Genomic DNA, 456,559 nt, shown 5'->3' with positions numbered 1-456,559 from the left:
ATGCCGAGCCCCATGGCAAACGCCTCGCGGTCGAAATGCTGCGCTACCTGGCCCTGAAAACGGCCAGGCGCCGCCGTTTCGACCTCATTGGCAATACGCACGATTTCGGCGAAGCGGCGTTCCTGTGCGTCAGCCGAAACGCTGGCAGGCTGGCGCGGCAGGTTCTGCACGAACAGCACGGCGGCCGCCTGCAGCACGCTGGCGCTGGAAAAAAAGTCGGTGGCAGGGGCTGCGCTGGCGAGGCGCTCGGCCTGATCGCTGGGCAAAGGCAGGTAGAACATCGGGACCTCGGGTGAACACTGCCGGGCACGATAGCAACTTTCCCGAAGCAATGCTGGGTTTAACCGCGAACCGGCCGGCCCCGCTTGAGCGTCTCGCTGGGCAGTTCCCGGAACAACTGCCGATAGCTTTCGGAAAAGCGCCCCAAATGCCAGAACGACCAGCGCATGGCCACTTCGGCAACCGTCACCTCGCCACCGCGCAACAGGTCGCGCCGCGCCCCATTGAGCCGGCGAAGCCGCAGCCAATGGGCCGGCGGCATGCCGGTAAACGCCTTGAATGCCTGCTGCAGCTGGCGCAGGGAAACGCCGGCAACGTCTGCCAACTCCAGCAGGTTAAGGGTTTCTTCGGGGCAGTCGGCAGCCCACTCACTGACCCGCTGCATGATCGCCCGCTCCTCTCCCCGCCGCCCCAGCGCTCCGCCCTGCAGCTGCTGGCAGGCGTTATCCAGGATGAACAGGCAGTCTTCCAGCAACTGTTCGGCCAACGCTTGCCCCGCAAGTGGGCAATCGGCTTCCCCCAGTCGCGTCAAGGTAGCGCTGAGCCAGCTGCCGAACAGCGCATTCTGGCCGCTGCCCAGCGGCACCATGAACAAGCCGTCAAGGCGCTGCGGGTCGAGGGCGTGGCTGGCCAGGAAGGCCTGGTCGAACACCACCGCCACCTCCTGGTAGTTCTCCGGTGTGATCCAGATATTGCGGCTCTGTTCGTTGAGCAGGTACAGGCTGTTTTCGCTGCGGTCGAAGCAAAACGCCAACGCGCCGCTGGGGGCACGGAAAAACTGCTCGACCCGCGTGTTGAGGCGCTCTTCGTACACCTGTACGCCATCCAGGCCCAGGCAACGCAGCTGGCCACTGAAGTGGCCGGGCGACATCTGCCGGTACTGCTGCTGCCAACCGGGGGTGGCGCGCACCTGCTCGGTCACATCGCTGGTGTGGAAGGCCTGGACCTGCAAGGCATTGGGCGTTGTCACGCTGCGTCCTAATTGCACTCTTTTGGTGCATTCATTGCCGAAGAAAGTGGATAGATTGCCCCTGGGGGCTGCGACCAAGATAGCCCTCAGCACGGCATGTGGGAAGGCTCCTGCACACCAGTGCCACAAAAACCCAACCAAGAGGTCTGTATGAACGCCCCCTTCGATCAGCTTTCCACCTGGCTGAAAGAACACCGGATCACCGAAGTCGAATGCGTGATCAGCGACCTGACCGGCATCGCCCGCGGCAAAATCGCACCGACCGCCAAGTTCCTCCATGAGCGTGGCATGCGCCTGCCCGAGAGCGTGCTGCTGCAGACCGTCACCGGCGACTACGTCGACGATGACATCTACTACAGCCTGCTCGATGCCGCTGACATCGACATGGTCTGCCGCCCCGACCCGACGGCGGTGTATCAGATTCCCTGGGCCATCGAACCGACCGCCATCGTGATCCACGACACCTTCGACAAACAGGGCAACCCCATCGAACTGTCGCCGCGCAATGTGCTGAAGAAGGTACTCAAGCTCTATGCCGACAAGGGCTGGCGGCCGATCGTCGCTCCGGAGATGGAGTTCTACCTGACCAAGCGCTGTGAAGACCCGGACTTGCCACTACAAGTGCCACTGGGCCGCTCCGGCCGCGCCGAAAGCGGGCGCCAGTCGTTCTCCATCGATGCAGCCAACGAATTCGACCCGTTGTTCGAAGACGTCTATGACTGGTGCGAACTGCAAGGCCTGGACCTCGACACGCTGATCCACGAAGACGGCCCGGCGCAGATGGAGATCAATTTCCGCCATGGCGATGCGCTGGACCTGGCCGACCAGATCACCGTGTTCAAGCGCACGATGCGTGAGGCGGCGCTCAAGCACAACGTTACGGCCACCTTCATGGCCAAGCCGATCACCGATGAACCGGGCAGCGCCATGCACCTGCACCAGAGCGTGGTCGACATCGCCAGCGGCAAGCCGGTGTTCGCCAACGACGATGGCAGCATGAGCGCGCTGTTCCTGCACCACATCGGGGGCCTGCAGAAGTACATCCCCAAGCTGTTGCCGATGTTTGCCCCGAACGTCAACTCCTTCCGCCGCTTCCTGCCGGACACCTCGGCGCCAGTCAACGTCGAATGGGGCGAGGAAAACCGCACCGCCGGCCTGCGCGTGCCGACCTCGAGCCCCGACGCCATGCGCGTGGAAAACCGCCTGCCGGGTGCCGACGCCAACCCCTACCTGGCGATCGCCGCGAGCCTGCTGTGCGGCTACCTGGGCATGGTCGAGAAGGTCGAACCCAGTGCGCCGGTACAAGGCCGCGCCTACGAGCGGCGCAACCTGCGCCTGCCGATCACCATCGAGGACGCGCTGCAGCACATGGAGGACTGCCAGACCGTACAGCGTTACCTGGGCAAGCAGTTCGTCCAGGGCTACGTGGCGGTCAAACGTGCCGAGCATGAAAACTTCAAGCGCGTGATCAGTTCGTGGGAGCGTGAATTCCTGCTGCTCAGCGTCTGATCTGCGGGGCTGCCGTGCAGCCCCTCACACCCAACCCTAAGAACAAGACCAACGAGGTGTCGACATGCGTCATCTGCAAGCCCTGATTCCTGCAGCATTCACCCTGCTGTTCGGTGCAGCCGCCCAGGCTCAGCCCACGGTCAGCGTGTACAACTGGACCGACTACATTGGCGATACCACCCTGGCCGACTTCCAGGCCAGCAGCGGGATCAAGGTGGTCTATGACGTGTTCGATTCCAACGAAACCCTGGAGGGCAAGCTGCTTGCCGGGCGCACCGGCTACGATGTGGTCGTGCCGTCCAACCACTTCCTCGCCCGCCAGGCGCAAGCCGGTGCCTTCCTGCCACTGGACCGCAGCAAGCTGCCAAACTGGAAGCACCTGGACCCGAAACTGCTCAAGCAACTTGAGCAGAACGACCCCGGCAACCAGTACGCGGTGCCCTACCTGTGGGGCACCAACGGCATTGGCTACAACGTCGAGAAGGTCAAAGCTGCACTGGGCATCGAGCGTATCGACTCCTGGGCGGTGCTGTTCGAGCCAGAGAACCTGAAGAAACTCAAGCAGTGCGGGGTGGCCTTCATGGACTCGCCCGACGAATTGTTCCCGGCCATGCTCAATTACCTGGGCATGGACCCGCGCAGCGAAAAGCCGGCTGACTACGCCAAGGCCGAAGCGCACCTGCTTGAACTGCGCCCCTATATCACCTACTTCCACTCGTCCAAATACGTTTCGGACCTGGCCAATGGCGACATCTGTATTGCCTTCGGCTACTCCGGCGATGTGTTCCAGGCCGCCAACCGCGCTGTCGAGGCGAAAAACGGCGTGAAGATCGCCTACAGCATCCCCAAGGAAGGCAGCAACCTGTGGTTCGACCTGCTGGCCATTCCCAAGGACGCCAGCAACCCCGAGCAGGCGCTGGCCTTCATCAACTACCTGCTCGAACCACAGGTGATCGCCAAGGTCAGTGCCACCGTCGGCTATGCCAATGCCAACCCCGACGCCAAGGCCTACATGGATGAGTCGCTGGTCAACAACCCCGAGATCTACCCACCCCAGGAGGTGCTGGACAAGCTGTACATTTCCAGCACGCCGAGCCCGAAGATCATGCGGGTCATGACCCGCTCCTGGAGCAAGATCAAGTCCAACCGCTGAGCCGAGAGCGCGCCATGCCATTCGACACCCAACACACTGCGTCGTACTACGCCGCTACCGCGCGTGATACCGCGCCCTACCCCAGCCTGGACGGCGAACTGACCGCTGATGTGTGCGTGGTCGGCGGTGGCCTGACCGGGGTCAATACGGCGCTGGAACTGGCCGAGCGTGGCCTGTCGGTGATCCTGCTCGAAGGCCGGCGCGTCGGCTGGGGCGCCAGCGGGCGCAACGGAGGCCAGTTGATCCGCGGCATCGGCCATGACGTCAGCGGTTTTGCGCGCTATGTCGGCCAGGACGGCGTGCGCTACCTGAAACAGGCCGGCATCGACTCGGTGGCCCTGGTGGCCAGGCGTATCGAGCAGTACGGCATTGCCTGCGACCTGCGCTGGGGCTTCTGCGAACTGGCCAATACACCTGCCCAGTTCGCGGCGTTCAAGGACGAGCAGCGCGAGCTGGCGGAGCTTGGCTATGGCCATGAAACGCGCCTGGTCGGCCCTGAGCGACTGCATGAGATCGTTGCCAGCGACCAGTACGCCGGCGGGCTGGTGGACATGGGGTCGGGCCATCTGCACCCGCTCGACCTGGTCCAGGGTGAAGCGCGCGCGGCCCATGGCCTGGGGGTACGCATTTTCGAGCAGAGCCCGGTGCTGCGCATCGAGCATGGCACCACGGTCACCCTGCACACCGCTCGGGGCAAGGTCAGGGCACAAAGCCTGGTGCTCGGTTGCAACGCCCACCTGGACGAACTGGAGCCACGCCTGAGCGGTAAAGTGCTGCCTGCCGGCAGCTACGTGGTGGCCACCGAGCCACTGCCCGAGGCTGTGGCCAAGGCGCTTATCCCGCAGAACATGGCGATGTGCGACCAGAAGGTCGGCCTGGATTACTACCGCCTCACCGCAGATCGTCGGCTGTTGTTCGGCGGGGCCTGCCATTATTCAGGGCGCGACCCGAAGGACATCGCCGCCTACATGCGGCCCAAGGTGCTCAAGGTGTTCCCGCAACTGGCCGACGTGCGCATCGATTACCAATGGGGCGGGATGATCGGCATCACCGCCAACCGCTTCCCTCAGGTCGGGCGGCTGAGCCAGTACCCGAATGTCTACTACGCCCAGGGCTACTCTGGGCATGGCCTGAATGTGACGCACTGGACGGCCAGACTGCTGGCTGAAGGGATCGCTGCCGGGCACAGCCAGGGGCTGGATGTCTTCAGCGCCGTACCCCACCTTACCTTCCCGGGCGGCAAGGCGTTGCGCTCGCCGCTGCTGGCGTTGGGGATGCTGTGGTATCGGGTGCGCGAGGTGCTGGGTTGACTCAGCACTCGACGAACGCCACCGCCAAACCACCACGCGAGGTTTCCTTGTAATTGGCATGCATGTCGGCACCGGTATCGCGCATGGTGCGGATTACCCGATCAAGCGAGATGAAGTGCTCGCCATCACCGCGCAGGGCCATCTGCACGGCATTGATCGCCTTGACCGCGGCAATCGCATTGCGCTCGATACACGGCACCTGGACCAGGCCTGCGACCGGGTCACAGGTCAAGCCCAGGTTGTGTTCCAGGGCAATTTCGGCGGCGTTTTCCAACTGCGGCGGTGTAGCGCCGAGCACTTGGGCGAGGCCTGCCGCGGCCATCGAGCACGCCGACCCCACCTCGCCCTGGCAACCCACCTCGGCACCGGAGATCGATGCATTCTTCTTGCACAGGATGCCGACAGCGGCAGCGGCCAGCAGGAACGCCACCACATCGTCGTCACAGGTAGCGGGGTTGAATTTCATGTAGTAGTGCAACACCGCGGGGATGATGCCCGCCGCGCCGTTGGTCGGCGCTGTGACCATGCGCCCGCCAGCGGCGTTCTCTTCATTGACCGCCAGGGCGAACAGGTTCACCCACTCCATGGCACTCAGGGTCGAGCCGATCACATTGGGTTTGCCCAGTTCCTGCAGGCTGCGATGCAGGCGTGCAGCGCGGCGCTTGACGCCAAGCCCGCCAGGCAGGATGCCCTCATTGCGCAGGCCGTTGTCGACGCATTCACACATCGCCGCCCATATCCGCAGCAGCCCTTCGCGCACCTCGGCTTCAGGGCGCCACGCGCATTCATTGGCCAGCATCAGCTGGGCAACGCTCAACTGGTGGGCCTTGCACAGCGCCAGCAACTGGGCGGCACTGGAGAATTCGTAGGGCAGCGGGACTGCAGCCGCCTGGTTCTGGGGCGCGTCGATTTCACCCTGCTCGACAATGAAGCCGCCACCAACGGAGTAGTAGGTCTGGCTGAGCAGGCTGCCCTGCTCGTCCATTGCCTCCAGGGTCATGGCATTGGGGTGGTACGCCAGGTTTTCCTCCAGCAGCAGCATGTCGCGTGCATAGATGAAAGTCAGCGGGTGGCTGGCGTCGAGCATCAGGCATTGCTCCTGCATCACCTGGCCGATGCGTGACTCGATGGTGGCCGGATCGATCCGGTCCGGCCACTGCCCCATCAGGCCGAGCAGGCAGGCGCGGTCAGTGGCATGGCCCACACCCGTGGCGGAAAGCGAACCATAAAGCCGTACTTCGATACGCCTTACCTGGCCCAGCAAGCCCTGGGTGCGCAATGCCTGGGCAAAGGTGGCGGCTGCCCGCATGGGGCCGACGGTGTGGGAACTGGATGGGCCGATGCCGATTTTGAAAAGGTCGAAAACACTGATAGCCATGCTAATGCCTGACCGCGCCGGGCTGTATCACCGTTACGCGGCTGTCTGGATAAATTGAACGCTATTGCGGATTTGCGCGATACTGCCGCGCTCACCTGTTGATGACCAACGAAACTTTCTAAGCAAGGCTTTAGCAGAACTAAACGATGCGACGACAAATGAACGGCCAGATGTTCGTCTGGCTGCATGTTTTTTCCTGTGCGGCACGGCATCTCTCTTTCACCCGCTGCGCCGAGGAACTGCACATCACCCCCGGTGCGGTCAGCCAGCAGATGCGCCAGCTGGAGGAGCGCCTTGGTTACCGCCTGTTCCTGCGCCGGGCGCGGGGGGTAGAGCTGAGCGCCGAGGGGCAGCGCCTGGCGCAGACCGTGGCCGAGGCCTACGGCAGTATCGAAGCCGAATTGCTGCGCCTGGACGCCGGCGAGATCCGCGGCACCTTGCGCGTACGCTCGATTCCCTCGTTCCTGGCCAAGTGGCTGACACCGCGCCTGCCGCGCTTCCAGCAGCGGTATCCGGATATCGAATTGCGCCTGGTGGCCGAAGACAGTGCGCAGGCGTTGAACCCGGGCGACTTCGACCTGGCCATTGACCTGAATGATGGCAGCTACCCGGGCATGCTCTCGACCCCGCTGCTGGACGAACAGATCTTCCCCGTCTGCTCGCCAGCCCTGCTGCGCGGCCGCCCGCCACTGCACGGGCCTGCGGACCTTGCCCACTATCCACTGCTGCACGACATCACTGCCTGGCGCGGCAGTTCGGACTTTGCCGAATGGGAGTTCTACCTGGAGGGCATTGGTGCGCCACGGCTGGATGTGCGCCGGGGGCATACCTTCAACCGCAATCACCTGACGATAGAAGCGGCGATTGCCGGGATCGGCGTGGCCATAGCCCGTCGCACCTTACTCAATGATGAACTGGAACGGGGTGCGCTGATCGTGCCCTTCGGTGTGCCGATCGCCAACCACAAGCGCTATGTAGTGCATTACCCGCCAGGCGGGCTGAACCAGCCGGGCGCTCGTGCGGTACACGACTGGCTGGTGGAAGAGGCCAAAAGCTTCCTCCTGCAGCACCCTGTTCAAGCCCGTACCGCGTCCACCCGCACATCCGCGTAATCATTCGACTGCAACGCGTTTCACATCGAAATCAAACGAGGGAACGTACTCACCGGCCAGCAAATGTGGGCATTTGGACGAGACAAAGTTGTCGCTCAACAGGTCTTGGGCGCTGTCATAACCCGGCATGGAAATGCCTGTGATGTTCAACAACGTATGCGGGAGAGAAGAAATACTGACGGTCTGCCCTTCCCGCTGCTTGAGCTTTTGCAGCGTTTGCGCCTGCCGCTGCAGCAGGCTGCCTGAAGCCCAGAAAAACGCCGCGACCGAAAGGTCATACTCATTGCCCATACCGTGCCCTAGCAGGCCGCGGCTGTCATCCAGCAAATTCTCGCCATGGTCTGACGAATAGACCAACAGCGCCTTGCGCTGGCTGCTTTTGAGTTGATCGATGATCCTTCCCAACAGCCAGTCGGTGTACAAGATGGAGTTATCGTAATCTGCGGTGATCCGGTCCTTCGCGCTGTCGGTCGCAGGCTTGAATGTGCCGAACTCGCGTGGGTAGCGGCGGGCGTAATCGAAATGGCTGCCTTTGATATGAATAAAGATCGCCTGTTTTTGCGTGCCGCCTTGCTCGACGATGTTTTCGTAGGCCGACATCAATGCACCGTCGTAGCTGCGCTCAAAGTACTGCCGGCTCTGGGCCTCGGCAGCAATTTGCGGAATGATCCCGCCAAAACTGTCGACTTCCTGGGAAGACAGCCAGTACGTCTTGTAGCCGGCGGCGCGGTAGATGCCAACCAGCGATTTGGTCGAGGCGATCAGGTCCCAGTGCTCGATCGGCTCCAGGCTGAGCATCGAGGGCACCGCGACCGACGTATGCGGCGCCGTGGTGCACATGTTGTTGAACTTGAACACCCCCGACTCTTTGTCAAGGTTCGGCGTGGTGGAATGGTGGTAACCATACAGCGACCAGTTGTGTGGCCGTGAAGACTCGCCGATGACGAACACGAGGGTCTCCACGTCAGCGGCGTCCGATACTGCTGTTATTTTTACCTCGGACTCCAGGCGCTGTTTGATATAGCGCTTCGACTCGGCATACAACGTTACCGTCAAGCCGATTTGCGACAAATAACCCACAGGGGTACTTTGGTCCTTCGCTGCCAAGTCCAGGACTGCACTCTTACCCAGCGAGTTGAGCTTTACGGTTTTATAAAAATAGGCGCCATACCCCAACACCAAGGCACTTATCGTCAAACCGAAAATCGCCTTGTTCTTGTAAAACGTGCGCCCGTGCAACCCTGCCAGCCCAACGCCGTAGCACAGCACGAATACCAGCAGCACCGCGCTGATCGAATGCCAGTAGGTACTGAGGAAATCAGTAGCCTCTTTGTAATTGGTCAGCCCGATAAAAAGATAGGCCGCCGTCAAGCGTGAACCGAAGTTCAGCACCAGAAACAGGTCCACGCTGGCCGCCAGATAAAATGGCAACAACAGAAGATGAACCTTGAATTGATTGGTTGAAACGAAACGCGTGGCCAGCAGCCATAACATTGAAATGGCAAACGTATAGATAACCAGCAAATCCGTTTTCGAGCAATTGCACTCGGCCAGTAGCCTTACGAACAACGGCGACAGCAGAAACGACCATAACAGCAGAACCGGCCACTCTGCCTTCACTACCCTCGAGGCAACACCGCCCAGCCGAGACATGGTTTTCATTGATCACTGACCCTCTGGATGGCGCTCGGTCGAGTACCGGCCTTCAATAAGCCTGCTTGCCGGTAAAGGCATTGAGCGTTCGTACCAGAATCACGAAGTCGAGCCAGAGCGACCAGTTGTTGATGTACTCGATGTCCGAGTTCACCCGCTGGATCATCTGTTCGATGTCCTTGGTTTCGCCCCGGTAGCCACGTACTTGCGCCAAGCCTGTCATGCCGGGCTTGATGTTGTGGCGGGCGAAATAATCGACGATGTCCTGGGAGTACAGTGTGTCGTGTTGCAACGCATGCGGGCGTGGGCCCACGAGCGACATCTCGCCGGTCAGCACATTGAACAGTTGCGGCAATTCATCCAGGCTGGTGCGTCGGATGAAGGCACCGACCCGGGTCAGCCTGGGGTCATTCTTTTGCGCCTGCTGGACCACGCCACTGTCGGGTTGGTGAACGCGCATGCTGCGAAACTTCCAGATGCGAAAAGACTCCCCCGTCCACCCGGTACGTTCCTGGCGGAAGAACACCGGCCCGGGGCTGTCGAACTTGATGACGGCGGCGACCACCAGCAGTACCGGCGACGCACACAGCAGAATGAACGCGGCCAGCACGCGGTCTTCCAGGTTCTTCAGGAACAGGCTCATGCCCGTGAGCGGGGTTTCAGACAACGTCAGTACCGGGATGCCGGCAATTTCACGGACGCTGTGGTTGATCAGGCGCAGCGAGAAAATGTCGGGCACCCAGTTGACCGCAATGCACTTGTCCAAAAGTTTCAGGTAGACATCGTTGATCAGCTCAGAGCCGCCGAGCGGCGTCACCAGGTACACCGTTCGGATAGCCTGCTTGGCGATGATCTCGTCCAGGTCGGCAATACGGCCCAATACAGGCAAGCGCAATTTTGCATCGGCAGTGCCCTGCCCATCGAGCTGTTCATCGATCAGCACACAACCCACCACCCGCTCTCCAAACCAGGGGTTATTGCTTATTTTCTGGTAGAGGAAGTTGGCCAGGTCGCCCCCACCGATAATCAATGCGTTGTCCTGGCGAGCATGGGCAGTAAAACGCTTTTGCAGTTCGCGCACGACAATATGCAACAGCAACTGCACAGCGTAACCAAATATAAACAACTGCCCCACCAACAGCCGCGAATACGTTTCGCTTTGTTTGGTAAGAAAAGCGATAACCACCAGAAAACAAAACGTCGCAGACCACGCCTTGAACAGCCTGAAAGCTTTGACGGAAAGGCCAACGTTACTTCGATAAATGGCATAGTGGTCATAAATGACGGCCAGCGCACCGATCAGCAACAGCAGCATGATGACGTAGTCTGAAGTAATATAACCGAACTGATCGTAAATCAGATACCACGCGACACTGGTGACCGCTATGCCATCGAGGCCGGCTTGAATGGCGTTACTCACGCTACTTCTTCGCTGGAGCAAGGAACGGCTGCTTCTAGGCTCGAATACCATTATGAGGCCTCTTTTTATGTGCGTGACCCACGCGTCGCCATTACACCCGTGCGATAAAACCAACCTTAGGTTCAATACCAAATCATTAAAAAGCTGCCACGCCACCCCACGCCGCTTGATATCACTGTAGCAGTACCCGGCAGCCCGTGCGGGGCTGAATCCTCCTCGCTCAGGGTTCTGGCAGGGTCGCTTTGCTGCACAGCAGCGCCCGCAGCAGGAACAGTGGGTTGCCGACCACATAGCGCACGAACAGACGCCTGGGTTCCCTGCTCAGCCTGTACACCCATTCGCCGCCCAACCGGCGTAACCAGTCCGGGGCCCGGGTGACCTTGCCGCCCATGAAGTCCAGGATCGCTCCGCCGCAGACGATCAGGCAGGGCCTGCCCAGTTCAGCCAGGCGGGCCGCGACGTTCTCCTGCTTGGGCATGCCCATGCCCAGCACGATCAGCTCCGGCTGCTGCTGGCGCGCCAGATCAATGTAGGTGTCGATACTGGCGAAACCGTCATGCAGCGACACGACATTAACCCCGTAAAGCGCTTCACCCTGTTCGGCTGCCTGGCTCAGATACGGCTCCTGGGTGCCCCAGAACGCTACCCGCCTGCCGTTGTAAGCTGCGAGCAGTTCGGGAATGAAGTCGGTGCCGTTCATGTTCAGCCCGGGCGCCAGCCCCAGGCGCCGATACAGTATCGCGATGCCGGAGCCGTCGCGCAGCAGCACGTCCGCTGCCGCCAGCGCTGTGCAATAGTCGGGGTTGGCAGCCACCAGGTTCATGGCATGGGCATTGACGAAGCCGAGCACCGTTGCCGTTCGCGGAGCGCTCAGTGCCTGCAGCACCTTCTGCTCATCAGCCGCGTCATCGACCACGCGCAGCTTGCCGATGATTGTCTTCCAGCGTTGCAACCAGGGCCATGCGTCCATTCAGTTGTCATCCCGTTTCGAGCGCACCCATTCAACCTGGCGCTTGAGCAGAAAACCGAGGTACAGGGGAATCTTCTTCGCCGCGTAGAACGGGGCATACAGCAATACGGAAAACGGGATCACCTCACGCGAGAAGCGCCACCAGGCCAACAATACAGCGGCCACCAACAGCACCAGGTTGACGGTGGCAAGCACTGCCGGCAGTAAAATGCCGAAGAACAGAAATGCCAGCCATGCCACGCTGAAGACCACCATCATGGCCAATGCCAGCAGCGCCAGCGGCGGTACCAGCAGGTCCACGGCCATGGCCAGCAAAGGCCAGTTACCCTGCGTCAGCGAGCGACGAATCAAACCGGGGCCCTCCGTCAGGAGCAGCCCCAGATGGCCATGTTCCCAGCGGGTGCGTTGGCTGGTGAGACCTTCCTGGCTGGTCGGGAACTGGCTGGTGACCGTAGCAGCCGGGCAGAACAGCGGCGGTTTACCATCGCGGCACAGCTCCAGGCCCAGCTTGATGTCTTCGACCAGATGGCCGGTCGCCAGGTTGGCCGCGGTCACATCCTGCCAGCTGAACGCCATGCCCGCCCCCATCAACTGGCACGGCAAGCCTGCCCGAGCCCATCCACGCGGGCGCACGAGATTCTTCACGCGCCAGGCGAATTCGGCGACCTGCACTTTCAGCCCGGCGCCTGCAGGCGCATGCATCAGGTACAGGGACTGCACAGGCCGGCCGGCCTCGATGCAACAGTGTGCCAAGCGCTCGACGGCACCGGCACTGACCTGGCAATCGGCGTCGATGATCAGCACCACGTGCGGCGGGTTGTGCGCCAGATGCCGTACACCGTAGTCCAGCGCATAGCCCTTGCCCCGCAGGTGCGCGTCCTGGCGCTCGATCACCTGCGCACCGGCAGCACGCGCCAGTGCGGCGGTATCGTCGGTGCAGTTGTCCGCCACCACCAGCAACTGGTCGCCCTCGCGCAATTGCGCGCCGATGGCCGCAAGTGCCGACTCGATGACCAGCGCCTCGTTATGCGCCGGTACCAACACCGCCACCCGTGGGCGTGCGCCCTTGGGCTGTGGCACCGGCCGCGCCGGCAGGCAGGCCAACAGCACCTGGACCAACAGCACCAGTACCGGCAGAAGCACAAGCAGTGCCACGATGCCCAGCAGCCAACTCAATAAAGTAATCATGCAATTGCCTTGAAATAGCGAACCAGCCTGGCCGCTTCGGTATCGATATCGTGGCGCTGGAGCACGCGCTCGTAAGCCGCTTGCCCCATCCGCTGCAGGGCTTCGGCAGGCTGCGCCAGGCAATCGGCCATGGCCGCAGCCAACTCCTGCACTTCGCCTGCCGGGAACAGCCAACCGTTTTCCCCCTGCCGAACCAGCTCGGGTATGCCGGCCACATAGGTAGTCAATACCGGCCGACGCAGGGCCATGGCCTCCATGATGACCACCGGCAACCCTTCGGCGAAACTCGGCAGCACCAGTGCGCGGGCGGCCAGGATTTCTTCACGTACCTGGGCGCTGCTGATCCAGCCAGTGACGCGCACCTGTGCCTGCAAGCCATGGCGGGCGATCAACGCGTCGATCTGCTCACGCATTTCACCGTCGCCGGCCAGCACCAGTTCAAACGCTACGCCCTTGGCCAGCAGGATCCGGGCTGCTTCGAGCAGCAGCAGCTGGCCCTTCTGCTCGCACAGCCGCCCTACGCACACCAGCCGCAGCGTTGCCGGGGGCGCAATGGCCGAACCTTCATGGAAACTGCGCTCCAGGCCGCAATGCACCACCTTCACCTTGACCCAGTGCTCATGTGCCACCCAGCGAAACAACTGGCTGCGCCCGTAGGAGCTCACCGCAGCGACGAATGCTGCGCGGCGGACCTTCTCATCCATGTGCAGGAATTGCGGCTTGTCGAACTCCTCGGGGCCATGCACGGTGAAGCTGTAGCGGGGGCCACCGAGCGCGTTGGCCAGCATGACCACTTCGGTGGAGTTGGTGCCAAAGTGCGCGTGCACGTGCTCAGCAGCAGCGCCTTGCAACCACTGCACGACACGGCAGGCTTCAGCCAGGTAGACCAGGTGATAGGGCCAGGGTCGGTCGGCGCGCACCCCCATGCGCAACGCCAGGCGCAACGCTGACATGAAACGCCGCGGCTCGGCGCGCGCTACCTGCAGCATCGGTTTGAGCAGGCCCTTGACGCCCCCTTGCAGCACGTAGCGGGTCTTGCCCTGCTCGGCGATGTCTTCATCGTCCTGCAACTCGGCGTCCCAGCCACGCAGGGCGATGCGTTGAACCTCCATGCCTTGACGTTCGAGCGCCAGAATTTCGCGACGAATGAAGCTGTGACTGACCTTGGGATACTGATTGATGAAATAAGCAATGCGCATACGCCCCCAAATCGAAATCCGTTTACTGATAGGGTCGGGCCGCTTCTGCGACGCCCTGACCTTTACCTCATGCTGTGGCTCACTGACTACAGGCTAGCTGAGGATGCAACGGCAGCTCTGTTTGCGCGGCGGTGCCGGGCAGTGCTGCTTCTATCTTGGCGAAAACGTCGTCCAGTAGCGCGTTACGCCGTCGGTACATGGCCCGTTTCTTCGGCGCGATGTCCTCCAGGTTACGCCTGGCAGCTGCCAGGGGGACCACAAAGAAGTCCTCACGCTCCGACGTTTCGGCACCGCTCTCCTGCCATATCACATCATAGTTGGCTGCCAGGTCCTGAGCCTTCTCAACCCCGAAATACGGGTGACGGTGGTGCCGGCACTGATCGCCGACAGCATAGATGCGGGCGACCCCGGCCGCTCTGGCCAGGCACTTGAGGGCTTCTAGCAGAAAGCTTCTGGGGCGCAACCCTTCGAAATCCTTGGTCAGGTCGCGGTAGATGTTCAGCGAGGTTTCGCTGTCGATGCCTTTATGGATGCCCTGCACGGCACCAATGAACAGGCACAGCTCGCCCTCTGTGCGGCACAGCGTGAACGCCAGCGACGCCACACGCAGGTCAGCCTGGAACAGGTTGATCACCAACTCCCCTTCCCGCTTGAACCAGATGGGCCGATCCAGCACCAGGGTGCACCCGTTGGAGTAGGCGGACAGGTCGCAGACAACCTGGCGCTCCTCGCGCTCCAACAGCAACAGTGCCGGGCAATGGCTGGCGACCACTTCATAGTGCGATGCCACCACATCGAGCCGTTCACGGGCGTCCCAGCATTTGCTGATGTAGGGCCACTGCACCACCCCGATGCAGTCCACGCCCAGCCTGGCGAAGCGCTCGTTGCCCAGCGCACCTGACATGCGCTGCATGAACGTGCGCAAGTCCGGCCACTGCCTGATCATTGCTGTGGCCAGCTTGTACTTGTTGTTAAACGCCCGCAGCGAATAGCCGGGTTGCAAGGTGAATACGCTTCTGGCTAACGATCCGAGCATATTAGGCATCTCATTTGTACTCGATCAACGCCGGGTTACCGGCCGTGAACCTGTTCAGCACAAACCTCATCTGGCCCAGCATCTCCGGGAATTTGCCCAGCACCAGAAATACCGCCTGTACTGCGTTTTCACGCGCCGACCTACCGCCACGGCGCGCCAGGCGCAGCATCTGCAGCGGGTAGACCAGCAGCAGTACCAGTGCCCACAGGCCCATCCAGATGCTTGCTAACGCGACCAGCAGTGGAATGCCCAAGCCCCAAACCCATGCACGGCGCGACTCGCGCAGCCAATGCCGCTCCGGCGGTGCGCCATGCAGTGAGGCGCCCTCGGCATAGGCATAACCTGCGCGTACGCTGCGCCGCCACCACTGGCCGAAGCGCGTCATGGCGGCATCGTGCAGGGTCATTTCAGCAGCCAGGCGCCAGACCTTCCAGCCGGCCGCCCTCAGCCGCACGCACAGTTCGGGCTCTTCCCCGGCGATCAGTGCAGAGCGATAACCTGCGACGGCCACGAAGGCATCGACACGCATGAGCGCATCACCGCCACAGGCCTTGGTTTCCCCCAGCGGGGTATCCCACTCCAGGTCACACAGCCAGTTGTAGACAGAGTGCTGGGGAAAGCGCTCGCGGCGCCGCCCACACACCACCGCCACCTGCGGGTGGGTGTCGAGAAAGGCTTGCGCCGTGACGAGCCAGCCGGCATGCACTTCGCAATCGCCATCGACGAACTGCACATGGCGTACTGCAGGCAGGGCCTTTTGCAGGCAGGCAAAACCCTCATTGCGTGCACGCGCGGCGGTGAAAGGTATGGTCATGTCCAACGTCAGCACCTCGACGCCCAAGGCCGATGCTCGTTGCACGGAGCCGTCCGTGGAGCCTGAGTCCACGTACACCACCTTGTCCGCACGCCCCGTCAGCGACGCCAGGCAGCGTTCCAGGCGAAGGCCTTCGTTACGGCCGATAACCACCACTCCAATGCCTGTCACCTTGAGCCTCACTCGCAGCGCTTGAGGGAACCACCCCGGGTACGGTCAGCCATTGCCTGGCTCATGTGAACTCCATCGTTTCGCTGGGTTTTCGGGCCTTGATGGTCGCTGGCACGCCCACAGCCAGTGAATTGTCCGGCACATCGATCAACACTACAGCGTTGGAGCCGATCGACACGTTGTTGCCGATGCGAATGTTGCCCAGCACCTTGGCCCCGGCGCCGATATCGACGTTGTTGCCAAAGATGGGCGCAATCGGTTCATTGACATTCTTCAGGCCGACCACCACACCATTGCGAATCCGACAGTCATCACCGAATCGCGCATAGCCGCTGATGACGATGCCGCCGAAATGGTCGATGACGAAGTTGCGACCGATCACCACTTCACACGGTAACTCGACGCCGGTGATGATCTGTACGAACTTGAACAGCACCTTGTAGACGAACGACAGCACTTTACGCAAAGGTGCCGGCCGCACGCCGTAGCGCCAGCGGCCAAAACGATAGACCAGCAGTACCCAGAAGCCCTGGGCACCCCAATCTCCACCGTGTGCACGCAAGTCCGCGCGTATGTTCTGGAACATGGCTTCACCTACCGTGTGGGTTGGCTGGCAAACTGGGTCTTGAGCAACAGTGACCAGGTGGCGCGCGTGTGCAGCCAACAAGCCTTGATCGCGCCCCAGCCTCGCCCCTTGAGCAATGCCTTGAGCGCCAGCACCAGGTCACCCAGGCTCACCAGCAGCATGTGCAGGATCAAGCCCGGCACGCCATGGTGCTTGCGAAAGTACAGCAGCTCGCTCTCGATCTGGTAGCTGGAGATCTGCCGGCTCGCAGCCTCCAGTTCGGCGACCGACTTGGAGCTTTCCCCGCCAATGTGCACCACGGTGGTGTGCGGGTAGAACACCACCTTCCAACCGGCCTCCTTCACTCGCTTGCAATGGTCGACTTCCTCGTAATAAAGAAAGTAGCGCGGATCGAACAGGCCCACCTGATCGAGCACCTCGCGGCGCACCAGGTAAAAGCAGCCCGGCAACCAGTCGCATTCACGCACCGAGGCATGGTCCCAGGCCATCTCGTCGACCATCTTCAGCCCGGGGAAAAAGCGCCCCAGGCCGGTACGCGCGACAAACACATTCAAGGGCGTGGGGAAGTAGCGGCAACTGGGTTGCAGGTCACCGTCGCGCCCCACCAGGCGCACGCCCAGAACGCCACAGTCCGGGTGCGCGTCCATGTAATCGACGGTTTTTTGCAGGCTGTCAGCAGCGACGAAGGCGTCGGTGTTGAGCAGCAGCGCGTACTTGCCCTGCAGGTGCGCCAGCAACTGGTTGTTGGCGCGGCCAAAGCCGACATTATGCGTGTTGCTCAGCAGCACAGCTTCCGGGCAGACCTCGGCCAGGCGCTGCACCGAATCATCGACGGATGCGTTGTCCACTACCAGGTAACTGGCCAGCCGTTCACTCCCGGCTTGGCGCAGCGCATCGAACATCGGCTGCAGCAACGATGCGGTATTGAAATTGACGACCATCACGTCGACGGGTTTGCTATCCATTGCTGCCGTCTCCGAAGAAATACTCGCTGCGTTGGCGTGCCAGCGCAGGTTCCACGGTCGGGTCGTAAGCACCTTTGCGTTGCTTGACCGTCTCGATCCAGGGGTAGGCATTGCAGCGCGCCTCGACCCGGCTGATCAGTTCTTCAGTCGTACAGATGACTTTGGCCGGGTTGCCCCCGACCACCGTGCCGGGTGGAACATCCTTGGTGACGACAGCGCCTGCAGCGACCACAGCGTTCGGCCCTATGGTCACGCGCGGCATGACGATCGCACCATGCCCGACAAAACAGTTGTCCTTGATGTCAATGTAGCCGACCGAATCAAGGTGTTTGCCGTAACAGATCTCGATCAGCGCAACCACACCGTCGTGGCCGATCAAGGTGCAGTCCGACAGGCCCACATTGCTACCGATGCGTACCAGAGTGGGGTCGGTGACATTGCAGCCGCAATTGATATAGACATTGCTGCCCACCGAGTGGAATTTGCCCCACCGTGCCAGGTAGGTACCCCACTCCAAGGGCGTCGGGTTGCAGAATTTCTTGTAAGCCGAGCCTCCCCGTCCTGTTGAGTAGACATACTGCGTCATGGCATTGCGTATCCATCCAATCATTCTGCTACCCTCGCACGTCAAGCGGTCCTGGACTGTCCCTGAGGCGAACCGGTCTCGTTCTTCTTTATGCTGACCGTATCGCGCTCAACCCTTTCCCCACATTGCTCATCCCTTCGAACAACTGCCCCACTGGCCGCCTTCATCTTCGTATCGAGGTGGTCGGCCAATCTGAGTGCGAACTGCAACAGCGGCATCGTCGGGTTCGAGGCGCCACCTGTGGCAAAAATGCTGCTGCCCGCTATATAGAGGTTTTCACTGCCGAACACCTTGCAGTTGGCGTCGACCACGCCGAACTCGGGGGATGCCGCCATGCGTGTGGTGCCCATGTGATGGGCATGGGGCGACAGTTTCAGGGGCAACTCGGTGTCATAGACAAAATCGTTGAGCTTGACGAAGCCGAGCCCCGCCTGGGCGAACTGCTTGGCCAGTTCAGCGCCGATGCACTTGATGGTATGCCTGTCGGTGGCACTGAGTACCCAATTGACATTGACCTTGGCCACGCCCAGCTCATCTGTTTCGTCAAGCAGCGAAATGCGGCTTTGTGCATCCGGGAACTGTTCGATCATCGTGGTCATGACGCCATCGCCGGGGCAACTGAACTTGGCGACGAACTCGATCTTGCTGGCCAGCCCCATCTGACACGCCAGGGTTTCCAGAAAGTATTTGACCTCGGCCGTTCTGCCGTAGGTCTGCACATCGGAGAGCACCGTAGCGGAAACATTGCCCTTGCCGGCATGGTACTCAGCGACGAATGCATCAGTGGTGTAATACTGGCGCGGCTCGGTGCCCAAGCCATCTTTGAGTATGAAGGTACCCAAGTCGATGTTCAGGTGTTCCATCAGGCAACGCCCGGTCAGGCCCTCCTTTTTCACCACGCCAGCACCCACCAGCGAAGCGCTGTTGAGCAATTGCCTGGCATTCTCGATCGCCCCCATCGCCAGGACGAACTGATTGGCCGCGACACGCTCGCGATGCTGGTCGTAATCGGACACCACCGCTGCCTTCAATTGCCCTGAAGCCTGATCGAATTCGAGGTCGACACAGTTGCAGTTGATGAACACCTCCAGCCCGGGCGTCTCGTTGAGCGCCGATGCGTACTTTTGCGCGAACCGTGTTGGCGGGCTCAGCAGAAAACAGTCAGCATCGAATTCGCCACCGTTCAAGCCGGTGTTCACGGTTTTAAAGCCAGCCCCGTGCGGCAGGTCAACGATCGCCATGGCCGCCGGCAGGTAGCGCTCGATCTGCGCATAGTCGATCGGCCAGCCTGGCAGGCCGACAGGCGGCGCTACGGCAAAATCGGACGAAGTGAAGGGGCGGCAACGGCCTGCCCAATGATTGGAGGTGCCGCCCAGGTAACGCAGGCGCGTCTGTTCGGCATACAGCTCAAGGCCGGTCGAGGTGCACGCGTAGAGTTCCTGCGAGCGCGGCTCATACTCACGCCCTCCCCCTCGAGCAGCACCACGCTCCACCCCGCCTGCGCCATCTGCAGGGCCAGGGTGATGCCGGCCGGGCCGGCACCGATGATGCACACGTCGTAGGCTTCGCGCAGGGTTTTCTCAGCCTCGAAGTCCTTGATCATGCTCGACCGTCCTTGAAGTATTCCGAAGGCAAGACCCAGCCGTTAATCACAACGAACCCGCCCTTTTCCGCCGGTTTGCGCCCAGCGCCAGGGACGATACCGAAAACAGCTACGCCGACACCCAGCAACACGCCATTGCGAAGAAAGCCGCGGCGACCCGATTGCCGATCAAGAAACTGTAGCTTCCCCATGATCACAAGACCTATGCCGTTGATTTTATCTAGCCCGGTATCGTTATGTGCAGCCTGCCGGGAAGGCTTCAGAGCCAGTCGAACAAACGCGTGATCAGGAAGCCACACAATGCGCCGACCGCAATCATCGGTAGCACCACAAGTTCACGCTTCATACTCCAGATATTCAGCTTGGAATTGACATAGACGATCAGTGCCAGCGTCGGGAAGGTATGCAGAGCGGCCCCCCATATGGCGTATTTCACTCCGCCAATGGCCAGCAACAACGGTATCAGTGCCCACAAAGAGACGAGCCGGATGATGTTGTCCATCGCCTGGTACTTGGTATGGCCCAAAGCGATCCACAACTGATGTGCCAAGGTATAGCGCAAGGTGAAGAACGACAGCGACAGGATGGCCAGCATCGGGCCTGCGTCGGCATAGCGCTCATCGTACATCCAGCCGATCAGCAGCGGGCTGGCAGTCAGGAAACCGCCACACAGGAACAGCATGACCAGATCGACCAGCAGCCTGAAGTGGAAGTAGAGTTTTTTCAGGCGCGCCTGGTCACCGGCCCTGGCCGCTTCGCTGAAGGCTGGAAGCGCCACTGACCCGACCAGTTTGAGCAAGCCGGTCTGGATCGACCCGAGAATCAGCACGGCAATGGAATACACCCCAAGCTGCGCCACCGTCATCGTGCCGCCGAACCAGATGCGGTCGCCATACATGGCCAATACCCCGACCATCGAAGACAGCAGTATCCAGCGCCCGAACACGATCAGTTCGGTGAGCGCTGCACGGTCCCATTGCAGGCGGTTGTGCGGGCCATGCAAGGCGAAATGGCCCAGTAACGTGCCAACCAGCGCCGAGGCCAGGCCGGCGACCACCAAAGACCAGATGGACCGGGTGAAATAGCCGATCACCAGCATCGTGACCAGCCCGACGACCTGCGATGCGAGCTCTATCAGCACCACGCGCTTTTGCTGGAAGGCGCGTACCGCGACGTCTATCTTGGTGGACTGGAAACCCCAGATGATCGCTGAAATGCCGGTCACCGCCAGCACCAGCGGCAGCTCTGGCGCTGCATAAGTGGAATGCGCCGGCCACAGATCGGCCAGTTGCGCCCACCAGGCGCCGAGGGCCAGCAGCAGCGTCAGCGCGAACAGCACAAAGCCGCGCACGATCTGCACCGTCCAGGCGGTGTTGAGGAACAATGGGTCGTCGCCGCGGTGGCTCTGGATGATGTTCTGCCGCAGGCCGACATCGGACAGCAGGTGCAGCAGCACAGAAACGGTGGTGGCAATGACCATCACCCCAAACATTTCCGGCAGCAGTATCCGCGCCATGATCAGGTTGCCGCCCAAGCGCAGCACCTGCGAGGCCACCAGCGAGACCAGGTTCCATGCGCCTGCGCCCATGGCACGCTTGCGCAGACTGGCAGGTGCTTGCACATCAATCGACGGCATGACTTGAATCTCTGACTGAATGGCTAGAAGTCACTATAGTTTCAATTAGCCATGATGCTAGTGCCCATCCACCCGGGGACAGGTGACCTCTCCCATGCCCGAACATTTACGTGCGCTGATCGTCATTTTGTTCCTGGCTTGCGTGGTGTTCTTTCTCGCACGCAGCCCGGCAAAGGACCTGATTGCCGAGAGCGATTTCAAGCGCCGCCGCAACCTGTGGTTCGCGTTGACACTGGTGGCCTTTTTTGCGCACAGCTACTGGATCTACACCGCCGTTGCCGCCGTCATGCTGCTCACGGCCAGGCGCCGCGAGCGCAACCCCATGGCGCTGTTCTTCCTGTTGCTGTTCGTCATACCGCCCGCGTCGAAAGAGGTGCCCGGCTTTGGCGTGGTCAACTACCTGATCGAGCTGAACCATCAGCGCATCCTGACCCTGTGCGTGCTGCTCCCCGCCGCACTGGTGCTGAGCAAGCAGAGCGATACGCTGCGTTTCGGCCGCCTGTGGGCCGACAAGCTGCTGGCCGCCAGCCTGTTGCTGATGGGGCTGCTGTACCTGCGCGAGACCACGATTACCGATACCCTGCGCCAGGCGGTGTACTTGTATGTCGACGTGTTCTTGCCCTACTACGTCGCCAGCCGCGGGTTGAGGGAGCTGAGCGACTTCAAGGACGCGATGCTGGCCTTCGTCATTGCCGCTTTGGTCTTGTCGCTGCTGGCCGTCGCTGAGTACGCGCGCCACTGGCTGCTGTACAACGCGTTGCTCGACGCCCTGGGTGTGGAGTGGAGCATGAAAGGCTACCTGAGCCGGGGCGGTTCGTTGCGCGCCAGCGTCACCGCCGGCCAGGCCATTGCCCTGGGCTATGTGATCACAGTTGCGATTGGTCTGTTCCTGTTCGTGCAGGGCTTCGTGCGCAGCCAGCTGCAGCGCACCCTTGGGGCCTTGCTGCTGGCCGCCGGCCTGTTTGCGCCACTGTCACGGGGCCCCTGGGTGGGCGCGGTGGTGATGATTGTCGTGTTCATCGCCATGGGCAAGCGTGCAGTCACGCGCCTGTCCCTGCTCGCACTGGCAGGGGTGCTGAGCATTCCGCTGCTGACCATCGTGCCCGGCGGCGAAAAGATCCTCGACCTGCTGCCGTTCATCGGCAGCGTGGACAATGAGAACATAACCTACCGCGAGCGTCTGCTCGACAATTCGTGGATCGTCATTCAGCGCTACCCGTTGTTCGGATCGTTCGATTTCCGCAACACGCCGGAAATGCAATCGATGATCCAGGGCGAGGGCATCATCGACATCGTCAACACCTACATCGGCCTGGCGCTTAGGATCGGCCTGGTAGGGCTGGCGCTGTTCGTGGGGTTCTTCGCCTGCGTTCTGATGGGCATCAACAAGAGCATGCGTACCTTCCCCGACAAGAGTGACCCTTACCGCCAGCTCGGCAGGGTGCTGTTGGCGACCTTGCTGGGCATCCTGGTGACCATTTTCACGGTAAGCAGCATCACGGTAATCCCGGTGGTGTACTGGTCGATTGCCGGGCTCGGCATCGCCTACATCCAGATGGTCCGCAGGCACGCTTTCGCCGATGCCGAACACCCTGCCAACGCCAGCCTGCAACCGAGGTAGTTCAATGACCGACACTTCATTCTGCCCCTTGACCCGGGCAACGGCACTGGTTGGCCTGCTGATGCTGCCGCTGGCCGGCATGGCCTCGGAGTGGGTCGTCAGCGTCGACGAACAGAACGGCCTGCCCAACCTGACGCGCGGAGGCGGCCCTGCCTTTGCCTCAAGCTTCGACTTCTGGGGTGAAGACTGGAGCTGGACGGGCTTCTACCCGACACTCAAGGTTCAGGGGCCTTACCGCTACACCTTGACGGGGCGAAACAAGGACCTTGATTTCGACCTGAAAGCCGATATCCAGAAGGACCAGGGGCAAACCCTGACCTGGCACTTCGACCTGCAGGCACAGAGCAAGCAGGCCGATGTGATGGGCGGCGGCATCGTCTGGCGCTTCGACCCGGCGCTGATCGCCGGGGAAATGGGCGACCCGGTGCTGTTGCCCGGCAACCGCGGCTGGGCCTGGGGCAAGAACAGCGGCGGGCCACGTGTGCAAATGCGCTTCGATCCCCCGTTGGCCAAGGTCTATTTCGAGCGGGGCGATACCAGCCAGGTGCGAACCTTCTTCTACACCGACCCGATTCTGCCTGGCCGCCAACAGATCAAGGCGGTGCTGACCGTTGCCGGGGATATTGCCATAGGGCCCACGCCCAGCGAACGCTTCGGCCTGGCCGACCCCACGCAATGGCCGGATGACCAGTTGGACTGGCGCACGTCACCTGTGGACCTGTCGTTCCTCAACGCGGGGGAAATACCAGCCGGCAAACGTGGTTTCGTCAAAGCATCCGGTGAACAACTGGTGTTTGCCGACAACACCCCGGCGCGCTTCTGGGGCACCAACCTGTCGGCTTATGCGCTGTTCAAAACGCCTGACGAGGAAATCAAGGCGCAGGCCAAGCGTCTATCGGCACTGGGCTTCAACCTGGTAAGGCTGCACCACCACGACTCCCCGTGGGTGAGCCCGAACATCTTCGGCGATCTCACCCAGCTCAAGAACACCGAGCAACTCGACGCCGAAGCGCTAAGGAAGATCGACTGGTGGATCAAATGCCTCAAGGACGAAGGCGTGTATGTCTGGCTCGACATGAACGTGTCACGCATCCTGACCGCCAACGACAACATTTACGCCTTCGATGAACTGCCCAAAGAGCAAGGGGTTGCCGCTGTAAAGGGCTATGCCTACGTCAACGTCACCATTGCCCAGGCCATGAAGCGCTTCGCTGAACGCTACATGACCCACGTCAACCGCTATACAGGGCTTGCCTACAAGGACGACCCGGCAATCGCGGCCATTTTGCTCACCAACGAAAACGACATCACCCAGCACTTTGGCAACGCGCTATTGCCGGACAAGGGTGTGCCCCGCCACAGCCGGCTATACATGGACGAAGCCAAGGCCTTCGCCGCCCGCCAGGACCTGCCGGCGGACAAGACCTGGCGTGCCTGGGAGCACGGCCCCTCCAAGCTGTTCCTCAACGACCTGGAGCACCGCGTTTTCGCTGACATGATCAAGGACCTGCGCAACATCGGGGTCAAGGTACCCATCTCCACCACCAGCACCTGGGGCGGCAACGGCTTGTCCTCGCTACCGTCGCTGACCACGGGTGACGTCATCGATGCCCACAGCTATGGCGGCATCGGGCAGCTGGAGAAGAACCCGTTGACCAGCGACGGCATGATCGACTGGCTCGGCGCCGCTCAAGTGGTGGGGCTGCCGATGACGGTCACCGAGTGGAACGCCGAACCCTTCCCGCTGCCTGACCGCCACTCATTGCCGCTGTACGTGGCAGCGACGGCCAGCCACCAGGGCTGGGACGCAATCATGCAATACGCTTACAGCCAGCAGGGCTTCTTCAGCCAGTGGCGCCGCGCAGACAACTGGAATGCCTACAACGACCCGGCGCTGATGGCCACCCTGCCTGCCGCCGCCCTGCTCTATCGCCGCGAGGACGTGCAGCTGGCAAAAACCCGTTACGTCTTCGCACCCACTCCAGACACCTTGTTCAACAGGCCGATCACACCCAATACCTCGGTGCTGCTGCGCACCGCCATGGAAAAGGGCCAACTGCAGATCGCCATGCCCCAGACAGCGCAATTGCCGTGGCTACAGGCCAGCGCCATCCCGGCCGATGCGCAGGTGCTGCGTGACCCAGACCACTCACTGCTCGATGCCAACGCCAGCGAGTCGGTCACCGATACCGGGCAACTGCGGCGCAACTGGCAACAGGGCGTCTACACCATTGACACGCCCTCGACCCAGGCCGCGACCGGCTGGCTGGGTGGCCAGGCAATGGACCTTGGCGACATCCAGCTGCAGCTGAAAACCGCGTATGCCAGCGTGGTGGTACAAAGCCTGGATACCAAGCCGCTCAACCAATCGCGCAGCCTGCTGATTTCACTGGGTACCCGTGCTGTGCCCCGCCCCGACGACATGACTCCGTTTCACGTCGAGCCGCTCGAAGGCACCCTGAGTGTCAAGGCGCCAGCAGGCTTGAAACTCTACGGCCGCACGGCCGATGGGCAGGAGCAGGTGCTGGCGTCGTCCTACCAAGAGGGGCGCTACATCATCCGTTTCGACGGGCGCAGCATGACCAACTGGCTTTTCTTGAAATAGGGCATATCGCCATCTAGAGTCAATTCAGACCTGTATTCCAGGCATTCGACGCTGCTTCTGTTCCAGGAGGATTGGATGAAGTACTTGGTTGTCGGGGGTTCAGGCTATATCGGCTCACACATGGTCAAGCACCTGTTGGCCGCAGGGCACGAAGTGGTGGTAGCGGATACCGTGGCCACCGGCCCTGATATCGAATGGGTCGAGCTGGATATCGCTGATGCGCTCGCGCTAGATGCGCTGTTCGACGACTGCCACTTCGACGCCGTTTTCCATTTTGCCTCGTTCATCCAGGTGGCAGAATCGGTCACCGACCCGTGCAAGTACTACCAGAACAACGTCGCCGCCACGCTGACCCTGCTCGATGCAATGGTGCGAGCCGGGATCAGGCACTTGGTCTTCTCCTCTACAGCAGCCGTTTACGGCGACCCACAGTACATCCCCATCGATGAGCAGCACCCCAAGGCGCCGATCAATCCCTACGGGCGCAGCAAGTGGATGGTGGAGCAGATCCTCCAGGACTTCGACCGTGCCTACGGATTGCGGTCGGTGTGCCTGCGTTACTTCAATGCCGCGGGCGCCGACCCGGAAGGTTCGCTGGGTGAATGCCACGAACCGGAAACCCACCTGATCCCGTTGATCCTGCAGGCGGCCTCTGGTCGGCGCGAGGCGATCACCGTGTTCGGCCATGATTACGACACACCCGACGGCAGCTGTATCCGTGATTATGTGCATGTGGCCGACCTGGCGTCGGCACACGCGCTGGCGGTGGACTACCTGTTGGCCGGCGGCGCAAGTACGGCGTTCAACCTGGGCAATGGCCTTGGGTTTTCGGTGCAGGAAGTGATTGATACCGCCCGGGTCGTGACCGGGCGGCAGATCAACGTGGTCGAGGCAACGCGCCGCGATGGCGACCCGGCCAGGCTGGTTGCCGATGCTGCCCGGGCCAGGGGGGTGCTGGGATGGCAGCCACGGTTCGATTCACTGGAGCAGATTGTGCGGCACGCCTGGGACTGGGAGCTTCAGTACCCCTGGCAATGACGTGAGCGCAATAGCAAGCAAGGAGCAAGCATGGCTAGCCAGCTCCTTGCATCAGCAATCAAAGGCTCAGTAGTAAGGCCGCGGTTGCTCATCCGCCTTGTTCAATACCGCCCCGATCAAATTCGCCGTCGCCAGATGATGCAGGCAGTCTTCGATATCCTTCTTGCTGTTCACCCCGTTGGCAACTACCAGCAGCACACAGTCGAACTTCGGCAAGACGGTCAATGCATCGTCGGAACTCAACAGCGGTGGCAGATCGAAAATGCAGATACGCGAGTCGTAGCGGTCGCGCAGGTCGCTGATCAGGCTGTTGACCTTGGGCGATGACAACATCTCGGTAGACATCGGTATCGGTTCACGCGTGGGCAGCACCACGAACCGCGGCAAGGTCGGGTTGACCAGTACCTCTTCCAGCCAGGCCTCGCCTTTGAGCAGCTCGTTCAGCGCTTTGTCCATGGGCAGGCCAAGGCTGCTGCCAACCCTTGGACGACGCAGGTCGAAGTCGACCAGCAGCGCGGTCTTGGTGGTGTGGTGGGCGATGCTCATGGCCAGGTTGACCGCCAGCACTGTCTTGCCCGCCTCGGGTGTCGGCGAGGTGATCGCCAAAGTCCGCCAGCCGTTTTCTTCCATGGCCTGCAGCACTTGCGTGCGCAGCAGGTCGATGGCCCCGCTCATGTTCGAGTTCTTGTTGTAGGAGACGATCCGGTTGCGTTCCAAATGCTCCGCACGCAGCGGCACCACCTTGGTCTGCACGTAATCGAATTGCCCCAAGGCTTCGGGCTGCTCCGACACAGGCGCCGCCTTTGGCGTTTCAGCGGGAGTGGGAGAAACCTGATGAATGTTCTTTCCGATAGCCGGCGTAATTCTGTCCATCGCTGCGCTTCCCTATTCAAACCGAGCCATAGCTTTAAACAGCAAGAGGTCCAGTGGCATGTAGAACACATGGACGACCACCATCAGCATAGCAACCAGCAACAACCCGCCGATGACCAGCAGCACCCGCCACTTGCGGCGCCTGGCCACATCGGCCTGCGTGGAAATGTACGGCACGGCCACCAGCACCCGCTTGCCCAGCACGCTTTCCAGCGCACCGACACCCCGTATACGCTGGTTCAGCATTTCCAGCAGCATCACCAGCGCGCCGCCCACTGCCGGCGCCAACACCAGGCCAAGGGCGACAATTTTCTTGCGGTTGGGCTTGACCGGTTTTTCCGGCATCAAGGGTGGCTCCAGCAACACGAAGCGCTCAGCCTTGTTTTCCTGCTCCAGACTTTCGGTGATCTTCGCGCCCATTTCCTTGTCGCGGATTTCTTCATACTTCTTGCGTGCGTTGTCATGGTCACGCATCAGTGTTACCAGGCCGCGCTCCACTTGCGGAGCTTCGAGGATATCGGCCTCATAGCCTTCCATTTTGGCCGTCAGCTGACGTTTCTGTTCAGCAAGCGATGCGATGCGCGACTGCGTAGCCGCCATTTTGGTACGTACCCTGGCCGCATCGAGGTTCATGGCCGCCGCAGCGGCGATGCCCTTCTCGCCCGAGGCCTTGAGCAAGTCGATCTTGCGCTTGACGGCCACCACATCGGGGTGCGCCGGGGTGTATTTGGTCAACAGCCGGGCATACTCGGCCTTGAGGCTGGCCAGGTCCTGTGGTTGGTCCGCCGAGGCAGGCCTGCCGCCAGCCGCCTGCGCGGGCACCCCCGCATTGGCGGCCGCCAGCTCCAGTTCGAGGTAACGCAGCTCTTCCTGGGCGGCCTTGTAGTCGCGATCGACCTCGCGGAACTCCAACTCCGAACGCGACAACATGCTCATGCGCAACTGCTGGTTCTCAGGCAAGGCATTGGCGTGCGCCTGCTTGAAATCCGCCAGCTTGTTCTCGAGCGCAGCCAGCTCGGCGCCCAGCTTGTTCGCCTCCTGGGTAAGGAATTCGGTGGTCTCGGTTGCGCGCTCGGTGCGCTGTTTCATGTTTTCGTTGAGAAACAGCGTCACCAGTTCGTCGGCCACTTCCTTGGCAACTTCAGCGCGCTTGTCCTCATAGGAAACCGTGAACGCGACCGTCGCCTCGCCACGCCCTTTGACGTAGGTACTGAGCGTGGCCACGACGATTGCACTGCGCATCTGCTCGATCTTGTCGGTCTCACTGAACCGCCTGCCCTTGTCGGCGAACAGGTTGTACTTGTCGATGATCTTCAGCAGGTTCTCGCGGGTCATGACGCGCTGACGAATGACCTCGATGCGCTCATCGGCAAAACTGTTGTTGTTGGCCGAGACCAGCTCTGGCGAAATCTGTTGCGACTCCACCAGGATGGTGCCGGTCGACTGATAAAGGGGCGGCACCGAGACGGCGACCCCGACGGTTGCCGCAATCACGACCACGATGCTCACCCCCAGCAACAAGGCGCGGTCCTTGATGATGGCGATGTAATCTTTAAGGGAAAGCTCGTAGTCCGTTTTCATGGTGGCCACCCGTGCGAGAGTCAGATGTCGGGATATCTGTACGTCAGCGTCAATCCGGCAATGGTCGCGTCAGCATCGGGCAAGCCGTCTTGCTGGCGCTGCTTGTACATCAACGAGAAACGCAGGTCCCAGGCCGGTGAAAATGCGCGGCTTGCCCAGATGCCATACGTTTGTAACGTGTTTGGCGAGACCCCTTTGCTGTCCTGCCAGGACGCATCGACGCCCACGCGGTCGACCTCGGTGACCAGGTAGCTCCAACTGCCGCGTACCATGTCGAGTTCGGCAAAGCCGCCCTCGGCGTTGGCAACGGTGCTGCGCTCGGCGCTGAAGGTGGCATCGGCACGATCGCCCCGGTAGAACAGCGACATGCCACCTTCACCGCGGCGCCCGCCGCCAGAACCCGTGGTCTTGTTCACGCCGATATGCATCTCGCCTTCAAACCGTTCGGAAAACCGGTGCCTGACACCGATATTCGGGCTGTAGCTGTTGGAGGACACCGCGGTGGTATCGTCCTGCGGTTCATAACGCCTGGCGTCAAAACCGGTGATGATGTCGGTGCGCTCGCTCCAGGCGTAGGTCCATGTCGATGTGTTGTACAGCTCGTCGTAACCGGTCAACGAACTGATGTCATAACGGGCATGTGAGTAGGTCAGGACGTTGGCCAGCGTGCTGCGCTCGGTCACCGCGCTGCTCCAGTTGGCCTCGAGCGTGGACATCTCCTGCGTGCCGTCGGTGGTGACCACGCCGGTGTCCTGCACAGCACCGGACAGCGTGGAACTCTCCTCGTAGCGCGCCAGCAAGCCAAAGCCACCGGTCTCGGTCTCGCGCTGCCACCCCAGGCTCACCTTGGGGTCTTCTCGGTCATCGACGATCGACCGGTCGGATGAGCGCAGCACGTTGACACCCAGGCCCAGACGCAACTGGTCGCGGTCGAACTGACCGATCAGGCTGTAGTCGGGCGCAATGATGGTACGCGTCACACCTTTCTCCTCGGACGTCAGGAGCAATGGGTTGCTGTCGTACTCGACAGACGTGGGCACCACGACTGAAGACTGCCAAATGGCGGCGTGAACCACCCCAGACAACGGCAACATCATGATTGCCGTCGCAATATTCGTTGGTCGGAAAATAGGCACTAGAGATTCTTATATATTGGTAGGGTCAAGGTACGACCAGCGTATCGCCAGCCTGAAGTTGGAAGTTGGTGGACATGTCGCGCCCGGAAACCAGATCCTTGTAGCGCACCGGCAATACCTTTTGTGAAGGGCCGCTGCCGCGGATGACCTTGATGGCACTTTCGTCGGCGAATTTGTCCATTCCACCCGACATGCTCAGCGCCTGAAGCACCGCCGTAGGGCCTGCCATGGGCACCGGGCCTGGCTTGATGACCTTGCCTTGCACATACACAAGGTTGCCCGCCGTACCCGTGACAACGACGCTTACATTAGGATCTGCCAGGTAGGGTTTGAGGCCGGCAGTGACCTTGTCGGCAACCGCTGTGACGTCCAGCCCGGCCACATCGATTCGACCTGCCAGCGGGAAGGTGATGCTGCCATCGGGTAGTACGACGGTTTCCTGGCGAAGGGTGTCCTCTTGCCAGACCGAAATCAGCACCCTGTCACCGGGGCTGAGCAGGTACGCCGGGTTGCCTTGATCGGCCACGCTGGTGCCGGACCAAGTCACGAATACGCAAAAGATGGAAATCAGCAAACGCGCCATGAGGGATCCCTCCGGCCTTGCGGCCCAGGTTCAAGAGCACTGAATGAGAACGACACTAAACCTCTCGCTCCACTTCGCAGCCGTTACAGCGCTGCGACGGCCTCAAGCATCCAGGAGGCCCTTTACCGCAATGCCGCTTCGCCTGCCACTGCCAATTTGCGTCTGGGGCGTCAGCTACTGGAATATAGCAACAGCTGTAAAATTGACAAGCGGCTAATCCCGTCTTCGACGCAAACATCCATTATTTAGCGTCAATTCACTGGCAGTACGGTTAAGTTGATCGTAATGGTAAAAACAGCGTCCTCAAATTTTCTTTCTGTTGGCAACTGCGACAAAGCCGATCACCGCAAACGCAAACACCCAGCCTGCCGTTGCCAAGGGAACAATATTTGCCTGGCTCATATAAGAATCAGCCGCCCGTGCCGCACCACTCAATAACACCAACAGAAAGATGGATTTGATGAACAGTGTTGAGCGCATGGTCCCCTCCTACGAAGAGGAAAATTTATTATGGGTTTTTGGCGGAGGAATGAATCGCTGTTGATTGGAGCTTATGGGCACGATGCCATTACGTCAACGTTCCGACACCATAATAAATCTCAATCGACTGCCCCTCGACTCGTCAAATTATCGACATGCAGAAGATGCAGGCACTTTTCACCCGCTCGTGCTTCTAGCAACTCATTGATATGCCATAAAAAATAAAATGTCATCAGCGCCCCACCCTGGCCAGCATGCGGGTAGTCGAACCGGGGCACGACTTGAACGATGTGTTTCATAGGCGAGAAACAGTGAGAATCATTGCGCTTAGCGTCACGCTTATGACGGAAAAAGATCGAGGGTACGTTCGACCTCATCAATATCGATCGTGAAGCCATCACCCTGCGGCGTGCCGACGACGAAGCCAAAATGCTGATGGTCACGGTCCGTCAGGTACTTGTAGTAGCTGACGAAGCGGTTAGGCGGCTGCAGCGCCAGCAGCGAGCCGCCTGAACGCAGCACATTGACGCCGTGAACCAGCTGGCTGCCTTCCACGCCAATCACCGTCCTGGCCCCCGCGCATGCCGCGACGATGGTCGGTACATCGCACCTGAGTGGGTCGATCACGCGAAAGCCACGGTACTTGCGCAAGTGTTCGGCGACCTCAAGTTCGTTGCGCATCAAGCGCAATTGGCCTTCACAGCCGCGCAGAATGAACACGCCAGGGTGCGTTACAGGGTCCACATGTGACAGCAACTTGTCGCCCATGGCACGGTAGCGCTGATGCCGGCTGCGGTTGTTGCTCACGTCGTCGAACAGCACCAGCTCCTTGAAAAATGCGCTGCGCAAGCGCAAGGGTTGCATGTCCAGCCACGCCTCATAGCCGGGGGCCTGGGTAAACAATGGAAACCTGGCCGATGGTGCCGTGGTAACAGGGATGCCCTCGTTGCAGGCCAGTGCGTAGGTCGGGCAATCTTCCATCAACCAGGTACCAAACCAAGTGTTGCCGTTTTGCGTGCAATACACAGCACCCCGCTCTATCTCGTAGTCCACCGTTACCCGCGGGAAAGTGCTGGGCTTCAACGACAGCCAATGGCTGGCGTCGTCTTTGTATAACGCCCCGTCAATCAGCCAGACATCCTTTAGCAGGTAGCCGCGCGTCGGGCCTTGCTGCGCACGGATACCGCCTTCCATGGTGAGCGCGGGGTGTACATGGGGAAAAAAACGCTTGGCCTCCCAACCGGTCACGCGTTCCAGCTGGTTGGGCAAGAAATACGCCGGTGGAGAGACGGTGGTTTCGCCGGGCGCGATGTCCCAGGTTTTAACCGCCCGACTTTTTATGTCGATATCGGCTTTACGGGCAAGCCGCTTTCTGGCCATGTGTTTGTAGGCGGCCAGTGTCCAGACAGTTTCGCTGGTAATTAGCGTTGAATTGAACTCAGAAATATTACTACCCATGGCAAGCCCCCTATGATAAGAACGCCAAAAAGCTCGCAAGCGACGTCCTTATCCAGGCCGGCCCTGACGCTAAGTTAGTTGGACAACACCCTTTCCATCGTGGGCGGTGATTTCAAGTTGGCATACCGTTCGCGCAAGTTCTCGAAAAACAACTCACCCGAACTTCTATTGCCATAGAGGTATATCTTGTGCAGGCCGCCAAACACCATTTCGTGGTAGCGGCTTGCAAGCGCTTCATCACTGGACCCTTCCGGTAAACCCAGGTGCAGCGTCAACTTGTTGCCCTCGACCGCAAACAGCGGCGTGTCCCAAAGAAACTGGGCCACTCCCGTCTTGGGTAGACGGATGAACATGTAGGCGTGGTTGCCCAGCGAGTCGATATCACCCCCGCGCCGCCGCTTCCACTTCAGTAACCCGTCATCCGGGCGCGCCAGACAAAGACCGATGTCGTAATAGTCGTAGCCATTGGCCAAGGCCCACTCCAACGCCAGGTAGGTGGTGATGGAGTTGACCTCACGCAGTTTCTTGGCATCGGAAAACACGGCTTCGCAGTAACCGAAACGCAAGGTGCTCCAGTAGCGCTTGCCAGCCCGGGTTATCTCACAACCCAGGTGACAGGCCACCACCTCGCCATCCAAGGTGATCAAGTCCAGGCGGCCTACCCCCTTGGCCAAACGAAACACCTCCTCGGTGGGAAACTGTGCCGCATGAATGCCTTGCCGTGCGCTGGCATAAGGCCGAAGCAGGTCACGGTCGGCCATGGCAATTTCGTCATCCGAGAGCGTTTGCCTCATCTGGTACAGCGGTCGGTTCTTGCGGATACTGCGGCGCAACTCACTGTCATAGCGCGCGGTGATATCGTCCAGCGAGCGCCCAAGCGGTACGACGGCACTCAGGTAGTGCGGTACGGACAGTGCCCCGAGGGTGGGTAACTCACTGACTACTACGCGGCTGGGCACGCTGCCCGCCGGGCCCTCGGGTGCTGGTGCCTGCTGTTGCGCTTTGCCGCCTATCAACAGCTTGGCCATTTCGCGCTGTTGCTTCCTGCCGATGTAGAGAATTTCGTAGAGGCTTTGCTGCTGCAGCCTGAACCGGGCGACCTCCCAATGCCAGAAGCACGCCCGCCCAAGCATGTCGCGTAACACGTTTGATACGGTTCTGATCTCGTAACGCAGCGAAGGTGAGATGAGTTTTCGAGCTATGGCCATCATGTGCGCTTTCATTTCTTCTTCGACGTCCTTTGAATTCAAACGGCCTTATCGGAAGAGAAGCGGGTTATTGCTCGAGACAATGACGTAAGCGACTGATAATCCGACAACATTGCCCCTTGCCGGCCTAACATTCAGTAACAATTTAAGATGCAAGCTCGCGTATTAGCAAGCGGCGTTTTGCAATCGCCTGCCTTCATTTCATGACGTCAATTTTCTTTCCTGTACGCGTTGGGTCATTGATTGTTGCAATGGGTAATTAACTACCTCACCGCTACGATGCAAACGGCGCCTGCTATCGGCTCTTTCTCTCATGCAGGTACCGACGATGACTGATTTCGCCCTTCAAAACCCTCATCAGCAACTGATCCAGGAACAGCTACCGGCCTGGACCAGAACTGTGCAACCTGAGCATTGGCGGCGCTTGCGCGAGAGCGTGCAGCCCGAGCAAGGCCTGGAGGGTCAAGCACCATGGTTCGCCAATGCTGCACCCGATCTGCGCGAAGCAGTGCTTGCCAGCCAGCGCCGCCTGGACGACTCGCAACACCAACTTGCGCGCGCCATGGCGGGGCTGCAGAACATTGCTGAATTCGCCGAAGCCTTGCTCGAGCAACGACTGAATGCCGAGCACCAACTGTCGGTGCCGCTGCGCAGTACCCAGTTCATCCATATTCAACACAGGTTCAGTTTCGGCACCTACGTCACCGGCCACAAAGCGACCAGCCTGCTCGAAGCCGCCCTGCACAACTTCGAAGAGCAGCCCACGTTCAGCCACGACAGCGCCCTGGTACTGGCCGGTGATGCGCAGTTCGAAGCCACCACGGTCGTCGGCCAGACCACGTTGGGCGACAGCGAAACGCTGGTCGATATCGACCTGCTATCCGAGTCATACCGTATCAACCCGCTGCCGCTTGCTCCCAGCGGCTTCGCCCGCAGTTGCCGGGACCTGGACATTGGGCAACGTTATCAGGAACACCTGCAGACGATCTTCGAAACGCCCTCACGCCCGGTACGCGCGGCCTTCATGACGACCCTGCGTGACCGCCTGCGCCTTGCCGCCGACATGGCCTTGCTGCGCCACACCATTACCGGCGCCGGCCGTGATGTCATTGACCAACTGCTGGCACAGGCCCCCGTACGCTGCTGGCAGCCATCGCTGTTCGGCATCGCACTGCACGAAGTGCTGATCATCGACGCCGGCACGGCGGGTTTGTTGATGTACCTGCCCGGTGATGAGCAGCGCCTGCTGCAGTTTCCCGGCCTTGCCGGCGTGCATGCACATCTCGCCACCCACTTGCTGCAAGCGGATTACCGACGGGGTTTCCAGCGATACGTCTCATCGTTGCAGTGCTATCGTTTCCTCGACCTGTTGCACCAGAACCTCGACGCCGCAGGTAACAGCCCCGCAGATCAACGGTGGTCGATGCGCGAGGGCGCCGACCTGCACCTGACCCTTGCCCCCATCGAGGCGCCACTGCTGGCTTTCCTCTATGGCGATCATGTGGCACGCCTGAAGGCCGAGGCCGCAGCCGTGGCAGTGCCTACCGCAGAGGTCGACAGGCAAGCGCACCAACGGCGCATCGCCCAGTGGCAAAGCATGGGGCTGGACGCACTGATGGTTGCAGGTTTCTTCATACCCGGGGTTGGCACCCTGTTGACAGGGGTCATCGCCTGCCAGTTGCTTGGGGAGGTGATCGACGGTTACCAGGCTTGGAGCATTGGCGACCGCCACCTGGCCTTGCAGCACATTGAGGCGGTAGGCCTGAACCTTGCTGCGATCGGCGGTTTGCATGCAGCAGGCAAGGTGCTGCCCAGGCTGTTCAACAGCGCGCTGATGGAGAGCCTTGAACCGGTGAAACTGCGGGACGGCAGCCGACGGCTCTGGCGTGCAGACCTGAAGGGCTATGCGAGCAACGTGCAGTTACCAGCAGAACTTGAAGCCAACCCGCAAGGGTTGCGAACCCACCAGGGCAGACAATTCATCCGCCTGGATGGCCAACACTATGAAATTGCCCTGGACGGCACCGACCAACGCTGGAGGATCGTCCACCCCAGTGACCACGAGGCCTACCGGCCGCTGCTGGAACACAACGGCGAAGGCGCCTGGCGCGCGGAACACGAGGCACCTCAGGACTGGGCCGACAGCCAGTGCGTGCGCCGCCTGGGCTTGCCTGTGGATGCACTGGACGATGCGCAACTGCAACAGGCCATGGTCATCAGTGGTGTGGACCGGGCACGTTTGCAGGCAGTACACCTGGCCGGTGAAGCCACCCCTGCACTGCTTGCCGATACGCTGGAGCGTTTTACGCTGGCGAAGCAAATGCCCGAGCTGGACGGCGCAGCACTGACGCGTATTTACGGCCGTACGACAAGCGCCGCCGAGCAGCGGATGTGCGATACCTACGCGCCATTGACCCCACCGCTTGCCAGGCGTCTGCTGGCTCGGCTCTCACCGGAGGCGTTGGCCAATTGGCAAGCGCAAGGAGCGTTACCGGCCTGGCTGCACCTGGAAGCCGAACAGATCACCCGGGATCTGCCATTGGTCCGTGCCCTGGAAGGCCTGTATCAGCCGCGCCTGGCCAACCGCGACAGCGAACGCTTGCTGCTCGCCTGCATGCAACGGTACTCCGGCTGGCCACAGCACTTGCGCGTTGAGATCCGCGAGGCCACGCCAGAGGGCACCGTGCTGGCGGCCATCGGCGACGAACAGGCCAGCGAGCGTTGCCTGTTGCTCAGGTCGGGTCAAGGCTACGAGGTCTTCAATGGCGAACGCCCGGTTGCCAGGCCAGTGCATGCCGATGCGTACCAGGCGCTGTACGCCGCAGCGCCACCAAACCTCAAGCGCGCGTGGGGCAGTGCTGGCGCGCTGGGCGAGCGCACGCAGCGCCTGGCCGCTGCCGAGCGGCGCAAGTGGCCGATGCGCCTCTGGGGGCCACAGGCCAAGCGCCCTACCCCGCGTCACAGGTTGCGCGGTGGCGCACCTGTCACTCCACTGGCACCCGCCTCGCCGTTCTTCAACCAAAGCGTGCCGGCGCGCTTGCGCAGGCTCTACCCCAGCATCACCCAAGAGCAGGCCGAGCGCTTACAGGTAGACTGGCGTAACACGATGCGCTCTGCAGAGACAGAATTGCGCATTCGTGAAGACACCTTGAGACAGTTGCGCACCGACCTCGATCGATGGGCAACGGCCGTTCCCCGCCGCCAGCCCGCCGTGCGCAGGATTCTCAACGCCTGGCAGCAAAATTCGATACGTGTGCTGTCCACCGGCCAACGCATTCACTCCCTGGACCTGAAAAACTTCGAACTGGAAAACAGCGACTTGGCTACCCTCACGCTGCCAGCAGGTTTTAACCACGTCGCGGACCTTGACCTCAGCGGTAACAGCGCACTGAGCGAGTTGCCCGCACAATGGCTGCAGTGCCTGCCCGAACTGCAGCGCCTGACCTTGAGCCGTTGTCGCTTCGCCGCGGTTCCAGAGGTTCGGGTACCTGGCAACCTGCAATGGCTTGACCTTGAACATAACCGCATAGCTGGGACGCACGCTCACAGGCAGCACTGGAACGACTGGACGGGTTGAGGGTGCTGGATCTCTCCGAGAACCCGTTGCTCCACGCGCCGAACCTGCAGAACCTTCCAGGGCTCGGCTCGGTGTTCATGGTCAACTGCGGCTTGACCGAACTCCCACAAGGCCTTCAACGACTGGAGTCGGTATTGATCATCGACCTGTCCGAGAACCAGTTCCAGCGCCTTCCACAGGGGTTCACCCTGCCCGCGGCCAGCGCCAATGCCTTGGCCCTGGAAAGCCCGGCGCTAGGGCTGCCCATTCGCGAGCAGATTGAGGATTATTTCCAGCTTCATGGAGCTGACCTTCTGGTATCCGATATCGACTACCAGCCGCTGTTGGCCAATGCCAGCGCACAGCGACTGCGCTTGTGGGCGCGCGTGCCGTTGCACTACCGGCGAGAGCTGCGCCAGCTGATCGAGGACATCGCCGATTTCGATGACTTCGATGCAGGCCTGGAGGCACTGTGGCGCTGCCTCGAACGCATGGATGCAGACCCCGCTTTTCGCGATCTGGCGCTAGACTCGCCGGCTACCTTGCTGCTGGATCTCTGAGCCGCTTCAGGCACTGCCCTGGCGGCCCCGCTCGGCACGGGTCGCCAGCCAGCGCGCAAGGTCCGCCGCCGGCATTGGCCGGGCCAGCAGATAGCCCTGCCCCTGGTCGCAACCGGCGTTGCGCAAGAAGTCATACTGTTCCTGGGTTTCAATGCCCTCGGCAGTGATCCGGAAGCCTAACGCATGGCCCAGGTCGATGATGGCCCGGGCCACGGCCACTGCATCGTCATCGTCCGGCAGGTCTTTGATGAACGCACGGTCGATCTTCAGGTGATCGATCGGCAGCGCTCGCAAATAAGCCAGTGACGAATAACCCGTGCCGAAGTCGTCCACCGCCGTGGTCACGCCCATGGCCTGTAATTGGGCCAGTACCTCACAGGCCTGTTGCTGGCTTTCCATCAGCAGACTTTCGGTGATTTCCACTTCCAGCAGGCTCGGCGCCAGGCCATGACACTCCAGCGCCTGGGCCAGGCTGGAGACATAGTCGCTGCGCTCGATCTGCAGCGCCGCCACGTTGATCGCCATTGGCCCGGGTACGCGGTCCTCGTCGCGCCAGGCGGCCATCTGCGCGCAAGCCAGCGCCAACACGCGCTCACCCAGCGGAATGATCAGGCCCGTGCGCTCTGCCAGCGGGATGAACTCGGCCGGTGACACCAGGCCATGAACAGGGTCCCGCCAGCGCAGCAATGCTTCGACACCCTGCAGGCAGCCGCTGAACAGGTCGACCTTGGGTTGATACCACAGCTCGAACTCGTTCGCCTGCAAGGCACGGCGCAGGTTGCGCTCAAGCTCCAGGCGCTGCTGCAGGCGGGCAGTCATGTCGGTGTGGTAGGGGCGCCAGGCGTTGCGCCCGCTTTCCTTGGCTGCATACATCGCCGTATCGGCGTGACGCAGCAGGCTGCCGACATCCTCACCGTGCTGGGGGCACCTGGCCAGGCCGATACTGCCGGTCACCAGTGCGGTACTGCCATTGAGATCGAACGGGCGTTGCAGGCAGCGCAGCAGGTGAGCCACCTGGTGGCTCACCTGGCCCTGGGTGCCGCGCAACATGAAAACGAACTCGTCGCCGCCAAGGCGGCACACCCGGTCAGGCGCGTCCAGCTCCTGCAAAAAACGCGCGGTGGCTTGCTGCAGCAACAGGTCGCCCATGGCATGGCCGAGGCTGTCGTTCACCTGCTTGAAGCCATCGATGTCCAGCATCAACACAGCCAGACCATCGCCCTTGAGAATGGCATCGGCCAGTTGCTGCTGGAACAACACGCGGTTGGGCAAGCCGGTGATGGTGTCGTAGTGGGCCAGCCGCTCAAGTTGCGCCTGGGAGCTGCGCAGTTCTCGATTGCGTTGCTGCAGCTGGCGTTGCTTGCGGTTGATCAGGGCCAGGAACAGGCTGGTCAAGCCCGTACAGGCCAGGGCGAACCAGAGCAGCGGCGAGACCAGAGGGCTGGCCATCAGGCCGTCAGGCTGGCGCTGCACGTCCAGATGGCCCAGCAGCACCGACAGGGCGATCCCGGCCAGGGCGAAGCCCACCGGCATCAGGCTGCCAAGGAAGCGGCGCAGCTGGCCGGTGGGCGGCGGTTCATCAGGTAGTGGGGTATTGGACGGGGTCATAGGCCTTCGTATGCGCTCGATTGCTTATGTATCGGCGCACTGCGGGCAATATTGAGCCAGACTGGTATTTTTCTTTCGCCGGGTGCATCCTCGAAGCTGAAGCGATTCACCTACCCAGACTTGTGAGGTGCAGTACACATGGACCACCTGCTCGATTCGCTGTTCCCTGCTGCCGGGGATGTCCCCACGCCTTGGCAGCTGGGTGAACCCCTGGAGCAACGCGATTACCTCGTCAATGGCGAACTGAGGCGCTGGGACGGCCCGCTGGCCACCGTGCGCAGCCCGGTTTGGCTAAAAGAAGGTGACGGCGAGCGACAGGTCATCCTCGGCAGCGCCCCGCTGCTCGATGCTGATACGGCACTGACGGCACTGGACGCCGCCGTGCAGGCCTATGACAAAGGCCGCGGCGCCTGGCCGAACATGCGTGTCGCCGAACGCATCCAGCATGTCGAAACCTTCCTTGCGCGCATGCGCGAACAGCGCCAGGCCGTGGTAAAGCTGCTGATGTGGGAGATCGGCAAAAACCTCAAGGACTCCGAGAAGGAGTTCGATCGCACCTGCGACTATATCGTCGACACCATCAACGCCCTGAAAGACCTCGACCGCCGTTCCAGCCGCTTCGAACTCGAACAGGGCACCCTCGGCCAGATCCGCCGCGCACCGCTTGGCGTGGCCTTGTGCATGGGGCCTTACAACTACCCGCTCAATGAAACCTTCACCACGTTGATCCCCGCGCTGATCATGGGCAACACCGTGGTGTTCAAACCGGCCAAATTCGGCGTGCTGTTGATTCGCCCGCTGCTCGAAGCGTTCCGTGACAGCTTCCCGCCGGGGGTGATCAACGTCATTTATGGCCGCGGCCGCGAAACGGTCAGTGCCTTGATGGCCAGCGGCAAGGTCGACGTGTTCGCCTTCATTGGCACGCACAAGGCCGCCAGCGACCTGAAAAAGCTCCACCCGCGCCCGCACCGCCTGCGCGCCGCGCTAGGGCTCGATGCCAAAAACCCCGGCATCGTGCTGCCCCAGGTAGACCTGGACAATGCGGTCGAAGAAGCGGTCACCGGCGCGCTGTCGTTCAACGGCCAGCGTTGCACCGCACTGAAAATCCTGTTCGTCCATGAAGACGTGGTCGAACCGTTTCTCGACAAGTTCCAGCGCAAGCTCGCCGCGCTCAAGCCTGGCATGCCCTGGGAGCCGGATGTGGCCCTGACGCCGCTACCGGAGCAGGGCAAGGTCGATTACCTCGACGCCCTGGTGGCCGATGCCACGGCCAAAGGCGCGCGGGTGGTCAACGAGGGTGGCGGGAACAGTCGCGGTTCGTTCTTCTACCCTGCCCTGCTCTACCCGGTAACCGGTGACATGCGGGTGTACCACGAAGAGCAATTCGGCCCCTTGGTACCGGTGGTGCCCTACCGCGACCTGCAGACGGTGATCGACTACGTGCTCGATTCCGACTTCGGCCAGCAGTTGAGCCTGTTCGGCAACGACCCCAAGACCATCGGCAGCCTGGTCGACATCTTTGCCAACCAGGTGGGCCGTATCAACCTCAATGCCCAGTGCCAGCGCGGCCCTGACACCTACCCCTTCAATGGTCGCAAGAACAGCGCCGAGGGTACCTTGTCGGTGCATGACGCCCTGCGTGTGTTCTCGATACGCACCTTGGTCGCGACCCGCTTCCAGGAAGCCAACAAGGAGCTGATCAGCGAGATCATCCGTAATCGGCAGTCGACGTTCCTCACCACCGATTACATCTTCTGAACGGGCCCTGCTTATAGACAAACGATCTACCTGAGCTGTCGATTCTCGAGCTGCCTGACCGACTTTATGCAACAGGGGCGCAACCTGCCCCTTTCGCATTCATTTCAGAGGAGTGTCGAACATGGCAGCCCGCCCCATTCCCGAAGGCCAGCACAGCATTACCCCGTATTTGGGCATCAAGGATGCCGCCAAGGCCATCGACTTCTACAAGCAAGCCTTCGGCGCGGTCGAAATGTTCCGCCTCGAAGGCCCGGACGGCCGCGTAGGGCACGCCGAGCTGAAGATCGGCGATTCGTCGCTGATGCTCGCCGACCCGTGCGACATGGCGGGCGGCCTGACCTCCAGCCAGTCACTCAGCGGTGTCGCCATTGGCCTGCACTTGTACGTGGAGGACTGTGACAAGGTCTACGCCCAGGCCATTGCCGCCGGGGCCACCCCGTTGCATGAGGTAAAGGACCAGTTCTACGGCGACCGCAGCGGCACGTTGAAAGACCCGTTCGGCAACATGTGGTTCGTCTCTACCCACAAAGAAGACCTCAGCCCCGACGAAATCCGCGCCCGCGCCGCCAAACTGTTCGCAGGCAACCAAGCGACTGGTTGAAAGCGGCGCGACTTTGCCTGAAGCTTGTGGCTCGTAGCTTGGAGCTGCTTCATGCGAATCATCGACAAAACCGCCGCGCAGGTACGTAGCCTGACCCCGGCCGAAGAGGAACTGCTGCAGGCATTCGCCACCGGCACCCTCATTGGCCCCGGCCTGTTACAGGCCAACCAGCTACTGATGAAGGTGCGCAGCGCCAACCAGTGGCTGGCCTGCGATTGCCGCAAGGACGCCCTGCCGGTGCTCAATGTCACCCTCAATGGCAGCACCGGCACACTGTTTCTCAAGAACAACCCCGGCACCGCCGAGCATGCGCCCGGCTGCCCGTTCAGCAAAGACGAGCGTGAGGCCGCCGAACGCGAGCAAGACCCCGCCCCGCCCGCCGCCTGGCTGGCCCCTGACACGCCACTGCGCCTGCTCGGTGATTTTCGCAAGGCCAGCGAAAACAGTGGCGCTGCCCAGGATGGCAAGGAAGGCCGAGAGCAGCAGCGCCTGCTCTCGCTGCTGCTGACCTGGATCGAAACCAGCGGCCTGAACCTGTATGCCACGCACTTGAAAAAGGACCTCACCGCGCAGTTTGCCGAGTTGCGCAGTGTCGCCAGCCGTTACCCCCTGCTCGAACGCGTGCCCGCCAGCAACTACCTTGAAACCCGGCTGGACATGAAGCACATGATGATGCTCAAGGCCCGCCTGCGCGAAGCTACCGTATTCGGCAACCATCGCCGCCATGGCCTTTTGCTCGACTGCGTCGAGCAGATCAAGGGGCGCAAGCTGTTCAACAACCGCAGTGAGGATGGCTTCGACTTCCAGGGGCATCACCTGTACTGGGGTGGCAGCCGGGTGTCAGGGCCGCTGCTGGCGCTGATCCTGTACTCGCCCACCAGCGCAGGCAGTCACTTCTACGAGCTGATCCACGTGGCCAGCGTGCCAGTGTTGTCGCGCGCTCACCTGTTCCCGGTTTACCGCGACGAGGAGCGTGAACCGCTCAAGGCCTTGGTGTCGTTGATCGACTGGATGGCCAGCAAGGGGGTCAAGGTGCAGATGCGAAGGCCCGTGATCGGTGGCCAGGTGATGGATGAACTGGTGCTGACCTCCGACCAGGACCGCGTGCTGTCGGTATCGCTGCTGGAGCAGCCGGTCGGGCCGGAACCGGATGCCGAGAATTTCAAGCGGTACGCCGACTTCAAGAGCCTGGAGACATTCCGCAAGTTTGTGGCCGGGTTCTTCATGCGCGAGCGCTGAGCTAGCAGTCGAGGCGGGCCGGCCTATGGCCAGGATGTTGCTGGGCTGTTGCGATCGAGCGCGGCCCGCGCGGCGCTCGATCGCAACAGCGCCCGATCACCCAAGAAACAGCTTGTAAGCAGGATTCTCGGTCTCATCCCAGTACCGATAGCCCATCTCATCCAGCGCCAGCGGCAGCCCTGCCTGCTCATCCTCGGGCACCTCCAGCGCGGCAAACACCCGGGCTTCGGCCGCGCCGTGGTTGCGGTAATGGAACAGGCTGATGTTCCAGCGCTTGCCCAGCCGCTCCAGGAAGCCCAACAACGCTCCCGGACGCTCCGGGAACTCGAAGCGCAGCACCCGCTCATCGGCTCCCGGCGCCGCATGGCCACCCACGGTATGGCGCACATGCAGCTTGGCCAGCTCGTTGTCGGTCAGGTCGAGCACGCTGTAACCCTGCTCGGCGAGGTGTGCCAGCAGTTTCTCCCGGGGGTCGTGCAGCGGGTGCGTTTGCACCCCGACAAACAGGCGCGCTTCCTTGCCGGGGTAGTAGCGATAGTTGAACTCGGTGATCTGGCGCTTGCCCAGCGCCTGGCAGAAGGCCCGGAAACTGCCTGGCTGCTCGGGGATGGTCACGGCAATGATCGCCTCGCGCTGCTCACCCAGCTCGGCACGTTCGGCCACATGGCGCAGGCGGTCGAAGTTGACGTTGGCACCGGAGTCGATCGCTACCAGCGTCTGCCCCCGTGCGCCTTCGCGGGCCACGTACTTCTTGATGCCAGCGACCGCCAGCGCGCCGGACGGCTCGGTGATCGAACGGGTATCGTCATAGATGTCCTTGATTGCCGCACACAGCTCATCGCTGCTGACGGTCACCACCTCATCGACGAAATGCCGGCACAGTTCAAAACAGTGCGCACCGACCTGGGCGACCGCCACGCCATCGGCGAAGGTACCTACCTGCGGCAGGATGACCCGCTCCCCCGCAACCATGGCGGCCTGCAGGCAATTGGAGTCTTCCGGCTCGACACCGATCACCTTGACCTCGGGGCGCAGGTACTTCACGTACGCGGCGATCCCTGCCACCAGGCCACCGCCCCCGACCGGCACGAAGATGGCATCCAGCGCACCCGGCTGTTGGCGGAGGATCTCCATACCGACCGTGCCCTGCCCGGCGATCACGTCAGGGTCATCGTAAGGTGGCACGAAGGTAGCGCCTTCGCTGTCGGCCAGGGTCAGTGCATGGGCCAGGGCGTGGGGGAAGCTTTCACCGTGCAGCACCACATGCCCACCCCGCGAACGTACACCTTCGATTTTCAGCGAAGGCGTGGTGGTCGGCATGACGATGGTCGCCTTGATGCCCAGATGGGAGGCCGCCAGCGCCACACCCTGGGCGTGGTTGCCTGCCGATGCGGTGATCACCCCACGCTCGCGCTGAGCGGGGGTCAGGCGCGCCAGCCGGGTGTAGGCACCGCGGATCTTGAACGAGAACGTGGGCTGCAGGTCTTCGCGCTTGAGCAATACCTGGTTGCCCAGGCTGGCGGACAACGCCGGCGCCGCTTGCAATGGGGTCTCGATGGCCAGGTCGTACACCGGCGCAGACAAGATGCGCCGCACCTGCTCCGACAGCAGCTGCTGAGGGGTAAGCGGGGTACGGGGGCTGACGTTGAGGCTGGTCATCGGGTGCAACTCCTTGGCTGTTTTCACGTTGCCCAGGAGTCGAAGAGTAGAAACCCGCCTCCAGGGCGGGTTCGGTGCACGTACGCGCTAGCCCGCCAAACTGATAATGGCGGTAATAATAATGGCGTTCACATGCGGGAAAGTGTTCATGGGGTGGGAACTTATCCCGCTGTACCTTGGCGTGTCAACACTTGGCTTGCTGTGCCGAGAGCGGCACATCGAACACCTTGTCGAAACCCCACTGGAACACGAAGGCATAGACGAAGAAGAACATGAACAACGCCATGTTGGTGAGCAACGCTGCCCACAGGCTGACATCCAGCCAGTACGCCACCAGCGGCAGCAGGATCACCACCAGCCCGCCTTCGAAGCCCAAGGCATGCAGCAGCCGGCGCATGAAGGTACGTTCACGCTGGTGCTGGCGCGCCTCCCAGCGCTCGAAAGCCCAGTTGAAGCCCATGTTCCAGCTCATCGCAATGCCCGACATCAACACTGACAGCACGGTCGACTGGGCCATGCCGGCACCGAACGCCAGTTCCAGTGCCGGCGCCACACAGGCCACGGCGATGGCTTCGTAGAGGATGGCCTGGACGATCTTGCGTGCCTTGCCTTGCATCTTCAGCTCCCTGTCGAAAAGGCCTACCACGTTACTAGAAGCCGCTGGCAAGCAAAAGCCTGAATACCTGGCCCGGCCACGCACAACCGTGCATTGGACAACCCGGCACCTGACTGCTTGTATCTACCCATTGCAAGTGGCGCGAGGTCGTACACCTTCGTCCAGGGAATCGTACGAGGAACAACACGATGGCCAACACCGTCATGATGGTATTCGGTACCCGCCCAGAAGCGATCAAGATGGCCCCACTGGCCAGGGTCCTGCGTGAGTGGCCCGACATCGACCTGCACATCTGTTCCACCGGCCAGCACCGCGAGATGCTTGAACAAGTGCTGACCGCCTTTGGCCTGAGCGTCGATCAGGACCTCAAGGTAATGACCCAGAATCAGACCCTGAACGGCCTTGCCCGTGACCTGCTGGACTCGATCGACAAGGCCTATGAACGGGTCAGGCCAGAGATCGTGCTGGTCCATGGCGACACCACCACCAGCTTCATCGCCGGCCTTGCCGCCTTCCACCGGCACATCCCCATCGGCCACGTCGAGGCCGGGCTGCGCACCGGCAACCTGCAGCAACCCTGGCCTGAGGAAGCCAACCGGCGCCTGACCGGGGTGATCGCCGACCTGCACTTTGCGCCCACCACCAAGGCCCGCGACAACCTGCTGCGCGAAGGCGTGCCGCTGGAACAGATCGAGGTCACCGGCAACACCGTCATCGACGCCCTGCTGTGGATGCGCGAATACCTGATGGAAACCGCGTGGCAGCCCGCCGCCGACTCACCCCTGCACAAACTGCACGACGATCAGCGCATGGTGCTGATCACCGGCCATCGTCGGGAAAACTTCGGCGCCGGTTTCGAACGTATCTGCCTGGCCCTGGCCGAACTGGCACTGCGCTACCCCGATGTGCAGTTCGTCTACCCCGTTCACCTCAACCCGCAAGTGCAGAAAGCGGTCTACGGCCTGCTCTCGGGGCGTGACAACATCCACCTCGTAGCCCCGCAGGACTATCAGCACTTTGTATGGCTGATGAACCGCGCCCACATCATCCTCACCGACTCCGGTGGCATCCAGGAAGAAGCCCCGGCACTGGGCAAGCCGGTGCTGGTGCTGCGCAAGGTCACCGAACGGCCGTCGGTGCTCGAAGGCGGTACGGTGAAGCTGGTCGGCACGCAGACCGAGCGCATCGTCAAGGAAACCAGCCAATTGCTGGACGATGGCCAGGCCTACGCGCGCATGGCCCGCGTATTCACCCCCTTTGGTGACGGCCACGCCAGCGAAATCATCGCCGAGCGCCTGAGCCGCTGGTTCGAGGAAAGCGTAACCAAACGGGATGACGCATGAGCCTGGCTTTCATCGATTTCGTTACTTACGTACTGTTTGGCCTCAAGATCCTGGCGATCATCCTCGCCGCACTGATGTTCCTGCTCGGCCTGGACGACCTGTTCATCGACCTGTGCTACTGGTGCCGCAAGCTGTTCCGCCATTTGCGTATCTATGACAAGAACGCCAGGGCGGACGAGAAGCGCCTGTTCGAGGTGCCGGAAAAACCCCTGGCGATCATGGTCCCGGCTTGGAACGAAGTGGGCGTGGTGGGTGAAATGGCGCGCCTGGCGGCCTCGACCATCGACTACGAAAACTACCAGATCTTTGTCGGCACCTACCCCAACGACCCGCAAACCCAGGCCGACGTCGATGCCGTGTGCCTGCACTACCCCAACGTGCACAAGGTGGTCTGCGCCCGCCCCGGCCCCACCAGCAAGGCTGACTGCCTGAACAACATCATCGATGCCATCCTGCGCTTCCAGGACGACGCACGTATCGAGTTCGCAGGCTTCATCCTGCATGACGCCGAGGACGTTATCTCGCCCATGGAGCTGAGGCTGTTCAACTACCTGCTGCCCGCCAAGGACATGATCCAGATCCCGGTGTACCCCTATGCGCCGGAGTGGAAAGGCTTCACCGCCGGGCACTACGTGGACGAGTTCGCCGAGAACCACGGCAAGGACGTCATCGTCCGCGAAGCGCTGACCGGCCAGGTGCCCAGTGCCGGTGTCGGCACCTGTTTCAGCCGCCGCGCCATCAGCGCCCTGCTCGAAGACGGTGACGGCATCGCCTTCGACGTGCAGAGCCTGACCGAGGATTACGACATCGGCTTTCGCCTGAAGCAAAAGGGCATGAAGTGCATATTTGCCCGCTACTCGGTTACCGACCCTGCACTGGCCCTCAAGCACGAGTGGTGCCCCGGCATGAGCCGCGAGTTCGCCCAGGTGATCTGCGTGCGCGAGCACTTCCCGCGTGACTGGCAGCATGCCATCCGGCAAAAGTCCCGGTGGATCGTCGGCATCGTGTTCCAGGGCACCAGCAACCTGGGCTGGAGCCGAACAGGTGCGCTCAACTACTTCCTCTGGCGGGACCGCCGGGGCCTGTTCGCCTACCTGCTGGGCTTTTTGGTCAACCTGTTGCTGCTGGTGCTGCTGGCCATGTGGCTGGTTACGGTGATTGCGCCGCAGTCCTGGCGCTTCATGTCGATCCTCAGCGACAGCCAACTGCTGACCACACTGCTCTGGCTCAACGGCCTGATGCTGATCAACCGCCTGTTCCAGCGCGGCTGGTTCGTCACCCGCTATTACGGCATCGGCGAGGGGCTGCTGTCGGCCCCCCGGATGATGTGGAGCAACTTCGTCAACTTCTTTGCCAACCTGCGCGCCCTGCGCCAAGTGATGGAGATGGGCGATTCACGCCGGGTGGCCTGGGACAAGACCACCCACGAGTTCCCCGCCATCGCCTCACCGGCCCGCACTCCGCTGGGCCACCGCCTTGTCGCCAAAGGCTACATCAGCGAAGCGCAGCTCGAACAGGCCATCACCAGCCCGGTGCGGCGGCGCCTGGGCCGCGAGCTGCTGCTGCGTGGCTGGCTGACCAGCGAACAGCTGGTGCAGACCCTGGCCGAGCAACTCGACCTGCCATGGGCACCGCTCAACCCGTTCAAACTCGACCCGCAACTGATCGCCCTGCTGCCGCGCCGGCTGGCTACGCACTACGGCGTGCTGCCGGTGGCCGAAGACGGCAATACGCTGGTGCTGGCCAGCGAGAGCCCGGTCAGCCAGGTCTCGCTGGGGGTGATCAGCCGCCAGCTCAAACGCCCGGTCAGCTGCCGCCTGGCACCCCAAGGCCGGGTGACCCTGGGCCTGCGCTACCACTACCCCAGCCCCTGGCAGACAGACCAGACCCGGCAGATGCTCGAAGTGCTCGAACGGCACCAGGACAACGCCGAACTGATCGAGCAGGTGAGTATCCACCAGGTCATGCTCGGTGCGTTGCTGCAGGTGCGCGGCATGGTCCCGGTGACCCTGTTCAACCAGGCCCTGATCGACTTCGATCCCGAGCAGCAGAGCCTTGGCGAACACCTGATCGCGCGCGGCATCATCACCGAGCTCGTGTTGCAGCAGGCGCTCGAAGAACAGGCCAGCGAACAGCAGGCCGCCTTTGACCTGATCAGGGAGGTGGCATGAAGCCGCGCGTTACCCTCACACTCACCGGCCTGTTGTTGTGCACCACCGCCCTGCCTGCCCTGGCCGCGCCCATGACCGATTTCCAGCGGTTCACCAGCTACCCGTTCATGGAGCGCGGTTACCGCGAAGCAAAAAAGGACAATTGGGCCGAAGTCGAGCGCCTGACCCGCCATGTACTCGGGCGGGTGCCGAACAACGACGAAGCGCGCGCGCTGCTGGTCGAGGCCCTGGCCCACCAGCGCCGCTACAAGGAAGCAGAAGCACTGGCCGAGCAGCTTGGCAGCGGCACGGAGCATGCCGACGCCCTGCTTGAACTGCGCCTGACCTGGATCGAGCAGGACCCACCCGCGGCCAGCCAGGTGGAGGGCTGGTTGGCCACAGCTGACGGCGCACACCGGGTACGCCTGTGGCAGGCCTACAGCCTGAGCCTGGCCAAATTCGGCGGCGCCGGCAGGGCCCTGGACTGGCTGAACCAATTGCCACCACGCGGCGATGGCCAGGTGCTGCGCCTGGCCAGGGCCAATTTCGCCGAACAGCTGCGCAACTGGAACGCCACCATCGATCAGCTGCAGCCTCTGGCCGACAAGGGGCAATTGCCGGTGGATGCCTGGCAGCGCCTGGCCAACGCCTACGTCCAGCAGGTCGATGAAAAAGGCCTGACCCGATTGCTGCAAAGCGCGCCTTCCCCCGAGATGGCCACCCAGACCCGGCTGGCCATGGCCAACCGCGCCATCGCAATGGGCTACAGCAAGCAGGCCCAGCGCTGGCTGCAAATGCTGCCCACCGAGCAGTTGCAACAGCCCGAACAGCGCCAGCAGCTCTGGGAGCTGGCCCGCGAAGGCAACGATGCGCCGCTGCTCAGGCGCCTGAGCAACGAGCTGCAGCGGCCCTGCCTGGAAACGGTCGACTGGCTTTCACGGCACGACCCGAACATTGCCCGAGAACAGTTCAAGGACTGCTCTGCAGGCGCCGAACCACGCGCCTACGCAATACTCAAGCAGCGCCTTTACGGCGACCCGGCAGCGCCGCCACAACCGCGCACCGCCGCCGGGTGGGAGCACCGTTACCGGCGCACGGGCGAGCTGGCCGCACTTGAGCAAGCGACCTTCCTGCTGGTGCGCCAAGGCCACGACGAGCGCGCCCGAACCTTGTTGGAACAGGCCTACGACCGGCGTCAAGGACGGCTGACACCCTCACTGCTGCAGCGCCTGGGCAATCTTTATGCTCGCCAGGACGGCCAGCTGGACAGCCGCAGAATGCTCAGCCTGATCCCCCAGGTGGATGCCAATAGCCGTGCCCAACTGCTCGGCCGCTTGGCCGAGGCCGGGCAATGCGACACCGTGCGCCAGGCCGTGCCGGCAAGCCCCAGCGAAGCCGGGCAATACCGTGCACTGGGGCGCTGCGCCATGCCTGAACAGCCGGGTGAAGCGGTGGTCTATTACCAGGCCGCCGAGCGCCTGGGCGACAGTGGCAACCGCCTGCCACTGGCCTATGCCCTGGAAGCTGCAGGTGACTCTGCCGCAGCCCTGCCCATTTGGCGCAGCCTGCCGGACAGCGCCTGGAACGACAACGCCCGCCTGACCGCCGCCGCCGGCGCGCTGAACGCGGGCGACCCGCAAGCCGCCCGCCGCTACTGGGACGCCGCTGCGCACACCCGCGCTGATGACTGGGCGCTGGGCGCCGCCATCGCCCAGCGCCAGGGTGACCTGCAGGCCGCCCTTGGCTTTCAGCGCCAGGCACTGGCACACAACCCGCGCGCCGTCCACTACTACGCAGCCGCCAACACCGCACAACAGGCCGGCGACAGCGCCCAGAGCACTGCCTGGCTGGCCGAAGCGGTGCGCCTGGCCCCCAACCAGCCACGCTATCGCGCCGACTACGGCATGCGCCTGGCCAGCTCGCCAGACAAGACCGACCGCCGCCAGGCGATCCCGTATCTGCAGCGCGCCACCCGCGATTTCCCCGAGGACTACCGCCTCGGCGAAACCCTGGTCGTGCGCTACGACGAAACCGAAGACAGCGCCTCGGCGCGCCGCGAGCTGCGCCGGGTGATCGATGTGGAGCAGGACCTTGTCGACGGCGATGATGAATACGGCAGCCTCGATGCCCGTAAATACCGCCAGCGGCGCGCCCACGAAACCTTGGCGCGGCGTGACACCGTGACACTGGCCAGCACCTGGTCGCCAGCCGGCATCTCGACCAACGACAGGTTCCTCGACGACGGCGTGCGCAGCGGCAGCTCGCGCCGGGCACAGTCGCAGAACGTGCAACTGGCCATGTGGGACCATGCCTTGGGCGAAGAGCCCAGCCGCAATGGCAGCACGCTGTCGGTGTACGGCCGCGTGCTGTTCGGCGGGCAAAGCCGTAGCGACTACGCGCAAAGCATGGGCACCGGTGTCGGCCTGCGTTACAAACCGATAGGCCAGGCCAACCTCAACCTGTACGCCGAGCTCTACCACCAACGGCAGATCGACACCGAGCACTACAGCGGCCTGAGCCTGGGTGAGCTGCTCAGCCCGGCCAAGGTCGGTGGCAACTGGGGTGACCTGCGCCACAACGCCGAGTCGAGCAACGACCTGCTGCTGCGCGCCACTGCCTCGTTTCTCGACCAAGGCGACTGGCGCAACGACTGGCGGGTAGACGAGGACGACTGGAACGAGCGTTTCCTCTACCTCGACGCTGCCTGGTGGACCCGTGCCGGTGACCATGCCTGGCTGTCCCGTTACCAGCAGGGCCATGCCTGGAAATTGCCCGGCACTTCGCCGCAAACCCTGATGCCCTATGGCTTCCTCGAGTTTTCCAGCCAGGACCCCAGCAACGACTGGCGCCAGGATGCCCGCGCCGGCGTGGGCGTGCGCTGGCAATGGTGGTTCGACGATGACCGCTACAACGCCTACCGCGGCTCGCTGAAAGTACGCGCCGAGTATCAGCAGTCGTTGGGTGGCAACCTTTACCAGCGCGCCAATGGTGTGCTGGTCGGCGCGGAGATGAACTTCTGATGCGTACCTTTCTGGCCATCTGCCTGTTTGCGTTGAGCCTGCCGGCCGTGGCCGACCAGCGCCTGTTCTATCAACCGCTGAACCGCGACGCCAGCGTCAGCCCCGCCCAATGGCAGCAACTGTGGCGTGCCACCGTGGCCCAGGGCGGCAAGACCGTGATCGTGCAGTGGAGCGCCTATGGCGACAGCGATTTCGGTGGTGCCCAAGGCTGGCTGGCCAACAGCTTGCGCGAGGCGCATGCCCAAGGCCTGCAGCTGGTGCTCGGGCTGTACATGGACCCGGCCTATTATCAGCGCATCGAAGCACTCGACGGTGATGGGCTGAGCAGCTACTGGAAAGCCCAGCTGGGCAGGTCCCTGAGCCAGTACCGGCAGGTGCGCCAGCACTGGCAAATAGAGGTGGCTGGCTGGTACCTGCCGATGGAGCTGGACGACCTGCACTTTCGCGACACGGCCCGTCGTCAGGCGCTGTACAGCCAGTTGCAGGCGTTCAGCCGGCAGTTGGACAAACCGCTGCACATCAGTGCCTTCAGTGCCGGCAAGCTGGCGCCGCGGGTCAACGGCGCCTGGCTGGACCAGCTCGCAGGCCTGGGCGTGAGCGTCTGGTGGCAGGACGGCGCTGGCACCGGGCGGCTGCCGGCGCTGGTGCGCCAAAGCTATGAACAGGCCTTGCCTTGCCGCGTGGGCGTGGTGCGTGAAGCATTTCGCCAGGTGAGTGGGCCGGGGCAGGCTTTCAAGGCGCAGGCTGCGCAACCGAAGCTGACCGGCGGATGCCATGCCGAGGCGGTGTTTGCCCTGCGCTACCGGCCCTGGGCGCGGGGTGTTCTGACGCAGAATTGATACTGTCTGCACCGGCCTCATCGCCGGCAAGCCGGCGATCATCGGCGAAGCCGGTGCCATGGACTAACCTGCTGGCAAGCGAATCATGAACAGTGCACCACCCAAGGCCGACTGCGTCACCGTCAGCGAGCCACCCTGCCCCTCGATGGCTCGCCGGCTGATCGCCAACCCCAGGCCGAACCCGCCGGTATTGCGATCACGGCTGCGGTCCAAGCGGTAGAACGGCTGGAAGATGCGCTCACGCTCTTCGACCGGAATGCCGATACCGTCATCCTCTACCGTCAACAGGCAAGCACCGCTCTCTTCCAGACGCAAACGCAGCAGCAGGCTCTGATCGCAATAGCGCATGCCATTGCGCACCAGGTTCTGCACCGCGCGGGCCGTCAGGCGCGGGTCAAGCACGAAGCGCGGCAGAGAACCTTCGGCGCGTACCTCCCACTCAATGCCACGGCTGTCGAGCTCTTCGGCAAAGCCGCCGAGCACACTGTCGACCAGCTCAAGCAACGACACCTCGACCCGCTCACGGGCTTGGTCGGCGTTGTACAGCCGGCTGTAGGACAGCAGTTCGAGCACCAGTTCGTCCAGCTCGCGCACGTGCCCGACCAGCTCCAGCAGGCGCTTGCGGCTGGTGGGCGGCACTTCGTCGAACAACAGCACCAGGCCGAAGTCCAGGCGAGTGAGCGGCGTGCGCAACTCATGGGACACGGCGTTGAGCAGCTCACGCTGCTGATTGACGTGGCGCTCCAGGTCGCCGGCCATGGTGTCGAATACACCGGCCAGTTCACCGATGTTCGAATGCGGAGAAATGTGCGTACGCTCGGCCATCTGCCCCTGGCCCAGACGCCTGGCCGTTTCCTTGAGCCGCTCAAGGTCGCGCCAGTGCGGCCACACCCACAACAGCAGGCAGCCAAGCATGGCGGCGCCGATCAGCACAGTCACGCCCCAAGACAGCACGTTGATGTCCAGCGGGTCCGGTGGCGAGTGCAGGCTCACCAGCCAGCCCTCTTCCAGCGGCGCCAGCACCGTTTCGTAATAGCCCCACTCGCCGATGCGCACTGCGTACAGGCCATGCGCCAGACGCGCCTGCTCCGGCGCGCTCAAGCTGGCCTGATCGGTACGCAACAGGGTCACCTGCAGCGGCGCGAACGCCTCGGCCAGCTCCTGTTCCACCGCAGGCCATTGCTCGCGCGGGGCCTGGCGGAACTGGCGCACGATCAGTGACTGCACGCCTTTGGCCTGGTCCAGGTTGTAGGCCACGAAGCGGTCATGGAACAGGCCGACGATGGCGTCAGGAATCAACAGCAGCGCACCGGCGTAGGCGACGATGATCACCAGGTAAAGGCGCACCAGAATCTTCAGCATGTCGCTTCAGCACTCCCATTCGACGCGGCTGAACAGGTAACCCTTGCCCCACACGGTCTTGATCTTGCGCGCTTCGCCGGCACTGTCATCGAATTTGCGCCGCAGCTTGGAAATGGCCACATCCACCGAGCGGTCGGTGCCGTTGAACTCGATACCGCGCAGTTGCTGAAGGATGCGGTCACGGCTCAGCACTTCCCCGGCGTTGCGCGCCAGCACCACCAGCAGGTTGTATTCACCGCTGGACAGTTCCACCTCTTCGCCGCGCCAACAGACCAGGCGCTCGGCCAGGTCGATGCGCAAGCCACCGATCAGGATCTGCTCACTGTCCAGCCGCGGCTCATGGACGCTGCTGCGGCGCAGCAAGGTTCGCACCCGCGCCAGCAGCACCCGCGGCTCACACGGCTTGGTGACGTAGTCGTCGGCGCCCATCTCCAGTCCCAATACCTGGTCGTGGCTGTCGTCGCGGGCCGTCAGCATCAGGATCGGCAGGCTTTGGGATTCCTGGCGCAGCAGGCGGCACACCTGCAGGCCGTCGATACCCGGTAGCATCAGGTCAAGGATGACCAGGTCGGGTTTGTCTTGCCGGAACGCGTCCAGCACATGGTCGCCCCGGGCGATCACCCGCACATGGAAGTCGTTGCGTTGCAGATAGCTGGCGATCAATTCAGACAGGGCGCTGTCGTCTTCTACCAGAAGAATGTTTGGCATAGGGCTTGGTACGAGCAGAGGGAGGCCAATACAGGCATGTAGCGGCAAGAATATAGAATCCCCACGAGTGCAGGATTTTTCTTCACACTTTTTCACACACGTCCTACAGGTATTAACAGGCACCCGTGCCCTGCCTGCCTTAGCATACGGCCGGTCATCATCGGAAGATCCGTATGCCTATCATCCTTATCCATCGCCTGCGCCCCGTGGCGCTCGTGGCGCTTCTGGCCCTGTCCGTTGCCGGGTGCAACGACACCGAAGAGCAGGACGCCAAGCCCCCCGTACCCCAGGTCCGGGTAGAAACCCTGCAGCTCCAGCCCCTGGCCATCAGCACGGAACTCAGCGGGCGCCTTCTCGCCCCGCGTACCGCAGAGGTGCGCGCGCGGGTGGCGGGCGTGGTGCTCAAGCGGGTCTACCGCGAAGGCAGCGACGTCAAGCAAGGCGACGTGCTGTTCCTGATCGACCCGGCACCGTTCAAGGCCGACCACGATAGCGCCCGCGCCACACTGGCCAAGGCCCAGGCCAACCTGTACCAGGCCCGCTTGCAGGAGCAACGCTACCGCGAACTGGTCGACGACAAGGCCGTCAGCCGCCAGGAGTACGACAATGCCCGCGCGGCGTTCCTTCAGGCCGACGCCGAAGTGGCCGCTGCCAAGGCAGCGCTTGAACGGGCGCGCCTGAACCTGGGCTACGCCACGGTTACCGCACCGATCTCCGGGCGCATCGGTCGCGCCCTGGTCACCGAAGGCGCGCTGGTGGGGCAGAACGAGACCACGCCACTGGCGACCATCCAGCAACTGGACCCGATCCACGCCGACGTCACCCAGTCGACCCGCGAGCTCAACACCCTGCGCCGTGCGCTGCGTGCTGGCGAGTTGCAGCAGGCAGGCAATGGGGAGGCAAGCGCCACGTTGATCCAGGATGACGGCAGTGCCTATCCGTTGCCCGGCAAACTGCTGTTTTCGGACATCAGCGTGGACCCAAGCACCAACCAGATCACCCTGCGCAGCGAGTTCCCCAACCCTGACCTGGACCTGCTGCCCGGCAGCTACGTGCGCGTGCGCCTGGAGCAGGCCGTACAGCCCAAAGGCATCAGCGTACCGCAGCGCGCCATCCTGCGTGATAGCGCCGGGGTGCCGAAGGTGCTGGTGGTCGACGCGCAGGCACGCATCAGCGAGCGCCAGGTGGTACTGGGCAACGCCCAAAGCGACCGCTGGATCGTCAGTGAAGGCCTGGCCGCCGGCGAGCGTGTGGTCATCGAGGGCCTGCAACACGTCAAGGCCGGTGACCAGGTCCAGGTCGACACTGCCCAGGGCAGCCAACCCATCGCCCAGCACAACGGCCAGTGAGGGCCTGACCCATGCCGCAATTCTTCATCGACCGCCCGGTATTCGCCTGGGTGGTCGCACTGTTCATCCTGCTGGCCGGCGCCCTGGCCATCCCGCAACTGCCGGTGGCTCAGTACCCCAACGTAGCCCCGCCGCAGGTGGAAATCTATGCCGTGTACCCGGGGGCGTCCGCAGCCACCATGGACGAGAGCGTGGTCAGCCTGATCGAGCAGGAGCTCAACGGCGCCGACAACCTGCTGTACTTCGAGTCGCAGAGCAGCCTGGGCAGCGCCACCATTACCGCCACCTTCGAGCCGGGGACCCACCCGGACCTGGCCCAGGTCGACGTGCAGAACCGCCTCAAGGTGGTCGAGTCGCGCTTGCCGCGCCCGGTGACCCAGCAGGGCCTGCAAGTGGAAAAAGTGTCCACCGGTTTTCTGCTGCTCGGCACCCTGACCTCTGAAGACGGCAGCCTCGATGAAACCGCCCTGTCGGACATCCTTGCCCGCAGCGTAATGAACGAAATCCGCCGCCTCAAGGGCGTCGGCAAAGCCCAGCTGTACGGTTCCGAGCGTGCCATGCGGATCTGGATCGACCCGGGCAAGCTGATCGGCTTCAGCCTCACGCCCAACGATGTGGCCAACGCCATCGCCGCACAGAACGCCCAGGTGGCGCCCGGCAGCATCGGCGACCTGCCTGCCCGCAGCACCCAGGAAATCACCGCCAATGTGGTGGTCAAGGGCCAGCTGAGCACCCCGGAAGAATTTGCCGCCATTGTGCTGCGGGCCAACCCCGACGGCTCGACGGTGACCATCGGCGATGTGGCGCGGGTCGAGATCGGCGCCCAGGAATACCAGTACGGCACACGCCTGAACGGCAAGCCGGCCAGCGCCTTCAGCGTGCAGCTGGCGCCGGGCGCCAACGCCATGGAAACCGCCACCCTGGTACGGGCGAAGATGCAGGAGCTGTCGGTTTATTTCCCGGAGGGAGTCAAGTACGACATCCCCTATGACACATCACCGTTCGTCAAGGTCTCCATCCAGCAGGTCATCAGTACCCTGTTCGAAGCCATGCTGCTGGTTTTCGCCGTGATGTTCCTGTTCCTGCAGAACCTGCGCTATACGCTGATCCCGACCCTGGTGGTGCCGGTGGCGCTGATGGGTACCTTCGCCGTGATGCTGGCGCTGGGCTTCTCGGTCAACGTGCTGACACTGTTCGGCATGGTCCTGGCCATCGGCATCCTGGTCGACGATGCCATCGTGGTGGTGGAGAACGTCGAGCGGATCATGGCCGAGGAAGGCTTGCCGCCGAAGGAAGCAACGCGCAAGGCGATGGGCCAGATCAGCGGCGCCATCATCGGTATCACCCTGGTGCTGGTGGCGGTGTTCCTGCCCATGGCCTTCATGAAAGGCTCTGTCGGGGTGATCTACCAGCAGTTCTCGCTGTCTATGGCGGTTTCGATCCTGTTCTCAGCGTTTCTGGCCCTGAGCCTGACCCCTGCCCTGTGCGCCACCCTGCTCAAGCCGCTGGCCAAGGGCGAACACCACGAACGCAAGGGTTTCTTCGGCTGGTTCAACCGCAGTTTCGAACGCATGAGCAACGGCTATGAGCGCTGGGTGGTGCAGGCTCTCAAGCGCAGCGGCCGCTACCTGCTGGTGTATGGCGTGCTGCTGGCGGTGCTCGGCTACGGCTTCAGCCAGTTGCCCACGGCGTTCCTGCCCACTGAAGACCAGGGCTACACCATCACCGACATCCAGCTGCCACCAGGTGCCAGCCGCATGCGTACCGAGCAGGTAGCCGCACAGATCGAGGCGCACAATGCCCAGGAGCCCGGGGTGGGCAACACCACGGTGATCCTCGGTTTCAGCTTCTCCGGCAGCGGGCAGAATGCGGCGCTGACCTTCACCACCCTGAAGGACTGGTCCGAGCGTGGCGCCGACGACAGCGCCCAGTCGATTGCCGACCGCGCCAGCGCCGCATTTTCCCGGATCCGCGATGCGGTAGCGTTCTCTGTGCTGCCGCCGCCCATCGACGGGCTGGGGGAGTCCACCGGTTTCGAGTTCCGCCTGCAGGACCGGGGTGGCATGGGCCATGCCGCGCTGATGGCGGCGCGTGACGAACTGCTGGCCGGCGCCGGGAAAAGCAAGGTCTTGGTGAACGTGCGCGAAGCTTCGCTGGCCGAAAGCCCGCAGGTACAGCTGGAAATCGACCGCCGCCAAGCCAATGCATTGGGCATATCGTTCGCCGACATTGGCGCGGTGCTGGACACCGCCGTGGGCTCCAACTACGTCAACGACTTCCCCAACCAGGGCCGCATGCAGCGGGTGGTGGTGCAGGCCGAAGGCGACCAGCGCAGCCAGGTCGAGGACCTGCTGAAGATCCACGTGCGCAACAGCAGCGGCAAGATGGTGCCATTAGGCGCCTTCGTACAGGCCAAATGGGTCAGTGGCCCGGTGCAACTGACCCGCTACAACGGCTACCCGGCCGTGTCGATTTCTGGTGAGCCGGCGGCCGGCTATAGCTCGGGCGAGGCCATGGCCGAAGTCGAGCGTCTGGTCGCGCAATTGCCGGCCGGGGCCGGCCTGGAATGGACCGGCCTGTCGCTGCAGGAGCGCCTGTCCGGCAGCCAGGCACCGCTGTTGATGGCGCTGTCTCTGCTGGTGGTGTTCCTGTGCCTGGCGGCGCTGTACGAAAGCTGGTCGATCCCCACTGCAGTGCTGCTGGTGGTACCGCTCGGCGTGCTTGGCGCAGTGCTGGCGGTGACCCTGCGCGGCATGCCCAACGATGTGTTCTTCAAGGTCGGCCTGATCACCCTGATAGGCTTGTCGGCGAAGAACGCCATCCTCATCATCGAATTCGCCAAAAGCCTGGTGGAGCAGGGCGTGGATGCCGTCGACGCCGCCGTGCAGGCCGCCCGCCTGCGCCTGCGGCCGATCGTGATGACCTCGCTGGCATTCATCCTCGGCGTGGTGCCACTGGCCATCGCCACCGGCGCCAGTTCGGCGAGCCAGCAGGCGATTGGCACCGGGGTGATCGGCGGGATGCTCAGCGCCACATTGGCGGTGGTGTTCGTGCCGGTGTTTTTTGTGGTGGTGATGCGTTTAGGCCGAACTCGCCAAGAACCGGCCGAGGGCAAGTTGACAAACGTCGAGAATCTGTGAGGCCAGTGGGGCTGCATTGCCAGCCCCCTTTGCCCCCCTCCACTGGGCGGTGCAGGCGGCTATTGACTGTCCTGATCCTGTCCCATCACGGCGTCTTTCAACCCTTTACCAGGCTTGAATTTGACAACGGTGGCCTGCTTGATCTGGATCTCTTTACCCGTTCTTGGATCACGCCCCTTGCGCACTTGCCGTACATCGGTTGTGAAAGACCCAAATCCAACCAGCCTGACCTCCCTTTTCTTGACCAATGACTCGGTAATGGCTTCGATCAGCGCTTCGACAACATTGCCAGCCTCGACCTTGGTAAGGTCAGCCTTGAGTGCTACGTCCGCTATCAATTCACTTTTGTTCAAGTCTTTGCTCCTTGGCGTACCTGAATGGGCCTGTGCGTTGCCTGCCACTGATACCATTGAATGAAGATCGACCAATCAGCACAACTGGCAAAAATGCCAGGTCGCCGCTTACCGCCCAGCCTGGACAATTGCACTGCACCGTGGGAGGGTTCGCTGCCCTACGTTCAGGAACCGGCCCAATGACCAAACCCCTACCGCCCTTCACCACGTTGATCCTCGCCGGTGGCCGTGGCCAGCGCATGGGTGGCCGTGACAAGGGGCTGGTTCTCTGGCGCGGCGAGCCGCTGGTGGCGCATGTGCAGCGGGTGGTGCGGCCCCTTTGCGACGATGTGGTGATCTCCTGCAATCGCAACCACAACTTTTATCGTCCGTTCTCCGATCAGCTGGTCTGCGATGCAGAAGCGGACTTCCCAGGCCCGTTGGCTGGGGTGATTGCCGGCCTGACAGCGGCGAGGCATGCGTGGGTGGTGGTGCTGGCATGCGATGCACCGCTGATCGACCCCCACTTGATCGAAGATTTGCTGCAGTTGGCAGTGGCCAATGACAGTGCGGTCATGGCGCGTCAGGGTGGGTATTGGCAGCCGATGTTCAGCGTGCTGCCGCGCAGGCTGCTGCCGTTGCTCAGGCAGGCCTGGGCGGATGGAGAGAGGAGCCTGCAAAAGGCCCTGCTGCACGCGCCGGTCGAGGGGTTGGAATACCCCGTGGGTGACCCACGCTTGAGCAACTTCAATAGCCCAGATCTGCTGCAGGACTAGGCCAGGTCGCTTGAGCCGGCGATGCGCAAGCGACCTGGTTGCTATCTACACTGCGCACACGCCTCATTCACCATTGATCGTGTAAACCAGTTCCTCCTGGGGGGGCTCCAGAGTACGCGTGAACAGCGTTTCACCCCGATACACAAGCTGCACTTTCTCGGGCCGATCAGAAGTATCGAGATTGACATGGAATTTGTTCATCACATTCGCCTGCAGACGGATGCCGGGCAGATTGTAGCGCCGCACCCCAGCTACCGTGACTACCCAAAGCTGCCAGCCAGGGTTTGCGGATGCACCACTGTCATCCTCGTAGACGAAGCCGTAGGCACCATGCAAAGCGGGATAAATATAGTGTGGTAACTCACGCTGCGGGTCGTAGTAACCCACCAGCGTAGTGATGGGTACACCGAACTTTTGCGGCACGCGCTCAACACTCACATCCTCTGCATGGGTGTACTCACGCCAGGTTCCCCCCTCAGACATATACAGTCTCAGGGAGCCTTGGGAGAGCGGCAAAATCAGGCCATTGATATGAAGCTGCGTCTGGTACGCGGCCCCCTGATCAATGCTGATAACCCGGCGCTCGTTCAACTCAGAGGCAGGAGGCACGTGGATGGCAGGCCCCCAGTCCCCGTCGCGCATCACGACATTGAGCACGGCGAAACCGGCCAACAGGCTCTGGAGGTTAGCCTGACTCAAGTCATTGTTTGGCACAGTGATTCGCGCCATGCTCGTGTCTAACAGGATCGTCTCTATCCAGGTTGCCCCGTTCGAGCGATAGCTCTTGAAAAACCCTCGCCCGATGTTCAACGTCTGACCATTGATGGACAGTTGGCTATTGTAACCGGCGTCATGATTGAAGGTGATCACGCAGTTGGCATTGGAGGATGCAGCACGCGGAACTTCAATACGCGGCGCCCAGTTTCCATCCTCCATTTCGACCCTCACCACGGTATTGAGGTCGAACAAGGCCGACAGGGCAGCTTCGCTCAAGTCGTTGTTGGGAGCTGTTAGTTGGGGGCGTAAGTCAACTCTGTGAGCGTAAGGTTCCATGCCTTGAGCAAGGGCACTCCAGCGGCGGAAGCCTGTCGCTGAATCAGACGCAAAAACTGCCTTTCCCTCAAAGAATTCCTGAGTGATTGCCGCGGTATGAGGCGTGTGCAACGTGAAACGGTTCGAATGGGACATCGGTGCGCCGCCCGCCATCGGGTCGAGACCGAAGGCATGGCCATGAAAAGGCGCCTGGCACTGATCCTCGACGCAGGTGGGTTCTTGCGTAATGTTCGCCCGGAAGTTGGGTATGAACTGACCAAGGCGCATGTCCCAGCCCCACGTCGCGTTCAAAGCCTGCGCGGGGCGATGTACGGAGCCGCCGAACCCGCCAGGGTAATGGCCCAGTCCGTAATTATGCCCAACCTCGTGACTGAACTCATTGCCCAGTGAGTCATCCAGCGTGACGATGCCTCCCCCTCCCGACCCGCCGTGCACCTGAATACCATTCACGTATCTCCCTTGGCTATTGTGTGCGGTGAGCTGTGCTGCAACATAGGGGCTCTGCTCGCCCTCCCCGGGCGTACTGTGGAGCCCATAGTTAGCGTTATTGATGCCTAGAGATATCAGCTCCTTACCGATCCTTTGTCGCATTGTGCCGCTATGCCAACCACCCTCGCTTGGGTCAAAGTCAGTCAATAATTGCCCATCTGGCAACATGACTTCCGGCAAGTGCAGAGATTGATAGTTGCTTACGATCATCCGGGCCACGGGAATGGTTTGGAAATATTCAGTGTGGGCATCCGGTTCGTTTGCAAACGCGTACTCGTCACGTGGCGGCGTGAGCATGCCAATATCGATGGTATGAATCAGCAACTCAGTACGCCCGCCCACCGCTACGCTGCCCAGTGTCCCAAGCAGATCTCCAGCGCTGAAACGCATTGATGTACCGGGGTTCAACCATGCGCCTGGAATTTCGATACTCCAGGTATTTTCCGAATAGACCAGCATTCGATTTGCCCATTCGTGATCACTGATCCATTGCCCAGCAGCGAAGATGAATTGGCATTCTTCCCCTTTGGAGACAACGACTGAGCGACCGCTATAGAACACAGTCGAACTGTAGCCAGCCGCTGAGTTGAAGCTCACCCGCTGCCCGCAAACCACTTCTTGTGTGGGTAAATAAATATCACTCACCCAACTCCCATCGCCCGTCTGAATCACCACCCAATCGTGCGACCTCAACGTTGCCTTCAAATAAGTAGCTGCGGGATCATCAAGGCGATCCAACTCGCTGCTGCTATTGATGACATAGGGGTCCTCTGGCGGGAGGGAAAAGTCAAGATCACCCGCATCGCTTGCGACACTGTACACCGTCTCAGGTAAATCATAGGGGCTGTTCATTTGCAGCACCCCTGATAAACGGCCGTCTCTATCGACAACGCTGACCTCAAGGCTTTCAATCCGGTCTTTCAATGCTCCTAACGGTTTTACCAAGAGCAATGCTGTGCGCCCTGCCACCAGATGGGGCTGCTCGTCCCCGACACTGGGCGTCACAGGAACAATCTGACTCTGAGCAAACTTTACATGGGCTGCCAATGAGCCCTGCAAATGATTGGTGTTGCCGCAGGTATCAAAAACCACGCTGGCTTTATAAATCACCACCCCGCCATCAGGCCTGCTCTCCAGATAAAACCTCTGGGCTCTGTCCTTCTGCGCATGGGCTTTGGCTGCTGCCCCTGCATCCGTCATTTCGAGTACGGCGGGATAGTTCATTGAATGCAGCGTGTACGTACCATCGTCGTATGCTTGCAACTCAAAGCTTTGCCATGCATTCCCACCATAGGGCGACACCCAGACGTCGTCCTCCGACATCGTGAGTGCTGCGTCATACCGCAGAGCACGGATACCTATTGATCCATCGTTCTGCGGCACCACCCGGAAATGTTGAGAAATATCTCCTGTGTAAGGTTCTACATAAAGGCAGTCATCCCGCATCGTCAGAGCCAGTACTGTTTCCATGTAACCCCCTTCAGCGTGTCATTTATTCAACTATGGGCGCCCTTTGCTGTTGGCCGATACTGGCAAAATTGCCAGGCTGTGGTGCGCAATACAGGCCCTCTGCGCAGCTGACTTTCGCCCCACACCCTCTAGCCCCACGTCCCCCAACCCTGGGGAACAGCACCCAAACAACACGTTTCAAACAACGACGCGCGAAGTACCGCACCCCTTGCGCTATAAACCCTGCAGCACCATTTCGCGCACTTGGCACGGCTGTTGCCGATGTCCTCCCAGACGCCCCAAGTCCATGGGCCCGTTTGCAGGAGGAATGACTCATGCACCGACCGATACCCACACCGCTGGCCGTGGCGATTTTCGCCAGCATGCTCCAGCTCCCGGCACAGGCAGCGCTGTATGCCGTCGACACCGGTCCCTATAACCCCGCCAATGGCAACTTCGCCGCCTGGTACCAGGACACGCACGGGCGAACCCTTGACCTGTGCCTGACCAAAACCGTCAGCTCACGTGTTGCTGGCGCCCCGGGGGCACCGGCGTACATGTGTACGCTGCTGCCCACGCCTGGCGTATTCGACGACACACAACCCATCGTTTTCCCCAGCAACTTCCCTGACGAAGCCTTCTGGTTCACCGCCGACGCCGCCATCGTCGATGCCGCCCGCGGCATCGACCTGAGTTACGGCACGGCCATCGAAGCGGCGTTCGCCGCTGAGGAACCCGTCGAAGGCGATCAGGTCAGCTTCGCCCGGGTCCGTATCCGCGTCGATGTGCCGACCGCCGGCACCTACATCGTCACGCACCCCTACGGCGTCGACGTGTTCGACGTGCCCGCCGCCGGTGATCGGGCGATCAACATGACCCGCGATATCGGCATCGCCGGCGCCGGTGACTTCAGCGGCGCGCTCAAAGGTGACGTGGGGCCGTTCCTGCGCAGCGTCAACGGCCCCTACACCGAGGGCAGCGAGCGCTTCATCGGCGACCCGAACCTGGAAGAGCCTGTCACCGGCAGCCCGTACAACACCAACTACGTGCGTATCGAGGGCCCCGGTGGCATCGACCTGCGCACCGAGCTGTTCTCGATCTCCGGCAAGCTCTCCGACGTTGCCCGGCCAACCCCGTTGATGCCACTGCGCAGTACCTATTCGCGGCACACCGAGGACGGCGACCTGCGTGCCCAGCAGGACGTCTTCGTGATGGCCCCGCCGCCTCCGGCCACCGTCACCCTGACCAGCCAGACGCCAAACCTGAGCCTGACCGAAGCCAACAGTACCGGCGCCTGGTATGCCCAGTCAGTCCTCAACCCGCTGTTGCCGGCCTCGTTGACATTGACCGCTGACAACAGTGTGGCGATCCCCACCAGCAGCCTGGCCACCGTCAACCTGCCGTTGACCGACCTGGTGACCATCACCCGTGCCGAATTCAGCCTGGCCAGCGGCCAGTTGACCCTGGTGGCAAGCACCAGTGACGAGACCAGCCCACCGGTCCTCACCGCCCACACCGGCAACGGTGCGCTGATCGGCGACCTCGCTGGCAGCGGTGCGGTGAAAACGTTGAGCACCTCCCTGTCGCCCATCCCGCCGGCCAAGGTGCAGGTCACCAGTGCCAATGGCGGTAGCGACAGCGAAGACGTGGTGCTGGTGCCATGAACAGACAAAGGCTCCGCCTTCAAGGAGGCAGCATGAACACTTGGCAACGCCGTGCGCTGTTGGCCGCCGGTTTCTCCCTCACTGTGACCAGCGCGGCCTGGGCCGCACTGTCGGAGGTCGATCCGGGCCCCTACACCTTTGCCACCGGTGGATACCCGATGTGGTACAAGGACACCGACAACCTGTCCCTGGAGCTGTGCCAGTCGCGCGCTACCAGCACCCGGTTCCCTGGTGCGCCGGGCGCACCGGCTTACATGTGCACCCTGCTGCCTGAGCCGGGCGTTTACGACGACGCACTGCCACTGGTATTCCCCGACAACTGGCCCCCAGAGATGTTCTGGTTCCTGGCTGAAACCTCGATCCCGCAGGTGGGCAACAGTGGTTATGAACTGGAAGTCTACGTAGCAGGCATAGAAGCCGCTTTCGCCGCAGAAAACCCGGTAGACGGTGACCAGCAAAGCTTTGCCCGCATCCGTATCCGCGCCTCGGTACCGACGACCGGCACCTATGTCATCACCCACCCTTACGGTGTAGAAACGATCAACGTGACCGCAGCCGGTCGGCGGGCGATCAACGTCACCCGCGACATCGGCATCGGCGCCCCGGGCGACTTCAGCGGAGCGCTCAACGGCAACATCGGGCCGTGGCTGCGCGGGGTCGGTGGCCCCTATACCGAAGTCAACCCGGACACGGGAGCCAGCGAAACCTTCATCGGCGATCCGAACCTCACCGAAGCGGTGACCGGTAGCCCGTTCAATACCAACTTCGTGCGCATCGAAGGGCCAGCCGGGGCCATCCAGACCAATGTGTTCACGGTGTCGGGCAAGGTGCTTGACCAGCGTGCGCAAACGCCGGTAACCCTGGAGCGCGCCACCTACTCGCGCAACGGCGCCGGCACCCGGGTCGAAGTCTTCGCCAAGGCGCCGAACGATGCTGATGTATGCATGCGCAATGGCCTGGCCCTGGTCGGGACTCCACCCTCGCCCTGCCAGTTCAGCCTGCTTGCGGATAACAACGGGCTGTTCTTCACCCAGCAGTTGAGCCAGACCGCGCCGCCGCCGGTAGTGGTGGTCACCGGCAGCACGGCTACCGGCGGCACCCGCCCTACTTCACTGTCGAGCAAGCTGACAGATGTGGTGAAAGTGGACACTGCCCGCTACGACTGGACCAACAAGCGCCTGGTGATCGAAGCACGCTCCAGCGACGAGGTGGTAGTCCCCGACCTGGTTGCCCAAGGCTACGGCCGCCTGTCCAAATCCGGCACCCTGCAGAGCCTGACCGTCAACGACCTCAGCCAGCCGCCAGCCACTGTCACCATCAAGTCCGCCCATGGCGGCAGCGATGAGGAGCCGGTGATCGTGGTCGGCAACGCACCGATCGAAGCCGAAAACCAGGCGCCGCTGGCCCAGGCCGATTCCGGCAGTACCAGCGTCGGTGTACCGCTGACCCTCAACCTGTTGCAGAACGACAGCGATCCGGACGGTGACGTACCGCTGACCATCAGCGACCTGACCCAACCGGGTACCGGCCTTGGCGGTGTTGTGCTAAACGGCACCACGTCGGTCACCTACACCCCGCCAGCCGGCGCCACACAACCCCTGGTCGCCACCTTCAGCTATCAGGCGGTGGACGCCAAGGGCCTGAAGTCCACACCGGCCACCGTGACCGTGAACGTTGCACCGAACCAGCCGCCAACCGTGGCAGCCCAGACCGTCGCGACACTGGGCGTACCCCTGAGCATCAACGTACTGGCAGGCGCCGCCGACCCGGAAGGCAACGCACCACTGGTGGTCGACAACGTCACGCAACCCGCTGCCGGCCGCGGTACGGTCAGCACCGACGGCAGCACGGTGACCTACACGCCACCGGCGACGGTCACCACAGCGTTCACCACCACCTTCACCTTCCAGGTGCGTGACTCGCTCGGTTCGCTTTCCAACCCCGGCACCATCACCGTCAACGTGTCGCCACGCCCGGCCGCAGAAACCTTTGCGGTCACCGCGGCAACGGTCACGGCGCGCTCCAATAACCGTTTCAACTGGGACATCAGCGGCACCTCGTCGGTCACCACCGGCAACACCGTCACCGTGCGCGTGACCACCACCACGGGTGAGCAGACCCTCGGCACCGTCACGGTACCGATAACCGGACGCTGGCGCCTGGCAGTGGGCAACAGCACCACGATGATCCCGACTGCCGCGCCTACGGCAACCGTAACCAGCAGCCAAGGCACCACACGCACCATCAACGTCGTTGTGCGCTAAGGCCAGGAGAACGTCATGAAACGCCTTCACCCACTGCTGCTGAGCCTGGCCCTGGCGGGTCAGGCTCAGGCCGACGACCTGATGGACAACGCCGACCTTGCCGCCGGCAGCGACCTCGGTGACCCGGTGATCATCCGCCTGTTACCGGCAGGTGCCGGCCAGGTGGCGGTGATCGAGCAGCTGGGTTCGGGCAACCGCGCCGCCCTCGACCAGAACGGCCAGGCCCTGCTGGGCCGCATCGTCCAGGCCGGGGGCGCACAGGAAGCGTACATCCTGCAAGAAGGTAGTGACCTGATGGCCAGCATCAGCCAACAGGGAAATGGCAACAGCGCGTCGATCCGCCAGAGCGGCACCAGCAACAACGCCAGCATCGAGCAGATCGGCAACGACAACAGCGCCAGCATTGTGCAAGCCGGCTCGGGCCTGAACAGTTCCGTGACCCAGGCCGGCAATGGCCAGCATGTTCAGATCACTCAATACCGATAGACCTGGAGGCACCACCATGTTCAAGCTCGCTCCCCTAAGTGCCGCTATCCTCCTGGCCGTGGCCGGCCAGGTCATGGCGGACGACAGCACCTCGACCCAGTCGCAGACCGGCAACCAGAACATCGCCGAAGTCAGCCAGACCGTCGCGCCCTTCGCCGCCGCCACCCAGAACCAGACCGGCAAGGGCCACAACCACCTGGCGGTGCAGGACACCAGCACCAGCTACATCGACCAGACCGCCAGTGGCTCGTACAACGCCGGCTACGCCGAGCAGTTGGTCGAAAATGGCAGCCAGATCACCCAGCAAGCCGAGGGCACCTACAACGACGCCTTCGCCAGCCAGTCGTTGGGTGAAAACAACCAGGCGCTGCAGATGCAACAAGGCGCCGAGAACCGCTCGACCGTGTGGCAGGATACCCAGCTGGGCAGCCAGGCCACCACCCAGCAGAGCGGCCAGCGCAACGAAGCCTTCGTCGAACAGCTGTTCGGCGGCAGCAACAACAAGAGCCTGGTGAACCAGGACGGCCAGGACAACTATGCCGCTGCCGAACACCTGACGCACAACGACGGCAATATCGAGATCTACCAGCAAGGCAAGCAGAACTGGGCCTATGGCGACCAGCGCGACGGCACCGGCGGCCTCATAGGCATCGATCAGAACGGCACGGGCAACTCGGTGGAAGTCTGGCAGGACACTCAAGTCGGCAGCCAGGCCACCGTCAACCAGAATGGCCAGCTCAACGAAGGCTACATCGACCAGAGCCTGGGCCAGGACAACACTGCCAGCCTGTATCAACAAGGCAAGTCCAACGCCAGCTGGTCCGATCAGTTCGAGACCACCAACTCGACCACCAGCATCTCCCAGACCGGCACCAGCAACCTGCACTTCACCTACCAGACCGGCGACAACCAGAGCCTGACCGTGACCACTCAAGGTACCGGTAACAAGGTCATGGCCAGCAACTGGAAAGGCGAGAAACTTGGCGGGCAGTTCGGCAGCGACCAGACCGCCGTGATCAACCAGAGAGGCACGGAAAACAGCGTCAACCTGACCCAGAACGGTACCTTGCAACTGGCCACCCTGGGCCAGAAAGGCACCAACAACTCGATGGAAACCAAGCAGGCCGACAGCAACAACGAGCTGTACTTCGAGCAGAACGGCACCGACAACATCCTGATCGCTGACCAGCGCGGCATCGACAACTATGCCACCGGCGACACCACCGGCACCGGCAACACCATCACCCTGGACCAGTCCGGCTACGCCAACCAGAGCTTCACCACCCAGCTGTACGGCAGTGGCAACAGCGCCACCATCAAGCAGGCCGATACCGCCAACGTCGCCTACGTGACCCAGGGCGGCGCCGGCAACATGGCGTTCGTCGACCAGAGCGGGGCCAACCAGGCCGCCACCATCACCCAGATGGGCAACGGCAACACGGCCACCGCCACCCAGCGCTAAGCAGCTCCCCCTTGAACCGCAGCGCTTCTCTCCCTGGCGTTGCGGTTCCTTTTTTTGTGCTCCACACGCTATCGGGGCGCCAGGTTATCGGGACGCGGATGTTTTTGACTGCCGGCTGCAACAACCTTTTATGCACTTTTCGCTGCCTGATCTAGACTTTTCGCGACAACCCCGCAAGTTCAAGCCTGCGACAATCAGACTCAGAACATTATGTACCAACTTGTTAATTAGCTTGCTAAGGGCTTAAACTGCGCACATTCCACCTGCTGAGATCCCTGGCATGAACGAAACACCGCGCGCCTCTGGCGCCACAAACATCATCCTGGTCGGCTTGGGCGTGATCATCGCCCTGCTCGGCCTCCTCCTGGCTGCCGGCGGCGTCAAGCTCGCGGGCCTTGGCGGCTCTTGGTACTTCCTGATCGGCGGCCTGGCCATGGCCATCGCCGGCGTACTCATTGCCCGACGCAAGAAAGCCGGTGCCTGGCTGTACGCTGCATTCCTGATCGGCACCGCACTGTGGGCACTGATCGACGCCGGCCTGGTGTTCTGGCCGCTGTTCTCGCGCCTGTTCATGTTCGGTGCTATCGGCATGGTGGTGGCGCTCGTCTACCCGCAGCTGGTACGTGCCAATGGCGGTAGCACTGGCCGTGGTGCCTACGGCATCGCCGGCGTGCTGGCCGTGGTGCTGGTGATCGCTGCGGGCAACATGTTCGTTGCCCATCCAAGCGTCGCGCCTACCGGCAAAGGCCCGGGCATGACCCCGGTCGAAGCCGGCAAGGAGCAGAAGGACTGGGCCCACTATGGCAATACCGAAGGTGGCAGCCGCTTCGCTGCACTGGACCAGATCAACCGCGACAACGTCGACAAGCTCAAGGTCGCCTGGACCTACCGCACAGGTGACGTCGCCGTCAGCGATGGCAACGGTGCCGAAGACCAGCTGACCCCGTTGCAGGTTGGCAACAAGGTGTTCATCTGCACCCCGCACAACAACCTGATCGCCCTCGATGCCGACACCGGCAAAGAGCTGTGGAAAAACGAGATCAACGCCCAGTCCAAAGTGTGGCAGCGTTGCCGTGGCATGGCCTACTTCGACGCTACCGCGCCAGTGGCCCAGCCAACTCAGCCAAACAGCTCGCCGGTAACCGTCGGTAGCGTACCGGCTGGCGCCAACTGCCAGCGTCGCCTGCTGACCAACACCATCGACGGCCGGCTGATCGCAGTCGACGCCGACACTGGTGAGTTCTGCCAAGGCTTCGGCAACAATGGCCAGGTCAACCTGATGGCCGGCCTGGGTGACGTACCGAACTCCTACTACCAGCTGTCGTCCGCACCGCTGATGGCCGGTACCACCGTGGTGGTAGGCGGCCGTGTCGCCGACAATGTCCAGACCGACATGCCAGGCGGCGTGATCCGTGGCTTCGACGTGTTCACCGGTGCCATGCGCTGGGCGTTCGACCCGGGCAACCCGCAAGACCGCAACGCTCCGGCCGACGGCAGCACCTATGTGCGCAGCACCCCGAACAGCTGGGCGCCGATGTCCTACGACCCGGCGATGAACACCGTGTTCCTGCCGATGGGCTCCTCGTCCACCGACATCTACGGTGTCGAGCGCAGCAAGCTGGACCACACCTACGGCGCTTCGGTGCTGGCCCTGGACGCCACCACCGGCAACGAAAAGTGGGTGTTCCAGACCGTGCACAACGACCTGTGGGACTTCGACCTGCCGATGCAGCCAAGCCTGATCGATTTCACCAAGGACGACGGCAAGTCGGTACCTGCGGTGGTGATCGGCACCAAGGCCGGGCAGATCTACGTGCTCGACCGCGCCACCGGCAAGCCGCTTACCCAGGTTGACGAAGTTCCGGTCAAGCCAAGCAACATCCCGAACGAGCCGTACTCCCCGACCCAGCCTAAATCGGTGGGCATGCCACAGATCGGCGCACAGACCCTGACCGAGTCGGACATGTGGGGCGCCACGCCATATGACCAGCTGCTGTGCCGTATCGACTTCAAGAAGATGCGCTACGACGGCCTGTACACCGCACCGGGCACCGACCTGTCGCTGAGCTTCCCCGGTTCGCTGGGTGGCATGAACTGGGGCAGCATTTCCACCGACCCGGTCCATGGTTTCATCTTCGTCAACGATATGCGCCTGGGCCTGTGGATCCAGATGATCCCGTCGCAGAACAAAGGCCAGGCCGCTGGCGGTGGTGAAGCGCTGAACACCGGCATGGGCGCCGTACCGCTCAAAGGCACCCCTTATGCGGTGAACAAGAACCGCTTCCTGTCGGTCGCCGGCATCCCTTGCCAGGCACCACCGTTCGGCACCCTGACCGCCATCGACATGAAGACCCGCCAGGTGGCTTGGCAGGTACCGGTCGGCACCGTCGAAGATACCGGCCCGCTGGGTATCCGCATGCACCTGCCGATCAAGATCGGCCTGCCAACCCTGGGCGGCACGCTGTCGACCCAAGGCGGCCTGGTGTTCATCGCCGGCACCCAGGACTTCTACCTGCGCGCTTATGACAGCAGCAACGGTAACGAGATCTGGAAAGCCCGCCTGCCAGTCGGCAGCCAGGGTGGCCCGATGACCTATGTCTCGCCCAAGACTGGCAAGCAGTACGTGGTAGTCACTGCCGGCGGCGCCCGCCAGTCGACTGACCGTGGCGACTACGTGATTTCTTACGCACTGCCGTAAACCGCGTCGCTTTCATCGCCGGCAAGCCGGCCCCCACAGGTTCGTTGAAAGACCTTGTGGGGGCCGGCTTGCTGGCGATGAGGCCCTGAAAGATCAATTCGAGACCCCGCAATGCCATCCGCTATTCGCATCACCTCCCCCCTTCTGCTGGCCCTGGCCAGCACCACCGCCCTGGCCGACGGCGACCTCATGACGCGCAGCACCATGACCGGTGACTGGGGCGGCCTGCGCCACCAGCTTGAAGAAGACGGCATCAAGGTCACTGGCGACTACAGCGGCGAGACCGCGTACAACGCCCACGGTGGCCTGCACCGCTCGGCGCGCTATTCGCAGAACCTCAAGTTCGGCGTGCAGTTCGACCTGTCGAAACTGTATGGCCTGGATAACGGCGGCAAGGTCCAACTGACCATAAACGACCGTCGCGGCAACAGCGCCTCGGAAGACCTGGTGGGCAACCGCCTGCCGATCCAGGAAAACTACGGCGGCCTGTACACCCGCCTGACCGAACTGAGCTACGAGCGCACCCTGTTCACCCCGGCACTCAACGTCAAGCTCGGCTACATGGCCATGGGCAACGACCTCGGCGGCCTGGACAGCGGCATCCTGTGCAACTTCATGAACGCCGGCTTCTGCGGTCACCCGCTGAACATGTCGGGTGGCAGCGGTTGGGCCAACTACCCCAACGCCCACCTGGGCGTGCGCGTGAAGTACGACCTGTCGCCATCTTGGCAGTTGCGCGTGGCGGCGTTCAACGTCGACCCCGAAAGCAACGGCAACTCCAGCCGCGCCTGGCACCTGGGGCCCAAGCACACCACAGGCACCGTGGTGCCGGTCGAGCTGATCTACAAGCTGCAGGGTGAATTGCCGGGTGAATACAAGCTGGGCTACTACTACGACAGCTCCGACGTCAAACGCATTGGCAGTGACGACGAAGTGTCCGGCCGTGGCGGCCATTACCTGCTGATCGACCAGGCGGTGTGGAACGATGCCGGTTTGCCGGGCCGCAGCCTGCATGCTTTCGGCCAGTACTCGGCGTCGAGCAAAGCAGCCTCGCCGTTCACCAAGTGGTATGGCGCCGGCGTGGTGCTGTACAAGCCGTTCGAAGGCCGCCCGCGTGACACCGTGGCGCTGGGTTATGGCCGCGCCGTGCCGAACCCGCGCAGCCGTGACGTGCTGGAAGATGCCGCGTTCGATGCCGGGCAGCAGTTCCCGGACATCGACAGCGCCGAGCAATTGATCGAACTGAGCTACGGCTACCAGGCGACGCCGTGGCTGAACCTGCGCCCGGATGTGCAGTACATCATCGAGCCTGGTGCCTTCTCCGGCCAGGACATCGACAATGCGCTGGTGGTGGGGCTACAGGTCAAAGCGACCTTCTGATCCCCCGGGGCCGCTGTGCGGCCCCTTTTCAATCCTGCCTGAGGTAATCCACCAGCCTCGACAGCATCGCATCACACCCCTGCAACTGCTCGACACTGACAAACTCATCCGGCTTGTGCCCCTGCTCCATGCTACCCGGGCCACACACCACGGTGGGGATGCCTGCCTGATCGAACAACCCGCCTTCGGTGCCGAACGCCACCGTACCGAATTCATCCGACCCGCTGAGCAATGCCACCAACCGCGCCGCCTCGCTGTCGGCAGGTGTGGCCAACCCAGGATATGCACTCAAAGGTGCCAGATGAATGGCACTGGCCGCGTTCACGCTGCGCATGCGCGGCAACAATTCGGCCTCGGCATAGGCCTGCAACTGATCGGCCACCGTCTGCGCTTCAAAGCCTGGCAAGGCGCGCACCTCAAAGTCGAATGCACATTCTTCGGGCACGATATTCAGCGCCCTGCCGCCCTTGATGGTGCCTGTCTGCACCGTCGAGAACGGCGGATCAAAGCGCTTGTCGTGCTGTTCGGGCAGCGCCAGCGCGTCACCAATCTCGCCCAGTTTGCCGATCAGCCTGGCGGCATATTCGATGGCATTCACACCATACGGCGCATAGGCCGAATGGCACGCCGCGCCGTGCACCTGGCAACGCATGGCCAGCTTGCCTTTGTGGCCGAGCACCGGTTTTAGCTCGGTAGGCTCGCCAATCAGGCAAAGCCGCGGTTTGTCAGGCCGCTGTTCGAGCGCGGCGAGCATCGAGCGCACACCCAGGCAACCCACTTCCTCGTCATAGGAAAACGCCAAATGCACCGGCATGCGCAGCGGCTGCGCAAGAAATGCGGGTACTGCCGCCAACACCGAGGCAATGAAACCTTTCATGTCCGCCGTACCACGGCCATACAGGCGCCCATCGCGTTCACTCAGGGCAAACGGTTCGACCGTCCAGGCCTGGCCATCCACCGGCACCACATCGGTATGCCCGGACAGCACCACACCGCCAACATCAGCGGGGCCGATGGTAGCGAACAGGTTGGCCTTGGTGCCTTCAGGGTTATGGAACAGTTCGCTGTCCACGCCCTGTCCGGCCAGATAGTCGCGGATGAAGCCGATCAGCTGCAGGTTGGAGTCGCGGCTGACCGTGGCATAGCCGATCAGCCGGGCCAACAGGGCGCGGCTGGTGAACTCACTCATCACCCGGCACCCCATAGCTCGGTGCAGTCGTCGGGTTAAGCGCGCGGGTAACGTAGTCCTGCATCTGCGGGCGGTACGCCTGCCACAGACCATCGAGCACGCCGATCGGGTTTTCATCGGCCCAGTCCACGCGCAGGTCCACCAGCGGCCAGGTCAGCTCGCCCGCGATCTTCAGCGCCGCCGAGTGCACCGGGCCTGCCTCGCCACCTGCAGCCATTGCCGCATGCATGGCCGCCAGCAGGCGATCAGCCAGGTGCCCGCCGGCCTGTTCGAAGGCTTGCACCATGGCTTCGATGACCTGTACCGAAGACAACAGGTTACCGGCCGCCGCGCATTGCTCACCGGCCACGGCGTTGTGCACACCCAACGCCTGCTTGCCGGTGAACAGCGCCACCTGGCCATTACTGTCGATCACCGTGACCTGGCGGTACTCGCTCCAGCCATTGGCGCTGAGCACCCGGTCCAGCGCTGCCGCAGGCGGCAGCTGGCCCTGCTCCAAGGCATCGAGGATCTGTGGGCCAAGCGCCGGCAAGGTGATGTTCTGGGTGGCAACGGCGCCGACGCCTGCACGTACCCAAGGGCAACGCGCCCCTACGGCGATGCTCGACGAACTGATGGCGATACCGACCTGGCCGGTTTCCTGGCAGCGTCCGATGATGGAGAAGGTCATGAAAAGGCTCCTGTTGTTCTGGGCGATTGCAGGCATTCTGGGCAGAACCTTTTAGTGAGCGAAACCACCTTTTTCCTGTGCCTTGAGCAGGAAAAAACTAAGGCCGCGCACAGCCACGCAAAACAGCCCGAAACCCCTGCCACCCTTCCTGTAGCCCTTGTGCAGCAAGGCCTTCGCCGTTTTATCGGCAAGTACTCGTTAAATACTAATTTCGCGATTTTCCGTGCATCCCTAGTCTGGCCCCAGGTAACGGCGGTCCTCCAAACCGACCTGACAAAAACCGCCTGAACAAGGGCTCGGACATGACACTGAACACAATCGAAATCGACACCCTCGTCGTCGGCGCCGGCCAGGCCGGCGTGGCCATGAGCGAACACTTGAGCAAGCTCGGCGTGCCGCACCTGGTGCTGGAGCGCAAGCGTATCGCCGAGGCCTGGCGCACTGGCCGCTGGGATTCGCTGGTCGCCAATGGCCCGGCCTGGCATGACCGCTTCCCCGGCCTTGAATTCAACCTCGACGCCGACGCCTTCGCCGGCAAGGACCAGGTTGCCGACTATTTCGAGCAATACGTACGCAAGTACAACCTGCCGGTGCGCACCGGCATCGAGGTGAAGAAGGTGGTGCGCAATGCCGACCGCCCCGGGTTCACCATCGAAACCAACGAGGGGGTGATCCGCGCCAACCGTGTGGTGGCCGCCACCGGCCCGTTCCAGCGCCCGGTCATCCCGGCCATCGCGCCCAAGGACGAGCACCTGCACCAGATCCACTCCGCCGCCTATTTCAACCCCGGGCAACTGCCTGAGGGCGCAGTGCTGGTGGTAGGTGCCGGCTCCTCCGGCGTGCAGATCGCCGAAGAGCTGATGCGCGCCGGGCGCCAGGTGTACCTGTCGGTCGGCGCCCACGATCGTCCGCCACGGGCTTATCGCAACCGCGACTTCTGCTGGTGGCTGGGCGTGCTGGGCGAATGGGATGCCGAGATCGCCAAGCCAGGCCGCGAGCACGTGACCATTGCCGTCAGCGGTGCCCGTGGCGGCCACACCGTAGACTTCCGCGCCCTCGCCCATCAGGGCATGACCCTGGTCGGCCTGACCCAATCGTTCGACAACGGTGTTGCACGCTTCCAGGACAACCTGGCCGACAACATCCGCCGCGGCGACGAAAACTACCTGGCCTTGCTGGACGCTGCCGATGCCTATGTCGAACGCAACGGCCTGGACCTGCCGCAAGAGCCCGAAGCACGCAAGCGCCTGCCGGACCCGGCTTGCGTCAGCAACCCGCTACTGGAATTGGACCTGACCGAAGCCAATGTCACCAGCATCATCTGGGCCACCGGCTACGGCGTGGACTTCAGTTGGCTGCAGGTCGACACCTTCGATGCCAATGGCAAGCCCCAGCACCAGCGCGGCGTGTCCCGCGAACCGGGTGTGTACTTCCTCGGACTGCCCTGGCTGTCGCGCCGCGGTTCCTCGTTCATCTGGGGCGTTTGGCACGACGCCAAGCACGTCGCCGGCCACATCGCCACCCAGCGCACTTACCTGGCCTACCGCGACCGCGAACAGCGTGAAGCGGATGAGCAGCAAACTACCTCGATCAGCAACGTCAGCACCCTCGGAGCCCACTGATGCCTACCCATACCCGCATCCGCATGTTCAACACCAAGGTCACCTACCCTAACCAGACCCTGGACAACGACTTGTGCCAAGCCGTGCGCGCCGGCAACACCATCTATGTGCGCGGCCAGGTCGGCACCGATTTCGAGGGCCGCCTGGTGGGCCTGGGCGACCCTCGGGCGCAGGCTGAGCAAGCGATGAAGAACGTCAAGCAACTGCTTGAGGAAGCAGGCTCCGACTTGTCGCATATCGTCAAGACCACCACCTACATCACCGACCCTCGCTTCCGTGAGCCGGTGTACAAAGAAGTGGGCAAATGGCTCAAGGGCGTGTTCCCGATTTCCACCGGGCTGGTAGTGGCGGGCCTGGCCCAGCCTGAATGGCTGATGGAAATCGATGTGATTGCGGTGGTGCCGGATCACGCTTGATTGAGTGAGGTGCTGGGGCGCGCTGCGCCCCGGTCATCTACATCCTGCCCAGTTCTTCCCGGCAAAACTCCACGAAAAGCTGCGCCGGCTTGGTCAACTGCACCCGCTTCAAACGCGCCGCAGCCAACCCCGACAACGCCACCGGCTCGGCAATGTCCACCGTCACCAGCTTCTGCCCGTCATACGTGCATTCTGAATGCGGCCGGGTCACCAGCAGTGAAAAGCCGAACCCCTGCCCCACCATCCCGCGCACCATCTCGATCGACGGCGAACTGAAGACAATGTTCGGCGTAAGATCCATCTCGTTGAACAGGCTGACAAAGTAGGTACGGCTCGGCGCCACATCCAGAAGGATCATCGGCTCCGGGCACAAGTCACGCAGTGACACCTGCGACTGGCCGGCAAAGCGGTGCTTTTCAGGAAGCAATACGTAGGGCTTTTGAGGAGGCATCAGCGGCTCAGCCTCGATGGTGCCATCCAGGTCATGATCGTAGAGAAACGCCAGGTCGAACGTACCCGCCGTCAGGCCCTGGATCAGCTCCTGCTGCTCGCCGTCGCGCAAGCGGATGTCTACGCCCGGGTAGCGTTCGCGAAAACCGGCAATCAGGCGTGGCAGGTACAACGGGGCCACGGTTTCGAAGCAGCCAATATCGATCTGGCCGGCCACGGTATCGTTGTCGGCCAGCGCGTTCTGCTCGAACTCGTGGGCCATCTGCAGCAACGATTTGGTCTTGGCGTAGAAGCGTTTGCCGCTGGGGGTGAGCGAAACACCTTGGGCATGGTGGCGGATGAACAACTGCACGCCAAAGCTCTCTTCCAGGCTCTTGATCGCTGTGGAAATGGACGGCTGCGCGATGTACAACTGGCGCGATGCCTCAGCGACGCTGCCGGCCTCGACGGTGGTGACGAAGTATTTGAGTTGTCGCAAGGTATAGGAAGCCACAGGCACCTCTCTGGCGCCGGTTGGGGCGCCCTTTTGAATTATCCTGCCACTTTACCGTGCCGTTGCAGTGGCGGGCGGCGCGGTGATGAAGGATTTGCCTATGGCTTGAACATATTCTTGCTTTGCCACGCCCGGCTGCAAAACGTCTTTACTGGAAGGTAAACAGCCGCAGGAACGGTGTGAGCCTATGAAAATCGTTGTCACCAGCATCCTCGTCGACGACCAGGCCAAGGCCTTGGCTTTCTACCACTACGTACTGGGTTTCGAGCCCAAGGACGACATCCCCATGGGCCAGTACCGCTGGCTGACCCTCACTTCTCCCAACGAGCCCAACGGCGTTCAGCTGGTACTGGAGCCCGATGCCCACCCAGCGGCCAAGACCTACAAGGCAGCGCTTCGCCAGGACGGTATCCCGGCGACGTCGTTCGGCGTGCGCGACATTCAGGCCGAGTACACGCGCTTGTGCAAGGCCGGGGTCAGGTTCACCAAACAACCCACCGACCTGGGCCCGGTCACCGTCGCGGTGTTCGACGATACCTGCGGCAACCTGATCCAGATCGCTCAGAAACATTGACCCTGGCCCATGGCAGGCCAGGCTGCCATTGGCTAAAGTTGCCGCTATTCCCGGTGCGCTAAAACAAGGAAAAACAATGCGCCACGAATTCAGCGAAGTGCTCAACGACCTGATCGATTACTTTCTGGTCGGGGACATTCAGTTGCTCGACCGCTTCAAGCACGACAATGACTTGCCCGATGACCTGGCCAGCGAATTCACCCACACCGACAGCGGCGACAGGGCCGTGCGCGAAGGCATCGTCATACCCTTGGCCGGCATCGACAACCTGCCCTACCACATCATTTTCACCCTCGAAGGTGACACTCCCGCCTTGCTCGAGCCCGGCAGCCGCCTGAAACACCGACGCGACGGTTATGTGCTACGGGTCGAGAACCGTGCGGTGATGGTGTACACCTGGCGCATCCTCCAGCATTTCACCAACAAGACCCTCGGTGACCTGCTCGCCCGCTACCAAGTGCCGGGGCGGCCGATCATCGAGCTGGATAACGGCTGGTATGACGTCGAAGTACTGGGCGGCGCGGTCGTGCGTGAGGGGCTGTACGAGCCAGCGTTCGAATTCGTGTTGACCAAGCGCTCAAGCCGCTGTGAGGCCAAGGACGTGGATATCGGGTATGCCTTTACCCTGCGTGGTTACTTCGACTGATTGCTCTCAAGCTTGCAGCGCAGGTAAGCAGGGCGAAAGTGACAGCAAAATATTCCAGGCAGAATCGGCTGGTACGGGACAGCCAGGTTGTCAGCATCGGCGGATATCATTTCCTCACAGCCCGGTCATGCGCCCTGCTGCATTGGCACTGGCCCTTTGAGCTCGACCTGGTTGCCATCGGGGTCATAGCAGTATAGCGACAGCCCCTCGCCCTCGGCGCCATAGCGCACCTGGGCAGGCTCCACCGCCACGCCGGCCGCTTGCAGGTAGGCGGTCAGCGCTTGTTCATCGAACGGTTCTATACGCAGACAGAAGTGGTGAAGGTTACGCCCTTGAGCCCCGGGTGCAGCACCACCGGGGCGCCCAAGCGGGCCATCGAGGGTAACCAGGTCGATCATGGCCGTACCGGTTGCCAAATGGACCATCCCCAGGTCCTCGCGCTCCCTGCTGACCGTGCAGCCCAGCAGGTCACGGTAGAAGGCCACGCTGCGCTGCAGGTCGCTGACGCGCAGCACCAGGTGGTCGATGTGCTTGATGGCGAAGGGTCTCATGCCGGCGCTCCTTGAGGCGATTGCACAGAGGTCCCGGCCACCATAGCCCAGCAGCGCATCCCCCCGCTACTCGTTCACCAGGCGCTGCAGCAGGCCGGCATCATGGCGGGCCAGGGTGCGCAGTATCTGCTCGACCACTGTTCGGTCCGGCGCTTCCAAGTGGAAGTGATGCCCACCGGGGTGCCATGACACCCTGGCATGGCTGGGCAGTGCAGCCTCGCGCTGCGCGAAGGCACCGCCAACAAACGCCCCCTGCCTGCCCAGCATGAGGTAAAGCGGGCAGCGGATTTCCCGGAGAAGGTCACACGCCTCGCGCTCGGTCAGTGGCATCGGCTCGGGCAACACCAGCCGTGGGTCATGGCGCCAGCAGTAGCCGTGCGCCAACTGCAGCAGGTCACGCATAGCCAGCAACCGTGCGGCGTCGTCGGCAAGTTCGCCGTCGAGACGCTTGCGTCGCTGCTCCAGGGCAGTTTCCAGATCGTCGAAGCGGCTCCCGGCAACGTCGGCAAAGCCGTGCAACTGGCTGCGTTGCACCATACGCTTGAGCCGATAGGCACGGGCCAGGTGCTGCACGCGATCATCCTCGGCAACCGTGAACGGCGCTCCCATGCCGTCGAGGAAGGTCATACTGGCGATGCCGCTGGTCATGGCAGCCAGCAGCGAGGCAATGCCGGTGCCCATGCCATGGGCTAGCACATGAAACCGCACCAGCCCAAGGCTTTCGACCACCGCCAGCATGTCCTCGGCATGCTCCCACAGGTAGTAGCCGCTGTCGTGGCGCCGGTGATCGGAGCGACCGTGACCGACCAGGTCAGGGGCGACCACGAAGCAACCATCGAGCAACGGGCCCAGCCGCTCGAACGAGGCGGCATTGTCCAGCCAGCCGTGCAACGCCAGCACCGGTATACCGTCTTCGGCTCCCCACGTGCGTACCGCTATTTCAATACCGTCGAGGTCAAGCAGATGATCCTTGGGACTGCATAGCGAACGCATCGCACTCTCCTTCGCTGAACACTGGCGCCATGCCTTTACCCCACCATCTCGCAGCGTGGCCTGCCCTGCTGGCCTCTTACCGACCCATGCATGCACGAGACCGACCCTTGCGGGCAACTATCTACCGCACGCCCGCTTCGCCAGCGGTGTCGACTACCGCCTCCACTCATACGAGGCTCATCCCATGCACAATGCGATTGCCCTGCACCAAGACCTGATCACTCAAGCCCTGCCCGAATGGGCCCGCACCCTGCATCCCACGCATGCCAGAGGCATCGTGCAACGCGCACGCGCGCCCTACGTGGATGAAGATGGCGCGCCTTACAGCTGGTATGCGACCGCGCAGCCAGAGCATCGTGAGCAGTTGCGCATGCTCATCGGGCGACGTGACAGCTGCGTTACCCAACTGAGCAACGCACTTGTGGGTTTCAAGGACATCACCACGTTCTGCAGCCCTTTGCTGAGCAGCCGGCTGGGTCTGAAAGTGGCCGTGGACAAGGCCCAGTACAACTTCCAGCCTTTCGAGACGGTCATCAACTACGGGCCGGGCACCGGCAGCCTGGAAGTACCGCTGGGTGCGCACCTGCAGGAAGAGACCTTTGTGACCCGCCCCGTAGGCCCTCGTCAGTCGCGCAGCTTGCTTGAAGCCGCCCTGCACAACTTCGAAGGCATCGAACAAGTCGGGCCTTACAGCGGGCTGACCTGCGCGCCCGGCGACGACACGCCCTTGGCCGGCTTGTCCCTGGCGCAATTCGTGCGGCATTGCCGCACACTGGACCTTGGCCAGCAATATCAGGATCACCTGCAGGCCATCTATGAAGGCCCGCACAAGGCGCAAATCAGTCAGCTGTCGATGCGGGCCAGCCAAGAGGAACTGCGCGTTCAGGCGTACATCGCCTCGCTCAAGGGCCTGCTGAGCGCAAAAGGCCTCGCCGCGATCAACGACCTGTGCAATGACGTACCTCAGCCCGCCTACGACGGCCATCGCCTGCATAGCTGGCGTTTGAGCCTGTTCGACATCCCGTTGCACGAGATGCTGTTCATCGGCGCCGATATACCGGATGCAATCACCCCCTGCATCGTCCACCTCCCGGGCGACGAAGAACACCCTGTGCGCGAATACCCCTCCCGTCTGGCTGCTGCCAAGCATTTCCGACAGCGGCTGCTGCACAGCACGTTCCGCGAAACCGTTATCGGGCTTGCCTATAAACGCGACCAGCCCATGCTGGCGGGCAAGCTACGGGACGCACTGTTCGAGATCGATGAGCAAGGCAGGCAACGGCCATGCAAGTCGCCGAGCTTTCACGTCTTGCCATCGCAAACAAGAACCGAGTTTTGGCCAACCCTTTACCTCGCCCACCTTGCCCGCCTCAAGGCCGACGCCAGGGTCCTGGCTGTCCCCACAGCCGATGTCGACGCCGAGGTTCATCAGAGGCACCTGCGGTACTGGCTAGATATGGGCATGAACGTGCTGAACATCGCCGCCTTCTTCGTGCCCGGCCTGAACGCGGTAATGACCGGCGTTTTCGCTTATCAACTGATGGATTCGGTGTTTACCGGCTTTGAGGCCTGGGAAGAAAGTGACACTGCACAAGCACTGGCCCAGGTTGAATCGTTGGTAATCAATGCTGCCGCGATCGCCGGTTTTGCCGGCGCAGCCAAGGTCATCAAAGCGTCAGGTTTCGTCGATGCCATGCAAGCGGTATGGCATGAAGACCGCCTGCAACTGTGGCATCCGGACATGGGCCCCTATGCCAGTCCGGTCACCCTGCCAACAGAAGGCCAGCCCGATGCACTTGGGCACTACGAGCTCGAGGGCAAACGCTACCTCATGCTGGAAGGCACGCCCTATGAAACGTTCCAGGATCCTGACCAGCAATGGCGCATCCGCCATCCCAGCGCCCCAGCAGCCTACGCGCCCCTGTTACATCATCAGGGTGACGGGCGCTGGCAACTGGCCCATGAGCAGCCTTTGCAATGGGACGATACGCAGTTGCTGCAGCGGCTTGGCCACTCAAGCCTGGGGCTCGACAGCAGCGAGCTGATCACGGCGATGCGCAGTACGGGTACAGACGCCAGTGTGCTGCGCCGCATGCATGCCAAAGGGCTGCGCCCGCCGGCTCTGCTGGAGGACATGCTGCTGCGCATACGCCTGGACAACGAGGTGCAGAACCTGATCCACCGTGTGCGGCACGGCCTCTCAATGGCTGCCTACAAGAACTATGCGCTGCCGGAACTGGTGCGCCTGCCAGGTTGGCCGCAGGATCACGTGCTCAAGGTATTCATCGGCCCCGAACCGTGGGGCGATGCGGTGCGGTATGGGGCGCTCGACACACCAGGCCAGATTGAAATCAGCATGACCCGCTCGGATCTGGAGAATGGTCAACTGGGCCATGCAGTCGTAACGCAGCTGGACGAGCGACACGTGCGAGCCATGCTCGGCGACCTGCCTTCCGACCTGTGGGCATCGGCCCTGAACACCAGGCTGGGTGAACAGCTGCAGAGCCAGCGCGAGGCGATATACCACAGTATGCTGCGCAACCATGCCCAGCCTGCAAGTGACGCGACACAGCCATTGCGCAGGCAGTTCCCCGGTGTACCACCTGGTGCCTTGGAAGAGGTCATCCAGGCGGCCAGCCATACCGAACGCGCACGCCTGGCAACTGGACGTGTGCCGTTACGGATAGCCGAAGAAGCGCGCCAGTTGCAAGCCCGCACACGGCTGGACCGCGCCATCATGGGCCTTTACCGCCCGCATTTGGCCAATAGCGACAGCCAGCAATTGACCGAAGGCCTGCTGGGCCAGCATCCGCAGGCAAGCGCCGCGCAACTGTTTGAGGTTGCGCTCGCCGACCGCGAAAACTGCGCCGCGCTGATTGGCCAGCAGCCCATCAAACCTGGCTACCGTTCACCTTTGCGCCTTGCCGCCGGCCGTATCGGCTACCCGCTCAGTGGCCGCGGTACCGGGCGCGCGACGCAGCGCCTGCGCGCGCTCTACCCAGAGCTCGACCACAGAGAACTCGGCACGTTGCAATCCGAACTGGCACAGGCGGGCAACCTGGGTATTCAGATCAGCCGACTGGAAGCCGAGCAACGCACCTTGCGCCAGGACCTGCACAGGTGGGTTGGCGGCGCGAATGAGCTGGACGAGCGGTTCGATCGCTCACACTTTGCCGAGCGGATGCTGGCCGCCTGGGGCCGCGAAGGTGGCGCTGCCCGCGAGACGCTGACGCTGGACCGCATGCAGTTACGAACGCTGCCAACGCTCACGGCACGCTTGCCACATGTTCGCACCCTTACACTGGAAGGGCTCAGGCTCGAGCGCCTGGAAGGGGATTTTCTGTCATGCTTTCCTGGCCTGCGCACACTCGAGGTGGCCGGCAACCCGGACATGGACGCCGAGGCCTTGTTCCAGGCACTGAAATCGGCACCTGGACTACAAACGCTCAAGCTGAACGGCAATGCTTTGCCGGCCCTCTCGCCCCTGGCTCATGAGGCCCTGGCGGCCATGCCCGGCCTGCGCAACCTCAACCTGCGCAGAAACCGGCTGCAGCTGGACGCTGCCAGCCTCGTCTTGCTGGCTGGCTTACGGCTGGATGTACTGAACCTGGGCAGCAATGCCATTACCCTCGACCAAACCCTGGCCTCGGCCTTCCAGGCCATGATCCATCCCCAGGAACTGCTGCTGGATTTCAACACACTGGGCCATGCTCCCGACGTCAGCTATATGGGCCGCCTGCGCACCCTGAACCTGAACAACTGCGACCTGCGGCAATGGCCAGAGGGGTTGACGCGGCTGATGAGCCAACATCAGTACCAACTGCGTCACCTGGACTTGTCATTCAACCGCATTCGCACCCTGCCCAATCTCGCGGACATCCTGCGCACCCCGTTCGCCCGGGACGTCGCTGCGCGAGCACCCGAGCGGCGCTGGCACCTCAATTACAACACGCTTGAAGCGCAAACCCGTGCGCAACTGCGCGCCAGCGGCGTCCAGGTCTTTGAACACGCACCCGATATGCCTGAATGGCAGACACTGTGGCGCAGTACCGCCTCCACCCACCAGGACCAGCTTTGGACCGATCTGTTCGACCAGGGGGAAAACGGTGAATTGCTGGGGATTCTCGAACGCCTGGTACAGTCAGCCGAGGCGCGGCATGAGCCAGACAGCCTGAGCCGCCGAGTCTGGGCCCTGCTGGAGAAAGCCGGCCGGGACACGGCACTGCGCGAAAGGCTTGCCGACGTGGCGCATGCGTATCCGCCAACCTGCGGTGACGCAGGTGCCGACGCCTTCAGCGCACTGGAGATCGAAGTGCTGGCGCACGAAGCCGCAGGCCATACCGGCGAGCAGGCCAAGACCCTGCTCGCGCTATACCGCAAGCTCTATCGCCGGGACATCGTCAACGAACTGGCCGACCGCATCAGCCTGAGAAGGACATTGCGCAAGCAGGCGCTGCAAGAGGGTATGTTCGATGCGGATCTGCCACAGTACGACTCACTGGATGATCCGGCCGCGTTTCCTGACGTCGAACTGGAAACCGGGCTGGTCGACGATATCGAAGTCCGCCTTGCCTTGCGTCAGTCCCTTGCAACCCGGCTGGACTTCCCTGAACCCAGCCGCGGCATGCTCTACCGGGACACGGCCAGGATCAACAGCACCATCATCGAGAAGGTACACAGCGCAGTGCTTGCCCAGGATGCCAGAACCGATACTCGGCAGGCTTGGATACTTGGGCAGGCCGGCTGGGTGCACTACCTCAAGCGTCACAATGCCGAAGCATTCAGCCTGCTCACCGATTTCTGGCGAGTGGGCCATGACTACCTGTTCCATTGCCTGGACGGCAGCCATGAACCGGTAGCCCGCCTGGACAGCTCGGTACTTGAAGCCCTGTTGCCTGTGCTGCCGCAGAACCCGCTGGACGAAAACGGACTGCTGCGGCGTGTGCCGCTCAATGACGGCCAGTTCGACCACGCCATGCGCGCCTTGAACGAGGAGCAGCAAAAGGTCGAGCACGGCCTGCTGCTCAGCCTCACCCGGCAGGCCGAAACCCTCGCTGGCTAAGCCGCGATCATTGGCCGCGCAAGTCTTCGAAGAAGGCCTGCCGGCCATCCACCTGGCTCGAAGCCCGTGGCGCAGCGGCCGCTTCGCCGCTGGCTGCCTCGACATGCCAATAGCAGTGTCTGGCGGCGCGCGTGACCGCCACGTAGGCCAGGCGCTGTACCTCTTCCTTCTGCGCTGTATCGAACGGCTGGGCATCACCGGCCCGGCCAAGGCCGGCCTGGCGATACACCTGGTTCTTGTACGGCGAGCTGGTCAGGTACTGGCAGTCGCCGAGCATGAACACTGCATCGGCCTGCAGCCCCTTGGCGCTGTGGTACGTCAGCTGACGCAGACGCCTTTGTTCGGGCGGCAATGCCGCTTCGCCTTGCAGTACGCTGGCCAGATGCTCGCTCATCAAGGCTTTATCGGCGCCCTTGCGGTACAGCATCATCACCGATTCGCCACGCTGGTAATGCTCGATCAGCGTCTGGCCAAGCACCGCTTCGTCACGTTCGCACACCTTGACTGCCGACACCGGCAACTCGGCAGCAGGGCCCGCGGCCCGGGCCTTCTTGCCAGTGATCGATGGCGCTCCCTTGACCAGATGCTCGGCAGCATCGATGACCAGTTGCTGACAACGGTAATTGTCGACCAGCATCACCCGGGTATTGGCCGGCGAAGGGAAGGTCTTGGTGAACTCCATGAAGTACTTGGGCGAACTGCCACGCCAGCCATAGATCGACTGCCAATCGTCACCCACACACAGCAGCGAAGAGTACTGGGCGTTACGGCCGGTGTGCATGGCCGCTCCGCGGCGGCGGATCTCCGCGAGGCTGGCGCGTAGCCAGCTGACGATCTGCGGCGATACATCCTGGAATTCGTCGATCATCAGATGCGCCAACGGCCTGAGCATCGGGTCTGGCAGCAATTGCAGGTTCTCCGGGTTGTTCTCACCGAACAGGGCGAACATGCGGTTGTAGCTCATCACCGGCGGCGACTGGTTGAGCAGGTGCGCCTCGAGGGCTTTCCAGTACAGTGCCAGGGCCTCGAAGAACAAGGCATCGCTGTCACCGGACGGGAAACTCATCGCCGCCACGGCGCTGTTGACCTCAAGGCCCAGGTTTTCGATGAAGTTGGCGGCACCGACGAAAGCATCGAGCAACGGTGCCGGGGCCAACTCGCCCTTGACCTTGTATTCGAACCCAGGGCCCGCGACCGCGTCGCCTGCCAGCGAGGCGGCCAGGCGCCGGGCCATGGCATAGTTGTCCAGCCAGATCAGCGGCCTGTCGCAGAACGCCTGCAGCAACGTGCGCTTGACCGCCCACTCGGCGCGCACCGTAAGCTTGGCCCCCGGGCGCTGGTACTGTGCGCTTTCCGACGGGTCGAAACCAAGCACAACCCAGGCATCCAGGCCTTCCAGACGGCCATGCACATGGAAGCGGCTGCCCCGGATGTCGACCGTTTCACGGCACGGCTCAATGCCCTTGATCGGCCAAACGCCCGCCGCGAACCACAGGTCCTCGATCACGTCGCACAGCTCTTCGTCGCGCTGGGCAGCCAGTTGCGTCACCTGCACGCGCTTCTGCACGTCGGGGTGGTCCGGGTCCAGCGGTTTGAGCTGCAGGGCTTCACGGCGCAAGGTCGCGATGATTTCGGCAAAGCGCGGATTTTCGGCGAGCAGGTCGCGATAGCAAAGGTTGAGCTGCTGGCGCTGGGCATCGTTCAGGCGCAGGTCAAACGGGTTGCTCTCGGCGTCCGCCTCACGCCCCTCTGGCATGTCGTTGCCCAGGGTCTCGAATGCTCGCACCTGGCCGAAACCCGGCAGGCTGCGGACCAGCGGCAGAATGCGCGAGTGAAAGGTACGTACCAGCTCGCGCGCACGCGCCGGTGGCAGGTCGAGCTGCCAAAGCGAGAACACTTGCACCAGGCGCTTGATGAAGTCCTTGCGCGATTCACGGGTGAAAGTGACCACCGTCATCGCGTCCAGCTCATAGCCCAGGTAATGGCGTAGCAGCAGGATGCGCAGCACCAGCGAAGTGGACTTACCAGCCCCAGCCCCGGCCACCACGCAAGTGGACGGCGTATCACTGAATATCAGCTTCCACTGGGCGGCACTGGGCTGTGCCTCGGCGGGCAGGCGCTGGGCTACATCGGCCTTGAAGCGCTTCTTGAGCTCAGTGGTCAGTGGTAGGCGCCAGTCGTCGAACAACCGGTCATCCTGACCGGGTACGGCGGCGGCATCAGGGCGTGAATCGCGAATCACCAGTACCTGGCGACCCGCCTCGTAGCCTTCCACCCGTCCACGCTCGAAACCTTCGCGCATGCCATCAGCGTGGCCGCTGCGCTGGCCGGTGGCATGGCCCAGGAACCAGGAGTCGCGGTGTTGCGCCTGCAAGCGGCTCAGCCCACGGCCCAAAAGCCGTGCAGCCAGGCGGCGAAGCCAGGGCAATTGTGCGGGCGGGGTCAGTTCGGCAGGGGCCTGGGGTTGCTCGTGGGCCACGGTCACTCCGTTGAAAATCGAATCAGCGTGCATGTTCGCCGCATCGGCAAAAAATCGCCAGCGAATGCTTGCAGATCAGTGGATTAGGCGATGAATCGCACAATTCACATTGCCCAGAACAATCTAATTAAACGATGATAATTAGCCGATATTTACGCTTATTTTCGATCTTTCTTTGAAGCATCATGAGCCCATTCCACCCATTCAAGGAGCACGATCATGCTGCAACTGCGACCTTTCGAAGGCCTTGGCCACGCCAACCACGGCTGGCTCGATGCCCATCATCATTTCTCGTTTGCCGAATACCATGACCCGGCGCGTATGCACTGGGGCAACCTGCGGGTATGGAACGATGACCTGATCGCCGCCGGCAGCGGGTTCCCACCGCATCCACACCGCGACATGGAAATCATCACCTATGTGCGTGAAGGCGCCATCACTCACCAGGACAGCCTGGGCAACAAAGGCCGCACCGAGGCCGGCGATGTACAGGTCATGAGTGCCGGTACCGGCATCGTGCACAGCGAGTACAACCTGGAAGACGTCGATACCCGTATTTTCCAGATCTGGATCGTGCCGGAACGCGTTGGCGATGCGCCGTCATGGGGGACCAGGCCGTTCCCCAAAGGCGAACGCGGTGAAGGCTTCGTGACCCTGGCCAGCGGCCGGGCGGGCGATGAAGAAAGCTTGCAGATCCGCACCGATGCGCGTCTGGTAGCGGCAACCCTGCGGGCAGGCGAAACGGCCGAGTACCGCTTCGATGCAGGGCGTCGAGGGTATCTGGTGCCGGCCAAGGGCCTGGTCGAGGTCAATGGGCTGCGGGCCAAAGGCCGCGATGGCGTGGCGATCGAGCAGGAAGACGTGCTGCGGGTGACCGCAATCGAGGACAGTGAGATCGTGCTGGTCGATGTGGCTTGAACAAGCAGGGCCGCGCTGCGGCCCTGCTTCACAGGTCAATCAGGCAATCGCGGCATCCACCAGTACCTGCGCCTCTGCCACCAGGCGTTGCAGGTGCGCCTCGTCGATAAAGCTCTCGGCGTAGATCTTGTAGATGTCCTCGGTGCCCGAAGGCCGCGCGGCAAACCAGCCGTTGGCGGTCATCACCTTCAGGCCACCGATGGCTTGGCCATTGCCGGGTGCGTGGCTGAGGATCTGCTCGATGGGCTCTCCAGCCAGCTCGGTCGACTTGACCTGCTCCGGCGCCAACTTGCTCAGCAATGCCTTCTGCCGCGCATCGGCCTTCGCTTCCACACGGGTAGCGAACGGCTTGCCCAGCGCCGCCGTGAGGTCGGCATAGGCCTGGCTTGGATTACGGCCGGTGCGTGCAGTCATCTCGGCGGCCAGCAGCGCCGGAATCAAGCCATCCTTGTCGGTAGCCCAGACCGTACCGTCCTTGCGCAGGAACGAGGCGCCGGCGCTTTCTTCGCCGCCAAAGCCCAACGAGCCGTCGAACAGCCCTTGGGCAAAGTACTTGAAGCCCACCGGCACTTCATACAACTCACGGCCCAGACGCGCGGTAACACGGTCGATCAGGCCGCTGGACACCACCGTCTTGCCCACGGCAGCGTCACTGCGCCACTGCGGACGGTGGCGGTACAGGTAGTCGATGGCCACGGCCAGGTAGTTGTTTGGCTGCAACAGGCCATCGGCGGTGACGATCCCATGGCGGTCGTGGTCCGGGTCGCAGGCAAACGCCACATCGAAGCGCTCGCGCAGGCCGATCAGGCCTTGCATGGCGTATGGCGACGAAGGGTCCATGCGGATCTGGCCGTCCCAGTCGACGGTCATGAAGCGGAAGGTCGGGTCGACCTCGGTGTTGACCACTTCCAGGTTCAGCTTGTAGTGCTCGGCGATCGCCGACCAGTAACGCACCCCTGCCCCACCCAGCGGGTCAACGCCCAGGCGCAGGTTGGCGCTGCGGATGACGTCGAAGTCGATGACGTTTTCCAGGTCGGCAACGTAGTGGCTGACATAGTCGTGGCGCTGGGTGGTCGGGGCCTGGAGGGCCTGCGCATGGTCCATGCGCTTGACGCCGGCAAGGCCTGCGGCCAGCAGTTCGTTGGCCTTGGCCTCGACCCACTTGGTCACATCGCTGTCAGCCGGGCCACCGTTGGGCGGGTTGTATTTGAAGCCACCGCTCTGCGGCGGGTTGTGCGAGGGGGTGATGACGATGCCATCGGCCAGCCCGCCATCGCGGCCACGGTTGTAGCACAGGATGGCGTGGGACACCGCAGGCGTCGGGGTGTATTCATCGTCCTTGGACAGCATTACCTGCACGCCATTGGCGGCCAGCACTTCCAGGGCACTGGCGGCTGCCGGCGCGGACAGCGCGTGGGTATCGGCACCGATGAACAACGGGCCGTCGATGCCCTTTTCCTGGCGGTACAGGCAGATGGCCTGGGTGATCGCCAGCACGTGGTCTTCGTTGAAACTCAGGTCGAACGAACTGCCCCGGTGGCCCGAGGTGCCGAAGGCCACGCGCTGGGCCGCTACGGCAGCGTCGGGGCGGCCGGTGTAGTAAGCGGTGAGCAGGCGGGGGATATCGACCAGCACGCTGGCCGGAGCCGGCTTGCCTGCCAAAGGACTGAGCGTCATGCAGAAACCTCGAGTTCAACGGATGTTGGAGTTGGAACACGCAGTGTACTGGGAGTTGCAACGAGGTGCGAAGGCCTTGCCGAGGATTATTCGCGGGCTATCTGCCACCAGCTGGGGAACATCTGCTGCACATGCGGCTCGGCGAAGCGCTGATCGATCAACACCAGCACGCCGCGGTCCTGATCGCCGCGAATCACCCGGCCTGCAGCCTGGATCACCTTGCGTACGCCGGGGTACAGGTAGACGTAGTCGAAACCAGCGCCGAACTGGCGGCCCAGCCGCTGTTTGAACTGTTCGTTGACCGGGTTGACCTGGGGTAACCCGAGGGTGGCGACGAATGCACCGATCAGCCGGGTACCCGGTAGATCGACGCCTTCGCCAAAAGCCCCGCCCAGCACGGCAAAGCCAACGCCCTGCCCGTCGGCGGCAAAGCGTGCCAGAAAGGCCTGACGCGCGGCTTCGTCCATGCCCGGCGCCTGGGCCCAGGCTGCTATCGCCGGGTGCTGCTCGGTCAGCAGCGCATGCACTTGCTGCAAGTATTCGAAACTGCTGAAGAACGCCAGGTAGTTGCCGGGTTGGCGCTGGTACTGCTCGGCGATCAGCGCAACGATCGGTGCCAGCGAGGCCTGACGTTCGTGATAACGGGTAGAGACCTGGCTGGCGATGCGCACTTCGAGCTGTTCGGCGCGAAACGGCGCCGCCACTTCAAGCCAGGCTGTATCCGGTGGCATGCCGAGCAGGTCGGTGTAGAAATGCCGGGGGCTGAGCGTAGCTGAGAACAACGTCACGCTGCGCGCTGCCTGCATGCGCGGGCCGAGCAGTTTGGCGGGCGTTACGTTACGCAGGCACAAGGTGGCCAGGCGCCGCTGGCGCGGGCCTTCGCGCAGGCTCACATCGAACAGGAAATGCTCATCGAACAGCTCGGCAACCCGGTTGAACTGCAGCGCCTGAAAATAGAACTGCAGGATGTGTGTATCCACTTCGACGGGCGACTCGTTCAAGCGTTCCTGGATCAGCCCGATGCATTGCTGCAGCGCACGTAGAAAGGCGTCCGGCAACTGCTCGGTGGCCAGATAAGGCGCTCGCTGCGCCTTGTACAAGGCATTCCATTGGCGGTTCAGCCGGTCCAGCACGCTGGCCAGCCCTGGCGGTTTGCGCTGGCGCAGCGCCAGCAACTGCCCCTGGTCGAGGCTGGCGCTGTACATGCCGCGGCCACGCTCCACCAGGTTATGAGCCTCGTCGACCAGCACCGCAACGCGCCATTCGTTGGCCTGTGTCAGGCCGAACAGCAGGGCATGAGCGTCAAAGTAATAGTTGTAGTCGGCCACCAGTACATCGACCCAGCGCGCCATTTCCTGCCCCAGGTAGTACGGGCAGACCTGGTGTTGCAGGGCCACCTCGCGCAGGTTCGCGCGGTCCAGCAACGGCAACCGGGCAGCAGCCTCACGCGCCGCCGGCAGGCGGTCGTAGAAGCCATGGGCCAATGGGCAGGCGTCGCCATGGCAGGCTTTGTCGGGGTGCTCGCAGGCCTTGTCGCGGGCAATCAGCTCCAGAGTGCGCAGCGCGGGCTGCGGCGTGGCCCGGGTAATCTGTTGCAGGGCATCCAGCGCCAGTGCTCGGCCTGGGGTCTTGGCGGTCAGGAAAAACACTTTGTCGAGTTGTTGCGGCACCATGGCCTTGAGCAACGGGAACAGCGTGCCGAGGGTCTTGCCGATACCGGTGCTGGCCTGGGCCATCAGGCAGCGCCCGGTGCTGACCGCCTTGTACAGGGTTTCGGCCAGTTGCCGCTGGCCTTGGCGAAACTGCGGGTAAGGAAAGCCCAGGCTCTGCAGCCCGCGGTCACGCTCGGCCAGGCGCTGCGTTTGCCCTTGGGCCCAGGCCAGAAAACACAGGCATTGGGTTTCGAAAAAAGCTTGCAGCTCGACGGCGCTGTAATGCTCGCTGATCAAGGTCTGGCCGTCGTTGTCCACGTTCAGGTAAACCAGCGCCACCTCGATGGCGGGCAACTGCCGCGCCTGGCACAGCAGCCAGGCATAGACCTTGGCCTGCGCCCAGTGCAGTTGGCGATGATTGGCCGGTTGGCGGGCCAGGTCACCACGGTAGGTCTTGATCTCTTCAAGACGGTTTGCGGCGGGGTCATAACCGTCGGCGCGGCCGCGCACCTGCAAGCCCTGATAAGCGCCTTCGAGTGCGACCTCCGCCTCGTACCCGGCGGCCCGCCTGGCCACCACCCGGCGATGGCCCTCGATGCCCTCCTGGGCAGTGGGCGACGGCGTGAAGCGCAGGTCGAGGTCACCGGCCTTGGCAGTGAACTCACACAAAGCGCGCACCGCCACGCGATAGCTCACTCGCCCTCGCTCCAGCGCACATGACAGACAGCCACCGGCAAGCCGTGCTCGGCGCAGAATTCCAGCCACCGCAACTGGTTGTCCTGAAGGCGGTCGCCCGGGCCTTTGACCTCGACCATGCGGTAACGCCCCTGCTCCGGCCAGAACTGAATCAGGTCAGGCATGCCGGTGCGGTTGTTACGTATGTCCTGCAACAGGCGCAGGAAACACTGCTTGAGGTGCGCCGCGGGCAGGCAGGCCAATGCCTGCACGAGCAAGGCATGGTTGAGCATCTGCCAGAACACGAACGGCGATTGCAGCCCTTGCTTGGCGGCATAGCAGTCGAGGATGGCCTGCTGATGCGAGCCGTCGTCGAGCCGGCCCAGACAAGCATCGAACTGTACGGCGCGCCGCTGCTGGAAGTCGCAGTCGTGCAGGTCTTGCGGTGCAGCCTGGAAGGGGTTGAAGAACGCGCCGGGAATCGGGGCGAAGATCGCGTCCCAGCACAACAGCCCGAACAGGCTGGTGAGCAGCGTGTTCTCGACGTAGTGAACCTGCCCGCCTGCTTGCGCCAGGTGCTGCCGAACAGCCTCCTCGACACCCAACGCGGCCTGCTCGCGAGGCAGCTCGAGCTCGATCACCTGCGCGGGTGTGGCACGCCGCCGGCGCTGCGCCGGCCCGCCTAGTTTGCGCACCAGGCGCGGCACCATGCGCTCAAGCGCCTGCACTTCCAGGGCATTGGCAGGCGTTTGGGCCAGGTGCAGGGCCAGGGCATGCGCCTCTTGCCAGCGCTCGCTGCGCTCCAGCACCCGCACCTGGCGGATGCGCGCTTGGGCATGGCTGCTCTGGGCATACACCGTCAATGCCAGGTCCCAGTCGCCAAGGCGCTCGCACTGCTGGCCCAGGGCAAACAGCAAGCGCGCGTGACGGCGGGCCAGCCAGGGGTTGTCGCTGCGCCAGCCCGCCAACGCCTGAAGGATCGACGCAGGTGCCTCAGCCAACTCCAGACGCTCGGCGCACTGGTGCAAAGCCATGGCCAGATCAACGTCGCTGCGCTGCTGCAAGGCACGCGAGGCGGGGCTGAATGGCACTTGCTCGAAACGCAGCACGCCCAGGTCGGCAAGGACAAAATCGGACCAGTCCTGGTACAGGTTGCCAAAGAACAGCAGGCGCATGCGATCGCACAGCGGCTGCAGGCACCACTGCACGATGCCCACCGGGGCACTGACGAACCAATCGGACAGTGACCTGGGCGCCAGCTCCAAGGCTTGAAGTTGCGCGAGCAGATCGCTTTTGGCCGCACGCGGTCGGCTCAGAAGGCCTGCAAAACCGCTGGCCAGTTCCTCCTTGCGCAGCAGGGCGAACAACTGTTCCAGGCTCAACTGCTCGGGTTCACGCACCCAGCCCAACGCCTGCAGTGGCTGCAAGGCCGCATGCGTATCGCCGATCTCGGCATAGTCCAGCCGGTCACTGCGAAACAGCTCGCCCTTGCGCATCACCATGCGCACCAGCAGCGCCTGGGCTGGCTCTTCGATCCTGGCAAATGCATGGATGAAAGCCAGCTCCTGGGTATCGAGCAGGTCGGCATAGCGGTGTTCGACCCACAGCAGCACCTGGCGGAAGTTATGCAGGTAGTAGAGCGGGTCGTCGACGGAATGGGCGATCACAGGGCGGGGTCGGGCAGCAGGAACGGACACTGTTTATACATACAGATAACGCCTGCTGGCAAGCCCCGTGGGTCAGGCTGGCAAACAACCGACCAATGGCGCTTGAGCCACGTCAGAGCGCCATGACCATCTCATGCCAGGCCATGCCGCCGTGGTCCGAAGGCGATGGCTTCACGTACTGGTAGCCCATCTTGCGGTACAACTCGACGTGCTGCTGCTTGCACATCAGGTGGATGGTGCGCTTCTCGAGCGCAGCCATCCGCTGCACGAACGTATTCATCAGCAATTTCGCGTAACCCTTGCCCTGACAAGCCGGGTCCACCACGACGGACATGATCACCACATTCGCGGCCGCCGGGTCATGGCCTACCAGCTCCTTGAAGGCCTCATCGGACATCACCACCTCGTGGGCACAGCCACTGTTGATGAAGCCCACGACCTTGCCGTCGACCTCAAGCAGGAGGAAACCCTCTGGGTACTGCGCGATACGGGTGCGGATCTTTTCAAGGGTCGCGGCTTCATCCCCCTCGTACGCGCCAATTTCAATCTCGTAGCAGCGTTCGGCATCCTGGGGAACAGGTTGGCGAAAATGTGGGGTGCCCATGCAGAGGCTCCTGAATATGAATGAACAGGGCGCCATGATACGTGACACGCCAGGGCTGGCGATCAGCTTTTGCTGCCAGCCTGCCGTCCTCGACGCGGCGCCAGCACCTGTTTCAACCGGTAGAGCGCCTCGCTCAGCGCTTCTGGTCGGTCGCCTGCCCAGGTGAGCGCCAGGTAGTGCTGATAACGCCCCTGCACGCTGAACCGCGCACCTGCCAGTACTTGCAAGGCCGGACCAGACAAAGCTGGCGAAACGCGATCCAAGGCGATTGGCTCAAGCATGCGCACCCACAGGACATACCCCCCGTCAGGCATGTCAAAGGCCAGCTTCCCGCCCAGGCAAACATTGAGTTGATGGCATAAATGGTCCATACGCTTGCGCAGCTCCAGCCGACGTCGGCTCAATTGCCCGTCGACCTCGCCGTTGCTGAGCATCTGCGCCAAGGCCTGCTGACGCACAGGAGGTAGCTGGAAGGCTCGTCGGGAAAACCTTTCGCCAAGGGTGCCATGCAGGCCCAGCACATACGCATAGGGGGCCTCGGCACCGACCAACGCTTGCAGCGACCCCAGCACCAACAGCCACCGCTGGTCGACCCAGTCACGCAAACGTGCCCCCGGAGGGGTGTCGAAACAGTGCTCGCTGTCCAGATCGTTTTCCAGCAGCCAGACAGGATGCGAGGCCAGCAAATGGGCAATCTGCCGCTGGTCCTGTTGCGACATCAACCGCCCCGTAGGCATGCCAAGGCATGACGGCATGACCATCATGCGCACCGACTCACGCCCCAACAAGCGAGCCAGGCTGCCGAGGTCAGGGCTGCCGTGGTTGTCGACGGGCATCTCCAGCACATGCAAGCCAAAGCGCTGCAAAACCCTCAGCAAACGCCAGCAGCACGGCGATGCGACCAGCACCGTGCTGCCATGCAACGCCAATGCTTCGAGCAGCGTTTCCAGCAAAGCCTGCATGTCGGGCCCCAGGTGCACATCTTCAGCACGCCAGGATTGCCGGGACGATCGAGTGTAACGTTCGGCCAATACATGCCGCAGGCGAACTTCTCCCGAGCTCTGGGTACCGGGCAATGAACGTGCACGCTGTCGCGCCAGCCGTCTTTCGTGAGCGAACAACGCACGCTCCATCGCCGGATGCGCCAGCATGGCCTGGTCCGACTCTGCAGTGGCCGTCACGCCGGTGATGGCACCGGCCGGTACAAAGTACCCGGATTTAGGCACCGACAGCACCCGCCCTTCATGTTCCAACAACCCGTAGGCTGTTTGTACAGTGGCCAGTGAAACGCGCAGGTGCCGCGACAGGGCACGCAGTGAGGGCAAACGGCGCTCCCCTCCCCGCGCGGCCTCATCGATAAGCGCTTGCAGATATCGATACACCGACTGGTAAGCGAATTCACGCCCCATCAGGTAAGCCCCCACAGGCAGTCAAACCAGCAGCGGGCCGGCAGGCCAGTAGCGCCAGATGCACATCACGCCGTGCCAGGTTTGCCAGCAAGGGCCAGGCGCTGTGATGCAAACGCCCTTCGTAAATAGCTCGCAATTGAGCAAGGGACAAACCACTGATGTTTACCAACCAATCCTTGACGGGATCGGGACAAGGTTTGCCCTGCATGACGCGATGCAGATAAGGCAGTGCCACCAGCATATCGGCGTGGCAGCATTGCAGAAAGCGCTCCAACCTGCGCCCCTTGTTGGCGAATGGGCTGTGGAACATGCAAACGAGCTGAGTGTGCTCAAGGCCATAGGCCTTGGCAAAACGGCTTTGCTGCGATGCCTGTGCTAGCGCCCTTTCGCAATGCAGACGCGGCGCCGGGCCTGACTCAACAGGAGCATTGCAGCGCGACCGCAGCTCATGCAACTGGGCCAACGCCAGCGGGTCGAGAAAACTGGCCAGTGGCATGGCCTTCTGCACAGGCTCGAAGTGGCACTCCATCATCAAGTCCAGCTCACCTTCACTCAGTAGCTGGGGCAACAGGTCGTCGAGGGTAATCAGCCTGACCGGAAGGTCCGAGTGACGCTCGGTAACCGGTTTTTCCGGCTCGCCAAGCGAAGTGCCGGCAGTGTTGTGCAACTGACTCAACCGCTCGGCAAGCGTCGCCATGCACTGATGCAGGTTCGCCCTCCCTCCGTCACCGGCCTGGCGCAGCCCCCTGCGGGCCCACGCCAGGTAACGCAGGCGCTGTCGCGCAGGCATGGCGGTGACCATTGCATCGACTGCCGGCTGGCCGTCAAGCGCCAGACACAGCGCTGCACCCAGTTCCAGGTGCATGCGACTGCCCAAAAGTGCTTCGGGCCGCGCATCGACAAGATGGCCGAACACAAGCAAGGCGTCGCGCGCCAGCGCCCAGGGTTCGAGCGCCAGATAGGGCCTTCGGCTGAACGAAACCACCTGCCCGGCTTCGAGCATCTGGAGCTGCACCCGTGGATCGTCATGCAGAAACAAGGTACTGAACACACGCTCATGTTGCTCAAGAAGCGCGTTGCTGGCTGCGGGTAAGCACACCGCCACTACCTGCAACTGAAAGGTGACAGGTGCACGCTGGGCAATACTCAACTGGGCCGCACGCAAGACCGCCAGCAGCCGGGCGCTATGGCAGTCTGCGCCTAGCAGCACGAGCAACCTGAACGTACCGATATATTCCGGGCCACCTGCGGCTACCAGCAAACGCTGGACCAACAGCTGCAAAGAGGCGCGCTGGACCTGGGACATATGGCCCAACACGCGATCCAGCACCTGTTGGTAAATATGGTGCATAGCTTGGTCGTGGATATTGCTCACATGTCACCTCACTACTTCATTCTTTCCACCGCCAACAATGCACTTTTTCATGAGTCAATAGGCGGCGAATCAAGCCTGAAGAAATTTCCTACAAAACTTTAAGAGAAATTGAAGTGACGAATTACTGTCGCCATGCCATTGAGAGAAATGAACCCCTGCGTGAGCCCTCCGCCGCGCCAAAACACCAAAAACCAGGGTTGATCTTCTCCATTGCACGCTCCTTGCGTAAAGCATCATTACGCCATTATCAAGCGTTGCTCAACGATTAACAGATACAGACGCCGGTAAAAAAACCATTCAGCCGAATGGCAACTCACTGTGCGCTCGACACGGGGAAGTTTTCAAAGAGAAAGACTTTTCAAGGCATTTGCATGCACGCGAGGTGGCAATATTTTTTTATGTAGGACGGATACTAGTTAATCGTAGGAAAAGTCCTAGCAAGAGACTATTCACGGATTGTCGGGGAGGACCATCAAGCTGTGAACACTCGAAAAAAAACCCGAGCCAAGCCCGGGTTTCCTTTAGATCCAGCGTATATCAGCCCGCCGCCAAGTCCAGCACCACTCTGCCGCCACAAGGACACTCATCCATATACCGGTGCGCTTCAACCACTTGATCAAACGGATACACCTTGATGATCTGCGGTGTCAGCAACTGGTCTGCCGTGAACTGGTTGATATCACGCAGGGCACGCTGCAGCGCAACCTGGTCCTGACTAATGCCCAGTTCCGGCTTGCCGGTGAAGTTACCGATGCAGTGAACGTAGAACTGGATGTTCTTCTGGAACGCCGCACAGGCCGGGAATGGTGTCTGGTTACCACCCTGCAGGCCATAAAGCACCAGGCTGCCGCGTGGCGCGAGTACATCGCCGAGCAGTGACATCTGCGGGCCGCCCATGCCGTCGAGGACCATGTCCACACCGCGCCCGTCGGTGTACTTGCCCACCTGCAGGAGCAAGTCCTGCTCTTCGGTGACGATCACCTTGTCAGCGCCCAGGCCCAGCAGGTATTCGCGCTGCTCCGGCTCCTTGGTGGCAGCGAACACCTTGAGCCCCAAGGCCTTGCCCAGCTGTACGAAGGCGGGCCCTGCGCAATGGCTGGCATCGGTGACCAGTGCAGTCTGCCCGGCCTTGGCCCTGGCCAGGTCGACGTAGGCGAAGTAAGCGATCAACAGCGGCGTGTAATGCACGCTGGCTTCGATCGGGGTGAGGATGTCCGGGTAACGGGTAATCGCCGTACGCGGCAGAACGATCACATCCCCGTACACCGGGTGATCATTGGCGCTGGTCGCCGGGAAGCTGGCCACCCGGTCGCCCACTGCAATGTCATCGACACCTTCACCCACCGCAGTCACCACACCGGCCATCTCGTGGCCGATCCCCGCTGGCAGGCGGGCCTGGGACGGCGCCAGGTTCTGCCGCCAAAGCACGTCGTACCAGCTCACGCCAATGGCCTCGACGCGGATCTGCACCTCGCCGACAGCAGCTGACGGTTCGGCCTGCTCCTCGCAGCGGAGCACTTCGGCAGCGCCGAACTTGTGGAACCGGATCATGCGGGACATCGCATACCTCGCCTTTGTGAATCTCGTATTACCACGGACTTTATCCGGGCTTTTGCCGTTAGACCATCAGTGGCTATTAATAGTCGACATGCCTGTCATCGATTGGGCACCTTACATTTCTGTGCATTGGCCCCACAAATCGGTGCAGGTTAACAGCCTTTGGCCTTAAGATTCACCCCTGCCCCACTTTAGGCGAAGCGCACCGATGAATCGAAACGACCTGCGTCGCGTAGACCTCAACCTGCTGATCGTGTTCGAAACCCTGATGCATGAGCGTAGCGTGACCCGTGCCGCCGAGAAGCTGTTCCTCGGCCAGCCGGCGATCAGCGCGGCGCTGTCGCGCCTGCGCAACCTGTTCGACGACCCGCTGTTCGTGCGCACCGGCCGCAGCATGGAGCCGTCAGCGCGAGCACATGAAATCTTCGCCCTGCTGTCGCCGGCGCTGGATTCCATCTCCACCGCGGTCAGCCGCGCCGCCGAGTTCGACCCGGCCACCAGCAACGCGGTGTTCCGCATCGGCCTGTCGGACGACGCCGAATTCGCCCTGCTGCCGCAGCTGCTCAAGCGCATCCGCGCCGAGGCACCCGGCATCGTGCTGGTAGTGCGCCGGGTCAATTACCTGCTGATGCCTACCCTGCTGGCCTCCGGCGAAATCTCGGTGGGGGTGAGCTACACCAGCGAACTGCCCGCCAACGCCAAGCGCAAGGTGCTGCGCCGCAGCATGCCCAAGCTGCTGCGCGCCGACAGCGTGCCCGGCAGCATCACCCTCGACGACTTCTGCGCACGGCCGCATGCACTGGTGTCGTTCGCAGGTGACTTGTCCGGTTTCATCGACGAAGCACTGGAAGAGATCGGCCGCAAGCGCCATGTGGTCCTGGCCGTGCCGCAATTCAACGGCCTGGGCAGCCTGCTGGCGGGGACCGATATCGTTGCCACGGTGCCCGATTACACCGCTGATGCGCTGACTGCGGCGGGCGGGTTGCGGGCTGAAGACCTGCCGATAGCGGTGCGCAGCTTCGAGTTGCACATGGCCTGGCGAGGGGCGCAGGACAATGACCCGGCGGAGCGCTGGTTAAGGTCGCGGATTCAGATGTTCTTTGGGGATCCGGATAGCCTGTAAAAAATAGCGAGCTCGGTCGGAAAGGCCATTTACAAACTCATTGCCGCCCGTGATGCCAAATCAACATATGGATACTTGGCAGAACCCATGGTGAAGATGATAAACGCCATGAATTTGTCACCATCGATAGCATGCCGGGCAATACATACAACAATTAGACGCCATCTACCCTAATGGCTACTCGGACTAACAACCCTCTACATCTGAAATCATAGGGATATCCAGAATCGCAGCACAACAAACATTGCGTGAATTAATTTTACATATTCCTGCGAATTTTCTGACAGCTAATTCGGCGCCACTATTCAACCCCCACAAACCCTTGAAAGAAACGCTTGACATTAAAGTTAGGCCTTGACCATATTCAACCTCACCAACCAATCACTCACTATCGACACTGACCAGAACTTAAAAGCAGGTCAGGCTCTTCACGCTAACAGGTCGCTGAAGGCCAAATACAAGCCGCCTCGGGCCTTCAGTGTGTGGCCCCGTGGCTGGTTGGCGGGAGGCCGCCCAGAGTCAGAAGACTGTTCAAATCCGATCTCTGTCAGATTGCCCTAATCCCTCGCACCGGCGGCAGATGAAATTCAGTAGGCCGAGTGATATCCAACAAAAACGCATGAGTCGAGCGGTTGATTGCCACTCGGCGCCAGTAACTTCGAGGAGCGTCTATGCGACAGCAGTATGATCCCGCCTGGGTCGAAAGCACGGTTCAGGCCAAATGGCTTCGCGATGAAGTCTTCAAGGCTGTCGAAGACCAAAGCCGGCCAAAATTCTATGCCTGCTCCATGCTGCCATACCCTTCCGGGAAGCTGCACATGGGCCATGTGCGCAATTATACGATCAATGACATGCTGGCCCGCCACTTGCGGATGAAGGGCTACAACGTCCTGATGCCAATGGGGTGGGATGCATTCGGCCTTCCGGCGGAAAACGCCGCCATGCAGTCGGGCGTGCCTCCAGCCGAATGGACTCGAATGAACATCGCCGACATGAAATCCCAGATGCAACCGCTCGGCCTGGCGTTCGACTGGTCGCGGGAAATTGCCACCTGCGATCCGCAATACTACAAGTGGAACCAGTGGTTCTTCCTGAAGCTGCTGGAAAAGGGCGTGGCCTACAAGAAAACCCAGATCGTCAACTGGGACCCCATCGACCAAACCGTGCTGGCCAATGAGCAAGTGGTAGATGGACGGGGCTGGCGATCAGGGGCACTGGTGGAGAAGCGCGAGATTCCCGGCTACTACCTGCGAATCACGCAGTATGGCGAAGAGCTGCTGTCGGCTATCGATACCCTGGAAGGCTGGCCGGACATGGTTCGCAGCATGCAACGCAACTGGATTGGCAAGGCCAGTGGCACGCGCCTGGCCTTCCTACATGCGATCGAAGATGCCAGCGGGCAGTTGATCGACGCGGGCAAGCTGTGGGTATTCACCACGCGCGTCGAAACGCTGATGGGTGTGACTTTCTGCGCTGTTTCCCCTGATCATCCCCTGGCCCAGCGAGCCATCGCGCTCGAGCCTGGGCTCGAACCACAGATGCAGGCGTGTCGGCAGTCGGCACAGGCCAGCCCTGCCGCTGGTGCACAAGCGAAGCTCGGCATCCCGAGCGGCTTGCACGTCGAGCACCCATTGACTGGCGAGCCAGTCGCCATCTGGATCACCAATTATGTGCTCGATGAGTACGGCGAAGGCGCTTTGATGGGAGTGCCGGCCCACGATGAGCGTGATTTCGACTTTGCACGGCAGTACGGCTTGCCCGTGCGCCCCGTCATCACTTTCGAAGGGGCGGCCTATGACCCTGCCGCATGGTCGGATCGCTATGCCAGTCGGGAGGGTCGCCTGATCAATTCAGGCGCCTACGATGGCCTCACTGTAGAGCAGGCGTCCCTGGCGATCTTCGATGCCCTGGCCGAGCGCGGATGCGGGGAGCAAACCACCACCTGGCGTTTGCGTGACTGGGGTATCTCCCGGCAGCGTTACTGGGGAACACCGATTCCAATCATCCATTGCGAATGCTGTGGCGATGTTCCGGTGCCTTACGCAGACCTGCCAGTGGTATTGCCGACTGACTGCATTCCCGACGGCAGTGGCAACCCGCTTCAGCAGCATGATGCGTTCCGCCACGTCGCATGCCCGCGTTGTGCCGCGCCCGCGCTTCGGGAGACGGACACCATGGATACCTTCGTCGACTCCAGTTGGTACTTCATGCGCTACTGCGACCCGGACTGCCATACCGCAATGGTCGGATCTGGCAATCGCTACTGGATGCCCATCGACCAGTACATCGGCGGCATCGAACATGCGGTTCTGCACCTGCTCTACGCCAGGTTCTGGACCAAGGCGATGCGCGACGAGGGATTGGTTGACTTCAGTGAGCCGTTCAAGAACCTGTTCACTCAGGGCATGCTGCTGCGGGAGAGTTACTACCGCAAGGCCGAAGACGGCAGCCGGCGCTGGTTCTACCCGTCCGAGATATCGGTTCACTACGATGAGAAGGGCCGTCCGGTCAACGCCACAGCGATCGAGGATGGCATGCCCGTATGCCTGGGCGGCGTGGAGAAGATGTCCAAATCGAAGAACAACGTGGTCGAGCCCAAGGAGATCATCAACCGATTCGGCGCGGACACCGCCCGCCTGTTCACCATTTTCGCAGGGCCTCCGGACCAGAGCACGATCTGGAGCGACAGCGGTGTCGAAGGGGCTTATCGCTTCCTGCGCCGTCTCTGGAACTTTGCCGTTGACGAGCAAGCTCGCTGGAACGAAGTTGACGACCTGGCGACGGATGCCGCGCAAGCTAGCCGTGTACGTTTCGAGACCCATGGCTTGCTGCAACAGATCAATTACGATTATGAGCGCCTGCAGTACAACACCGTCGTATCGGGCGCGATGAAGATGCTCAAGGTGCTCGAAGGAGCCCGCGGCGCTGGCCGCCAAGTCTGCCGGGAGACCATGTCCATTCTCCTCCAGGTGCTGCATCCGGTGACGCCGCATATTTCCCAAGTACTATGGGAAGAGCTGGCGTTCCCTGGCGCGATCTATGACAGTGCCTGGCCGACCCCAGACAGCGAAGCGCTGAAACGGGATGAAGTGAGGATGATGGTGCAGGTCAATGGCAAGCTGCGTGGGGAAATCCTCGTCCAGGCAGACGCCGACCATGACACGATCCGTCGCCAGGCACTCTGCGATGCGGTGTTGAGCAAATATCTGGAAGGCGCTGAGAGAATGATAGTGGTACCTAACAGATTGGTGAACTTCATCGTCTGACCTTGCTGACTGCCCCTGAAGACGCCAGGTCAGTGCGACTCAAGGTCCAGGACCAAAACGCTTGAAACGGCGGCTGACCCGCGCAGGCAAGCATTTCAGTTGAAACTTTCGTAAACCGCGCCAAGTCCAGACCCCTATCGACCAGCGAACGGGAGAAGGCAATGGCAGGCACGGTAGGCGACTTTCTGGTAGAGCGCTTGTATCAATGGGGGGTGCGGCGCATCTTCGGCTACCCCGGCGACGGTATCAACGGTGTATTCGGCGCGTTGAGCCGGGCCAACGGCAAGATTGAATTCATCCAGGCCCGCCACGAGGAAATGGCAGCATTCATGGCCTGCGCCCATGCCAAGTTCACCGGTGAACTGGGCGTGTGCATTGCCACCTCCGGGCCTGGCGCATCGCACTTGCTCACCGGGCTGTATGACGCCCGGATGGACCACATGCCAGTGCTGGCCATCGTCGGCCAGCAAGCCCGAGCGGCTTTGGGCGGCCACTATCAACAGGAACTGGACTTGCTGTCGATGTTCAAGGATGTGGCCGGTGCATTCGTGCAACAAGCCTCCACACCCTCGCAGGTACGCCATTTACTCGACCGCGCCGTGCGCACTGCCGTCGGCGAACGGCGTGTGACGGCGGTGATCCTGCCCAATGATCTGCAGGACCTGCCCTACCAGGAGCCGGCCCGCGCCCATGGCACCGTGCATTCCGGCGTTGGTTACAGCAAGCCCAAGGTGGTGCCCTACGACAGCGACCTGCAGCGTGCCGCCGAGGTACTCAACGCTGGGCGCAAAGTGGCCATTCTGGTCGGAGCCGGTGCCTTGCAGGCTACCGAAGAGATCATCGAAATCGCCGACACACTCGGCGCAGGTGTGGCAAAGGCGCTACTGGGCAAGGCCGCCTTGCCCGATGACCTGCCGTGGGTGACCGGCGCCATCGGCTTGCTGGGCACCGAACCGAGCTACCAGTTGATGGCCGAATGCGACACCTTGCTGATGATCGGCTCAGGGTTCCCCTATTCCGAGTTCCTGCCCAAGGAGGGCCAGGCCCGTGGGGTGCAGATCGACCTTCAGCCAGACATGCTAAGCCTGCGTTACCCGATGGAGGTCAACCTGGTGGGTGATGCCGGGGAGACCTTGCGCGCATTGCTGCCATTGCTCGAGACAAAATCCGACCGCCGCTGGCGTAAGAAAGTCGAAGGCTGGCGTGCACGTTGGGACAAGACCCTGGCCAAACGCGCAATGGTCAAAGCGGACCCGATAAACCCGCAACGCGTGGTGTACGAGCTGTCCCCTCGCCTGCCCGACAACACCCTGGTGACCAGCGACTCCGGTTCCTGCGCTAACTGGTATGCCCGTGACCTGCAAATTCGCCAAGGCATGCAGTGCTCGCTGTCAGGCGGCCTGGCCTGCGTGGGCGCTGCGGTACCGTACGCCATCGCCGCCAAGTTCGCCCATCCGCAGCGCCCGGTGGTGGCACTGGTCGGCGATGGCGCGATGCAGATGAGCAACCTGGCCGAGCTGATTACCGTAGCCAAGTACTGGCAGCAGTGGGAGAACCCGCAATGGATCTGCGCGGTGTTCAATAACGAGGACCTCAACCAGGTCACCTGGGAGCAACGTGTGATGGAGGGCGACCCCAAGTTCGAGGCGTCCCAGACGATCCCTGACGTGCCTTATCACCTGTTTGCCATCTCCATCGGCCTGGAGGGCATTTTCGTCGACCGTGAAGATGACGTCGCAGCGGCCTGGGAACGCGCGCTAAGCGCCGATCGGCCGGTATTGATCGAGTTCAAGACCGACCCCAACGTGCCGCCCTTGCCGCCTCATATCAAACTCGAACAGGCGAAGAAACTCGCCGGCTCTTTGTTCAAGGGCGACCCGGACCAGGCCAGCGTCATGGTCCAGACAGCCAAGCAGGTACTGAGCTCGGTGCTTCCTGGTAAGAAGTGACGCAATCCTCTGGCCATCAATCAGCCAAGCAGGCGTGAGTGATAGCAACGATGACGCGCCGAGCAAACAGACACGCGCTGCAGGGGCGCAGCGCGCCAGCTTGCCCGGTGTGCATCGATTCAGGCCATTGGCGCCCGTGACATCGCCCCATAGAGCACGGATCTTTGGAAGCGTAGCTAGAACAGAGATATTTATTTTTGAGACAGTACACTAGTGCATTGTTCGGCGAAAAAGTCAGCGCCCTTGACGTTTTATCGTGCGCCTTGAGTTCTGAGCAAAAACCTCGATCTCGATCCGGCTGCCATCCAGTCATAGAGACCGTTTCCACTTACTGCTTCAGGGTTCAGTAGCATCGATGACGACCATCGATGCCTGGCTTTCAATTTCCTGTGGTGCGATCTGCAACGCGGGACGTCCGTAAAACAACAATGCGCTCGTCCAGGCAGTTAGCCAGACGAAAATCCCGGCCCAGAAGGTATGTGACATATAGTGCCAGCCTTGCAATACACGGGTGGTGCCGTACACGAAGCCGAGCGAGAGGATGACTACCAGGAGTTTGCGTGTATGCGGCCATCGGTGTCGGAGGGCCACGAAATAAACGGCCAACAACGTAAAGGCACTGGAGGCATGGCCGCCCGGCCAGCACCGGCCAGCGGGGGCCTTATCCAGCCAATGGAAGTGGGTGAACCACTCCTTATGGGGTGCTGCTCCGCCGTAAAGAGTTGTCTCCACTGGACAGTAGATGCCGGTGTGGCTCTTAAGGTAGTGGATCACTCCAGTGCATGCCGCGAACGTCACCACAACATAGAAAAAGTCTCTGCGATGACGTGTGGTAAATCGCAAAGCAGTCCCGATGCGGGTTGCTTGAAAAAGCCGACTTGAGACCAGGTGAGGAAACTTCGCGGTCAGCGGCCAGACAAAGGAAAGCAGGCTGCCAATAATCGCTAGTTCCCCTGTCCAGTTCGGCAGAACGCGTGGCCACTTGTGGGTTGCTTTTTCGAACCATTGATTGTGCAGCAATAGGAATTGGCCGGTCGCTGGATCGAGCAGCAAATTACTGATCTGTTGGTCCAGGTGAGTTATATCGAATAGCAGGAAGACGATCACGGCCAGCAACAGCGGTATGCCGAGGTTGCTCGCATAGAAGGCAGTACGGCGAGAAAGCTGCATGCTTACAGTCCTGTGCTGGAAACAAGGTGGTTCCAGACACTGGCGTTCATCTGTCCAAGAATGCGTGCTTTGCCCTTATCGGCCACAGAGATAAACAGCGCGCTGGCGTAAGCGCTGGAGCGTTGTCCCCCAGCCACTTTAAAGTGCCGCTCCAGCTGGTCGATGCAACCGCTGTGGGTAATCAATACCAGGTTGCGCCCGCTGTTCTTATGGCTAAGCGCGGCGTCGGCGAAGCCCTTGTTGCATTGGCTCAGCCAGTCTTGTGTGAGAATCGGCCCGCCGAAGATGAAGTAGGCCGTCTGCTGAGTGCGAACTTTCGGGCTGCTCAGGAGTTCGGCATTCTCCAGGCCAAGCCGTGCAAGCCCCTTGCCGACATCGGTGGCCATCTGGCTACCGGCGACAGTAATGCCCGCCGGGTCATCCAGGCAGGCGTTATGCGAGCGGTCACAGCGCTCGGCGTGACGGATCAGCACCATCACCTCGCCCTTGGCCCATTGTGTGTAGATCCCGCTGTCGTGCATCTCCTTCGCACTACTCACATCTAACACCTGCGCATGAGAGGCATACCATGTGGAAACGGCAGCAAGCGCAATAAGAGCGCCTATCGCAGCTTTCTTCAGATTGCTTGCGTGAAATCGGCGTTTTTGTGAACGCTGAGGAACAGCGTGACGCTGCATGATGCCTTGCTGCATGGTGTCGCTCCGACTAGTAGACGAGGCAGGCGGCAACCAGGCGCGTGCCCCTATGAGTCGCGGCACTGTAGGGAGGCATGCATGGCACGACAGTGAAGCCCATGTGAAAAAAACCTGAAAGGAGGGGCGCGGCCGTTCATGGTTTTTTCGACGACTTTCTCAATGTGCTGCCCCATGCTTGGGCCTTTTCATGTCTCCATTCGCGATCCGCCTGGCTATCGAGTTTCAAGTTTCGCTCTATGTCGCTGGCAGCACTGGCCTGGCACTGGCGAAAGCCATCGTCCCAGCCCGTAGCGTATTGCGGGTCTTGGAGGTAGGTGCTGACCTTTTTTCGGAATTCACCCAGTGCTCCGGCCGCTTGTCGACCGCTTGCACACCCATCATCGAAGCCGCTGACAAAGGGCGCGGGATAACCTTCAGCCAGTAGGCGCTGACTGGTGCTCTGACATCCGCTCAGCAACGCAAGCGCGAAACAGACAGCTGCCCCCATACAGGCAGTGTGCTGCCAATACCGCAAAATACTCATCTAATGCCCCTGAATGCCGCGAGATTTCTGATTGGCGTGCCGATTACGCGTTCAAACTGGCACTTCTCGCTTGCTCGAACTGTAAGTGCGGACAGATTGGGGCGCGGTGAAGCGGATGTGAAAAAAGTCTGCGTCGAACCGAGCGGGATCATTCCACACTGCGCACTTCGTCGCCCCCTCGCACTGGTGTTTCTTCGATGCCATCAGCGCTCGGCCGATAGAGCAGCCATCGGTAGCACGACACCGCTATCAGCCAGTCGATCAACAGGGTCCAGACATTGTGAGAAAGAAAGTGCGCGCCTTGCAGCATCCTGCCCACCGATAGCAGCGTCCCAAGTCCCAAGGCCAGGGCAAGAACCACCCGGCCGGCCCGTGGATGGCGGTCGCGCAACGCGAAATACAGGGCCAGGAGGCCAAATCCAGTGGAGGCATGCCCGCCCGGCCAGCATCGGCCCGGCTTGGGCGAGTCCACGCGGTCTCCTAGCAGGGGAACATAAGGTTCGCTGCCACCAAACGCCTGCAAGCTCCACGGGCATTGCACTTCGGTCAGTGCCTTGAGCGGCGTTACGATACTGGTGCACAGCCCGATCGTCAGAACGGCGTAGCCCAACGGTCTTTGCCACCGCCGAAATTTCGGGTTGACCAAGCTGGCCACCAGGCCGGCGATCAATACCAGGGCAAACAGGATGACGACCTGTTTGACACGTTCATGCAGCACGGTTTCCAGCCAGTAACTGTGCCGGCCATAGAACCCGAAGCCGGGAATATAGGACATCCGCGCAAAATAGAAATCGATGGTAGTTACGTTGGAAGCAAGCATCGCCATCATGGCCAAAATCGGCAGTCCGACTGCAAGTCTAAAGTTAAAAGGGCGGGATACAGGCACTGCATGTAATGAGAATCTTTTCATGTAATCAATTCCAGAACCGTGACGCCTTCTCACTAACAAGCCGTGGCTTTTCACGAATACTTAACATTTTGTCGACACACCAGCGACTGCCAGGAACATCAAATGCAAGCCCGTTGTTGGGCCAGCCCACCTGACAATGCTAGCCATGGCCTTTAGGAAAGCGCTCGAATGAAACTGCTGATCGTTGAAGACAATTGTGACATCCATGACAACCTTGTTGATTTTTTCGAACTCAGGGGGCACGCCGTCGAGGGCGCACGTGACGGCCTGACCGGTTTGCACCTGGCCGAGACCGGATGCTTTGACGCGATCATCCTCGATATAATGCTACCTGGCATTGATGGTAACGAGATCTGCCACCTTTTACGCATGCGCTCCAAGTCGCCGGCCGCCATCATCATGCTCACCGCGCGAGATGAGTTGGATGATCGGCTGATGGGTTTCAAAGCAGGGGCCGACGACTACGTGGTGAAGCCTTTCGCCATGGCCGAGATACTTGCCCGGCTCGAAGCCATCCTTTACCGGCGTACCGGACAAAACGGCCGCAAGCTTCACTTGCTTGATCTCGAACTCGATCTGGACACGCTGGAAGTCCATAGAGGGAACACGCTGGTCAATCTCAGTTCCGCCAATCTGAAGATACTCGAACTGCTGATGCGAAGTAGCCCCGCCATCGTCAAGCGTAAGACACTTGAAGAGTTGCTCTGGGGATCGACCTGGCACAATAGGAAAGGCGACAGTATCCGCAACCATATCCATCAAATCAGGCAGGCCGTGGACAAGCCGTTCGCTAAAAAACTGCTGCATACCGTGCGCGGTGATGGCTACAAGATCTGCAGTCCGGACCCTTGAACATTCAGCGAGGTTGCCGCTACGGATCCTAAGTCGCTCAGCGTGGTCTTGAGGTTATCAACTTGTGAAAAAAATGTGATGTCGCCTAAGCATCGACCAAGCACCGTCGACCTTGAGCTTGGCCTGGTACCGTAGCCATTTGAACAGACATCTTTTCACTGACGTTTTCACAAAAACGCCACGGAACATGCCCTAACTTGCGCGCCCATGCCCCCAACGCAAGTCTGCGTTGATGCCCCGGTTTTGATTGCATAGGGTTTTATGTTCAAGATAAAAGCAGTGCGTCCTGCCTTGGTAACAATGCTTGCCAGTGTCTTTCTGTTAATGGGATTCAATGCACCGCTCTGGGTGCATCTGGTTTCCATTACGGAGCCAAATGGATCGGGCATGATGATGCGGTTCGCTTTCGCTCTGTTGATAGCGTGCGCATTCAACCTGCTTATTACACTATTCACGTTCGGTCGCACATTGAAACCGACACTCATGCTGCTCTTCATCATCAGTGCGGGTGCAGCCTACTTCATGAACCAATATGGCGTACTGATCGATGTCGGCATGATCCGCAATGTCGCGCAAACCGATACCAGCGAAGTCCAGGCCCTGCTGTCGACAACCTTGCTGGGCTACCTGCTGGCGCTGGGCGTGCTGCCTGGCTACATCCTTTGGAAAACGCCCATCCATTACCGTCCATGGCCTCAGGAGCTGGTTGGTAAAGGCCTGACAGTGCTGCTCTGCGTATCGCTGATCGGTGGCGTCAGCCTCCTCAACTACAAGGGCTTGTCTTCATTGTTTCGCAACCATCACGAGTTGCGCCTCATGATCGTGCCGAGCAATGTCATCGGTGCTTCGATCAGCTATGCACGCGAAGAACTCAAGACGGCGCAGCAACCCTTCATGCCGATTGCGCAGGACGCACGACTCGATGGCAGTTGGGCGCGCCACTCGCGCAAGTCCCTTACTGTGCTCGTCGTGGGCGAGAGCGCGCGGGCGGCAAACTTCGGCATCCTCGGCTATCCACGGGATACAACTCCCGAGTTGAACAAGGAAGACGGCCTGGTCGCATTCAGCCATGTCACTTCATGTGGCACGGAAACCGCAGTTTCTGTCCCCTGCATGTTTTCCAACATGGGCCGCAAGCACTATGACGTGGCCCGGGCAAAAAACCAGGAGGGTCTGCTCGACGTGCTCAAGCGTGCGGGCCTGGCGGTTATATGGCGCGATAACCAGTCTGGCTGCAAGGGCACCTGCGATCGCGTCATGCGGCAAGACGTCAGCAAGAACAAAGATTCACTGCTGTGCGCCGACCACGAATGCCGGGACGAGATCCTGCTGCAAGGACTGCAGCCACTGATCGATCATCTCGACAAGGACACCGTTCTGGTCCTGCATCAGATGGGCAGCCACGGCCCCGAGTATTTCAAGCGCTATCCTGGCGCGTTCGAACGATTCACGCCGGTATGCCACAGCAATGCGCTTGAAACATGCAGCCGGGAAAGCATTGTCAACGCCTACGACAACACCATCGCCTACACCGATCATGTGCTGGCTACCCTGATCGACGTGCTACGTCGCAACGGGGACAAGGTAGACAGCGCCATGATCTATCTGGCCGACCACGGCGAGTCGCTTGGGGAATACAACATTTATCTTCACGGAACGCCCTATCTGTTTGCACCAGAGGAGCAGAAGCATGTGCCGATGATCACCTGGTTCTCCGAGGGCTATCAACGCGCGTTACAGCTCGACGGCCGCTGCCTGCAGGCCAAGCGCGATGCTGCGCTCAGCCAAGACAACCTGTTCCATTCCGTGCTGGGGCTGCTGAAGGTGAACACGCTGGTCTACGAGTCATCCCTGGATCTTTTCACAAGCTGCCGGACCCCAATGCCAGTGGGCTAAGCAGAAATGAAAGTAGCAGCACAACCTTGCGAGATGTCTACCCTATTCTGCGTAAAGCTTGGGTTGGCGCGAGTCCAAGCCATAGGCTGTGCGCCTTAGTTAGCTGGCGGGCAGACCGGTTTGCTTCGCCATTTCGGTCACGCAGGCTTTCTCCGCCTTGATTCAGCGACGCACAGTGTTCAGAAGAGCATAGTTTTATAGATAACTATTTCACTTCGAACGCGTCGTAGACCACTGCATTGCCCAAGCGCATTGCGCTACCCACGCCGACCGTACGATTGAGCCATGCGTATTGGGGCGCGGATGTCTCGAAACGCAGGGTGATGCGGAACTGGTACAGGCTGGGATCGACGTCTTCGCCCGCGGCCACCCTCTTCATGACCGCATCCGGCCCGTAACGGTAGCCTTCGGTACGCAGGTAGATCAGTGCACCATCGTCGGTCTGCAGCAGGTAGCGGGTGTCGATGATCGCCACACCCTCGGGGCTGACAATCTGCCAGTCCGCGCCGTTATTGAGGATGGTGCCCTTGAGCCTGGCCCCCTCGAAACGGCCGCCTGTGATCGGGATGATACGCCGCTTGCCCTGCGCGCTGGTTTCGCCCAGCTCCCACACCGGCGCGACAAGGTCCACCGTAAAGCGCGCCAGGGGTTCGAGCTTGAGCGGGGGCGGAGCGTAACTGGCAGCCTGGGCAAGGCCCGTGCAAACGCCAAGCAGCAGCCCAAGCAATCCTCTGCGAAGGTTCATCATGCTGCCTCCTGCAGTGACCGGGCATCGGGATTTGTCGGGTGCGGGCCTGGTGATGCGACCCGGTTTGCTGGGGGGCGTGCTACAGGCGCTTTCATGAGTGCAGATATCCTTTGTTATTGTTAATGGATAATATTGTTAATGATTATTTTTGTTAACCAATGATCTGTCAAGGTTCCTCTGGGTGCTTGCCGCAAAATCTTGAGCGCCCTGGGATGAGCGCCGAAGGGCGATCTGGTCACCCGGTGCAGGCTTGGACGCAGCACATGCTACGCTTGAATGAGCTGTGAACAGTGTCTTGGCGCTAGAATCAAGGCCCTGCCCTTCTGCCTTTGATCACCAAAGGTGCTCACATGCCCGAGATCAGGAAACAGGCCAGCTCGCACCTGCAAGCAGATGAGCCCGGCCTTCGGGAACACAAGCGCTTCGCGTCACGAACAGAGCGCCTGGACGCAGGAAAGAAACTGCGCGAAACGGTGCCGCGCTCGTCCCATGCATTCTGGAAACCGGCGCACAAGCATCGCGACCCTGTCGACATTCTCGAACAGTCCAACCGCAGCCGGCATCCGGCCTTGGTGCCCGTGCGCTATGGGCGCATGTTGCGTAGCCCGTTCACGTTCCTCAGGGGCTCTGCAGGCTTGATGGCACGCGACCTCGCGACACTTCCCCACACAGGTATTCGCGTTCAGGCCTGCGGTGATTGCCACCTGCTGAATTTTGGATTGTTCGCCACCCCCGAACGTAACCTGATCTTCGACATCAATGATTTTGACGAAACGTTACCCGCCCCTTGGGAGTGGGATATAAAGCGCCTGGCAACCAGTTTTGCCGTAGCCGCCCGCGATAACCGCCTCATCGATGAAGATGCCAGGCGTCTGGCTATGGAATGCGTTCGCGCCTACCGGGAACGCATGCGCGAATTGACGACGATGAGCCCGCTGCAAATCTGGTACGACCGCCTCGACGCACAAACGCTCATCGATATGGCCCCTAGTCTCAAATACCGTAAAGCACGTGAACAGTTGATGGCCAAAGCCAGGACTCGCATCGGCGACTACCTGTACCCACAAATCAGTGACGAAGTGGGCGGCCGGCGACGCCTGGTCGATCAGCCGCCGATTCTTTTTCATGTCGATGAAGCCGACTTCATCAACCGGGTGCATCTTGCGCTGGAGGATTATCGTACTTCTCTGCTGCCTGAACGCCGGGTCCTGTATGACCGTTATCGCCTGGAAGACTTTGCCATGAAGGCAGTGGGTATCGGCAGCGTCGGCACCTATTGCTTCGTCGGTTTGTTCTTTTCAGCGCAAAACAACCCATTGCTCCTGCAATTCAAGCAGGCTTGTCCTTCTGTGCTTGAACCCTATGCGGGCAAGAGCGAATTTGTAAACCAGGGCCAACGGGTGGTCACGGGCCAACGGCTTATGCAATCTGCCAGTGACATTTTTCTCGGATGGACCGAGAGCACCAAGGGCCGGCAGTTTTTTGTCCGGCAATTGCGCGACATGAAAATGTCACTACCTGTAGAAGGTGCATCGCTCGAACAGATGATGATGTACGCAGAGGTATGCGGCATTACCTTGGCGCGCGCGCATGCAAAATCAGGTGACGCCGCCTTGATCAGTGGCTATCTGGGTAAATCGAACACCTTTGATCAGGCCATAGGCGATTTTTCACTCGCCTACGCCGAGCAGAATGCGAAGGACTACGCGGCACTGATCAGCGCTGAGAAAAAAGGAAGAATCAAGGCACTGCGCGAAGAAGACTAATGTTGCGGCGCCAGCCGTTCACGGTCATCCGGCAACACATAAAGGCTCTGCAACAGTTTGTCCTGCGCTGTTTGTACCCCCAGGTAGCGTAAACAAGGCTTCTCCATCCGGGCCGGACAGCGCCTGGCTAAGCGCGGTATCCACCAACAGGCGAAAACCATCATCGCCACGGGCCATGGGCAGTGCGACACGGCTCGTGACAAACAGGTGATCCGGGATCCATAACCGGTCGCGCTCAGGCTGCTGGCTCTGCAGGGAAAGCAAAATCATCCTCTCGCCAAAAAACGCATCGACCTTGCGCTCGACCACCCGGCGCACACCCTCCTGGTAGCTGGACACCTCTTCAAGCCTGGACTGCAGGCCAAGCTTGCGAATACGCTCCCGCGCCCACTGACTGCTCAGCGTACCGCGCAGCACTGCAAAACTGTGCTTGCTCAACCCCGCATTGAGGGTTGCGCGCCACCGGGGGCCGGTATCGACAGGCTTACCACGCAGTGGCTCCAGAAGGCTGGCCGGTGCATCACGCCGCACCAGTACCGCAAGGCCGGTGGTGAAGACCGGTATGGAAAAATTCAGGGTTTCCCGTCTTGTGATCGTTTCCACCATCGGCGTGCACAGCAGATCAACCGTTCCCTCGCCCAAGGCGCGGACGGCTTGCTCCTGCGGCACCACATGCCAATGCACCTGCAAGTCGGCAAGGCCAGGTGACTGGCGAAGGTGTTGAGCCACTGCCTGGCACAATTCGATGCCATACCCTTGAGGTGACTGGGTACTGCCTGAAGAAAACGGGGCAAGGTCTGCGATGAAACCCAGATTGAGGACCTGACTGTCGCGCAGCCGGCTCAGCTTGTCGGCCACTGCTTCAGCGCTGCACACTGCCGCAAACGGCACCGAAAGGGCCAGGCACAGGGCAACCCATATGGACCTGCGCATCATGGCGCACCTCCAATCAAGTCCAGCACCTTGACGAAACGTTTGGCGATGAAGCCGAACAGCAGGTAACCCAGCGCCATGATCAGCGCAGCGCCAAACACCGCTTCCAGGCCCGAGGCATAGAGCGCATAGAAGCAATAGCACACCGCAACCAGCATGATTGCGCTGTTACGGCGGAAGATCTTTATATCCACCTGGGCCTTGTACATGATCACCAGCAACCCGGTCAGGGAGGTGATGTAGGGAATGATGTTGGTCACTGCCGCCAGGTTGACCAGCTTGCTGAACTGGGCGCTGGCATTGGGCGAAATGGTCGACAACGCAATCAGGCTCTGCAAGACCGCGCAGGTCAGCATGCCCGCCAGTGGCGCGCCCCTGGCAGTAACGCGGGTGAACAACGTGGGAAACAGCCCTTGCTCGGCGGTAACCTTGGCCGTTTCGGCCAGGGTGAACTGCCACCCCAGCAATGAACCGACACAGGCGATGACTGCCAACCCCATGATCACGTTACCGACCGTGTCATTGAACATGCGCGCATAGACCAGTGCAAAGGGTGCGCTGGAATTCGCAAGTTCGGGGTTTGGCACGATCCCCTGGATGACGGTGGTCGACAGGATATAGATCACCGCTGCGCCCAGTGTGCCGAACAGGCATGCAAGCGGCACATTGCGCTTGGGGTTCTCCACCGCATCCGAATTTTGCGCGGCCGACTCCATGCCCAGAAAGGCCCACAGCGTCAGGGGGATACTGCCGGTGATCGCCTGGCTCACCGGTATGCTGTCGGGGTTCCAGGCATCGGTAAACGTCTGCGGGTTGAACCAGTACCACCCCACGAAACTCAGGCCGGCCACAGGAATGATGACGCCCCAGACACTGATCGCGCCTAGCTTGCCGGTTATGTTCGCACCGCCGACATTGGCCAGGGTGCTGAACCAGATCAGCATCACCGTCCCTGCCACCAGCGGGCCTGGCCCTGTACCAAGCCAGGGCAGGAAAGGCGTCAGATAACCCACCGCGGAAATACCAATGGCGACGTTGCCGATCATCAGCGAGAGGAAATACAGGTAGGAGCAGAGGAAGAATGCGGACTTGCCATGGGCCTCTTCGCTGTAGGCCGACATTCCGCCCGAGCGCGTGCAATAGATGCCGCATTGCGCGAAACAGTAGGCGATGGCCATCGAACCCACAGCCGTCACGACCCACGATAGCAGCGACACAGCACCGATCTGCGCCATGCTGGCGGGCAGCATGATGATACCTGAGCCCATCATGTTGACGGTGACCAAAGTGGTCAGCCCGACCAAACCCATTTTCTTTGCTGGATCGCGCACAGGAATGACCTCCGAGAAAACAAGCCGGCTTCGATAGCGTTTCTGACGGTGCGACTGCCCCCCCGGCCCAACCCAGGAGGGGCAGAGCCTGATACAGGGTATTGCCCATCACACAAAGCTTGTGCAACCACACTAGCAATGCGTCGGCTGCAGTGGTTATCAAATGTCAAGAATAGTGCGAAGGAGCGTCGGCGCTGATCTTAGGCAATGGTTATTCACGGATTATTGGAAAGGCTGGTTATCGAGCGGATGCAGGATGACGAGACATGCAGGACGCCGGCCGGCATTACAAGCAGTCACGCCCGACCGCAAAAAGAATCAGATTTATCCCCTTTCTTGTAGTCCATTTCCCAAAGATACTCGCTACGCCTGTTTTTCGTTGCGGTCGTTATTTCTGAGTTTTAGGCTCGGTGGGTCGTTGCACATCAACGACCGGCTTTGACAGGCCGCGACGAGATACTTTGCAGAGCTTTGCCTTTAATGGCGGCTGTGTATGGGGCACGTTCGCGTGCGCCGGTTCTGGTATCCGCCGGTCTGTCAACCTATGCACAGCAGCCACCTAACTATTTGACAGGAGGTAGCAGGCGGCCCTGAAAATGGATACCAAAGCATGTTGAAGATAGTCCCCGATCCCCCGCACACCCTTCACTCCCTCGAAGACACGCTGATGATGGCTACCGACTACGCGCTCTGCGCCGAGGTCGTTGCCCAACAGGCGATGTTGATGCAGCCCAAAGCACCCGTGTCCTTGATGATCATGACCTCGATGCACGAGCTTGATGCCCTGCGCAAATTGCTCGAGTCAGCTCTGGCACAAATACAGAAACCAGCCGACCCGCAGACGCTGCATTAGTCCTCATCATGATCTGCCTGGCCTGGCTCTTTCCCCGGCTAGCTTCCTCGCACAGCACCGCCCCTGAGGTTGTAGACGACCCTTAGGCGCCCGGTGAAACCTGTGGGAGCCGGGCTTGCCGGCGATAGGGCCAGCCCAGGCATCCAGAATTTCGGGGAGTTCAAACAATGATTGCCGTAGTGCGCATGCTGAAAACGTGAAACCAACCACGCCTAAGGGACCAGCACGGTACCTGTGGGCTTGCCCGCGAAGGGCCGCACTGCGCTCCAGCAGTGACGCCCGTGTCGTAGCCGGCCGAACATGGCGACCACGCTGAACACGGCGCCCCAACTTGGCACCTTGGCGCCCCAAAACCACACACGCCGCTGCCGCAACGTTCACCAAGCGTGCCCCGCTCTCGGCCTGCAGCCCCTCTAACACAAGCCCTTGAACAATAATCTGACCAATTGGCCATGTTTTTGCTGTGCAACTGCTCATCACCCTGACCCCGAGCAGTCCCATGTCCAGATCCCCCTCGCAACTGCGCCTTGAGCTGCGTGCCATTACCAAGCGATACCCGGGCACCTTGGCCAACGACCGCATCGACCTGCGCATCGCTGCCGGTGAAATCCACGCCCTGCTCGGCGAGAACGGCGCAGGCAAGAGCACCCTGATGAAGATCATCTACGGCGTTACCGCGCCGGATGCCGGCCAGGTGCTGTGGGAAGGCCAGCCCGTGCACGTGCGCGACCCCGCCCGTGCCCGTGCGCTGGGCATCGGCATGGTGTTCCAGCACTTTTCCCTGTTCGAAACCCTGAGCGTCGCGCAAAACATTGCCCTGGCCCTTGGCCGCGATGCCGGAACGCCGAAGCAGCTGGCGTCGCGTATCCGCGAAGTGTCCCAACGCTACGGCATGGGCCTGGAACCGGAGCGCCTGGTGCACAGCCTGTCGATCGGTGAACGCCAGCGGGTGGAAATCGTGCGCTGCCTGATGCAGCCGATCAAGCTGCTGATCCTCGATGAGCCTACCTCGGTGCTTACCCCGCAAGAGGTCGACGAACTGTTCGTCACCTTGCGCGCACTCGCCGCAGAGGGCTGCAGCATCCTGTTCATCAGCCACAAGCTCAACGAAGTGCGTGCCCTGTGCCACGGTGCCACGGTGTTGCGCGGCGGCCGCGTCTCCGGCGCTTGCAGCCCGGCGCAATGCAGCGACCTGCAGCTGGCGCGGATGATGGTCGGCGATGCCGAAGGGCTGGAGGCAAGTTACCCGAAAAGCGCCGGGGGCTTGCCACGCCTGCGCGTGGACGACCTGTCCTGGCGCAACAAGGACCCGTTCGGCACGTCCTTCGAACACCTGCGCCTGGAAGTGCGCAGCGGCGAGATCGTCGGCATCGCGGGGGTCGCCGGCAATGGCCAGGACGAACTGCTGGCCCTGCTCAGTGGTGAAACACGCCTGCCCGCAGGCGAGCGCGAACGCATCACCCTCGACAACCGGCCGATGGCCCACCTGTACCCCGACGCCCGCCGCGCCCTGGGGGTGGCATTCGTACCGGCCGAGCGCCTTGGGCACGGCGCGGTGCCGGACATGAGCCTGGCCGACAACGCCCTGCTCACCGCTTTCCAGCACGGCCTGGTCAACCGCGGCCTGATCCACTCGGGCAAAGTGCAGGCGCTGGCCGAGCAGATCATCCAGCGCTTCGCGGTCAAGGCCCCGGATGCCCGCGCCACGGCACGCAGCCTGTCCGGAGGCAACCTGCAGAAGTTCATCCTCGGCCGCGAAATCCTCCAGGCCCCCAAGCTGCTGGTCGCTGCCCACCCGACGTGGGGCGTGGATGTCGGCGCCGCCGCGGCGATTCACCGTGCGCTGATTGCCCTGCGCGACGCCGGTGCGGCAATCCTGGTGATCTCCGAAGACCTGGAAGAGCTGTTCCAGATCAGCGACCGCATCGGCGCGCTGTGCAGTGGCCGCCTGTCGCCGCTCAAGGCCACCGCACAGACCCATACCGTGGAGGTCGGCGGCTGGATGGCCGGCCAGTTCGATGCCCCGCAAGACGCCGCCTGACGAGAGCCATTCATGTTGCTATCCCTCGAACCCCGTACCCAGCAGTCCCGTGCCATGCTCGTGCTGTCACCCCTGCTTGCCGCCCTGCTGACCCTGCTCAGCGGGGCGATCCTGTTCAGCGCCCAGGGGCATGCGCCCTTGCAGACGTTTCACACCTTGCTGATCGAACCCATCAGCGACCTCTACGGCCTCTCGGAACTGCTGCTCAAAGCCCTGCCAATCCTGCTCTGCGCCTTCGGCCTGGCGGTGGCCTACCAGGCGCGGATCTGGAATATCGGCGCCGAAGGGCAGTTGCTGATGGGCGCCCTGGCCGGCAGTGCCGTGGCGATCCACCTCATCGATTGGGAAAGCCGCTGGGCACTGCTTTGGGTGTTGCTCGCCGGCACGCTGGCCGGTGCGCTGTGGGGGGCGCTCGCGGCCTGGCTGCGCACGCACTTCAATGCCAACGAAATCCTGACCACCATCATGCTCAATTACATCGCCTTGAACCTGTTGCTGTTCTTCGTCCACGGGCCACTCAAGGACCCCGAAGGGTTCAGCTTCCCGCAGTCGGCGATGTTCGGCGATGCCAGCCGCCTGCCGGCGCTGTTCGAGGATGGCCGACTGCATGTCGGGCTGTACTTCGTGCTGATGGCCCTGGTGGCGGTGTGGGTGCTGCTGCACAAGAGCTTCCTCGGTTTTCAGATCAAAGTGCTTGGCCTGGACCGGCGCGCTGCCGGTTTCGTCGGCTTCCGTGAAAAGCGCCTGGTCTGGCTGGCGCTGCTGATCAGCGGCGGCCTGGCAGGCCTGGCCGGGGTCAGCGAAGTCAGTGGGCCGATCGGCCAATTGGTGCCGCAGGTTTCCCCAGGTTATGGCTATGCGGCGATCACCGTAGCGTTTCTCGGGCGCCTCAACCCGTTTGGCATTCTGGTCGCCGGGTTGTTGATGGCCCTGCTCTACCTCGGCGGCGAGAACGCGCAGATGAGCCTGAACCTGCCGCAATCGCTGACCGGGCTGTTCCAGGGAATGATGCTGTTCTACCTGCTGGCCTGCGACGTGCTGATCCTCTACCGGCTGCGCCTGAAGCTGAAAGGGCACCGCCGAGCGCCGTTGGCAAAAACCGCCAGTGCCTGAATTCCCATGACCCTTTCGTTTACCTGCCGTTCAACGCGTGCAGGCTGAGGCTTCGACTATGGATCTCGATCTGCTTGGCAACATTCTTTACGCCATGGTGCGCTGCGGTACCCCACTGCTACTGGTCGCCCTGGGCGAACTGGTGTGCGAAAAGAGCGGCGTACTCAACCTCGGCCAGGAAGGCATGATGCTTTTCGGTGCGGTGGTAGGGTTCATCGCCGCCTACGCCACCGGCAACCTCTGGCTGGGCGTCCTGATGGCGTGCCTGGCCGGCATGTTGCTGGCTTCACTGTTCGCCCTGGTAGCACTCGGTTGCCAGGCCAACCAGGTGGCGACCGGGCTGGCGCTGACCATCTTCGGTGTAGGCCTGTCTTCTTTCGTCGGCACCGCCTGGGTCGGCAAGCCCTTGAGCGGCTTCGAGCCGGTGGCCATACCACTGCTGGCGGACATTCCGGTCATCGGCCATATGCTGTTCAACCAGGATGTGCTGGTTTACCTGTCTTTCGGCCTGTTCGTGCTGATTGCCTGGACGCTGCTCAAAAGCCGCACCGGCCTGATCCTCCAGGCCGTCGGTGAAAACCCCGACGCCGCCAGCGCCATGGGCCTGCCCGTGCTGCGCGTGCGCACCTTGGCGGTGCTGTTCGGCGGCGCCATGGCCGGGCTGGCCGGGGCTTACCTGTCGCTGGCCTACACACCGATGTGGGCAGAAAACATGACCGCAGGTCGCGGCTGGATCGCCCTGGCGCTGGTGGTGTTCGCCAGCTGGCGAGTACTGCGTGTGCTGCTCGGCGCCTACCTGTTTGGCCTGGCGAGCATCCTGCACCTGGTGGCCCAGGGTATCGGCGTGAGCTTCCCTGCCAACCTGCTGGCCATGCTGCCGTATGTGGCCACGATCCTGGTGCTGGTGGTGCTGTCGCGCGATGCCATCAAAACCCGCCTGTATGCGCCGGTTTCACTGGGTCAGCCGTGGAAGACCGGGCGCTGAGGCCTCACGCCTGGCCCGCACCGTGCACCGCAATTCATGCCCCTCTGTTCTGTTTTCTTGCATTACCAACGCGCCCTACACAGCCAACATGAAGACCTACAGGAGCCACACCTTGAAGCCTCACAATAAAAGCAAATACCTGCTGCGCGCCCTGGCTGCCGCCATTGGCCTGAGCACCGCCCTGTCCGCCGCCGCCGCCGACCCGCTGAAAGTCGGCTTCGTCTATATCGGCCCGATCGGCGACCATGGCTGGACCTATCAGCATGAGCAGGGCCGCCAGGCCCTGATCAAGCAGTTCGGTGACAAGGTCGACAGCAGCTTCGTCGAGAACGTGCCAGAAGGCGCCGATGCCGAGCGGGTCATCCGCAACATGGCCAAGGGCGGCTACGACCTGGTGTTCGCCACCTCATTCGGCTACATGAACCCCACCGCCAAAGTCGCCAAGCAGTTCCCGAAGGTCACCTTCGAACATGCCACCGGCTACAAGCAGGACAAGAACCTTGGTACTTACCTGGCCACATCCTACGAAGGCCGTTACGTTGGCGGCTACCTGGCCGCGAAGATGACCAAGACCAAGAAGATCGGCTATGTCGCCTCCTTCCCGATTCCGGAAGTGCTGCGCGATATCAATGCCATCCAGCTGGCGCTGGACAAATACAACCCCGGCACCGAAATCAAGGTGGTGTGGGTCAACTCCTGGTTCGACCCGGGCAAAGAGGCCGATGCCGCCAACGCCCTGATCGACCAGGGCGTTGACGTGCTGTTCCAGCACACCGACAGCCCTGCACCGATCCAGACCGCCGAACGCCGCGGCATCTACGCCGTCGGCTACGCCTCGGACATGGCCCACTTCGGGCCCAAGGCGGTGCTGACCTCCATCGTCAACAATTGGGGGCCGCACTACATCAAGAGCACTCAGGCGGTCATGGACGGCACCTGGAAACCCCAGGACTACTGGGGCGGGCTTGCCGATGGCACCGTACAACTGCCCATCAGCGACCTGGTGCCGGCCGAGGTCAAAAGCGGCGCCGAACAGATCATCGCCAGTATCAAGGACGGCTCTTTCCACCCCTTCACCGGCCCGATCCTGGACCAGGCTGGCGCAGTCAAGATCCCCGCAGGTGCCGTGGCCAGCAATGCCGAACTGGCAGGCATGAACTACTACGTCAAAGGCATTACGGCGCAACTGCCCAAATAAACGCCGGGTGGGAGCGCCAGCCGCTCCCGCTTGCACCGCCATTTCACGGAGCCATTCATGAACACCCTGCCGATCATCGATATCAGCCCGCTCTACCAGCACGACCCCGCCGCACGCCTGGCTGTAGCCCGGCAGATCGACGCCGCCTGCCGGCAGTGGGGCTTCTACTACATCAAGGGGCACCCCATCCCGGCCACGCGCATTGGCGCACTGAAAGCGGCCGCCGAACAGTTCTTCGCCTGCCCGGCCGAAGAAAAGCTGCGCATCGACATCACCCAGAGCGAGCACCATCGCGGCTACGGCGCCATCGCCACCGAGCAGCTGGACCCGAGCCGGCCAAGCGACCTGAAGGAAACCTTCGACATGGGCTTTCACATGGCCCCGGATCATCCCGACGTGCTCGCGAAAAAGCCACTGCGCGGTCCCAACCGGCACCCCGCGATTGCCGGGTGGGAGGCGCTGCTGCAAACGCATTACCAGGACATGCACGCCTTGTCCCTGACTCTGCTGCGGGCGATGGCGCAGGCCTTGGGTATCGAGCACGACTTCTTCGACCAGCGCTTCGCCAACCCCATCAGCGTGTTTCGCATGATCCACTACCCGCCGCGCCAGGCCGCCAGCAGCACCGACCAGCAAGGCGCCGGCGCGCACACCGACTACGGATGCGTGACCTTGTTGTACCAGGACAGCACCGGCGGCCTGCAAGTGCAGAGCGTGGATGGCCAGTGGATCGATGCGCCACCGATCGAGGGCACCTATGTGGTCAACATCGGCGACATGATGGCGCGGTGGAGCAACGACAGGTACACCTCAACGCCCCACCGGGTGGTCAGCCCGCAGGGCGCGCACCGCTACTCGATGCCGTTCTTTGCCGAACCGCACCCGGACACGATGATCAGTTGCCTGCCCAACTGCTCCAGCCCCGACAACCCGCCCAAATACCCGCCGGTTTCGTGCAGTGCCTACATGCTGTCGCGCTTCGCCGAAACCTATGCCTATCGCCGTGAGCAGGCTACGTAGCCTGCGCCCCGTCAACTCAGATAATCCTCGACCCACTTCACCCAACAATCGGAGCCGATCTTCACCAGTGCATCGTTGAAGTCATAGTGCGGGTTATGTACCGAGCAACCGTGGAACTCACCTGTGCCGTTACCCAACATGAAGTAGCACCCCGGTCGCGCCTGGAGCATGTAGGCGAAGTCTTCAGTGCCCATCACCTTCTTGGGCATCCGCGCCAGCATCTGCCCCTCGGCAAACAAAGGGCGCAGGCTTTCACGCAGCTGTGCGCTTTGCGCATCGCTGTTGCTCAGCGCAGGCGCCAGCTGGGTAAAGTCCAGCGCGATCTCTACCCCAAAGCTCTCGGCATGCCCCTTGACCAGCGCCTCGATACGCTGGTTTATCTTCAACTGGGTTTCGGGCGTATCGGTGCGCACGCTGAGCAACATGCTCGCTTCATCAGGAATGATGTTGTAGACCGTGCCCGCCTGGATCATGCCGATACTGATGACCGCGTACTCTTCAACGCTCAGGTTGCGCGACTTGATGGTCTGGATGGCACTGATCAGGCTATTGAGGGCCGAGATGGGGTCCACCGCAAGCTCCGGCATGGCGCCATGCCCGCCTCTGCCGCAAATGCGAATGCTCACCCGCTGGGAAGACGCCATGGTCGGCCCGCTCTGCACCACGCAAGTGCCCACCGGCATGCCAGGCATGTTGTGCAGCGCGTACACCGAATCACACGGAAAACGCTCGAACAGACCGTCGTCGATCATGGCCTTGGCGCCGGCCAAACCTTCTTCGTCGGGCTGGAAGATCAGGTTCAAGGTACCGTTGAAGTTTCGCGTCGCAGCCAATCGCGAAGCCGCCGCCAGCAGGATCGCGGTATGCCCGTCATGGCCACAGGCATGCATGCGCCCGGGGATCTTGCTGGCGTGCTCGAAGGGGTTCTTCTCGCTCATGGGCAGAGCGTCCATGTCTGCCCGTAGCCCGATGCTGCGGGGGCTGTCGCCCACTTTAAGCACCCCTACCAGGCCGTGCCCGCCCACATTCCGGTGCACCTCGTAGCCCCAGGCCTGCAGCTTTTCAGCCACCAGGGCAGCCGTGTCAGGCGTGTCGCCGCCGAGCTCTGGCGCCGCATGGATCTGGCGGCGGATCCTGATGAACGTGTCCAGCTCTTCAGCCAGCTGCGGGGTTTGATTTCGCTCGAAGGTACCCATGTCACTCGCATCCTTTGTTTTCAGGGAAGTACTTGAGGCAGACCAGGCTTACCGCGCCCCCCACCAACAGGTAGTAGGCCGGTGCCAATGGCGTGCCCATTGCGGCAATCAGCCAGGTAGCGATCAGTGGCGAAAACCCGCCGAAAAGTGTCACCCCCAGGCTGTAGCTGACCGAGGTGCCAAAGGCACGCTGCGCCTTGGGGAAGCCTTCCATGATCAACGCGAAGTACGCTCCGGCGCCTATGCAAGTGGGCAGAATCAACGCCGCGACACACATCATTGCCAGGCCCATGTGCTCGACGTGCCCAAGCACGTAGAACACCGGCAGCGTCAACACCACGGGCGCGAGAATGGTCCAGACCAGCAGGCGTTTCCTGAGCTGGTACTTGTCGGCGAACTTGCCGGCCAGCGGGCATATGATCGCCATGCAGCCGCTGCTGATGCCGGCGATCGCCATGGCACTGCTTTGCGGGTAGTGCATGGCGGTGGTCAGGTAGGTGGGCATGTAGAACACGAACAGGTACATGCCGATGGTGGAACTGGCCATCAGGCCGATGCCCAGGCCGATGCGTCTGAGCAACTCCGGGTCCAGCGGCTGCCTGCCCTCCTGTGCCGCCGCGGCCTCGTGGGTTTCTGGTAGACGGTTGCGGATATACAAGCCTACCGGGCCGATCAACAGGCCGAAAATGAATGGAATGCGCCAGCCCCAGCTTTCGAGGCTGGCCGGGTCCAGCAACTGGCTCAGGCTGAACCCGAACCCCGCCCCGACCAGCGCGGCATAGCCCTGACTGGCAGCCTGCCAGCTCACACTCTGGCATCGCTTGGAGGCAGTACTGGACTCCATCAGATAAACCGATGCGGTACCGACCTCGCCACCTGCCGACACCCCCTGAATCAGCCGACCGGCGACCAGCATGAACGTTGCAAAGATACCGACCTGCGAATACGTAGGCGCGAAGGCGATCAAGGCAGTGCCCAACGTCATCAGGCCGATCGTCAGGCTCAAGGCGGCTTTGCGGCCATGCCTGTCGGCGTAGCGGCCGATGATGATGCCCCCCACTGGCCGCATCAAAAAGCCCACACCAAAGGTTGCCAGCGACATCAGGAGCGATGCCAGTGCCGACTCTGAAGGGAAGAAGTGCCGGCCGATCAGCACGGCGAAGAAGCTGTAGATCGTGAAGTCGTACATCTCCAGCGCGTTGCCCAGTGAGCACGCTATCAGGGTTCTGCGTGAGGACGATGCCTGCGCGTGATGCTTCGAGCCGGCCTCCAGGATCGTAGGTGCAGGTAGCGGTCTGTTCATTGTTATCTCCGATGGCGAATCACGGCATGCAGTGACTATCAGCCAATCGCGCAGCCAACACACTTGCGGTTTTGGCAATGAACTAACCAATGGTTAATTGACCGGGCGCTGGCGTGGCCGCTTTGCCTTGGGATGGCGCACAGATGCCCTGGCATCGTCCTTGTGCCCCGATAGGGGTCATCGAAGTTGGCCACTCAGGGGGATGGAAACAAACATTGGTCACTGCCATGCAGCAGCTTTGCGGGCAACTTTTCCCGGTCCAGCGAGATCCCGCCCACCTAATTAACCAAAAGACATACGTTGGCCAAACAAGCAATCACGCTGCAACCTGCTGTTCATCGAATCTAGCGCGACCGCATCCCGTGCCTGGAGTCGTGAATGAATACTTGCATCACTCGCACTGTGTCGTTGCTGTTGATGAGCCAAGGGCTTTGTCTTGCCATGCAGGCACAGGCCGAGGGTTTCCCTACCCTCAACCGGCTAGCCTCCGGGTTCGGTTACTACGGGGTGGATCAGGGGTTCGATGACAAGCTGAAGATCTACGGTACCGTGGATGCATTCGCCAGCTACCACGACTCTCAGCACCACTCAGGTTTCCAAATGGCGGGCGGCGGCGCCTGGACCAACAAACTCGGGGTGTATGCCCGAAAGGCACTTGACCCCGATACGGTGCTGGAACTGGACGTCGAAGAAGGCTTCAATCTGAACGGCAAGGCCCTGGAAGGGACGTGGGACAACATCGGCACGCTGCGCCTGGCAACGCTCGCCCTGCGCTCGCGGAGCCTGGGCAGGCTTGAGTTCGGCAAAACCTACGGGGTGGGGACCCCGACCTACGCCGACCCGTTTCTGGCGGCATACGGCTCACCGTATACGTTTCTGTCCATACCTGCGGCCGGCAAAGGCGCCTACTATCTCGACCTGCGGCCCAAGCACACCCTGGCCTACACCAGCCCGAGCATGAACGGCTTCAGCCTGGCAACGGCCTTGAGCTTCGGCTTCGATGATGTCGCCAGCCAGGGGCGTACGGTGCGTGGTGGGGGTGCGAAGCTGCAGTACCGAAATAGCCGTGTGATGCTGCTGGGGTCTTACAACCTGTATTACAGCGACCCATGGGACGATGGTGGCAGCTCTCGCCAGACTGCCAACCACTACACAAGCCTGTCGGCGTTCTATGATTTCGGCCCACTGGCCACCAGCCTGACCTGGCAACGCCAGGATGTAGACCAAGCGGGCACACCCACTACCACCGTGTACACCTTCGGCCTGATGGCCCCGGTGGGCAAGCTTGACGTGCTCAGGCTGGCGGTGGTCCAGCGGACCGTATCGGCCCGCGAAAAGGACGCGCTGGGGGTAGTGCTTGGCTACGACCATTTTTTCAACCCGCGCTGGGCCGCCTATGCGCGCCTGGGTGTTATCGCCAACCAAGGCGCGTCATCGGTGACCTACGCAGGCACTCCGGTTGATCAGGTGGGAGATGACCCAAGCAATATTTCACTAGGCATGTACTACCACTTCTGAAACGTCCCGCGGCAGCGTCTTGAGGACTCTTGCGCGCAAGCTGTGGAAGAGTTCCTGAGCGGGGGCCGTGAGGCTATCACGGTCGATGCAGACGAGATTGATTGGATAGTCTGGTACCAACTCCTGCACCGCCACTTGAATGAACTCCGGCCGGGTCGCGAAGGTGAAGGCATCGTTTACGGCCAGTTCACTGATGGTCATCAGCGACTCCGTGTTCTTTAGGAGCTTGAGGGCCATCATTATCGACGTGCACTCCACCGCGCTCTGCGGCACGCGCAGGCCGTTGACCTCGAACAACTGGTGAAACTGCGATGCCTGATCGGTCAGCTCGTCCAGGCTGATCCAGTTGGCGTATTGCAGCGAACGCAGTGACTGGGAAAACTTCTGCTGGTTGGACGCATGGCAGATCACCTTGCCCTTGATGCTGCCCACTGCCTCCCAATCCAGATTGAGACGGCTCAAGGGTTGCTGGGAGGTGATGGCAAAGTCCAGGCTACCGTCGCGCAGGCGTTGCAGGATCTGGCTGGGACGCAGATCGGTGATTGTGATTTTCACCCGCGGGTACTTGCGCCGAAACGCCAGGATGCTTTCATCCACCCCGTCAAGCATCGCCGTCAGCGAGGTGACGCCGATCGACACCGCCCCCAATGCGGCATCCTGAATGCTTGCCGCCTCGATCTGCAAACGGCGGATACTCTCCACCACCAGGTTGGCATGACGGATGATGCGCTTGCCCTCATCGGTCAACGCCATGCCCTTGTACGAACGCTGCAACAGGGTGAACCCCAACTCCCGCTCCAGTTCCTTGATCGAGCGGCTCAGGGCAGGTTGCGTGATGTGCAAGATTTTGGAGGCCTCGAGAATGCTTCCCCCCTGGTGAATGGCAACGAGCGCCTTGAGCTGATGAAGTTTCAAGCGTGAACACCTTATCGAGAGCGGCGGGTTTCAGGTTTGCGCCGAGCGGTTGGCCAAAGAGAATCACAAATGTGCATGATGGCTGCTTGGCGGTATCTGCAGATCAGGGAAAAGTGGTCGCTTATCGAACGGTTATTTCATAGGCTCTGGCCACTGTCGAGGCGGGCCAACAAGGCTTCGCCACGCGCCCAAACGCCCTCGCGCCTGGCAACCGACATGCCGTCAAGGCTGCGATAGACCAATGCCAGGCGGGGGTTGCCAGCCAATAGGTCACGATGGCGGATGATGAAGTGCCAGTACAGCGCGTTGAACGGGCAGGCATCCTCCTCTACCGCATGCTCGACCTTGTAGCTGCAGGCCTTGCAGTGGTCGGACATGCGCTGGATGTAACGGCCACTGGCGCAATACGGTTTGGACCCCAGGTAGCCGCCGTCAGCGTGCATCACCATGCCGAGCGTGTTGGGCAGTTCCACCCAGTCGAAGGCATCCATGTACACGGCCAGGTACCACTCGCATATCGCGCTGGGCTCAATGCCGGCGAGCAGTGCGAAGTTGCCCGTGACCATCAGCCGCTGAATGTGGTGTGCATAGCCCAACTGCAGGGTCTGGCCGATGGCCTGCTCCATGCAGCGCATGCGGGTATGCCCGGTCCAGTAGAATTCCGGCAACGCACGGTCGTTGCCCAGGTAATTGAGCCCGGCATACTCAGGCATGCGTAGCCAATAGATGCCGCGCACATACTCGCGCCAGCCGATCAGCTGGCGGATGAAACCTTCAGCCGCGTTGAGCGGTACCCGCGCCTCACGCCAGGCATTGTCCACGTCTTCGCACAACCGCCGCACATCCAGCAACCCGATGTTCAGGGCCGCACTGATACGCGCATGGAACAGGAACGGCTCGCCCTCGGCCATGGCGTCCTGGTAGTCGCCGAACGCGGCCAGGCCAAACTCGAGAAAATGTTCCCAGAGCTGCTGGGCCTGTTCATGGGTCACGGGATAGTCGAACCCTTCTACCGCCCCGTAATGGTCACTGAAGCATTCGCCGACCAGCGCCACGACCGCCGTGGTGATTTCGTCCTGGGCAAAGCGCGCCGGGAACGGTCCGCGCAGCCCCCGTGGCAAGGGTTTGCGATTGTCACCATCCAGGTTCCAGGTGCCACCCACCGGGCTGCCATCGGGCTCCAGCAGAAGGCCGCAACGCTTGCGCATGCCGCGGTAAAAGTGCTCCATACGCAATTGGCGACGGTCTTTTGCCCAGCGTGCGAAAGCATCACGCGAGCAAAGAAACCGTGTATCGCGATGCCATACCAGTGGTAAGCCGGCGTCATTCAAAGCCTGCTCCAGGCGCCACTCACCACACTCGGTCAGGTGGATGTGCGTCGCACCCAGCGCCTGCTGCCACCGTCGCAGTTCACCAGCAATGCTGCCGCTGTTGCCGGGTGCGTTCAGCTCCACATACTCCACCCGCCAGCCGCGTTCACGCAGCGCCTGGGCAAAATGGCGCATGGCGCTGAAAATGAGCACGATCTTTTGCGGATGATGCGGCACGTAGCGCGCCTCGCCCTGCACTTCCGCCATCAGGATCACGTCGTGTGCAGGGTCCAGCGCGGCGAGGCTTGCCAGGTCGAACGACAGTTGATCCCCCAGCACCAGGCCCAAGCGCAATGCACGGTCTACCACTGGCTGGCCAGCGTCACCGGCACGCGCAGAGGCTCGACAGGGCCGTTGCGCTGCCCGCACATCTCGTCATGCACCACCTGCTGCACCAGCATGCACGGCACAGGCGGCAGATCGGCCAGCAGTTGTCGCAGCTCGGTGGTCGAGCGAAAGCGCACCGCCTGGCCGTTTGCATCGCTGAGCGTGAGCGGCCCGGCGTCAGTCAGCGCCCGCAGGATGTAAAAGCCGCCTTCCAGCGACAGCAGCTCAAGTTCTTTAACGTCACCGGCTGCTGCCAGCTCCGTCAGGTTGTGCAGATTCATGGCGTGTACTCCATAAGGCAGGCATCACCTGCGCGGGGGCATTTGCAAACGTTTAGGCTCGCTAAATCCTATACAAGAATAGCTTCTTGTACAGGTTTTGGGCTTTTATATATTTATCCTCCGTGCGCGAGCCGCGTTCAGCAGATGAAACGATGCAGCGTTCATCCAGTGCCCTTTGTGTGCACACACCTCTTTTCAGATACTGCAGAACCGTTAGAATCGCGTTCTCATCCCCTCACCCGTCCCCGAGCTACCCTTTGAACCTGGCCCGCCCCGAAAAAGCACTGGTTGCCTGGATGCTGTACTTCAGCATCCTGTTCGGCTCGTTGCTCTGCGCAATGGGGCATGGGCAGATGGCCGGGCTGCGCCTCAGCGGCCTGGACGACGCCGCTTGGTGCGCCGCCGACAGCAGCGGTGCATTCAAGGGTGACCAGGACATCACCGACCCGATGCCGCCCACCGGCGCCGACTGTGTGATCACCAGCCTGTTCTGCGCCAGCCTGCTTGCCGCCTTCTTCGGCCTGCTGGCCCTGCTCGCTGGCGAGTCGCGCACACCCTTGCCCAGGCAACCGCCGCCGCGCCTGCCCAAACACCGCTGGCCGTTAGTCAACCCCCGCGCCTCACCCGCCCCCCTTCCCGTGCTCTGACATCGCCACGCCGCGGCATCGCCTGCGGCGGGCGTTAATCTATTTCAGCCAGGAAGCCTTGCATGTTCCGCATGACCACTTTGGCGCTGCTCGTTGGCAGCGCAACCTGCGCGTGGGCGCAGGATCAAACCCTGACACTGCCTGCCAGCAACGTGACGGCCAGCGCCGACCAACCGAAACAGGCCACCGGCCTGAACCTTGATACCCCCATCGAAAGCGGCTCGCGCCTGAACCTCAGCGCCCGTGAAAACCCTGCTTCGGTCAGTGTGGCCGACCGCGAGACGATGGAGCGTATCGGCGCGCGCAACTTCCAGGACGCCGCCAACGCACTGCCAGGGGTGAATGCGTCGGCGCCGCCCGGCTGGGGCGGTTATGTGGCGTACCGGGGCTTCAACGGTGCCCAGGTCAGCCAGCTGTTCAATGGCATCAACCTGCAGTACGGCGCAGCGGCACGCCCGGTCGGCGCCTGGATCTATGACCGCGTTGAACTGCTGGGTGGCCCGTCGTCGTTCCTTAACGGCAGTGGCGCCGTGGGCGGCAGCCTCAACGTGATCACCAAGCTGGCCAGCCGCGATGAGGACACCTTCGAAGGCCGGGTCAGCTATGGCCGCTACGACACCTGGGAAACCGCGGTAGGCTTCAACAAGGCGCTCAACAGTGGCGACGGCCCACGCCACTATGCGCGGCTCGACTACAGCCGCACCCACACCAACGGCTATATCGACCGCCAAGAGAACGGTGCCGGCAACCTGGCCTTCTCGCTGCTCAGTGACATCAACGACCAGTGGTCGCACACCCTGGCACTTGAATACCTGGAAGAGAAAGAAGACAGCCCCTACTGGGGTACGCCGGTGTTGCAACCGCTGACAGGGACCTTGCACATCGACAAAGGCAACCGCTTCAACAACTACAACGTCGAAGACGGCCGCTACGAGCAGCGCACCCGCTGGCTGCGCTCGATCACCGACTACCGTTTCGACGACACCACCCAGTTGCGCAATACGTTCTACCACTACGACGGCCAGCGCGATTACCGCAACCTCGAGGTGTACCGCTACAACGCCGACAACAGCGCCATTGCCCGCTCCGGGGGCTACCGCCAACGTCACGACCAGGAGGTCAATGGCAACCGCCTGGAGCTGACCCACCAAGGCCAACTGTTCGGCCTGGCCAGCGACTGGGCATTTGGCGTTGACTACAACCGCAACCAGCAAACCAACTACCCACTGTCCAAAGGGGCCTTCGACACCGTCAATCCGAACGGTTTCGAACCCGATCACTTCCTCGACATCCCTGGCATGGACGCACCGCGCAGCAAAGGCCGCAGCACGACCACCGGCACCTCCTCGGGTTTCGTCGAGAACCGCACGCGCCTGACCGACCAGTTGTCGCTGATCACCGCCTTGCGCTACGACCACATCGACTTCGACGTTGTCGACCATGTCGCACGCTCGAAACTCGACCGGCGCTGGGACGCGGTCACTGGTCGCCTGGGCCTGGTCTACGACCTGACCCCGCACGTCAGCCTCTATACCCAGTACAGCACCTCGGCCGAACCACCAGGAGGCACGCTGACCAGTGCGTCGATCAGCCAGGTCGGTGACTTCGACCTGAGCACCGGCCGCCAGGTCGAGGTGGGCAGCAAGTTCGACTTCCTCGACGGCCGCGGCTCGGCCACCGCAGCGGCCTATCGCATCGTGCGCAAGAACATCTCGGTGCCCTCTTCGACCGTGCCCAACACCACCGAGCAGGCAGGCCAGCAGACCTCCACCGGTATCGAGCTGGCGGCGTCGTTCAAGGTCACGCCCAAGCTGCTGGCGGCCGGTAACTTCAGTTGGGTGAATGCCGAGTACGACGAGTTCAACGAGACCATTGGCGGTGTGGTGTATTCGCGCAAGGGCAAGAACCCGGTGAACATCCCCGACCGCGTGGCCAACCTCTGGCTGACCTACGACCTGGCGCCGGGCTGGCAAGTGGGTGCCGACGCCCGCTACGTGGCCTCGGTGTACGCCAATACCGCCAACACCGCCTGGGTGCCGTCCTACACCCTATACGGGCTGTCCATGACCCACGACCTGGACAAGCATGTGCAGCTCAGCGCACGGTTGCGCAACCTCACCGACGAGGTTTACGCCCGCTTCATCCACCAGAGCAACACCCAGTACTACCTGGGTGAGCCGCGCAGCCTGGAAGTCGCTGTGCAGTGGCGTTACTGATGGGCCTGGCGTCGCATGCGGCGCCAGAGCCGCCAGGTAAAGGCGCCTAAAGAGACGGTGGTCGACAGACGCCATAACCCGCAGAATACGGCGTCTTGCGCCACCTGAAGGAATTGCTCATGCTGTACGTAGTCATGCTCGGTGGCCGCCACCCACGGGCCAGTATCGAGGTACACGACGTGCTGTTCGCGCAGGCGGACTCACTGCAGCAGGCGTACCCGCAACTGCGCGAGGGCTGGTTCGGCAGCCGTGCCGGCCTGCACATCGACTCGTGGCTGGAGGTCGACGGTATCGATCGCTACCGTGTCGCGTTCAGCCAACTGGCGCCAGGGGCGGATGACCCGCGGCTGTTTTTCATCAACCTGGGCGGCTACGAGCCGCAGGTGTTTGGTGAGGCGCACCGCTACCTGCTGGTAGTGGCCAGGGACAAGGCCCAGGCCAAGCAACTGGGCAAGCAACGCATGCAGGCAGGCTGGCTCAAGCCGCATACCGATGCAGTGCTTGAGGTAGACGATTGCCTGCCAGTCGACCTGGTGGGCGGGCGTTATGTGCACTTGATCGAAGGTGCGCATGGCGGGCTGCGTCAATACAGCGACTATATCCTGCTCTGAGGCGCCGACTGCCTGTCATTGGCCCTGGGGCAACGATCCGGACCCTCAGCGCACCTTCGCATGCCCCGGCGCCGGCATCACCTGCACCTGGCCATGCTCCACCCCACGCTCGACCATCAATTGGCGAGACAACTCGCCAATACGGCCGCTTTCGCCCTGCAGCACCGAGACCTCCAGGCAGTGGCCGGCGTCCAGGTGCACGTGCAGGGTGGACCGGGTCAGATCGTGGTGGGCATGCAGGGTCTGGTTGAGCCGCCTGGGCAGTTCGCGGGTGCTGTGGTCATACAGGTAGCTGACCACGGCCACGCAGGCGGCATCGTCCGGCAATGCTTCAGACTCGCGCATGCCCGCACGCAACAGGTCGCGAATGGCCTCCGAACGGCCCTGGTAGCCTTGGCTCGCCACCCGCCGATCGATGACGTCGAGCAGCTCTTCATCCAGCGTGATGGTGATTCGTTGCATTCTGTAACTTCCGGTAAGATGATTTCACGTAGACATCATACCCACCGCGCTTTAGCCTACGGCCTCCGTGAAAGTGGGGAACGCAGTGTGAAGCAGCAGCCAGCTAAACGAAAGCCCGCCCTCTTGGGCCTCCTTTTTCTTGCTGCGTGCACTGTTGCGCCGGCCAGCAGCGCCGCCGAGCAAGGGCCAAGGCTGGTGTACTCATGGCCTGTGAATGCCGGGCCGCTCGACCCGCGAGGCTACTCCCCGAACCAGATGTACGCCCAGGCCATGGTCTATGAGCCCCTGGTGCGCTATACCGCCGCGGGTACGCTGGAGCCTTGGCTGGCTGAGGCCTGGCAGGTTTCCGATGATGGCAAGACCTACACGTTCACGCTTCGTGACGGTGTGCGCTTCAGTGATGGCACACCGTTCGATGCGCCTGCGGCCAAAGCCAACCTCGACGCAGTGCTGGCCAACACTCAGCGCCACCGCTGGATGGAGCTGGTGACCACCCTGGACCACGTTGAAGCACCTGAACGCCTGACCCTGCGCCTGGTTCTCAAGCACCCCTACTACCCAACGCTGATGGAACTGGCCCAGGTTCGTCCGTTGCGCTTTGCCTCGCCTCAGGCAAAACCCGGCCAACCCGCCGGGACCGGCCCGTGGATGCGCGCCGAATCGCGCCTGGGCGAATACGACCGCTTCGTGCGCAACCCTCATTACTGGGGGCCAAAGCCGGCCTACGCCGAGGTCATGGTCAAAGTCATCCCAGACCCCAACAGCCGCGCGCTGGCCCTGCAGGCCGGCGAAGTCGAGCTGATCCAAGGCGCCGCCGGCGAGATCACTGCCAGCACGTTCGTACGCCTGCGTGACCAGGGCTTTGCCACCGCACTGTCGGCACCGCTGGCCACCCGCACCCTGGCGATGAACACCGGCCGTGGCGCTACCCGTGATCTGGCGGTACGCCAGGCGATCAACGAGGCGGTGGACAAGCAAGCCATCATCGACAAGATCCTCTACGGCCTTGAGCCCCGCGCAGACACCCTGTTCGCCAGCAACATGCCCTACGCCGATATCGGCCTCAAGCCCTACCCGTATGACCCTGCGCTGGCCGCCAGTGCGCTCGACGCTGCCGGGTGGACCTTGGCGCCAGGCGCTTCAGTGCGCAGCAAAGGCGGCCAACCATTGGCCATCGAGCTGGTGTTCCTCGGCACCAGCGCCTTGCAGAAGAGCCTGGCCGAAGTGCTGCAGGGCGAGCTGGCGAAAATCGGCATCCGCATCGACCTGCGTGCGGTTGAGGAAGGGGCGCTGGTGCGGCGCCAGCGCGACGGCGACTTCGGCATGATCTTCGCTGACACCTGGGGTACGCCCTACGACCCGCATTCGTTCGTCAGTTCCATGCGCTACGCCGGCCATGCCGACTACATGGCTCAGCGTGGGTTGGCAATCAAGGACGAACTGGACGAGCGCATAGGCCAGGTGCTGGCCAGCACGGATGAGCAGCAGCGTGCCGAGCAGTACCGCTTCATCCTCACCACCCTGCACGAACAGGCCGTCTACCTGCCCATCTCGCATCTCACGGCCATCAGCGTGCGCCGAGACTCGGTGGCCAAGGTCCAGTTCGGCAGCACGTTGTTCGATGTGCCGTTCGAAACCATGACACCCAAACAGGAAGACTGACATGTTGCGCTACATCCTGTTGCGCCTGGCGCTGCTTGTACCGGTCATGCTTGGCGTTTCGTTGCTGGTGTTCGTGCTGCTGCACCTGGGCAGCACCGACCCGGCGCTGGACTACCTCAGGCTTTCGCACATCCCGCCGACCGGCGCAGCCATCGCCGAGGTGCGCCATACCCTGGGGCTGGATCGCCCGCTGTATGCGCAATACCTGAGCTGGCTGTGGAACGCCGTGCATCTGGACTTCGGCATCTCCTATATCACCGGCCGCCCAGTGCTTGATGACCTGCTCTACTACCTGCCCGCCACCCTGCAACTCGGCGGCCTGGCGTTGGCCTGCACGCTGCTGCTGTCGATCCCCCTGGGGCTGTTGGCGGCCCGCTGGCAAGGGCGCTGGCCCGACCACGCCGTGCGGGCAGTGACGTTCCTGGGGGTGTCCATGCCCAATTTCTGGCTGGCGTTTCTGCTGATCGCGCTGTTTTCCCTGTGGCTGGGCTGGCTGCCGCCGCTGGGGCGTGGGGGGGCTGGGCATTTGGTGATGCCGGTGCTGGCCATCGCCCTGATGTCGATGTCGATCAACGCCCGCCTGCTGCGTGCCAGCCTGCTGGAAGCCGGCGGGCAGCGCCACGTCACCTATGCCCGTGCCCGCGGCCTGCCCGAACGGTACGTCTGGCGCGACCATATCCTGCGCAATGCCTGGTTGCCGCTGGTGACGGCCACCGGCATGCACATCGGCGAACTGATCGGTGGCGCGCTGGTGATCGAGACCATCTTCGCCTGGCCCGGCGTTGGCCGTTTTGCGGTGTCTGCAGTGCTGAACCGCGACTTCCCGGTGATGCAGTGCTTCACCCTGCTACTGACCGGTCTGCTGATGATCTGCAACCTGATCGTCGATGTCTGCTACGCCTGGCTTGATCCTCGCAGCCGGCTGGAAGGGGTGAACGCATGAGTGTGCAGTCTGCCCTGCGCCAGCCACTGCTGCTGCGCCGCCCCAGCCTGATGATCGGCCTGGCCCTGGTCGGGCTGCTCGCATTGCTGGCGCTGTTCGGCCACTGGATCGCCCCGCATGACCCCGACCTGGTCGACCTCGGCCAGCGCCTGCAGGCGCCCGACGCCAGCCACTGGCTGGGCACCGACCACCTCGGGCGCGACCTGCTTTCGCGGCTGATCGTCGGCACGCGCCTGTCCTTGGGCAGCGTGATGCTGACCCTGGCGCTGGTGCTGGCGCTTGGGCTCGCGGTCGGCGGCGTGGCCGGGTTCGTCGGCGGGCGCACCGACCTGTTGCTGATGCGCCTGTGCGACATGTTCATGACCTTCCCCACGCTGGTACTGGCATTCTTCTTCGTCACCTTGCTGGGCACCGGCCTTAGCAACGTGATCATCGCCATCGCCCTGTCCCACTGGGCCTGGTATGCGCGCATGGTGCGCGGCCTGGTGATTGCCCAGCGCGGCCGCGAATACGTGCTGGCTTCACGCCTGGCCGGCGCTTCACGCTGGGCGCGGCTGCGCCAGCATGTGCTGCCCAATATCGCCGGCCCATTGCTGGTGCTGGCGACCATGGACATCGGCCACATGATGCTGCACGTCTCCGGCCTGTCGTTCCTTGGCCTCGGGGTGGCGCCGCCCACCGCCGAATGGGGCGTGATGATCAACGACGCCAAGGAATTCATCTGGACGCACCCGCAACTGCTGCTGTTGCCAGGGCTGATGATCTTCTTCTCGGTGATGGCCTTCAACCTGCTGGGCGATGCGCTGCGCGACCGCCTCGACCCCACACAGGAGCGCCATTGAATGAACCCCTCGGTACTTGAAATCCGCGGCTTGCGCATCGAGGCTCAGGCCGGCGTGCTGGTGCACGGCGTTGACTTGCAACTGCGCCGCGGCGAAGTCTGCACGTTGGTCGGTGCCAGTGGCTCGGGCAAATCCCTCAGTTGCCTGGGTGTGCTCGACCTGCTGCCGCCAGGCCTTAACCGCACCCAGGGGCAGTTGCTGCTCGACGGCCAGCCGCTGGCTACAAGCAGTGTTCGTGGCCGCCTGGCCAGCCTGGTACTGCAAAACCCGCGTAGTGCCTTCAACCCGGTGCGCAACATGGCCAGCCACGGCCTGGAGACGCTCAGGCAGCGCGGCGTTACCGGTGCTGCAGCCCGTGCGCGGATGGCCGACTGCCTGGATGCGGTGGGCCTGGCAGACCGTGAGCGTGTGCTGCAAGCGTTCGCCTTTCAGCTCAGCGGGGGCATGCTGCAACGGATGATGATCGCCCTGGCGCTCATGGCCGAAACCCCGTTCCTCTTGGCTGATGAACCCACAAGTGACCTCGATGCCCTGAGCCAGGCGCGGTTTCTCGACCTGTTGATGGAGTTGGTACAGGTGCATGGGCTTGGGGTATTGCTGGTGACCCACGACATGGGCGTGGTGGCGCGCTGCGCAGACCAGGTCGCGGTGATGGAAGCCGGCCGCATCGTCGAATGCCAGCCGGTCCATGAGCTTTTCCAGAACCCTGCCAGCGCCGCTGCCCGCACCCTCCTCCACGCCCACCAGGTACTTTGCCGGAGCCAACCATGAGCCTGCTGCACGTCCACAACGTTGGCCATCGCTATCGCACCGGGGGGCTGTTGCGCAAACGGGGCTGGCTGCAGGTGCTCGACAGTATCGACCTGCACCTGCACGCAGGTGAGTCCATCGGCCTGCTAGGCAGCAGTGGCAGCGGCAAAAGCACACTGGCGCGGCTGCTGCTCGGGCTGGAAAAACCCACCCAGGGCCAGGTGAGCTTTGCCGGGCAGGATGTCAGCCAGCTAAGAGGTGAACAGGCGCGCGACTTCCAGCGGACCGTGCAACTGGTGTTCCAGGACGCCCCCGGCGCCTTCAACCCCCAGCGCAGCATCGGCTGGAGCATCGCCGAGCCGTTGCGCCACCTCACCGACCTGGATGAAGCCGGCCGACAAGCTCGCACCCTCGAACTGCTGGAGGCAATGGACCTGCGCGCCGAGCATGCCCAGCGCCTGCCGCAGCAGTTGAGTGGCGGCCAGTTGCAGCGTGCCAACATCGCCCGGGCGCTGGCCGTCTCGCCGCAACTGGTGGTGCTCGACGAAGCGTTGTCGAACCTGGATCGGGTATTGCAGTTACAGTTGCTGCAGCAGCTGGAGGCGCTACGCCAGCGCAGCGGCACCGCCTTCGTGCTGATCAGCCATGACCTGAGCCTGGTGCAGTACTTCTGCCAGCGGGTCGTGCTGCTGGACAACGGCTGCGTCGTCGAGGATCGGCCCGTCACGCACTGCACTGGTTTCGAGCATCCAGTGGGAAAGCAGCTACAGTCTGCCATGTTGCCCACGCGCCCCGACAAGAGCCAGGCAAGACAAGCGCTGCCAATGGGTATGCACTGACGCCAACAACAGAGGGCATCCCGCGTGAACGCCAGAACGCTTTTCCAGGGCGCAGGCAAAGTGCCACAATGCGCCACCGATCACGAATTGCGGCGAATGCCATGACAGAGCTCAATCCTGGCGATGAAATAGCGCACTGTGTAAGGACGGACCGCCTGCGCCAGCTGTTCGTCCAGTCGGCGCCCGCTGTGCTCGGCAGCTTCCTGGCTGCCGCAATGCTGTGCTGGTTGGGCTGGGAGCGTTTCGACCAGCAAAAAGTGGCCGCCTGGATGACGGTATTGAGCCTGTCGACGGCCCTGCGCACCGCCATGTTCGTCGCCTATCTGCGGGCACCGGCCAACCAGCGCACGGCCGAACGCTGGGAGTGGCGCTACTGGGCCACACTGGCGCTGTCGGCGGCAGTCTGGGGCTTGGGCGCACTGGCTGTGATGCCTGCCGACGACCTGCTGGGGCAGGCATTGATCATGCTGTTTGCCGTGGGCATGTCTGTCAGCGCAGTCTCGTGTTACTCCTCGTACCGCAACATGACCCTGGTATCGATCGCTTTGGTGCTGCTGCCCAGCACCGGCTGGCTGCTGCTGCAGCCATCCGCGCTGCAGCAGGGCATCGCTCTGGCGGTGCTGGTGTTCGCTTCGTTCGTCGTCAATGCGACGAACAGCCTGTCTTCAGCATTGGTGACCGCCTGGCGCCTGAAGCACGAAATGGAACGCGCACACCGGCTTGCCATCGTGGCCTCGTGCACGGACGAACTGACCGGTCTGAACAATCGCCGTGCCTTTTTTGACTGTGCCTTGGCGCAGCACACCTTGTGCAAGGAGGGGCAGACGTATGTAGCCGTGCTGATGCTGGACGTCGATCATTTCAAACAGATCAACGATACCGCCGGGCATGCGGCGGGCGACCAGGTGCTGCAACGGATCGGTGCAGCCATCAGCGCCAGCCTGCGTGACGACGACATCGCCGGCAGGCTGGGCGGCGAGGAGTTCGCCATCCTGCTGCCCGATACGCCTCTGGTCACTGCCAGCGAGATTGCCGAGCGCCTGCGGGCCCTGATCTCAATGCTGAACGTCGACACGCAATTCGCAGTTACCGCCAGCATAGGCCTGGCCTTCGCCAAAGCACCCGCCAGTGAACTCGATGCGTTGCTCAGCAGCGCCGACAAGGCCATGTACCGTGCCAAGGCATCGGGCCGTAACCGGGTGACGATCGTCGACCATGTGCATGCCGCTGCCTGATGGCACAGCTGGCCAGGGTCCTTACGTACTCATCGCTTGCCCTGATTTGGTTCGACTTTTTCACCAAGCCAAGTCCTGCACCCATTTGATGCAGTGAGCCCCTGCCTTCGCCGCGGCTGATCTACGCAAATCTCCGACAATTCGCCTGATTCCGTCGTTTTATTGATATCAAAAAGCGCTCTCTCGCTGTTTCAGAGCCATTTTTCTTCCTGCCCCTTGCGCCCTGCCCGTTCCGGCATTGTCATTGCAAAGCTCCAGTGGATCGCTTGGCAAGCGAGAAACGAAACTGCCGACGAGTCGTGGCAAGGAGTGGGTATGTCCCGGGCTTTTTTCAACGAAATGTATGAGGCAAACGGAAGTTGCCGCCCGCACTATCAGGAGTTCGCCCGCTGGCTGGCGAACACACCGCTGGAACTGTTGGAACAACGCCGGCACGAAGCCGACCTGCTGTTCCACCGGGCTGGTATCACCTTCACCCTGTACGGTGACCAGCAGGACACCGAGCGGCTGATCCCCTTCGACATCATCCCGCGCAGCATCCGCGCCAGCGAATGGCGCATTGTCGAACGCGGATGTATCCAGCGGGTTCAGGCGCTGAACCTGTTCCTCCAGGACATCTACCACGATCAGCGCATTCTCAAGGCAGGCATCATTCCGCCCGAGCAAGTGCTGGCCAACGAGGGTTACCAGGTCGCCATGCAAGGCCTGAACCTGCACCGGGGGCTGTACGCGCATATCGCCGGTGTCGACCTGGTACGCGACAGTGATGGTACGTATTACGTACTGGAAGACAACCTGCGCACGCCCAGCGGCGTCAGCTATATGCTCGAAGACCGCAAGATGATGATGCGCCTGTTCCCCGAACTGTTCGCCGCCCAGCGCATCGCCCCGATCGACCACTACCCCAACCTGCTGCTCGACACACTCAAGAGTGCCAGCCCGCTGGACAACCCGACCGCCGTGGTGCTTACCCCGGGGCGCTTCAACAGCGCCTACTTCGAGCATGCGTTCCTGGCGCGGGAGATGGGCATCGAGCTGGTCGAAGGCGCCGACCTGTTCGTGCGCAACGACCACCTCTACATGCGCACCACCGCAGGCCCGCAGCAAGTGGACGTGATCTACCGCCGCCTGGACGACGAATACCTCGACCCGCTGTCGTTCAACCCTGATTCGATGCTGGGGGTACCTGGGCTGATCTCGGTGTACCGGGCAGGCAACGTGGTGCTGGCCAACGCGGTGGGCACCGGCGTTGCCGACGACAAGTCGATCTACCCCTACGTTGACGAGATGATCCGCTTTTACCTGAGCGAGGAGCCGATCCTGAAGAACGTGCCCACCTGGCAATGCCGCAAGCCGCAGGACCTGTCCCACGTCCTGGCGCACCTGCCCGAGCTGGTGGTCAAGGAAACCCAAGGTTCCGGCGGCTACGGCATGCTGGTCGGCCCCGCCGCAACCGCTGCGCAGATCGAGGATTTCCGCGCCCGCATCAAGGCGCGCCCGCACGCCTACATCGCCCAGCCCACGCTATGCCTGTCCACCTGCCCGACCTTCGTTGAAAGCGGCATCGCGCCGCGCCACATCGACCTGCGCCCGTTTGTACTGTCAGGCAGCGAAACGCGCCTGGTGCCCGGCGGCCTGACCCGCGTTGCGCTGCAGGAAGGCTCGCTGGTGGTCAACTCGTCGCAGGGCGGCGGCACCAAGGACACCTGGGTGGTGGAGGACTGAGCCATGCTTTCGAGAACCGCTTCCGACCTGTACTGGATGTCCCGCTACCTGGAGCGCGCCGAAAACCTCGCGCGCATGCTCGAGGTCAGCTACTCGCTGTCGCTGATGCCGCAAGCCGGCCGCTCCGATGGCCACGCGGAGCTTGCCATGTCGCTGCTGGCCTCCGGTACGCTGGACGATTACATCCGCAAGCACTGCGAGCTGGACACCGAGCGCATGCTGCACTTCTTTGCGCTGGACGCGAACAACCCCAGCAGCATCTATTGCTGCCTGCAGGCGGCGCGCACCAACGCGCATGCAGTGCGTGGGCGAATAACCGCCGACATGTGGGAAAACATCAACGCCACCTGGATCGAAATGCGCAACATTGCCAGCAATGGCCTTGGGCGCTATGGCATCAGCCAGTTCTGCGACTGGGTCAAAGAACGATCCCACCTGTTCCGCGGCGCGACCTCCGGCACCATCATGCGCAACGATGCCTACAGCTTCATTCGCCTTGGGACCTTCCTGGAGCGGGCGGACAACACCCTGCGCCTGCTCGATGCCCGCTACGAAATGTTCGGGGAAACCTCCGAGGAAGTCAGCGACGACTCTGCAAGGGGTTACTACCAGTGGAGCGCCTTGTTGCGCGCACTGACCTCCTACGAAGCGTTCAACGAAATCTACCGCAATGCACCCAGCGCACGCCCGGTGTCGGAGCTGTTGCTGCTGCGCGTTGACGTGCCGCGTTCGCTGCATGCGTGCATCGAAGAGCTCGACCAGATCCTCGCCGGCCTGCCTGGCACTACCGGCCGCCCTGCACAACGGATGGCTGCCGAACTCAACGCGCGACTGCGCTACACCGCCATCGACGAGATTCTCGAAGCCGGGCTGCACCTGTGGCTGACCGACTTCATCGGCCGCATCCACCAACTGGGCCAGACCGTCCACAATTCCTATCTGGAGGTCGTATGAAACTGTCCATCCGCCACGACACCACCTACAGCTATGCCAGTGACGTGTGCAACAGCATCCAGTTCCTGCGCCTGACACCGCGCAGCAGCGAGCGTCAGCGCATCCTCGAATGGCAACTGGACCTGCCCTGCAAGGTGAACAGCCAGATCGACCCGTATGGCAATATCCTGCACGTACTGACCCTGGAAAAACCCCATGGCCACCTCGCCCTTACCGCCAGTGGCCAGGTAGAAATCGACCCGGATTGCGAACACGAGGCCGGCGGCCAGTCGCCCCTGCCTTTCCTGCGCAGCAGCCACCTCTCCCAGGCCAGTGACGCACTCAAGGCCTTCGCCGCCCAGCAGTGCGGCGAGCGCCGTGACCGGGGCGCGCTGACCGCACTTATGCAAGGCCTGGCCGACCATATGCCCTACAGCCCGGGTGCTACCTCCGTGGGCACCACCGCGAGTGAGTCATTTGCCGGCGGTGCCGGGGTGTGCCAGGACCATACCCACGCGTTCCTGGCCTGCGCCCGCAGCCTCGGCATCCCGGCACGCTACGTGTCGGGCTACCTGTGTACCGAAGACGAAACCCACCTGGCCAGCCACGCCTGGGCCGAAGCCTGGATCGATGAAGCCTGGTACAGCTTCGACGTCACCAACCGCCTCACCCGGCCCGAACGGCATCTGAAGCTGGCGGTAGGCCTGGATTACCTCGACGCCTGCCCGGTCCGGGGCGTGCGCCGCGGTGGCGGCGTCGAATCCATGCAGGCAAGCGTCCACGTACACCGCCAGTAATCACCTGGCGCAACTCAAGCGGGCCCCGTCGTGCCATGCGCGGCGGGGCCGCTCCATTCCAGGAACAAGGTAGACAGCATGACCTACTGCGTCGCTATGCACTTGGCGGACGGGCTGGTATTCATCTGCGACTCACGCACCAATGCCGGTATCGACCAGATATCCACGTTTCGCAAGCTGTTCGTTTTCAGCGTGCCGGGGGACCGGCTGATCGTCCTGCAGACCGCCGGCAACCTAGCCACCTCGCAATCGGTGGTCAACCTGCTTGAACAACGCAGCCGAGGCACCGGCACCCACCTGCTGAACGTCGGCACGCTCTACGATGCAACGGTGCTGGTGGCCGAAACCCTTCGCGAAGTCATTACCCGTGACCGCAGCAAGCTGACGGCCCAGATCGACCTGAGCGCCTCGTTCACGGTGGGCGGCCAGATCGCGGGCAGCGCCATGGGCATCTACAACGTCTACGCCCAAGGCAACTTCTTCCAGGCAACGCCAGACACACCCTTCCTGCAGCTGGGCGAGAGCAAGTACGGCAGGCCGATTCTCGACCGCAACCTCACCTACGACACCCCCTTGGACGAAGCACTGCGCTGCGGTTTGATCTCATTCGACTCCACCATCCGCAGCAACCTGTCGGTCGGGATGCCACTGGACCTGTTGGTGTATGGCAAGGACAGCCTACAGGCCAGAGAGCCGGTGCGCATCCATCAAGACGACCCCTACTACAGCCACATCCGCAAACAATGGAGCGACGGTTTGAAAAGCCTGCTGGGCGAGCTGACGCCGCCACCGCCGGGGTTCATGGCCGAATGAGCCGGGGCCTTCCCTCGGTCACGCCAGTAGCGATATCACCAGGTCCGCAATATTGATAGGCACGAATGCCACGGTCAGCAGGGCATAGGCCTTGCGCGAGCGGGCTGCAAACACACACAGCGGGATCACGATCATGATCACGTCAAAGGCACCCCAAAGCGCCATGGGCGAAACGCCGAACAACAGAACGTTGACGATGAAGCCAAGCAGGTAATAGCCCGACAGAAACAGCAGCGCGTATCGGCCATCCTGCTCAAAATACACGCGAAGCCCTTCGAGCTCGTCCTCGCTCCGGCTGGGCAACATCAGCGCCGAGGAAACGAACAGCGAAAGCGCCAGCAGCACCAGCAGCAAAAATTCCTGGAACGAGAAGGTCGCCCTTATTTGCGGCAGCGTATTGACCGCCCACCAGAAATCCATCTGTGTGGTGAAGAGCATGACCGCCCAGACCAGGGCAACCCAATCGGGGGCAGCGCTGCGGCGAATGCGGAAGACGGTCAGCGCGCCCAGAAGCAGGCGGGTGACGGATAAACCCAATATCATCGATAAGACAGTGGCGACGATTGGGAAATTGCTCATGCTACCTCCTGTAAGCCATTGCTCTGGCAAGCGTAGCCGGGCAGCAGCGATTCTCGAAAAATACCTGCCTGACCGGCTATTCTCTTCTCTGCCCTATCGACCGAGGTCACCGTCATGAAGCGCAACTACCTGGCTGGTGCTGTGCTGTTGTTGTTCGCCACAGCGGCCAGCTCAGCAGATCAGGGTGCCAACGCCGCGGCGGTGCCCGGCACTGCCAAGGCCCGCAATGCCTGCCTGGACGAGGTCGCGAAAATAACCGGCATGGCACGCAACACGCTATCGGTGATCGAAGTGCTGCCCAGCGAAGCGGGCATCGGCGTGAATATCCAGGTACCCGGCGCGCAAGCGCCATGGTCATGCCTGGCCGATGCCAATGGCAAGGTGCAAGGCGCCAGTTACACCGGGTCGGAAGGCAAGCTCTGATCTGCGCAGCCTCTTGCACCTCAGCGGCAATACTTCAAGGAGCCTGCATTGTCAGAACGCAGTAACAGCGCCGTGACCTCTCGCGACTCTGCCTGGTCGGTATTTCTGGTGTTCTTGCGCCTGGGGCTGACCTCTTTCGGTGGCCCTATTGCGCACCTGGGTTACTTTCGCGAAGCGTTGGTAAACCGCCGCCAATGGCTCAGTGAACGCAGTTATGCCGAGCTGGTCGCCCTGTGCCAGCTGCTTCCCGGGCCGGCGAGCAGCCAGGTCGGCATAGGCCTGGGCCTCTCACGCGCTGGTTTCGCGGGCGCTGTGGCCGCGTGGGCAGGTTTCACATTGCCATCGGCCATCATCCTGGTTCTGTTTGCTCAGGGCATCTGGGCATGGGGAGGTGCCGTCCCTGGTGGTTTGCTGCACGGCCTGAAGATCGTCGCGGTCGCTGTTGTCGCGCAGGCAGTGTGGGGCATGGCACGCAGCCTTTGCACCGATGTTCCGCGCGTGACCATCGCCCTGTTCGCCGCCTGCGCTGCGCTTGTGTGGCCCACTGCAATGGGACAGATAGGCGTGATTGTGTGTTCTGCCGTCGCAGGCTTGCTGCTGTTCAAGTCCACCCCGCCTCCAGCAGGGGAGAAACTGCCGTTTTCAGTCAGCCGCAAAACCGGCCTGATCGCGCTGACAGTGTTCTTGGGTCTGTTGCTCGGCCTGCCGCTGATGACCCACTTCTGGCCGTCGCAGGCCATGGCGATGGTGAACGCCTTCTACAGTGCAGGCTCACTGGTCTTCGGGGGCGGGCATGTGGTTCTGCCGCTGCTGCAGTCGGCGACAGTACCCAATGGCTGGGTCGCCAATGACACCTTCCTGGCGGGTTATGGTTTGGCGCAGGCCGTACCCGGCCCCCTCTTCACGTTTGCAGCATTTTTGGGGGCGTCCATGAGCGTGCAGCCATCCGGCTGGGTGGGCGCGACTGTCTGCATTCTCGCCATTTTCACCCCCTCCTTCCTGCTGGTGATCGGCGTATTGCCCTTTTGGCAAAAACTGCGGCACAGCGCTCGTAGCCAGGCCGCGCTGGGTGGTGTAAACGCAGGCGTAGTGGGGCTGCTGTTAGCCGCCTTGTACCACCCGGTCTGGACGAGCGCCATTGCCAAGCCATCGGACTTCGCTTTTGCGCTGACCGCCCTCGTGGCCCTGATGTTCTGGAAGATGCCCCCCTGGCTGGTTGTGCTGGGTTGCGGCCTCTTCGGCTGGCTGCTTACTGCAACGCAAACGTCAGGGTAGCTGCCAGCCCGCCACTGGCCCTGTTTTCAAGGCGTACCTGCCCGCCCATCCGCTCGACGATGGTAGCCACGATCGAGAGGCCAAGCCCTGCTCCATTGGGGCTGTTGCGGCTATAGAAGCGCTCGAACACCCGCCCAAGATTCGCCTCGTCGATACCCGGCCCTTCATCTTCGACAACCAGTTCGAAGCGATTGGCCAGGCGCCTGAGTGATACGGTGATGCGCCCGCCCGGCGGTGAATGCTCCACTGCATTGGAAACCAGGTTCTGCAAGGCGATGCCCAGCGCACCGGCATCGATCATCAGGCCATGGTCACCCTCACTGATATCCAGCGAAGGCTCCAGGCCGCGATCCAGTATCCAGGGCGTGAGATCCGCCAGCACATCGGTGACCACTTCACCCAGGTCGACAAGGGTGGTGGGACGCTGACCGAGGCGCGGCTCGACGCGGGCGAGGGTCAGCAACTGGTTGACCACCCGGGTCAGCCGGTCCACGCCGCCAATCAGAAAGCCCAGAGCTTTCTGGCGCTCGGCATCGGTACTGGCGGCCTGGGCGTTTTGCGCATGCAGGCGCAGGATCGCCAGCGGGGTGCGCATCTCATGGGCGGCGTCGGCAATGAAGCGATGCTCGCGCCGCAGCAGGTCCTCGATCTGCGCCAGCAGGCGGTTGATGGCCGCCTGCATGGGCTCGAGCTCGGTCGGCAACGGCACCAGCTGCAGCGGTTCGAGGGAGTCGGCATGGCGCGCGCGAATCACATCGGCCATGTTCTGCAACGGGCGCAATCCCCAGCCGATAGCTGCCCAGACCAGCAGCGCCAGGCCCAGGCTGCCAAGCAGAAACGGGAACAGGGTATGGCGTACGATGCGGTCGATCAGGTCGTAGCGCACATCGTCGCGCTCACCCACCCAGATCACCCACTGCTTTTCGGGCACCGGTAGAACGAAGCCGCGCCATTGTTCGCCGCCGCTGGCGAAATCATAAAAGCCCGGGGCCGTGGGCGGTGGGTCGAGCGTCGGCGCACTAGGCGTGTGCACCAGCAGCCGTGCTCCATCACCCCATACCTGGAACGCCAGCTTGCTTTCATAGGGGTGGCCCACGCGATGGCGTCCGGCCTTGCCCAGCGCCTCGTTGAACGCCCGATAAAGCTTCTCGCGGTTGCCATCCTGCACCGGCAGGTTCATCACCCCCTGCAACAGCCGGGCATTCTGAGCCATGTGGGCATCGTAGACTTCGTTGATCTCGCGCCGGCTGTCGTGATAGTTGTACAGCGCCAACAAGCCGGTGCCGAGCAGCATCAGCGCCATCACCCGCCACAGCGTACGCTGGCGCAGTGAGCTCATAGCTTGCCCTCGACCAGATAACCGATACCGCGCACCGTGCGGATCAGGCCGTTGAACAGCTTCTTGCGCAGGTGATAGATGTTCACCTCCAGCGTGTTGCTCTCAGGCTCCTCGTCCCAGCCATACAGCAGCTGGGTCAGCCGCTCACGGGTGAACACCTTGCCCGGTTGCGCCAGCAACTCGTGCAGCAGCCGATACTCCTTGGGCGTCAGTACTACAGGCACACCGTTGTAGTGCACCTGCTGAGTGGCGGGGTCCAGGCTTACGCCCGCGTGCTCGATGAGCACCTTGGCCCGCCCGGCACTGCGCCTGAGCAAGGCGCGCAGGCGGGCCTTGAGCTCGTTGAGGTCGAAAGGCTTGACCAGGTAATCGTCGGCGCCGGCATCCAGGCCAGTGATGCGGTCTTCGGTTGCATCGCGCGCGGTAAGGATCAGAACCGGCAGGCTGTCGCCCCCCGCCCTCACCCGGCGCAGCAACTCGATGCCACCCAACCGCGGCAGCCCGAGGTCGAGGATCACCAGGTCGAATGCTTCGTGTTGCAGGGCATGCAGCCCGCTCAGGCCATCGCGCAACCAGTCGAGGGTATAGCCCTCCTGGCGCAACCCGTCGCAGATCCCCTCACCCAGAGCGGTATCATCCTCAACCAGCAGCAGCCGCATGTTCAGTCCTGTTTGGCCTTGATGGCCTTGAGTAAAGCATCGATATCGCCACGCCGGCCCTGGTCGGCCAGCTCGCGCCCCGGCCGTGGCGGCGCCTGCCGGGCTTTCTCCAGCGCTGCAGTGGCCTGCGCGTAGCGTTTTTGGCGGAACAGATGATCGGCCCAGAAGTAATTGCTGTCGATACCATTGGGGTTGATTTGCAGCGCCTTGCGCAACAAGGTGTCGGCCTTTTCGCTGTCACCAAAACCGATAGGCCAGCCAGGCACCTGGTCATACAAGGTACCCAGGCTGGTATACGCCGAGCCCTGCAGGGCACTGGGGTCGAGTTTGATCGCCTCTTCCAGGCTGGCCTTGGCCGACTTGACCTTGCCCAGCGCCCCCAGCCCGCCAGTGGCACCCGCCCAACTGCTGTTGATGATGCCCTCCCAGATCAAAGGTTCGGCCGAGCCCGGGTGCTGATGAACGAGTATGGAGGCGTCGGCTGCCAGTTTCTCGAACGCATCGGCGCGCTTGCCTGCAGGCGTCTGGTACTGAATCTGCGCCCAGCGCTGCTGCAGGTTGGCCAATTGTTGGCTACCCGCCTGGTCCAGCGCCCAGGTGAGCGGTGCGAACGCCAGCAGGCCTGCGATGAACAGACGTTTCATTTGATCGACTCCTTGGAATGGCTCGCGATATAACGATGGATCACCGGTAGTTGCTTGCGCAGCGCACGGTCGACCACGCCGGGCAACATGCCGTTGATGCGCACGAAGAGCTTTTCCGGCCAACCCAGATAAAGCTCGTTGCGCTCTGACTGCACGGCCTTGAGCACGGCGCGGGCCACATCTGCCGGGTCGTCCATGCCGACCTTCAGCGCCTGGTTAAGCGCCGTGGCGGCGGTGCTGTTCATAGCGGTGCGGGTTGCCCGGGGTGCCGCGTACATGACATTCACCGAGGTATCGGCCAGCTCGCGGCGCAACGCCTCAGAAAAACCGCGCAGGGCAAACTTGCTGGCGCAGTAGGTGGCATAACCGGGGTAACCGATCGAGCCGTAGGTGGAGCCGACGTTGACCACCATCGCCCGGGGTTGTGCGCGCAGCAGCGGCAGGCACACACGCGTCAGTTGCACAGCGGCTTTGAGGTTGATGTCCAGCAGTTCGTCCAGCGCGTGCTCATCGATCTGCTCGAGCAGGGCAAAGCGGTTCACGCCCGCAGCATTGATCAAGACGTTGACCCCACCCATCTCCCTGGCACGGACAAGCACCTGCTCACGCCCCTCATGGCTGCGCAGGTCGGCCGACTGCCAAAGCAGCCTGCCCTGGTAACGGTTCATCAGACCGGCGAGTTTGCCCATCTGCCGGCTCACCGCCAGTACCCGAGCACCGGCTGCGCACAACTGCTCGGCCAGTTCCAGGCCGATGCCGCCGCTGGCGCCGGTGAGTATCACCACACACTCAGGCAAGCGCATGACGCACCTCTTGCAGGCCCGCACGCGGCAGCCCCTGGAACATGTCGGTATACAGGCGGTAAACCACTTTGGCCGCATGAATCACAGCCCGCTGGTCATCAGCATCATCAAGGCGGTCCATCAGCCGCTTGTAGGTGACCATGTGGTCCTGGTCCAGCGCGCCATGCGAGCTGAGGTAGCTGAAGGCCCGGTCCGGCAGCGCCAAAGTGCTCTGGATCGTGCCGGCGGCCTGGGTGGCCAGGGCAATGCTGGTGCCTTCGAGCACGTTGACCATACCAAACAGCCCGACCGGGTTGCCCCGGGCGATCACGTCATAAAGGTAGGCGACCATCAGCTCGATCGGCAGTGCCGGCCGACCGTCACGCACCGCTTGCCAGTCGCCACCGCAGGCTTTGATGTCATCGAGGATCCACTGCTCGTGGCCGTACTCCTCCTCGATGTATTCGCACACGGCGCCGCGCAGCCATTCCAGGCGCGAAGGCAGGCGCGCGCCGCACGCCATCATCAGCGGCACGGTATGGCGCACATGGTGGTAGGCCTGGGTCAGGAAGGCCACATAGCTGTCGAGGCTGACATGCCCCGCCAACGCATCGCGTATGACCGGCACGGCGAACAGGGCCTGACGCTCCTGGGTGGTTTGCAGTTGCAGCGTGTCAAAAAAGGACATGGCAGACCTCACAACGGGATATCGGATAACTGGGAGTGGTAACGCCGCAGGATGGCCTCGCGTCGCGGGCGGCCATTGGCGGTCAGTGTGTCGTCGGTACTGGACAGTGGGCACGGCAGGCGACGCCAGGCATGTACCCGGGCGTAGTCCGGCAGCAAGGCATTGCACTGCTGCACGGCCTGGTCGATGAGTGTGTCGGGGGCAGCAGGGTCCAGCGGCCAGAGCAATGCCAGGTTCTTTGGCAGGGCCTCGCCATGCACGAACGCCTGGGCGATCACACCGCTCTGGGTCAGTTCGGCCTCCACCCATTCCGGGTTGACGTTGCGCCCGAAGCTGGTGATGAACTGGTGTTTCTTGCGGCCATCGAGGTACAGGTAGCCCTGCTCGTCGAAATGGCCAAGGTCGCCTGTAGCCCACCAGCCATCGCAGACGGGTGGTTCCTCCAGATAGCCGAGCAACACCGAGCCAGCCACCAGCACCTCCCCGTCTTCGGCGATACGCACCTGCACATGGGGCAGCGGTTTGCCGACACTGCCCCGGCGGGTTGCGCCAGGCCGGTTCAAGGCCACCACCGATGCGCACTCAGACAAGCCATAGCCTTCGAACACCGGCAGGCCGATCGCCTCGGCGCGGGCCAACAGGCTGGGCGCCACCCGGGCACCGCCGACGGCAACGAACCGCAGCGCCCCCACCCGCATCAGCCCGCGCTCGATGGCAGTGATCAGCCCCATCAACAACTGCGGCACCAGAATCAGGCTCTGCGCGCCGCTCAGGGCGATTACCCCCAGCAAGCGCTTGAAATCGACCTGGCTCGCACCGCCCATGCCCAGAAGCGCCTGGGGGTACAGCAGCACACTCGCCCCGGCCATCAAGGCGGCGTAGACACCGAGGTTTTCCAGCAGCACACCAAGCGGCAGCACCGCCAGGTAACGCTGAGGTTCACTGGGCCGGCTGGCCACCTCCAGTTCCCGGGCTACACGCAGCAGGGCTTCGGACGACAGGCACACGCCCTTGGGCTTGCCCGTGCTGCCGGAGGTGTAGGTGATCTTGGCGGTACCGGCAGGCAGCGCCGCAGCGGGTTGTGCCTGGCGAACCCAGAACCCGTCCTGCTGGGCGAACCCCAGCTCGGCGAGCGTACCGCGCCATTGCGGGTCGCACAGCACATGGCTGGCACCGCTCTGCTCGATGCAATGGCTGAATTGAGCGGCACTGAAGAACGAGGGCACGATCACGCAGGGACGCTGGGAAAAAAGCGCCGCCAGATCCCAGAACAGCAACTGCGGGCCATTATCCAGGGCCAGTACCAGCGTGCCTGGCGAGCGGGCATCCAAGTTGTGGGTGCGCAACCCCACTTCTGCCAGTAACTGCCGGAAAGTGAAGCGCTGGGTCTCATCTTGTACGGCGATTGCGTCAGCGTGATCGCTGGCAAGCCTGACCAGCAGCTGATGAAAGCGCTCCCGCTCATGCGGCATGGCCAGTCTCCTCAAAGCCCGTTGGCAACCCCAGGCGCTGGAACACCCCGGCCTTGCTCAAGGCATCGAAGCCATGACCGATATTGCCGGCAAAGACTTGCGGGTGCTGAGCGTAGTAGGTCCCCCATTGGTCCACCTGCCCATTCAGCCGGGCCGGGTCGGCCGACGCCAGCACCGATGGCACCAACCCCAGGCGCTGAAAGCTGTTGATCAATGTCGTCGCGCCAGTGAACGCCACCCACCGCAAGCCGCGCATGGCCAGCAACCAGGTCACCGCTATGATCATGATTCGCGCGCTACCGGCACTGAGCGAAGCCAGGTTGCCGACTTCGACCATGCACGCGCGCTCAAGGGTGCAGCCCGCCACGCGTGAAACTGCAGCTTCCAGCGGCTCGTCCAGATAGTGCTCCAGAAACAGCGGCCCGCTGCTGGCCGGGCGCATGCCTGCGGCAGCAACCAGCCGACCCTGGCTGTCATGCAGTGCCAGCAGTTCTGGCAGGTAATGGTGCACATCAGCGTGGTGCACGCTGGCAAAACACTGATGGATGAAGTGCTCAAGCTCATCGCGCCCTGGGTCCTTGTGCAAATGAAGCGACAAGTGGGCGTGATGGTCGACGTGGCTGCCGATAGGCAATGGGAGCAGGCTGCTCCACTGAGACTGGGTCATGAAACTCCCCCCGTTTGGGCTTGATGGGGTGAGTATCAGTGGTCAATCTGAAGGTAATCTGAAGTGACGGATTCGACCTGCGTTGTTGGGCTGCTACGCAGCCATCGCCGGCAAGCCGGCTCCTACAGGGCCCGCGCAGTGATCTTTATCAATCATCCACTGATGTTCAGGTGTAAAACCGACACGATGGCCATTACCGGCCAAACTTCTGTCAGGGCCACAAGGGAGCCGTCGATGCTTACCGTCACGCTGATCAACGCGCTGGTCGTGGTGCTGGTGGTGGTGATTCATTACGAATGCCTGCTGCGCCTGAACGACTGGCTGCCGCGGCTCAAGCTCTGGAGCCGGTTTCGCATCGTCATCGGTGTGTTCGGCGCATTGGCGGCCCACGCGCTGGAAGTCTGGTGCTTTGCCCTTGTCTATTACCTGATGGCCAGTACCGAAGGCTGGGGCACGCTGAGCGGCAACTTCGACGGCACGTTCATGGACTGCGTGTACTTCTCATTCACTACCTATACCACCATCGGTTTCGGCGATATTTCGCCCAGCGGCGACCTCAAATACCTCACAGGCCTGCAGGCACTCACGGGCCTGGTGATGATCACCTGGACGGCCTCCTTTCTGTTTCTGGAAATGCAGAAGTACTGGAAGGCCAAGTAGCGAGGCGTGGGCCTGAAGGCGCGGCAATTGACAACTATCAAGCGCGCAGAAGGCGAGGCGCTGAAACTGAACCTCCTTTGTACACCCCTGAATGTAAGGAGGCTTGCCATGGCACCCGCCGAAACACCCCGCCCACAAGCAGCACCGGCATTTCCTGCCACGACCGGCGAACACTGGATCGAAGCGCTCGACAATGGCACCCATGTGCTGATCAGGCCCTTGCAGCCCAAGGACCGTCAGCGCGAGAAGAACTTCATCGAACGCCTGTCCCCTCAATCGCGCCACTTCCGTTTTCTGTCCCAGCTCAAGGAGCCTGGCGAAGCCATGCTGGATCAACTGAGGGTGGTTGATCAGGACCAGCACATGGCCTACGTGGCCCTCGCGCATGTCGACGGTGAACTGCAGGAAGTCGGTATCTCCCGCTACGCCACCGGTGCGGACAACCAAGAATGCGAATGCGCCGTCACCGTGCTCGATAGCTGGCAGCGCCACGGTCTGGGCACATTGCTGCTCCGGCACCTGATCGACCACGCACGCGCCAAGGGCCTGCGGCAGATGTATTCCATCGACGCTGCGGCCAATGTGGCGATGCGCGATCTGGCGCAGGCGGCAGGGTTCACCACTGCCAGAGACCCGGATGACCCAAGCCAGCTGATTCACCGGCTTTCGCTGGCCTAAGGCGGTGCCACGGCGGTAGCCTCCGGCAGCAGGTCCAGTTGCTCCAGGCACCGCCGCTCATCGGCCTCGGTCACACCCTTGAAGGCACTGACTTCAAGCAACGGCGTATTGAACAGCGCCAGGCGGATGACGCCATTGCGTTCCAGAAACGTTTGCGCCAGGCACTGGCAGACCGGTTGGGCGACCAACGCGGCGAGCGCCTGGTCCTCTGGCAGATCAACCTGGGCCTGCAGGTTGGTCTCGCATCCGCTGACGATGCCTTGCACAGAGCGGCTGGCGAGTATCAGTGAGCCTAAGCCCAACACTGCCAGCAGTAGCAGCATGCCCAGCAAAATGTTCGACTCTCTGGCTACGTCCCGGACAATGGCGAGCCTCGCCTGCCAACCTCTCCCCTGCCCGGAAAAAATGGTCTTGCCCACCGTACTCTTGAAACTGCGGTGCACGGCCAACCCGACCGCCGCACTGAGCGCCAGCAGCGCCAGCACAATGGCCGGGGCGCGCATGGGCAGTTGCCAGGCCGGGCCCAACACCTGATAGATCGAGGCGGCAACCACCAGTGTGGCGATGGCTGCGATCCATCCAAGGCTGCCCCTGGGTCGTTTTGCCCAGGCGCTGAGCTTTGCCCTTGTTTGCATGTTCATGCAAGCCTCCAGCGCCGTGTCAGCGCACAGGGTCTATGGCAACCGTTTCCAGGTGCTCGGGCACGCACACCTGCCAGCCGAGCTCAAGGCTTATCCGTCGACGCAAGGTGTCCGCAGCATGCGGTTCGCCATGAATGACGTAGGTTTGCCGCGGTGGCCGGGTAAAACCGCGCAACCACTCCATGATTTCGTCCGCATCGGCATGCGCCGACAGGTTGTCCATGGCAAAGACTTGCGCCCGAATCGGCACGTCTTCGCCATGCAGGCGCACGCTGCGCGCCCCGGCAACGATATCGGCGCCCCGGGTACCGCCTGCCTGAAAGCCAGAGAACAGAATGCTGTTGTGCGGATTGGGCGCCAGCGCCTTGAGGTGGTGCAACACCCGCCCTCCCGTGGCCATGCCGCTGGCGGCAATGATCACCGCAGGTTCGCGCAACTGATCCAGGTGCCTGGATTCGTCGACCGTGCGGATGATTTGCGTGCCTTTGCACATCTGGGCACACTCCAGCGCCGTGAGGCGATGCTCGCTTCTGAACTGCTGGTACAGGGTGGTGGCATCGGTTGCCATGGGGCTGTTGAGATACACCGGAATGTCCGGTATCAGCCCGTCGCGTTTGAGCATGTACAGGTAATACATCAGCAATTGCGCTCGGCCAACCGCGAACGACGGCACCAGGGTGATGCCATGGCGCAGCAGGGTCTGGTTGATCACATCGGCCAGGTAACGCTCCGGGGGCTGTGCAGGGTGCAACCGGTCACCATAGGTCGACTCCACCAACAGCACATCGGCTGCACCGATCAGTTCGGGCGCACGCATCACGGGATCGTTGGGCCGGCCCAGGTCGCCTGAGAAAACCACTGTCTGGCCGTCCAACGTCAGTTGCACGGTCGCCGCGCCCAGAATGTGCCCGGCCGTGCGCAGCAACAGTTCGACACCGGGCGCGATCTGGGTGCGATGGTGCAACGCGACGGGCCTGAACAGCTGCAGTGCGCGTTTGGCATCCTGCTCGGTGTACAAGGGACGGGCCGGCGAATGTTTGGAATAGCCATGCCGATTGGCATGTTCGGCCTGCTCTTCCTGCAATCGGGCGCTGTCGAGCAACAGGATTTCAGCCAGGGCACAGGTTGCCGGGGTGGCATACACAGGCCCGCTGAAGCCCTCGCGCACCAACACCGGCAGGTAGCCGCTGTGGTCCAGGTGGGCATGCGTGAGCACTACCGCATCGACCGTACGCAGTGCCGCCGGCAGTGGCTCCCAGTTGCGCAAGCGCAGTTGCTTGTAACCCTGGAAAAGCCCGCAGTCGATCAGCACCCGTGTCGAGTCATGCGTCAGCAAGAACTTGCTGCCCGTCACCGTGCCCGTCCCGCCGAAAAAGGTCAGTTGCATGGCATCGGCTCCCAGGTATCGATCACACAGGGGTGAACGGCCAGCACGCTACACGGTGGATCGCTGACAATACGTTCGGTGGTATCACCCAGCAGCTTGCTCAACCCCCTTGGCTGCGCCACCCCCATGACCACCACGTCGATATCCAGGGCCGCCACCTGGTCCCGAATCACCTGCACTGCCCCGCCTTCCATGAAATGCCGGCAATCGGGGGGCACACCTTCGGCATCGGCCAATGCATCGAAGGGCACCTGCAAGGCATCACGCATCTCCTCGACCCAGGTCTGCGCAACCACCATGTCAGGGGCAAACACACCCACCAGGTCATAGGCCGAGAGCAGGTGCAGCTGCGCATCGCATTGCAGCGCCAGGGCATCGGCTGCGCGGATGAGGGCGCGGTTGAATAGCATCTGGGCATCGGGGTCATCGCGCAGGGCGGTGTCCACGGCTACCAGAATGCGTTTTGGCAAAGACGCGGCTGCCCGGGGCACGAAATGCATCGAGCCTTGGTACGCGCGCATCAGCGCACAGTCCAGCGGCGTGCCGAAAAACCGGGCCAGTGCCGGTGTCGTTTCGGTGTCCTTGATGACCATATCGGGCTTGAGCTCGCGGATGTAATCGGCGGCCTGGTCCCGCAGGTCTTCTGCCTTGACGGTATCGAGCGTCAGACAGGTATTACTCGACCGGTGACGTTCGACCAGTTCCTCAAGCTGCTTGCGATAAAGACCGTATTGGCGCTGCATCTCGGCTTCGTTCAGCCGTTCCTGGCGTAACGAATGCGCCTCGTATGGCTCGAACAGCCCAACGATATGCACCGCTGCGCCACTGACATGCGCCAGGGCAAGCGCCCGGCGCAAAGCCGCCGAGTGCGGGTCGATGTCGGTAAGCAGCACCAGCAGTTGTCGATACTGACCCATGGGAAACCTCCGGCCGCACGCGGCGATGGCAAGTAGCATCGATCTTCGAACCCCCTTCCCTTGCGCGTTTGATGCAGATCAGAAAGTCACCACTGGCGCACCGACTTGATCATTGTCAGAACCAGAACGCCGTCTCACGGTACAACCGGTAAAGCCCACGTTGATCAAGCCCTCTGGAGGCCCTATGAACAAGCAGTTGCTGGAACCCGAAGACACCAGCGAGCACTGGGTAGACACCCTTGCTGACGGCACAGCCGTGCTGATTCGCCCGCTGCGCGATGATGATCACGAACGCGACAGTCGCTTTGTGAGCACGATCAGCCATGAGGCCAGGCGCTTTCGTTTTCTCGCCGGACTCAGCGGTGGCTTGCCCGCCCTGGACGCGCAGTTGATGCCGGTCGACGGTCACCAGCGCATGGCCTACGTCGCGCTGGCCCATGACAATGGCCAGCTGCATCAGCTTGGCGTAAGCCGCTATGCCGCGATCCCGGGTAGCCACAATTGCGAATGTGCCGTTGCTGTCGGCGAGCAATGGCAGCGCAAGGGGCTGGGCAAGCTGTTGCTGCAGCACCTGATCGAAGCGGCACGGCGCAATGGTTACCAGCGCATGGTGTCCAGGGACCTCTCGAACAACTACGCCATGCACCGGCTGACCAAGGCGCTAGGCTTCACCTCGCGCTACCTGGGCGGCGATGTCAGCGAAATCCTCCACGAGCTTGATCTGTGCGCCTGAAACAAGGCCCTTGCGGGCCTTGCACGTCTAACCTTGCGAATGCTCGGGTGATAACACCAGCACACTGGTGCTGAGCCGATGCAGGATCCGCTCGGCCGTACTGCCGATGAACCAGCCGATGCCGTGATGGTGGTAGCTCCCCATCACCAGCACGTCGATGTCGTTGTTGTCCATGAAAAGCGCCAGCACCTTGGTCGGGTCCCCCACCCGCATGTGGCGGTGCTCGAAGGGAATGCCGTTGCGTTCGGCCAGTTCCTGGAAGGCATCGGCCTGAGCCTCATGAAGTGTCCGTGACAGGTTCGAATCGAACAGGAACGAATGTTCCCGGCTACCTTCGGCGTCCAGGTACATCGAGCCCATATCGTAGGCATACAGCAGTTCGATCTGGGCATTGCATTGCAACGCCAGCTTGAGCGCTTCGCTGATGATATGGTCGTTGAAGCCTTCGAACTGGTCCTCCGGGCGCGACAGGTCAACTGCTGCAAGTATCCGGCGCGGCAGGGCATTGCTGGCGTTGTGTACCAGGTGCAGCGGAATTCGGGTGTCACGCAGCAACTGCACGTCGAGCGAGGTGAACATGGCTCGCATCCACCACGGTTCATGCTCGAGCCCCTTGATCAGCATGGCGAACGGCTGCTCACGCAGATGCACCTCAATCTCGTCCAGCGGGTGCTGAACCCACAACACCTCGGTGGTCACCGTCACGCCATTGCGGCGCATCGACAATGCCTGGGTTTCCAGCCATTCACGGTGTTGCTGCACATAGCCCTCGCGCATGACCGCCAAGGCCTGCTCGTTGACCAGGCCGGCGGTGGCCAGGCCCTCAAGGTAGTCAAAGGCGACGATGTGCAGTGGCATGCCCTTGGCTTTGGCCAGCGCCGCTGCACGGTCATAGACCGGTGTGCGGCGCATCAGGGGCGATGCGATGAGAAGAAGTCTTTGCGGGTTGGTCATGGCACACCTCTGCGGGGTCGATGAGTACCTCGATGATTTGCCGCCGGGGGCTGCCCGGTTTGATGTTTGTCAACAGTGCAAGCGAGCCGACCAGCGGCTGTTAGCGCTTACCGGGTAATTGACACGGATCAAGACTTATCGGTTTTTTGGGCGCACGCTGTACCTAGCCTCGCTGCCGACATGGACGCCATTGCACCTCGAATCAATAGCTATTGCTTGCGCATGCAGGCACTGGAGGTTCCGATGAACGTTTACGTCGAGAAAAGCGCGAATGACAGCCGCTGGTGGGTCCACATGGACGAGTGGCGGGTGAGTTTCAAAACACCCAAAGAAGCCGAACAGTTTTTGGGCGTGCTGACTGCCCGCCTCAATGCGCCTCATTCACTGAACAAGATCGCCACCGTCGCTCTCAGACCTGCGAAGGAAGCCTGAAATGTCGGGCCTGATCGACGCTCAGCTGCTCAGCCAGCCTGTGCAGGTGCGCACGCCCCCGCCCATTCATTTGAAACCACTGGCATCGCGCTGCAATGAGTGCAGGGTCAACGGCTTGTGCTTGCCCACGGGTTTGCCGCTACGCGACAACGCTAGCTTGGATACATTGATAGGCCCGCGCATCCGCATCAGGAAGGGTGCTGCGCTGTTCAATGCCAATGTACCCTTGAGTGCCTTGTATGCGGTGCATTCAGGCAGTTTCAAGACCAACCTGAACAATGCCGAAGGCCAGGGTGTGATCATCAACTTCTGGATGCCGGGCGACGTACTGGGGCTCGATGCCATCGCCACCGAGCACCATGTCTGTGATGCCATTGCCCTGGAAGACAGCGAAGTCTGCCCCGTCCCTTACCATCGGCTGCAGGCCCTGGCTCGTGAATTTCCAACGCTGCAGCAGAGCCTGAACCGCCTGATGAGCAGGGAAATCATCCGCGAGCATGAGCGCGTGCTGATGCTGTGCAACCTCTCTGCCGAGCAGCGGCTGGCCAGTTTTCTGCTGAGTTTGTCCCGACGGTTTGTCAGCCGTGGCTATTCCTCCCATGGCTTCATGCTGCGCATGTCGCGCGAGGACATGGCGTCCTACCTGGGGCTGCGCCTGGAAACCATCTGCCGCTCGGTCGCCCACTTGCGCGCCCTGGGTATCGTCAACCTGCATGGCCGGCTGGTGGAGATTCTGGACATGCCTGCGCTGATGGCCCTGGAACTGGGTTACCCGGGCAGCCCTCGCCTCACTGAACTGCCAGTCGCCAGCGTGCCATAAACGCCTGGCTTACCGCGCATCGCCTCGCAACAGCTGAAGGTGTCGGACATGTCGAATTTTCATCTGGCTTACATGCCATTGATCACCTATCCGGACGTGCTCCCCGAGGACGCTGTGGCAGCCGGTGTACAGCTGGCCATCGCGCTGGGGTACGACCTGCATGTCATGACCTTTTCGGTAAGGATCCCCTACCTTTCGCCATCAGTTGGCAGCACACTCCTGAATATCCCCGAGATGATTCGAACAACCGAAAGCAACAGCCGAACCCAGTGCAAAGCGCTGCAGGCCATGGTGAGCGGCCTCGAACACGGCCAGAGCAGTGTGGAATTCTCCACCAGAGAAGTGGTGCCCGGCCTGACGGGTACCGCGGCTGCAGAAGCGTCAAGGTATTTCGACCTGGCCATCCTGCCATGGGCAGTCGACAAGCCAGTCATCCAGGAGCTGGCAGAGTCGGTGATTTTCGGCGCTGGCAGACCATGCGTACTCGTTCCCTCTTTGCCCATCCAGCCTGTCAGGCACATGGCGTTGGCCTGGGACGGCAGCCGCGTCGCGGCGCGAGCGCTGGCTGACGCGTCACACCTGATGAGCTCAGACATGCTGATCACGGTCCTGACCGTGCAGGGGGAAAAGCCACTCGAGCACGGCGCCCTTGCGCAGGACATGGCACACGCCTTACAGCACAGAGGCCTGAACGCTCGGCCGCTGAGCGTGAAGCTGGCCGGGCGCTCGATCGCTGAGTGCCTGCAGCAAGAAGCACTCACCGCCGGCGCCGATCTGTTGGTCATGGGCGGCTTTGGTCATTCGCGCTTGAAAGATTTCATCCTGGGTGGCGCTACCCATGGGGTTCTGCAAGCGCTTCAAATGCCCGTATTGCTGTCACACTGAGCCCCTGCGATCAGCCTCTGCATCACCACATTGCGATACATGCGCAAAATCGTGCATTCGAAAAAGGGTGATGTTTTGCCTTGGCTGGCCCTATCGCCGGCAAGCCGGCGATAGGGCCAGCACACATGCCAGATTACTGCAGCCAGGGCGGCGGCGGTTCTTCGCCCTTGACCGGCCCATGCTCGGCTTCTGTCCGCGCAGCTCGGCGGCGGACATCATCCAGGCGGGCAGCGTCGATTTCGCGCATCACGCCTCCCACATCCGCGACATGCTCATCATCCTCGAATTCGCCTGTCAACGGGCTGTCCGCACGCAGTTCACCTGCCTCGTACAGCGCCCACATTTCCTGGGCGAAGCGTGTGTCCTTCAATTCCGGTGCAAAGCGCCCGAAATAGTGGGCCATGTTCGCCACGTCACGCTGCAGCATGCTGAAGGCATGGTTGTTGCCGGCGGCATCCACCGCCTGCGGCAGGTCGATGATAACCGGGCCATCGGGGCCCAGCAGCACATTGAATTCGGACAGGTCGCCATGCACCAGGCCGGCACACAGCATCAGCACGATCTGGCGAATGACAAAGGCGTGGTACTCACGCGCCTCATCAGCCTCCAGGTGAACGTCGTTAAGGCGCGGGGCCGCATCGCCATCGGCGTCGGTCACCAGCTCCATCAGCAGTACGCCATCCTGGAAATCATAGGGTTTGGGCACCCGCACACCAGCATTGGCCAGGCGGAACAACGCCGCCACTTCAGCGTTCTGCCAGGCGTCCTCGGCTTCCTTGCGGCCGTACTTGCTGCCCTTGGCCATCGCCCGGGCCTGGCGGCTGTTGCGTACCTTGCGGCCTTCCTGGTACTCGGCGGCCTGGCGGAAACTGCGTTTGTTGGCCTCTTTATAGACCTTGGCGCACCGTACCTGGGCGCCGCAACGCACCACGTAGACGGCTGCTTCCTTGCCGCTCATCAAGGGTCGCAGTACTTCGTCGACCAGTCCGTCTTCAATCAGCGGTTCGATTCGTTTTGGCGTCTTCATCAGGCTTGTGTTCGGGGTCCTGTCTGGCCTTATGGCTGGGTTGGCGAACATCCTCTCACAGGCTGATGCGTCTTGCTCGTTTGTCTGCTCAGGCGGCGGTCCAACGCTGCGTTATCCAGTGCCGAACCTGGTCGAATGCCCAGTTGTACAGCACGGTGTAGGGCAAAATGATCACGAAGAAGCCCAGCTCAACCATGAGCGCCTGCCAAAGCGAGATATCCAGCATCCAGGCCGCCACCGGCAGGCACCACACCACCAGCCCCAACTCGAAACCCAGGCCGTGGGCAAAGCGTGCCGCGGCCTTCCAGTGAATGCGTGCGGTACGCACCCAACGGTCGACCAGCGCGTTGTAGAGCATGTTCCACACCATCGCGATCAGCGACAGGGTGACCGCAAGGCCACCGGCCGTTGCCAACGACTTGTCCATCACCCAGGACAAAAGCGGCGCGCACAGCAGCACGGCAAACACTTCATAGCCGATGGCATGGACCAGGCGCTCGGTAAAAGAGACTTTTTTCACGGCATTTTCCATCCAGTAGTGAACTTGTGCTTCACATTTTCTTTGATGGAACTGATACTCGCGACATATCTCCTATCGGTTTTATCAATACCTGTGCGCTACTCACCTGAAGCCCTCGTTGCCTTTGTAGAAGCCGCTGCCCTTGGCTCGTTTTCCGCCGCAGCGCGCAAACTGCGCAAGAGCCAGTCGACCATCAGCATCGCAATCGCCAACTTCGAGGCTGACATAGGTTGCGAACTGTTCGACCGTGCAGGCCGCCACCCCACCCTGAATGAGGCCGGCCGCCAGGTCTTGACCCACGTCGAGGCGATCCTCGATGCCAGCGCCCGGCTCGATGCGCTGGCGGTGAGGCTGGCCGAACAGGTAGAGCCGCTGGTGTCGGTGGTGATGTCCGACAGTTACAGCGTGACCTTTCAAGGCGCGGTGATAGGTGGCTTCGCCGCCAGCTACCCGCACACCGAACTGCGCTGCGGGCCTTCGGAAGACGCCGACGTTATCGACCTGATCCAGCAGGGCATGGCGCAGATCGGAATCCTTGCAGCGCAGCAGCGCTACCCGGCCGACATCGCCGTGGCACGCCTGCCGGAACATGCGCAATTCGCCGTTTACGTCAGCACAGGCCACGCCTTGGCAAAACAGCCTGGCGTGCAGCCACAGCACCTGGAAAACGAGCGTCAGCTATACATCAGGACCTACGCGCCAAGCCTGCACCACGGGCGCGGCCAGGCCTGGTCGGCGCCGGACTACCTGACCCTGCTGGAGTTCGCGGTGCGCGGCTATGGCTGGGCGGAACTGCCCAGGGCGCTGGTGGCGCGCTTCGGCAGTGGCCTGGTGGAATTGCCCGTGGCAGGCTACCCACGCAGAGTCGCGATGGATGTTGCCTGGTCGCGCAGGCGAGCCTTGGGCCCCGCCGGGCAATGGTTGGTGCAGCAATTGCTGGTGGGCGGTTCCACGCCCCAGTGACGGCCAATGCGAGCCCCTTTTGGCAGCCAATGGGCGAGACTGGCAGGCCAACAAAGCGCCGGGGTAGAACGTTTATTGATCGTGGTCCGCTTCGACTACCTGCCAACTGTCATCCGGATCGAAACGTTTCATGCCTTGGGCCAACGCTTCGCCCTGGGGCCCCAGGTCCTTCTCGAACACCTGCCCGTCATGGCTGACCATGAAGCTCATCACCCCGGTGTCGTTGTACCTGGCCGGCCAGGCGACCATGGCGAAGCCACGGCTCATATGCTTGCCGATCAGGTAACTGTACGCACCACCCGGTGCCGAAGGGCCTTGGGCCTCGAGGATGCGGAAGTGGTAGCCGTACCAGTCATCACCGGGTGCATTCTGGCCGAACAGCGGGCCCAGCGGGCTGACCTGCCCGCCCGTTTCGTCCGCCCAGTACAAGCCGTCGCGCTTGCCGGGTGTGCTGAAAACCTGCCGGGCGTACTCCAGTGCGCCATCACCGTTATGGTCCTGCGTGGCGTAGTCCATCTGCGCATCGTGATAGGCAAGCAGCGACTGCACAGCGGCCAACTCGTCGCGGCCAATGCGCCGGGCACGAATCTCGGCACTGCCGGCCTTGAGGTCAAAGCGCCAGCCGCTGGCAGTTCGAGTGAGCGGAATGGGCAAAGTCCACTGCTCGCTGCCCACCGCCAGAATGGCCTGCCGGTCACCGTGCATCTGGATCTGGTGCTGCTGGTGGTACTGCTGCACGAACGCATCCACGTCGCTGCGCTGCACACCTTCGCGGGGGATGTAGGTGCGCCAGTCGTCACCGAGCAATTGCGTCAGGCGCGCCTGGTCTGCCTGCTCCACCCCCAGCGCCTCGACGAAGGCTGCGGCGGCCTTCTCTGGCGTGGGGAATGCCTGCTGCGCAGTGGCCAGGCATGACCAGGCGGCGCCAAGGGCAAACAGCCACAGGCCCAGCGCCGATTTGCTTTGGCTCATGTTCATCGACGCCCCCCTCCACCACGGTGCATGGCCGCACTGGGCCGGGAGATGGTATGGCCCGCCGCACGCGATGCACTCGGCCGCTTGGCGAGCGCCTGGCTGGTGCGGCCACGGTTGGCCTGCGCCGCAGAGCGTGAGGGGGATCGCACGCCGTCGAACGCATTGTTCTTCGCCCTCCCAGCGCTATTGCCCGGTTTGTTGTGCAGCGCCTGGCGTGCCTGGCCGTTTGCCTGCCGGTGCTCCGCAGCACGGGGCCTGCTGGCCTGGGCTTCGCGAGCCCGGTCACGGGCTTCACGATTGCTGGTGGCCGGGCGTTCGATACCCGCCCGGTCCATCGAAGCACGGGCGCGATCGCGTGCCTGTGCACGCTGGGCATCGTCGCCACGGTAAGCTGCACGCTGGCTGGCACCGTCGAGCTGGCGGCCGAATTGCTGGCGGCTGCGGTTGTCACGGTACGGCACCCCATCGCGGTGCACGGCGTTGTGCTGCCAGGTGTTCTGGTTGTTGGCGATGCGGTTGTTGACGTTGATGTTGTTGTAACGATTGACGTCGATATCGATGTCGTTGCGCCCCCAGTCGCAATCGCCCCACAGCGAGTTGACGATCGCAACGCCAGTACCGAACGCCAGCCCGGCCAACAGCGCGCTGCCGGCGTAGTACAGCGGCGATGGCGGGTAATACACCGGCGGTGATGCGGGGTAGGCCCAGGTTCCGTAAGCGGTGGTCGGGTTGTAGGTGGGCACATACACCACCTGCGGGTCGGCCGGCTGGATGATGATGGTGCTGGAGGACGAACTGCTGGCCGGTGCCGCTTGCGAGCTGGGCGCGGCTGCCGGGGCAGCCTGCACCGTGACGTTCTGGTACTGGTTGCTCTGCAGGTTGCCTGCGGCCTTGGCCTGCTGGCGCAGACGCTGCACGGCACCCATCACATCATCAGGCTGGGCCAGAAACGCATCCCCAAGGCGCTGCACCCACACCGGGTCCTGCCCGAGAACCACCAGCACCTGCGGGAACGCCACCAATGCCTGGACACTCGGGTCCCAGGCCTGCGTCGCCACTTGTTTGACAGCCTCATCACCCTGAGCCTTGGGATTGGCCTTGGACCACGTCACTGCTTCGGCCACTTCACCGGGATAGGTGGCGGCCATCAGTACCTGTGCCAGCAGCGCGTCGGGATACAGCGCAATCGGCGCGAGCATCTGGTCCAGTTGCTCGGGGTTGAACACTGCCTGCTTGGCGGGTGCCGCCTCGGCGGCCGGTGCAGGCTCTTGCGCCTGGACCAGGCCTGGTTCACCACCCAGGCAAAGCAGAAGCGCCACGGCACATAACAATGGCATGCGCATCACAGTATCCCTCTGGCCCATACCGCGTGGAACTTAAGGTTAGCAAAGGCTGCCGTTCTCACACGGTGCTATCGATAGTCACTATCGAGAATGGCAATTTCTAATGATCGCGTCGGCTCAATAATCTTGCTCCATCGATTCGTCACACACCCATCTCCCGAATCCTGGAGCTTGCCGATGAACACTACGGCCCGCCTGCTGTTCGCCACCCTGTCAGCCGCTGCAATTGCCGTGCTCAGCGGTTGCGCCACCCACCCCGAACTGCGCCCTTACACCGCAGAAGAAACCCGCCAGCTTCAGCTCGAAGCCATCCAGCGCCAGGCACTCTCCCTGGATGAGTACGAGCTGCGCAAACGCGTGATCCTGCGCGCCGCCAGCGAACAGGTAGTGACCGAGGTGGCCGAGCCGGTCGGGGCGATAAAAGGTTGAATTGAAAGCCAGGCTATACGCTTACGTCCGGCCTCTGATCGACCTCTCCACCCGTTTGAAGCAGCCCACGCTGTTTTCCCCGCCAGCCAACACGGGTATCCTGTGCCGCTCAAGCGCAAGCCTTCCAGGACGGTGACCATGACCAGGCCCCTTCTGTTGCTCAGTGCGGCCCTGCTGTTCAGCCCGGTGCTGCAAGCGCAGCAGATCCAACGCCAACTGGGCGATTTCGACTTCAAACTTGGCACCACGCCTTCACGCAGCATGGCCCAGGGGCTGATCTCGCCCAGCGCCAGCGGCGCCTTTCACGGTGGCCTGGACCTCAGCCACCCAAGCGGTTGGTACGTGGGCCAGTATGCGCCGAGCATGGGCGTGACGCCTGACTCCACACTGCGCCTTGACAGCTACCTGGGCTACAAGCACCACTTCGACAGCACACTGGGTTACGAAGTAGGCCTGATCCACTACAGCCAGCCGAACATCGCAGGGCCGGACAGCTATGCGTTGTATGGCGGCATTTCGGTCATGGGCAGCCGAATCGGCGGGGCCTGGCGTGACAACCCGGACAATCGCACCGGCACCCTGTTCGCCGATTTTGGCCAGCTGCCGCTGTTCGACATCGACCTCACGGTCAAACTCGCCCATCACCGCCTGGGCACGCCCTTCACCATCGGCGACGGCAGCCAGGTGAATGCCTTCTCCGACTGGTCGCTGGAGCTGTCGCGGCCCTGGCTGGGCATCGACCTGAACCTGATCTACAGCAACTCCGACCTCAACGGCGGGGGCTGCGGTGCCTATGCCGGTATCAACACGTATTGCGAGAGCATGCTGACGTTCAAGGCTCAGCGCAGTTTCTTCTAGGGGGGCGGGGGCGGTTGCAGTGCGCTGTCTGCCCCCTCAGGCATCAAGGTGGCGATCAACGCCCTCACCGTCCCTGGCAACGCATCCAGCTCGCGCACCAGAATGCTGCGCTCGCGCACGGCCCACGCTTCATCCAGTTCGATGGTGACCAGGTTCATGGTCTGGCTGTGCCGGACAGCCGCCGACTCGGGGATGATGCCAATCCCCACGCCCGCCTCCACCAGCCGGCATATGGCCTCGAAGCTCGACAACTGGATACGCAGCGACAGATTCAGGCCCATGCGTTCGACATGGTCGCGCAGGAAGCTGAGCAAAGTGCTGCCGTCGTGCAGGCCGATATGCTGGAACGCCAGCGTTTGCTTGAGCGTGACCTGCCTGCTGGCAGCCAGCTCATGCCCTGCCGGCACGATCAGTACCAGCCGGTCGGTACTGAAGTGCAGCACCTGCAAACCGCTGGCTTCCACGGGGCCGGCAATGATGCCCATGTCGCTGCTGCCATCGAGTACACCGCGCACGATATCCCGCGACAGGCGCTCCTGCAGGTCCACGGTCACGCCGGGACGTTTGGCGAGAAAGCCGGCCAGCACTTCGGGCAGGAACTCGGTCACTGCGGTGGTGTTGGCAAAAATGCGGATATGCCCGGCCGAATCGGTGCCGAACTGGGCGAACTCGGCTTTCAGGTAGTCCACCTGGCGCATGATCAACCGCGCGTGCATGAGCAGTTTTTGCCCGGCCGGTGTCAGTTCGACACCCCGGCTGTCGCGGTACAGCAGGCGCGTGTCGAGCTGCGCCTCCAGGGCCTTGACGCGCGCACTTGCAGCTGCCGGTGAGAGGAATGCGCGCCGCGCGCCTTGGGTCAGGCTCGGTGACTCGCCGATATGAATGAACAGCCTCAGGTCTGCCAGATCAAAATGCATGGGTCTATCCGAATGTGGAGCACGCGTTCAGCATACATGAACGCTGCCTTACATAAATGCAAATTCACAGAATGCCAGGTGCCTCGCATGATCGCTGCATAACAACAAATGCAGAGGCCAATGGTTATGACTGCTACGCACCCGCCCACGGATTACAGCGCCTGGATCGGCCGCACGGAAGAGGCCGTCGATGAGCTCAGCCGCAACCTGATCAAACGTATCGCCGCCACCTTCGGCGAAGCCGCCCCCGCCGTGGGGCAGCCCCTGCCGCCGCTATGGATGTGGTGCTTTTTCCAGGAACCGGTGGCCGAAACGCTACTGGGCAGCGATGGTCACCCGGCGCGCGGCGGCTTTCTGCCGCCCGCCGATAACCGCAACCGCATGTGGGCCGGGGGCCGTGTCGAGTTCATTTCCCCGCTCAAGGTCGGCGCCGAGGCCCATCGCCTGTCGACCATCGTGCATATCGAAGAGAAGCACGGCCGCACGGGCGCATTGCTGTTCGTCACGGTGCGCCACGAGTACTCCCAGCAGGGCGAACTGTGCGTACGTGAAGAGCAGGATATCGTCTACCGCGAACCGAACCCGCCCAAATTGAGCAGCGCCGCGCCAACCGCCCCAGGCGACTGGAGCGAGGCCGTCACGCCCTCCCCGACTCTGCTGTTCCGTTACTCCGCCGTCACCTTCAACGGCCACCGCATCCACTATGACCACCCCTATGTCACCGGCACCGAAGGCTACGCCGGCCTGGTCGTGCACGGTCCCTTGATCGCCACCCTCACCCTGCGCGCCTTCCTGCGCGCCAACCCTGGCAAGCGCCTGCGCCAATTCGCCTACCGCGGCGTACGCCCACTGACCGTGCCCACGCCATTCGAAGTGGCCGGGCGCATTGGTGCACCGGGCCAGGCGCAACTGTGGGCCGGTAATGCCGACGGCGTGGCGCAGAGCGCCGACGTGTTTTTCGACTGAGAACTGGACAGGGAACCCCGCATGCATACGTACGACAGTGATGACCTCAATGCCATCCGCGAAGGCGTGCGCGCCTTGTGCGCCGAATTCGACGCCAGCTACTGGCGCAAAATCGATGAAGAAAAAGGCTTCCCTGAAGCCTTTGTAAAAGCCATGACCGATGCCGGGTGGCTGTCGGCGATGATTCCGGAGCAGTACGGCGGATCGGGCCTGGGCCTGGCTGAAGCCTCGGTCATCCTCGAAGAAGTGAATGCCTGCGGTGGCAACTCCGGCACCGTGCATGGGCAGATGTACAACATGTTCACCTTGCTGCGCCATGGCAGCGAGGAACAGAAGCGCCACTACCTGCCCAAGCTGGCCAGTGGCGAGCTGCGCCTGCAGTCGATGGGTGTGACCGAGCCCACCACCGGTACCGACACCACCAAGATCAAGACCACTGCGGTGCGCCAGGGCGACAAGTACGTGATCAACGGGCAAAAAGTGTGGATCTCGCGGGTTCAGCACTCCGACCTGATGATCCTGCTGGCCCGCACCACGCCTTTGCCTGAGGTGAAGAAAAAGTCCGAGGGCATGTCGATCTTCCTGGTCGACCTGCGCGACGCCATTGGCAAGGGCCTGACCGTGCAGCCGATCGCCAACATGGTCAACCACGAGACCAACGAGCTGTTCTTCGACAACCTGGAACTGCCGGCCAGCAGCCTGATCGGCGAAGAAGGCAAAGGCTTCAGGTACATCCTCGACGGCCTCAACGCCGAACGTACCTTGATTGCCGCCGAGTGCATCGGTGACGGCCGCTGGTTCGTCGAAAAAGCCAGCGCCTATGCCCGTGACCGCGTGGTCTTCGGCCGGCCGATCGGGCAGAACCAGGGTGTGCAGTTCCCCATCGCCGAAGCGCACATCGAAATCGAAGCCGCCGACCTGATGCGCTGGCGCGCCTGCGCCGAATACGACAGTGGGCAGAATGCCGGGGCCAGCGCCAACATGGCCAAGTACCTGGCGGCGAAGGCCTCGTGGGAAGCCGCCAATGCGTGCCTGCAAACCCATGGCGGCTTCGGCTTCGCCTGCGAATACGACGTCGAGCGCAAGTTCCGCGAGACCCGCCTGTACCAGGTGGCGCCGATTTCCACCAACCTGATCCTGTCCTACGTGGCCGAGCACCTGCTCGAACTGCCGCGCAGCTTCTGAGGGCCTGAGCATGCAGCATACCCACGCCCTGGCCGGCTTTCTCGCCGACCTGCGCTACACGCACCTGCCCGGCCACGTGCTGGACCGCACCGAAGACCTGTTCCTGGACTGGCTTGGCTCGGCCCTCGCCAGCCAAGGCGCGCACCCGATCCCGCTGTTCGAGCGCTATGCCGAACGCATGGGGCCTGCGCAGGGCAACGCGCGGGTATTGACCAGCGGGCGTACCTCGTCCCCCTACTTTGCCGCCCTGGTCAATGGTGCGGCCTCGCACCTGGTCGAGCAGGACGATCTGCACAACAGCTCGGTGCTGCACCCGGCGACCGTGGTGTTTTCTGCCGTACTGGCGGCGGCGCAAGACCTTGGCAAGTCTGGTCAGGACCTGTTGCTGGCCGCAGTCGCCGGCTATGAAGCCGGCATCCGCATCGGTGAATTCCTCGGTCGCTCGCATTACCGCATCTTCCATACCACCGCCACCGTCGGCACCCTGGCCGCAGCAGTCGGGGTGGGCAAACTGCTGGGCTTCAACCAGGCGCAGTTCATCAGCCTGCTCGGCAGCGCCGGCACCCAGGCCGCCGGGCTCTGGGAGTTCCTGCGCGACGCCGCCGACTCCAAACAGTTACATACCGCCAAGGCCGCCGCCGACGGCTTGCTGGCCGCCTATCTCACCGCCGATGGCCTGAGCGGTGCACGCAATATCCTCGAAGGCGAACAGGGCATGGCCGCCGGCATGTCCAGCGATGCCGACCCGGTGCGCCTGAGCGACCGCCTGGGCACGCGCTGGGCCCTGGTGGAAACCTCGTTCAAGTACCACGCTTCGTGTCGCCATACCCACCCCGCCGCCGATGCCTTGCTGCTGTTGATGCAGCGCGAAGGCCTGGGCCATGAACAGATCGCCAGGGTCGTCACCCGCGTGCATCAGGGCGCGATCGATGTGCTTGGCCGCGTCACCACACCTGCCACCGTGCACCAGGCCAAGTTCTCAATGGGTACCGTACTTGGCCTGATTGCGGTGCATGGCAGCGCGCAACTCATCGACTTCCGTGACCTGGCGCTGACCGACCCACAGGTCGCGCACTTTCGCGAGCACGTCGAGATGCAACTGGACGCCGAAGTGGACGCCGCCTACCCCAAGAGGTGGCTGGGCCGCGTGGACGTTACCTGCACCGATGGCCGCAGCTTCAGCGCCGCCATCGACGAACCTAAAGGCGACCCCGGCAACACCCTGTCGCGCCCGGAGCTTGAGGCCAAGTTTCAGCGCCTGCTGGCGTATTCCGGCGCGCGCAGCCCGGCCCAGGGCCAGGCATTGATCGAGCGCGTCTGGCAACTGCGCGACGCCCGCTCGCTGGCTGATCTGCACTGAACACCAACAGGTGACCCTATGACCCAAACAACGCCCCGCCCGCTGGACGGCATCACCGTGATCAGCCTGGAGCACGCTATCGCGGCCCCCTTCTGCACCCGCCAACTGGCCGACCTCGGCGCCCGCGTGATCAAGGTCGAGCGCCCTGGCAGCGGCGACTTCGCCCGCGGCTACGATCAGCGTGTCGATGGCCTGGCCTCGCACTTCGTATGGACCAACCGCTCCAAGGAAAGCCTCACCCTGGACCTCAAGCAGGACGCCGCCGACGGTATTCTCGAGGCCCTGCTGGCCAAGGCGGATGTGCTGGTGCAAAACCTCGCACCGGGCGCGGCAGCGCGCATGGGCTTGTCGTTCGACGCCCTGCACGCCCGCTTCCCAGGGCTTATCGTGTGCGATATCTCCGGGTATGGCGAAGGCGGCCCTTATGAAAAGAAAAAGGCCTACGACCTGCTGATCCAGAGCGAAGGCGGCTTTCTCTCGGTAACCGGTGGCCCTGGCGAAAACGACATGGCCAAGGCCGGCTGCTCGATCGCCGATATCGCCGCCGGCATGTACGCCTATACCGGCGTGCTCTCGGCGTTGCTGCTGCGTGACAAGACCGGCATCGGCAGCCGCATCGACGTGTCGATGCTCGAAAGCCTGGTGGAGTGGATGGGCTACCCGATGTACTACTCCTACGACGGCGCGCCGCCTCCCCCGCGCGCCGGCGCTTCGCACTCCACCATCTACCCGTATGGGCCGTTCCCAACCGGCGGTGGCGGCACGATCATGCTTGGCCTGCAGAACGAACGGGAATGGGCCTTGTTCTGCGAAAAGGTGCTGCTTGACCCGGCGCTGGCCAGTGATGACCGCTTCAATGCCAACTTCAAGCGCTCAGATAACCGCGAGGTGCTGCGGCAGATCATCATCGAGGGCTTCGCCAGCCTGTCGCTGGACGAGGTAGTGGCACGCCTTGAAGATGCGCAAATCGCCAACGCCCGGGTCAACGACATGCACGGGGTGTGGCAACACCCGCAGTTGCAGGCCCGCGGCTGCTGGCGTGAAGTGGACAGCCCGGCCGGCAAGCTGCCCTCGCTGCTGCCACCAGGGCGCAACGCGGCCTTTGCCCCGCGCATGGACGCCGTGCCGGCGCTGGGGCAACACACCCAGGGCATCCTCGGCGAGCTGGGCTTCAGCCCGGCAGAGCAAGCCAGCCTGGCCGCAGGTGGTGTGGTATGAACAGTGTGCGCTCTGCACTGTTCGTACCCGGCAGCCGGCCTGAGCGTTTCGCCAAGGCGCTGGCGGCAGGGGCCGATGCCGTCATCGTCGATTTCGAGGATGCCGTGGAGGAACCCCTCAAGCGCCAGGCCCGGGACCACCTGGAGGCGTTCCTGCAGGCCACGCCATTGGCGTCGGTGTGGGTCCGGGTGAATGCGCCGCAGCACGCCGAGCATGCGGCAGACCTGGCCTTCTGCGCGCAGCAGCCTGGCATCGCCGGCGTGCTGCTGCCCAAGGTGGAAAACGCCGCACAGGTGGCCGTTGCCCGGCACACCGGCAAACCGGCATGGCCCATTATCGAAAGCGCCAAGGGCCTGCTCGCGCTGGAGCAGATCGCCCATGCCGAGGGGGTCGAGCGGTTGTCGTTCGGCAGCCTCGACTTGGCGCTGGATCTACACTTGAACACCGACAGCGCTGCTGCCAGGCAGTTTCTCGACCAGGCGCGCATGGCCGTGCAGCTACACTCGCGGGGTGCCGACCTGCTGCCGCCGCTCGATGGCGTGTTTCCTGCCATTGGCGACGCCGAAGGGTTGCACCAGGCGATGCGGCATGCCTACGACCTGGGGTATGGCGGGGCGTTGTGCATTCACCCCAGGCAAGTGCCGGTGATTCACGCGGCACTCGCACCCGACGCCCAAGCGCTGGCCTGGGCCCGACGGGTGCTGGCGGCGAGCGCCGCAGCTAACGGGGCCGGTGCGTTTCAGCTGGACGGGCAAATGGTGGATGCGCCGGTGGTGTTGCGGGCGCAACGGTTGTTGGCACAGGCGTCCGGCTGAACTGAGCCGGCGTTCGGCTAAACCGAATGCCGCCTTACACAAATGCTAATTCACCACACGCAAGCCATTGGTCCATCGTTACATCCATCCTCCTACAAAAATAAATCTGAGGTGACATCGATGTTCAAGCTGACCCAGGCGCTGTTCTGCGCCGCCGCAGTGTCCATGGCAGGCCTCGCCCAGGCTGCCGATCCGATCATCATCAAGTTCGCCCACGTCGTGGCCGACAGTACGCCCAAAGGCCAGGGTGCGCTGATGTTCCAGAAGCTGGTGGCGGCGGACCCGCAGCTCAAGGACAAGGTCAAAGTCGAGGTCTACCCCAATTCGTCACTGTTCGGCGACGGCAAGGAGATGGAAGCGTTGCTGCTGGGGGATGTGCAGATGCTGGCGCCTTCGCTGGCCAAGTTCGAGCACTACAACAAGCAGGTGCAAATCTTCGACCTGCCGTTCCTGTTCGACGACCTGGCGGCCGTCGACCGCTTCCAGCAAGGCCCGCAGGGCAAGGCACTGCTGACGTCGATGGACGACAAAGGCATCCACGGCCTGGCCTACTGGCACAACGGCCTCAAGCAGCTGTCGGCCAACAAGAAAGTGATCCTGCCCAAAGATGCCCGCGGCCTGAAATTCCGCGTGCAAGCCTCCAGCGTGCTCGAAGAGCAGTTCAAGGCGATCCGTGCCAACCCGCGCAAGATGAGCTTTGCCGAGGTTTATCAGGGCCTGCAGACCGGCACGGTCAATGGCACCGAAAACACCTGGTCGAACTACGAAAGCCAGAAGGTCAACGAGGTGCAGCCGTTCTTCACCGAGACCAACCACGGCCTGATCGACTACATGGTGATCACCAACGCCAAGTTCTGGAACGGCCTGCCTGAGGACGTGCGTGGCGAGCTGCAAACGCTCATGGACCAGGTCACCGTCGAGGTGAACAAACAGGCCGAAGCCCTCAACCAGACCTCCAGGCAGAAAATCATCGATGCCAAGACCAGCGAGATCGATGCCCTGACTGCCGAGCAGCGCCAGCAATGGCGTGAGGCCATGCGCCCGGTGTGGGACAAGTTCTCCGATCAGATCGGCGCTGACTTGATCAAGGCAGCCGAGGCCGCCAACAAGGCTTCCTGACAGCCGCACGCCCTGCCCCGGCCACCTGCGCACAGGTGGCCAGCCCTCTCTCTGTCTGGAGAATTCCTATGCAATCGCTCAGGCGTGTCTGGGAGCACTTCGAGGAGGGCATGATCGCCTTTCTCCTGGCGGCCATGACCTTGGTGACCTTCGTCTACGTAGCACTGAACAACCTCTACACCGTGTTCTACACGCTCAGTGACCACTGGGCTTTTGCCAGTGACCTGCTGCTGGGCATCGGCGACCACCTGATGGGTTACGCCCAGGAAATGACCTGGAGCATCGCCCTGACCAAGGCGCTGTTCGGCTGGCTGATCTTTTTCGGTATTGCCTATGGCGTGCGCACCGCCGGCCACCTGGGGGTCGACGTACTGGTGCGGCGCACCCGCAAACCAGTGCAACGGGTGCTGGCGATGATCGCCTGTGCCTGTTGCCTGGCGTATGCCGGGCTGTTCCTGGTGGCCAGCATCAAATGGGTAAGCGCAGTGCTGGTGGCCGGCATCGGCGCCGAAGACCTGGACCGCTATGGCATCAAGGTTGGCCATATTGCGCTGATCGTGCCCTTCGGTTTCGCCTTGGTCATTGTCCGCTACCTGGAGATCCTCTATCGCCTGTTCACCCATCGCCAGTATGGCCTGGGCCTGGCCGACGAGGCTGCAGAGGCGAGCAAGCTGGCCAACCCGGGTGAGGAGCATCACTGATGACGGTTATCTGCCTGTTCCTGTTGTTGTTCGTGTTCATGTTCCTGGGGGTGCCGATCGCAATTTCGCTGGGCTTGTCGGGCGCACTTTCAATCCTGATGTTCAGCCAGGACTCGTTGAGCTCGCTGGCGATCAAGCTGTTCGAGACCTCCGACAGCTACACCTTCCTGGCCATCCCGTTCTTCCTGCTGTCGGGCGCGTTCATGACCACCGGTGGCGTGGCCCAGCGGCTGATCGACTTCGCCAACGCCTGTGTGGGGCACATCCGTGGCGGCCTGGCCATTGCCGCGGTGCTGGCATGCATGCTGTTCGCCGCGTTGTCGGGCTCGTCGCCGGCCACGGTCGCGGCGGTGGGTTCGATTGCCGTTGCCGGCATGGTGCGCTCCGGTTACCCCCGCGAGTTCGGGGCCGGGATCATCTGCAACGCCGGCACCCTGGGCATCCTGATTCCGCCATCGATCGTCATGGTGGTGTACTCGGCGGCGACCGAGACCTCGGTAGGCAAGCTGTTCATGGCCGGTGTGGTGCCAGGCATCCTGCTGGGCCTGGCGCTGATGGTGACGATCTACATCGTCGCCCGGATCAAGAAACTGCCCGCACAACCTCGTGCCAGTTTTGCACAATGGTTGAGCACCGCCAGGCGCGCGTTCTGGGGGCTGTTGCTGCTGGTGATCATCCTGGGCGGCATCTACAGCGGCATGTTCACCCCCACCGAGGCGGCCGCCGTGGCAGCGGTGTACTCGGCGTTCATCGCGCTGTTCGTGTACAAGGACATGCGCCTGCGCGACTGCCCGAAGGTGTTGCTGGAGTCGGGCCGGCTGACCATCATGCTGCTGTTCATCATCGCCAACGCCATGTTGTTTGCCCATGTGCTGACCACCGAGCAGATCCCTCAGCAGATCACCCAGTGGGTGATGTCCGAAGGCCTGACGCCGATCGGTTTCCTGATCATGGTCAACGTGGTACTGCTGGTGGCGGGCAGCTTCATGGAGCCGTCGGCGATCATCCTGATCCTGGCGCCGATCTTCTTCCCGATCGCCATGAAGCTTGGGATCGACCCGATTCATCTGGGGATCGTCATGGTGGTGAACATGGAGATCGGCCTGGTGCATCCGCCGGTGGGGCTGAACCTGTTCGTGACTTCAGCGGTGACGGGCCTGACGCTGGGGCAGACGATTCGCGCCGCGCTGCCGTGGCTGTCGATCCTGCTGCTGTTCCTGGTGCTGGTGACTTACGTGCCGTTCATTTCGCTGGCACTGCCGCAGTGGTTGGGCATGCCGTAATGCACTGATCTTCCGGGCCCCATCGCCAGCGATGGGGTCAGTGCAGGCATCAGATCCCTCCACCCTCCAGCACCTGCGACATGACCTTGGCCAATGCCGTGACCATCACATCCGCCGTCGGCCGGTGGACGATGACGATTTCGTAGCTGTCCACCTCAGGCAACCCGTGTTGCCTGCCAAGCACCCGATGCTCAGGGGTCGCCGCCCGTGGTGGCAACAGGCTGATGCCCATGCCGTCGGCCACCGCGGCCTGGATGCCACTGAGGCTGGAGCTGGTGAAACTGATGCGCCAGCGCCGGCCCATGCCTTCGATGGCGGTGATCATGTCATCGCGGTACAAGCCGCGTGGCGGAAAGGTCACCAGCGGGATCGGGTCGAGCTCGAAGGACGGCATGCGTGCGCTGTCGATCCACTGCAGACGCTCGGGCCAGCACGCCACGCCTTCGCGGCTGTTGCGTCGCTGCTTGAGCAACACCAGGTCAAGTTCGCCATTGTCATAGGCCTGGCTGAGGTCGCGGCACAGGCCGCTGGTGACCTCCAGCTTGACCTGCGGGTGCAGCCGGCTGAATGCCGACAGCGCGTTGGTGGTGCGCCCGCCGACGAAATCTTCGGGAACGCCCAAACGTACGGTGACGCCGACCATGGCACCGGCCAAAGCCTCGAGCATCTGGTCGTTCAATGCCAGCATGTGCCGGGCGTAGCCGAGCAAGGTCTGGCCGGCGTCGGTCGGCAACACGTCACGGTTCCCGCGCACCAGCAGGCGGTGGCCGACCATGTCCTCGAGCCGGCGGACTTTCTGGCTGATGGTCGATTGCGTCGAATGCAGGCGTGCGGCAGCGGTGGTGAAGCTGCCGCAATCGGCCACGACGACGATGGCACGCAGCAGGTCGAGGTCGAACAGAGCCCTATTCGATTTAACGCTGATAGACATCCTGGTATTCAACATTTGAATGACAAGGTTGTCTTCTACCATGGCTAATCGCCAAGCGCCACGCCTTCGCGCCGCGGGTCGGCTCCCCCCGCCCAGCCTGCGCCGGTACGCTGGATGATCTGCATGCCGCTGGTCATGGTCATGGGCGTTACCTCATGGCCCCAGGCCGTCAATTGCCGGACCAGCGCCGGGCTGATCAGCCCGGCTTCCACTTCGGTACCGGCGTTGCGGCTGCCGAAGTTGGGCAGGTTGCTAGCCTGTTGCGGGTCGAGCCGCCAGTCCAGCAAACCCACCAGCGCCTTGTTGACGTAGCCGATGATCTGCGAGCCACCGGGTGATCCGAGGCTGGCCACCAGTTCCCCGGACGCCTGCGAAAACACCAGGGTCGGAGCCATCGCCGACAACGGCCGCTTGCCCGGTTCAACCCGGTTGGCAACGAGCTTGCCCTTCTCCTGTGGGATGAAGGAAAAGTCGGTCAACTGATTGTTCAGCAGGAAGCCCTTGACCATCAGATGCGAACCGAATGCCGCCTCTACCGAAGTGGTCATGGCCAGCGCCTGACCGCTGTCATCCACCGCCGAAAGGTGCGAGGTGGAGATGCGCAACGGCGAACGGTCCGGGGCCAAGGCCAGGTCCGCGCCCTGCGGCTTGCCCGGCCGCGCATGTTTCATGCTGAAGTCGCCGATCAACTCGGCCCGCCCGGCCAGGTACCCCGGGGCGGTCAATGCCTTGAGCGGTATCGGCACATAGTCGCTGTCGGCCAGGTACTGGGCACGATCGGCGTAGGCCAGCCGTTCGGCCTCGGCAATCAGGTGAACGGCCAGCGGCGCAGGCTCAAGGCCTGCCGGCGAAGCACTGACGCTGGGCGGCAGCTTCGCAAGGTCGCGTTGTGGCATGGCGTGCTGCAGCGCCTCGAGGATGCCCAAGGTCTGCAGCACGGTCACTGCACCTGAAGATGGCGGCGGCATGCCGCAGATCTGCCAGGCCTTGTAAGGGCCGCATAACGGCGTGCGCTCCTTGGCCTGGTACTGGCGCAAATCCTCCAGTGACAGGAGCCCGGCATTGGCATGCCCCTGTACCTGGGCGACGATCGCTTCGGCAATTTCACCGGTATAGAACGCATCAATGCCCTGTTGCGCGATGCGTTCGAAGGTATGGGCAAGTTCGGGGTTGCGTAGCAGCGCCCCCACCGCCAGCGGCTGGCCGTGCTCATCCAGGAAATAGCGGGCCATGGTGGGTGAACCGGCGATGAAAGGGTCACCCGCCAGCAACGCATGCAGGCGCTCGGACACAGGGAAGCCACTGCGCGCCAAGGCAATGGCCGGCGCGAACAGTTGATGCCACGGTAGCTTGCCATGTTGCTCGTGCGCCATTTTCAAGGCACGCAGCACCCCTGGTACGCCTACCGAGCGCCCGCCGATCTGCGCTGCGCGGAACGGCATCGGGGTGCCGTCCGGTTGCAGGAACAGCGTTGGCGTCACTGCGGCCGGCGCGGTCTCGCGGCCGTCGAATGCCTGTACCCGTTTGCCGTCCCAGTACAGGATGAACGCCCCACCGCCAATGCCGCTCGATTGCGGCTCGACCAAGGTGAGTACCATTTGCATGGCAATTGCCGCATCGATGGCACTGCCACCGGCGCGCAGCATCGCCCGCCCGGCTTCGCTGGCCAGCGGGTTGGCAGCCGCCACCATGTGCCGGGTGGCGTGAACCGGGTGCAGGCCGGAGCGGTAACCTGACCCAAGCTCCGGGGGCGCGGGCAGCGGCTGGTCGGCCCAAGCCCATTGGCTGGCCAGGGCAAGGCACAGGGTGCTGATCAATCGGGTTGACGATGGCATTGGTGGCGTCCTGTCGAAGTGCATGCCTTTGGGCGCCCAACATAAACCAGGCCATGTACTGCGCAAAGCGCCGCGGCACCACCTCGACATTCAATGCAGAATTTTTCGTATACAAAAATGAACATTTCTGGTTACATCAACCCGCGCCTACGACAGTGGTAATCGCCGCTGCGTATTGCGACAGGCTAAAGCCATGCATTACCCCTATCTGCTCAATCCCTTCGAGCGCCCTCTGCGAATCGACGCATTCGCCGTTCACCCGTCGCCCTATGCACCCATCCGCCGTCTCGCGCCTAGTCTTTGTGACTCAGTGGTGTCGGCGCGTGCGCGGCTGCGCTGACTGGCCCTGCTGCCCACGCCGTGTTTTCCACACCGAGCCTGGTTGCCCTCGAGAAAAAACCAGGTGTCCGCACTGACGAATTGCACCCCGCCCTTGGCGGGAAGGAATACCTATGCCCAAGACTTTGCTGATAAAGAACGCCGAACTGCTGGTGACGATGGACGGCGAGCGCCGCGAGATCAGACGCGGCGGCCTGTTCATAGAAGACAACCTGATCAAGCAGGTCGGCCCCAGCGACGAGCTGCCCCAGCACGCCGACGAGATTCTGGACATGACCGGCAAGGTGGTCATCCCGGGGCTGGTCAACACCCACCATCACATGTATCAAAGCCTCACCCGCGTGGTCCCGGCGGCCCAGGACGGTGAACTGTTCAACTGGCTGACCAACCTTTACCCGATCTGGGCACGGTTGACGCCCGAGATGATCGCGGTATCGACCCAGACCGCGATGGCCGAACTGATTCTCTCCGGCTGCACCACCTCCAGCGACCACCTGTACATCTACCCCAATGGCTGCAAGCTCGACGACAGCATCCACGCCGCCGGGGAAATCGGCATGCGTTTCCACGCCGCACGCGGCAGCATGAGCGTGGGCCGCAGCCAAGGCGGGCTGCCGCCGGACTCGGTGGTGGAAAAGGAAAGCGACATCCTCAAGGAGTCGCAGCGCCTGATCGAGGACTACCACGACGCCAGCCATGGCTCGATGCTGCGTGTGGTCGTGGCGCCCTGCTCGCCGTTCTCGGTCAGCCGCGACCTGATGCGTGAAGCGGCGGTGCTGGCACGCAACTACGGGGTTTCGCTGCATACCCATTTGGCTGAAAACGTCAACGATATCGCTTACAGCCGCGAAAAGTTCGGCATGACACCTGCCGAATATGCCGAGGACCTGGGCTGGGTTGGCCACGATGTGTGGCATGCGCACTGCGTGCAACTCGACCAGCACGGCATCGAGCTGTTCGCCCGTACCGGCACCGGTGTGGCCCACTGCCCGTGCTCGAACATGCGCCTGGCCTCGGGTATTGCACCGATCCGCAAGATGCGCGACCACGGGGTGCCCGTAGGCCTGGGCGTCGACGGCTCGGCCTCCAACGATGGCGCCAGCATGATCGGTGAAGTGCGCCAGGCGCTGCTGCTGCAGCGTGTCGGCTTCGGCCCTGATGCGATGACCGCACGCGAAGCGCTGGAAATCGCCACCCTCGGCGGTGCCAAGGTGCTCAACCGTAATGACATCGGCGCCTTGGCGCCGGGCATGGTCGCCGACTTCGTCGCCTTCGACCTCGGCCATGTCGCCTACGCAGGCGCCCACCATGACCCGCTTGCGGCCTTGGTGTTCTGCACCCCGACCCAGGTCGATACCAGCGTGATAAACGGCCGTGTAGTGGTCAAGGACGGCCGCATCACCACCGTCGACCTTCCGCTGGTGCTGGAGCGCCACAACCAGTTGGCCCGTCAGTTGGTTACCGGCGATTGATAGCGGCCTGCAAGCCTGTAGAGCGGCGCGCAGGCGCCGCTTTTACTGCCCCTGTGCAAGGCGCTGTCAAAGCACCTTCACCGCTCGACCGATGAACTGCACAGGCCCGGTTGGGCGTCCGGTCGGCGAGCCGCCCGCTCTTTCCAGGGTCAGTTCGAACAGTTGGTTGGGCTCCAGGGGAGGCAGGTCATGCGCGGGCACGCGATATTGCTCGCCAGGTTTGACCAGGCCCAGCGACAGTGGCGCCTGCCACTGTTCGCCCTTGGTCCAGAACTGCAGCACCTTGTCGCTCGGTACCGCGAACTGCCCCAAGGGAATCAGTTGAATGCTGCGGGCATCGCTTGCCTGTACCACCCACCCCGGGGCACTGTCTGCCGGCGCAACCAGCACCACAAGGTAGGAAGGCTCCGGCGCCTTGGCGGTCAGCAGCGTGAAGGCCAACAGCAGGCTGGCAACCAGGCCTGCACCCGCCAGGCCTTGCCATAGCACCAGGCGATGCCACCAGCGCCTTGGCTGTGCTGACGCCGCCTTGCGCTGTGGCTGTGACTGTGACTGTGCATCGACGCTGCGGCTGATACGCCCCCACAAACGTGGGCTGGGTGGCAAAGGCTCAGCGAGTGCGTTCAACGCCAATAGCCGCTGCTCCCAGGCATCCACGGCACCACGCAACTGCTGATCCCCCGTCAGGCGCTGGCGCACGGCCTCATGTTGTTCGGCCGACAAGGTACCCAACACATACTCCCCGGCCAACTCATCAAGTGCCTCGGCGGTTTCGCCCAGTGGCTTCTTCATCCCATGCACTCCCGCAACGCCTTCAGGCTGCGTTTGATCCAGGCTTTGACGGTACCCAACGGTGTGTTCAGCAACCCGGCGATTTCGGCATGGCTGCAACCGTCGACATACGCGTGCAGGATGCACAGCTTGCGTGAGGGTTCCAGTTGCTCGAGGCAACGGTGAACCTTGGCCGAGTCCGCCATAAGATCGATATCACTCGCGAAGGGCAACGGTACTTGTGCACTGCCAAACGCCCCTTCATCCAGCACGACTTCGCGCCGGGTGTCGCGTATGTAATTGAGCGCAAGGTGCCGGGCCACGCTATAGATCCAGCCCCGCGCAGAGCCGCGCGCAGGGTCGAAGCTGGCAGCCCCGGACCATATCCGAATGAAGGCATCGTGCAGGATGTCTTCTGCTGTAGCGTGGTCGCGGGCGATACGGCGCACCACACCTAGCAGGCGTGCGCCCTCCTCCTCGTAGAGTGCATGCAGCGCTCGGCGGTCTCCCCGTGCGCAGGCTTCAAGGCAACGCTGAAAGTCGAAAGGGGGCAAAGGTGAGTTCACTGCAAGGTCAGCCCTATAGTCCCTGGACGGTTCCCCCAGCCATTGGGCCGGGGGGCTGTCGATCAGCGTAGACGTCAGTGGCTCACCTGCCTATGCGCACTGCCATCATTTTGCCGCCCAGAAGATATAGTCAGCCTGGTAATCAACGATTTTGCGCTCACCTTTGTTTTGCATCGAGCAGGCAGTTGCCGGCGCAACACCGCCGCGGGTGGCCACGCGCTGGATATAGCTCACACCGGTCATGGCCCCTTTACCTTCGGCCGGGCTGGCCTGAACCAGCTGGTAAGGCAGGTCGCCCTTGGCCGCTGGCGCCACGGCCAATTGGGTGCCGGTGACCTTCGAGCCGTCTTTGGCCTGCCAGGTGGCGGGCGGCCCGAAATAGTCGCCCACCGCCTTGCCAGACCTGTCCTTGAGTACCGCTTTGGGGCCGACGAATGTCCACTCGGTCTGGCCGGGGGCATTGGCTTTGTCGCGGCATTCGTAGGTGACCTGGCCCACACCGACGGTTTCCAGCATGACGGCGTGGCCATCCGGAACCTTGACCGCGTCGGGCAAGGCGGATTGAGCGTGAGCGGCTTGGCTGGCCACGATCAGGACAAGACCGCCTGTGAGCATCAGCATGGTAACTGGGCTGTTCATGGTGCAAATCTCCTGGCGAGTAATCGACAGCGCGAAGTCGCGCTACCTGTAATACCCGCCAGGTTGCAGATTGGATGCACCTGTGGAAAAAAATTGTGCATCCACCCGTACGTTGCCCGGCTTGCCTGTCAGCCTACCTGGGCCGGTGCCGTCTTGGCTGCTTTGCGCAGGCTCCACACACCCCATGCCAGGCCGATCACAGCAGCAATGACCGAGCCCGAAAGTACGCCAAGCTTGGCCGCACCCAGAACGCCAGGGTCAGAGAACGCCAGGTTGGCAATGAAGATCGACATGGTAAAGCCGATGCCTGCCAACAGCCCGATCAGCGTGATGCCGTGCCAGGTAACGCCCGCCGGCAACGCGCACCAGCCCAACCGTACCATCAGCCAGCTGATCGTCACGATACCCAACGGCTTGCCCAGGACCAGCGCCACAGCGACGCCTGTCATCACCCAGTGAGGGCCATCGGCAGACAGGTCGACACCAGACAACCCGACACCGGCGTTGGCCAGGGCGAACAGCGGCATGATCGCGAAAGCCACCCAAGGGTGCAGATGGCCTTGCACGCGCAGCACTGGGGCGACCAGCTCGCGCTGCGCCACACGCAGGTTTTTCAGCGGGCTCATGAGTTCGCTGTCATCGATCTGCGGTGCCTTGGCGCGGCCTAGCAGGTCGTCGGTGAAGCGGGTGACGGCCTCCAGTGGGCGCTCGCCCAAAGGCATGGCCCGAACCGGTGTCATCAGGCCAAGCACCACGCCCGCCAAGGTGGGGTGGGCACCGGTCATCAACATGCCCAGCCAGGTGATGAACCCGGGGATGATGTAGGCATAGGCCGAACCGACACCTATCTTCTGCAGGCCGAGCACCAGCAGCAGGCCGATGGCGGCGACGCCGAAACCGCTGTAATCCAGGCCACCGGAGTAGAAGAAGGCAATGATCAGCACCGCGATGATGTCGTCGATGATCGCCAGGGCGAGCAGGAACACCCGCACATTGGAAGGGATCGACTTGCCCAGCAGCGCCAGCACACCCACTGCAAAGGCGATGTCGGTGGCAGTCGGCACTGCCCAACCTTCTTGCGCGGGAGGCGAATGATTGAACGCCAGGTAGATGAGCGCGGGTACCACCACACCGCCGACAGCCGCCGCCATCGGCAGCGTGGCCTGGCGCAGGCTGGACAGCGCGCCTTCATGAATTTCGCGACGGATCTCCATACCGACGACCAGGAAGAAGATGGTCATCAGGCCGTCGTTGATCCAGAAATGCAGTGACTGGGAATAGACCAGCGAGCCGACACCGAAGCTTATCGGCGTGTGCCAGAGGGCGTCATAGCTTTCGGCAGCGGGCGAATTCGCCCAGATCAGTGCTGCAACGGCGGCGATCAACAGTACGACGCCGCTCACGGCCTCGATATGCAGAAAGCGTTCGAAGTTGGCGAATGCGCGTTGGGCAATTTGCTGGGCACGGGGCATTACGTGTTTTTGCATGGGCACAAGAACTCCCGCACGGCGGCCCGACCTGCGTAGTTATTTAACCTGCGTCACTGCGTCATGCAGCTAGCACCCGGCGGGGATTCTAGCGCAAAACCTGGATACTGTGCACGAAAGCGTCTTTCAACGCCTGGTTGCAGCCACCTGAACGCCTGCCCGCGGCACAGCAACTGCGACACATTTGCAACCGGAATATTGGGCAGATTGCGAATTCGTTCCTAGTATGAAGACGTTATAGCGATTGCGTTGCGTGCCTGCTGGATGCCTCTCTACAAGGAGTCGAGAATGCCTTTGCCTGTCGTTGCTCAGCGGTACCTTACCTTGTTACTGGCCTTGGCCAGCGCTGCCGCCCAGGCCGAGCAAGGCGCCCCAACCGAGGACCCGCAACTGATTCGCGTGCTGCTGGCTGCCGAACTGGAAACGACCCTGTCCAGCCAGATGAGTGGCACCTTGGGCGAAATCCAGACGCACTTCGGCGACCAGGTGGCCAAAGGCGTCACATTGGCACGTTTCAACTGTAACGAAGCCCAGGCCCGTAGCAAGGTCGCGGTGGCTGAACTGGCCATGGCCCGGCAGAACCTGCAGGCCAAGCAACAGTTGCGCAAGCTGGACGCAGTGGGCGACATCGAAGTGGCCGCAGCCAAAACCGAAGTGCAGAAGGCCGATGGGGCCCGCGCCATGGGTGAGGCGCAGATGAGCTATTGTCGGGTCCTGGCGCCGTTTTCGGGCCATGTGGCCAAGGTTTACGTCAAGCCCTACCAAACTGTCAGCGCAGGTACACCGCTGTTTGACCTGGTCAGCGATGGTGCATTGAAGGTGCGCCTCAATGTCCCTTCCAGCCAGTTGAAAACGCTCAGCCCCGGCCAGCCGTTGACGGTTAACGTTCACGAAACGGGCAAGACCTACCCGGCCAAGGTCAGCGTGATCAATGCCAGGGTAGATGCGGTGGCACAGACGGTGGAGCTTGAGGCGCGCTTCGATCAACGCTTTCCCGAACTGATGGCCGGCATGAGCGGCACCGCGCGGTTCGACCATGACCGTGAATAGGCCGCTGCCTCACCCACAGCTATTGCTGCAGCTGGACGCCCTGCGCGACAAGGCCATGGCCGCCGAGACGCTGGGCGCACTGGCGTTCAGCATGGCCAACGACCTGTACCCGCTGCTGCCCTTTCACCAGGCGCTGGTGTTCGGCCAAAGCAAGGCCGGCCTTGAACTGCTGTGCGTGTCGGGCCTGGCGCGGCCCAGCGAAGACTCGCCCTACCTGGTCTGGCTCAGGCGCGCCAGCCGTTGGCTGGCCGGGCGTCTGGCCGATGCGCAGCCTACCTGGCTGACCCTGGACAACGCCTCGCCGCCCGAAGACATCGCTCAGGGCTGGACCGAATGGTGGCCTTCGGGGCTGTGGTGTATACCGCTGCACGTCCCTGCCGGCGAGCGCCTGGGCGTGCTTGTACTGCTGCTTGAAGAAGCCCCGCCGCCGGTGGTGCATCAGCAACTCGATGGCCTGATACGCACCTGGGCGTACTGCTGGAACACGCTGACACGGCGCCGCCGGCTCGGTCGATGGCGCCCCAGCCGGCGTCAGGTGCTGGTGACCTTGCTGGTAGCAGCGTCGCTGTTATTGGTGCCAGTGCGTCAGACGGCACTGGCACCGGCACAGATCGTCTCGCGCCAGGCACAGATTGTCAGCTCTCCGATCGACGGCGTGATCGCCCAGGTATCGGTACGACCCAACCAGCCGGTGCAAGCCGGCACGCCGTTGTTCACCCTTGACGAAACCACCTTGCGCAGCCGCGCCGAGGTGCTCGGCAAGGAGGTCGCCGTGGCCGATGCCGAATTGCAGGCTGCCAACCAGCGGGCGTTCGACAACCCGCAAAGCAAAAACGAACTGACCCTGCTGCAAGGCCGCGTCCAGCAGCGACGGGCCGAACTGGCCGCTGTACAAGCGCAACTGCGGCGCACCCAGGTGCTGGCTCCACGCGCCGGGGTGACGGTGTTCAGCGACCCCAACGACTGGCTCGGCAAACCGGTGACAACCGGCGAGCGCATCATGCACGTTGCCGACCCTGCGCAACCGGCCATGCAGATCCAGCTCGCCGTGGCCGATGCCATAGCCCTGGAACCTGGCGCCGAAGTGACCTTGTTCCTCACTGCCTATCCGCTCAGCCCACTCAAGGGCAAGATCCTCGAAACCAGCTATCAGGCCAAACCCAGCGACGATGGCGTGGTCGCCTACCGTCTGCTGGCAAGCATCGACGAGCATTCCGAGCATGCCCGCCTGGGCCTGCATGGCACCGCCAAGCTCTATGGCGACCGCGTCATGCTCGGCTACTACCTGCTGCGTCGCCCGCTGGCCACGTTGCGAGCCTGGAGCGGCTGGTGATGCTGGATCCCAGCGACCTGCCGCTGCCGCCACTGCGCGAGGACCTGCGCCTGTGCGAAGCCGCCGACAGCCGAGAAGGCGAACCGGCGTGGATGATCCACGACACCGTGCTGAACCGCTTCTACCGCATCGGCTGGCTGGAGTTCGAATGCCTGCTGCGCTGGGGCCAGACACCGCGCCAGATCAGCGAGCAGGTGTCGCACGACAGCGCGCTCAAGCCGGATATCGAGCAGGTGCTGGCATTGCGTGCGTTTCTCGAACAACACCACCTGCTGCGCCCAGGCCCCGAGCAACTGGCCAGGCTGCAAACCGCCAACGAGACGCGCACCTGGTCGAGCTGGCGCTGGTGGCTGCACCACTACCTGTTCTTTCGCGTGCCGCTGCTGCGCCCACAAGCGGGCCTGCAGCGCCTGGCCGCTGCCTTGGGCTGGCTGTTCCATCCGCTGACCGGGCTAACGGTGATTGGCTTGACCATCCTGGGCGTGATCCTGGTGATGCAACAATGGGACAGCTTCACTCATGCCGTGGTGGAATCATTCTCCACCGAAGGCCTGTTCAGCTTTGCCCTGGCGCTGGTGGTGGCAAAAACCCTGCACGAGCTCGGCCATGCCCTGGTAGCCACGCGCCTGGGCTTGCGTGTCGGGCACATGGGGGTGGCGTTTCTGGTGTTGTGGCCAATGCTTTACACCGACACCGGCGAAAGCTGGAAGCTCAAGCGTGCCCACCAGCGCCTGGCGATCGCTTCGGCGGGCATCGTCACCGAGCTTTCCCTGGCGGGCTTGGCGACCCTTGGCTGGGCCGTGTGCGACGATGGCGCCCTGCGCAACGCCCTGCTGTACCTGGCGACCACCAGCTGGGTCCTGTCCCTTGCGCTCAATGCCAGCCCTTTCATGCGCTTCGACGGCTATTTCATCCTCAGCGACCTGCTTGACTTCCCCAACCTGCACGAACGCTCTTCTGCGCTGGCTCGTGTAGCCATGCGGCGCACCCTGCTGGGGCTCGACGAAGCCTGGCCGGAGCCTTTTCCCATTGGCCAGCGACGCCTGCTGGTGGCGTTTGCCTTCGCTACCTGGCTATATCGCCTGGTGCTGTTTCTCGGCATCGCCGTGGCGGTCTACCTGTTTTTCTTCAAACTGTTGGGGATCGTGCTGTTCATGGTCGAATTGGCGTGGTTCATCGCGCTGCCGGTGAAACGTGAGCTGAGCCACTGGTGGCAACAGCGGGCACGCATTCCGGGGCAGCGCAAGCGGATATTCTATGTGTGCCTTAGCCTGGCCCTGCTGGCCCTGGCAGTACCTTGGCACAGCCAGGTAAATGCCGTAGGTGTGGCCCGTGCCGAGCACCAGCTGCGCGTCTACACCCCCTACCCTGCACGGCTGAAAAGCCTGCACCAGGCGGGCCCTGTCAAGGCCGGCGACGTACTGGCAGTGCTTGAGGAGCCGGACCTGAACTCACGCATGCGCAGCAGTGAGGCCAGCGCCCGCAGCTATGAGGCACGCTTGTCGGGACTGCTGGCCGACCCTGCGGGGCTGGCCGAGGATGCGGCCACCCAACAGCGCCTGATGGTGCAGAACGAGGAAGCACGCGCCGCGCGCAGCGAGATTGCCCGGCTCAACCTGCAGGCGCCATTCGCCGGTCACTGGCTGGACCTTGAACCCGACTGGCAGCCTGGCCAGTGGTTCAACCGCCAGCAACCGCTGGGCATCTTGATAGATCCCCGTCACTGGCAGATCGATGCCTACGTCGCCCAGGACCAGGTGCACCTCCTTGCCGTGGGCAACCCGGTGAAATTCTATCCCGAAGGCCAGGCCATCGCCCTGCGCGGCAAGGTGCTGGCGATTGGCAGCACACGCGCCGGGCATTTGGCCCACCGCATGCTCTCTTCACACTTTGGCGGCCCGGTGCAAACGAGCGGTGAAGCGCTTGTACCCAACCATGCACTTTTTCAAGTGCTGGTGGCCCTGGATGAACCGCTGGCCAGCGTGCGCGAAACCCGCGGCAAGCTGAAGATCGATGGGGAAAAGCGCAGCGTGCTGGGCGAACTGGGCAAATGGCTGTTGGGCGTTGGCCTGCGTGAGAGCGGTTTCTGAACATTGCCTTCCGGCGCCTGCTCCCCCGCCCTGAGAAAACCCGACTACGATTGCTAAAGCTTCGAATCTGGCGACGAACTTCTGAGCAGGGATGGAAATGGACATCAAGAGCAGAGCCGGCTTTGCCACTGCCTCGCGCCCTCGGTCGCACACCGTTGCCCTTGAGCAACGCATTCTCTTCGATGGCGCTGCAGCCACCGCTGTCGATCAACAGCACCACAGCGATGCCAGTGCTGCCGAGAGCAAGGACACTAGCCACCCTGCGCCTACCGCCAGCGAAGCGCAGACCACAACTGCAGCAACCACGCCACGCAACCTGGTAGTGATCGATGCGCGCGTGGAAAACCGCGACCAATTGGCTGCCAACCTGCCGGCCGGCACCACTGCGCTGGTGGTGGACCCTGGCCAGGATGCCATCGCTGCCATCAGCAATGCCTTGGCGCAACTGGGCAAGGTCGACGCCATTCAGGTGTTCTCCCATGGCGCTTCAGGCCAGTTCACCCTCGGCAACCAGGTGTTCACCAGCCAGACGGTCGAACAGTTGGGTGACCGCCTGAGTGCCTGGAGCAGTGAGTTGAACGCCGGTGCAGATATTCAGCTGTATGGGTGTGATGTGGGTAGCGGCAGCGCTGGCCAGGCTCTGGTCAACGAACTGGCACGCTGGACGGGTGCCGACGTTGGCGCATCGAGCAATGCAACCGGCAATTCGTTGGCCGGCGGCGACTGGCGCCTTGAGGTCAGCAATGGCGATGTCGACAAAGCCATCGCTCTGGCAGCTACCACCCTCGACAGCTTCCAGGGCCTGCTGGCCGATGCCAGCCCTACAGCCAGCCTGAATAGCGGTGGGGCCGAGGTGCAGTTGGGCGAACAATTCACCTTCACCGTAAGCTTCAACAACCCCTCGACCCAGGAAGGCTACGCCCCATTCATCGACGTATTCCTGCCTGCCACCGGCCGCGACGGCGATGATGGTGCCACTTTTGTCTCCGCCACCTACTTGGGCCAGGCGGTGAACAGCTTCGTGATCACTTTCGATGCCAACGGCAATGCCACCCATCCTCTTGCCAAAGATGCCAGCGGCAACGCACTGGTAATCAACGCAGCCAGCGTGGGCATGAAGCCCGGTGACCAGATGGTGGTGCTGCAGTTGCCTTACGCCAGCGTTACCAACGGCCAGCCCAGCATCGACATCCAGATTACCGCGCAACTGAGCAACCTGGCCGACACCAGTTATTCCGACGGCACGCCAAACCTCACCATCAATACCCGTGCGGGCTTCGAATACGGTAACGATTCGCTGAACAACCCTGTGCAAGACCCAAGCCTGGTGGAGAGCGCGCTGCACAGTTTCATCGTCACGCCCACCCTGCTGAAAGTCTCGCAGACGTTGAACATGCCGGAGGGCGAAACGGTCACCGGGCCCAACTTCACCCGTACCCAGACCGTCACCGTCACCCCGGCCCCCGGGCAGACGCTGAGCAATGTCACCATCACCCAGACCGTGCCCGACCAGGTACACGTCAGCGCCATCACGCCAGGGCCGGGCGGCACCCTGACGTCGATCACCTTGCATGACGGTACCGTACTCACCAACCCGGCACTCATCGCTCTGGCACTGGCGAACCCCAATGCTTTCGTGGCCAGCTATGACATCCACTACGACACCCTCAGCGCCGCCAGCACCACGCAAGTCAGTTTCTATGTACCGGAAATCGACGCCAACGGCCGGCCCGTGATCGACCCGGCCACCGGTAACCCGGTAACGATCAACTTCGGCACCGCCAGCGTGACGGGTGACTGGAACCCACTGGACCCGCGCGACCGCCCCACTGACCCGCAAGGCTACCCATTCAACGAAACCGGCAACGGTCAAGGCGCGACGTTCGTCGCCAAGTCGATAACCCTGCTCAAGCAGGTCAACCTGCAGAACGACGTCGGCACCACTGGCCTCACGCCCGGCGATACCTTGCGCTACACCCTGGGCGTGGCGATTTCCGACTTCTTTGCCTTCGGTGAGAACATCCTCGAACAAGGCCAGTTCACCCTGACCGACCTGCTCAGCGATGGCCAGACCTTCGACCCAAGCAACCCTCCGACCCTGGTCATCCAGCAGCATGGCGGCACACAGAGCATTACCCTGATCTACACCCAGACAGTGAATGCCGACGGCAGCACCACGCTGGTCTTCGACATTGCCGAATCCATTCGCCAAGCGGTAGCCGGTCCTGGCGTTGCGGCGCTGTTCGGCGACCTCTACGACGACACTGTGCAGGAGGGCGCCACGCGCCTGAGCATCGTCTACGACGCCCTGATCGACGCCACCTACACCACCGACCACCCGCCCCACGACCAGCTCAACGAAGGCGACAGCGTCGGCAACAACGCCACAGTGGATGCCACCGTGCTGCGTGATGCGGTCAACATCGGGGGCACTCAGACCGACGGTTCCGCCACCACCAGCACCATCCAGTCCTCCACCGTCGATATCGAGCTTACCCAGGTCAACGGCGGCAACCCACCGAGCAACGGCGAACTGCGCCCGGGGGACGTGGTGACCTTCACCATCAACTACGACCTGCTGGTAGCCGACTACGAGAACTTCAAGCTCACGGCCTACCTGCCCTTGCCCCTGCTCAACGCGGCCGGCATCAGCTGGAGCTTTGGCACAGGCGTTGGCCAATGGACGTTCGGCAGCGGCAATACCATTCTCGACGTGCCAGACAGCGTCACCACCGGCCCCGGCAACGCGATCGTCTTCGACTTCGGCAACTACGTGTCCGGGGGGCTAGACGGCGGCACGGTGCAAGTGCGTTTCACCATGGTCGTGGGCGATCAGCCCTATGCCGACCAGCGTGCACTAGACGTGCTGGCGCAATCGAGCCAGACCACCACCGTCGACAAGACCGTGCTCACGTCGTCGGATGTGGCGGTGATCGCGTCGGTCGCCGAACCGGTGCTGGACATCAAGCACGGCGTGGTCGCCAGCAGTAACGGCACAGTCACCGGCACCACCGGCAGCTGGGCGGCCCCCGGTACCAGCGGCGTGCCGTTCAGTGGCAGCGTCACCAGCCTGGCAGCGGTGGACGGCAACGTCAGCGGTATCGATGGCGCTGACACCCTTCGGCTGGCCACTGCCCTGAAAAACAGCGGCGGCGGCGGCGCTTACGACGTCAGCACCAGCATCACACTGCCCGCAGGGCTGTCGTTTGCAGGCGGCAGCCTGGGTGCGGCCAACCTGCAGATCTACCGAGGTGACGGCACCCTGCTGGTACAAGGCACCGACTACAGCGTCAACGGCAACACCATCACGTTCCTCGACGCCAACGGTCAGGCCACCTTGTTGGCCGGCCGCGCCGGCACCGCCGCCGACCTTTCCGGCAGCAACGTAGTGGTCATCACCTATGACGTGACCGTGGCCAATGCCATCCTCGCCTCCAGTACCCTGCAGAGCACTGCGGCACTGACCAACTACGCCAGCGTCGACGGCGGCCAGGACTTCACACCGACCGACCTGGTCGAGCTCGCCAGCCAGCAGGTTGCCGCCCCGGCCATCAGCAAGACCTACAAGGACGGCACCCTCAGCGAAGATGACTCCAGCGCCACGCACACCACGGGCAGCAACCTGGTGATCGGCGAAAGCATCACCTACGACATCGTGGTCACCTTGCCGGAAGGGGCCACGGGCAGCCTGCGCATCAATGACCTGATCCCCCCCGGGCTGCGGCTGGATCCGCGTTTCAATAGCAACCTGGGCTACGAAATAATCACCACCACGGCAGGCAGCGCGGCCTTGACGGCCAACTTCAATGGCGTGCTCAACGTCAACCCGGTGACCCTGGACGGCAGCGACGGCGCCGACCTGCTGCTGGTGTTCGGCAGCGCCGGGAGCACAGCCGACAACATCATTGGCAACAACAGTTTCGTCATCCGCCTGGTGCTGGTGGCCAGCAACGTGGCCGGCAACCAGCAAGGCACCACACTCAACAACGGCGCGCAGCTGGTCTACAGCGACCCAGACGGCGACACGCCCAATGGCGCCACTGCGGTGGACCGCAGCATCAGCAGTGCCCAGCAACCTGGCGCTACCATCGTCGAACCCACTCTGAGCGTCACCCAGCAGGTAACCTCGACCCCGACCTTCGGCGGATTCGACGAAGGCGATACCGTCACCTTCACCATCACCGTGGCCAACAACTCAGGCACTGACGCGTTCGACATCAGCCTGCTGGACGTGCTGCCGACCGAGATCGACAACCTGGTGATCAGCGGCACGATTCAGTACAACGGCGGGGCCAGCAACAACGGCGGCGTCGATTTCGTCATTCTCAACGGCCAACTGGTGACTGCCAATGGTGCCAATATCGACATTGCCAACGGCGGCAGCATCGTCATTACCCTGTCCGGCGTGGTCAACGCCACTGCCGCAGGTGAAGCGGCAATCCCCAACAATGTCGAAGTGCGCTGGAGCAGCCTGGACGGCACCAGTAACACCACCGACACCGTCAATGGCGAACGCAGCGGTGACGACGGCCGGCTCAATTCAGGCGCACTCAACGATTACCGCGTGCTGAGTGCCCTGCTGATCCCGGTCACCAATGGCGTTCAGGTATCTCGCGTAGGCGGTGTGGCCGACACGCCCCCGGCCACCAACAGCGGCGGCGCTACCGACACCAGTGGTTTGCTGGAAACCGTGGTGGTCGGTGAAATCGTCCGTTACCGCGTGGCGGTGCTGGTGCCCACCGGCGACAACCCCGATTACCAGATCCGCATCGAACTGGCCGCGGGCCTGGAGTTCATCCCCGCCGACCTCAACAATATCCTGATTGCCATGGTATCGAGCCAACTGGGCGGCCTTACCACGGACGCGACCGACCTGCTCAGCGGCGGTACGTTGTACATGACCGGCAACCAGGACAGCGATGTGGCTCTGCCGATTCAGGCAGACCTCAGCGGCACGACACCGTCGGGCACCTTCGACGGCAACAATGGGCGGCTGGTGATCACCACCAACGCCGACGGCAGCCAGACCATCACCTTCAACCTCGGCAACCTGACCAATACCGAGGCCAACGACAGCGACATCGAGGGCGTGATCCTCGAGTTCAACGTGCGGGTCAGCAACGTAGCGGGCAACCAGGCCAGCAGCCAGCTGGGCATGACCGTGTTCGAACACGTCGGTGAAAACGGCGGTGTGGACCGTGGCCAGAGCGATACCGTATTCGAGCGCATCGTGGAGCCCAGCTTCAGCAACCTGGACAAATCGGTCATAGACGTGTCCCCAGGCAGCGGCACCACCGATGCCACAGTATCGGTGAGCTTCACCCAGAACGGCGGTGCGCCGGCCTATAACACCCACCTGGCCGACCAGTTCCCCAGTGGCAGCAACTACCAGGTGCAGAGCATCCTCCTCAACGGCGTGGCACTGGACCTTGGCAACCTGCCCAGTGGGGTGACCTTCAGCGATGGCACGGCAATCGCCGTGGACTTCGCCCGGCTCGCGCCCAACGACTCGGTCCAGGTGATCTATACCGTCACCCTGCCCAACGTCACCATCGCCGACAACGCCGCCAGTGCCGCCGTACTGACCTGGACCAGCCTGCCCACCGACTTCGAAACCACCGGCTGGGGTGGCTCGCTCCCAGCAACAGCTGGTGGTGCTACCGGCGAGCGTACCGGGCAAGACGGCGCCACAGGGCTGAATAACTACATACTCAGCGAAGGTGCCGGCATGGGCGTGGTCCAAGGCACACTATGGGACGACACCCGCAGCGCCACGGATAACGTCACCCCTGACGGCCCTGGCCTGGACGGCATCGGCGTCAGCCTGACCTGGGCCGGCGAGGATGGCGTGTTCGGCAGTGCCGATGACCGTACCTTCAACACCGTGACCGCCAGTGGCGGCCTCTATCAGTTTGCGCTGCTGCCTTCGGGCAGCTACCTCATCGCCGTGGCACAGGACCATCAGGCCAGTGCCAACAACAACTTCCATGTGCGCATCGATACCGACAGCGGCGCCGCAGCAGTCGGCCTGGGCAGCGTAGCTCTCACCCTCGCTGAAGGTTCGACAGGCACGGCCGATGCAGGCTATGTGCATGTGAACGAGGCGCCGATCAACACCGTCTCCGATCAGCGCGGCCAGGAAGACACGGTGTTGCATATCGGCGGCCTGGCCACCAGTGACGTGGATGTGAACGCAGGCACTGCCGATGGCGTCATGACCATCACCCTGACGGTAGTGCATGGGGTCATCTGGCAGGCCGCCACCCCGCCTGCGGCCACTGCCACTCCCCCGGCCGGCGCGGGCCGCAGCCTGGTGCTCAGCGGCACTCTGGCCGAACTGAACGTACTGTTGAGCCAGCTCTATTACAAAGGCGACCAGGATTTCAATACCTTCCGCGACCGCGAAACCCTGACCATGGTCACCAATGACCAGGGCAACTTCGGCGATGCACCGCTAAACGGTGATGGCATCCCTGGGCAGAACCCCGCCGATGCGCTGACCGACACGGACGTGATGAATATCGTCATCGACCCGGTCAACGATGCACCGATCGCCAACGCCGACCTGGCCACGGCCGTGGAGGCCGGTGGCCTGAACAATGCCGACCCGGGCGTGAACCCGACCGGCAATGTGCTGAGCAATGATACCGACGTCGATATCCAGACCAACAACGACGTGCTCACCGTAACCCGTATCGCCAGCACCACCACACCCGGTGGCGTGGCAGTAGCGGCCAACGGGGTCACCACCTTGCAGGGGTTGTATGGCACCTTGTCGATTACTGCCGGCGGCGGTTTCCAGTACATCGTCGACAACGACAATCCTGCGGTGCAGGCGCTGCGCACGGCGGGCAACTTCATCAGCGAATCTTTCAATTATGACATCGTCGACAGCGGCGGCCTGACCAGCAGCGCGGTGCTGCAAATCGATATTCATGGCGCCAACGACACTCCCGTGGCACAGGGCGATGCCGCCGCCGCCCTCGAGGCCGGCGGTACCAACAACGGCACGCCCGGGCAAGACGCCACCGGCAATGTGCTGGACAATGACACTGACGTGGATGCCGTGGCGCTGGGCGAGACCAAACAGCTCAGCGCAGTACGCTACGACGGCCCGGGCGGCGGTCGGATCATCCCGGTTGCCAGCGGCCAGTCCACCAGCGTGCCGGCGACCTTCGGCACCTTGACCATCAACGCCGACGGCAGCTATCGGTATGTCATCGACAACGGCAACGCCGCCGTGCAGGCGCTCTCCCCCGGCCAGACACTGGTCGAGCAGTTCACTTACCAGATGGCCGATGCCGGTGGCTTGAGTTCCATAAGCGTGCTGGTGATCACCGTCCAAGGCGCCAACGATGCCCCGGTGGCCGTGGACGATCGGGGCAGTGCCAGTGCAGGGGCCAGCGACAACAGCCCGGCGCCGGTCAATGCCGCGGGCAACGTGATCACCGGCACTGGTGGCGTGGGTGCCGATACCGACGTTGACAATCTGGACCAGCCACCCGCCACCCAACTCAAGGTCGACGGTGTGCGTAGCGGGCTGGAAAGCACAGGAGGCGCGCTCACGCCGGTGGCCAGCGGCGCTCCCGCCGCCATCACCGGCACGGTGGCCCGTTTGGCCGACAACAGCCTGATCAATGGCAACTTCGGCCAGCTCACCCTCAACGATGACGGCACCTACAGCTTCGTGGTCAACAGCGCCGACCCCACCATCCGCGCACTGGCCGCCGGGCAAAGCCTGAATGTGATCTTCACCTATCAGGTCCAGGACAGTGGCGGGCTTACCGACCAGGCGCAGTTGGTGATCACGGTAACCGGGGTCAACGACCCTCCCGTGGTCAGCCCGGTCAGCGTCGATGCGATCGAGGCAGGCGGGCTGAACAATGCAAGTCCCGGCCTGGACCCGAGCGGCAGCATCCGTGCAGCGTACAACGACCCGGACGGCGACGCCCTGACCATCAGCGGCGTAATCAGCCCGAATGGCATCAACGGCGCGCCTGGGCAGGCCCTGGCCGGCAACTATGGCAGCCTGGTGCTCGATGCCCAAGGCAACTACCGCTATGTGGTGGACAACGGCAACAGCGCGGTGCAGGCGCTGCGCAGTGACGCTGACAGGCTGACCGAGGTCTTCCAGTACAGCGTCAGCGATGGCAACGGCAAGGTCGTCACGGCCACCTTCACCGTGGTCATCCATGGCCGCAACGACACCCCGATCGCGGCCAACGACAACGCCATTGCCATCGAAGCCGGTGGTAGCAACAACGCTACACCAGGACAACCAGGCAGCGGCAACGCCCTTGGCAACGACAGCGATGTGGACGCAGGCGACAGCAAGAAGGTCGATGGCATTTACCTGGGCACCCTTGCAGCCGGCGGTACGTTCATCCAGGTCAACGCAGGCACGACCGTGGTGGCCGGCGCCTATGGCACGCTGAGCATCGATGCCAATGGCAACTACATTTACACCGTCAATGACAGCCTGGCTGCCGTGCAAGCACTCAAGGCCGGTGAGCAACTGCGCGAAACCTTCGTTTACCGCATGCTTGACACTGCCGGTGCCAGCGCCCAGGCGCAGATCAACATCACTGTCGAAGGCCGTTACGATACCCCGGTGGCCCGCGACGACCTCGCCTACGCGGTAGCGGTGGACGACGATGGCACGGGTGGGCGCAACCCCACCGGCAATGTGCTGAACAACGACACCGACGTGGATGCCAACGATACCAAGGCGGTCACCGCCGTGGGCGTGGGCGCCGAAAGCAGCAACCCTGGCCTCGACCCACTGGTCGACAGCGCGAACGTCACCACACGCTATGGCACCCTGACCCTCAACGCCGACGGCAGCTACCGCTTCGTGGTCAACTCCAACGATCCCGACATCATTGCCCTCGGCGCGCTGGGCTTTGTCATCCAGCGCTACACCTATCAGGTTACCGACGCTGGGGGGCTGAGCGACACCGCAACGCTGACCATTCTCATCCGCGGCGAGAACCAGCCGCCTGTTGCCGGCCCCGACCAGGGCCAGGCGGTCGAGGCCGGCGGCATGGACAACAACATCCCGGGCAGCGACCCCAGCGGCAACGTGATGGACAACGACAGCGACCCGGACGCCGTCAACATCCTGTTCCCGGAAGTCCTCGAAGTGCTGGCGTTCTGGACTGGTGACGGCCCGCTGCCAGACAACGCCAGCCTGGTCGGGCAAACCCTGCGCGGCCAGTATGGCGACCTTACATTGAATGGTGACGGCAGTTGGAGCTACGTTCTGGACAACAGCCTGCAGGCAGTGCAAGCACTGCGCGTCAGCGGCCAGACCGTGGTGGACAATTTCACCTACTTGCTGGCAGATGTCTGGGGCGGTACCACCAACGGCCTGCTGACCATCACCATCGACGGGCGCAACGACTACCCTGCGGCCAATGATGATACCGCCAACGCGGTGGAAGCTGGCGGCGTGAACAACGGGACGGCGGGCGTCGATCCCAATGGCAATGTGCTGGACAACGATACCGATGTCGACGGCACGCAGTACGGCGAGACGAAGACAGTGGTGCAGTACACCGGCGAAAACGGCAACACCGCAGTCGCCGGCCAGGTGCTGCAGGGCCTGTACGGCACACTCCTGATCAATGCAGACGGCAGCTACCGGTACGTAGTCGACAACAGCAACCCGACCGTGCAGGCCATGCGCAGCGCAGGCCAGTCGCTGCGGGAAGTGTTCACCTACCGCATGCGCGATACCGCCGGTGTGACCTCGGACGCGCGCTTGAGCGTGACTGTGCAGGGCGCCAACGACAACCCGGTGGCCCGCGACGATGCCAATGCGGCCAGCGACCAGGTACCGGCACCGCACACCAGCGGCAACGTGCTGCCCAATGACAGCGATGTGGATGCCGGCGACGGGCTGACCGTGACCGGCATCCGTGCCGGGCAAGAGTCCGGCGCCGGTGCGGCCGGCGTCATCGGCCGCCCCATCGCCGGCCAGTACGGCACCCTGGTGCTCAATGCCGACGGCAGCTACACCTACACCATCGACCTGAGTAATCCCGACGTGCTGGCGGCTGCGGGCCTTGGGCAAGTACTCAAGGACTACTTCACCTACACCCTCAGCGACCTGACGGGCGCCACCGACCAGGCTGAACTGGTCATCACGCTGGATATTGCCAGCCCGTTCATCCCCGCAGGCCCCCATCTGCACCGTGACGGCAGCGACAGCCTGACAGGCCAGCCGCTGCCGGATGTCAACCCGGCGATCTTCGTCGCACCAGTGGTCGAACGGATCGACGAAAGCCTGACCCTGTCCGCCTGGAGCACCGATGGCAGTGATGTGCGCCTGTTCGCCACGCCAGAAATCGAAAGCCAGTCGCTCGGCAGCCAGCTCGGCCAGGTCAACGGGCAATTCGTTGCCAGCGCCGTCTCGCAAAGCCGGCGCGCCAGCGCCGAGGACCAGAACTGGATCGACGGCCGCCACGGCGTCATCAGCCTCACCGCAGACGGCCTTTTGCCCGACCCTTCGGTATGGGCAACGGTGGAAGCCGACATGGTGGCGCAACCGGATAAAAGCTCACAGCCAGCGCAGGGCTTTCGTGCGCAATTGCGAGAAGCCGCGCAGCGTCGCGGCAGCGTTGCCCCCTGACGCCGATACATACACGGATGGACCAAGGACAGCCTATGCCCGTATCGAACTTTAAAGCCCTGAGCACTTTCACTGCATTCAGCGTTCTGCTCAGCGCCTGCTCGGTCTTTGAACCCAAGCCCTACACCGAGGACCAGATGCGCCAGCGGGTGATCGAAGACCAAGCCCGCATGTACAAGGAGCAGGAGCCCGTCAATGGACCAATCACCTTCTACGAGGCCTCGGCGCGCGCCCTCAAGTACAACCTCGACTACCGCCTGAAACTGCTGGAAAGCGCGCTGGCATCGGACCTGCGCGATGTCTCCAGCCACGAGATGCTGCCGCGTCTGGTAGCCTCCGCTGGCTATGCCGGGCGCAACAATGATTCCGGTGGCACATCAATCGGCATCGAGGACCGCCAGGTCAGCTTGCGTCCGTCCACCTCCGAAGAACGTTACCGCACCCTTTACAGCCTTGGGCTGTCGTGGAGCCTGCTGGACTTCGGGGTCGCCTACTTCCGCACGCAGCAGAAGAACGACCAGATGCTGATGGCCGAGGAGCGCCGTGAAAAGGTCGCGCAGAACGTGCTGCAGGATGTGCGCAACGCCTACTGGCGCGCCCTCGGCGCACAGCGTCTGCTGCCCGAGGTGGATGGCCTGCTGATGCGTACTCACCGCGCCCTGACCTCAGCCCGCGAAGCCGAAGGCAAAGGCCTGCTGCCGCGCCAGGACATCCTGGCCTACCAGCGCGCCCTGCTCGATTCGGTGTACATGCTCACCGTGCGCCGCCAGGACCTTGAGTTCGCCCGCGCCGAGCTTGCCGCGCTGATGTCGCTGCCACCCAACACCCGCATGGTGCTGGCCGACGTCACCGAGCAGCCGCTGCCACTGCTGACCAGCAACGTCGAACAGCTGGAGCGTCTGTCCCTGGAGCGCCGCCCGGAAATCATGGAGGAGTGGTATCGCAAACGCGTCAGCATGAACGATCTGAAGATCGCCAAGGCACAGCTGTGGCCAAACGTGAGTTTCAACTACGGCTACGAGTACGACTCCAACAAATACCTGTACAACAGTGACTGGAACCAGACCGGCATCAACGTCTCGATGAACCTGCTGCGCCTGCTGCAGTACCCGGACATCACAGCGGCGGAAAAAAGCCAGGAAAAAACCGATGACATGCGCCGCACAGCGCTGTCCATGGCGATTCTCACCCAGGTCCGCGTCGGCCTGCTGCGCTACCAGCTGGCGCGTCAGGAAGTGGAGTTTGCCGACGAAAGCCTGCGCGTTGACCAGAGCCTGCTCAACTACGCGCAGTCATCGCGCAACGCAGCACTGGGCAGCGAGCTGGAACTGATCCGCGCCGAGGGCCGGCTGCTGCTTTCGCGCTATCAGCGCGAGGCTGCCTACTCCGATGCCCAGGCTGCCTGGGGGCGGCTGTACAACTCGATCGGCTTCCAGGTCATGCCCAAGGAAATCGAGCAACATGACGTGAAGACCCTGGCGCAGGAGATTCAACGAACGGTCGAGCAACAGACGCGGGACAACCTGTTGGCGGCAGGCAAGTAGACGGCACACCGGTACCGCATGAACAAATCTTCATAGTGGCTGTGAGCGCCCGTGTTGCGGGATGAAACGCCGGATGCCCGGCTTCGCGCATCGCGCCTGTCTTGAGGCGCGCCCCCGGCACGCGTAGCATCGCCGCCCCGCATCCTTGTGGGAGCCGGCTTGCCGGCGATTCGAGTGCATGGCACTCGTCTACATCCATGTTGGCTGGCCTGGCGTAGTCGCCGGCAGGCCGGCTCCCACAGGTTTGCGTTCGACCGACACACCACCGCCCATGCCCCAACCGATCCCCCTCAAGGACCACGAAAAGGAAAAGCACCTGGTCAACCGCCGGCTCCTGGCTTGCGCTGCCCTGGTCTTCTGCCTGGTCGCCGTGCTGATCGGCCGTCTCTACGTGCTGCAAGTGCTGCAACACGACCAGCAAAGCGCGGTATCGGAAAACAACCGCGTACACGTACTGCCCATCGCACCCGAGCGCGGGCTGATCTACGACCGCAACGGTGTGGTGCTGGCTGACAACAAGCCCAGTTTCGACCTGACCATGACCCGTGAGCGCGCCGGCGATTCGGCCAAGGTGCTCGACACCCTGACCCAGGTCCTGAGCTTGGGCGAGGATGACCGCAAGCAGTTCGACAAGGACCTGCGCCGTGGACGCAAGCCGTTTGAACCGGTCACCCTGATGGTTGGCCTGACCGAGGAGCAGATCGCCCTGGTAGCGGTCAACCAGTTCCGCCTGCCGGGCCTGGATGTAGAACCGCAGTTCATCCGTGAATACCCGCTGGCCGAGCACTTCGCCCATTCGGTCGGCTATGTCGGGCGCATCAATGAAAGGGAAGCCAAGACCCTCGACAGCACCGAGTATCGCGGCACCCAATCGATCGGCAAGACCGGTATCGAACACTTCTACGAAAGCCAGCTGCACGGCCACGTCGGCTACGAGGAGGTCGAGACCAATGCCCAGGGCCGGGTGATGCGCGTGCTCAAGCACCAGGCCCCTACCCCAGGCGAAGACATTGTGCTGAGCCTTGACGCCCACCTGCAAGTGGCTGCAGAAAAAGCCTTGGGCGACCGCCGTGGGGCGGTGGTGGTGCTCGACCCGGCCAACGGCGACGTGCTGGCAATGGTCAGCAACCCCAGTTTCGATCCCAACCTGTTCGTCAAGGGCATCAGCTTCAAACAGTACGCGGCCCTGCGCGATTCCATCGACCGGCCGCTGTTCAACCGCGTGCTGCGTGGGCTGTATGCACCGGGGTCGACGATCAAGCCGGAAGTGGCCATCGCCGGCCTCGACAGTGGCGTGATCACCCCCGGCAGCCGGGTGTTCGACCCCGGGTACTACGAGCTGCCCAACTACGAACACAAGTACCGTAACTGGAACCGCAGCGGCGATGGCTGGGTAGACATGTACACCGCCATCATGCGCTCCAACGACACCTACTTCTACGACCTGGCGCACAAGCTCGGCATCGACCGCCTGCACGACTACATGGCCGAATTCGGCCTTGGCCATAAGGTCTCGCTGGACATGAACGAAGAGGCTTCGGGTTTGATGCCGTCTGCCCAGTGGAAACGCGCCACCCGCCGCCAGGCCTGGTACCCCGGCGAAACGCTGATCCTGGGCATCGGCCAGGGCTACATGCAGGTCACCCCGCTACAACTGGCCCAGGCCACCAGCCTGCTGGCCAGCAAGGGCGTTTGGCACCGCCCGCACCTGGCCATGACCGTGGGGGGTGAAACCCCGGTGGACCCGAACCCGATGCCCGACATCGTGCTGCACGACCGGCATGCCTGGGACCAGGTCAGCCAGGGCATGCAGATGGTCATGCACGACCCGCGCGGCATTGCCCGCGCCGCCGCCGCCGGCGCCCAATACCGCATCGCCGGCAAGAGCGGCACCGCGCAGGTGGTGGCGATCAAGCAGGGGGAGCGCTACAACCGCAACAAGACCCTGGAGCGCCACCGCGACAACGCCCTGTTCGTCGGCTTTGCACCTGCCGAGCACCCGAGCGTGGTGGTGGCCGTGATGATCGAGAACGGCGAGGCCGGCGGCCGGGTGGCCGGGCCGGTCGTGCGCGAGGTGATGGATGCTTACCTGCTGGATGACCAAGGGCACCTGAAACCGCAGTATGCCGGTGGTGCAGTGCTCAAGCAGGCTCCGCACACCTGAGGCAGCCCGACAGCTTAGCGCTGGCACGCCCATGGTCACATTTCGGTCACGCCACTGTCGTAATCTGCCGGGCAACTCTGTGCCAAAGGTCGCCCGGCATGCTCCGTCTGTTGCTCTTGCTGCTTCCCCTGCTCCCCCTGACGGCCGTGGCCGAGCCTGTGCACCTGCGCGTGCAAGGTTCCAACACCATCGGCGCGGCCCTCTTGCCTGCGCTGGTGCAGGGGCATTTGTGGGCGCAACAGGCAACGGCGATCGAGCAACGGCCAGGCGCTGTGGCCAACGAGACCGTGATAACCGCCGTTGATGCCCAGGGCCAGCCTCTGCGTATCGACATCGCGGCGCACGGCTCGAGCACCGGCTTTATCGCGCTTGGCCGTGGCGAGGCCGACCTGGCCGCAGCGTCTCGCCCCATCAACGATGCCGAGGTGCGCCAGCTCAAGGCGCTGGGTAACTTGCGTGCAGCCGGTGCCGAGCAAGTGATCGGTCTGGATGGTGTTGCAGTGTTCGTCCACCCCGATAATCCCCTGCCACAGCTCACCACCGAACAATTGGCACACATCTTCTCGGGGCGGATCCAGTATTGGGAGCAACTGGGCTTGGCAGGCGGCCCGATACACCTCTATGCACGCGACGACCGCTCCGGTACCTTCGAGACCTTCAAGGCACTGGTGCTGGAACCGCACCAGAGTGAACTGGCCCAGCAGGCGCAGCGTTTCGAATCCAGTGATGAGTTGGCCGATCGGGTACGTACAGATCGCCAGGCCATCGGGTTCAGCAGCCTGGCAGCGGTGCACGGAGCCAAGGTGCTGGCGATCGCCGAAGGCGATGCGCCAGCCATGCTGCCGGACCGCCCGCTGGTGGCGAGCGAGGATTACCCCCTGTCACGCCGGCTGTACTTCTATTTGCCCGCCAACGCCAAACCCCAGGCCAGGGCCTTGGCAGAATTCGCCCAAAGCCCTGCCGGCCAGGCCATCGTCGCCGAGCAAGGGTTCGTCTCACAGCAGGTCAAGTCCCTGGCTGTACCGGCGCAGGTCGACATGCCGCCGCGCTACCGCAACTTGGCGCAGAAGGCCCAGCGCCTGAGCGTCAACTTCCGCTTCCAGGAAGGCAGTGCCAGCCTCGACAACAAAGCGCTGCGCGACATACAGCGCGTCGCCGACTACCTGCGCCAGGCCGGCAAGCTGCACAGCAAGGCGGTGCTGGTCGGCTTTGGCGACACCAAGGCAACACCGGGCCGTGCCGCCCTGCTCTCGCGCCTGCGAGCACAGGCGGTACGCCGTGAGCTGGCGCGCGATGGCGTCGAAGTGCTGGAGGTGACCGGCATGGGCGACGAGTTGCCGGTTGCGGGTAACGAGCTGGAACAGGGACGCTTGCGTAACCGCCGGGTGGAGGTTTGGGTGTACTGAGGCAGGCAGCCGCGCACAGGCTCAGGCAAAAATTTGTAACAGCGCGCCATTCGGCATCACGGGGAAATGGGTCTAGGCTCAAACCCATGTGATACCGGGCCCCTCTGACGGCTACCGCGCCGCCATGTCGGATCACTGTTGCCATGCAACGTCGACAATCAAGGAGGGGCTCATGACAGCTCTACACACATTTCTCACAACACCATTCCTCGGTACCAGCACCTGGTTGTGGCTGGTGTTCATGGCCATCGTCATCGGCCTGCTGGTACTCGACCTGGGCGTGCTGCACCGCAAAGAACGTGAAATCGAAATGCGCGAAAGCCTGCTGCTGTACTCGGGCTATTTCAGCGTGGGCGTGCTGTTCGGCGCGTGGGTCTGGTACCAACTGGGCGCGCAGTCGGCGCTTGAGTTCTACACCGGTTTTTTGGTCGAACAGTCCTTGTCGATGGACAACGTGTTCGTCATGGCGATGATTTTCGGTTTCTTCGCCATCCCCCGTCGTTACCAGCATCGGGTGCTGTTCTGGGGCATCCTGGGGGTGGTGTTCCTGCGTGCGATCATGATCGGCGTGGGCGCAACACTGGTGCAAAACTTTGAATGGGTGCTGTACATCTTCGGGGCATTCCTGCTGTTTACCGGGGTAAAAATGGCGTTTTCGAAAGAAGACAGCCACCCCGACCTGGCCAACAACCCGGTGCTCAAGTTTGTCAGGCGGCACATGCGCGTGACCGACCAGATTCACGGTTCACACTTCTTCGTGCGCCTCACCCCGCCAGGCGAGAGCAAGGCATTGCGCTATGCCACACCGCTGTTCCTGGCGCTGGTGCTGATCGAGCTGGCCGACCTGGTGTTTGCCGTCGACAGCGTGCCTGCAATCTTCGCCATCACGCAGGATCCGTTCATCGTCTACACCTCGAACATCTTTGCCATTCTCGGTTTGCGTTCACTGTACTTTGCCTTGTCGGCATTGATGCACCGCTTCGTTTACCTCAAGTACGCACTGGCGCTGGTGCTGATTTTCATCGGCTGCAAGATCTTCTACCACGGCATGGTGGGCAAGGTGCCAGCACTGCTGTCGCTGGGCGTGACGTTCGGGTTGTTGCTCGGTGGGGTGGTGGTGTCGCTGATCAAGACGCGTGGGGAGAAAGCGGTCATGGGTGAAGCGCAAGGGGAACAGCCCCCATCCGCACAGACCAAGAGCGCCAAAAAGGAAGAAGACCCGCAATTGCGGGTCTGACCTTCCCATTCCCTGAAGTTTTTCGATGAACTCGGGCCCCTGCAAACTGGGGTCCAAGACACCGAATCAATTCCTTTTGGAAACCTCCATGGCTAACGCTATAACTGTCATCCAGCCGAAACCAATGAGGGTCAACCATAAAGATATTGCCAGTCGGCGTTTTAGCCCTGTGGGGAATGCTTTTAGCTCCGCAGCATCCAGCTGCCCTCGACGCAGTGCGGAGCCCGGAAAATTGACAAGCCCACCGATGGCACAAACCAAACAAAACCGCCACTTGAAATGCGATGCACCCCAAGTGACTTTCAAGTTTTCAATGAACGGATTGCTGGTGATTGAGGAGCAAGCAATTTCGTAGTCGCGAGTCAATGTCACATACACATTCATCGCCACGCCTACTAGAGCAATTAGCAGTGGCATTACTGCAAACAGAATTCTTACCACTAAAAGCCAAGCATCCATATCAATCACCGGACACACCATAAATATACTCGCCGGTGCGTTCTCCGAACTTTTCACCGACTTTACTTCCAACCAAGCCGCTTACTCCTACGACTAAAATCCCGCACAATGGAGTCGCTATCCCCCCCGTCGTTGCCACGGTAAACGCACCACATACTGTGCCGACGGCCAACGGCGCCAATGCCGAAGCCGCCATTCCACCCCCTACCCCGCCGCCAAACTTTCCAGACTCTACGAAGCGGGCCTTCCTGCACGCCTCAGTGCTCCCGGCTTGGCAGACCTCCCTCACGTTGAGGTACGACGATGTCGCACCGAGCCCAATGGCTACATTGCCACCTTGCTTGAGATACTTGGATAGCTTCGCCACCTTGTCCAGATGCGTTGCATACCCCGGTATCTGCCCGGCCCCACCCGCCTTCGACCAATGATGAACAAGACTTTTCGTCGAAATATTCAGGCTTTTCTTCAGCCGCTCGTAACTGCCAAGATTCAGCTGTTTATTTAGAAACGCCACCTTCAGTTGATTGTCCAACTGCTGCAACAACTGGCGCCGCGACGCAAAAAACTCTCGACTGTTCAAATGCCCATGTCGCAAAAATTCGCGTTGGTGCAATTGCTCTATCTGGGTCAGAGTATTCCTTACCTGTTTCAATCCCTGGTCCAGCATGTCCTTGCCCACCCCCATCGACTGGCTCGCGCTACTGAGCAACCCGGCAATCTCAGCCTGGTGCTGCACCATGAAATCCGACTCCGCAAAATCAAGTGCCGCTAACGCGTGCCGCACCTGTTGAGCGGCCGCCATCAGTGTGGCTTCCTCGCGGGTACAGGCATCACCATTGTCCGGGTCTGCGATGACGAAGATTTCTCCGGCCTTGAAACCTTGTTCGAACGTGGGGTTCAGCCGCTGCAGACGGGAAATCGGCAACGTAGCGTCATGCTCGAACAGTTTGAGCAACACCTGGGAGAACGACATGCTTCGGGGGACGATAAAGAAACCTGGTTCCAGTGAACCGGGCATTGCAGTTGCAAAACTTTGCGAAAAGCTCTGCGAGTAAGCAGCAGGCGATACTGCGGGGGAAAGCCCGCGATTGGCGGCATATGCCTGCCTGGCTGAGGGTGCCTCGCCCAGCGGTGCAACGACCCGATTGCTACCGGGCGGGCAGCCGCAATTGACCCGTGCGCCATCCATGGCCACGGCACGACCGTCGGAAATGAAATGCCACACACCTTCGGCGACGGTCCCTGCCTCGCCGCAGAGGGGGCAGGGTGTTGTGCTGTCTCCCACCCTGAGGACCATGCGCCCATTAGTCAAAGACCTGGCCCCGGTAGCGATACAAACAGCGCCAGTGGTAGTGGTGTCCCCATCTACCGCCTGGCCTTTCCCATCCAGGTTGAAACGCATTGGCAAGTTCCCTGTGCATTGGTGAGGTTTCGAAACCTAACACCTGCAACAGGGCTTCCAGTGCCTGAAACTGAAAACGAGACGCTTCCTACATCTGCCGCTTACCTTACTTACAAAGACACCCAGAAAAAGTTCGTCGAGCGGGCCCTCACCGCCCGCTACGCAACATATCCACCGGCACATACTTGCCGATCTCATACTTGCCAATCGCCGCCCGGTGCACCTCATCCGGCCCATCAGCCAGGCGCAAGGTACGCTGCATCGCGTACATGTACGCCAGCGGGAAATCCCCACTCACCCCTGCCCCACCATGGAGCTGAATCGCACGGTCGATCACCTTCAATGCGACATTCGGCGCCACCACCTTGATCTGGGCGATCTCACTGCGCGCCACCTTGTTGCCGACCGTGTCCATCATGTACGCCGCCTTGAGGGTCAGCAGCCGCGCCATGTCGATTTCCATGCGTGAGTCAGCGATCTTGTCGACATTGCCGCCCAGCCGTGCCAGCGGCCGGCCGAACGCGGTGCGCTCGACGGAGCGCCTGCACATCAGCTCCAGCGCCCGTTCGGCCATGCCCACCGAACGCATGCAGTGGTGAATACGGCCTGGGCCCAGGCGCCCCTGAGCGATCTCGAAGCCGCGCCCCTCACCAAGGATCACGTTTTCGTAGGGCACACGCACGTTCTCGAACAACACCTCGGCGTGGCCATGGGGTGCGTCGTCGTAGCCGAAGACGGGCAACGGCCGAACGATCTTCACCCCCGCTGCGTCGGTCGGCACCAGCACCATCGAGTGCTGCTGGTGGCGCGGGCCATTAGGATTGGACAGGCCCATGAAGATCATCACCTTGCAGCGCGGGTCGCAGGCCCCGGAGGTCCACCACTTGCGGCCGTTGATCACCCACTCATCACCGTCACGCACGGCAGTGGCGGCCATGTTGGTGGCGTCCGAGGAGGCCACCTCCGGTTCGGTCATGGCAAAAGCCGAGCGAATCTCGCCCCGCAGCAGAGGCTCCAGCCATTGGCGCTTCTGCGCCTCGCTGCCATAGCGCACCAGCACCTCCATGTTGCCGGTGTCCGGCGCCGAGCAGTTGAAGGGCTCCGGCCCCAGCAGCGAGCGGCCCATGATCTCGGCCAGGGGCGCGTATTCCAGGTTGCTCAGGCCGGCACCGTACTGCGACTCGGGCAGGAACAGGTTCCACAGGCCCTCGGCGCGGGCCTTGGCCTTGAGTTCTTCCATGATTGCGGTGGGCTGCCAGCGGTCACCCTCGGCGACCTGGCGCTCGAACACCGGTTCAGCGGGATAGACATGGGCATCCATGAACGCAGTGACGCGCTCGCGCAGAGCCTGGACCTTGGGTGAATAGGCGAAATCCATCGGGGCTACCTTCACGGTTCGAAGTACATGGGCAGAGCCTAGAGCAGCGCAGCTCAATCCACCTAGTCTATTTTCTGCGTGTATAAACATTCATAACCGATATATGATCGGCCGATAATTCCAACAAAGAGCGGCGCCCATGAACCTCAGCAAGGTCGACCTGAACCTGTTCATCGTCTTCGATGCGATCTACACCGAAGCCAACCTGACCCGCGCCGGGCAGATCGTCGGTATTACCCAACCAGCGGTGTCAAACGCTCTCTCGCGCCTGCGCGAAACCTTCAACGACCCTTTGTTCGTGCGCACCGCCCAGGGCATGGTGCCCACCCCCATGGCGCAGAACATCATCGGCCCGGTGCGCAACGCGTTGGCGCTGCTGCGCACCTCGGTGCAGGAAAGCCGCATCTTCAACCCGCAGCAGGCCAACAAGACCTTCCGCATCAGCATGACCGACCTTACCGAAGCGGTGATCCTGCCCCCGCTGTTCCAGCGCCTGCGGCGGCTGGCGCCTGCGGTGTTGATCGAGAGCTTCCTGTGCAAGCGCCGCGAAACTACCAAGGAGCTGGCTGCAGGGCGCCTGGACTTCGCCGTCGACGCACCCTTGAACACAGATCCGCAGGTGCGCCATGTCAAGCTGATGCAGGACCGATACGTCTGCGCCCTGCGCCAGGGCCACCCGCTGGCCGACGCCAAACTCACCGTCGAGAGCTACCTGGGCATGACCCATATCCATATTTCCAGCCGTCGAAACGGCCTGGGTTATGTCGATCTGGCGCTAGGCAAAATGGGCGTGCAACGCAAGGTCGCCCTGCGCTCGCAACATTACCTGATGGCTTCACAGGTGCTGCAACAGACCGACATGGCGATGACCGTGCCAGAACGGTTTGCCCGTCGCCACCAATTGCGCTACCAGCCCTTGCCGGTGGAAGTGCCTGCGCTTGAAACGCACCTGTACTGGCATGAAAGCACCGACCAGGACCCGGCCAACCGCTGGATGCGCGAGCAGATCATCGAGTTGTGCCAACGGGTGGTAGCGGAAGAAGAACGGGCGCCGAAACCCGTGTGACCCCTCCGGCACCCTCTAAATGGCCTACGATCAACCGCCTTTGGAGAATATTTTTCTACAAAACCTGTTAAATCATGAAATCAAGGGCAAAAATTTTCGCAGCGCCGAGGGTACGCTTGCTGTCAGGATCGCCGAACCCGCGGCGACAGCGACGGACCCACCGCCATGCCCAGCTCCCCACTCTATTTCGACTACGCCGCCACCACACCGGTAGACGAGCGCGTCATCGAAACCATGCTCACCTGCCTCGGCCGCCAGGTGAACTTCGGCAACCCCGCCTCCTCCGGTCACGCCTACGGCCAGAGCGCCCGCGATGCCGTCGAGCAAGCTCGCCAGCAAGTGGCCGACTGCGTCGGGGCGAGCGCGCAGGACCTGGTCTGGACATCGGGCGCCACCGAGTCCAACAACCTTGCACTCAAAGGCATCGCCCAGGGCATGGGCCAGCCAGGCCACCTGATTACCAGTCAGCTCGAGCACAAGGCCGTGCTCGATACCGTCAGCGAACTGGAGCGCCAAGGGTGGGCAGTCACCCGCCTGGCACCGGACGCTGCCGGCCTGATTCAACCCTATGACGTACAAGCGGCCCTGCGCGACGATACCCGCCTGGTGTCACTGATGGCGGTCAACAACGAACTGGGCACCGTCACCGATTTCGCTGCCATTGGCGAACGTGTGCGCGCCCATGGCGCCCTGCTGCACGTGGATGCAGCCCAGGCGGTGGGCAAGCTGGCCATCGATTTGCGGGCGATGGCGGTAGACTTGATGTCGTTTTCTGCCCACAAGGTCTATGGGCCAAAAGGCATCGGTGCGCTGTATGTCGGGGCTCGCGCACGTGCCTTGATGCGTGCGCAGATTCACGGTGGTGGCCATGAGCGTGGGCTGCGCTCAGGCACCCTGCCTACCCATCAGATCGTTGGCATGGGCAGCGCCTTCGCCCTGGCCGGCCAGCCTGGCGACAGCGAGCACCAGCGCATCGAGCGGCTTGCCAGGCGGCTGCGCGAGGGGCTGCTGGCAGTGCCAGGGGTCAAGCTTAACGGCTGCGCCGACCAGCGCATTGCGCATACCTTGAACCTGTGTATCGAGGCCCCGGGCTTCAACAGCATGGCGCTGGCCGGTGAGCTGGCGCTGTCGACCACCTCGGCGTGCAATTCGGCGAGCCACGCGCCGTCGCATGTGCTGCTGGCGTTGGGGCTGGATGAGGCGCAGGCGCGCAAAAGCGTGCGCATGAGCATCGGGCGGTTTACCAGCGAAGCCGAGGTGGAAAAGGCGATCGAGGTGTTTGAACGCACAGTTGCGGGCGCTTCACCGGCCTTGTGGTGAACCCGGGCTTTACCGCCTGCTGAACCGGCCTCTTTGCGGGCAGGGCCGCGAAGAGGCCGGTACTGACGACGCTTGCCTTAAAGGAAGGTAAATACCTTCGCAACCGGCAAGCGCGATTTGTTCAGCCCGGCATTGAAGTCCGACTCGCTGCGATAACCCAGGCTCAGCAGCACCACACTGGTGTAACCCTGCTCACGCAGGCCCAGTTCGGCATCCATGATCTTGCTGTCGAAACCTTCGATCGGCGTTGCGTCCAGGCCATGGGCGGCAGCGCCGAGCAACGCAGTACCCAGGGCCAGGTAGGTCTGCTTCTCCATCCAGTGCTGCAGGTCTTTCTGATCGTAGCGGTGCAGGTTCACATAATGGCGACGGCTCTGGTTCTGGCCGGCACGGGCCTGATCATCACGAAAACGTCCGTCAGCCGCTTCCTGGTCGAGCACGGCGTCCAGGTGTGCTTCGGTCATGTCGGTGCGGGTGCAGAACACGATCACATGGGAAGCATCAAGGATCTTCGACGTGTTGTAGGCAAAACCGTCCAGCGTGCTCTTGGCCAGACGTGCCTTGCCCTCGGCGCTGTCGGCCACGATGAAGTGCCATGGCTGCGAATTGACCGAGGATGGGCTGTGGCGCAGCTGCTCGAGCAAGGCGTCGATGGTGGCCTGAGGGATCTTGCGGGCAGCATCGTACGCCTTGGTGGTGTAGCGGCGCTTGGCCAGAGAAACGGTATCCATGTTGCAACTCCTTAAGCGGAACGGGACGTGTGGCGCATATTATCTTTCCTACAAACCAGAAAAAGCGGCAAAATGCAGCAACACTTTCACCCATGGAGTGAAAATGCTCCGCATCGCCGACCTCGAACTGTTCGTGCGCAGCAGCGTACTGGGAAGTTTCACCGCCGCTGCCCACGAGGCAGACCTGCTGCCCGGGCAGGTCGCAGCCGCCATCAAACGCCTGGAGCGCGACCTGGACGTGCGCCTGTTCGCACGTACCACCCGCAGCCTGCGCCTGACAGCCGAGGGTGAGCTGTACCTGCCCACCGCGCTCAGCGTGCTGCAGAGCCTGCGCCAGGGCCGCGATAACCTGCACGGCGCGCACAGCACCCTGCGTGGGGTGCTGCAGGTGTCGGCGCCCTCGGACCTTGGCCGCAACATCCTGCTGCCGTGGTTGAGTGATTTTCGCCGTGAGCATCCTGAGCTGACCCTGCGGCTGCACCTGTCCGACCACGTTGCCGACCTGTTCCGCGACCCGGTGGACGTGGCCATACGTTATGGCCTGAACGAAGAAGCCAACTACATCGCCCTGCCACTGGCACCGTGGAATCGCCGCGTGCTGGTGGCCTCGCCGGCCTACCTGGCGCGTCATGGGCGGCCGCAGATGCTGGATGACTTGCAGCAGCACGCGTGCCTGCTTTACCTGCAACAGGGGCGAACCTACGACAAGTGGCGGCTGGGCAACCGTACCGTGCAGGTGAGCGGCCCGCTGTTCAGCGACGATGCCGATGTGGTGCGGCGCTGGGCCGTGCTCGGCGAGGGCATTGCCTACAAGTCGTGGCTGGATGTCAGCGCCAATGTGGCGACTGGCGAACTGGAAGTGCTGCTGCCGGAGCACCCGGGCGAACTGAGCCCGGTAACCTTGGTGTGCCCACACCGCAAGCAGCTGTCGCCTGCGGTATCGCAGTTGCACCTGTGGCTGCGGGAGCGTTTCGCGGCACAGCAGCCGCACTGAAGCCTGCGGTGCACAATTGTTCTAAACGCAGGTGGGGTTCTGCGTTAAGGTGAACTGCCCTACCCTCTGCAGCCTCGCCGCCATGCCCGACTGGATCGACCTCAAGCAAGACGCCGACACCGGCATCGAGTCGGTGCGTGCGCATTTCGTTGGCCACGCCTACGACCCGCACTGGCATGAGAGCTTTCTGGTAGGGGTCACCGAGCAGGGTGTGCAGCAGTTCCATTGCCGCCGTACACGCCATCACAGCACGCCCGGGCAGGTGTTTCTGCTCGAGCCTGGCGACATTCACGACGGCGATGCGCCAACGGCAGAAGGCTTTACTTATTCGACCCTGTACCTGGAGCCAAAATGGCTTGAGGCCGAGCTACGCGTGCTGTTCGAGCAGGCGCCCAGTGACAGCCTGCCAAGCTTCGCCGATACGCTGTGCGATGATCGCCAGCTTGCCCGCGCAACTACCCTCGCCTTTCAGGCGGTGCATGGTGGCGAAATGCGCATCGTGCGGCAAACTGCCACCGATGACCTGCTCAGTTGCCTCACCGGCCACCTGCACTGGCGCAAGCGCTTGAACCCCGACCCGCGCCTGCCGCTGACGGCACAGCGGGCGCGCGACTACCTGCATGCCCACCTCGACCAAGACATCGGCCTGGACGACCTGGCACTGGCCTGCGGCGTGGACCGCTTCCGCCTGACCCGTGCGTTCAAGGCCGCATTCGGCCTGGCGCCGCACGCCTATCTGATCCAGCTGCGCCTGGCCCGTGCCCGGCGTTTGCTTGCCCAAGGCCAGACACCGACCGAAGTGGCCATGGCGCTCGGCTTTGCTGACCAGAGCCACCTGGGGCGCTGGTTCCGCCGTGCCTACCGGCTCACCCCAGCGGACTACCGGCGCCGCTGCTCAAACCTTCCAGACTGACACGCAGCAATCGCCGAGCATGGTGCCCTGTTCAATAGGAGCCGTTCACCATGTCGCATTCGTTGTTGCCGTTCATGCTCTTCGCCCTGGTCGCCAGTATCAGCCCCGGGCCTACCAACCTGCTGATCCTTGCCCATGGCGCACGGCAGGGCCTGCGCGCAAGCGTGGCGCCGATCCTGGCGGGTTGCGGCGCGGCGGCAGCGGTCGTGTTGCTGGTCGGCCTGGGCCTTGGTGACTTGCTGGTGCGTCACCCGCTGGCCCAGCAGGTGATGAGCTGGACCGGAGTGCTGTGGTTGAGCTGGCTGGCATGGCGCATTTTGCGCAGCGCGGGGCAGCCCCTGGATGTCAGCGCAGCCAAGCCTTTCGACGCCCTCAGCGCAGCGTCGCTGCAAGTGGTGAACCCGAAAGTGTGGATGATGGCTGTGGCGGTGATCGGCGTGTTTGCAGCGCCGTCGCTGCCGGTGTGGCAATTGGCACTGGTGTTTTTATTGATCGCCCTGCCGTGCATGACAACTTGGGCACTGTTGGGGGTAGGCAGTGCGCGCTGGCTGCAGGCGCCGGGGCGGTTGCTATGGTTCAACCGGGGGTTGGCGGGCATGTTGCTGGTGTCGGCCTGGGCTGCACTGCTTGGCTGAGTTGAAGGTGGGCTGTACCGGCCCTGTCGGCAACTGCCGACGATAGGGCCGGTAACGTCAATCAATGACTCAGGGCCTCGCGAAAGCGCCGGGTACTGGCCATTGCCAGCAGCAAGCCGACCACCGCCACACTGCCGCCGGCCCACCCGACAGAGGCCACCCCCATCTGGCTGCTGACGATACTGCCCAGCAACGCCCCACCGCCAATGCCGATGTTATAGATGCCCGAGAACAGCGCCATCGCCACGTCCGTGGCATCGGACGCCAGCTTCAGGGTCTTGGACTGCAGCGACAGGCTGAAGCTCAGGATCGCGACTCCCCAGAACATGCTCAGCCCGGCAAACAGATAGAAGTTGCTCGCCAGCGGCAACAGCAGCAGCAGGCAAGCCGCCAGCAAGCCGATCGAGCCTACCAGCAGGCCATGCGGAAAGTGGTCGCTGTAGCGGCTGAACAGCACCGAGCCAAACACCCCTGCACCGCCGAACAGCAGCAGCAACAACGTGATGCGCTCACCACTGATCTGTGCCACCTGCAGGGCAAACGGCTCAATGTAGCTGTACGCCGTGAATTGCGCAGTGATCACCAGGGTCACCAGCACATACGTGATCACCAGTGCAGGGCGTTTGAACAGGATCGGCAAGCTGCGCAGCGAACCGGAGTTCTGGCTGGGCAGCAGCGGCAGCGATTTCATCAGGCAAAGCATGGTGGCCAGCGCCACTCCGGCAATGCTGAGGAAGGTGACCCGCCAGCCCAGCGCCTCGCCCACCACGCGCCCCAGCGGGATGCCCAGGACCATTGCCAGGGTCGTACCGGTAGCCAGCAAGCCCAACGCCTTGGCCTGCTGGCCTGGCGGCGCCACACGCACCGCAAGCGAGGCGGTGATGGACCAGAACACGGCATGCGCCAGGGCGATGCCGATGCGGCTCAGCAGCAGCATGGCAAAACTTTGCGACAGCCACGACAGCAGGTGGCTGACCACGAACACCAAAAACACGAACAACAGCAGGCGTCGACGCTCGATGTTGCGCGTGAGCAGCATCATCGGCAGCGAGGCCAAGGCCACCACCCAGGCATAGATGGTCAGCATCAGGCCGACCTGAGCGGTGCTCATGTCGAAACTGCGGCCGATGTCGCTGAGCAGCGCCACCGGGACGAACTCAGTGGTGTTGAAGATGAAAGCCGCGAGGGCCAGGGCGATCACACTCAGCCAGCTGCCGCCACCGGTGGTTGGCGCAAGGTTGGTGGGGACAGGTCCGTTCATGGGGCGAATTCTATTCTCCGCAGGCAAGGCGAAAGGACGCGCGTCAGGGGCCAAGTATCGGCCGCGCTGAGGCACGGGTTTGTTATTGGAGGGAATGCCGGCATGGTACGCGTCAACAGCGCGCCTCACAACCAGACGCGCAGACGTGCGCAGGGGAATGGGCGTTGCCCCCAGACCAGATCGCCCATCTGGTCTGGGGGCAACGCCTGGCTGGGATGGGTCAGCCCTGCAGCGTCGCCATGTCGATGACAAAACGGTACTTCACATCACCGGCGATCATGCGCTCGTAAGCCTGGTTGATATTGCGGATATCCAGCATCTCGATATCGCAACGGATATCGTGCTCGGCACAGAAATCCAGCACTTCCTGGGTCTGGGCGATACCACCAATCAGCGAGCCGGCCAGCACTCGGCGCTTCATCACCAGGTTGGCTGCGTGCAGCGCCGGGTCGATCGGCTCGATCAGGCCCACCAGGATATGCACGCCATCGAACTTCAGCGTCTCCAGGTACGGGTTCAGGTCGTGCTGCACCGGAATGGTGTCGAGCAGGAAGTCGAAGCGGCCGGCAGCGGCGCGCATCTGCTCGGCATCGGTGGACACGATCACATGGTCGGCGCCTTGGCGACGGGCTTCCTCGGCCTTGGCCTGCGAGCGGGTGAACAATGTCACTTCAGCGCCCAACGCCTTGGCCAGCTTGATACCCATGTGCCCCAGGCCGCCCATGCCAAGGATGCCGACCTTGTGGCCAGGGCCGACGCCATGGTGCTTGAGCGGCGAGTAGGTGGTGATACCGGCGCAGAGAATCGGCGCCGCGCTGGGCAGGTCCATCCCGGCCGGGATGCGCACCACAAAGTGCTCGCTGACCACGATGCTGCTGGAGTAACCGCCCATGGTATTGCTGCCATCGACCCGGTCCGGGGTGGCGTAGGTCATGGTCGGGCCTTCCAGGCAGTATTGCTCCAGGTCCTTGGCACAGGCCTCGCAGTGGCGGCAGGAATCGACCATGCAGCCAACGCCGACCAGGTCACCGACCTTGTGCGCCGATACCTTCTCGCCCACCGCAGTGACGCGGCCGACGATCTCGTGCCCGGGCATCAGCGGGTACACGGCAATGCCCCACTCATTGCGGGCCTGATGGATGTCGGAGTGGCAAACGCCACAGTAGAGGATCTCGATGGCGACATCGTCCGGGCGCGGGCTGCGACGCTCGAAGGTCATGGGTGCCAAGGGGCTGGTCGGGGTTTGGGCGGCGTAACCGATAGCAGTGTACATACAAGACCTCAGGTGAAAGTGAAACGATTCAGTCGATACATTTTCCGCATCCTCGCCCTCCCCGGCCACAGCAGATCCTCCGAGGTGAATGCCTGATTCTCCGAACCTGGCCAGAGCCACCTGGCGCCAAGCCTCAAATCTGAGATGATGCAAGTGTCTGATTCTCTGCCCATGGTCCATCATGCAACTGACCCGCCACGTCGACGCCAACGCCACGCTGTGCGCCCTGATCCGCAGCCTGGCCACACGCCCGGGCTTCGTGCCCACTCATCTGCCACAGGTCCAGGTTTTGAGCTGGGACCATTACGTGGCCAGCAGCCCGCAGATCTACGAGCCCAGCCTGATGATCCTGGCCCAGGGCAGCAAGCTGGCGCGCCTTGGCCCGCGCACCCTAGAGTACGGCGCCGGGCATTACCTGGTGCAGGCGCTGTCGGTGCCGTTCATGTGCGAAACCTTCGCCACCGCCGAAGCGCCGTTGCTGGGCGTGGCTGTGGACATCGACCGTGGCGTGCTGGGTGAACTGGTACAGAGCATGGCGTTGGCGCCTGACCCCGCAGTGCAGGCGCAGACACCGCAGTCGATGACCTCGGCAGCGCTGGATGTGCCCATGCGCGAATGCGTCGAGCGGCTGTTACGCTGCCTGCAGGACCCGATAGACGCCAAGGTGCTCGGGCCGGCGCGGGTGCGCGAGGTTCTGTACACCGCACTGCGTGGGCCCCAGGCCGGGGTGTTGCGGGCGCTGGTCGAGCAGCAGGGGCACTTCGCGCGCATCGGCGCCGCCCTCGCTCACCTGCGTGAACACTACACCGAGCCGCTGAGCGTCGAGGCATTGGCTGCGCGGGCGAACATGAGCGTGTCGACCTTCCACGAGCACTTCAAGCGCTGCACCGACATGGCGCCGATGCAGTACCTCAAGCGCCTGCGGCTGCTCAAGGCGCAACAGATGCTGATCGGCGAAGGGCTGGGCGTGGCGCAGGCGGCGCACCGGGTGGGCTATCAGAGCACCTCACAGTTCAGCCGCGAGTACAAACGCCAGTTTGCCCGTAGCCCGGGGGATGAGCAGGCCTATCAGAGTTTGCCTGCCTGACTGTACGGGCGACAAGCGGGCCCAGCCAAGGCCGTCGACCAAGACATCGATACGCGCTGAACCCGCTTCACGCTGTCAACGGCCACTGCGCCAGCGGCAGGTACTGGCCTTTGCGCGACTCGTAGAGCGCGAAGTACCGGGCGACGATGAAGAAGTCGGGCGCCACGCTGGCCTCGGGCGCCTGGCCGCGAAAGTCCCGTGACAGGGTCAGGTGTGGCCGGTAATCATGGGCCTGCTCGGCAAAGCCCATGGGCAGCAGTGCCTGCTGCAGCCCATAGGCCAGATGGCGCAGCGCAGCCGGGGCCTGCTGCGGCTCGAGCACCAGCACGTTTGCCCGCGGCCAGACCTTGAGCTGATCGAGCAGCAAGCGCAGGGGGGCATCAGGGCGCGCCAGGTTGTCCACCGCAGCGCAAATCGCCGGTACCTGCGCTGCATCCACATCGCCTAGAAACATCAGGGTCAGGTGGAAGTTCGCACTGGGCACCGGTTTGCCACTACGCAGCTGGAGGCCACGCCGCCACTGGGCTATCGCACGCTGCTGGGCGTCGGTTACCGGCAGGGCAAAAAACAGCCGTTTGAAGGGGGCGCCACTGCGGCGCGGGTCCTGAACCATGCGTGCTCCTTTACCTTAAACGTTTGCGCAAACTACGGCCATTACACCTTGGTCGGCCGCAAATCTCGCCAACCTCGGTACAAACTATCTGTACAAACTCCCCCCATGATTGTTTATGCTGGCGGGCTTATGCCATGGCGCATGGCCATTTTTCGACAAGTAATCGTCCATGAAAATTGCACTCGTACTGATCTTTGCCCTCTCGATCGCCTATGTTCATCTGCGCGGTCGGGTACGCCACAAGCTCACCCGCCAATTGGGTGACCACTCCAGTTTCCTGGCCCCGGTCAACAGCTTCCTTTACCTGTTCTCCAGGCACCCGGCCAAACCCTATCTGCCGGTAGAAGCGTTCCCCGAGCTGCAGCCGCTCAAGGACCACTGGCAGGAAATCCGCCAGGAGGCCCAGCAGTTGCTGCATGTGGGCGAGATCAAGAAGTCCGATAATTACGACGACGTTGGCTTCAACTCCTTCTTCAAGACCGGCTGGAAGCGCTTCTACCTGAAATGGTACGGCGAAAGCCACCCGTCTGCGATGAACCTGTGCCCGCGCACCACCGAGTTGCTGCAGGGCATCGGCACGGTCAAGGCAGCCATGTTCGCGACCCTGCCGCCGGGCGCCAAGCTGGTGCGCCACCGCGACCCTTATGCCGGCTCCTATCGCTACCACCTGGGCCTTGACACACCGAACGACGATGGCTGCTACATCGATGTGGATGGCGAGAAGTATTCCTGGCGTGACGGCGAAGCCGTGGTGTTCGACGAGACCTACATCCACTACGCCGCCAACACCACCGAGCACAACCGGATCATTCTGTTCTGCGACATCGAGCGCCCGCTGAAATACCGCTGGGCGACTGCGTTCAACCGCTGGTTCAGCCGCAATGTGATGGCTGCCGCGGCAGCGCCGAACAATGCCAATGACAAGACTGGCGGCATCAACCGCCTGTTCACCCGGATCTACAAGATTCGTGAACGGGGCAAGGCACTGAAAAAACGCAACCGCATGCGCTACTACCTGGAGAAGTGGCTGGTGGTGGCGGCCTTGGTGCTGGCCTTCATCTATATCTGAGCAGGCCGGGAGCCTTTTGCCGCCATGATCCACATCCGCCCCATGACGCCCGAGGACTTCGAGCGTTTCTGGCCCACCTTCCAGGCCGTTGTCCAGGCCCGCGAAACCTACGCCTACGACCCTGCCCTGAGCTTCGAACAGGCACGCCAGCTATGGCTGGAGCTGCCTTTGCACACGCTGGTGGCCGAGCAGGACGGTGAGTTGCTGGGGGCATACTACCTCAAGGCCAATGCCGCCGGCCCCGGTGCCCATGTTGGCAATTGCGGCTACATGGTCGCCGAAGCCGCCCGTGGTCGCGGCGTGGCCAGGCTGATGTGCGAACACTCACAGAAACTGGCGCGTCAGGAAGGCTTCCTGGCGCTGCAGTTCAACTCGGTGGTGGCCAGCAATGAAGTGGCCGTGGCGCTATGGCACAAACTGGGCTTCGAGACCGTCGGCCGCTTGCCCAAGGCTTACCGCCACGCCCGCCTGGGCCTGGTGGACTGCCTGGTGATGTACAAATGGCTGGCCGACGAGCCGGTAGTGGAAAAACCGCCGCTGCTGATTGGCCGCAAGAACATCGAGGCGCGCGTGTCGCGGCGGCGTGGCCGCTAAACGCGTTGATACCCTGGCCGGCGCCACCGGATTTGCACTTTTCTGCGAACCCGTGGCATAGATGCGGGTCAACGCCTGTATGTGACCGTCTGCGCCACTCAAGGAGCCCCTGCATGAGCAAGTCCCCCTATGTTCCGCCCAAGGTCTGGCGCAATGAGTCAGCCTCTGGCGGCCAGTTCGCCAGTATCAACCGCCCGATCGCCGGCCCTACCCACGACAAGGCGCTGCCTGTTGGCAAGCACCCGTTGCAGCTGTACTCGCTGGCAACCCCCAACGGCGTGAAAGTCACCATCCTTCTTGAAGAACTGCTGGCCCTGGGCCACAGCGGCGCCGAGTACGACGCCTGGTTGATCCGCATCGGCGAAGGCGACCAATTCTCCAGCGGGTTCGTTGAGGTCAACCCCAACTCGAAGATCCCCGCCCTGCTCGATCGCAGCGTCGAGCCACCGGTTCGGGTATTCGAATCGGGTTCGATCCTGCTGTACCTGGCCGAGAAATTCGCAGCCTTCCTGCCCACCGGTGCGGCCGCGCGTACCGAAACCCTGAACTGGCTGTTCTGGCAGATGGGTTCGGCGCCTTATCTGGGTGGGGGCTTTGGCCACTTCTACGTGTATGCCCCGGAAAAGTTCGAATACGCCATCAACCGGTTCACCATGGAAGCCAAGCGCCAGCTGGATGTGCTTGAGCGGCGCCTTGCGCAAAGCCGCTACCTGGGTGGCGATGAGTACAGCATTGCCGATATCGCCGTATGGCCGTGGTATGGCCAACTGGTGCGCGGCAACCTGTATGGCGCAGCAGAGTTCCTTGCCGTGCATGAATACCCGCAGGTGCAGCGCTGGGCCGAAGAAATCGCGCAGCGGCCGGCCGTGCAGCGGGGCACCCGGGTCAACCGCACCTGGGGAGATGAAGCCAGCCAGGTGCCCGAGCGCCATTGGGCGGCAGATCTGGATTAAGCGCGTATGGGCCGCCAAGCGGCCCTTTGCCCAGCAAGCCGGCAGCCGCAGGGCCAGACAATGCCCCGCTGCAAAAAACCATTTGCCCCTGCGCAAACCTGCTTCCGCCCAGCCCTTCTTGTACACTCCTCGCAAAAGCCCCCACCTGCACAAAATTTTGGTGAAAGCATGATCGAGGTAACCGAGGTTTCCATTGCCGAGCTGCGCGACGCGCTCGAAAAGGGCCGCACGACGGCGGTCGAGCTGGTCAAGGCCTACCTGGCGCGCATCGATGCCTACGATGGAGCCGATACCCCCACCGCGCTGAACGCGGTGGTAGTCCGCAATCCAGAGGCGCTCAAGGAGGCCGAGGCTTCCGACGCGCGCCGCGCCCGTGGCGAACTGCTCGGCCCGCTCGATGGCATCCCTTACACCGCCAAGGACAGCTACCTGGTCAAGGGCCTGACCGCTGCATCCGGCAGCCCGGCGTTCAAAGACCTGGTGGCCCAGCGCGACGCGTTCACCGTCGAGCGCCTGCGCGCCGGCGGCGCCATCTGCCTGGGCAAGACCAACATGCCGCCCATGGCCAACGGTGGCATGCAGCGCGGCGTCTACGGCCGTGCCGAAAGCCCGTACAACGCCGACTACCTGACCGCACCGTTCGCCTCCGGCTCATCCAACGGTGCCGGCACCGCCACCGCTGCCAGCTTCAGCGCCTTCGGCCTGGCCGAGGAAACCTGGTCCAGTGGCCGTGGCCCGGCCTCTAACAACGGCCTGTGCGCCTACACCCCATCGCGCGGGGTCATTTCGGTACGCGGCAACTGGCCGCTGACACCGACCATGGACGTGGTAGTGCCCTACGCCCGCACCATGGCCGACCTGCTGGAAGTGCTGGATGTGGTGGTTGCCGACGATGCCGACAAGCGTGGCGACCTCTGGCGCCTGCAACCTTGGGTGCCAATCCCGGCCGCCTCTTCGGTACGCCCGGCGTCCTACCTGGACCTGGCGGTTGACGCCAGCGCGCTCAAGGGCAAGCGTTTCGGCGTACCGCGCATGTACATCAACGCCGACCCCGAGGCCGGTACGTCCGAGAAACCTGGCATCGGTGGCCCGACCGGCCAGCGCATCAACACCCGTGCCACGGTCATCGACCTGTGGCAACAGGCGCGCCAGGCCTTGGAAGCAGCGGGCGCTGAAGTGGTTGAAGTGGACTTCCCACTGGTCTCCAACTGCGAAGGCGATCGGCCCGGCGCACCGACCGTTTACAACCGCGGTATCGTCAGCAAGGCGTTCCTGCATGACGAGCTGTGGGAACTGTCCGGCTGGGGCTTCGACGACTTCCTGCGTGCCAACAACGACCCCAAGCTCAACCGCCTGGCCGATGTCGACGGCCTGCAGATCTTCCCCCACGACCCAGGCACCCTGCCCAACCGTGAGGACGATCTGGCTGCCGGCATGGACGAGTACGTCAACATGGCCAAACGCGGCCTGAAGCGCTGGGACCAGATCGAAACCCTGCCCGACGGCCTGCGCGGGCTGGAAAAGACTCGCAAGCTGGACCTGGAAGACTGGATGGACGCCCAAGGCCTCGATGCGGTGCTGTTCCCGACCGTGGCCGACGTTGGCCCGGCCGATGCCGACGTGAACCCGGCCTCGGCGGACATCGCATGGAGCAACGGCATCTGGGTAGCCAACGGCAACCTCGCCATCCGCCACCTGGGCGTACCGACCGTCACCGTGCCAATGGGCGTGATGGCTGACATCGGCATGCCGGTGGGGCTGACCTTCGCCGGGCGTGCCTACAGCGACAATGCGCTGTTGAGTTTTGCGGCAGCCTTCGAAGCGACCGGCTCACGCCGCATGATCCCGCCACGGACACCGGCGCTGGGGTGATGGTCGCCTGACAGGCCAATTTCTTGCGCACCCTTGAGATCGAGCGCCGCACCGGCGCTCGACTCGCGCAGCACCGCAAACCGCAGGTCAACATCCCAACGACCACACAAGCCTCTGGACTATTTCTCGATACAGAAGCTCGCCACCAATCGACGCAACTCCCCCGAACGCCCATCCAGCTTTTCACACACTCCCAACGTCTGCTCTTGGCCCGCCTGCACATGCTGATTGAGCGTGACGATTTCGCCCACTTCGCGACCGATCGACTCGACCACTGCACGTTGCTGATCCGTGGCGGCAGCGACGGACTGGTTCATGTCAAAACCTGCGCGAGTGGGTGACTCGGCTGTTCGAAGCGGCCGGCAGCGCCAGTTGGGTGGAGCACGAGGGCCTGCTGGATACCGTGACGGCGTTGCCCGGCAGCGGCCCTGCCTACTACCACCTGTTCAGCGAAGCCCTCGCCGCCGCAGGTGTAGCGTTGGGCCTGAGCCCGGAATTGGCAAGGCCCCTGGCAGCGCAGACAGCGCTGGGTGCCGCGACGCTGCAAACCCAGCCAGGCACAGACTTTGTAGAGTTGCGCACCGCAGTCACCTCGCCCAATGGCACCACGGCGGCGGCGATCGCCTCGTTTGAACACAATGACGGCTTGCGTCGGCTGGTCGACGCTGCCATGCAGGCCGCACATTCCCCTTCACAAGCACTCTCACGCGAGTCCTGAAAGCCCTGGGCAGAGCCCGACCGGTCTCAGTCGGTAATCTGCTCTGCTGTGCTATCGGCGGTAGAGGCCGGGGCACTCGCTTCTGACTTCACACGCTTGCGTCGGCCCTGGCTACGTTGGCGCGAAGCTTGTTGCTTGGCATGCAGCGCCTGAGCGGCGGTCACAATGCCAGACGGTTGCCCATTCAAGTCCAGGCGCGGCGCATTCTCCACCATGGCTGCCCAGTATCGAGCTCCCTTGCACCAGGTAGAAATGCCCAGCTTGAGCTGTTCGCGGGTCAAGCCGAGCAGTTCGAGGTGCTGCTCGGCATCCTTGAAAATGCCCTCCTTGAGCGGCACCTTGGGCGCCGGATTGACGGGGAAGGCCAAGGGAAAATGCTTCTGCAAGGGCCAGATCGCTTGCACTGCCGGATCAAGGTCGCGAGGCTTCGCCTGCGGGGAAGGCTTGCGCTTGGGGTGTTTCCCACCCTCAGCCTTTACCTGCTCTTTTTCCGACCGGAGACGGTCACGTAGCTCTGCTAGTTGTTCAAAACCCATCGTTCAATTCACTGCTTCGAAGTTGATTGCGTGGCGTAAGGATATGCCATGCACGCCTTGAAAGCAGCTAGAACAGGATGAGTCGCCGCTGGATCGGTCCCGAGACTATGCATTCAGAGCCCGTTTCAACACTTCGTAGATCTTGCTGTCGCCAGATTGAGCGACGTTGAAACGCAGAAAATCTCCCGCAGTCATGGACTGGCTGAAAGCATTTCCGGGCGCGAGCACCACTGCGTCCTTCAAACAAGCTCTGGCCAGCGTCGCTGCATCCTTACCCTGAGGGAGTTGGCACCACACGTACATGCCTGCCTGGGGAACCATCCAAGGCTTGATACCAATCGCCTGAAGCCTCGCTACTGTTTTGCCCATTTCCTGGGCTAACCTGAAGCGGACACCTTCCATGTGCTTTCGGTACCCGCTATCGGTAATAGCTTGATGAACGATGTCCGCAGCCATGCGCCCACCCCCGAATGTGGTCGCAATCTTGAGGTCGACCAGGCTCTCGATCCACTCCCTGCGCGAAGCGATGTAGCCGCATCTGATTGAAGCGGAAATGGTCTTGGAAAAACTACCGATCTGGATCACACGAGCGAGGCCATCGAAGGCAGACAGTCGTGGCGCGGGGGTATTCTCGAAATCGCCGAAGATGTCGTCCTCGACAATTACCAGGCTGGAGGTGTCGGCCAGCTTTAGCAGCCTGTGTGCTGTGACTGGTGACAAGGTGGCCCCGGTCGGGTTGTGGATGCCGGAGTTCGTTATGTACAACCGCGGCGCGTGCTCGCGCAGGGCAGCGCCGAACGCCTCGATGTCTGGACCCGTTGCGGTGTAGGGGACTCCGACGATGTTCACCCTATGTGCTTTGAGTAATGCGTGAAAATTGAAATAACAGGGATCGTCGACCAGGACAGTGTCACCCGGTTGCAGCAGAAAACGGCAAATCAGGTCGATGGCATGAGTGCCGGACTCAGTGAGCATGATCTGTTCCACAGGGGCTTCGATACCAACGCCTGCCAGTCGTCGCGACAAGAATTGCCTGAGAGGCGGATGCCCAAGCGGTGAAGCGTACTCAGTCAATTTCGACGTGTCAGAACGCGCAACCATTCGAAGAGCTTTACGCAAGCCTGCTTCGTACAGCCAGGATGCGGGCAGCCACCCGCATCCTGGTTTCAACGCATCACTGGAAGTTTCCAGAGACTGGCGCGAGATCCACAGCGGGTCGACATCACGATCAAGTTTGGGGCCGAGCTCGGTCAGGGCCAATGGCGCAACTGGGCCAGCCACGTAAAAACCGGAGCCGGGGCGTGCGCTAAGTACACCTTCTGCGGTTAACCGTTCATAGGCCTCCAGGACGGTAGAAACCGATACTTGCATGCTCTGAGCCATTGCGCGAACTGAAGGAATTCTCGCACCTGGGGTGTAGCTTCGAGAGGCTATCCTGGCCTGGACCTCCCCCATCACAGCTCGGATTCGCGTTCCGTCCCGTTTCATCGCACCCTCAATTGTGCTGGATTCATATGCATAACAGTTCGGTTGAATTGTAGTGGAGTGTACATGGCCTTGGTGAGCCCGTCAGTGATGTACTGAGCCCTGGCTTATCGAGGACGCACCGATGGAAAAAACAACAAGCGGATGGATAAACGGCTTCATAGGCGTCGCCATCTTTGCCGGCTCGTTGCCGGCCACCCGCGTGGCAGTGACGGCCTTCGAGCCTACGTTTCTGACCTGTGCCAGGGCAACCATTGCCGCGCTGTTGGGTGCGCTGTTCTTGATCGTGCTACGCCAGCCGCGACCCAAGCGCGGTGACCTGTCGTCACTGGCTGTAACAGCGCTTGGCGTCGTTATCGGTTTTCCGCTGCTGACGGCACTGGCCCTACAGCACGTCACTTCTGCCCATTCCATCGTTTTTGTCGGGCTGCTGCCATTGTGTACCGCAGGGTTCGCCGTTCTGCGCGGCGGCGAGCGACCTGGGCCACTGTTCTGGTTGTTCTCGTTGTTCGGTGCTGGGCTAGTCGTTGGCTATGCGTTGATGAATGGCGGAGATGCGTCGGCGCTAGGAGACCTGCTGATGATGGCTGCGGTAGTTGTTTGTGGGTTGGGCTATGCGGAAGGGGCGCGTCTGTCACGGACTCTCGGGGGCTGGCAGGTGATCAGTTGGGCATTGCTGGTAGCGTTGCCGTTCATGCTGCTGCTGACTATCGTCAATCTCCCAGCGCCCGATGCCTTCGCCCGAGTTAGCGCCCCTGCGTGGTTCAGCTTCGCCTACGTTTCGCTGTTCAGCATGCTGATCGGGTTTGTGTTCTGGTACAAAGGGCTCGTCCAGGGCGGCATTGCGGCAGTGGGCCAACTGCAACTCTTTCAGCCGTTCATGGGGCTTGGACTGGCCGCGTTGCTTCTGCACGAGCAAGTCAGCTGGGTGATGCTCGTCGTAACGCTGGGTGCTGTCATCTGTGTTGCCGGGGCAAAGAGATACGCCCAGTAGTAGTGTGGGAGCGATCAACCTCTATCGAAACTGCTGTGAAGCGCTGGCGATACGCTGGTACTTACGCAGCTGCCGGTTGACGCTGCGGATATCCAGAAAGAATATCTCTGCGCTGCGCCAGAGCAGCATCCAAGCGGTGACGGTAACGACTCCCACGGGGATGGTGCCTTCGATGCCCAGCGCCGTGCCTGCGAGCACCAAGGCTAGCGCCAAGCCCAAGAGTGTCAGTGCTACCAGCCGCTGCGTGCGAATATCCCCTCTGAGCTGTTCGCTCTTTTGCGCAAAGGTATTTCTGATGGCTTGCTGCAGGCGTTCTCGCTCCTCTTCCGGGCAGCGGATCTGCAGGCTCAGCTCTGGGTGAAACCAGGCACTATCTGACAGGTATTCCACCAGCTCGGGGCTTAGCTTGGGATTGTCCGGCGAGGCAAATGGATTGAGGTAATCCGGGGTGATCGTCAGATCGATGTTTTTAGTCATGACGAACCTCTAGCTGGTTGAGTTGTGTCATCACGCTCTGCGGGGTGGACAGTTGTCAGCTGGCGGCGCATACGCGGATGCCTCTGCGTGCGACCGTAAGTAAGCCAGCGAAATCGCCCCGATTGAATCGATCGACAGGTCGTTAGCCGCTCTCCATCAACCGTAGCACTGGATCGGGAGAGGCCATCCACTACCGGCCGCTTTCGACGCAAAGCAGACAGCGATCCCAAGCTCTGTGGTCAGTTCCGGCCTCATCGCCGGCAAGCCGGCTCCCCCTGGAATATCTCCAGCCTTGAGGCATGCGCTGTACGTGTGGGAGCCGCGCTTGCCGGCGATGGGCCGCGAAGCGGCCCCGGTTACAGATGTCTGCTTCGGGCCCAGGCTGTGTGAAAACCCAAACGGGTCTCTGAAGATCGCGAGCGTGCGTGAAATCTGAAATGGCTTGGTTATTCAGCTAACCCAGATTTCGCGCAGGAGCGCGAAATTCTGGTCATTTTCTAACCAGTCGGATCGCGCCAAGCGTTTTCACACAGCCTGGGCCGAAAGCGGGCGGTCACGACTGGCAGCTGCCCATAGAGGACGCACGTGTGCTGATTGGGCAGCTGGAGGAAAAGCAAAGCAGTGCGTGCTTCAGGATCAGCGCGGGAACAGCAACGTCACAGCAAAGCGAAAGCCCCAACCTTCCGGGCCATTATCCGGTGAATCGAGCCAGTAACGTGGCCCGGCTTGGAGGGTGATGGGGTGGCCACCAACTTTCAGTAACTGGGTTACCGTCAGGTTGACCGGAATGGCCCATTCTTTGGATTGCCAGTCGTAGGTCGATTCACTGTTGATGCCAAATGTGGTCAACGAGCTGTTCGTGTATGAAAGAAACGGCTGCATGAAGGTCTGGTTTACCTTCTCCTTACCATCTGCGGGGCTGCCCTCTAGCCCCCAGATATGGTTAGCCAGTATCCCGTGCGTCCAACCGTTGGCTTGCTTCAAGGCTACCGCAGTTGGTCCGAGCCCCCATTGTTCACTGCTCAGCACGTCGTTGCTGCCCGTTGGTATCAATAGCGCCGGGCCTGCGCCGAGTATCCAGCCACTGGCAGTGGGTTGTTTCGGTGAGAAGAAAAAACTCTGGGTGACATCGCCTACGCCAGAGGTGTCCGCCGCGCCACCCAGGCCGTGCTGGTCGACGACTGGCAGGATAGTCCTGGAGATCAGGTTCCAGTCATCATTCAAGCTGAAAGGCAGAACGGGCTGGATGTTGGTCAGGCTGCGCTTGCCATCGCCGTCGGGGCCCATTTTCTGGTCCCAATTATATTGCACCGGCAAGCTGTACATGGCCGCAACCGGGTTCAGCGCTTTCTTGGCAAGCTCTGCCGAGTCCTCTGCTTGCCCTTGCCCGGTGTGCCCCAGCAACGCAAGTGCGTAAAGCGGGTAGCATTTCCTTTTCAACATTGTATCTCCCGTCAACTGAAAGCCACGTCGTTTTGAGCGGCCCGGGTTTTCGGCGATCAAGCGTGATTCGACATCTCGGTCTGCTTTGGCGGCAGCGGGCCAATGAACATTTGCTTTAAGCGCTTGCGGCCAATGACGCGTGCCAGTTCCGCGATGACGCAATACATGAATATCAATGTGATCAGTAAGATCTGAACTGCCCAGAAACGAGGCCAGTTCATGGAAGACCATAACAGGGCATTCGCATCGAGCAGGCCGGGCGCCTCTTTCCAGTAGTCATACAGACGCTCCAAGTAATGAACGATCAGTGCGACCAGGGCATACATGAGTGTTTTCCAGGCGACGTTCCAGATCAGCGGCTTATCGGGAAACCGGTTGATGAAGGGCAGCATATCGGCAACCAGAACAGACTTGCCCAATATGAGAGCGGCGATCAGAACAGACGCTGAGACAGGCAGCTCTACACCAGACCCCTTGATCATGAGCGCGCGAATCAGCGCAACGATGTGCAGAATCACGAAGAAAAACACGGTGGGAGGAAGCACCTTCAGGAATTCATGTTTGATTTTGAGCATGACCGTATTCATCGGGGCATCCTTAGGCCATCAAATCTCGGCATCAAATTCCGGTTCCCCCTGGCGCACATCCACGGCAGGGGGAACCTGGGGGCTACTTCTTCAGGGCCTGGAATGAACTGACCATGTCCCTGGCCCAGCCATCGAGCACGGCGCGGGCGTCCGAGGCCTGCATGATTTGCGAGGAATTGTCCAGTTCAGCGCCTGCACCTTTGCGCACCACTGCGGCCACCACCTCATTGGTACTCCCGTCAAGGAATGCAGCTTCGGTAGCCACGCTGGTGTCTTGGTCGCGAATACCCGTGGCCGTACTGATGCCGGCTGCCACAAGCGCGATTGGGATCACCTCATACGGGCGCAGCCCCTTGGTTTTGGCACTCACCCCAGTGATCGCCGGGCGCACCACCAGTACACCTGGCCCGGGGCTCGTAGCAAGCGGCAGGACCTTGGAAAACTGGTTTTTCAACGACTGATCGTAATACTGGGTTATGCCTTGCAAGGTTTGCTGCGGAATCTTCGCGGTTGGTTGCGGCTTGGGGTAAAACTGGCTGGGTTCGACATACACGCTGGTAAATTGGTTGGCATCAATGCCAGGCTTGATCCAGCGCGTAACCTTCGCGCCCGAAGGCGATTCATCCTCCTTGAGCTTGCTGTAGTCCTTCAGAAACCCGGAGTATTCGTCGGGCTCAACGTATTTGCTCGCACAACCATGCAGTAAAAGCGATGTGAGACACACCGTTGCAATAAGCGCCTTACTTTTCATGCAACTTCTCCTTCCACGTATAAGCATTGTCCAAGGATCAAAACCTTCAGAATCGCCAAGTCGCACCGCCACCGATGATGTGCAAGGCGGCGTTATCGAAAGTACCTGACAACGTGTCGCCGGAGCGTGCCTTGGTCTGCTCCACGTCCATGTCGCCGAGCCAGACCAATGTGTAAGCCAGATGCAGGTCCAATCCTTCTTCCACCTGATAGTTCACCCCGGTTGCGAAGCGCCACGCCTCCCCCATCGGGTTGTCCACGGTGCGATCCTTGTCATCCACGGCCGAACTGTCATACCCCACCCCAAAACTCCAGCGCAGCTGGCGGGTCGCCTGATACTGGGCACCCACCGAGGCGTGCCAGGTGTCCTTGTACTTGCGATCGACCGTGCGGCTAACCCCGGCGGCATTGGCATCCACCTCTACCCCGATGTCACCGAACTCGCTCCAGTCCTGCCAACCCAGGCTTCCCAGCAATGTCCACTGCTCGTCCAGCTGGTGGGCCACGCTGAATGTCGCGGTCTGCGGCACGTTCATGTCCAGTTCCAGCGTGTCCACCGCCAGGCGGTTGAGTGCGGCATTGATGAGGGGGTTGTTGATATCGCTGACATGTGGACTGTCCTCGAACTCCAGCTTCACCTTGCTGGTGTAGGCCAGGCCAATCCGTGTGCGGGGGGCGAGCTGGTAGAGCAGGCCCAGGTTCACGCCAATGCCGAAGTCAGTGTCCTTGTATTCGAGCTGGCCATCGGGGCGCTCGACCAACCCGAGCAGGCTGTTGTTGATGGCCACCTCGGTGCGGTAATAGCCGAGCATCATGCGTGGGCCGATGCCGACGGTAAGGTCATCGGTGAACTTGTACGCAAAGGTGGGTTGGAACGAGACGCCAATCACCGCCGATTCCTGGGTGAAGTAGCGCCCGGCCCAGTCATCGTCGTAGTCCAGCGCCAAGCCGAAGTTACCGTACATGCCGAACCCGATGGCTGAGCGGTCATCGAGCTGGTGGCTGATGAACAAGCTGGCGCCCGGCAGGTATTGCAGAGCGTTACCGCCCTCGTTGCCATCGAACTGGTTGCTGCTGTCACGTGAATAGCGCAGGTCGCCGAGGATAACCTGGGCATTGGCGCTGATCTGCGTGCCAGGCAGCAGGGCGATGCCTGCGGGGTTGGACATCAACACGCTGGGGTCGGTGGCGAGCGCAGCCGAGCCAGCATTGGCCAGGCCGTTACTTTCCTGGCCGGCTTCATAAATGAAGATGCCTCCGGCAGACACGTTGGTGCTGTGAGCAAACAACAGAATAAGCGTTGCAGGCATCCACCATTTGGTGTGATCCATACGATTCGTCGTGGTCATAGTCCCTGACTCCTCACTTTGAAAAGAGCAGGACACCGATGGCTCGATGTCCTGCTTGACGCAACCTGCGCCAAGGGAGCAATCAAGGTGTAACGATCGGGAACCAGAAGTCGAAGTTGTCCATGTAGCTCATCAGCTCCTCAAGCTTGCCTTCGGCACCCTCGACTTTGACGTCACCTGCGCCCACCGCGTCCTTGAGCGTGGTTTCCTTGAGCATCAGTTTGTTCAAGGTGTCGCGCGTCAGGCTGACCGTGGCGTCGGCGTTCTCGGCTTGCGAGCCTTCGGTGTGGTTGAGCACGCCATTGACCATTTCCACCAGGTATTTCTGCTTAAGGTCGGTGAAGTCGAAGTTAAGGGTAATGTGCTTGTCTTCGACCTCCGGCCCTTTCAGGCGCATGGCCAGGTAGTCGAAGAACAGGTCAAGGTCCATCGCCCGGACCGTATCGGGGCTGGCCGTGTCTGGCGTCGGCAACTGTTTCACGCCATCGCGCAATTCCTTGGCGCCGGTGAGGTAGAAGTTGCGCCATGGTCCACTTTCAGCCTGGTAACCCAACTGCTCGAGTGTGTCGGCTTGCAGGTTTTTCGCTGCCTGGTTGTTGGGGTCGGCGAAGACCACTTTGTTGACCACCTCGGCTACCCAGCGGTAGTCACCCTTGTCGTAGTACTCCTTGGCCTTCTTCAGCACCGCGTCGGCGCCGCCCATCATCTCGACGTAGCGCTTGGACGATTCTTCAGGCGGCAATTCATGCAGCGTCGCCGGGTTGCCGATGAACCAGCCCATGTACAGCACATAGGTGGCCTTGACGTTGTGGTTCAAAGCCCCGTAATACCCACGGTTGGAGAAGCGCGAAGCGATCGATTTCGGCAGCTTCACCTGCTCGGCAATCTCGGTCATGGTCAGGCCCTTGTTGGCCAAGCGCAGCGTTTCATCGTTGATGTAGCGGTACATGTCCCTCTGCGACGACAGTTGCTCCTTGACCTCCTTGTTGCCCCACACCGGCCAATGGTGCATGGCATACATGACCTGGACGTCTTTGCCCCACATCTTCAGCGCTTGGTTGAGGTACTTGGACCACGGCAGCGGCTCGCGAATTTTTGCTCCGCGCAGCGAGTAGGTGTTGTGCATCGTATGGGTGGAGTCTTCGGCCGTGTTGAGGGCTTTTTTCTCGTGGATGTAATAGAGCATCTCGGCTGGCGCCTCGCTGCCCGGCGCGTAGAGAAACTCGTAGGTCAGCCCATCGATCGTGCGCTTCTCGCCGGTTCTCTCGATGATGTCGGTCGGCGGGATCAGGGTGACCGTGCCGGCAGAAGTCGTGGTGCCCAACCCTGCGCCCAGTTGGCCCGTTTCGTTCGGCGGCAGCAGGTTGCCGTACATGTAACTGGCCCGGCGGCTCATGGCGGTGCCGGCCATCACGTTCTCGGCAACGGCGTGCTCCAGGAAGCCTTTGGGGGCATAGACCTTGACCTTGCCTGCCTTGACATCCTTCTCGTCGATCACACCACGAACACCGCCGTAATGGTCGACGTGACTGTGCGTGTAAATCACTGCGACCACGGGTTTCTTCGGCCGATGCTGATAGTAAAGGTCGAGTGCGGCCTTGGCAGTTTCCGCCGAAATCAACGGATCAAAGATGGTGATGCCTTCCTTGCCCTCGACGATGGTCATGTTCGACAAGTCGTAGTTGCGTACCTGATAGATGCCATCGGTGACTTCGAACAGGCCGGAAATATTGATCAGCTGTGACTGCCGCCAGAGGCTGGGGTTGGTGGAAGCGGGTGCGGCCTCGCCTTCCTTGATGAAGTTGTACTTGGCCGGGTCCCAGATCAGGTTGCCCGAGGCGCCCTTGATCGGCTCTTTCGGAAGCGGGGCGATAAACCCTTTATGGGCCAGTTCGAAGGAGGTCTTGTCATTGAACGGCAACTCTTTGAGCAACGCATCGTTGGCTTCTTTGGTTGCTGCTGTTGCGGGTTTCGCTTTCTCTTCGGCCCACGTCTGTGATGCCATCGTGATGGCGGTGGCTAAAAAGAAGGTAGAGCTAAGCTTCCAGATTCTGCCCACCGAGGCAGTGCGGCCTTGGTTTCTGAACGTTTTTACGAACACAGTCATTGCCAGCTCCTTTTGACCAATGCGCTGTACCGATTCGGCAACTACCAGCCAGGATTTCATGTCGCTTAGAGAGAGTAGACGCGGATGAGAAGTTTTCCTCTTGACTCCAGTTAAAATATTGAAATCAACAGCCTGACAAGCCTCGATGGGCTACTTGCACTTGGGCACCTGTTTTCCATGCCCGGCATGTTGCTGGGCGCAGGCATGTCTGCATGGCTATTGGAGTAACGCATGAGCGCGACCTTACCAAGGCTTGTTGCAGGCATTGCATTTCTGGGAGCAGCCCTTGGCTTCATGATCGTCCAGATGTTCATGTGCACTATTGCGGGGCCCTGTCATTTGGCGTGTGGGGATGAGGGAATCTGGCCGTTCTCGCTTCTGCGAACCCACCCTACCCTCACTTTCCAGCTTGGACGCTCAGTTGAACGGGCGTGGTCTCGATTAATCGCTTTGAAAGAATCATCGACTGGGTCGCCGCCGCGTACTTCTGAAAATGCGCTGAGGCAATATGGCTCCGATAGGCTTCATCGCTCGCGTATATCTCGAAGAAGTGCAGCCGGTTCGGCTGGTCTTTCTCCGCCACCGAATAGATGGCCAGCACGCCAGGCTCAAGGCGGATCGACTCGGCCATTTCCTCTTTAACCGCCGCCTCGTATTCCTGCAGTTTGGCTGGGTCTATTTCAAGCTGGGCAATGCGCACTACCGTCTGCATGTCTTCTCCAAGCGCTTGAGCGGCGGTTAAGCAAGCCACTGCGCAGGCCCCTATCAAGGTCGGAATTTTCATCCTGTTTCCTCAGTGGCTGTGGGCAGCGATCTTGGCGGTGGCCAAGCCAATGCCGGACACCGCGCCGGTGACCAGTGCGACTTGGTTGCGAAATTCAAAGCTCATGGATGATCTCCGTTACAAAAATTTAACCAGATGGTTAGCAGCATATTCCGTCAAGGGCGTGCGGACTAGCCGGAGAAGGCAGGATGTTCCGATGAGCCAAGCTCATGAATGAGTGGGCTTATAATCAGACCGTTTCAGCAATTGATGAGCCCTACTCACAACTTCATGCGACCTGAGGCCGGTAGTCACCGCGTTTGCGCTGCACTAACTTGGCCACTGAATCGGCCATCACCTCAGGAGCCTGCTGATGCCAAAAATCGTTGCTGGGTTTGCCCTGGCTACTGTTCTGATCCCGGCGGCAGCCATCGCCTCCGACCCTGCACCCGATCAAACGATGCTGGTTGTAAGGAACGGTGAGCAGCCTTCCATCAACGGGCCGGCCACAAGCTTTGTCGGCAGCGCACGCATAGACCCGCTTTTTCCAGCCCGTGCGCCGTCCAGGGTTTCCGCTGGTTACGTCAATTTCCAACCGGGCGCACGCTCGATGTGGCACACCCACCCGCTGGGGCAAACCCTGGTGGTTACCGCCGGTACCGGCTGGGTGCAGCAAGCGGGCGGTAAAAAACAGCTGATCAAACCGGGGGATGTGATCTGGACGCCCCCAGGCGTCAAGCACTGGCACGGCGCAACGGCTACCACCGGCATGACTCATATGGCCATTCAAGAGTCCCTCGACGGCAAGAACGTCGAATGGCTGGAACCCGTCAGCGAGGCGCAATACGAGGCCGCCGAATGAAACTGCTTAAGACCGCCCTCGCCTCGTTTTCCCTGTTGTTGGCCGCCTGCTCCACCGCCGACAAAACTACACCCACCGGCATTGCGCAAAGCCCCGGCGCACCGAGCCTGGACGACGTTCGCGCAGTCTCGCCCGCCTTGGCGCACAACACCGAGATGTTGCTGCTGGACGAAGTGTGGAAGCGACCAGGCCTTTCACCCCGCGACCGCAGCCTGATCACACTCGCGGTGTTGATCAGCCGTAACCAGACTGTAGAGTTGGCGTATCACTTGAATCTAGCCCTGGATAACGGCGTGAAACCGGCTGAGCTATCCGAACTGATCAACCATCTGGCCTTCTATTCCGGCTGGGCCAATGCCACTGCCAGCGTGGCAGCTGCCAAAGCGGTATTTGCCAGCCGAGGGATCGGGGCTGATCAGTTACCGCCGGTTGCACCTACGCGGCTGCCCATCAACGAAGCCGCCGAGAACGTGCGGGCGCAAGCGGTTGCCAACAATGTCGGCCCCGTCTCACCTGGGCTGGTGCACTACACCGGCGACGCGCTGTTCCACGACCTGTGGCTGCGGCCCGATCTGGCGCCCCGCGACCGCAGCCTGATCACCGTCAGCGCCCTGATTGCCAACGGCCAGGTGGCCCAGGTGACCTACCATCTCAATCGCGCAATGGACAACGGCCTGACCCAGCCAGAGGCCGCTGAAATGCTTACCCAGCTGGCGTTCTATGCAGGCTGGCCAAACGTGTTTTCTGCCGTGCCAGTCGTCAAAGATGTGTTCGCCACCCGTAACAAAGGCTGACCTCAAAAACGCTACCGCTTACTCGCCGGGCGCGCTTGGCAGGGCCTCGTGGTGCCGGGAGTAAGCCGGGCAATGACTCTTTTCATTGATGACAGGCGCGCCCCACCTACTTGCGGTGTTTCAGCAAAACCAAACCGGCCTGATCAGGGGCTGATCGGCCCCAGCGGCTGAACCTCGCGAATCAGGTCAATCAACAGCCGCAAGCCCACCGGCAATTGCCGGTGGCTCGAGTAATACATGTGAAAACCCGGCGCAACGCTGGACCAGTCATCCAGCACCCTTACTAAATCGCCGCTGGCCACCAGCGGCGCAATCACTGGCTCCGGTGCGTACATCAACCCCGCGCCATGACGAATCAATGACACGCCAATGCGCGTCTCATCAATGGTGATCGCACCCGGAACAGCGATGGACAACTGCTCACCATCTTTCTCGAATTCCCAGTCGTACATACGGTCATTGCCCAGGCGAATGCGTAAGCAACGGTGCTTAAGCAAGTCCTGCGGATGTTTCGGCTCGCCAAAGCGCTGAAGGTAGTTGGCAGTGCCCGCCACCACCCAGCGGATGTCCGGTGACAGGCGCTGGGCAATCATATCTTCCGGCACCGTTCCACCGTAACGAATGCCCGCGTCATGCCCACCACCAATCACATCTACCAAACGGTTGGTTACCGTCAGGTCGATTTCGATGTCGGGGTAGCGGTCATTGAAAAGGGGTAATACGGGGCCGAGCAGAAAGTCCGCGCCATCGCTCAAGGTGTTCAAACGAATACGCCCGGTAGGCTCATCGCGGTAGCGATTGAGCACCTCCATCGCCTGGCCGATTTCATCGATAGGCCCACTGATCAGCGTATGCAACTCTTCGCCGGCGGCGGTCAACGTTACGCTGCGGGTGGTTCTGTTTAGCAGGCGAACACCAAGGCGAGTCTCCAGCCCCTTGATCGCATGACTAAGCGCCGATGCGCTGATGCCCACCTCAAGCCCGGCCCGGTTGAAGCTCTGGTGGCGGACGATGGCCAGGAAGTAGACGAAGTCGGCCAGATTGGCACGGCTGAGTTGCATGGGACGGCTCCTGCTGGCAAATACGTTTGCAGCAGTCTCTATACCAGCATTAGCGGCATTCGTTAATTGGAAGCAGATTGAGTGAGAACAATTGAATCGTGGGAACGATTACGGTCCATTCGCCCCTCCCCCCAATGACCGGACGTTTTCAGTGTTTCGCATAAAAACTCCAGTGCCCGCTGGAAGACCGGATGACAGTCGGCATAGGGAAGATTGTGGAGCGACGCCCAGAAAAACTCGAAGAGGTGGCCATGGTCATCCAGCGTCTGATGAACCCAGCACTCAGGCAGCTCCCTCCCAGAGCGACAAAGGTGAAACGACCATACCTGATCTTGGTGGTCAGACTTCCAGCATCCCAGATCAAGCCCGATCACTGCGTCACTGATGCCGGACTCCTCTTCCAGCTCACGCAATGCAGCCGCACCAGGTGTTTCTCCATTCTCGATAGTGCCCTTCACCAGTTGCGTGCCTGCCAAAGGGTGCCTGAATAGGAGAATCTTGATGGGTAGCGAAGTCGAGAGCACTACGGGACAGGCCTTGTTGGGGTACATCGCAATCTCCCTATGCGGCATAAAAGCTTGAGTGTTTGCTTTTGGCCGAGTCTTAGCCTTCGTGACGGGCAGCTTCGGGTCCAGGCTGTGTGAAAACGCAGTAAATACATCGAAAACTCAGAGTCGAGCTGACTGCCTGTGGAATCAGCACGCGAGAGCGCGAATAGCCTCACCCAGCGAAAAAGACGTTTGCAGCGCTATATGGGCCGCGTCAGCGGCCCATATAGCTGTTTGCGGGCCAGCAAACAGCGGGGTTTACGCCCTGATCGCCTCAAGTAACCCTGCGATGCCGAAGATGCTCATCATTCGTTTGAGGTTGTAGGCGAGCACGTGAAGGCTCATTTCGGTGCTTACCCTCGGCAGGGTTTTGGTCAGGAAGTGGGTACTTCCCATCCAGAATTTGAGCGTGCCAAAGGGATGCTCCACCGTCTGCCGGCGAACCTTCATCTTCCCCGGATCATGCTCCAATCGAATCTGCACTCCTTCGACTACGGCTTCATGCTCCCAGCGCTTTAATCGCCGCTCTTTACCGGTCGTACACTGCTTCTGCATCGAGCAGCTCTGGCATCCTGAAAACCAGTAGCAGTGCAGTAGCATGCCGTCTTCCACTGAGGAATGCCGGCGCGTCAGCAACTGACCCGCAGGGCATCGATATTCGTCCGAAGCAGCCATGTAGATGAAGTCCTGCTTGCCGAATCGGCCTTCCGCTTTGCTGCTCGATGTCAGTGGTTTAGGTACAAAGGTGGTGATGCCAGCTTGCTCGCAAGCAAGGATTTCCGGGCCTTTGTAATAGCCTCTATCAGCAACCACCGTCAGCGCCTCAACACCGATTTCTTCCCGTGCCTGGTTAGCCATATTGCTCAGTTGCCCGCGATCATTACCAACGTTGGTCACCTCATGGGCAATGATCAGATGGTGTTTGTCGTCGACTGCTGTTTGTACGTTGTACCCAACTGTGCCGGAGCCTCGGCCGCTTGTGGCCATTGAACGGGCATCTGGATCGGTAAGCGAGATTTGCTGATCGGGACTGGCTTGAAGCTGCGCCTCGATGTCCTTGAGTTTTTGCATCTGCTGTTTCAGTTTTTCGACTTTGTCTTTCAACCGCTCAGTCTTGGCCTCGGCCACTTCCGGCGCTGCCCGATCCGCTGAATCCATTGCCGCTAGATAGCGGTCGATGCTCTGCTCGATCTGCTGCATGCGCGCCTTCACTTTGCCTTGAGTGAAATTGCGGTCGCGGTTATTCACGGCTTTGAATTTGCTGCCGTCGATGGCGATGATCGATTGGGAGAAGAGATTGAGGTTGCGGCAAAGTACAACGAACTGCCGGCAGACACTGCGAATGGCTTTACCATTGTCTCGGCGAAAGTCGGCAATCGTTTTGAAGTCAGGCGCCAATCGGCCTGTCAGCCACATCAGCTCGACATTACGCTCGGCCTCACGCTCAAGCCGGCGGCTGGACTGAATTCGGTTGAGATAGCCGTAGATGTAGATTTTTAGCAGCACTGCTGGATGGTAAGCCGGACGACCCGTTGCCGCAGGATCGACACCCTCGAACCCGAGTGTTCCAAGGTCGAGTTCATCGACAAAAACGTCGACTACCCGAACTGGGTTTTCTTCGGTGATGTAGTCGTCCAGGCACTCCGGCAGCAACGTGACTTGCGTCCGAGACTCACCTTTAATGAATCGCTTCATGATCGTCCCCGCCGCGATCTCGACGATCAGAAGGTTAGACAATCGCAGGCGTTTTCACACAGCCTGGGTCGAATGCGGTCGGTCACTTCTGACCGCTTACCACCCAGGCTGTGTGAAAACCCAAACGGGTCTCTGAAGATCGCGAGCGTGCGTGAAATCTGAAATGGCTTGGTTATTCAGCTAACCCAGATTTCGCGCAGGAGCGCGAAATTCTGGTCATTTTCTAACCAGTCGGATCGCGCCAAGCGTTTTCACACAGCCTGGGTCGACAGCAGCCTGTCGCGATTGACCGCTACCGACCCAGGCTGTGTGAAAACGCCTGCGATTGTCTAACCTTCTGATCGTCGAGATCGCGGCGGGGACGATCATGAAGCGATTCATTAAAGGTGAGTCTCGGACGCAAGTCACGTTGCTGCCGGAGTGCCTGGACGACTACATCACCGAAGAAAACCCAGTTCGGGTAGTCGACGTTTTTGTCGATGAACTCGACCTTGGAACACTCGGGTTCGAGGGTGTCGATCCTGCGGCAACGGGTCGTCCGGCTTACCATCCAGCAGTGCTGCTAAAAATCTACATCTACGGCTATCTCAACCGAATTCAGTCCAGCCGCCGGCTTGAGCGTGAGGCCGAGCGTAATGTCGAGCTGATGTGGCTGACAGGCCGATTGGCGCCTGACTTCAAAACGATTGCCGACTTTCGCCGAGACAATGGTAAAGCCATTCGCAGTGTCTGCCGGCAGTTCGTTGTACTTTGCCGCAACCTCAATCTCTTCTCCCAATCGATCATCGCCATCGACGGCAGCAAATTCAAAGCCGTGAATAACCGCGACCGCAATTTCACTCAAGGCAAAGTGAAGGCGCGCATGCAGCAGATCGAGCAGAGCATCGACCGCTATCTAGCGGCAATGGATTCAGCGGATCGGGCAGCGCCGGAAGTGGCCGAGGCCAAGACTGAGCGGTTGAAAGACAAAGTCGAAAAACTGAAACAGCAGATGCAAAAACTCAAGGACATCGAGGCGCAGCTTCAAGCCAGTCCCGATCAGCAAATCTCGCTTACCGATCCAGATGCCCGTTCAATGGCCACAAGCGGCCGAGGCTCCGGCACAGTTGGGTACAACGTACAAACAGCAGTCGACGACAAACACCATCTGATCATTGCCCATGAGGTGACCAACGTTGGTAATGATCGCGGGCAACTGAGCAATATGGCTAACCAGGCACGGGAAGAAATCGGTGTTGAGGCGCTGACGGTGGTTGCTGATAGAGGCTATTACAAAGGCCCGGAAATCCTTGCTTGCGAGCAAGCTGGCATCACCACCTTTGTACCTAAACCACTGACATCGAGCAGCAAAGCGGAAGGCCGATTCGGCAAGCAGGACTTCATCTACATGGCTGCTTCGGACGAATATCGATGCCCTGCGGGTCAGTTGCTGACGCGCCGGCATTCCTCAGTGGAAGACGGCATGCTACTGCACTGCTACTGGTTTTCAGGATGCCAGAGCTGCTCGATGCAGAAGCAGTGTACGACCGGTAAAGAGCGGCGATTAAAGCGCTGGGAGCATGAAGCCGTAGTCGAAGGAGTGCAGATTCGATTGGAGCATGATCCGGGGAAGATGAAGGTTCGCCGGCAGACGGTGGAGCATCCCTTTGGCACGCTCAAATTCTGGATGGGAAGTACCCACTTCCTGACCAAAACCCTGCCGAGGGTAAGCACCGAAATGAGCCTTCACGTGCTCGCCTACAACCTCAAACGAATGATGAGCATCTTCGGCATCGCAGGGTTACTTGAGGCGATCAGGGCGTAAACCCCGCTGTTTGCTGGCCCGCAAACAGCTATATGGGCCGCTGACGCGGCCCATATAGCGCTGCAAACGTCTTTTTCGCTGGGTGAGGCTATTCGCGCTCTCGCGTGCTGATTCCACAGGCAGTCAGCTCGACTCTGAGTTTTCGATGTATTTACTGCGTTTTCACACAGCCTGGACCCATTGGTGCCCTTCGTGGAGAACAGCTATCGGCCATAAGCTGCCAGTCGAGATCCATGAAACGGGGTAGGCCAGCGAACACTTGGGAACGACGCAAGCTCGCTTTGGCGAGCAGCTGCTAGTCAGCCCCACGCGTTTGTCTAGGCCACGGCCCTTTGTGCAAAAAGCGTATCGACCATAAAGTCGATGAACACGCGAAGCTTCGGAGCAAGCTGCTTGCTCGACGGCCACAGTAGACGGAATGTGCCTTGGTGTTCGACATGCGCGTCCAGCACCGAAACCAGCTCGCCCCGTTCGATGGCCTGTCGCACCATAAAGTCCGGTAGGCACGCGATGCCCAAGCCCGCGATGGCCACGTCCATCAACGCCCCAGTGGTGTTGCACACCATTGAGGCCGGCAGCGTCCATTCCGGCGCGTCTTCGCCGCGCGCCAACGGCCAAGCCTCGAACCTTCCCGTGGAGGGGAACTTATGCTGTAAGCAGACATGGTGCGCCAGGTCAGCGGGAACCTCGGGCGATCCTTGGCTCGCCAGGTAGCTGGGCGAGGCGACTAATTGCAGGCAGTAGCTTCCGAGCGGCCGCGACATTAGGCGCGAATCGGTCGGTTCGCCGGTACGCATCACCACGTCGAAGCCTTCATCAATCACGTCCACCAGCCGATCTGAGAAATCCACGTCCAGCTCAATAGCTGGATAGCGATGCATGAAGGCTGTCAGCGCGGGCATTACCAGCATTCCGACCAAGGGCAGGCTGATGCGCAGCCGACCCTTGGGCGCTTGCTGGATTTGGGACAGCTCAAGCTCGGCCGCCTCGGCTTCACAGAGAATGCGCCGGCAGCGTTCCAAGAACAGGCCACCTTCGGCGGTCAGCGTAATGCTACGCGTACTTCGGTGGAACAGACGCACGCCCAGCCGTTCCTCCAGCCGGGACACGCTTTTTCCCACGGCTGACGATGATATCCCTATGTTGCGCCCAGCCTCCGAGAAACTGCGGGTATCCGCTGCCTGTATGAAAATCGCGATGCCGCTCAGCCACTCCATCGTCGCGCCTATCTAGGAAAATTAGTCCGATATGTTCTGAATATAAGCATTATGGTTTTATAACGGAAATAACAACAAGATGACTGCCCACATTCACTTTGTGCCGGTTCCGTGCCATTGAGTCCGCAATCGACACCCGACAAGGCAGTCCTATGGTACGTTCAACAACAACTCTTGGCTGTGGCGCCCCAAGCGCACACCTTCCCGTTACATCACTGCTGGCCCTAGCGCTGGCCGGCTTCGTCACGATCCTAACGGAAGCCTTGCCGGCGGGCTTATTACCTCAGATCAGCGCCGGCTTGGGAGTCTCCGAAGCACTAGCCGGGCAGCTCGTAACCATCTATGCCGTCGGTTCGCTGTTAGCGGCGATTCCTTTGACCACCGCCACGCAGGGCGTGCGCCGCCGCCCGCTGCTGCTGGCGGCAATCGCGGGCTTCGTGGTCGCTAATACCGTGACCACGTTTTCCGACAGTTATGTGCTGACGATAATTGCACGCTTCCTGGCGGGTGTATCGGCCGGACTGCTTTGGGCGCTGCTGGCCGGCTATGCGGCGCGCATGGTGCCCGAACATCAAAAAGGCAGAGCCATCGCCATTGCGATGGTTGGCACTCCATTGGCACTGTCGCTTGGCGTGCCAGCTGGAACCTTCCTTGGGAAGTTGGTGGGCTGGCGGACTTGCTTTGGCATCATGAGCGGGCTGGCACTGGTGCTCATGGTGTGGGTGCGCGTCAAGGTGCCGGACTTCGCCGGGCAGGCAGTGGGCAAGCGGTTGTCGCTGGGTCATGTGTTTGCTGTGGCTGGTGTGCTTCCGGTGCTTTTCGTGGTGTTGGCCTTTGTGCTGGCGCACAACATCCTCTACACCTACATCGCGCCGTTCCTGACGGCAGCGGGCATGGCCGAACGCACGGACTTGGCGCTGCTGGTGTTCGGCGTCACCTCCCTGCTGGGAATCTGGATCGTCGGCGTGCTGATCGACTGCCATCTGCGTACGTTGACACTCACCAGTACGGCCTTGTTCGGCTTGGCGGCGATGGCACTGGGCGTAGCTGCTGATGCACCGGCAGTGATTTATGTTGCGGTGGCGACCTGGGGCCTGGCCTTTGGCGGCGCGGCAACTCTGTTCCAGACTGCCATTGCTAAGACTGCTGGCGACGCGGCCGACGTTGCGCAGTCAATGCTGGTCACTGCCTGGAACATGGCAATCGCGGGCGGCGGCATAATCGGTGGCGTCCTGCTGGATCGCCTTGGCGTGGCCGCATTCGCGCCTGCGCTGCTGGTGCTGCTGGCGGCAACACTGGTTGTTGTATGGGCAGCAAAAGATCATGGTTTTCCTGCGTCTCCGAGATAAGCTGCGACCTACGATCCAGTAGAAAAGACGGAGCGCTTGTTGGCCTGTTCTACCCGGCATCAGCAGCTCTTGGCCGTTAGTTGCCCTCCGCAAAGGGCAGCTTCACGCCCTGAGGAAGTCAGTCAACTCAAATCGAGGGTCTTGAGAAGCGGTGAGCCGCGCTTCCTCAGCGCATTCAAATAGGTGGTTTCATCGTAAGGCGTCCTGGTTTGCCAGCACCTGTACAAAATCCGAATCCACTTGAACGCAAGTGCGCGTACAGCGGCCTGGTAACTGCTTCCTTTGGCGCGCTGCTGCCGGTAATAGGCTCCAGCCCAGAAGGACTTGTTGATGGTCTGACCTGCCCACTCAACGAAGGTTTGGCGGAGAAACGTTGGACACTGCCATCGCCAGTGCACCCAGCTTTTCTTTCCACTGCGCTCTGTGACCGGGGCTATGCCGGAATACTTTTGTAGCTCGTCTGCGCCATGGAAGCGTTCACGTTGTTCTCCAAAAGCTGCAAGTAGGCGTGGTGCCAGATGCTGGCCTGCGCCTGGCAAGCTATGAAACAACGCGTAGTCAGGTAGCGCAGAAGCTACCCGCTCAATTTCCGTATCGAACCGATCAATCACCATCAGAACGGTACGCAGTTGCTCAACCAGCGCGAGGACATGCAAACGGCATGGCTCGATGATACCGGCATCATCGGTGAGCGCAGAGGCTGCACGGATCGATGCCACGCGCGTCTGGATCAATGCGGCTCAGCGTCCGTTGTGCGAGTAAAAGAACGCCTCAAGCGTGGTTTTACGTGCCCGTTTGGCTGACAGGAGTGTCGGCCAGCGAGCTAGGAAATCGCAGAACAACAGAGTGTCCCGCTGCTCAAACCATTCCAGTGCTTGCGGGTAGTACTGCTTAAGGGTGCTACTCAGTCGGTTGGTGAAGCGCGTTTTGTCGTTGACCAAATCTCGGCGCTGTTCAATCAGGCTCAGTAGCGATCTCATTGCCACGCTCTGTGGCTTGAGTGCGGTGAACTGCTCTGGGTGGCGAAGCAGCATATCGAGTGCCAACTCTGCATCGGAGGGATCGTCCTTGGCACGACTAGGTTTAAATGCCAAACGATACCTGGCAAGCGTCGACGGATTGATGGGGAAAAGCACGAGAAAATCGTACTTCAGCAAGGCTGAGACAATCGGCCCTTTAGCAAGCTCGACAGCCACTGCGATGGGCCCACCCAAGCGCTGATGCAACGCCTTAGCCCACTCATCAATACGGTCAACCTTGTGAGGGATACAGTCGAACTCACGGTGATTTCCATCGCCAGCCTGTACGCAAATATCATGCTTGGTATCCGCCCAGTCGATATCAACGTAGGCGACAAAATGCTGAGTCATGGACGCTGTCATGTGAGCCTCCGCAAGCGATAAAATAGCTGCCAGGGACATGCATGCTTGCGTTCAGCGAAGGCAATATAGTGAGCCGGTGCGACGGCGAACCCTGAGTATTCGTTATCGAGCGCAAGCGCACCTGTAGACTCGAAGCTAAAGCGGCAAACGTCATGCGTTTGGGTCGAAATATTCGTAGTCTACGGGTGCATGTTCCACCCTCGTTGACAGCTACCTGCCAACCGATACCAGTATCGTTGACGGTGGAACGGACTATCTATAATGGGTCGACAGCGGTCAGTCGCGACCGACTGCTGTCGGGCCGTAACAGACATCTGTAACCGGGTAGGCGTACGGCGAACTCCAGTCTCGCCATCAGCCACGGCATCAATGCCAACGTCATCCGTAAATGCCTACCGCTCTACCAAGAGCAGCCGGCGGCAACGCTGCCAGCTTTCATCACGCCAAGAGCGCAAGCGTTGCAGTTGCAGCCCCAGATCGAGGCGATGAGCATAGATAGTCTGGGCTAATCCTTAACGATCACATCAGGCGGGTAGTCCTGTGAATTTGACTCACGCAGGGCGGCTAGAACTACGCGGCTAATCGCTGCTGCATCTCTGCTCGTGGCGGGACGAAGTAACATTCCATGCTGAGACCTCAATCCTGAAGAATTACAGCTTAGCGCATCGCAATGTGCCTTCCCCAAGCTATGGTGGTAACTGCCGTTTAACTGACGCCACATCAGTACCGCCCCGTCCTGTCATCTGCCAAAGCTTGGGGCGGGGTCGATACCACTGACATCCATGCCAAAGGAGTCACCTATGTCAACGCTTTATCCCAGTATTGATCCTGAGGGGCTGGTCGAGTACTCGGTGGTCTACACCGACCGCTCGCTCAATCACATGTCACAGGCATTTCAAGGCGTGATGAAAAACATTTCCAAGACCCTGAAACAGGTCTACAACGCCCAGGCTGTTGCGGTGGTACCAGGGAGCGGCACATTCGGCATGGAAGCGGTGGCACGGCAGTTTGCCACCGGCCAGCAATGCTTGGTGATACGCAACGGCTGGTTCAGCTATCGCTGGAGCCAGATCCTTGAGATGGGCAACATTCCGGCAGCCACAACGGTGCTGAAAGCCCGACCGATAGACACGGGTCGCCAAGCGGCTTACGCCCCACCACCTCTTGACGAAGTCCTGGCAGCCATCAAGGCGCAGAAGCCGCAGATGGTCTTCGCCCCCCACGTTGAAACCTCATCAGGGATTATCCTGCCCGACGAATACGTCCGGGCCGTCGGCGACGCCGTGCATGAAGTGGGTGGCTTGTTCGTGCTGGACTGCATCGCCTCCGGCACGCTTTGGGTTGATATGCAGAAATGTGCAGTGGACTTGCTGATCAGCGCACCGCAGAAAGGCTGGAGCGCCTCCCCTTGCTGTGCCTTGGTGATGTTCAGCGCGTTGGCCCTGGAGCGCGTGGAGCAGACGCGTAGCAGCAGCTTTGCCTGCGACCTGAAAAAGTGGCTTCAGATCATGCAGGCCTACGAACAGGGCGGGCATGCCTACCATGCGACCATGCCTAGCGACTCGCTCGCGCGATTCAACGACGTGATGAACGAGATGCAGGCCTACGGTTTCGATAAGGTCCGCGGCGAACAACAGGCCCTGGGCGATCGGGTGCGCACCATGTTGACCCGTAAAGGCATCAAAAGCGTGGCTGCTGCCGGTTTTCAGGCCCCTGGCGTAGTGGTGAGCTACACCGACGATGCGGGTATCAAGACCGGTAAGAAATTTGCCGATCACGGCCTGCAGATCGCCGCCGGGGTACCGTTGCAATGCGACGAGCCCGCCGATTTCCAGACCTTCCGCATCGGTCTGTTCGGGCTCGAAAAACTGCACAATATCGAGCGCACGGTCAGCACCCTTGAGCAGGCGATCGACGAAGTGATGGCGAGCTAAGCCATCATCCTGGCCCCAGCACCTACCGCAGGTGAATTTGCCCCCAAAGGCGCGCCCACTTTCAAGGTGCGCCGAACAGCATCGTCCAGTACACACCCTCATCGCTACGCGAGTTCGCAGCAAAAGCAGCGCCCACTTGGGTAAACATCGGGTTCATCAGGTTGGCACAATGCCCGGGACTGGCCAGCCAGCCTGCCATCGCCTTGCTTGCAGCCCCCTGCCCGGCAGCAATATTCTCGCCGATCTGGCGTCCACGGTACCCGGCATCGCGCGCCCGGTCTGCCGGTAGATCGCCGTTGGGGTCGCGGTGCGCAAAGAAATTGGCGTTGGCCATCGCCCGACTGTGTCTCTGCGCAGCCGCGCCCAAGGCGGTATTCCAGGCCAACGGACGTGCAGCGGCGAAGCGCTGGCGGCCACACAGACGCGGCTTCGACCGTGCTGCGTTGACCTGTGCCAGCAACGCTTTGCCAACGGATTGACCATTGCCGAGCTGGGCATCGAGCAAGGGGCGCGCCAACACTACCCGCCACACGTTCCGGTCACGACTGATACCAATATCGGCAAATTGGCTATCGAGCAAAGCAGCGCAGTAGTCGCTGCGCAGCATGTCAAAGGCCTCCTCGGCATCCCGGGCGCCGACCAGACGGATGGCCCGCACCCTCACCGCCTGGTAGCCGACAGCCTTCAACCCTTCCCGCAAACCACCGCTATAGCCGGCAGGCAACGCCAGCTTCGACTTTAATGCCAGCGGCGTCGACACCTGAACCAGGCGTCTCTGGCAGCGCTGTGGTTGGGCGCGGTAGTCGTTGATGGCCTCTACCAGTTGCCGCTCCCCGCTGGCATGGGCGGGGCTGACGAACAAGGAGAGCAAGGCAACGAGGCAAAACGAAAAAATGGCGGAGTAGCGGACAGCGTGGCGCATGGGCGAACGGCTCAAGAAGGATGACGGCAGCAAAGCCACTTGAAGGGGCTCGGCTCAGACTGGGCGTCTCAAGTAAGGTTCAAGCGGCAATGATGATTTGTCGGTAGAGCGAAGCGCTGGCTTGGGGCGTGGCCGCCAGATTTCCGCACTTGGCCTGGAAACGGAGCGGTTTGGCTCCTATACCAGAACAGCCGGTTTTGGTAGACAATCGCCAGCCGATCCTGACCTCGCAGAGAGCGCTGCGGCCTTTGACAGGCGCCGCCCGCCCCCAGAAAAAGGAAGTCCCATGCCAGCTTGCCCCCTCCCCACCGACGAAGCAGCTCGCCAGCGCACGCTGGATGAGATGCACCTGCTCGATACGCCGGCCGAGCATTACCTCGACACCCTGGTACGGCTTACCCAGCAACTGGCACAAGTGGACACGGTGCTGATCAGCCTGATCGACCAAGAGCGCCAGTGGTTCAAGGCACGTATCGGGCTGGCGGCCAGCGAGACGCCGCGCAACGTTTCTTTCTGTGGCTACGCCATCCTTGGGGAGGACACATTGTTGGTGCCCGATGCCACGCGTGACCCGCGTTTCGTCGACAACCCGCTGGTACTCAGCGCCCCCTATATCCGCTTTTACGCAGGGCACCCCCTGCGCGCGGGGAATGGCAAGGCCATAGGGACATTGTGCATGCTCGACCCCCGCCCGCGCACGCTGAACGAAACGCAGCAAGCGAACTTCAAGGACCTGGCCACGCTTGCAGAGGGTTATCTGCAGCTGCGTGGCCTGATCCAGAGTAACCGTGACTTGCGCCTGGAAATGGACCGAGAGCAGCGCAAGGCCATGCTTGATCCGTTGACGCAGTTGTGGAACCGCAACGGTCTGACAGCGTTTCAGGACCACGAGCGGCGCCGGGCAGCACAGAGCAGCCTGCGCCTGGGGGCGATCTATGCGGACCTTGACCATTTCAAAAGCATCAACGACAGGTATGGCCATACCAGCGGCGATCAGGTGCTTTGCGAATGCGCCCGCCGCCTGCGCGCAGCCCTGCGCCCGGACGATCTCGTGGTGCGCCAGGGCGGTGAGGAATTCGTCGCTCTGGTCAGGGTCAACGACAGCGAAGAGCTCAAGGGGATTGCCGAGCGGGTTCGGCAGATGATCGGCAGCGAGCCGGTACAACTTTCCACCGGCCCGCTACGGGCCAGCGTGAGCATCGGCTGCACGCTGCTCAACGATGACGAACACCTCGACCAGGCGCTGGAACGCGCCGACACCGGGCTCTACAGCGCCAAGCAGAATGGGCGGGACCGGGTGGTTTACGTGCAATCGGTAGACTGAGCGAAAGCCGCAAGGCACTGGTGCTCCAGCTCGATACCGAAAGCCGCCAGATCCGACTCGACCACGCCCAGGGATACCACCGCACCGCTCGCGTCAGGATGGGGCCCTGGCCGTGCCCTGTATGTCGGCCGTCTGCCTGGAGCCGACCTTATGAAGCCGCTACGCGCTGGAGCTCATTGACCGATACGCCAGTTTGCTCGAGCCAGGCTTTACGTCGGGCAAACAATGCAGGCGCGATGACGTTGACCTCTGTGATCAACACATCCAGCTCGGCATTTTTCAAGTGCCCGTTTTCGACCAGTACCCGCCCGGCCACCATGGTCAGGTCGACATCCCCACCCTGGACCGCATGGACGAGGTTGTGATGAAGATTGGCCAGCGGTCCTTGGGTGATCAACGGTGTCATTCTTGGCGTATCAATGCGCACCGCGATGATGTCCGCTGCCTTGCCTTTTTCCAGGGAGCCGATCTGCTTGTCCATACCCAGCGCGCGGGCGCCGTCAATGGTCGCCATGCGACAAACCGACCATGCGTCGAGGGCAGCAGCATTGAGGCTGACGAACTTGGCCAACAGCGATGACACTTTCATTTCCTCGAACATATCCAGGTTGTTGTTTTCTTTCTCGCCATCGGTCCCCAAACCGACCGCGACGCCGGCCGCCAGCATTTTTTCCACCGGTGCGGCACCCGAGGCCAGTTTCATATTGCTGACCGGGTTGTGCGCCACTCCGACTTTGCGCTCGGCCATCAAAGCAATTTCGGCATCGTCCACCCAGACACAGTGAGCGAGCAACACCTTCCTGGCATTGAGCAGGCCGAACTTTTCCAAAGCCTGGACCGGCCTGATGCCATGGCGGCGAAGGGTTTCTTCAACATCGAAGCGGCTTTCGTTGCTGTGGGTGTGGAATCCGACGTCATTGGCTTTGCAGATATCGGCAATTCGTTGCCAGGCCTTGGGCACTGCATAGAACAGGTGTTCCAGGCCGACCCAGACATTGATGCGGCCATTGGCTGCACCATGCCAGCGCTCGATCAAGGTTTCATTACTGTCCAACGTCTCGAAGTAGTCATGGTCCGGGTGCTCTGCTACATATGGCACGAGCACCGCCCGGATGCCGAGCTCATTGGCCGCTTCGGCGCTACCGTGCATGTACCGCCACATGTCCACAATAGTCGTGGTGCCGGACAACAGCGCTTCGCTATAGCAGAGCATGGAAGCCAGGCGTGCTTCGCTGGGCAGCAGAACGCGGTGCATGGGGTCAATATACTGCTGCAGCCAGTCCCATACCGGCAAACCTTCCGCCGTACCGCGAAGGATGCCGGAATGGCAGTGGGTGTTGACCAGCCCGGGCATCAGCAGCCGATCGGTCAGGCGCCGGACCTTGGCTTCGGGATACCGCGTGAGCAACTCAGTTGCAGGGCCGACGTCGGCAATCACGCCGTCGCAAATCAATACGGCGCCATCCTCAATGACGGTGTTAAAGGCGTCCATGGTAAGCACCACGTCAGCCCTCAGGAGTTCACTGATCATCATGTTCGACCTTTTATGAATGTTTCTGGAGGGCCGGTATTCAGCTTTCGCCAAGTACCGCGTTACGCGCCGCACTGGCCTGCGCTTCATCTGTTTTGGTAGGTCCGTTGAACACCAGGTTGAGGATCAGTGCAGTGAGCACACTGAGGATGATCCCGCTTTCGGTGAACACCCGACTCCATTGGGGAAGGTGGTGGAAATACAGCGGGGAAACCATCGGGATCATGCCAATGCCAACGCTGGTGGCGGCAATCAGCAAGTTGTAGCGCGACTGCTCGAAGTCAACCGTAGACAGGATGCGCACCCCCATGAGCGTAACCATGCCGAACATCACCATGCCTGCGGCGCCGAGCACATATTGCGGTGTCGACGCCACCACATACGCCAGTTTTGGAAAGAGCCCGAGGGCGATGAGGATCAGCGCACCGGCTATGCACACATAGCGACTCTTGACCCCGGTCATGGTGACCAGGCCGATGTTCTGCGAAAACGACGTGTAGGGAAATGCATTGAATACGCCGCCGACAATGGCGCCCATGCCATCGGCACGAAGTCCGCGCACCAGGCGCTGGCGGCTGGTGGGCCGGTCGACCATGCTTCCCAATGCCAGGAACATCCCCGTCGACTCGACCATGGTCACCAACATCACCATGCACATTGAGATCACGGCAACGGCGTCGAACGTCGGCAGGCCAAACGCAAAGGGCGTGATGGTGGAGAACCAAGGCGTTTGAGCGATGCCATCAAGGACGATATCCCCGCGAATGAAGGCAATCACAAAACCGACCAATACACCCAGCAACACTGCAATATTGGCAATAAAGCCTTTAGCGAATCGGTTGAGCCCTAGAATCAACAGTAACTGAGCCAGCGAGATAGCCAGGTAGACCGGGTTGCCGTAATCCGGATTGGGCCCGCCATCAGCCAGCGTTGGTTGTCCGCCGGCTGACCAGTCGATGCCAACGCGCATCAGGCTGATGCCAATCACCAGCAACACAGTCCCCGTCACCACCGGCGGAAAATAGCGCAGCAGCCGCCCCATCACCGGGGCGAACAGAAAACCAAACAGACCCGACGCGATAATCGCACCATACACGCCCGGCAGGCCGAGGCCGGGGGTCACGGCGATGGCAATCATCGGCGTGACCGAAGCGAAGGTCACGCCCATCATGATGGGCAGCTGAATGCCGAAAAAACGGTTGCCCGCGCACTGCAAGAGCGTCGCCAGGCCCGCCGCAAAAAGATCGGCATTTATGATCAGGGTCAACTGGTCCTTGGGAAGTTTCAGTGCAGCGCCGAGGATCAGCGGCACAATAATGCAGGCCGAATACATCACCAGCACATGCTGAAAGCCAAGTACTGCAGTTTGTATCAGCGGTAAGCGCTGATCTACCGGGTGCACGCTAGGGGTCATTTGTCCTCTCCTGAAACGTATTGTCGAGGCAGTGATGAAATAAATAGTTATTGTGGTTATGGGTAGCGCAGCACCACCATGCGCCAGCCCGTACCCGTTGTAAAAATGGGTCCCATTTAATTTTTTTATGGAGCAGCGATGAGGTTGTCTCTTGAACAACTGGCCGCTTTTTCTGCGGTCGTCAGTGAGCGCTCTTTTTCGGCCGCAGCACGCAAATTGGGCAAGTCGCAATCCGCTGTGAGCATTTCCGTTGGCAACCTGGAAATCGATCTGGGAATTACCCTGTTTGATCGCAGTCAGCGCTATCCACAACTCACCAATGAAGGCAGGGCCTTGTTGCGTGACGCCGAGGCGATTCTGGGTCAGTGCTGCAACATGGAAAGTCGTGCGAGCAGCCTGGCGCAGGCGTTGGAGACTGAGCTAGTGATCAGCATCGACGAGGCGATCCCCTATCAGTCCCTTGCACCTGTTCTAGAGGAATTCTCCCGCCGATTCCCCCATGTCGACCTTACTGTGTTGCATCCTTGCGGGCAGGATGTACTGACAATGATCGAAGACAAAAAACTATTGCTTGCCATGATGTGTACCCGCACTCATTACCCGCGAAATCTGCAATTCATACGCCTTGGCAGCATCACGTTCAGCAACGTCGTCGGCCGCCAACACCCTCTGGTCGCAATGCCCACCGTCAGCTTCAATCAATTGAGCAACTACCGACAGTTGATCTACCTCCCCTTCCAGGACCGCTTGCCCACCAGTGAATACCTGAATTCACCCAACCATTGGCGTGTAGAAAGCTATTTGACCTTGATGGACATGCTGCGCGCAGGCATGGGATGGGCCACAGTGCCCAGGCAACTGATACAAGCGTTGGGTCCCAATGGGGAGTTTGTGGAACTGCAGCTGGAAGCTTACCCGTACACCGATTGGACGGTAGGCGTCGACCTTGTCTGGTCGTCAGGCTTGCGTTTGGGCAAAGCGGGTACCTGGCTGCGTGAGGCGCTGGGGCGAACGCCGATAGCGACGTAAAAATTAGAACGCAGACCTCATCAAGATGTACGCCCCTGCAGCACAGTGAACGCATACATCCCCGCCAGCATTGCCACTACGAATACCAGTACCTGCCAGTGCCCGGTAAGCGAGATGGCGACCGCAGGCCCCGGGCAGATGCCGGCAATGCCCCAGCCTACGCCAAACACCAGGCTGCCACCGATCAGGCGGGCGTCCAGCTCCCTTTTCACAGGTATCTGCATGGGGGCGCCAAGCAACGACCGCTTGTGTTTGCGTGCCCAGTTCAGCGGAGCAGCCGCCACCGCGATGGCCCCTGCCATCACCAGTGCGAGTGACGGATCCCAGGCCCCGGCCACATCGAGAAAAGCCAACACCTTGGCGGGGTTCGCCATGCCTGCCAACAACAGGCCAAGACCAAAGATCAAGCCGGCGAAAAAAGCTGTCAACTTGCTCATTCTCAGGCCCCCAGCGCATGGCGGATGACGTACACGGTCGCAAAACCGCTGGCCATGAAGCACACCGTGGCCACGATTGAACGGGGTGACAAGCGCGAGACTCCACACACACCGTGGCCACTGGTACAGCCTGAGCCGTACCGTGTCCCAAGGCCAACCAGCAGCCCGGCAATCACCAACGCCGGCCACGAGGTGTCGATCTCGATTTCCGGCAGCACGGCGAACAGCCCCCACACCAATGGCGCGATCAGCAGGCCGAGAAGAAACAGCGCCTTCTCGCCCCAGCCCTCACTGCCCCATTGCATCACACCTGCAAGCAGGCCGCTGATGCCGGCGATGCGACCATTGGCCAGAATGAACAGGCTGGCGGCCAGCCCGATCAAGGCCCCTCCCCCCAAAGCACTCCAGGGTGTGAAGTTGATCCAATCAATGTTCATGTTGCATCTCCGGCGCAGTGAAGCTGGTAAAGGGCGTTGAACAGCACATCAACATGGCAGGCATGATAACGATTTGCCAGGCGCCCCACACCGCTCAACCCGGCAGCGCCGCCAACACCGCAGTGACCATGCCGTTGAACGTCGCCGGCGAGTCCACCACGCGCGCAGTGACTTTCGCCTCACCGTCGGCACGGGTGGCGCGCCGGGCCTGGTCGGCAGTGGCCGAGAGCTTGACGATCACCACTTCGCGGCGCGGGTTGATATAGATTTTCTGGCCGAAGCGCCCGCTGGCCTCGACTGAGCCGTCGCCATCATTTTTCTGGAACCAGTAGTTGCGATAAGCGTAGCCCGGGCGGCCGGGGGCAAGGTTGCCTTGGGCAAACAACGCCGGGTCGGCGGGCTGGAAAGTGCTGCGCACCGCTTGGTTGAAGCTGTCATCCTTGACGTCACGGGCCAGCTCACGGCGCACCCGTTCGGCGAAGCGCGCGCTGTCGCGCAGGTTGCAGCTGATACCGCCGCTGGCCATCTCGGTACCGAGCGGGTCGACTTGAACATAGGCATCGTCCTGGGCAAAGCGTGACCAGATACGTTGTTCAACCAGTTGGGCCCAGTTCAGCCCGGTGATGCGCCGCAGCGCCCAGGCCAACGCTTCGGGTGAACCGTTCTGGTAGAAGAACAACGGTTTGGCGCCTGAGCCGGACGCCTTTCGTGCGTGCTGGAGGAAACTGTAGATATCCCCCGGCATGCCCTCGGCCCGAGGTATCAACCCGGTAGCGGCAAACAGCCCAAGGTCCGGCGGCACTTGCGGCGGGTACTCCACAGCCACCTGCATGTCGAGGTTGGCTTGCACCGTCGCCTCGCCAAACGGCGTGCCGCTGAGTTCCGGCACGTAATGCGCCAGTGTACGTTGCGGGTCCAGCGTGCCTTCGGCGATCAGTTGGGCGGCGATCAGGCCAGTCACCGACTTGGTCATCGAGGCCCAGATATGCGGCTGGCCGGGTTGGAAGCCCTCCAGATAACGCTCGTACACCACCTGGCCACGGTGCAGCACGATAAGCCCGTCGGTGCTGGTCTGTTGCAGGTAGCTCGCCAACGTCAGGGGCTGCTCGCCGGCATTGAACGCCACCTGGTCCAGTGGCAGCTCGGTACCTGCTGGCAAGGCTAACGGTGTGGAAGCGCGGCCGATGCCCCGGGTCGGCGAAACCTCGCGGGCGTGGCGCATGGACCAGCGCAGGTAAGGTGGCTGGAACGCGTTGGCCTGGTTCACGCGCAACTGCGGTGCGGGTGGAAACCCTTGCATCACGCCCTGCTCTGCCGGTGCGCTGCTGGCCATGCCCGGGGCAAGTGTACTGGCCAGCATCAGAGCGATGGCCGGCAGGTTGGCGGGTGAAGCGTGCATGCTGCGTTTGGACATTGTCTTGCTCCTGGGTTGGTCTAGAAGTTGGCGCCCACGCTGAATGCCACATAGTCGCGGTCGCCGCGGGTGCCGTAATCGCCATCGAGATAATCGGTGTAGGCAAGGCTTGCCCAGTACTTGGTGGCCAGCGCCACGTCGACGCCCAGGCTGATCGAGCGCGAGCCTTCATTGAAGCCCGAGCCGTCGGCAGGCGAATAGCCTTTCACATCGTGGGACCAGGCCAGGTTGGGACGGATGTCCACGCCCGGGACCAGGTTCTGATAGCTCCAGGTCGCGCGCAGGCGGTAGCCCCAGGAAAACGGCGTGACGAACCCTTCGCCGCTGCAGTCGCCAGGGCTTTTCGAAATCGCCTGGCAAAGGCTGTTGTCGGCCAGCTCTCCGTTGCCGTAGGCCCCGGAGCGGCCATAGCGCGGCCCGAAACGCCCCTCGAGCCCACCCACATAGGTTGCGCCCACCTCCCCCATCAACAGCAGCTGGTTGGCCCCCATGACCTGGCTGAACGCTTGCACTGCCGACACTTGGGCCTGGGTCACCTCTTTGCGTCGATAACCGTCGAACAACGTATCGTCGGTCGAAGGGCGCAGGCCTTCGGCGTTGAGCGGGCTGCGGCCCGGGGCGTTGAGCAGCGACTGCAGTACATCGTTGCCGTTGAGCTGCACCGGCTGGTTGGGGCGGTGACTCAACTCCCCCTGCACAGCGGTACCGTTGTGCAGGGTGGTGGCGAAGGTGATGCCGTAGAGCCGGATATCCTCAGGGTACTGCGCCAGGTACTGCGAGGTTCCCATGCGCAGGGCGCCGGCCAAGGTCTGCCCCGCGCTCGAAGCCAGGAAGGCACCGCAGCCGGACAGGGGCACGCCAATGTTGCCGCACAAGTCCCTGGCAAAACCGGTATTGGCGAAGTAGCGGCTGCTGACGGTACCCAGGTAGGGAGAGCGGCTGTGGTAGTTGGCCGCGAACAGGCCAAACTCGGTATCCAGCGACTGGACATACCAGTGCAAGGCAAAACCCCATTGGCCTCCATTGCGCGCATCCTGGTCGGCCCCGCGCGGCACGCGCACGCCCTCATCGGCAAGCGTCACGCCCATGGACGCCAGCGCTTGGGAAACCCCCGGGTTGGTGACCATCTGCCCACCGACATCCAGGCCTTGGCAGCCCTCGGGCATGAAGTCATTGCCGGAGAAGAAGGTCGCACAGTTGTCCAACCGGGTCTGCTCCCAGTCCAGTTGGTAGAAGGCGTCGAATGACAGGGCCTGGTTGAGGTTTTGCGTGACATACAACAGGTTGACCGGCGCCAGCGCGTCTTTGACCTCTGAGCCTGGCCGGCGCAGTGCGGCCTGATTGAACGGGCTGATCACGTTCAGCCCCCCTGAATGAACAGGCTTTCGCCCCAGTTCACCACCTGATTGCCAAGGCGCACTGAGCCGGGCTCACCGTCGATGTCGTAGAGGGCATAGGCAAACGCATCGAGCAGTTCCGCTGCGGCGGTTTTGGCCGATGCCTGGCGGTTGTGGTCGTCGATGTCGACAGCACGCTGGCTGTGGTCGCGTTGCACCGTGTCATACCAGTAGGTGCCGCGCAGAAACACCCCGACGTTGTCCCGCTGCAGTTCCAGGTCATGGGTTGCTTTGAAAATGGCCGAGAACACATCACCCGAGCGGTAGTTCCGCCGGCCGTCATTACTGTTGGCGGCCTGCAACAGCTGCTTGTCGGGGTTGGCTGTACTGACGGCGGTGCCGAAAGAAAGCGCCGTATCGAAGCGGCCTTCGAGCGGGCCGGCCTGGAATTGCAGGGCAGCCGCCGGGGTGGCGAGCAGGCAGCATAGAGCCGCCAGCGGCGCTTGGCGCCGGCAGAAATGGATGTATACGCTCACTCTTAACCTCTTGTTGTTTTATTCGAGAGTGAAAGGTGGGGTACCACAGATGAGGTACCGGCCGCCCAGGCTGGCGGTATCGGTAATGTGGATTATCGGGGCAGTGAAAGCGGGCTCACAAATAGCGTCTTCGGATCAGTGCCATGCCGGATTGTTATGGCCTGGGCGGAGGTTGGGCGAGGCGTTCGGGGGCCTGGCTGGGGTGGGGGGGCGTCAATCGAGCGCCCCCCAGATGACCTCAAACAGCCAACAGTTCCAAGGCCCTGCGCACCTTGCCTGGTATGGCAACCGCGCGCTGCTCACGACGGTCAACGAACACATGGGTAAAGCGACCGGCTGCGCACGCTTCAGGCTCGCCCTCGACGAACACGGCCAGCGCGTAGTGCACCGAGCTGTTACCTGTGCCCGTGACCGCGATACCCACTTCGATGCGTTGCGGAAAGGCGACCGCGGCGAAGTAGTCACAAGCAGACCCGACCACATAGGCCACGACCGGGTCGCGGTGGATATCCAGACCGGCATGCTCGATCAGCCAGGTGTTCACGGCGCTGTCAAAAAACCCGTAGTAGACGACATTGTTCACATGCCCATACAGGTCGTTGTCGTGCCAGCGCGTGGTGATCGGCTGGAAGTGGCGATAGGCGCCGCGTAACGGGCGTTCCCTGGCCATGATCAGAACGCCGCCTGGTAGAGTTCGACAGCATCGGCGAGGGTGACCTTGCGCGGGTTGTTCACCAGCAGGCGCTGCTGCTGCAGGGCCTCTTCGGCAAGCTGTTGCAAGCTGTGCCGGGGCACGCCGACATCACGCAACCGGTTCGGCAAGCCGCAGCGTGGTGCCAATTGCTCCAGCTCGGCAATGAACTGGCTGCACAACTCATGGGGGCCGCCAGGCACCAGCCGCTCGCCCAACAGCGCCGGCGCCAGCGCCGCGTAGTCGGCGAATGCCTCGCTACGGTTGAAGCTCATGACATGCGGCAGCACCAAGGCATTGGCCAGCCCGTGCGGTACGTGAAAACGCGCCCCCAGCGGGTAGGCCAAGGCGTGCACCGCAGCCACCGGTGCGTTGGCGAACGCCTGGCCGGCCAGGCAGGCCCCCAGCAGCATGGCCTGACGGGCATGCAGATTACCGCCGTTGTGCACCGCCTGGTCGAGGTTGCCTGCCAGCAGTGTCAAGGCCTCGCGAGCCAGCAAGCTGGACAGTGGGTTGCGTTTGAACTTGCTGGTGCTGGCTTCGATGGCATGGACCATCGCGTCGATGCCCGTGGCGGCGGTGATCGCCGGTGGCAGGCCCAGGGTGCGCTCGGCATCGAGCAGCGCAAGGTCAGGCAGCAGCAGCGGTGAAATCACCGCCATCTTGGCGCACTCGCCGGTGGTGATCACGGCAATGGGCGTGACCTCCGAGCCGGTGCCGGCGGTGGTAGGGACCTGAATCAGGGGCAGGCGCTGGCCCTTGGCCTGGTCTATGCCATACACCGCCTCCAGGGTCTGGTCGCACCCTGGGTGGGCCAGCAGCGCCACCAGTTTGGCGACATCCATGGAGCTGCCGCCACCGAAACCGACAATCAGCTCGGCACCGATATGCCGGGCCCGGCCGACGGCAGCCAGCACGCAGGCATGGCTGGGGTCGGCGCTGACGTCACTGAAAATCGCCGCGCTCAGGTTCGCCCGGGTGAAGCCAGGCAGTACGTCGTCAAGCATCCCCAGGCTGACGATACCGGGGTCAGTGACGATCATCACACGGCGCACGCCGCGTTGCTGGCACAGCTGGGCCAGGCGGCCAGCGGCGCCCGGTTCACAGAGCAGCTGGGCGGTGGTGGCAAAACTGAATGGCTGCATGTTCATGTTCCTTTTGTTCTTGTGGGTGAACGGCACAGCGATCAGAAGGCGAAGTGCGCTTCATCCAGGCTCATCAGGCACGGGGCGCCGCCACGCAACGCCTCACAGTGGGCACTTGCGCGCGGCAGGATGCGCCGCCAGTAAAAGTCCGCTGCGTGCAACTTGGCCTGGTAGAACGCGCTGTCGCCGCTGCCGACGGCCAGTGCCGCACTGGCCCGCTCGGCCGCCCGCAGCCACAACGCAGCCAGCAGCACATAGCCTGAATAGGCAAGAAAATCGACCGACACCGCTCCAATTTCCTGGGGGTCGCAGCGGCATGCGTCGAGCACCTCGGCGCTCAGGTTGCGCCACTCCTGCAAGCGCAGGGTCACTGCCTCGGCCATCCCCGTCAGGTCATCTGCGCGGCACGCGTGCGCCGCCTCCAGCAGTTCATCGATCAACAGGCGCAGCTGCTCGCCGCCGTCGGCCAGTACCTTGCGGCGCACAAGGTCCAGGGCCTGGATGCCATTGGTACCCTCATACAGCTGGGTGATCCGGCTGTCGCGCATCAACTGCTCCATGCCCCACTCGCGAATGTAGCCATGGCCGCCATACAGCTGCACGCCCAGGCTGGCGACCTCTTGGCCGACATCGGTGAGGAAGGCTTTGACCACCGGAATCAGCAGCGCCGCCCGACGCCCGGCGGCGGCCTGCACTTCAGGCTGCGCCGCACCCTGTTCCAGGTCGAGCGCCTGGGCGGCGTAGGCCGCCAGCATCCGGCAGCCCTCGCTGAGGGTCTTCTGGGTCAGCAGCATGCGCCGCACGTCAGGGTGGCAGATGATCGGGTCGGCGCTGCGCTCGGGCGCCACCGGGCCGGCCAGGCTGCGCGACTGCAAGCGCTCACGGGCATAAGTCAGGCCGCCCTGGAACGCCGCTTCGGCAATGCCCAGCCCCTGCAGCCCCACCTGAAAGCGCGCATCGTTCATCATGGTGAACATGCAGGCCAGGCCCTGGTTGGCCTCACCCACCAGCCAGCCGCGGGCGCCGTCGAAGTTCATCACGCAGGTGGCAGCCCCCTTGATGCCCATCTTGTGCTCGAGGGCACCGCAGCCCAGCGCGTTGGGCACGCCCGGTCCACCGTCAGCCGCGCACTCGAACTTGGGCACCAGGAACAGGCTGATGCCGCGCACTCCGGCCGGCGCATCGGGCAGGCGGGCCAGCACCAGGTGGATGATGTTGTCGGTCAGGTCCTGGTCGCCGCCGCTGATGAAGATCTTGCTGCCACTGATGCGATAGCTGCCATCGCCTTGCGGCTCGGCACGGGTACGCAGCAGCGCCAGGTCGGTGCCAGCCTGCGGCTCGGTCAGGCACATGGTGCCGGCCCACTCGCCGCTGACCAGCTTACCCAGGTAGTCGCGCTTGAGCGCCGGGCTGCCATGCCGGTGCAGGGCCAGCACAGCACCCTCGGTGAGGCCCGAATAGATCCGAAACGCCAGCGAGGCGCTCATCAGCATTTCGTGAAAACAGGCTGCAACCATCTGCGGCAGGCCTTGGCCATCGTGCTCGGCCGGGCCGGTCATGCCGCCCCAGCCCTGCTCGACATACAGCCGGTAGGCCTGGCGGAAGCCTTCGGGGGTCAGCACCTGCCCCTGCTCCAGGCGGCAGCCCTGCTCGTCGCCCTGGCGATTGAGCGGGGCCACCACCTCGCTGGCAAAGCGGGCGCCTTGTTCAAGGATGCCATCGATGGTTTCACGGTCCAGGCCGTTGCCCAGGCGGGCGCAATGTTGCGTCACATCGAAGACTTCATGCAGGACGAACTGCATGTCACGCAGGGGGGCTCGGTAGTTCATGCGCGGCCCTCGCTCACGTCAGCCAGCCGCTTGCCGGCCGCGACCAGGCGCATCAGCAGGCCAGCAGGTCGCCAGTGCTCGCCAAACAGGCCCTGCAGCCGCTCCAGCCTGGCCAGCAGTACCCCTAGCCCTTGTTGATCGGCCCAGCACATCGGCCCGCCGGTCTCTGCCGGGAAGCCATACCCATGCAAGTAGACCCGGTCGATGTCCTGGCTACCACTGGCTATGCCCTGTTCGAGAATTTTCGCCCCTTCATTGACCAGCGCCAGCAGGCAGCGCTCACGGATCTCTTCGTCGTCGATCGCGCGCCGACGCACGCCCAGGTCCTGAGCGACCTTGAGCACCAAGGCATCGACCTCGGGGTCATGCAAGGCTTCGCGGCTGCCGGGTGCGTAACGGTAATAGCCCTGGCCAACCTTCTGCCCGAAACGGCCGAGCGCGCACAAGGCATTGTCGACCTGGACCAACGGGGCATCCATCCCCTCCCCGGCCAGTTGACGTGCGCGCCACTCCAGGTCGATGCCGACCACGTCATACATGCGGAACGGGCCCATGGCAAAGCCGAACCCCTGAAGCGCCTCGTCCACCTGCCGCGGTGTGGCGCCCTCGAGCAGCAACTGCCGGGCCTCGGCGACATAGGTACGCAGCATGCGGTTGCCGATGAAACCGGGGCAGTTGCCTGCCACCACCACCTCCTTGCCCATGCGCTGGCCCAGCGCCACAGCCGCGTCCAGCACTGCGGGCGCGGTAAGCTGCCCGCGCACCACCTCCAGCAGCTTCATCACATGCGCCGGGCTGAAAAAGTGCAGCCCCAACACCTGTTCAGGCCGCCCGGTGACGGCGGCGATGGCATCGATGTCCAGCGCCGAGGTATTGCTGGCCAGGATAGCTTCAGGCTTGAGCGTGCTGTCCAGGGTGCGGAAGATCTCTTGCTTGAGCGCCAGGTTTTCGTACACCGCTTCAATCACCAGGTCGGCCTCGGCCAGCTCGGTGTAGGCCGTTACCTGCCGCACCCGCGCCAGGTAGGCATCGGCCTGGGCCTGGTCGATACGGCCTTTGGCGACCTGCTGGGCCCAAGTCTGCGCGAGCATGGCAAGGCCTGCCTCGGTGGCGCTGGGGTCGTTGTCCAGCCACAGCACAGGCAGCCCGGCACGGGCCAGGCTGATGACGATGCCGCGGCCCATGGTCCCGGCCCCGATCACGGCCGTCTGCTGAACGTTGTAGGAAGTACTCACACGTGACACTCCTGATTCGGTAGGTGAAGGCATTGCCCTCACCCTAGTCAGGCGCCTACTATTTTTGAAATTCTAATTTTCCATCCCATGTATTTTCCACATGAATATATCCAACTTCGATCTCAACTTGCTGCGCGTGCTGGACATGCTGCTGCGTGAACAGAACGTGTCACGCGCTGCCGAGCGTCTGGCGTTGACCCAGCCTACAGTGAGCAACGCCTTGGCGCGCCTACGGGACGTTCTCGGTGACCCGCTGCTGGTGCGGGTCGGCCGACGTATGCGCCCTACCCCACGCGCCCTGGCCCTGGAAGGGCCGATTCGCGCGGCCCTGCAACAGATCGAGCAGACGCTCGGCGCCGGCGACAGCTTCGACCCGGGCCGCAGCCACAGGCAACTGCGCATCGCCCTGACCGACTTCGCCGAACAATTGTGCATGCCCAGGCTGCTGGCCACCTTGCAAACCCAAGCGCCGCATTTGCGTGTGGACGTACTGCATCTGGCGCCCAACCTGCCGGCCGACGCCCTCGACCGTGGCGAACTCGACCTGGTGCTGGGGCGCTTCGACGATGTGCCGGCGCGCTACGAGCGCCGCCACTGGCGCAGCGAAACCCTGCACGTGGCAGTGCGCCAAGGGCATCCAGAGGTCGATGGCGCGCTCGATCTGCAAGCCTTCCTGGGCTTGCGTCACTTGTGGGTGCATGGCGGCCAGACCCGGGGCATGGTCGACCAGTGGCTGGCCGAGCAGGGCCTTGCCCGGCGCATTGCCTACACCACGCCCAATTACCTGCAGGCCGCGCACCTGGCCGCCAGCTCCGACCTGTGCGTGGTCTTGCCCACCGCACTGGCCCGCCATTTCGCCCAGCTACTGCCCTTGCAGGTCTTTGACCTGCCCTTCGCCCTGGAGCCCTTCGAGCTGGAACTGGTGTACCTTGCCCACCGTCAGCACGACCCGGCACTGGCCTGGCTGGTAGCGCGCATCATGGACATACGCGGCGGCTGAGCCATCGCATTCAGGTATGGCCACCCATGCAAGAGTGGTATTGGTTTGCCGGCAACCTCTGTCCTTAGAGTGGTTGCCCCCATAACAACAAGGACCACCCCATGCGCCTACGCTACCTGCCCACCCTGCTGGCCCTCGCCCTGCCCTCTGCGGTGCTTGCCCAGGCACCGGCCAAGGATGCCACCGACCTGACGCGCCAAAGCAACCAGCAATGGCTGCAGCGCCTGCCTTTCGACGACCGGGCTGACTTCGACAACGCCCGCCGCGGCCTGCTGGAAAGCGTCGACCAGGCGGTGCTCAATGCCGATGGCAAAACGGTCTGGGACCTGCAGCGCTACGCCTTCCTCAAGGGCGAGGCACCGGCAACGGTCAACCCCAGCCTGTGGCGCATCGCCCAACTCAATACCATCGCCGGGCTGTTCAAGGTCACCGACCGCATCTACCAGGTACGCGGCCTGGACCTGGCCAACATGACCCTGATCGAAGGCGAGCACGGGCTGATCGTGATGGACCCGCTGCTGTCGGTCGAGACCGCCCGGGCCGGGCTGGCCATGTACTTCAGGCATCGCCCGCAACGCCCGGTGGTGGCGGTGATCTACACCCACCCACACGTCGATCATTTCGGCGGCGTGCGCGGGGTGGTCGACGAGGCCGACGTAAAGGCCGGCAAGGTCCAGGTCATTGCCCCTCAAGGTTTCTTCGAACATGCCATCAGCGAGAACGTACTGGCCGGGCCGGCGATGAAGCGCCGGGCGCAGTACATGTATGGTGCGCCGCTGCCACGCGGGCCACGCGGCCAGGTTGACGCGGGGCTGGGCAAGGGTGTGCCGGCCAATGCCACAGTCAGCCTTATCGCCCCGACTCGGCTGATCGAAAAACCGTTCGAAACCCTGCGTATCGATGGCGTCGATATCGAGTTCCAGCTCACGCCCGGCACTGAAGCACCCGCCGAGATGAACCTGTGGTTCCCTGCGTTCAAAGCCCTGTGCATGGCCGAAAACGCCTCCCATGTGCAGCACAACATACTGACCCTGCGTGGCGCACAGGTGCGCGATGCCAAGGTCTGGGCGCACTACCTGGACCAGTCGCTGCTGCGCTACGGCGATCAGGCCGAGGTGGTGTTCGCCCAGCACCATTGGCCAACCTGGGGCGGCGCGGCGATCCGTGAGTACCTGGCCGATCAGCGTGACATGTACGCCTTCCTCGACAGCCAGACGCTGCGCCTGCTCAACCGCGGCCTGACCCCTACCGAGATCGCGGCCGAACTGACCTCGCTGCCACCCCGGCTGGCCAGCAAATGGTACAGCCGCGACTACTACGGCTCGCTCAGCCACAACGTGCGGGCGGTGTATCAGCGCTACATGGGCTTCTACGACGGCAACCCGGCGACCCTCAACCCCTTGCCGCCAAGCGAGGCAGGCCAGCGCTATGTGGCGGCGCTGGGCGGCAGCGAGCGGGTGCTGACACTGGCGCGCGAGGCGTACGGCAAGGGCGACTACCGCTGGGTGGCGGAGCTCACCCGGCACCTGGTGTTCGCCCAATCCGATAACAGCGCTGCACGTGACCTGCAAGCCGATGCCCTGGAGCAACTGGGCTACCAGAGCGAGAACGCCACCTGGCGCAACGCTTACCTGACCGGTGCGCAGGAACTGCGTAACGGCGTAGCGGCCGGTGCCAGCAAAGGCGGCAGCGCCGACGACCTGGTACGCGCACTGACCCCGACGCTGTTCTTCGACTACCTGGGTGTGCGCGTCGATGCAGCCAAGGCGGCAGAGCAGGACCTGACCATCAACTGGCGCTTCACCGACCTCAACGAAGAGTACGCCCTTACCCTGCGCAACGGCGTGCTCACCCACCGCGATCACGCGCAACACGCCAAAGCGGATGTGCAGATCAACATGAGCAAGGCCACCCTGGACCGCATCGCCCTGAAGCAGACCGGTTTTCTCAAGGAAGCCAAAGCGGGAGGTATCGACATCAGCGGTGAGCGCATGAAGTTCATGCGTTTCATGGCTGGGCTGGATGAGCCTGACGGGCGCTTCAATATCGTCACGCCCTGAGCACCCAATAGCGCCGCGCTAAGCAGTGCGGCGCAACCACACCCCTAGCGCCAACCCGGCCACCAGTAACGCAGTCAGCGGTACGGTGCGCGCAGCTGCCCAGCCGCGCTCGCTGCGCAACATGGCCAGGCCGCGGCGGTAGATGGCGCGTTCGCGTACCCTGCCCAGCAGCGCCAACAACACTGCCGCGCCCGCCACAGCCTCCATGCCGCCGCGCCATGCCAGGCAAGCCAGCACCAGTAAAGACAACTGTGTTCGTCGCCAGGCCAACACCGTACGCTCGGCCTGCAAACCGGTGTCGACAGTGCCGTCAGCCATGCCAACGCCCCCATAACAGCGGCACCAGTGCCGCGCAAGCCAGCGCGCAGGCCACGCTCAGCAGCGGTACCAGCCGTGGCAGCGGCAATGGCGCATCGCGACGCAGTGCGCGTTCCACCACCAGCCAGCGCCACCCAGCCCCCAGGCTTACCAGCAGGCTCGCCAGCAGCAACGCGAACTCCATGGCCAGGCGCCCGGACTGTGGCCAGGCATGCGCGGCAAAGGTTTCAAGGGCAATGGCACCACCCAGCAGTGCCAGGGCGGTGCGTAGCCATGCCAGAAAGGTGCGTTCATTGGCCAGGGTGAAGCGCGGGTCAGGTGGCTTGCCAGGCCCCAGCAACCAGCGCTCCCAGGCGCTGTAATGGTGATCGGAACTCATCGGCTGTCCTGTGTGTGACCCTGGGTGCTCAACGCAGCCCTTGGCTGCGCAGCGCCCCAGGCGAGAAGTACGAAGCGCTGGTGCGCAGATCGAAGGTGAACGGCTTGGGTTGCTCGTTGGTCAGGCCCGACAGTTGATAACGCCCGCTGCGCAGGTCGTAGATCACCTCCATGGCGTTGACCAGTGCCTGCCCGGTGACGTGGTAGTAACTGTGCGCCTGGGCCGTGCGCCACAGCCGCCCTTGGCGGTCGAAGAAGTCTGCTTCGACGATGGCCCAGCTGTCCTCGTCCAGGTAATAGCGGCGGCTGGCATAGATGTGCTCGGCCCCAGGCTTGAGGGTACCGACCAGCTCCCATACCCGGTGCAATTCGTAGCGTGTTGGCTGCGGGTTGACGTGGCCCTGGCCGATCAGCGCGGTGTAGCTGAGCTGTGGTGAAGCCAGGCGATAACTGTTGTAGGGTACGTGCAGGGTTTTCTTGCCGACCAGGGTCCAGTGGTAAAGGTCGGGGGCACCGTTGAACATGTCGCGGCTGTCGGCGGTGCGCAGCCCGGCAGTGCCCGGGCTGATGTTGTCATAGGCCACTGCAGGCGCGCGCCTGACGCGCCGCTGGCTGCTGCTGTACAACCACGACAGGCGCGGCTGGGCAACCTGGTCGAGGGTTTCGTGCAACACCAAGGCATCACCTGCCAGGCGCGATGGCGCGGTCATGCGGTAGCTCAGGTAATACAGTACGTTGCTTGCCTGCCCGCCAGGCAGCACATCGGGCCGGGCGAAGGTTTGCTGCGCGCTGAACATGACGAAGCGACCATCACGACGGGGGGTGATGCTGTCCGACGCCAAGCTGTAACTGCCGTTGCGTGGCCGCGTCAGGTGGTTCCACAGTACCTGCAGGCCATTGCGTGGCAGCGGAAACGCCAGTACCCCGGCAAAACCCTGCACGCCGTTGCCGTCATTGACCAGATGGGCGCTGGCGGCGTTGTGCCGGGCCCACTCGCTCACCCGAGCGGGCACCGCGACACTGCGGTGCGACGGGTAGACCGGCAGGCGAAAAGAGCTGGGGTAACGCTCGAACAGCGCCACCTGGCCTGCCGTGAGCTGCTCGCGATAGTGCGGGTAGTTCTGCGCAGTGATGGTATACAGCGGCTGCTCATCGGCGTAGGGGTCCAGTGGCGTGCCGTTGACCGCCAGCGAGACCTGCCCCGGTTGCAGCCCCCCGCTCCAGGCCGGTATGCGGCCATCACTGCTGGGTGCACGCTCGGCACCCACGGGTGTCAGCTGCGGGGGCAGTGGCGCGAGTGGCGTGGCGCCAAGGTGAAGGGCCAGCAGGCTGGCATTGACGAACAGAATGCTTCGCAGCAGGGCGACAGGTTTCATGGGTTTGGCCTCTTGTTGTTGTTGGCTGACCTGGCCGGGCGGGCTTGCCTTGGCACGCCCTTTCCGGGTGATACTAGGAGCCACGCTTCGAACCCCACAAATAACGTGTTCGGATACGTGCCATATCAGTTCGGCATACCCTTGGAACCGCTGCGATGACCCTCAAACAGCTCCGCTACCTGATCGCAATCGTCGAAGCCGGCAGTTTTTCCTCGGCTGCGCGTCGTGCCTACATCGCCCAGCCGGCGCTGAGCAGGCAGATCGGCCTGCTGGAGAGTGAACTGGAAATGCAGTTGCTCGACCGCCAGCACGACGGCATCGTTCTGACCGACGCCGGGCGGCAGCTTTACGAGGTGGCCCGCCAGGTGGTGCAGAAACTCGATTCGGTGAAGGACGAGCTCAAATCAAGCCGCGGTGACCCCAAGGGGCATGTCGCCATTTCCATTCCGGCCACTGCCGCAGACCTGCTGCTGCCGGAAATCCTCAAGCGTGCCGAACAGCGCTTTCCCGGTGTGACCTTGACCGTGTGGGATGGCCTGAGCCGCAACGGTGGCCAGGCCATCGAACTGGGCAAGGTTGACTTCGGCGTGGTGCCCAACGCCGAGGAGCTTGAACATGTCGAAGCCGAGGCGATCTTTACCGAGGCGCTGTACTGGGTCGGCCCTTCAGCTGCCGGCGCCGCCGACACCATTACCCTGGCCGAAGCCGCCGCCACGCGGCTGGTGCTGCCACCAAAGGCACTGCACCTGCGCCGGCGCATCGAACAGGCGGCCATGGAAGCCGGCGTGCCGTTGGCGGCCGCCTACGAGCAGCAGTCGGCACCCGGCATCGCCAGCCTGGTGCGCGCAGGGCTGGCGGCGACCATCAGCAACTGGCCGCCGCTGTGCGAGCTGCTGGAACCTACGCAGGCACGGCTCATCGTCGAGCCACGCATCAGCCGCACCATTGCCCTGGCGCACTCACGGCACAAGCCCATGTCGTTTGCCGCAGGCTGCTTGCACGACCTGGTGCGCGGGCTGCTGATCGAACTGGTACTCGGCGGCCGTTGGCGTGGTGAGCTGATCGGCGGCGATGACGCGCCGCTCGGGTCGGTGCCCGGGGTTCAGCTGGCTGTCTGAGAGCGCGCCGGCACGCCATGCTCGACCGCAACCGGTTCACCCAGGCGCTTCAGGGTGCGCTGCGGGTTCAAGGTCACCAGGCCCGCCAGCCCGGCCACGACCAGTACGGCGCCACAGACCAGAAAGCCCTGGGCATACCCTGCAGGGTGCTCGGCGCCTGCGCCTTGCACCAGCACCCCGGTTATCACTGGCGCAGCCAGGCCGGCCAGCGAAGCGATACCGTTACCGATCGCAAGCACCCCGCCCCGCTGGGCCGTCGGGGTGAACTCGGCGAGCATGGCCGGCCCCACGGAGTACATGACCAGTGCCAGCCCGCCACTTAAAGTCAGTGCGCCAACCCGCACGGCGGTGCTCAGGCCTGGCAACACCAGCGACGCAGACAGCAGCCCGGCAAGTATCAGGCACAGCGAGACGAATACGCCGCGCGCCACGCGCGACGATACGCCACGGCGCATCAGGCGTTGTGACAACCAGGCCATCAACAGGCTCAACGGCGTGGTCACCACCACGAACATCACAAAGATCCGCCCCGTCTGCAGCGGGTCGATGCCCAGGCCGACCTGCAGATAACTGGGCACCCAGGTAAGCGTCAGGGCCAGCGACCAGTTGGCGGCGAAGTGGCAGAGGTAGTTGCCCATCACGCTGGGGTCACTCAGCAGCTTGCGATACGGTATGGCCGGCTCATCGCTCTTGAGCTGGCTGGCGCGCAGGCGCTCAAGGGTGCCCTCCTGCCCCAGCCGCCACCACAACAGGCACCACACCAGGCCGATCAGCGAAAGGATGATGAAGTTGGTGCGCCAGCCGTAGTGCAGGCTGACCCAGGGGATCATCGCGCCAGCCACCAGCAGCCCCATGGCGCTACCGGCATGCAGCAGCGCCACAGGCAGGTTGCGACGGTCATTGGGGAACCACTTGTACAGCGCATGAGTGGCGACCGGCGATGCCGGCCCCTCACCGATGCCCAGCAGCACGCGGCAGGCAACGATGGCCCACAGTGAAGTGGCGAACAGCATCGGCAACTGGATCACCGCCCAGAACAGGCCCATGCCCAATAGCAGTGTGCGAGTGGGGCGCCGGTTGGCCATGAAGCCTCCGACCACGGCGGACAGGGCGAAAAACCAGTGCAAAGCACCGCCAATGAGCCCGAACTCAGTCGCCGTCAGGCCCAGTTCGGCGCTCATCGGCACCGCGACCAGACCGATCACCACCTTGTCGAGAAAATTGACCAGCATCAGCAGGGCCAGCAGCACGGCCACCATCCAGGCCGTACGGGGGTTGGGCAGGGAAGCATCCACAGTCATGGCGATTACTCTTGTTATTGTTGTGGAATGTAACAAAAGGCCGCCGCAGTGGCGGCCCGAGGGTCACGCGGGCATCAGCACGCCTTTGGCGATGGTGTTGCGCTGGATTTCACTGGTACCGGTCAGGATGCGCATCATTCGGGTGGCACGGAAAATCCATTCCACCGGGTGGCCCTGCATCAACCCGGCACCGCCATGCACCTGCACGGCCTTGTCGGCAATGCGGAATGCGGCCTCGGAGACGAACAGCTTGCACATCGGCGCCTGGGTCCGGATGTCACCGCCGGCATCGTTCACCTGCGCAGTGGCGTAGACCATGCTGCGTGCTGCGTGCAGCTCAGTGGCCATGTCGGCGATCATATGGTTGACCGCCTGGAACATGGCGATCGGCTGGCCGAACTGCTTGCGGCTACGGGCATGCTCGATCGACAGGTTCAGGGCCAGGCCGGCCATGCCCAGCAAGGTCGGGCAATGCAGCAGCCGGTTGAGGGTAATGCGCCCCATGGCCAGCTTGAACCCTTGGCCCTCCTCGCCAATCAGGTTGGCCGCTGGCACGCGCACCTCATCCAGCACGATGTCGCCATGAGCCCCACCACCGGACATCACCGCATAGTCGCTTTCGACACGCACGCCCGGCGCCTTGAGGTCGACGAAAAACGCCGAAATGCCCTGCGCGCCCTGCCCGGGCCCGGTCACGGCCAGCAACACCGCCAGGTCGGCGTAAGTGGCACCAGAGATGTAACGCTTGCTGCCGCTCAGCACGTAGTGATCACCGTCGCGGCGCGCCTGGGTGCGGATGGCAGTGGCGTCCGAACCTGCCTCGGCCTCGGTCAGGGCGAAGCACACGGCTTTCTCGGCGCGGCACACCGGCTGCAGGAAATGCTCCACCTGATAGGGGCTGGCCACTTTGAGCAGGTGGCCCACCCGCGGCGGCCCGGACAGCTCGCCCAGTACATGCGGGGCGAGCATCGAACCGGTCAGCACCGTGGCTTCCTTCACAGCGCACAGGTCAGCCACGCTCAAACCTGCACCCCCCATGGCCTCTGGCAGCATGAGGGTGTAAAGGCCCTGCTCGCTGGAGCGCTTCCATACTTGCCGCAAGACTGCCTGAGGATGCGGGCGCGCCCAGTTCAGCTGCATCTCCTGCTCCAGCGGGCGAACCTGGTCGCGGACGAACCCTTCGATGGCTTCGATGATCTGCGCAGCTTTTGCACTCGGTTGATACATGGTCATGCTCCCTGATCAGATACGACGATCGCTGTGTTGCCAGTAGGCTTCCCGGACCAGGCGGCGCACCACCTTGCCATTGGGGTTTTTCGGCAGTTCGGTGACAAAATCCACGCCTCGCGGCTTCTTGAAACCGGCCAGGGCGCGGCCGCAGCGCTCGATGAGCTCGGCGGCGTCAAGCTGTGCGCCGGGCTTGAGCACCACCACAGCGCGCACCGCTTCACCCCACTGCTCGTCAGGCACGCCGACCACTGCCACCTCGAACACTTCTGGGAAGCCGTAGATCACCTGCTCCACTTCGCTGGGGTACACGTTGAAGCCCCCGGAAATGATCATTTCCTTCTTGCGATCGACGATGAACACGTAACCCTGCGCATCGACCGTGGCCAGGTCGCCGGTCAGGTAGTAGCCGTCGCGCATGACTTCGGCGGTGAGCGCCGGCGCGCGCCAGTAGCCCTGCATGATGTCCGGCCCCTTGACCACGATTTCGCCGATCTCGCCCGGTGCCACATCCTCGAATGCCTCGTTCACCACCCGCAGGTCGGTTTCGAAATAGCAGCGCCCGCAAGAGGCCAGGCGCTGGTAGTTGCCGTCTTCGATCAGGTGGTCCTGCTCGGTCAGTACCGTGACCAGCGAACAGGTTTCGCCGGCACCATAACCTTGCACGAGAATCGGCCCGAACAGTTCGATGGCCTTTTTCACCAGGGCCGGGGCCATGGGCGCGGCGCCATACATGACCAGTTTGAGGCTGGACAGGTCGAAGCGCTCGACGTCGGGATAATTGACCAGCCGGTTGATCATGGCCGGTACCAGGAACAGCCGCGTCACCCGCTCACGTTCGATGGCCTCCAGCAACAGGCGATCGTCGTAGCGGTCGAGCAGCAGGTTGCAGGCGCCCACCGCCAGCAGCGGCATGATCTGCATGCCGCTGGCATGGGTGATCGGCCCCACATGGGCCATCACATCGTCAGGGCCTGAACGCCGCGTGGGGCTGGCGATGCTCTTGCGGACCAGCGCCTTGCGGTTGCCAAACGACAACATGGCCGCCTTGAGTACACCGGAGCTGCCGGAGGTGTAATGCAGCACTGCCAAGGCGTCGTCGGCAGGGTCCAGGCTACACGGTGCCTCGCTGCCGCGCTCAAGCAGCGCGGCATAACCCAGGTCACCGCCCTCGCCCTCCAGCGCGATCACCTGGCGCAACATCGGCAAGGCCTCGCGTCGTTCAGCCAGCGCCTGGGCGAAGGTGGCATCGGTGATCAGCGCAACGCTGCAGGAGTCTTCCAGCACCCGTACCACTTCATCCAGCGACAACCGCGCGTTGATCGGCACCTTGACCATCGCCGCCTTGTACAGCGCCACCTCTGCCTCTACCAGTTCCACGCGGTTGGCAGCCAGGATCGCCACATGTTCACCGCTGGCAACGCCCAGTGCACCCAGCCCCGAGGCAAGGCGGTTGCTGCGCCGTTCCAGCTGGGCATAGGTCAGGCGCGTCTGGCTGTCCGCCACGGCAGTGTGGTCCGGCCAGTAGCGGGCACTGCGGGTAATGATCTTTCCAAGGTTCACGTTGTTGTTCTCGTCGACAGGAAGACATCGACGATGCTAAACAGCCAGGCGCGGGCGGATGTAATACCAGTTTCCGATGCCGGCCATAACGAATTTGGCTGGCATCGGACAAACGCCTGAAACCGTTGGCGCATTGCCCCAGGCACTGGCGTTTACAGGCCAGTTTCACCAGATGGCAATGTCATAGGTCAGGTAGAGGCGATTGCTGTCCCTTCCGCGGGAATAGTCAGACCTGTAGACATAGTTGCGCAGCCGTACCCCCAGCCCTTTGAGTGCCCCGCCCTGCACCACATACGCAAGCTCGGCGTCACGCTCCCATTCACTCAACCCCTGCGCCCCGGAGCGGCCGTTGTCGCCGCTCAGGTAGCGTGTCATGAAGGTCAGCCCAGGCACGCCTGCGGCGGCAAAGTTGTAGGCATAGCTTGCCATCCAGGTCTTTTCTTCTTCCTCGATGAACTTGCCGATGCCAACGTTGCTGAACGAATACACCGTGGCACCACTGATGTACGGCAGGCCGGCTTCACCGTCCAGCACCTGATACCCGGCGCCGAAGGTGTGCCCTGAATGGGCGTAGGACACCTGTGCGCTGAACATGTCGTTGTCGATGCTGCCGCCGTACGCCGCGCCGCTGTCACGGCTGGTGAAATACCGCAGGTCGGTGGTCAGCACCCCGCCGGCCAGCGCAAGGTCATGTACCAGGCCGGCAAAGTCCTGGCGGTAGAAATGCTCGAGCTGACCGTGGAAGTAGCTCAAGCGCAAGTGCTTGCTGAACGCGTAGTCGGCGCCGGCGAAGCTGAAGTCGCCAGACTCGGCGCCGCCATAACCGTCCAGGTACAAGCCGGTACTGTTGGACGAGTCGCGTTGCTTGAACCGGTCCAGATGCCCGGCAGTGAGCGTCAGCCCCTCGATATCGGTACTCGTCAGCTGCGTACCCTGGTAGGTCTGGGGCAGTACTCGGGCATCGTTGTAGACCAGTACGGGGGTCTTGGGCAGCAAGGTACCGTGCTTGACCACCGTACTACCCAGGCGGGCCTTGGCCGTTACCCCGGCACTGGCTAACTCCTGGGCGGCGCGACCGTCGTCATGCACCGGCAACAGGCCCGTACCGCTGCGGCCACGGCCGGAGTCCAGCCTGACCCCCAAGAGCCCCATCGCATCGAGCCCCAGGCCCAGCGTGCCTTGGGTAAAGCCCGACTGATAGTCGAGCAGGAAGCCTTGCGCCCACTCGGTTCGCTCGCTTTTGGCGGTGGCGGCGGCGCGGGCGCTCATACCCTGCTCGTCGCGGAAATTCTCGTTGAAATAAACGTTGCGCAGTTGCAGTTTGAGCTTGCCGTCATCGACAAAACCGGCAGCGCCGGCAACAGGCAGGCAGCCGCAGAGCAGGCCACAGGCGGCCGCCGCACGCAGAGCAGTTGGGGACATGTTCGGTACTCTGTTGTTGTTTTTGAATGAGTAGAAAGCGGGCGCCAGGCGGCGCCCAGGGCCAATCAGACGAAGAAGGACAAGGCACCGGTGGCCAGAGCCAGCGCGGTGATCACCAGCGAGGTGAGCACCGCCCATTTGACGGTGGCCTTCTGAAAGTCGCCGATATCGCGGTCGACCATGCCCACCAGCAACAGGGTCGAGGCCACCAGAGGGCTCATCAGGTGCACCGGCTGGCCGAGCACCGAAGCGCGGGCGATCTCGACCGGGTCGATGCCGTAGGCGGCAGCCGCGTTGGCCAGGATAGGGACTACGCCAAAGTAGTAGGCATCATTGGACAGGACGAACGTCAGCGGCATGCTGGTGATCGCCACCACCAGCGGGAACCAGTGGCCCCAGGACTGCGGAATCCAGTCCACCAGTGTCTGCGCCAGCGCATCGACCATCTTCGTGCCGGAGAAGATGCCGGCGAAAATCCCTGCGGCAAACACCAGCAGCACGACCGTCATGGCGTTGCCGGAGTGGGCCAGGATGCGCTCTTTCTGCACCTCGAGTTGCGGGTAGTTGATCATCAAGGCAGCGACAAAACCGATCATGAACAGGATCGCTGCGTGCATCACGCCCAGGACCAGCGCGATCATCACCGCCACCACCAGCAACAGGTTGACGTAGGCAAGCCGCGGACGCTTGTGCGGCGTGTCCTCGAGAATCGCCTTGATGTAGCAATTGCCGCCACCGGATTCGAGCTTGATGTTGCCGATGCGTTTGCGTTCGGCACGGCCCAGCAGGAACGCGGTGAAGACTACCCAGGCAGCCCCACCGATCATGGTCGGCAACATCGGGATGAAGTACTCGGTCGCATCGAGCCCCAGCGCGGCGATGGCCCGTGTCGCCGGCCCGCCCCATGGGCTCAGGCCACTCATGATGCTCAGCGAAAGCATCGCCACCGTTGCCAGGATCATCGGGTTCATGCCGATGCGCTTGTACAGCGGCAACATGGCCGCACAGGTGATCATGTAGGTGGTAGTGCCATCACCATCGAGCGCCACCAGCAGCGAAAGCAGTGCAGTGCCGATGGCGATCTTGATCGGGTCGCCATTGACGCGTTTGAGAATCTTGCGGATCAGCGGATCGAACAGCCCTGCGTCGATCATCAGGCCAAAGAACAGAATGGCGAACAACAGCAGTGCAGCCGACGGGGCAACCATCTTCAGGCCGTCGAGCATCATCTTGCCGGTTGTCGGCGCAAACCCGCCGATCACGGCGAACACGATGGGGACTACGGTGAGCGCAACGATCGGCGACAGCCGTTTGCTCATGATGAGGTAGGTGAAGGTCACCACCATGATCAGGCCAAGCAATGCGAGCATGATTGGGTTCTCTTGTTTTTATTCTAGGCGTGGCCATCTGGCGCGCAGGCGGCCCCCTGCCCCACTCGGCATCACAGTGATGCTGAGCGGGGTTCAAGTCAACGAAGGGTGTTACGGGTGATGATCAGCCGTGATGACGGGGCTCTGCAGGCCAACTGGGCGCTGTTGGCGCGGCCTGCCCGGCGAGCGGCTCACGCTCTCCGTTCAGGGTGCGCATCAAGGTATCCCGCTCACAGGCATTTTCCGAAAGCGAGACCACCACGGTGGCAACTGCATTGCTGGCCAGGCTGGTCAGGGCGCGCGCCTCGGACATGAAACGATCGACGCCGATCAGCAGCGCCAAGCCTGCCAGCGGGATGTCGTGGATGACGGTCAGGGTCGAGGCCAGGGCTACGAAGCCACTCCCGGTCACACCGGCAGCGCCCTTGGAAGACAACAGCATGATGGCGAGCATGGTGATGGTCTGCCCCAGGGTCAGGTCGATGTTGCACGCCTGGGCGATGAAGATGGCCGCCAGTGACAGGTAGATCGCCGTGCCATCCAGGTTGAAGGAGTAACCGGTGGGCAGCACCAACCCCACCACCCCTTTTTTGCAGCCCAGTTTTTCCAGCTTCTCCAGCATGCGCGGCAACACCGGCTCGGTAGAAGAAGTACCGAGCACCACCAGAAATTCCTCACGGAAATAACGCAGCAGTTTCCACAGGCTGAACCCATGCGCACGGCAGATGCCACCGAGTACGACGATGACGAAGAAGGCGCAGGCGATGTACAAGGTGCCTACCAGCTTCGCCAGGGCGCCAAGCGAGCTGATGCCGTACTGGCCTACGGTAAAGGCCAAGGCACCGAACGCACCGATCGGCGCGAAGCGCATCAGGTAGCCAAAAATGCGAAACACCATGGCCGACGCGGATTCGAGCACATCCAGCACCGGCTTGCCCTTCTCACCCATCGACGACAGGGCAAAACCGCTGAGTACCGCGATGAACAGCACCGGCAGCACTTCGCCTTTGTTGAATGCGCCGATAAAGGTATCGGGAATGATGTGCATGAAAAAGTCGACCACGCTCAGTTTCGCCGCCGACGCCGCATACTGGCTGAGCCCCTCGGTGCTGAGGGTGGCGGGGTCGATGTTCATGCCCTCGCCGGGACGGAAAAGGTAGACCGCCGCAAGGCCGATGATCAGGCTGACAACGGTCAACCCCAGGAACAGGAGCAAGGTCTTGCTCATCAAGCGCCCCAGCGAACGCTTGTCGGTCATGCCGGCAATCCCGGTGACGATGGTGCAGAACACGACAGGCGCGATCATCATCTTGATCAGCTTGATGAAGGCATCGCCCAGCGGTTTGAGCGCAACGGCCTGTTGCGCCCAGAAATGCCCGACCACTACGCCCAGCACGACGGCGCAGAGAATCTGGAAGTACAGTGATTTTGCGATCTTCATGAGGCATCACCCATTGTTGAAATTGTGCGGATGCGCTTTGTTGCCTGGGTTACCACGGTTTGACGCCAGGCCGGGTTTCAACCGGCCATACGCTGAAAACCAGGGGCGTATACAAAACCGGAGAACAGCCTGCGGGCAGTTCGTACCACCGAGGCCTGAATGGTCTGGCCATCAGGGCCACCGCGCGAAAGCGCGACATCGATACCGCCGCTGGGATGTTCCAGGCGTACTTGGGTGAGTGCTTCGGCAGTATCACCGAGCATGTCCATCACTACAGTGCCTGGGCTGACGCAGGCAGTTGCCAGCCCGATGGACCCTGTGATGGCCAGCGCCCGGTGGCAGTTGTGCGGCATGAAATACCGGACCTGCAGCGTACCGTCAAAGCGTGGTGCCGATATCAGCACGGGCTTTGGGATCACCATGCCGCTGACGTCGCCCAGGCCCATGGCCTTGCCCGCTTTCAGGCGCAGGGCTTCCAGGCGCTGCAGCAGGGCCGTGTTCGCATCCAGTTGCGCTGGGGTTTCCGACCCCGTTACGCCCAGTTGCGCGGCATCGACAATCATCATGGGCATGGCCATGTCGATGCAGGTCACGGGAATACCGTCGATCACATCCTTGGCCTGCCCCGTCGGGAACAGCTTGCCGGTCTTGCTACCCACGGCATCGAGGAAGGTCAGGTGAACCGGGGCGGCAGTGCCCGGCACGCCGTCGATCGCCGTACGCCCTTCGTAGCGCACGATGCCGCCGGGTGTCTCCACCAGCGAATTGACGAAAGTGTTGGTGTTGAGGTTGCGGATACGCACCAGGGTCTTGCCGTCATTGCCCTTGACCAGCCCTTGCTCGATGGCGAAAGGGCCCACGGCACACAGCATGTTGCCGCAGTTGGGGGCGGTATCGACGCGGCGCTGGGCAACCATCACTTGCACGAACAGGTAGTCGACATCGGCGTCGGCATGCAGCGAAGGGCTGATGATGGCCACCTTGCTCGTCTGCGGGCTGCCACCGCCGATGCCGTCGATCTCAAGCTCGTGACCGGAGCCCATCAGGTTGATCAGCAGCTCGTCGCGCTCGACCACATTGGCTGGCAGATCCCACGCATGAAAGAACGGGCCTTTGGAGGTACCGCCGCGCATGAGCACACAAGGAATTCGTTGCATGACTACTGACTCTTGTTGATCAATTGGGGAAATTGATGTTCTGGACACAAGAGTGACAAAGATTGATAAATCGATCCAATGCAAATATCGTCGCCATTGTTGCGTTTAACAAAACAATAAAGCGGTGAATTCCCTTAGGAACACATCATGGAATATGAGCTGCAAGACATAAGATCTTTCGTGAAAATCGCCGAACTTGGCAGCTTTCACGAGGCGGCTGAGGTGCTGCACCTCTCGCAACCTGCGTTGAGCCGGCGGATAAAAAAGCTCGAAGAGGGTCTGGGAACACCCCTGCTCGAGCGAACCACCCGTCGCGTGAGCCTGACCACCGTCGGCCGCGATTTTCTGCCCAAGGCCAGGCGCCTGCTGGATGATTTTGAAGATTCGATCCTGAGCATTCGCGAACTTGCAGAGCGCCAGACCGGCCAGGTGACCCTGGCCTGCATCCCCACCGCCGCGTTCTACTTCCTGCCCTCGGTGATTCGTGACTACAACGAGCAGTACCCGAAAATCCGGATTCGGCTGCTGGACCTCAGTGCCAACGAGGGGCTGGAGGCGGTGCTGCGCGGCGAAGCCGATTTCGGCATCAACATGATGAGCGGCCAGCATCCGGATATCGAGTTCGTGTCGCTGGTGCAGGAGCGTTTCGTGCTGGCCTGCCGGCGCGATCACGAGCTGGCCGACCGCGCGTCGGTCACCTGGACAGAGCTTGCCGATTACCGGCTCATCGGCGTCGGCCGCCTCAGTGGCAACCGCATGTTGCTGGACCATGCGCTGTCCGGGCTCAGTTGGCGGCCGAAGTGGTTCTATGAGGTGCAGCACCTTTCCACCTCGCTGGGCATGGTCGAAGCCGGGCTGGGGGTGTCGGCCATGCCAAGCCTGGCCATGCCGGCTGCCGACCATCCAACGCTGGTGAGCATTCCGCTGATGGAGCCCGAGGTGACGCGCACGCTCGGGCTGGTGTATCGACGTGGGGCCTCGCTTTCACCAGCGGCAGAGAAGTTTGTTTCCATTTTGCTGGAGAAGTGGCCGAACCGTTGATCGGTTGGGGTTACTCAAGAGTCAGGTTTTTAACGGATTGTCCGGGGGCGGGATATCGGGAGGTGGACGCCACAGCAATCCCCAAAGGCCAAAAATCAGAACGCCGGCACAACATCGCCGTGGTAGCGATCCAGGATGAACTGCTTCACCTGAGGCGAATTCAACAATGCCCCAAGCTTCTGTACAGCCGGGTCGCTAGCCTTGTCCCTGCGTACATACAGGTAGTTGGCGTACGGCGATTCCGAGCTTTCGATGAACAACGCATCCTTGTGCGGCTCAAGCTTGGCCTCCAGCGCGTAGTTGGCATTGATCAGCGCCAGGTCCACCTGACCAAGGACGCGCGGCAGCATGGCGGCTTCAAGTTCCTTGAACTTCAGATGCTTCGGATTGCTGGTGATGTCAGCGGCGGTCGCCATGATATTGCCAGGGTCCTTGAGCGTGATCAGCCCCTGCTTGGCAATCAGTAGCAGTGCGCGCCCGGAGTTGGTGGGGTCGTTGGGAATTGCAACGATGGCGCCGTCCTGCAACTCGGCCACAGATTTGACCTTGCTTGAGTAGGCCCCGAACGGTTCGATGTGTACAGCAACAACCGGGACCTGGTCGCTATTGGGCCGGTCTTTCTTGTACGCCTCGTAGTAGGGCTTGCTCTGGAAGTAGTTGGCATCCAGCCGGCCCTCGTCTACCTGGCGGTCAGGCTGGATATAGTCGGTGAAGACCTTGATATCCAGCTCGACCCCCTGCTTGGCCAGCTCAGGTTTGAGGAATTCCAGAATCTCGGCGTGAGGCACAGGCACCACAGCGATCTTGAGCGTTTCAGCCTGTGCAGTACCGAGCGTGGCAGCCAGCAGAGCCAGCGAAAGTGCAATGCGCTTCACGAGAGTTTTCCTTGGAATCGTTGGAGGGTGAACGATGAAAGATCGAGGTCGGTCGAGCCCCGGATGCACCACTGGGCGAATGCCTCGCCCAAGGCGGCGGAGTGTTTGAAACCATGGCCAGAGCACGCTGACACCACCAAGGTGTACTTCAGCGCAGGGTGTTCGTCGATAATGAAGTGGCGATCTGCAGTGACGGTGTAGGCACAAACGGCAGACTTGACGACCTTGTCGGTCACCCCGGCGATACGGCCTTGTACTTGCAACTCGTACATCTCGCGCTCTTCTACCGCGCTCACGGTCCGGTCCAGCAGGTCGGGCAGCGATGCCGTGTGGTATTGGGCCGTGGCGATTTTCAGGCTGCCCTCACCCGGCAGCGCAGGGAAACCGTAATTGATTTTGTCGTCCCCGCGCCCATGGGTCAGGATGAACGTTGGCGATGCACCCTCAAGGCCCGCCTGGGCTTCGAGCTCGAACCAGAACAGCTTCTGCCGGTAGACACGCAGCAAACGGTCGAACGGCTCGCCCAACAAACCACCCGCCCAGTTGCCGGCACTGAACACCAGTTTGCGGGCCTTTAACGTACGCAGGTTGGTGCAGACCGTGACGCCGCTTTCATCCGAGCTGATCTGAGTAACCGTTTCACCTGTGTGCAGCGTTGCCCCGTGTTGCACTGCCAGGCGCAACTGCGCGTCGATGCACCGTTCGGGGCGCACGAAGCCGCCACCGGGCTCGAAGTAGCCGATCGCATCGTCGCGCACGTTGGCAAATTGCGGGAAGCGCTGACGGATCTGTGCAGCGCCAAGCACTTCGTGCTCGATTCCGTAGGCTTGGGCCAGGCCTATGGTGCGCAGGGTGAAATCGCTTATATCGTCCGGATCGAAGTCGGGACTGGAGGTCAGTGCCAGCAAACCGGACTGCTCGAACAACGATTCGCCAGACAGCGCCTCAAGTTCACGCCAGATTTGCTGAGCCCTCTTCACGATGGGAACATACTGGGCACCCTCGCCTACGGAAAGCCGGGTAATGCGCGTATCACCGTGGCTCGAGCCAAAGGTATGCGGTGGGTGGTAGCGATCGACCCCCACCACATCCACGCCCGCCTTGGCCAATTGATAAACGGTGGCGGCCCCCATGGCACCAAGCCCGATGACGACTACTTCGCAGTGCTCCACTGAGTATCGCTCGCTCAAAAAGGCGTTAGTTGAAAGCAGGCGGGCTCAGTAAACAAAGAATTAAAGGGTATATCGATATGCCCTTGAGTAGACCGTGTTCAACCTCAGCTTTCTTTCACTGGCGCGGGTGCCGTTGCGCGAGCGCGTTTAGCAGCATTACCGGACCGATCGCTTGCCATCCACAACAGCAGTGACAAGCCCACCGCCAGCACTGCAATCAGCGCACCCACCCAGCCCAGCGCCGCCAGCCCCAACTGCTCAATGGTGACGCCGCCAATCACAGCGCCCAACCCGATGCCCGCGTTCGCCGCAGAGACGTTCAGCGTGCCGGCGAGGGCCTGCGCTTTGGCGCCTGCGATCATCACGCGCACCTGGCAAACAGGGAACAACGCGGTATACGCAATACCCCACGCGGCCAGGGCCACTACCAGCAGCCACAGCGTATCGACCGCGGGCGGTGCACCCGCCATGCCGGCGCCCAGCACCGTCAACAACACGATGGTCGCGCCAAGCGGGCTGCGGTCGACCAGCCGCCCGCCGATGGCGTTGCCAATCATGCCCACCGCACCGAAGCCCATCAGCCACCAGCCGACCTGCGCGCTGGGCACATGGGCAAGGCGCTCGAGCATGTCAGCCAGGTAGGTGTATGCGCTGAACATGGCAGTGAACACCACCACCGAGAGCGCGACGTGGAAGACGAACTTCGGATCCCGCAGGATGACCGTCTGGCGTTCGCCGCCCGCCCTTTTGGGGGCCTCTGGCAACTGTGGCAGGAACACCCACATCAGCAGCGCAATGACCAGGCAAAGGCCCGAGATCAACCAGAAGGTGCCCCGCCAGCCGAGCGCATCGGCTGCCAGTGTGCCCAAGGGAATGCCGAACACGAACGCCGCCGTGATGCCCAGATAGACCCGGGCGACCGCCTTGCCTTCATTGCCTTTACCCGCCAGCTGGGCTGCCGATTCACTGGCGGTGCCCCAGAACACGGGAAGCGTCGCAGCAGCCAGGATGCGCGACAATGCCATGGTCCAGAAGTCAGTAGCGACCGCCGACAGCGCATTGGATGCGGCGAAGATCAGCAGGACCCCGAGAAACACCTTTTTGCGATCCCAGTGGGATATCGCAGCGGTGAGAAACGGCCCGACAAGCATCACGGTAAAGGCGAACACGGTGACCAACTGACCCGCTTTGGGCACAGTAATACCCAGATCCCGGGCGAGCCCGGGCAAGATGCCGAGAATGATGAATTCGGTGGTCAGCACCGCGAACGCCGCCATCGTGAGGATCAGAATGCTGGTGCCTGCACGGGCATCTGCTGCCCCCGACAGGGACGCAGGGTTGGCATGCATGAGCGAATACTCCAGAACAGGAAAATGGAGCAGGAGGTTATACTGGAATAAAATTATCATCTTGGGTATTTAAGCAAGGATACTTAAGAAATTTATTCAACAGTTGGAGGCGCCATTGCTCAGTGAACAACGCTTGAAGGGCATTGCGGTTTTCATTTGCGTGGCAGAGGCCGGAAGCTTCACTGCTGCGGCCGAACGCATGAGCCTGACCACCTCCGCAGTCAGCAAAAGCGTGGCGCGGCTGGAGCAGCGCCTGAACATGAAGCTCTTCGCACGCACCACACGGCGCCTGGCACTGACCGATACGGGGGCCAATTACTACCAGACCTGCAAGCAGATCCTGGCCAGCCTGGAAGAGGCCGAAATGCAAATGCACAGTGCCCAGACCGAGCCCTGCGGCCGGGTGCGCATTGACCTGCCGGCGTCATACGGCAAACTGCGGGTACTACCGCTGCTCATCGAGTTCATTGCCGAGCATGAACTGCTGATGCCACACATCACGCTCACGGACCGCTTCGTCGATCCCATCGAGCATGACATCGACATCCTGGTGCGCATTGGCGGGCCGCAGACCTGGCCCCAGGGTGTAGAACGGCGGCTGATTGGCATCCAGCAGCACATCTTTTGCGCAGCACCGGGTTATCTGCAACGACGGGGAGTGCCTGAAACGGAGCGGGACCTTCATGAGCACGGGTGCGTGCTTTACGGCAGGACCGACGGCGGTGTGTATCCGCTGCACTTCCCGGGCGCTCATGCCAGTGACAGCGAGCAGCGGGTGGTCTCGGGCCGTATTGCAATCGGCAACGCAGAAGGCCAGCTTGCCATGGTGCTGGCCGGGCTGGGGGTGGCCCAATTGCCCTCCTGGCTGGTGCAGGAACATCTTGACGCTGGCACGCTGGTCCAGATCCTGCCTGAGCTGAGCACCATCGGTCTGCCTATCAACGTTGCATGGCTGAAAAGTCGGCAGTCGCTTCCTAAAGTAGCCGCATTGGTCGATGTGATCTGCGCCAGGCTGAGCCAGCAAGCAGCAGCCAAAGCCGGCTAGAGGGGCTGCTCAGCGCTTTGCTCCCCTTCTGCAGGCTGGGTGGTCGAGAGCTCCAGCGCCCCCCTGAGCAAGGCATTGAGCATCGCGCCTGCCTCGCCTCCCCGCCCCTCCAACAGCCTCAGCGGAATTCCCTTCAGTGCAGTGGCCGACTCGGCCAGGCCATCACCCAGCAGCGCCAATGGGCAGGCGATATCCATCTGCAAGGCGCGCAGACGATCTGCCAGGCCACTGCTCACTGGGGGCTGCACCAGAACCACCAGCGCGGCAGGCGCAATGGCTGCACACAGCAGTGGCAACTCCTCAAGTGGTTGTTCGCTGCTCAGCACGTCGATACGCTGCTGCTCACCGCTCAGCAGCAAGCCGTGGCACAGCAGTTCAAGCTCAGCACTGCCCCCGGTACCGGCCAACAGCACGCGCGGGGCGTTGGCCTGGTTCAACTGCAGGCGCAACAGCAACCGGGCGCGCAGAAAGGCATCGAGAAACAGCCACTGGCTACGCTGGCCGTAAGAGCTGCCCGACTGTAATGTGCGCCACACAGGCATCAGTACGTCGAGCAACACCGTGGTTTTGGGGAACAGGGTGAACAGCTGCCCGTGAATACCCTCGAGCGCCTGGCCATCGAATGTCTGGGTTGCACGTAGCACGGCAGCACGCCACGCGGCAAAGCCATCAGCAGCCGGTTCAACCGTTTGCTCGTATGCGTCTCGCCGTCTGGCCAGCATTTCGCTGACTTTGCTGATCGGCAGGCCACTGGCGGTCCAGCGCAGTATGTCGCGGATGTGCTGGACATCCTGTGCGGTGTACAGGCGATGGCCGCCCTCGGTGCGCTGCGGGCGGATCAGGCCATGACGACGCTCCCAGGCACGCAAGGTCACCGGGTTGACCCCGGTCAGGCTGACAACGTCACGCATTGGCAACAGGTCGGTGAAGGTCGCTTCGTTCATTGCGGCGGGTCATCAGGACGGTTACACATACTAAACCTATAGCTGCATGCAGGCTAAGCTGCGCATAAGCATACGCAACCACTTCGAGGAGGCCCCATGATCGACGCAAAACTCCTGCAATTGATGGTCGAGGCGTCCAACGACGGCATCGTCATTGCCGAGCAGGAAGGAAACGACAGCATCCTCATCTACGTCAACCCCGCCTTCGAGCGCCTGACCGGCTACGCGGCCGATGACATCCTCTATCAGGATTGCCGCTTCCTGCAGGGCCAGGACCATGACCAGGAAGCGCTGGATGCCATTCGCCAGGCCATCCTGGACGGGCGCCCGTGCTGCCAGGTGCTGCGCAATTACCGCAAGGACGGCAGCCTGTTCTGGAATGAACTGTCGATTTCGCCGATACGAAACGAGGCCGATCAGTTGACGTATTACATTGGCATACAGCGTGATGTCACGGCCCAGGTGTTCGCCGAGGAGAGAGTACGAGAGCTGGAAGCGGAGGTCGCCCAATTGCGGCGACAACTGGATGACAGGGACAGCTGACACCCCCGCGCAAAACTGTACAAAATTATGACCCTGTATAGATTTATGCAGCGGGATCGACTATACCTGTACAAGAAACCATTTTTGTACAGGGCCGCGCATGTCCAGCTACCTGCAAACCTTCGCCGAACGCTTTGCCAGCCTCGATGCGGACAACCTCGACCGCCTGGGTGACTTGTACAGCGAGGATGTCACCTTCCGCGACCCTCTGCACAAGATCGACGGGCTGAGCGACCTGCGTGCCTACTTCGCTGAGCTCTACGCCAACACCCAGGAGGTGCGTTACACCTTCGAGGGTACCGACGAGGTCCAACCGGGCCACGGTTACATTCGCTGGACCCTGCATTTTCGCCACCCACGCCTGGCCAACGGGCGCCTGATCAGCCTGCAGGGTTGCAGCCACCTTCGCTGGCACGAACGCGTGCACTTTCATCAAGACTACTTCGACGCCGGTGCACTGCTTTACGAGCATGTGCCAGTAGTAGGCAGCGCTGTGCGTTGGCTCAAGGGGCGGCTGGCATGAGCCGCTGCTGGCTGACCGGTGCCAGCAGCGGCATCGGCGCCGCGCTGGCGCAACAGCTGCTGGAACAGGGCCATCAGGTTGCGCTGGGTGGCCGGCAGGCCGAAAACCTGGCGCCGCTGACCGCGCAGTTTCCACAGCAGACGTTGCTGGCCATCGGCGATATCAGTGACCCTCGGCAGGTCGCTGATGTTGCCGCGCACATCGAACGCAGCTGGGGCGCGCTCGACCTGGTGATTCTCAATGCAGGCACCTGTGAATACCTGGAGCCGGGTCATTTCGACCCAGAGCTGGTCGAGCGCGTGGTGCGCACCAACCTGATCGGCGTCAGTCACTGCCTGCACGCTGCCCTGCCCTTGCTGCGCCGTGGCCAACGCCCGCACCTAGTGGTGATCGGCAGCTCGGTGTCCAGGCTGGCGCTGCCCCGTGCCGGGGCCTACGGTGCCTCCAAAGCGGCCGTGCGCTACCTGATCGAGTCGCTGCGCATCGATCTGGTCAACGAGGGCATCGATGTCACGCTAATCAGCCCTGGCTTTGTCGATACGCCATTGACCCGCCGCAATGACTTCCCCATGCCCCAGATCTGGAGTGCAGAACGCGCCGCCAGGCACATTGCCGTGCGTTTGCCCAAGCGCCCGCTAGAAATCAACTTCCCCGGCGTATTCACTCTGGTACTGCGCCTGCTGGGCGCAATGCCGGTGCGCTGGCGACTGAAGCTAGGCCAGCGCCTGGCACGCAAGCAACAGGACTGAAACAGACATGCGCATCGCAATCATCGGCAGCGGTATTGCCGGCCTCACCTGTGCCTATCTGCTCTCTCGGCGGCATGAAGTCACTGTGTTCGAGGCCGCCGACTGGGTCGGTGGCCACACCCATACCGTCGATGTCCAATGGGGTGGCCGGCAGTACGCAGTGGATACCGGTTTTATCGTATTCAACGACTGGACCTACCCGCACTTCATCCGCCTGCTCGACCAGCTCAAGGTTGCCTCCAGGCCCACCGAAATGAGCTTTTCGGTGCATGACCCGCGTAACGGTTTCGAATACAACGGCCATGACCTCAACACGCTGTTCGCCCAGCGTAGCAACCTGTTATCGCCAGGCTTCTGGGGCATGCTGCGCGATATCCTGCGCTTCAACCGCAAGGTCCTTGCCGACCTGGACAGCCAGCGTATCGACGAAGCCACCACCCTGGGTGGCTACCTGCAGACGCAGGGCTATGGCCAGCGCTTCATCGACCACTACATCGTGCCGATGGGCTCGGCTATCTGGTCGATGTCACGCGCCGACATGCTCGGTTTTCCGCTGCAGTTCTTCGTGCGCTTTTGCCGTAACCACGGCCTTCTCTCGGTGAGCAACCGCCCGCAATGGCGGGTGATCGAGGGTGGTTCACGCAGTTACCTGGCGCCGTTGTGCAAGCCATTCGCCGAGCGCATCCGCCTCAACTGCCCGGTTGACCGTGTCAGCCGTGACGAAGGCGGCGTGACCGTGTTCAGCGCGGCCGGCAGCGAGCGCTTCGATAATGTGGTGTTCGCCTGCCACAGCGACCAGGCTTTGGCCTTGCTGGAGGCGCCCAGTGCCGATGAGCGCGCAATACTCGGCGCCATCACCTACGCCAGCAACGACGTGGTGCTGCACACCGACACCCGCCTGCTGCCAACCCGGCGCAAAGCCTGGGCCAGTTGGAACTACCGCCTCGGCGGCCCGCAGCAGGCACCGGCCGCGCTGACCTACGCGATGAACATCCTGCAAGGTATCGAAGCGCCGGTGACCTTCTGCGTGAGCCTGAACCAGACCGCACTGGTGGACCCGACGCAGATCCTCGCCCGCTTCAACTATGCGCACCCGCAGTACAGCCTCGTCGCCCTCGCAGCCCAGGCCAGACAAGCTGAATTGCAGGGCCGACAGCACAGCTACTTCTGCGGCGCCTACTGGGCCAACGGCTTCCACGAGGACGGCGTGGTCAGCGCCTTGAAAGTGGCTGAGTTTTTTGGGGAAGGCTTGTGATCAGCAGCCTGTGCCACGGCTGGGTCAGCCATAGGCGCCTGACACCACGCCAGCATGCCTTCCGCTATCGGATCGGCATGTTCTACCTGGACCTGGACGAGCAACCCCGCCTGCTCAGCCTCAGCCGCTGGCTGGGGCGGTCGCGACTGGCGCCGCTGAGCTGGCGCGAAAGCGATTACCTGCCGGCGCTGACCCGCAATGGCATGCCATTGGCCCAGGCCGCTCGGCAATTGGTCGGCCAGGCCACCGGGCAAACGCCTGAAGGCGCCGTGCACCTGCTAACCCAGCCGCGCTGCTGGGGCCTTTCGTTCAACCCGGTGAGTGTCTACTTCTGCCACGACCCCGCCGGCCAGTTGCAGGCGATCCTGCTGGAGGTGCGCAACACGCCATGGCGCCAGCGCTTTCACTACGTGTTGCCGGTGCAAGACGGCCTGTCTACCGGGTTTTGCGTGGCCAAGGCGTTCCATGTGTCGCCGTTCATGCCCCTGGACATGGAGTACCGCCTGCGTTTTCTGCTCGATGCGCGACGCGTACACGTGCACATGGAGAACTGGCGCGAGGGGCAAAAGGTGTTCGATGCCGACCTCGCGCTGCAACGCGGGCCGCTGGATCGCGCCGCTCTGCACCGCCATATCCTGAGTTTCCCCTGGATGAGCCTGCGCACCGTAGCAGCCATCTACTGGCAGGCCTTGCAGCTGCTGCTCAAGCGCACGCCCATCCACGACCATAGCGCCAGCCTGGGTAACCTGAGCCTGGGCCAAGCCGCCTCCAAGGAGTTAGATGATGACCGAGCCCACCCTGAGCGTTAGCAAGTCCACCGGCCTGACACCACTGCTTGGCAACCTGGCCAGGACGGCCGTGCTGGCCCAGTTGCGCCGCTTGGCCCGCGGCAGTTTGCGGGTGATCTGCAACGATCGTCAGTGGACCTTCGGTGAAGCCGGCAGTGCTCTGCACGCGCAGGTCGAAATCGTTGACGAGGCCGCCTGGAGCCTGGTCGCCAGTAACGGCTCGATCGGCGCCGGGGAAGGCTATATCCATGGCTACTGGCGCACACCCGACCTTGCCGCAGTCACCCGTGTGTTCGTCGCCAACCTTGAGGTGCTCGATGCCATGGAGGGCGGGCTGGCACGCCTGGCACGCCCGGCCCTGCACCTGCTGCACCGGCTCAACCGCAATAGCCGACGCGGTTCACGGCGCAACATCCTGGCCCATTACGACCTGGGCAACGCCTTGTTCGAACGCCTGCTCGACCCAACCATGATGTACTCGGCGGCGCAGTTCGAGAGCGCCGAGCAAACCCTGGAGCAGGCGCAACTGAACAAGCTTGAACGCATCTGCCAGAAGCTCGAGCTCAAACCCCACGAACACCTGCTGGAAATCGGCACCGGCTGGGGCAGCCTGGCCATCCATGCTGCCACCCGGTATGGCTGCCGCGTCACCACCACGACGCTGTCCGAGGCGCAGTACGCCCACACCCTGCAACGGGTGCAAGCGCTGGGCCTTACGCAACGCATCACGGTGCTGCGCGAGGACTACCGCGACCTGAGCGGGCGCTTCGACAAGCTGGTTTCGATCGAGATGATCGAGGCCGTCGGCCACCGTTACCTGCCCACTTACTTCCGCCAGTGTGCCGCACTGCTCAAGGAGGATGGCCTGATGCTGCTGCAGGCCATCACCATTCGCGATCAACGTTACGCCCAGGCGCGGCGCTCGGTGGATTTCATCCAGCGCTACATATTCCCAGGCGGTGCGCTGCCATCACTGAGCGTGCTGCTGGACACCGCCAGCCGCAAGACCGGGTTGAACCTGGTGCATATGGAGGACTTTGGCCAGGACTATGCCCGCACCTTGCGCCATTGGCGCGATAACCTGCGCCAGGCGCGCACGGCACTCAAGGAACTGGGTTACGACGAAACCTTCCAGCGCCTGTGGGAGTTCTACCTGTGTTACTGCCAGGGCGGCTTCGAGGAACGTGCCATTGGCGTGGCGCAACTGCTGTGGGCCGCGCCGCAAGCCCGTCGGGCGCCTTTGCCAGGTGCCTGAACATGTCACGTACCTGGCTTATCGCCAATGCAGTGTGGTTGCAGGCTGGCTGGTGGGTATGTGTACTCGGCGCCCACACGCCCTGGCTGCTTGCCCTGGTGCCGATAGGCTTGGCGCTGCACCTGGGTTATTGCCATGAGCGGCGCGCAGAGCTGCGTGCGCTGCTGGCGATAGGGCTTGCAGGTTGTCTGCTGGACAGCCTGCTGGGGGCACTGGGGGTATTTGCTTTTGCCCAATGGCCGCTGCCCGGCTGGCTGGCCCTGATGTGGCTGGTGCTGGCAAGCGGGTTGCGCCACAGCCTGGCCTGGGCTACCCGCCCGCTGTGGCTAGGAGGGCTGCTTGGACTGTTCGGTGGGCCGTTGGCCTACCTGGCGGGGGCGCGGCTGGCCGGGGTGGAACTACCAATGGGTCCCCTGCCTACCGCCCTGCTGCTGGCACCGATCTGGGCGGTGGCATTTCCGTTGATGCTACGGCTCGCGAGAGCGGCCTGAGTCACGGCGAGGCCTTTGGCAGGCGGCGGAAAAACAGGGTGATCTGCCCGACCTCCACACCCAGTTTGCGCATGCTCGAACGGTTGATCAGGGTGTCCTCATCCATCAGGTACATCCAGTCATCGATGTCCATTTCCCAATGCCGGCCGTCGACCGGCAGGTCCAGGCGGTAGCGCCAGTGCAGGGCGTTGCCCGCCACCTCGCCGCGGGCTTCGCCGATCACATCGCCCGCACGACCACGCCAGCGCCCGGGGCCGTCCGGGGTCAGGGTCCAGATGCGCCGCTGGCGCGTACCGTCGCTGTACACGAAGTGCTCGTCAAGAATCAGCCGGTCACCTTCGCGGCGGCTGTCGATGCGCACATCGAAGCGTTTGACCACTTCCCCCGAGCGATTCTGGAACATGCCCCAGGCCTGCACCGGCACGGAGAAGAACGTGACCAGGTCCAGCGCCGGCTTTTCACCGGCGTAATGGTCGACCTCGACATTGCCGCAACTGCCCAGCAGCAGGCAGCCGACCAATAGCAACACTCTTCGCATGTTCAATCTCCTTGATCATTACCGGCCAGGCCGAGCAGGCGCTGGCGCAATTCGGGGTCCCGGGCCCGCGGGTCCAGCCAGATGGCAAAAAATGCCCTGGCAAATGCCGGGTCGGCAATTTCGCGACGCAGTTGACCATCGACATAGAACCGGGAGCCCTGCCCCGGCAGGTACACCCCGGTGATGCGCATGCCCGGGCGCACATCGACGAACGCCTCGTTCATCGCTTGCTCCCAACGCTCAAGCGTGGCCTCGGGCAAAGGGCGGTCGCTCAGACGACGCATTTCATCCAGACTGGCCTGCACCAGCGCCTCGCGTGACAACCTCCGGTGGTAGAGAAGGTCCAGGGCAAAAGGCTCACTCCAGCCCTGCGGCGAGCCTGCGCTCCACAAACGGGCGGTGTAGACACGCAGGCCAAACCAGGTGAACTCACCGCTGCCGACGCTGCGCGCCTCGGGCACCGCTGGCCGCCAGTCCGCCACGGCGGGTGGCATGACGGCAAGCGCAACGGCAAGCACGAAGAGGTTGAGGGCTGTGACAGTGCTTCGCATGGCCATACTCTGGAGACCGGAATACTCAAATATTGTACAAGTATATTTTCATGTACAACTTTATGTAGAGATATCGAGTCTTTCACGCAAAATAATGACGGACGGCAATCGTTCGGTTATCGAACGGTAGCGCGTTTTCTGGCATTGACGGTCCTTGCTTCACTGCTCACCATGCCACGGCCTTGCGGGTGCTCACTGCCTTGAGCCAAACCCGCGGGCCAGAAGCATCCAGCAGCTCATTACAATTTCAAGAAACAGGTACATCGGCCATGCCTCCTATTCCCCATGCTTCCATGGGCAGCAAGATTCGCGACGCCTTTGCTGTCGGCAAGACGCGCTGGGGCATGCTCGCCCTGGTGTTCTTCGCCACCACACTGAACTACATCGACCGCGCCGCCCTCGGCATCATGCAGCCCATGCTGGCCAAGGACATGAGCTGGACGGCGATGGACTACGCCAACATCAACTTCTGGTTCCAGGTGGGTTACGCCATCGGCTTCCTGTTGCAGGGCCGGTTGATCGACAAAATCGGCGTAAAACGTGCATTTTTCATGGCGGTACTGCTCTGGAGCCTGGCCACCGGAGCCCATGGCCTGGCGACATCGGCCGCAGGCTTCATGGTCTGCCGCTTCATCCTCGGCCTGACCGAAGCCGCCAATTATCCGGCTTGTGTGAAGACCACACGACTGTGGTTCCCCGCGGGTGAAAGGGCCATTGCCACCGGGCTGTTCAACGCCGGCACCAACGTTGGCGCGATGATCACCCCGGCGCTGCTGCCAGTGATCCTGGCGGCCTGGGGCTGGCAGGCCGCCTTTATCGCCATGGGTTGCCTGGGCCTGGTCTGGGTGGTGTTCTGGGGCTTGAAATACTTCAACCCTGAAGAGCACCCGACTGTGCGCCAGAGCGAACTGGAGTACATCCAGCGCGAAGCCGAGCCTGAGGCGGTACGTGTGCCCTTCAGCCGCATCCTGCGCATGCGCGGCACCTGGGCCTTCGCCGTGGCATTCGCGATCACCGCACCGGTGTTCTGGTTCTACCTGTACTGGCTGCCACCTTTTCTCAACCAGCAGTACAACCTGGGCATCAGCGTGACCCAGATGGGCATCCCGCTGATCCTGATCTGGCTCACGGCCGACTTCGGCAGCATTGGCGGCGGCATCCTTTCGTCCTGGCTGATAGGCCGTGGCGTACGCGCCATACGGGCACGCCTGATATCGATGCTGATCTTCGCCTGCACCATGATCAGCGTGACCTTCGCCGCCAACGCCAGTGGCCTGTGGGTAGCGGTGCTTGCCATTGCCGTGGCGGTCGGCGCGCACCAGGCCTGGACGGCGAACATATGGAGCCTGCTGATGGATTACACGCCCAAGCACCTGATAAGCACGGTGTTCGGCTTTGGCAGCATGTGTGCGGCCATTGGCGGCATGTTCATGACGCAGATCGTCGGCACCGTGCTGACGGTTACCAATAACAACTACGCAGTGCTGTTCACCATGATCCCGGCGATGTATTTCATTGCACTGGTGTGGTTGTACTTCATGGCGCCGCGCAAGGTCGAAGCGCAGTAAGCGTCAGTTGCCCCCTTCCTGGAAGGGGGCCCGCCGGCGAATGGGGCGCAAAGCGCCCCCGCCATGAATCAGCCTTCGGTCGCTTCGCGCTTCATCCGTGCCCGGCGGGCCAGGATGTTGAGCACTTCGATCGCCGTAGAGAAGGCCATCGCTGCATACACATAACCTTTTGGCACATGGGCACCGAAACCTTCGGCGATCAGGGTCATGCCGATCATGATCAGGAAGCCCAGGGCCAACATGACCACGGTCGGGTTGTCGTTGATGAAGTTCGCCAACGGGTCAGCGGCCACCATCATGACGATCACGGCAGTGATCACGGCAATGATCATGATCGGCAGGTGCTCGGTCATGCCCACAGCGGTGATGATGCTGTCAACCGAGAACACGATGTCCAGCAGCAGGATCTGGAAGATCGCGGCCGCAAAGCCCAGGGTAACCGTGGAGGACACCTTGGCTTCTTCCTTGGCGCCGTGCGGGTCGACGTTTTCGTGGATTTCCTTGGTCGCTTTCCACAGCAGGAACAGGCCACCGGCAATCAGGATCACGTCCTTCCAGGAGAAGGCATTACCGAACACTTCGAATACCGGGTCGGTCAGCTGAACGATCCACGCCACCGTGCTGAGCAGCGCCAAACGCATGATCAAGGCCATGCTGATACCGATACGGCGTGCCTTGGAACGGTATTCGACCGGTAATTTGTTGGTCAGGATCGAGATGAAGATCAGGTTATCGATGCCCAGTACGACTTCCATGGCCACCAGTGTGGCAAGGGCTACCCAGGCGGTGGGGCTTGCGGCGAGTTCCAGCAAATATTCCATTTTTCAGTCCTGCAACGTTTCTGGGTCAGATGTCCTGGGTTTTGTCTTGCTGGTCGGCGTCCTTGGGCTTCTGCCCTTCGGTGCCGATAGCGTCGCTCAGCGCCTGCTGCGCCGCTTCGTTGGTGTCATCGATGGCCTGCTTGGCCGATTTGGCGGCCTGGTCGAGCATCTGCTGGGCAGATTTCTCGGCCTGGTCGCAGCCTGCCAGGCTCATCAGTGCCAAGGCTAGCACCAAGGGTGTGCCAATGGATTTGAATTGCAGCATGGGGTCCTCGCTTGTCGATATCCCGACGGCGCGCAATGCGCCTGATGGCGTCGAATTCTAAAGATGCCGATACATCAGGAAAATTCGTATTTTCAGCGGTTATACTTCGGTTTTTACGAATCGGGAACGCGGTGATGCTCAACTATCGACAGCTTCACTATTTCTGGGCCGTGGCCAAGACCGGCAGCATCGCCCGCGCCAGTGAGCAACTGAACCTGACCCCGCAGACCATCAGCGGTCAGATCAGCCTGTTCGAGCAGACCTACGGCCTGGAGCTGTTCCAACGGGTCGGGCGGCAGCTGGAGCTGACCGAAACCGGTCGCCAGACCTTGGTCTACGCCGAGCAGATGTTCCAGATCGGCGGTGAACTGGAGGCCATGCTGCGCGCCGGCCCGCAGGAACAGATCCTGTTTCGCGTGGGGGTTGCCGACGTGGTGCCCAAATCGATCGTCTATCGCCTGCTCGCGCCCACCATGGAGCTGGACGATGTGCTGCGCATCAACTGCCGTGAGGACAAACTCGAACGCCTGCTGGCAGACCTGGCGATCCAGCGCCTGGACCTGGTGATATCGGACAGCCCGATGCCCAACCACCTGGATATCAAGGGTTACAGCCAGAAGCTCGGGGAATGCGGCTTGAGCTTCTTTGCTACAAAAGCCTTGGCCGAACGCCACGCTGGCGTCTTTCCTGGCTGCCTGCACGATGCACCATTGCTGATCCCGGGCCAGGAAACGGTAGTGCGCAGCCGGCTGCTGCGCTGGCTTGGCGAGCAGCAGGTGCAACCGCGGATAATCGGCGAATTCGACGACAGCGCCTTGATGCAGGCATTCGGCCAGTCGGGCAGCGGTATCTTCGTGGCTCCCAGTGTGATTGCCGAGGAAGTGTGCCGCCAGTACGGGGTGGAGCTGATCGGGCAGACCGAGGCGGTGCACGAGTCGTTCTATGCTATTTCGGTTGAACGCAAGGTCAAGCACCCCGGGATCGTGGCCATTACCGAGGGGGCGCGTCGGGAGCTGTTCCATTGGTGAGCGTAAACAGGCCGGGACGACCCTACCAAGGTCTATGGTAAAGTCACGCCCTTTCAAGATACCGAGATAGCGCAGCACATGTCCCCCCTCCTTCGCGTCCTCAACCGCACCAGCCTGGTGACCCAGATCGTCATCGGCCTGATCGCCGGTATTGTCCTGGCCTTGCTTGCGCCAGCCATCGCCCTCGACCTGGGCTTTCTCGGCAAGGTGTTCGTCAGCGCCCTGAAAGCAGTCGCGCCGGTGCTGGTGTTCATTCTGGTCATGGCCTCGATCGCCAACCATCGCCATGGCCAGGAAACCCACATCCGCCCGATTCTCTGGCTGTACCTGCTGGGCACCTTCTCGGCTGCGGTGGTGGCCGTTGTCGCCAGCATGCTGTTCCCTTCGCAACTTGCCCTGAGCGCCAGCGATGTGACCCTGAGCGCGCCTGGCGGCATTGGTGAAGTGCTGCAAAACCTGGTGCTGAGCGCCGTCGACAACCCGATCAACGCCCTGCTCAACGCCAATTTCATTGGTGTGCTGACCTGGGCCATTGGTTTGGGCGTGGCGCTGCGCCATGCCGGCGAAACCACCCGAACCGTGGTCGAGGACCTGTCCAATGGCGTAACCCTGATCGTGCGGGTAGTCATCCGCTTCGCCCCGCTGGGCATTTTCGGCCTGGTCAGTTCGACACTCGCCCAGTCTGGCCTCGATGCCCTGCTTGGCTACCTGCACCTGCTGGGGGTGCTGATCGGCTGCATGCTGTTCGTGGCGCTGGTGATGAACCCGCTGATCGTGTTCTGCAAGATCCGCCGCAACCCTTACCCATTGACGCTGCTGTGCCTGCGCGAAAGTGGTATCACGGCCTTCTTCACCCGCAGCTCGGCGGCCAACATTCCGGTCAACCTGGCACTGTCCGAGCGCCTGGGCCTGCATGAGGACACCTACTCGGTGTCGATCCCGCTGGGAGCGACCATAAATATGGCGGGCGCGGCCATCACAATCACCGTGCTGACCCTGGCAGCCGTGCACACGCTGGGCATCCCGGTAGACCTGCCTACCGCGGTGCTGCTGAGCATGGTGGCGGCGGTCTGCGCCTGTGGTGCGTCGGGCGTGGCTGGCGGTTCGTTGCTGCTGATCCCGCTGGCGTGCAGCCTGTTCGGCATTCCCAGCGAGATTGCCATGCAGGTGGTTGCTGTTGGCTTCATCATTGGCGTGCTGCAGGATTCGGCAGAGACTGCGCTGAATTCTTCGACCGATGTGCTGTTCACGGCAGCGGCCTGCCAAGCGCAAGAGCGCCGTAGCGCTTGAGATAGCCAGGGCCGCGTAGCGGCCCATTCGCCGGCAAGCCGGCTCCCACAATAGGGATGGCGTCAAGGTTTGAAATCAAGCAACACTGCAGCCCCACAGGCTCTGCACATGCCTTGAGTTCAGGGCCAGTCTGTGGGGGCCGGCTTGCCGGCGATGGGGCAGTGATTGCTTAACCCAGGCGCTTTACCTACGCTAGTGGCCTTTTCCTCGCAATGAGACTTGGCCATGTCAGAAAATCAAACCGCAGACGAAGGCCGCTTCAGCAGTACCGAGATCCGCATTCTCGGCGCGCTGATCGAAAAACAGGCCACCAGCCCTGAAAGTTACCCACTGACCCTCAATGCCCTGGTGCTGGCCTGCAACCAGAAGACCAGCCGTGAGCCGGTGATGAACCTGTCCCAGGGCCAGGTCGGCCAGGCGCTGCGTGCCCTGGAAAGCCAGGGCATGACCCGGCTGCAGATGGGCAGCCGCGCAGACCGTTGGGAACAGCGGGTGGACAAGGCACTGGAGCTGGTACCGGCCCAGCTGATACTGATGGGCCTGATGTTCCTGCGTGGGCCGCAAACCCTCAACGAGCTGTTGACCCGCAGCAACCGCTTGCACGACTTCGATGACACCGAACAGATCCAGCACCAGCTGGAGCGCCTGATCTCGCGTGGTTTGGCACTGCATCTGCCACGCCAGGCCGGGCAGCGCGAAGACCGCTACACCCATGCACTGGGGGATCCGGCAGAAATCGAGGCGATTCTTGCCGCTCGCCAGCAGGAAGGTGGGGCGCGCAACAGTGGCGGCAATGTGTCGGAAGAAAGGATCGAAGCCCTGGAGGCCCGGATTGCCGCGCTGGAGGCGCGCCTGGCCGAGCTTGAAGGCTAAGCCACTCAGTGTTCCGGTTCAGGGAAGTTGCGGCAGCTTTTGCGCTCGGCCATTTCCCGCTCACTGGGGCGCTGGTCGACGAACACGGTACGGCCGTCTGCGTAGATTTCCAGGTAACCCCAGTGCAGGTCCTGCTCCTGCTGCCCGGGCTGGGGTGGCACTAGCCACCAGGGTTCGCGGCTGATCAGGGTCATGGCTTGAATTCCCGAGGGTGTCGGCAGTAAGCATAGACACCCCCGGGTTTCAGGTTTACGCCGGCGCCGAGGTGCGGATCAGGTGATCGAAGGCCGCCAGCGATGCCTTGGCACCCTCGCCCACCGCAATGACGATCTGCTTGTACGGCACGGTGGTCACATCACCGGCTGCGAACACGCCCGGGATGCTGGTCGCACCTTTGGCATCGACGATGATCTCGCCACGCGGCGACAGCTCGATCGTCCCCTTGAGCCAGTCGGTGTTGGGCAACAGGCCGATCTGCACGAAGATACCTTCCAGCGCCAGCTCATGCTGCTCGTCGGTGGTGCGGTCCTTGTAGCGCAAGCCGGTCACCTTCTCACCATTGCCCACCACCTCGGTGGTCAGCGCGCTGGTGATCACCTTGACGTTCGGCAGGCTGTGCAGCTTGCGCTGCAGCACGGCATCGGCACGCAGCTGGCTGTCGAACTCGATCAACGTCACCTGCGCGACGATGCCGGCCAGGTCAATGGCTGCTTCCACGCCGGAGTTGCCGCCACCGATCACCGCCACACGCTTGCCCTTGAACAGCGGGCCATCGCAGTGCGGGCAGTAAGCCACGCCACGGGCACGGTACTCCTGCTCACCCGGCACGTTCATTTCGCGCCAGCGGGCGCCGGTGGCGAGGATCACGGTCTTGGCTTTGAGCGAGGCGCCGCCGGCCAGGCGTACTTCGTGCAGGCCGCCGTCGGTGGCCGGAATAAGTGCTTCGCCGCGCTGCAGGTTCATGATGTCGACGTCGTACTGCTTGACGTGCTCTTCCAGTGCAGTAGCCAGTTTCGGCCCTTCGGTTTCCTGCACCGAGATGAAGTTCTCGATGGCCATGGTATCGAGCACCTGGCCGCCGAAACGCTCGGCAGCGACACCGGTACGGATGCCTTTGCGTGCTGCGTAGATGGCAGCCGCGGCACCGGCGGGGCCGCCGCCGACCACCAGCACGTCAAAGGCGTCCTTGGCATTGATCTTCTCGGCCTGGCGGGCGCCGGCGTTGGTGTCGATCTTGCCGAGGATTTCCTCAAGGCCCATGCGCCCCTGGCCGAACACTTCGCCGTTCAGGTAGATGCTGGGCACGGCCATGATCTTGCGCGACTCGACTTCGTCCTGGAACAGCGCACCGTCGATGGCCACGTGGCGTACGTTAGGGTTGAGCACCGCCATCAGGTTCAGCGCCTGGACCACGTCCGGGCAGTTCTGGCACGACAGCGAGAAGTAGGTCTCGAAGGTGAACTCGCCTTCCAAGGCCTGGATCTGCTCGATCACTTCGGCACTGGCCTTGGAGGGGTGGCCGCCGACTTGCAGCAGCGCCAGCACCAGGGAGGTGAATTCGTGGCCCATGGGGATGCCGGCAAAACGCAGGCTGATGTCAGCGCCCGGGCGGTTGAGCGAGAACGACGGGCGACGGGCGTCGGTACCGTCCGCGCTCAAGGTAATGAGGTTCGACAGGCTGGCAATTTCTACCAGCAGGTCGTGCAATTCGCGGGACTTCGCGCCGTCGTCGAGGGAAGCAACGATCTCGATCGGCTGGGTGACCCGCTCCAGGTAGGTTTTCAGTTGCGATTTAAGCGTGGCGTCCAACATACGGGCGATTCCTTTTTCAATCTTCGGATACAAAAACGCCCAGGCAATAGCGCCCGGGCGTTTGGCGGGGCAGTGAGTACTTCAGCTTTGGCGGCTGCTCACCGCCCACGACTGGCGCACGGTCTTAGATTTTGCCGACCAGGTCCAGGGATGGCGCGAGGGTAGCTTCGCCTTCTTTCCACTTGGCCGGGCAGACTTCACCTGGGTGAGCGGCGATGTACTGGGCAGCCTTGACCTTGCGCAGCAGCTCGCTGGCGTCGCGGCCTACACCACCGTCGTTGATTTCGACGATCTTGATCTGGCCTTCCGGGTTGATCACGAAAGTACCGCGGTCGGCCATACCGGCTTCTTCGATCAGCACGTCGAAGTTGCGCGAGATGACGTGGGTCGGGTCACCGATCAGCGGGTACTTGATCTTGCTGATGGTGTCGGAAGTGTCGTGCCAGGCTTTGTGGGTGAAGTGGGTGTCGGTGGACACACCGTAGATTTCCACGCCCAGCTTCTGGAACTCGGCGTAGTTGTCAGCAAGGTCACCCAGCTCGGTCGGGCAGACGAAAGTGAAGTCGGCCGGGTAGAAGAACACGACAGACCACTTGCCCTTCAGGTCGGCTTCGCTTACCTGAACGAATTCGCCGTTGTGGAAGGCGGTGGCGTTGAACGGTTTGACCTGGCTGTTGATGATAGGCATGAGAGACGCTCCTTCATGGGGTTGAAATCAGTTGACGGAGAGAATCCTAACCGCTGGTCGCCACGAAGGCTCATTGGCAAACCTCATGCTTGCGATTGGTTTTGGCTATAAGCGAGGTTTATTAATAGAAGGGATTGGGCTGAGCAAAGGATTGCGCAAGCATTTGAGGGGCCTATCACTGGCACGCCAGGACACACAGGTACGGCGCCGAGCTTGAGAGCTGGGCCGTACCTGTGAGAGCCGGCTTGCCGGCGATAGGGTCCGTGAGGTTTAGCGCGTAACGGTCCGCATGGTGACGAACTCTTCCGCCGCCGTCGGGTGCACGCCAATGGTCTCGTCGAACTGCTGCTTGGTAGCGCCAGCCTTCAGGGCAACACCCAACCCCTGAATGATCTCGCCGGCATCAGGGCCGACCATGTGGCAGCCCAGCACCTTGTCGGTCTCGGCGTCCACCACCAGCTTCATCAGGGTCTTTTCCTGGATGTCGGTGAGGGTCAGTTTCATGGCGCGGAAGCGGCTCTCGAAGACCTGCACCTTGTGCCCAGCTTCCAGCGCCTGCTCTTCAGTCAGGCCTACGGTACCGATCGGCGGCTGGCTGAACACCGCGGTGGGGATGTTCTGGTAATCCACCGGGCGGTACTGCTCGGGTTTGAACAGGCGCCGCGCCACGGCCATGCCTTCGGCCAGGGCGACCGGGGTGAGCTGCACGCGGCCAATCACATCGCCAATGGCCAGGATCGACGGGGCGGTGGTCTGGTACTGCTCGTCGACGCGAATATAACCGCGGGCATCCAGCTCCACACCGGTGTTTTCCAGGCCCAGGCTGTCGAGCATCGGGCGTCGGCCGGTGGCGTAGAACACACAATCGGTGAGCAGCTCGCGGCCATCCTTGAGCGTGGCCTTCAGGCTGCCGTCCTCAAGCTGCTCGATGCGCTGGATATCGGCATTGAACTGCAAGTCCATGCCGCGTTTTTCCAGTTCTTCCTTCAGGTGGGTACGCACCGAGCCGTCGAAGCCGCGCAGGAACATCTCGCCGCGGTACAGTAACGTGGTGGCGGCGCCCAGGCCCTGGAAAATGCCGGCGAACTCGACCGCGATGTAGCCGCCCCCCACCACCAGCACCCGGCGTGGCAGTTCTTTGAGGTAGAACGCCTCGTTGGAGGTGATGGCCAGTTCCTTGCCCGGGATGTCCGGCACCTGAGGCCAGCCACCGGTGGCGATGAGGATGTGCCCGGCGCTGTAGCGCTGGCCTTGCACTTCCACTTCGTTGGCGCCGGTGATGCGCGCATGGCCTTCCAGCAAGGTCACGCCGCTGTTGACCAGCAGGTTGCGATAGATGCCGTTGAGGCGCTCGATTTCGCGGTTCTTGTTGGCGATCAGGGTACCCCAGTCGAAGTGGCCCTCTTCCAGGGACCAGCCGTAGCCGGCAGCCTGCTCCAGCTCATCGGCGACGTGGGCGCCATACACCAGCAACTTCTTGGGCACGCAACCGACGTTGACGCAGGTACCACCCAGGTAGCGGCTCTCGGCCACCGCCACTTTTGCACCAAAGCCCGCTGCGAAGCGTGCCGCTCGCACACCACCGGACCCGGCACCAATCACGAACAGATCAAAATCGTAGGCCATGTATTCAGTCTCCTTGGCTGGCGCTCAGCATACCGCCGTTGGCCGCCACAAACAAAAAAGCCACCCCGAAGGGTGGCTCGTCGACCTGCAGGGGCTTATCAGTAAGCCTTGCCGGTCTTGTAGTAGTTCTCGAAGCAGAAGTTGGTCGCGTCGATATAGCCTTCGGCGCCACCGCAGTCGAAACGCTGGCCCTTGAACTTGTAGGCAATCACGCAGCCGTTCTGTGCCTGCTGCATCAGTGCGTCGGTGATCTGGATCTCGCCGCCTTTGCCCGGTGGGGTGTTGCGGATGATATCGAAGATATCCGGGGTCAGGATGTAGCGGCCGATGATCGCCAGGTTCGATGGCGCGTCTTCCGGCGCAGGCTTTTCGACCATGTTGGTCACACGGAAGATGTCGTCGCGGATCATGTCGCCGGCAATCACGCCGTACTTGTTGGTTTCCTGCGGGTCGACTTCCTGGATGGCGATGATCGAGCAGCGGAACTGGTTGTACAGCTTGACCATCTGGGTCAGTACGCCGTCACCTTCCGGGTTCACGCACAGATCGTCCGCCAGCACCACGGCAAAGGGTTCGTCACCGATCAGCGGCTGGCCGGTCAGGATGGCGTGGCCCAGGCCTTTCATTTCGGTCTGGCGGGTGTAGGAGAACGAGCACTCGTTGAGCAGGCGGCGGATGCCGACCAGGTATTTTTCCTTGTCGGTGCCCTTGATCTGGTTTTCCAGCTCGTAGCTGATGTCGAAGTGGTCTTCCAGGGCGCGCTTGCCGCGGCCGGTGACGATGGAAATCTCGTTCAGGCCAGCGTCCAGGGCCTCTTCAACGCCATACTGGATCAGTGGCTTGTTGACCACTGGCAGCATTTCCTTGGGCATGGCTTTGGTAGCAGGCAGGAAGCGAGTGCCGTAACCGGCTGCCGGGAACAAGCATTTCTTGATCATAAACGTCCTTAAACAAAGGCAGAGCCTGTGGAATTCGGCGCAGTCTAATCAGGCGGCTGTCACCTTACAATGCCCCGCCTGCGGCCGACCGATGCCATGATAGAGATAACCCAGTGTAGATAGTTCCAAGGGATCGTAAATATTACGGCCATCAAATATCACCGGCATGCGCATCAACCCGCGCACACGGCTGAAATCCGGCTGGCGGAACTGCTTCCATTCAGTCACCAGGGCCAGTGCATCGGCACCCTCCACGCAGGCGTAGGGGTCATCGGTCAGTTTCAGTTGGCCACTGGCCAGCGCCTGCGCATAGCGCTCGGCAACCCCGGCCAGCGCCACCGGATCGCAGGCCTGCACGCGCGTCCCTGCGGCCAGCAAGGCATCGAGCAGCACCAGGCTGGGGGCCTCGCGCAGGTCATCGGTGCCCGGTTTGAAAGCCAGCCCCCATACCGCCACGGTACGCCCGCGCATGAACCCACCGAAATGCTGCTGCAACGCAGTGAACAACAGGGTCTTCTGCTGATCGTTGCGGGCTTGTACTGCCCGCAGGATGGCAGGCTGATAACCTTGCTGCTCGGCGGTGCGGACCAACGCGCGGATATCCTTCGGGAAGCATGACCCCCCATAACCACAGCCGGCATAGATGAAATGGCTGCCGATGCGCCGGTCGCTACCGATGCCGTGGCGCACCTGTTCGATGTCCACCCCCAAGTGTGCGCACAGCCCGGCCAATTCATTGATGAACGATATCTTGGTCGCCAGGAAGGCATTGGCTGCGTACTTGCTGAATTCGGCCGCACGCGGGGACATCACCAGGATACGTTCGCGATTGCGCACAAAAGGCGCGTAGAGGCGTTGCAAGGACTGCTGTGCTGCCTCGTTGTCCGTGCCGATGATGATGCGGTCCGGGCGCATGAAATCGTCGATGGCGCTGCCTTCCTTGAGAAACTCCGGGTTGCTCGCCACCTCGACGGTAAAACCGGCGCTGCGGTCGCGCAGGCCCTGCATCACGTGCCGGGCCACGCGCTCTGCGGTGCCCACCGGCACGGTCGACTTGTTGACCACCAGGCAACTGCGCGGCAAATGGCGGCCAAGGCTGTCGGCCACGGCCAGCACGTGCTGCAGGTCGGCCGAGCCATCTTCCTGGCTGGGCGTGCCGACAGCGATGAACACCACCTGCGCCTTGGCCAGCGACGGCTGCCACTGGTCGCTGAAGCTCAGCAGCCCTTGGCCGATCCCAGATTGCAACAGTGCCTGCAGCCCCGGTTCATGGATCGGACACTGGCCCTGACGCAGTTGTGCCAGGCGCTGCGGGTCGCGTTCCAGGCACACCACCCGGTTGCCCATCCCGGCGAAACAGGCTGCCGTCACCAACCCTACATACCCTGCCCCGATCACACAGAGGTCCATGGCCGCGCTCCTTGAGTGAGATAGCGGACATTGCTACCCCGCAGGGGTTGCAAAGCGGTGACGGCCGGATGACAGAACCGTGAGGCCAACGGTGAGCGCGTCAGCTACCTGTTCCCTGCCCGATCAGCACCCCCTCGACCTTCTGCCCATACAGGTTGACCCCGTCGTTGGCATGGAACTTGAGCCGGGTCTTCTCGACAGAGCCCTCCACCAGCCGAGGGTCCTGCGGCCGTTCGTGGCGATTGACCCAGGCTGCCACATCCCACGCCTGCTGATCACTCAGGCTGCCTGGCCGGCCCAGCGGCATGTTGTGCTTGATGAAGGAGGCCGCGGTGTTGATCCGGTGCATGCCGGCACCCCAGTTGTAGGAATCCTTGCCCCACAAGGGCGGCATCACGTATTCGCCGGCCACTTTCTGCCCTTCACCATTGTCCCCGTGACAGATGGCGCACTGCTCGCGGTAGACCTGCTGGCCGCGCTTGAAGTCGTAGCCACCCTGGGGTTGTGGTACCTCAGGGTAGCCACGCCCGGCGATCTCCACACCGGTAGGCGCTTTGGTGGACAGCCAGTAGGCATAGGCCGACAGCGCAGTCATCTGCGGGCTGTCGGCGGCCGGGGGCTTGCCGTTCATGCTGAACTGGAAGCAGCCTTGGATACGTTCGGCGTAGGTGTTGACCTTGTCGTTCTTCTTGCGATAGGCCGGGTACATAGGGTACGCACCCCACATCGGCGCGGAGTTTGCCAGGCGGCCCTGGTCGAGGTGGCAGTTACTGCAGTTCATGCCATTACCCACCGCCTCGGGCATCAGTCGGCGGGTGTCGACGAACAGCGCATGGCCCTCGCGTACCATTTTGCCGAAGGCGTTGTCCGGCAGCTCACTCTCAGCGGGAGGCGCGAACTGCGCTGAGGCCTGGGCAGCAGGAACGTTCAACTGCGACTGGTCTTCCATGGCGATGGGCGCCGCAACGGCGTGCCCCATGGCCGACAGCAGCAACGCTGGCATCAATGCTTTCATGGCTTTCATGGCTTTCATGGCTTTCATGGCTTGACCTCCTGGCTGGCAGGGTTGGCAAAGAATTCTGCGATTGCCTGGACCTCTTGGTCGGTCATGGCCTTGGCCACACCGACCATCAGCTGATTGGGGTCGTTGCTGCGGCTGCCGTCGCGCCAGCCGTTGAGTTGCGCCACCAGGTAGCTGGCAGGCTGCCCTGCCAGGGGCGGAAAGTGCTCGCCGACACCACTGCCACCGGGGCCATGGCATTGCACACAACCGGGGATGTTGCGGCTCCAGTCGCCGTAAAGGGCCAGCCGGGTGGTGGGGTCGTCTGCGATTTGCTGGCGGCGCAAGCCGGGGGCCGGCTCGCCAGGCAGGCTGGCCAGGTAGTCGCTGACGGCCGTGATCTCATCCTCGGTCAAGGCTTTGGCCAGCGGCTCCATCACCGCCTGTTTGCGGCTGCCGGCACGCCAGTCATGCAACTGCTTGCTCAGGTAGCCGGCCGGCAGGCCGGCCAGGCGGGGGAACCCAGCGGCGGCTATACCCTTGCCGTCCGGGCCATGGCAGCCGAGGCATGCCATGGCGGCAGGGTTGGCGCCACCCTGGGTGAAGATTTTCTGGCCATCGGCGGCGTGCGCCATGGGCCAGGCCAGGATCAGCAGGCTGCCGACCAGGACTCGACTCAACGGGGTCATCACGAATCTCCATTTCTTTTGTTATAAGCTTAGGCTTAAAACACATAAGCAAATGGATACTAGCCCCGCCAGAGAGTTGCCAACAACGCCAACCCGACCAACAGATGGCAATTGGCCTGTTAAGCGCGTTTTACTTGAGCCAGATCAACCGCCAGAGATGCACTTGGTCGCCGCCGTACGCACATCACCCAGGCGCAGCGGGAAGTTGTTCAAGCGTTCATGCAGCTTGATGCTGCTGCCGCTGCCACGTTCCTCGATGTCCACCAGTGCCGCTGGCCCGGCGCCGGCAGTCAACTTTTGCGGCACGATCAACCGCAGGCCATCGTCGCGCTGCTCTTCGACCAAGGGATCACGGGTGTTCGCCAGCTCTGCCTTGACACAGTCGGCATACTCGCGGGGCGTCTTGCCAGAGATCACATCCATCGTTTCGTGCGACTGCTCCAGCTCGGAAACGCTGACACAACCACCCAGCGTCAGGGACAACGCCGCCACCATCCACTTCATTTGGCACACCTCACCTATCAGGAATGCATCAGACCACGGCCAGGCACTTTTGCTCCGTGCTTTGGCAGATTTATCTAGCCCCATGCCATCAGGCGCGCCAGCCAATCCCGACATCGTGGTATCGTTCGCGTTTGCAGAACCCGACTTTGCGGAGCACCCCATGAAATTCGTACACCAGCGCGAGCATCTCAACGAGGACGACATCGTTGTCGTCGAGTGCTCTCAACGCTGCAACATCCGCCTGATGAACGACGCCAACTTCCGCAGCTTCAAAAATGGCGGCCGACACACTTACCACGGCGGCCACTTCGAGCGGTTCCCGGCCAAGATCACGGTACCCAGCACCGGTTTCTGGAACATCACCATCGACACCGTGACCACCCGTCCCATCTCGGTAACGCGCAAGCCGACCTTGACCCACAAGATCAAGATCATCCGTCGTTCGTCGTCCAAACTCAGATAAGACCGCCATGACCCAGAACATCAAGTACGTCATCAAATACAAGCTCGACGGCGAACGCCGCTGGGATTTCGCCGTCATGCCCGATGCCTCGCACGAGCAGGCACTCGATGCCCTGCGCAAGATCCACGGCGACGACGCCGACAAGATCAGCGACATCCAGGTCAGCAAGGCACTGTAAAACCGCAGGGAGGACTGCATGAGCAACTGGCCCGACCATCGTATTCTCGATCTGCTGGGCATCGAGTTGCCCATCCTCCAGGCGCCCATGGCCGGCGCCAGCGGCTCGCCCCTGGCAATCGCCGTGGCCAAAGCCGGTGGCCTGGGCGCCCTGCCCTGCGCCATGCTCACGGGCGAGCAGGTGCGCGGCGAGATTGCAGCCTTTCGCAGCGCTTGCCCGGGCGCCCCGCTTAACCTGAATTTTTTCTGCCACCAGCCGCCCACCCCAGACATCGACCGCGAAACGCGCTGGAAGCTGGCACTCAAACCGTATTACACAGAAGTTGGCGCCGACTTCGAGGCTCCCACTCCGGTTTCCAACCGTGCACCGTTCGACGAGCACAGCTGCCGGCTGGTCGAACAATTGCGCCCTGAGGTGGTGAGTTTCCACTTCGGCCTGCCTGAGGCTGCATTGCTGCAGCGGGTAAAAGCAGCCGGGGCCAAGGTGCTGTCCAGTGCCACCACGGTGGAAGAAGCGCTGTGGCTGGAGGCCAAGGGTTGCGACGCGATCATTGCCATGGGCAGTGAAGCCGGTGGCCATCGCGGCATGTTCCTCAGCGAAGACATCAACAGCCAGATCGGCACCTTCGCCCTGGTGCCGCAGGTTGCCGATGCAGTGGGCGTGCCGGTGATCGCCGCTGGCGGCATCGCTGACCACCGTGGCCTGGTTGCAGCACTGGCCCTGGGCGCCAGCGCCGTGCAAATCGGCACGGCCTACCTGTTCTGCCCCCAAGCCAAGGTGGCTGCGGCCCATCGACGCGCGCTGGACAGTGCACCGGCAAGCGACACGGCCCTGACCAACCTGTTCACCGGGCGCCCGGCGCGCGGCATCAACAACCGCGTCATGCGCGAGCTGGGGCCGATGAGTGAACTGGCGCCACGCTTCCCCCTGGCAGGCGGCGCGCTGATGCCGTTGCGGGCAATCACCGACCCGCAAGGCAACAGCGACTTCAGCAACTTGTGGGCGGGGCAAGCGTTGCGGCTGGGCAAGGCAATGCCGGCTGAACAGTTGACCCGGGAGATTGCAGAGAGGGCGTTGGCGCTGGTTGGGCGTTAGGAATTTATCTAGGGCACCGGCTGTGCCGGTGATTACCGGCAAGCCGGCTCCTGCAAGGATTGCAAGCCAGACAGCACCTTCCGGCTTGGGGCCTATCGCTATATAGTTACCGCTATAACGATAACCTGCACTCCTAGGGAGCTGTTTTCATGCGTATCCGCCTGCCCCACCTCACCGCCACTGCCCTCGCCTGCCTGCTATCACTCAACAGCGCCTGGGCCGACGAGGTGCAGGTTGCGGTCGCGGCAAACTTCACCGCGCCGATCCAGGCCATCGCCAAGGACTTCGAGAAAGACACCGGCCACAAGCTGATCGCCGCCTATGGCGCCACGGGGCAGTTCTACGCACAGATCAAGAACGGCGCACCGTTCGAGGTGTTCCTCGCCGCCGATGACAGCACCCCGGCCAAGCTGGAGCAGGAAAAGGACATCGTCCCCGGCTCGCGCTTCACCTACGCCATCGGCACCCTTGCGCTGTGGTCGGCCAAGGAAGGCTATGTTGACGCCCATGGTGAGGTACTGAAGAAAAACCAGTACAAGCACCTGTCCATCGCCAACCCGAAGACGGCACCCTACGGCCTGGCCGCCACTCAGGTGCTGGCCAAGCTTGGCCTGGCCGAAGCCACCCAGGGCAAGATCGTCGAAGGCCAGAACATCACCCAGGCCTTCCAGTTCGTCTCCACCGGCAATGCCGAGCTGGGCTTCGTCGCCCTTTCGCAGATCTACAAAGACGGCAAAGTCACCAGTGGTTCGGCCTGGGTCGTACCGCCCGAACTGCACGACCCTATCCGCCAGGACGCCGTCATTCTCAACAAGGGCAAAGACAACCCGGCGGCCAAGGCACTGGTTGAATACCTCAAAGGCCCAAAAGCTGCTGCGCTGATCAAATCCTATGGTTATGAACGCTGATGCCGCTGGACGCCAGTGACCTGGGTGCCATCTGGCTGACGGTGAAACTGGCCAGCCTGACCACCCTGATCTTGCTGCTCATCGGCACGCCCATAGCCTGGTGGCTGGCGCGCACGCGCTCTTGGCTGCGCGGGCCGGTGGGTGCGGTGGTGGCGCTACCACTGGTGCTGCCGCCGACGGTGATCGGTTTTTACCTGCTGATCGCCCTCGGCCCGCAGGGTTGGATAGGCCAGGCCACCGAGGCGCTGGGCCTGGGAAGCGTGGTGTTCAGTTTCACTGGCCTGGTGATCGGCTCGACGGTGTACTCCCTGCCGTTCGTGGTGCAACCGCTGCAGAACGCCTTCGCAGCAATCGGCCAGCGCCCGCTGGAAGTTGCCGCCACCTTGCGCGCCAGCCCGTGGGACACCTTCGTGCATGTGGTACTGCCACTGGCGCGGCCTGGCTTCATCACCGCCAGCATCCTTGGCTTTGCCCACACCGTAGGCGAGTTTGGCGTGGTGCTGATGATTGGCGGCAACATCCCCGACAAGACCCGCGTGGTCTCGGTGCAGATCTTCGATCACGTCGAAGCCATGGAGTATACGCAAGCCCACTGGCTGGCAGGTGCCATGCTGGTGTTCTCGTTCCTGGTGCTGCTCCTGCTGTACGCGGGGCGCCGTGGCAAGCCTGGCTGGAGCTGAAATGACCGGATCGATTGTGGCGCGCCTCAAGCTTGCGCGTGACGACTTCACCCTGGATGTCGACCTGCAACTGCCAGGGCGCGGCATCAGCGCGCTGTTCGGCCATTCCGGCTCGGGCAAAACCTCGTGCCTGCGCTGCCTGGCCGGGCTGGAACGGGCTGCGAGCGCGTACATCGAGGTCAACGGTGAAGTCTGGGAAGACAGCACACGTGGCCACTTCCTGGCGCCGCACCTGCGCCCGGTCGGCTACGTATTCCAGGAGGCCAGCCTGTTCCCGCACTTGTCGGTGCGCGGCAACCTGGAATTCGGCTGGCGGCGAATTGCACCAGGCCAGCGCAAGGTCAGGCTCGACCAGGCCTGCCAGCTGCTGGGCATCGGCCACCTGCTCGAGCGCAGGCCCGCGACCCTGTCCGGCGGCGAGGCCCAGCGTGTGGGTATCGCCCGGGCGCTGCTCAGCAGCCCGCGACTGTTATTGATGGATGAGCCCCTGGCCGCACTGGACGGGCCGCGCAAGCGCGAGATCCTGCCCTACCTGGAGCGCCTGCACGAGGAACTGGACATCCCGCTGGTGTACGTCAGCCATGCCCAGGATGAAGTGGCGCGGTTGGCCGATCACCTGGTGCTGCTGGAGCAAGGCAAGGCCACGGCCAGTGGCCCGATTGGCCAGACGCTCGCGCGCCTGGACCTGTCGCTGGCCCAGGGCGACGATGCCGGCGTGGTGTTCGAGGGCCTTGTGGTTGGCCACGACCCGCAGTACGGCCTGCTGGACCTGCGCCTGGCTGGCCACGAAGCGCCTTTACTACGCATTGCCCACCCGGCACACAGCATGGGCAGCGCCTTGCGCGTGAAGGTTCAGGCCCGCGACGTCAGCCTCACGCTAACGGCAGATGGTACCTCCAGCATCCTCAACCGGCTGGCGGTGCGCGTACGCGAAGTGCACCCGGCGGATAACCCGGCGCATGTGCTGGTAAGCCTGGATGCCGGCGGCAATGCCCTGCTGGCGCGCATCACCCGCTTCTCGGCGGACCAGCTCGGCCTGCACCCGGGGCAGGCTTTGTTTGCGCAAATAAAGTCGGTAGCGCTATTGGGCTGAGCATCGCTCGCACGGCCGCTGTCCATTGATCAGTGACCTGAACGAGGCCTGCCGCCCATGCCTGACTGCAACTTGCCCGCCAGCCTGCATTACGTTGACGATAGCCAGCCCGGCCTGAGCCGGCGCCGCTGGCGTGACCGTTTCATCTATTTGGATGCCCAAGGCCAACGTGTGCGCGACAGTGAAACGCTGGCGCGCATCGCCGCCCTGGTGATCCCGCCGGCCTACACCGACGTGTGGATCTGCGCCGACCCGCAAGGCCACCTGCAAGCCACAGGGCGCGATGCGCGTGGCCGCAAGCAGTACCGCTACCACGCCCAGTGGCGCGAGCTGCGCGATCAACACAAATATGGGCGCATGCTGGCCTTTGCCCAGGCATTGCCCAAGCTTCGCGCACAGCTGGAGACACACCTGGCGCGCCCGGGGCTGGACCGGGAAAAGGTAATGGCACTGGTGGTCAGCCTGCTGGACCACACACTGATCCGCATCGGCAACGAGCGCTACCTGCGCGACAACAAATCCTACGGCCTGACCACGCTGCGCAACCGCCACGTCAAGGTCGAGGGCAGCACCATCCGCTTCCAGTTCCGCGGCAAGCGCGGCGTGGAACACAATGTCACCCTGCGCGACCGACGCCTGGCCAACCTGCTCAAACGCTGCATGGAGCTGCCGGGGCAGGCGCTGTTCCAGTATCTGGACGAAGAAGGCCAGCGGCACAGCATTGGGTCCAGTGAGATCAACCAGTTCCTGCAACAACTGACCGGGGCCGATTTCACTGCCAAGGATTACCGCACCTGGGCAGGTAGCAGCCTGGCGCTGAGCCTGCTCAGGCCGCTGGCCTGGGAGCCCGAGAGCGAGGCAAAGCGCCAGGTTGCGAGTATCGTCAAGCAGGTGGCCGCGCGCCTGGGCAATACCCCTGCCGTGTGCAGGCGCTGCTACATCCACCCTGCAGTGCTGGAGCATTACGCCTTGGGGCGCCTGGCAGAGCTGCCAGGCAGCCGTGTGCGCAAAGGCCTTGATCCCGAAGAGGTAGCGTTGCTGTTGTTTCTGCAGGCACTGGAGCAAGCGCAAGCCAATTGAGCGAACCTATGCCTGCAATCATGCAGAGAAATTTCCCATTAAGGCCGAAGCCCCCTATCCTTGCCACCGAGCACCTTCGCCGGGACGCTTACCGCGTTTTACAACGGCACCTGCAACTAAAGACACACAACAGAATTTGTCTGACGGGGAATTAATATCCGCCGAAAGCGTCTTTAATGAGAAGGAAGAGGGACAGGCTCCCACCACTGCGGCACTTGCCGGGTGGATTTTGATATCACCAAGGAGAACTACATGCTGATACTCACCCGTAAGGTTGGCGAAAGCATCGTCATCAACGATGACATCAAAGTCACCATTCTGGGCGTGAAGGGGATGCAGGTGAGGATTGGCATCGATGCACCAAAGGATGTCCAGGTGCACCGGGAAGAAATCTTCAAGCGTATCCAGGCCGGCAGCCCGGCCCCGGAAAAGCACGACGACCAACACTGATTGCGACACTTCAAGCCGCACGGACGCGCTTGATCGATTGGGTACACACACCGCAGCCCGAGCCTCAGGCGCCAAGCAGCTCGCGCACTTTGGCGATCAACTTGTCCACGTCGAACGGTTTGTCGAACGCCGCAGCGAACAGCTCCGGGCGTCCCTGGCTGGCCTGCGCGCCGCTCATGAGGATCACGGGCAGGTCGGGCAACTGCAACTCTTTGCGGATCGCCAGCACCAGCTCTTCGCCGTTGAGCACCGGCATCATGTAATCGGTGATCACCAGATCCACGCGTTTTTCCTGTAACGCTTCCAGGGCCTTGCGCCCATTGCTCGCCTTTTCCACCAAAAAGCCTTCGTCCTCCAGGGCAAAGCCCAGGATATCGGCGATCAGATATTCGTCATCGACGATCAGGATAGTGTTCATCAGCAGGCCCTTCACCCGCTGCCTTGGGGCACCGGAGTACCCGAGAGCACACCGGATGCGCCCTCGAAAGTCTTGTCCAGGTGGATGCCCTGCGGCCCGATACGCAACTCATGCAGCGCGGGGTCGTGATGGCTGTCACGCACCTTGAGCACAGACAACATGCGCCGCAGTTGCGAATCCAGTTCGACAAAACGCATCAGCAAGAGGTTATCGACGATGCTCGACAGGTCGGGGGCCGGGGCGGTGATTTCCGAGCCGAAGAGGTCGCGCATCTCCCAGGTGAGCATGACGCTGATATCGCGTGCGCGCAGCTCGCCAGTCAAGGCGCGGAAGAACGCGTTGAGCCGTGCCGGATCAGTTGCCAGGCGGCTGAATGCGCCCAGGCTGTCTATCAGGACACGCTTGCTGCCCTGCTGCTGAACTTGTTCCAGCAGGCGCGCACCAACCTGGTCGAGCAAACCCTCGGTAGTCGGCTGCCAGCTCAATTGCAAAGCACCTTGCCGTTCCAGCGCGGCGAAATCGTAACCCAAGGAGGTGGCCTTCAGGCGTAACCTTGCAGGTGTTTCATAGAAGCCAAAATGCAGCGCGGGGCCTTGGGCAGTTGCTGCGCCAAGAAAGGCCAGGCCCAGTGACGTCTTGCCAACGCCCGAGGGGCCCATCAACAAACTGACCGAGCCACTGGCCAGCCCGCCCCCCAGCATTTCATCCAGCGTGGATACGCCCGTGGTCACCTGGCTCAGCGTGGCCGAGCCCAGCTGGCTGGGGTGGCTGTACAGCGCCTCCAGGCGCGGATACACATGGATCCCGGCCTCGTCGATCAGGCATTCATGGCGCCCGGACAGCGCCCCACTACCCCGCGTTTTGCGCAGTTGCACATGGCGCACGGCGCGGCTGCCCAGCAGTTGTTCGCCCAGTTCGATCACGCCATCGACCATGGTGTGCTCGGGGCTGCCTTCATCGAGCCGGGCACTGGTCAGCAGCAGCACGGTACAGCCGGCAAAAGCGGCATGCCCCTGCAATTCGGAAACGAACTTCTTGGTGTCCAGTGCCGTTTCCGCGCGGACCCGGGCGTTGAGCACGCCGTCAACGATCAGCAGGCTGGCTTGCTGCCGGCCGATTTCCTGGCGGAGCAATTTGACCACCGCATCGAGCCCCTCTTGTTCAAGGGTATCGAAGGCGCTGACGAATTGGACCTGGTCACCGATCAGCGTCGAGTCGAAGAACCTCAAGGTCGCCAGGTACTGAAAAAGCCGTTCATGGGACTCGCTGAGCAAGGTGGCAACCAATACTCGGCCGCCGTTGCGCACATGACCACAGGCCAATTGGTTGGCGAGAATGGTCTTGCCGGCGCCAGGCGGCCCCTGAACGATGTATGAGCCACCTGCGACCAGGCCGCCCTTGAGTAGGGCATCGAGCCCTTCGATCCCCGTCAACAGCCGCTTGAGTGCCTGAACCATGAGGATTACCTGTGGAGTTGAGGGGCCGCAGCGCGCTCCGACGTTGGCAGGTAAAGGCGTATGCAGGTGCCCTTGCCGACCGTGCTCTGCACAGTGATTGCGCCGTTGCTTTGCTTGGCAAAGCCGTAGGCCTGACTGAGCCCAAGGCCTGTACCCTTGCCAAAAGGCTTGGTGGTGAAAAATGGCTCGAAGATGCGTGGCAGCACTTGGGGGTCGATGCCAGCACCGGTGTCGCGCACTTCAAAGCACACGAACGGGCCGTGCAGCCCGTCCACTTCGCCCGTCAGCACCACAGCATCAAGCGCAATGCAGATCGCACCCCGCTCGCCAATTGCATCGCGGGCATTGAACAGCAAATTGAGCAATACCATCTGTAACTGCCCGGCATCCACTTCGATCACGGGCAAGTCAGGTTGCAGGTGCTCCTGCAACTCGACATCGCTCGGCAAGGCGTGCTCCAGCAAACTGCGCGTCGAAGCCAGCACAGTGGCGGGTGCGACCATCGTGACATCCATCTGCCGATGCCGAGCGAACGTCAGCAGTTGCTGAGTCAGCTGGGTACCACGCCGGCCCGCATCCACGATGTGCTCCAGCATACGCTGCACACGCGCCGGGTCCTGGCTATTGAGTGCCAACTTGGCCGAACTCATGATGATAGTGAGCAGGTTGTTGAAATCATGCGCCAACCCACCGGTCAACTGGCCCAGCGCCTCGAGCTTTTGCGCCTGGAACAGTTGGGCGCGGATGGCGTCCAGTTGCAGTGCCGATTCGCGCCGGTCTGTAATATCGCGCGTGACCTTGGCCAGGCCAATGATGTGCCCCAGATCATCGCGGATCACATCGAGGGCGGCCAACGCCCAGAATTGCGTACCGTCCTTGCGTACCCGCCAGCCCTCATCCTGCGCCACGCCCAGTTCAAGGGCTTGCTTGAGCAAATAGTCAGGACGCCCTTCGGCGCAGTCCTGGGGGGTGAAGAACAGCGAGAAATGCCGGCCTATAACTTCGTCAGCACGGTAACCCTTGATCCGCTCGGCGCCTGCATTCCACGACACCACATGGCCAGAGGGGTCGAGCATGTAGATGGCATAGTCCACCACAGCCTGCACCAACTGCTCGTAGCGGTTGGCGGTCATTACAGGCGAGGCGATGCAGTCGGCTGAAACCATGCAAACTCCACAGGCACAGCGGTTGGGCGGCAATGAGTTCGGCCAGAGTAGCCCCCAAGCATGGGCGGACGATGAACCCGTCAGCACGGTGAGGACAGGCTTGGGACATGGATGCAGCACTCATTGGATCCAGTCAGGAACGGCACAGTGGCCTAATGACAGTAAGGTGTCAATCGCCTGTGCCAAAGCCACCCCACTTCTTAGATCATAGGCGCTATAGTTGACTCAACTATAACAATGGGTTATAAAGCGCGCTTGATTGCCAGGGCCTTCTGCTTAGAAGCGTGCCGGCATCAAGCGTGCGAGTGTGGTGGAATTGGTATACACAGCAGACTTAAAATCTGTCGGCGTGAGCCTTGCGGGTTCGAGTCCCGCCACTCGCACCATACTTCCAGGAAAGGCGCCCTTGCGGCGCCTTTTTGCTGCCCGGCGGAAATTCGCCATGCAGCTGCTAAAGTGGAGCTTGTCTGCATCCACTGGAATGACACCATGCGCTACTCCCTGTTCGCTGGCCAACGCGACGTGATCATCCTGACCGCCCGTGTGCTATTGATGATCCTCTTCGTCATTTCCGGCTGGGCGAAGCTGACCGGCTTCGATGGCACGGTCGGCTACATGACCTCGCTGGGCGCCCCCGCGCCCATGGTTGCCGCAGCGATCGCCGTGATAATGGAGTTCTTCGTCGCCATCATCCTGATCCTCGGCTTCTACACCCGCCCGCTGGCCTTCCTGTTCGCCCTGTTCGTGCTGGGCACCGCGCTGATCGGACATCCATTCTGGAACATGGTCGACCCTGAACGGGCCGCCAACATGACCCAGTTCCTAAAAAACCTGAGCATTGTTGGCGGCTTGCTGCTCCTGGCGGTGAGCGGCCCGGGGCGCTTCTCGCTGGACGGGCGCTGAGTCAGTCGTCCAGGTCGTCGTGCCAGGCTGGGTGGTCGCACTCGTCGTCATCGAGGTCATCCAGTAACGCATCGTCCTGCTCGACTTCATCCTCGGCACCCTGAGCGTCCGCTTCGGGTTCGAAGCCGTCGTAGAGGAATTCGTGGTCGAGCAGGTGATCGTGTTCGGGCTCGTGCAGGTCGTCTTCGTCGCGCATGATCGCTCCTGGGAAAGTGGCACGCCTGTATAAGCGCATCGGGTGGCATGGTCAATGGATGGGGGGTTAATGCTGACTTAACCGGTAGCCTTCATCCTGCAAGCTCTCCCTTCAAACGTGACTTGCCCGCCTTAATGGCGGGCTTTTTTTGCACTGCCCTTCATCAGTGACAGACTTCTTCGATGGAACTTCTCCCCCACCTGCCACGCTCGCAAACCTTGCAGGACCCGGAATTTTCAAGGAGAAATCTCATGGCAGTAAACATCGACAGTCTCATCATTACCACTCCGGTGCCGAAATCCGCCTCCAACCCGGTTGCCTTGGAAGTCACTGGCGCACAGGCATTGGCTAGCCTGACCCACGTTGTTGCACGCCAGAGTGACGGCTCGATACGCATGACCGCGCCGACCAAGGGTGCTTCCAGCAAAAGTACTCACCGAACACGCTGCGAATGGAAAGAAGCCGTGTATTGGTCACTGGGCAGCGCAGGGCGCCACCGCAATCACCAGACAATGACCCTGGAGAAGGTAAATCTGGCGCGAAAGGTGGTAATTGCCCAGTTGCATGTGAAAGACAATAACAGCCCGCCAATCAAGGTGTTCTGGAACAAAGGCAAAATCACTGTCGGCTTTCGTTCAGATTTTAACCAGGCCACGCCAGTCAACAGCACCGTGCTGGCCGAGGTGCTGCTGGGTACGCGTTTCGATGTGAGCATCGAGGTGAGCGAAAGTGGCGCTTGCATGGTCAGTGCAAGCAGCAATGGCCGCAGCGGCACCACGACCGCACTGCAACTGGCGCCATCCTGGGCGACGCAGACGCTGAATTTTCACGGCGGCGTCTACAACCAGGTGGACTACAGCGATGACACGCCGGCAGAGGATGCCTCGGTGTGCGTGATCAGCGCACTTGAACTGAGCCATGAGTGAGCCAGCCATGACAGGCTGCGAACAAGCTCTTCACAAATTTATGACAAGTGCATAGGCACACTGACATTGCTTCGTACGTTCTTTAGGCCCGCCACTTGTTGGCGGGTTTTCTTTTTCTGGTGCCTTGGGGGTCGCACGACTGGCCGGGCTCGCGCGCCAAAAACTACTGACGGGCGCTCAGACCGGAGCGTCAAGAACGGTCACCCTCACACCCGTAGCCAAAACCTCGTACTCTGTTTCAGAAATCTTTTTCACATCCCCCCCAGCCTGCATTTCGAAATGCTTCAAGCCCTCATGCCGAACCATGCCGTGCGGCGAGCGCTCAACGGTTTCATCTTGATAAATGTTGATCACGTACCGCACGTTGTCCGTGCCGACACCGATGATTTTTCCGACATATTTATCTGCCATGTCCGCATCTCCTTCATTACCTCACCGTAGCGGGTGCTTGTTGATCAAGCCACCCTGCTGAGGGATGCAGCCGACTTTCAGACAATCGGATGCCGCGGCGCCCAACAAGCTCACGCACGACCCTTGGTCAACTTTTTGTACTAATCAGTACATTCCATGGGTAAAATCCACTCCGACTGGCAATTGCCCTACAAACCTACGATCTGGTCATGGAGTGTATTGAGACGATGCAAACGGATTCAAATCGCCTGATGACCGCTCTGGAGCACAAGATGCTGCTTGAGAATTTCAGCATCAGCGCTACCCGGATTGAGGAGCAACTGAAATACATCGTTTGCGGGCAATCCACATCAGGCGAACTAGAGGTGCTGCTTGGCCCATATGAGAATTGCGAGAGCCTGGGTGACCTGAGATTGCTCAGGTGGGTGTTTGTCTACACTGAGGGGGCCCTGGGCCTGAGCGACCCTCAGGTACTTACGGTGGCAATCGACGCAAAGGGCTGCGTAACTGATTTTGCCCTCGTCTAGCGTGCTGACCTGATCGGAGAATCCCTTTCCTCTTGGAATAACGCACTTACCCACTCGACAAATACGCGCACATTGGGGGACAGGCGCCGGCGATCCGGAAACAGCACGGAAACGGTCTTCGGCTCGACTGGAACATCCGGCAGAACCTCCACCAGGCGCCCGCTATCGATGTATCGCTGCAACGCCGGGCGCAACCCCTGCACCATCCCGATCCCCGCCAGCGCGCAGCAGAGTAACGCCCCGGCATTGTCGACGACGATGGCGCTGCGCATCTTTACACTGATCATTTTACCGTTGCCCCTGAATCGCCAAGGCATGATCTGGCGGCGCTGCTCAACCATGAAGTTGACTGCCAGGTGCGCCTGTAAATCATCCAGCGTGCCGGGTAAACCATGTTTCTTTACGTAGGCGGGAGCCGCGCAGGTCACCAAAGCAACCTCGCCGATACGTTTGGCAACCAGGCTCGAATCATCCAGATCACCGAGCCGCACGGAACAATCGATGCCTTGCGCGATAAGGTCGTTCAGATTGTCAGAGGTTGCCAGAGATATTTCCAGGCCAGGGTAGCGATCCATGAACTCGGGCAATCGCGGGATTATCACCGCCTGGCCGAGTACGGTCTGCATGTCGATCCTGAGCTTGCCTCGCGGCGGGCGGGTCGGCGAAAACCAGTCCAGCGTGTCCGCTAGCTCAGCGAGTAATTTCAGGCTTCGTTCATAGAACTCATCGCCAGCGGGCGTGATGTTCACCCTGCGCGTGGTGCGGTGTAACAGCTGAACGCCCAATTCGTGCTCAAGATTCTGGATGAGCTTGGAGAGTGCCGGGCGATGCACATTGAGCGCCTCGGCCGCTTTGGTATAGCTGCCATGCTCAACAACTGCCACGAACATTTGCATGGCTTCGATCAGGTTCATCGCGATCTTCCAGTTACCTGTGCATTGGGCCAGACGTACTCTGCACTAAGGACGATAGCGAAGCCAGGCGCCTCTCTCATACACCAAAACAAAATTTGCCATCACTGCTTGGTAGCAAGCAGCGATGGCATACTGCAGCCTGGCTGACAGCCGCAGGATGCTATTCAGTCAACCACGACGATGATCTTGCCGATCTGCGCATTCGACTCCATTCGGCGGTGTGCAGCCGCAATATCATTGAGCGGGAAGACCTGGTCGATGACGGGCTTGAGCTGACCACCTGCCAAGCCTTTGCCAACGAATGCCTTGGCATTGGCCAGCTTTTGAATATCTGTGGTGATTTCGAACAGCTCGTAGCCGCGCACGGTCAGGTGTTTGCCAAGAATGTCGAAGACCGGAACCGGGATATCGCGATGATCGAGAGCGCCGTACTGGAAGAAGATCCCGGTATTGGCCATGGATTTGATCAACTTGGTTGCCTCGGGGCCACCAACGGGGTCGAAAACAATACGCGCGCCTTCGCCCTCGGTGATCGCGGCCACCTCGGCAATCAGATCCTCTTCCTGGGTGGCGATTACATATTTTGCACCAACATCCAGCAACGCCTGGCGCTTGGCACTTGTGCGAGTAAGGGCCACCGGGATGGCGCCTAGCATGTTGGCGATCTGGATCGCTGCCAGGCCGACACTGCTCGACGCAGCCGGGATGAGCACGGTTTCGCCAGCCTTTAGATTGCCGTACTCAACCAGGGCGCCGTATGCAGTGACAAACATCATCCAGCTGGCCGCTGCCTCCACGAAGCTGAGGTTGGACGGATGCTTGACGACAGCATGCGCGGGCGCATTGACCACCTCGGCATACATGCCGTAATCAGCGAATGAAAACGACGGCACGACGCTAACTACGTCACCGGGAACAACATCGCTGACGTCACTACCAACCGCGCGGACAATCCCGGCCGCTTCATAGCCGAGCTTCGCCGGGAACTGCGGATCAATCACGTACTGCCCAGTGCGGTACATGATTTCCGCACGGTTCAAGCCGATAGCTTTTACTTCGATCTGCACCTCGCCGCTTTTCGGCGCGGGTACAGCGACTTCATCGAGAATCAGAACATCAGCGTCACCGGTACGGTGAAAGTGAACGACCTTGGGCATGGCACACCTCATTAACGGCTAGGGATAACGGTTCCTTCTGGAAGTCGCGCCCATGCTACCCACCCGTTTGCCTGGGATAGAGAGCTGTTCGGCTCATAAATTGGTACTCAACAAGAACCAATCCCTGGCCGGTCGGCACATAGAAAGGGCACGCAGGGCGCCTTCGGCTGGTTCAGTTACACCACTTCCCGGGACACGATCCCGGCGAACTCTATCTTCAGCCACCCAGCAGGTGTTTGAGCCACGAGTTGTCGTACACTACTCAAACCCTTGGGCTACCTGTACATAAGGAAAAGAGAATTTCGTGACAACACTTCTTGAATGCTCAAATGAGGTTTTCAGTCGCGGAACCGTATTCAGAGCCAAGGGTTCATACCCCTATGAAGAGGTTGTGGATTTCATGGTTTTCGAAACACTGGACGAGGATCGTCGCTTTGGGCTGATGGTTACCACTGGCTATAAAGCCGGTCTGCCGCTGGTTTGGCTACCTAGGGAGAGCAATGCAGAAAGCCTCGGCCTCAGTAAGGATTGGGTTTTGGCCAACTGGGGCAAGTGGATCTATCCGGACTGTGAAGTCTCGCAAGTCCTTGTGATTGAAGGCTATAAACCTGGTTCGCACGTGGGAAAGTTTGACTAACCCTCCAGTTGCTGAACGGTTGGTGTCGCACTGAATCGACCTTGGATTTGCAGACACCTCCAACAGCTGCTCTGGGTCGAAAGTAGCCGGTCGCGACTGACCGCAATCGACCCAGGCTGTGTGAAAACGCCTGCGATTGTCTAACCTTCTGATCGTCGAGATCGCGGCGGGGACGATCATGAAGCGATTCATTAAAGGTGAGTCTCGGACGCAAGTCACGTTGCTGCCGGAGTGCCTGGACGACTACATCACCGAAGAAAACCCAGTTCGGGTAGTCGACGTTTTTGTCGATGAACTCGACCTTGGAACACTCGGGTTCGAGGGTGTCGATCCTGCGGCAACGGGTCGTCCGGCTTACCATCCAGCAGTGCTGCTAAAAATCTACATCTACGGCTATCTCAACCGAATTCAGTCCAGCCGCCGGCTTGAGCGTGAGGCCGAGCGTAATGTCGAGCTGATGTGGCTGACAGGCCGATTGGCGCCTGACTTCAAAACGATTGCCGACTTTCGCCGAGACAATGGTAAAGCCATTCGCAGTGTCTGCCGGCAGTTCGTTGTACTTTGCCGCAACCTCAATCTCTTCTCCCAATCGATCATCGCCATCGACGGCAGCAAATTCAAAGCCGTGAATAACCGCGACCGCAATTTCACTCAAGGCAAAGTGAAGGCGCGCATGCAGCAGATCGAGCAGAGCATCGACCGCTATCTAGCGGCAATGGATTCAGCGGATCGGGCAGCGCCGGAAGTGGCCGAGGCCAAGACTGAGCGGTTGAAAGACAAAGTCGAAAAACTGAAACAGCAGATGCAAAAACTCAAGGACATCGAGGCGCAGCTTCAAGCCAGTCCCGATCAGCAAATCTCGCTTACCGATCCAGATGCCCGTTCAATGGCCACAAGCGGCCGAGGCTCCGGCACAGTTGGGTACAACGTACAAACAGCAGTCGACGACAAACACCATCTGATCATTGCCCATGAGGTGACCAACGTTGGTAATGATCGCGGGCAACTGAGCAATATGGCTAACCAGGCACGGGAAGAAATCGGTGTTGAGGCGCTGACGGTGGTTGCTGATAGAGGCTATTACAAAGGCCCGGAAATCCTTGCTTGCGAGCAAGCTGGCATCACCACCTTTGTACCTAAACCACTGACATCGAGCAGCAAAGCGGAAGGCCGATTCGGCAAGCAGGACTTCATCTACATGGCTGCTTCGGACGAATATCGATGCCCTGCGGGTCAGTTGCTGACGCGCCGGCATTCCTCAGTGGAAGACGGCATGCTACTGCACTGCTACTGGTTTTCAGGATGCCAGAGCTGCTCGATGCAGAAGCAGTGTACGACCGGTAAAGAGCGGCGATTAAAGCGCTGGGAGCATGAAGCCGTAGTCGAAGGAGTGCAGATTCGATTGGAGCATGATCCGGGGAAGATGAAGGTTCGCCGGCAGACGGTGGAGCATCCCTTTGGCACGCTCAAATTCTGGATGGGAAGTACCCACTTCCTGACCAAAACCCTGCCGAGGGTAAGCACCGAAATGAGCCTTCACGTGCTCGCCTACAACCTCAAACGAATGATGAGCATCTTCGGCATCGCAGGGTTACTTGAGGCGATCAGGGCGTAAACCCCGCTGTTTGCTGGCCCGCAAACAGCTATATGGGCCGCTGACGCGGCCCATATAGCGCTGCAAACGTCTTTTTCGCTGGGTGAGGCTATTCGCGCTCTCGCGTGCTGATTCCACAGGCAGTCAGCTCGACTCTGAGTTTTCGATGTATTTACTGCGTTTTCACACAGCCTGGACCCATAGCAGACCCCCAAGGTAACGGACAGACGCCTTTGTGAACCGAAGGAGTTTTGCTATAACAGCCGACCATCTCAAAGGAATGAACCTATGACAATCAAATCTGTAATTTTTCTCACCGCTGCGCTTGCTTCAGGTTTCGCCATGGCGGTCGGCGAGGCTGATTATTCAGTGTCAGAAGAGCATTGCACTCCTGAGTACTGGGAGAAGCTACCAGATGGCAAAAAGACGGAACATCTAATCGAGAAGTGCGATGATCTGGAGCCATCCGAGAACGGCGGTTCTGGGCAAAGGGTCCGCTGAGCGCGATCCGAAGGATAAGGAGCCCGTAGGCTCCTTATTGGACGAAGTGGCTTGTCAGGCTGGAGTCTCAGAAATTGTCTTCTGGGCTTTTCTTGAATTCCCATTTGGTCATCTTCTTCGCAGCGACGAAACTCTTGCAGTTTGCGATGAACTCGTTACGGTTAGACTCTTTCGATAAGCTCGCCAGATTCTTTTCGTACATCTCCGGAGCACAGTTGTCTGCTGTCGGCTCGGGCACTTTTTCCTCCGAGCAAGCTGCCAAAATCATGGCCAACCCCATGACTGCACCCAGCCGAGCCAATTTGATATCCATATTCTGATCCTTCGGTCATTGCGTTTAGCGTGGTAATGGGCTCCCTCGAGCCCGGCGGTAGCCTAAAGCGTGGGGGCGCGAAACGCCAGCTTTGACCATCTCCCTCGCCATACACCAACGGCCGTCGACTCCGCTGCGCCCTGATACATACCGTCCAGCTTTCACAATAAGATTGGCTGACCGCTAGCCTCAACAGCCTTCGCTTTGGTTCTACGCTTTTTCGGCTCAGGGTTAACACGAGCTCGATCCTGAGCTCGGCTCGGCGAGCCAAAATTGCGGATGCGATCTTCGGATCATTGGCCCAGCGTGAACCGGCTGCAGCAGCAGTCGAAGGCTTGCTGCCTGCGGCTTCCGCCGATTCTTTGTTGGGCGCACCACGGGCCTTAGCGTCAACAAACTGTCGCTGTTTGTCTATTAACACCATTAACAAAAACCTTCAGGGGGGAGAAAAATGTATACGTGGGGTCGGATGCGGTCTAGCTAGATGAGAATCCCTAGCTTTTTACCCCCCTACCTGTTTCGCGGCACGTCACTGGCGTGCTTTTTTATCGCTCCACCGGGTTTCGACGATCCGCTGACGCCTCAGCCACCCAGCCCCGCTGCCTCCTCGGCCTGCTTGACGGAGTCGTGGCAAGGCTTGCAGAGGCTCTGCCAGTTGGTCTGATCCCAGAAGAGAAGCAGGTCTCCACGGTGAGCAACGATGTGGTCGACAACCCTGGCGGCAGTTATGCGGCCGTTCCGCTCGCAGTAGATGCGCAGCGGGTTGTCACGCAGGTACTGCTCCCGTGCCTTCTGCCATCGGTAGTCGTAGCCACGTTGAGAGCTGCTCATTCCGCTTCGCCAACTGCCTGGCGTGACCACCTTGACCCGCGAGCCTGCGCTTTCCTTGATGCGCGGTGCCCAGCGTCTTGAACCTGGCCATCAGCGCACCTCGACCCTTTATGCCGCGCTCTATCCACCGGAATACACGGCCAAGGTCCGGCTCGCGTCCTGTGATGTGGGGCATAGCAAGGACGCCGGCCAGGTAGTACTTAAGCCACCAGCTCTGCCGGCAGACGATCGTCGCGGTCATGCGGGCCATGGCTCACGCTCCCTATCTCTTGTACCAGGTCAGTTGGAAACACCGGGCATCCAACGGCACCTCGGCAATCGGCCAGCGCAGGCAGTGCATGTGCTTGCGCTCAGGCCTGGTGCGGCTTAATCGAAGCGCCTGTACCAGGTATGCAGATCCGGCTGCGGTGGTGATGAAGTCGCCGCCCGCGATGCCATCGGCACCGTCCACGTACAGGTTACAAGTCGTGTAAGGCGCCTTGGCCATCAGCTGGAAGGATCAGCGGGCTTGGCGATCAAGCGCACAAACCACATGAAGCCCTGCTGCAGGTTGGTCTTGGCCAAGGCCAACGTGCGCTGGTCTACCCCTTCGATCTGACCGATCTGCTTGAACAGCTCACGGGTATCTGCCTCCAGGGCTTTGATCGAGTTCATGCCATCGATCTCAGTCTGGGTGAGGTCACGGTAGCCGGTGATTCTCTTATGCTGGCTGTCCAAGATATTGCTCCTAGTTCCTAGAAGTGCCGGAAGTGGCACTTTCACTCGCTCAACATGAGGTATGATGCCGCCCCCGCCGCGCTCACTCAGGCATGGCGGTTCGGCTGCCCTATGCAGCCGCTGTAGATTCGCCCGGCCACCGGATCAGCATGGCGCTATCTGGCGGGGGTGCAGCTTGATATGAGACATCCCTCAGGCCGAGGTGTTGACTGTCGAGTGCACAACAAGTGCTCTGCAGCCAAAGTTCAACTCTTCAAGGATGGGTTTCATGTTCAAAAAACTGATCTGTGCCACTGCTATCGCTGCTGCGATGAGCTTCCTTTCCGCGTGCGCCGAGGATGTCAAAGAGCCCAAGTGCTCCGACTTGAAGCGTAATGATCAGGAAATGCTGAAGAAGCAGGAAGCTAAGTACCCAGAGCTAATGCGCAAGTTGCGAGAAAAATGCCCCAACCAAGGCACCGGAGGCTTTGTGCCTAGCACTGCTACGAAAGGCATCATCAGGTAACTGCTAGCTCTTGCTGCGATTACGGCGACACCCGGGTTAGGGCCTCATCAGCCTTGCCCAGTCATGAGCCGCGGGGTAAACAAGGTCATCCTGGTTGGCACTTGCGGCCAGGACCAAGAGGTACGCTACCTGCCCAACGGCAACGCTGTGACCAACCTCAGCCTGGCCACCAGCGAGCAATGGACAGACAAGCGCTCAGGCGAGAAGGTCGAACCCACCGAGTGGCACCGCGTGTCGCTGTGCGGGAAGTTCGCCGAAATCGCCGACGAGTAACTGCGCAAGGGCTCCCAATGCTACATCGAGGGCAAGCTACAGACCCGCGAGTGGGAGAAAGACGACATCAAGCGCTACACCACGGAGATCGTCGTCGACATCAACGGCACAATGCAGTTGCTCGGTAGCCGGCCACAGGGCTAGCAGCCAGGGCAAATGCCAGATCGGCAGCCACGGCAACAGCGGCCTGCTCGCCCGCAACAGAACCCGCAGGCAGCTCCACCTGATCACGACAGCTTCGATGACGACATACCATTCGCCCCGCTCCACTATTTGGCCGGTGCGTAGCCATGAAGCGCCGGCAGCAGGTTCACCCCACCGCCTACTACCTCGGGCGCGCCTGCCGCGACAACAGCCAGTCCCGCGATGCCCAGCCCTATGGCTGGCTGACGGTGAACTGCGGCTGGTGGCTTGCCGGCTGGCATGACAGAGACATGGAGCTTTCCGCTTGATACGCATCACCGCCCGCGTCCGGCACTGCCGGCGCCAACAGCACATCAACTTGCCGCCCAGCGGCTTGGGAGGTATCAGCGATGGACGAGGAAAAGACCGGTGTCGCGAAGCACTCAGCGGATTACCGAACCCGGCAGACGGCCCAGGCGAAGAAGCTGGGCATCGAGAAGGTGTTCTTCCACATGCCGGAAGGAATCAAGGCTGCTATGGCTGCCGAGATCGAGCGTCACGGCTACAACCAGGTACAGGAACTCTGGCAGGACCTGGCCTTGTCGTGGATTGCGCAGGAGCCTGAAGAGCGGGCGCGTCGACTTGAACGACCTGACGCGCCAGCTTTTTACATCTCGCCAAAACTAGCGCGTCAGCTCAATGAAGCAAGCATGGCCGAGATAAAGCGCGAACCTAGTGAGCAGATCCTGCTTTCTGATTAGCGCGAGATAGTCGCCCCTCAGTAAATATCAATGTAAGTGAAGGTGGGGTCAGGCCAGTTTTTAGTTACAACCTCGTAAATACGCTTAACCCAATCCTCATCTTCGGATGCGGCAGCCCCTACATATCCATTGCCACAGCACCAGGTCTCAAGGCGGAAGCTCAAATTGTCCGTATCCTGATTCCCAACGATGCCGTGGGAGATGTAAGCGATACCGTCCTTGGTAACGCGCAGCTGGACATGATCGTCTTCATCCGATGCAGAACGGATAAGTGCTGCTGTCGATTGAAGCGTCCAAGCACCAGGCTCATTCAAATCAATTTGCATTAAAAACTCCTCAGTCCGTCCCAAATGCCGGGAATCCCGTAATACCCCATCAAGCATCAAATTGCCATCAGCCCCATCCGGCCACATAGGGGGGCGCATGCAGGGAGAAAGCCATGAGCAACTACAACTGCGACTACGTTCGCTGCCATTACGACGTGCCGGCCGAGGTCGGTCGCCGGGTTATCGGCAACGGCGAACCCGGCATCATCATGGCTGACTGTGGCCACTACATCGGCGTCATCCTCGACAGCGACCCGAAGCAGCGCATTCGCCCGCAAACGAAAACGCCACCTGATGAGGCGGCGCTGGATGACGAAGAACCGACGTTACCAGGTCTTCGGCTCTGACTTCTTGTACGAACCACCGGTCATGCACTTCTCGACCAGGTCTTCGCGGGCCTTGTTGTCCGGAAGAGTTTTCAGGTAGTCGGGCTGGCAGTGTTCTGCAGTGGGCTCGTAGGCGGCAGTGTCGACGGCGTCTTCTTTACAGCCGACCAAGCCAATGGCGAGCGCGGCAGCGAACATTGGGGCAAAGTAGTGCTTCATGGCTTGAAACCTTTGTCCTGGCTTTCATCAGGCGGAGTGATGTTCCAGAAGTTCTCGCTCGCTTCCTGTTGTTCCTTGGCCTTCTTGTCTGCCTCGGACTCCCAGCAGCCGCTGAGGGACATAACAGCAATGGCGATGATGGATGCGCCAATGATTGTGCGTTTCATGAGGTTCCTTCCTGTGAAATGGCCGGGCGTTATACCAAAAATCGATTCCGTCCGCAAAACCTGACACCACCCGCTGCCCGCCAGCGCCTTCCCCTCCCCCGGGATTAACCTGTATCAAACCTCATTCCTGCTTAGCTTTTTGCATATCTTCCGGGGGACTGTACGCCAAACGATTCTCGCTTAATCGGTGAAAAGGCGACCGCTTCATCCAAGGGAGCGCGCCATAGAAAGCAACCAGCAGTAAAGCCCAGCAGACAAGGCAAAAGATCGATCCTTCGCTCTTGCTCAAAGGAAGTTCAAAAGCCATTGCCACCACCGCGAACATCATGCTGGCAAAAAATAAGCAGGTGGTCATGGCATTGACGAAGAAATTTAGCCTGTACCAATGACCTGGAATTAGTTCTAGTGGTCCCATGGCAAATAGTGCAATTCCGAGCGGCATGGAAAGCGTGACCAATGACGTAGATGGCTCTCCGTACCGCAGGAAAACTATCCAAATCGCGAGCCCTGCGAATGATGCAGTTCGTGTTTTCGTCGCCGCTAATCGTGAGCCAAACGCTCTGACTGGTTCCCACAGCCCCATCACAGCTCTCCCTGCCTAGTAAGCGTCAAAGCATAACACTCCTATTCAACGAATCACGCCACCCCGGCGAGGACCGCCCATGTCTTCATTCCAGAAAAAGAACCATCTCGACTTCAAAACCCAGTACGGCCTTGGCTTCGATCCGCAAGACGACGAGATCGTGGTGGACTTCGTCTGCGGTGGCGGCGGTGCCGGTACCGGGTTGGAAATGGGCCTGGGCCGCCCGGTGACGGTTGCCAAGAACCACAGCTCTGCGGCCATCAGCATGCACACCGCCAACCACCCGGCTGCGCGCCACTTCCCCACCGACGTCTTCGACGGCGACCCGGATGAGGAATGCCAGGGCCGCCCGGTTGGCTGGTTCCACATAAGTCCGGACTGCACGCACTACAACCAGGCTGCCGGCGGGCAGCCGCGCAAGCGTGAGATCCGCAACCTGTCGTGGATCGGCCTGAAGTGGGCAGGCAAGAAGAAGCCCCGGGTCATCAGCCTCGAGAATGTGAAGCAGATTTTGCAGTGGGGCCCGCTGATGGCGAAGCGCGACAAGGCCACTGGCCGGGTGATGAAGCTGGACGGCACCGTGGCTGCCGTTGGCGAGCGTGTACCGGTGCAGCAGCAGTTCCTGGTGCCAGACCCGAAACGCTGCGGCATCACCTGGCGCCGTTTCGTGCATCTGCTCGAAGGCATGGGCTACCAGGTGGAGTGGCGCATCATCAAGGCCTGCGACTTCGGCGCGCCGACCAGCCGCGAGCGCCTCTTCATGATCGCCCGCTGCGATGGCCAGCCTATCGTGTGGCCAGAGCCGACCCACGCCAAGAACCCCGCCAAGGGTCAGCAGAAGTGGCGCACCGCCGCCGACTGCATTGACTGGAACGTACCGAGCAAGAGCATCTTCGGCCGCAAGAAGGAATTGGCTGCAGCAACTCTGCGTCGGGTGGCCAAGAGCATGAAGAAGTTCGTGTTGGACAACCCGCAGCCCTTCATCGTCCCGATCTCGAACTGGTCGGGCGAGCTGGCCCAGTCGGCGCACGAGCCACTTCGCACGATGACCTCCTGGCCGCGCGGCGGATCCTTCGCCATGGCGAGCCCGGTGATTCTTCCAGCAACACATCAGGGCACAGACCGAGTGAATAACCCGGGCGATCCCCTGCCAACAGTAACTGCTGCCAACCGTGGCGAGCTGATGATAGCCAGCCCTGTGATGGTCGGGGCCGGCGGCCCGATGTATGCCGGTAAGCCAGTAGCAGCTGACCAGCTAATGGGTACCCTGATGACCCAGAGCCACCGTGCGCTGGCATCGGGGCATCTGGTCAAGTTCAGGTTCAATAGCGAGGGAGCAGCTATCACCGGTCCGGTACCGACCATCACGAGCGGCGGCAACTACAAGAGGCCTGCGGGTGCAGCCCATGCCATTGGCGTGCGCACAGCCTTCATTGAACAAGCCACGGCGGATTCAACACCACACCAGCCAAGGGCGCAGACGAGCCGTCTGACCACGGTCACCAACACAGGCAGCCAGCAGCGACTGGTAACTGCCAGCCTCGCCACACTGCGTCGAAATTGCGTGGGCAGGGCCGTGGATGAACCAGTACCGATGATGACCGCCGCCACGCCCTACTCGAGTACAAGCTATCGCCGGAGCACGAGGAAGGCGCCCTGCGCGTCGCCGCGTTCCTGATCAGCTACTACGGCACGGAGAACATCAGCGCCTGCGACTCACCAGCGCCGACAGTCACCACCAAGGATCGCCTGGGCCTGGTCACCGTGTTCGTGAAGGGCACCCCCTATGTGATCGTCGACATCTGCCTGCGCATGCTGCAGCCGCACGAGCTCTATCGCGCGCAGGGCTTCCCGTCCAGCTACATCATCGACAAGGGCGCCGACGGCAAGTCGTTCACCAAGACCGAGCAGGTGCACATGTGCGGCAACAGCGTCAGCCCGCCGCCGATGGCCGCCCTGGCCCGCGCGAATGACCTCTGGCGTGCCACTGAGCGACGAGCGGTAGCAGCCTAATCTTCGATCAGCCGGAACTGCATTTCCACTGGGCCGCCGGGTGCACGGGCCTCATTCACCGAAACATGCTTAGCCCCACAGTGCTGGCAGTAGAAAGCCTGACTGTCTAACTCTCCATCGTAATCCAGCTCGGCGTCCGTTTCTTTCTCACATTTCTGGCAGATGAAATTTGTAGTCATCTCCAACCCTCCTCAACCCGCGACAATTTTAGCGTAGCCCGGCTTTGCCAGGCTCCGAGGTATCCCCATGCCCGCAGAAAACCGATCCAGCAACACAGAGATGGTCAGCGTGCCGCGTAGCCTTATCCAGTCAGCATCCCGCGAGCCGAGCGGTGAAGTCATTAACGTATCCCGCCGTCACGCGCTCGAAACGCTGCGCGAACTTCTGTCCAAGCCAGCCCCGCAGCCCCCCGAGCCAATAGCCTGGATGGTTGGTACTGCCATCTGGTGGACCAAAGAAGAGGCAGAGAGGGATCCGGCGGCGACCGGGTTGCCAATGATTCCGTTCGGACCACTCACGGGCGCAGTCGAACAGTACCCGGGCGAGCCCGTGGTGCTGCCGGCCTGCAAGGCCAAGCTGAGCATGGGCCATGACTGGGATCAGGGCTACGCAGATGGATGGCGCGCAGGCCTCGACGAAATCGCCAAGCTCGGTCCGCTCTACACTCACGCCGCTCTTGGCTAGGTTGAGCGGCTGCGGAAAGAGGTTAAGCGACTGCGAGCTGAGCTGATCGGTCGTAATGCTCAGCGGCCGTCGGATGTGCTGTCCATGCGGAAGGACGATATGGAAGGAATCTACCTACTGGTCAGCCAAGACAAGACTGGCAAGCGACTGAGGATCGTCCTGGAAGCGAATGGCGTGAGGAACAGCCTGGGCCTGCTGCTGGACCGAATAATCCGATACACGAGCCAGCGCCTCTCACCGTTCTTCATCGTCAACGAGCACGGCAAGCGCATGAGCTGGCCCATGCTGCGCAACCGGTGGGCGGAAGCTCGCGAGGCTGCCAGGGTGAAAGCTGAAATGGAAAAGAAGCCGGACTTGGCTAATCGAATTTCCCAGTTCCAGTTCCGCGATATCCGACCGAAAGCGGCATCGGAAATCAACGATCTGAGCGATGCAAGCGTGCTGCTGGGCCACTCGAAAGAAGGGATCACCGAGCGCGTTTACCGCCGCGTCGGCGCCATTGCCAAGCCCTCGAAAGGCTGAAGTTTCGGAACTCCATGCCTTTTGTTTCGGAACTCTTGGCTTTTTTGACCCATAAAGAAAAACCCCGCAGACGTTAATCTGCGGGGCTTTCGAATGTGGAGGCCGAGGTCGGAATCGAACCGGCGTAGACGGATTTGCAATCCGCGATGCATTTCCTTGTAATTCAATAGCTTACGCTGGATTCGATTCCGCATTGAAGTTTTTTTAGCCGCGCTGAAAGCCAGTAAAATCAAGGGGCCGCTAGTCAGTTGCGGAACTGATTTTCGACCTTCGTCGATCGACACTATGAATGGAATAGAGCGCCCTGTAGCGCTACCTGTCGTTACCGAAAACTTGCCTACTTAAAGCTCTACCCTATGATGAGGTGGTTTCTGAATGCCACCGAATCGGACGGATCCACTGATGCCCAAAGCATGCCCCTTCTGCTGCAGATCATCACCTGACATCAAGTTCAGCAATGAACATATCCTACGCAACAAGCTGAATGACACCTTTCCACCTATTGAGAGAAGCGTGGAATGGGCAAACAGAGTCTCCACCATTGACGGATCGTCATCGCTTTCCAGGCGACAGATTCCACAAGGGCCATTTGATAGAACCGTTAACTCCGTTTGCGAGCAATGCAATGGGGACTGGATGAACGCGCTCGAGGAAGAGGTTGAGGGCAGCCTATTAGATCTATTCTACGGAAGGACGGTTAGTCCGCCTGAGAATCGGCGCCTGGCCTTAGCCCGCTGGGCCGTGAAGACAGCGGGCGTCTACTCTCTCCTGCATAGAGATGGCGTTCCTGGCTTTCCGGATGAGCATTTCCCTCACCTACGAGACAGCGACGAACCACCTCCATGTACTTATGTGTGGCTTTGCGAAAGTGGGTTCGACCACAACAGCTTTATGAGGTATCGGAGGGGCCATGTCGCATCAGCGCCGGGGATGTCCTTTTATCTCTATACATTGAGCGTAGGCCGAGCAGTCTTCTTCGTGCTGGGAGCCAAATCACAAGCCACGGTCTCGAAGATTCTTGTTGAGGTCGGGTTACGAGATACACTGGCCGAAAGGCTGTGGCCACCAACTGAGAATAAGCCAATCGAACGGCTCGTTGTGCGAGACAGAGATGACATGCTGATGTTTTCAGACCTGGTCTTTCCATCCTTCCAGCACCGTTTGTAATCACGCAACTCACTTGCTTCCGGTAATGCAGCAGTAGTGTGAGGAACGCACCTCAGGCCGCGCAGTTCGCGGCCTATGCATCGGGTGTGTCTAATATGCATTGGCGATTTTGGTCGACTTTGGCCCAGTAAAACCACGTAGCTTTACCGCAGTTTTAGACATCCGAAGCACCCTTCCCTGGCGTTCTGCCAACTACGATCCGTCCTGGCTCGTGCTCAACCCACCCCTCATATCCAAAAAGGCCAATGTGCCAAGCCTCCTCGTGCTCCAGCAGCGCCCACACCCTTGCCGCTTCAGCGAGTTCCAGCATGTCGCACAGGCATTCATCATCAACTTCCCGGCGCCGGCGCGCGGCGAATGCCATCTCGCTGAGCACAGCCGCGCGCCCGTCGGGGTCCGTAACGAGAGCAAACCGGTCATCAAGCTCAGCCAGCCAAGCCCGTGGTATTCCGCTCATCATTCAGTCCTGCACCACCACGACTGCGCATAGATCACGCCGTCGATCTCCTCCACCCCATTGATGTTCATGCCGAGCTGGGCCATGCCGTTGACCTTGGCGTCGAGCAAGCGCGGGATGATGTCCGGACCTGGTGTCGGATTGAACACCCACGCCTGGGTCGCGACTCGGCCTAGCACTTCGCTGTGATGGTCACCAATATGGACGTCGGCCCGCAGGGGCTTGATCTTCCTGAGGCGATCAGAGGGGATGGCCACGCCATTCTCGCGGCGTCGAACGAGGAGGAAGTACATGGGGCACCAATACTGTATAAAAACACAGTATCGTATAGAGCAGGCGCCTTGCGGGCAATTGCCGATCAGCGGACCTAATGAACGGGCGGCAGCTCTTCACCGCGAGCTGCGGCCATAGCACGAAGTTGGTAGTCGGTGACCGCCTGGTACTGCGCCTCGGCGATTACGCGCAGGCGCTCCAGCTCTTCCGCTGGCTCACCCGAAGCCTGCGCCTCATGGTAACGCTTCCATGCCTGTACGGCGTTGGTGTACATGGGATGATCAGGGTAGAGGATCGGCGGCTTACACTTCATCGGAGCTCCATTCTGAGGCGGCCATCACTGAATGGTAGACGGTGCCCGTCCTGCTTGGATTAACTGGTAATCGATAACCGCTTGGTACAGCGAATCCGCCAGTAGGCGCAACCGCTGAACCTCATTCGAAGGCAAGGCGGCGTCCTCCGCTTCGTGATACTCCCGCATAGCATCGATAGCCTGTTTGATCAGCGGCTCACCCGCTTCCACCAGCCCAATAAAAGTGCGCTTCCCCACCACCCTGCTCCGATCAGTTGATCAGCGCATTATAGGATGCTTCGCAGGCCAGGCCGGCTATTCGGGCACGGTCATAAGCTTTCGCCAGCTCTCCCGCTCGAGCATCAGCCCGGTCGCGCAGTTCGGAGAGCACCATTGCGGCGCGGGTGGCTGCTTGGCCTCGGACGACAGCGGCGGTATCCGTGCCGGTGCAACTGACGGTGGCGGCGAGCTTGGCGCCTTCGTGCTGCAGCCGCTGGCCAGCAGCATCGGCGCCAGCAGCGCCAGCATCAGCAATCGTTCGTTCTTCCTGAGCATGCGCTCTCACCTCCTCCTGCGCCGTGGCGCGCCGTTGTTCTTCCTGCCGGGCACCGCGCTCGCCGAGCACCTCGGCCAGGCGGTCGCCGCTGTCACGTTCAGCTGAAGCCTGAGCGGCCTCGGCTCGCTCCACCGATCTGCCATGCTGGTAGACGCCCCAATAGGATGCCAACAACAGCAACAGGACAATGCAGCGCAGGGGCGCGCTGTATCTGGCTACCAGTTGTTCCATGCTGCCTCCCAGTCGGGAAGGTCGACCGTCTGGCCGGCCAGTTGATGGGTACTGTCCGCCAGGTACTGGATGCGCCCTTCGGTCACGAAGGAGTGGCAGATAGTCTCCTTGCTGCCCATCCGATACCGAGACAGAACTGACGGTGTAAAGGTCGGGGCCTCGGCGTTGCCGTTATAGCCCCAGCGCGGCCCATTGCCTGCACCCACGTTCAGGCTATGGGGGAGATTGCAGCCATTGCAGAAAAACCAGAGCGAGCCATCGTCGGCCTGACCCAGGCACCGGCCAATCGTCTTGATCGTCATGCCAGCGCCCTCCGTACCCCTTCGTCAATGATCGCCGGCGGATATGGGTTGCAGCCGTTCTCGTGGATGATGATGCTGACAACCATCCCGCGCAGCGTGGTCGGGTCTTTGATGTTGATCGGGTCGGTGGGGCGAACGCCCAGGCGCTTGGCCACGGCGTCGGCGTAGGCCTGGGTGTCGTTCTCGTTGCTCGGCGCCCAGCGGTTGATGGTCTCAAGAACGGTATCGATGCCCTTCCCACCCACGCCTGGCATACCGTCTTTCCCCCGGTAGTTGATCAGCAGCTTGCCCAGGGCGCGGATGCCGTTCTCGGGTGTATCGAAGATAGCGAAGCGGCCACCCGGCTCCTTGCCGATCTGGCCCTGCCAGTCGTTGCGTGGGTTGAAGTCGATATTGCCGGGGTTGCGATTGCGCACGCCCCTGGGCTGGGCTTGGGTCATGGGTATTCTCCAGGCAAAAAAATACCGCCAGGCGGCGGTCGGTGAATTCAGTACGGGTCAAGCCGGCGGCGCGGGCCAGCTGATTTCGTTGGGGTAGCCTTCCTGTTCAGGGAGACGATTAAGGGCTACGCGGTATTTCTTCCACAGCGTGAGAGCGGCCACCTCTTCAGTGGTCGCGTCCTCGATGTCGACGGCATCCTGCAGCGGAGCAATGGCGTCGTCTGCGACTTTGCGCAGCCCGGCAATCTCTGCCTGGACCTGCTCCAACAAAGCAGCAGCGGCTGCGGTTGCTTTCATTTCAGCCGTGATCATCATGGACCACTCAATGTTACTCATCTGACGAATCCTCTACGGGCTGGGCGTTGTAGGGTGGCAGCGGTACCGCGCCATCGAAGTCCATGATGATGGGCTGAGGGAATCGGGTTTCTTCTGGGGCGTCGGCACCGTGAGGGAGGGCCAGGGTGATGTGGAGTTCTCCACCAATCCTATCCACAGAACCGGCGAACCACTCCGAAGCAATAGCATCGACCGGCAAGGTGGCCCCTTCCAACAGAGGCCCGAAGTCGAAAACCTCACCATTGATCCTTAATACATCGCCTTCGCGATCAACCATTACCTGTTCGCTCATACGGACCGGCGAGAAATTGATGACCATCAGAACCACCTTCCTATTGCTGTATATTCAACGCAAACATAAGTAGCGGCCCGCGAAACTTGTGTGAACACATAGCCAGCGGGCCAACTTGTTGCCGAAAGCAGCAAGCCGTTAGGCGTAGTGCCTGCCGCTGTAGCGAACCAAGCCTCGCCAACTTCCAAGCCCGCTGTGATTTGGATCGTCGGTGCAGACGAGAACGCTATAGGGAATTGCCTCAGGGGCTCGCTACCGCCATGGAAAACAGACCCAGATGGGGAATTTAGTGTTCTGATGGTGCGTACTTTTGTGGTGCAGATCTGAGTACCATCAGCAAAGCGGGTGTACTCGCCATTTGCATTGCTGCCGCGCTCAATGATTGAGCCAGTTGGAGTGCCCCCAGACTGGCCGACCGTGCCGACAATGTTTTCCGTTGTGAATATTTCAGCCCAAGTGCCCCATGCAGTTCCTCCCACGTTGCTAATTCGTATCCATTCGCGTGCCTTCAGCGCTGCTCCTGACGTTCCGCTTGAGCCGTAGCTGACAGCGGTTTGAACACGAGAGCTTCCAGTGTACGTTTGCTGGGTTTCAATCCACCAAAAGGTTCCCGCTGGAGGTTTTGCTCCTAACGTAGCGGCGCTGTAAAGGCCAGCTGAACCACCAGGCAAGTTGTCGATGTTCACTGAAGAATCGTTCACATAATGCCCATGCAGGGCGCGCGCAGCGAATACAGCTTCTTGAACTCGGACTACCGAACTAGCGGGCAAGCTGATCGATCCAGCAGCTTGTGCAATGGTTGCCGGCAAAGTAGCGGAGGTACCCAGGCCAAGCCCTGCTCTCGCATCAGTCTGGTTTGCGCCGCCAGTGCCGCCCTTTGCCACCGGCAAAATATCGTAATTTCCCGTTGTACCCAGAGCTGCCAGCTTATTACCGTACTGATTCACTAGGGCGCGCAAAGCATCGGCAGAGTCTTTGACGTACCCCTGCATTGGGGCAAGGCCATAAGTACCTGTCGAAACCGTCGCGCCTTGATAGGCTGGCAGGATGCTCAGCACCGTAGCGCTGGCAATGTTAGTCACCTCGTACCAGCGGCCATCCGGCCCTTGAAACGCATCGCCCACCCGGGCGTTGAGCGCAAAGGCGGTGCCAGTACCGGTCACCGTCGTTTGGCCAGCCGTGATCGCGACCGTACCTGTCCTGTACCAAGGCATGAATATTTCCTTCAAAGTGGTTTCATTGGTCGAGACGCAAATAGCGTGCGACCATTTGCACCAACGGGATTGACTCCGTCGACGTTCTCGCAAAACATCTGAAGCACGTTTCTATTTCCAGGTAAGAAACCACCGTAGTTCGTACGGTACGGCTGGGTCGTCTGGATGATGTTGGTCATCGAAAATAGAGAATTCGCCAGAACGTAATCGTCGTAGCTGCCGGTCCAAGCCATTTGATAGCTTGCGTCGTAATAGTTGCTGCCAGTGATAGGAGTTCCCGCGACTACAAAAGAGTTGTTTGCGGGCTGACTATTCAGAAGTGAAAGGTTCGCGGTAGTGATAAATAGCAAGTTTCCGGCTGCATCTTTGACAGAGGCCCCATACTTTCCAGGGCTGCTGGTAAATGAACGATATGACGCACAGAACCACTTGATCGTCTGCGGGCTCTTGGCGATATCTCCATGACCGGCGTAGCTGTAAGACCTGACTGTAAATCCGGTCCAGTTACCCGGAGCTCCAGTTATCCTGAACTTACCAACCATCATGTAATTGGCCGCATTGAAAAACACCAAGGGCCGCTCATAGGTGGTTATTGCGGACGGGAATGAAACTGTCATTGACTGGATCAGGCCTGCTTGTGTGCCGCCGAAAGAAAAGCTTCCGCTTGATGTAACGGAAAGCACCTTGTTGACGGCATCAATCTGGGTGGAATTGCTACCATTTCTAGCACGAATCCCATAGCTTCCGGACGCCTCGAACGGTTCGCCGCCCTTGGAGAGGACCATTACTTGCCACGTCTTGGTCTGAGGCTGCCGAAGTGTAAGAGAGCCAGTTCCCCAGAATGCCGGAGGCGACCAAGTTAGCTCGCCGGCATTCTCCAGCGTGTCGACCACAACAAACGACTCAGCCTTGATTTCAGGAATGGCGACTGTCTGCTCAAATGCATTATTCCCAGTGACCTGCATCATCTTGATCGAGCGAATGGGTGTGATGGTTGTATCGAGGGTAATGGACCCGGCTGCATCTTTAGTCCTTAGCCCGTAGACGTCAGCCATCAGGTCATCCTCCCCAGAGCGGCACGTTCGATGCTGTTGGCGTCGTAGGCGTAGACCCCGCCGTTGTTGATCAACAGACTTCCACTGGAATCCTGGCCGCGTAGGGTGAAGGTGCCATTGACCATGTCCAGCTCGATCAATGGACGCCCCTGTGAATCTACGGCCTGCGAGCGCAGAGTCATCCCGAGGATGATCTGCTGAATGAATGCCTGATTGATAAAGGCTTGGTTGATGAAGACTTGGCCGCTCTGCACCACAAATGGCGACGAGAGAGTTCCGTTCACCCCGTTGACCACAGCGAACCTGTCAGCGCTTACCAGGAACTGACTCTGCAGCCCAGCCGGACCGTTCTCGATGCCCAGGCCAATGCCAGCCGCCACGTACTGCCCCTGGGCGTTGACCTGCATCTTGACCGACCACATTGTGCTGGCCTTCCCGTCCAGCGCCGATACGGCCTGGCTGGTGGTCTGCACTGCAGCATTCGTCTGCCCAAGCGAGGTGTTCAGCTGGTCGATCTTGGTTGCCGTGGCCGTTTCGTTCGTGGCCACTACCCTCTGCAGCTCAGTGATGTTCGCCTCGCTATCGCTCACTTTGGCGTCGAGCGTGGTGACACGCTCGGCCATGGCCAGATTTTCGCTGGCCCGCACACGCTCTTCGGTTGCGATCGCCGCTGTGCTGTCCCACCCCTTCAATGCATCGGCCAGCTCACCCTCGCCATCATCGTCGCGGTAAGCCGCGCGCAGCGCCTCGAAGGCTGTGGCCTGGGCAGTCACCTTGCCATCGATGGTGCTGATGTTCGTAGTGTTGGCGGCCACCTGCTGGGCCATCCCGTTAGCCGTGACAAGCGACTGCCCCACATCGATCCAATAGGTGGTGTTCGGCGGAGTGTTCGCGCCAGACGAGTTCGCCGGCACGGCTTGCTTGGCCTGGTAGATCTTTCCGTCCACGACGACCATCTGGTCCTTGGCATAGGCCGTGTCCTTGTCATAAGCCGCCAGCGCGCCCAAGGCGTCGATCTTGTCCTCGAGTCCTGGAATCTTCTCTAGATCCGACAAGATGTCCTGCCCCAGCTCGGTCTTTCCAATCTGGCCGGCTAAGGCCGCGAGCATGGCTGTAACGTCGCTCGACGTGGACGCCGCGATCTTCAGGAAGCCGCTGACACCGTATGCGTTACGCGAACGGATGAAGTAGTAGTAGTTGGTAAAGAAGGCCAGTCCCGTGTGCGTCAGGCTTAACCCCTGCCCCAAGTACAGCGCTTGCCCGGCCGGCGTCTGCGGGTCTTCACTGAAGAAGTACTCGTAGGTGCCGCCATTCAGGCTGTGCAACGGGTTGCTCGGGAAAAGCGTGATGGTGTCGATGGTGGACTGTACCGTGCACGCCTCGGGTATGGGCGGCCCATCAATATTGACCGTGATACTCGCCTCGCCGGAGCGCGCCAGCGGGCCCAGGGCGGCCACACTCATCGTGTAGTTGCCAGACGGAAGGCCCGAGAGTGGCAGCTGCAGCGTCGTTGCCGGCACTTGCTGGGCCTGCACGGCTGTGTTGCCCTGGCGAACGGTGACCGCGTAGCCGGTGACAACGCCCAATGGTGCTGCCCACGACAGGATGCCCTGCACGACCTCGGCGCTGCCATCAGCGATCCAAACCAGATTGCTCGGGCTGCCCAAGCCGCCGGCGGGAAGGCTGATGAACCCGATTGGGTTGTATGGCTGGCCCACGGCATCATCGAAGATCGCCGGCTCATACTGGGAAACGGTCACGGTGCAGCCGTCATCGGCCGCCATGTTCCAATCGGTGACGATGAATTCCCCGATGATGTTCAGGGATGGCAGATTGACCCGCACGACCCGACCAGGCCGGCAGTTGTAGCCGGCAAAGTTCATCGGCAGCTGCAGGGATCCGCCAGCACGAGCGCGGCGCAACTTGATGTTGGCTAGGCGCTGGGCCTGGTAGGCATCGGTCACGTAGCCTAACGACATGGATTCAGCGGCCTCGCCACCATCCTCGTCGATCCACTGCTGAATGCGGACCTCTGGGAAGTCAGTCTCGGCCCATGTCTGGGATGGGTCAATGAACGTGCCGGTAACGATGTTGATCGCCGTGTCGTTGTTGACTTCAGTGGTCCCCGACACGGTACCGACGATCATGTCCTCGGTGATCTCGAAATCGTAGGGACCGTAATACGCCCCGGCCTGCATCATCCACTTGCCGCCCACTCGAATCAGCTGGCCCGCGCAGGACTCTTCAAGCTTCTGGATTACCTGGGTGCGCTGCTCATCGGCGCCGATAACGCAGCCAGTGCGGTACCGAATACCGGCGGTGTCATCAGCATTGGTGACGGCCTCATCGCACACGTTCGCCGCACTGGCGAAGCTCTCGAAGACGATTTCCTCGTCAGGCACTTTGCAGCGAGCGCGCAGGAACCAGAGCATGTGCAGTGCAGTATTCTGGCTATACCCAGTCATCCCGGTGCGAGGGTCATAAAGATCCGTCCGCCCGCGCACGATGAACCGCACGTCAGGAATGCCGGACGGGAATTTCTCGGCGTTGTGCTTGAGGGACAGCCGGACGAAGGACAGCCCGCGACCAATCTGCGTGTCGCGCCAGTCCCGGCAGTTTGCATTGAGGAAGGCATTCACCTGGGTGGGGTCGGTCACCAGTTCATAGGACGCATACTCGCCAAAGGTGGCGATCTCCTCCTCGCCCAGGTAAATGGCGTCCAAGCCGGCAATGGCCCCTTCGCTGAGCACATACACCAGGTGCACCCATTCACCATTGCTCTGGGTGCCGGTCTGCTCCTGGGCCCAAACTAGAACGCCGCCCGTACTGACCTGGCCAAGGATGAAGCGGGCAGGCGCCTTGGATGATCGAACGGTTTGCGCCGATGGCTCGCTGCTGGTGCTGCCGGTCTTCAGGGCGGCATCCTGCTGCGACCCGACGAACAGGCCTACGGCGCCGCCGATGAGGGCGAAGCCGATGCCCCCAGTAACGAAGCCCAGGGCTGCGCCGGCGGCGACCAGTGCGACTTTCCTGACTGCCTTGCTCATTCAACCCTCCACACCACAAGAGGCTCGCAGGCGATACGCCCTACCCCGTCCTCCGTCACCGACCAAAACTCGCCGGCCCAGAACACCGCTACACCGCGCCCATTTGCACCGTCGTACAGCGCCACATCGCCGCGCTGGATGAACGCCGGGTTGATGCGCTGAAAACAGGCATCCCAGGCGCCTTCAAGCGAGCCATGATTCTTCTTGAGCAAGCGCTTCGCGCCGGTTTCGGTCGTGTACCGCCCCCGGTACTGCTCAGCAGGGTCAATCCCGCAAACAGCCGACGCGCAGTCAGCCGCGAACAGGCAGCAGTCAAATTCGCCCCATGAAAAAGGCCGCTCGGTGGCGGCCTTGATTGTGCTGGCGAGTTGCGTGGTCCAGTCTCGATTGCGCATGGTCTACTCGTAGCTGAAGGAAGGTGCGTCTTTGCTGGCCCCCCAGTAGATGGGCCAGTCGGCCATCTGGGCGACTGCGAAGAAGAAGCGGTCGTCCTGATACCGGGCTCGATGGTTCTCGTCCGTCCAGCGCTCGGTGGCGATCCTGCTCCATTCGGCCATGCGGTCGATGATCGGGACGCGTATGGCGTTTCCGTCGCTGCCGTTGCCGCTGTAGGCGAACTGGGCGGCGTCCATGCGACCGCTGAAGAGGATGTCTGCCGCGTACTCGCCCGCCTGGTTGATCACCACGAACAGCAGCTTGGCGTTGCGCCCGCGGCATCCCTTCAGGCTGGTCTCGCTGATGATCGTGGCGTCGAGGCCGTTGAGCGTCAGTTCAACGCTCATGGGGGAGCCCGAACTACTGCTCTCCTGTGCCTGGCCGACTTCGCCGAACGTTCCGACGCCCTGATAGGTGATGCCGTCCAGCACAAGGTCGCCGGTACCGGTATGGGCAAAGACCATTCCATCGGGGAAATCCAGCTGGCAGGCATAAACCGCCATGAAGCGGCCCTGCGCGATGATGTCGACAACGCTTTGGCTGAAAGGGAATGCACCGGCCATCAGAAAGCCTCCCTGAACTCGAGCGCACCGTTGGCCACCAGGGGCCGCACGGTCAGCGCGTGGGTGTCGCTGGTCCTGCGCATCTCTGCATACGGCGCCTTGTACTCAACCACGGCGCCGGCGGCGATATTGTTGCGGATCGGCTTGTTCACATTAACCACCACCTCGCCGGCGGCATTCGAAGTGGCGTTGTCGACGACCTCGAACATGACGCCGCCGATGGTGATGTAGTCGCCCATCGAGAACACCTTCTTGCTCGGCGTGACGCCGCCAAGGCGCATCGATGAGGCCTGGGCCACCGCAGTGACCACCACAGGCGCACCAATCGAATCGGTACGCTTGCGCGTGAACGCCGGCAGGTTGAACGTGTTGAACATACCCTGCAGGCGTCCAATGAACGCCGTCAGGATCCGCTCCTCCTCTCGCGACAAAGCGGAGAAAGTCAGCTGGCACTGCCAGTAAGCCCCTGGATAACCCACGATCTGCTGGGCATTCGACAAGGTCGAAGTGAACGCCCGGTTGTTGTAGACGACGCCCCAGGTCATTTCACTCGGGCACAGGCCTTCCGGCCATGCGATTGCCATGTAGGTTCTCCTAGTGGTCGATCCGTGCTGCGCTTCTGCTACCGCGATGGCCCACGGTTACGGGAGTCTTTCAGCACCATCTGATAGCCCAGCATCGCTCCCTTCTTCGCGGCCTCTTGAATGCGCGCCAGCATGTCCTTGTCGATACATGCCTTCGAGTTTTCTTCCCGTTTGGCCATTTGCGTGTCTCCTCTATTGGGTGGTCAGCCCTTCCGCAATTGCTGCCGTGCCGGGCCGTTACTGCGGAAGTCCTTCAGCACCATCTGATAGCCGAGCTGGGCGCCTTGCTTCGCGGCCTCTTGAATCCGCGCCAGAGTGGCATCGTCGGCAGAACCCTGGACGATGATTTGCTGCTGAATGGGAGGCAGAGAGCCGATACCGCCCTGGCCACTGCCGTTTGCCTGGATATCACTCAAGGTGCGGTCCAGCTTCGCGCTCGTCCCGGCCGTAGTTACCCGTTCGCCCTTCTGCAGCAGCCAGGTGCCCTCGCGGGGAACGCTGTCGATGCCGTCGTGCGCCATACCGACCAATGCCAAGCTGCTGGCAAGGCCGGTGGTGCTGGTAATGGCTGCGGAAGCAGGGGCGGCGTTGGCACCGAAGGACGCCAGGGAGGCCATTGCCGCAGCGGGAGCGTAAGCCGCAGCCATCGCGGTACCCGTTGCAGCCGCCAGCGCGGCAGAGGCTGCAGCGGAAGAGTTGCCAATCGCTGCGTTCACTGCCATCTGCAGCCCCACCTTCACCAGCATGTGCAGCAGATCATCGGCAATGCCTTCTGCGAAATCGCTGAAGTTGAACTCGCCCGTCTTGACGAACCCAACCAGTTCATCCTCCAGGCTGCCCAGGGCATTGCTGGTCACGTCGTACATCTGCGACGACAGGTCCCGAGCATGGTCCGCGTAGTCCTGCCAAGCGTCCTTGGCACCGTCCAGCCAGTTGGTTTGCAGCTCATCCTGCCGGTTGTAATAGTCGACCTGCATCGACAGCCGCTCTTCCAGTGAGGACTGGAGCAGCTCTGCCTCTCGTTTGAACAGGCTGTCGCTGATGTCGCCAGCATTTCGTTGAGCCTGGAGGTCGGCAAACTTCTGGTCGAACTCCTGGCGAATTTCCAGGATGCCTTGCAGGCGCTCACGGGTTTGGCTGCCCATGCCCGCGCCGACGAACTCCATGTTCAGGCCGGACTGAGCGGTAGCGTTTGCCGCAGACAGAGTCGCAGCATAGGAGGCAGCCTTGGCATTGTCCTCGTTGGCGAGTTTCAACTGCTTGAGCTTGTCCAGTTCTTCGGCCAAGCCTTTCAGTTTCGCCTGCTGCAGGGAGGTGATGCCCTTCAGCTTGCCTTCCTCAACCTCAAACTGGAGCTTGGCCACTTCAGTGGCGCTTTTGCGCTTGTCCACCTCGGTATTGATGAGGGCGATCTGGCGACGGTAACCCTCCTCGCTGGTATCAAACTGGGATTGGAGTTTCTTGACGGCGTTCTCAGCAGCCTTTGCTGCCGCCTGGGCGTCCGGGGATGGCGCTGTGAACGTCCCTTTTGCGCCGGCCTCATTGACCTTACTCAGTGCATCGGCAATTTCCCGGATCTTTCCACTGGCCTGACCAGAAGAGCCAGCCTCGTCGATTCTCTGCCACAGCCTGTTGTAACGCTTATCAAGCTCATCAAGCTCGTTGCCGACTTCATTTGTTAGAGTCGCCGAGTTCTCGCGGATTTTGTTGAAAGCGTCTATAGGTCTTGCAAAATCAACCCCGTCTAGTGCGCCTCCAGCTATGTCAACCAGACCAGAAAGAGAACGAGCTGTCAGCTCGAAAACATAGGCGACTATGAGGCCGGCCTTAGCAGTGACATCCAATACAGCTTTCAGGCCCGCTGAAAGAGACGACACTGCGTCGGTGTCTTGGCTTAGATCAAACAGCACCTGTGAGTAGTCGCTCAGGGTTGGCATGAGAGAAGCAGCCAACTGGTTTTTGATGCCGTCCATTGACTGCTGCGCTAACCATCCAGCCGCAGCGAGCTCTTGCGTAGCGCGGATGGTGCTCTCATCCATAATGGCGCCAGCCTTTTCGGCCGCTTCGCCCAGCACGGTGAAACCCGCACCATTATCTCGCAGGAGTGGCAGCAGCAGGGTCGCGTCATTGGCGAGCGACTCCATCTGCTGGGTCATTTCTGCCTGACTGAGCCCAGCTTTTTGCAGGCTGCTTGCGAATAGCTGCAATGCCTGTGGGCCAGATAAGTTCCGAAACTGCTCAGCAGTGATGCCGACCTTCGGCGCAATGGTTTTGAAGAAGTCTTGCAGCTCGCCGCCTCCATTGAGGAGGAAGTCGCCTACTTTGTCATTGACGTCTTTGAAGATGTCCGCAAGTTTGTCGTTCTCAACGCCAAGCGTTTGAGCGCCAGCGGCATAGCGCTGAAACTCTGTAGTGCTCGCTCCCGCTACAGAAGAGAGACGACTTATCTCGGTAGCCGTCCGTACTGTCGACACGGTGAATGCCGCGAGTGCAGTCACCCCCGTCGCTACCGCTGCACCGATCGCAACCCCCGCAGCCTTGGCGCCCTTCTCCACCTCTTTGCGCCATTTCTGCGAGCTTCGCTCGGCCTTTTCCATGCCGGCAACAAAGCCTCCGACCTGTGCGATGACATCCAGGGTCAGTGTTCCAAGCGACCTAGAAGCCATAGGTATCTCCATAAAAAAACCCGCCGAAGCGGGTTTCATTCAATTTGGGTACTGGGCCCTCAACTTCGCCAATCTGGCCTCATCGCGCTCAGTGAATTTGCTGCCGCCAAAGAGCGGCTTGCCGTCAGCACCGTCAAGCTGTTCAACCTCAACAGTAAAGATGGCGTCTTTAGGAGGCTCGACATTACCCCACTCGCTGAACTCATTGGGAGCCAAAGACCAATTTTGGACCTCTCCAGGCTCAAGCCCACCGGATATCTCGTAGTTGAATTCTTTGACCAGCCAAGGAACCGATCGGCCAGGCGTCGCAATCGTGCCCTTGAAGTAAGCCCTTGCCACCGCTTTGTCAGTGCCATTCGATACCGTCATCTCGATGATGGGCTTTGCGCGGAAGCTGTACTTTTGACTCTCTTTGTAAAAGCGCGACTTCTGCACATCAAATTTCTTGAGGCTGGCCTTCGCCGCTTCAGCTTGAGTTTGCCTAGAAGCTAGCTCATCGATCTCCGCCAATGCCTGCTTACGCTCGCGCTCGGCCCGCTCCGCTCGAAGAATATCGGCTTTGGCTGATACTTCCTTCGCAGTCATTCCGTTCAAAGCGGCCTGCATATCTCCAGCGAGATCGTCGGCGCTTTTCTTCCCTTGGAGCACCTTGCCAAAGTCCATGTTCTGAAGCGCTAAGAACATCACATCGGATTTAAACTTCTCACGCTGATCGCTAGGAAGGCTTTCGGCAACCTTAGAAACTGAGGCCTTGAAAGCCTCTTCCGACGTTCCGTCAACCTTCGGTTCTCCGCATCCAGCTAGGAGGCCTGCCACTAGAGCCAGGGCTATGAACCTACGCATTTCACTTCTCCATGAGTAAAACCGCGCAGCATAGCAAAATGCCTCTGATTCACGACCAACTCGACATGGCAAGCTCCAAACTGGCCACCACCTGGTCACCATGCTGCATGAAGCCCTCAGGGGTGTACGGCTCTGGCCGACGCCTGGGGTCGCGCGCCTGGTTGGCCAGAATGGAAGCCACCAGCGCAGCGCTTCGCTCTATGCGCATCCCCACATGGAGCGAGCCGCGACGCCTCTGGTACTTCACCCAGGAATGGAACTCGCGCAAGCTCAGGTTTTCTTGCGCTTCCGCGATGGTGCGGCCGCCGACTCCGGCGAGGACGAGTTCATGCCAGAGCTCGTCGAGGTCGGTGAGCTCGTCGTCTTTCCCAGGTTGTTCACCTCATGGATCGCGGTGAGCAGCGCCACGGTGAGATTGCCGTCCAGCGCGCCGAGGCGCTTGGTGCTTTTCGGGTCCTTCGCCTGCTCTGCCTTATCCAGCGGGCCGTGGGTGATGTCCATTGCCGTGAAGACGGGCTGCCCTTCCTCGTTGCAGATCGCCGCGGCGATGCGGCCAGCGATACTGTCCTGGTGGCCGGCGGCTGCCAAAACATCGCTGACTGCCGTCTGGTAGCCCAGCGGACGTACAAACACGGTGGCTGTCAGCTGCTCCGCACCTTGGCGCCAGGAGATTTCTTTCTCGACAGGGCGGCCCGTGAAAGAGCCGACTTGCTGAAGCGTGTCGATGGTGAGCTTCATGAGGGCCTCAGGCTACCTTCTTGATCCAGGCGGAGCCGCCCGAACGCTGGATGGAAACCGCAGTGCTGACCACGGCGTTGGCGGCGAAGTCGAACGGGAAGTCTGCAACGTAGCCCTCGTAGACGAACCAAGTGCGGCTTTCGGGCAGCTCGAAGTCATCCCCTTCGGTGTTGAGGGTCGGCGCCGCGGTGCCATCCGACCAACCCACTGCCCATTTGACCGTGGTGTCACCATCGGCCTCGGACATCTGATGCAGGCGAATGTGGCTGGCGTTGTTGGGATCGGCGTTGATGGTCAGAGACGCTTGGCCAGGGGTTCGCAATCCAGGCTTGTAGGTGCGCTCCTTCGAGCTGAGGCACGTGTCCTCGATCTGCTCCTTTGGAGAACCGCCAGGGTTGAAGGCGGTGGCGCATTCCACCTCCATCACGCTAAGCGGGCCTGTGCCAGTGGCAGGTGGCACCAGGGCGTAGACCTGGGTGCCTTGGGTCAAAATCGACATGGTGGTCTCCTGTCGGGCAATAAAAAACCCGCACAAGGCGGGCCGTAGGGCATGGATTGAGCTATCGCTGGACTATCCAGTCCACGTCGAAGCTGATGTGGTAATTCTTTGTGGTCGGGTCACGGCCCTCGCCGCCCCACCGCGTGATATAAGCCTGCAACTCGATGGCGTCACGCATGGCATCGCGGACCTGGCGCACAGAGGTGCCAGTGGTTCCGTAAACGTCGATCTGCAGCGTCACACCGTCAGCATCTGGCCGGCCGGTCAGGTAGTTCTCTGGCTCGCCATTGACCAATTGCCACACCGCGTATGGCTTGGTTACGCCCTCGGGCGCCTCGCCAAACGAGTAGAGCCGAAGATCTGCGCCGGTGCCGAGCAGCGCCGTAACGGCCGCCGCCTGGGAGCACAGCTGATAAATTGGTGGTGTCATGAGGACGCAGCCTTCTTCGCAGCGCGCCGGATGGCGCGGTCTATCGACTTCTCGTATTCGGTGACAAAGGTATTGGTCACCACACTGATACTGTTGGCCAAGGCCGGGCGCATGAACGGCACGGCGGCCATGTTCTCGGTACCGAACTCGATCAGGCGCCAGTGCGGCGTGGGAGAGTTCGGGCTGAGGTCTCCGCCATCCTTGAGCACGGCGCCATGCAGCACACCGATCCGGAACCCCAGATTGCCGGTCTGCTTGAACAGCCTACCGTTCCAGCGCAGGGCTATGTTCTCAGCGATGGAGCGCCCTGTTTCCTTGTCGTCGATCCGCTCTGCGCCCTCCTTGGCCTTCTGCACCACAACCTGAGCGGCCTTGCGCAGCGCTGCCCGGCCACCCTTGCGCCGAACGTCATAGCTGACCGACTCCAGCTTCCCCAGCAGGGTATCCAAGCCGGTGATGCTGAACTCGACGCCGTCAGCCATCCTTCACCCCCTTCGAGACCAGGATGGTCAGGTAGTCCAGGCCGGAGTCGGCATCGGGCAGCGGCGGGCCCTCGATGCTATAGATCTCGCCGCGGTGGACGATGCGCATCGTGGGCAGCACGCCTGGCCGGTACCGGATAACGATCCGGGCTGAGGCTTCGGACTGTGCGGCCTGGGCCGCGATCAGGTCATTGGCGGATAGCGGCTCAACCGAAGCCCACGTATTGGCGAACGGCTGCCATGCCTGTTCACCGAATTCGCCTGTTACCGGATCGCGAACTGCAACCTCATGCTCGATGACGATTGGGTGCCGAAGATCGCCTGCCTTCATGGGACTACCTCATCTGGCGGGCCATGCCAGTTGCGTGACGACCACAGTAGCGACTCAACGGCCAAGGGCAGCTCAGTCGCAATGGTCCCCGTCACGATCGCCTCGCGGTTTGCGTAGGAATGACCAATGAGCAACAGCAGTGCAGCTTTGAAGCTGGCCGGAAAGTCAGCGACCTCAACCAGCTTCGGGTTGTCGCAGAACCACAGCGCCCAGGCCAAGGCCGACTCCGCGTACAGCTCAATCAGCGGATCTTCAGCAGCATGATCGACACGGAGATGCATCTTGATCGTGTCGATCGGCAGCAGCTCCAGTGCCGTCACGGTCATTTTTTCTTGCTCGACTTCAGTTCAGGGATAGGCTCTGGCTCGGGAAGATGCTCGGAATCGATCACCTCCTCAGCAAGGCCCAGACCGACCAACGCCTCGGCATATTCATCCAGCACGGATCGCGTCTCATGCTGATCGAAGTTGCCGGCGTGGTAGTGGGAGAACTGACGCAGGGCACGGATCTTCTTCATGGTGCACACGGGGCAGTTGCCTGCCCCGGCCTCGGACTCAGTTATGCGGCAGGTGCAAAGGCACCCTTGATGATCGCAGTCGGGCGGTAGTGCGCCAGCGCCAGGCGCTCTTCACAGAGGATGGTCAGCATGTTCTTCACGAAGTTGTCGCGGTCTTCGCGGCTGATCTCCACGGTCGCATCCATGCGGTCCCAGACTTGGGACGCCAGGTCGAAGCCGCCAACGGTGAAGGTGCCCAAGGCCTGCGCTTTGGTGGCTACGACCGGAAGGCCCCACATCACTTTCGCCGCAAACGCTGCGGGCCCGCCGAAGATGTAGCGGCCATCCGCATCCTTCAGCAGAGCGATGGCGTGCCAGTCGCGCGGGTTCAGGATGATGCCCGACGCCTCGAACTCCGACTCGCTCGTCTGGAAAATGGCATGCGCGATCAGGTCTGCACGGGTGTCGCCAGCCACGCTCAGGCTCGCGTCATACGCGGTGGCCACCTGGTTCAGTCCGATGAGGTTGTCGCCGGTGCCGTCGCCGTTGAGCAACTGGCCTTCTTCGACCAGTGCCAAGCCAAACAGCAGGCGGTTGTTCACGTACGACTCGAGCATCGGCGCATCATCCATCACCTGCCGCGACGCCTGGATCCAGTGAGCGATGGTTTTGACGGTCGCCGTTTCCTTGGTGAAGGTCAGGTTCGACTCGGGCTTGAGATTGCCCTCGGCGACCGGCGCGGCGCTGTTGGTGAAGATATTCTCGCGGACGTATTCCAGCGAGTTGGAGCTGATGCGACCCTGCGCCAGCAGGTCGCGGATAGTCAGGCGGCGCAGGCCTGGCATCAGGATCCCCGGGTTCGCCTGTGGCTGGATCAGCGCGCCAGCCGAAGCGGCGCCGCTGCCGAGCTGCTTGTCGAAGCTCTTCACGTCAACCTTGCCCGAGGATTTGCCATCCCAGGACTTCTTCAGGTCTTCAGCGGTTTGCGCGGCGAAGCTCTTCGTCTTGGTCGGATCGTCCGGGTTAGCGCCAGCCAGCTTCTGCTCCAGGTCGAACAGTCGGGTGCCAGCGGTTTTCAGTTCGTCCTGAACGGTGGTCAGCTCGCTCTGCAGTTTCTTGCTGATTTCACCGGTATCGGTGATTTCCTTTTTCTGCGCGTCGAACAGCTCGGTCATGCGATTCTGAGCGGTCTCGATCGCTTTTTGAATTTGGGCCAAGTCCATTATTTCGTCTCCAACGAGGGGAAAGTTTTCAGGCGCTCCAGGAGCGCGGCGATTTCAGTGGGGTCGCCGCTTTCGGACTCGCTCCGAACTGCGGACTTGATGCGGGCGATCAACGCCTGCGCTTCGGACTTGGAGAGGCCGGCGGATTCCCTCAGCCAGCTCTCCGCGTCGCGGATGCTTTCGATGGTCTCCATGCTCTTGAGCGTGGAGACGGTGGCCGCTTCGTTGGCCGGGAAGGTGCACACGCTGATTTCGCTCAGGCGCGTCACGTTGCGGAACGAGTAACCGGTGGCGATCGACGTGATGTCGCTCTTCGCCGCACTGAAGCCGACGGACATTCCGCCGACCGTGCCGTGAATCATCGCGGCCTTGAGCGCTTCGGACTGCGGGTTGCCCGGAGTGAGCTCGCCGCGCACATGCAGGCCGGTGCTGTCCTCGGCCAGGTCCAGCCATTTACCCACCGGAATCTCGTTTCGCCGGTGGTTGAAGAACATGGCCACGGCGCGGCTCTGGGTCTTCAGCGCCTGGGCAAAGGCACCTGGCTCGATGATGTCGCCATCGCTGTCGACCACGCCGAACACACTGGCATAGCCTTCGAACACGCCCTGGGCGCCACCGCTTGCGAACTTGATCGCGGCCTGGTCGAAAGCCAGGGTTTTACAAATGCTGGGCATCTACAGCCTCCAGAAAAACTAAACCCCGCTGGATGCGGGGTTCGTTTGGCCAAGTTGAGTGAGCGGCACGTTCTGCGACTGCCGAGTTGCGACATCACCGCCGGGGAGTGGCGGCCTATTGTCGAGGCGCCGGCCTTCGTTGACGGTCAAGAGGCCGGCGTCTACGTTTGTTTTCAGGTAGTTGGCCCGGGCGGTGGAATCGCCGCGCAATAGGCCTTCCAGGTTGTGCTCCGCATGGAGTCGACCGACTTCGCCTGGCTTCAGTAGCCAGCGCTCGATAGCGTATTCCCAGCGGTTGAGGTATGGCGACAGTGTGTACTGCAAGAAACCGAGGTTTTGTTGCTCGATGCCTGTTCCCCAGCTGGTGGACTTCTCCACGTCGCCAACCAAGTGCGGCGGTACCCCGAAGAATCGCGCCAGCTCGCTAACCTGAAACTTGCGGGCCGCCATGGTTTCCGCGTCTTGGGGGCTAACGCCGATGGCCTGGGTGGTGAATCCACCCTCCAGGATCCACAGTCGCTTCTTGACGGGTCCGCCGGAGATCTCCTTGAAGTTCTCCTCGACCTGGTTCCGCTGGTCCTTATTGAGCACCTTTCCTTCGCCGGTCATCAGCAACTGAGGCGACTTGGCGCCGTTGGCATAGAAGTCACGCTGCTGGTCTTCCATTGCCACTGCGACCCCGGCCGTCTTCGCCGCGAACGCGATTGGCGACAGGCCGACCAGGCCGTTGAAGCCGAAGCCTTTGAGATGGAAGATTTCTGCCGGCTTGAAGTCTGCGTATTCGCTGTCTCGCCGATATCGGTACACCACGCGCTTGCCTTCAAGCCGCACATCCATGTTCACGGACATCAGCGGCATCATGCTGATGACGTCACCAGCGCTGTTGCGCTCGATCAGGGCATAGGCATTGCCGTAATAGCAGAGCTGCATGGTCATCGCTTCGCGGAACTCGACGGCCGTCATGTACTGATTCGGGCTATAGCGCAGCAGGCGGGCCAGCGGATTGGTGATGCCGACCTTCATCCGGTCGTCACCCTTGGTCTCGAAGACATCCAGCGGCAAGCCGGCGGTGACGGTGGAGATCAGGCGAACGCAGGCGAACACTGTAGAGATTTGCAGCGATCGCTCGTCGCTCACGACCGAGTCACCCACCACTCCAGAGGCGGACACCGGGCCGTTCTGCGAACCCTTCTCAGGCGTTACCAGGCGGCCGCCGACAAAGAAGCTGGCCATACGTGCCCAGAAGGGACTGCGCGTGCGCAGGTCAATGCTGTAGTCGGTGTCTGCCATTACATGCTCATCGGTCTAGAGAGGAAGTCATCGACAGAGCCCTGTACATCCGCGTTAGCTAGGATCCGGCCTATCGTCATGATCAGCGCCACGGCGCCGTCGATCTTGTTGTCGTCGCCCTGCTTGATCGGACGAACAACGTCATCGTTGCCTGGCAGGCACTTGCCAATGACGTTGCCGATACACCAGGTCATGATCGGGTTACCGTCGTGATGGAACCGTCCGGCCGTGATGGCCGCTTCCAGCTCCTTCATGGCGTCCGACATGTTGGTGTAGTTCTGCGTGATGGTGATCGGGTTGAAGCCCTCGTCGTCGAGGTCATGGCTCAGGCCTGTCGCACCATGAGGATCAATCGGCGACTCGCGCAGCGGCGCTTGGTGATTGGCCTCCTTGGTGTCCTCGAGGATCTCGCGGTAATCGATCTCGGCGCCATCGGTGACCTCCAAGTGCTTGGAGTTGACCCAGGCCTGAAACCGCTCCGACATGCGCTTGTTGTCACTGTTGAATGCCGTGTCGTAGGGCACCCAGAATTTCGGGGCGACGCTGTAGTAGTGCGTCTTGCCGTCGATGACCCGCCAGAACAGCCGGGCCCGCGAGTTCATGTCCAGCTTGCGGGCCAGGTCGAAACCAGCGATCCACTCCTGCCCTTCGAATTGCTCCAGGGTCAGGGTCGTGTCTTCGCACGCCTTCCAGTCTTCCATGTTGAAGAAGCCGGACTTGGCGCTCACCCATAGGTTCAGGTGCTTGGTCTTGAATGTGTTGGTGAAGCGAGCGGAGCGGATCGCCCTCGCCTGCTGGCTTTCCAGGTATTCCTGGAACACCGACACCCCGTGGTTGGGGTTGGCCTTGGCCAGCATCTTCGGGTCAGTCCAGTCGTCACCCTCATCGAGTGTCCAGATGTAGCCGAATAACTCGTCGTCAGGGACCGTGCCCTCGAGCATCTCGATCACCTGGCGGCGCTTGTCGTAGCAGGGGCCCTCGATATCGGCGCCGGCGGTGGTGATGATGAACATCAACGGCTGCCGACGAGCGCCCATGCCGGTGAGCATGGTGTCGTACTGCGCCGAGGTACGGTGCTCATGGTATTCGTCGACGATGGCACAGCTGGGCGAGGCGCCGTCGCCGGGGTCTCCGATCAGCGGCTCGAAGCGGCTGAAGTCGGACGGGATGTTCATGTTCGAGGCGTTGACCTCGATGCCCGCTGCCTGGATCAGCATGGGCGACTTGCTCACCATGAGCTTGGCCGGCCGGAATACCTCCCACGCCTGCTTCTCGGTCGTTGCGCCAGAATAGACCTCGGCGCCGAATTCGCCGTCGGCAACAAACATGCTGATGCCCACACCGGCCGCGATCACGGACTTCCCGTTCTTGCGCGGGACCTCCCAGTAGCTTTCGCGGAACCGGCGGTGCCCGCCCTTCTTCCTGAGCCAGCCGAAGGTGACCGCCATACCGAACAGCTGCCACGGCTCCAGGCTGATGAGCTGACGCTTGAAAGCCCACTCGCCCTTTGTGTGCGGCAGCAGCTGGATCAGCTTCAGCTTCTTCTCGGCCTTGGCCGGATCGAACTTGAAACGGAAGCCTCGCTTGCGGCTCGCAGCCAGGTCATCGAAGTGCCGCTGGATCGCCTGGTGGATGTACCGACAGGCCGGTACCTTCCCGCGCAGCACGGACCGCCCCCACGCCATCGCCTTGTCGACGTTGGGGTGCAGGGCCTTGGTCATCTATGAGCTCAGTAAGTTGGCGAATTCGTTGGTGACTTTGTCCTTGTTTCCGCCGATCAGCCGGGTCCGGCTGGATGGGTCAAGGCCCAGTAACGATCCGAAGGTAACCATCTGCCGCATCGTCTCGTTGGCTGCGGTCAGTGCGGGGTTCTTCACTGGCCCTCCGGTTGCGCCGGCAACAACAATGCCGTGTTCCCTGATCGACTCTTGAGCCATCCGCCAGTTGTCATAGGCGGTACAGAAGGCCTCGACGTTGTGCAGGTCCGTGAGGGCCACGACGTTCTCGCGCAGCAGCTCGGGAAGAATCATTTTCCACATGACGGCAGCGCGCTCGCTCAACCATTCGGGCGGTTCAACGTCGGTGATCTTGGAGAACTCAGGCTCAGCAGTATTGAGCGCTCGCTTGCCTGGGTTGCCGGCGAGCTGTTTCTTGGCCGTCGGCTTGGGTTTGCGACCACGGCCGGCGACCGTGGCGGTGCCTCCCATCGCGCAACTCCTGAATTTTTAATTTCGCGGGTGTAAAAAAACGACTGAGGGCGCGGTGTCCGAGCTAAAGGCCCTGAACTTTTGACCCTCCCCCTCCCCTGAAACGATATTTCGTCTCATTTGTGCCGTTTTCGATCATTTTTTGATCGTTTTCGACTCCCGCTGCGTCTTCGCCTTGTGGCAGTCGCGGTTGATCGCCCGAAGGTTGTAGTCATCGTCGGTCCCGCCGTGGGCAAGGGCGACAATGTGGTCAACCTCGTGTGCTTCTCTGATGCGGCCAAGCTGGGCGCAGTCGTCACACCGGCACAGGTACTGATCTCGCTTCAGGATTCGCTCACGCTTGCGCCGCCAAGGACGACCACCACGGCCTGACCCCTTACGTGTAGCCCAAGCCTTGGCCTGCTCGGCAGCCAGGTCAGCATGGCCATCGCAGTAGCCATTGGCATTGCGGTGCAAAGCACGACAGCCCTGGGCGCGACATGGCCGCTGAGGTCTCAACGGCATGGCGCGCCACTCAGGTAGGTCTGCGATGGCGCATCAGGATCGACACCGCTTTCATCCGCCAGGGCTTCGATCAGTGCCAAGTTCTGGGTTGCGATCTGCTCGAGCAGGCTTGTCTGCTTCTTTTGCTCTTCCAGCATCTGTTCCAGTAACGAGATCACGGGCTCGCTCATACGCCACCTTTGTCCACTTATTGATCCATTCGCGCCGGGCGACGCATCCACTGCAGGCCATCAGTCCACCCGCAGGATCTTGGCCACGTTGCCCTTGGCCCTGCAGACCAGAACGGCGGCCAGTAGATAGAACGCGGTGTTGAACCAGGAGGCATCGGCGAAGTCGTCATGCATCACCATCCGCCCGACAAGGCTGATGAACTGCATGCCGGTAACAGCACATGCAGCCCAGGCCATCAGGGATACACCCAGCTTGTAGCGGGCGTCCGGGTAAGGCCGGTAGCGCAGGCCGATCATCACGAAGATGACCGCACACAACGCGGCCTGTATAACGGCAACCATTCAACCCTCCTTCCTGGCTCGCAGGCGGAAGACCCACTGCAGCCAGGTCGGCATGCGGCCGGTCTGCATCCACTCCAGTAACCCGGAGAACGTGACCACGCAGAGAACACCGCAGACAAAGGCGCTGAAACCGGCGGTCTGGGTCCAGGCCCGTCCCATCAGTTCAGCCGCACCGAAGTAGCCGCCGATCCAACCGGCCAGAAGGTAGCCTATGCGACGCCAGGTGCTGATGTCCTTGGCGAACACCACATAGAAGAAAGCTCCACCGAATGCGCCGACTAGTGCAGCGAGATCCAGCTGGGGAAATGCAGCACCTAGTCCGACGCTGGCAAGTACGCCGGTCACTGCGAGGGCGCCGGTACTTGGCTCGGCCATAAGCACTGCTCCATAAATGAAAAAGCCCCGCACAATGGCGGGGCTCAGGGTGTCAGCGATCAGACTGACTCTTTAGGCTCGTTTTTCACAGCCTGGGCGGGAGGTGTCGATAATCAAATCACCCTCCACTCGATATCCGATGGAGCCCACGAGGAAGGCGTGGTTGAGCTGGCTCATCACAACATCCGAGAGACCAACTGCACACCCATCCTTTTGAATGGCGTTATCCATAGCAGTCTTCATGTTGGGAATGCCGAACGGAAAGAGGATAACGGGGTAGGTGTCTTCGCCAGTGACTCGGGAACCCTTCACGAATTTCGAAGAATTGATGTTGTAGTTCTTGGTGCTCGCGACAGTCATGTCGGCTACTCGAACAGTGCAGCCCGAAGCGACAGCGGCGGCGACAATAACAGTGAAGATGGCTTTTTTCATGGGTTCCCTCCAGGTGAGGGCGCGGAATATATCAAAAAGCCACTACAACAAAAAGCCCGACGCTAGGCCGGGCTTTTAGTGCTCACTCCTCAACACGCGCAGGAATGACAGGATGGAAGTAATTTCGCTCAGTCGCTCACTGATGTCAACAGGCAATCATGCAACCTCTTTCATCAAGAGCCCCTCGGCCTCCAGAATCACCCGAACCTCTGCCAACGCGTCGTCAATCATGCCGTCGAGCTTTTCGTTGATCTCCAGCCTCCAACGCCGGCGGGTGGACTCCGGCGTGGCGTCGAGATCCCAAGTGTTCATGTCGTAGAAGCTGTCAGGCAGTATGATCACATCCTCTTCGAGTGCCTCGATGCGCTTCTTCGCTGCTTGGCCAGCGGCAACTGCAGCACTCACAGTGGCCTCGCGACGCCATGACGACGCATCCAACGGGATATCCACCGAAACAGATTGCGGAGCCTTGCGGCGTGCCCCCTTAAGCTTTGGAATCGCCCAGGAAGTCACTGCCTTGTAGATGAACAATGCCGGTGCTGGGCTAGCGATTAACGGACGGACCAGCGTGATCGCCTGAACCTTCTTCACCTTGTTGGTGCTGTATTTGGCGACCAAAGCATCCCAGTGCCTGCCCCTAAGCATGTGGTGCAGGCGCGCCGACAGCCAGTAATCGACCTGGGTGCGATCGATGCCGTCTGATCGTCCACCCAGCGAGGCCAAGCATCCGCCCTCCTCCTCCGCCGATTTGTACAGCTTCTGCCACGCCTGGGCCTTTGCCGATCCCTTCTCGCCCGCCGCCAGAGCGGCAACTACTGCACCCGAAACGCTGCTGTAAACCATGGTCCTTCCCCCTCAATCCCCGGTGTAGTTGGTGCCGCCGGCACCGCGCCGGTTGCTTCCCTGATATGTCGCCCCAGGCCCGGATGCCTGAGGGTTCTTCAACTGCTCGATCTGCCGGTTCGCGGCCTGCAGGGCCAGGCTGAGCTGGGTCACCAGTTCAGCCAGGGCCAGGGCCTCGCCAGTTGCAGCCGCTACCCAGCCCGAGGCGTTGCAGTGGTCGCATGGCAGTTCGTGAAACAAACCCTTGGTGACCGCTCTCCCACGGCACGAAGCGCACTCTTCCAACTCGATCACGGCCTTCTTGAAGGCTGGGCCGTGGCTTTTCCTCATGCAGGCACCTTGAACAAGTGACAAATCTCCTCAGCGTCAAGCTTCGGCACCTCGTCGCCGCGCAGTGGGCGCAGGTGCTGCGGATCACAGCCGGCCAAGTTGCTGATCACCTTGCCGCCCTCGGCGTTACGCACCAGGTCTTCGCCGGTGACGATCCAAAGGCCAGGGGCATCCGCGTCGAAGTAACCGTCCTGGCGGAACACGGAGCCGAACGGCGGAACGAACTCCACCAACTCCACCGAACGACCGATGTTCTCGGTGACGCTGAAGGCTCCGGTGATCAGAGCGAGGTCGCCCGGCTTAAGCTTCTGAGTCATTTCGAATCCTCGCTTATGGTGGATACCGGAAGTCCGTCGAACCCCGCGCGCTCTGCGGCCTTGGAGAGAGTCCATGAATCCGTTGATCTATCACCGGTCAAGCCGTGAACCGACTCGAAACCCTTCTGGTCAAGATGCGCATGCCACTTCTCCAGCGCCTCACGCTTGCGGGCCATGACGTCGGACTGGATGTACACCTTCACGTTGTGGCCCATGGTGTGATTGATCAGCAGCTCGCCCACCAGGTGGTCAACACCCAGGTCAGCCCAACCGGTGCGGGCCAGCTTGCGCAGGTCGTGACTGGTCCATTCGCCCTGCCCCATGGTCGCGAACACCGCAGAGGCCTTCGACTCACTCATGGGCTTGCCCTGCCGCCCCGGGAACAAGAACTCACCCTCGTAACTTTGGTTGAGCTGGATCTCGCGGCAGGCCATCAGCAGGAAGCGCACCTGGTCGGTCAGGGGCAGGCGGTGCTGCACGCCGGTCTTGGTGTGTTCGGCGGGGATGAACCACTCCCGTTCGGCCAGGCTGATATGGCTCCAGCGGGCCATGCGGGTCTCGCCCAGGCGGGTGCCGTGGCAGAGCATCATCAGGGCCAGCAGCCCATGCTGCGGGTTGTTGGCCAGCGTGCTCTTCATGCGGGCCATCAGCTCTTCAAGGTGCACACCCCGCAGCCGCGATGGCTTGACCGTGACCTTGGCCTTGGAGAAGTCACGAAAGCGGATGCCGGCCATGGGGTTGGTGCTGATCAGCCCGAGCTTGGCGGCCTGCCGGAAGGCCAGGGCCAGCAGCTGGAACACCAGGCGCACGTAGTCGATCGACAACGATTCTTGCAGCGGCCACATCAGCTCGCGGTCGAGCAGCGCCTTGTCGATCTGGGCCAGCGGGATCTGGCTGAGGCGCGGCACCAGATGCTGCTTAATCGCCGACGCCGCCGTGCTCTTGCGCTTGGTCGACAGGTTGCGGTCGCGGGACATGCGCTCAGCGAACCAGGCCAGCAGCTCACCGGTGAGCACCCAGCTCGACAGGCTCGATCCTTCGCCGGCTTCCAGGCGCAGGCGGATGTCGGGCAGCGCAGCGGCCACCTTGGCAGCGCTCAGCTCAGGGTACGAGCCGATCAGGTTCCACTTGCCCTTGTGGATCAGGTACCACGACCCGCGCTCGCGGGAGCGGTGAAAGCGGAAATACAGGCCGTGGTTGCCCAGGGCGCGCAGGTCGCGCACCTGGCCGGCGGCCTGCCGGCGAATCTCTGCATCGCTGATTTTCACAGCGGCGGTATTGGTCATGCTGCAACCTCCGTTTTCGGCAGCAACAGGTAAGCCCGCAGCTGCTCCATAGCGTCGAAGTGCCCTCGGCACACGATGGCGAGATAGCCCTGATCATTCAGGCGCCTGATGCACGCCTGTTGACTGGGAGAGACGGGCGCCGGGTCAACCGTCGCCTTGAATTCGATGTACATGCCGAAGTAGCCGCCCCGAGCCATCGGCAGGACCAGATCAGGGATGCCGGCCTTCACGCCCTGGTGCTTCAGCTTTTCAGCAACCTTCTTGTGCCTGTGACCACCGTTCGGTACGTGGTAGATCATCTCGAAGACGTCCGGGTAGCGAAGCGCGATTTCTTCCATCAACGCGGCCTGCTCTCTGCCTTCTCGGTCTACGGGCTTCGTCCGAGGCTTCTTGGCCCGTACAGGCTTCATGATCGCCGGCTTCACTGTTCCGCCCTCCCCAGCTGGGCTTGGATCTTCGCCAGGGCTTCAGGGGAGACGAACGCCCGGCCGCCCAGCATGATCATCGTGTCGCAGGGGACTTCCTTCGTGCGCTGCCGAAAACGAAGGGCCGGAGCGTTCTTCCAGTGGCACCACTTCCGCTCTGTCTGCCAGCGAACGGTCTTCGTCTTGGGCAGGTACTCGCTGACATAGATCGGAATGCCGCTGAACATCATGGCTGGGCTGATCATGCGGCCACCCTCCCTTCGCTCACGAGGATGTTGAGCGTTCGCACCACGCCTTCCAGGTGCATTAACCGCAGCTCTTCGAGGCTGAACGTGGTCTTGCTGCGCGAATCGACAGCGTCATGGCAAGCGCTGCAAGACCACGCGCCCTGCAGGTCGTTCGGCTTGATACCCACGCCGCAGGTGCCGGCCAGGCGGTAGTGCGCCAGAACGGTGGTTTCCGGGTTGCCGTTACAGACACCCGGTATGCGCACCTGGCACTCACGCCCGCGCGCGGCCTTGGTCAGCTTGGACTGGCGCATCAGATCGCCTCCCGGCCGCGGTGGGACGCCCAGTCGAACGGCAGGACGATGCCGCCGCCTTCCCGCAGCCGGTCGGCTGATCGCTCGCCCATAGCCGCTGGCAACTCCTTCGCGCCAAGGTTGGAAATCACGATGGTCGGCAGCATCCGCTCGTAGCGACCGTTGATGATCGAGAAAAGCCGGCTCAGCTCGAAATCGCTCGGGGCCTCCTTGCTCGCTCCGACTTCATCGAGAACCAGCAGTGACGGGCGAATCAATGCGTCAAGGATGCTCCCCTCGGTCTGGCCGGAACCACCATCGAACGTGGCGCGGATGGCCTGCAGGATACCGCCGAGGGTTCGATAGGCAGCCGTATGCGTGGAATTGGCCATGACAGCCTGGGCGATCGAAACCCCCAGATGCGTTTTGCCGGTTCCGGGGTTGCCCACCAGGATCAAACAACGGCCGGCGGCCAGGTTGGCATCAAACTCGGCGGCGTAACGCTCACAGCGCGCCTTAGCCTTTTGCTGGCCGTCGCAGCTCACTGCGTAGGTGTCGAACGTCTTGTCCTTGAAACGCTTTGGAATCAGCGAGTCTCCGAGCTTGTAGGCCAGATCCACGCGCTGACGCTTGATGTCTTCGGCCTGGGTTTTGGCGACCTGCGCCGCCTTGCAGCCCGGGCACGGCGAGCGGAACGTGTGGTTGAGCACCTGGTGTGTGGTTGCTTCATACGGGCCATGCTCTTCGCACATGGCCATACAGGTGACCTGCGGGCCGGCAATGCTGGACAGGTGAACCACTTTTTCAGAACGCATAGGAGCCATCCCCCCGTGGAATAAGGCCATCGTGATAGTCGCGGTCGTTGAAGCCGTGGTCACGGCTGTTGGGCTTGCCCTGGGCGGGCGATTGGGATGCAAAACGTTTGGTGACCCACTCCACTTCGAAACCCTGCCATCCGCTCTCGATGGCGATCTCCATCGCTTTGCTAGGCTGAACACCGAAGGCCTTGCACTGCTCGAGCTTGGAATTCAGCGCCGACCAAATGCGTGCAGTCAGCGGCGCACGCTTGGCCTTGCGGATAGCTAGGTAATCAGCGATCAGCGCCTCGCTCAGGTCGTGCGGGTTGTTGGCCAGCAGATCGCGAAGGCCGAAAGGCTTCTTGCGGTCAGGCTTGCCATCCGGGACCGGATCAAGCTCAGCCTTGGGGGGGCATGTAATCTCTTCCGTAGGAAGAGTTACATAGGGGGTTTCTTTCTTAGAATAAAGAAGGGACTCGGCGGTTTTGGTCTGTTTCGACTCTTCGCCGATTCGGACCACTTGAGCCGATTCGGCTGTTTTGGTCTGTTTCGGCTCAATGACGTAGACCCAGTCTTTCGGGTCATTCACGCCGATGTCACCACGGGCACCGCCATCACGGAACAGAACACGACGACGCAGCAGGCTGGAAATCGCCTTGGATACGGTGTCGGGGTGGGCGTGTATGGCTTTGGCGATATCGGTCGCAGGGATGCGTTGAGCGCCCGCGCCGAAGTTGATGGTGGCCTTCGCCACGTACAGCACAATCTTCATCTCCCGAGCTGGGAGATCGATAGCCAGCAGGCCATCCATGAGCTGGTTGTCCATCCGGGTGAACCCCCTGGACTTGTCAAGTGGGACGATGTTTGTCATGCTCTGGTCTCGTTTGAAGCTGTAGAGAAAGCCGCCCTGCCAGGCGGTTTTTTTTCGTCTGCGATTCCGCTACTGGATGGATTCGCAGGTGTTTCGGCCATCTACTGGCGAAACGCCACAAGACGGATAATGCTCATCACGAAGCGGCCTTATCCTCAGATGGATACAGGTCTGGTCTCAGCTGATGGCGTGTTACTTGCCCCCCAACAGCCTTCTCGAAGGGAATGACCAGATCGGCTGGCACCTTCTGGTTGCGGTGAACGCATTGCCAGATGCGCGGCTGGCTCGTATTGCATCGCCTGGCTAGCTCTGCCTGGCCCCCGGCCAAGCGCACCACCTCGTCAATTGGTCTTTCTGTGTTCGGCATGTCTGAGTGCCTCAATGGATCGTGCACCCGATGATAACTCAAGTTATAGATAAGGCAAACACATGTTATTTGATGGCTAATAACGTGTGTTTTACCCTTGCAGGCATGAACAAACCTTCCGAAATGCTCAAAGACCGCATCCTCGAGCGCCGCACGGCGCTAGGGCTAAGCCAGGCTCAGTTGGCCGAGAAATCTGGGGTAAGCCAGGTCACCATTCAGCACCTCGAGAGTGGTCGGAATTCGACTTCCAAGAAGCTGCTCGACATTGCGCGGGCGCTTGGGGTTACAGCTGAATGGCTGGCGTCCGGGGAAGGACCTCGCCGCGAGCCCAGCAATGTTCAACCTGTGAGCCAACAGCCCGAGTCGTTCCGCTATCCGGTGATCAGCTGGGTGGCTGCAGGGGCATGGGCCGAGGCAGTAGAGCCATTCCCGCCTGGATACTCCGATCGATATGAGATGTCAGATTACGACTCCAAGGGGGTCGCATTCTGGCTGGAGGTGAAGGGTGACTCGATGACCTCTCCGGTTGGTACGAGCATTCCCGAGGGAATGCTGATCCTTGTTGATACAGAAGCCGAAGCGATACCCGGCAAGCTGGTAGTGGCCAAGCTAGCCGACAGCAATGAGGCGACTTTCAAGAAGCTGGTTGAGGATGGAGGCCGACGCTTCCTCAAGCCACTCAACCCAGCCTACCCCACGGAGATGTGCCTAGAAGGCTGCCGAATTGTGGGCGTAGTGGTGAGAGCGACGATCAAGCTCTAACACCACCGCCCACCAACGCCCGGTACATGCCGGGCTTTTTTTCGCCTACTGAAAAGAGCCGGCGGTAAAGAATCTTCCCCGGGGTATTGAAAAATCCTACCGCACACGATAACTGTATGCATATACAGTACAAGGAGTTTCATACCATGTTTCAGCTAGCCTTCTCGCACTCCCCTTCCCTGTCCTATGAGCGGCTTGGCTACCGCATCCAACAAGCGATCTCATCTCCACACGTTCAGAAAAGGCAGTGCGTCGAGCTTCGACCAAACCATGACGAATCCCCTGCCGACTGGCGCCGGCTGATCTCCGACCTGGAGGAGACCTCAGGCATCAAAGTAGAGGCCCTGGAATCAGGTCTGATCAGGATCGGATGGCGAGAATTCACCGAATCATGAACACCTGCCCGCTGATCGCGGGCTTTTTTTTGGTCGGATTTATAACTTGAGTTATTGACACAGCAAAAACCTGAGTTATTATTCGATTCATAACACAGGTTATAGGCAGCTACGGCAGCCACCGCTCTTTACACAACTCGACGCAACACACCATCAGGTGGGAAAGGTAGCTAGCACGCTCATAGGCAGGAGCCTCCCTGAGCGATGCCGTATCGACCTCGGATCCTGGTGGCAAACCATCGACCAATTACAGAGGAGCACCTTAGCCATGAAGTAGTTACCGCTTCACCAGCGAGGTGCAGCAAGCCTGAAGGCTCCGCCCATATCTCAGACAGGCAGCGGCAAGTTGTGGCGTCGATGTCACCGCGCATTGGCCGGATATCCGGTAGCCCACCCGAAACGACGAATCACTGCTGAAGCAGCATCCCCGGCCTGTCGCCAGTAGCGAGGCCGGGGCGGTTTCACCGATTGGCCTTGGTAACAGGGCCAGACGGGAAATCAACCGCCCTGGAGGGCAAGACAATGAGCAGGCCACATTACTTGTTCGAATTGGATGATCCGGCGGCAACCGATGCTGATTACGAGGACGGGACAGGCCATGGAAAGTACAAGGTTTACGGATGGCGCGGCGAGGTCATCGACGTAGTTGAAACCCTGGAGGAAGCAGAAACTCTCGTTGCCGCCAACTCCTGAACAACCAGCGGCACGTCAGCCTGACGTTAACTGCCCGATCCACCTGGTTCCCCATCACCAGGCTGCATCGGTCGTGACGTTCGCCCTCCCCCTGGTCCGGGATGTACACGGCAGCGAGCTTCACGACCAATGCAGCCCACCGAGGACAACTCATGGAAACGATCACTTGCGGCTCATGGATTGGCCAGCTCGGCAAGGCGCTGGCTCCCCGCGAGCTTGAAGCATTGCTGTGGGTGGCCCAAGGCCTCACCACAAAAGAAATCGCCCGCGAAATGGCCGTCAGCCCCGGCACCGTGGCCAACCGCATCGAGAACGCGCTTTTCAAGCTGGAAGCCGGCCGCCGCATCGAGGCGGTCACCAAGGCTATGCGCCAACAGATCATCAGCCCGCTCTGCATCGCCCTCGCCTGCCTCATCTCCATGCATGCGGTGATCAACGACAGCGACCCGATGCGCCGCGACCGACGTGTGCCCGAGCGGCGTACCGCCCAAGTTCGAATCGTTCGCAAGGCCGAGGCCTTCGAGCTCCACGCCTGACCCACTGAGGACCAACCCATGCAAGCAGCCATCCAAGAAAGCCAGGGCAAACTCGACGTTCTGCGCCAGGAAGTGATCACCGCTACCGAGGCCTTCCGCAGCAAGTCACGTTTCTTTGTCACGCAGAGCGGTAACGGCTGGGCCGTTGTCTCTGCCAGCAACAATCGCGTATACGGCCGCAACGTCAGCTATCCCCAAGCCGTTCGCTATGCGGAGAGCCTGGAGCGCGCCATCGACGCCAAGACTCTGCCCGTGGTTGCGGTCGTGAAAGCTCGCCAGATCGGAGAAAGCGCGACGCGCTGGTGCTCGTTGATGGCTCTACTGTTCATCGTTGCTGCAGCGGTTTCCCAGTCATGAGCCGCGGGGTAAACAAGGTCATCCTGGTTGGCACTTGCGGCCAGGACCCGGAGGTGCGCTACCTGCCCAATGGCAACGCTGTGACCAACCTCAGCCTGGCCACCAGCGAGCAATGGACAGACAAGCGCTCAGGCGAGAAGGTCGACCGTACGGAGTGGCACCGGGTTTCGCTGTTCGGGAAGGTCGCGGAGATCGCCGGCGAGTACCTGCGCAAGGGCTCCCAGTGCTACATTGAGGGCAAGCTACAGACCCGCGAGTGGGAGAAGGACGGCATCAAGCGCTACACCACGGAAATCGTAGTCGACATCAACGGCACGATGCAGCTGCTCGGTAGCCGGCCACAGGGCCAGCAGCCAGGACAGATGCCAGATAGGCAGCCACGGCAACAGAGGCCTGCAAACCCGCAACAGAACCAGCAGGCAGCGCCACCTGATCACGACAGCTTCGATGACGACATACCATTCGCCCCGCTCCACTATCTGGCCGGTGCGTAGCCATGAAGCGCCGGCAGCAGGTTCACCCCACCGCCTACTACCTCGGGCGCGCCTGCCGCGACAACAGCCAGTCACGCGACGCCCAGCCATACGTTGGCTGACGTAAATTGCGCCTGGCGGCTCGCTGTTCATTATGAATGATACATGGTGCTCACTGAATAAAACGAATTAATGCTGCGTAGTCGCCGCAGTCCCGCAGCAGTATTTCTACGACTTCTTAACCACGCTACCAAAATACCTGCCAATAGCTGAACAGGCAAAAAACTGAAATTTTACAAATTTACCCGGCTTATATTGACGAAATTTCTTTCTCCTCTTTTTCAACATAAATGCCCTGGTTATTAAGAGGGCCATCTCGGAGGGCTCCATGGCATCATTAAAAACCGAAAAGTAATATTTCCTCCTATCTTCAGAAAGTCCCGACCCATCAATAAAATCAAAAACCTTCCAAGCTCGCGCATAAGTTTTTGACACCTTGTCTAGTTGAAACTCGGATTTGACATATGGCTTAAGCAGAGGCAAAGCCTTTTTTAATTCCATCCTATCAAACTCTGCCCGGCGCTTTCTGAGCCTCTGAAGCATTCGCTGAGCGTGAGTAAGATTATCATTGGGCAATTTCAATCTCAAATACGACTCTGCAGCCACTTCATATCTTTCTAGCAGCTTATAAAACGTAGACTCAAAGCGCTCCTCCTTCATGAGTTGTTGTTGTTCCAGCATAATGGAAGAAGTTTTACGAGCCTCCTCAGTCTGGATAAGTGTAGTGCGAAGCAATACTATGAGCGCAATAAAGCTAAGAACCGGATTAGTCAGCCCGCCCACGAAGTCTCCGACTTGCCCTAGATTTTCGCTAACGTCAAACTCCGGACTTACAAACACATGAAACAAAAAAAGCATTAACAGACCAAATGCGCAAGCGACAAGACCAACGTAAAACTGGTCATACGGCCTTATCTCACTGTTCTGTTCCCTCCGTGACATTTTGAACAAGTAAAGTGCCACACCCGAAGTCAATAATTGAAGCACAACCAACCCAGTCACTACTAAGCTCATCCGCATGCCCCTCCTATGGCGCGATGATCATAATTTTTTTTCATTTTTTTTCAATCAAATTGCCACTATGCCGCATCCGGCCACGGAGGGCGGCGCATGCATGGAGAAAGCCATGATCGAAGCCACCGAGAAGCAGCTCGGCCTGCTCTGGCACACCTTGGGCCTGAACCCAGGTTGCCGTACCGGCAACAGAAACCACTTCCTCACCAGCCCAGGCTATGACGACGCCAACAACCTGGATGTGCTGGTAGAGGCAGGCCTGATGACGCGCGGCAAGGCGCCGGCCTTCTGTGATGCTAATGACGTGGTGTACCGGGCAACGCCTGAAGGTAAGCAGTTTGCGCTTTCCAAGCTGCCACCACCGCCGCCTCCACGAAAGTACACCAAGTTCGATGCCTACCTCGATGAGTGCGAATGCTATGACGGCTTCGCGCACTTCCTCGGGATCAACCAACCGCAGATCCAGCAGCGCGGCGACTGGGGCAACTACGAATACCGTATGGTCCGCTACCCACGCGGTAGCGCCTACTGCGAACACCGCCGCCCCACCAGATTCGCGTACTGGTCGCCCTATCAAGAGCTTGAGGTTGCTGGTGAGTGGGCCACGACCATGAAGGAAGCCAAGGCGAGCTACAAGGAAACGCTCAAGGAATTCCGCGCCAACCCAAGCTTCAGGCGAGCGACTTCGGGCGCCTCTGCTCCGCCTGCCCCCGCCCTCTCAAACGATGAACACCTCAAGTCTGAGAGTTCATGAAATCTCGCTTGACGGCAAGCGCGACCTTGTACCTTTCAAGAGCATCTTGAACAACTTCATTATCTCCCGTAATTTCGGAATACTGATATTTCACCCAGCGCTCTTGAACTTGCTTGTGATGCTCATCTGCTTCGCGCAAACCACGAACAACACCCTGAATCCGGATCATCTTCGCCATTACAACTGAATGGGATACTACAAGCTCGTAACTTCCCAGCTCATGAGCCGGAATTCCTTTCAGTATTTCCATGTTGCTTTCAAAAAGCCCGCCAACGTGATAATCCCACATCAGTAAGAAACCATTCAACGTCGGCCCACTATCAACAAACTCAGACAATTTCCTGACATTTTTACAAGCGCTTTCCATCACCGCCAAATAGGCACCATCACGAAGCTCTTCCCTCTTCGCATCCGCGCTTGCTTGCATATTAATTTGTTTTCGACTTACTGCTAAAGCACCCCAAATGGCACCGATAGAGCCAAAGGCCTGGACCCAACTAGCAAGCTCACCCTTATTAAGATCATACGCCTTGATCAAAAGAACAGATACAAAGCAAATAGCAAGAGCCAAACAGATATTTTGAACTGACAACCACGGTTTCAACAGACTCTTGCCGTACTCGTTAAGCATTTTCACAACCCATCCTTGTTTTTTGAAATCATACGCGCGAGATATCCTCATGCCCACAGCAATCGATCTGTTCGCCGGCCTCGGCGGATGGAGCACCGGCGCGCGCGCCGCAGGCGTCCAGGTTCTCTGGGCCGCAAACCACTGGCCGGTGGCCGTTGAATGGCACAGCGCCAACCACCCCGATACGCAGCACGTTTGCCAGGACTTGCACCAGGCACGTTGGGAGCACGTGCCGGCACACGATATCCTGCTCGCCTCGCCCTGCTGCCAGGGCCACGCCAAGGCCCGCGGCAAGAAGTCGGGTAATCCTGAGCACGACGCATCGCGCTCGACGGCCTGGGCCCCGGTATCGGCTTTGGAGTTCCACCGGCCTCAGGCGGCGGTAATCGAGAACGTGCCGGAGTTCACCGACTGGGTGCTCTACCCGGCCTGGCTGCAAGCGATCCAAGCGCTGGGGTATCAGGCCGCTCCGCACATCGTGGACTGCGCCGACCTTGGCGTGCCCCAGCACCGGGTGCGCCTGTTCATGGTGCTGACGCGCAGCAAGGCACCGCTGATGCTTCAACTACCGCAGGAGCCACACGTACCGGCCACCAGCTTCCTCGACTTCGACGCCGGGCGCTGGTCTGAGATCGAGAAGCCAGGCCGGGCCCAGGCCACGCTCGACCGGGTCCGCAATGGCCGCCAACGCTTCGGCGACCGCTTCATCATGCCCTACTACGGCAAGGGCTCCGGCACTACCGGGCGGGACATCAACCGGCCGATAGGCACTATCACCACCCTGGACCGCTGGGCGCTGGTCGACGGCGACCGCATGCGGATGCTCAGCGCCAGCGAGGCCTTGGCCGCTATGTCGTTCCCAGCTGACACCCTTCGGCCAGACAACCACCGGCTTACAATGCACATGGCAGGCAACGCGGTACCGCCGCTGGCCGGACAGCGCGTAGTCGAAGCCCTCATCAAGGCAGCTTAGGGCGCTTCCAGTTCAACACCTACGAACTAAGACTTCATTCGAGCGACTTTTTTTAGTTTGACGAAACCAGAATTTTGGGTGAGGCGCCCCATCACTTGAATACTTCTCACTATTCGGTCCTTTGGCTCTTGCGGATCAAATACATAAAGCTCATTACCCGAAGTATTTATTATTTCTACACGCTTCTTCTGGTAGTCGGGACTAGTGGAGTCAAGATCACACAGTAGAGCTTGAATGGCAGCGCCTTTAGCCTCGAGTCCCGACATGAAGATCCTGCGCATGTCATCTCTTGCACCTGCTATCTCTCCACAGGCGAAGAAAAACCGATTGAACGCGGAAAACTCGTCCGAGCTTAAGTCCTTGGCAAAATAATGTTTATATTTTTCCCAGTTATTGAAACCTACTGGCCGTCCCATAGCGTTGTCAAAAGCATTCCTTTCAAGCACCGCAGATATGACCTGCTCCGTATGTCGGATGTCCATTACCAATATAGTTGCTGCCGCTTCCTTTTCGGAGCGCTTTTGCATCCAATAAACTATAAGGGCAACCATACCTACAACAAAGGTGACTATCCCCGTAATTATGTCTGAATACTCCATTGTTCCTCCCAGTGTCGCTCGCACATAACCCTAAGGGAATGTTACACCGTAGACGACGCAGTAACCACTAGGTCAGAACTTAGCTATAGGACAGCCAAAATGTCCTTATCGATTAAACGCGAACCAGTCTAGAGCACATTTGTACTCCACCTACCTGTAACCCCTCTCCCCTCTATTCACTGCCGCGATATGGCGGCCAAGGACGAAGTCATGCCTGAAGAAAGCCAACTGCACCCAGATGTGGCGCGCATCTACGACATTTTCGGCCTGCATCACTCGCATCCGATCAGCGTTCTTGAGGTGAACGTCAGGAACACAAAGCGCTTCTCCGACCGTCTTCAGGCAGTGGAAAGCGAGTTCCTGATGGTGCCTGGCACGCCTTCGGACGAGCCCGAGGATGAAGGTTTCCCTGTTGATGATGAGTGCCTGGTTAACCGGTGGGGATCAACCCAAGAAGAGTACATCGAGCAGTTCCGAGCAGCGCTCGAGCACCTGAACGGGAAGAGCCGCACCATCACCCTCTCCGGCTGCGAGTTCACCGAGGACGACCTGCTCCGAACAGCGGTGCGCATGGTGCGGGGCACCACCAGAATGAAGCAGCCACGCTGGGTGCTGATGAAGGACGCCTTCTGCTGTGGATCTGGCGTTGCGCACGCGCTGTGCCGCCGTTTCGGCTTTGATCCGGACGAGGACCTGCGCAAATGACCCGCCTCGCCCTCTGCCTCCTGCTGCTGGCCACCGGCGCCAGCGCAACCGAACTGCCGTCAGGCGTCTGGACTTTCGAAGACAAGCCGCGGGGCGTCGTCTGCTACGTGATGGGGTCGCTTGGCAATGACTCGATCAGCTGCGTGAAGGTATGGCTCCCGCAAGTAGCGGAAAGCCAGCACCAGCTCTCCCCGCACGAAACCCAACCCGAACCTACACCCGCTCTGGCGCCTGGGCGCTGGATTGATGAGAGGTATCAGCTGTGAGCAAAGCTGCCCGGAAAGATGTGCTCGACGAGATGACCAAGGAAGACCTGGTGGAGTGGATCAGGTCTCAGCACTTTTTCATGAAGCCCAAGAAGAGCGATGTGCTGTATCTGCGCTGGAAGCGGCAATCGGCAGACGTTCTGGACGAAATGGAGAAGGAGAACCGCGCGCTTGACCATCTGGACTTCAGCGAGCGGGATCGACTGGCTCGGCAGTTCAACGCATCAAAAGATCCAAGTGAGCGGCTTCGACTGGTCGAGAAGATCGAGCCTTATGACAAGGCCCTGAGAGACCATCTGAGCCGCTCCGAGGCAATCAACCGCAAGCAAAAGCGAGTGGATGCACTCTACGACCAGATCGAGGTCGAGCGGAAAAAGGAGTGCCGATGATGACCGACCTGATCGAAGTGAGGGCAGCCAACCTGATCGGCGCGCCGCTGGACTGGGCGGTTGCAAAGGCAACCGACGCTTCAGAACTAAGCATCGGGGAGCAAGGTATCGTTTGCATCTACGACACCCCAGAAGGCGGCTGCTGGACGAACCTCTATCAACCGTCCACGGACTGGAGCCAAGGCGGCCTGCTGATCGACGAGCACCAAGGCGGATTGAGCCATGATCGGCATTTGTCAGGCTCGCCATGCGGCTGCAGCGCCGGACCAATCAACTCGACTTGGCTTTCTGGCCCCACTGCACTTGTCGCCTTCTGCCGCTCCCTCGTCCACGCCAAACTCGGACCGATCGTTAAGGTGCCGAAGGAGCTGCTGTCATGCCCAAACTGATCAAAGTGCACACCTGCGACCTGGCTGGCAAGGCGTTGCTCTGGGCTGTCGAGATGGTCGACGGACCGATCCCGCCGCCGGCCGGCCAACTGCAACTGCCACTCAGCGGCCAAGCCATCGACGACGCGACCGGCGAGTACCTCATCGAAAAGCACAGCATCTGGGTTGACCGCGGCTACAGCTGGCCCTGGCTGGCCTGCGTGTCAGGTCACCCGCTGGACCGCCAGCCCGGTGATACGCGGGCCGAAGCTGCAGCCCGGGCGATCGTGCACCACGCCCGCGGCGAAACCATCAAAGTACCGAGGGAGCTATGCCAATGATCCTTCCCCTGATGTACATGGCCTACCTGGTATGGAAGGCACCGCGATGAGCAAGCCGCATGCACGAACCAGAACCGGAGCGAAGGTCACTCTGACCGTGGAACTAACGAACCTTGGCTCTTGGGGGCAGGACTGCACTCTGGACCAGGTCTACCGGCAGGCCCGAGAGGCGGCGGTCGGTCGCCTGAACAAGGTATTCAAGGACCACCTTGATACCACCCGTATTCTCGGCCCGATCGTCGTCGAAGCTGTAACCACCGACCTCGAAAAGCGTTAACCCCTCCACCTACTACTCAAGCCCGCCGACAGGCGCGGGCGAGGATGACCCGTGTCCGATATCACAGTGAAGTGCTCCCGGTGCCGAAACCAGCACAAGGAGAGTGAGCGCGTGCTTGCGCCCTGCAAGTGGCTCAAAGGCGCCAGCACCATGGTGTGCCCGCGTTGCAAGTGCACCAGCTACTACATCGTCAGCCCTGCGCCAGCAGCCTGACCACCAACCTGCCGCCACCGGCGGCGTGGAGCCCATCCCATGGAACATGCAAGCGAGTTTCTCGATGAGGAAGAGGTGGTGCGGGTGACCGGCTACCAGCTCCCGAGCAAACAGATCGCGTGGCTGGCCAACAATGGCTGGCATTACACGCTCACCCGGGCCAGGCGGCCCATTGTCGGCCGGGTATACGCCCGGCTCAAGATGGCAGGCGTCAAGCCGACGGCAACGAATGCCACGGCTGAAACATGGACATTGGACTTATCGCGCGTGGGGTAGAAAGTGCGCCATAGAAAAAAGGAAAACCGTGACCTGCCGGAGCGCATGCTTCGGCGGGCGCGGAAAAGGAAAGGCGGGAAAATTTGGGTTGCGTACTACTACTGCGGTAGAGACGCGGACGGAAAGAGGATCGAAATCCCTTTGGGGCAGGACTTGGCGGAGGCCAAGCTGGAGTGGGCGCGCCTGGAGCAGAAGGCAAGGCCGAAGGTTATGGCAACGATGGGTGAGCTGTTCGAACGGTATGAGCGGGACATTATCCCGACCAAAGCGCCGCGCACTCAGAAAGACAACAAGTACGAACTGGAGCGCCTGCGCAAGGCGTTCGGTGACGCGCCGATCGAGGCCATCAGCCCGCCGGTCGTTGCCCAGTACCGGGACGCCCGCACCGCGAAGACTCGGGCAAACAGGGAGATCGCCCTGCTGTCGCACGTTTTCACCATGGCCATGGAGTGGGGCTTTGTGGAGCGCAACCCCTGCCTGGCGGTTCGCCGCAACAAAGAGAAGGTCCGCGACTTCTACGCGGCCGACGAGATCTGGGATGCGGTGTATGCCGAAGGCGACCAGGGTCTTAAGGACGCCATGGACCTGGCCTACCTGGCCGGCCAGCGACCAGCCGACACGCTGAAGTTCAGCACGGTCGACCTCGACGAGGACTACTTGTGGGTCGACCAGAACAAGACCGATAAGAAGTTGCGAATCCGACGGCACGTAAATGGCGTGCTGACCGGCCTAGGCCTGTTCATCGAGGCGCTGCTTGAACGGCGCAAGCTGCAGGGCGTGCGCAATTCACGCCTGATTACCAACGACGCCGGCCTACGGATGAGCTGGGAGATGCTGAGGAATCGCTTCAGTGAGGCGCGGGACAAGGCTGCTCGCAAGCTGATCGGCGACGGCAACACTGACCTGGCCGCCAAAGTTCGGCAGTTCCAGTTCCGCGATATCCGCCCGAAGGCTGCGTCGGAGATCGAGGATATCAGCCACGCCAGCCGGCTGCTGGGGCACTCGAAAGAGGAGATCACCAAGCGGGTCTATCGCCGCGTAGGCGAGGTTGTGAGCCCAACGAAATAGGCAGGGTTGCGGAACACATGCCAAAAGTTGCGGAACACTTTGCCTTTTTGACGCGCAAAGAAAAACCCCGCAGACGTTAATCTGCGGGGCTTTCGAATGTGGAGGCCGAGGTCGGAATCGAACCGGCGTAGACGGATTTGCAATCCGGAGCATAACCACTTTGCTACTCGGCCTCAAAGTTCGGATCTAGTTGCTTGCGCTTCTATCTCCTTGAAACGTAGAACCTTTTTCAAAGTTTGCTGCGTTTCGATGGGCGCCATTATGTCTGCATTCCGCCAACCTTGCAACCCCCTGAACAGAAAAAATATTCAAGGGGTTCAAGGTGTTAGCGCAAGCGGCCAAGTTTGCTCCACAACCCCACCACGGCGTTCTCCACCGCACCGCTCGCCGCCATGCCGATTCGCTCCTGCAAGCTTTTGCGTTCGGCATAGTGCACATGGAACAGGTTAGCGTTGCGAGCACGCTCGCTGAGGTACTCGTCGCTGGTCTGCAACTGGTCCACCAGCTTGCGGTTTAGCGCAGCAACACCCAGCCAGACTTCGCCGGTGGCCACTTCGTCGATGTGCAACTGCGGGCGGTAGCGGGCGACGAAGTCCTTGAACAGCTGGTGGGTGATGTCCAGGTCTTCCTGGAACTTCTCGCGGCCCTTCTCGGTGTTCTCGCCGAACACGGTCAGGGTGCGCTTGTACTCGCCGGCAGTCAGCACTTCGAAATCGATATTGTGCTTTTTCAGCAGACGGTTGACGTTCGGCAACTGCGCGACCACGCCGATCGAACCGAGCACGGCAAACGGCGCACTGACGATTTTCTCGCCGATACAGGCCATCATGTAACCACCGCTGGCGGCCACCTTGTCGATGCACACGGTCAGCGGGATGCCGGCCTGGCGGATACGCGCCAGTTGCGAGGCCGCAAGGCCGTAGCTGTGTACCAGGCCGCCACCGCTTTCCAGGCGCAGCACCACTTCGTCACGTGGCGTGGCGAGGGTCAGCAGTGCCGTGATTTCGTTGCGCAGGCTTTCGGTGGCGGACGCCTTGATGTCGCCATCGAAGTCGAGCACGAACACCCGGCCTTTCTCTTCGGCCTTGCCTTTTTTCTGCTGTTTTTCCGCTTTGGCCTGCTGCTTGCGCAGGGCTTTGAGCTGGGCCTTGTCGAGCAAGCCGGATTCCAGCCGCTCGCGCAGCTCTTTATAGAACTCGTTGAGACGGGTGACCTGCAACTGCCCGCCAGCCTTGCGCCGCCCCTTGCCGCGCAAGCCGGCGATGGCAGACAGCACCACCAGGATGGCAATCACCAGGGTGGCGGTTTTAGCGAGAAAGCTTGCGTATTCGGCAAGAAACTCCACGTTGACTCCTTATGAACCTGCGCCTGTACGGCGCGAAACTGTAGCAAGCATACCGGTGCGCCCGTGGCGCTGCCAGCTGCGGTAAACGCTGGCAACACAGTTCAAACGACCTTTTCAAACGCTTGTATGTTTTTCGTTGACAGCCCGTGTGGCGCATCCTAACCTCGCAGCAACCTTCAAGCGGCCGGATACCTTCGTGGGCAACCTCTACCTCATCCGACATGGCCAAGCCTCATTCGGTGCCGACGACTATGACGTCCTGTCGCCGGTGGGTGTGCGGCAAAGCCAGGCACTGGGTGAACACCTCGCCCGGCTGGACCTGCGCCTGGACCGATGCGTGGCGGGTGACCTGCGCCGCCAGCAAGACACTGCGCGGCTGGCACTGAAGGCACTGCAGGGTAATGGCTGCGCAGTGCCCGCCATTGAGACCGACCCTGCGTTCAATGAGTTCGATGCCGACGGTGTTATCCGTGCCCTGCTGCCCGGCCTGCTGACCGAAGAGCCGCAGGCCCTGCACATCCTGCGCAATGGCGCGCAGAACCGCAGCGAATTCCAGCGTCTGTTCGCCCTGATGGTGCAGCGCTGGCACGCCGGCGAACATGCCGACGACGGCCTGGAAACCTGGCAGGCGTTCACCGCACGAGTCCAGGGTGGCTTGCAACGTGTGCTGGACAGCGCCGGCAGTGGCGACAATATCGCGGTGTTCACCTCGGGCGGCACCATTGCCGCCCTGCTTCACCTGACTACCGGAATTACCCCCAGCCAGGCCTTCGCGCTGAACTGGCAGATCATCAACACGTCGCTCAGCCAGCTGAAGTTCCGCGGCCGTGACGTGGCACTGGCTTCCTTCAACAACCAGGCCCATGTGCAGCTGTTGAAGGTGCCGGAGCTCATTACCTATAGATGAGCCCGGCCTGTTGTGTCCCTGTTAGGGACGTGAAATCACTCAATAAGGAATGCGCCATGACCTCCGTAGCTGATGCCGTGAAAAAGATGCAAGAGAAGTTCAATCCGTCTGCAGCCGAAGGCCTTGACCTGGTGTTCGGCTTCGACATCACCGACGAAGGCAAGAAATACGCCCTGATCGTCAAGGACGGCACCTGCGACCTGCAGGAAGGCGAGAACCCGGACGCCAACTGCACCCTGGTCATGGACAGCGAAACCCTCAAAGGCATCGTCAGTGGCGAGACCGACGGCATGCAGGCGTTCATGGGCGGCAAGCTGCGCGTTGAAGGCGACATGATGCTGTCGATGAAGCTCAGCGAGCTGTTCCCTTCCTGAGTGATGGGCGCACCGCGCGAGACGAAAACCGAAGCCTGACCGGCTTCGGTTTTTTTTGCCCGCCAGTGTGCATTCGGTGCAGTGATCGGCCGGCAACACCCAAACCTATATGGCATCTGGCACGCTTGTACCAGCGCATCGAGGCCATTAGATTAGCCAATAATCCTTGCGATCGATAATAAGGTAAACGCATGACGCTCACCGACCAGTCCACCCAGGTACGCCCCGGCGAAGAACTCGACGCGGCCGTCATCGACCCTTACCTCAAGGCCAATATCGCGGGCCTTGAAGGCGCACCGCGCATCAGCCAGTTCCCCGGGGGGGCTTCCAACCTGACCTACCTGGTCGCTTACCCAGGCCGTGAGTTCGTGCTGCGGCGCCCGCCTTTTGGCCAGAAAGCCAAGTCGGCCCACGACATGGGCCGTGAGTTCCGCATCCTCAACCAGCTCAACAGCGGCTTCCCTTACTGCCCCAAGGCCTACACCCACTGCACCGATGAAACCCTGATCGGCGGCGAGTTCTATGTAATGGAGCGGGTAAACGGCATCATCCTGCGTTCGGACATTCCCGCCGAACTGAACCTGGATGCCACCCGTACCGAGGCCCTGTGCAAAAGCTTCATCGACCGCCTGGTAGAGCTGCACCAGGTCGACTACCAAAGCTGCGGCCTCGCCGACCTGGGCAAGCCTGAAGGCTACGTGCAGCGCCAGATCGAAGGCTGGACCGGCCGCTACGAAAAGGCCCTGACACCCGATGCGCCGCGCTGGGAGCAGGTCATTGCCTGGCTGCGTGAAAAGATGCCGGCCGACCACCCTCGCCCAGGCATCGTGCACAACGACTACCGCTTCGATAACGTGATCCTCGATGCTGAAAACCCCATGCGCATCATTGGCGTGCTGGACTGGGAGATGGCCACGATCGGCGACCCACTGATGGACCTGGGCAACAGCCTGGCCTACTGGATCGAGGCAGGCGACCCGGCGCCGGTGCAATTGATGCGACGCCAGCCGAGCAATGCCCCCGGCATGCTGACCCGCCGCCAGTTCGTCGATTACTACGCCGAGCGTGCGGGCATACGCCTGGACAACTTCGATTACTACTATTGCTATGGGCTGTTCCGCCTGGCGGGCATCGTGCAGCAGATCTACTACCGCTTCTACCACGGCCAGACCCAGGACAAGCGCTTCGCCCAGTTCATCCACATGAACCGGCTGCTGGAGCAGATGAGCTTGCAGGTAATGGCCAAGTCCACGCTCTGACGACAGACAACAAGGAAAACAGCATGTCCAAGACCCACCTGTTCGACCTCGATGGCAAGATCGCTTTCGTCTCCGGCGCCAGCCGTGGCATTGGCGAAGCCATCGCGCACCTGCTGGCCCAGCAAGGCGCCCATGTGATCGTCTCCAGCCGCAAGCTGGAGGGCTGCCAGCAGGTGGCCGATGCGATCATCGCCGCAGGCGGCAAGGCCACTGCAGTGGCCTGCCACATCGGTGAACTGGAACAGATCCAGCAGGTGTTCGCCAGTATCCGCGAACAGTTCGGGCGCCTGGACGTGCTGGTCAACAACGCTGCCACCAACCCGCAGTTCTGCAATGTGCTGGACACCGACGCAGGTGCGTTCCAGAAGACCGTCGACGTCAATATCCGCGGCTATTTCTTCATGTCGGTCGAAGCCGGCAAGCTGATGCGTGAAAACGGCGCTGGCAGCATCATCAACGTGGCGTCGATCAATGGGGTTTCACCGGGCCACTTCCAAGGTATCTACTCGGTGACCAAGGCAGCGGTGATCAACATGACCAAGGTCTTCGCCAAGGAATGCGCGCAATTCGGCATCCGCTGCAATGCCTTGCTGCCGGGCCTGACCGACACCAAATTCGCGTCGGCGCTGGTGAAAAACGATGCAATCCTCAACGCCGCACTGCAGCAGATCCCGCTCAAACGCGTGGCCGACCCCAAGGAAATGGCCGGCGCCGTGCTGTACCTGGCCAGCGATGCCTCCAGCTACACCACCGGCACCGCACTCAATGTCGACGGTGGTTACCTGTCCTGATCAGGCCTTGATCGCCTGCAGGGTGTAACTCAGCGGCAAGCGCTCGGGCTGCAGGTGCAGGCGCCATTCGCCGTCGGCGCCTTTGTCCATCTGCCCGGGTAACGCCTCCCAGGGGATGCTCTGGTGCTCGACCAAGGCCGTCAGTTGCAGCCCTTGCGCCAGCAAGGCACTGATGACTTCACCCAGGCCATGGTTCCACTCATGGGTTTCGGTCTGGGTGAGGCGTTGATCGCTGTCGACGTAGGTCTGGTCGCTGTGCCAAACCGTCGGTGCTTCTTGTTCGAAGTAGGGATACTCCAGTTGCAGCCGGTCCTGGTGGTCTTCATTGACGGCCATCAGCATCGGGTGCCCATCGCGCAGAAACAGCCGTCCGCCAGGTTTGAGCAAGGCCGCCACTGCACGGGCCCAAGGCTCGATGCGCGGTAGCCAGCACAATGCACCGATACCGGTGTAGACTAGGTCGAAGGTGCCTGCCTGCAGTGCCTGATCGGCCTGATAGACATCGGCTTCTACGTAGTCGATGGCCGTATTGCAACGCCCGGCAAGGCGCCGCGCCTGCATCAGCGAAGCTGCCGAATAGTCCAGGCCGCAGACCAGCGCGCCCAACCGCGCCAGCGACAAGGTGTCGGTGCCGATATGGCATTGCAGATGAGCTGTGCGCAGGCCTCGAATATCGCCAAGGCGTGGCAAGTCGAAGCGTACGGTCTCGGAAAGGTGCGCGGGCTGCTGGACCAGCAGCTCGACCTCGTAGTCCTTCGAGGCGGTATGCAGCGGCGCGCGCTCATCCCAGCTGGCGCGGTTGAGTTGATGCGATCGGTCCATGATTGTACGTCCTTGTTGTTTAGGTTGCGGTCCCCGGCCCCTTGGCGGGCTTGCCAGCGAGGCGCCGGCAAAGCCCCCAATAGCTCCAAGCGTTACAGGCAGGTGGCCGCCGCCGCCCGCCGCTGCAAGGCCACGCCGTCGTTCTTCTGCGCGTAGTAATCCACCCGCGTGCCACCTGCCTGCGGGTAGACATCCACGAACGACTCCGCTTCGCGGGTATACACCGTCAGCCCACCTTGCTTGCGCGGCTCCAGGTAGCCACTGGCGTCGTCCCCGAACACATCCTCCTTCTGCCAACTGAACTGGATGCATTGGGCCACCCGCTCCGGCGCCTTGTGCGAATCGAGCTGTGCAGTCGGCTTGCCGCCACGGGCCGTATCCATGGCTGCAGAAGCGCAACCGACCAATACCAGCGCCGCAGCCATCGGCAGAATTGCTCGCATGTTCCATCCTCGGGGCAAAAAAGAAAGCGACTCTAGCACTGCGCAGCATTGCGAGTGAATTGTCACACGGGGGCTGTTGTCGCAGATAAGGCATGCCGCCAACAGGAGATTGTCATGAAATTACCTCGTCTTTTGCCTTCACTGCTACTCGCCGCCCTGCCCTGCCTGCCAATGATGGCGTCAGCCGCACCCTCGGCTGAAGAGAGCGTTACCGCACCAGAAACTCACAACCGCGAACTCAAAGTGGGCGACAAGGCCCCCGACCAGTACAAACGCGACGAAGAAGCCTTGACCGACTGGAAAGCCAAGGGCCTGCCAGCACCGGAGAAAGAAAGCCACTGGGTACGCATGGGCGACCACTATGTGCTGGTGCAGATCACCAATGGCGTTGTGCTGGCCATACACCCGGCGTCCTGACTCAACCGGCAGCGGTCAACGCCGCCATGTGCACCGTGTTGCGCCCGGCTGCCTTGGCCTGATACAGCGCCGCGTCAGCCTGGGCGAGCAGGCTCGCGGTAGTGTCGTGCGGGCCAGGCACGCCGCACCACAGCCCCACGCTGAAGCGCAGCGTGATCTGGCCACCGGCAAAGTGCGCCGGGCTGAGGGCAATGGCCTCCCTCAGGCCCTGCAAGGCTGCCATCGCGCCGTCACGATCGGTGCGTGGCAACAGCAGCAGAAACTCCTCCCCCCATAGCGGCCAAGACTGTCGCCGTTGCGCAGGCGCTGCTCCAACTGACGCACGCAATGGCACAACACCTCGTCACCGGCCAAGTGCCCATACAGGTCATTGATACGCTTGAAATGGTCGAGGTCGATCATCGCCACGGCCAAGCTGCTGCGTTCGCCACGGGCGCGGTCCAGCTCGCAGGCAAAGCGCTCCAGAATCGCCCGCCGGTTGTAGGTACCCGTCAGCACATCGCGCAAGGCCAGGTGCTGCAGGCGTGATTCGCTGCGCTCCTTGGCCATCAGCACCAGGCCGATGGAGTACATCATCACCGTTACCGTACCGATGGCGACGGAAATGCTCTGCTTGAGGTTGCTGGTGTCGTAGCGCATTTCCACGGCCGTGCCATTGACCACTGCAAGCGCACGCATGCCCAGCCCGACCAGGCTGACAAGGGCGCCAATCTGCAGCAACAGGTGCGCCCTGCCCGGCCGTTCGACGTGGCGCCGCACCCAGTACAGGATCAACGTGCACTGCAGCATCAGCACCAGCGTCGCCAGCAGCATGCGCGGCTCCACGGTGTCGAGCAGCAGCATCAGGCCCACCAGCATGCAGGCGGGAATGATGAAGACCTGCCGCCACGGCACAGCCTGCTCGCGCACGCGAAACAGGCTGGCCGAATAGAAGGCCAGGGCCAGTGAAAGCAGGCTGTTGCCCACCCCGTAGCTGAACCACAGCGGGGCGTGCCCATAAACGGTGTAGCAAACGTAGGCCAACGCGTGGGCGAGCAAACCGCAAGCGGTAAGCCAGAGGTTGTCTTGGCGATTGGACTGGCCGACCAGCAACAGGCAGAACGCCAGGATGGTCGCGACCAGTGCAACGGCGGCGAACAGCGTGGGTGTATGGGCGATCATCATGATTCACCGTGTGGCAGATGGCCGTCTTCGTTGCGGCCTGTGCCAAGTCTAAGCGCCCAGCCGCAGTCGAGCCATGACCGAGCGGGACAGAACAGCAGCCGGCAGGCACGCCACTCGTCGTCACCGCGGCAAAAAATTGCCCGCCCAGGAAACCAAACGGATCGATCACAGTCTCAGCAAGTGTCCCGTAAACCTATGCGTATCAAGGACCTATATCGTGATGACCCGCCTTGCAAGCCTTTCTCTGATCGCCGCTTTTCTGTTGGTTGCCGGCTGCCACCATCATCGCTACCACGATGACGATGGCGGATGGCGCGATGGCGACCGTGATCACCGCCACCATCACCGGCATGACCGCGACGATGACGATCGCCGCTACCGTGACCGCGGCTACCGCTGACACGTCTTTGCAATCCACTCTTAACCTGATGATTCTTCGAGGCTCCCTATCATGCGTCTGACTTTGCCTTCCCTTGCCCTTGGCCTGCTGCTGTGCCAAGGCGCTTTCGCCGGTGACGGTACCGCCGCCATCGGCGGTGGCCTGGGTGGCGTCCTGGGTAACGTTGTCGGCCAACAGCTCGGCGGCAGCACTGGCGCAGCCGTCGGCGCAGGCCTTGGCGGCGCCGCAGGCAGCGCGGTGGCTGCGCGCAAGGGCAACCGCACCGAAGCCGCCATCGGCGGTGGCCTGGGCTCGGCAGGCGGTTCGCTGTTGGGCGGCAAGGTCGGCGGCTCGACCGGCTCGACCATCGGCGCCGGCCTGGGCGGCGCGGCAGGTGGTGCGATTGGCAACCACCTGGGTGACAACAACGGCAAGAAGCACCGCCGCCACCGTCACTGATTCAGCGCAGCCTCTGCAGGGGCCGGCTTGCCGGCTCCTGCATCGATCACCCAGTCTCCCGCCGCCTTAACAAGGCAAACCCTCTCCCCGCTGACCCTCATCAACACCCTCTTCACCACAAGCTGCCACACTGACTGCTACTGTCTTTCGTGCCCCCTTGAGTGAAGGAACACCCCCGCCCCATGAACCAGGAACTGCTCTGGGTCCTCGGCCTGCTGGCTGTCGTCATCATGCTCTTTGTCATCAACCGACCACGCATGGACGTCGTCGCGCTGCTGGTGATTCTCGCCCTGCCACTGTCGGGCATCCTCACCGTGGAGCAGGCCCTGGCCGGCTTCAGCGACCCCAACGTGGTATTGATTGCTGCCTTGTTCGTGATCGGCGAAGGGCTGGTGCGTACCGGCATCGCTTATCGCATCGGCGAATGGATGAGCGACCGGGCAGGCAACAGCGAGGCGCGCCTGCTGGTGTTGCTGATGGTGTCAGTGGCCGGGCTGGGCTCGGTGATGAGTTCGACGGGCGTGGTCGCGATCTTCATCCCGGTGGTGCTGAGCATCGCTGCACGCCTGCAGATTTCGCCAAGCCGCCTGATGATGCCGCTGAGCTTCGCCGGCCTGATCAGTGGCATGCTCAGCCTGGTGGCCACACCACCCAACGTGGTGGTGCACAGCGAACTGGTACGCCAAGGCGAGCAAGGTTTCAGCTTCTTCAGTTTCACGCCGTTCGGCCTGGTGGTGCTGGTGCTGGGGATTGGCTACATGCTGCTGACACGCCACTGGCTCAACGGCGAAGTACGCAAGGACGGCCGGGTGGAGAGCCGCCGCACCCTGCTCGACCTGGTACTGGACTACAAGCTCAACGGCCGGGAGCGGCGGCTACGTATTCGGGCGCAATCGCCGTTGATCGGCCATACCCTCGGGGAGCTTGAGCTGCGCACCCGGCATGGCGCCAACGTGATCGGTATCGAGCGCCAGCACAAGTTCACCACGCGGGTGATCGCCGCCGATTCGAGCACCGTCCTGCAGCAGGGTGACGTGCTGCTGCTCGACCTGTTCGCCAATCGCGATGACCTGCGCAGCCTGTGTCAAACCATGCAACTGGAACCTCTTCATTTCAAGGCCGCTTATTTCATCGACCAGTCCCAGGAGTTGGGCATGGCCGAAGTGTCCCTGCCCCACGGCTCGCAACTGATCGGCAAAAGCATCCTGGACCTTGCCTTTCGTACCCGCTACGGCCTCAACGTGGTTGGCTTGCGCCGTGAGCAGGCGGCGATCGACGAGCGACTGGTGGAAGAACCGCTGCGCCTTGGCGACACGCTGCTGGTCGTCGGCCCCTGGAAGGCGGTACGCCAGCTGCAAAGCCAGCCAAAGGACTTCCTGGTACTGAGCTTGCCTGCCGAGATCGACCAAGTGGCCCCGGCCCGTACCCGGGCACCCTATGCCCTGATCAGCCTGGCGGTGATGGTCGGGCTGATGGTCAGCGGCGTGGTACCCAATGTGATCGCCGCGTTGATCGGCTGCCTGCTGATGGGGGCCGGGCGCTGCATCGACATGAACAGCGCCTACCGCGCCGTTCACTGGCCAAGCCTGATATTGATCGTCGGCATGCTGCCCTTCGCCCAGGCGCTGCAGCAGACCGGGGGTATCGACCTAGCAGTGGGCGGGCTGGTCAGCCTGCTGGGCGCCGCCGGGCCGATCGCCATGCTCGCCTGCCTGTTCATGGTCACAGCGGTGATCGGCCTGTTCATCTCCAACACCGCCACCGCCGTACTGATGGCGCCCGTTGCCATCAGCACGGCAACACAGCTGGGCCTCTCGCCCTATCCGTTCGCCATGACTGTGGCCTTGGCGGCATCCGCGGCGTTCATGACCCCGGTTTCCTCACCGGTGAATACCTTGGTGCTCGGCCCGGGCCAGTACCGCTTTGCCGACTTCGTCAAGGTGGGCGTGCCCTTCACAGTGCTGGTGATGCTGGTGACGGTACTGATGGTGCCATGGTTCCACGGTTTATGACGCCAGAGGATATTGGCCATTATCCTGCGCGATCTCGGCAGATTGACATTGAGTGGCCTGCGCAAACAAACTGGGGTGTTATTGCCCCAGGTGCCCACAGCCGTTGTCCTGGATTTCGTCTCCGCTTGTCGGTCGAGCCTATGGTTTTTCCAGCCCAGTCGCGCTTGTTGCCCTATTTCGCCGTGTTCGGCCTGACCTTCGCCCTGACCCTGGGCGGCATCCTGGCACGGCCAATCGAATCCTTGTCCCTGTTCTGGCCCGTCAATGCAGTGCTGGCCGGTGTGCTGTTGCGCTACCCGCGCCACGCCACCCCGGTGAGTTTCACCCTGGCCTGGCTGGCCATGATCGCCGCCGACCTGGCTTGCGGCAGCGCCTGGCTCTCGGCGCTGTGGCTCAACCTGTGCAACCTGAGCGTAGTGGTGACGGTGTGGCTCTTGCTGTCACGCTTACCGCGCCTGCACCGGCGCATGCGCAGCCCGCAGGGAGTGCTCAGCGTATTCGGTGCCTGCGCGGCCGGTGCCATGGTGGCGGCTTGCATGGCCTGCGTGGTGGCTGCCCCGTGGTTCGAGCAATCGCTGCGCACCACCTGGCTGGCGTGGTTCAGCGAGCAGTTCTCGACCGCAGTGCTGGTGCTGCCGGTGCTGCTGACGGCGCCATCGGCGCGCGCGCTGGTCCGCAGTGGAGCCCAGGCCGTAAGCCTGCCCCCCTTGCTGGTGCTGCTGGCCTCGCTGGTCTTCAGTATCGCCTTCGGCGGACCGGGGGCCATTGCCTTCCCGATCGCAGCACTGCTGTGGTGCGCATGGACCTACTCACCGTTTCTGGTTTCATTGCTGACACTGACTACCGGCAGTACGCTGATCGTTGCGGTGGCGCAGAACCTGATGCATTTCAGCGCGCCGCAAAGCGAGCTTGGGGTCACCACATTGATGTCGGCCCGTCTGGGCATCGCCATGCTGGTGCTCGGGCCGCTGGTGGTTTCTTGCGTCAGCCAGGCCAACCGTAGCCTGCTGGCGCGCCTGGCGCATCAGGCCACCATCGATCACCTGACCGGAGCACTGACCCGCAGCGCCTTCACCCGCCGCGCCAATGCCCTGCTCGACAGCCGCCAGCAACATGCCCAGGCATTGCCGCTGACCTTGATGATGCTCGACATCGACCATTTCAAGTCGATCAACGATCGCCATGGCCACGCCGTAGGCGACCAGGTGCTGCGCCAGTTCGCCCACACCCTGCAAGACCAGTTGCATGAAGGCGAGCTGCTGGCGCGCATGGGCGGTGAAGAGTTTGTAATCCTGCTGCCGGGCCTCGCGCCAGACCGGGCCAACTTCACCGCTGAGCGCTTGCGCAGAGCGGTCCAGGACCTACACCTGGCGCAGGGCGACGAGCGCCTGCAGATCACCGTCAGCATCGGCCTGGACGGCTGCGCCGGGCACGAGCCGGCGCCGGGTCTGGACGAGCTGTTGGCCCGTGCGGACCAGGCGCTGTACCGCGCCAAGGCCCACGGCCGCAACCGTGTCGAACTGGCAGAGGCACAGGGCGCCGGGTAATTTGACTCACCCCATCAGCAAATCCCAGGACAACTTGGCGATCAGCACGCACAGCAAGACCAGGAACAGCCCGCGCACAAAGGCTGCGCCCTTGCGCACAGCCAGCCAGGTCCCGGTCAGCGCCCCAAGCACGTTGCATGCGGCCATGGGCAAGGCAATGGCATAAAGCACATTGCCCGATGGCACGAAGAACACCAGCGCCGCGAGGTTGGTGGCGATGTTGACCACCTTGGCAGAGGCCGAGGCGTGCAGGAAGTCCAACGCGAAAAAGCGAATGAACAGGAAGATCAGGAAGCTGCCGGTTCCTGGCCCGAACAGGCCGTCGTAGAAGCCAATGGCGCCACCGATCAGTACCGCCAGGCATTGCTCCTTGCGGCCGATCTTCGCCGGCGCGTGCAAGGTGCCGAAATCCTTCTTGCAAAAGGTGTAGATCGCCATCAGCACGATCAGCACCAGCACTGCCGGGCGCATCACGCTGGGCGGCACCAGCGACACCGTGGCCGCCCCTGCAAACGACATGATGAACGCACTGAGCGCCGCCGGCACGATCAACCCCCAGTCCAGGGTGACCTTGCGAATGAACGAGCGCGCCGCGAAAGCCGTGCCGCACACCGATGCCAGTTTGTTGCTGCCAAGCAAGGCCGCAGGTTGCGCCGTGGGCAATACGTTGAACAGCGCCGGGATCTGAATGAGCCCACCACCTCCTACCGCAGCATCGATCAGGCCGGCGGCAAAAGCGAACAGGGAAAGTACGGCGATATCCATCATGGCGCGGTTCCAGGCAGTGAAAGCAGACCGCAAGGCTAATCAAATCGGCGCGCCTGTGTTGAAATGCCATATTGCAAAAACTGCAACCAGGAGACCTTCATGGCATTGGACATGCTGCGCGAAATCCAAGCCTTCGTCAGCGTCGCGCACAAACGCAGCTTCGTCGCCGCCGCCCGCGCCCTGGGCCGCTCGCCCAGCGCCGTGACGCGGGCAGTACAGGCTTTGGAAGACAACAGCGGGTGCAAGCTGCTCAACCGCAATGCCAATGCGGTGACCCTCACCGAAGCTGGCGAGCGGTTATTGCCCCACGCCGAACGCTTGCTCGATGTGCAACGTGATGCCGCCGATGAATTGGCCGCACTCAGTGGCAGCGCACAGGGCTGGATCCGCTTCGGCGTGCCGCAATTGCTTGGCGAACATGTGCTGCCCGGTGTGCTGGCGGCATTTTCCCGCCGCCACCCCCAGGTAACGCTGGACGTCCACTACCGTGACGAGGCGCTTGACCCTTTGCTGGGCAAGCTCGATTTCGTGGTCCGCGGTGCGTTTCCACAATCAAGCGAGCTGATCGGTTACCCACTGTGGCGCTACCAGCGCCATCTGTACGCCAGCCCGGACTACCTGGCGCGCCATGGCATACCCAAGCGGCCAGAGGACCTGGCTGACCATTCGCTGATCCTGCATACCGCCCCGCGCATTCTCAAGGCCTGGCACTTTTGCCAAGGTGGCCGAATCACCAGCCTGCGCCCCCATCCAAGGCTGCGACTGAGCTCAGGCGATGCGGTCTACCACAGTACACTGGCCGGTGCCGGCATTGCCCGTCTGGCCGACTGGGTGGGCGAGGCACAAGTCGGTGCCGGCCGGCTGGTGCGTGTTTGCGCAGATTACCGGCTGACATCCAGTACCGGCCAAGACCCGCAAATGCACGCTGTGTATCCTGCCGGCGAGTTGCCAGCGCGGGTCCGTGAGCTGCTGCTGGCCCTGCGCCAGGCGGGCAATGGGGGCAACCGGCAGGCTCGCTGACATCTGTTCAAAATCTGCTCAATTCAACAGAAGCCGCAAACGGCTTGGCTTACAGCATTTTATCCACAGACCTACCCACGTTTTTTGTGGACAGATTTCCCCGCGTAAAGAAGGACTTATCGCACGCGCAGTAGCGCTGCATTCGCCGCCTTGACCAGCTCGATCCACTCAACCGCACTGATCACGCCTGATTGCTCAAGCGCATCGGCACTGCGCAACGCCTGGTCGTATTCATTTTCTTCGAGAATGCCTGCGGTCAGGAAGCGGCTACGCCACTCCAGCAGCGCTGAAGGGTCCTTCTTGCATTCCATCTATATATCGACTCCAAGGTAAAAGGCCGGCCCACTGCCGCGACTCATTATGACGCGAGCGGGAGAGTACACGAGGCCTTTTCACTTGAGAACGACTTGCAGCTACCGCCAGTCTAACGGTATACCAAGGACCACTGCCGCAACGGCACGACGCTGGCCCCCTGGCAAAAGAGGCGGGCCGGAGGGGGGAGTTTTGTCAGCCTGGAGGGATGGTGCCCAGTAGGCCTACCAAAAGGGTGAGCAGAAGAAAACCACCCAGAAATAGCGCGAGCTTGCCCATCAGAACCTCTTCAATGTGATAGCAGGGATGAAAAGCATTATCGGCGCAGCGCTGATACGGATACAGATTCAGGTTTGATGAAAAAAGGCGTATCAGATGCGATCGGCCACGCATCCAGCCAAGCGTGCTCACCATGTGGCAGTGGTCGTGGGAGGTCACAAGAGCGCGTTTGACTTGTCGACACCGGCATACAATTGCAACTTTAAGTTTCAGTGCATAGCTGGCCAGCCTGCCAGCAGCATGATGCCTCTTTCAACGGTCAGGTCATCACAGGCTCAGCAATTACGGGCATCAGACGCAAGCCTGATCTACACGAATAGAAACAGCCTCTAAATTAATTTGTAGGAAGTTTTCCCCCTTACTGTAGGCCGCATCTTGGTGCCGAGTACCTGCTGTATGAAACCTCAGTTTCCGCAGCAATATCGAACTGCTAGGGTCCATTTTTCCTACAACGGCACGGAAGCCTTCAGCATGAGGGAAACATGGACCAGTTCAATACTTCTGGCCTGGGTCTGCAAAAATGCCTGCTCGCATTACGCAAAGAGCGGGATCTTCTGAAAGCACAGGGCAAAGATGAGGAGGCGCAACGGCTTACGCGAAAAATTGCGGGGATGGAGGCTACGCTGGCAGGGATGCCCCTGGAGATGAAGCCGCCGACGCTGCAGTAGCACTGCCCTTCCCTGTGCCGATGTTCGCTCGTCAACCACTGCGGGCTGAATATCGATTTGGGGCCGCTTTGCGGCCCATCGCCGGCAAGCCAGCTCCCACAGGCACAGTGCAGACCTCAAGAACTGCATGGTATCTGTGTGGCCGGCTTGCCGGCGATTGGCTGCGTAGCAGCCCTGATAACGCTAACTGACAGGCATTACCCCTAGCGCTGCCTGCATCCAGAAATGCACTGCAATCGATCCTGATAATTAATTTGTGGCGTGTGCGGATCCTGCCTACCGTGTGTCATCACTCAAGCCTGGGAAAAAGGCCCGACCATGAATGACCGCGAGTTCATCAATGCCATCGACGCCGATGGCCTGCCCCTGCACATTGCCGTAAAGAACGGGCGCATCACCCATATCGGCCCGCAGCGCGCCAGTGAGCCGGCCCGCGAAACCATCGACCTTGAAGGGCTGCTGGCGTTGCCTGGGTTCGTCGATGGCCACATTCACCTGGACAAGAGTTTCGTCGGCGACCGTTGGCGCCCGCACCAGAGCGTGGCCTCCCTGCGTGAACGGCTGGCGGTGGAAAAGCGCGAGCTCGCCAGCGCCCCGCCTATTGTCGAACGCGCCGATGCCCTGATTCGTCAGGCCGCCGCCTTCGGCACCCTGGCCATGCGCTGCCATGTGGATGTGGACGCCACCACCGGCCTTGCCAATCTGCGCGCCATCCTCGAAGCCCGCGAGAAGTGGAAAGACCTGATCGACATCGAGCTGGTGGCTTTCCCCCAGGCCGGCGTGGTGACCTGCCCCGGCACTGCCGAAGTAATGGAGGCTGCCGTACGCGAAGGTGTGCAGGTGGTGGGCGGTATCGACCCGACCACCCTGGACGGTGACGCCGAAGCGCAGCTGGACATTGTTTTCGGCATCGCCGACCGGCACGGGGTGAAGGTAGATATCCACCTGCACGAGCCAGGTGACATCTGCATAGCCCAGCTCGAACGCATCGCCGCGCGTACCCAGGCACTGGGCATGCAAGGTTTGGTGGTGGTGAGCCATGCCTATGGCCTGGGTGATGTTGTCGACAGCGTGGTGGACCGCACCGCCGAAGTGCTGGCCGGTGCAGGCGTGTCGATCATGACCAACGCCCCGGGCGAGCACGCTTTCCCGCCCGTGCTGCGCCTGCGCGCAGGCGGTGTGCGAGTGTTCACCGGCAACGACAACATCCAGGACGCCTGGTGGCCCTACGGCAATGGCGACATGCTGCAACGGGCCATGTTGGTCAGCTATCGCTCGGGCTTCAACACTGACGAGGAACTGCGGGTAGCGCTGCACATGGCGACCGAAGCCAGTGCCGGGGTGATGGGTAAAAAGGGCTATGGGCTGAAGGTAGGCAACGAAGCGAGTTTTGTGCTGTTCAAAGCCCCGAATGCTGCCGCTGCGGTGGCGGCAGCGCTGCATGAACGGGTGATCGTGCGCCACGGCGCGTTCTGGGGCGGGCCTGCGCAGTTGCAACTCAAGGCGTCGCAGTTTGCTGCAGAACTTCGCCGCAGGTGATGTAGGTAATCCCAGGACTAGAACTCCACCTTGCCCCGACCCGCCTTGACATTGCTCCGCCTGGCTTTGCCTTCCAGACGGCGGGTCTTCGAACCGAGGGTCGGCTTGGTGGGACGGCGTTTCTTCTCGGTCTTGCCGGCAGCGATGATCAACTCGGCAAGACGCGCCAGTGCGTCAGCACGGTTCTGCTCCTGGGTGCGGTACTGCTGGCCCTTGATGATCAAAACACCCTCGCCGGTGATGCGACTGTCGCGCAACGCCAGCAGCCGCTCTTTGTAGAACTCGGGCAACGATGAGGCCGGGATGTCGAAGCGCAGGTGCACGGCGCTGGACACCTTGTTGACGTTCTGCCCACCCGCGCCCTGCGCGCGGATGTAAGTCAGTTCGATTTCGGCATCCGGTAGATGCACGTTATTGGAGATGGTCAGCATGACATGGCCCTTGTAATTGCGCCCATTATCACAGGGTTCTCCGTTCTCCCATAGAAAACCCCGGTTTCTGGATAGGTGTCGGCCGTGCCGGCTTTCCGGCGATGTGGCCCATACTGATTACAGAGCATTGGATTGCTGCCCGCCATAGGCTGACATAGACCGATCAAAACACCCACATCTTGAGCGCTGGAAACACCAGGAAATCAGATTTTCCCTCGTCCTTGTAGCCCATTTCCCAAACATACTCGCACTGCGCTTTTTTCCGTCGCGTCCACTGTAGCTGCGCTCCAGTCTCGGCATGTCGTTGCTCATCAACGATACAGCTTTGACAGGCTGGGACGGTAAATCCCACAGACAGTCTCAGTTTTATGGTGGCTGTGCGTGTGGGCACGCTTGCGTGCGCCGGAGTTTTTCGTGATTTTACCGCCGGTCTGTCAACCCACGTACAGCTGCCCCCCCCCCGCGACGCAGATGCCCTCAGGAGAAGCGTGAAGATCTCCCGCAGCGTGCGAACCGCTTCGAGGCGCCTCAACCTAAGTAAGTGGTTGTTGAAGAACAGCGGCTTGCCCTTAGCCTTACGCTTCTTGTTCAGCAGACTCGGGGCAGCGATGTCAGCAATGCGCACATTGGCGCAGTTCAGCATTACATCGCCTTGCAGGTACGCCATCACGCAGCCTCTCTTCCCCGAAACGAACGCCCTACGGCCTCCAGCTCGCCACATGCATCTCCCTGAGGTACCAATCGAATGTCCACCCGACGATTTTCTGCGCGACCATTCACGGTGTCGTTGCTGCTGACCGGTTGACTGGCCGCGACACCTTGGACAGCAAAGCAACTGTCCGGGATATCGCCCATACGCTGCATCCAGTCGCGAACAGCGGAGGCGCGGGCACGAGAAAGATCGAGATTCTTGGCTGCATCGCCTCGCGCATCCGCATGCCCGGAGATAACGATCAACCAGCCAGGCTGGGCCTTGATTCCAACCAGTGCATTGACCAGCAGCTTGGTTGAACCCGGCTTGAGTTCGGCACTGCCAGGATCGAACAGGTTCAAGCTGTCGAGTTGGATTGGATCGGACGTAGGGGGTTCTTTGGCTTGCCTGGATGACCACTCTTGCCAACCTAACCACCCCAAGCATGCAATAGTGACCATCAGCAGCAGCAACCACGGCAACACGACACGCTTCTGCGCCGGAGGCTCGACTACAAATGTGTAGGTCGAAGGGGCAGAAACGGCAGCAGCCATTTGAGGCGTGATGGATGGCTCAGCAATCGTCGCCCAGGATTGCAGAGGAAGCGGCATCGCCGCCACCCGGCCTCCTGGCATACGCTGCAGGAGGCTGGCCAGTTGGTTTCGGAAGACCTGCAGCGCAACCAAAGGTGCATGGCCAAGGCGTTCCAAGCGGTGCTCCAGGCGGTTCAACTCGACAATCAGTTCGCTCAACCCCGCCGAACTCGACCTGCCCCACGCCACCATGCGAACCAAGGGATGCAACTGAGTAAACAGCCATGCAATGAGATCGATGCGAGCTGACGCCTGCACTGGCCATACGCGCGGCCACTCATCGCTCAGTGTAGCGAGCAGCGCCACACCCTCGGTCAAGCCCGTCACACCCGTGCGGTAGCTACGCGCCAGTACGAACGCCACCGCCGTCTGCAGCTCAATCCCGTTCAGCTCGAAGAGTCGCAAAGACAACCCCTCAACTTTTGCCCAGTCCACATCGGGACAGGCGGGGTGCGTGAGCTTGGCCAGCTCACCGTGCAACACCTTGAACTCATCGAAGTTGCCTGGATCCCCACCCAAGCGAACACGCATCCCAAAAAGTGCCGTCATCTGGCCCCCTGTCAGTTCCATTGCACGGGAAGGTAGCCTTCCTGCTTGAGGTGACGCACCACAACCCTGCCTTCGGCGCCGAGTGTGGTCCCAAAGGACGCCCTGCCGCCGCCCTTGATGACCACGTCAAGGGCATAGTCAAGATGGCCAGGGCGAGACTGAGGTATCAGCTGAACGCTCACCTGCGCCAGCCGGGGCTCGTAGCGGCGCAACGTGCGGGCGATGTCGTTCATCAAGCCATGTGCTGAAGCCGGTAGCCCTTGCAGCACTGTGCCCATGTCCGGCAAGCCATAGTCGGGCAGATGCGAGAGTGAACCTGCACGGCTGTTGAGAATGCGCTGAATGTTGTCCAGCACCGAGAGGGTCAGCTGGTCATCTTCATTCACCTGGTCCAGCGCTAGCTCACCGCAAAAGTTCCGCAACAGGATTTCGTAAAGAGAAGGACTGGTTTCAGGCATGCAGTCAGCCCTCCACGCGCTGTCGGAGCGTCAATCGGTTATCACCCAGTTCGAGTACTCTGGCCTGATCCGGTTCGAGCTCGTCCCGCTGCAAGACAACGCGCCACGTATTTTCGATAACGTCTGGACTTCGGAACAGCGCAACCACAGCAACATACCGAGCGTCGCCTTGTAGAGGTGTACTCAGCTGCGCCGCCTCGCCGGGCTTTATCACCACCACGCGCTCATCGAGCAGATCATCGCGAAGCACTCGCTCACCTTGACTTACCAGTTCGTCATAGGTGGCGTTCTCCAACGCCTTGCTGTCCTTCAACTGGTAGACCCGCACCAGCACCGGCACCGACAATCCGCTCATCTCTTCGACATCGGTATTTATCGCTGACCGGCCGTTGAGATCCAGATGCAGCGTCTTTACTTGCTTGTAGAAGATCGCTTGGGCAGTAGACGCCGTACCGTCTGCAACCTTTTGTGCAAGGCCACACCCACTCAGTACTGCAACAAGTGTCGATGCCGTGAAGCATTTAAAAACGGTACGCCACATGCTGTACCTCCTTCCTGCAAGGGTTCGGCTGCAGACCTTGATATCGGCCCAGGTTAATCGTGATCGTGTCGTCTTGAGCCAATGCGAGTACGCCCTCTGCCCGCGTCAACACAGCGGTCATGCCAAGCATCGACCGAGTGCGTCCTAGTACAGGAGCCGGCACCATCTCACGTGGAATTGAGAGCTGCAGCAGCGCTGTACAACGCCACCCCAGATACACTTCAAGCAACACGCGCAGATCGGCAATCAGCCGGCCACCAGGAAGCCACTCACGCGCTTCATCCTGGTCCTCGGTATACAGCCGCAGGCGCAGCTGGCTGTTCGCGTCGTGCCCGACAGCGCCCAACGGCATGCCCTGGCCCAAAGTCACCGGACGCTCTGGTGCAAGGCTGGCGGGCTGCTCAAGCACAACACTCTGCGGCCAATGCCCGGTCACGTGCGTATCCGTGTGTGGCGCCAGCAACTTCACCAACGCACCAATCCCCTCCACGTTGCGCGTGGGAAGACGCATGACGCTAAGCAGGGCCAGAAAACGTGACATCGGTGTGGCGATACGCTCTGCCGTACCGGGAATGCCCAACCCGATCAAGCCCAATAAACACTGTGAAGTGGCATCGCGCCCACCCGGTTCGAACGTTGCCGGGTAGGAGTACTTGCGCCAGATCCGATAGAACTGGGTGAATATTCGATGGTTGAAGATATCGAGGAAGTGCTCCACCGCCTCATGGCCTTCGCGTCGCAGGGCGATATCGTCCAGATAGGCCGTGGGCAAAGGAGAGTCGACGCCATACAAACCCAGCAGCCGGGTTCGCACGGTCAGCGGTCGGTGTGGAGCAGACTCGTCGATTTCAATGGCCTTCAACTCGCCTGCTGGAAATCCCATTCCAGGATCTGGCCGGAACCTGATTAGGTCATCGCCGGGATGTGCAGTGCTGCCCAACGGTGGTTGTTCAGCCAACACCTGCTCCAGCACCTGGCAGAAGCGGTAGACGTTAGCCGTCGACACCTGTTCAGCCAACACATGCACAATGCCCTCGGCCTTCAACCGGGAATACGCTGACTGTGATGTTCGCTCCATCGCAGGCACCTCCCCGTCGGCTGCAAAATCATCGTCAGTTGAGTGCACAAATGAATGTCCGCATACAGAGCGAAGAACCGGCTGAGCATTTCACCAAACAGGCAGATATCCCCCTCGCCTGAAAAGCCATTGCTATCGACCGTCACTTCGATATCCACACCTCGCAGCAAGAAGCCTTTCTCGAAGCGCTGGATCAGGTGATGCTTGACGTCGACAATGGCCTCCAGACGGCGGCGGTTGGTTTCGCTACCCGTCCACTCATACAAGGCCAACGTGCCACGCAGTACTTCTGCACTGTTGAGCATCGGTAGAAAATTCGACCCCAGGTGACTGAGTACCCGCCAGTGAAAACGGTCGCGATTCGGCGGGTAGTACGGTAGGGTCGGCGCGGTCAGGTTGCGCACTCGCAAGCCTGCCTGTGTGGACTGCGCCGCAGCGTCGAGCAACGTACTGCGCAATGCTTTTCGCGGCAGCTGGCCATTGGTACCGGTCAGGCGCAACGACAGGCTTTTGCGATTGAGCAATACATCTTTGTCAAAGCCCTCCCCGCCAAGAATCAGCCAAGTGTCATGAAGACCATTGGCGCCGCGTCTCAGGCGGGTATGAAAATAGCGCTCGGGGGCCTCATCGCGAAGCATCCCCCCTTTGTGACGAAAGCTGCTGAACGGCACGTAATCCTGACGAACGCTGTCTTTCGCTCCAGAAACCTTGTCTACCGAGTAGATCTCTGTATGACCGTCCTGCAAGCGCATTGGGCGAAGCAAGTATTCATTCTGCAACGGGTCCAAGATGAGTGGATCAGCCTCTAGTGCAAATAAGTTGATCACGGGGACCGCGTGCAAACGAATGTGCTCTTGCGTCGGCGTAAACGTATGCGACCAGTTCTCACTGAGTACTACTTCAAGTTCGAACCACGGCGCGTGCGCAGGCAGCACGAGCGATTCCAGGCCGCAGAGCGTCACGAACATGAACTTCTCGCGGAACGTAAAGTACTCCAGCAACAACTGATAACCGCTGAATGCGCTATCGCCTTTAGGCCAAAGGCGATCATCGTCCGCAAACCCCTTTGGCTTGAATTGCCCCGCAAATGCCTTGCGCTGCGCCTCGCCTGGCAAGCGCACATGCAGCGCCTGCACGTTCAATGTCAGCGCCTGGTGCAGTACACTGGCAAGCGCCGCGTCGCCATTCAGATACAAGGGAATGTACGCAAGATCGAGTTGATCCCAGTCGGCCAGTGCTCCACGCGCGAAGCGTAGGCGTAGAACTGCACGTCCATCGGGCTCATGGTCAAGTCGCACGGTTTCCAGATTGAGCGGCCGTAGCGTCAAATCCTGCGTGGTGGAGTAGCGGCAGCGGGTACGGTGCTGCCCCACCGGCAGTGACAGCACCTGAAAGCCTCTTGCGACCGCCTCGCTGCCCTTCATCTGATTGACATCTGGCATAAGCTCGACGATGGCCAGCGATGGGATGGTACGCAGGTAATGCGGCCACAGCAGGCTGACCAGCCCCTCCGTCAGCTCAGGCAGGTCATCGTCCAATTTCTCACGCAGACGCCCCATCAAGAACGCAAAGCCTTCGAACAAGCGCTCCACATAGGGATCTTCAGCGCCGGGTTTATCCAGGTTGAGCTGCGCCGCCCGATCCGGGAAAGCTTGGGCAAACTCCTTACCTGCTTCCCGCAAGTAGCGCATTTCAGCGTCGAAGTAACGCAGGGTTAGGTTGTCCGTAGTCAAAACAGATTCCTGATCAAAGTGAATTAACTGCACAGGATTGCAGCGCGTACCGGGTCAATGGATACGAGTGCTGCCAACTGGTGTTCCATTTGCCGCGCCAACGCAGGCCGGTCAGCATCGTTGCGCTGGTTTTTCAAACGCAGCAGCTTGAGTAAACGCGCCTTGACCTCGAAGAGCAGGTCGGGCTCCCAGTCGGCAAATGTGTGGCGTTGCGCGGCAGCGTCCAGCTCAGTGAACAAATGAATGGCCAGCTCGGCCTTGCCGCACTGTTCGGCCACTCGCGCCATCAGCAAACGCAGTAACCAACGTTGCCGCCCGGTCTGCACGTCTGGACGGCTCGCCAGCCACGCCAGCGCGTGCTCCACGCCATCAGCATCCGCTTGCGCCAGTGCCTCGGGCTCCAAGGCGAATATTTCGCATGCAGCCGCCGACGATGCGGGGGCCGCTGTGGGCAGCCATTGTTCTGGGCGATTACCGCTGACCTGCTGGTTGATCCACTCACGCGTGGCTTCATCGGCGAATGGCGAGCCATCGCTCCAACACAGTAACTCCACGCCCGGCAGGCGTTGCAGCAGCATGCCCAGATCGTGTTTGACCACATCCGCCCAGCTCTTGGAGGGTTCAGCTGATTTGCTCAGGGCCTGATGGAGATACCATTGCAAATCCAACCAGAAGTGGTTGACGCCTTCGGCATACATTTGCTCGACCTGATCAATCAGCTCGTTCCAGCTTTGCTGCAAGTGCAAGCGCTTGAGCTGAGCGCGATACTCGCCGCGAGGCGGTGCCAGACGGGTAACCCCCTGCGCAGTTTGCGGCGGCAGTTGATGCACGGTGTCCCAACGCAAACTCTTCATCAGCCGATGCGCCGCCAACCACCCTTCTGGTTGATCACGTAGATAGCTGGCTAGCCCTCTACCACTGTCCAGCAGATCTCGGCCCGACTTTATGGGTGTTGGGCTCGGGCCTGCCGCCCTACTGTCTACGGGTGAATCACTGCCAGTCTGAGGGACGATTGCATCAACACCTCCCGACACAGCGAGTCGGGCAGTGAGGGCACCGTACAACGCGTCCAGTCCTGGCAGTTGGTCTTCAGGCCAATGGCTGAAGCAGTGCTCCAACCATACCAAAGCAGCCACCGTTCGCTCGGTTTCAGCCTTGACCACCTGTGGGTACAGCGACAAGCTTGCCAGGACCCTGCTGCCGGCAAGCCACTCCAAGGCCATCTTGCGGCTGTTGCCACGCACAGGCAGGATGCCGTCGGCATAACGTTCCATTAACGCTGCCAACAAGTTCAAGCCATCCGCCAAGCCTGCCTCTCCGTCCCGGTGCAAGCGTGCCCAGAGGTAGTAAGTGGCAACGCGAAGGTCTTTACACGAGTGCTGGAGCAGCTTCTGCCCCAGCTGCGCCACCAGCTCCACATCCGCCCCGGAAAGCTTGTTGACCTCCTCGCGCATATGCTGGAAGTCGTCGTCATAAACCGGATCCTCGCCTACGGGCGCGTCATCACGGATGGGGGTCAACCAGGTTTTCCAGCACTCGCTGTGCTCGCGCGCCACGGCCAGTGGCTCGCAACCGGGTAAACAGCTTTCGATCAGGCTTTTCAGACTCATTCGATGCCCCCATTCTGCGCGTACTGCGGTGTGTCACGGCCATCGACCAGAAAGATCTCTCGCGGCAAGCTGAACCCTCGCAATTTGAGCAGCGCAAGCGGGCCTTCCCGCAACTCGGTGCGCAAGTGCCAAGTGAGGCGCAAACCATCTGGCGCATCCAACACGACCCGGAAGCGGCTATCGCCGTCGTCCAACGCCGTGACATTGGCCTGCTCCAGCAGACGAATCAGTCCCCAGGTGCCCTGGTAGTCCGCAAAGAGACGTTCGCCGGTGTAGACACTGCTCCACGTCAGGCTGATGCCGGGATGGTCACCCTGCCCGGGCCAGCGAAAGCGTTGCCAGCTTTCTCGCTGGTTGAAGTAATGGTGCTTTTCACCATTGAGCACGAACGTGGTCTGCACCACATCACGCACAGGTTTGCCTTGCAGCTCGAAGCTCAAGCCCATACCGCCATCGGTGTACAGCACATCGGCCAGACGACTGAGCTGATTGATCGCTGTCAGAAAGTCCGGGTTGAAACGCAGCCCCTGGCTTTGCCGCGGGTCTGCCACCCAGCGGCTACCTTCTTTTCGTAGAAGCCCCGTGAGCTGCTGGGCCAGAAACTGTTCGATCCGCCCGGAGTCGGCGCGGATCATCTGCCCCAGCATGGGCAACGAGGCGCCACTGCTGGTGGCCGCGAAGGGATACCGGCCGCTGAAAGCACCCTGCCACTCGTCGACGATCGAGCGCTGCCACGCCCTGTTGAGGCCTGCCGACGACGGCTGCAGAATCTGTTGCCAGGCCTGATCCAGCGGCTGCACGAAGAGCGTATTGGCAGCCGCGCCCCAGTCGGCGCCCAGGCTGGCGGCGATCAGGTTGCCATAGGCCTGGGTATCGGTCAGGTCCACGCTTTTACCTTGGAATACCGTCTGCGCCAAGGCCTGGATCATTGCTTCAGGATCGGGCGCATTGACCACCTGCTGCAGCTTCAAGCGCACGCCGGTGACCCGCGTGAGGAAGGTTTGCAGGCTCAAACGGTCATCGCCCGATCGCCCTTCCGCCTCCTTTCCCAGCAACGCCATCAAGGGGCCAAAGGTGCTGTCGAGCGGGCCGTTTGGTGTTTGGGGAAGTTGATCGACTATCGGCGCTGCTTTTTGCCCCACCAACTTCTGTGCGGATTCAATCAGGGAATCGGCCAAGGCCTGGCCACGAACGCCTGCCTGGCCCTGGTAACTCAACGTGTTCATCAGGGCGATAAATGGCGACTGACGCACATCGCTCATCAGCGTCAACTGTGCAATCACATCGCTCAGGCCATGGCTCTGCTGCCAGCGCAGGCTGTTGAGGAAGCCCAGCCAGGCACTGCTGTAATCCTGGAAGTAGCGCGTGGTCAACCGCTCGCTGAGTTCGTCGGGGCTCAGCTCCTTGGCAATGTCGTTGGGGTTGTCGCTGAGCACCCAGTCGATCTCTTCGCGGCGCGCCTGCGCCGCCTCTTCAATGGCTGCACGTACCCGCCCTTCCCACGCTTGGCGGGTGAACACACCGGGGACCTGTTCAGCACTGGCGAACAAGGCGGTTGCATCGGTGTCGCCGACCATCTGCTGCAAGCCCAACGCCGGGTAGTGGTTCGCCGCGGTGTCGAGGACCTGCTGATACAGGCTGCTTTCGGCGTTTCGCTGGCCCAGTTCGCGCAGCAGCACGTGACGCGTTTGGGCGATCAACCTGGGGTCGGCCTTGATCGCCCAATCCGGGTGATCGGGCAGATGCTGGCCGTAGAACCTCCACAGTGCCGGTTCGGCAGCGCCCAAGGTCTCGGCCAAGAAAGCCGCATCGGCTTTTTCCGGGCGCGCCAGCATCAGATAGGCTTTGAGGTAGTTGTACGTCAGCTGGGCCCGCTTGGCGCGCTGGGGACTCGCCGGAGGTAAGTTGACCAACGCCTTGAGCCGTTTTTCCAGTTCAGAGACGGCGGGGTCACGGAGCAGTTGGTTATTGGCTTGCGTATAGAGCGGCCACACCGCTTCGCGCAGGTCGTGGGACCGGTTCAGGCCAAAACGCTGGTACCACGGTGCGCCGTGTTCTGATCGATAGTCCAGGCGGGAGAGTTCGCGTACAAGCTCGCCCAGTGCCTGTTGAGTGTCGGTGCCTGTTACAGGTTGCTGAAGCGCCCTGTACGCCACCGCTATCTGACCGACCTCGGCACGGTTGCTGGCAAACGACAACAGCAAGCCGATGCCCCAGATGGAAGCTAGGCCCAGCGCAGAAACGTAGGCGACTCTGCCTGGGTGCCAACCCAGTCGTCGGGCTCGGGCAGAGCGATCGCTGAGGATCCCTGACCATGCAGGGTCTTCTGGCCAGTGATGTTCAATTGCCGACTCCGGTTCTGGTCTCTGAACTGGCAAACTGAACCACACGCCACGGATCTGGATGCCACGTGTGCCCCTTCCTGAGAGGGACTCAATCAGGCGATACCATTGTGCAGCACCGTCAATTTGCAAGTCGCGAGCAAGCCGAAGTAAGAAATCGTGGGCCATGTGGTTCTGCATCTGCGCCAAACCTTGTTCGCGTAGCGAGTGCTGCAGGGCGCCCAAATGCTCTTCCCAATGAACTGCGGCCCGCCGAGTGGGAAGCAAACAGCCAACCGCCTCGATGTCGCGCCCCGACTGGTCCCATTGGCTTTCACAGATTTGCCACACATGCACAGGCAATTGCCTGCCTAGATGACAGCTCATATCCTGCAGATGATGAATGCTCGCACTCATGTAGGCAGCGTCGTCGACCATGCGGTCGCTCAGCGCCCAAACGACACCATCAATACCGCGCCAGCGAAACTGCCGTTGCCATTCGTCGAGCAGGACGGTGTTCAGACTGGAAATAAGACTGCCACCGTACAGAAGTATAACTGCCCGCCCTTCCAACCAATGCTCATCGATCAACCTTGGCGCAACAGAACTGACGGGAGGAGTTTCGCCAACCACCAAGAACAGACGCACCTTGAAACACCATGACCAACCATATTTATGACGGAGGCACTCTCGTATTAGGCTGATATTGTCTATCGACATGCCATGCGACGTACGCTTCACTTCTGACCTACTGTCTGCCTGGGGTTGATCTACAGAAGAGTGACGGCGATAAGTTGACCCACCAACGCGACGCCCTAATACCAGGAGAACTCCTCCAGACAATACCACCACAGCAGCAGTCAAAAAGAACAACCACGTCAACTCAACCACTCTATCAGATAACAAGTCTACCCCTCCAAGACAACCTCAGAACACCACCAACGCAAAGATCGTAACGACAGCAATGAAAGGAATTACCCCAAGCACCCACATTGCTATTGCGAGCATCTAAAGACTTAGACCGAATTTGGCGAAGCTGGTGTCACTGCGCAGTGGCAAAAGAGCGAATCATCAGAGCCACCAGTAATAACAAATTGCGCTCCCGCACTCAATTTAATACTCTCCGATGCGAGCGAAATCGCCAACCAAGGGGCTGCTTTACCTGCTGACCCAAGCAATGAATCTAAATCGTGAAATTTCTTTTTTTCGGCTCCAGCCCCGCTCAAGCTTGTTAACGCCATTGTCACCAGGCTATCGTGATATCGGTCAACTCCCGATCGCCAAACATGCTCAATCGAGCACGCATTTATAGGCACCCACTCCAGCGCCTGCTGCACAGATAAATCGACATCCGAATCAGGGGCACGCAAAAATTCCGGTCGATGCAGACAAGCTATTGGATGTAATGACGGTACCGGACTGCAGCCACCTAATAGCAGGCCCACCACTACTTCAGCTGTATCTCTCGGTTGTTCCGGAGCAAATTGAAATGCAACAATCAAGAGCAGCGAGTTATCCTCGACCCCTCGATCAAGCCATTGATTCACGGCCACTAATCCGGCATCGCTGATAATTTCCGTAGACTGACGAACCCCTGACTTGCACCATACGCTCCGCCATATACGGTGTAAAGTTGCCTCTGTTATTTGACTGTCACCCTCTACGAGCACCTTCAGAGGGATGTCATCAGCCAACCCCTCTAAGACCTGTGCAAGATCAGTCAACACTTGCTCGAACGCCTGCAGCAATATTTGCTCTGGATCGGCATTACCATCCCCGTCTATGCAGCTATGGCGTATTACATTCCCTCCAATCCTAAATGGCTGGCTTTTAATAGCTCTAACGCCCGCCAGAAGTTTACTGACTTGGCCTTCCGCACTTACACCTTGACGTCTTAAAGCCGTATAGGCGCTTGTGCCCCACACCTGTAATGAACGCCGACCAACTTTATATTTTTGTTCCAAGTCCTTCGTCCTAGCCTCATCCCACCCATCAGCAACCCGAACGTAACTCGCATAAATAATCACCCTAGTGGAAATTGCCATCACCCAAACCAGAACAGGGGTACCTAGGGCTACCTGCCAAATCCCTCCTGCATCTACAGGTGGCGCTTGACCGACAAACAATATTCCACCCATCAACCCCAAGAGCATAAACAGCAGCAACATTCCAAGCCAAATCGACCATCTTGGGGGGCTCGGCCGTCGCGCCTCTTCATAAACTTTCTGATTTTTAACTGCCATATTCGGCCTTCGATGGGCACCGCTGTGGAGGCGATTGTGCGTAGGTCTCATCCCTGCGTTGTTCAGGTGTCACGCCACCCGCCGTATTTTTGTCTCCAACCCTGACAATCCCAATCACGAAATATTCCCCATACAGCGTACTTGAGCTCATCAATTTCCAGGCTCACCCTGTAAAAAGTCCGAGGCGCAGAAGGAGTCGCTGCACAATCTATAACGAGTAAGCGAAATGACTCGACCGAAGCTGTCGACCCGGCCGAACCACTCAATTGAAAAACCATACTCATCCCATTTCACTGATGAATAATCATTATCCTGCCGTTCCTGACCTGAGTTTTGGCTCGCTAGCGAGACCGAGTGCAGGCAGCTGCTTACTAATATACGACTACTCACCTTAGACGAAGATTCATATAACTGAAGCCAGACCTCATCTCCAGAACCACAGAACCCATCGGGCCGTACTGGGTTCGAGGCACTCACTTGGAATATAGACAGGTACTCTTTGTCACTTACACGATGCAGATTCCCATCAAAATAGACCCCTTTTACTCCTATGGGAACGCTTAGGACATATTCGCTTCCATTTTTGGCTCTCACCATCACCTGCCCATCCTTGGCATCAATCCAACGGACCTCGCTGGCGTACACTCCGGCAACCCAAAAGGTATTGAGAAAAAAACCAATCAAACTTAGCCATCGCTTATTTATCAAGAACGTGATCCGCATAACACACCCCACTGTACTGCCAGGGATGATCCTTGGTTTGGCCTTTCCCACCGTCCCGGTACTTATCTTTATCCCTTTCCCGAAGCTCACTCTCAGTTTTTCCCTTATTCTTTTCTTTATCCATAGACCAACCAATATTTCCCGCATTTGAATCACAGAGAATACTTTTCTTTCTGACCCAGACCTCTGCAACACTATCCCACTGATGATAGGACCCACCATTCCAACGACTAAACACCTCATGCTGCAACTGATCATCCGTGTAAGCCCGCCCCTGCTGACCTAGATATTTTTTTGCCGCAAAGACCTTATCTTTGTATATGCCCGACCCGCCTAAAATGTTTTCCTTCCAACTCCAAGCCTGCTCATAAGTAGGCGCTGGATTCGTCATCTGTGTAATACCATAACCTTTATCAAAGGCGACAATTGGCTCCCCATCAAGATTAATGAAGTGCTTACTTCCCGTTTCCTGTTCCAACAGCTTCTCAAACCCATCCATGTCATCGAAATCGCCCACGTACGCAGCAACTGCTTCCTTGGACGGGTTCTTCCCCTTGATTATCACAGATCGTTTAATACTGTTCCCACCAGAGACCACCGTAACCGTCAACCTCCCTCCTAAAACCTCTCCATCCAACTCTGCAATCCAAATTTGACTATTGCTAGTGAACGATCCTGACTTCTTAAATTCCTGCAAGGAACTGGCTTTCCTTGCCCGTTCTTTTAGCCCACTAACTTTTGCATCCCATTCCACTTCCCACGACCAGCTCAAAGGCAAGGCACCTTGCACTCTCACCTCAAATGTAATCTCTGGAAACTCTGCTTGGTCTGAAATATAAAAACCGTCATTCTCACCTGGACTAACCCATGAGAGCCCATTCGCCGTCGAGATAACTTTCACAAGGCTTTCCGCACCTGAATTGCTGCTCACCGCCCCCTTGATTTCTTGCATACCACCACCCTAGATAATGCTGCCAGACTCAATTAAAAACCAACTCAACCCATACCCGACACTTCACTAAAAAACCATTTATCCAGACTCGCACCCATCGCTCAGCAGAGGCCTTATTCATTCATCCAATAACACTACTCGCCAGCTTCCGACCGCTGTTCGAGCTCACGACCAAAAACCAACGACAACTTTTCTGCCTTGAGAGTTTTTACACGCTCGGTACGGCCCTGGCTGTCAGTTCTTCCCAGCCAAACCTTTCCAGATTCACTGGTGACCTTATACGGAACACCAATCATTGCGGACTGGCCATCCTCTTCAAAAATCTGGAACTGCTCGTCAAACTCTTGTAGAGCCCCTACTGACGCAGGTAACCTTAAGGAATCTACACCTTTAGAAATTGCATCCATATGCTCAAAACAGGCGGACTTAATGATATAGTCCCCCTCAGTGCCGGATTCAATACTGCACGCCTCTATCGCTATGTAACTCCCACCGGCATTGAGCGTAATCTTCTTTTTCGCAGTGATCCGGACTTCATCTTCAGTACTAGAAATGTCCAGACCATGCCGTGCAATTAGCGACAAGGTATCGTTCTGCGCCTGGATACTGACTGGCCCTTGGTTGGCAATGAGCTTGATGCCCAATTTGCGCACGAACAGACTGAGTCCCTGTCCTATTCCAACAAACAAGCGTTTGACCACGCTCATATCGGCCTCGCCGCCGGCGTTGAGCATCAGGTTCTTTTGCGCCGCCAGCTGAAGATGACCACCACTGGTAATCGAGATCCCTTGAGGCGCACTGAGCAACAGCACCGAGGATTTCAGCTTTTCCAGATCTTGCTTAAGCAGGTCCAACTGGGCTTGGACATCCGCAGGCTCCGCCTTACACGCCTGCGCATCTACCGACAGCCCTTCCAACTGCTCTTTGGCCTGGTCCAGTCGCTCTAGGGCCGCGGCCATTTCGAGCATGTTTCCCTTGGCCCCAGGCTGTGCATCGGCGCTGATGAAAATGCCGCTTCCACCGCGCATGGCGACATGCCCATCGGTGCGCAGCTCTGCCCCCCCACCTCGTGGGTTACGCTCAGCGTCGACCACGTGCCCCAGATTGAGCTGGCTCTTGCCACTATGCTCGGTACTGAGCTTGATGTGCTCTTGGCCGCGCGTATCGTCCATGCGCAACTTGTTGTTGGCCGGGGTCCGCAGCACATTGCGTTTGTAGTTGCGCAGCGTCACGTGGTCAGGATGTTCACTGTCGTGCAAGGCATAAGCGATGTAGGGGCGGTCCGGATCGCCTTGCTCAAACGCCACCGCCACTTCGGTACCGCAGATCAACGGCAAGTGCAGGCCATGGGTGTCACCCGCGTAAGGCCGTGCCAGTCGTAGCCAGACACTCTCCTCGCCTGCACGCCAGGTGTCCCGGTCAAACAGGAAATTGACCCGGTAACGTCCCTCCATATCGATATGGCCGTAGGAATCGTTCTTTTGAGTACTGGTAACTCGCGCCGGCACCGTACCGGCGATCTGTGGCTTGCCCAGCAATTTAGGCCGAAAGCCTATCGACTCCGAATAGGGAATCGCGTCGAACCTGGCCTCCAAGCTCCGGTCGCGTGCTGCCTCGACGGTCAAATGTGTAATGACCACCCCAGGCTCGAACACCTGTGGTGCCCCGTCAGAGACCGTCAGCACTTGCCCTGGGGCAAGCGTTACGCTGCTGCTGACGCCATTGCAACGCGTCTGGTCGTTGAGAAAGCGTTCATGATTCAGGCGCGCATAGAAGTAGCCACTTTCGCTGAGCAGGTCCTCATCTTGGTCAATGGCGTCACCCAGCGCGGCATAGGGTTCACCGTAGTGATAGCCTTCGCCGTAAGTAGTGGTGGCCCCCCGGCTGTGATCAACCTCACCATCCAGGAAAGCGGCCGCGTCCCGGTGGTGATAAGCCCGCACATTGATGTGCTGCTCCACCACCTGATGCTCAACTTGGAGCGCCCATACGCCCTCCTGCCCATTGCTGGTCAAACCCGACAGCGGGCGATGTGGTAGCGTGAGTCCAAACTGGAAATGGCGTTGATGGTCGTGAAACTCGACCACATCGATGGAAAGGCGATCATCGTGGGTAAAGCGATACCAGATGCCGACTTCCGCCAGCAGACGGCTGATGAAGGCCAGATCGCTCTCACCGTACTGCATGACCTGTTCACGCTTGGGATACTCGCGCGCCAGGTCAAACAAGAAGTGCTGCCCTTCGAACTGGTGGCGACTACGGAGGACACTTTCAACGATTTCCGGCACCGACTGATGCTGGTAGATCCGGTACTGCTTGCCACGCCCGAGCAATGCCAGGTGCGCTTCGAGTGTGACTTGGTAGCGGGCTTCATCCCGGGAACCGGAGACACGCTTGAAACCGGTGATCACGCCATGCAGCGTACGTGAAGCAGCGTTGATCATTGAGAGCTGGACGGTGGGTTGAGACTTGCCCAGATAAAAGCTGGCATCCTTCCCGAGGATCTGCGCAGCCTCGATATCCTGCTCCGGGGAAGTGAATGCCACGGTGTACTTGAACGGTTTGCTCAGCCACTCTTCACCTTTGAACGACAGTACATCAAGCTCAACAGCAAGCTGGTCGACTTCAAGCTGGTAGTGGTTATGGGTGAAACCCATTATTGGCTTCGACATCATCAAACCCCCTCGGCAGCCGCTACGGCTGCGTGGTGTTCATCTGCAAAGCTCAAGCTGATGCCGGCGTCTTCGCAGTATCCAAGCGTCACGGCTTGGGTGGGCTGTCCGAGCGCTTGGCGCTGGAGTAACTGCTGACTGAGCACCGGCAGGATCTGTTGATTGAGCAAGCTATCGATATTGCGAGCGCCGGTATCGGGCAAAAGGCAGGCGGCGACCAGCGCTTCGTAGAGCGAGTCATCAACCTCACATTGCAGGCCGTAATGACGCAGCAAGCGCTTGGCCACTTGATCGAGTTTGATGGCGACAATGCGCTTGAGTGTATCGGCCCCCAATGGGCGGAAGATCAATGTCTGGAAGCGAGCCAACAGTGCAGCATGGAAGTGCTCGCGTAACACGGGACGCAATAGTTCATGCAGTGCCGCTTCCTCAATGCCTGGCTGCCGCTCGATACTACCTTGCAGCAGGTCGCTTCCCAGGTTCGAAGTCATGAGGATGACCGTGTTGCGAAAATCGATCTCCCTTCCTTCTCCATCACGCATGAAGCCGCGGTCGAACACCTGATAGAACAGGTTGAGTACATCACGGTGGGCCTTTTCGACTTCGTCCAGCAACACCACGCTATAGGGACGCTGGCGGACGGCTTCGGTGAGTACGCCGCCCTGGCCGTAACCCACATAACCCGGCGGCGAACCCTTGAGTTGGCTGACGGTGTGCGCCTCTTGATACTCCGACATGTTGAGGGTGATCAAGGACTTCTCGCCACCGAACAGACTGTGGGCCAGTGCATGCGCCGTCTGCGTCTTGCCGATGCCACTGGTACCGACCAGCAGGAAGACAACCATCGGTGCCTTGTCGTCAGTGAGGCCCGTTCGGGCGGCGCGCAACCGTTGGGCAAGTGCAACCAGCGCCGGGTCTTGACCAACAACACGCTCGGCCAACTGATCTTCCAGGTTCAACAAGCTGGCGTGTTCGTCTTTCAGCAGACTACCGAGAGGCACGCCCGTCCAGTCTGCGATCACCTCAGCCACACTGCGTGCGCACACATCGAGGGACAGCAGTGGCCGACTCCCCTGCACGTAGCTGAGGTGTTCTTGCAGTTGAGCGCAGACAGTTGTATCAACCTGCTCGCCCTGGCGAGCATTGAGCAGCTGGTGGGTGAGGTCGAGTTCTTGTTGGTACTGCAGCTCCAACGCGGCTTGCTGACTCTCCAGCTGCACCAGCTGGGTAGTGATCTTCGCCAAGCGAGATTCATCCGTAATACCGGTAAGCTGCGCGTCCTCTTCCAGCGCCACCCTCTCTGCCGTGAAGGCCATTTTCTGCGACTTCAGCTGGACCAAGGCCTGAGGTTCGCAGTCCAAGCTCATGCGAACACGCGCGCAGGCGGTATCAATCAGATCCACAGCTTTGTCCGGTAAACGGCGCCCGGTCAAAAAACGGCGAGACAAGCTGACCGCCGCCTGCACCGCAGCATCTTGAACATGCACACCGTGGTAGCTGGCATAACGCGCTTTGAGCCCTCGCAGCATCACACAAGCATTGGCATCATCCGGCTCATCGACCTTGATCATCTGGAAGCGACGCTCTAACGCCGCATCGCGCTCGAAGTACTGCTTGTATTCACTCCAAGTGGTGGCAGCGATGGTGCGCAGCTCGCCACGCGCCAGAGCCGGTTTCAGCAGATTCGCCGCATCTGCGCCCCCTGCCTGATTGCCAGCACCGATCAAGGTGTGCGCTTCATCGATGAACAGCAGCACCGGCGTCTCTGACCGCTGGACGGCATCAATTACGTTCTTCAGCCGTTGCTCGAACTCGCCTTTGACCCCTGCGCCCGCCTGGAGCAACCCTAGGTCCAGAGTACGGATACACACCGGTTTCAAGCTATCGGGGACATCCCCGCTGGCGATGCGTAAAGCAAGCCCCTCGACCAGAGCGGTTTTTCCAACACCTGGATCGCCAACAAGGATAGGGTTGTTCTTGCGCCGACGGCTCAGCACATCGATCATTTGACGGATCTCATCGTCGCGGCCGAACACCGGGTCGATTTGCCCCGCTGCTGCCTGGGTAGTTACGTCATGGCTAAACTGATCGAGGACAGCGACTGATGCTTCGTCCCCCTTCAAGACGACTGCCGCCTTAGCCTCTCCTGACACTTCTGGCTTGAACAGTGATGTCTGCCCCGGTTGACGCTCTTGCGAGTCAAACTCAAGCAGCGTTTCCATTTGCTTGAACTGCGTCGGACCGACGCTCAATAGAGACCAGGCGGCGGAACATTTGAGCAAGTTAGGCGTTTCAAATAACGCCCCCAGCAAGTGAACGGATCGCAATTGCTCACAGTCACGATCCAGCGATGCCAACAACCAGGCATTGGTGATCAGCTGCTGCACCTCACCGCTCAACTGAGGTTTACTGAGAACGCTGCGCGGCAATGTATGGAAGTGGTCAAGCAGCCCTTGCCAGATGGCATCCATATCCCACTCGTATCGGCGGGCGAGGACCACGAGATCGCCCTCGCCCTGCTCAAACAACTTCAACAGCCAATGTTCAACAGTGATATGACTGTGCCCGCGCGCCTGACAAAGTGAAGCCGCTGCCGTGAGTGCCTGGGTACAGTAAGCGTTTAGCCGGCGAAGCAGGCGGGTAGGATCGTGTGCCATACAGGGCATCCTTGTCGTCAATAATCAACATGCCGCCACAAGTGCGAGCGCATCTGAATAGCTGAGGTGTATTTGGCTGAACGCCCGCGCACGGACGCTCAACCCAAGACACTGGAGGCTGTCAACCAACCTCGGTTGACAGTCCGGTTTCATCCAGCGGCAGCGGCGCTAGGGCGCTCATTCCAGGAATCCGAATGGATGATGTTGCCATCCTTGAATGCCCAAGTAATTTTTTCGTAGCGCAGCTCGACTAGTTCCAAGTGATTGTGTTTTTCTTTCGCCGGATCTTTGACATCGTGCATCTTTGGCGCAACTTTCACGACCTTGACGTTTTCCAGTTTGGTGTTGAAATACTCCACCTCCTGCCCGGCATCATTAATCTTGTACCATTTAAACTCCGCCTCTTTAAGCGTCTGCCCAGTCGTCACGGCCTTGTAGAGATAAGGAGAGGAGGCGTCTATCTCCTTGGTAAAAACAAAAGGCGTATGGATACGCGTACCCGTTAATTTGCCGGTATTGTTATCGGTAGGGATATACAAATCATGATCTTGACCGACCACTTCAACACTACCCTCACGACCCTTTACATCCACCGAGCCTTTGATATCGGCTCCACCATCGTCTTTCAGCCACAGATAAACAGGAATAGCCATTTAGAAGCTCCTCATTTCAAGCTTTGGGAGTCGCAGAGTGCGACTTAGGTTGCAGTCCTGAGGCCGTAGCCGAGGGCTGACAAGCCCCCGCCTCCGGCACCAGGCGAATTTCAACTCGGCGATTAGCCGCCCGTCCTTGTTCCGTGTCATTACTTGCAACGGGCTCGCTTGCACCCAAGCCTTGAACTGCGAAGCAGTTGCTGGGTATGTCACCCATGTGTTGTATCCAGTCATGAACCGCCGCCGCGCGTGTTCGCGACAAACGCAAATTCTGTTCGTCATTACCCGTCGCGTCCGTATGGCCCGTGATCACGATCAACCAGCCTGGCTGGGCCTTGATGTCTGCAAGTGCATTCACCAAAAACTTGGTCGATCCTGGCTTCAACTGCGCGCTACCACTGTTGAAGAGCGACAGGCTGTCCAGGCGAACCGTGCGTGGCTTGTCAGCCACTCCCTGAGGCATCGTCGGGATGTGATGGCCGTTGATTGCGGCCAACAACGAAGGACGCAGCCTTTCGCCCTGATAGAGCCCGATCCCCAAGGACCACGGTTCCCCTTGGCGATAGTAGCGGTCCAGTCGCTGCGCCTCCTGGCGAAGCACCATCAGTGCCTCCTGGCGTTGCGATACTTTGTCCGAATCGGGGCTCAGCGAAGCCGTGCTGTAGCGTCGCAAATCATCGGTGACCTGACGGATCAAGAGCGTGTTCTGCCTCGCCGAACTAATCAGCGCAACGCAAGCCGTCAGTACGAACAACCAGACTCCAATCACCACAGCCCTGCTTCGCCGACTGTGTGGAGTACTGCCAGGCAACACATGGAGCAGTGCATCAGGAAAGGGTAAAGACGCGTTTGTATGTTTAGGCCCACTACCTGCGAAGGAAAGGCCAGTCCGCTCCTGTAGCCAACGGAGCCAGAGGTTGCCATCACGCGCGCCCTCAGACTTGGGACAAAATGCAACCGCAACGGCGACCGCTGTTACGATCCCCTCGCGGGAATTACGTTTGCCAATTTCCGGCAAGCACGCTTGATTCAACCAGCCCACGGCAGCGCTCAACTGCACCGTGATTCGTAATCGATCAGCCTGGTTCTCAGGTTCTGTGCCCCTGCGCTCCCATTCGGCCAGCGTCAGGCACTCACCCCCCTCACGCGCTCGCACACTTGATGCTTCAGTTTCCCAGCTGAACCAGGGCGACACCCCAACTGCGCTCGGGAAGTAGCCCACAATCAGCAGCGGCAGCGGTCTACCTCGCTTGCGCAATATCGCAACCTGGTGGCACAAGCTTTGTATCTGGTTCGCAAGCACTGCGCCGTCAGTATGGGCACTGGGATTGACGAGCCACATGACACTGAGCTGCCCGTCCCACTCTGGCCGCTCCAGCAGCAGATCGGCCACGGCTGCGGACAACTTCAAGAGATCGGGCACTGGCACATAACACCCCTCCACTGTTACCCGTGGCGCCAACTGCTCAGCAGACGAGGCCCCAAACAGCTCAGCCAAGCAATCGCCGACCGCTAGAACGACAGGATGACGATACGAGCCAGCAGGCAGGCGGACACCGCCGCCCCACTGCAACGGTGTACGTTTCTTGGCAGCACGCTGAGTCCGGCGCCAGCCCAACACCAGCAAGGCAGGGACTACCAGAGTAGCGATGGCTTGAACCTCTACAGCCAGCGGCAACGTGGCAATCAACAACCAGGACAGCGCACCGGCCCATAGCCAAAGCCCCTGTTTGTGTACCTGCGCCATTGCGCTCATCTCTGCACCGGCAAGAGCGAGGCCACTGCCTCACCTAACGCGTGATCAAGCGCCCACCAAGCACCTACCAACAGAGCAGCTGCCATCACGATGTGAAGCAGAGGAGATCGCAACCAACCCCACATCGGCATCCGTGGGCCACTGCCTAACTGAACGACCAGCGACTGACTTGTATCCAGAGGCGGCACTTGCGCGGAGATGGCAGTCAACAACTGCTGCCGCTCCGGGTGGTTTGCCTCTCGGTAGCGCCCCAGGAATCCAAGCATCAGGACTCGATGAAATACTGTGAGTACGCAAGGGGACACAGAGGCTTCCTGCAGCGCAGAGCGCATATCTTCGTAGAGCGACTCCCCCGCCTGATGGCTGCTGAAAAACCTTGCCTGTAAGGTCTCCATCGCCCAATCCTCATGGGCACTGCCTTCGGCGCGGGCAAGTACTGTTTCGTCCAGAAGCGCACACTGCGCATGACTGATCAGATCGACGCTGCGGCGGTCCAGACCCTCCTGCTGAAGCATGGCTCGTACATGCTCGACATCAGCCACGCACCTTGACCACAGCTGCGGACTACTGTGCGCATCGGTACCGTGTCGCAACTCGACAACCAACAGATAGGTGTCCTGCAGCAACGCGTCGATGTCCACCTTGGCTGCGGTGTGCTTCTGCACTGTGCGACTCATGAGCGAAGCACCGCGAACAATTCGAGCTGGACACCCTGAAACACACTCGGGACATAGAGGGCACAGACCCCATCAGCCAGCATGGCGCGGCCCTTTGCATGGCTGAGATCGAGCGCGAAGTACTGATTCTCTAGCCGCAGCGGTATCGCGGCGGGCACATGGCTCAAAGGTTTCAGTGGAACGCCATCGAGTGCCGCATTGACGAGATGGTCCACATCATCGGGGGAACCGATCTTGCACAGCCGTGGGAATTGGCTTTGAACTTGTACGGCTGGCAGCCGGCAACGGACCGATAAATAGAAGTCAGCTCCTTCAGGCTCAAGCAGACGTGGATCGCTCAGAGAAACCTGCCAGCGGTTTGCGCTACGCGCCTCCAGGATCAGCGCCAGCACGCGGGACGGCAGGCTCGCCTCCAGCAATGTGGATAGGGTACGCATCAAGGGCGGGAAAACCGCCTCAAGGTCCGCGTGCTGGTAGGCGGGTATGTCCTCTATGTGCTGGTCTAACGAGAAGGTCAGCAGGCCACCTGCAAACTTCACCAACTGTTGATATACCTGCTCCGGATGGCGAGCAGGCTGCGCTTTTATGTCTGCCAACACCGGCTGATAAGTGTTCAGTGCGTTGAGCAACCAGAACAACGTGACATCTGCAACAGCGAAATCCGCCATTCGCTGGTTGCTCTCCCGGCGCATTCCCATCAAACGCTCACGCTTGGCGGACAGCTGGGTGAGCAGGTTGTCGAGTTGAAGCAACAACCCAGCATGAGCATCAAACTTCAGCAACGGCGGGATGTAGGTATCATCAATGGCCCACCCATCCTTGCCATCACGCAGCAAACGCCCCACCGGGCAGGTCAGATAATCCGCATTATCGTCATCAGCCAGACGCAAGCTCAGCGCATGTTCGAGCACGCTGATTGACTGTATTTCACTGGTGTAGAGATCCTTGGTATCACGCCATACCTGGTGATATCTGACGGGCCGCTCAGCGCTGCCACCCTCAAACAGGCAGTTGTTACCATTGGCCAGTTCCAGTGGCAAAGCGATCACAACCGTTGCCGTCTGGATATCTCCGGGCACTACCCGAGAGAGTTCCAGGGCGCTGGGTAGTCGATCCAGCCGATCGGTGTCGATCAAAGTACCGTCTGGTAGGCACAACTGAAGCCGAGTGGCCTTCAGCTTACCCAACCTCAGCGCATCTGCATCAAACGCCACATTTTGGATGCCCCAAGGGTGGACCAAGCCCAGTGAGGCAATACTCTGGTTGGTCCACGATTCAAAGCGGGCCTGCTGTTGAAACTGCTGCGCAGACAACACCACTCCGGACGCCCATAAAGGCCGGTCGATTTTCACGACATACACTCCTGCAACCGCAATCAAGATTTTGCTTTGGGCATCTGCGAAACCAATGAGAGGTTGATGTCCATACCTTCAACCTGGAAATGCGGCACAGCGAACAACTTGACCCTGAAGAAGCCCGGGTTGTCATCAATGTCCTCGACAACCACTTTTGCCTCTCTCAGCGGGTGGGAAGCTTGCAAGTCATCTCCCGGATCGGTCATCTCGGTGACCAGGCCACTGACCCACCTATTGAGCTCCAACTCCAACAGGCGACGGTCTTTAGTTGTACCAATATTCTCCCGCTGGATAACTTTCAAATAATGTGCAATGCGAGAAAGCAGGAACACATAGGGCAACCTCGAATTGATACGACTATTTGCCGTGGCCTCCGCCGTGTCATAGATTGCCGGCTTGTGCGCTGAGTTGGCCGAGAAGAAACATGCGTAGTCACGATTCTTGTAATACGAGAGCGGAATCAAGCCCAAATTGGCAAACTCAAACTCTCGGGTCTCCGGAATCATAACTTCCGAGGGGATCTTGACTTGACTACCCGTCCCCATGTCGTACAAATGAATCGGCAGGTCGGTAACCGCGCCACCCGACTGTGGCCCTCGAATCTGCACGCACCAGCCATTGGCAATAAAGCTCTTGACCATGTTCGCCGCGAACGCGAATGTCGAGCTTACCCACAAATACTTGCTGTGATCCGGCCCCTTGACTCGCTCCACATAGTTGAAAGATCGCACAGGGTTCGTATCAGGCCCATAAGGCAAGCGCCCTAATGTGCGGGGTGTTATCCCGCCCGCATAACGAGCATCGTCAGTTTGCCTGAAGCCGTGCCACTTAATATACTCCGCACGATCCATGTAGTTACCGATATCCTTGATCGCGGACACTTCCTCCATGGTGTTTTTTCCGAAGAAGGCCGGACCAACCGAGTACAAAAACGGCATATGGGATGCAGCCGCCACTTTCGAAACATTGCGCAACAATGCAATATCTTGCGCCCCTCGCCCAAACTCATAATTCGAAACTGCCGCCGCGATAGGCTCACCACCAGGCGTATCGTATTCCTGGGTATAGGTATGCAGATACAAACCGCTTTGCGCGATCTCCGGCGCGTCTTCAAAGTCCTGCGCCAGATGCTCCTTACTGATATCGAGCAGCTCAATTCGGACGTTTTGACGGAAATCCGTTTGGTCAATCAACGACTTCGCGCCGCGCCAGATTGATTCGACCCGTTGAAAATCCGGGTGATGCATGACCGCGTCCAGCTGGCTGCTGATCTGAGCGTCAATCGAGGCGATGTGCTCATCCAGCAGAGCCCTGTCCAGCTTCTCCACCTTCGGAGAGACTTGTTTGAGACGGTCCAGAAAAACGCTCACCGAAGCAGTAACGCGCTCATTAGCTGTCGCTTCTGACAACGCATCGATACTTTGGAACACCTCAATGCCACCCATCTGATCAAGCGGTTCAAGGTTTATTCTTTCAAACAGCGCGTGATAGACGCTCTGGTTTTCTTCCACCTGCACGGTGGCGCCACGCGATTGCGCAGAAGATTGTTCTTCGGACATTTATTAGCTTCCAGTCTGTCGAGATGATGGTTTTCTAGCGCTCGCTTGGCGGTGCAAGGGCAGCAAGTTCCTTACGCAACTCGTCACTCAGTGCTTCATCTTTAAGTATCCGCTCCAATTCAGCACGAAACGTTGCGTTATCCAGAAGATTGGCCTTCAATTCGCGCAGCAAATTTCGCATCGCCAACAGTGCACGCAACTGAGGAATCTGCAGAGCAACCTGTTCTGGCTCGAAGTCCTTCATGCGCTGAAAGCTCAGTTCGACCGGTGTTTCCCCACCCTCGCCCGACAGCGTATCGTCAACAATAACCTTGAGACTCGGAGAGAGATCGGACAGCACGCTGTCAAAATTATTCTTGTTGATATTTACCTTCGGCCGCTCTGATAGCTGGCGCTTTTCCTTCCCGTTGCTGTAGTCTCCCATCAGAATGAGTTTAAGGGGAAGTTCCACCTTGCGCTGGGCGCCACCTGTATGCAGATCAAGCTTGATATTGACACGTGCCTTCGGCACTTCATTCTGAAAGCTATTTGAAGCCATACCACCTCCTGCGAACCGGGATTTCTAGCGGGAGCCAACGCCCAAATGAGCGCCACCGAACCCCAACAAAATTAATCAAGGCCAGTCGAACCACTGCGTACGACTACTTGGGCGGAAGCGCTACCCGGAAGTGCCTCCCCGATAACCATGGCGCATCTTTTGGCGCCGCGCCACCCCCTTTCTAAAATAAGGAAGCGTCCTACAAGGCATACCTAAGATGACAACAAATGTTCGAAGCCGCACACTAGAGCGCCAACATTGATGCATTTAATAAGAGCAACCCGACCGCCATCGACGCATTGACCCAAATCAACAAAAACAACCTCAGACGAAATAATGATCAACATGCATAAAATGCAAGTTATTTCCACCAAGCCGCACCAGAACAGAAAATTCCTACAAGTTCAAAAGCGCCACCCCAAACCAAAGCCGCAAATAGCAAACATGTACTAGCGCCGTGAGCGGTTAGTTAATTTTCTAACGAATATTGATATACTGTCTGCCTTCATACCTCGCCTGGTTTCTCGGATGCCCCGACCCATCGCTTCCTTTTCACTGCAACCTGCTGACGCCATTACGCTTCAACATTGGTTACGCAGGAGGACGCTGGAGCGAAGCCTCGGGCAACGGGCGCGGATACTTCTTTTACTCGCTGAAGGGGTGACCCCAAGGCCATCTGTGAGCAGTTAGAGATCACTTCAACCACAGTGTTCAAGTGGCGAAAACGCTACCTTTGAATCGACGGCTGTTTCCACCGGCAGCGCCAGTGCCGACCGATCAGCGACCGATGCCTGAATGAGCATGGGTACACACCGGATTGCGTCGCCCTGGGGCCAGGGCCTTGCCCGCAGCGACGGTCGCTTCGCCAAATTGATGGCCGGATACGCCAAGACTGACCTGCTGATCCTGGACGACCGGGGCTTGGCACCGTTTACCGCAGCGCAACGTCGCGACATGCTCGAACTGCTGGACGACCGCTACGGCAACAGCTCGACGCTGGTCACCAGCCAGATGCCGGTGGACAAATGGCATGCGTTGATCGGCTATCCGACCTTGGGCGATGCGATCCTCGACCGGCTGGTGCAAAACGCTTATCGGATCGAACTGAAGGGCGAATCGATGCGCAGGCGCGCAACAAAATTGACGGCGGCAGCGGCTTCAGACTAACAATTCAAACCTGCGTCGCTGCGCTCCGACTGCCTGTCCAAGCGAGCGTGGAATGAGCGTCCAAATGATCGTGGGCTGGGTGTCCAAGAGTCGTGGAATCCGCATGCAGCTGCCGACCGAGCCGCGTACCGTGCGCTAGGCCGTTAAGCCTGTTTCACCTGGGCGGGCGCTGTCGCCGGCACGCAGGCAAGCTGCCAAATCGCAGGCACAAAAAAAAGAGGCCCTTAGGCCTCTTTTTTGTGATCTCAGCGACGCACTGAGGATCGAATTTGGAGCGGGAAACGAGACTCGAACTCGCGACCCCGACCTTGGCAAGGTCGTGCTCTACCAACTGAGCTATTCCCGCGTCGTGATGGGTGCCATTCTAGCGATATCTAAAACGGCGTCAACCCCTTGATTCAAAAAAGTTTTATTTTTGTTCCGAACCTTCACGCAGGTGCGGCCAGGCGGCCAGCAGGTAATGGGCCATGGACCACAGCGTCAGCGCAGCGGCAACCAGCAGCAACCCGTAGCCCAGAATCACCCAGAAGGTCACCAGCGGCGGGTTGGCCAGCAAGATGATCAGCGCCAGCATTTGCGCTGCGGTTTTCCACTTGCCGAGGTTGGACACCGCCACATGCGCCCGCGCCCCCAGTTCAGCCATCCACTCGCGCAGGGCCGAAACGACGATTTCGCGGCCGATGATCACGGCGGCCGGCAGGGTCAGCCAGAAGTTGGCGTGCACCTGCACCAGCAGCACCAGGGCTACGGCGACCATCAGCTTGTCGGCCACAGGGTCGAGGAACGCGCCGAACGGCGTGCTCTGCTGCAGGCGACGGGCCAGGTAGCCGTCCAGCCAGTCGGTGGCGGCGGCGATGGCGAACACCGTGCTGGCGGCCATATAGCTCCAGTGATAGGGCATATAGAACAGCAAGATGAAGATCGGAATGAGCAGGACGCGTAGAACGGTGAGCAGGTTTGGAATATTCATCGGTACGACTGGCTGCGGGTTGAGCCCGCATTCTACTCGCTATGCAGGCTGGCATAAATCGACTCGGCAAGCTTTTTACTGATGCCGGGGGCTTTGGCGATTTCATCGATACTGGCGCGGTTGAGCTCCTGCAGGCCGCCGAAATGTTTCAGCAGGTCGCGGCGGCGCTTGGGCCCTACCCCGGCAACGTCTTCCAGGCTGGACACACGGCGGGCCTTGCCGCGGCGGGCGCGGTGGCCAGTGATGGCAAAACGGTGAGCTTCGTCGCGGATCTGCTGGATCAGGTGCAGCGCCGGGTTGTCGCCCTTGAGGGTGAACTCGTGCGCCACGTCATTGAGGTAAAGGGTCTCGAAACCGGCCTTGCGGGTCACGCCCTTGGCCACACCGAGCAGGGTCAGGTCGGTGAAGGCCAGCTCCTGCATCACTTCGCGAGCCATATTCAGCTGGCCCTTGCCGCCGTCCACCAGCAGCACGTCAGGCAATTTGCCCTCGCCGTCCTTGATACGCCCGTAGCGGCGCGTCAGGGCCTGGTGCATAGCGGCGTAGTCGTCGCCAGCGGTCACGCCTTCGATGTTGAAGCGACGGTAATCGGACTTGAGCGGGCCTTCGGGGCCGAATACCACGCAACTGGCTACCGTGGCCTCGCCGCTGGAGTGGCTGATGTCGTAGCACTCCAGGCGCTGGGGCACTTCGTCCAGGCCCAGCACCTCGGCCAGGGCCTCGAACCGCGAAGCCATGTGCTGGCGGTTGGCCAGACGGGCATTGAGCGCCTGTTCGGCGTTAGTCACCGCCAGTTGCTGCCAACGGGCACGGGTGCCACGCACGCGGTGGCTGATGGTCAGCTCGCGGCCGCGCAGGGTTTGCAGTGCCTCGCTGATGGCAGCGAAGTCCTCGTGCACCACGTTGACGATCAACTCACCCGGCAATTCGCGCTCGGCATTGCCCAGGTAGTACTGGGACAGGAAAGCGGCCATCACTTCGGCCACCTCTTCTTCAATGCCGACCTGCGGGAAGAAGTTCTTGCTGCCCAGCACCCGCCCACCGCGCACGCTGATCAGGTGCACGCAGGCGCCACCGGGGTTGACGAAGGCGGCGACCACATCCACATCACCAGACCCGCCTTCCATGTATTGCTGGTCCTGGACCCGGCGCAGCAAGGCGATCTGGTCGCGCAGCTCGGCTGCCTTCTCGAAGTTCAGGGCCATCGCGGCCTTTTCCATCTCGGCATTGAGCTCATTGCCCAACTGCTGGCTGCGGCCCTCGAGGAACATCACCGAATGGCGCACATCCTCGGCATATTCCTCTGCGTCGACCAGCCCCACACACGGCCCCTTGCAGCGTTTGATCTGGTACTGCAGGCATGGGCGGGTACGGTTGGCGTAGTAGCTGTCCTCGCATTGGCGTACCGAGAAGGCTTTTTGCAGCAGGCTGAGGCTTTCGCGGATGGCCCCAGCGCTGGGGTATGGACCAAAGTAGCGCCCCTTGGCTTTTTTCGCGCCACGGTGAATGCCCAGCCGTGGGAATTGGCCGTCGGACAGAAACACATACGGGTAGGATTTATCGTCGCGCAGCAGAATGTTGTACGGCGGCCGCCACTGCTTGATGAGGTTCTGCTCGAGCAGCAGCGCCTCGGTCTCATTGGCGGTGATGGTGGTTTCGACCTGGGCGATGCGCCCTACCAGCGCAGCGGTCTTGGGCGCCAGGCCGGTCTTGCGGAAATAGCTGGCCAAACGCTTCTTGAGGTTCTTGGCCTTGCCCACATAGAGCAACCGAGTCTCGCTATCGAACATCCGGTAGACGCCCGGGCGAGCGCTACAGGTCGCCAGGAACGCGCTGGCATCAAAGACTTGGGACATGAGGTTCAGAGGCTTGCGTCGACCATACCGTGGCGAACGGCCAGCAAGGTCAGTTCGACGTCGCTGGTGACCGAGAGTTTTTCAAAGATCCGATACCGGTAAGTATTGACGGTCTTGGGCGACAGGCACAACTTGTCCGAGATGAGCTGAACCTTCTGGCAACCGACGATCATCAGGGCGATCTGGATTTCCCGCTCCGACAGGGCGTCGAACGGCGACCCTTGCGGTTGGAACGACTTGAGCGCCAGTTGCTGGGCAATCTGCGGGCTGATGTAACGCTGCCCGGCAAACGCCAGACGGATGGCCTGGACCATCTCGTCCAGCCCCGCGCCCTTGGTCAGGTAGCCGGCCGCCCCGGCCTGCATCAGGCGCGTGGGGAACGGGTCTTCTTCACACACGGTCACGGCCACCACCTTGGTGTCAGGGTGGCTGCGCAACAATTTGCGGGTAGCCTCAAGGCCACCAATACCAGGCATCTTGACGTCCATCAGCACGACATCCGGCTTGAGCTCCCGGACCAGCTTGAGCGCCGACTCGCCCGAATCCGCCTCCCCCACTACCTGCAAGCCGTCGATATCGGCCAGCATGCGTGTAATACCGGTTCGCACCAGATCGTGGTCGTCGACCACTAGGACCCTAATCAAGCAGACACCTCGTCAACAGGGCGATTGGATCCCGCCACCTTAACAAAATTTTTCAAGACGGGCCTAGCGTAAAACTTCCTTAGGAAATGTCCTACGTTCACGCCACTGTGGCCGCATCGCATCACTGCGGCCTGCATCGCCCATCAGGCGCTCAAGCAAATGCGCAAACGCCGCTTTGTCGTCGGCCGCCAGGCGCCTGAACGCGGCCACTAAACCGGTTTCATCCGCCGTCAGGCTTTCCAGCGGCGCCGGGGTGCGCACACCGCTGAGCACATAGAGCGCGTCGACTCCTCTGGCCGTCAGGGCAGCCAGGTAGTCGACCCTCGGTGTGCGCTCGCCACTTTCATATTTGCCCTGGGCATTGGGCTCGACGCCGCCGATATCACCAAACACCCGCTGGGTCATCCCCAGCCGTTCACGCTCTTCCCTAAGACGCGTACCGAGCCCATTCATACTGATGCTTCTCCTGCTTCCCTAGCCATCGTCGGATACTGCTCACAACCCTGTGGGCTCTTGCAGACTGCTCGGTCACTATGCCCATCGCACGCCGGGGTCGCAAGCCAGTATTGAGCCAGCACCTAGGGCCGCAAGCTCGATCAGCAAAGATCAGGCGACCACCTTCTGCATACGCACAAAACACTCATCCTCGCCCATTTCGACAAACCCCTGGCGCCGGTACAGCCGCCGCGCCGGGTTGCTCTTGAACACCATCAAGCGCAGCAGCGGCAGCCTCTGCTGCGCCGCCTTGGCAGCCAGCGCTTGCAGCACCCAACTGCCAACCCCTTGCCCGCGATGCTCAGGCAGCAGGTGCAGCTCGCGAATGAACAATGCCTGACGGTCCTTGCTGAGGCTGCAGAAGCCCAGCACGCGGTCCCCGTCTACGACCAGCCACTGCTCGCGCCAATCCCAGGCCTGATCGAACGCTTCTTCGATCCACAACAGATCGAACTCCCGGTAGTACGCCAGCATGGCCCGACGCGTGAGGTCACGGGCGAAGGTGCGGTGGGCATCGGTGGCAGGTATCAGCTCAATGGGCATCACACACCGTCCAGGGTGCACAACCAACGGTGGCCGGGCAGCTCGCGCTTACAGCGGGTCATGGGGCTCTCCTGCCGTTGTCAGCTCACCTGGCCATGGGCCTTGAACTTGAGCTTTTGGGTATCCACACGGACGAACACCGAATCGGCGCAGACGGTCAGCACATCCCCCGCCCAGACCTCGCAGACTACCCGTGTCTTGCGTCCGACTTCGCCTTCCACACGCGCCTTGAGCAGCAGCTCGACCCCCATGGGTGTGGGCTTGAGGTAGTTCAGGCCCAGGCTGCCGGTGACACAGTCGATACGCGGCAGGCTGCCGGGGGTACGCCCTTCGGCCCGGTAGTGGTAAGCCATGGCAGCCCAGTTGGAGTGGCAATCGACCAGCATCGCCAGCAGGCCGCCGTAGACGAGCCCCGGCCAGCCGGTGAAGGTGGTGTCGGGCGTGTGACGGCACAGCAGATGGATACCGTCGGCGTCCCAATGGCTCTGCACATGCAGGCCGCTGGGGTGGGCAACGCCGCAGCCGTAGCAAATGCCGTCGGGTGCGGCCAGTGCCTGCAGGGAGAGAGCTTGTTCGTTCATACGCTTCCTGTGCTTGTTGGAATGGGAAGGGATGCAAGCTGCGATGTTAGCGCCGCGTTTGGCAGGGGCCAATGAAAATGCAGGGGCGCAAAGCGCCCCGCAAGGATCAGGCAGGTTGCGCCACCGCCCTGGCACGCCGCTGGGTCAGCGAAACCAGCAGGATGAACAAGGTCACCCCGGCCGTCATCAGCGTCTCGTAACGGTAGGCATCACTGAACAGCATGTAGCCCAGCACCATCACGATGGTGCCGATCACCAGCCAGGTCAGCCAGGGGAACAGCCACATCTTCAGCTCCAGCGGCCGCCCCTCTCGATCAGCGCGGGCCCGCATGCGCAACTGCGAGACGGCAATCACCAGGTACACCAGCAAGGCAATCGCGCCAGTGGTCGACAACAGGAAGCCGAACACCTTGCCGGGGAACACGTAGTTGACGAAGCAGCCGGCAAAGCCTGCCAGGGTCGAGAGGATAACCGCCACCGTCGGCACGCCGGCACCGGAGATACGCTTGGTCATGCTCAGTGCCTGGCCGCGGGCACCCAGGGAATACAGCATCCGCGAAGCAGTGTAGAGGCCGGAGTTCATGCAACTGGTGACCGCCACCAGCACCACCAGGTCGACCAGCAGTTTCGCCCCGGGCACATTCAGCACCTCAAGTACCCGCTGGAACGAGCCCACGGCCTTGAGTTGCGGATCGTTCCAGGCCACCAGCGACACCACCAGGAAGATCGAGGCCAGGTAGAAGATCGCGATGCGGTACACCACCAGGTTGGTGGCGCGGCGAATCTTGTCTTTCGGGTTGGCGGTCTCGTCAGCGGCAATGGTGACGATCTCGGCGCCAAAGAACGAGAAGATGGTGATCAGCACGCCACCGAGCACCGTACCGAAGCCATTGGGCATGAACCCGCCGCTGTCCCAAAGCCGGCTCACCCCTGAGACTTCGGCCAGCGGCCAGAAGCCGAACACAGCCAGGCTGCAGACCACGATGAAGGCAATGATCGCGATTACCTTGACCAGGGCAAACCAGTACTCGAACGCACCGAAGTTCTTCACGCTGACCAGGTTGGTGCCCGACAGCACAAACATGATCAGGAAGGCGAACAGCCAGGACGGTACCGCCGGGAAGTAGGCATGCAGGATGTCAGCCCCGGCGATGGCTTCGACCGGGATGATCAGCACCCAGAACCACCAGTACAGCCAGCCGATGGTGAACCCTGCCCAGGGGCCGATGGCCTCGGAGGCGTACGTGGAGAAGGAGCCGCTGTTGGGGTTGGCGATGGCCATTTCGCCAAGCATGCGCATCACCAGCAACACCAGCAGGCCAGTCATGGCGTAGGAGATGAGAATGGCCGGGCCAGCGGTGGCAATGGCGTTGGAGGAACCGATGAACAGGCCGGCGCCAATGATGCCGGCAATGGAAATCATCGACACCTGACGGGAGGTCAGGCCGTGCTGCAGGGAACGCTGTTTCTTGTTTTCTAGCGAAGCCATGGAGAACCCTCGAATGGGTCGGCCGCCGCAGGGACGGCTGAAAAAGTTGGAGCAGAATTCTTGTAAGTGGTGATGTTCTTTTTTCTTGTTTTGAAGTCGCCGGCGGTGCACTTGCCTCCTCTTCGCAGTACCGGTTGTAATCGTTGATCCAGGTCAGTATTAATCTATAGGGCGAGGTCAACAAACGACCTTTTCGAAGCACATGATTCCAATATGGAATGAACTCCTTCCTTTTTTGCTCGGTACGCGCCTGCCATGTCCAAACGCCTGATGCCCTCGACTACCGCCCTGCAGTGCTTCGAAGCGGCCGCCCGCCACCTGAGCTTCACCCGGGCGGCACAGGAACTTCACCTGACCCAGAGCGCCGTCAGCAAGCAGGTCGCGCAACTTGAAGAAATGCTGGCGCACTCGCTGTTCCAGCGCATTCGCCGGCGCCTGCACCTGACGCCGGCGGGCGCCCTGTACCTGACCGAAGTGAACAAGATCCTTAACCAGATCGACATTTCCAGCCGCTACATCCTCAGCTATGGCGACGAAACCGAAGTGCTGCGCATCGCCACCCAGCCCACCTTCGGTGCGCGCTGGCTGGTGCCCAGGCTCAAAGGCTTCGGTGACCGCTACCCGCGCATCCACCTGGACATCCGCAACGAACTGGAGCCGTTCGACCTGGTGCAGGCCAAGGCCGACATCGCCTTCTTTTTCGGCCAGGGCACCTGGCCAGGGGCAACCTGCATCGAACTGTTCAGCGAAGAGGTGGTGCCGGTGTGCGCCCCGCAGCTACAGGCCAGGCACCGTTTCGACAGCGCCCAAGCCCTCACCGAGCACCGCTTGCTGCAATGCGCATCTCGCCCGGAGGCCTGGCACGAATGGTTTCTGGGGCTGGGCCTGCACAGCCAGAACAGCTACCACGGGCCGCGCTTCGACACGTTCTACCTGTGCATACGTGCGGCCATCGCCGGTTGCGGCATCGCCCTGATCCCGCGCTATCTGGTGGCCGAGGAGTTGAGCGAAGGCAAGTTGGTAGTGGCCTGGGACCACCCGGTGGCGAGCAATGGGCGGCACTTCATCGCCCATGCCGAGCATGCGGCAGAGGTGCCGAAGATAAGGGCCTTCGTGCAGTGGATTGGTGAACGCGTGGCAGAGGGAGATTGACCAAGTTCGCGAATCCAGGGAATGAACGCAATCGAATAATTCGTTTGCGGAACGACACTTCGGCGCGCTTCGATATTAAGAAACTCGAACAAGGTCCGCGTGCCCATGAATCTGGAAAGTATCAGCCAATCCATTGCCATCGTTCATCCGATTACACTTTCCCATGGCCGTAATGCCGAAGTCTGGGATACCGACGGCAAACGTTACATCGACTTCGTCGGCGGCATCGGCGTGCTCAACCTGGGCCACTGCAACCCGGCCGTGGTCGCGGCCATCCAGGCCCAGGCCACGCGCCTGACCCACTATGCTTTCAACGCGGCGCCTCACGGCCCTTACCTGGAGCTCATGGAGCGCCTGCGCGCGTTCGTGCCGGTCAGCTACCCGCTGGCCGGCATGCTTACCAACAGCGGCGCAGAAGCGGCGGAAAACGCCCTCAAAGTCGCCCGCGGTGCCACCGGCAAGCGCGCCATCATCGCTTTCGATGGCGGCTTTCATGGCCGCACCCTGGCAACCCTGAACCTCAACGGCAAGGTCGCCCCCTACAAACAACGCGTAGGTGAACTGCCGGGGCCGGTGTACCACCTGCCCTACCCCAGCGCCGATACCGGCGTCACTTGCGAGCAGGCGCTCAAGGCCATGGACCGCCTGTTCAGCGTCGAGCTGGCAGTAGAGGACGTGGCGGCGTTCATCCTGGAGCCCGTGCAAGGTGAAGGTGGCTTCCTCGCCCTGGACCCGGCCTTTGCTCAGGCGCTGCGCCGTTTCTGCGACGAGCGCGGGATCCTGATCATCATCGACGAGATCCAGTCAGGTTTCGGCCGCACCGGCCAGCGCTTCGCCTTCCCGCGGCTTGGCATCGAGCCAGACCTGCTGCTGTTGGCCAAAAGTATCGCCGGCGGCATGCCGCTGGGGGCGGTGGTCGGGCGCCAGGGGTTGATGGCGGCGCTGCCCAAGGGCGGCCTCGGCGGGACCTATTCGGGCAATCCGATTGCCTGTGCAGCGGCGCTGGCGAGCCTGGTGCAGATGACCGATGAGAACGTCGCCACATGGGGCGAGCGCCAGGAGCAGGCCATCGTCAGCCGGGTTGGACGCTGGCAGCAACGCTTCCCGTTCATCGGACGCCTGACAGGCGTCGGCGCGATGCGCGGGATCGAATTCGTCAATGGCGACGGCAGCCCTGCCCCCGCTCAGCTGGCCAAGGTCATGGATGCAGCAAGGGCAAAAGGCCTGTTGCTGATGCCCAGCGGCAAGGCGCGACACATCATTCGCCTGCTGGCGCCACTGACCATCGAAGCCGAGGTGCTCGAAGAAGGGTTGAACATCTTCGAGCAGTGCCTGGTCGAGTTGAACTGAGGCTTACAGGCCCAGCTCTTCCGGGGTGAGCATGTCGGATTCGAAAGCGATCCAGCCGCCTTCGAGTTCGGCGTGGCCGTTGACGATCGGGCCGTAGTAGGTCAGGCCGTTCTCCAGCGTCACGCAGATATGCGTGGCCGGCTTTTCCGGGGCCGCGAGCGTACCGACGAAATGCACCTTCTTCAGGGTTTCGGTCACGGCTTCCAGGCCAACACGCATGCTGGGGTTTTCCGAGGCCTCGATATCGCCCCCACGGTCTTCGGCGCTGATGGTGACGGTGGCGGTGTACGGGAACTGGGTGCTCAAGCGGGGTTACCTCGGTGTTGGATGCAGGCTTGCGGGCGCGTAGAGTACGGCAGCTGTGCGCAGTTGTCTCTAATGGCCTCCCCCGCCCTGATCTGTTAGGGTGCCCGCCGATGCACGCCACACCACACGAGGACACCGAGTGAGCGCCGAAGAACCCCTGATCGCCGACCTGTTCGAGGTCGACAAACGCCTGACCCTCAAGCCCGTCGTGGATTTCAACGCTTACCTGCGCAACGCCTTCGGCGAAGGCCCGTGCCGCTGCCACCGCTGCACCGAAGGTGGCGACGAAAGCACCTATACCCACGCCCACAGCTTCACCCTCGATGGTCGCCAATGGCACCGCCGTTTCGCCACCACAGCCGGCAGCGACGTGGCGCAGGTACTGAAAAAAGCCTGGCTGTCGTACACCAAGGCAGACCTGAACCCGGTCGGTGCCCTGGACCTGACCACCCTCAAGACCTTCACCGAAGCGGCTCTGCACGAGCGCCTGCTGGCCCTGCTGCCCGCCAGCGGCGTTGCCCGCGAAGTGGACGGCCAGTGGCTGCTGCAAGCCCAGGCCGACTGACGGCCCGGCGGTAAAGCAGGATTCTCCCGCTCTGCTACCTTGGGAGAATCCGCTCATCCGCAGGTAGTCCGTCATGGCCCGCACAACGCCCATCGAGCTGTACCGCAACATTGGTATCGTCGCCCACGTGGATGCCGGCAAGACCACGACCACCGAGCGCATCCTGTTCTACACCGGGGTCAACCACAAGATGGGCGAGGTGCACGATGGCGCCGCGACCATGGACTGGATGGCCCAGGAACAGGAACGCGGCATCACCATCACCTCGGCGGCGACCACGGCCTTCTGGCAGGGCTCGACCAAGCAGTTCGCCGACAAGTACCGTTTCAACATCATCGATACCCCCGGCCACGTCGACTTCACCATCGAGGTGGAACGTTCGCTGCGCGTGCTCGATGGCGCCGTGGTGGTGTTCAGCGGTGCCGACGGGGTAGAGCCGCAGTCCGAGACGGTGTGGCGCCAGGCCAACAAGTATCACGTCCCGCGCCTGGCCTATATCAACAAGATGGACCGCCAAGGCGCAGACTTCCTGCGCGTGGTCAAACAGATCGACAAGCGCCTGGGGCATCACCCGGTACCCATCCAGCTGGCCATCGGCAGCGAAGAGAACTTCATCGGCCAGATCGACCTGGTGAAGATGAAGGCGATCTACTGGAACGACGCCGACCATGGCACCACCTACCGCGAAGAAGAAATCCCGGACGAACTCAAGGCACTGGCCGACGAATGGCGTGCGCACATGGTCGAAGCGGCGGCCGAGGCCAATGATGAGTTGACCACCAAGTTTCTCGATGGCGAGGAGCTGAGCATCGACGAGATCAAGGCCGCCCTGCGCCAGCGCACCATTGCCAACGAAATCGTGCCGACCATCCTTGGCTCCTCGTTCAAGAACAAAGGTGTGCCGCTGATGCTCGATGCGGTGATCGACTACCTGCCCGCGCCCTCCGAGATCCCGGCAATCAAGGGCACCGACCCGGACGACGAAGAGAAACACCTGGAGCGCCACGCCGACGACAACGAACCGTTTTCGGCCCTGGCGTTCAAGATCGCGACCGACCCGTTCGTCGGCACGCTCACGTTTGCCCGGGTGTACTCCGGGGTGCTCAGTTCCGGCAACGCAGTGCTCAACTCGGTCAAAGGCAAGAAGGAGCGCATAGGCCGAATGGTGCAGATGCACGCCAACCAACGTGCAGAAATCAAGGATGTATGCGCCGGCGACATCGCCGCCCTGATCGGCATGAAGGACGTGACGACCGGCGACACGCTGTGCGACATGGACAAACCGATCATCCTCGAGCGCATGGACTTCCCGGACCCGGTGATCTCCGTGGCCGTAGAACCCAAAACCAAAGCCGACCAGGAGAAAATGGGCATCGCCCTGGGCAAGCTGGCCCAGGAAGACCCCTCGTTCCGCGTGCGCACTGATGAGGAGACCGGCCAGACCATCATTTCAGGCATGGGCGAACTGCACCTGGACATCATCGTCGACCGCATGCGGCGTGAGTTCAACGTCGAGGCCAATATCGGCAAGCCCCAGGTGGCCTACCGCGAAAAGATCCGCAACACCTGCGAGATCGAGGGCCGCTTCGTTCGCCAGTCCGGCGGGCGCGGCCAGTATGGGCACTGCTGGATCCGCTTTGCACCGGGCGATGAAGGCAAGGAAGGCCTGGAGTTCATCAACGAGATCGTTGGCGGCGTGGTACCCCGCGAGTACATCCCGGCGATCCAGAAAGGCATCGAGGAGCAGATGAAGAACGGCGTGCTTGCCGGCTACCCACTGATCAGCCTCAAGGCTGCGGTGTTCGACGGCTCCTATCACGACGTCGACTCCAACGAGATGGCCTACAAGATCGCTGCCTCCATGGCCACCAAGCAGCTGTCGCAAAAAGGCGGAGCGGTGTTGCTGGAGCCGGTGATGAAGGTCGAAGTGGTCACGCCCGAGGAATACCAAGGCGACATCATGGGCGACCTGAGCCGGCGCCGCGGCATGATCCAGGATGGCGACGAGACCCCCGCCGGCAAGGTGATCCGTGCCGAGGTGCCGCTGGGAGAAATGTTCGGCTACGCCACCTCGATGCGCTCGATGACCCAAGGGCGGGCCAGCTACACGATGGAGTTCACCCGTTATGCCGAGGCGCCGGCGAGCATTGCTGACGGCATTGTGAAGAAGAATCGCGGGGAGTGAAGCCGCGAGGGCTATGCCGGCGATAGGGCCAGCACAGCCCCCGCAAGAACTCAGTGCTGCTCGCCTGCCCGCTTCAACAGTTTCTTGCAGCGCTCGGACAGATGCACCACCCGCAGCTGCTTGCCCGCCTTGGCATACCGCTCGCGCAAGGTCTTCAATGCAGCAATTGCCGAATAATCGACGAAGCTCACATGTTGGCAGTCCAAGGTAACCTTGGCCGGGTCACCCGCTGGGTCGAACTGGTTTAGAAACGGCGTGACCGAGGCGAAGAACAGCGTGCCATGCACCTGGTAATGCTTGACCCCCTCGGCGTCTTCATGGCTGTCGGCATACAGCTCCCGCGCATGCTGCCAGGCAAAATTCACCGCCGCGATGACAATGCCGAACAGTACGGCCGTGGCCAGGTCGGTGAACACGGTGACCACCGTCACGGCAATGATCGCCAGCACATCGCTCACCGGCACTTTGTGCAGCACGCGCAAGGACGCCCACGCGAATGTCTGCTGGGCGACCACGAACATTACCCCGACCAGCGCCGCCAACGGGATACGCTCGATCAGCGGCGACAGGAACAGCACGAACAGCAGGATCATCACCCCCGCCACCACGCCGGACAGCCGGCCGCGGCCATTGGAGCTGAGGTTGATCACCGTCTGGCCGATCATCGCGCAGCCGCCCATGCCACCGCACAAGCCGGAAACCATGTTGGCCGCACCCAAGGCCACGCACTCGCGGTCCGGGTAGCCGCGGCTCTCGGTGATCTCGTCGGTGAGGTTCAGGGTCAGCAGGGTCTCCAGCAAGCCGACCATGGCCATCAGCACCGCGTAAGGGGCGATGATCTTCAGCGTTTCAAGGTTCCAGGGTACGTCCGGCAGGGCCAGCGTCGGCAACCCACCAGCAATGTGCGCCATGTCGCCGAGGGTGCGGGTTGGCAGGTCGAGCAGGTACACCAAAAGGCCAACGCCGAGGATCGCCACCAGCGCTGGAGGCACGGCGCGGGTCAGCTTCGGCAGCACATACACCACCAGCATGGTCAGTGCCACCAGGCCGATCATCAGCCACAGCGGCGTACCGCTGAGCCACTGCTCACCCGTCTTGAAGTGCTCCAGCTGGGCCATGGCGATGACGATCGCCAGGCCGTTGACGAAGCCAAGCATCACCGGGTAAGGCACCAGGCGCACCAGCTTGCCCAGGCGCAACAGGCCGAACAAGATCATCACCACACCGCCCAACAGCACGGTGGCCAGCAGATACTGCGCACCGTGTTGCACCACCAGGGCGACGATCACCACCGCCATCGAGCCGGCAGCACCGGAGATCATGCCCGGGCGACCACCGAACAGCGCGGTGAGGGTACAGATGATGAAGGCGCCGTACAGGCCCATCAGCGGGTTGAGGTGCGCCACCAGGGCGAAAGCGATGCACTCGGGCACCAGAGCGAATGAAGTGGTCAGGCCGGCGAGCAGGTCGGCGCGAAGTCGGGCGGGTTTCATGGGTGTCCTGTGGTGCAGGGCCAGGCGGCCGGTACTGAAAACAATCGAAGGGCGGGATGTTACGGAATTTGTCTGGCAGTGGCCACCGCGAGCAGCCCAGCCCTAGCCGCGCGCCAGCCACTCGGCCATTGCCACATCCTCCAGCGCGTACTCGCCGCGATTGGCCTTCCACACCAGCTCCTTTTCCCGCAAGGCATCCAGGGCTTTTTGCACATTGGGTGTCGTGGCGTTGGCTTCGGCAGCAGCCTGTTCCAGCTTGCGATTGACGTCGATGAAGGTCTGTTCGGTGAAGGGCGAGAACGGCTGCCGGGCCCGCGTGCGCTCGGCCATCACTGCCAGCACCGCCTGTTGCAAGGCAGACAGCTCGTTCCAGGCACTTTCGTAGTCGCTCCACACCCCGGCCTGATGGTTCAGCGCACCGGTGCGCAGCAGCTCGCCAAGGTTGCCTGCCTCGCCCAGCCCGATACTCACCTCGGTGAGCAACTTGCCGAGCATCTCCGGGCGCCGGCCAACACGCTCAAAGGCATACTCCAGGTCCTCGGCCTTGAACTGGTTGCTGGCCGCCAGACGGCCATTCCAGACACCGGTCACGAAGTCGACGAAGTCCCGCCCCAACAGCGGAAACGCAGTGATGCTGGCGCCATAGAATGGCTGCTTGCTCTTGAGCACCAGATTGGCCAGCTTGTCCCGGCTGGACCCGGTAAACACCAGGCGCAGGCCATCGGGGCGGTCACCCCGGTTGAGGTGATCGCGCGCCGCCTTGAGCGCGAACATGGCGTTCAGCCCACCCTCGCTGTTGAGGGCATGCTGCGCCTCATCCACCACCAGCACCACCATTTGCCCGCACACCTGATGCAGCACCGCAAGTGCCTGGGCCAGCGTGGTACCGGCGGGCAGTTGCGGGCGGGTGAAATCCCAGCTGAGCGTACGCAGCAGGTTGATCTTGTCGATACCCGCCTTCTTCGCGGTTTTGGCCAAGGTACTTTCAAAACGCGCCAGAGCGCTGCCGATGGCACCGCTGATCAACTCGGCAGGGTCGGCATCACGATCAGACCACAGGTCGACATACACCGGCAGCCAGCCGCGCTCCAGGCAGGCTGGAATGAAGTCGTTATTCAGGAAGGTGCTCTTGCCCGTGCGCCTTGGTGCAGCGAGGAACATACCCGAGCTGTAGTCGACGAACGATTCGCCGGCCAGGTCCCGTACCAGGGCTTGAGCCAACTGTTCGCGGCGGAAGATCGGGCGGGCAAGGCTCATGTCAATATCCTTAATTATCCAGATGACTATAATTTATATCTTATAGAATAAAAGCAGGATAAAAGACACCTTGTGATGGACAACCGGCACGAGTCGCACAATTTTGCCATCATGTTGATTCCACCTGCGGAGATCATGGACATGGCGCTACGCCCCTTTCTAACTTCCCTGCTGCTGGCCGCCAGCCTGGCCGCCCAAGCCGCCACCGAAGTGCTGCCGCTGCAGCACCGCAGCAGCGCCGAACTGCTGCCCGCCGCCCAGTCGTTCATTGGCAAGGACGGTAGCGTCAGCGCCTTCGAGAACAAGTTGATCGTCACTGCCAGCCCCGAACGCGTAGACGACCTGCGCGCCCTGCTGCAACAGCTGGACACCGCGCCCAAGCGCCTGATGATCAGCGTCGACAACAACGACAGCAACTATCAGGACAACCGTGGCAATGCGCGCATCATCCATTACGGCACCAGCAACCGGGATGGTGGCCTGCAACAGGTCCAGGCCAGCGAAGGCCAACCGGCGCTGATCCAGGTCGGCCAGAGCATCCCGGTCACCAGTACCAGCACCGACGGCTATGGGCGCATCCAGAGCAACACCGAATACCGTAATGTGACCCAGGGTTTCTACGTGACCCCAAGCCTGATCGGCGAAACCGTTCGCCTGCAAATAAGCACCAATAATGACCGAATGAGCCATGAACGTGCTGATGTAGTGAAAGTACAAAGTACCGACACGACGGTCACCGGCAAGCTCGGTGAGTGGATTACCCTGGCTGGGTTCAACCAGCAGAGCCAGGCCGATCTCAGCGCGTCAAGCCGCACTTACAGCACCCAACGGGGTGAAAACATGACTTTACGTGTCAAAGTCGACCTTCTCGACTGATCCCAGGCAAATCAAGGCCTCGACCAAAGGCCTTGAAACTGACCAGCAAGTCGCATTAGACCAAAGATGTAGTAAGCCTAAAAAAGCACTACAAAACATTTGACAGGCTCTTTTTCCCAAGGGCATGATGGCCTCGCTCCCGCTAATCAGGGGCCCTGGCAAGGGCCTTCGAGGCGCCCTCCTCCCACCCTTGGAGGCACCTCGTGTCTATACGGCCCACAAGGCGGTTCGACGGGATTGCGACTGCAACGAAGAAGTTGTCCCGAGGGACGGAAGCGCATCACCGCAGTTCTGGCAATCGCGTAGCACCGCAGCAAGGCATCCACGAGCCGACCTGCCGGCGCATGCCCTCGCCCAGGCTGCAACTCCTTCCCCCTTCGAGCCTTCGCGTTCGCCGCCGCACTCCCCCGAACAGGACAGCCGCCACACCCCTGATTCGCTTCGTGAGCATCAGCACAATTACCCCAAGATCGATGCGACGAGGTTTATTTCCATGGCACTGACACGCGAACAGCAAATTGCAGCCCTCGAGAAAGACTGGGCCGAAAACCCGCGCTGGAAAGGCGTGACCCGTACCTACACCGCCGCCGATGTCGTTCGCCTGCGTGGCTCCCTGCAGCCGGAGCACACCCTGGCCCGCCTGGGTGCAGAAAAACTGTGGAAGCTGGTCACCGAGGGTGCCCACCCGTCCTTCCGCCCAGAAAAAGATTTCGTCAACTGCATGGGCGCCCTGACCGGCGGCCAGGCAGTGCAGCAGGTCAAGGCCGGCATCCAGGCCATCTACCTGTCTGGCTGGCAGGTGGCCGCCGACAACAACTCGGCCGAGTCCATGTACCCTGACCAGTCGCTGTACCCGGTCGACTCAGTACCGACTGTGGTCAAGCGCATCAACAACTCGTTCCGCCGCGCCGACCAGATCCAGTGGAAAGCCGGCAAGAACCCGGGCGACGAAGGCTATATCGACTACTTCGCGCCAATCGTGGCAGACGCTGAGGCCGGTTTCGGCGGCGTGTTGAACGCCTACGAACTGATGAAGAACATGATCGAAGCGGGCGCCGCCGGCGTGCACTTCGAAGACCAGCTGGCCTCGGTGAAAAAGTGTGGCCACATGGGCGGCAAGGTCCTGGTACCTACCCAGGAAGCCGTGCAGAAGCTGGTTGCAGCGCGCCTGGCCGCTGACGTATCGGGCGTACCGACCATCATCCTGGCCCGTACCGACGCCAACGCCGCCGACCTGCTGACCAGCGATTGCGACCCGTACGACCAGCCGTTCGTGATCGGTGAGCGTACCCGTGAAGGCTTCTACAAGGTCCGCGCCGGCCTCGACCAGGCCATTGCCCGCGGCCTTGCCTACGCGCCGTACGCCGACCTGATCTGGTGCGAAACCGCCAAGCCAGACCTGGACGAAGCCCGCCGCTTCGCCGAAGCGATCAAGAAGGAATACCCGGACCAACTGCTGTCGTACAACTGCTCGCCTTCCTTCAACTGGAAGAAGAACCTGGACGACGCCACCATCGCCAAATTCCAGCGCGAGCTGTCGGCCATGGGCTACAAACACCAGTTCATCACCCTGGCTGGTATCCACAACATGTGGCACGGCATGTTCAACCTGGCGCACGACTACGCCCGCAACGACATGACCGCCTACGTGAAGCTGCAGGAGCAGGAATTCGCCGACGCCAGCAAAGGCTACACCTTCGTGGCGCACCAGCAGGAAGTGGGCACCGGCTACTTCGACGACATGACCACCGTGATTCAGGGTGGCGCATCGTCGGTGACGGCACTGACCGGTTCGACCGAAGAAGAGCAGTTCCACTGATAGTGATTTGCTGCTGAAGAAAGGGCCCGGGGCTTGTGAAAGCCCCGGGCTTTTTAGTTCAGCCTGGTTGTTTTCAGAAAATCGGTTTTCCCCGGCTCGAATGAGCCCACACAGGCCTTTCATGCCAGAGAGGTTTTGGCACTGCGCTGCAGCAGCGCCAAGAGCGATGACAGGTGCAGCAGGCGTTATGGGAGTGACGCCCGTCACATCGCACTGACTTTTCTTTCACTCAATTTTCACGGCGCCAAGCAGAGACTAAAGCCATCCCTACGTGATAGACGCTCCTTTGCCCGCCCCTCCCGGCGGGCTTTCTTTTGCTCACGGTTTGCAGTGGCTTGTCTCATCGCCCATTGCACCGTCCATTTCAAAAGCGCTACCCATCGGCGCACCGCAATAACTGACAGATAGCCAAACCGGGCCAAAAATTTTTCAAATCTCTTTGCCAGCCGGGTCACACTGGCTGCCACTGAACCTTCGTGGCTTTCCGGGCTCAGTTGTGCAGACAACGCTTGCGCCATCTAGAAAGGGATTTGTAATGGGACATGCTCCAGCCGCCGCCCTCCCAAGGGTTCGCATCGAACGTGAGCTGAGCCTGCGGGCTGTGCTCACCGGCGCGATGCTGGGCGTTGTGCTCACGCCTTCGAATGTCTATGCCGGGCTCAAGATCGGCTGGTCATTCAACATGTCGATCATCGCTTTGCTGGTCGGCTTCGCCCTGTGGCAGGGTATCGCGGGCCGCAAGAAGGAGCGGCCCGTTTGGACGCTGCACGAAAGCAACATCAACCAGACCGTGGCTTCGGCCGCCGCTTCCATCATTTCCGGCGGGCTGGTGGCACCGATCCCGGCCTATACGCTGCTCACCGGCCACCAACTGGACCCGGTGCCGATGATGGCCTGGGTTTTCTCCGTAAGCTTCCTGGGCATCTGGATCGCCTGGTATCTGCGCCCCGCCTTGCTCAACGACCATGACCTGAAGTTCCCCGAAGGCATGGCGACCCTGGAAACGCTGCAGCAGATCTACCATCATGGGCGCGAAGCCATGTCTCGCATCAAGGTTCTGTGCAGTGCCGCGCTGCTGTCAGGGCTGGTGAAGTGGATTGACGGCTTCGTCTGGGCGATACCACGCTGGGCACCCACGCCTGCGCTCGAGCGCCTGACCTTTACTGTCGATCCTTCGCTGTTGCTCATCGGCTTTGGCGGCATCATCGGAATTCGAGTTGGCCTGACGTTGCTGTTCGGCGCCGCGCTGGCCTGGGGCGGGCTAGCGCCGTGGCTGATCGACCACGCATTGGTAGTGATCGCCCCGAACGCCAGCGGCCCCCAGTTCGCCGCGCTGGTGGAGTGGCTGTTGTGGCCGGGCGTAAGCCTGATGGTCTGTGCGACCTTGACTTCAATGGCAGTTCGTCTGTTCCGAGTGTCACGGCGATTGCCTGCAAATGCGCTTGCACACCGGGCGCCGCGCGCCAGGATACGGTTTTCGCCAGGGCCTGCATCCGGCCTGCTGCTATCCGTCGCTCTGGTCGTCGCCCTGCAGGCGCTGCTGTTCGGGATCGACTGGTGGATGGCGTTGTTGAGCATTCCTTTGGCGATTTGCCTTGCCGTCGTCGCCGCGCGCGTCGTGGGGGCCACCGGCATCGCACCGATTGGCGCCATTGGCAAACTGTCGCAGCTCGGCTTCGGCTTGATCGCCCCCGGCCAGGTGGCCATCAACCTGATGAGCGCCAACACGGCGGGTGGCGCGGCCGGGCAATCCACAGACCTGATGAACGATTTCAAGGTTGGCCTGGCGATCGGCGCGACCCCGCACAAGCAACTCGTTGCCCAATGCATCGGTATTTTCATCGGCAGCGTGGTCGGCGTGCTGGTTTACCTGATGCTGATCCCGGATCCGCAGGCCATGCTGCTTACCGAGGAGTGGCCTGCGCCGGCTGTCGCGACCTGGAAAGCGGTGGCCCAGACGCTGACAGTTGGGCTGGGAGCGCTGTCGTCGGAGATTCGCTGGGCGATTTTGGCTGGCAGCGCTGTAGGCGTGCTGTTGGGCACGCTGGACAGCCTGCTACCGCAACGGGTGGCCCGCTGGCTGCCGAGTACCGCCGCACTGGGGCTGGCATTCATATTGCCGGCGTCGATCGCGATGATGATGGGTTTTGGCGCAGTACTTACCTGGCTGGTCAACTGCCGATGGCCGAGCGTCACGGAGCGCTTTGCGATCACAGCGGCAGCTGGGTTGATTGCAGGTGAAAGTATCACGGGCGTAGGGGCATCGTTCTGGGAGATGCTACGGACGCTGTAGCTGTACGAAACAGCGTCGCGAACACGGCATGAGGCAGCGCTTGTACCTTTGGCTGCCCTGAGTAAAGGTCAGTTCTGGGTCCGGCTGGTTTCTGTTTGTGTTCGGAAATCAGATTTTTTCCCTTTCTTGTAGTCCATTTCCCAAACATACTTCAGCCGCCTGTTTTCCGTTGCGGTCGCCCTGCTGGCGCTCTAGTCTCGGCCTGTTGCTGCACATCAGCGACATGGCTTTGACAGGCCGCGACGGTATTTGGCATACAGCTATCTTTATGGCGGCTGTACGTGTGGGCACGCTTGCGTGCGCCGGAACTTGCCAATTCCACCGGTCTGTCAACCCACGTACCGCTGCCACCCTTCTGTTTGACAGCAGAGAGGTCGCCGCACTTACAAGGAATTGGATAATGTTAAAGATAGTCCCCGATCCACCCCATGCCCTCCACGCTCTCGAAGACACTCTGATTCAGGCCGCAGACTTCGCTAACTGCGCGCTAGCCGTTACGCATCAGGCGATACTGGTTCAGCCGCGGTCGCCTGCGTCGGCCCTGATGATGGCGTCAACACATGAACTCGAGTCGCTGCGTGTGCTGCTCGAGGCGGCATTGATTCAGGTCCAGATGCCGACTGAGCCGCGAACGCTGCACTAAATCGACAAACCTGTGTTGCCTGGGCTGGCTCTATCGCCGGTACGCCGGCTGCCACAGGTGCGCGGCATTGAGTGAGGCCGGTGTCGCGACAAAGGGCGCAGCTTACCCGCGAAGGTGCCCGCCCAGGCCCTGGATGCTTGGGAGAGATCAATGACTAGCGATGAGCCGAACGTAAAAACCACTGTGGGCAAGACCACGTTCTTTCAAGGTGAGAACCAGACCCATCCACTGTTTCGCATCGAAGCCGGCATTCCCTGCCAGGATGCCCGGGAGCAAGCTTCGGAACTGATGGGTTATGTGCGGGAATTGACGGTCATCGGTGTGATGGATGAGAAACCGATGATGGTCTGGGCAGCGCATTACCTGAGTGCGTTGGCCAAGGCGCTGATGGATGATGCCGAGTTGGGGATGATGCGCTGATATCCTGATGTGCCAGGCGGTACGCCAAATGCGTCCGCCTCCGCAATGAAATGGCTGTATTGGCAGCCTCAAGCTCTGTAAATGAGCGTAACTGTAGATGCCAATGGATACCAGGCGCGATACCGGTTTGTCTTTGTGTCAGAAAATCAGATTTTTTCCCTTTCTTGTAGTCCATTTCCCAAACATACTTCAGGCGCCTATTTTCCGTTGCGGTCGCCCTGCTGGCGCTCTAGTCTCGGCCTGTTGCTGCACATCAGCGACACGGCTTTGACAGGCCGTAACGGTTTAAGCACATGGCTTTCCTTCTATGGTGGCTGTGCGTGGGGCACGCTTGCGTGCGCCGGAACTTTGCTTATTCCGCCGGTCTGTCAACCCACGTACAGCTGCCACCCTTCTGTTTGACAGCGGCGAGGTGACGGCATCCATAGAGGTAATAAGCGATGTTGAAGATGGTTCCCGATCCACCCCACGCCCTTCACTCTCTAGAAGATACGCTCATCCAGGCCGCAGACTTCGCTAACTGCGCGCTAGCTGTTACGCATCAGGCGATACTGGTTCAGCCGCGGTCGCCTGCGTCGGCCCTGATGATGGCGTCGACCCATGAACTCGAGTCGCTGCGTGTGCTGCTCGAGGCGGCATTGATTCAGGTCCAGATGCCGGCTGAGCCGCGAACGCTGCACTAAATCGACAACCCTGTGTTGCCTGGGCTGGCTCTATCGCTGGCAAGCCGGCTGCCACAGGTGCGCGGCATTGAGTGAGGCCGGTGTCGCGACAAAGGGCGCAGCTTACCCGCGAAGGTGCCCGCCCAGGCCCTGGACGCTTGGGAGAGATCAATGACCAGCGATGAGCCGAACGTAAAAACCACTGTAGGCAAAACCACGTTCTTTCAAGGTGAAAACCAGACCCATCCACTGTTTCGCATCGAAGCCGGCATTCCCTGCCAGGATGCGCGTGAGCAAGCTTCGGAACTGATGGGCTATGTGCGGGAATTGACGGTCATCGGTGTGATGGATGAAAAACCGATGATGGTCTGGGCAGCGCATTACCTGAGTGCGTTGGCCAAGGCGCTGATGGATGATGCCGAGTTGGGCATGATGCGCTGAGAAAGAGGCACGACACGAGATGTGTAGACAAAGCATTTCCCGCCTTTAACTTAAAGGCCCACGCCTATCGGCATCCCCAACCCCAGAAACGCAAAAGCCCCGAATAATCGGGGCTTTTGCTGAGAATATGGCGGAAGCGTAGAGATTCGAACTCTAGGATAGTTGCCCATCGACGGTTTTCAAGACCGTTGCCTTAAACCACTCGGCCACGCTTCCAGCTCGTTTTGCGGCCGCCATAATACCGTAATGAAACACGCTGTCAAACTCTCTATGTCGCCGGTTGCAGGAGCTCTGATAGACTCCTAGCATCTGAACGTTCCAAAACCACAGGTTTACCAAGGAGTGTCGCCATGCGCGAACAGGATTATGCCGTACACAGCGGCCAACAGGTCGAGCAGCGCGAGGTCAGCAAGGTCCTGCGCAACACCTACAGCCTGCTGGCACTCACCCTCGCCTTCAGCGGTGTCATGGCTTTCGTTGCCCAGCAGATGCGTGTCGGCTACCCGAACATCTTCGTCGTGCTGATCGGCTTCTACGGCCTGTTCTTCCTCACCAACAAACTGCGTGATTCGGTCTGGGGCCTGGTTTCCACCTTCGCTCTCACCGGCTTCATGGGCTTCATCCTCGGCCCAATCCTCAACCGTTACCTGGGCATGGCCGGTGGCGCTGAGGTGGTCAGCTCGGCCTTCGCCATGACGGCCCTGGTGTTCGGTGGCCTGTCGGCTTATGTGCTGATCTCGCGCAAGGACATGAGCTTCCTCAGCGGTTTCATCACCGCCGGCTTCTTCGTCCTGCTGGGCGCCGTAGTAGCAAGCTTCTTCTTCCAGATCAGCGGCCTGCAACTGGCGATCAGCGCTGGCTTCGTGCTGTTCTCGTCGGTCTGCATCCTGTTCCAGACCAGCGCGATCATCCACGGCGGTGAGCGTAACTACATCATGGCGACCATCAGCCTGTATGTCTCGATCTACAACCTGTTTGTCAGCTTGCTGCAACTGTTCGGCATCATGGGTCGCGACGACTGATACCGGTTGCTTGAGCCCGTTGAAAAAGCCCGCTTCGGCGGGCTTTTTTGTGGGTATGTGCAGGCCTGTATGCTGTAGCCCGCCCTTTCTGTGCCGGCTGACCTAAAAGTCAGGTTATTACCCGAATGCTCGCCGATCTTGCTGCCATCGTGCGCGCCACTACCGCAATCCCCCTTCACCCCGTAGAATGCGCTCCTTTTTTCTTCCGGGGCAGCTTCACCGATGAGCTCACACGAACACAGCCCGGGCGCGGATGCGCCTGCCAACGAACTGGTGCTTGGCCTCGAGGACAAGCCACGGCTGCTTATCGGCCTGCTGGCGGCGCTGCAGCACCTGCTGGCGATCATCGTGCCGATCGTGACCCCAGGCCTGCTGATCTGCCAGGCGTTGGGTGTTTCGGCGCGTGATACCAACCTGATCGTGTCGATGTCGCTGGTCATCTCGGGTATCGCCACCTTCGTGCAGTGCAAGCGGTTTGGGCCGTTTGGCGCGGGCTTGCTGATCGTGCAGGGCACCAGCTTCAACTTTGTCGGCCCACTGATTGCCGGCGGTGCGCTGATGGTCAAGCAGGGCACGCCTGTGGAAAGCGTGATGGCAGCGATTTTCGGCGTGGTGATCGCCGGCTCGTTCGTCGAGATGGGCGTGTCGCGCATCCTGCCCTTCGTCAAGCGTCTGATCACGCCGTTGGTGACGGGCATTGTGGTGCTGATGATCGGCCTGACCCTGATCAAGGTCGGTTTGATCAGCATGGGCGGCGGCTTTGGCGCCATGGCCAATGGCACCTTCGCCAATGGTGAGAACCTGCTGCTGTCGGGCGTGGTGCTGGCAATCATCGTCATCCTGAACCGCATCCCGGTGGTGTGGATGCGCAGCTGCGCCATCGTCATCGCCCTGGCGGTGGGTTACGCCCTGGCGGGTTACCTCGGCCGGCTGGACTTCACCGGCATGCATGAAGCTGCACTGTTCCAGGTACCGACGCCGCTGCACTTTGGCCTCGGTTTCTCGTGGGCGCTGTTCATCCCGATGCTGGTGATCTACCTGGTGACCTCGCTCGAAGCCATCGGCGACGTTACAGCCACCAGCAAGGTCTCGCGCCAACCGGTCGAAGGCCCGGTGTGGATGCAGCGCATCAAGGGCGGCGTGCTGGTCAACGGTGCCAACTCGCTGCTGGCGGGCCTGTTCAACACCTTCCCCAGCTCGATCTTCGCGCAGAACAACGGCGTGATTCAGCTGACCGGCATCGCCAGCCGTCACATCGGTATCTGGATTGCCGTGATGCTAGTGGTACTGGGCTTGTTCCCGAGTGTTGCCGGCGTGATTCAGGCTGTGCCTGAGCCTGTGCTGGGCGGCGCGGCCATGGTCATGTTCGGTGCCGTGGCCGCTTCGGGCATCAACATTCTGGCCAGCACGCGCCTGGACCGCCGTGCACTGCTGATCATCGCCGTGTCGTTGGCGTTGGGCTTGGGCGTGGCCCAGGTTCCGGAGTTCCTGGCGCACATGCCGGCGGCCATTCGCAACGTACTGGAGTCGGGCGTTGCCACCGGTGGCATCTGCGCCCTGGTGCTGAACTGGTTCCTGCCAGAGAGCAAGGAACACGCCTGATAGCCCCTCCCCGGCCAACCAGCCCGCGCCCACCCGCGCGGGCTTTTTGCTTTATCATGGCCGCATTCCTTTACACGAGTTGCCCATGAAATTCGCTATCGCGGTTTTTTCCCCGGCCCATGCGCCCTCCTCGCGGCGCGCCTTGCGCTACGCCGAGGCGGTGCTGGCCGGCGGGCATGAGATTGCCCGGTTGTTCTTCTATCAGGACGGTGTTCACAGCGCCTCGGCCAACGTGGTCGCGCCCCAGGACGAACAGGACATCGCCGCCCAGTGGCGCGCTTTTGTCGAGCAGCACCAGCTGGACGCCGTGGTGTGCATCGCCGCTGCCTTACGCCGCGGCGTGCTCGACGAAGCCGAAGCCGGCCGCTACCAGCGCCCGGCGGTGAACCTGCCCAAACCGTGGGAGCTGTCCGGCCTGGGCCAATTGCATGAAGCGGCACAGCTGGCCGACCGCCTGGTCTGCTTTGGAGGCGATTGAAATGGCCAAATCCCTGTTGATCATCAGCCGCCAGGCGCCCTGGACCGGCCCGTCTGCCCGCGAAGCGCTGGACATCGCATTGGCCGGCGGCGCTTTCGATCTGCCACTGGGCATGCTGTTCCTCGATGACGGCGTGTTCCAGCTTGCCCCTGATCAGCAACCGGTTGCCGTGCAACAAAAGAATCTGGCCGCCAACCTGCAGGCACTGCCGATGTTCGGTGTGGAGGAGCTGTTCGCTTGCCAGCACAGCCTGGCCCTTCGCGGGCTTGCTGCCGACACCCTGGCCCTGCCCGTTGAGGTGCTGGACGACGCGGCCCTGAAGGCACTGATTGCCCGTTTCGACCAAGTGGTGACGCTCTGATGCCGACCTTGCATGTGATATCCCACTCGCCCTTCGGCGATGATCGCCTGGGCAGCTGCCTGCGCCTGCTCGGCGACGAAGATGCCTTGCTGCTGTGCGGCGATGCGGTTTATGCCCTGCGTGACGGCAGCGAACCACAGCGCCTGCTGCAGGCGGCAGCGCTGGAACAACGCCTGTTCGCCCTCGACGAAGACCTGCAGGCGCGCAGCGTCAGCAGCGGGCTGGCAAAGGCCGTGGACTACCCAGCGTTCGTCGCGTTGTCGTTGCACTATGACAAGGTCAACAGCTGGCTATGAACACCCTGACCGTAGACAACCAGGCAATCGCCCTGGACAAGGACGGCTTTCTGGTCGACCTGCAAGACTGGTCCCACGCCGTCGCCGAGGCACTGGCCGCGCGCGAAGGCATTGCCCTGACCGCCGAACACTGGGAAGTGCTGGAACTGCTACGCCAGTTCTATGAGGAATTCCAGCTGTCTCCGGCCACCCGCCCGCTGATCAAGTACACCGCGCTAAAGCTGGGCCCTGAAAAGGGTAACAGCCCGCACCTCAACCGCCTGTTCAACGGCACCCCCGCCAAACTCGCCGCCAAGCTGGCGGGCCTGCCCAAGCCGACCAATTGCATATGACAGACGCTCGCCCGCTCACCCTTCAAACCCCGGCCGAACACCCGTTCGCCGAATTCGTGCGCATCCTTGGCAAAGGCAAACGCGGTGCCCGCAGCCTCACCCGTGAGGAAGCCCGAGCCGCCATGGCCCTGCTGCTTGAAGGCAAGGTTGAAGACACTCAGCTCGGTGCCTTCCTCATGTTGCTGCGGCACAAGGAAGAGAGCGCCGAGGAGCTGGCCGGCTTTACCGAGGCCCTGCGCGCCCAACTGCATGCACCACGCATCGCTGTCGACCTGGACTGGCCCAGCTATGCCGGCAAGAAGCGCCACCTGCCCTGGTTCCTGCTGGCCGCCAAATGCCTGGCCGCCAACGGCGTGCGCATCCTGATGCACGGTGGTGGCGCCCACACCGCCGGGCGCATGTACACCGAGCAATTGTTGGCCCTGCTGGACATTGCGCTGTGCCGCGATTGGTCTGCTGTCGAGCAAGCACTGGACCAGCAACGCCTGGCGTTTTTCCCGCTGCACGATTGGGCCCCGCAACTGCAGCGCATGATTGACCTGCGCAACATACTTGGCCTGCGCTCCCCCATCCATTCGCTGGCCCGCGTGCTCAACCCGCTGAGCGCCCGCTGCGGCCTGCAGAGCATCTTCCACCCCGGCTACCAGGCCGTACACCGCGAGGCCAGCCGGCTGCTGGGTGACCATGCGGTGGTCATCAAGGGCGATGGCGGCGAAATCGAAGTCAACCCGGATGTCATCAGCCACCTGTACGGCACCAGCGCAGGTGAAAACTGGGACGAAGAGTGGCCGGCGCTGAGTGAGCGGCGCCATGTAAAACCTGCAAGCCTGCAGCCAGAACAACTGCTGGCGGTTTGGCGTGGCGAGGCTCAGGACAGCTATGGGGAAATGGCCGTGGTGGCGACCATGGCCCTGGCGTTGCGCGGCTTGGGGCAGGAGCGGGAGCAGGCGTTCGCGACCGCACGCGGCTATTGGGGCGCTCGAAACCAATCGAATAACTAGATCATTTTTGCGCAGTCTTTGCGCTATTTATTCGAACGCTTTGCCCTAGACTGGGTTCCAACGACAAACAACTTTGTTCCGAGGAGCTCACCATGGGCCTTTTGATCGACGGTCGCTGGCACGACCAGTGGTACGAAAACGGCAAGGATGGCGCCTTCAAGCGCGAGAACGCCCAGCGCCGCAATCAGTTGCCCGCCCCCGAAGCCGGTCGCTACCACCTGTATGTGTCGCTGGCCTGTCCATGGGCTCACCGCACCCTGATCGTGCGTGCGCTCAAAGGCCTGGAGCCGCTGATCGATGTGTCGGTGGTCAGCTGGCTGATGCAGGAAAACGGCTGGACCTTCGACCAGCAACAGGGCTCCACGGGCGATCACCTCGACGCCCTAGAATTCATGCACCAGCGCTATACCCAAGATGACCCGCACTACACAGGCCGCGTGACCGTGCCCGTATTGTGGGACAAAAAGGAAAAGCGCATCGTCAACAACGAGTCGGCGGAGATCATCCGTATCTTCAACAGCGCCTTCAACGAACTGACAGGCAATACCCTCGACCTGTATCCGCAGCCGCTGCGCCCGACCATCGAAGCGCTCAATGCACGCATTTACCCAGCGGTGAACAATGGTGTTTACCGTGCAGGCTTCGCCACTACGCAAGAAGCCTACGAGGCTGCGTTCGACGAAGTGTTCAACGAGCTGGACTACCTGGAAGCGCTGCTGGACCGCCAACGTTACCTGGCAGGCGAGCACCTGACCGAGGCCGATGTGCGCCTGTTTACCACGCTGGTGCGCTTCGATGCGGTGTATCACGGCCACTTCAAGTGCAACCTGCGCCGGTTGAGCGACTACCCGAACCTGTCAAACTGGCTGCGTGAGCTGTACCAGTGGCCGGGTGTGGCGCCGACGGTGAACATGGAGCACATCCAGAAGCACTATTACATGAGCCACAAGACCATCAACCCGAACGGAATCGTGCCCAAGGGGCCGCTGCAGGACTTCAACCTGCCGCATGATCGGGAGCGGTTGCCAGGCAAAGGGATCTGGGGCTGAGAAAGTTGGGGCTGCGTTGCAGCCCCCGCTATTACTGGTCTTGCTGCGAACCTTCGAACCAGGCCAGCTTTTCGCGCAACTGCACCACTTCCCCGACAATCACCAGGGTCGGCGCATGCACTTCATGCTCGGCCACCAGTGCTGGCAGGTCGGCCAAGGTGCCAGTGAACACCCGCTGATTGCGCGTAGTCCCCTGCTGCACCAACGCCGCCGGCGTGCTCGATGCACGCCCATGGCGAATCAGCTCGGCGCAAATGGTCGGCAACCCTACCAGGCCCATGTAGAACACCAAGGTCTGGTTCGGCGCCACCAGGTCATTCCAAGGCAGGTTGCTGGTACCGTCCTTGAGGTGGCCGGTCACGAAACGCACCGACTGGGCATAATCGCGGTGGGTCAGCGGAATGCCGCCGTAGGCAGAGCAACCACTGGCTGCGGTAATACCGGGCACCACCTGGAACGGGATGCCATGCTCGGCGAGTTCTTCGATCTCTTCGCCACCACGGCCGAAAATGAACGGGTCGCCTCCCTTCAGGCGCAACACGCGCTTACCCTCGCGGGCCAGGTCGACCAGCAGCCGGTTGATCTGGTCCTGCGGCACGGCATGCTCGGCGCGGCGTTTGCCGACGTAGATGCGTTCGGCATCGCGGCGGCACATTTCAATGATTGCCGGCGCCACCAGGCGGTCATACAACACCACATCGGCCTGCTGCATCAGGCGCAAGGCACGGAAGGTGAGCAAGTCCGGATCACCCGGCCCCGCCCCCACCAGATACACCTCACCACCCTGCTGCACCGGCGCACCGTCGACCATGGCCTGCAACAGCCGCTCGGCCTCGGCACCCTGCCCGGCCAGCTGACGCTCGGCGATCGGGCCCTGGAACACGGTCTCCCAGAAGCCGCGCCGCTGATTGACATCCGGGTACAGCGCCTTGACCTTGTGCCGGAAGCGCGCCGCCAAGGCGGCCAGTTCGCCATAAGTGGACGGGATCCAGGTTTCCAGCTTGGCGCGAATCAGGCGCGCCAGCACCGGGGCGTCACCGCCGCTGGATACCGCAACCACCAGGGGCGAGCGGTCGACAATGGCCGGGAAGATCACCGTGCACAGGGCCGGTGCATCCACCACGTTGACCGGCACGCAAAGCGCCTGCGCATCCGCCGACACCTGGGCATTGAGCCCGGGGTCGTCGGTGGCTGCGATCACCAGGCGGCAGCCGACCAGGTCGGCCGCCTGATAACCACGCACCAGGACCTCACCGCCACCTTCACGGGCCAGCGCAGCCAGTTGGCCGTCGACCTCGGGCGCCACCACCCGCAGCGCGGCGCCAGCATCGGCTAGCAGGCGCGCCTTGCGCAAGGCGATCTCGCCGCCGCCGACGACCAGCACGCGGCCGCCCTGCAGCTTGTGGAACAGCGGCAGGTAATCCATTTAGCGGATGACCTCGACACCGCCCATGTAGGGCTTGAGCACTTCCGGCACACGGATGGAGCCATCGGCCTGCTGGTAGTTTTCCAGCACAGCGACCAGGGTACGGCCTACGGCCAGGCCCGAGCCATTGAGGGTGTGCACCAGCTCCGGCTTGCCGGTTTCCGGGTTGCGCCAGCGGGCCTGCATGCGGCGCGCCTGGAAGTCACCACAGTTGGAGCAGGAGCTGATCTCGCGGTACTTGTCCTGGCTTGGCACCCACACTTCCAGGTCGTAGGTCTTCACGGCGCCGAAGCCCATGTCACCGGTGCATAGGGCCAGTACGCGGTAGGGCAGCTCCAGCAGCTGCAACACGCGCTCGGCGTTGGCGGTGAGGCCTTCCAGGGCTTCCATGGACTTGGACGGCTCGACCACCTGGACCATCTCGACCTTGTCGAACTGGTGCTGGCGGATCATGCCGCGCGTGTCACGGCCCGAAGCGCCAGCCTCACTGCGGAAGCACGGGGTGTGGGCGACCAGCTTGAGCGGCAGCTGCTTGGCGTCGATGATCTCGCCGGCCACCAGGTTGGTCAGCGACACTTCAGCGGTCGGGATCAGGTAGAAGTCGGCTTCGCCTTCGCGGGTGATCTTGAACAGGTCCTCCTCGAATTTCGGCAGCTGGCCGGTGCCCTGCAAGGCCGGAGCCTGGACCAGGTAGGGGGTGTAGTGTTCTTCGTAGCCATGCTCACCGGTGTGCAGGTTGATCATGAACTGCGCCAAGGCACGGTGCAGGCGGGCAATCGGGCCGCGCAGCACGGCAAAGCGGGCGCCCGACAGCTTGGCAGCTGCTTCGAAGTCCAGGCCACCGCTGATCTCGCCCAAGGCGACGTGGTCCTTGATTTCAAAATCGAATGCCCTCGGCGTGCCCCAACGGCGCACTTCGACGTTGTCGTCCTCACTGGCACCGACCGGCACGCTAGCGTCCGGCAGGTTGGGGATGGTCAGGACAATGCCATCCAGTTCGGCCTGGATGCCGTCCAGCTCGACCTTGCCAGCGGCCAGCTCATTGGCCATGCGTTCGACGTCAGCCATCAGCGGCGCGATGTCCTCGCCCTTGGCCTTGGCCTGGCCGATCGATTTGGAGCGGGCGTTACGCTCGGCCTGCAGCTGCTCGGTGCGGGTCTGCACCGCCTTGCGGCGCTCTTCCAGCGATTCGATGCGCGCGACATCCAGGCTGAAGCCACGGGAGGCGAGGCGGTCCGCCACTTCCTGAAGTTGGCCGCGTAACAGTTTGGAATCGAGCATGTCGTTCTCTCGTTATGTGTGTAGGTTGGTTCAGAGTCGGGTCAGGGACAGGCCGGCCCAGGTGGCCAGTAGCCCGCCCATCACGCTAATACCGGTATAGCCCACGGCCAGGGGCGCTTGCCCACTTTCCATCAGGCGCACGGTATCGAGCGAAAAAGAGGAAAACGTCGTCAGCCCACCGATGAAGCCGACGATAAGGCCAAAGCGCAGGAACAGCCCATGGAACAGAGCGCTCACGGCTTTCTCCGTTGACGCGGGCTGCTGCGATCAAGGTCGGCCAAGTGACGCAGTTTCTCGCCGATCTTCAGCTCGAGCCCTCGGGGCACGGGCTGATAATACTGGCGTGGCTCGAGCTGATCGGGGAAGTAATCTTCACCCGCAGCATAGGCATCGGGCTCGTCGTGGGCATAGCGGTACTCCTCGCCGTAGCCGAGCTGCTTCATCAGCTTGGTCGGGGCGTTGCGCAGGTGCAGGGGCACCTCCAGCGAGCCGTGCTCGGCGGCTTCGCGCAGGGCAGTCTTGAAGCCCATGTACACGGCGTTGCTCTTTGGCGCGCAGGCAATATAGGTAATGGCCTGAGCCACCGCCAGCTCGCCCTCAGGGCTGCCCAGACGCTCCTGCACGTCCCAGGCCGCCAGGCACAGGCTCAGGGCCCGCGGGTCGGCGTTGCCGATGTCCTCGCTGGCCATGCGCACCACGCGGCGGGCAATGTACAGCGGGTCGCAGCCGCCATCGAGCATGCGCGCGAACCAGTACAGCGCGGCGTCCGGGTTGGAGCCGCGCACTGACTTGTGCAGGGCGGAAATCTGGTCGTAGAAGGCCTCGCCGCCTTTGTCAAAGCGCCGGCGGCTGTCACCGAGCAAGCTCTGCAGCAGGTCTACGCCAATCTCGCCGCCATCTTCGGCCAGGTCCGAGGCGTTTTCGAGGAAGTTGAGCATGCGCCGGCCATCGCCATCGGCGGCGGCCATGAGCATCTTGAAGGCGTCGTCGCCCACGCTCAGGTTGCGCTTGCCCAGGCCGCGTTCTTCGTTGAGTGCGCGGTCGACCAGCTTGCGCAAGGCAGGCTCGTCCAGGCTCTTGAGCACATACACCCGCGCCCGCGAGAGCAAGGCATTGTTCAGTTCGAAGGACGGGTTCTCGGTGGTGGCGCCGATGAAGATCAGCGTGCCGTCTTCGACAAAGGGCAGGAAGGCATCCTGCTGGGACTTGTTGAAGCGGTGCACCTCATCGACGAACAGGATGGTCCGGCGGCCATACTGGCCGGCCTGCTGCTTGGCCACCTCGACGGCCTGGCGGATTTCCTTGACCCCCGCCAGTACCGCAGAAACCGTCTCGAAGTGCGCATCGCAAAACTGTGCCAGAAGCCGTGCGAGCGTGGTCTTGCCCACGCCCGGCGGCCCCCAGAAGATCATCGAGTGCAGCGCACCCTGCTCCAGCGCCTCACGCAGCGGTTTGCCACGCGCCAGCAGGTGCTCCTGGCCGACATACTCGTCCAGGTTGGACGGGCGTAGCCTGGCAGCCAGGGGCTGGGCAACGGGTTCGCTTCGAAACAGGTCCATGGTGCGCTCTGCTTACTCCTTGATGACGTCCGCGCCTTTCGGGATGTCGAACTTGAAGGTGCTGTCCGGCACCGCCTGGTTGGCCTTGACGCCATTGAACAGGATGTTGGTGCGCTGGCCGACGCTGTCGATCAGCTGCATGTCGTTGATCAGGCCACGGCGGAACGACACGCGCAGCGAATCGAACAGGGTGTCCTTGGTCGTTGGCTTGAGGGTGAAGTCCATCACTTCGCCCTGCTCCTTGGAGGTGATGTCAAAGCTCTGACTGATCTTCGACACGTCACCGGACAGCAGCAGCGCCGGGGTCTGGTTCAGGCGCACATCGAGCTTCTTGATGGTGGCCTGCTCCAGGTCAGGGTCCCACAGGGTGACGTTCTTGCCGTCGGACACCACCACCTGCTCCTGGGGAGCATCGGTGTGCCAGTAGAACAGGCCCGGGCGCTTGACCGTCATCTTGCCGGTTGTCTCCTGCAGGCTGGTGCCGCCGGCATCCAGGGTCAGTTGGGAGAAATTGGCCTCGATGGTCTGCGACTTTTCCAGCAACTGGGTCAGGCGCTGCACGTCCTGCTCACCAGCGTGAGCCGACAGTGTGGCCGATAGCGAACCCAGGGTCAGGGCAGAAACCAACAGCATGCGAATCGCGCGCATGTTAATCCTCATTGAGCATTTAAGAAGCCGGGCGCCACCGTCGGCGCCCGGCAAGGTGTTCATCAGTCGCGCGGGCCGCCCGGGGCAATCACTTCCCGCGAGCCGTTGCTGTTCATGGGGGTGACCACGCCGGCCATTTCCATCGCCTCGATCATGCGCGCAGCGCGGTTGTAGCCGATCTTGAGCTTGCGCTGCACGGCCGAAATCGACGCCCGACGGCTTTCGAGGACGAATTGCACCGCCTCATCATACAGCGCGTCGCTTTCCGAATCCTCGTCGCCGCCACCGCCACCACCGCCTTCGAAGCCGCTGCCGGCCTCCTCGACGCCGTTGAGGATGTCGTCGTTGTAGTCCGGGGCGCCACGCAGCTTCCAGGCTTCCACCACGCGGTGCACTTCATCGTCGGAGACGAATGCGCCGTGTACCCGGATCGGCAGGCTGGTACCTGGCGGCATGTAGAGCATGTCACCGTGGCCTAGCAGTTGCTCGGCGCCACCTTGGTCGATGATGGTGCGCGAATCGATCTTGCTCGACACCTGGAACGCCATGCGGGTGGGGATGTTGGCCTTGATCAGGCCAGTGATCACGTCCACCGATGGGCGCTGGGTGGCGAGGATGAGGTGAATACCGGCGGCCCGCGCCTTCTGGGCGATACGGGCGATCAGCTCTTCGACCTTCTTGCCGACGATCATCATCATGTCGGCGAATTCGTCGACCACCACCACAATGGTCGGCAGGGTCTTCAGGGCCGGCGGCTCGTCTTCCATGCTCTCGCGGCGGAACAGCGGATCGTGGATGATCTCGCCAGCCTCCTGGGCATCCTTGATCTTGCGGTTGAAGCCGGCCAGGTTACGCACGCCCATGGCCGCCATCAGTTTGTAACGCCGCTCCATCTCGGCCACGCTCCAGCGCAGCGCGTTGGCGGCGTCCTTCATGTCGGTGACCACCGGGCACAGCAGGTGCGGGATGCCTTCGTAGATCGACAGCTCGAGCATCTTTGGGTCGATCATGATCAGGCGCGCGTCTTCAGGGCCGGACTTGAACAGGATCGACAGGATCATCGCGTTCACACCCACCGACTTACCGGAGCCGGTGGTACCGGCCACCAGCAGGTGTGGCATCTTGGCCAGGTCGGTGATCACCGGCTTGCCGCCGATGTCATGGCCCAGAGCCAGGGTGACGGGCGACTTCTGCTCGTCGTACTGCGGCGTCGACAGCACCTCGGAGAAGCGCACCATCTGCCGGTTTTCGTTGGGGATCTCGATACCCACGGTGGTCTTGCCGGGTATGACCTCGACCACCCGCACACTGGTCACGGCCAGCGACCGCGCAAGGTCCTTGGCCAGGTTGGCGATGCGGCTGACCTTGACCCCGGCCGCAGGCTGGATTTCGTAGCGGGTAATGACCGGGCCCGGGTGGATGGAGTCCACCGAGACTTCGACGCCGAATTCCTTGAGTTTGATTTCCAGCAACTGACCGACGCCGGCCAGGGATTCTGGCGAATACTCGATCTTCTTCTGCTCGGCCGGGTCGAGGATGGAGATGGACGGCAAGGTACCTTCCACGGCGCTGTCGACGAACAGCGGCGCCTGCTTTTCCTTCATCACCCGCTTGCTCGGCTCCACTGCCTTGGCCGGCGCTGCCGGCGGCATGATCACAGGGGCAATCGAGGGTTCACGTGGGACAACAGTCTCGCGCGGGGCAATGGGTTCGCGATGGGCTACGACAGGGCGCGCGGGCGGCTCATCGCGCTCACCGATGCGCTCGCGCAGTTGCGCCTTGGCCGGTTCGCGTTTATCGGCAGCCGCCGGCGCCGCGTCGAACCTTGGTTCGTCCACCTCGCGCAGCTGCGCCTCCAGGCGTTTGCGCTCGTTGCGCGCCTCCCACCAGCGATTGGCCGCGCCTTGCACGAGCTCGAACAGGTCGAGGGTGATCTTGCCGGTCATGTCCATCACCTTGAACCACGAGAGGTCGGTGAACACGGTCAGGCCGAACAGGAACAGGGCGATGAACATCAGCGTGCTGCCCTGCACGTTGAGCAGGTTGCGCGCCAGGTCGCCGAGGCTTTCGCCCAAGGCACCACCGGCGGAGAACGGCAGGCTCGCCGGGGGGTGGAAATGGATATGCGCCAGAGCGGCACCCGACAGCACCAGGAACACCAGGCCGATGAGGCGCCAGGAGAACAACCAGCCGCTCCACTGCCAGGGTTGATGGCGCTCGCGGAAGATCTGCCAGGTTTTGATGGCCAGCAGTAAAGGGAAGATGTAGGCGAAGTAGCCCAGCACCATGAACATGATGTCGGCGAAGTACGCACCGGCACGCCCGGCAGCGTTCTGCACCTGGTCGACGTTGCTGGTGTGGCTGAAGCCTGGGTCGGAGGTATCGTAGGTCAGCAGCGCCATCCACAAGTACAGGCACAGGGCGCCGACAGCGATCAACGCACCTTCCTTGAGGCGGTAATGCAGCTGCTGCCGCCACAGGGGCACAGGCAGAGGAGCTGGAGTTGCGGTGGATTTCTTCAAAACGCGTCTATTCCTGCGCGTGCTGCGCGTCCAGTAGTGATTGGCCGATAACGGGCCAATGAACCACTACTTTTAACATTACTGCCCGCCGGCCGCCATGGCGGCACGCCCTATGGCGTTTGGGTGGGGGCGACTTTCGTATAGGTGCAATTTGAGCATGCATTTTCTTTTGTGACAAAGGCTTATGCTGTGTTTTTGCACAGGTGTGACAGCAAATGTGCCAGATGGTGCCTGCAGCCTAACGAATGTGTAGGAAATTGCCGACCATATCGCCTGACTGAACGCACACGCAGGCAGGCCTGGCCCCACATGGGCCAGCATTGACCCAAAGCGCCCTCCTTGCCATGCTGCCCCTCCCCTCCCCCACCGCACGATAGACCATGCTCACCTGGCTGACTCGCGACTCGCTGACCTTCCCACCCCTGGAAAAGGCCCTGCAGGATCCTAACGGCCTGCTCGCCGCTGGTGGCGACCTGAGCCCCGAGCGCCTGGTGCAGGCCTATCGCCATGGCTGCTTCCCGTGGTACCAGGACGGCCAACCCATCCTCTGGTGGTCGCCCAACCCTCGCACCGTTCTGTTCCCGGACGAGCTGCATGTCTCGCGCTCGCTGGCCAAGCTGTTGCGCCAGGGGCGCTATCAGGTCAGCTTCGACAGCGACTTCCCCGCCGTGATCGACGCCTGCGCGGCACCGCGTGACTACGCGGACGGCACCTGGATTACCGACACCATGCGCAACGCCTACTGCGAGCTGCACCGGCGCGGTATCGCCCATTCGGTGGAGGTGCGCCACAACGGCGAACTGGTGGGCGGCCTGTACGGCCTGGCCATGGGGCGGTTGTTTTTCGGCGAGTCGATGTTCAGCCGCGCCGACAATGCTTCCAAGGTCGGCTTCGTGACCCTGGTCAAGCACCTGCAAGAGGCGGGCTTTGTGCTGATCGACTGCCAGATGCCGACCGAACACCTGCATAGCCTGGGCGCCCGCGCCATCAGCCGCGCCAGCTTCGCCGATTACCTAGCCCACCACCTCGACCAGCCCAACAGTGCCAGCTGGCGCAGCTAGGCGAGTTCCGAGAGCTGGCTTACACTTAAAGCAAAGTCTCACCGAAGGGGTCGACCATGACAGAGTTGGCGCGGTTGAAGTTCTATGCCACTCAGCCCCACTCCTGCAGCTATCTGCCGAACGAGCAGGCGACCACCCTGTTCCTCGACCCCAGCCAGCCGATGGACGTGCATGTGTATGCCGACCTTTCGGAGATGGGCTTTCGGCGCAGTGGCGACCACCTGTACCGCCCACATTGCCAGAACTGCAATGCCTGCGTTCCAGCCCGGATTCCGGCCGCACGCTTCATCCCCAACCGCCAGCAGCGGCGCATCCTCAAGCGCAATGCCGACCTCACCGTGACGGCTGCCCGGCCGGCGTTCAAGGAAGAATATTTCGACCTGTACCGGCGCTACATCGAAACCCGCCATGCCGATGGCGACATGTACCCGCCAAGCCGCGATCAGTTTTCCACCTTTCTGGTGCGCGACTTGCCGTTCTGCTGGTTCTACGAATTCCGCCTGGCAGGCCGCCTGCTGGCGGTGGCGGTGTGCGACCTGCTGCCCAACGGGCTGTCAGCGGTGTACACGTTCTACGAGCCCGACGAAGAACGGCGCAGCCTGGGGCGCTTTGCCATCCTTTGGCAAATCACCGAAGCCCTGCGCCAGGACCTCGAAGCGGTATACCTCGGCTACTGGATCAAGAACTGCAAGAAGATGAACTACAAGACCCAGTATCGCCCGATCGAACTGCTGATCAACCAGCGTTGGGTCACCCTCAACTGAAAGCATTGGCTTGACACACTATTTTCCGGCATAATCCACGCCACTTTTTTGCCCGGTGCGGTTATGCGTCGGGCCAACACTGGACACCGAGGGCTCAACTGCATGTCGAAAGAAGACAGCTTCGAAATGGAAGGTACTGTCGTCGACACCCTGCCCAACACCATGTTCCGCGTGGAGTTGGAAAACGGGCACGTCGTAACCGCGCACATCTCCGGAAAGATGCGCAAGAACTACATCCGTATTCTCACTGGCGACAAGGTCCGCGTCGAGCTGACGCCTTATGACCTGAGCAAGGGCCGCATCACCTACCGTGCGCGCTAAGCTCCAGCCATGAAAAAGCCCGGCCATGTGCCGGGCTTTTTTGTACCCTAAAATTGCTTGGGGCCGCAAAGCGGCCCCTTGCGTCACGCTACTTCTGCCGTAGTCTCGAAGTCGAACACCAACTCGCCATCGCGCAGGTCGATGTGCACCACACCGCCATGCTCGGCCAGCTCGCCAAACAGGATCTCCTCGGCCAGCGGCCGCTTGATCTTGTCCTGGATAAGCCGCGCCATCGGCCGCGCACCCATCTGCACGTCGTAGCCAGAAGCCGCCAGCCAGCCGCGGGCGGCATCGCTGACTTCAAGCAGCACACGCTTG

Annotated in this window: 431 protein-coding genes, 4 tRNA genes and 11 pseudogenes (2 of these 446 only partly in view); 196 read left to right on the top strand and 250 right to left on the bottom strand. The window is 61.4% G+C overall.

Annotated elements, in window-relative coordinates:
* Positions 1-281, bottom strand: the start of a protein-coding gene (locus tag ACMGGN_RS07925) for a hypothetical protein (RefSeq protein WP_414156647.1). 1,633 nt of this gene lie to the left of the window's left edge; the window shows 281 of its 1,914 coding nt (coding positions 1-281); it begins with the start codon at positions 279-281; its stop codon lies off the left edge, out of view.
* A gap of 59 nt (positions 282-340) precedes the next feature.
* Complete coding sequence (locus tag ACMGGN_RS07920) at positions 341-1,249, bottom strand: helix-turn-helix domain-containing protein (RefSeq protein ID WP_414156646.1); 909 nt, start codon at positions 1,247-1,249, stop codon at positions 341-343.
* Between the two features lie 150 nt (positions 1,250-1,399).
* Here ACMGGN_RS07920 and ACMGGN_RS07915 point away from each other — a divergent pair, with 150 nt between their 5' ends.
* The 3 genes from ACMGGN_RS07915 (at position 1,400) to ACMGGN_RS07905 (ending at position 5,221) form a co-directional block, all read left to right on the top strand.
* Positions 1,400-2,758, top strand: a complete 1,359-nt coding sequence (locus ACMGGN_RS07915) for a glutamine synthetase family protein (protein WP_046786007.1) — start codon at positions 1,400-1,402, stop codon at positions 2,756-2,758.
* A gap of 64 nt (positions 2,759-2,822) precedes the next feature.
* Entirely contained in the window at positions 2,823-3,911 is a 1,089-nt protein-coding gene (locus ACMGGN_RS07910; RefSeq protein ID WP_046786006.1) for a polyamine ABC transporter substrate-binding protein, read from the top strand.
* 14 nt (positions 3,912-3,925) lie between these two features.
* Positions 3,926-5,221, top strand: coding sequence for an NAD(P)/FAD-dependent oxidoreductase (locus tag ACMGGN_RS07905; protein ID WP_119687148.1), 1,296 nt, complete (start codon positions 3,926-3,928; stop codon positions 5,219-5,221).
* Position 5,222: 1 nt separating this feature from the next.
* On the opposite strand, the gene ACMGGN_RS07900 is transcribed toward ACMGGN_RS07905, so the two are convergent.
* Positions 5,223-6,599: an L-serine ammonia-lyase gene (locus tag ACMGGN_RS07900; RefSeq protein WP_404602440.1), complete on the bottom strand. Its 1,377-nt coding sequence runs from the start codon at positions 6,597-6,599 to the stop codon at positions 5,223-5,225.
* Positions 6,600-6,745: 146 nt separating this feature from the next.
* Here ACMGGN_RS07900 and ACMGGN_RS07895 point away from each other — a divergent pair, with 146 nt between their 5' ends.
* The gene (locus ACMGGN_RS07895; RefSeq protein ID WP_414156645.1) at positions 6,746-7,711 is read left to right on the top strand and encodes a LysR substrate-binding domain-containing protein; all 966 of its coding nucleotides are present in this window, start codon (positions 6,746-6,748) and stop codon (positions 7,709-7,711) included.
* On the opposite strand, the gene ACMGGN_RS07890 is transcribed toward ACMGGN_RS07895, so the two are convergent.
* The 12 genes and pseudogenes from ACMGGN_RS07890 to ACMGGN_RS07835 form a co-directional block, all read right to left on the bottom strand.
* On the bottom strand, positions 7,712-9,373 hold the full coding sequence (locus tag ACMGGN_RS07890) for a phosphoethanolamine transferase (RefSeq protein ID WP_414156644.1): 1,662 nt from the start codon (positions 9,371-9,373) through the stop codon (positions 7,712-7,714). It lies immediately after the preceding gene.
* A 43-nt stretch (positions 9,374-9,416) separates the two neighbouring features.
* A complete protein-coding gene (locus ACMGGN_RS07885; RefSeq protein ID WP_046786001.1) occupies positions 9,417-10,835 on the bottom strand; it encodes an undecaprenyl-phosphate glucose phosphotransferase in 1,419 nt (472 codons plus the stop codon).
* Positions 10,836-11,004: 169 nt separating this feature from the next.
* Entirely contained in the window at positions 11,005-11,754 is a 750-nt protein-coding gene (locus ACMGGN_RS07880; protein ID WP_046786000.1) for a WecB/TagA/CpsF family glycosyltransferase, read from the bottom strand.
* Complete coding sequence (locus ACMGGN_RS07875; protein ID WP_251962569.1) at positions 11,755-12,942, bottom strand: glycosyltransferase family 2 protein; 1,188 nt, start codon at positions 12,940-12,942, stop codon at positions 11,755-11,757.
* Positions 12,939-14,141, bottom strand: coding sequence for a glycosyltransferase (locus tag ACMGGN_RS07870; protein WP_346640537.1), 1,203 nt, complete (start codon positions 14,139-14,141; stop codon positions 12,939-12,941). Before ACMGGN_RS07870 ends, ACMGGN_RS07875 begins: the two co-directional genes overlap by 4 nt.
* A 79-nt stretch (positions 14,142-14,220) precedes the next feature.
* The gene (locus ACMGGN_RS07865) at positions 14,221-15,177 is read right to left on the bottom strand and encodes a VirK/YbjX family protein (RefSeq protein ID WP_125923704.1); all 957 of its coding nucleotides are present in this window, start codon (positions 15,175-15,177) and stop codon (positions 14,221-14,223) included.
* A gap of 10 nt (positions 15,178-15,187) precedes the next feature.
* A complete protein-coding gene (locus tag ACMGGN_RS07860) occupies positions 15,188-16,162 on the bottom strand; it encodes a glycosyltransferase (protein ID WP_237858596.1) in 975 nt (324 codons plus the stop codon).
* Between the two features lie 61 nt (positions 16,163-16,223).
* Positions 16,224-16,748, bottom strand: a complete 525-nt coding sequence (locus tag ACMGGN_RS07855) for a serine O-acetyltransferase (RefSeq protein ID WP_414156643.1) — start codon at positions 16,746-16,748, stop codon at positions 16,224-16,226.
* 8 nt (positions 16,749-16,756) lie between these two features.
* Entirely contained in the window at positions 16,757-17,713 is a 957-nt protein-coding gene (locus ACMGGN_RS07850) for a glycosyltransferase family 2 protein (RefSeq protein ID WP_046785995.1), read from the bottom strand.
* Positions 17,706-18,323: an acyltransferase gene (locus ACMGGN_RS07845; RefSeq protein ID WP_046785994.1), complete on the bottom strand. Its 618-nt coding sequence runs from the start codon at positions 18,321-18,323 to the stop codon at positions 17,706-17,708. Before ACMGGN_RS07845 ends, ACMGGN_RS07850 begins: the two co-directional genes overlap by 8 nt.
* 122 nt (positions 18,324-18,445) lie before the next feature.
* Positions 18,446-19,902: pseudogene (locus ACMGGN_RS07840) on the bottom strand (GMC oxidoreductase); the annotation flags it as partial.
* A 259-nt stretch (positions 19,903-20,161) separates the two neighbouring features.
* Positions 20,162-21,538 (bottom strand): oligosaccharide flippase family protein, encoded by a 1,377-nt coding sequence (locus ACMGGN_RS07835; RefSeq protein WP_115274618.1) that lies wholly within the window; start codon positions 21,536-21,538, stop codon positions 20,162-20,164.
* Positions 21,539-21,632: 94 nt separating this feature from the next.
* Here ACMGGN_RS07835 and ACMGGN_RS07830 point away from each other — a divergent pair, with 94 nt between their 5' ends.
* The 3 genes from ACMGGN_RS07830 to galE all read left to right on the top strand — a co-directional run bounded on the left by ACMGGN_RS07830 (position 21,633) and on the right by galE (position 26,802).
* Positions 21,633-23,159 (top strand): O-antigen ligase family protein, encoded by a 1,527-nt coding sequence (locus ACMGGN_RS07830; protein ID WP_115274617.1) that lies wholly within the window; start codon positions 21,633-21,635, stop codon positions 23,157-23,159.
* Positions 23,160-23,163: 4 nt separating this feature from the next.
* Positions 23,164-25,764: a glycosyl hydrolase family 5 gene (locus ACMGGN_RS07825; RefSeq protein WP_119687155.1), complete on the top strand. Its 2,601-nt coding sequence runs from the start codon at positions 23,164-23,166 to the stop codon at positions 25,762-25,764.
* Positions 25,765-25,839: 75 nt separating this feature from the next.
* On the top strand, positions 25,840-26,802 hold the full coding sequence (gene galE, locus ACMGGN_RS07820; RefSeq protein ID WP_119687156.1) for a UDP-glucose 4-epimerase GalE: 963 nt from the start codon (positions 25,840-25,842) through the stop codon (positions 26,800-26,802).
* A 66-nt stretch (positions 26,803-26,868) separates the two neighbouring features.
* Here the strand turns inward: galE and ACMGGN_RS07815 are convergent, their stop codons facing one another.
* The 7 genes from ACMGGN_RS07815 to ACMGGN_RS07785 form a co-directional block, all read right to left on the bottom strand.
* On the bottom strand, positions 26,869-27,675 hold the full coding sequence (locus ACMGGN_RS07815) for a CpsD/CapB family tyrosine-protein kinase (protein WP_046785988.1): 807 nt from the start codon (positions 27,673-27,675) through the stop codon (positions 26,869-26,871).
* Positions 27,676-27,687: 12 nt separating this feature from the next.
* Positions 27,688-29,256 carry a GumC family protein gene (locus tag ACMGGN_RS07810; RefSeq protein WP_115274614.1) on the bottom strand — a complete coding sequence of 523 codons (1,569 nt, stop codon included), beginning with the start codon at positions 29,254-29,256 and terminating at the stop codon, positions 27,688-27,690.
* A gap of 20 nt (positions 29,257-29,276) precedes the next feature.
* Entirely contained in the window at positions 29,277-30,392 is a 1,116-nt protein-coding gene (locus tag ACMGGN_RS07805; protein ID WP_115274613.1) for a hypothetical protein, read from the bottom strand.
* 25 nt (positions 30,393-30,417) lie between these two features.
* On the bottom strand, positions 30,418-30,975 hold the full coding sequence (locus ACMGGN_RS07800) for a polysaccharide biosynthesis/export family protein (protein ID WP_119687157.1): 558 nt from the start codon (positions 30,973-30,975) through the stop codon (positions 30,418-30,420).
* A gap of 303 nt (positions 30,976-31,278) precedes the next feature.
* Complete coding sequence (gene eppA / locus ACMGGN_RS07795) at positions 31,279-31,455, bottom strand: EPS-associated small membrane protein EppA (protein ID WP_168216558.1); 177 nt, start codon at positions 31,453-31,455, stop codon at positions 31,279-31,281.
* Between the two features lie 339 nt (positions 31,456-31,794).
* Complete coding sequence (locus ACMGGN_RS07790) at positions 31,795-32,913, bottom strand: glycosyltransferase family 61 protein (RefSeq protein ID WP_115274612.1); 1,119 nt, start codon at positions 32,911-32,913, stop codon at positions 31,795-31,797.
* Between the two features lie 74 nt (positions 32,914-32,987).
* On the bottom strand, positions 32,988-34,136 hold the full coding sequence (locus ACMGGN_RS07785) for a GNAT family N-acetyltransferase (protein WP_237858602.1): 1,149 nt from the start codon (positions 34,134-34,136) through the stop codon (positions 32,988-32,990).
* Positions 34,137-34,449: 313 nt separating this feature from the next.
* Between ACMGGN_RS07785 and ACMGGN_RS07780 the strand changes: the two genes are divergently transcribed.
* Positions 34,450-37,698 (top strand): dermonecrotic toxin domain-containing protein, encoded by a 3,249-nt coding sequence (locus ACMGGN_RS07780; RefSeq protein WP_414156642.1) that lies wholly within the window; start codon positions 34,450-34,452, stop codon positions 37,696-37,698.
* A gap of 2 nt (positions 37,699-37,700) precedes the next feature.
* On the top strand, positions 37,701-38,237 hold the full coding sequence (locus ACMGGN_RS07775) for a hypothetical protein (protein ID WP_414156641.1): 537 nt from the start codon (positions 37,701-37,703) through the stop codon (positions 38,235-38,237).
* 6 nt (positions 38,238-38,243) lie between these two features.
* Here ACMGGN_RS07775 and ACMGGN_RS07770 read toward each other — a convergent pair whose 3' ends face one another.
* Positions 38,244-39,845: a putative bifunctional diguanylate cyclase/phosphodiesterase gene (locus tag ACMGGN_RS07770; protein ID WP_115274609.1), complete on the bottom strand. Its 1,602-nt coding sequence runs from the start codon at positions 39,843-39,845 to the stop codon at positions 38,244-38,246.
* A 138-nt stretch (positions 39,846-39,983) separates the two neighbouring features.
* Between ACMGGN_RS07770 and ACMGGN_RS07765 the strand changes: the two genes are divergently transcribed.
* The 3 genes from ACMGGN_RS07765 to ACMGGN_RS07755 all read left to right on the top strand — a co-directional run bounded on the left by ACMGGN_RS07765 (position 39,984) and on the right by ACMGGN_RS07755 (position 43,443).
* Complete coding sequence (locus ACMGGN_RS07765; RefSeq protein WP_204918139.1) at positions 39,984-41,603, top strand: NADP-dependent glyceraldehyde-3-phosphate dehydrogenase; 1,620 nt, start codon at positions 39,984-39,986, stop codon at positions 41,601-41,603.
* A gap of 121 nt (positions 41,604-41,724) precedes the next feature.
* Positions 41,725-42,204, top strand: coding sequence for a VOC family protein (locus ACMGGN_RS07760; RefSeq protein WP_046785979.1), 480 nt, complete (start codon positions 41,725-41,727; stop codon positions 42,202-42,204).
* A 51-nt stretch (positions 42,205-42,255) separates the two neighbouring features.
* On the top strand, positions 42,256-43,443 hold the full coding sequence (locus ACMGGN_RS07755; RefSeq protein WP_404602429.1) for a hypothetical protein: 1,188 nt from the start codon (positions 42,256-42,258) through the stop codon (positions 43,441-43,443).
* Positions 43,444-43,539: 96 nt separating this feature from the next.
* Here the strand turns inward: ACMGGN_RS07755 and ilvA are convergent, their stop codons facing one another.
* Positions 43,540-45,102, bottom strand: coding sequence for a threonine ammonia-lyase, biosynthetic (ilvA, locus tag ACMGGN_RS07750; RefSeq protein ID WP_080952106.1), 1,563 nt, complete (start codon positions 45,100-45,102; stop codon positions 43,540-43,542).
* 184 nt (positions 45,103-45,286) lie between these two features.
* Positions 45,287-45,718 carry a PACE efflux transporter gene (locus ACMGGN_RS07745; RefSeq protein ID WP_414156640.1) on the bottom strand — a complete coding sequence of 144 codons (432 nt, stop codon included), beginning with the start codon at positions 45,716-45,718 and terminating at the stop codon, positions 45,287-45,289.
* Between the two features lie 188 nt (positions 45,719-45,906).
* On the opposite strand from ACMGGN_RS07745, the gene wecB reads away from it, so the two are divergent.
* Genes wecB through ACMGGN_RS07725 form a run of 4 tightly spaced genes read left to right on the top strand, consistent with a single transcriptional unit; the run spans position 45,907 to position 53,070 of the window.
* On the top strand, positions 45,907-47,061 hold the full coding sequence (wecB, locus tag ACMGGN_RS07740; RefSeq protein WP_115274603.1) for a non-hydrolyzing UDP-N-acetylglucosamine 2-epimerase: 1,155 nt from the start codon (positions 45,907-45,909) through the stop codon (positions 47,059-47,061).
* Positions 47,058-49,232, top strand: a complete 2,175-nt coding sequence (gene nrfB / locus ACMGGN_RS07735) for a cyclic di-3',5'-guanylate-activated glycosyltransferase NrfB (protein WP_414156639.1) — start codon at positions 47,058-47,060, stop codon at positions 49,230-49,232. The genes wecB and nrfB overlap by 4 nt, the downstream gene beginning before the upstream one ends.
* Positions 49,229-52,231, top strand: a complete 3,003-nt coding sequence (locus tag ACMGGN_RS07730; protein WP_414156638.1) for a phage receptor — start codon at positions 49,229-49,231, stop codon at positions 52,229-52,231. The genes nrfB and ACMGGN_RS07730 overlap by 4 nt, the downstream gene beginning before the upstream one ends.
* Positions 52,231-53,070: a DUF4434 family protein gene (locus tag ACMGGN_RS07725; RefSeq protein WP_414156637.1), complete on the top strand. Its 840-nt coding sequence runs from the start codon at positions 52,231-52,233 to the stop codon at positions 53,068-53,070. Before ACMGGN_RS07730 ends, ACMGGN_RS07725 begins: the two co-directional genes overlap by 1 nt.
* A gap of 63 nt (positions 53,071-53,133) precedes the next feature.
* Here ACMGGN_RS07725 and ACMGGN_RS07720 read toward each other — a convergent pair whose 3' ends face one another.
* Both ACMGGN_RS07720 and ACMGGN_RS07715 read right to left on the bottom strand, forming a co-directional pair.
* Entirely contained in the window at positions 53,134-54,432 is a 1,299-nt protein-coding gene (locus ACMGGN_RS07720) for an ATP-binding protein (protein WP_115274599.1), read from the bottom strand.
* A 6-nt stretch (positions 54,433-54,438) separates the two neighbouring features.
* A complete protein-coding gene (locus tag ACMGGN_RS07715; RefSeq protein WP_039601547.1) occupies positions 54,439-55,140 on the bottom strand; it encodes a response regulator transcription factor in 702 nt (233 codons plus the stop codon).
* Between the two features lie 173 nt (positions 55,141-55,313).
* Between ACMGGN_RS07715 and ACMGGN_RS07710 the strand changes: the two genes are divergently transcribed.
* Both ACMGGN_RS07710 and ACMGGN_RS07705 read left to right on the top strand, forming a co-directional pair.
* Entirely contained in the window at positions 55,314-56,489 is a 1,176-nt protein-coding gene (locus tag ACMGGN_RS07710) for an efflux RND transporter periplasmic adaptor subunit (protein WP_046785972.1), read from the top strand.
* An 11-nt stretch (positions 56,490-56,500) separates the two neighbouring features.
* Positions 56,501-59,629 (top strand): multidrug efflux RND transporter permease subunit, encoded by a 3,129-nt coding sequence (locus ACMGGN_RS07705; RefSeq protein ID WP_414156636.1) that lies wholly within the window; start codon positions 56,501-56,503, stop codon positions 59,627-59,629.
* A 59-nt stretch (positions 59,630-59,688) separates the two neighbouring features.
* Here the strand turns inward: ACMGGN_RS07705 and ACMGGN_RS07700 are convergent, their stop codons facing one another.
* Positions 59,689-60,039, bottom strand: a complete 351-nt coding sequence (locus tag ACMGGN_RS07700) for an HU family DNA-binding protein (RefSeq protein WP_115274596.1) — start codon at positions 60,037-60,039, stop codon at positions 59,689-59,691.
* A 122-nt stretch (positions 60,040-60,161) separates the two neighbouring features.
* On the opposite strand from ACMGGN_RS07700, the gene mobA reads away from it, so the two are divergent.
* On the top strand, positions 60,162-60,737 hold the full coding sequence (mobA, locus tag ACMGGN_RS07695) for a molybdenum cofactor guanylyltransferase MobA (protein ID WP_119687164.1): 576 nt from the start codon (positions 60,162-60,164) through the stop codon (positions 60,735-60,737).
* A gap of 63 nt (positions 60,738-60,800) precedes the next feature.
* Here mobA and ACMGGN_RS07690 read toward each other — a convergent pair whose 3' ends face one another.
* Positions 60,801-63,749 carry a M66 family metalloprotease gene (locus tag ACMGGN_RS07690; protein WP_414156635.1) on the bottom strand — a complete coding sequence of 983 codons (2,949 nt, stop codon included), beginning with the start codon at positions 63,747-63,749 and terminating at the stop codon, positions 60,801-60,803.
* A 314-nt stretch (positions 63,750-64,063) separates the two neighbouring features.
* On the opposite strand from ACMGGN_RS07690, the gene ACMGGN_RS07685 reads away from it, so the two are divergent.
* From ACMGGN_RS07685 to ACMGGN_RS07660, 6 genes are all read left to right on the top strand, one after another.
* Positions 64,064-65,392 (top strand): hypothetical protein, encoded by a 1,329-nt coding sequence (locus ACMGGN_RS07685; RefSeq protein WP_115274593.1) that lies wholly within the window; start codon positions 64,064-64,066, stop codon positions 65,390-65,392.
* 32 nt (positions 65,393-65,424) lie between these two features.
* Entirely contained in the window at positions 65,425-67,656 is a 2,232-nt protein-coding gene (locus ACMGGN_RS07680; protein ID WP_174141905.1) for an Ig-like domain-containing protein, read from the top strand.
* A gap of 15 nt (positions 67,657-67,671) precedes the next feature.
* Entirely contained in the window at positions 67,672-68,142 is a 471-nt protein-coding gene (locus ACMGGN_RS07675; RefSeq protein ID WP_046785966.1) for a curlin, read from the top strand.
* Positions 68,143-68,158: 16 nt separating this feature from the next.
* Positions 68,159-69,604, top strand: coding sequence for a curlin (locus tag ACMGGN_RS07670; protein ID WP_046785965.1), 1,446 nt, complete (start codon positions 68,159-68,161; stop codon positions 69,602-69,604).
* Positions 69,605-69,884: 280 nt separating this feature from the next.
* On the top strand, positions 69,885-72,302 hold the full coding sequence (locus ACMGGN_RS07665; protein ID WP_046785964.1) for a glucose/quinate/shikimate family membrane-bound PQQ-dependent dehydrogenase: 2,418 nt from the start codon (positions 69,885-69,887) through the stop codon (positions 72,300-72,302).
* Between the two features lie 111 nt (positions 72,303-72,413).
* Positions 72,414-73,682, top strand: coding sequence for a carbohydrate porin (locus ACMGGN_RS07660; protein WP_046785963.1), 1,269 nt, complete (start codon positions 72,414-72,416; stop codon positions 73,680-73,682).
* Positions 73,683-73,710: 28 nt separating this feature from the next.
* Here ACMGGN_RS07660 and argE read toward each other — a convergent pair whose 3' ends face one another.
* On the bottom strand, positions 73,711-74,871 hold the full coding sequence (gene argE, locus ACMGGN_RS07655) for an acetylornithine deacetylase (RefSeq protein ID WP_281869427.1): 1,161 nt from the start codon (positions 74,869-74,871) through the stop codon (positions 73,711-73,713).
* Positions 74,864-75,541, bottom strand: coding sequence for a DUF1028 domain-containing protein (locus ACMGGN_RS07650; protein WP_012314808.1), 678 nt, complete (start codon positions 75,539-75,541; stop codon positions 74,864-74,866). Before ACMGGN_RS07650 ends, argE begins: the two co-directional genes overlap by 8 nt.
* A gap of 54 nt (positions 75,542-75,595) precedes the next feature.
* Between ACMGGN_RS07650 and ACMGGN_RS07645 the strand changes: the two genes are divergently transcribed.
* Genes ACMGGN_RS07645 through ACMGGN_RS07635 form a run of 3 tightly spaced genes read left to right on the top strand, consistent with a single transcriptional unit; the run spans position 75,596 to position 77,579 of the window.
* On the top strand, positions 75,596-75,829 hold the full coding sequence (locus ACMGGN_RS07645) for a hypothetical protein (RefSeq protein WP_144415454.1): 234 nt from the start codon (positions 75,596-75,598) through the stop codon (positions 75,827-75,829).
* Positions 75,830-75,843: 14 nt separating this feature from the next.
* Positions 75,844-77,163 (top strand): flavin-containing monooxygenase, encoded by a 1,320-nt coding sequence (locus ACMGGN_RS07640; protein ID WP_115274588.1) that lies wholly within the window; start codon positions 75,844-75,846, stop codon positions 77,161-77,163.
* Positions 77,163-77,579 carry a RidA family protein gene (locus ACMGGN_RS07635; RefSeq protein ID WP_012314810.1) on the top strand — a complete coding sequence of 139 codons (417 nt, stop codon included), beginning with the start codon at positions 77,163-77,165 and terminating at the stop codon, positions 77,577-77,579. The genes ACMGGN_RS07640 and ACMGGN_RS07635 overlap by 1 nt, the downstream gene beginning before the upstream one ends.
* Positions 77,580-77,616: 37 nt before the next feature.
* On the opposite strand, the gene ACMGGN_RS07630 is transcribed toward ACMGGN_RS07635, so the two are convergent.
* On the bottom strand, positions 77,617-78,522 hold the full coding sequence (locus ACMGGN_RS07630; protein WP_115275528.1) for a LysR family transcriptional regulator: 906 nt from the start codon (positions 78,520-78,522) through the stop codon (positions 77,617-77,619).
* 187 nt (positions 78,523-78,709) lie between these two features.
* On the opposite strand from ACMGGN_RS07630, the gene ACMGGN_RS07625 reads away from it, so the two are divergent.
* Together ACMGGN_RS07625 and ACMGGN_RS07620 are read left to right on the top strand one after the other, a co-directional pair.
* Entirely contained in the window at positions 78,710-79,096 is a 387-nt protein-coding gene (locus ACMGGN_RS07625; RefSeq protein WP_046785960.1) for a VOC family protein, read from the top strand.
* Positions 79,097-79,172: 76 nt separating this feature from the next.
* Positions 79,173-79,742: a hypothetical protein gene (locus ACMGGN_RS07620; RefSeq protein ID WP_115274587.1), complete on the top strand. Its 570-nt coding sequence runs from the start codon at positions 79,173-79,175 to the stop codon at positions 79,740-79,742.
* A gap of 125 nt (positions 79,743-79,867) precedes the next feature.
* Here the strand turns inward: ACMGGN_RS07620 and ACMGGN_RS07615 are convergent, their stop codons facing one another.
* Both ACMGGN_RS07615 and ACMGGN_RS07610 read right to left on the bottom strand, forming a co-directional pair.
* Positions 79,868-80,293, bottom strand: a complete 426-nt coding sequence (locus tag ACMGGN_RS07615; RefSeq protein ID WP_046785958.1) for a VOC family protein — start codon at positions 80,291-80,293, stop codon at positions 79,868-79,870.
* 66 nt (positions 80,294-80,359) lie between these two features.
* Entirely contained in the window at positions 80,360-81,286 is a 927-nt protein-coding gene (locus ACMGGN_RS07610; protein ID WP_115274586.1) for an alpha/beta fold hydrolase, read from the bottom strand.
* A 184-nt stretch (positions 81,287-81,470) separates the two neighbouring features.
* Between ACMGGN_RS07610 and ACMGGN_RS07605 the strand changes: the two genes are divergently transcribed.
* Positions 81,471-86,348: an NEL-type E3 ubiquitin ligase domain-containing protein gene (locus ACMGGN_RS07605; RefSeq protein WP_414156634.1), complete on the top strand. Its 4,878-nt coding sequence runs from the start codon at positions 81,471-81,473 to the stop codon at positions 86,346-86,348.
* 7 nt (positions 86,349-86,355) lie between these two features.
* Here the strand turns inward: ACMGGN_RS07605 and ACMGGN_RS07600 are convergent, their stop codons facing one another.
* Positions 86,356-88,860 (bottom strand): UvrD-helicase domain-containing protein, encoded by a 2,505-nt coding sequence (locus tag ACMGGN_RS07600; protein WP_414156633.1) that lies wholly within the window; start codon positions 88,858-88,860, stop codon positions 86,356-86,358.
* A gap of 186 nt (positions 88,861-89,046) precedes the next feature.
* Between ACMGGN_RS07600 and ACMGGN_RS07595 the strand changes: the two genes are divergently transcribed.
* A complete protein-coding gene (locus tag ACMGGN_RS07595) occupies positions 89,047-89,745 on the top strand; it encodes a pirin family protein (RefSeq protein WP_115274583.1) in 699 nt (232 codons plus the stop codon).
* A 39-nt stretch (positions 89,746-89,784) separates the two neighbouring features.
* Here the strand turns inward: ACMGGN_RS07595 and pgm are convergent, their stop codons facing one another.
* From pgm to ACMGGN_RS07560, 7 genes are all read right to left on the bottom strand, one after another.
* Positions 89,785-91,422: a phosphoglucomutase (alpha-D-glucose-1,6-bisphosphate-dependent) gene (gene pgm / locus ACMGGN_RS07590; RefSeq protein WP_125923730.1), complete on the bottom strand. Its 1,638-nt coding sequence runs from the start codon at positions 91,420-91,422 to the stop codon at positions 89,785-89,787.
* Between the two features lie 86 nt (positions 91,423-91,508).
* Positions 91,509-93,770: an ATP-dependent DNA helicase gene (locus ACMGGN_RS07585; protein ID WP_414156632.1), complete on the bottom strand. Its 2,262-nt coding sequence runs from the start codon at positions 93,768-93,770 to the stop codon at positions 91,509-91,511.
* On the bottom strand, positions 93,767-95,416 hold the full coding sequence (locus tag ACMGGN_RS07580) for a VRR-NUC domain-containing protein (protein ID WP_414156631.1): 1,650 nt from the start codon (positions 95,414-95,416) through the stop codon (positions 93,767-93,769). Before ACMGGN_RS07580 ends, ACMGGN_RS07585 begins: the two co-directional genes overlap by 4 nt.
* 112 nt (positions 95,417-95,528) lie before the next feature.
* Complete coding sequence (locus ACMGGN_RS07575; RefSeq protein ID WP_115274579.1) at positions 95,529-96,020, bottom strand: GNAT family N-acetyltransferase; 492 nt, start codon at positions 96,018-96,020, stop codon at positions 95,529-95,531.
* A 62-nt stretch (positions 96,021-96,082) separates the two neighbouring features.
* Positions 96,083-97,429 (bottom strand): aminotransferase class I/II-fold pyridoxal phosphate-dependent enzyme, encoded by a 1,347-nt coding sequence (locus tag ACMGGN_RS07570; RefSeq protein ID WP_414156630.1) that lies wholly within the window; start codon positions 97,427-97,429, stop codon positions 96,083-96,085.
* A complete protein-coding gene (locus ACMGGN_RS07565) occupies positions 97,419-98,804 on the bottom strand; it encodes a hypothetical protein (protein WP_119687176.1) in 1,386 nt (461 codons plus the stop codon). Before ACMGGN_RS07565 ends, ACMGGN_RS07570 begins: the two co-directional genes overlap by 11 nt.
* Positions 98,805-99,341: 537 nt before the next feature.
* Positions 99,342-100,364 carry a zinc-dependent alcohol dehydrogenase family protein gene (locus tag ACMGGN_RS07560; RefSeq protein ID WP_119687177.1) on the bottom strand — a complete coding sequence of 341 codons (1,023 nt, stop codon included), beginning with the start codon at positions 100,362-100,364 and terminating at the stop codon, positions 99,342-99,344.
* 205 nt (positions 100,365-100,569) lie between these two features.
* Between ACMGGN_RS07560 and ACMGGN_RS07555 the strand changes: the two genes are divergently transcribed.
* The 3 genes from ACMGGN_RS07555 (at position 100,570) to ACMGGN_RS07545 (ending at position 106,699) form a co-directional block, all read left to right on the top strand.
* Positions 100,570-101,484, top strand: coding sequence for a LysR family transcriptional regulator (locus tag ACMGGN_RS07555; protein ID WP_012314827.1), 915 nt, complete (start codon positions 100,570-100,572; stop codon positions 101,482-101,484).
* Positions 101,485-102,155: 671 nt separating this feature from the next.
* On the top strand, positions 102,156-104,750 hold the full coding sequence (leuS, locus tag ACMGGN_RS07550) for a leucine--tRNA ligase (protein WP_414156629.1): 2,595 nt from the start codon (positions 102,156-102,158) through the stop codon (positions 104,748-104,750).
* Positions 104,751-104,911: 161 nt separating this feature from the next.
* Positions 104,912-106,699: a thiamine pyrophosphate-requiring protein gene (locus tag ACMGGN_RS07545; RefSeq protein WP_414156628.1), complete on the top strand. Its 1,788-nt coding sequence runs from the start codon at positions 104,912-104,914 to the stop codon at positions 106,697-106,699.
* Positions 106,700-107,035: 336 nt separating this feature from the next.
* On the opposite strand, the gene ACMGGN_RS07540 is transcribed toward ACMGGN_RS07545, so the two are convergent.
* The 4 genes from ACMGGN_RS07540 to ACMGGN_RS07525 form a co-directional block, all read right to left on the bottom strand.
* Entirely contained in the window at positions 107,036-107,869 is an 834-nt protein-coding gene (locus tag ACMGGN_RS07540; RefSeq protein ID WP_346640523.1) for a phosphatase PAP2 family protein, read from the bottom strand.
* Positions 107,870-107,871: 2 nt separating this feature from the next.
* Positions 107,872-108,561, bottom strand: coding sequence for a histidine phosphatase family protein (locus ACMGGN_RS07535; RefSeq protein WP_346640522.1), 690 nt, complete (start codon positions 108,559-108,561; stop codon positions 107,872-107,874).
* A 136-nt stretch (positions 108,562-108,697) separates the two neighbouring features.
* Complete coding sequence (locus ACMGGN_RS07530) at positions 108,698-109,087, bottom strand: hypothetical protein (RefSeq protein ID WP_196996485.1); 390 nt, start codon at positions 109,085-109,087, stop codon at positions 108,698-108,700.
* A gap of 148 nt (positions 109,088-109,235) precedes the next feature.
* Positions 109,236-109,997: a phosphatase PAP2 family protein gene (locus ACMGGN_RS07525; protein ID WP_414156627.1), complete on the bottom strand. Its 762-nt coding sequence runs from the start codon at positions 109,995-109,997 to the stop codon at positions 109,236-109,238.
* 168 nt (positions 109,998-110,165) lie between these two features.
* Here ACMGGN_RS07525 and ACMGGN_RS07520 point away from each other — a divergent pair, with 168 nt between their 5' ends.
* Positions 110,166-110,849 carry a response regulator transcription factor gene (locus ACMGGN_RS07520; protein WP_414156626.1) on the top strand — a complete coding sequence of 228 codons (684 nt, stop codon included), beginning with the start codon at positions 110,166-110,168 and terminating at the stop codon, positions 110,847-110,849.
* A 261-nt stretch (positions 110,850-111,110) separates the two neighbouring features.
* Positions 111,111-112,745 (top strand): phosphoethanolamine transferase, encoded by a 1,635-nt coding sequence (locus ACMGGN_RS07515; protein WP_414156625.1) that lies wholly within the window; start codon positions 111,111-111,113, stop codon positions 112,743-112,745.
* Positions 112,746-112,950: 205 nt separating this feature from the next.
* Here ACMGGN_RS07515 and ACMGGN_RS07510 read toward each other — a convergent pair whose 3' ends face one another.
* Entirely contained in the window at positions 112,951-113,493 is a 543-nt protein-coding gene (locus ACMGGN_RS07510; protein WP_115274563.1) for a DUF3237 domain-containing protein, read from the bottom strand.
* Between the two features lie 350 nt (positions 113,494-113,843).
* Between ACMGGN_RS07510 and ACMGGN_RS07505 the strand changes: the two genes are divergently transcribed.
* On the top strand, positions 113,844-115,259 hold the full coding sequence (locus ACMGGN_RS07505) for a DUF2252 domain-containing protein (RefSeq protein ID WP_414156624.1): 1,416 nt from the start codon (positions 113,844-113,846) through the stop codon (positions 115,257-115,259).
* A 24-nt stretch (positions 115,260-115,283) separates the two neighbouring features.
* Here the strand turns inward: ACMGGN_RS07505 and ACMGGN_RS07500 are convergent, their stop codons facing one another.
* A complete protein-coding gene (locus tag ACMGGN_RS07500; RefSeq protein ID WP_414156623.1) occupies positions 115,284-116,192 on the bottom strand; it encodes a transporter substrate-binding domain-containing protein in 909 nt (302 codons plus the stop codon).
* Positions 116,192-117,523, bottom strand: coding sequence for a putrescine-ornithine antiporter (potE, locus tag ACMGGN_RS07495; protein WP_115274561.1), 1,332 nt, complete (start codon positions 117,521-117,523; stop codon positions 116,192-116,194). Before potE ends, ACMGGN_RS07500 begins: the two co-directional genes overlap by 1 nt.
* A gap of 610 nt (positions 117,524-118,133) precedes the next feature.
* Here potE and ACMGGN_RS07490 point away from each other — a divergent pair.
* The 6 genes from ACMGGN_RS07490 (at position 118,134) to ACMGGN_RS07465 (ending at position 124,733) form a co-directional block, all read left to right on the top strand.
* Positions 118,134-118,376 (top strand): hypothetical protein, encoded by a 243-nt coding sequence (locus tag ACMGGN_RS07490; protein WP_414156622.1) that lies wholly within the window; start codon positions 118,134-118,136, stop codon positions 118,374-118,376.
* A gap of 499 nt (positions 118,377-118,875) precedes the next feature.
* A complete protein-coding gene (locus ACMGGN_RS07485) occupies positions 118,876-120,417 on the top strand; it encodes an ABC transporter ATP-binding protein (RefSeq protein WP_414156621.1) in 1,542 nt (513 codons plus the stop codon).
* Between the two features lie 12 nt (positions 120,418-120,429).
* The gene (locus ACMGGN_RS07480) at positions 120,430-121,530 is read left to right on the top strand and encodes an ABC transporter permease (RefSeq protein ID WP_012314840.1); all 1,101 of its coding nucleotides are present in this window, start codon (positions 120,430-120,432) and stop codon (positions 121,528-121,530) included.
* Between the two features lie 58 nt (positions 121,531-121,588).
* Positions 121,589-122,515 carry an ABC transporter permease gene (locus ACMGGN_RS07475; RefSeq protein WP_115274558.1) on the top strand — a complete coding sequence of 309 codons (927 nt, stop codon included), beginning with the start codon at positions 121,589-121,591 and terminating at the stop codon, positions 122,513-122,515.
* 88 nt (positions 122,516-122,603) lie between these two features.
* Positions 122,604-123,713: a BMP family ABC transporter substrate-binding protein gene (locus ACMGGN_RS07470; protein WP_046785854.1), complete on the top strand. Its 1,110-nt coding sequence runs from the start codon at positions 122,604-122,606 to the stop codon at positions 123,711-123,713.
* A gap of 57 nt (positions 123,714-123,770) precedes the next feature.
* Positions 123,771-124,733, top strand: a complete 963-nt coding sequence (locus ACMGGN_RS07465; RefSeq protein WP_115274557.1) for a 2-oxoglutarate and iron-dependent oxygenase domain-containing protein — start codon at positions 123,771-123,773, stop codon at positions 124,731-124,733.
* Positions 124,734-124,744: 11 nt separating this feature from the next.
* Here ACMGGN_RS07465 and ACMGGN_RS07460 read toward each other — a convergent pair whose 3' ends face one another.
* Both ACMGGN_RS07460 and ACMGGN_RS07455 read right to left on the bottom strand, forming a co-directional pair.
* The gene (locus tag ACMGGN_RS07460; RefSeq protein ID WP_161871952.1) at positions 124,745-125,929 is read right to left on the bottom strand and encodes a M20 aminoacylase family protein; all 1,185 of its coding nucleotides are present in this window, start codon (positions 125,927-125,929) and stop codon (positions 124,745-124,747) included.
* A gap of 1 nt (position 125,930) precedes the next feature.
* Positions 125,931-127,232 carry an MFS transporter gene (locus ACMGGN_RS07455; RefSeq protein ID WP_237858643.1) on the bottom strand — a complete coding sequence of 434 codons (1,302 nt, stop codon included), beginning with the start codon at positions 127,230-127,232 and terminating at the stop codon, positions 125,931-125,933.
* A 378-nt stretch (positions 127,233-127,610) separates the two neighbouring features.
* Here ACMGGN_RS07455 and ACMGGN_RS07450 point away from each other — a divergent pair, with 378 nt between their 5' ends.
* Positions 127,611-128,750, top strand: a complete 1,140-nt coding sequence (locus tag ACMGGN_RS07450; RefSeq protein WP_046785850.1) for a porin — start codon at positions 127,611-127,613, stop codon at positions 128,748-128,750.
* On the opposite strand, the gene ACMGGN_RS07445 is transcribed toward ACMGGN_RS07450, so the two are convergent.
* From ACMGGN_RS07445 to ACMGGN_RS07435, 3 genes are all read right to left on the bottom strand, one after another.
* The gene (locus ACMGGN_RS07445) at positions 128,727-129,665 is read right to left on the bottom strand and encodes a LysR family transcriptional regulator (protein ID WP_012314847.1); all 939 of its coding nucleotides are present in this window, start codon (positions 129,663-129,665) and stop codon (positions 128,727-128,729) included. The genes ACMGGN_RS07450 and ACMGGN_RS07445 overlap by 24 nt on opposite strands.
* Positions 129,666-129,802: 137 nt before the next feature.
* Positions 129,803-131,329, bottom strand: a complete 1,527-nt coding sequence (locus ACMGGN_RS07440) for a cryptochrome/photolyase family protein (RefSeq protein ID WP_174141928.1) — start codon at positions 131,327-131,329, stop codon at positions 129,803-129,805.
* 8 nt (positions 131,330-131,337) lie between these two features.
* Complete coding sequence (locus ACMGGN_RS07435) at positions 131,338-131,643, bottom strand: DUF6482 family protein (protein WP_046785849.1); 306 nt, start codon at positions 131,641-131,643, stop codon at positions 131,338-131,340.
* A gap of 296 nt (positions 131,644-131,939) precedes the next feature.
* On the opposite strand from ACMGGN_RS07435, the gene ACMGGN_RS07430 reads away from it, so the two are divergent.
* The 3 genes from ACMGGN_RS07430 to ACMGGN_RS07420 all read left to right on the top strand — a co-directional run bounded on the left by ACMGGN_RS07430 (position 131,940) and on the right by ACMGGN_RS07420 (position 135,117).
* Positions 131,940-132,290: a DUF2946 family protein gene (locus ACMGGN_RS07430; protein WP_144415465.1), complete on the top strand. Its 351-nt coding sequence runs from the start codon at positions 131,940-131,942 to the stop codon at positions 132,288-132,290.
* A gap of 62 nt (positions 132,291-132,352) precedes the next feature.
* A complete protein-coding gene (locus ACMGGN_RS07425) occupies positions 132,353-134,506 on the top strand; it encodes a TonB-dependent receptor (protein ID WP_414156620.1) in 2,154 nt (717 codons plus the stop codon).
* Between the two features lie 119 nt (positions 134,507-134,625).
* Entirely contained in the window at positions 134,626-135,117 is a 492-nt protein-coding gene (locus ACMGGN_RS07420; protein WP_115274552.1) for a DUF1543 domain-containing protein, read from the top strand.
* A 45-nt stretch (positions 135,118-135,162) separates the two neighbouring features.
* On the opposite strand, the gene nikR is transcribed toward ACMGGN_RS07420, so the two are convergent.
* Entirely contained in the window at positions 135,163-135,579 is a 417-nt protein-coding gene (nikR, locus tag ACMGGN_RS07415; RefSeq protein ID WP_115274551.1) for a nickel-responsive transcriptional regulator NikR, read from the bottom strand.
* A gap of 87 nt (positions 135,580-135,666) precedes the next feature.
* On the opposite strand from nikR, the gene nikA reads away from it, so the two are divergent.
* The 10 genes from nikA to ACMGGN_RS07365 all read left to right on the top strand — a co-directional run bounded on the left by nikA (position 135,667) and on the right by ACMGGN_RS07365 (position 146,118).
* Positions 135,667-137,241: a nickel ABC transporter substrate-binding protein gene (gene nikA, locus ACMGGN_RS07410; RefSeq protein ID WP_414156619.1), complete on the top strand. Its 1,575-nt coding sequence runs from the start codon at positions 135,667-135,669 to the stop codon at positions 137,239-137,241.
* 1 nt (position 137,242) lies between these two features.
* On the top strand, positions 137,243-138,184 hold the full coding sequence (nikB, locus tag ACMGGN_RS07405) for a nickel ABC transporter permease subunit NikB (protein WP_414156618.1): 942 nt from the start codon (positions 137,243-137,245) through the stop codon (positions 138,182-138,184).
* Positions 138,181-139,026: a nickel ABC transporter permease subunit NikC gene (gene nikC / locus ACMGGN_RS07400; protein WP_012314856.1), complete on the top strand. Its 846-nt coding sequence runs from the start codon at positions 138,181-138,183 to the stop codon at positions 139,024-139,026. The genes nikB and nikC overlap by 4 nt, the downstream gene beginning before the upstream one ends.
* Positions 139,027-139,797, top strand: coding sequence for a nickel import ATP-binding protein NikD (gene nikD / locus ACMGGN_RS07395; RefSeq protein ID WP_346640519.1), 771 nt, complete (start codon positions 139,027-139,029; stop codon positions 139,795-139,797).
* Entirely contained in the window at positions 139,794-140,615 is an 822-nt protein-coding gene (gene nikE / locus ACMGGN_RS07390; protein ID WP_414156617.1) for a nickel import ATP-binding protein NikE, read from the top strand. Before nikD ends, nikE begins: the two co-directional genes overlap by 4 nt.
* A gap of 188 nt (positions 140,616-140,803) precedes the next feature.
* Complete coding sequence (locus ACMGGN_RS07385) at positions 140,804-141,850, top strand: sensor domain-containing diguanylate cyclase (RefSeq protein ID WP_115275522.1); 1,047 nt, start codon at positions 140,804-140,806, stop codon at positions 141,848-141,850.
* Positions 141,851-142,165: 315 nt separating this feature from the next.
* The gene (locus tag ACMGGN_RS07380; protein WP_012314860.1) at positions 142,166-143,575 is read left to right on the top strand and encodes a circularly permuted type 2 ATP-grasp protein; all 1,410 of its coding nucleotides are present in this window, start codon (positions 142,166-142,168) and stop codon (positions 143,573-143,575) included.
* Positions 143,576-143,578: 3 nt separating this feature from the next.
* Complete coding sequence (locus ACMGGN_RS07375; RefSeq protein ID WP_346640518.1) at positions 143,579-144,529, top strand: alpha-E domain-containing protein; 951 nt, start codon at positions 143,579-143,581, stop codon at positions 144,527-144,529.
* A complete protein-coding gene (locus ACMGGN_RS07370) occupies positions 144,526-145,305 on the top strand; it encodes a transglutaminase family protein (RefSeq protein ID WP_414156616.1) in 780 nt (259 codons plus the stop codon). The genes ACMGGN_RS07375 and ACMGGN_RS07370 overlap by 4 nt, the downstream gene beginning before the upstream one ends.
* A gap of 78 nt (positions 145,306-145,383) precedes the next feature.
* Positions 145,384-146,118 (top strand): peptidase, encoded by a 735-nt coding sequence (locus tag ACMGGN_RS07365; RefSeq protein WP_115274544.1) that lies wholly within the window; start codon positions 145,384-145,386, stop codon positions 146,116-146,118.
* A gap of 18 nt (positions 146,119-146,136) precedes the next feature.
* Here ACMGGN_RS07365 and ACMGGN_RS07360 read toward each other — a convergent pair whose 3' ends face one another.
* Complete coding sequence (locus ACMGGN_RS07360; RefSeq protein WP_046785837.1) at positions 146,137-146,697, bottom strand: hypothetical protein; 561 nt, start codon at positions 146,695-146,697, stop codon at positions 146,137-146,139.
* A gap of 114 nt (positions 146,698-146,811) precedes the next feature.
* On the opposite strand from ACMGGN_RS07360, the gene ACMGGN_RS07355 reads away from it, so the two are divergent.
* Positions 146,812-147,120, top strand: a complete 309-nt coding sequence (locus tag ACMGGN_RS07355; RefSeq protein ID WP_251962541.1) for a hypothetical protein — start codon at positions 146,812-146,814, stop codon at positions 147,118-147,120.
* A gap of 48 nt (positions 147,121-147,168) precedes the next feature.
* Positions 147,169-148,395 (top strand): chromate efflux transporter, encoded by a 1,227-nt coding sequence (gene chrA / locus ACMGGN_RS07350; protein ID WP_251962540.1) that lies wholly within the window; start codon positions 147,169-147,171, stop codon positions 148,393-148,395.
* On the opposite strand, the gene ACMGGN_RS07345 is transcribed toward chrA, so the two are convergent.
* Genes ACMGGN_RS07345 through ACMGGN_RS07315 form a run of 7 tightly spaced genes read right to left on the bottom strand, consistent with a single transcriptional unit; the run spans position 148,370 to position 154,646 of the window.
* Positions 148,370-149,734, bottom strand: a complete 1,365-nt coding sequence (locus tag ACMGGN_RS07345; RefSeq protein WP_046785835.1) for a sensor histidine kinase — start codon at positions 149,732-149,734, stop codon at positions 148,370-148,372. The genes chrA and ACMGGN_RS07345 overlap by 26 nt on opposite strands.
* On the bottom strand, positions 149,731-150,393 hold the full coding sequence (locus ACMGGN_RS07340; RefSeq protein WP_115274541.1) for a response regulator: 663 nt from the start codon (positions 150,391-150,393) through the stop codon (positions 149,731-149,733). Before ACMGGN_RS07340 ends, ACMGGN_RS07345 begins: the two co-directional genes overlap by 4 nt.
* 2 nt (positions 150,394-150,395) lie before the next feature.
* Positions 150,396-151,037, bottom strand: coding sequence for a hypothetical protein (locus ACMGGN_RS07335; RefSeq protein ID WP_414156615.1), 642 nt, complete (start codon positions 151,035-151,037; stop codon positions 150,396-150,398).
* Positions 151,034-151,840: an SDR family oxidoreductase gene (locus tag ACMGGN_RS07330; RefSeq protein ID WP_119687198.1), complete on the bottom strand. Its 807-nt coding sequence runs from the start codon at positions 151,838-151,840 to the stop codon at positions 151,034-151,036. The genes ACMGGN_RS07335 and ACMGGN_RS07330 overlap by 4 nt, the downstream gene beginning before the upstream one ends.
* Entirely contained in the window at positions 151,827-152,507 is a 681-nt protein-coding gene (locus tag ACMGGN_RS07325; protein WP_046785831.1) for a TenA family transcriptional regulator, read from the bottom strand. Before ACMGGN_RS07325 ends, ACMGGN_RS07330 begins: the two co-directional genes overlap by 14 nt.
* Positions 152,508-152,515: 8 nt before the next feature.
* The gene (locus ACMGGN_RS07320) at positions 152,516-153,979 is read right to left on the bottom strand and encodes an AMP-binding protein (protein WP_414156614.1); all 1,464 of its coding nucleotides are present in this window, start codon (positions 153,977-153,979) and stop codon (positions 152,516-152,518) included.
* Entirely contained in the window at positions 153,969-154,646 is a 678-nt protein-coding gene (locus tag ACMGGN_RS07315) for a thermostable hemolysin (RefSeq protein ID WP_237858682.1), read from the bottom strand. Before ACMGGN_RS07315 ends, ACMGGN_RS07320 begins: the two co-directional genes overlap by 11 nt.
* A 234-nt stretch (positions 154,647-154,880) precedes the next feature.
* Here ACMGGN_RS07315 and ACMGGN_RS07310 point away from each other — a divergent pair, with 234 nt between their 5' ends.
* Together ACMGGN_RS07310 and ACMGGN_RS07305 are read left to right on the top strand one after the other, a co-directional pair.
* Positions 154,881-155,306: a potassium channel family protein gene (locus ACMGGN_RS07310; protein WP_237858683.1), complete on the top strand. Its 426-nt coding sequence runs from the start codon at positions 154,881-154,883 to the stop codon at positions 155,304-155,306.
* A 108-nt stretch (positions 155,307-155,414) separates the two neighbouring features.
* Complete coding sequence (locus ACMGGN_RS07305; RefSeq protein ID WP_414156613.1) at positions 155,415-155,984, top strand: N-acetyltransferase family protein; 570 nt, start codon at positions 155,415-155,417, stop codon at positions 155,982-155,984.
* Here the strand turns inward: ACMGGN_RS07305 and ACMGGN_RS07300 are convergent.
* The 3 genes from ACMGGN_RS07300 to ACMGGN_RS07290 are packed head-to-tail and all read right to left on the bottom strand — an operon-like array spanning position 155,981 to position 158,929.
* Complete coding sequence (locus tag ACMGGN_RS07300) at positions 155,981-156,625, bottom strand: hypothetical protein (RefSeq protein WP_237858685.1); 645 nt, start codon at positions 156,623-156,625, stop codon at positions 155,981-155,983. The genes ACMGGN_RS07305 and ACMGGN_RS07300 overlap by 4 nt on opposite strands.
* 19 nt (positions 156,626-156,644) lie before the next feature.
* On the bottom strand, positions 156,645-158,012 hold the full coding sequence (locus tag ACMGGN_RS07295; RefSeq protein ID WP_115274534.1) for an MBL fold metallo-hydrolase RNA specificity domain-containing protein: 1,368 nt from the start codon (positions 158,010-158,012) through the stop codon (positions 156,645-156,647).
* Positions 158,003-158,929: a universal stress protein gene (locus ACMGGN_RS07290; protein WP_414156612.1), complete on the bottom strand. Its 927-nt coding sequence runs from the start codon at positions 158,927-158,929 to the stop codon at positions 158,003-158,005. The genes ACMGGN_RS07295 and ACMGGN_RS07290 overlap by 10 nt, the downstream gene beginning before the upstream one ends.
* A 184-nt stretch (positions 158,930-159,113) precedes the next feature.
* On the opposite strand from ACMGGN_RS07290, the gene ACMGGN_RS07285 reads away from it, so the two are divergent.
* Positions 159,114-159,662 (top strand): N-acetyltransferase family protein, encoded by a 549-nt coding sequence (locus tag ACMGGN_RS07285; protein WP_414156611.1) that lies wholly within the window; start codon positions 159,114-159,116, stop codon positions 159,660-159,662.
* 27 nt (positions 159,663-159,689) lie between these two features.
* Here ACMGGN_RS07285 and ACMGGN_RS07280 read toward each other — a convergent pair whose 3' ends face one another.
* The gene (locus ACMGGN_RS07280) at positions 159,690-160,616 is read right to left on the bottom strand and encodes a universal stress protein (RefSeq protein ID WP_046785823.1); all 927 of its coding nucleotides are present in this window, start codon (positions 160,614-160,616) and stop codon (positions 159,690-159,692) included.
* A 243-nt stretch (positions 160,617-160,859) separates the two neighbouring features.
* On the opposite strand from ACMGGN_RS07280, the gene ACMGGN_RS07275 reads away from it, so the two are divergent.
* The 3 genes from ACMGGN_RS07275 to ACMGGN_RS07265 all read left to right on the top strand — a co-directional run bounded on the left by ACMGGN_RS07275 (position 160,860) and on the right by ACMGGN_RS07265 (position 162,753).
* Positions 160,860-161,048, top strand: coding sequence for a hypothetical protein (locus tag ACMGGN_RS07275; RefSeq protein WP_046785822.1), 189 nt, complete (start codon positions 160,860-160,862; stop codon positions 161,046-161,048).
* A gap of 1 nt (position 161,049) precedes the next feature.
* Positions 161,050-161,868, top strand: a complete 819-nt coding sequence (locus ACMGGN_RS07270; RefSeq protein ID WP_414156610.1) for a helix-turn-helix domain-containing protein — start codon at positions 161,050-161,052, stop codon at positions 161,866-161,868.
* 72 nt (positions 161,869-161,940) lie between these two features.
* Complete coding sequence (locus ACMGGN_RS07265) at positions 161,941-162,753, top strand: universal stress protein (protein ID WP_414156609.1); 813 nt, start codon at positions 161,941-161,943, stop codon at positions 162,751-162,753.
* A 133-nt stretch (positions 162,754-162,886) separates the two neighbouring features.
* Here the strand turns inward: ACMGGN_RS07265 and ACMGGN_RS07260 are convergent, their stop codons facing one another.
* Positions 162,887-163,780 carry a PA4780 family RIO1-like protein kinase gene (locus ACMGGN_RS07260; protein WP_115274530.1) on the bottom strand — a complete coding sequence of 298 codons (894 nt, stop codon included), beginning with the start codon at positions 163,778-163,780 and terminating at the stop codon, positions 162,887-162,889.
* Positions 163,781-163,868: 88 nt separating this feature from the next.
* Positions 163,869-164,300 carry a multidrug/biocide efflux PACE transporter gene (locus tag ACMGGN_RS07255; protein WP_115275521.1) on the bottom strand — a complete coding sequence of 144 codons (432 nt, stop codon included), beginning with the start codon at positions 164,298-164,300 and terminating at the stop codon, positions 163,869-163,871.
* 93 nt (positions 164,301-164,393) lie between these two features.
* On the opposite strand from ACMGGN_RS07255, the gene ACMGGN_RS07250 reads away from it, so the two are divergent.
* Positions 164,394-165,263 carry a LysR family transcriptional regulator gene (locus ACMGGN_RS07250; protein WP_125923764.1) on the top strand — a complete coding sequence of 290 codons (870 nt, stop codon included), beginning with the start codon at positions 164,394-164,396 and terminating at the stop codon, positions 165,261-165,263.
* Between the two features lie 72 nt (positions 165,264-165,335).
* On the opposite strand, the gene ACMGGN_RS07245 is transcribed toward ACMGGN_RS07250, so the two are convergent.
* Together ACMGGN_RS07245 and ACMGGN_RS07240 are read right to left on the bottom strand one after the other, a co-directional pair.
* Entirely contained in the window at positions 165,336-166,241 is a 906-nt protein-coding gene (locus ACMGGN_RS07245) for a DUF2950 domain-containing protein (RefSeq protein ID WP_414156608.1), read from the bottom strand.
* Positions 166,238-167,581, bottom strand: coding sequence for a DUF3300 domain-containing protein (locus ACMGGN_RS07240; RefSeq protein WP_119687250.1), 1,344 nt, complete (start codon positions 167,579-167,581; stop codon positions 166,238-166,240). The genes ACMGGN_RS07245 and ACMGGN_RS07240 overlap by 4 nt, the downstream gene beginning before the upstream one ends.
* A gap of 177 nt (positions 167,582-167,758) precedes the next feature.
* Between ACMGGN_RS07240 and ACMGGN_RS07235 the strand changes: the two genes are divergently transcribed.
* Positions 167,759-168,010: a hypothetical protein gene (locus tag ACMGGN_RS07235; protein ID WP_414156607.1), complete on the top strand. Its 252-nt coding sequence runs from the start codon at positions 167,759-167,761 to the stop codon at positions 168,008-168,010.
* A 138-nt stretch (positions 168,011-168,148) separates the two neighbouring features.
* Positions 168,149-168,868, top strand: a complete 720-nt coding sequence (locus ACMGGN_RS07230) for a TorF family putative porin (protein ID WP_012314890.1) — start codon at positions 168,149-168,151, stop codon at positions 168,866-168,868.
* On the opposite strand, the gene ACMGGN_RS07225 is transcribed toward ACMGGN_RS07230, so the two are convergent.
* A complete protein-coding gene (locus ACMGGN_RS07225) occupies positions 168,865-169,785 on the bottom strand; it encodes a LysR family transcriptional regulator (protein ID WP_414156606.1) in 921 nt (306 codons plus the stop codon). The genes ACMGGN_RS07230 and ACMGGN_RS07225 overlap by 4 nt on opposite strands.
* A gap of 126 nt (positions 169,786-169,911) precedes the next feature.
* Here ACMGGN_RS07225 and ACMGGN_RS07220 point away from each other — a divergent pair, with 126 nt between their 5' ends.
* The 8 genes from ACMGGN_RS07220 (at position 169,912) to dctM (ending at position 178,432) form a co-directional block, all read left to right on the top strand.
* Positions 169,912-170,751, top strand: coding sequence for a MaoC family dehydratase N-terminal domain-containing protein (locus tag ACMGGN_RS07220; RefSeq protein ID WP_115274525.1), 840 nt, complete (start codon positions 169,912-169,914; stop codon positions 170,749-170,751).
* 21 nt (positions 170,752-170,772) lie between these two features.
* Positions 170,773-171,936 carry an acyl-CoA dehydrogenase family protein gene (locus ACMGGN_RS07215; protein WP_046785812.1) on the top strand — a complete coding sequence of 388 codons (1,164 nt, stop codon included), beginning with the start codon at positions 170,773-170,775 and terminating at the stop codon, positions 171,934-171,936.
* 10 nt (positions 171,937-171,946) lie between these two features.
* Positions 171,947-173,296 carry an MmgE/PrpD family protein gene (locus ACMGGN_RS07210; RefSeq protein ID WP_414156605.1) on the top strand — a complete coding sequence of 450 codons (1,350 nt, stop codon included), beginning with the start codon at positions 171,947-171,949 and terminating at the stop codon, positions 173,294-173,296.
* 18 nt (positions 173,297-173,314) lie between these two features.
* Positions 173,315-174,514: a CaiB/BaiF CoA transferase family protein gene (locus tag ACMGGN_RS07205; RefSeq protein ID WP_115274523.1), complete on the top strand. Its 1,200-nt coding sequence runs from the start codon at positions 173,315-173,317 to the stop codon at positions 174,512-174,514.
* Positions 174,511-175,329 carry an HpcH/HpaI aldolase/citrate lyase family protein gene (locus ACMGGN_RS07200; protein ID WP_414156604.1) on the top strand — a complete coding sequence of 273 codons (819 nt, stop codon included), beginning with the start codon at positions 174,511-174,513 and terminating at the stop codon, positions 175,327-175,329. The genes ACMGGN_RS07205 and ACMGGN_RS07200 overlap by 4 nt, the downstream gene beginning before the upstream one ends.
* A gap of 120 nt (positions 175,330-175,449) precedes the next feature.
* Entirely contained in the window at positions 175,450-176,448 is a 999-nt protein-coding gene (locus tag ACMGGN_RS07195; protein WP_046785808.1) for a TRAP transporter substrate-binding protein, read from the top strand.
* Between the two features lie 68 nt (positions 176,449-176,516).
* On the top strand, positions 176,517-177,149 hold the full coding sequence (locus ACMGGN_RS07190) for a TRAP transporter small permease (RefSeq protein ID WP_414156603.1): 633 nt from the start codon (positions 176,517-176,519) through the stop codon (positions 177,147-177,149).
* Positions 177,149-178,432 (top strand): C4-dicarboxylate TRAP transporter large permease protein DctM, encoded by a 1,284-nt coding sequence (gene dctM, locus ACMGGN_RS07185; protein ID WP_414156602.1) that lies wholly within the window; start codon positions 177,149-177,151, stop codon positions 178,430-178,432. The genes ACMGGN_RS07190 and dctM overlap by 1 nt, the downstream gene beginning before the upstream one ends.
* A gap of 49 nt (positions 178,433-178,481) precedes the next feature.
* On the opposite strand, the gene ACMGGN_RS07180 is transcribed toward dctM, so the two are convergent.
* Positions 178,482-179,363 carry a LysR substrate-binding domain-containing protein gene (locus tag ACMGGN_RS07180; RefSeq protein WP_042112037.1) on the bottom strand — a complete coding sequence of 294 codons (882 nt, stop codon included), beginning with the start codon at positions 179,361-179,363 and terminating at the stop codon, positions 178,482-178,484.
* A 44-nt stretch (positions 179,364-179,407) separates the two neighbouring features.
* Positions 179,408-181,198: a gamma-glutamyltransferase gene (gene ggt / locus ACMGGN_RS07175; RefSeq protein WP_414156601.1), complete on the bottom strand. Its 1,791-nt coding sequence runs from the start codon at positions 181,196-181,198 to the stop codon at positions 179,408-179,410.
* 452 nt (positions 181,199-181,650) lie between these two features.
* Between ggt and ACMGGN_RS07170 the strand changes: the two genes are divergently transcribed.
* Positions 181,651-183,009, top strand: a complete 1,359-nt coding sequence (locus tag ACMGGN_RS07170) for an 8-oxoguanine deaminase (RefSeq protein WP_012314902.1) — start codon at positions 181,651-181,653, stop codon at positions 183,007-183,009.
* A gap of 66 nt (positions 183,010-183,075) precedes the next feature.
* Here the strand turns inward: ACMGGN_RS07170 and ACMGGN_RS07165 are convergent, their stop codons facing one another.
* From ACMGGN_RS07165 to nhaA, 4 genes are all read right to left on the bottom strand, one after another.
* A complete protein-coding gene (locus ACMGGN_RS07165) occupies positions 183,076-183,801 on the bottom strand; it encodes an anti-sigma factor domain-containing protein (protein ID WP_046785803.1) in 726 nt (241 codons plus the stop codon).
* On the bottom strand, positions 183,798-184,346 hold the full coding sequence (locus ACMGGN_RS07160) for a sigma-70 family RNA polymerase sigma factor (RefSeq protein WP_115274517.1): 549 nt from the start codon (positions 184,344-184,346) through the stop codon (positions 183,798-183,800). Before ACMGGN_RS07160 ends, ACMGGN_RS07165 begins: the two co-directional genes overlap by 4 nt.
* A 105-nt stretch (positions 184,347-184,451) precedes the next feature.
* On the bottom strand, positions 184,452-184,967 hold the full coding sequence (locus ACMGGN_RS07155; RefSeq protein WP_371926683.1) for a DUF3455 domain-containing protein: 516 nt from the start codon (positions 184,965-184,967) through the stop codon (positions 184,452-184,454).
* A gap of 146 nt (positions 184,968-185,113) precedes the next feature.
* Complete coding sequence (nhaA, locus tag ACMGGN_RS07150; protein WP_046785800.1) at positions 185,114-186,472, bottom strand: Na+/H+ antiporter NhaA; 1,359 nt, start codon at positions 186,470-186,472, stop codon at positions 185,114-185,116.
* A 288-nt stretch (positions 186,473-186,760) separates the two neighbouring features.
* Between nhaA and ACMGGN_RS07145 the strand changes: the two genes are divergently transcribed.
* From ACMGGN_RS07145 to ACMGGN_RS07110, 8 genes are all read left to right on the top strand, one after another.
* Positions 186,761-187,522 (top strand): efflux RND transporter periplasmic adaptor subunit, encoded by a 762-nt coding sequence (locus ACMGGN_RS07145; RefSeq protein WP_119687257.1) that lies wholly within the window; start codon positions 186,761-186,763, stop codon positions 187,520-187,522.
* The gene (locus ACMGGN_RS07140) at positions 187,509-188,855 is read left to right on the top strand and encodes an efflux RND transporter periplasmic adaptor subunit (RefSeq protein WP_237858715.1); all 1,347 of its coding nucleotides are present in this window, start codon (positions 187,509-187,511) and stop codon (positions 188,853-188,855) included. The genes ACMGGN_RS07145 and ACMGGN_RS07140 overlap by 14 nt, the downstream gene beginning before the upstream one ends.
* Complete coding sequence (locus ACMGGN_RS07135; RefSeq protein WP_414156600.1) at positions 188,855-190,945, top strand: HlyD family efflux transporter periplasmic adaptor subunit; 2,091 nt, start codon at positions 188,855-188,857, stop codon at positions 190,943-190,945. The genes ACMGGN_RS07140 and ACMGGN_RS07135 overlap by 1 nt, the downstream gene beginning before the upstream one ends.
* Before the next feature lie 97 nt (positions 190,946-191,042).
* Positions 191,043-201,578, top strand: a complete 10,536-nt coding sequence (locus ACMGGN_RS07130) for a VCBS domain-containing protein (protein WP_414156599.1) — start codon at positions 191,043-191,045, stop codon at positions 201,576-201,578.
* Positions 201,579-201,613: 35 nt separating this feature from the next.
* A complete protein-coding gene (locus ACMGGN_RS07125) occupies positions 201,614-203,122 on the top strand; it encodes a TolC family protein (protein WP_414156598.1) in 1,509 nt (502 codons plus the stop codon).
* 271 nt (positions 203,123-203,393) lie between these two features.
* On the top strand, positions 203,394-205,286 hold the full coding sequence (mrdA, locus tag ACMGGN_RS07120) for a penicillin-binding protein 2 (RefSeq protein ID WP_115274510.1): 1,893 nt from the start codon (positions 203,394-203,396) through the stop codon (positions 205,284-205,286).
* Positions 205,287-205,384: 98 nt separating this feature from the next.
* Entirely contained in the window at positions 205,385-206,692 is a 1,308-nt protein-coding gene (locus ACMGGN_RS07115) for a substrate-binding domain-containing protein (RefSeq protein ID WP_174141866.1), read from the top strand.
* Between the two features lie 172 nt (positions 206,693-206,864).
* Positions 206,865-207,929 carry a TerC family protein gene (locus ACMGGN_RS07110; protein WP_115274508.1) on the top strand — a complete coding sequence of 355 codons (1,065 nt, stop codon included), beginning with the start codon at positions 206,865-206,867 and terminating at the stop codon, positions 207,927-207,929.
* Positions 207,930-207,995: 66 nt separating this feature from the next.
* Here ACMGGN_RS07110 and ACMGGN_RS07105 read toward each other — a convergent pair whose 3' ends face one another.
* From ACMGGN_RS07105 to ACMGGN_RS07095, 3 genes are all read right to left on the bottom strand, one after another.
* Positions 207,996-208,397, bottom strand: coding sequence for a hypothetical protein (locus tag ACMGGN_RS07105; RefSeq protein WP_281869373.1), 402 nt, complete (start codon positions 208,395-208,397; stop codon positions 207,996-207,998).
* Positions 208,390-209,790: a PAAR domain-containing protein gene (locus ACMGGN_RS07100; protein ID WP_281869371.1), complete on the bottom strand. Its 1,401-nt coding sequence runs from the start codon at positions 209,788-209,790 to the stop codon at positions 208,390-208,392. The genes ACMGGN_RS07105 and ACMGGN_RS07100 overlap by 8 nt, the downstream gene beginning before the upstream one ends.
* 148 nt (positions 209,791-209,938) lie before the next feature.
* Positions 209,939-211,168, bottom strand: a complete 1,230-nt coding sequence (locus tag ACMGGN_RS07095) for an acyl-CoA dehydrogenase (protein ID WP_174141865.1) — start codon at positions 211,166-211,168, stop codon at positions 209,939-209,941.
* Between the two features lie 139 nt (positions 211,169-211,307).
* Here ACMGGN_RS07095 and ACMGGN_RS07090 point away from each other — a divergent pair, with 139 nt between their 5' ends.
* Both ACMGGN_RS07090 and ACMGGN_RS07085 read left to right on the top strand, forming a co-directional pair.
* A complete protein-coding gene (locus tag ACMGGN_RS07090) occupies positions 211,308-212,234 on the top strand; it encodes a LysR family transcriptional regulator (protein ID WP_174141864.1) in 927 nt (308 codons plus the stop codon).
* Between the two features lie 165 nt (positions 212,235-212,399).
* Complete coding sequence (locus tag ACMGGN_RS07085) at positions 212,400-213,554, top strand: cysteine desulfurase family protein (protein ID WP_174141863.1); 1,155 nt, start codon at positions 212,400-212,402, stop codon at positions 213,552-213,554.
* Between the two features lie 77 nt (positions 213,555-213,631).
* Here ACMGGN_RS07085 and nfsB read toward each other — a convergent pair whose 3' ends face one another.
* Positions 213,632-214,285 (bottom strand): oxygen-insensitive NAD(P)H nitroreductase, encoded by a 654-nt coding sequence (gene nfsB / locus ACMGGN_RS07080; protein ID WP_174141862.1) that lies wholly within the window; start codon positions 214,283-214,285, stop codon positions 213,632-213,634.
* 103 nt (positions 214,286-214,388) lie between these two features.
* Here nfsB and ACMGGN_RS07075 point away from each other — a divergent pair, with 103 nt between their 5' ends.
* The 3 genes from ACMGGN_RS07075 (at position 214,389) to ACMGGN_RS07065 (ending at position 216,827) form a co-directional block, all read left to right on the top strand.
* Entirely contained in the window at positions 214,389-215,279 is an 891-nt protein-coding gene (locus ACMGGN_RS07075) for a LysR family transcriptional regulator (protein WP_119687264.1), read from the top strand.
* An 82-nt stretch (positions 215,280-215,361) separates the two neighbouring features.
* On the top strand, positions 215,362-216,192 hold the full coding sequence (locus tag ACMGGN_RS07070) for an AraC family ligand binding domain-containing protein (RefSeq protein WP_414156597.1): 831 nt from the start codon (positions 215,362-215,364) through the stop codon (positions 216,190-216,192).
* 50 nt (positions 216,193-216,242) lie between these two features.
* Positions 216,243-216,827, top strand: a complete 585-nt coding sequence (locus tag ACMGGN_RS07065) for a LysE family translocator (RefSeq protein ID WP_115274500.1) — start codon at positions 216,243-216,245, stop codon at positions 216,825-216,827.
* 61 nt (positions 216,828-216,888) lie between these two features.
* Here the strand turns inward: ACMGGN_RS07065 and ACMGGN_RS07060 are convergent, their stop codons facing one another.
* Entirely contained in the window at positions 216,889-218,088 is a 1,200-nt protein-coding gene (locus ACMGGN_RS07060; RefSeq protein WP_046785789.1) for a sugar transporter, read from the bottom strand.
* 220 nt (positions 218,089-218,308) lie between these two features.
* Complete coding sequence (calA, locus tag ACMGGN_RS07055; RefSeq protein ID WP_125923797.1) at positions 218,309-219,361, bottom strand: vanillin reductase; 1,053 nt, start codon at positions 219,359-219,361, stop codon at positions 218,309-218,311.
* A 181-nt stretch (positions 219,362-219,542) separates the two neighbouring features.
* On the opposite strand from calA, the gene ACMGGN_RS07050 reads away from it, so the two are divergent.
* The gene (locus ACMGGN_RS07050) at positions 219,543-220,448 is read left to right on the top strand and encodes an AraC family transcriptional regulator (protein WP_119687267.1); all 906 of its coding nucleotides are present in this window, start codon (positions 219,543-219,545) and stop codon (positions 220,446-220,448) included.
* Between the two features lie 67 nt (positions 220,449-220,515).
* On the opposite strand, the gene thpR is transcribed toward ACMGGN_RS07050, so the two are convergent.
* Positions 220,516-221,061: an RNA 2',3'-cyclic phosphodiesterase gene (gene thpR, locus ACMGGN_RS07045; protein ID WP_251962519.1), complete on the bottom strand. Its 546-nt coding sequence runs from the start codon at positions 221,059-221,061 to the stop codon at positions 220,516-220,518.
* 169 nt (positions 221,062-221,230) lie between these two features.
* Here thpR and lpxO point away from each other — a divergent pair, with 169 nt between their 5' ends.
* The 4 genes from lpxO (at position 221,231) to ACMGGN_RS07025 (ending at position 225,549) form a co-directional block, all read left to right on the top strand.
* Positions 221,231-222,130 carry a lipid A hydroxylase LpxO gene (gene lpxO, locus ACMGGN_RS07040; RefSeq protein ID WP_046785785.1) on the top strand — a complete coding sequence of 300 codons (900 nt, stop codon included), beginning with the start codon at positions 221,231-221,233 and terminating at the stop codon, positions 222,128-222,130.
* 24 nt (positions 222,131-222,154) lie between these two features.
* Complete coding sequence (locus tag ACMGGN_RS07035; RefSeq protein WP_115274496.1) at positions 222,155-222,724, top strand: GNAT family N-acetyltransferase; 570 nt, start codon at positions 222,155-222,157, stop codon at positions 222,722-222,724.
* A 113-nt stretch (positions 222,725-222,837) separates the two neighbouring features.
* The gene (yghU, locus tag ACMGGN_RS07030) at positions 222,838-223,677 is read left to right on the top strand and encodes a glutathione-dependent disulfide-bond oxidoreductase (RefSeq protein WP_046785783.1); all 840 of its coding nucleotides are present in this window, start codon (positions 222,838-222,840) and stop codon (positions 223,675-223,677) included.
* 168 nt (positions 223,678-223,845) lie between these two features.
* Positions 223,846-225,549, top strand: a complete 1,704-nt coding sequence (locus tag ACMGGN_RS07025; protein ID WP_119687270.1) for an amidase — start codon at positions 223,846-223,848, stop codon at positions 225,547-225,549.
* A gap of 119 nt (positions 225,550-225,668) precedes the next feature.
* Here ACMGGN_RS07025 and ACMGGN_RS07020 read toward each other — a convergent pair whose 3' ends face one another.
* Positions 225,669-225,866 carry a hypothetical protein gene (locus ACMGGN_RS07020; protein WP_251962518.1) on the bottom strand — a complete coding sequence of 66 codons (198 nt, stop codon included), beginning with the start codon at positions 225,864-225,866 and terminating at the stop codon, positions 225,669-225,671.
* Positions 225,867-225,886: 20 nt separating this feature from the next.
* Between ACMGGN_RS07020 and ACMGGN_RS07015 the strand changes: the two genes are divergently transcribed.
* Positions 225,887-226,267, top strand: coding sequence for a pyrroline-5-carboxylate reductase dimerization domain-containing protein (locus ACMGGN_RS07015; protein ID WP_237858733.1), 381 nt, complete (start codon positions 225,887-225,889; stop codon positions 226,265-226,267).
* A 26-nt stretch (positions 226,268-226,293) separates the two neighbouring features.
* On the opposite strand, the gene ACMGGN_RS07010 is transcribed toward ACMGGN_RS07015, so the two are convergent.
* Both ACMGGN_RS07010 and ACMGGN_RS07005 read right to left on the bottom strand, forming a co-directional pair.
* The gene (locus ACMGGN_RS07010) at positions 226,294-226,803 is read right to left on the bottom strand and encodes a ProQ/FinO family protein (RefSeq protein WP_119687280.1); all 510 of its coding nucleotides are present in this window, start codon (positions 226,801-226,803) and stop codon (positions 226,294-226,296) included.
* A gap of 105 nt (positions 226,804-226,908) precedes the next feature.
* The gene (locus ACMGGN_RS07005) at positions 226,909-228,291 is read right to left on the bottom strand and encodes a PLP-dependent aminotransferase family protein (protein ID WP_237858735.1); all 1,383 of its coding nucleotides are present in this window, start codon (positions 228,289-228,291) and stop codon (positions 226,909-226,911) included.
* Positions 228,292-228,412: 121 nt separating this feature from the next.
* On the opposite strand from ACMGGN_RS07005, the gene ACMGGN_RS07000 reads away from it, so the two are divergent.
* Entirely contained in the window at positions 228,413-229,282 is an 870-nt protein-coding gene (locus ACMGGN_RS07000) for a DMT family transporter (protein ID WP_119687282.1), read from the top strand.
* A 21-nt stretch (positions 229,283-229,303) separates the two neighbouring features.
* Here ACMGGN_RS07000 and ACMGGN_RS06995 read toward each other — a convergent pair whose 3' ends face one another.
* The 7 genes from ACMGGN_RS06995 to ACMGGN_RS06965 form a co-directional block, all read right to left on the bottom strand.
* Positions 229,304-229,759: a hypothetical protein gene (locus tag ACMGGN_RS06995; protein WP_012314933.1), complete on the bottom strand. Its 456-nt coding sequence runs from the start codon at positions 229,757-229,759 to the stop codon at positions 229,304-229,306.
* Between the two features lie 636 nt (positions 229,760-230,395).
* A complete protein-coding gene (locus tag ACMGGN_RS06990; protein WP_115274478.1) occupies positions 230,396-231,202 on the bottom strand; it encodes a transporter in 807 nt (268 codons plus the stop codon).
* Positions 231,203-231,258: 56 nt separating this feature from the next.
* Positions 231,259-231,789 (bottom strand): hypothetical protein, encoded by a 531-nt coding sequence (locus ACMGGN_RS06985; protein ID WP_414156596.1) that lies wholly within the window; start codon positions 231,787-231,789, stop codon positions 231,259-231,261.
* A gap of 82 nt (positions 231,790-231,871) precedes the next feature.
* A complete protein-coding gene (locus ACMGGN_RS06980) occupies positions 231,872-232,540 on the bottom strand; it encodes a DUF3313 domain-containing protein (protein ID WP_115274476.1) in 669 nt (222 codons plus the stop codon).
* 46 nt (positions 232,541-232,586) lie between these two features.
* Complete coding sequence (locus ACMGGN_RS06975; RefSeq protein ID WP_231386497.1) at positions 232,587-233,849, bottom strand: OmpP1/FadL family transporter; 1,263 nt, start codon at positions 233,847-233,849, stop codon at positions 232,587-232,589.
* A 121-nt stretch (positions 233,850-233,970) separates the two neighbouring features.
* The gene (locus ACMGGN_RS06970) at positions 233,971-235,893 is read right to left on the bottom strand and encodes an alkyl/aryl-sulfatase (RefSeq protein ID WP_237858737.1); all 1,923 of its coding nucleotides are present in this window, start codon (positions 235,891-235,893) and stop codon (positions 233,971-233,973) included.
* A 499-nt stretch (positions 235,894-236,392) separates the two neighbouring features.
* Positions 236,393-236,779: a putative quinol monooxygenase gene (locus ACMGGN_RS06965; protein WP_174141852.1), complete on the bottom strand. Its 387-nt coding sequence runs from the start codon at positions 236,777-236,779 to the stop codon at positions 236,393-236,395.
* Between the two features lie 352 nt (positions 236,780-237,131).
* Between ACMGGN_RS06965 and ACMGGN_RS06960 the strand changes: the two genes are divergently transcribed.
* Complete coding sequence (locus ACMGGN_RS06960) at positions 237,132-237,620, top strand: cupin domain-containing protein (RefSeq protein ID WP_174141851.1); 489 nt, start codon at positions 237,132-237,134, stop codon at positions 237,618-237,620.
* The gene (locus ACMGGN_RS06955) at positions 237,617-238,414 is read left to right on the top strand and encodes a carboxymuconolactone decarboxylase family protein (RefSeq protein ID WP_174141850.1); all 798 of its coding nucleotides are present in this window, start codon (positions 237,617-237,619) and stop codon (positions 238,412-238,414) included. Before ACMGGN_RS06960 ends, ACMGGN_RS06955 begins: the two co-directional genes overlap by 4 nt.
* Before the next feature lie 143 nt (positions 238,415-238,557).
* Here the strand turns inward: ACMGGN_RS06955 and ACMGGN_RS06950 are convergent, their stop codons facing one another.
* The 3 genes from ACMGGN_RS06950 to ACMGGN_RS06940 form a co-directional block, all read right to left on the bottom strand.
* Positions 238,558-239,475 carry a LysR family transcriptional regulator gene (locus ACMGGN_RS06950; protein WP_119687290.1) on the bottom strand — a complete coding sequence of 306 codons (918 nt, stop codon included), beginning with the start codon at positions 239,473-239,475 and terminating at the stop codon, positions 238,558-238,560.
* Between the two features lie 62 nt (positions 239,476-239,537).
* Positions 239,538-240,026, bottom strand: coding sequence for an NUDIX hydrolase (locus ACMGGN_RS06945; protein WP_414156595.1), 489 nt, complete (start codon positions 240,024-240,026; stop codon positions 239,538-239,540).
* A 255-nt stretch (positions 240,027-240,281) separates the two neighbouring features.
* Positions 240,282-241,718: an IS1182 family transposase gene (locus ACMGGN_RS06940; protein ID WP_196914293.1), complete on the bottom strand. Its 1,437-nt coding sequence runs from the start codon at positions 241,716-241,718 to the stop codon at positions 240,282-240,284.
* A 367-nt stretch (positions 241,719-242,085) separates the two neighbouring features.
* Between ACMGGN_RS06940 and ACMGGN_RS06935 the strand changes: the two genes are divergently transcribed.
* On the top strand, positions 242,086-243,522 hold the full coding sequence (locus ACMGGN_RS06935) for an IS1182 family transposase (RefSeq protein WP_196914293.1): 1,437 nt from the start codon (positions 242,086-242,088) through the stop codon (positions 243,520-243,522).
* Positions 243,523-243,839: 317 nt separating this feature from the next.
* On the opposite strand, the gene ACMGGN_RS06930 is transcribed toward ACMGGN_RS06935, so the two are convergent.
* Positions 243,840-244,739 carry a LysR family transcriptional regulator gene (locus tag ACMGGN_RS06930; protein WP_174142651.1) on the bottom strand — a complete coding sequence of 300 codons (900 nt, stop codon included), beginning with the start codon at positions 244,737-244,739 and terminating at the stop codon, positions 243,840-243,842.
* A 152-nt stretch (positions 244,740-244,891) separates the two neighbouring features.
* Here ACMGGN_RS06930 and ACMGGN_RS06925 point away from each other — a divergent pair, with 152 nt between their 5' ends.
* A complete protein-coding gene (locus ACMGGN_RS06925; protein WP_174142652.1) occupies positions 244,892-246,088 on the top strand; it encodes an MFS transporter in 1,197 nt (398 codons plus the stop codon).
* Between the two features lie 122 nt (positions 246,089-246,210).
* Here the strand turns inward: ACMGGN_RS06925 and ACMGGN_RS06920 are convergent.
* Together ACMGGN_RS06920 and ACMGGN_RS06915 are read right to left on the bottom strand one after the other, a co-directional pair.
* Positions 246,211-247,470, bottom strand: a pseudogene (locus ACMGGN_RS06920) (IS110 family transposase).
* A 511-nt stretch (positions 247,471-247,981) separates the two neighbouring features.
* Positions 247,982-248,092: pseudogene (locus ACMGGN_RS06915) on the bottom strand (GNAT family N-acetyltransferase); the annotation flags it as partial.
* A gap of 178 nt (positions 248,093-248,270) precedes the next feature.
* On the opposite strand from ACMGGN_RS06915, the gene ACMGGN_RS06910 reads away from it, so the two are divergent.
* Entirely contained in the window at positions 248,271-249,404 is a 1,134-nt protein-coding gene (locus ACMGGN_RS06910; RefSeq protein WP_196914400.1) for an aminotransferase class V-fold PLP-dependent enzyme, read from the top strand.
* A 61-nt stretch (positions 249,405-249,465) separates the two neighbouring features.
* Here ACMGGN_RS06910 and ACMGGN_RS06905 read toward each other — a convergent pair whose 3' ends face one another.
* Positions 249,466-250,326 (bottom strand): CAP domain-containing protein, encoded by an 861-nt coding sequence (locus tag ACMGGN_RS06905; RefSeq protein WP_196914453.1) that lies wholly within the window; start codon positions 250,324-250,326, stop codon positions 249,466-249,468.
* Between the two features lie 286 nt (positions 250,327-250,612).
* On the opposite strand from ACMGGN_RS06905, the gene ACMGGN_RS06900 reads away from it, so the two are divergent.
* Positions 250,613-251,650 (top strand): sensor domain-containing diguanylate cyclase, encoded by a 1,038-nt coding sequence (locus ACMGGN_RS06900; RefSeq protein ID WP_196914399.1) that lies wholly within the window; start codon positions 250,613-250,615, stop codon positions 251,648-251,650.
* A gap of 148 nt (positions 251,651-251,798) precedes the next feature.
* Here the strand turns inward: ACMGGN_RS06900 and ACMGGN_RS06895 are convergent, their stop codons facing one another.
* Both ACMGGN_RS06895 and ACMGGN_RS06890 read right to left on the bottom strand, forming a co-directional pair.
* Entirely contained in the window at positions 251,799-253,184 is a 1,386-nt protein-coding gene (locus ACMGGN_RS06895) for an amidohydrolase family protein (RefSeq protein ID WP_414156594.1), read from the bottom strand.
* A gap of 37 nt (positions 253,185-253,221) precedes the next feature.
* Positions 253,222-254,595: a nucleobase:cation symporter-2 family protein gene (locus tag ACMGGN_RS06890; protein WP_012314986.1), complete on the bottom strand. Its 1,374-nt coding sequence runs from the start codon at positions 254,593-254,595 to the stop codon at positions 253,222-253,224.
* Between the two features lie 138 nt (positions 254,596-254,733).
* Between ACMGGN_RS06890 and ACMGGN_RS06885 the strand changes: the two genes are divergently transcribed.
* A complete protein-coding gene (locus ACMGGN_RS06885) occupies positions 254,734-255,624 on the top strand; it encodes a LysR family transcriptional regulator (protein WP_115274431.1) in 891 nt (296 codons plus the stop codon).
* A 20-nt stretch (positions 255,625-255,644) separates the two neighbouring features.
* Here the strand turns inward: ACMGGN_RS06885 and ACMGGN_RS06880 are convergent, their stop codons facing one another.
* From ACMGGN_RS06880 to ACMGGN_RS06845, 8 genes and pseudogenes are all read right to left on the bottom strand, one after another.
* Positions 255,645-256,061: a DUF6691 family protein gene (locus tag ACMGGN_RS06880; RefSeq protein WP_174142637.1), complete on the bottom strand. Its 417-nt coding sequence runs from the start codon at positions 256,059-256,061 to the stop codon at positions 255,645-255,647.
* A 2-nt stretch (positions 256,062-256,063) separates the two neighbouring features.
* Positions 256,064-256,498, bottom strand: coding sequence for a YeeE/YedE family protein (locus ACMGGN_RS06875; RefSeq protein WP_046785774.1), 435 nt, complete (start codon positions 256,496-256,498; stop codon positions 256,064-256,066).
* 94 nt (positions 256,499-256,592) lie between these two features.
* On the bottom strand, positions 256,593-257,912 hold the full coding sequence (locus ACMGGN_RS06870; protein ID WP_046785773.1) for a serine hydrolase domain-containing protein: 1,320 nt from the start codon (positions 257,910-257,912) through the stop codon (positions 256,593-256,595).
* A gap of 20 nt (positions 257,913-257,932) precedes the next feature.
* Positions 257,933-259,785: pseudogene (locus tag ACMGGN_RS06865) on the bottom strand (DUF1302 domain-containing protein).
* A 238-nt stretch (positions 259,786-260,023) separates the two neighbouring features.
* A complete protein-coding gene (locus ACMGGN_RS06860; RefSeq protein ID WP_115274428.1) occupies positions 260,024-260,455 on the bottom strand; it encodes an acyl-CoA thioesterase in 432 nt (143 codons plus the stop codon).
* Positions 260,456-260,457: 2 nt separating this feature from the next.
* Entirely contained in the window at positions 260,458-261,621 is a 1,164-nt protein-coding gene (locus ACMGGN_RS06855) for an iron-containing alcohol dehydrogenase (protein WP_414156593.1), read from the bottom strand.
* Positions 261,622-261,662: 41 nt separating this feature from the next.
* Complete coding sequence (locus ACMGGN_RS06850; RefSeq protein WP_414156592.1) at positions 261,663-263,450, bottom strand: acyl-CoA dehydrogenase C-terminal domain-containing protein; 1,788 nt, start codon at positions 263,448-263,450, stop codon at positions 261,663-261,665.
* Complete coding sequence (locus tag ACMGGN_RS06845) at positions 263,447-264,718, bottom strand: 3-hydroxyacyl-CoA dehydrogenase NAD-binding domain-containing protein (protein ID WP_414156591.1); 1,272 nt, start codon at positions 264,716-264,718, stop codon at positions 263,447-263,449. The genes ACMGGN_RS06850 and ACMGGN_RS06845 overlap by 4 nt, the downstream gene beginning before the upstream one ends.
* A 67-nt stretch (positions 264,719-264,785) precedes the next feature.
* On the opposite strand from ACMGGN_RS06845, the gene ACMGGN_RS06840 reads away from it, so the two are divergent.
* A complete protein-coding gene (locus ACMGGN_RS06840; RefSeq protein ID WP_012314996.1) occupies positions 264,786-265,685 on the top strand; it encodes a LysR family transcriptional regulator in 900 nt (299 codons plus the stop codon).
* Between the two features lie 101 nt (positions 265,686-265,786).
* Positions 265,787-267,745 carry an alkyl/aryl-sulfatase gene (locus ACMGGN_RS06835; protein WP_414156590.1) on the top strand — a complete coding sequence of 653 codons (1,959 nt, stop codon included), beginning with the start codon at positions 265,787-265,789 and terminating at the stop codon, positions 267,743-267,745.
* Positions 267,746-267,763: 18 nt separating this feature from the next.
* Here ACMGGN_RS06835 and ACMGGN_RS06830 read toward each other — a convergent pair whose 3' ends face one another.
* The 3 genes from ACMGGN_RS06830 to ACMGGN_RS06820 are packed head-to-tail and all read right to left on the bottom strand — an operon-like array spanning position 267,764 to position 269,817.
* Complete coding sequence (locus tag ACMGGN_RS06830; RefSeq protein WP_196996580.1) at positions 267,764-268,063, bottom strand: DUF202 domain-containing protein; 300 nt, start codon at positions 268,061-268,063, stop codon at positions 267,764-267,766.
* A complete protein-coding gene (locus tag ACMGGN_RS06825; protein ID WP_012314999.1) occupies positions 268,056-268,442 on the bottom strand; it encodes a YidH family protein in 387 nt (128 codons plus the stop codon). The genes ACMGGN_RS06830 and ACMGGN_RS06825 overlap by 8 nt, the downstream gene beginning before the upstream one ends.
* Positions 268,443-268,470: 28 nt before the next feature.
* A complete protein-coding gene (locus ACMGGN_RS06820) occupies positions 268,471-269,817 on the bottom strand; it encodes a DUF1329 domain-containing protein (protein ID WP_414156589.1) in 1,347 nt (448 codons plus the stop codon).
* Positions 269,818-269,972: 155 nt separating this feature from the next.
* On the opposite strand from ACMGGN_RS06820, the gene ACMGGN_RS06815 reads away from it, so the two are divergent.
* Positions 269,973-270,935, top strand: a complete 963-nt coding sequence (locus tag ACMGGN_RS06815; protein WP_404602099.1) for a LysR family transcriptional regulator — start codon at positions 269,973-269,975, stop codon at positions 270,933-270,935.
* Here ACMGGN_RS06815 and ACMGGN_RS06810 read toward each other — a convergent pair.
* The 7 genes from ACMGGN_RS06810 to ACMGGN_RS06780 form a co-directional block, all read right to left on the bottom strand.
* A complete protein-coding gene (locus tag ACMGGN_RS06810; RefSeq protein ID WP_177433158.1) occupies positions 270,920-272,194 on the bottom strand; it encodes an MFS transporter in 1,275 nt (424 codons plus the stop codon). The two genes, ACMGGN_RS06815 and ACMGGN_RS06810, sit on opposite strands and share 16 nt — an antisense overlap.
* 105 nt (positions 272,195-272,299) lie before the next feature.
* Complete coding sequence (locus ACMGGN_RS06805) at positions 272,300-273,463, bottom strand: acyl-CoA dehydrogenase family protein (RefSeq protein WP_414156588.1); 1,164 nt, start codon at positions 273,461-273,463, stop codon at positions 272,300-272,302.
* A gap of 15 nt (positions 273,464-273,478) precedes the next feature.
* Entirely contained in the window at positions 273,479-275,026 is a 1,548-nt protein-coding gene (locus ACMGGN_RS06800) for an AMP-binding protein (protein WP_251962842.1), read from the bottom strand.
* 165 nt (positions 275,027-275,191) lie between these two features.
* Positions 275,192-276,448 (bottom strand): OprD family porin, encoded by a 1,257-nt coding sequence (locus ACMGGN_RS06795; RefSeq protein WP_414156587.1) that lies wholly within the window; start codon positions 276,446-276,448, stop codon positions 275,192-275,194.
* A 65-nt stretch (positions 276,449-276,513) separates the two neighbouring features.
* Positions 276,514-277,818 carry a CitMHS family transporter gene (locus tag ACMGGN_RS06790; RefSeq protein ID WP_161871517.1) on the bottom strand — a complete coding sequence of 435 codons (1,305 nt, stop codon included), beginning with the start codon at positions 277,816-277,818 and terminating at the stop codon, positions 276,514-276,516.
* A gap of 124 nt (positions 277,819-277,942) precedes the next feature.
* Complete coding sequence (locus tag ACMGGN_RS06785) at positions 277,943-279,259, bottom strand: dicarboxylate/amino acid:cation symporter (RefSeq protein WP_125924022.1); 1,317 nt, start codon at positions 279,257-279,259, stop codon at positions 277,943-277,945.
* A gap of 77 nt (positions 279,260-279,336) precedes the next feature.
* Positions 279,337-280,416 carry a 4-oxalomesaconate tautomerase gene (locus ACMGGN_RS06780; RefSeq protein WP_174142488.1) on the bottom strand — a complete coding sequence of 360 codons (1,080 nt, stop codon included), beginning with the start codon at positions 280,414-280,416 and terminating at the stop codon, positions 279,337-279,339.
* A gap of 147 nt (positions 280,417-280,563) precedes the next feature.
* Between ACMGGN_RS06780 and ACMGGN_RS06775 the strand changes: the two genes are divergently transcribed.
* Positions 280,564-281,457, top strand: a complete 894-nt coding sequence (locus ACMGGN_RS06775) for a LysR family transcriptional regulator (RefSeq protein WP_012315010.1) — start codon at positions 280,564-280,566, stop codon at positions 281,455-281,457.
* Positions 281,458-281,552: 95 nt separating this feature from the next.
* Here ACMGGN_RS06775 and ACMGGN_RS06770 read toward each other — a convergent pair whose 3' ends face one another.
* From ACMGGN_RS06770 to ACMGGN_RS06760, 3 genes are all read right to left on the bottom strand, one after another.
* Complete coding sequence (locus ACMGGN_RS06770; protein ID WP_012315011.1) at positions 281,553-282,332, bottom strand: MetQ/NlpA family ABC transporter substrate-binding protein; 780 nt, start codon at positions 282,330-282,332, stop codon at positions 281,553-281,555.
* Positions 282,329-283,504: an N-methyl-L-tryptophan oxidase gene (solA, locus tag ACMGGN_RS06765; protein ID WP_414156586.1), complete on the bottom strand. Its 1,176-nt coding sequence runs from the start codon at positions 283,502-283,504 to the stop codon at positions 282,329-282,331. The genes ACMGGN_RS06770 and solA overlap by 4 nt, the downstream gene beginning before the upstream one ends.
* Positions 283,505-283,608: 104 nt before the next feature.
* The gene (locus tag ACMGGN_RS06760; protein WP_115274412.1) at positions 283,609-284,853 is read right to left on the bottom strand and encodes an MFS transporter; all 1,245 of its coding nucleotides are present in this window, start codon (positions 284,851-284,853) and stop codon (positions 283,609-283,611) included.
* A 115-nt stretch (positions 284,854-284,968) separates the two neighbouring features.
* On the opposite strand from ACMGGN_RS06760, the gene ACMGGN_RS06755 reads away from it, so the two are divergent.
* On the top strand, positions 284,969-285,898 hold the full coding sequence (locus tag ACMGGN_RS06755) for a LysR family transcriptional regulator (RefSeq protein ID WP_115275514.1): 930 nt from the start codon (positions 284,969-284,971) through the stop codon (positions 285,896-285,898).
* Here the strand turns inward: ACMGGN_RS06755 and ACMGGN_RS06750 are convergent.
* Positions 285,895-286,842: a MerR family transcriptional regulator gene (locus ACMGGN_RS06750; protein ID WP_115274411.1), complete on the bottom strand. Its 948-nt coding sequence runs from the start codon at positions 286,840-286,842 to the stop codon at positions 285,895-285,897. The two genes, ACMGGN_RS06755 and ACMGGN_RS06750, sit on opposite strands and share 4 nt — an antisense overlap.
* A gap of 96 nt (positions 286,843-286,938) precedes the next feature.
* Between ACMGGN_RS06750 and ACMGGN_RS06745 the strand changes: the two genes are divergently transcribed.
* The 7 genes from ACMGGN_RS06745 (at position 286,939) to ACMGGN_RS06715 (ending at position 292,446) form a co-directional block, all read left to right on the top strand.
* Positions 286,939-287,385, top strand: a complete 447-nt coding sequence (locus ACMGGN_RS06745; RefSeq protein ID WP_046785752.1) for a PAS domain S-box protein — start codon at positions 286,939-286,941, stop codon at positions 287,383-287,385.
* A 100-nt stretch (positions 287,386-287,485) separates the two neighbouring features.
* Complete coding sequence (locus tag ACMGGN_RS06740; RefSeq protein WP_115274410.1) at positions 287,486-287,908, top strand: nuclear transport factor 2 family protein; 423 nt, start codon at positions 287,486-287,488, stop codon at positions 287,906-287,908.
* Complete coding sequence (locus ACMGGN_RS06735; protein ID WP_414156585.1) at positions 287,905-288,657, top strand: SDR family NAD(P)-dependent oxidoreductase; 753 nt, start codon at positions 287,905-287,907, stop codon at positions 288,655-288,657. The genes ACMGGN_RS06740 and ACMGGN_RS06735 overlap by 4 nt, the downstream gene beginning before the upstream one ends.
* A gap of 7 nt (positions 288,658-288,664) precedes the next feature.
* Complete coding sequence (locus tag ACMGGN_RS06730; protein WP_115274409.1) at positions 288,665-289,912, top strand: NAD(P)/FAD-dependent oxidoreductase; 1,248 nt, start codon at positions 288,665-288,667, stop codon at positions 289,910-289,912.
* Complete coding sequence (locus ACMGGN_RS06725; protein ID WP_115274408.1) at positions 289,909-290,721, top strand: DUF1365 domain-containing protein; 813 nt, start codon at positions 289,909-289,911, stop codon at positions 290,719-290,721. Before ACMGGN_RS06730 ends, ACMGGN_RS06725 begins: the two co-directional genes overlap by 4 nt.
* The gene (locus ACMGGN_RS06720) at positions 290,696-291,955 is read left to right on the top strand and encodes an SAM-dependent methyltransferase (RefSeq protein ID WP_046785747.1); all 1,260 of its coding nucleotides are present in this window, start codon (positions 290,696-290,698) and stop codon (positions 291,953-291,955) included. Before ACMGGN_RS06725 ends, ACMGGN_RS06720 begins: the two co-directional genes overlap by 26 nt.
* 2 nt (positions 291,956-291,957) lie before the next feature.
* Positions 291,958-292,446, top strand: a complete 489-nt coding sequence (locus ACMGGN_RS06715; protein WP_115274407.1) for a DUF2878 domain-containing protein — start codon at positions 291,958-291,960, stop codon at positions 292,444-292,446.
* 1 nt (position 292,447) lies between these two features.
* Here the strand turns inward: ACMGGN_RS06715 and ACMGGN_RS06710 are convergent, their stop codons facing one another.
* Together ACMGGN_RS06710 and ACMGGN_RS06705 are read right to left on the bottom strand one after the other, a co-directional pair.
* Entirely contained in the window at positions 292,448-292,984 is a 537-nt protein-coding gene (locus tag ACMGGN_RS06710) for a DUF3833 domain-containing protein (RefSeq protein WP_115274406.1), read from the bottom strand.
* Between the two features lie 2 nt (positions 292,985-292,986).
* Positions 292,987-293,541 carry a chalcone isomerase family protein gene (locus ACMGGN_RS06705; protein WP_046785744.1) on the bottom strand — a complete coding sequence of 185 codons (555 nt, stop codon included), beginning with the start codon at positions 293,539-293,541 and terminating at the stop codon, positions 292,987-292,989.
* 263 nt (positions 293,542-293,804) lie between these two features.
* On the opposite strand from ACMGGN_RS06705, the gene ACMGGN_RS06700 reads away from it, so the two are divergent.
* Positions 293,805-295,103, top strand: coding sequence for an MFS transporter (locus ACMGGN_RS06700; RefSeq protein WP_046785743.1), 1,299 nt, complete (start codon positions 293,805-293,807; stop codon positions 295,101-295,103).
* 68 nt (positions 295,104-295,171) lie between these two features.
* On the opposite strand, the gene ACMGGN_RS06695 is transcribed toward ACMGGN_RS06700, so the two are convergent.
* Together ACMGGN_RS06695 and ACMGGN_RS06690 are read right to left on the bottom strand one after the other, a co-directional pair.
* A complete protein-coding gene (locus ACMGGN_RS06695) occupies positions 295,172-295,924 on the bottom strand; it encodes a TerC family protein (RefSeq protein ID WP_012315026.1) in 753 nt (250 codons plus the stop codon).
* A 25-nt stretch (positions 295,925-295,949) separates the two neighbouring features.
* On the bottom strand, positions 295,950-296,189 hold the full coding sequence (locus ACMGGN_RS06690) for a hypothetical protein (protein WP_012315027.1): 240 nt from the start codon (positions 296,187-296,189) through the stop codon (positions 295,950-295,952).
* Between the two features lie 134 nt (positions 296,190-296,323).
* On the opposite strand from ACMGGN_RS06690, the gene nhaR reads away from it, so the two are divergent.
* The 3 genes from nhaR (at position 296,324) to ACMGGN_RS06675 (ending at position 299,380) form a co-directional block, all read left to right on the top strand.
* On the top strand, positions 296,324-297,217 hold the full coding sequence (gene nhaR, locus ACMGGN_RS06685; RefSeq protein WP_119687339.1) for a transcriptional activator NhaR: 894 nt from the start codon (positions 296,324-296,326) through the stop codon (positions 297,215-297,217).
* A gap of 78 nt (positions 297,218-297,295) precedes the next feature.
* Complete coding sequence (sstT, locus tag ACMGGN_RS06680; protein ID WP_125923997.1) at positions 297,296-298,507, top strand: serine/threonine transporter SstT; 1,212 nt, start codon at positions 297,296-297,298, stop codon at positions 298,505-298,507.
* Between the two features lie 225 nt (positions 298,508-298,732).
* On the top strand, positions 298,733-299,380 hold the full coding sequence (locus ACMGGN_RS06675) for a YceH family protein (RefSeq protein WP_115274404.1): 648 nt from the start codon (positions 298,733-298,735) through the stop codon (positions 299,378-299,380).
* Positions 299,381-299,385: 5 nt separating this feature from the next.
* Here the strand turns inward: ACMGGN_RS06675 and ACMGGN_RS06670 are convergent, their stop codons facing one another.
* From ACMGGN_RS06670 to ACMGGN_RS06630, 9 genes are all read right to left on the bottom strand, one after another.
* Positions 299,386-299,574: a hypothetical protein gene (locus ACMGGN_RS06670; protein ID WP_046785739.1), complete on the bottom strand. Its 189-nt coding sequence runs from the start codon at positions 299,572-299,574 to the stop codon at positions 299,386-299,388.
* A gap of 55 nt (positions 299,575-299,629) precedes the next feature.
* On the bottom strand, positions 299,630-301,192 hold the full coding sequence (gene ahpF, locus ACMGGN_RS06665) for an alkyl hydroperoxide reductase subunit F (protein ID WP_119687341.1): 1,563 nt from the start codon (positions 301,190-301,192) through the stop codon (positions 299,630-299,632).
* 124 nt (positions 301,193-301,316) lie between these two features.
* On the bottom strand, positions 301,317-301,880 hold the full coding sequence (gene ahpC / locus ACMGGN_RS06660; protein WP_012315033.1) for an alkyl hydroperoxide reductase subunit C: 564 nt from the start codon (positions 301,878-301,880) through the stop codon (positions 301,317-301,319).
* Positions 301,881-302,150: 270 nt separating this feature from the next.
* Positions 302,151-303,506: a glutathione-disulfide reductase gene (gorA, locus tag ACMGGN_RS06655; RefSeq protein WP_204918342.1), complete on the bottom strand. Its 1,356-nt coding sequence runs from the start codon at positions 303,504-303,506 to the stop codon at positions 302,151-302,153.
* Between the two features lie 98 nt (positions 303,507-303,604).
* Positions 303,605-304,444 carry a UTP--glucose-1-phosphate uridylyltransferase GalU gene (gene galU, locus ACMGGN_RS06650; protein ID WP_012315035.1) on the bottom strand — a complete coding sequence of 280 codons (840 nt, stop codon included), beginning with the start codon at positions 304,442-304,444 and terminating at the stop codon, positions 303,605-303,607.
* Positions 304,445-304,492: 48 nt separating this feature from the next.
* Positions 304,493-305,854: a UDP-glucose dehydrogenase family protein gene (locus tag ACMGGN_RS06645; RefSeq protein WP_119687342.1), complete on the bottom strand. Its 1,362-nt coding sequence runs from the start codon at positions 305,852-305,854 to the stop codon at positions 304,493-304,495.
* Positions 305,855-305,954: 100 nt separating this feature from the next.
* Positions 305,955-306,869 carry a c-type cytochrome gene (locus tag ACMGGN_RS06640; RefSeq protein ID WP_119689064.1) on the bottom strand — a complete coding sequence of 305 codons (915 nt, stop codon included), beginning with the start codon at positions 306,867-306,869 and terminating at the stop codon, positions 305,955-305,957.
* Positions 306,870-306,892: 23 nt separating this feature from the next.
* Entirely contained in the window at positions 306,893-307,543 is a 651-nt protein-coding gene (locus tag ACMGGN_RS06635) for a c-type cytochrome (RefSeq protein WP_115274400.1), read from the bottom strand.
* A gap of 144 nt (positions 307,544-307,687) precedes the next feature.
* Positions 307,688-308,047 (bottom strand): hypothetical protein, encoded by a 360-nt coding sequence (locus ACMGGN_RS06630; protein ID WP_039602624.1) that lies wholly within the window; start codon positions 308,045-308,047, stop codon positions 307,688-307,690.
* A gap of 160 nt (positions 308,048-308,207) precedes the next feature.
* Here ACMGGN_RS06630 and ACMGGN_RS06625 point away from each other — a divergent pair, with 160 nt between their 5' ends.
* From ACMGGN_RS06625 to csrA, 8 genes are all read left to right on the top strand, one after another.
* Positions 308,208-308,510 carry a DUF1883 domain-containing protein gene (locus tag ACMGGN_RS06625; protein ID WP_046785735.1) on the top strand — a complete coding sequence of 101 codons (303 nt, stop codon included), beginning with the start codon at positions 308,208-308,210 and terminating at the stop codon, positions 308,508-308,510.
* 7 nt (positions 308,511-308,517) lie between these two features.
* On the top strand, positions 308,518-308,688 hold the full coding sequence (locus ACMGGN_RS06620) for a hypothetical protein (protein WP_012315041.1): 171 nt from the start codon (positions 308,518-308,520) through the stop codon (positions 308,686-308,688).
* 18 nt (positions 308,689-308,706) lie between these two features.
* Entirely contained in the window at positions 308,707-309,783 is a 1,077-nt protein-coding gene (locus tag ACMGGN_RS06615) for an NAD(P)H-dependent flavin oxidoreductase (RefSeq protein ID WP_115274399.1), read from the top strand.
* Between the two features lie 149 nt (positions 309,784-309,932).
* Positions 309,933-310,691, top strand: a complete 759-nt coding sequence (gene modA / locus ACMGGN_RS06610) for a molybdate ABC transporter substrate-binding protein (RefSeq protein ID WP_204918348.1) — start codon at positions 309,933-309,935, stop codon at positions 310,689-310,691.
* A complete protein-coding gene (gene modB / locus ACMGGN_RS06605) occupies positions 310,691-311,371 on the top strand; it encodes a molybdate ABC transporter permease subunit (RefSeq protein ID WP_119687344.1) in 681 nt (226 codons plus the stop codon). Before modA ends, modB begins: the two co-directional genes overlap by 1 nt.
* Before the next feature lies 1 nt (position 311,372).
* Positions 311,373-312,464, top strand: coding sequence for a molybdenum ABC transporter ATP-binding protein (gene modC, locus ACMGGN_RS06600; protein WP_281869313.1), 1,092 nt, complete (start codon positions 311,373-311,375; stop codon positions 312,462-312,464).
* Between the two features lie 57 nt (positions 312,465-312,521).
* Positions 312,522-313,544 (top strand): DNA topoisomerase IB, encoded by a 1,023-nt coding sequence (locus ACMGGN_RS06595; RefSeq protein ID WP_046785731.1) that lies wholly within the window; start codon positions 312,522-312,524, stop codon positions 313,542-313,544.
* A gap of 252 nt (positions 313,545-313,796) precedes the next feature.
* The gene (csrA, locus tag ACMGGN_RS06590) at positions 313,797-313,994 is read left to right on the top strand and encodes a carbon storage regulator CsrA (RefSeq protein ID WP_012315047.1); all 198 of its coding nucleotides are present in this window, start codon (positions 313,797-313,799) and stop codon (positions 313,992-313,994) included.
* A 64-nt stretch (positions 313,995-314,058) separates the two neighbouring features.
* Here the strand turns inward: csrA and ACMGGN_RS06585 are convergent, their stop codons facing one another.
* From ACMGGN_RS06585 to ACMGGN_RS06575, 3 genes are read right to left on the bottom strand one after another with little or no spacing between them, the layout of a single operon-like run.
* Complete coding sequence (locus ACMGGN_RS06585) at positions 314,059-314,412, bottom strand: response regulator (RefSeq protein WP_012315048.1); 354 nt, start codon at positions 314,410-314,412, stop codon at positions 314,059-314,061.
* Positions 314,413-314,423: 11 nt separating this feature from the next.
* On the bottom strand, positions 314,424-315,869 hold the full coding sequence (locus ACMGGN_RS06580; protein ID WP_174142502.1) for an ATPase domain-containing protein: 1,446 nt from the start codon (positions 315,867-315,869) through the stop codon (positions 314,424-314,426).
* A gap of 5 nt (positions 315,870-315,874) precedes the next feature.
* Positions 315,875-317,035 carry a two-component system sensor histidine kinase NtrB gene (locus ACMGGN_RS06575; protein ID WP_115274395.1) on the bottom strand — a complete coding sequence of 387 codons (1,161 nt, stop codon included), beginning with the start codon at positions 317,033-317,035 and terminating at the stop codon, positions 315,875-315,877.
* Between the two features lie 301 nt (positions 317,036-317,336).
* On the opposite strand from ACMGGN_RS06575, the gene ACMGGN_RS06570 reads away from it, so the two are divergent.
* Positions 317,337-317,421 (top strand) — tRNA-Leu (locus ACMGGN_RS06570).
* 103 nt (positions 317,422-317,524) lie between these two features.
* Positions 317,525-317,938: a DoxX family protein gene (locus ACMGGN_RS06565; RefSeq protein ID WP_414156584.1), complete on the top strand. Its 414-nt coding sequence runs from the start codon at positions 317,525-317,527 to the stop codon at positions 317,936-317,938.
* Between the two features lies 1 nt (position 317,939).
* Here the strand turns inward: ACMGGN_RS06565 and ACMGGN_RS06560 are convergent, their stop codons facing one another.
* Positions 317,940-318,134 carry a hypothetical protein gene (locus ACMGGN_RS06560; RefSeq protein WP_046785728.1) on the bottom strand — a complete coding sequence of 65 codons (195 nt, stop codon included), beginning with the start codon at positions 318,132-318,134 and terminating at the stop codon, positions 317,940-317,942.
* A 251-nt stretch (positions 318,135-318,385) separates the two neighbouring features.
* Here ACMGGN_RS06560 and ACMGGN_RS06555 point away from each other — a divergent pair, with 251 nt between their 5' ends.
* On the top strand, positions 318,386-319,060 hold the full coding sequence (locus ACMGGN_RS06555; protein ID WP_414156583.1) for a polysaccharide lyase family 7 protein: 675 nt from the start codon (positions 318,386-318,388) through the stop codon (positions 319,058-319,060).
* Positions 319,061-319,237: 177 nt separating this feature from the next.
* On the opposite strand, the gene ACMGGN_RS06550 is transcribed toward ACMGGN_RS06555, so the two are convergent.
* The gene (locus tag ACMGGN_RS06550; protein ID WP_046785726.1) at positions 319,238-319,471 is read right to left on the bottom strand and encodes a hypothetical protein; all 234 of its coding nucleotides are present in this window, start codon (positions 319,469-319,471) and stop codon (positions 319,238-319,240) included.
* 209 nt (positions 319,472-319,680) lie between these two features.
* Between ACMGGN_RS06550 and ACMGGN_RS06545 the strand changes: the two genes are divergently transcribed.
* Positions 319,681-319,998, top strand: a complete 318-nt coding sequence (locus ACMGGN_RS06545; protein ID WP_144415451.1) for a hypothetical protein — start codon at positions 319,681-319,683, stop codon at positions 319,996-319,998.
* Here ACMGGN_RS06545 and ACMGGN_RS06540 read toward each other — a convergent pair.
* Together ACMGGN_RS06540 and ACMGGN_RS06535 are read right to left on the bottom strand one after the other, a co-directional pair.
* Positions 319,995-320,912, bottom strand: a complete 918-nt coding sequence (locus tag ACMGGN_RS06540) for a LysR family transcriptional regulator (protein WP_414156582.1) — start codon at positions 320,910-320,912, stop codon at positions 319,995-319,997. The genes ACMGGN_RS06545 and ACMGGN_RS06540 overlap by 4 nt on opposite strands.
* A gap of 164 nt (positions 320,913-321,076) precedes the next feature.
* A complete protein-coding gene (locus ACMGGN_RS06535) occupies positions 321,077-322,069 on the bottom strand; it encodes a zinc-dependent alcohol dehydrogenase family protein (RefSeq protein ID WP_414156581.1) in 993 nt (330 codons plus the stop codon).
* Positions 322,070-322,373: 304 nt separating this feature from the next.
* Between ACMGGN_RS06535 and imm45 the strand changes: the two genes are divergently transcribed.
* From imm45 to ACMGGN_RS06520, 3 genes are all read left to right on the top strand, one after another.
* A complete protein-coding gene (gene imm45, locus ACMGGN_RS06530) occupies positions 322,374-322,706 on the top strand; it encodes an Imm45 family immunity protein (protein ID WP_237858809.1) in 333 nt (110 codons plus the stop codon).
* Between the two features lie 178 nt (positions 322,707-322,884).
* Positions 322,885-324,321 (top strand): IS1182 family transposase, encoded by a 1,437-nt coding sequence (locus ACMGGN_RS06525; RefSeq protein WP_196914293.1) that lies wholly within the window; start codon positions 322,885-322,887, stop codon positions 324,319-324,321.
* Between the two features lie 267 nt (positions 324,322-324,588).
* On the top strand, positions 324,589-324,801 hold the full coding sequence (locus ACMGGN_RS06520; protein WP_237858811.1) for an entry exclusion lipoprotein TrbK: 213 nt from the start codon (positions 324,589-324,591) through the stop codon (positions 324,799-324,801).
* A gap of 67 nt (positions 324,802-324,868) precedes the next feature.
* On the opposite strand, the gene trbK (ACMGGN_RS06515) is transcribed toward ACMGGN_RS06520, so the two are convergent.
* From trbK (ACMGGN_RS06515) to ACMGGN_RS06500, 4 genes and pseudogenes are all read right to left on the bottom strand, one after another.
* Positions 324,869-325,114: an entry exclusion lipoprotein TrbK gene (gene trbK / locus ACMGGN_RS06515; RefSeq protein ID WP_237858813.1), complete on the bottom strand. Its 246-nt coding sequence runs from the start codon at positions 325,112-325,114 to the stop codon at positions 324,869-324,871.
* A gap of 582 nt (positions 325,115-325,696) precedes the next feature.
* A pseudogene (locus tag ACMGGN_RS06510) lies at positions 325,697-326,036 on the bottom strand (HNH endonuclease).
* A gap of 171 nt (positions 326,037-326,207) precedes the next feature.
* Positions 326,208-326,432: a hypothetical protein gene (locus ACMGGN_RS06505; RefSeq protein ID WP_237858815.1), complete on the bottom strand. Its 225-nt coding sequence runs from the start codon at positions 326,430-326,432 to the stop codon at positions 326,208-326,210.
* Complete coding sequence (locus ACMGGN_RS06500; protein ID WP_237858818.1) at positions 326,432-326,662, bottom strand: hypothetical protein; 231 nt, start codon at positions 326,660-326,662, stop codon at positions 326,432-326,434. The genes ACMGGN_RS06505 and ACMGGN_RS06500 overlap by 1 nt, the downstream gene beginning before the upstream one ends.
* 268 nt (positions 326,663-326,930) lie before the next feature.
* Here ACMGGN_RS06500 and ACMGGN_RS06495 point away from each other — a divergent pair, with 268 nt between their 5' ends.
* The 4 genes and pseudogenes from ACMGGN_RS06495 to ACMGGN_RS06480 all read left to right on the top strand — a co-directional run bounded on the left by ACMGGN_RS06495 (position 326,931) and on the right by ACMGGN_RS06480 (position 328,324).
* Positions 326,931-327,167, top strand: a complete 237-nt coding sequence (locus tag ACMGGN_RS06495) for a hypothetical protein (RefSeq protein ID WP_237858820.1) — start codon at positions 326,931-326,933, stop codon at positions 327,165-327,167.
* Between the two features lie 63 nt (positions 327,168-327,230).
* A pseudogene (locus tag ACMGGN_RS06490) lies at positions 327,231-327,728 on the top strand (single-stranded DNA-binding protein).
* 2 nt (positions 327,729-327,730) lie between these two features.
* Positions 327,731-327,892, top strand: a complete 162-nt coding sequence (locus ACMGGN_RS06485) for a hypothetical protein (RefSeq protein ID WP_237858821.1) — start codon at positions 327,731-327,733, stop codon at positions 327,890-327,892.
* A gap of 81 nt (positions 327,893-327,973) precedes the next feature.
* Positions 327,974-328,324: a hypothetical protein gene (locus tag ACMGGN_RS06480; RefSeq protein ID WP_237858823.1), complete on the top strand. Its 351-nt coding sequence runs from the start codon at positions 327,974-327,976 to the stop codon at positions 328,322-328,324.
* Positions 328,325-328,341: 17 nt separating this feature from the next.
* On the opposite strand, the gene ACMGGN_RS06475 is transcribed toward ACMGGN_RS06480, so the two are convergent.
* Complete coding sequence (locus ACMGGN_RS06475) at positions 328,342-328,650, bottom strand: hypothetical protein (RefSeq protein WP_237858830.1); 309 nt, start codon at positions 328,648-328,650, stop codon at positions 328,342-328,344.
* Between the two features lie 113 nt (positions 328,651-328,763).
* Between ACMGGN_RS06475 and ACMGGN_RS06470 the strand changes: the two genes are divergently transcribed.
* Positions 328,764-328,997, top strand: coding sequence for a hypothetical protein (locus ACMGGN_RS06470; RefSeq protein WP_237859040.1), 234 nt, complete (start codon positions 328,764-328,766; stop codon positions 328,995-328,997).
* Here ACMGGN_RS06470 and trbK (ACMGGN_RS06465) read toward each other — a convergent pair.
* The 3 genes from trbK (ACMGGN_RS06465) to ACMGGN_RS06455 all read right to left on the bottom strand — a co-directional run bounded on the left by trbK (ACMGGN_RS06465) (position 328,977) and on the right by ACMGGN_RS06455 (position 329,945).
* Positions 328,977-329,195, bottom strand: a complete 219-nt coding sequence (gene trbK, locus ACMGGN_RS06465; protein WP_237858838.1) for an entry exclusion lipoprotein TrbK — start codon at positions 329,193-329,195, stop codon at positions 328,977-328,979. The two genes, ACMGGN_RS06470 and trbK (ACMGGN_RS06465), sit on opposite strands and share 21 nt — an antisense overlap.
* The gene (locus ACMGGN_RS06460) at positions 329,192-329,362 is read right to left on the bottom strand and encodes a hypothetical protein (protein WP_237858840.1); all 171 of its coding nucleotides are present in this window, start codon (positions 329,360-329,362) and stop codon (positions 329,192-329,194) included. Before ACMGGN_RS06460 ends, trbK (ACMGGN_RS06465) begins: the two co-directional genes overlap by 4 nt.
* Positions 329,363-329,483: 121 nt before the next feature.
* Entirely contained in the window at positions 329,484-329,945 is a 462-nt protein-coding gene (locus ACMGGN_RS06455; RefSeq protein WP_237858842.1) for a hypothetical protein, read from the bottom strand.
* 79 nt (positions 329,946-330,024) lie between these two features.
* Between ACMGGN_RS06455 and ACMGGN_RS06450 the strand changes: the two are divergent.
* Positions 330,025-331,958 (top strand): annotated as a pseudogene (locus ACMGGN_RS06450) (DNA cytosine methyltransferase).
* On the opposite strand, the gene ACMGGN_RS06445 reads toward ACMGGN_RS06450, so the two are convergent.
* Positions 331,955-332,137, bottom strand: a complete 183-nt coding sequence (locus ACMGGN_RS06445) for a hypothetical protein (protein WP_237858844.1) — start codon at positions 332,135-332,137, stop codon at positions 331,955-331,957. The pseudogene ACMGGN_RS06450 and the gene ACMGGN_RS06445 overlap by 4 nt on opposite strands.
* Before the next feature lie 67 nt (positions 332,138-332,204).
* On the opposite strand from ACMGGN_RS06445, the gene ACMGGN_RS06440 reads away from it, so the two are divergent.
* Both ACMGGN_RS06440 and ACMGGN_RS06435 read left to right on the top strand, forming a co-directional pair.
* Positions 332,205-332,642 carry a hypothetical protein gene (locus ACMGGN_RS06440; protein WP_237858846.1) on the top strand — a complete coding sequence of 146 codons (438 nt, stop codon included), beginning with the start codon at positions 332,205-332,207 and terminating at the stop codon, positions 332,640-332,642.
* Between the two features lie 99 nt (positions 332,643-332,741).
* A complete protein-coding gene (locus tag ACMGGN_RS06435; RefSeq protein ID WP_237858848.1) occupies positions 332,742-333,164 on the top strand; it encodes a hypothetical protein in 423 nt (140 codons plus the stop codon).
* Between the two features lie 1,321 nt (positions 333,165-334,485).
* On the opposite strand, the gene ACMGGN_RS06430 is transcribed toward ACMGGN_RS06435, so the two are convergent.
* The 46 genes from ACMGGN_RS06430 to ACMGGN_RS06205 all read right to left on the bottom strand — a co-directional run bounded on the left by ACMGGN_RS06430 (position 334,486) and on the right by ACMGGN_RS06205 (position 363,866).
* A complete protein-coding gene (locus tag ACMGGN_RS06430) occupies positions 334,486-334,791 on the bottom strand; it encodes a hypothetical protein (protein WP_237858131.1) in 306 nt (101 codons plus the stop codon).
* Complete coding sequence (locus tag ACMGGN_RS06425) at positions 334,788-335,081, bottom strand: hypothetical protein (RefSeq protein WP_196914392.1); 294 nt, start codon at positions 335,079-335,081, stop codon at positions 334,788-334,790. The genes ACMGGN_RS06430 and ACMGGN_RS06425 overlap by 4 nt, the downstream gene beginning before the upstream one ends.
* 74 nt (positions 335,082-335,155) lie before the next feature.
* A complete protein-coding gene (locus ACMGGN_RS06420) occupies positions 335,156-335,374 on the bottom strand; it encodes a hypothetical protein (RefSeq protein WP_414156580.1) in 219 nt (72 codons plus the stop codon).
* 24 nt (positions 335,375-335,398) lie between these two features.
* Complete coding sequence (locus tag ACMGGN_RS06415; protein ID WP_125923335.1) at positions 335,399-335,611, bottom strand: hypothetical protein; 213 nt, start codon at positions 335,609-335,611, stop codon at positions 335,399-335,401.
* 13 nt (positions 335,612-335,624) lie between these two features.
* Positions 335,625-336,140, bottom strand: a complete 516-nt coding sequence (locus tag ACMGGN_RS06410; protein ID WP_414156579.1) for a DUF2514 domain-containing protein — start codon at positions 336,138-336,140, stop codon at positions 335,625-335,627.
* Positions 336,125-336,442: a DUF6527 family protein gene (locus tag ACMGGN_RS06405; protein ID WP_075044713.1), complete on the bottom strand. Its 318-nt coding sequence runs from the start codon at positions 336,440-336,442 to the stop codon at positions 336,125-336,127. The genes ACMGGN_RS06410 and ACMGGN_RS06405 overlap by 16 nt, the downstream gene beginning before the upstream one ends.
* The gene (locus tag ACMGGN_RS06400) at positions 336,439-336,882 is read right to left on the bottom strand and encodes a structural protein P5 (protein ID WP_414156578.1); all 444 of its coding nucleotides are present in this window, start codon (positions 336,880-336,882) and stop codon (positions 336,439-336,441) included. The genes ACMGGN_RS06405 and ACMGGN_RS06400 overlap by 4 nt, the downstream gene beginning before the upstream one ends.
* A gap of 57 nt (positions 336,883-336,939) precedes the next feature.
* The gene (locus tag ACMGGN_RS06395) at positions 336,940-337,218 is read right to left on the bottom strand and encodes a tail fiber assembly protein (RefSeq protein WP_119687357.1); all 279 of its coding nucleotides are present in this window, start codon (positions 337,216-337,218) and stop codon (positions 336,940-336,942) included.
* Positions 337,211-337,537 carry a hypothetical protein gene (locus ACMGGN_RS06390; protein ID WP_414156577.1) on the bottom strand — a complete coding sequence of 109 codons (327 nt, stop codon included), beginning with the start codon at positions 337,535-337,537 and terminating at the stop codon, positions 337,211-337,213. Before ACMGGN_RS06390 ends, ACMGGN_RS06395 begins: the two co-directional genes overlap by 8 nt.
* Positions 337,537-338,724: a hypothetical protein gene (locus ACMGGN_RS06385; protein ID WP_414156576.1), complete on the bottom strand. Its 1,188-nt coding sequence runs from the start codon at positions 338,722-338,724 to the stop codon at positions 337,537-337,539. Before ACMGGN_RS06385 ends, ACMGGN_RS06390 begins: the two co-directional genes overlap by 1 nt.
* Before the next feature lie 11 nt (positions 338,725-338,735).
* Positions 338,736-339,779 (bottom strand): hypothetical protein, encoded by a 1,044-nt coding sequence (locus ACMGGN_RS06380; RefSeq protein ID WP_414156575.1) that lies wholly within the window; start codon positions 339,777-339,779, stop codon positions 338,736-338,738.
* On the bottom strand, positions 339,779-342,826 hold the full coding sequence (locus ACMGGN_RS06375) for a DUF1983 domain-containing protein (RefSeq protein WP_414156574.1): 3,048 nt from the start codon (positions 342,824-342,826) through the stop codon (positions 339,779-339,781). The genes ACMGGN_RS06380 and ACMGGN_RS06375 overlap by 1 nt, the downstream gene beginning before the upstream one ends.
* Complete coding sequence (locus ACMGGN_RS06370; RefSeq protein WP_414156573.1) at positions 342,823-343,221, bottom strand: DUF6950 family protein; 399 nt, start codon at positions 343,219-343,221, stop codon at positions 342,823-342,825. The genes ACMGGN_RS06375 and ACMGGN_RS06370 overlap by 4 nt, the downstream gene beginning before the upstream one ends.
* A 3-nt stretch (positions 343,222-343,224) precedes the next feature.
* Positions 343,225-343,824: a hypothetical protein gene (locus ACMGGN_RS06365; RefSeq protein WP_196187969.1), complete on the bottom strand. Its 600-nt coding sequence runs from the start codon at positions 343,822-343,824 to the stop codon at positions 343,225-343,227.
* Positions 343,824-344,408 (bottom strand): hypothetical protein, encoded by a 585-nt coding sequence (locus ACMGGN_RS06360; protein WP_414156572.1) that lies wholly within the window; start codon positions 344,406-344,408, stop codon positions 343,824-343,826. The genes ACMGGN_RS06365 and ACMGGN_RS06360 overlap by 1 nt, the downstream gene beginning before the upstream one ends.
* A gap of 38 nt (positions 344,409-344,446) precedes the next feature.
* Positions 344,447-344,587, bottom strand: a complete 141-nt coding sequence (locus ACMGGN_RS06355; protein ID WP_414156571.1) for a hypothetical protein — start codon at positions 344,585-344,587, stop codon at positions 344,447-344,449.
* A gap of 24 nt (positions 344,588-344,611) precedes the next feature.
* Positions 344,612-347,113: a phage tail tape measure protein gene (locus ACMGGN_RS06350; RefSeq protein ID WP_414156570.1), complete on the bottom strand. Its 2,502-nt coding sequence runs from the start codon at positions 347,111-347,113 to the stop codon at positions 344,612-344,614.
* Complete coding sequence (locus ACMGGN_RS06345; RefSeq protein WP_414156569.1) at positions 347,114-347,917, bottom strand: DUF6694 family lipoprotein; 804 nt, start codon at positions 347,915-347,917, stop codon at positions 347,114-347,116.
* A 49-nt stretch (positions 347,918-347,966) separates the two neighbouring features.
* Positions 347,967-348,185: a hypothetical protein gene (locus ACMGGN_RS06340; RefSeq protein ID WP_414156568.1), complete on the bottom strand. Its 219-nt coding sequence runs from the start codon at positions 348,183-348,185 to the stop codon at positions 347,967-347,969.
* Between the two features lie 2 nt (positions 348,186-348,187).
* Entirely contained in the window at positions 348,188-348,655 is a 468-nt protein-coding gene (locus tag ACMGGN_RS06335) for a phage tail assembly chaperone family protein, TAC (RefSeq protein WP_414156567.1), read from the bottom strand.
* Between the two features lie 7 nt (positions 348,656-348,662).
* Positions 348,663-349,154 carry a phage tail tube protein gene (locus ACMGGN_RS06330; protein ID WP_414156566.1) on the bottom strand — a complete coding sequence of 164 codons (492 nt, stop codon included), beginning with the start codon at positions 349,152-349,154 and terminating at the stop codon, positions 348,663-348,665.
* A gap of 61 nt (positions 349,155-349,215) precedes the next feature.
* A complete protein-coding gene (locus ACMGGN_RS06325) occupies positions 349,216-349,584 on the bottom strand; it encodes a DUF3168 domain-containing protein (RefSeq protein ID WP_414156565.1) in 369 nt (122 codons plus the stop codon).
* Entirely contained in the window at positions 349,581-350,066 is a 486-nt protein-coding gene (locus ACMGGN_RS06320) for an HK97-gp10 family putative phage morphogenesis protein (protein ID WP_414156564.1), read from the bottom strand. The genes ACMGGN_RS06325 and ACMGGN_RS06320 overlap by 4 nt, the downstream gene beginning before the upstream one ends.
* Complete coding sequence (locus tag ACMGGN_RS06315) at positions 350,059-350,397, bottom strand: phage head closure protein (protein ID WP_414156563.1); 339 nt, start codon at positions 350,395-350,397, stop codon at positions 350,059-350,061. Before ACMGGN_RS06315 ends, ACMGGN_RS06320 begins: the two co-directional genes overlap by 8 nt.
* Positions 350,394-350,723 (bottom strand): head-tail connector protein, encoded by a 330-nt coding sequence (locus ACMGGN_RS06310; protein WP_414156562.1) that lies wholly within the window; start codon positions 350,721-350,723, stop codon positions 350,394-350,396. The genes ACMGGN_RS06315 and ACMGGN_RS06310 overlap by 4 nt, the downstream gene beginning before the upstream one ends.
* A complete protein-coding gene (locus ACMGGN_RS06305) occupies positions 350,720-350,914 on the bottom strand; it encodes a hypothetical protein (RefSeq protein WP_414156561.1) in 195 nt (64 codons plus the stop codon). The genes ACMGGN_RS06310 and ACMGGN_RS06305 overlap by 4 nt, the downstream gene beginning before the upstream one ends.
* A 41-nt stretch (positions 350,915-350,955) precedes the next feature.
* Positions 350,956-352,116 (bottom strand): phage major capsid protein, encoded by a 1,161-nt coding sequence (locus tag ACMGGN_RS06300; RefSeq protein ID WP_414156560.1) that lies wholly within the window; start codon positions 352,114-352,116, stop codon positions 350,956-350,958.
* The gene (locus ACMGGN_RS06295) at positions 352,116-352,790 is read right to left on the bottom strand and encodes an HK97 family phage prohead protease (RefSeq protein WP_414156559.1); all 675 of its coding nucleotides are present in this window, start codon (positions 352,788-352,790) and stop codon (positions 352,116-352,118) included. Before ACMGGN_RS06295 ends, ACMGGN_RS06300 begins: the two co-directional genes overlap by 1 nt.
* Positions 352,791-352,808: 18 nt before the next feature.
* Positions 352,809-354,080, bottom strand: a complete 1,272-nt coding sequence (locus ACMGGN_RS06290; RefSeq protein WP_414156558.1) for a phage portal protein — start codon at positions 354,078-354,080, stop codon at positions 352,809-352,811.
* Positions 354,080-355,801: a terminase large subunit gene (locus ACMGGN_RS06285; RefSeq protein ID WP_414156557.1), complete on the bottom strand. Its 1,722-nt coding sequence runs from the start codon at positions 355,799-355,801 to the stop codon at positions 354,080-354,082. The genes ACMGGN_RS06290 and ACMGGN_RS06285 overlap by 1 nt, the downstream gene beginning before the upstream one ends.
* Positions 355,802-356,287, bottom strand: a complete 486-nt coding sequence (locus ACMGGN_RS06280; RefSeq protein WP_414156556.1) for a phage terminase small subunit P27 family — start codon at positions 356,285-356,287, stop codon at positions 355,802-355,804.
* Between the two features lie 135 nt (positions 356,288-356,422).
* On the bottom strand, positions 356,423-356,791 hold the full coding sequence (locus ACMGGN_RS06275; RefSeq protein WP_414156555.1) for an HNH endonuclease: 369 nt from the start codon (positions 356,789-356,791) through the stop codon (positions 356,423-356,425).
* Positions 356,782-356,961, bottom strand: a complete 180-nt coding sequence (locus ACMGGN_RS06270) for a hypothetical protein (protein WP_414156554.1) — start codon at positions 356,959-356,961, stop codon at positions 356,782-356,784. The genes ACMGGN_RS06275 and ACMGGN_RS06270 overlap by 10 nt, the downstream gene beginning before the upstream one ends.
* Before the next feature lie 60 nt (positions 356,962-357,021).
* Entirely contained in the window at positions 357,022-357,303 is a 282-nt protein-coding gene (locus tag ACMGGN_RS06265) for a phage holin family protein (protein WP_414156553.1), read from the bottom strand.
* Positions 357,304-357,678 (bottom strand): putative holin, encoded by a 375-nt coding sequence (locus ACMGGN_RS06260; RefSeq protein ID WP_196914360.1) that lies wholly within the window; start codon positions 357,676-357,678, stop codon positions 357,304-357,306.
* Positions 357,679-357,750: 72 nt separating this feature from the next.
* Positions 357,751-358,110, bottom strand: a complete 360-nt coding sequence (locus ACMGGN_RS06255; RefSeq protein WP_012315773.1) for a hypothetical protein — start codon at positions 358,108-358,110, stop codon at positions 357,751-357,753.
* Between the two features lie 156 nt (positions 358,111-358,266).
* A complete protein-coding gene (locus ACMGGN_RS06250) occupies positions 358,267-358,953 on the bottom strand; it encodes a hypothetical protein (protein WP_414156552.1) in 687 nt (228 codons plus the stop codon).
* A gap of 12 nt (positions 358,954-358,965) precedes the next feature.
* The gene (locus ACMGGN_RS06245) at positions 358,966-359,283 is read right to left on the bottom strand and encodes a hypothetical protein (protein WP_414156551.1); all 318 of its coding nucleotides are present in this window, start codon (positions 359,281-359,283) and stop codon (positions 358,966-358,968) included.
* Complete coding sequence (locus ACMGGN_RS06240) at positions 359,280-359,600, bottom strand: hypothetical protein (RefSeq protein ID WP_414156550.1); 321 nt, start codon at positions 359,598-359,600, stop codon at positions 359,280-359,282. The genes ACMGGN_RS06245 and ACMGGN_RS06240 overlap by 4 nt, the downstream gene beginning before the upstream one ends.
* Positions 359,597-360,886: a tyrosine-type recombinase/integrase gene (locus tag ACMGGN_RS06235; protein ID WP_414156549.1), complete on the bottom strand. Its 1,290-nt coding sequence runs from the start codon at positions 360,884-360,886 to the stop codon at positions 359,597-359,599. The genes ACMGGN_RS06240 and ACMGGN_RS06235 overlap by 4 nt, the downstream gene beginning before the upstream one ends.
* Positions 360,883-361,311: a VRR-NUC domain-containing protein gene (locus tag ACMGGN_RS06230; RefSeq protein ID WP_237858069.1), complete on the bottom strand. Its 429-nt coding sequence runs from the start codon at positions 361,309-361,311 to the stop codon at positions 360,883-360,885. The genes ACMGGN_RS06235 and ACMGGN_RS06230 overlap by 4 nt, the downstream gene beginning before the upstream one ends.
* Complete coding sequence (locus ACMGGN_RS06225; RefSeq protein ID WP_174142195.1) at positions 361,308-361,556, bottom strand: hypothetical protein; 249 nt, start codon at positions 361,554-361,556, stop codon at positions 361,308-361,310. The genes ACMGGN_RS06230 and ACMGGN_RS06225 overlap by 4 nt, the downstream gene beginning before the upstream one ends.
* The gene (locus ACMGGN_RS06220) at positions 361,553-361,852 is read right to left on the bottom strand and encodes a DUF1364 domain-containing protein (protein ID WP_237858068.1); all 300 of its coding nucleotides are present in this window, start codon (positions 361,850-361,852) and stop codon (positions 361,553-361,555) included. The genes ACMGGN_RS06225 and ACMGGN_RS06220 overlap by 4 nt, the downstream gene beginning before the upstream one ends.
* Positions 361,852-362,646: an ATP-binding protein gene (locus ACMGGN_RS06215; RefSeq protein ID WP_174142197.1), complete on the bottom strand. Its 795-nt coding sequence runs from the start codon at positions 362,644-362,646 to the stop codon at positions 361,852-361,854. The genes ACMGGN_RS06220 and ACMGGN_RS06215 overlap by 1 nt, the downstream gene beginning before the upstream one ends.
* Complete coding sequence (locus tag ACMGGN_RS06210) at positions 362,636-363,499, bottom strand: replication protein (RefSeq protein WP_414156548.1); 864 nt, start codon at positions 363,497-363,499, stop codon at positions 362,636-362,638. The genes ACMGGN_RS06215 and ACMGGN_RS06210 overlap by 11 nt, the downstream gene beginning before the upstream one ends.
* A gap of 136 nt (positions 363,500-363,635) precedes the next feature.
* A complete protein-coding gene (locus ACMGGN_RS06205) occupies positions 363,636-363,866 on the bottom strand; it encodes a transcriptional regulator (RefSeq protein ID WP_081941230.1) in 231 nt (76 codons plus the stop codon).
* Positions 363,867-363,896: 30 nt separating this feature from the next.
* On the opposite strand from ACMGGN_RS06205, the gene ACMGGN_RS06200 reads away from it, so the two are divergent.
* The 6 genes from ACMGGN_RS06200 (at position 363,897) to ACMGGN_RS06175 (ending at position 367,103) form a co-directional block, all read left to right on the top strand.
* The gene (locus ACMGGN_RS06200) at positions 363,897-364,628 is read left to right on the top strand and encodes a LexA family protein (RefSeq protein ID WP_174142199.1); all 732 of its coding nucleotides are present in this window, start codon (positions 363,897-363,899) and stop codon (positions 364,626-364,628) included.
* Between the two features lie 146 nt (positions 364,629-364,774).
* The gene (locus tag ACMGGN_RS06195; protein WP_414156547.1) at positions 364,775-365,023 is read left to right on the top strand and encodes a DUF1654 domain-containing protein; all 249 of its coding nucleotides are present in this window, start codon (positions 364,775-364,777) and stop codon (positions 365,021-365,023) included.
* A gap of 522 nt (positions 365,024-365,545) precedes the next feature.
* Complete coding sequence (locus ACMGGN_RS06190) at positions 365,546-365,716, top strand: hypothetical protein (RefSeq protein ID WP_414156546.1); 171 nt, start codon at positions 365,546-365,548, stop codon at positions 365,714-365,716.
* Between the two features lie 152 nt (positions 365,717-365,868).
* On the top strand, positions 365,869-366,252 hold the full coding sequence (locus tag ACMGGN_RS06185; protein ID WP_414156545.1) for a response regulator transcription factor: 384 nt from the start codon (positions 365,869-365,871) through the stop codon (positions 366,250-366,252).
* Between the two features lie 18 nt (positions 366,253-366,270).
* Positions 366,271-366,609, top strand: a complete 339-nt coding sequence (locus ACMGGN_RS06180; protein ID WP_414156544.1) for a hypothetical protein — start codon at positions 366,271-366,273, stop codon at positions 366,607-366,609.
* Entirely contained in the window at positions 366,606-367,103 is a 498-nt protein-coding gene (locus ACMGGN_RS06175) for a single-stranded DNA-binding protein (protein ID WP_414156543.1), read from the top strand. Before ACMGGN_RS06180 ends, ACMGGN_RS06175 begins: the two co-directional genes overlap by 4 nt.
* 207 nt (positions 367,104-367,310) lie before the next feature.
* Here the strand turns inward: ACMGGN_RS06175 and ACMGGN_RS06170 are convergent, their stop codons facing one another.
* The gene (locus ACMGGN_RS06170; protein ID WP_414156542.1) at positions 367,311-368,156 is read right to left on the bottom strand and encodes a hypothetical protein; all 846 of its coding nucleotides are present in this window, start codon (positions 368,154-368,156) and stop codon (positions 367,311-367,313) included.
* A 112-nt stretch (positions 368,157-368,268) separates the two neighbouring features.
* Here ACMGGN_RS06170 and ACMGGN_RS06165 point away from each other — a divergent pair, with 112 nt between their 5' ends.
* Positions 368,269-368,910, top strand: a complete 642-nt coding sequence (locus tag ACMGGN_RS06165; RefSeq protein WP_414156541.1) for a hypothetical protein — start codon at positions 368,269-368,271, stop codon at positions 368,908-368,910.
* Here the strand turns inward: ACMGGN_RS06165 and ACMGGN_RS06160 are convergent.
* Positions 368,891-369,547, bottom strand: coding sequence for a hypothetical protein (locus tag ACMGGN_RS06160; protein WP_414156540.1), 657 nt, complete (start codon positions 369,545-369,547; stop codon positions 368,891-368,893). The two genes, ACMGGN_RS06165 and ACMGGN_RS06160, sit on opposite strands and share 20 nt — an antisense overlap.
* 43 nt (positions 369,548-369,590) lie before the next feature.
* Between ACMGGN_RS06160 and ACMGGN_RS06155 the strand changes: the two genes are divergently transcribed.
* Positions 369,591-370,514, top strand: a complete 924-nt coding sequence (locus tag ACMGGN_RS06155) for a DNA cytosine methyltransferase (RefSeq protein WP_414156539.1) — start codon at positions 369,591-369,593, stop codon at positions 370,512-370,514.
* Positions 370,515-370,540: 26 nt separating this feature from the next.
* Here the strand turns inward: ACMGGN_RS06155 and ACMGGN_RS06150 are convergent, their stop codons facing one another.
* Positions 370,541-371,113, bottom strand: a complete 573-nt coding sequence (locus ACMGGN_RS06150; RefSeq protein ID WP_414156538.1) for a hypothetical protein — start codon at positions 371,111-371,113, stop codon at positions 370,541-370,543.
* Between the two features lie 210 nt (positions 371,114-371,323).
* Between ACMGGN_RS06150 and ACMGGN_RS06145 the strand changes: the two genes are divergently transcribed.
* The 8 genes from ACMGGN_RS06145 (at position 371,324) to ACMGGN_RS06110 (ending at position 375,016) form a co-directional block, all read left to right on the top strand.
* Positions 371,324-371,818 carry a hypothetical protein gene (locus tag ACMGGN_RS06145; RefSeq protein ID WP_414156537.1) on the top strand — a complete coding sequence of 165 codons (495 nt, stop codon included), beginning with the start codon at positions 371,324-371,326 and terminating at the stop codon, positions 371,816-371,818.
* Complete coding sequence (locus ACMGGN_RS06140) at positions 371,815-372,084, top strand: hypothetical protein (protein ID WP_414156536.1); 270 nt, start codon at positions 371,815-371,817, stop codon at positions 372,082-372,084. The genes ACMGGN_RS06145 and ACMGGN_RS06140 overlap by 4 nt, the downstream gene beginning before the upstream one ends.
* Positions 372,081-372,473: a hypothetical protein gene (locus ACMGGN_RS06135; protein ID WP_414156535.1), complete on the top strand. Its 393-nt coding sequence runs from the start codon at positions 372,081-372,083 to the stop codon at positions 372,471-372,473. Before ACMGGN_RS06140 ends, ACMGGN_RS06135 begins: the two co-directional genes overlap by 4 nt.
* Positions 372,473-372,862 carry a phage protein NinX family protein gene (locus tag ACMGGN_RS06130; protein ID WP_414156534.1) on the top strand — a complete coding sequence of 130 codons (390 nt, stop codon included), beginning with the start codon at positions 372,473-372,475 and terminating at the stop codon, positions 372,860-372,862. Before ACMGGN_RS06135 ends, ACMGGN_RS06130 begins: the two co-directional genes overlap by 1 nt.
* Positions 372,850-373,182, top strand: a complete 333-nt coding sequence (locus ACMGGN_RS06125) for a hypothetical protein (RefSeq protein WP_414156533.1) — start codon at positions 372,850-372,852, stop codon at positions 373,180-373,182. Before ACMGGN_RS06130 ends, ACMGGN_RS06125 begins: the two co-directional genes overlap by 13 nt.
* Positions 373,183-373,279: 97 nt before the next feature.
* On the top strand, positions 373,280-373,459 hold the full coding sequence (locus tag ACMGGN_RS06120; protein WP_414156532.1) for a hypothetical protein: 180 nt from the start codon (positions 373,280-373,282) through the stop codon (positions 373,457-373,459).
* Positions 373,460-373,711: 252 nt separating this feature from the next.
* Positions 373,712-373,948: a DUF4224 domain-containing protein gene (locus ACMGGN_RS06115; protein ID WP_414156531.1), complete on the top strand. Its 237-nt coding sequence runs from the start codon at positions 373,712-373,714 to the stop codon at positions 373,946-373,948.
* Positions 373,949-373,951: 3 nt separating this feature from the next.
* Positions 373,952-375,016: an integrase gene (locus tag ACMGGN_RS06110; protein WP_414156530.1), complete on the top strand. Its 1,065-nt coding sequence runs from the start codon at positions 373,952-373,954 to the stop codon at positions 375,014-375,016.
* Positions 375,017-375,115: 99 nt separating this feature from the next.
* On the opposite strand, the gene ACMGGN_RS06105 is transcribed toward ACMGGN_RS06110, so the two are convergent.
* Positions 375,116-375,189, bottom strand: a tRNA-Cys gene (locus ACMGGN_RS06105).
* A gap of 152 nt (positions 375,190-375,341) precedes the next feature.
* Positions 375,342-376,361 (bottom strand): protease SohB, encoded by a 1,020-nt coding sequence (gene sohB / locus ACMGGN_RS06100; RefSeq protein ID WP_039601983.1) that lies wholly within the window; start codon positions 376,359-376,361, stop codon positions 375,342-375,344.
* A gap of 196 nt (positions 376,362-376,557) precedes the next feature.
* On the opposite strand from sohB, the gene ACMGGN_RS06095 reads away from it, so the two are divergent.
* The 4 genes from ACMGGN_RS06095 to ACMGGN_RS06080 all read left to right on the top strand — a co-directional run bounded on the left by ACMGGN_RS06095 (position 376,558) and on the right by ACMGGN_RS06080 (position 379,692).
* Positions 376,558-377,268, top strand: a complete 711-nt coding sequence (locus ACMGGN_RS06095; RefSeq protein WP_237858850.1) for a histidine phosphatase family protein — start codon at positions 376,558-376,560, stop codon at positions 377,266-377,268.
* 56 nt (positions 377,269-377,324) lie between these two features.
* Positions 377,325-377,642: an SCP2 sterol-binding domain-containing protein gene (locus ACMGGN_RS06090; RefSeq protein ID WP_039601984.1), complete on the top strand. Its 318-nt coding sequence runs from the start codon at positions 377,325-377,327 to the stop codon at positions 377,640-377,642.
* A 191-nt stretch (positions 377,643-377,833) separates the two neighbouring features.
* Positions 377,834-378,901 carry a phosphotransferase family protein gene (locus ACMGGN_RS06085; RefSeq protein WP_046785721.1) on the top strand — a complete coding sequence of 356 codons (1,068 nt, stop codon included), beginning with the start codon at positions 377,834-377,836 and terminating at the stop codon, positions 378,899-378,901.
* A gap of 23 nt (positions 378,902-378,924) precedes the next feature.
* A complete protein-coding gene (locus ACMGGN_RS06080; RefSeq protein WP_046785720.1) occupies positions 378,925-379,692 on the top strand; it encodes an SDR family oxidoreductase in 768 nt (255 codons plus the stop codon).
* On the opposite strand, the gene ACMGGN_RS06075 is transcribed toward ACMGGN_RS06080, so the two are convergent.
* Positions 379,693-380,514, bottom strand: coding sequence for a class I SAM-dependent methyltransferase (locus ACMGGN_RS06075; protein ID WP_414156529.1), 822 nt, complete (start codon positions 380,512-380,514; stop codon positions 379,693-379,695).
* A 92-nt stretch (positions 380,515-380,606) separates the two neighbouring features.
* Entirely contained in the window at positions 380,607-380,957 is a 351-nt protein-coding gene (locus ACMGGN_RS06070) for a hypothetical protein (protein ID WP_115274386.1), read from the bottom strand.
* A gap of 114 nt (positions 380,958-381,071) precedes the next feature.
* Here ACMGGN_RS06070 and ACMGGN_RS06065 point away from each other — a divergent pair, with 114 nt between their 5' ends.
* Positions 381,072-381,374 (top strand): RcnB family protein, encoded by a 303-nt coding sequence (locus tag ACMGGN_RS06065; RefSeq protein ID WP_414156528.1) that lies wholly within the window; start codon positions 381,072-381,074, stop codon positions 381,372-381,374.
* A 1-nt stretch (position 381,375) separates the two neighbouring features.
* Here the strand turns inward: ACMGGN_RS06065 and ACMGGN_RS06060 are convergent.
* A pseudogene (locus ACMGGN_RS06060) lies at positions 381,376-382,535 on the bottom strand (GGDEF domain-containing protein).
* 223 nt (positions 382,536-382,758) lie between these two features.
* On the opposite strand from ACMGGN_RS06060, the gene ACMGGN_RS06055 reads away from it, so the two are divergent.
* The 4 genes from ACMGGN_RS06055 to ACMGGN_RS06040 all read left to right on the top strand — a co-directional run bounded on the left by ACMGGN_RS06055 (position 382,759) and on the right by ACMGGN_RS06040 (position 386,935).
* Positions 382,759-382,938 (top strand): hypothetical protein, encoded by a 180-nt coding sequence (locus ACMGGN_RS06055; protein WP_046785716.1) that lies wholly within the window; start codon positions 382,759-382,761, stop codon positions 382,936-382,938.
* Between the two features lie 51 nt (positions 382,939-382,989).
* Positions 382,990-383,376 (top strand): glycine zipper domain-containing protein, encoded by a 387-nt coding sequence (locus tag ACMGGN_RS06050; RefSeq protein WP_039604046.1) that lies wholly within the window; start codon positions 382,990-382,992, stop codon positions 383,374-383,376.
* A gap of 182 nt (positions 383,377-383,558) precedes the next feature.
* Positions 383,559-385,388 carry an SLC13 family permease gene (locus ACMGGN_RS06045; RefSeq protein WP_414156527.1) on the top strand — a complete coding sequence of 610 codons (1,830 nt, stop codon included), beginning with the start codon at positions 383,559-383,561 and terminating at the stop codon, positions 385,386-385,388.
* A gap of 125 nt (positions 385,389-385,513) precedes the next feature.
* Positions 385,514-386,935: a GGDEF domain-containing protein gene (locus ACMGGN_RS06040; protein ID WP_204918360.1), complete on the top strand. Its 1,422-nt coding sequence runs from the start codon at positions 385,514-385,516 to the stop codon at positions 386,933-386,935.
* Between the two features lie 6 nt (positions 386,936-386,941).
* Here ACMGGN_RS06040 and ACMGGN_RS06035 read toward each other — a convergent pair whose 3' ends face one another.
* Complete coding sequence (locus ACMGGN_RS06035) at positions 386,942-387,703, bottom strand: sulfite exporter TauE/SafE family protein (RefSeq protein WP_115274382.1); 762 nt, start codon at positions 387,701-387,703, stop codon at positions 386,942-386,944.
* A 99-nt stretch (positions 387,704-387,802) separates the two neighbouring features.
* Between ACMGGN_RS06035 and ACMGGN_RS06030 the strand changes: the two genes are divergently transcribed.
* Positions 387,803-388,723 (top strand): LysR family transcriptional regulator, encoded by a 921-nt coding sequence (locus tag ACMGGN_RS06030; protein WP_115274381.1) that lies wholly within the window; start codon positions 387,803-387,805, stop codon positions 388,721-388,723.
* 116 nt (positions 388,724-388,839) lie between these two features.
* On the opposite strand, the gene ACMGGN_RS06025 is transcribed toward ACMGGN_RS06030, so the two are convergent.
* Both ACMGGN_RS06025 and ACMGGN_RS06020 read right to left on the bottom strand, forming a co-directional pair.
* Positions 388,840-389,034, bottom strand: coding sequence for a hypothetical protein (locus ACMGGN_RS06025; protein ID WP_115274380.1), 195 nt, complete (start codon positions 389,032-389,034; stop codon positions 388,840-388,842).
* A gap of 196 nt (positions 389,035-389,230) precedes the next feature.
* On the bottom strand, positions 389,231-389,449 hold the full coding sequence (locus tag ACMGGN_RS06020) for a hypothetical protein (RefSeq protein ID WP_174142157.1): 219 nt from the start codon (positions 389,447-389,449) through the stop codon (positions 389,231-389,233).
* A gap of 347 nt (positions 389,450-389,796) precedes the next feature.
* Here ACMGGN_RS06020 and ACMGGN_RS06015 point away from each other — a divergent pair, with 347 nt between their 5' ends.
* Positions 389,797-389,982 (top strand): hypothetical protein, encoded by a 186-nt coding sequence (locus ACMGGN_RS06015; RefSeq protein ID WP_046785709.1) that lies wholly within the window; start codon positions 389,797-389,799, stop codon positions 389,980-389,982.
* A 318-nt stretch (positions 389,983-390,300) separates the two neighbouring features.
* Positions 390,301-391,521 carry an amidohydrolase family protein gene (locus tag ACMGGN_RS06010; protein WP_119687431.1) on the top strand — a complete coding sequence of 407 codons (1,221 nt, stop codon included), beginning with the start codon at positions 390,301-390,303 and terminating at the stop codon, positions 391,519-391,521.
* A gap of 17 nt (positions 391,522-391,538) precedes the next feature.
* On the opposite strand, the gene arfB is transcribed toward ACMGGN_RS06010, so the two are convergent.
* The 19 genes from arfB to tssB form a co-directional block, all read right to left on the bottom strand.
* On the bottom strand, positions 391,539-391,952 hold the full coding sequence (arfB, locus tag ACMGGN_RS06005) for an alternative ribosome rescue aminoacyl-tRNA hydrolase ArfB (RefSeq protein ID WP_174142219.1): 414 nt from the start codon (positions 391,950-391,952) through the stop codon (positions 391,539-391,541).
* A gap of 163 nt (positions 391,953-392,115) precedes the next feature.
* On the bottom strand, positions 392,116-392,622 hold the full coding sequence (locus tag ACMGGN_RS06000) for a hypothetical protein (protein WP_414156526.1): 507 nt from the start codon (positions 392,620-392,622) through the stop codon (positions 392,116-392,118).
* Complete coding sequence (locus ACMGGN_RS05995; RefSeq protein ID WP_115275510.1) at positions 392,619-393,785, bottom strand: OmpA family protein; 1,167 nt, start codon at positions 393,783-393,785, stop codon at positions 392,619-392,621. The genes ACMGGN_RS06000 and ACMGGN_RS05995 overlap by 4 nt, the downstream gene beginning before the upstream one ends.
* A gap of 11 nt (positions 393,786-393,796) precedes the next feature.
* On the bottom strand, positions 393,797-394,243 hold the full coding sequence (gene tssE / locus ACMGGN_RS05990; protein WP_115274377.1) for a type VI secretion system baseplate subunit TssE: 447 nt from the start codon (positions 394,241-394,243) through the stop codon (positions 393,797-393,799).
* 4 nt (positions 394,244-394,247) lie between these two features.
* Positions 394,248-394,784 carry a type VI secretion system lipoprotein TssJ gene (gene tssJ / locus ACMGGN_RS05985; protein WP_115274376.1) on the bottom strand — a complete coding sequence of 179 codons (537 nt, stop codon included), beginning with the start codon at positions 394,782-394,784 and terminating at the stop codon, positions 394,248-394,250.
* Positions 394,765-395,862 (bottom strand): type VI secretion system baseplate subunit TssG, encoded by a 1,098-nt coding sequence (gene tssG, locus ACMGGN_RS05980; RefSeq protein WP_196996620.1) that lies wholly within the window; start codon positions 395,860-395,862, stop codon positions 394,765-394,767. The genes tssJ and tssG overlap by 20 nt, the downstream gene beginning before the upstream one ends.
* A complete protein-coding gene (gene tssF, locus ACMGGN_RS05975) occupies positions 395,826-397,595 on the bottom strand; it encodes a type VI secretion system baseplate subunit TssF (RefSeq protein WP_414156525.1) in 1,770 nt (589 codons plus the stop codon). Before tssF ends, tssG begins: the two co-directional genes overlap by 37 nt.
* Before the next feature lie 23 nt (positions 397,596-397,618).
* A complete protein-coding gene (tssA, locus tag ACMGGN_RS05970; protein ID WP_174142224.1) occupies positions 397,619-399,205 on the bottom strand; it encodes a type VI secretion system protein TssA in 1,587 nt (528 codons plus the stop codon).
* On the bottom strand, positions 399,202-402,408 hold the full coding sequence (locus ACMGGN_RS05965; RefSeq protein ID WP_414156524.1) for an ImcF-related family protein: 3,207 nt from the start codon (positions 402,406-402,408) through the stop codon (positions 399,202-399,204). Before ACMGGN_RS05965 ends, tssA begins: the two co-directional genes overlap by 4 nt.
* A 134-nt stretch (positions 402,409-402,542) precedes the next feature.
* The gene (locus tag ACMGGN_RS05960) at positions 402,543-403,769 is read right to left on the bottom strand and encodes a hypothetical protein (protein WP_414156523.1); all 1,227 of its coding nucleotides are present in this window, start codon (positions 403,767-403,769) and stop codon (positions 402,543-402,545) included.
* Positions 403,770-404,466: 697 nt separating this feature from the next.
* Positions 404,467-405,444, bottom strand: a complete 978-nt coding sequence (locus tag ACMGGN_RS05955) for a hypothetical protein (protein ID WP_414156522.1) — start codon at positions 405,442-405,444, stop codon at positions 404,467-404,469.
* 134 nt (positions 405,445-405,578) lie between these two features.
* Positions 405,579-408,101 carry a type VI secretion system Vgr family protein gene (locus tag ACMGGN_RS05950; protein ID WP_414156521.1) on the bottom strand — a complete coding sequence of 841 codons (2,523 nt, stop codon included), beginning with the start codon at positions 408,099-408,101 and terminating at the stop codon, positions 405,579-405,581.
* A gap of 17 nt (positions 408,102-408,118) precedes the next feature.
* Positions 408,119-410,773, bottom strand: a complete 2,655-nt coding sequence (tssH, locus tag ACMGGN_RS05945) for a type VI secretion system ATPase TssH (protein ID WP_414156520.1) — start codon at positions 410,771-410,773, stop codon at positions 408,119-408,121.
* A 149-nt stretch (positions 410,774-410,922) separates the two neighbouring features.
* A complete protein-coding gene (locus tag ACMGGN_RS05940) occupies positions 410,923-411,426 on the bottom strand; it encodes an Hcp family type VI secretion system effector (protein ID WP_012315100.1) in 504 nt (167 codons plus the stop codon).
* A 16-nt stretch (positions 411,427-411,442) separates the two neighbouring features.
* Positions 411,443-413,182, bottom strand: coding sequence for an OmpA family protein (locus tag ACMGGN_RS05935; RefSeq protein ID WP_414156519.1), 1,740 nt, complete (start codon positions 413,180-413,182; stop codon positions 411,443-411,445).
* Positions 413,179-413,859: a type VI secretion system protein TssL, short form gene (tssL, locus tag ACMGGN_RS05930; RefSeq protein ID WP_177433156.1), complete on the bottom strand. Its 681-nt coding sequence runs from the start codon at positions 413,857-413,859 to the stop codon at positions 413,179-413,181. Before tssL ends, ACMGGN_RS05935 begins: the two co-directional genes overlap by 4 nt.
* Positions 413,856-415,211 (bottom strand): type VI secretion system baseplate subunit TssK, encoded by a 1,356-nt coding sequence (gene tssK, locus ACMGGN_RS05925; RefSeq protein WP_414156518.1) that lies wholly within the window; start codon positions 415,209-415,211, stop codon positions 413,856-413,858. The genes tssL and tssK overlap by 4 nt, the downstream gene beginning before the upstream one ends.
* 23 nt (positions 415,212-415,234) lie before the next feature.
* Complete coding sequence (gene tssC, locus ACMGGN_RS05920) at positions 415,235-416,773, bottom strand: type VI secretion system contractile sheath large subunit (RefSeq protein WP_115274363.1); 1,539 nt, start codon at positions 416,771-416,773, stop codon at positions 415,235-415,237.
* Positions 416,774-416,807: 34 nt separating this feature from the next.
* Positions 416,808-417,311: a type VI secretion system contractile sheath small subunit gene (gene tssB, locus ACMGGN_RS05915; protein ID WP_012315105.1), complete on the bottom strand. Its 504-nt coding sequence runs from the start codon at positions 417,309-417,311 to the stop codon at positions 416,808-416,810.
* Between the two features lie 528 nt (positions 417,312-417,839).
* Here tssB and ACMGGN_RS05910 point away from each other — a divergent pair.
* A pseudogene (locus tag ACMGGN_RS05910) lies at positions 417,840-418,045 on the top strand (helix-turn-helix domain-containing protein); the annotation flags it as partial.
* A 103-nt stretch (positions 418,046-418,148) separates the two neighbouring features.
* Positions 418,149-418,478 (top strand): annotated as a pseudogene (locus ACMGGN_RS05905) (ATP-binding protein); the annotation flags it as partial.
* Between the two features lie 270 nt (positions 418,479-418,748).
* On the opposite strand, the gene ACMGGN_RS05900 reads toward ACMGGN_RS05905, so the two are convergent.
* The 8 genes from ACMGGN_RS05900 to ACMGGN_RS05865 form a co-directional block, all read right to left on the bottom strand.
* Positions 418,749-418,824: transfer RNA gene (locus tag ACMGGN_RS05900), tRNA-Gly, on the bottom strand.
* Between the two features lie 63 nt (positions 418,825-418,887).
* On the bottom strand, positions 418,888-419,448 hold the full coding sequence (pgsA, locus tag ACMGGN_RS05895; protein ID WP_046785681.1) for a CDP-diacylglycerol--glycerol-3-phosphate 3-phosphatidyltransferase: 561 nt from the start codon (positions 419,446-419,448) through the stop codon (positions 418,888-418,890).
* Positions 419,449-419,480: 32 nt separating this feature from the next.
* Positions 419,481-421,304, bottom strand: a complete 1,824-nt coding sequence (gene uvrC, locus ACMGGN_RS05890; protein WP_115274360.1) for an excinuclease ABC subunit UvrC — start codon at positions 421,302-421,304, stop codon at positions 419,481-419,483.
* Positions 421,305-421,309: 5 nt separating this feature from the next.
* Positions 421,310-421,948 (bottom strand): UvrY/SirA/GacA family response regulator transcription factor, encoded by a 639-nt coding sequence (gene uvrY, locus ACMGGN_RS05885; protein WP_012315215.1) that lies wholly within the window; start codon positions 421,946-421,948, stop codon positions 421,310-421,312.
* A 63-nt stretch (positions 421,949-422,011) separates the two neighbouring features.
* Positions 422,012-422,401 (bottom strand): helix-turn-helix domain-containing protein, encoded by a 390-nt coding sequence (locus ACMGGN_RS05880; protein WP_281869164.1) that lies wholly within the window; start codon positions 422,399-422,401, stop codon positions 422,012-422,014.
* Positions 422,402-422,554: 153 nt separating this feature from the next.
* Positions 422,555-422,986: a GNAT family N-acetyltransferase gene (locus ACMGGN_RS05875; RefSeq protein WP_115274358.1), complete on the bottom strand. Its 432-nt coding sequence runs from the start codon at positions 422,984-422,986 to the stop codon at positions 422,555-422,557.
* An 80-nt stretch (positions 422,987-423,066) separates the two neighbouring features.
* A complete protein-coding gene (locus ACMGGN_RS05870; protein WP_414156517.1) occupies positions 423,067-423,567 on the bottom strand; it encodes a PaaI family thioesterase in 501 nt (166 codons plus the stop codon).
* Between the two features lie 106 nt (positions 423,568-423,673).
* The gene (locus ACMGGN_RS05865; RefSeq protein ID WP_012315220.1) at positions 423,674-425,056 is read right to left on the bottom strand and encodes an amino acid permease; all 1,383 of its coding nucleotides are present in this window, start codon (positions 425,054-425,056) and stop codon (positions 423,674-423,676) included.
* A 255-nt stretch (positions 425,057-425,311) separates the two neighbouring features.
* Here ACMGGN_RS05865 and ACMGGN_RS05860 point away from each other — a divergent pair, with 255 nt between their 5' ends.
* Both ACMGGN_RS05860 and ACMGGN_RS05855 read left to right on the top strand, forming a co-directional pair.
* Positions 425,312-426,208 carry a LysR substrate-binding domain-containing protein gene (locus ACMGGN_RS05860; protein ID WP_012315221.1) on the top strand — a complete coding sequence of 299 codons (897 nt, stop codon included), beginning with the start codon at positions 425,312-425,314 and terminating at the stop codon, positions 426,206-426,208.
* A 105-nt stretch (positions 426,209-426,313) separates the two neighbouring features.
* Positions 426,314-427,558 (top strand): aspartate aminotransferase family protein, encoded by a 1,245-nt coding sequence (locus ACMGGN_RS05855; RefSeq protein WP_414156516.1) that lies wholly within the window; start codon positions 426,314-426,316, stop codon positions 427,556-427,558.
* 3 nt (positions 427,559-427,561) lie between these two features.
* On the opposite strand, the gene ACMGGN_RS05850 is transcribed toward ACMGGN_RS05855, so the two are convergent.
* Positions 427,562-427,864: a hypothetical protein gene (locus ACMGGN_RS05850; protein WP_012315223.1), complete on the bottom strand. Its 303-nt coding sequence runs from the start codon at positions 427,862-427,864 to the stop codon at positions 427,562-427,564.
* Positions 427,865-428,003: 139 nt separating this feature from the next.
* On the opposite strand from ACMGGN_RS05850, the gene ACMGGN_RS05845 reads away from it, so the two are divergent.
* Together ACMGGN_RS05845 and fusA are read left to right on the top strand one after the other, a co-directional pair.
* On the top strand, positions 428,004-428,429 hold the full coding sequence (locus ACMGGN_RS05845; RefSeq protein WP_046785675.1) for a hypothetical protein: 426 nt from the start codon (positions 428,004-428,006) through the stop codon (positions 428,427-428,429).
* A 73-nt stretch (positions 428,430-428,502) separates the two neighbouring features.
* Positions 428,503-430,614 carry an elongation factor G gene (gene fusA / locus ACMGGN_RS05840; RefSeq protein WP_046785674.1) on the top strand — a complete coding sequence of 704 codons (2,112 nt, stop codon included), beginning with the start codon at positions 428,503-428,505 and terminating at the stop codon, positions 430,612-430,614.
* Between the two features lie 50 nt (positions 430,615-430,664).
* Here the strand turns inward: fusA and ACMGGN_RS05835 are convergent, their stop codons facing one another.
* Positions 430,665-432,107, bottom strand: a complete 1,443-nt coding sequence (locus ACMGGN_RS05835) for a SulP family inorganic anion transporter (protein WP_115274354.1) — start codon at positions 432,105-432,107, stop codon at positions 430,665-430,667.
* A 102-nt stretch (positions 432,108-432,209) separates the two neighbouring features.
* Positions 432,210-433,364: a hypothetical protein gene (locus ACMGGN_RS05830; protein WP_046785672.1), complete on the bottom strand. Its 1,155-nt coding sequence runs from the start codon at positions 433,362-433,364 to the stop codon at positions 432,210-432,212.
* A gap of 141 nt (positions 433,365-433,505) precedes the next feature.
* Between ACMGGN_RS05830 and ACMGGN_RS05825 the strand changes: the two genes are divergently transcribed.
* From ACMGGN_RS05825 to ACMGGN_RS05795, 7 genes are all read left to right on the top strand, one after another.
* Positions 433,506-434,240, top strand: coding sequence for a secretin N-terminal domain-containing protein (locus ACMGGN_RS05825; protein WP_012315228.1), 735 nt, complete (start codon positions 433,506-433,508; stop codon positions 434,238-434,240).
* 493 nt (positions 434,241-434,733) lie between these two features.
* Positions 434,734-436,059, top strand: a complete 1,326-nt coding sequence (aceA, locus tag ACMGGN_RS05820) for an isocitrate lyase (protein ID WP_012315229.1) — start codon at positions 434,734-434,736, stop codon at positions 436,057-436,059.
* A gap of 535 nt (positions 436,060-436,594) precedes the next feature.
* Positions 436,595-438,352: an OPT family oligopeptide transporter gene (locus ACMGGN_RS05815; protein ID WP_281869156.1), complete on the top strand. Its 1,758-nt coding sequence runs from the start codon at positions 436,595-436,597 to the stop codon at positions 438,350-438,352.
* A 400-nt stretch (positions 438,353-438,752) separates the two neighbouring features.
* Positions 438,753-438,995, top strand: a complete 243-nt coding sequence (locus ACMGGN_RS05810; RefSeq protein ID WP_046788353.1) for a hypothetical protein — start codon at positions 438,753-438,755, stop codon at positions 438,993-438,995.
* Between the two features lie 150 nt (positions 438,996-439,145).
* Positions 439,146-439,415: a DUF3077 domain-containing protein gene (locus ACMGGN_RS05805; protein ID WP_012315232.1), complete on the top strand. Its 270-nt coding sequence runs from the start codon at positions 439,146-439,148 to the stop codon at positions 439,413-439,415.
* A gap of 440 nt (positions 439,416-439,855) precedes the next feature.
* Positions 439,856-440,098 carry a hypothetical protein gene (locus tag ACMGGN_RS05800; protein WP_174142238.1) on the top strand — a complete coding sequence of 81 codons (243 nt, stop codon included), beginning with the start codon at positions 439,856-439,858 and terminating at the stop codon, positions 440,096-440,098.
* A gap of 150 nt (positions 440,099-440,248) precedes the next feature.
* The gene (locus ACMGGN_RS05795; RefSeq protein WP_012315232.1) at positions 440,249-440,518 is read left to right on the top strand and encodes a DUF3077 domain-containing protein; all 270 of its coding nucleotides are present in this window, start codon (positions 440,249-440,251) and stop codon (positions 440,516-440,518) included.
* A gap of 128 nt (positions 440,519-440,646) precedes the next feature.
* Here the strand turns inward: ACMGGN_RS05795 and ACMGGN_RS05790 are convergent.
* Positions 440,647-440,734 (bottom strand) — tRNA-Ser (locus ACMGGN_RS05790).
* A gap of 134 nt (positions 440,735-440,868) precedes the next feature.
* Here ACMGGN_RS05790 and ACMGGN_RS05785 point away from each other — a divergent pair.
* From ACMGGN_RS05785 to ACMGGN_RS05750, 8 genes are all read left to right on the top strand, one after another.
* Positions 440,869-441,540: a Bax inhibitor-1/YccA family protein gene (locus tag ACMGGN_RS05785; protein WP_012315235.1), complete on the top strand. Its 672-nt coding sequence runs from the start codon at positions 440,869-440,871 to the stop codon at positions 441,538-441,540.
* A gap of 222 nt (positions 441,541-441,762) precedes the next feature.
* On the top strand, positions 441,763-443,142 hold the full coding sequence (locus tag ACMGGN_RS05780; RefSeq protein ID WP_046788253.1) for a nucleobase:cation symporter-2 family protein: 1,380 nt from the start codon (positions 441,763-441,765) through the stop codon (positions 443,140-443,142).
* Between the two features lie 85 nt (positions 443,143-443,227).
* A complete protein-coding gene (gene tusD, locus ACMGGN_RS05775; RefSeq protein ID WP_046788254.1) occupies positions 443,228-443,620 on the top strand; it encodes a sulfurtransferase complex subunit TusD in 393 nt (130 codons plus the stop codon).
* Position 443,621: 1 nt separating this feature from the next.
* Entirely contained in the window at positions 443,622-443,981 is a 360-nt protein-coding gene (gene tusC / locus ACMGGN_RS05770) for a sulfurtransferase complex subunit TusC (protein WP_174142241.1), read from the top strand.
* Entirely contained in the window at positions 443,981-444,277 is a 297-nt protein-coding gene (gene tusB / locus ACMGGN_RS05765) for a sulfurtransferase complex subunit TusB (protein WP_281869155.1), read from the top strand. Before tusC ends, tusB begins: the two co-directional genes overlap by 1 nt.
* Positions 444,274-444,609 carry a TusE/DsrC/DsvC family sulfur relay protein gene (locus ACMGGN_RS05760; protein ID WP_046788256.1) on the top strand — a complete coding sequence of 112 codons (336 nt, stop codon included), beginning with the start codon at positions 444,274-444,276 and terminating at the stop codon, positions 444,607-444,609. The genes tusB and ACMGGN_RS05760 overlap by 4 nt, the downstream gene beginning before the upstream one ends.
* Complete coding sequence (locus tag ACMGGN_RS05755; RefSeq protein WP_204918427.1) at positions 444,606-445,610, top strand: glycosyl transferase family protein; 1,005 nt, start codon at positions 444,606-444,608, stop codon at positions 445,608-445,610. Before ACMGGN_RS05760 ends, ACMGGN_RS05755 begins: the two co-directional genes overlap by 4 nt.
* 92 nt (positions 445,611-445,702) lie before the next feature.
* On the top strand, positions 445,703-446,659 hold the full coding sequence (locus ACMGGN_RS05750; protein ID WP_046788258.1) for a glutathione S-transferase family protein: 957 nt from the start codon (positions 445,703-445,705) through the stop codon (positions 446,657-446,659).
* Between the two features lie 31 nt (positions 446,660-446,690).
* Here ACMGGN_RS05750 and cysG read toward each other — a convergent pair whose 3' ends face one another.
* The 6 genes and pseudogenes from cysG to ACMGGN_RS05720 form a co-directional block, all read right to left on the bottom strand.
* On the bottom strand, positions 446,691-448,085 hold the full coding sequence (gene cysG, locus ACMGGN_RS05745) for a siroheme synthase CysG (protein WP_115274337.1): 1,395 nt from the start codon (positions 448,083-448,085) through the stop codon (positions 446,691-446,693).
* The gene (gene serS / locus ACMGGN_RS05740; protein ID WP_046788260.1) at positions 448,086-449,366 is read right to left on the bottom strand and encodes a serine--tRNA ligase; all 1,281 of its coding nucleotides are present in this window, start codon (positions 449,364-449,366) and stop codon (positions 448,086-448,088) included. It lies immediately after the preceding gene.
* 30 nt (positions 449,367-449,396) lie between these two features.
* Positions 449,397-449,594: pseudogene (locus ACMGGN_RS05735) on the bottom strand (CrcB family protein); the annotation flags it as partial.
* 5 nt (positions 449,595-449,599) lie between these two features.
* Positions 449,600-450,925, bottom strand: a complete 1,326-nt coding sequence (locus ACMGGN_RS05730) for a replication-associated recombination protein A (RefSeq protein ID WP_115274336.1) — start codon at positions 450,923-450,925, stop codon at positions 449,600-449,602.
* Positions 450,926-450,937: 12 nt separating this feature from the next.
* Positions 450,938-451,573 carry an outer membrane lipoprotein chaperone LolA gene (gene lolA, locus ACMGGN_RS05725; protein ID WP_012315247.1) on the bottom strand — a complete coding sequence of 212 codons (636 nt, stop codon included), beginning with the start codon at positions 451,571-451,573 and terminating at the stop codon, positions 450,938-450,940.
* Between the two features lie 62 nt (positions 451,574-451,635).
* On the bottom strand, positions 451,636-454,155 hold the full coding sequence (locus ACMGGN_RS05720) for a DNA translocase FtsK (RefSeq protein WP_414156826.1): 2,520 nt from the start codon (positions 454,153-454,155) through the stop codon (positions 451,636-451,638).
* Between the two features lie 320 nt (positions 454,156-454,475).
* Here ACMGGN_RS05720 and aat point away from each other — a divergent pair, with 320 nt between their 5' ends.
* The 3 genes from aat (at position 454,476) to infA (ending at position 456,241) form a co-directional block, all read left to right on the top strand.
* Positions 454,476-455,156 (top strand): leucyl/phenylalanyl-tRNA--protein transferase, encoded by a 681-nt coding sequence (gene aat, locus ACMGGN_RS05715; protein WP_046788263.1) that lies wholly within the window; start codon positions 454,476-454,478, stop codon positions 455,154-455,156.
* 56 nt (positions 455,157-455,212) lie between these two features.
* Complete coding sequence (locus ACMGGN_RS05710) at positions 455,213-455,920, top strand: arginyltransferase (protein ID WP_046788264.1); 708 nt, start codon at positions 455,213-455,215, stop codon at positions 455,918-455,920.
* Positions 455,921-456,022: 102 nt separating this feature from the next.
* The gene (gene infA / locus ACMGGN_RS05705) at positions 456,023-456,241 is read left to right on the top strand and encodes a translation initiation factor IF-1 (RefSeq protein WP_002553999.1); all 219 of its coding nucleotides are present in this window, start codon (positions 456,023-456,025) and stop codon (positions 456,239-456,241) included.
* 83 nt (positions 456,242-456,324) lie between these two features.
* Here infA and clpA read toward each other — a convergent pair whose 3' ends face one another.
* Positions 456,325-456,559, bottom strand: the final stretch of a protein-coding gene (clpA, locus tag ACMGGN_RS05700; protein WP_414156515.1) for an ATP-dependent Clp protease ATP-binding subunit ClpA. 2,036 nt of this gene lie beyond the right edge of the window; the window shows 235 of its 2,271 coding nt (coding positions 2,037-2,271); its start codon lies off the right edge, out of view — the gene reads right to left on this strand; its stop codon occupies positions 456,325-456,327.

It is taken from the genome of Pseudomonas sp. BNK-30 (assembly GCF_047456185.1).
Taxonomy (GTDB): domain Bacteria; phylum Pseudomonadota; class Gammaproteobacteria; order Pseudomonadales; family Pseudomonadaceae; genus Aquipseudomonas; species Aquipseudomonas putida_E.
Note: the sequence above shows the minus strand (reverse complement) of the source record. Positions and strands in the feature narration are given on the sequence as shown.

Coding starts and splice junctions, on each gene's coding strand:
- ACMGGN_RS07870 (WP_346640537.1), bottom strand. CDS start 14,141: ATGCGCATTGCTTATTTCATCAATCAGTATCCCAAGGTCAGTCACAGC.
- ACMGGN_RS06855 (WP_414156593.1), bottom strand. CDS start 261,621: ATGCAGCCATTCAGTTTTGCCACCACCGCCCAGCTGCTCTGTGAACCG.
- ACMGGN_RS07355 (WP_251962541.1), top strand. CDS start 146,812: ATGAAGCGCAACTACCTGGCTGGTGCTGTGCTGTTGTTGTTCGCCACA.
- ACMGGN_RS07320 (WP_414156614.1), bottom strand. CDS start 153,979: ATGCCGCATGAGCGGGAGCGCTTTCATCAGCTGCTGGTCAGGCTTGCC.
- ACMGGN_RS05830 (WP_046785672.1), bottom strand. CDS start 433,364: ATGAGCCTTGCCCGCCCGATCTTCCGCCGCGAACAGTTGGCTCAAGCC.
- tssA (WP_174142224.1), bottom strand. CDS start 399,205: ATGAGTCTGAAAAGCCTGATCGAAAGCTGTTTACCCGGTTGCGAGCCA.
- ACMGGN_RS07085 (WP_174141863.1), top strand. CDS start 212,400: ATGCCCAGCTCCCCACTCTATTTCGACTACGCCGCCACCACACCGGTA.
- ACMGGN_RS07530 (WP_196996485.1), bottom strand. CDS start 109,087: ATGAGTATTTTGCGGTATTGGCAGCACACTGCCTGTATGGGGGCAGCT.
- ACMGGN_RS06350 (WP_414156570.1), bottom strand. CDS start 347,113: ATGAAACCCGCTTCGGCGGGTTTTTTTATGGAGATACCTATGGCTTCT.
- infA (WP_002553999.1), top strand. CDS start 456,023: ATGTCGAAAGAAGACAGCTTCGAAATGGAAGGTACTGTCGTCGACACC.
- ACMGGN_RS07135 (WP_414156600.1), top strand. CDS start 188,855: ATGCTGGATCCCAGCGACCTGCCGCTGCCGCCACTGCGCGAGGACCTG.
- ACMGGN_RS06430 (WP_237858131.1), bottom strand. CDS start 334,791: ATGATGAGCGGAATACCACGGGCTTGGCTGGCTGAGCTTGATGACCGG.
- aceA (WP_012315229.1), top strand. CDS start 434,734: ATGGCACTGACACGCGAACAGCAAATTGCAGCCCTCGAGAAAGACTGG.
- ACMGGN_RS06455 (WP_237858842.1), bottom strand. CDS start 329,945: ATGGGGCTGTGGGAACCAGTCAGAGCGTTTGGCTCACGATTAGCGGCG.
- ACMGGN_RS06125 (WP_414156533.1), top strand. CDS start 372,850: ATGCCCAAACTGATCAAAGTGCACACCTGCGACCTGGCTGGCAAGGCG.
- ACMGGN_RS06310 (WP_414156562.1), bottom strand. CDS start 350,723: ATGACCGTGACGGCACTGGAGCTGCTGCCGATCGACACGATCAAGATG.
- ACMGGN_RS05940 (WP_012315100.1), bottom strand. CDS start 411,426: ATGGCTATTCCTGTTTATCTGTGGCTGAAAGACGATGGTGGAGCCGAT.
- cysG (WP_115274337.1), bottom strand. CDS start 448,085: ATGGATTACCTGCCGCTGTTCCACAAGCTGCAGGGCGGCCGCGTGCTG.
- ACMGGN_RS07610 (WP_115274586.1), bottom strand. CDS start 81,286: ATGCGTTCGCTATGCAGTCCCAAGGATCATCTGCTTGACCTCGACGGT.
- ACMGGN_RS06445 (WP_237858844.1), bottom strand. CDS start 332,137: ATGACTACAAATTTCATCTGCCAGAAATGTGAGAAAGAAACGGACGCC.
- ACMGGN_RS06925 (WP_174142652.1), top strand. CDS start 244,892: ATGGTACGTTCAACAACAACTCTTGGCTGTGGCGCCCCAAGCGCACAC.
- ACMGGN_RS06850 (WP_414156592.1), bottom strand. CDS start 263,450: ATGAACTACCGAGCCCCCCTGCGTGACATGCAGTTCGTCCTGCATGAA.
- ACMGGN_RS06265 (WP_414156553.1), bottom strand. CDS start 357,303: ATGGTTGCCGTTATACAGGCCGCGTTGTGTGCGGTCATCTTCGTGATG.
- ACMGGN_RS07555 (WP_012314827.1), top strand. CDS start 100,570: ATGAATCGAAACGACCTGCGTCGCGTAGACCTCAACCTGCTGATCGTG.
- modC (WP_281869313.1), top strand. CDS start 311,373: ATGACCGGATCGATTGTGGCGCGCCTCAAGCTTGCGCGTGACGACTTC.
- ACMGGN_RS07295 (WP_115274534.1), bottom strand. CDS start 158,012: ATGCAACTGACCTTTTTCGGCGGGACGGGCACGGTGACGGGCAGCAAG.
- ACMGGN_RS06560 (WP_046785728.1), bottom strand. CDS start 318,134: ATGCGCGACGAAGACGACCTGCACGAGCCCGAACACGATCACCTGCTC.
- galE (WP_119687156.1), top strand. CDS start 25,840: ATGAAGTACTTGGTTGTCGGGGGTTCAGGCTATATCGGCTCACACATG.
- ACMGGN_RS07260 (WP_115274530.1), bottom strand. CDS start 163,780: ATGAAGACGCCAAAACGAATCGAACCGCTGATTGAAGACGGACTGGTC.
- ACMGGN_RS07900 (WP_404602440.1), bottom strand. CDS start 6,599: ATGGCTATCAGTGTTTTCGACCTTTTCAAAATCGGCATCGGCCCATCC.
- ACMGGN_RS06670 (WP_046785739.1), bottom strand. CDS start 299,574: ATGACCCTGATCAGCCGCGAACCCTGGTGGCTAGTGCCACCCCAGCCC.
- ACMGGN_RS06170 (WP_414156542.1), bottom strand. CDS start 368,156: ATGAGCTTAGTAGTGACTGGGTTGGTTGTGCTTCAATTATTGACTTCG.
- ACMGGN_RS06695 (WP_012315026.1), bottom strand. CDS start 295,924: ATGGAATATTTGCTGGAACTCGCCGCAAGCCCCACCGCCTGGGTAGCC.
- ACMGGN_RS07430 (WP_144415465.1), top strand. CDS start 131,940: ATGCTGTACTTCAGCATCCTGTTCGGCTCGTTGCTCTGCGCAATGGGG.
- ACMGGN_RS06885 (WP_115274431.1), top strand. CDS start 254,734: ATGAGGTTGTCTCTTGAACAACTGGCCGCTTTTTCTGCGGTCGTCAGT.
- ACMGGN_RS07130 (WP_414156599.1), top strand. CDS start 191,043: ATGGACATCAAGAGCAGAGCCGGCTTTGCCACTGCCTCGCGCCCTCGG.
- wecB (WP_115274603.1), top strand. CDS start 45,907: ATGGCCAACACCGTCATGATGGTATTCGGTACCCGCCCAGAAGCGATC.
- ACMGGN_RS07435 (WP_046785849.1), bottom strand. CDS start 131,643: ATGAATCTGCACAACCTGACGGAGCTGGCAGCAGCCGGTGACGTTAAA.
- ACMGGN_RS06480 (WP_237858823.1), top strand. CDS start 327,974: ATGGACGAGGAAAAGACCGGTGTCGCGAAGCACTCAGCGGATTACCGA.
- ACMGGN_RS05760 (WP_046788256.1), top strand. CDS start 444,274: ATGAACACCCTGACCGTAGACAACCAGGCAATCGCCCTGGACAAGGAC.
- ahpC (WP_012315033.1), bottom strand. CDS start 301,880: ATGCCTATCATCAACAGCCAGGTCAAACCGTTCAACGCCACCGCCTTC.
- ACMGGN_RS06020 (WP_174142157.1), bottom strand. CDS start 389,449: ATGGTGAGCACGCTTGGCTGGATGCGTGGCCGATCGCATCTGATACGC.
- ACMGGN_RS07360 (WP_046785837.1), bottom strand. CDS start 146,697: ATGAGCAATTTCCCAATCGTCGCCACTGTCTTATCGATGATATTGGGT.
- ACMGGN_RS06045 (WP_414156527.1), top strand. CDS start 383,559: ATGAACCAGGAACTGCTCTGGGTCCTCGGCCTGCTGGCTGTCGTCATC.
- lpxO (WP_046785785.1), top strand. CDS start 221,231: ATGAAAATTGCACTCGTACTGATCTTTGCCCTCTCGATCGCCTATGTT.
- ACMGGN_RS06395 (WP_119687357.1), bottom strand. CDS start 337,218: ATGAGTAACATTGAGTGGTCCATGATGATCACGGCTGAAATGAAAGCA.
- ACMGGN_RS06895 (WP_414156594.1), bottom strand. CDS start 253,184: ATGATGATCAGTGAACTCCTGAGGGCTGACGTGGTGCTTACCATGGAC.
- ACMGGN_RS07490 (WP_414156622.1), top strand. CDS start 118,134: ATGTTGAAGATAGTCCCCGATCCCCCGCACACCCTTCACTCCCTCGAA.
- ACMGGN_RS07205 (WP_115274523.1), top strand. CDS start 173,315: ATGACCCAAACAACGCCCCGCCCGCTGGACGGCATCACCGTGATCAGC.
- ACMGGN_RS06675 (WP_115274404.1), top strand. CDS start 298,733: ATGTCAGAAAATCAAACCGCAGACGAAGGCCGCTTCAGCAGTACCGAG.
- yghU (WP_046785783.1), top strand. CDS start 222,838: ATGAGCAAGTCCCCCTATGTTCCGCCCAAGGTCTGGCGCAATGAGTCA.
- ACMGGN_RS07745 (WP_414156640.1), bottom strand. CDS start 45,718: ATGCAAGGCAAGGCACGCAAGATCGTCCAGGCCATCCTCTACGAAGCC.
- ACMGGN_RS07245 (WP_414156608.1), bottom strand. CDS start 166,241: ATGAACATGAGCCAAAGCAAATCGGCGCTGGGCCTGTGGCTGTTTGCC.
- aat (WP_046788263.1), top strand. CDS start 454,476: ATGCTCACCTGGCTGACTCGCGACTCGCTGACCTTCCCACCCCTGGAA.
- ACMGGN_RS07195 (WP_046785808.1), top strand. CDS start 175,450: ATGTTCAAGCTGACCCAGGCGCTGTTCTGCGCCGCCGCAGTGTCCATG.
- ACMGGN_RS07770 (WP_115274609.1), bottom strand. CDS start 39,845: ATGACCCCGTCCAATACCCCACTACCTGATGAACCGCCGCCCACCGGC.
- ACMGGN_RS06335 (WP_414156567.1), bottom strand. CDS start 348,655: ATGAAGCTCACCATCGACACGCTTCAGCAAGTCGGCTCTTTCACGGGC.
- ACMGGN_RS07850 (WP_046785995.1), bottom strand. CDS start 17,713: ATGGATAGCAAACCCGTCGACGTGATGGTCGTCAATTTCAATACCGCA.
- ACMGGN_RS06805 (WP_414156588.1), bottom strand. CDS start 273,463: ATGTATCAACCGAGTGCAAAAGCTGCGCAGATCATCGAAGCCATCGAA.
- ACMGGN_RS07470 (WP_046785854.1), top strand. CDS start 122,604: ATGAAGACCTACAGGAGCCACACCTTGAAGCCTCACAATAAAAGCAAA.
- ACMGGN_RS07305 (WP_414156613.1), top strand. CDS start 155,415: ATGGCACCCGCCGAAACACCCCGCCCACAAGCAGCACCGGCATTTCCT.
- tusD (WP_046788254.1), top strand. CDS start 443,228: ATGAAATTCGCTATCGCGGTTTTTTCCCCGGCCCATGCGCCCTCCTCG.
- nikE (WP_414156617.1), top strand. CDS start 139,794: ATGAGCCTGCTGCACGTCCACAACGTTGGCCATCGCTATCGCACCGGG.
- ACMGGN_RS07065 (WP_115274500.1), top strand. CDS start 216,243: ATGTCGCATTCGTTGTTGCCGTTCATGCTCTTCGCCCTGGTCGCCAGT.
- ACMGGN_RS06345 (WP_414156569.1), bottom strand. CDS start 347,917: ATGCGTAGGTTCATAGCCCTGGCTCTAGTGGCAGGCCTCCTAGCTGGA.
- tssG (WP_196996620.1), bottom strand. CDS start 395,862: ATGGAGCGAACATCACAGTCAGCGTATTCCCGGTTGAAGGCCGAGGGC.
- ACMGGN_RS07915 (WP_046786007.1), top strand. CDS start 1,400: ATGAACGCCCCCTTCGATCAGCTTTCCACCTGGCTGAAAGAACACCGG.
- ACMGGN_RS06300 (WP_414156560.1), bottom strand. CDS start 352,116: ATGGACTTGGCCCAAATTCAAAAAGCGATCGAGACCGCTCAGAATCGC.
- ACMGGN_RS06165 (WP_414156541.1), top strand. CDS start 368,269: ATGATCGAAGCCACCGAGAAGCAGCTCGGCCTGCTCTGGCACACCTTG.
- ACMGGN_RS07640 (WP_115274588.1), top strand. CDS start 75,844: ATGACACTGAACACAATCGAAATCGACACCCTCGTCGTCGGCGCCGGC.
- ACMGGN_RS07505 (WP_414156624.1), top strand. CDS start 113,844: ATGCCCGAGATCAGGAAACAGGCCAGCTCGCACCTGCAAGCAGATGAG.
- ACMGGN_RS07525 (WP_414156627.1), bottom strand. CDS start 109,997: ATGAAAAGATTCTCATTACATGCAGTGCCTGTATCCCGCCCTTTTAAC.
- ACMGGN_RS07880 (WP_046786000.1), bottom strand. CDS start 11,754: ATGGACGCATGGCCCTGGTTGCAACGCTGGAAGACAATCATCGGCAAG.
- ACMGGN_RS07800 (WP_119687157.1), bottom strand. CDS start 30,975: ATGGCGCGTTTGCTGATTTCCATCTTTTGCGTATTCGTGACTTGGTCC.
- tssB (WP_012315105.1), bottom strand. CDS start 417,311: ATGGCTTCAAATAGCTTTCAGAATGAAGTGCCGAAGGCACGTGTCAAT.
- ACMGGN_RS06200 (WP_174142199.1), top strand. CDS start 363,897: ATGATAACTCAAGTTATAGATAAGGCAAACACATGTTATTTGATGGCT.
- ACMGGN_RS06880 (WP_174142637.1), bottom strand. CDS start 256,061: ATGAGCAAGTTGACAGCTTTTTTCGCCGGCTTGATCTTTGGTCTTGGC.
- ACMGGN_RS07000 (WP_119687282.1), top strand. CDS start 228,413: ATGGAAAAAACAACAAGCGGATGGATAAACGGCTTCATAGGCGTCGCC.
- ACMGGN_RS06845 (WP_414156591.1), bottom strand. CDS start 264,718: ATGCCTTCACCTACCGAATCAGGAGTGTCACGTGTGAGTACTTCCTAC.
- ACMGGN_RS06375 (WP_414156574.1), bottom strand. CDS start 342,826: ATGAGCAAGGCAGTCAGGAAAGTCGCACTGGTCGCCGCCGGCGCAGCC.
- ACMGGN_RS06620 (WP_012315041.1), top strand. CDS start 308,518: ATGACCCAGAACATCAAGTACGTCATCAAATACAAGCTCGACGGCGAA.
- ACMGGN_RS06890 (WP_012314986.1), bottom strand. CDS start 254,595: ATGACCCCTAGCGTGCACCCGGTAGATCAGCGCTTACCGCTGATACAA.
- ACMGGN_RS06320 (WP_414156564.1), bottom strand. CDS start 350,066: ATGGCTGACGGCGTCGAGTTCAGCATCACCGGCTTGGATACCCTGCTG.
- ggt (WP_414156601.1), bottom strand. CDS start 181,198: ATGCCATCGTCAACCCGATTGATCAGCACCCTGTGCCTTGCCCTGGCC.
- ACMGGN_RS06270 (WP_414156554.1), bottom strand. CDS start 356,961: ATGAGCGAGCCCGTGATCTCGTTACTGGAACAGATGCTGGAAGAGCAA.
- ACMGGN_RS07875 (WP_251962569.1), bottom strand. CDS start 12,942: ATGATTACTTTATTGAGTTGGCTGCTGGGCATCGTGGCACTGCTTGTG.
- ACMGGN_RS07545 (WP_414156628.1), top strand. CDS start 104,912: ATGGCAGGCACGGTAGGCGACTTTCTGGTAGAGCGCTTGTATCAATGG.
- ACMGGN_RS07095 (WP_174141865.1), bottom strand. CDS start 211,168: ATGGATTTCGCCTATTCACCCAAGGTCCAGGCTCTGCGCGAGCGCGTC.
- ACMGGN_RS07535 (WP_346640522.1), bottom strand. CDS start 108,561: ATGCAGCAAGGCATCATGCAGCGTCACGCTGTTCCTCAGCGTTCACAA.
- pgsA (WP_046785681.1), bottom strand. CDS start 419,448: ATGAATATTCCAAACCTGCTCACCGTTCTACGCGTCCTGCTCATTCCG.
- ACMGGN_RS06990 (WP_115274478.1), bottom strand. CDS start 231,202: ATGTTGAAAAGGAAATGCTACCCGCTTTACGCACTTGCGTTGCTGGGG.
- ACMGGN_RS07570 (WP_414156630.1), bottom strand. CDS start 97,429: ATGGGGCGTGAATTCGCTTACCAGTCGGTGTATCGATATCTGCAAGCG.
- ACMGGN_RS05815 (WP_281869156.1), top strand. CDS start 436,595: ATGGGACATGCTCCAGCCGCCGCCCTCCCAAGGGTTCGCATCGAACGT.
- ACMGGN_RS06325 (WP_414156565.1), bottom strand. CDS start 349,584: ATGACACCACCAATTTATCAGCTGTGCTCCCAGGCGGCGGCCGTTACG.
- ACMGGN_RS06255 (WP_012315773.1), bottom strand. CDS start 358,110: ATGAAAAAAGCCATCTTCACTGTTATTGTCGCCGCCGCTGTCGCTTCG.
- ACMGGN_RS06330 (WP_414156566.1), bottom strand. CDS start 349,154: ATGTCGATTTTGACCCAAGGCACCCAGGTCTACGCCCTGGTGCCACCT.
- ACMGGN_RS07100 (WP_281869371.1), bottom strand. CDS start 209,790: ATGCGTTTCAACCTGGATGGGAAAGGCCAGGCGGTAGATGGGGACACC.
- ACMGGN_RS06285 (WP_414156557.1), bottom strand. CDS start 355,801: ATGACCAAGGCCCTGCACCCCAACGTCGACAAGGCGATGGCGTGGGGG.
- ACMGGN_RS07200 (WP_414156604.1), top strand. CDS start 174,511: ATGAACAGTGTGCGCTCTGCACTGTTCGTACCCGGCAGCCGGCCTGAG.
- ACMGGN_RS06010 (WP_119687431.1), top strand. CDS start 390,301: ATGAATGACCGCGAGTTCATCAATGCCATCGACGCCGATGGCCTGCCC.
- uvrC (WP_115274360.1), bottom strand. CDS start 421,304: ATGTCCCAAGTCTTTGATGCCAGCGCGTTCCTGGCGACCTGTAGCGCT.
- ACMGGN_RS07140 (WP_237858715.1), top strand. CDS start 187,509: ATGACCGTGAATAGGCCGCTGCCTCACCCACAGCTATTGCTGCAGCTG.
- ACMGGN_RS06625 (WP_046785735.1), top strand. CDS start 308,208: ATGAAATTCGTACACCAGCGCGAGCATCTCAACGAGGACGACATCGTT.
- ACMGGN_RS07865 (WP_125923704.1), bottom strand. CDS start 15,177: ATGCTCGGATCGTTAGCCAGAAGCGTATTCACCTTGCAACCCGGCTAT.
- ACMGGN_RS06470 (WP_237859040.1), top strand. CDS start 328,764: ATGAGCAACTACAACTGCGACTACGTTCGCTGCCATTACGACGTGCCG.
- modA (WP_204918348.1), top strand. CDS start 309,933: ATGCGTATCCGCCTGCCCCACCTCACCGCCACTGCCCTCGCCTGCCTG.
- ACMGGN_RS06140 (WP_414156536.1), top strand. CDS start 371,815: ATGACCCGCCTCGCCCTCTGCCTCCTGCTGCTGGCCACCGGCGCCAGC.
- mrdA (WP_115274510.1), top strand. CDS start 203,394: ATGCCCCAACCGATCCCCCTCAAGGACCACGAAAAGGAAAAGCACCTG.
- ACMGGN_RS07670 (WP_046785965.1), top strand. CDS start 68,159: ATGTTCAAGCTCGCTCCCCTAAGTGCCGCTATCCTCCTGGCCGTGGCC.
- eppA (WP_168216558.1), bottom strand. CDS start 31,455: ATGCGCTCAACACTGTTCATCAAATCCATCTTTCTGTTGGTGTTATTG.
- ACMGGN_RS06260 (WP_196914360.1), bottom strand. CDS start 357,678: ATGGCCGAGCCAAGTACCGGCGCCCTCGCAGTGACCGGCGTACTTGCC.
- ACMGGN_RS06555 (WP_414156583.1), top strand. CDS start 318,386: ATGGCAGTAAACATCGACAGTCTCATCATTACCACTCCGGTGCCGAAA.
- ACMGGN_RS07070 (WP_414156597.1), top strand. CDS start 215,362: ATGCCCGACTGGATCGACCTCAAGCAAGACGCCGACACCGGCATCGAG.
- ACMGGN_RS06975 (WP_231386497.1), bottom strand. CDS start 233,849: ATGCCTGCAACGCTTATTCTGTTGTTTGCTCACAGCACCAACGTGTCT.
- ACMGGN_RS06050 (WP_039604046.1), top strand. CDS start 382,990: ATGCGTCTGACTTTGCCTTCCCTTGCCCTTGGCCTGCTGCTGTGCCAA.
- ACMGGN_RS05780 (WP_046788253.1), top strand. CDS start 441,763: ATGAGCTCACACGAACACAGCCCGGGCGCGGATGCGCCTGCCAACGAA.
- ACMGGN_RS07910 (WP_046786006.1), top strand. CDS start 2,823: ATGCGTCATCTGCAAGCCCTGATTCCTGCAGCATTCACCCTGCTGTTC.
- ACMGGN_RS07660 (WP_046785963.1), top strand. CDS start 72,414: ATGCCATCCGCTATTCGCATCACCTCCCCCCTTCTGCTGGCCCTGGCC.
- ACMGGN_RS06035 (WP_115274382.1), bottom strand. CDS start 387,703: ATGATGGATATCGCCGTACTTTCCCTGTTCGCTTTTGCCGCCGGCCTG.
- ACMGGN_RS05935 (WP_414156519.1), bottom strand. CDS start 413,182: ATGAGCGCAATGGCGCAGGTACACAAACAGGGGCTTTGGCTATGGGCC.
- ACMGGN_RS06385 (WP_414156576.1), bottom strand. CDS start 338,724: ATGCCTTGGTACAGGACAGGTACGGTCGCGATCACGGCTGGCCAAACG.
- ACMGGN_RS06690 (WP_012315027.1), bottom strand. CDS start 296,189: ATGCTGCAATTCAAATCCATTGGCACACCCTTGGTGCTAGCCTTGGCA.
- nikC (WP_012314856.1), top strand. CDS start 138,181: ATGAGTGTGCAGTCTGCCCTGCGCCAGCCACTGCTGCTGCGCCGCCCC.
- ACMGGN_RS07420 (WP_115274552.1), top strand. CDS start 134,626: ATGCTGTACGTAGTCATGCTCGGTGGCCGCCACCCACGGGCCAGTATC.
- ACMGGN_RS06015 (WP_046785709.1), top strand. CDS start 389,797: ATGGACCAGTTCAATACTTCTGGCCTGGGTCTGCAAAAATGCCTGCTC.
- ACMGGN_RS07230 (WP_012314890.1), top strand. CDS start 168,149: ATGACCAGGCCCCTTCTGTTGCTCAGTGCGGCCCTGCTGTTCAGCCCG.
- ACMGGN_RS05710 (WP_046788264.1), top strand. CDS start 455,213: ATGACAGAGTTGGCGCGGTTGAAGTTCTATGCCACTCAGCCCCACTCC.
- ACMGGN_RS06440 (WP_237858846.1), top strand. CDS start 332,205: ATGCCCGCAGAAAACCGATCCAGCAACACAGAGATGGTCAGCGTGCCG.
- ACMGGN_RS05870 (WP_414156517.1), bottom strand. CDS start 423,567: ATGAACGAACAAGCTCTCTCCCTGCAGGCACTGGCCGCACCCGACGGC.
- ACMGGN_RS06785 (WP_125924022.1), bottom strand. CDS start 279,259: ATGAAGATCGCAAAATCACTGTACTTCCAGATTCTCTGCGCCGTCGTG.
- ACMGGN_RS06820 (WP_414156589.1), bottom strand. CDS start 269,817: ATGAAACCTGTCGCCCTGCTGCGAAGCATTCTGTTCGTCAATGCCAGC.
- ACMGGN_RS07325 (WP_046785831.1), bottom strand. CDS start 152,507: ATGTCCTTTTTTGACACGCTGCAACTGCAAACCACCCAGGAGCGTCAG.
- ACMGGN_RS07510 (WP_115274563.1), bottom strand. CDS start 113,493: ATGATGAACCTTCGCAGAGGATTGCTTGGGCTGCTGCTTGGCGTTTGC.
- ACMGGN_RS06575 (WP_115274395.1), bottom strand. CDS start 317,035: ATGGTTTCAGCCGACTGCATCGCCTCGCCTGTAATGACCGCCAACCGC.
- nikR (WP_115274551.1), bottom strand. CDS start 135,579: ATGCAACGAATCACCATCACGCTGGATGAAGAGCTGCTCGACGTCATC.
- ACMGGN_RS06995 (WP_012314933.1), bottom strand. CDS start 229,759: ATGACTAAAAACATCGATCTGACGATCACCCCGGATTACCTCAATCCA.
- ACMGGN_RS05730 (WP_115274336.1), bottom strand. CDS start 450,925: ATGGACCTGTTTCGAAGCGAACCCGTTGCCCAGCCCCTGGCTGCCAGG.
- ACMGGN_RS05795 (WP_012315232.1), top strand. CDS start 440,249: ATGACCAGCGATGAGCCGAACGTAAAAACCACTGTAGGCAAAACCACG.
- ACMGGN_RS07270 (WP_414156610.1), top strand. CDS start 161,050: ATGTCGGGCCTGATCGACGCTCAGCTGCTCAGCCAGCCTGTGCAGGTG.
- ilvA (WP_080952106.1), bottom strand. CDS start 45,102: ATGACCAGCCTCAACGTCAGCCCCCGTACCCCGCTTACCCCTCAGCAG.
- ACMGGN_RS06435 (WP_237858848.1), top strand. CDS start 332,742: ATGGAAGGAATCTACCTACTGGTCAGCCAAGACAAGACTGGCAAGCGA.
- ACMGGN_RS06425 (WP_196914392.1), bottom strand. CDS start 335,081: ATGTACTTCCTCCTCGTTCGACGCCGCGAGAATGGCGTGGCCATCCCC.
- ACMGGN_RS07145 (WP_119687257.1), top strand. CDS start 186,761: ATGCCTTTGCCTGTCGTTGCTCAGCGGTACCTTACCTTGTTACTGGCC.
- ACMGGN_RS06790 (WP_161871517.1), bottom strand. CDS start 277,818: ATGCTCGCATTGCTTGGCCTGATCATGGTGGTGACCTTCACCTACCTC.
- fusA (WP_046785674.1), top strand. CDS start 428,503: ATGGCCCGCACAACGCCCATCGAGCTGTACCGCAACATTGGTATCGTC.
- ACMGGN_RS07700 (WP_115274596.1), bottom strand. CDS start 60,039: ATGGTATCAGTGGCAGGCAACGCACAGGCCCATTCAGGTACGCCAAGG.
- ACMGGN_RS06580 (WP_174142502.1), bottom strand. CDS start 315,869: ATGGTTCAGGCACTCAAGCGGCTGTTGACGGGGATCGAAGGGCTCGAT.
- ACMGGN_RS06795 (WP_414156587.1), bottom strand. CDS start 276,448: ATGTCCCCAACTGCTCTGCGTGCGGCGGCCGCCTGTGGCCTGCTCTGC.
- ACMGGN_RS06815 (WP_404602099.1), top strand. CDS start 269,973: ATGACCCTCAAACAGCTCCGCTACCTGATCGCAATCGTCGAAGCCGGC.
- ACMGGN_RS07485 (WP_414156621.1), top strand. CDS start 118,876: ATGTCCAGATCCCCCTCGCAACTGCGCCTTGAGCTGCGTGCCATTACC.
- ACMGGN_RS07710 (WP_046785972.1), top strand. CDS start 55,314: ATGCCTATCATCCTTATCCATCGCCTGCGCCCCGTGGCGCTCGTGGCG.
- leuS (WP_414156629.1), top strand. CDS start 102,156: ATGCGACAGCAGTATGATCCCGCCTGGGTCGAAAGCACGGTTCAGGCC.
- ACMGGN_RS07155 (WP_371926683.1), bottom strand. CDS start 184,967: ATGCTGATGCTCACAGGCGGTCTTGTCCTGATCGTGGCCAGCCAAGCC.
- ACMGGN_RS07705 (WP_414156636.1), top strand. CDS start 56,501: ATGCCGCAATTCTTCATCGACCGCCCGGTATTCGCCTGGGTGGTCGCA.
- ACMGGN_RS06220 (WP_237858068.1), bottom strand. CDS start 361,852: ATGCGCCAGTCCAAGCTGACCAAGGCCGCGCGCGGGCGTGAGTGCCAG.
- ACMGGN_RS07665 (WP_046785964.1), top strand. CDS start 69,885: ATGAACGAAACACCGCGCGCCTCTGGCGCCACAAACATCATCCTGGTC.
- ACMGGN_RS06115 (WP_414156531.1), top strand. CDS start 373,712: ATGGAACATGCAAGCGAGTTTCTCGATGAGGAAGAGGTGGTGCGGGTG.
- sstT (WP_125923997.1), top strand. CDS start 297,296: ATGTCCCCCCTCCTTCGCGTCCTCAACCGCACCAGCCTGGTGACCCAG.
- ACMGGN_RS05865 (WP_012315220.1), bottom strand. CDS start 425,056: ATGGCTTCGCTAGAAAACAAGAAACAGCGTTCCCTGCAGCACGGCCTG.
- ACMGGN_RS05875 (WP_115274358.1), bottom strand. CDS start 422,986: ATGCCCATTGAGCTGATACCTGCCACCGATGCCCACCGCACCTTCGCC.
- ACMGGN_RS06065 (WP_414156528.1), top strand. CDS start 381,072: ATGAAATTACCTCGTCTTTTGCCTTCACTGCTACTCGCCGCCCTGCCC.
- mobA (WP_119687164.1), top strand. CDS start 60,162: ATGACCAAACCCCTACCGCCCTTCACCACGTTGATCCTCGCCGGTGGC.
- ACMGGN_RS06565 (WP_414156584.1), top strand. CDS start 317,525: ATGCGCTACTCCCTGTTCGCTGGCCAACGCGACGTGATCATCCTGACC.
- ACMGGN_RS07035 (WP_115274496.1), top strand. CDS start 222,155: ATGATCCACATCCGCCCCATGACGCCCGAGGACTTCGAGCGTTTCTGG.
- tssC (WP_115274363.1), bottom strand. CDS start 416,773: ATGTCCGAAGAACAATCTTCTGCGCAATCGCGTGGCGCCACCGTGCAG.
- ACMGGN_RS06520 (WP_237858811.1), top strand. CDS start 324,589: ATGACAATCAAATCTGTAATTTTTCTCACCGCTGCGCTTGCTTCAGGT.
- ACMGGN_RS06640 (WP_119689064.1), bottom strand. CDS start 306,869: ATGAAAGCATTGATGCCAGCGTTGCTGCTGTCGGCCATGGGGCACGCC.
- ACMGGN_RS06130 (WP_414156534.1), top strand. CDS start 372,473: ATGACCGACCTGATCGAAGTGAGGGCAGCCAACCTGATCGGCGCGCCG.
- ACMGGN_RS07220 (WP_115274525.1), top strand. CDS start 169,912: ATGACTGCTACGCACCCGCCCACGGATTACAGCGCCTGGATCGGCCGC.
- ACMGGN_RS05860 (WP_012315221.1), top strand. CDS start 425,312: ATGTCCAAACGCCTGATGCCCTCGACTACCGCCCTGCAGTGCTTCGAA.
- ACMGGN_RS06210 (WP_414156548.1), bottom strand. CDS start 363,499: ATGACAAACATCGTCCCACTTGACAAGTCCAGGGGGTTCACCCGGATG.
- ACMGGN_RS07615 (WP_046785958.1), bottom strand. CDS start 80,293: ATGAGACCCTTCGCCATCAAGCACATCGACCACCTGGTGCTGCGCGTC.
- ACMGGN_RS07365 (WP_115274544.1), top strand. CDS start 145,384: ATGACCTACTGCGTCGCTATGCACTTGGCGGACGGGCTGGTATTCATC.
- ACMGGN_RS06615 (WP_115274399.1), top strand. CDS start 308,707: ATGAGCAACTGGCCCGACCATCGTATTCTCGATCTGCTGGGCATCGAG.
- ACMGGN_RS07835 (WP_115274618.1), bottom strand. CDS start 21,538: ATGCCGTCGATTGATGTGCAAGCACCTGCCAGTCTGCGCAAGCGTGCC.
- ACMGGN_RS07895 (WP_414156645.1), top strand. CDS start 6,746: ATGCGACGACAAATGAACGGCCAGATGTTCGTCTGGCTGCATGTTTTT.
- ACMGGN_RS07845 (WP_046785994.1), bottom strand. CDS start 18,323: ATGATTGGATGGATACGCAATGCCATGACGCAGTATGTCTACTCAACA.
- ACMGGN_RS07720 (WP_115274599.1), bottom strand. CDS start 54,432: ATGCTGAAGATTCTGGTGCGCCTTTACCTGGTGATCATCGTCGCCTAC.
- ACMGGN_RS07265 (WP_414156609.1), top strand. CDS start 161,941: ATGCCATTGATCACCTATCCGGACGTGCTCCCCGAGGACGCTGTGGCA.
- ACMGGN_RS05805 (WP_012315232.1), top strand. CDS start 439,146: ATGACTAGCGATGAGCCGAACGTAAAAACCACTGTGGGCAAGACCACG.
- ACMGGN_RS05800 (WP_174142238.1), top strand. CDS start 439,856: ATGTTGAAGATGGTTCCCGATCCACCCCACGCCCTTCACTCTCTAGAA.
- lolA (WP_012315247.1), bottom strand. CDS start 451,573: ATGCGCGCGATTCGCATGCTGTTGGTTTCTGCCCTGACCCTGGGTTCG.
- ACMGGN_RS05855 (WP_414156516.1), top strand. CDS start 426,314: ATGAATCTGGAAAGTATCAGCCAATCCATTGCCATCGTTCATCCGATT.
- ACMGGN_RS06250 (WP_414156552.1), bottom strand. CDS start 358,953: ATGGTTTACAGCAGCGTTTCGGGTGCAGTAGTTGCCGCTCTGGCGGCG.
- ACMGGN_RS06080 (WP_046785720.1), top strand. CDS start 378,925: ATGTCCAAGACCCACCTGTTCGACCTCGATGGCAAGATCGCTTTCGTC.
- ACMGGN_RS07310 (WP_237858683.1), top strand. CDS start 154,881: ATGCTTACCGTCACGCTGATCAACGCGCTGGTCGTGGTGCTGGTGGTG.
- tssH (WP_414156520.1), bottom strand. CDS start 410,773: ATGGCACACGATCCTACCCGCCTGCTTCGCCGGCTAAACGCTTACTGT.
- ACMGGN_RS07785 (WP_237858602.1), bottom strand. CDS start 34,136: ATGAAAGCGCACATGATGGCCATAGCTCGAAAACTCATCTCACCTTCG.
- ACMGGN_RS07855 (WP_414156643.1), bottom strand. CDS start 16,748: ATGTTCCAGAACATACGCGCGGACTTGCGTGCACACGGTGGAGATTGG.
- ACMGGN_RS07575 (WP_115274579.1), bottom strand. CDS start 96,020: ATGGGCACCCCACATTTTCGCCAACCTGTTCCCCAGGATGCCGAACGC.
- tusC (WP_174142241.1), top strand. CDS start 443,622: ATGGCCAAATCCCTGTTGATCATCAGCCGCCAGGCGCCCTGGACCGGC.
- ACMGGN_RS07020 (WP_251962518.1), bottom strand. CDS start 225,866: ATGAACCAGTCCGTCGCTGCCGCCACGGATCAGCAACGTGCAGTGGTC.
- pgm (WP_125923730.1), bottom strand. CDS start 91,422: ATGACGCTCAGTCCTTTGGCAGGCAAGCCGGCTCCGGCCAGCGTGCTG.
- ACMGGN_RS06505 (WP_237858815.1), bottom strand. CDS start 326,432: ATGGCCAAGGCGCCTTACACGACTTGTAACCTGTACGTGGACGGTGCC.
- ACMGGN_RS06940 (WP_196914293.1), bottom strand. CDS start 241,718: ATGAAGCGATTCATTAAAGGTGAGTCTCGGACGCAAGTCACGTTGCTG.
- nikD (WP_346640519.1), top strand. CDS start 139,027: ATGAACCCCTCGGTACTTGAAATCCGCGGCTTGCGCATCGAGGCTCAG.
- thpR (WP_251962519.1), bottom strand. CDS start 221,061: ATGGTTCAGGACCCGCGCCGCAGTGGCGCCCCCTTCAAACGGCTGTTT.
- ACMGGN_RS06950 (WP_119687290.1), bottom strand. CDS start 239,475: ATGCAACTCAGCCGTGCCAATCTGGCCGACTTCGTCTACTTCCTGGCC.
- ACMGGN_RS07480 (WP_012314840.1), top strand. CDS start 120,430: ATGTTGCTATCCCTCGAACCCCGTACCCAGCAGTCCCGTGCCATGCTC.
- ACMGGN_RS05750 (WP_046788258.1), top strand. CDS start 445,703: ATGGGCCTTTTGATCGACGGTCGCTGGCACGACCAGTGGTACGAAAAC.
- ACMGGN_RS06595 (WP_046785731.1), top strand. CDS start 312,522: ATGCCTGACTGCAACTTGCCCGCCAGCCTGCATTACGTTGACGATAGC.
- ACMGGN_RS06835 (WP_414156590.1), top strand. CDS start 265,787: ATGCGCCTACGCTACCTGCCCACCCTGCTGGCCCTCGCCCTGCCCTCT.
- ACMGGN_RS07425 (WP_414156620.1), top strand. CDS start 132,353: ATGTTCCGCATGACCACTTTGGCGCTGCTCGTTGGCAGCGCAACCTGC.
- ACMGGN_RS07060 (WP_046785789.1), bottom strand. CDS start 218,088: ATGAACGGACCTGTCCCCACCAACCTTGCGCCAACCACCGGTGGCGGC.
- ACMGGN_RS06730 (WP_115274409.1), top strand. CDS start 288,665: ATGCGCATCGCAATCATCGGCAGCGGTATTGCCGGCCTCACCTGTGCC.
- ACMGGN_RS06180 (WP_414156544.1), top strand. CDS start 366,271: ATGCAAGCAGCCATCCAAGAAAGCCAGGGCAAACTCGACGTTCTGCGC.
- ACMGGN_RS07675 (WP_046785966.1), top strand. CDS start 67,672: ATGAAACGCCTTCACCCACTGCTGCTGAGCCTGGCCCTGGCGGGTCAG.
- ACMGGN_RS06215 (WP_174142197.1), bottom strand. CDS start 362,646: ATGCGTTCTGAAAAAGTGGTTCACCTGTCCAGCATTGCCGGCCCGCAG.
- ACMGGN_RS07830 (WP_115274617.1), top strand. CDS start 21,633: ATGCCCGAACATTTACGTGCGCTGATCGTCATTTTGTTCCTGGCTTGC.
- ACMGGN_RS07515 (WP_414156625.1), top strand. CDS start 111,111: ATGTTCAAGATAAAAGCAGTGCGTCCTGCCTTGGTAACAATGCTTGCC.
- ACMGGN_RS06175 (WP_414156543.1), top strand. CDS start 366,606: ATGAGCCGCGGGGTAAACAAGGTCATCCTGGTTGGCACTTGCGGCCAG.
- ACMGGN_RS06955 (WP_174141850.1), top strand. CDS start 237,617: ATGAAACTGCTTAAGACCGCCCTCGCCTCGTTTTCCCTGTTGTTGGCC.
- ACMGGN_RS05785 (WP_012315235.1), top strand. CDS start 440,869: ATGCGCGAACAGGATTATGCCGTACACAGCGGCCAACAGGTCGAGCAG.
- ACMGGN_RS07115 (WP_174141866.1), top strand. CDS start 205,385: ATGCTCCGTCTGTTGCTCTTGCTGCTTCCCCTGCTCCCCCTGACGGCC.
- ACMGGN_RS06715 (WP_115274407.1), top strand. CDS start 291,958: ATGTCACGTACCTGGCTTATCGCCAATGCAGTGTGGTTGCAGGCTGGC.
- ACMGGN_RS06085 (WP_046785721.1), top strand. CDS start 377,834: ATGACGCTCACCGACCAGTCCACCCAGGTACGCCCCGGCGAAGAACTC.
- ACMGGN_RS06825 (WP_012314999.1), bottom strand. CDS start 268,442: ATGAGTTCCGATCACCATTACAGCGCCTGGGAGCGCTGGTTGCTGGGG.
- ACMGGN_RS07290 (WP_414156612.1), bottom strand. CDS start 158,929: ATGGGTCAGTATCGACAACTGCTGGTGCTGCTTACCGACATCGACCCG.
- ACMGGN_RS06240 (WP_414156550.1), bottom strand. CDS start 359,600: ATGACTCAGAAGCTTAAGCCGGGCGACCTCGCTCTGATCACCGGAGCC.
- ACMGGN_RS07520 (WP_414156626.1), top strand. CDS start 110,166: ATGAAACTGCTGATCGTTGAAGACAATTGTGACATCCATGACAACCTT.
- ACMGGN_RS07605 (WP_414156634.1), top strand. CDS start 81,471: ATGCACAATGCGATTGCCCTGCACCAAGACCTGATCACTCAAGCCCTG.
- tssE (WP_115274377.1), bottom strand. CDS start 394,243: ATGCCTGAAACCAGTCCTTCTCTTTACGAAATCCTGTTGCGGAACTTT.
- ACMGGN_RS07825 (WP_119687155.1), top strand. CDS start 23,164: ATGACCGACACTTCATTCTGCCCCTTGACCCGGGCAACGGCACTGGTT.
- ACMGGN_RS07455 (WP_237858643.1), bottom strand. CDS start 127,232: ATGAACAGACCGCTACCTGCACCTACGATCCTGGAGGCCGGCTCGAAG.
- ACMGGN_RS07810 (WP_115274614.1), bottom strand. CDS start 29,256: ATGAAAACGGACTACGAGCTTTCCCTTAAAGATTACATCGCCATCATC.
- ACMGGN_RS06745 (WP_046785752.1), top strand. CDS start 286,939: ATGATCGACGCAAAACTCCTGCAATTGATGGTCGAGGCGTCCAACGAC.
- argE (WP_281869427.1), bottom strand. CDS start 74,871: ATGAGTGAGTTCACCAGCCGCGCCCTGTTGGCCCGGCTGATCGGCTAT.
- ACMGGN_RS07165 (WP_046785803.1), bottom strand. CDS start 183,801: ATGAAGAAGCCACTGGGCGAAACCGCCGAGGCACTTGATGAGTTGGCC.
- ACMGGN_RS05995 (WP_115275510.1), bottom strand. CDS start 393,785: ATGACGGCACTTTTTGGGATGCGTGTTCGCTTGGGTGGGGATCCAGGC.
- ACMGGN_RS06540 (WP_414156582.1), bottom strand. CDS start 320,912: ATGAACCTGATCGAAGCCATGCAAATGTTCGTGGCAGTTGTTGAGCAT.
- ACMGGN_RS07815 (WP_046785988.1), bottom strand. CDS start 27,675: ATGGACAGAATTACGCCGGCTATCGGAAAGAACATTCATCAGGTTTCT.
- arfB (WP_174142219.1), bottom strand. CDS start 391,952: ATGCTGACCATCTCCAATAACGTGCATCTACCGGATGCCGAAATCGAA.
- trbK (WP_237858813.1), bottom strand. CDS start 325,114: ATGGATATCAAATTGGCTCGGCTGGGTGCAGTCATGGGGTTGGCCATG.
- ACMGGN_RS06735 (WP_414156585.1), top strand. CDS start 287,905: ATGAGCCGCTGCTGGCTGACCGGTGCCAGCAGCGGCATCGGCGCCGCG.
- dctM (WP_414156602.1), top strand. CDS start 177,149: ATGACGGTTATCTGCCTGTTCCTGTTGTTGTTCGTGTTCATGTTCCTG.
- ACMGGN_RS06280 (WP_414156556.1), bottom strand. CDS start 356,287: ATGGGAGGCACCGCCACGGTCGCCGGCCGTGGTCGCAAACCCAAGCCG.
- ACMGGN_RS05755 (WP_204918427.1), top strand. CDS start 444,606: ATGACAGACGCTCGCCCGCTCACCCTTCAAACCCCGGCCGAACACCCG.
- ACMGGN_RS07370 (WP_414156616.1), top strand. CDS start 144,526: ATGAAACTGTCCATCCGCCACGACACCACCTACAGCTATGCCAGTGAC.
- trbK (WP_237858838.1), bottom strand. CDS start 329,195: ATGAAGCACTACTTTGCCCCAATGTTCGCTGCCGCGCTCGCCATTGGC.
- ACMGGN_RS07005 (WP_237858735.1), bottom strand. CDS start 228,291: ATGAAACGGGACGGAACGCGAATCCGAGCTGTGATGGGGGAGGTCCAG.
- ACMGGN_RS06410 (WP_414156579.1), bottom strand. CDS start 336,140: ATGGAACAACTGGTAGCCAGATACAGCGCGCCCCTGCGCTGCATTGTC.
- ACMGGN_RS06945 (WP_414156595.1), bottom strand. CDS start 240,026: ATGTACCCCAACAAGGCCTGTCCCGTAGTGCTCTCGACTTCGCTACCC.
- ACMGGN_RS06525 (WP_196914293.1), top strand. CDS start 322,885: ATGAAGCGATTCATTAAAGGTGAGTCTCGGACGCAAGTCACGTTGCTG.
- ACMGGN_RS06910 (WP_196914400.1), top strand. CDS start 248,271: ATGTCAACGCTTTATCCCAGTATTGATCCTGAGGGGCTGGTCGAGTAC.
- ACMGGN_RS07340 (WP_115274541.1), bottom strand. CDS start 150,393: ATGCGGCTGCTGCTGGTTGAGGATGATACCGCTCTGGGTGAGGGGATC.
- ACMGGN_RS06360 (WP_414156572.1), bottom strand. CDS start 344,408: ATGGCAATCGCATGGCCGGAAGGCCTGTGCCCGAGTGAAATGACCTGG.
- ACMGGN_RS06365 (WP_196187969.1), bottom strand. CDS start 343,824: ATGGCCGGTGCATTCCCTTTCAGCCAAAGCGTTGTCGACATCATCGCG.
- tssL (WP_177433156.1), bottom strand. CDS start 413,859: ATGAGTCGCACAGTGCAGAAGCACACCGCAGCCAAGGTGGACATCGAC.
- ACMGGN_RS06740 (WP_115274410.1), top strand. CDS start 287,486: ATGTCCAGCTACCTGCAAACCTTCGCCGAACGCTTTGCCAGCCTCGAT.
- ACMGGN_RS06400 (WP_414156578.1), bottom strand. CDS start 336,882: ATGACCCAAGCCCAGCCCAGGGGCGTGCGCAATCGCAACCCCGGCAAT.
- ACMGGN_RS06290 (WP_414156558.1), bottom strand. CDS start 354,080: ATGGCAGACACCGACTACAGCATTGACCTGCGCACGCGCAGTCCCTTC.
- ACMGGN_RS06475 (WP_237858830.1), bottom strand. CDS start 328,650: ATGCAAATTGATTTGAATGAGCCTGGTGCTTGGACGCTTCAATCGACA.
- ACMGGN_RS07010 (WP_119687280.1), bottom strand. CDS start 226,803: ATGGGTTTTGAACAACTAGCAGAGCTACGTGACCGTCTCCGGTCGGAA.
- serS (WP_046788260.1), bottom strand. CDS start 449,366: ATGCTCGATTCCAAACTGTTACGCGGCCAACTTCAGGAAGTGGCGGAC.
- ACMGGN_RS06025 (WP_115274380.1), bottom strand. CDS start 389,034: ATGGAATGCAAGAAGGACCCTTCAGCGCTGCTGGAGTGGCGTAGCCGC.
- ACMGGN_RS06485 (WP_237858821.1), top strand. CDS start 327,731: ATGAAGCGCCGGCAGCAGGTTCACCCCACCGCCTACTACCTCGGGCGC.
- ACMGGN_RS07380 (WP_012314860.1), top strand. CDS start 142,166: ATGTCCCGGGCTTTTTTCAACGAAATGTATGAGGCAAACGGAAGTTGC.
- ACMGGN_RS07685 (WP_115274593.1), top strand. CDS start 64,064: ATGCACCGACCGATACCCACACCGCTGGCCGTGGCGATTTTCGCCAGC.
- ACMGGN_RS06550 (WP_046785726.1), bottom strand. CDS start 319,471: ATGGCAGATAAATATGTCGGAAAAATCATCGGTGTCGGCACGGACAAC.
- ACMGGN_RS07345 (WP_046785835.1), bottom strand. CDS start 149,734: ATGAGCTCACTGCGCCAGCGTACGCTGTGGCGGGTGATGGCGCTGATG.
- nhaR (WP_119687339.1), top strand. CDS start 296,324: ATGCTCAACTATCGACAGCTTCACTATTTCTGGGCCGTGGCCAAGACC.
- ACMGGN_RS06190 (WP_414156546.1), top strand. CDS start 365,546: ATGAGCAGGCCACATTACTTGTTCGAATTGGATGATCCGGCGGCAACC.
- ACMGGN_RS06495 (WP_237858820.1), top strand. CDS start 326,931: ATGTTCAAAAAACTGATCTGTGCCACTGCTATCGCTGCTGCGATGAGC.
- ACMGGN_RS07475 (WP_115274558.1), top strand. CDS start 121,589: ATGGATCTCGATCTGCTTGGCAACATTCTTTACGCCATGGTGCGCTGC.
- ACMGGN_RS06710 (WP_115274406.1), bottom strand. CDS start 292,984: ATGCGAAGAGTGTTGCTATTGGTCGGCTGCCTGCTGCTGGGCAGTTGC.
- ACMGGN_RS06780 (WP_174142488.1), bottom strand. CDS start 280,416: ATGCAACGAATTCCTTGTGTGCTCATGCGCGGCGGTACCTCCAAAGGC.
- ACMGGN_RS07595 (WP_115274583.1), top strand. CDS start 89,047: ATGCTGCAACTGCGACCTTTCGAAGGCCTTGGCCACGCCAACCACGGC.
- ACMGGN_RS06185 (WP_414156545.1), top strand. CDS start 365,869: ATGGAAACGATCACTTGCGGCTCATGGATTGGCCAGCTCGGCAAGGCG.
- ACMGGN_RS07725 (WP_414156637.1), top strand. CDS start 52,231: ATGCGTACCTTTCTGGCCATCTGCCTGTTTGCGTTGAGCCTGCCGGCC.
- ACMGGN_RS06830 (WP_196996580.1), bottom strand. CDS start 268,063: ATGGCTGACGGCACTGTCGACACCGGTTTGCAGGCCGAGCGTACGGTG.
- ACMGGN_RS06075 (WP_414156529.1), bottom strand. CDS start 380,514: ATGGACCGATCGCATCAACTCAACCGCGCCAGCTGGGATGAGCGCGCG.
- ACMGGN_RS06700 (WP_046785743.1), top strand. CDS start 293,805: ATGCCTCCTATTCCCCATGCTTCCATGGGCAGCAAGATTCGCGACGCC.
- ACMGGN_RS07025 (WP_119687270.1), top strand. CDS start 223,846: ATGATCGAGGTAACCGAGGTTTCCATTGCCGAGCTGCGCGACGCGCTC.
- ACMGGN_RS06370 (WP_414156573.1), bottom strand. CDS start 343,221: ATGCGCAATCGAGACTGGACCACGCAACTCGCCAGCACAATCAAGGCC.
- ACMGGN_RS05835 (WP_115274354.1), bottom strand. CDS start 432,107: ATGAAACCCGCCCGACTTCGCGCCGACCTGCTCGCCGGCCTGACCACT.
- ACMGGN_RS06635 (WP_115274400.1), bottom strand. CDS start 307,543: ATGACCCCGTTGAGTCGAGTCCTGGTCGGCAGCCTGCTGATCCTGGCC.
- ACMGGN_RS07620 (WP_115274587.1), top strand. CDS start 79,173: ATGCGCCACGAATTCAGCGAAGTGCTCAACGACCTGATCGATTACTTT.
- ACMGGN_RS05825 (WP_012315228.1), top strand. CDS start 433,506: ATGGCGCTACGCCCCTTTCTAACTTCCCTGCTGCTGGCCGCCAGCCTG.
- ACMGGN_RS06225 (WP_174142195.1), bottom strand. CDS start 361,556: ATGATCAGCCCAGCCATGATGTTCAGCGGCATTCCGATCTATGTCAGC.
- ACMGGN_RS06980 (WP_115274476.1), bottom strand. CDS start 232,540: ATGAAAAGTAAGGCGCTTATTGCAACGGTGTGTCTCACATCGCTTTTA.
- ACMGGN_RS06810 (WP_177433158.1), bottom strand. CDS start 272,194: ATGGTGGCCGTGCTGCTGGCCCTGCTGATGCTGGTCAATTTTCTCGAC.
- ahpF (WP_119687341.1), bottom strand. CDS start 301,192: ATGTTGGACGCCACGCTTAAATCGCAACTGAAAACCTACCTGGAGCGG.
- ACMGGN_RS07635 (WP_012314810.1), top strand. CDS start 77,163: ATGCCTACCCATACCCGCATCCGCATGTTCAACACCAAGGTCACCTAC.
- ACMGGN_RS07680 (WP_174141905.1), top strand. CDS start 65,425: ATGAACACTTGGCAACGCCGTGCGCTGTTGGCCGCCGGTTTCTCCCTC.
- gorA (WP_204918342.1), bottom strand. CDS start 303,506: ATGGCCTACGATTTTGATCTGTTCGTGATTGGTGCCGGGTCCGGTGGT.
- ACMGGN_RS07225 (WP_414156606.1), bottom strand. CDS start 169,785: ATGCATTTTGATCTGGCAGACCTGAGGCTGTTCATTCATATCGGCGAG.
- ACMGGN_RS06405 (WP_075044713.1), bottom strand. CDS start 336,442: ATGACGATCAAGACGATTGGCCGGTGCCTGGGTCAGGCCGACGATGGC.
- nhaA (WP_046785800.1), bottom strand. CDS start 186,472: ATGCAAAAACACGTAATGCCCCGTGCCCAGCAAATTGCCCAACGCGCA.
- ACMGGN_RS07460 (WP_161871952.1), bottom strand. CDS start 125,929: ATGGGTACCTTCGAGCGAAATCAAACCCCGCAGCTGGCTGAAGAGCTG.
- ACMGGN_RS07170 (WP_012314902.1), top strand. CDS start 181,651: ATGCCCAAGACTTTGCTGATAAAGAACGCCGAACTGCTGGTGACGATG.
- ACMGGN_RS06970 (WP_237858737.1), bottom strand. CDS start 235,893: ATGGCATCACAGACGTGGGCCGAAGAGAAAGCGAAACCCGCAACAGCA.
- ACMGGN_RS06930 (WP_174142651.1), bottom strand. CDS start 244,739: ATGGAGTGGCTGAGCGGCATCGCGATTTTCATACAGGCAGCGGATACC.
- ACMGGN_RS06355 (WP_414156571.1), bottom strand. CDS start 344,587: ATGGCCAAACGGGAAGAAAACTCGAAGGCATGTATCGACAAGGACATG.
- tssJ (WP_115274376.1), bottom strand. CDS start 394,784: ATGTGGCGTACCGTTTTTAAATGCTTCACGGCATCGACACTTGTTGCA.
- ACMGGN_RS07300 (WP_237858685.1), bottom strand. CDS start 156,625: ATGAACATGCAAACAAGGGCAAAGCTCAGCGCCTGGGCAAAACGACCC.
- ACMGGN_RS05960 (WP_414156523.1), bottom strand. CDS start 403,769: ATGGCAGTTAAAAATCAGAAAGTTTATGAAGAGGCGCGACGGCCGAGC.
- ACMGGN_RS05955 (WP_414156522.1), bottom strand. CDS start 405,444: ATGCAAGAAATCAAGGGGGCGGTGAGCAGCAATTCAGGTGCGGAAAGC.
- ACMGGN_RS06775 (WP_012315010.1), top strand. CDS start 280,564: ATGGAATATGAGCTGCAAGACATAAGATCTTTCGTGAAAATCGCCGAA.
- ACMGGN_RS07890 (WP_414156644.1), bottom strand. CDS start 9,373: ATGAAAACCATGTCTCGGCTGGGCGGTGTTGCCTCGAGGGTAGTGAAG.
- ACMGGN_RS06720 (WP_046785747.1), top strand. CDS start 290,696: ATGACCGAGCCCACCCTGAGCGTTAGCAAGTCCACCGGCCTGACACCA.
- ACMGGN_RS06585 (WP_012315048.1), bottom strand. CDS start 314,412: ATGAACACTATCCTGATCGTCGATGACGAATATCTGATCGCCGATATC.
- modB (WP_119687344.1), top strand. CDS start 310,691: ATGCCGCTGGACGCCAGTGACCTGGGTGCCATCTGGCTGACGGTGAAA.
- ACMGGN_RS07540 (WP_346640523.1), bottom strand. CDS start 107,869: ATGCAGCTTTCTCGCCGTACTGCCTTCTATGCGAGCAACCTCGGCATA.
- ACMGGN_RS07600 (WP_414156633.1), bottom strand. CDS start 88,860: ATGCACGCTGATTCGATTTTCAACGGAGTGACCGTGGCCCACGAGCAA.
- ACMGGN_RS06860 (WP_115274428.1), bottom strand. CDS start 260,455: ATGGCCAGGGAACGCCCGTTACGCGGCGCCTATCGCCACTTCCAGCCG.
- nrfB (WP_414156639.1), top strand. CDS start 47,058: ATGAGCCTGGCTTTCATCGATTTCGTTACTTACGTACTGTTTGGCCTC.
- ACMGGN_RS06900 (WP_196914399.1), top strand. CDS start 250,613: ATGCCAGCTTGCCCCCTCCCCACCGACGAAGCAGCTCGCCAGCGCACG.
- ACMGGN_RS06905 (WP_196914453.1), bottom strand. CDS start 250,326: ATGCGCCACGCTGTCCGCTACTCCGCCATTTTTTCGTTTTGCCTCGTT.
- ACMGGN_RS07465 (WP_115274557.1), top strand. CDS start 123,771: ATGAACACCCTGCCGATCATCGATATCAGCCCGCTCTACCAGCACGAC.
- ACMGGN_RS06030 (WP_115274381.1), top strand. CDS start 387,803: ATGGCATTGGACATGCTGCGCGAAATCCAAGCCTTCGTCAGCGTCGCG.
- ACMGGN_RS07450 (WP_046785850.1), top strand. CDS start 127,611: ATGAATACTTGCATCACTCGCACTGTGTCGTTGCTGTTGATGAGCCAA.
- ACMGGN_RS07315 (WP_237858682.1), bottom strand. CDS start 154,646: ATGACCCAGTCTCAGTGGAGCAGCCTGCTCCCATTGCCTATCGGCAGC.
- ACMGGN_RS06545 (WP_144415451.1), top strand. CDS start 319,681: ATGGAGTGTATTGAGACGATGCAAACGGATTCAAATCGCCTGATGACC.
- ACMGGN_RS07730 (WP_414156638.1), top strand. CDS start 49,229: ATGAAGCCGCGCGTTACCCTCACACTCACCGGCCTGTTGTTGTGCACC.
- ACMGGN_RS06315 (WP_414156563.1), bottom strand. CDS start 350,397: ATGAAGGCAGGCGATCTTCGGCACCCAATCGTCATCGAGCATGAGGTT.
- ACMGGN_RS06390 (WP_414156577.1), bottom strand. CDS start 337,537: ATGGTCATCAATTTCTCGCCGGTCCGTATGAGCGAACAGGTAATGGTT.
- galU (WP_012315035.1), bottom strand. CDS start 304,444: ATGATCAAGAAATGCTTGTTCCCGGCAGCCGGTTACGGCACTCGCTTC.
- ACMGGN_RS06965 (WP_174141852.1), bottom strand. CDS start 236,779: ATGAAAATTCCGACCTTGATAGGGGCCTGCGCAGTGGCTTGCTTAACC.
- ACMGGN_RS07090 (WP_174141864.1), top strand. CDS start 211,308: ATGAACCTCAGCAAGGTCGACCTGAACCTGTTCATCGTCTTCGATGCG.
- nfsB (WP_174141862.1), bottom strand. CDS start 214,285: ATGGATACCGTTTCTCTGGCCAAGCGCCGCTACACCACCAAGGCGTAC.
- ACMGGN_RS06275 (WP_414156555.1), bottom strand. CDS start 356,791: ATGCCGTTGAGACCTCAGCGGCCATGTCGCGCCCAGGGCTGTCGTGCT.
- ACMGGN_RS07500 (WP_414156623.1), bottom strand. CDS start 116,192: ATGCGCAGGTCCATATGGGTTGCCCTGTGCCTGGCCCTTTCGGTGCCG.
- ACMGGN_RS07760 (WP_046785979.1), top strand. CDS start 41,725: ATGGCAGCCCGCCCCATTCCCGAAGGCCAGCACAGCATTACCCCGTAT.
- ACMGGN_RS06235 (WP_414156549.1), bottom strand. CDS start 360,886: ATGACCAATACCGCCGCTGTGAAAATCAGCGATGCAGAGATTCGCCGG.
- ACMGGN_RS07715 (WP_039601547.1), bottom strand. CDS start 55,140: ATGCCAAACATTCTTCTGGTAGAAGACGACAGCGCCCTGTCTGAATTG.
- ACMGGN_RS06935 (WP_196914293.1), top strand. CDS start 242,086: ATGAAGCGATTCATTAAAGGTGAGTCTCGGACGCAAGTCACGTTGCTG.
- ACMGGN_RS06705 (WP_046785744.1), bottom strand. CDS start 293,541: ATGGCCATGCGAAGCACTGTCACAGCCCTCAACCTCTTCGTGCTTGCC.
- ACMGGN_RS06195 (WP_414156547.1), top strand. CDS start 364,775: ATGTTTCAGCTAGCCTTCTCGCACTCCCCTTCCCTGTCCTATGAGCGG.
- ACMGGN_RS06295 (WP_414156559.1), bottom strand. CDS start 352,790: ATGCCCAGCATTTGTAAAACCCTGGCTTTCGACCAGGCCGCGATCAAG.
- ACMGGN_RS07180 (WP_042112037.1), bottom strand. CDS start 179,363: ATGTCTATCAGCGTTAAATCGAATAGGGCTCTGTTCGACCTCGACCTG.
- ACMGGN_RS07275 (WP_046785822.1), top strand. CDS start 160,860: ATGAACGTTTACGTCGAGAAAAGCGCGAATGACAGCCGCTGGTGGGTC.
- ACMGGN_RS07790 (WP_115274612.1), bottom strand. CDS start 32,913: ATGGGTAGTAATATTTCTGAGTTCAATTCAACGCTAATTACCAGCGAA.
- ACMGGN_RS07190 (WP_414156603.1), top strand. CDS start 176,517: ATGCAATCGCTCAGGCGTGTCTGGGAGCACTTCGAGGAGGGCATGATC.
- ACMGGN_RS07110 (WP_115274508.1), top strand. CDS start 206,865: ATGACAGCTCTACACACATTTCTCACAACACCATTCCTCGGTACCAGC.
- ACMGGN_RS07215 (WP_046785812.1), top strand. CDS start 170,773: ATGCATACGTACGACAGTGATGACCTCAATGCCATCCGCGAAGGCGTG.
- ACMGGN_RS06630 (WP_039602624.1), bottom strand. CDS start 308,047: ATGAAGTGGATGGTGGCGGCGTTGTCCCTGACGCTGGGTGGTTGTGTC.
- ACMGGN_RS06960 (WP_174141851.1), top strand. CDS start 237,132: ATGCCAAAAATCGTTGCTGGGTTTGCCCTGGCTACTGTTCTGATCCCG.
- ACMGGN_RS06155 (WP_414156539.1), top strand. CDS start 369,591: ATGCCCACAGCAATCGATCTGTTCGCCGGCCTCGGCGGATGGAGCACC.
- ACMGGN_RS07210 (WP_414156605.1), top strand. CDS start 171,947: ATGCAGCATACCCACGCCCTGGCCGGCTTTCTCGCCGACCTGCGCTAC.
- ACMGGN_RS06145 (WP_414156537.1), top strand. CDS start 371,324: ATGCCTGAAGAAAGCCAACTGCACCCAGATGTGGCGCGCATCTACGAC.
- ACMGGN_RS06840 (WP_012314996.1), top strand. CDS start 264,786: ATGAATATATCCAACTTCGATCTCAACTTGCTGCGCGTGCTGGACATG.
- calA (WP_125923797.1), bottom strand. CDS start 219,361: ATGTACACTGCTATCGGTTACGCCGCCCAAACCCCGACCAGCCCCTTG.
- ACMGGN_RS07905 (WP_119687148.1), top strand. CDS start 3,926: ATGCCATTCGACACCCAACACACTGCGTCGTACTACGCCGCTACCGCG.
- ACMGGN_RS07335 (WP_414156615.1), bottom strand. CDS start 151,037: ATGAAACGTCTGTTCATCGCAGGCCTGCTGGCGTTCGCACCGCTCACC.
- ACMGGN_RS07125 (WP_414156598.1), top strand. CDS start 201,614: ATGCCCGTATCGAACTTTAAAGCCCTGAGCACTTTCACTGCATTCAGC.
- ACMGGN_RS07765 (WP_204918139.1), top strand. CDS start 39,984: ATGGACCACCTGCTCGATTCGCTGTTCCCTGCTGCCGGGGATGTCCCC.
- ACMGGN_RS06460 (WP_237858840.1), bottom strand. CDS start 329,362: ATGAAACGCACAATCATTGGCGCATCCATCATCGCCATTGCTGTTATG.
- ACMGGN_RS07285 (WP_414156611.1), top strand. CDS start 159,114: ATGAACAAGCAGTTGCTGGAACCCGAAGACACCAGCGAGCACTGGGTA.
- ACMGGN_RS06875 (WP_046785774.1), bottom strand. CDS start 256,498: ATGAACATTGATTGGATCAACTTCACACCCTGGAGTGCTTTGGGGGGA.
- ACMGGN_RS05810 (WP_046788353.1), top strand. CDS start 438,753: ATGTTAAAGATAGTCCCCGATCCACCCCATGCCCTCCACGCTCTCGAA.
- ACMGGN_RS06750 (WP_115274411.1), bottom strand. CDS start 286,842: ATGAACGAAGCGACCTTCACCGACCTGTTGCCAATGCGTGACGTTGTC.
- csrA (WP_012315047.1), top strand. CDS start 313,797: ATGCTGATACTCACCCGTAAGGTTGGCGAAAGCATCGTCATCAACGAT.
- ACMGGN_RS07235 (WP_414156607.1), top strand. CDS start 167,759: ATGAACACTACGGCCCGCCTGCTGTTCGCCACCCTGTCAGCCGCTGCA.
- ACMGGN_RS06870 (WP_046785773.1), bottom strand. CDS start 257,912: ATGTCCAAACGCAGCATGCACGCTTCACCCGCCAACCTGCCGGCCATC.
- ACMGGN_RS06205 (WP_081941230.1), bottom strand. CDS start 363,866: ATGCCGAACACAGAAAGACCAATTGACGAGGTGGTGCGCTTGGCCGGG.
- ACMGGN_RS05880 (WP_281869164.1), bottom strand. CDS start 422,401: ATGAATGGGCTCGGTACGCGTCTTAGGGAAGAGCGTGAACGGCTGGGG.
- ACMGGN_RS06245 (WP_414156551.1), bottom strand. CDS start 359,283: ATGAGGAAAAGCCACGGCCCAGCCTTCAAGAAGGCCGTGATCGAGTTG.
- ACMGGN_RS07280 (WP_046785823.1), bottom strand. CDS start 160,616: ATGACCAACCCGCAAAGACTTCTTCTCATCGCATCGCCCCTGATGCGC.
- ACMGGN_RS06055 (WP_046785716.1), top strand. CDS start 382,759: ATGACCCGCCTTGCAAGCCTTTCTCTGATCGCCGCTTTTCTGTTGGTT.
- ACMGGN_RS06090 (WP_039601984.1), top strand. CDS start 377,325: ATGACCTCCGTAGCTGATGCCGTGAAAAAGATGCAAGAGAAGTTCAAT.
- ACMGGN_RS07560 (WP_119687177.1), bottom strand. CDS start 100,364: ATGTCCCGCATGATCCGGTTCCACAAGTTCGGCGCTGCCGAAGTGCTC.
- ACMGGN_RS06985 (WP_414156596.1), bottom strand. CDS start 231,789: ATGAATACGGTCATGCTCAAAATCAAACATGAATTCCTGAAGGTGCTT.
- ACMGGN_RS07330 (WP_119687198.1), bottom strand. CDS start 151,840: ATGCGCTTGCCTGAGTGTGTGGTGATACTCACCGGCGCCAGCGGCGGC.
- ACMGGN_RS06150 (WP_414156538.1), bottom strand. CDS start 371,113: ATGGAGTATTCAGACATAATTACGGGGATAGTCACCTTTGTTGTAGGT.
- ACMGGN_RS06645 (WP_119687342.1), bottom strand. CDS start 305,854: ATGGACCTCTGTGTGATCGGGGCAGGGTATGTAGGGTTGGTGACGGCA.
- ACMGGN_RS06535 (WP_414156581.1), bottom strand. CDS start 322,069: ATGCCCAAGGTCGTTCACTTTCACCGTACCGGTGACGCTGATGTTCTG.
- tusB (WP_281869155.1), top strand. CDS start 443,981: ATGCCGACCTTGCATGTGATATCCCACTCGCCCTTCGGCGATGATCGC.
- ACMGGN_RS06070 (WP_115274386.1), bottom strand. CDS start 380,957: ATGCGAGCAATTCTGCCGATGGCTGCGGCGCTGGTATTGGTCGGTTGC.
- ACMGGN_RS07625 (WP_046785960.1), top strand. CDS start 78,710: ATGAAAATCGTTGTCACCAGCATCCTCGTCGACGACCAGGCCAAGGCC.
- ACMGGN_RS07690 (WP_414156635.1), bottom strand. CDS start 63,749: ATGGAAACAGTACTGGCTCTGACGATGCGGGATGACTGCCTTTATGTA.
- ACMGGN_RS07885 (WP_046786001.1), bottom strand. CDS start 10,835: ATGGTATTCGAGCCTAGAAGCAGCCGTTCCTTGCTCCAGCGAAGAAGT.
- ACMGGN_RS06380 (WP_414156575.1), bottom strand. CDS start 339,779: ATGGCTGACGTCTACGGGCTAAGGACTAAAGATGCAGCCGGGTCCATT.
- ACMGGN_RS06305 (WP_414156561.1), bottom strand. CDS start 350,914: ATGAAGAAGATCCGTGCCCTGCGTCAGTTCTCCCACTACCACGCCGGC.
- ACMGGN_RS07755 (WP_404602429.1), top strand. CDS start 42,256: ATGCGAATCATCGACAAAACCGCCGCGCAGGTACGTAGCCTGACCCCG.
- ACMGGN_RS07075 (WP_119687264.1), top strand. CDS start 214,389: ATGCTCCGCATCGCCGACCTCGAACTGTTCGTGCGCAGCAGCGTACTG.
- nikB (WP_414156618.1), top strand. CDS start 137,243: ATGTTGCGCTACATCCTGTTGCGCCTGGCGCTGCTTGTACCGGTCATG.
- ACMGGN_RS06420 (WP_414156580.1), bottom strand. CDS start 335,374: ATGAAGTGTAAGCCGCCGATCCTCTACCCTGATCATCCCATGTACACC.
- ACMGGN_RS05950 (WP_414156521.1), bottom strand. CDS start 408,101: ATGGGTTTCACCCATAACCACTACCAGCTTGAAGTCGACCAGCTTGCT.
- ACMGGN_RS07650 (WP_012314808.1), bottom strand. CDS start 75,541: ATGACCTTCTCCATCATCGGACGCTGCCAGGAAACCGGCCAGGTCGGT.
- ACMGGN_RS07050 (WP_119687267.1), top strand. CDS start 219,543: ATGCAACTGACCCGCCACGTCGACGCCAACGCCACGCTGTGCGCCCTG.
- ACMGGN_RS07240 (WP_119687250.1), bottom strand. CDS start 167,581: ATGCGCATGCCATTGTTATGTGCCGTGGCGCTTCTGCTTTGCCTGGGT.
- ACMGGN_RS07375 (WP_346640518.1), top strand. CDS start 143,579: ATGCTTTCGAGAACCGCTTCCGACCTGTACTGGATGTCCCGCTACCTG.
- ACMGGN_RS06760 (WP_115274412.1), bottom strand. CDS start 284,853: ATGCATGCCAACCCTGCGTCCCTGTCGGGGGCAGCAGATGCCCGTGCA.
- ACMGGN_RS07780 (WP_414156642.1), top strand. CDS start 34,450: ATGACTGATTTCGCCCTTCAAAACCCTCATCAGCAACTGATCCAGGAA.